The sequence below is a fragment of the Rhodohalobacter sp. genome (genome assembly GCF_034521535.1).
Lineage (GTDB): Bacteria > Bacteroidota > Rhodothermia > Balneolales > Balneolaceae > Rhodohalobacter.
The window spans coordinates 230,686-692,058 of record NZ_JAXHMF010000006.1; the positions used below are offsets into that span (position 1 = coordinate 230,686).

General features: G+C 42.9%; 394 protein-coding genes, 1 tRNA gene, 1 other RNA gene and 3 pseudogenes (2 of these 399 cut by a window edge). 137 read left to right on the top strand and 262 right to left on the bottom strand.

Annotated features, from left to right (window positions below; genetic code table 11):
- Positions 1-808, bottom strand: partial view of a phytoene/squalene synthase family protein gene (locus U5K35_RS13360; protein WP_322571990.1) — the 5' portion only. Its footprint begins 188 nt before the window's first position; the window shows 808 of its 996 coding nt (coding positions 1-808); the start codon lies at positions 806-808; its stop codon lies off the left edge, out of view.
- 150 nt (positions 809-958) lie between these two features.
- On the opposite strand from U5K35_RS13360, the gene U5K35_RS13365 reads away from it, so the two are divergent.
- Genes U5K35_RS13365 through U5K35_RS13375 form a run of 3 tightly spaced genes read left to right on the top strand, consistent with a single transcriptional unit; the run spans position 959 to position 2,951 of the window.
- Entirely contained in the window at positions 959-1,984 is a 1,026-nt protein-coding gene (locus U5K35_RS13365; RefSeq protein ID WP_322571991.1) for a LacI family DNA-binding transcriptional regulator, read from the top strand.
- Between the two features lie 9 nt (positions 1,985-1,993).
- The gene (locus U5K35_RS13370; protein WP_322571992.1) at positions 1,994-2,470 is read left to right on the top strand and encodes a phosphoribosylaminoimidazolesuccinocarboxamide synthase; all 477 of its coding nucleotides are present in this window, start codon (positions 1,994-1,996) and stop codon (positions 2,468-2,470) included.
- Complete coding sequence (locus tag U5K35_RS13375) at positions 2,403-2,951, top strand: phosphoribosylaminoimidazolesuccinocarboxamide synthase (protein ID WP_322571993.1); 549 nt, start codon at positions 2,403-2,405, stop codon at positions 2,949-2,951. The genes U5K35_RS13370 and U5K35_RS13375 overlap by 68 nt, the downstream gene beginning before the upstream one ends.
- A gap of 4 nt (positions 2,952-2,955) precedes the next feature.
- Here U5K35_RS13375 and U5K35_RS13380 read toward each other — a convergent pair whose 3' ends face one another.
- The 13 genes from U5K35_RS13380 to U5K35_RS13440 all read right to left on the bottom strand — a co-directional run bounded on the left by U5K35_RS13380 (position 2,956) and on the right by U5K35_RS13440 (position 15,266).
- Entirely contained in the window at positions 2,956-3,738 is a 783-nt protein-coding gene (locus U5K35_RS13380; protein ID WP_322571994.1) for a methyltransferase, read from the bottom strand.
- An 18-nt stretch (positions 3,739-3,756) separates the two neighbouring features.
- Positions 3,757-4,839 carry a DUF4837 family protein gene (locus U5K35_RS13385; protein ID WP_322571995.1) on the bottom strand — a complete coding sequence of 361 codons (1,083 nt, stop codon included), beginning with the start codon at positions 4,837-4,839 and terminating at the stop codon, positions 3,757-3,759.
- Positions 4,840-4,867: 28 nt separating this feature from the next.
- Positions 4,868-5,680, bottom strand: a complete 813-nt coding sequence (gene trpA / locus U5K35_RS13390) for a tryptophan synthase subunit alpha (protein WP_322571996.1) — start codon at positions 5,678-5,680, stop codon at positions 4,868-4,870.
- A gap of 51 nt (positions 5,681-5,731) precedes the next feature.
- Positions 5,732-6,919: a tryptophan synthase subunit beta gene (trpB, locus tag U5K35_RS13395; RefSeq protein ID WP_322571997.1), complete on the bottom strand. Its 1,188-nt coding sequence runs from the start codon at positions 6,917-6,919 to the stop codon at positions 5,732-5,734.
- 77 nt (positions 6,920-6,996) lie between these two features.
- Positions 6,997-7,662: a phosphoribosylanthranilate isomerase gene (locus U5K35_RS13400; protein WP_322571998.1), complete on the bottom strand. Its 666-nt coding sequence runs from the start codon at positions 7,660-7,662 to the stop codon at positions 6,997-6,999.
- A 39-nt stretch (positions 7,663-7,701) separates the two neighbouring features.
- Positions 7,702-8,484: an indole-3-glycerol phosphate synthase TrpC gene (gene trpC / locus U5K35_RS13405; protein ID WP_322571999.1), complete on the bottom strand. Its 783-nt coding sequence runs from the start codon at positions 8,482-8,484 to the stop codon at positions 7,702-7,704.
- 1 nt (position 8,485) lies between these two features.
- Positions 8,486-9,523, bottom strand: coding sequence for an anthranilate phosphoribosyltransferase (gene trpD, locus U5K35_RS13410; protein WP_322572000.1), 1,038 nt, complete (start codon positions 9,521-9,523; stop codon positions 8,486-8,488).
- Between the two features lie 36 nt (positions 9,524-9,559).
- Positions 9,560-10,123: an aminodeoxychorismate/anthranilate synthase component II gene (locus tag U5K35_RS13415; protein ID WP_322572001.1), complete on the bottom strand. Its 564-nt coding sequence runs from the start codon at positions 10,121-10,123 to the stop codon at positions 9,560-9,562.
- Positions 10,124-10,175: 52 nt separating this feature from the next.
- The gene (gene trpS, locus U5K35_RS13420; RefSeq protein ID WP_322572002.1) at positions 10,176-11,168 is read right to left on the bottom strand and encodes a tryptophan--tRNA ligase; all 993 of its coding nucleotides are present in this window, start codon (positions 11,166-11,168) and stop codon (positions 10,176-10,178) included.
- 30 nt (positions 11,169-11,198) lie between these two features.
- Positions 11,199-12,662 (bottom strand): anthranilate synthase component I, encoded by a 1,464-nt coding sequence (gene trpE / locus U5K35_RS13425; protein WP_322572003.1) that lies wholly within the window; start codon positions 12,660-12,662, stop codon positions 11,199-11,201.
- 329 nt (positions 12,663-12,991) lie between these two features.
- Entirely contained in the window at positions 12,992-14,212 is a 1,221-nt protein-coding gene (locus U5K35_RS13430) for a hypothetical protein (protein ID WP_322572004.1), read from the bottom strand.
- A gap of 12 nt (positions 14,213-14,224) precedes the next feature.
- Positions 14,225-14,674 carry a hypothetical protein gene (locus U5K35_RS13435; protein ID WP_322572005.1) on the bottom strand — a complete coding sequence of 150 codons (450 nt, stop codon included), beginning with the start codon at positions 14,672-14,674 and terminating at the stop codon, positions 14,225-14,227.
- 64 nt (positions 14,675-14,738) lie between these two features.
- Positions 14,739-15,266 (bottom strand): adenine phosphoribosyltransferase, encoded by a 528-nt coding sequence (locus U5K35_RS13440; protein WP_416221650.1) that lies wholly within the window; start codon positions 15,264-15,266, stop codon positions 14,739-14,741.
- A 92-nt stretch (positions 15,267-15,358) separates the two neighbouring features.
- Here U5K35_RS13440 and tadA point away from each other — a divergent pair, with 92 nt between their 5' ends.
- Positions 15,359-15,835, top strand: a complete 477-nt coding sequence (tadA, locus tag U5K35_RS13445) for a tRNA adenosine(34) deaminase TadA (RefSeq protein ID WP_322572676.1) — start codon at positions 15,359-15,361, stop codon at positions 15,833-15,835.
- Between the two features lie 6 nt (positions 15,836-15,841).
- Here the strand turns inward: tadA and U5K35_RS13450 are convergent, their stop codons facing one another.
- Positions 15,842-17,062 carry a VTT domain-containing protein gene (locus tag U5K35_RS13450; RefSeq protein ID WP_322572007.1) on the bottom strand — a complete coding sequence of 407 codons (1,221 nt, stop codon included), beginning with the start codon at positions 17,060-17,062 and terminating at the stop codon, positions 15,842-15,844.
- A gap of 369 nt (positions 17,063-17,431) precedes the next feature.
- Complete coding sequence (locus tag U5K35_RS13455; RefSeq protein ID WP_322572008.1) at positions 17,432-18,079, bottom strand: lysophospholipid acyltransferase family protein; 648 nt, start codon at positions 18,077-18,079, stop codon at positions 17,432-17,434.
- 310 nt (positions 18,080-18,389) lie between these two features.
- On the opposite strand from U5K35_RS13455, the gene U5K35_RS13460 reads away from it, so the two are divergent.
- Positions 18,390-19,205, top strand: a complete 816-nt coding sequence (locus tag U5K35_RS13460; RefSeq protein ID WP_322572009.1) for an alpha/beta hydrolase — start codon at positions 18,390-18,392, stop codon at positions 19,203-19,205.
- A gap of 413 nt (positions 19,206-19,618) precedes the next feature.
- On the opposite strand, the gene U5K35_RS13465 is transcribed toward U5K35_RS13460, so the two are convergent.
- The 20 genes from U5K35_RS13465 to U5K35_RS13560 all read right to left on the bottom strand — a co-directional run bounded on the left by U5K35_RS13465 (position 19,619) and on the right by U5K35_RS13560 (position 44,718).
- Complete coding sequence (locus tag U5K35_RS13465; RefSeq protein WP_322572010.1) at positions 19,619-21,487, bottom strand: type II and III secretion system protein; 1,869 nt, start codon at positions 21,485-21,487, stop codon at positions 19,619-19,621.
- A gap of 17 nt (positions 21,488-21,504) precedes the next feature.
- The gene (gene pilO / locus U5K35_RS13470; protein ID WP_322572011.1) at positions 21,505-22,323 is read right to left on the bottom strand and encodes a type 4a pilus biogenesis protein PilO; all 819 of its coding nucleotides are present in this window, start codon (positions 22,321-22,323) and stop codon (positions 21,505-21,507) included.
- Between the two features lie 50 nt (positions 22,324-22,373).
- Positions 22,374-24,083 (bottom strand): PilN domain-containing protein, encoded by a 1,710-nt coding sequence (locus tag U5K35_RS13475; protein WP_322572012.1) that lies wholly within the window; start codon positions 24,081-24,083, stop codon positions 22,374-22,376.
- A 20-nt stretch (positions 24,084-24,103) separates the two neighbouring features.
- Positions 24,104-24,913 carry a type IV pilus twitching motility protein PilT gene (locus tag U5K35_RS13480; RefSeq protein ID WP_322572013.1) on the bottom strand — a complete coding sequence of 270 codons (810 nt, stop codon included), beginning with the start codon at positions 24,911-24,913 and terminating at the stop codon, positions 24,104-24,106.
- 37 nt (positions 24,914-24,950) lie between these two features.
- Positions 24,951-25,346, bottom strand: a complete 396-nt coding sequence (locus tag U5K35_RS13485) for a hypothetical protein (protein WP_322572014.1) — start codon at positions 25,344-25,346, stop codon at positions 24,951-24,953.
- Between the two features lie 237 nt (positions 25,347-25,583).
- Entirely contained in the window at positions 25,584-26,060 is a 477-nt protein-coding gene (locus U5K35_RS13490) for a cyclic nucleotide-binding domain-containing protein (protein WP_322572015.1), read from the bottom strand.
- Between the two features lie 50 nt (positions 26,061-26,110).
- Positions 26,111-27,883, bottom strand: coding sequence for a GspE/PulE family protein (locus tag U5K35_RS13495; protein ID WP_322572016.1), 1,773 nt, complete (start codon positions 27,881-27,883; stop codon positions 26,111-26,113).
- 1,437 nt (positions 27,884-29,320) lie between these two features.
- Complete coding sequence (locus tag U5K35_RS13500; protein ID WP_322572017.1) at positions 29,321-30,655, bottom strand: type II secretion system F family protein; 1,335 nt, start codon at positions 30,653-30,655, stop codon at positions 29,321-29,323.
- 10 nt (positions 30,656-30,665) lie between these two features.
- Entirely contained in the window at positions 30,666-31,142 is a 477-nt protein-coding gene (locus U5K35_RS13505; protein ID WP_322572018.1) for a hypothetical protein, read from the bottom strand.
- A 311-nt stretch (positions 31,143-31,453) separates the two neighbouring features.
- Positions 31,454-32,035 (bottom strand): O-antigen ligase family protein, encoded by a 582-nt coding sequence (locus tag U5K35_RS13510; protein WP_416221643.1) that lies wholly within the window; start codon positions 32,033-32,035, stop codon positions 31,454-31,456.
- Positions 32,036-32,968: 933 nt separating this feature from the next.
- Complete coding sequence (locus U5K35_RS13515) at positions 32,969-33,244, bottom strand: hypothetical protein (RefSeq protein ID WP_322572020.1); 276 nt, start codon at positions 33,242-33,244, stop codon at positions 32,969-32,971.
- A gap of 515 nt (positions 33,245-33,759) precedes the next feature.
- A complete protein-coding gene (locus tag U5K35_RS13520) occupies positions 33,760-34,773 on the bottom strand; it encodes a hypothetical protein (RefSeq protein ID WP_322572021.1) in 1,014 nt (337 codons plus the stop codon).
- 123 nt (positions 34,774-34,896) lie between these two features.
- The gene (locus U5K35_RS13525) at positions 34,897-35,385 is read right to left on the bottom strand and encodes an Ig-like domain-containing protein (RefSeq protein WP_322572022.1); all 489 of its coding nucleotides are present in this window, start codon (positions 35,383-35,385) and stop codon (positions 34,897-34,899) included.
- Positions 35,379-37,160, bottom strand: coding sequence for an invasin domain 3-containing protein (locus tag U5K35_RS13530; RefSeq protein ID WP_322572023.1), 1,782 nt, complete (start codon positions 37,158-37,160; stop codon positions 35,379-35,381). The genes U5K35_RS13525 and U5K35_RS13530 overlap by 7 nt, the downstream gene beginning before the upstream one ends.
- Positions 37,161-37,838: 678 nt before the next feature.
- Positions 37,839-38,870, bottom strand: coding sequence for an IS110 family transposase (locus U5K35_RS13535; protein ID WP_322572024.1), 1,032 nt, complete (start codon positions 38,868-38,870; stop codon positions 37,839-37,841).
- Between the two features lie 765 nt (positions 38,871-39,635).
- Entirely contained in the window at positions 39,636-40,010 is a 375-nt protein-coding gene (locus U5K35_RS13540; RefSeq protein ID WP_322572025.1) for an ATP-binding protein, read from the bottom strand.
- Positions 39,979-41,145 carry a cyclic nucleotide-binding domain-containing protein gene (locus U5K35_RS13545; protein WP_322572026.1) on the bottom strand — a complete coding sequence of 389 codons (1,167 nt, stop codon included), beginning with the start codon at positions 41,143-41,145 and terminating at the stop codon, positions 39,979-39,981. The genes U5K35_RS13540 and U5K35_RS13545 overlap by 32 nt, the downstream gene beginning before the upstream one ends.
- Positions 41,142-41,642: a response regulator gene (locus tag U5K35_RS13550; protein WP_322572027.1), complete on the bottom strand. Its 501-nt coding sequence runs from the start codon at positions 41,640-41,642 to the stop codon at positions 41,142-41,144. Before U5K35_RS13550 ends, U5K35_RS13545 begins: the two co-directional genes overlap by 4 nt.
- Before the next feature lie 10 nt (positions 41,643-41,652).
- Positions 41,653-43,044, bottom strand: a complete 1,392-nt coding sequence (locus tag U5K35_RS13555; RefSeq protein WP_322572028.1) for a DASS family sodium-coupled anion symporter — start codon at positions 43,042-43,044, stop codon at positions 41,653-41,655.
- Positions 43,045-43,371: 327 nt separating this feature from the next.
- Positions 43,372-44,718: a CoA-disulfide reductase gene (locus U5K35_RS13560; RefSeq protein ID WP_322572029.1), complete on the bottom strand. Its 1,347-nt coding sequence runs from the start codon at positions 44,716-44,718 to the stop codon at positions 43,372-43,374.
- Positions 44,719-44,870: 152 nt separating this feature from the next.
- Here U5K35_RS13560 and U5K35_RS13565 point away from each other — a divergent pair, with 152 nt between their 5' ends.
- Positions 44,871-45,281 (top strand): hypothetical protein, encoded by a 411-nt coding sequence (locus U5K35_RS13565; protein WP_322572030.1) that lies wholly within the window; start codon positions 44,871-44,873, stop codon positions 45,279-45,281.
- Between the two features lie 12 nt (positions 45,282-45,293).
- Positions 45,294-45,980, top strand: coding sequence for a hypothetical protein (locus U5K35_RS13570; protein ID WP_322572031.1), 687 nt, complete (start codon positions 45,294-45,296; stop codon positions 45,978-45,980).
- 339 nt (positions 45,981-46,319) lie between these two features.
- Here the strand turns inward: U5K35_RS13570 and U5K35_RS13575 are convergent.
- A tRNA-Leu gene (locus tag U5K35_RS13575) sits at positions 46,320-46,403 on the bottom strand.
- A 184-nt stretch (positions 46,404-46,587) separates the two neighbouring features.
- Here U5K35_RS13575 and U5K35_RS13580 point away from each other — a divergent pair.
- Positions 46,588-47,049, top strand: a complete 462-nt coding sequence (locus tag U5K35_RS13580) for a hypothetical protein (RefSeq protein WP_322572032.1) — start codon at positions 46,588-46,590, stop codon at positions 47,047-47,049.
- 68 nt (positions 47,050-47,117) lie between these two features.
- On the opposite strand, the gene U5K35_RS13585 is transcribed toward U5K35_RS13580, so the two are convergent.
- Positions 47,118-47,831 carry a response regulator transcription factor gene (locus U5K35_RS13585; protein ID WP_322572033.1) on the bottom strand — a complete coding sequence of 238 codons (714 nt, stop codon included), beginning with the start codon at positions 47,829-47,831 and terminating at the stop codon, positions 47,118-47,120.
- Positions 47,832-47,906: 75 nt separating this feature from the next.
- Positions 47,907-48,617: an alpha/beta hydrolase gene (locus tag U5K35_RS13590; protein WP_322572034.1), complete on the bottom strand. Its 711-nt coding sequence runs from the start codon at positions 48,615-48,617 to the stop codon at positions 47,907-47,909.
- Positions 48,618-48,802: 185 nt separating this feature from the next.
- On the opposite strand from U5K35_RS13590, the gene U5K35_RS13595 reads away from it, so the two are divergent.
- Together U5K35_RS13595 and tnpA (U5K35_RS13600) are read left to right on the top strand one after the other, a co-directional pair.
- Positions 48,803-49,819, top strand: a complete 1,017-nt coding sequence (locus U5K35_RS13595) for a hypothetical protein (protein ID WP_322572035.1) — start codon at positions 48,803-48,805, stop codon at positions 49,817-49,819.
- A gap of 267 nt (positions 49,820-50,086) precedes the next feature.
- Complete coding sequence (gene tnpA, locus U5K35_RS13600) at positions 50,087-50,539, top strand: IS200/IS605 family transposase (RefSeq protein WP_322572036.1); 453 nt, start codon at positions 50,087-50,089, stop codon at positions 50,537-50,539.
- Positions 50,540-50,835: 296 nt separating this feature from the next.
- On the opposite strand, the gene U5K35_RS13605 is transcribed toward tnpA (U5K35_RS13600), so the two are convergent.
- On the bottom strand, positions 50,836-51,471 hold the full coding sequence (locus U5K35_RS13605) for an RNA polymerase sigma factor (protein ID WP_322572037.1): 636 nt from the start codon (positions 51,469-51,471) through the stop codon (positions 50,836-50,838).
- 124 nt (positions 51,472-51,595) lie between these two features.
- On the opposite strand from U5K35_RS13605, the gene U5K35_RS13610 reads away from it, so the two are divergent.
- Positions 51,596-52,072, top strand: a complete 477-nt coding sequence (locus tag U5K35_RS13610) for a hypothetical protein (protein ID WP_322572038.1) — start codon at positions 51,596-51,598, stop codon at positions 52,070-52,072.
- Between the two features lie 59 nt (positions 52,073-52,131).
- Here U5K35_RS13610 and U5K35_RS13615 read toward each other — a convergent pair whose 3' ends face one another.
- The 4 genes from U5K35_RS13615 to U5K35_RS13630 form a co-directional block, all read right to left on the bottom strand.
- The gene (locus tag U5K35_RS13615; RefSeq protein WP_322572039.1) at positions 52,132-53,052 is read right to left on the bottom strand and encodes a Ppx/GppA phosphatase family protein; all 921 of its coding nucleotides are present in this window, start codon (positions 53,050-53,052) and stop codon (positions 52,132-52,134) included.
- An 11-nt stretch (positions 53,053-53,063) separates the two neighbouring features.
- Complete coding sequence (gene prmA / locus U5K35_RS13620; protein WP_322572040.1) at positions 53,064-53,900, bottom strand: 50S ribosomal protein L11 methyltransferase; 837 nt, start codon at positions 53,898-53,900, stop codon at positions 53,064-53,066.
- Positions 53,901-53,978: 78 nt separating this feature from the next.
- Positions 53,979-54,473, bottom strand: coding sequence for a putative metallopeptidase (locus U5K35_RS13625; RefSeq protein ID WP_322572041.1), 495 nt, complete (start codon positions 54,471-54,473; stop codon positions 53,979-53,981).
- Between the two features lie 417 nt (positions 54,474-54,890).
- A complete protein-coding gene (locus tag U5K35_RS13630) occupies positions 54,891-55,688 on the bottom strand; it encodes a hypothetical protein (protein ID WP_322572042.1) in 798 nt (265 codons plus the stop codon).
- Positions 55,689-55,876: 188 nt separating this feature from the next.
- On the opposite strand from U5K35_RS13630, the gene U5K35_RS13635 reads away from it, so the two are divergent.
- Both U5K35_RS13635 and U5K35_RS13640 read left to right on the top strand, forming a co-directional pair.
- Positions 55,877-57,148, top strand: a complete 1,272-nt coding sequence (locus U5K35_RS13635; protein ID WP_322572043.1) for an acetyl-CoA hydrolase/transferase family protein — start codon at positions 55,877-55,879, stop codon at positions 57,146-57,148.
- A 59-nt stretch (positions 57,149-57,207) separates the two neighbouring features.
- Positions 57,208-57,771 (top strand): hypothetical protein, encoded by a 564-nt coding sequence (locus U5K35_RS13640; RefSeq protein WP_322572044.1) that lies wholly within the window; start codon positions 57,208-57,210, stop codon positions 57,769-57,771.
- Between the two features lie 19 nt (positions 57,772-57,790).
- Here the strand turns inward: U5K35_RS13640 and U5K35_RS13645 are convergent, their stop codons facing one another.
- The 15 genes from U5K35_RS13645 to rimP form a co-directional block, all read right to left on the bottom strand.
- Positions 57,791-58,762: a M28 family peptidase gene (locus U5K35_RS13645; protein ID WP_322572045.1), complete on the bottom strand. Its 972-nt coding sequence runs from the start codon at positions 58,760-58,762 to the stop codon at positions 57,791-57,793.
- A 1-nt stretch (position 58,763) separates the two neighbouring features.
- On the bottom strand, positions 58,764-59,534 hold the full coding sequence (locus U5K35_RS13650) for an SDR family oxidoreductase (protein ID WP_322572046.1): 771 nt from the start codon (positions 59,532-59,534) through the stop codon (positions 58,764-58,766).
- A gap of 10 nt (positions 59,535-59,544) precedes the next feature.
- Entirely contained in the window at positions 59,545-61,074 is a 1,530-nt protein-coding gene (locus tag U5K35_RS13655; protein ID WP_322572047.1) for an amidase family protein, read from the bottom strand.
- A gap of 12 nt (positions 61,075-61,086) precedes the next feature.
- Complete coding sequence (locus U5K35_RS13660) at positions 61,087-61,311, bottom strand: twin-arginine translocase TatA/TatE family subunit (RefSeq protein ID WP_322572048.1); 225 nt, start codon at positions 61,309-61,311, stop codon at positions 61,087-61,089.
- 194 nt (positions 61,312-61,505) lie between these two features.
- Entirely contained in the window at positions 61,506-63,491 is a 1,986-nt protein-coding gene (locus U5K35_RS13665; protein ID WP_322572049.1) for a S9 family peptidase, read from the bottom strand.
- Between the two features lie 140 nt (positions 63,492-63,631).
- Positions 63,632-65,128, bottom strand: coding sequence for an asparagine--tRNA ligase (locus tag U5K35_RS13670; RefSeq protein ID WP_322572050.1), 1,497 nt, complete (start codon positions 65,126-65,128; stop codon positions 63,632-63,634).
- A gap of 227 nt (positions 65,129-65,355) precedes the next feature.
- On the bottom strand, positions 65,356-66,609 hold the full coding sequence (locus U5K35_RS13675; protein ID WP_322572051.1) for a pitrilysin family protein: 1,254 nt from the start codon (positions 66,607-66,609) through the stop codon (positions 65,356-65,358).
- Positions 66,610-66,722: 113 nt separating this feature from the next.
- Entirely contained in the window at positions 66,723-68,840 is a 2,118-nt protein-coding gene (pnp, locus tag U5K35_RS13680; protein WP_322572052.1) for a polyribonucleotide nucleotidyltransferase, read from the bottom strand.
- A gap of 143 nt (positions 68,841-68,983) precedes the next feature.
- Positions 68,984-69,253 carry a 30S ribosomal protein S15 gene (gene rpsO, locus U5K35_RS13685; protein ID WP_322572053.1) on the bottom strand — a complete coding sequence of 90 codons (270 nt, stop codon included), beginning with the start codon at positions 69,251-69,253 and terminating at the stop codon, positions 68,984-68,986.
- A gap of 50 nt (positions 69,254-69,303) precedes the next feature.
- Positions 69,304-70,266 carry a bifunctional riboflavin kinase/FAD synthetase gene (locus U5K35_RS13690; protein WP_322572054.1) on the bottom strand — a complete coding sequence of 321 codons (963 nt, stop codon included), beginning with the start codon at positions 70,264-70,266 and terminating at the stop codon, positions 69,304-69,306.
- Between the two features lie 52 nt (positions 70,267-70,318).
- A complete protein-coding gene (gene truB / locus U5K35_RS13695) occupies positions 70,319-71,065 on the bottom strand; it encodes a tRNA pseudouridine(55) synthase TruB (protein ID WP_322572055.1) in 747 nt (248 codons plus the stop codon).
- 2 nt (positions 71,066-71,067) lie between these two features.
- On the bottom strand, positions 71,068-71,439 hold the full coding sequence (rbfA, locus tag U5K35_RS13700) for a 30S ribosome-binding factor RbfA (RefSeq protein ID WP_322572056.1): 372 nt from the start codon (positions 71,437-71,439) through the stop codon (positions 71,068-71,070).
- Between the two features lie 92 nt (positions 71,440-71,531).
- Entirely contained in the window at positions 71,532-74,459 is a 2,928-nt protein-coding gene (gene infB / locus U5K35_RS13705) for a translation initiation factor IF-2 (protein WP_322572057.1), read from the bottom strand.
- 65 nt (positions 74,460-74,524) lie between these two features.
- Positions 74,525-75,784: a transcription termination factor NusA gene (nusA, locus tag U5K35_RS13710; protein WP_322572058.1), complete on the bottom strand. Its 1,260-nt coding sequence runs from the start codon at positions 75,782-75,784 to the stop codon at positions 74,525-74,527.
- A 29-nt stretch (positions 75,785-75,813) separates the two neighbouring features.
- The gene (rimP, locus tag U5K35_RS13715) at positions 75,814-76,272 is read right to left on the bottom strand and encodes a ribosome maturation factor (RefSeq protein WP_322572059.1); all 459 of its coding nucleotides are present in this window, start codon (positions 76,270-76,272) and stop codon (positions 75,814-75,816) included.
- 165 nt (positions 76,273-76,437) lie between these two features.
- Here rimP and U5K35_RS13720 point away from each other — a divergent pair, with 165 nt between their 5' ends.
- Positions 76,438-76,914, top strand: a complete 477-nt coding sequence (locus U5K35_RS13720) for a DUF192 domain-containing protein (protein WP_322572060.1) — start codon at positions 76,438-76,440, stop codon at positions 76,912-76,914.
- 227 nt (positions 76,915-77,141) lie between these two features.
- Here the strand turns inward: U5K35_RS13720 and fbp are convergent, their stop codons facing one another.
- The 10 genes from fbp to U5K35_RS13770 form a co-directional block, all read right to left on the bottom strand.
- A complete protein-coding gene (gene fbp / locus U5K35_RS13725) occupies positions 77,142-78,188 on the bottom strand; it encodes a class 1 fructose-bisphosphatase (protein ID WP_322572061.1) in 1,047 nt (348 codons plus the stop codon).
- Between the two features lie 55 nt (positions 78,189-78,243).
- The gene (gene coaE / locus U5K35_RS13730) at positions 78,244-78,852 is read right to left on the bottom strand and encodes a dephospho-CoA kinase (protein ID WP_322572062.1); all 609 of its coding nucleotides are present in this window, start codon (positions 78,850-78,852) and stop codon (positions 78,244-78,246) included.
- Positions 78,849-79,974, bottom strand: a protein-coding gene (prfB, locus tag U5K35_RS13735) for a peptide chain release factor 2 (RefSeq protein WP_322572063.1) whose coding sequence is annotated in 2 segments (ribosomal slippage) — positions 78,849-79,904 and positions 79,906-79,974 — 1,125 coding nt in all. Because the reading frame shifts where the segments join, the coding sequence is not laid out codon by codon here. Before prfB ends, coaE begins: the two co-directional genes overlap by 4 nt.
- A 7-nt stretch (positions 79,975-79,981) precedes the next feature.
- Complete coding sequence (locus U5K35_RS13740; protein ID WP_322572064.1) at positions 79,982-80,233, bottom strand: hypothetical protein; 252 nt, start codon at positions 80,231-80,233, stop codon at positions 79,982-79,984.
- A gap of 171 nt (positions 80,234-80,404) precedes the next feature.
- The gene (locus U5K35_RS13745; protein ID WP_322572065.1) at positions 80,405-82,192 is read right to left on the bottom strand and encodes an ABC transporter ATP-binding protein; all 1,788 of its coding nucleotides are present in this window, start codon (positions 82,190-82,192) and stop codon (positions 80,405-80,407) included.
- Positions 82,193-82,204: 12 nt separating this feature from the next.
- Positions 82,205-83,464: a ribonuclease Z gene (gene rnz / locus U5K35_RS13750; RefSeq protein WP_322572066.1), complete on the bottom strand. Its 1,260-nt coding sequence runs from the start codon at positions 83,462-83,464 to the stop codon at positions 82,205-82,207.
- A gap of 62 nt (positions 83,465-83,526) precedes the next feature.
- Positions 83,527-85,323, bottom strand: coding sequence for an ABC transporter ATP-binding protein (locus U5K35_RS13755; protein ID WP_322572067.1), 1,797 nt, complete (start codon positions 85,321-85,323; stop codon positions 83,527-83,529).
- 54 nt (positions 85,324-85,377) lie between these two features.
- Positions 85,378-86,421, bottom strand: coding sequence for an NAD(P)/FAD-dependent oxidoreductase (locus U5K35_RS13760; protein ID WP_322572068.1), 1,044 nt, complete (start codon positions 86,419-86,421; stop codon positions 85,378-85,380).
- Between the two features lie 115 nt (positions 86,422-86,536).
- Entirely contained in the window at positions 86,537-87,904 is a 1,368-nt protein-coding gene (locus U5K35_RS13765) for an acyclic terpene utilization AtuA family protein (protein ID WP_322572069.1), read from the bottom strand.
- A 216-nt stretch (positions 87,905-88,120) separates the two neighbouring features.
- On the bottom strand, positions 88,121-89,731 hold the full coding sequence (locus tag U5K35_RS13770) for an acyl-CoA carboxylase subunit beta (protein WP_322572070.1): 1,611 nt from the start codon (positions 89,729-89,731) through the stop codon (positions 88,121-88,123).
- Between the two features lie 119 nt (positions 89,732-89,850).
- On the opposite strand from U5K35_RS13770, the gene U5K35_RS13775 reads away from it, so the two are divergent.
- The 4 genes from U5K35_RS13775 to ftsE all read left to right on the top strand — a co-directional run bounded on the left by U5K35_RS13775 (position 89,851) and on the right by ftsE (position 93,830).
- Positions 89,851-91,245: a GWxTD domain-containing protein gene (locus U5K35_RS13775; RefSeq protein WP_322572071.1), complete on the top strand. Its 1,395-nt coding sequence runs from the start codon at positions 89,851-89,853 to the stop codon at positions 91,243-91,245.
- A gap of 132 nt (positions 91,246-91,377) precedes the next feature.
- Positions 91,378-92,373, top strand: a complete 996-nt coding sequence (pdxA, locus tag U5K35_RS13780) for a 4-hydroxythreonine-4-phosphate dehydrogenase PdxA (protein ID WP_322572072.1) — start codon at positions 91,378-91,380, stop codon at positions 92,371-92,373.
- Between the two features lie 6 nt (positions 92,374-92,379).
- Positions 92,380-93,156, top strand: a complete 777-nt coding sequence (locus U5K35_RS13785) for a class I SAM-dependent methyltransferase (RefSeq protein WP_322572073.1) — start codon at positions 92,380-92,382, stop codon at positions 93,154-93,156.
- Positions 93,153-93,830, top strand: coding sequence for a cell division ATP-binding protein FtsE (gene ftsE, locus U5K35_RS13790; RefSeq protein ID WP_322572074.1), 678 nt, complete (start codon positions 93,153-93,155; stop codon positions 93,828-93,830). Before U5K35_RS13785 ends, ftsE begins: the two co-directional genes overlap by 4 nt.
- A 273-nt stretch (positions 93,831-94,103) precedes the next feature.
- On the opposite strand, the gene U5K35_RS13795 is transcribed toward ftsE, so the two are convergent.
- From U5K35_RS13795 to U5K35_RS13825, 7 genes are all read right to left on the bottom strand, one after another.
- The gene (locus U5K35_RS13795) at positions 94,104-94,823 is read right to left on the bottom strand and encodes an SDR family oxidoreductase (RefSeq protein WP_322572075.1); all 720 of its coding nucleotides are present in this window, start codon (positions 94,821-94,823) and stop codon (positions 94,104-94,106) included.
- A 40-nt stretch (positions 94,824-94,863) separates the two neighbouring features.
- Entirely contained in the window at positions 94,864-95,517 is a 654-nt protein-coding gene (locus U5K35_RS13800; RefSeq protein ID WP_322572076.1) for a 7-carboxy-7-deazaguanine synthase QueE, read from the bottom strand.
- Positions 95,510-95,899, bottom strand: a complete 390-nt coding sequence (locus U5K35_RS13805; protein ID WP_322572077.1) for a 6-carboxytetrahydropterin synthase — start codon at positions 95,897-95,899, stop codon at positions 95,510-95,512. The genes U5K35_RS13800 and U5K35_RS13805 overlap by 8 nt, the downstream gene beginning before the upstream one ends.
- Before the next feature lie 84 nt (positions 95,900-95,983).
- A complete protein-coding gene (locus U5K35_RS13810; protein WP_322572078.1) occupies positions 95,984-96,334 on the bottom strand; it encodes an MGMT family protein in 351 nt (116 codons plus the stop codon).
- Between the two features lie 74 nt (positions 96,335-96,408).
- Entirely contained in the window at positions 96,409-97,272 is an 864-nt protein-coding gene (locus tag U5K35_RS13815) for a Rossmann-like and DUF2520 domain-containing protein (RefSeq protein ID WP_322572079.1), read from the bottom strand.
- On the bottom strand, positions 97,272-98,042 hold the full coding sequence (amrB, locus tag U5K35_RS13820) for an AmmeMemoRadiSam system protein B (RefSeq protein WP_322572080.1): 771 nt from the start codon (positions 98,040-98,042) through the stop codon (positions 97,272-97,274). Before amrB ends, U5K35_RS13815 begins: the two co-directional genes overlap by 1 nt.
- Positions 98,043-98,068: 26 nt before the next feature.
- Positions 98,069-98,674: a 4'-phosphopantetheinyl transferase family protein gene (locus U5K35_RS13825; RefSeq protein ID WP_322572081.1), complete on the bottom strand. Its 606-nt coding sequence runs from the start codon at positions 98,672-98,674 to the stop codon at positions 98,069-98,071.
- 170 nt (positions 98,675-98,844) lie between these two features.
- Here U5K35_RS13825 and lysS point away from each other — a divergent pair, with 170 nt between their 5' ends.
- Both lysS and U5K35_RS13835 read left to right on the top strand, forming a co-directional pair.
- Complete coding sequence (gene lysS / locus U5K35_RS13830) at positions 98,845-100,395, top strand: lysine--tRNA ligase (protein ID WP_322572082.1); 1,551 nt, start codon at positions 98,845-98,847, stop codon at positions 100,393-100,395.
- 201 nt (positions 100,396-100,596) lie between these two features.
- Entirely contained in the window at positions 100,597-102,726 is a 2,130-nt protein-coding gene (locus U5K35_RS13835; protein WP_322572083.1) for a M28 family peptidase, read from the top strand.
- A gap of 563 nt (positions 102,727-103,289) precedes the next feature.
- On the opposite strand, the gene U5K35_RS13840 is transcribed toward U5K35_RS13835, so the two are convergent.
- Entirely contained in the window at positions 103,290-103,535 is a 246-nt protein-coding gene (locus U5K35_RS13840) for a hypothetical protein (RefSeq protein ID WP_322572084.1), read from the bottom strand.
- A 129-nt stretch (positions 103,536-103,664) separates the two neighbouring features.
- Here U5K35_RS13840 and U5K35_RS13845 point away from each other — a divergent pair, with 129 nt between their 5' ends.
- Positions 103,665-104,891 (top strand): ABC transporter permease, encoded by a 1,227-nt coding sequence (locus U5K35_RS13845; RefSeq protein ID WP_322572085.1) that lies wholly within the window; start codon positions 103,665-103,667, stop codon positions 104,889-104,891.
- Between the two features lie 27 nt (positions 104,892-104,918).
- Here U5K35_RS13845 and U5K35_RS13850 read toward each other — a convergent pair whose 3' ends face one another.
- The 3 genes from U5K35_RS13850 to U5K35_RS13860 all read right to left on the bottom strand — a co-directional run bounded on the left by U5K35_RS13850 (position 104,919) and on the right by U5K35_RS13860 (position 107,954).
- Complete coding sequence (locus U5K35_RS13850) at positions 104,919-105,305, bottom strand: outer membrane beta-barrel protein (protein ID WP_322572086.1); 387 nt, start codon at positions 105,303-105,305, stop codon at positions 104,919-104,921.
- 13 nt (positions 105,306-105,318) lie between these two features.
- A complete protein-coding gene (locus U5K35_RS13855) occupies positions 105,319-107,103 on the bottom strand; it encodes an outer membrane beta-barrel family protein (RefSeq protein WP_322572087.1) in 1,785 nt (594 codons plus the stop codon).
- A 401-nt stretch (positions 107,104-107,504) separates the two neighbouring features.
- Positions 107,505-107,954: a hypothetical protein gene (locus U5K35_RS13860; protein WP_322572088.1), complete on the bottom strand. Its 450-nt coding sequence runs from the start codon at positions 107,952-107,954 to the stop codon at positions 107,505-107,507.
- 158 nt (positions 107,955-108,112) lie between these two features.
- On the opposite strand from U5K35_RS13860, the gene U5K35_RS13865 reads away from it, so the two are divergent.
- Entirely contained in the window at positions 108,113-109,009 is an 897-nt protein-coding gene (locus U5K35_RS13865) for an IS982 family transposase (RefSeq protein WP_322572089.1), read from the top strand.
- 68 nt (positions 109,010-109,077) lie between these two features.
- Here U5K35_RS13865 and U5K35_RS13870 read toward each other — a convergent pair whose 3' ends face one another.
- The 3 genes and pseudogenes from U5K35_RS13870 to U5K35_RS19795 all read right to left on the bottom strand — a co-directional run.
- Positions 109,078-109,272, bottom strand: a complete 195-nt coding sequence (locus U5K35_RS13870; RefSeq protein ID WP_322572090.1) for a nuclear transport factor 2 family protein — start codon at positions 109,270-109,272, stop codon at positions 109,078-109,080.
- Positions 109,273-109,274: 2 nt separating this feature from the next.
- The gene (locus U5K35_RS13875) at positions 109,275-109,541 is read right to left on the bottom strand and encodes a hypothetical protein (protein ID WP_322572091.1); all 267 of its coding nucleotides are present in this window, start codon (positions 109,539-109,541) and stop codon (positions 109,275-109,277) included.
- A 219-nt stretch (positions 109,542-109,760) separates the two neighbouring features.
- A pseudogene (locus tag U5K35_RS19795) lies at positions 109,761-109,949 on the bottom strand (helix-turn-helix domain-containing protein); the annotation flags it as partial.
- A gap of 437 nt (positions 109,950-110,386) precedes the next feature.
- Here U5K35_RS19795 and U5K35_RS13880 point away from each other — a divergent pair.
- A complete protein-coding gene (locus U5K35_RS13880) occupies positions 110,387-110,542 on the top strand; it encodes a hypothetical protein (protein ID WP_322572092.1) in 156 nt (51 codons plus the stop codon).
- Between the two features lie 598 nt (positions 110,543-111,140).
- On the opposite strand, the gene U5K35_RS13885 is transcribed toward U5K35_RS13880, so the two are convergent.
- The 18 genes from U5K35_RS13885 to U5K35_RS13960 all read right to left on the bottom strand — a co-directional run bounded on the left by U5K35_RS13885 (position 111,141) and on the right by U5K35_RS13960 (position 124,090).
- Complete coding sequence (locus U5K35_RS13885) at positions 111,141-111,917, bottom strand: RHS repeat-associated core domain-containing protein (RefSeq protein WP_322572093.1); 777 nt, start codon at positions 111,915-111,917, stop codon at positions 111,141-111,143.
- Positions 111,892-112,626 carry a hypothetical protein gene (locus U5K35_RS13890; protein WP_322572094.1) on the bottom strand — a complete coding sequence of 245 codons (735 nt, stop codon included), beginning with the start codon at positions 112,624-112,626 and terminating at the stop codon, positions 111,892-111,894. Before U5K35_RS13890 ends, U5K35_RS13885 begins: the two co-directional genes overlap by 26 nt.
- A 374-nt stretch (positions 112,627-113,000) precedes the next feature.
- The gene (locus tag U5K35_RS13895) at positions 113,001-113,312 is read right to left on the bottom strand and encodes a hypothetical protein (protein WP_322572095.1); all 312 of its coding nucleotides are present in this window, start codon (positions 113,310-113,312) and stop codon (positions 113,001-113,003) included.
- A gap of 113 nt (positions 113,313-113,425) precedes the next feature.
- Positions 113,426-113,671, bottom strand: a complete 246-nt coding sequence (locus U5K35_RS13900; RefSeq protein ID WP_322572096.1) for a hypothetical protein — start codon at positions 113,669-113,671, stop codon at positions 113,426-113,428.
- Between the two features lie 315 nt (positions 113,672-113,986).
- A complete protein-coding gene (locus U5K35_RS13905) occupies positions 113,987-114,259 on the bottom strand; it encodes a hypothetical protein (protein WP_322572097.1) in 273 nt (90 codons plus the stop codon).
- 129 nt (positions 114,260-114,388) lie between these two features.
- Complete coding sequence (locus U5K35_RS13910; protein ID WP_322572098.1) at positions 114,389-115,330, bottom strand: toxin TcdB middle/N-terminal domain-containing protein; 942 nt, start codon at positions 115,328-115,330, stop codon at positions 114,389-114,391.
- 5 nt (positions 115,331-115,335) lie between these two features.
- Positions 115,336-115,755, bottom strand: coding sequence for a hypothetical protein (locus U5K35_RS13915; protein WP_322572099.1), 420 nt, complete (start codon positions 115,753-115,755; stop codon positions 115,336-115,338).
- 56 nt (positions 115,756-115,811) lie between these two features.
- Positions 115,812-116,621 carry a hypothetical protein gene (locus tag U5K35_RS13920; RefSeq protein WP_322572100.1) on the bottom strand — a complete coding sequence of 270 codons (810 nt, stop codon included), beginning with the start codon at positions 116,619-116,621 and terminating at the stop codon, positions 115,812-115,814.
- 31 nt (positions 116,622-116,652) lie between these two features.
- A complete protein-coding gene (locus tag U5K35_RS13925) occupies positions 116,653-117,120 on the bottom strand; it encodes a hypothetical protein (RefSeq protein ID WP_322572101.1) in 468 nt (155 codons plus the stop codon).
- A complete protein-coding gene (locus U5K35_RS13930; RefSeq protein WP_322572677.1) occupies positions 117,114-117,437 on the bottom strand; it encodes a SpvB/TcaC N-terminal domain-containing protein in 324 nt (107 codons plus the stop codon). Before U5K35_RS13930 ends, U5K35_RS13925 begins: the two co-directional genes overlap by 7 nt.
- A gap of 1,108 nt (positions 117,438-118,545) precedes the next feature.
- Positions 118,546-119,481: a hypothetical protein gene (locus U5K35_RS13935; RefSeq protein WP_322572102.1), complete on the bottom strand. Its 936-nt coding sequence runs from the start codon at positions 119,479-119,481 to the stop codon at positions 118,546-118,548.
- Between the two features lie 500 nt (positions 119,482-119,981).
- Positions 119,982-120,131, bottom strand: a complete 150-nt coding sequence (locus U5K35_RS19800) for a helix-turn-helix domain-containing protein (protein WP_416221651.1) — start codon at positions 120,129-120,131, stop codon at positions 119,982-119,984.
- 6 nt (positions 120,132-120,137) lie between these two features.
- Positions 120,138-120,854 carry a hypothetical protein gene (locus U5K35_RS13940; RefSeq protein WP_322572103.1) on the bottom strand — a complete coding sequence of 239 codons (717 nt, stop codon included), beginning with the start codon at positions 120,852-120,854 and terminating at the stop codon, positions 120,138-120,140.
- 295 nt (positions 120,855-121,149) lie between these two features.
- Positions 121,150-121,677: a DUF4440 domain-containing protein gene (locus U5K35_RS13945; protein ID WP_322572104.1), complete on the bottom strand. Its 528-nt coding sequence runs from the start codon at positions 121,675-121,677 to the stop codon at positions 121,150-121,152.
- Between the two features lie 17 nt (positions 121,678-121,694).
- Positions 121,695-123,086, bottom strand: a complete 1,392-nt coding sequence (locus U5K35_RS13950) for an FAD-binding oxidoreductase (RefSeq protein WP_322572105.1) — start codon at positions 123,084-123,086, stop codon at positions 121,695-121,697.
- 128 nt (positions 123,087-123,214) lie between these two features.
- A complete protein-coding gene (locus tag U5K35_RS19805) occupies positions 123,215-123,469 on the bottom strand; it encodes a helix-turn-helix domain-containing protein (protein ID WP_416221644.1) in 255 nt (84 codons plus the stop codon).
- Positions 123,381-123,626 (bottom strand): helix-turn-helix transcriptional regulator, encoded by a 246-nt coding sequence (locus tag U5K35_RS13955; RefSeq protein ID WP_322572106.1) that lies wholly within the window; start codon positions 123,624-123,626, stop codon positions 123,381-123,383. The genes U5K35_RS19805 and U5K35_RS13955 overlap by 89 nt, the downstream gene beginning before the upstream one ends.
- Positions 123,623-124,090 carry a hypothetical protein gene (locus U5K35_RS13960; protein ID WP_322572107.1) on the bottom strand — a complete coding sequence of 156 codons (468 nt, stop codon included), beginning with the start codon at positions 124,088-124,090 and terminating at the stop codon, positions 123,623-123,625. Before U5K35_RS13960 ends, U5K35_RS13955 begins: the two co-directional genes overlap by 4 nt.
- A gap of 273 nt (positions 124,091-124,363) precedes the next feature.
- Between U5K35_RS13960 and ppgK the strand changes: the two genes are divergently transcribed.
- From ppgK to U5K35_RS13980, 4 genes are all read left to right on the top strand, one after another.
- On the top strand, positions 124,364-125,089 hold the full coding sequence (gene ppgK / locus U5K35_RS13965; RefSeq protein ID WP_322572108.1) for a polyphosphate--glucose phosphotransferase: 726 nt from the start codon (positions 124,364-124,366) through the stop codon (positions 125,087-125,089).
- 282 nt (positions 125,090-125,371) lie between these two features.
- Positions 125,372-125,542, top strand: a complete 171-nt coding sequence (locus U5K35_RS13970) for a PLDc N-terminal domain-containing protein (RefSeq protein WP_322572109.1) — start codon at positions 125,372-125,374, stop codon at positions 125,540-125,542.
- 146 nt (positions 125,543-125,688) lie between these two features.
- Entirely contained in the window at positions 125,689-126,663 is a 975-nt protein-coding gene (locus U5K35_RS13975; RefSeq protein WP_322572110.1) for a hypothetical protein, read from the top strand.
- A 316-nt stretch (positions 126,664-126,979) separates the two neighbouring features.
- A complete protein-coding gene (locus U5K35_RS13980) occupies positions 126,980-128,104 on the top strand; it encodes an IS256 family transposase (protein ID WP_322572111.1) in 1,125 nt (374 codons plus the stop codon).
- Between the two features lie 382 nt (positions 128,105-128,486).
- On the opposite strand, the gene recD is transcribed toward U5K35_RS13980, so the two are convergent.
- The 6 genes from recD to U5K35_RS14010 all read right to left on the bottom strand — a co-directional run bounded on the left by recD (position 128,487) and on the right by U5K35_RS14010 (position 138,351).
- Entirely contained in the window at positions 128,487-130,313 is a 1,827-nt protein-coding gene (recD, locus tag U5K35_RS13985) for an exodeoxyribonuclease V subunit alpha (protein WP_322572112.1), read from the bottom strand.
- Complete coding sequence (locus U5K35_RS13990) at positions 130,313-132,793, bottom strand: UvrD-helicase domain-containing protein (protein WP_322572113.1); 2,481 nt, start codon at positions 132,791-132,793, stop codon at positions 130,313-130,315. Before U5K35_RS13990 ends, recD begins: the two co-directional genes overlap by 1 nt.
- Positions 132,759-133,928 (bottom strand): UvrD-helicase domain-containing protein, encoded by a 1,170-nt coding sequence (locus U5K35_RS13995; RefSeq protein WP_322572114.1) that lies wholly within the window; start codon positions 133,926-133,928, stop codon positions 132,759-132,761. Before U5K35_RS13995 ends, U5K35_RS13990 begins: the two co-directional genes overlap by 35 nt.
- Positions 133,928-137,083 carry an exodeoxyribonuclease V subunit gamma gene (locus tag U5K35_RS14000; RefSeq protein ID WP_322572115.1) on the bottom strand — a complete coding sequence of 1,052 codons (3,156 nt, stop codon included), beginning with the start codon at positions 137,081-137,083 and terminating at the stop codon, positions 133,928-133,930. Before U5K35_RS14000 ends, U5K35_RS13995 begins: the two co-directional genes overlap by 1 nt.
- A 120-nt stretch (positions 137,084-137,203) precedes the next feature.
- Complete coding sequence (locus U5K35_RS14005) at positions 137,204-137,593, bottom strand: hypothetical protein (protein WP_322572116.1); 390 nt, start codon at positions 137,591-137,593, stop codon at positions 137,204-137,206.
- Between the two features lie 5 nt (positions 137,594-137,598).
- Positions 137,599-138,351 (bottom strand): AAA family ATPase, encoded by a 753-nt coding sequence (locus tag U5K35_RS14010; RefSeq protein ID WP_322572117.1) that lies wholly within the window; start codon positions 138,349-138,351, stop codon positions 137,599-137,601.
- A gap of 484 nt (positions 138,352-138,835) precedes the next feature.
- On the opposite strand from U5K35_RS14010, the gene U5K35_RS14015 reads away from it, so the two are divergent.
- Genes U5K35_RS14015 through galE form a run of 3 tightly spaced genes read left to right on the top strand, consistent with a single transcriptional unit; the run spans position 138,836 to position 140,596 of the window.
- On the top strand, positions 138,836-139,204 hold the full coding sequence (locus U5K35_RS14015; protein WP_416221652.1) for an acyl-CoA thioesterase: 369 nt from the start codon (positions 138,836-138,838) through the stop codon (positions 139,202-139,204).
- Between the two features lie 3 nt (positions 139,205-139,207).
- Positions 139,208-139,555 (top strand): taurine dioxygenase, encoded by a 348-nt coding sequence (locus U5K35_RS14020; RefSeq protein ID WP_322572119.1) that lies wholly within the window; start codon positions 139,208-139,210, stop codon positions 139,553-139,555.
- 24 nt (positions 139,556-139,579) lie between these two features.
- On the top strand, positions 139,580-140,596 hold the full coding sequence (gene galE / locus U5K35_RS14025; RefSeq protein ID WP_322572120.1) for a UDP-glucose 4-epimerase GalE: 1,017 nt from the start codon (positions 139,580-139,582) through the stop codon (positions 140,594-140,596).
- Positions 140,597-140,604: 8 nt separating this feature from the next.
- Here the strand turns inward: galE and U5K35_RS14030 are convergent, their stop codons facing one another.
- Positions 140,605-141,690, bottom strand: coding sequence for a M20/M25/M40 family metallo-hydrolase (locus U5K35_RS14030; RefSeq protein ID WP_322572121.1), 1,086 nt, complete (start codon positions 141,688-141,690; stop codon positions 140,605-140,607).
- A 365-nt stretch (positions 141,691-142,055) separates the two neighbouring features.
- On the opposite strand from U5K35_RS14030, the gene U5K35_RS14035 reads away from it, so the two are divergent.
- Both U5K35_RS14035 and U5K35_RS14040 read left to right on the top strand, forming a co-directional pair.
- Complete coding sequence (locus U5K35_RS14035) at positions 142,056-142,496, top strand: thioesterase family protein (RefSeq protein ID WP_322572122.1); 441 nt, start codon at positions 142,056-142,058, stop codon at positions 142,494-142,496.
- Positions 142,496-143,758 carry an HD domain-containing protein gene (locus U5K35_RS14040; protein WP_322572123.1) on the top strand — a complete coding sequence of 421 codons (1,263 nt, stop codon included), beginning with the start codon at positions 142,496-142,498 and terminating at the stop codon, positions 143,756-143,758. The genes U5K35_RS14035 and U5K35_RS14040 overlap by 1 nt, the downstream gene beginning before the upstream one ends.
- On the opposite strand, the gene U5K35_RS14045 is transcribed toward U5K35_RS14040, so the two are convergent.
- From U5K35_RS14045 to pfkA, 16 genes are all read right to left on the bottom strand, one after another.
- The gene (locus U5K35_RS14045) at positions 143,739-144,698 is read right to left on the bottom strand and encodes a response regulator (RefSeq protein WP_322572124.1); all 960 of its coding nucleotides are present in this window, start codon (positions 144,696-144,698) and stop codon (positions 143,739-143,741) included. The genes U5K35_RS14040 and U5K35_RS14045 overlap by 20 nt on opposite strands.
- A 231-nt stretch (positions 144,699-144,929) precedes the next feature.
- Positions 144,930-145,400 carry a dihydrofolate reductase gene (locus U5K35_RS14050; RefSeq protein ID WP_322572125.1) on the bottom strand — a complete coding sequence of 157 codons (471 nt, stop codon included), beginning with the start codon at positions 145,398-145,400 and terminating at the stop codon, positions 144,930-144,932.
- Entirely contained in the window at positions 145,397-146,245 is an 849-nt protein-coding gene (locus tag U5K35_RS14055; RefSeq protein ID WP_322572126.1) for a thymidylate synthase, read from the bottom strand. Before U5K35_RS14055 ends, U5K35_RS14050 begins: the two co-directional genes overlap by 4 nt.
- Before the next feature lie 14 nt (positions 146,246-146,259).
- Positions 146,260-147,642, bottom strand: coding sequence for a magnesium transporter (mgtE, locus tag U5K35_RS14060; protein ID WP_322572127.1), 1,383 nt, complete (start codon positions 147,640-147,642; stop codon positions 146,260-146,262).
- A gap of 88 nt (positions 147,643-147,730) precedes the next feature.
- Positions 147,731-148,492: a ribonuclease III gene (rnc, locus tag U5K35_RS14065; RefSeq protein ID WP_322572128.1), complete on the bottom strand. Its 762-nt coding sequence runs from the start codon at positions 148,490-148,492 to the stop codon at positions 147,731-147,733.
- Positions 148,493-148,497: 5 nt separating this feature from the next.
- Complete coding sequence (gene fabF / locus U5K35_RS14070) at positions 148,498-149,742, bottom strand: beta-ketoacyl-ACP synthase II (protein ID WP_322572129.1); 1,245 nt, start codon at positions 149,740-149,742, stop codon at positions 148,498-148,500.
- Between the two features lie 32 nt (positions 149,743-149,774).
- The gene (locus U5K35_RS14075; protein WP_069130991.1) at positions 149,775-150,011 is read right to left on the bottom strand and encodes an acyl carrier protein; all 237 of its coding nucleotides are present in this window, start codon (positions 150,009-150,011) and stop codon (positions 149,775-149,777) included.
- 125 nt (positions 150,012-150,136) lie between these two features.
- Complete coding sequence (gene fabG / locus U5K35_RS14080; protein ID WP_322572130.1) at positions 150,137-150,880, bottom strand: 3-oxoacyl-[acyl-carrier-protein] reductase; 744 nt, start codon at positions 150,878-150,880, stop codon at positions 150,137-150,139.
- Entirely contained in the window at positions 150,880-151,767 is an 888-nt protein-coding gene (gene fabD / locus U5K35_RS14085) for an ACP S-malonyltransferase (protein ID WP_416221653.1), read from the bottom strand. The genes fabG and fabD overlap by 1 nt, the downstream gene beginning before the upstream one ends.
- Positions 151,764-152,753: a beta-ketoacyl-ACP synthase III gene (locus tag U5K35_RS14090; protein ID WP_322572132.1), complete on the bottom strand. Its 990-nt coding sequence runs from the start codon at positions 152,751-152,753 to the stop codon at positions 151,764-151,766. The genes fabD and U5K35_RS14090 overlap by 4 nt, the downstream gene beginning before the upstream one ends.
- Before the next feature lie 16 nt (positions 152,754-152,769).
- Positions 152,770-153,753, bottom strand: a complete 984-nt coding sequence (gene plsX, locus U5K35_RS14095; RefSeq protein ID WP_322572133.1) for a phosphate acyltransferase PlsX — start codon at positions 153,751-153,753, stop codon at positions 152,770-152,772.
- A gap of 15 nt (positions 153,754-153,768) precedes the next feature.
- Positions 153,769-153,948, bottom strand: a complete 180-nt coding sequence (rpmF, locus tag U5K35_RS14100; RefSeq protein ID WP_322572134.1) for a 50S ribosomal protein L32 — start codon at positions 153,946-153,948, stop codon at positions 153,769-153,771.
- Between the two features lie 17 nt (positions 153,949-153,965).
- A complete protein-coding gene (locus tag U5K35_RS14105) occupies positions 153,966-154,478 on the bottom strand; it encodes a DUF177 domain-containing protein (protein WP_322572135.1) in 513 nt (170 codons plus the stop codon).
- A gap of 41 nt (positions 154,479-154,519) precedes the next feature.
- Complete coding sequence (locus tag U5K35_RS14110; protein ID WP_322572136.1) at positions 154,520-155,158, bottom strand: deoxynucleoside kinase; 639 nt, start codon at positions 155,156-155,158, stop codon at positions 154,520-154,522.
- Positions 155,159-155,165: 7 nt separating this feature from the next.
- Complete coding sequence (locus tag U5K35_RS14115) at positions 155,166-156,452, bottom strand: glucose-6-phosphate isomerase (RefSeq protein ID WP_322572137.1); 1,287 nt, start codon at positions 156,450-156,452, stop codon at positions 155,166-155,168.
- 2 nt (positions 156,453-156,454) lie between these two features.
- Positions 156,455-157,423, bottom strand: coding sequence for a 6-phosphofructokinase (gene pfkA / locus U5K35_RS14120; protein WP_322572138.1), 969 nt, complete (start codon positions 157,421-157,423; stop codon positions 156,455-156,457).
- A gap of 127 nt (positions 157,424-157,550) precedes the next feature.
- On the opposite strand from pfkA, the gene U5K35_RS14125 reads away from it, so the two are divergent.
- The 14 genes from U5K35_RS14125 to U5K35_RS14190 all read left to right on the top strand — a co-directional run bounded on the left by U5K35_RS14125 (position 157,551) and on the right by U5K35_RS14190 (position 174,528).
- Entirely contained in the window at positions 157,551-158,567 is a 1,017-nt protein-coding gene (locus U5K35_RS14125; protein ID WP_322572139.1) for a polyprenyl synthetase family protein, read from the top strand.
- Between the two features lie 6 nt (positions 158,568-158,573).
- A complete protein-coding gene (locus U5K35_RS14130) occupies positions 158,574-159,338 on the top strand; it encodes a UDP-2,3-diacylglucosamine diphosphatase (RefSeq protein WP_322572140.1) in 765 nt (254 codons plus the stop codon).
- A 2-nt stretch (positions 159,339-159,340) separates the two neighbouring features.
- Complete coding sequence (locus tag U5K35_RS14135) at positions 159,341-161,659, top strand: penicillin-binding protein 1A (RefSeq protein ID WP_322572141.1); 2,319 nt, start codon at positions 159,341-159,343, stop codon at positions 161,657-161,659.
- Complete coding sequence (locus U5K35_RS14140) at positions 161,631-162,302, top strand: hypothetical protein (RefSeq protein WP_322572142.1); 672 nt, start codon at positions 161,631-161,633, stop codon at positions 162,300-162,302. Before U5K35_RS14135 ends, U5K35_RS14140 begins: the two co-directional genes overlap by 29 nt.
- A 205-nt stretch (positions 162,303-162,507) precedes the next feature.
- Positions 162,508-162,897, top strand: a complete 390-nt coding sequence (locus U5K35_RS14145; protein WP_322572143.1) for an NADH-quinone oxidoreductase subunit A — start codon at positions 162,508-162,510, stop codon at positions 162,895-162,897.
- Positions 162,898-162,906: 9 nt separating this feature from the next.
- Entirely contained in the window at positions 162,907-163,389 is a 483-nt protein-coding gene (locus U5K35_RS14150; protein ID WP_322572144.1) for an NADH-quinone oxidoreductase subunit NuoB, read from the top strand.
- Between the two features lie 5 nt (positions 163,390-163,394).
- The gene (locus U5K35_RS14155; RefSeq protein WP_322572145.1) at positions 163,395-163,907 is read left to right on the top strand and encodes an NADH-quinone oxidoreductase subunit C; all 513 of its coding nucleotides are present in this window, start codon (positions 163,395-163,397) and stop codon (positions 163,905-163,907) included.
- A gap of 9 nt (positions 163,908-163,916) precedes the next feature.
- The gene (gene nuoD, locus U5K35_RS14160) at positions 163,917-165,209 is read left to right on the top strand and encodes an NADH dehydrogenase (quinone) subunit D (RefSeq protein ID WP_322572146.1); all 1,293 of its coding nucleotides are present in this window, start codon (positions 163,917-163,919) and stop codon (positions 165,207-165,209) included.
- A gap of 5 nt (positions 165,210-165,214) precedes the next feature.
- A complete protein-coding gene (locus U5K35_RS14165) occupies positions 165,215-165,745 on the top strand; it encodes an NAD(P)H-dependent oxidoreductase subunit E (RefSeq protein ID WP_322572147.1) in 531 nt (176 codons plus the stop codon).
- Between the two features lie 5 nt (positions 165,746-165,750).
- Positions 165,751-167,046, top strand: coding sequence for an NADH-quinone oxidoreductase subunit NuoF (gene nuoF / locus U5K35_RS14170; protein ID WP_322572148.1), 1,296 nt, complete (start codon positions 165,751-165,753; stop codon positions 167,044-167,046).
- A gap of 93 nt (positions 167,047-167,139) precedes the next feature.
- A complete protein-coding gene (locus U5K35_RS14175) occupies positions 167,140-168,867 on the top strand; it encodes a molybdopterin-dependent oxidoreductase (RefSeq protein WP_322572149.1) in 1,728 nt (575 codons plus the stop codon).
- A 24-nt stretch (positions 168,868-168,891) separates the two neighbouring features.
- A complete protein-coding gene (gene nuoH, locus U5K35_RS14180) occupies positions 168,892-169,893 on the top strand; it encodes an NADH-quinone oxidoreductase subunit NuoH (RefSeq protein ID WP_322572150.1) in 1,002 nt (333 codons plus the stop codon).
- Between the two features lie 794 nt (positions 169,894-170,687).
- The gene (locus U5K35_RS14185; protein WP_322572151.1) at positions 170,688-173,336 is read left to right on the top strand and encodes a serine/threonine-protein kinase; all 2,649 of its coding nucleotides are present in this window, start codon (positions 170,688-170,690) and stop codon (positions 173,334-173,336) included.
- 316 nt (positions 173,337-173,652) lie between these two features.
- Positions 173,653-174,528 carry a DUF58 domain-containing protein gene (locus U5K35_RS14190; protein WP_322572152.1) on the top strand — a complete coding sequence of 292 codons (876 nt, stop codon included), beginning with the start codon at positions 173,653-173,655 and terminating at the stop codon, positions 174,526-174,528.
- Between the two features lie 8 nt (positions 174,529-174,536).
- Here U5K35_RS14190 and U5K35_RS14195 read toward each other — a convergent pair whose 3' ends face one another.
- Positions 174,537-175,808 carry a M23 family metallopeptidase gene (locus U5K35_RS14195; RefSeq protein WP_322572153.1) on the bottom strand — a complete coding sequence of 424 codons (1,272 nt, stop codon included), beginning with the start codon at positions 175,806-175,808 and terminating at the stop codon, positions 174,537-174,539.
- Positions 175,809-175,951: 143 nt separating this feature from the next.
- Here U5K35_RS14195 and U5K35_RS14200 point away from each other — a divergent pair, with 143 nt between their 5' ends.
- From U5K35_RS14200 to U5K35_RS14220, 5 genes are all read left to right on the top strand, one after another.
- Entirely contained in the window at positions 175,952-176,950 is a 999-nt protein-coding gene (locus tag U5K35_RS14200; RefSeq protein WP_322572154.1) for a hypothetical protein, read from the top strand.
- Positions 176,947-177,945, top strand: a complete 999-nt coding sequence (locus tag U5K35_RS14205) for a VWA domain-containing protein (RefSeq protein ID WP_322572155.1) — start codon at positions 176,947-176,949, stop codon at positions 177,943-177,945. Before U5K35_RS14200 ends, U5K35_RS14205 begins: the two co-directional genes overlap by 4 nt.
- A gap of 60 nt (positions 177,946-178,005) precedes the next feature.
- The gene (gene mfd / locus U5K35_RS14210; RefSeq protein ID WP_322572156.1) at positions 178,006-181,353 is read left to right on the top strand and encodes a transcription-repair coupling factor; all 3,348 of its coding nucleotides are present in this window, start codon (positions 178,006-178,008) and stop codon (positions 181,351-181,353) included.
- The gene (locus U5K35_RS14215; protein ID WP_322572157.1) at positions 181,350-182,297 is read left to right on the top strand and encodes an L-threonylcarbamoyladenylate synthase; all 948 of its coding nucleotides are present in this window, start codon (positions 181,350-181,352) and stop codon (positions 182,295-182,297) included. The genes mfd and U5K35_RS14215 overlap by 4 nt, the downstream gene beginning before the upstream one ends.
- A gap of 145 nt (positions 182,298-182,442) precedes the next feature.
- Positions 182,443-185,289, top strand: a complete 2,847-nt coding sequence (locus U5K35_RS14220; RefSeq protein WP_322572158.1) for a fasciclin domain-containing protein — start codon at positions 182,443-182,445, stop codon at positions 185,287-185,289.
- A gap of 306 nt (positions 185,290-185,595) precedes the next feature.
- Here the strand turns inward: U5K35_RS14220 and U5K35_RS14225 are convergent, their stop codons facing one another.
- Positions 185,596-186,660, bottom strand: coding sequence for a hypothetical protein (locus U5K35_RS14225; protein ID WP_322572159.1), 1,065 nt, complete (start codon positions 186,658-186,660; stop codon positions 185,596-185,598).
- Positions 186,661-186,721: 61 nt separating this feature from the next.
- Between U5K35_RS14225 and U5K35_RS14230 the strand changes: the two genes are divergently transcribed.
- The 5 genes from U5K35_RS14230 (at position 186,722) to U5K35_RS14250 (ending at position 191,407) form a co-directional block, all read left to right on the top strand.
- Positions 186,722-187,897, top strand: coding sequence for a glycosyltransferase (locus U5K35_RS14230; protein ID WP_322572160.1), 1,176 nt, complete (start codon positions 186,722-186,724; stop codon positions 187,895-187,897).
- A gap of 105 nt (positions 187,898-188,002) precedes the next feature.
- The gene (locus U5K35_RS14235; protein ID WP_322572161.1) at positions 188,003-188,920 is read left to right on the top strand and encodes a tyrosine recombinase XerC; all 918 of its coding nucleotides are present in this window, start codon (positions 188,003-188,005) and stop codon (positions 188,918-188,920) included.
- Positions 188,921-188,939: 19 nt separating this feature from the next.
- The gene (hpf, locus tag U5K35_RS14240) at positions 188,940-189,239 is read left to right on the top strand and encodes a ribosome hibernation-promoting factor, HPF/YfiA family (protein ID WP_322572162.1); all 300 of its coding nucleotides are present in this window, start codon (positions 188,940-188,942) and stop codon (positions 189,237-189,239) included.
- A gap of 62 nt (positions 189,240-189,301) precedes the next feature.
- Positions 189,302-190,330, top strand: coding sequence for an HPr(Ser) kinase/phosphatase (gene hprK / locus U5K35_RS14245; RefSeq protein WP_322572163.1), 1,029 nt, complete (start codon positions 189,302-189,304; stop codon positions 190,328-190,330).
- Between the two features lie 102 nt (positions 190,331-190,432).
- Positions 190,433-191,407: a M23 family metallopeptidase gene (locus U5K35_RS14250; RefSeq protein ID WP_322572164.1), complete on the top strand. Its 975-nt coding sequence runs from the start codon at positions 190,433-190,435 to the stop codon at positions 191,405-191,407.
- Between the two features lie 35 nt (positions 191,408-191,442).
- Here U5K35_RS14250 and U5K35_RS14255 read toward each other — a convergent pair whose 3' ends face one another.
- Together U5K35_RS14255 and ssrA are read right to left on the bottom strand one after the other, a co-directional pair.
- On the bottom strand, positions 191,443-191,775 hold the full coding sequence (locus tag U5K35_RS14255; RefSeq protein ID WP_322572165.1) for a hypothetical protein: 333 nt from the start codon (positions 191,773-191,775) through the stop codon (positions 191,443-191,445).
- 124 nt (positions 191,776-191,899) lie between these two features.
- Positions 191,900-192,268, bottom strand: a transfer-messenger RNA (tmRNA) gene (gene ssrA / locus U5K35_RS14260).
- Positions 192,269-192,883: 615 nt separating this feature from the next.
- On the opposite strand from ssrA, the gene U5K35_RS14265 reads away from it, so the two are divergent.
- From U5K35_RS14265 to U5K35_RS14290, 6 genes are all read left to right on the top strand, one after another.
- On the top strand, positions 192,884-195,151 hold the full coding sequence (locus tag U5K35_RS14265) for a TonB-dependent receptor (RefSeq protein ID WP_322572166.1): 2,268 nt from the start codon (positions 192,884-192,886) through the stop codon (positions 195,149-195,151).
- A 5-nt stretch (positions 195,152-195,156) separates the two neighbouring features.
- Positions 195,157-196,062 carry a DUF4249 family protein gene (locus U5K35_RS14270; protein WP_322572167.1) on the top strand — a complete coding sequence of 302 codons (906 nt, stop codon included), beginning with the start codon at positions 195,157-195,159 and terminating at the stop codon, positions 196,060-196,062.
- A gap of 107 nt (positions 196,063-196,169) precedes the next feature.
- Positions 196,170-196,613, top strand: coding sequence for a ribose 5-phosphate isomerase B (gene rpiB, locus U5K35_RS14275; protein ID WP_322572168.1), 444 nt, complete (start codon positions 196,170-196,172; stop codon positions 196,611-196,613).
- Positions 196,614-196,616: 3 nt separating this feature from the next.
- Positions 196,617-197,915, top strand: coding sequence for a serine hydroxymethyltransferase (gene glyA, locus U5K35_RS14280; protein ID WP_322572169.1), 1,299 nt, complete (start codon positions 196,617-196,619; stop codon positions 197,913-197,915).
- Between the two features lie 55 nt (positions 197,916-197,970).
- Positions 197,971-198,831: a twin-arginine translocase subunit TatC gene (gene tatC, locus U5K35_RS14285; protein WP_322572170.1), complete on the top strand. Its 861-nt coding sequence runs from the start codon at positions 197,971-197,973 to the stop codon at positions 198,829-198,831.
- 64 nt (positions 198,832-198,895) lie between these two features.
- Positions 198,896-199,453, top strand: a complete 558-nt coding sequence (locus tag U5K35_RS14290; RefSeq protein ID WP_322572171.1) for an FKBP-type peptidyl-prolyl cis-trans isomerase — start codon at positions 198,896-198,898, stop codon at positions 199,451-199,453.
- Between the two features lie 57 nt (positions 199,454-199,510).
- Here U5K35_RS14290 and alr read toward each other — a convergent pair whose 3' ends face one another.
- Genes alr through U5K35_RS14305 form a run of 3 tightly spaced genes read right to left on the bottom strand, consistent with a single transcriptional unit; the run spans position 199,511 to position 202,192 of the window.
- On the bottom strand, positions 199,511-200,587 hold the full coding sequence (gene alr / locus U5K35_RS14295) for an alanine racemase (RefSeq protein ID WP_322572172.1): 1,077 nt from the start codon (positions 200,585-200,587) through the stop codon (positions 199,511-199,513).
- Positions 200,584-201,969: an NAD(P)/FAD-dependent oxidoreductase gene (locus U5K35_RS14300; protein WP_322572173.1), complete on the bottom strand. Its 1,386-nt coding sequence runs from the start codon at positions 201,967-201,969 to the stop codon at positions 200,584-200,586. Before U5K35_RS14300 ends, alr begins: the two co-directional genes overlap by 4 nt.
- Positions 201,926-202,192, bottom strand: coding sequence for an NAD(P)-binding protein (locus U5K35_RS14305; RefSeq protein WP_322572174.1), 267 nt, complete (start codon positions 202,190-202,192; stop codon positions 201,926-201,928). Before U5K35_RS14305 ends, U5K35_RS14300 begins: the two co-directional genes overlap by 44 nt.
- 112 nt (positions 202,193-202,304) lie before the next feature.
- Between U5K35_RS14305 and sppA the strand changes: the two genes are divergently transcribed.
- Both sppA and U5K35_RS14315 read left to right on the top strand, forming a co-directional pair.
- Positions 202,305-204,089 carry a signal peptide peptidase SppA gene (sppA, locus tag U5K35_RS14310; protein WP_322572175.1) on the top strand — a complete coding sequence of 595 codons (1,785 nt, stop codon included), beginning with the start codon at positions 202,305-202,307 and terminating at the stop codon, positions 204,087-204,089.
- Between the two features lie 156 nt (positions 204,090-204,245).
- Complete coding sequence (locus tag U5K35_RS14315) at positions 204,246-205,088, top strand: MBL fold metallo-hydrolase (RefSeq protein WP_322572176.1); 843 nt, start codon at positions 204,246-204,248, stop codon at positions 205,086-205,088.
- A gap of 355 nt (positions 205,089-205,443) precedes the next feature.
- Here the strand turns inward: U5K35_RS14315 and rho are convergent, their stop codons facing one another.
- The 10 genes from rho to U5K35_RS14365 form a co-directional block, all read right to left on the bottom strand.
- Positions 205,444-206,961: a transcription termination factor Rho gene (gene rho, locus U5K35_RS14320; protein WP_322572177.1), complete on the bottom strand. Its 1,518-nt coding sequence runs from the start codon at positions 206,959-206,961 to the stop codon at positions 205,444-205,446.
- 101 nt (positions 206,962-207,062) lie between these two features.
- A complete protein-coding gene (locus U5K35_RS14325) occupies positions 207,063-208,358 on the bottom strand; it encodes a bifunctional folylpolyglutamate synthase/dihydrofolate synthase (RefSeq protein WP_322572178.1) in 1,296 nt (431 codons plus the stop codon).
- The gene (locus U5K35_RS14330; protein ID WP_322572179.1) at positions 208,355-209,221 is read right to left on the bottom strand and encodes an aminotransferase class IV; all 867 of its coding nucleotides are present in this window, start codon (positions 209,219-209,221) and stop codon (positions 208,355-208,357) included. The genes U5K35_RS14325 and U5K35_RS14330 overlap by 4 nt, the downstream gene beginning before the upstream one ends.
- Positions 209,214-209,747: a hypothetical protein gene (locus tag U5K35_RS14335; protein ID WP_322572180.1), complete on the bottom strand. Its 534-nt coding sequence runs from the start codon at positions 209,745-209,747 to the stop codon at positions 209,214-209,216. Before U5K35_RS14335 ends, U5K35_RS14330 begins: the two co-directional genes overlap by 8 nt.
- Positions 209,748-210,469: 722 nt before the next feature.
- On the bottom strand, positions 210,470-212,065 hold the full coding sequence (locus tag U5K35_RS14340; protein ID WP_322572181.1) for an MFS transporter: 1,596 nt from the start codon (positions 212,063-212,065) through the stop codon (positions 210,470-210,472).
- A 38-nt stretch (positions 212,066-212,103) separates the two neighbouring features.
- Positions 212,104-213,462, bottom strand: a complete 1,359-nt coding sequence (locus tag U5K35_RS14345) for an alpha-amylase family glycosyl hydrolase (protein WP_322572182.1) — start codon at positions 213,460-213,462, stop codon at positions 212,104-212,106.
- Between the two features lie 236 nt (positions 213,463-213,698).
- Positions 213,699-214,166 carry a hypothetical protein gene (locus tag U5K35_RS14350; protein ID WP_322572183.1) on the bottom strand — a complete coding sequence of 156 codons (468 nt, stop codon included), beginning with the start codon at positions 214,164-214,166 and terminating at the stop codon, positions 213,699-213,701.
- 10 nt (positions 214,167-214,176) lie between these two features.
- The gene (locus tag U5K35_RS14355) at positions 214,177-214,653 is read right to left on the bottom strand and encodes a hypothetical protein (protein WP_322572184.1); all 477 of its coding nucleotides are present in this window, start codon (positions 214,651-214,653) and stop codon (positions 214,177-214,179) included.
- Positions 214,650-215,168, bottom strand: coding sequence for an RNA polymerase sigma factor (locus U5K35_RS14360; protein ID WP_322572185.1), 519 nt, complete (start codon positions 215,166-215,168; stop codon positions 214,650-214,652). The genes U5K35_RS14355 and U5K35_RS14360 overlap by 4 nt, the downstream gene beginning before the upstream one ends.
- A gap of 27 nt (positions 215,169-215,195) precedes the next feature.
- Complete coding sequence (locus U5K35_RS14365; RefSeq protein ID WP_322572186.1) at positions 215,196-215,807, bottom strand: hypothetical protein; 612 nt, start codon at positions 215,805-215,807, stop codon at positions 215,196-215,198.
- Between the two features lie 496 nt (positions 215,808-216,303).
- Here U5K35_RS14365 and U5K35_RS14370 point away from each other — a divergent pair, with 496 nt between their 5' ends.
- Together U5K35_RS14370 and U5K35_RS14375 are read left to right on the top strand one after the other, a co-directional pair.
- Positions 216,304-217,764 (top strand): NAD(P)/FAD-dependent oxidoreductase, encoded by a 1,461-nt coding sequence (locus tag U5K35_RS14370; protein ID WP_322572187.1) that lies wholly within the window; start codon positions 216,304-216,306, stop codon positions 217,762-217,764.
- Positions 217,746-219,479, top strand: a complete 1,734-nt coding sequence (locus U5K35_RS14375; protein ID WP_322572188.1) for an iron ABC transporter permease — start codon at positions 217,746-217,748, stop codon at positions 219,477-219,479. The genes U5K35_RS14370 and U5K35_RS14375 overlap by 19 nt, the downstream gene beginning before the upstream one ends.
- Here U5K35_RS14375 and U5K35_RS14380 read toward each other — a convergent pair.
- The 20 genes from U5K35_RS14380 to U5K35_RS14475 form a co-directional block, all read right to left on the bottom strand.
- Positions 219,476-219,985, bottom strand: a complete 510-nt coding sequence (locus tag U5K35_RS14380) for a DUF2480 family protein (protein WP_322572189.1) — start codon at positions 219,983-219,985, stop codon at positions 219,476-219,478. The two genes, U5K35_RS14375 and U5K35_RS14380, sit on opposite strands and share 4 nt — an antisense overlap.
- Before the next feature lie 104 nt (positions 219,986-220,089).
- The gene (locus tag U5K35_RS14385) at positions 220,090-220,425 is read right to left on the bottom strand and encodes an iron-sulfur cluster assembly accessory protein (RefSeq protein WP_322572190.1); all 336 of its coding nucleotides are present in this window, start codon (positions 220,423-220,425) and stop codon (positions 220,090-220,092) included.
- Positions 220,426-220,470: 45 nt separating this feature from the next.
- Positions 220,471-221,022: a NifU family protein gene (locus U5K35_RS14390; protein WP_322572191.1), complete on the bottom strand. Its 552-nt coding sequence runs from the start codon at positions 221,020-221,022 to the stop codon at positions 220,471-220,473.
- 76 nt (positions 221,023-221,098) lie between these two features.
- Positions 221,099-222,343 (bottom strand): cysteine desulfurase, encoded by a 1,245-nt coding sequence (locus U5K35_RS14395; protein ID WP_322572192.1) that lies wholly within the window; start codon positions 222,341-222,343, stop codon positions 221,099-221,101.
- Positions 222,344-222,464: 121 nt separating this feature from the next.
- Positions 222,465-223,784 carry a Fe-S cluster assembly protein SufD gene (sufD, locus tag U5K35_RS14400; RefSeq protein ID WP_322572193.1) on the bottom strand — a complete coding sequence of 440 codons (1,320 nt, stop codon included), beginning with the start codon at positions 223,782-223,784 and terminating at the stop codon, positions 222,465-222,467.
- Positions 223,784-224,557, bottom strand: coding sequence for a Fe-S cluster assembly ATPase SufC (gene sufC, locus U5K35_RS14405; protein ID WP_322572194.1), 774 nt, complete (start codon positions 224,555-224,557; stop codon positions 223,784-223,786). The genes sufD and sufC overlap by 1 nt, the downstream gene beginning before the upstream one ends.
- Before the next feature lie 185 nt (positions 224,558-224,742).
- Entirely contained in the window at positions 224,743-226,185 is a 1,443-nt protein-coding gene (gene sufB / locus U5K35_RS14410) for a Fe-S cluster assembly protein SufB (protein ID WP_322572195.1), read from the bottom strand.
- 230 nt (positions 226,186-226,415) lie between these two features.
- A complete protein-coding gene (pta, locus tag U5K35_RS14415; protein WP_322572196.1) occupies positions 226,416-227,408 on the bottom strand; it encodes a phosphate acetyltransferase in 993 nt (330 codons plus the stop codon).
- Position 227,409: 1 nt separating this feature from the next.
- Complete coding sequence (locus U5K35_RS14420; RefSeq protein ID WP_322572197.1) at positions 227,410-228,273, bottom strand: EamA family transporter; 864 nt, start codon at positions 228,271-228,273, stop codon at positions 227,410-227,412.
- The gene (locus U5K35_RS14425; RefSeq protein ID WP_322572198.1) at positions 228,270-230,006 is read right to left on the bottom strand and encodes a hypothetical protein; all 1,737 of its coding nucleotides are present in this window, start codon (positions 230,004-230,006) and stop codon (positions 228,270-228,272) included. Before U5K35_RS14425 ends, U5K35_RS14420 begins: the two co-directional genes overlap by 4 nt.
- Before the next feature lie 9 nt (positions 230,007-230,015).
- Complete coding sequence (locus U5K35_RS14430; protein ID WP_322572199.1) at positions 230,016-231,251, bottom strand: hypothetical protein; 1,236 nt, start codon at positions 231,249-231,251, stop codon at positions 230,016-230,018.
- Complete coding sequence (locus tag U5K35_RS14435) at positions 231,230-231,688, bottom strand: NUDIX hydrolase (protein ID WP_322572200.1); 459 nt, start codon at positions 231,686-231,688, stop codon at positions 231,230-231,232. Before U5K35_RS14435 ends, U5K35_RS14430 begins: the two co-directional genes overlap by 22 nt.
- A 7-nt stretch (positions 231,689-231,695) precedes the next feature.
- Positions 231,696-232,634, bottom strand: coding sequence for a UDP-glucuronic acid decarboxylase family protein (locus U5K35_RS14440; protein WP_322572201.1), 939 nt, complete (start codon positions 232,632-232,634; stop codon positions 231,696-231,698).
- Between the two features lie 96 nt (positions 232,635-232,730).
- Positions 232,731-234,065: a UDP-glucose/GDP-mannose dehydrogenase family protein gene (locus U5K35_RS14445; RefSeq protein WP_322572202.1), complete on the bottom strand. Its 1,335-nt coding sequence runs from the start codon at positions 234,063-234,065 to the stop codon at positions 232,731-232,733.
- 1 nt (position 234,066) lies between these two features.
- Positions 234,067-234,540 (bottom strand): transcription elongation factor GreA, encoded by a 474-nt coding sequence (gene greA / locus U5K35_RS14450; RefSeq protein ID WP_322572203.1) that lies wholly within the window; start codon positions 234,538-234,540, stop codon positions 234,067-234,069.
- 176 nt (positions 234,541-234,716) lie between these two features.
- Positions 234,717-234,920, bottom strand: coding sequence for a hypothetical protein (locus tag U5K35_RS14455; RefSeq protein ID WP_322572204.1), 204 nt, complete (start codon positions 234,918-234,920; stop codon positions 234,717-234,719).
- 122 nt (positions 234,921-235,042) lie between these two features.
- Positions 235,043-235,480, bottom strand: coding sequence for a hypothetical protein (locus tag U5K35_RS14460; RefSeq protein WP_322572205.1), 438 nt, complete (start codon positions 235,478-235,480; stop codon positions 235,043-235,045).
- Between the two features lie 18 nt (positions 235,481-235,498).
- A complete protein-coding gene (locus tag U5K35_RS14465; RefSeq protein ID WP_322572206.1) occupies positions 235,499-235,930 on the bottom strand; it encodes a helix-turn-helix transcriptional regulator in 432 nt (143 codons plus the stop codon).
- 29 nt (positions 235,931-235,959) lie between these two features.
- The gene (locus U5K35_RS14470; RefSeq protein WP_322572207.1) at positions 235,960-236,475 is read right to left on the bottom strand and encodes a hypothetical protein; all 516 of its coding nucleotides are present in this window, start codon (positions 236,473-236,475) and stop codon (positions 235,960-235,962) included.
- A 1,579-nt stretch (positions 236,476-238,054) separates the two neighbouring features.
- Positions 238,055-241,174 carry a DUF559 domain-containing protein gene (locus tag U5K35_RS14475; protein WP_322572208.1) on the bottom strand — a complete coding sequence of 1,040 codons (3,120 nt, stop codon included), beginning with the start codon at positions 241,172-241,174 and terminating at the stop codon, positions 238,055-238,057.
- Positions 241,175-241,453: 279 nt separating this feature from the next.
- Here U5K35_RS14475 and U5K35_RS14480 point away from each other — a divergent pair, with 279 nt between their 5' ends.
- From U5K35_RS14480 to U5K35_RS14525, 10 genes and pseudogenes are all read left to right on the top strand, one after another.
- The gene (locus U5K35_RS14480; RefSeq protein ID WP_322572209.1) at positions 241,454-241,990 is read left to right on the top strand and encodes an RNA methyltransferase; all 537 of its coding nucleotides are present in this window, start codon (positions 241,454-241,456) and stop codon (positions 241,988-241,990) included.
- A gap of 77 nt (positions 241,991-242,067) precedes the next feature.
- Positions 242,068-244,101: a methionine--tRNA ligase gene (gene metG / locus U5K35_RS14485; protein WP_322572210.1), complete on the top strand. Its 2,034-nt coding sequence runs from the start codon at positions 242,068-242,070 to the stop codon at positions 244,099-244,101.
- 4 nt (positions 244,102-244,105) lie between these two features.
- A complete protein-coding gene (locus tag U5K35_RS14490) occupies positions 244,106-246,091 on the top strand; it encodes an alpha-amylase family glycosyl hydrolase (protein ID WP_322572211.1) in 1,986 nt (661 codons plus the stop codon).
- A gap of 50 nt (positions 246,092-246,141) precedes the next feature.
- Positions 246,142-247,494, top strand: a complete 1,353-nt coding sequence (locus tag U5K35_RS14495; RefSeq protein WP_322572212.1) for a sodium-dependent transporter — start codon at positions 246,142-246,144, stop codon at positions 247,492-247,494.
- Between the two features lie 95 nt (positions 247,495-247,589).
- Positions 247,590-248,165, top strand: a complete 576-nt coding sequence (gene efp / locus U5K35_RS14500; protein WP_322572213.1) for an elongation factor P — start codon at positions 247,590-247,592, stop codon at positions 248,163-248,165.
- Positions 248,166-248,174: 9 nt separating this feature from the next.
- Positions 248,175-248,660 (top strand): acetyl-CoA carboxylase biotin carboxyl carrier protein, encoded by a 486-nt coding sequence (gene accB / locus U5K35_RS14505; protein WP_322572214.1) that lies wholly within the window; start codon positions 248,175-248,177, stop codon positions 248,658-248,660.
- A 9-nt stretch (positions 248,661-248,669) separates the two neighbouring features.
- On the top strand, positions 248,670-250,022 hold the full coding sequence (accC, locus tag U5K35_RS14510) for an acetyl-CoA carboxylase biotin carboxylase subunit (protein WP_322572215.1): 1,353 nt from the start codon (positions 248,670-248,672) through the stop codon (positions 250,020-250,022).
- 12 nt (positions 250,023-250,034) lie between these two features.
- Positions 250,035-250,415, top strand: a complete 381-nt coding sequence (gene gcvH, locus U5K35_RS14515; RefSeq protein WP_322572216.1) for a glycine cleavage system protein GcvH — start codon at positions 250,035-250,037, stop codon at positions 250,413-250,415.
- A gap of 23 nt (positions 250,416-250,438) precedes the next feature.
- A pseudogene (gene guaA, locus U5K35_RS14520) lies at positions 250,439-251,990 on the top strand (glutamine-hydrolyzing GMP synthase).
- A gap of 66 nt (positions 251,991-252,056) precedes the next feature.
- Positions 252,057-253,790, top strand: coding sequence for an ABC transporter substrate-binding protein (locus U5K35_RS14525; RefSeq protein ID WP_322572218.1), 1,734 nt, complete (start codon positions 252,057-252,059; stop codon positions 253,788-253,790).
- A 15-nt stretch (positions 253,791-253,805) separates the two neighbouring features.
- Here U5K35_RS14525 and mltG read toward each other — a convergent pair whose 3' ends face one another.
- The 7 genes from mltG to U5K35_RS14560 form a co-directional block, all read right to left on the bottom strand.
- Positions 253,806-254,870, bottom strand: a complete 1,065-nt coding sequence (mltG, locus tag U5K35_RS14530; RefSeq protein WP_322572219.1) for an endolytic transglycosylase MltG — start codon at positions 254,868-254,870, stop codon at positions 253,806-253,808.
- 345 nt (positions 254,871-255,215) lie between these two features.
- The gene (locus tag U5K35_RS14535; RefSeq protein WP_322572220.1) at positions 255,216-256,601 is read right to left on the bottom strand and encodes a hypothetical protein; all 1,386 of its coding nucleotides are present in this window, start codon (positions 256,599-256,601) and stop codon (positions 255,216-255,218) included.
- A gap of 32 nt (positions 256,602-256,633) precedes the next feature.
- The gene (locus U5K35_RS14540) at positions 256,634-258,691 is read right to left on the bottom strand and encodes a PP2C family protein-serine/threonine phosphatase (RefSeq protein ID WP_322572221.1); all 2,058 of its coding nucleotides are present in this window, start codon (positions 258,689-258,691) and stop codon (positions 256,634-256,636) included.
- Positions 258,692-258,719: 28 nt separating this feature from the next.
- Positions 258,720-259,724, bottom strand: coding sequence for a DUF4097 family beta strand repeat-containing protein (locus U5K35_RS14545; RefSeq protein WP_322572222.1), 1,005 nt, complete (start codon positions 259,722-259,724; stop codon positions 258,720-258,722).
- A 61-nt stretch (positions 259,725-259,785) separates the two neighbouring features.
- On the bottom strand, positions 259,786-260,334 hold the full coding sequence (locus tag U5K35_RS14550) for an HD domain-containing protein (protein ID WP_322572223.1): 549 nt from the start codon (positions 260,332-260,334) through the stop codon (positions 259,786-259,788).
- The gene (locus U5K35_RS14555) at positions 260,331-260,675 is read right to left on the bottom strand and encodes a TM2 domain-containing protein (protein WP_322572224.1); all 345 of its coding nucleotides are present in this window, start codon (positions 260,673-260,675) and stop codon (positions 260,331-260,333) included. The genes U5K35_RS14550 and U5K35_RS14555 overlap by 4 nt, the downstream gene beginning before the upstream one ends.
- The gene (locus tag U5K35_RS14560; protein ID WP_322572225.1) at positions 260,672-260,989 is read right to left on the bottom strand and encodes a DUF2752 domain-containing protein; all 318 of its coding nucleotides are present in this window, start codon (positions 260,987-260,989) and stop codon (positions 260,672-260,674) included. The genes U5K35_RS14555 and U5K35_RS14560 overlap by 4 nt, the downstream gene beginning before the upstream one ends.
- 62 nt (positions 260,990-261,051) lie before the next feature.
- On the opposite strand from U5K35_RS14560, the gene U5K35_RS14565 reads away from it, so the two are divergent.
- The 8 genes from U5K35_RS14565 (at position 261,052) to U5K35_RS14600 (ending at position 268,324) form a co-directional block, all read left to right on the top strand.
- Complete coding sequence (locus tag U5K35_RS14565) at positions 261,052-263,085, top strand: TonB-dependent receptor family protein (protein WP_322572226.1); 2,034 nt, start codon at positions 261,052-261,054, stop codon at positions 263,083-263,085.
- A gap of 611 nt (positions 263,086-263,696) precedes the next feature.
- Positions 263,697-264,284 (top strand): hypothetical protein, encoded by a 588-nt coding sequence (locus U5K35_RS14570; protein WP_322572227.1) that lies wholly within the window; start codon positions 263,697-263,699, stop codon positions 264,282-264,284.
- A gap of 126 nt (positions 264,285-264,410) precedes the next feature.
- Complete coding sequence (locus U5K35_RS14575) at positions 264,411-264,623, top strand: cold-shock protein (RefSeq protein ID WP_322572228.1); 213 nt, start codon at positions 264,411-264,413, stop codon at positions 264,621-264,623.
- Positions 264,624-264,677: 54 nt separating this feature from the next.
- The gene (locus tag U5K35_RS14580) at positions 264,678-265,004 is read left to right on the top strand and encodes a hypothetical protein (protein WP_322572229.1); all 327 of its coding nucleotides are present in this window, start codon (positions 264,678-264,680) and stop codon (positions 265,002-265,004) included.
- A 14-nt stretch (positions 265,005-265,018) separates the two neighbouring features.
- Positions 265,019-265,636 carry an acyloxyacyl hydrolase gene (locus U5K35_RS14585; RefSeq protein ID WP_322572230.1) on the top strand — a complete coding sequence of 206 codons (618 nt, stop codon included), beginning with the start codon at positions 265,019-265,021 and terminating at the stop codon, positions 265,634-265,636.
- 18 nt (positions 265,637-265,654) lie between these two features.
- Entirely contained in the window at positions 265,655-266,836 is a 1,182-nt protein-coding gene (locus tag U5K35_RS14590; protein ID WP_322572231.1) for a DUF3095 family protein, read from the top strand.
- A 277-nt stretch (positions 266,837-267,113) separates the two neighbouring features.
- On the top strand, positions 267,114-267,662 hold the full coding sequence (gene msrB / locus U5K35_RS14595) for a peptide-methionine (R)-S-oxide reductase MsrB (RefSeq protein ID WP_322572232.1): 549 nt from the start codon (positions 267,114-267,116) through the stop codon (positions 267,660-267,662).
- A gap of 95 nt (positions 267,663-267,757) precedes the next feature.
- Positions 267,758-268,324: a PH domain-containing protein gene (locus U5K35_RS14600; protein ID WP_322572233.1), complete on the top strand. Its 567-nt coding sequence runs from the start codon at positions 267,758-267,760 to the stop codon at positions 268,322-268,324.
- A gap of 666 nt (positions 268,325-268,990) precedes the next feature.
- On the opposite strand, the gene U5K35_RS14605 is transcribed toward U5K35_RS14600, so the two are convergent.
- Complete coding sequence (locus tag U5K35_RS14605; protein WP_322572234.1) at positions 268,991-270,487, bottom strand: sodium-dependent transporter; 1,497 nt, start codon at positions 270,485-270,487, stop codon at positions 268,991-268,993.
- 400 nt (positions 270,488-270,887) lie between these two features.
- Between U5K35_RS14605 and U5K35_RS14610 the strand changes: the two genes are divergently transcribed.
- The 5 genes from U5K35_RS14610 to U5K35_RS14630 all read left to right on the top strand — a co-directional run bounded on the left by U5K35_RS14610 (position 270,888) and on the right by U5K35_RS14630 (position 277,442).
- Positions 270,888-273,917 carry a DUF2723 domain-containing protein gene (locus tag U5K35_RS14610; protein ID WP_322572235.1) on the top strand — a complete coding sequence of 1,010 codons (3,030 nt, stop codon included), beginning with the start codon at positions 270,888-270,890 and terminating at the stop codon, positions 273,915-273,917.
- An 84-nt stretch (positions 273,918-274,001) separates the two neighbouring features.
- Entirely contained in the window at positions 274,002-274,469 is a 468-nt protein-coding gene (locus U5K35_RS14615; RefSeq protein WP_322572236.1) for a hypothetical protein, read from the top strand.
- Positions 274,450-274,917 (top strand): rRNA maturation RNase YbeY, encoded by a 468-nt coding sequence (gene ybeY, locus U5K35_RS14620; protein ID WP_322572237.1) that lies wholly within the window; start codon positions 274,450-274,452, stop codon positions 274,915-274,917. The genes U5K35_RS14615 and ybeY overlap by 20 nt, the downstream gene beginning before the upstream one ends.
- Positions 274,914-276,278, top strand: a complete 1,365-nt coding sequence (locus U5K35_RS14625) for a DNA topoisomerase (protein WP_322572238.1) — start codon at positions 274,914-274,916, stop codon at positions 276,276-276,278. Before ybeY ends, U5K35_RS14625 begins: the two co-directional genes overlap by 4 nt.
- A 45-nt stretch (positions 276,279-276,323) precedes the next feature.
- Positions 276,324-277,442, top strand: a complete 1,119-nt coding sequence (locus U5K35_RS14630) for a DUF445 domain-containing protein (protein ID WP_322572239.1) — start codon at positions 276,324-276,326, stop codon at positions 277,440-277,442.
- Between the two features lie 330 nt (positions 277,443-277,772).
- Here the strand turns inward: U5K35_RS14630 and speE are convergent.
- The 3 genes and pseudogenes from speE to speD form a co-directional block, all read right to left on the bottom strand.
- Positions 277,773-278,549: pseudogene (gene speE / locus U5K35_RS14635) on the bottom strand (polyamine aminopropyltransferase); the annotation flags it as partial.
- Positions 278,550-278,722: 173 nt separating this feature from the next.
- Complete coding sequence (locus U5K35_RS14640) at positions 278,723-279,199, bottom strand: pyruvoyl-dependent arginine decarboxylase (protein WP_322572240.1); 477 nt, start codon at positions 279,197-279,199, stop codon at positions 278,723-278,725.
- 204 nt (positions 279,200-279,403) lie between these two features.
- Positions 279,404-279,808: an adenosylmethionine decarboxylase gene (gene speD / locus U5K35_RS14645; RefSeq protein WP_322572241.1), complete on the bottom strand. Its 405-nt coding sequence runs from the start codon at positions 279,806-279,808 to the stop codon at positions 279,404-279,406.
- A gap of 220 nt (positions 279,809-280,028) precedes the next feature.
- Here speD and U5K35_RS14650 point away from each other — a divergent pair, with 220 nt between their 5' ends.
- Entirely contained in the window at positions 280,029-281,954 is a 1,926-nt protein-coding gene (locus U5K35_RS14650; RefSeq protein ID WP_322572242.1) for an alpha-ketoacid dehydrogenase subunit alpha/beta, read from the top strand.
- 372 nt (positions 281,955-282,326) lie between these two features.
- Here the strand turns inward: U5K35_RS14650 and U5K35_RS14655 are convergent, their stop codons facing one another.
- The 5 genes from U5K35_RS14655 to U5K35_RS14675 all read right to left on the bottom strand — a co-directional run bounded on the left by U5K35_RS14655 (position 282,327) and on the right by U5K35_RS14675 (position 286,409).
- Positions 282,327-283,328, bottom strand: coding sequence for an LD-carboxypeptidase (locus U5K35_RS14655; protein WP_322572243.1), 1,002 nt, complete (start codon positions 283,326-283,328; stop codon positions 282,327-282,329).
- Positions 283,325-283,909: a nicotinate (nicotinamide) nucleotide adenylyltransferase gene (nadD, locus tag U5K35_RS14660; RefSeq protein WP_322572244.1), complete on the bottom strand. Its 585-nt coding sequence runs from the start codon at positions 283,907-283,909 to the stop codon at positions 283,325-283,327. The genes U5K35_RS14655 and nadD overlap by 4 nt, the downstream gene beginning before the upstream one ends.
- Positions 283,910-283,926: 17 nt before the next feature.
- Positions 283,927-284,742 (bottom strand): outer membrane protein assembly factor BamD, encoded by an 816-nt coding sequence (locus U5K35_RS14665; protein ID WP_322572245.1) that lies wholly within the window; start codon positions 284,740-284,742, stop codon positions 283,927-283,929.
- Between the two features lie 4 nt (positions 284,743-284,746).
- Positions 284,747-285,718: a polyprenyl synthetase family protein gene (locus U5K35_RS14670; RefSeq protein ID WP_322572246.1), complete on the bottom strand. Its 972-nt coding sequence runs from the start codon at positions 285,716-285,718 to the stop codon at positions 284,747-284,749.
- 109 nt (positions 285,719-285,827) lie between these two features.
- The gene (locus U5K35_RS14675; protein WP_322572247.1) at positions 285,828-286,409 is read right to left on the bottom strand and encodes a sigma-70 family RNA polymerase sigma factor; all 582 of its coding nucleotides are present in this window, start codon (positions 286,407-286,409) and stop codon (positions 285,828-285,830) included.
- A 234-nt stretch (positions 286,410-286,643) separates the two neighbouring features.
- Here U5K35_RS14675 and U5K35_RS14680 point away from each other — a divergent pair, with 234 nt between their 5' ends.
- The 10 genes from U5K35_RS14680 to U5K35_RS14720 all read left to right on the top strand — a co-directional run bounded on the left by U5K35_RS14680 (position 286,644) and on the right by U5K35_RS14720 (position 298,482).
- The gene (locus tag U5K35_RS14680) at positions 286,644-287,957 is read left to right on the top strand and encodes a glycerate kinase type-2 family protein (RefSeq protein ID WP_322572248.1); all 1,314 of its coding nucleotides are present in this window, start codon (positions 286,644-286,646) and stop codon (positions 287,955-287,957) included.
- A 93-nt stretch (positions 287,958-288,050) separates the two neighbouring features.
- Positions 288,051-288,902, top strand: a complete 852-nt coding sequence (locus U5K35_RS14685; RefSeq protein ID WP_322572249.1) for an ATP-dependent helicase — start codon at positions 288,051-288,053, stop codon at positions 288,900-288,902.
- Between the two features lie 19 nt (positions 288,903-288,921).
- Positions 288,922-290,340, top strand: coding sequence for an ATP-dependent helicase (locus U5K35_RS14690; protein WP_322572250.1), 1,419 nt, complete (start codon positions 288,922-288,924; stop codon positions 290,338-290,340).
- 14 nt (positions 290,341-290,354) lie between these two features.
- Positions 290,355-291,878: a DUF5723 family protein gene (locus U5K35_RS14695; protein WP_322572251.1), complete on the top strand. Its 1,524-nt coding sequence runs from the start codon at positions 290,355-290,357 to the stop codon at positions 291,876-291,878.
- Positions 291,879-292,079: 201 nt separating this feature from the next.
- Positions 292,080-294,620, top strand: a complete 2,541-nt coding sequence (gene lon, locus U5K35_RS14700) for an endopeptidase La (protein ID WP_322572252.1) — start codon at positions 292,080-292,082, stop codon at positions 294,618-294,620.
- A gap of 250 nt (positions 294,621-294,870) precedes the next feature.
- Entirely contained in the window at positions 294,871-295,779 is a 909-nt protein-coding gene (rsgA, locus tag U5K35_RS14705; protein WP_322572253.1) for a ribosome small subunit-dependent GTPase A, read from the top strand.
- Between the two features lie 196 nt (positions 295,780-295,975).
- Positions 295,976-296,440 (top strand): DUF6588 family protein, encoded by a 465-nt coding sequence (locus U5K35_RS14710; RefSeq protein WP_322572254.1) that lies wholly within the window; start codon positions 295,976-295,978, stop codon positions 296,438-296,440.
- Entirely contained in the window at positions 296,437-297,042 is a 606-nt protein-coding gene (locus U5K35_RS14715; RefSeq protein ID WP_322572255.1) for a DUF6588 family protein, read from the top strand. The genes U5K35_RS14710 and U5K35_RS14715 overlap by 4 nt, the downstream gene beginning before the upstream one ends.
- Complete coding sequence (locus U5K35_RS19810; RefSeq protein ID WP_416221645.1) at positions 297,009-297,113, top strand: DUF6588 family protein; 105 nt, start codon at positions 297,009-297,011, stop codon at positions 297,111-297,113. The genes U5K35_RS14715 and U5K35_RS19810 overlap by 34 nt, the downstream gene beginning before the upstream one ends.
- Before the next feature lie 730 nt (positions 297,114-297,843).
- Positions 297,844-298,482 (top strand): hypothetical protein, encoded by a 639-nt coding sequence (locus U5K35_RS14720; RefSeq protein ID WP_322572256.1) that lies wholly within the window; start codon positions 297,844-297,846, stop codon positions 298,480-298,482.
- A gap of 226 nt (positions 298,483-298,708) precedes the next feature.
- Here U5K35_RS14720 and polA read toward each other — a convergent pair whose 3' ends face one another.
- Positions 298,709-301,444 carry a DNA polymerase I gene (gene polA / locus U5K35_RS14725; RefSeq protein ID WP_322572257.1) on the bottom strand — a complete coding sequence of 912 codons (2,736 nt, stop codon included), beginning with the start codon at positions 301,442-301,444 and terminating at the stop codon, positions 298,709-298,711.
- Positions 301,445-301,545: 101 nt separating this feature from the next.
- Between polA and U5K35_RS14730 the strand changes: the two genes are divergently transcribed.
- Positions 301,546-302,376, top strand: a complete 831-nt coding sequence (locus U5K35_RS14730; protein ID WP_322572258.1) for a universal stress protein — start codon at positions 301,546-301,548, stop codon at positions 302,374-302,376.
- 7 nt (positions 302,377-302,383) lie between these two features.
- Here U5K35_RS14730 and nfo read toward each other — a convergent pair whose 3' ends face one another.
- Positions 302,384-303,226 carry a deoxyribonuclease IV gene (gene nfo, locus U5K35_RS14735; protein ID WP_322572259.1) on the bottom strand — a complete coding sequence of 281 codons (843 nt, stop codon included), beginning with the start codon at positions 303,224-303,226 and terminating at the stop codon, positions 302,384-302,386.
- Positions 303,227-303,661: 435 nt separating this feature from the next.
- On the opposite strand from nfo, the gene U5K35_RS14740 reads away from it, so the two are divergent.
- The 3 genes from U5K35_RS14740 to U5K35_RS14750 all read left to right on the top strand — a co-directional run bounded on the left by U5K35_RS14740 (position 303,662) and on the right by U5K35_RS14750 (position 305,836).
- Entirely contained in the window at positions 303,662-305,038 is a 1,377-nt protein-coding gene (locus U5K35_RS14740) for a YfcC family protein (RefSeq protein ID WP_322572260.1), read from the top strand.
- Positions 305,039-305,231: 193 nt separating this feature from the next.
- Positions 305,232-305,438, top strand: coding sequence for a MazE family transcriptional regulator (locus tag U5K35_RS14745; protein WP_322572261.1), 207 nt, complete (start codon positions 305,232-305,234; stop codon positions 305,436-305,438).
- Positions 305,438-305,836 (top strand): type II toxin-antitoxin system death-on-curing family toxin, encoded by a 399-nt coding sequence (locus U5K35_RS14750; protein ID WP_322572262.1) that lies wholly within the window; start codon positions 305,438-305,440, stop codon positions 305,834-305,836. Before U5K35_RS14745 ends, U5K35_RS14750 begins: the two co-directional genes overlap by 1 nt.
- Positions 305,837-306,255: 419 nt before the next feature.
- Here U5K35_RS14750 and U5K35_RS14755 read toward each other — a convergent pair whose 3' ends face one another.
- From U5K35_RS14755 to U5K35_RS14850, 20 genes are all read right to left on the bottom strand, one after another.
- On the bottom strand, positions 306,256-307,269 hold the full coding sequence (locus tag U5K35_RS14755) for a fatty acid desaturase family protein (protein WP_322572263.1): 1,014 nt from the start codon (positions 307,267-307,269) through the stop codon (positions 306,256-306,258).
- Between the two features lie 357 nt (positions 307,270-307,626).
- Positions 307,627-308,457 (bottom strand): sulfite exporter TauE/SafE family protein, encoded by an 831-nt coding sequence (locus U5K35_RS14760; RefSeq protein WP_322572264.1) that lies wholly within the window; start codon positions 308,455-308,457, stop codon positions 307,627-307,629.
- Positions 308,458-308,467: 10 nt separating this feature from the next.
- Complete coding sequence (locus U5K35_RS14765) at positions 308,468-309,715, bottom strand: Nramp family divalent metal transporter (RefSeq protein ID WP_322572265.1); 1,248 nt, start codon at positions 309,713-309,715, stop codon at positions 308,468-308,470.
- Positions 309,716-310,011: 296 nt separating this feature from the next.
- Positions 310,012-311,838 carry a RecQ family ATP-dependent DNA helicase gene (locus tag U5K35_RS14770; RefSeq protein ID WP_322572266.1) on the bottom strand — a complete coding sequence of 609 codons (1,827 nt, stop codon included), beginning with the start codon at positions 311,836-311,838 and terminating at the stop codon, positions 310,012-310,014.
- Positions 311,839-312,045: 207 nt separating this feature from the next.
- Positions 312,046-312,405 carry a VOC family protein gene (locus U5K35_RS14775; RefSeq protein ID WP_322572267.1) on the bottom strand — a complete coding sequence of 120 codons (360 nt, stop codon included), beginning with the start codon at positions 312,403-312,405 and terminating at the stop codon, positions 312,046-312,048.
- 131 nt (positions 312,406-312,536) lie between these two features.
- Positions 312,537-313,052, bottom strand: coding sequence for a DUF1579 family protein (locus U5K35_RS14780; RefSeq protein ID WP_322572268.1), 516 nt, complete (start codon positions 313,050-313,052; stop codon positions 312,537-312,539).
- Positions 313,053-313,102: 50 nt separating this feature from the next.
- Positions 313,103-313,684, bottom strand: coding sequence for a hypothetical protein (locus U5K35_RS14785; protein WP_322572269.1), 582 nt, complete (start codon positions 313,682-313,684; stop codon positions 313,103-313,105).
- A gap of 38 nt (positions 313,685-313,722) precedes the next feature.
- Positions 313,723-314,655 (bottom strand): hypothetical protein, encoded by a 933-nt coding sequence (locus U5K35_RS14790; protein ID WP_322572270.1) that lies wholly within the window; start codon positions 314,653-314,655, stop codon positions 313,723-313,725.
- A gap of 113 nt (positions 314,656-314,768) precedes the next feature.
- Positions 314,769-315,515, bottom strand: a complete 747-nt coding sequence (locus U5K35_RS14795) for a hypothetical protein (RefSeq protein ID WP_322572271.1) — start codon at positions 315,513-315,515, stop codon at positions 314,769-314,771.
- On the bottom strand, positions 315,508-316,479 hold the full coding sequence (locus U5K35_RS14800) for a peptidoglycan recognition family protein (protein WP_322572272.1): 972 nt from the start codon (positions 316,477-316,479) through the stop codon (positions 315,508-315,510). Before U5K35_RS14800 ends, U5K35_RS14795 begins: the two co-directional genes overlap by 8 nt.
- Before the next feature lie 26 nt (positions 316,480-316,505).
- Positions 316,506-318,164 (bottom strand): patatin-like phospholipase family protein, encoded by a 1,659-nt coding sequence (locus U5K35_RS14805; RefSeq protein WP_322572273.1) that lies wholly within the window; start codon positions 318,162-318,164, stop codon positions 316,506-316,508.
- A gap of 27 nt (positions 318,165-318,191) precedes the next feature.
- Positions 318,192-318,575 (bottom strand): hypothetical protein, encoded by a 384-nt coding sequence (locus U5K35_RS14810; protein ID WP_322572274.1) that lies wholly within the window; start codon positions 318,573-318,575, stop codon positions 318,192-318,194.
- Positions 318,576-318,602: 27 nt separating this feature from the next.
- Positions 318,603-319,028, bottom strand: a complete 426-nt coding sequence (locus U5K35_RS14815) for a DUF4345 family protein (RefSeq protein WP_322572275.1) — start codon at positions 319,026-319,028, stop codon at positions 318,603-318,605.
- A 45-nt stretch (positions 319,029-319,073) separates the two neighbouring features.
- Positions 319,074-319,547 carry an anthrone oxygenase family protein gene (locus U5K35_RS14820; RefSeq protein WP_322572276.1) on the bottom strand — a complete coding sequence of 158 codons (474 nt, stop codon included), beginning with the start codon at positions 319,545-319,547 and terminating at the stop codon, positions 319,074-319,076.
- A 58-nt stretch (positions 319,548-319,605) separates the two neighbouring features.
- A complete protein-coding gene (locus tag U5K35_RS14825) occupies positions 319,606-320,493 on the bottom strand; it encodes an acetoacetate decarboxylase family protein (protein WP_322572277.1) in 888 nt (295 codons plus the stop codon).
- A 27-nt stretch (positions 320,494-320,520) separates the two neighbouring features.
- Positions 320,521-321,546 (bottom strand): alpha/beta fold hydrolase, encoded by a 1,026-nt coding sequence (locus U5K35_RS14830; RefSeq protein WP_322572278.1) that lies wholly within the window; start codon positions 321,544-321,546, stop codon positions 320,521-320,523.
- A gap of 23 nt (positions 321,547-321,569) precedes the next feature.
- Positions 321,570-323,915 carry a GMC family oxidoreductase gene (locus U5K35_RS14835; protein ID WP_322572279.1) on the bottom strand — a complete coding sequence of 782 codons (2,346 nt, stop codon included), beginning with the start codon at positions 323,913-323,915 and terminating at the stop codon, positions 321,570-321,572.
- A gap of 24 nt (positions 323,916-323,939) precedes the next feature.
- Positions 323,940-325,709, bottom strand: a complete 1,770-nt coding sequence (locus tag U5K35_RS14840; protein ID WP_322572280.1) for a metallophosphoesterase — start codon at positions 325,707-325,709, stop codon at positions 323,940-323,942.
- A gap of 434 nt (positions 325,710-326,143) precedes the next feature.
- Positions 326,144-326,353, bottom strand: coding sequence for a zinc ribbon domain-containing protein (locus tag U5K35_RS14845; RefSeq protein WP_322572281.1), 210 nt, complete (start codon positions 326,351-326,353; stop codon positions 326,144-326,146).
- Between the two features lie 32 nt (positions 326,354-326,385).
- Complete coding sequence (locus tag U5K35_RS14850) at positions 326,386-326,712, bottom strand: hypothetical protein (protein ID WP_322572282.1); 327 nt, start codon at positions 326,710-326,712, stop codon at positions 326,386-326,388.
- Positions 326,713-326,969: 257 nt separating this feature from the next.
- Between U5K35_RS14850 and U5K35_RS14855 the strand changes: the two genes are divergently transcribed.
- Together U5K35_RS14855 and U5K35_RS14860 are read left to right on the top strand one after the other, a co-directional pair.
- Entirely contained in the window at positions 326,970-328,502 is a 1,533-nt protein-coding gene (locus U5K35_RS14855) for an alpha/beta hydrolase-fold protein (RefSeq protein WP_322572283.1), read from the top strand.
- A gap of 329 nt (positions 328,503-328,831) precedes the next feature.
- Positions 328,832-330,277, top strand: a complete 1,446-nt coding sequence (locus U5K35_RS14860) for a histidine kinase dimerization/phosphoacceptor domain -containing protein (RefSeq protein WP_322572284.1) — start codon at positions 328,832-328,834, stop codon at positions 330,275-330,277.
- A gap of 1,128 nt (positions 330,278-331,405) precedes the next feature.
- On the opposite strand, the gene U5K35_RS14865 is transcribed toward U5K35_RS14860, so the two are convergent.
- The 14 genes from U5K35_RS14865 to U5K35_RS14930 form a co-directional block, all read right to left on the bottom strand.
- Positions 331,406-332,395 (bottom strand): Gfo/Idh/MocA family oxidoreductase, encoded by a 990-nt coding sequence (locus U5K35_RS14865; protein ID WP_322572285.1) that lies wholly within the window; start codon positions 332,393-332,395, stop codon positions 331,406-331,408.
- A 27-nt stretch (positions 332,396-332,422) separates the two neighbouring features.
- A complete protein-coding gene (locus tag U5K35_RS14870) occupies positions 332,423-335,131 on the bottom strand; it encodes a cation-transporting P-type ATPase (RefSeq protein ID WP_322572286.1) in 2,709 nt (902 codons plus the stop codon).
- A 191-nt stretch (positions 335,132-335,322) separates the two neighbouring features.
- Positions 335,323-336,174 carry a DUF5694 domain-containing protein gene (locus U5K35_RS14875; protein ID WP_322572287.1) on the bottom strand — a complete coding sequence of 284 codons (852 nt, stop codon included), beginning with the start codon at positions 336,172-336,174 and terminating at the stop codon, positions 335,323-335,325.
- Between the two features lie 232 nt (positions 336,175-336,406).
- Complete coding sequence (locus tag U5K35_RS14880; RefSeq protein ID WP_322572288.1) at positions 336,407-338,200, bottom strand: serine hydrolase domain-containing protein; 1,794 nt, start codon at positions 338,198-338,200, stop codon at positions 336,407-336,409.
- A 287-nt stretch (positions 338,201-338,487) separates the two neighbouring features.
- Positions 338,488-338,958, bottom strand: a complete 471-nt coding sequence (locus U5K35_RS14885; RefSeq protein WP_322572289.1) for a hypothetical protein — start codon at positions 338,956-338,958, stop codon at positions 338,488-338,490.
- A gap of 186 nt (positions 338,959-339,144) precedes the next feature.
- Complete coding sequence (locus U5K35_RS14890) at positions 339,145-340,131, bottom strand: NAD(P)-dependent oxidoreductase (protein WP_322572290.1); 987 nt, start codon at positions 340,129-340,131, stop codon at positions 339,145-339,147.
- Positions 340,132-340,257: 126 nt separating this feature from the next.
- Positions 340,258-340,431 (bottom strand): hypothetical protein, encoded by a 174-nt coding sequence (locus tag U5K35_RS14895; protein ID WP_322572291.1) that lies wholly within the window; start codon positions 340,429-340,431, stop codon positions 340,258-340,260.
- Between the two features lie 82 nt (positions 340,432-340,513).
- On the bottom strand, positions 340,514-340,864 hold the full coding sequence (locus U5K35_RS14900) for a DUF5615 family PIN-like protein (RefSeq protein ID WP_322572292.1): 351 nt from the start codon (positions 340,862-340,864) through the stop codon (positions 340,514-340,516).
- On the bottom strand, positions 340,861-341,085 hold the full coding sequence (locus tag U5K35_RS14905) for a DUF433 domain-containing protein (RefSeq protein WP_322572293.1): 225 nt from the start codon (positions 341,083-341,085) through the stop codon (positions 340,861-340,863). Before U5K35_RS14905 ends, U5K35_RS14900 begins: the two co-directional genes overlap by 4 nt.
- A gap of 277 nt (positions 341,086-341,362) precedes the next feature.
- A complete protein-coding gene (locus U5K35_RS14910) occupies positions 341,363-342,283 on the bottom strand; it encodes a DMT family transporter (protein WP_322572294.1) in 921 nt (306 codons plus the stop codon).
- 334 nt (positions 342,284-342,617) lie between these two features.
- On the bottom strand, positions 342,618-343,373 hold the full coding sequence (locus U5K35_RS14915; protein WP_322572295.1) for a LytTR family DNA-binding domain-containing protein: 756 nt from the start codon (positions 343,371-343,373) through the stop codon (positions 342,618-342,620).
- Positions 343,373-344,440, bottom strand: a complete 1,068-nt coding sequence (locus tag U5K35_RS14920) for a histidine kinase (protein ID WP_322572296.1) — start codon at positions 344,438-344,440, stop codon at positions 343,373-343,375. The genes U5K35_RS14915 and U5K35_RS14920 overlap by 1 nt, the downstream gene beginning before the upstream one ends.
- A 142-nt stretch (positions 344,441-344,582) precedes the next feature.
- Positions 344,583-345,176: an outer membrane beta-barrel protein gene (locus U5K35_RS14925; RefSeq protein ID WP_322572297.1), complete on the bottom strand. Its 594-nt coding sequence runs from the start codon at positions 345,174-345,176 to the stop codon at positions 344,583-344,585.
- 395 nt (positions 345,177-345,571) lie between these two features.
- On the bottom strand, positions 345,572-345,838 hold the full coding sequence (locus tag U5K35_RS14930; RefSeq protein ID WP_322572298.1) for a hypothetical protein: 267 nt from the start codon (positions 345,836-345,838) through the stop codon (positions 345,572-345,574).
- A 239-nt stretch (positions 345,839-346,077) separates the two neighbouring features.
- On the opposite strand from U5K35_RS14930, the gene U5K35_RS14935 reads away from it, so the two are divergent.
- Complete coding sequence (locus tag U5K35_RS14935) at positions 346,078-346,989, top strand: CapA family protein (RefSeq protein WP_322572299.1); 912 nt, start codon at positions 346,078-346,080, stop codon at positions 346,987-346,989.
- 74 nt (positions 346,990-347,063) lie between these two features.
- Here U5K35_RS14935 and U5K35_RS14940 read toward each other — a convergent pair whose 3' ends face one another.
- Entirely contained in the window at positions 347,064-355,541 is an 8,478-nt protein-coding gene (locus U5K35_RS14940; protein ID WP_322572300.1) for a BspA family leucine-rich repeat surface protein, read from the bottom strand.
- Between the two features lie 705 nt (positions 355,542-356,246).
- On the opposite strand from U5K35_RS14940, the gene tnpA (U5K35_RS14945) reads away from it, so the two are divergent.
- On the top strand, positions 356,247-356,699 hold the full coding sequence (tnpA, locus tag U5K35_RS14945; RefSeq protein WP_322572301.1) for an IS200/IS605 family transposase: 453 nt from the start codon (positions 356,247-356,249) through the stop codon (positions 356,697-356,699).
- A 274-nt stretch (positions 356,700-356,973) separates the two neighbouring features.
- On the opposite strand, the gene U5K35_RS14950 is transcribed toward tnpA (U5K35_RS14945), so the two are convergent.
- The 10 genes from U5K35_RS14950 to U5K35_RS14995 form a co-directional block, all read right to left on the bottom strand.
- A complete protein-coding gene (locus U5K35_RS14950) occupies positions 356,974-359,043 on the bottom strand; it encodes a tetratricopeptide repeat protein (protein ID WP_322572302.1) in 2,070 nt (689 codons plus the stop codon).
- Positions 359,044-359,568: 525 nt separating this feature from the next.
- Positions 359,569-361,605, bottom strand: a complete 2,037-nt coding sequence (locus U5K35_RS14955; RefSeq protein ID WP_322572303.1) for a hypothetical protein — start codon at positions 361,603-361,605, stop codon at positions 359,569-359,571.
- Between the two features lie 148 nt (positions 361,606-361,753).
- Positions 361,754-364,786, bottom strand: a complete 3,033-nt coding sequence (locus U5K35_RS14960) for a hypothetical protein (RefSeq protein WP_322572304.1) — start codon at positions 364,784-364,786, stop codon at positions 361,754-361,756.
- Entirely contained in the window at positions 364,716-365,114 is a 399-nt protein-coding gene (locus U5K35_RS14965; protein ID WP_322572305.1) for a hypothetical protein, read from the bottom strand. Before U5K35_RS14965 ends, U5K35_RS14960 begins: the two co-directional genes overlap by 71 nt.
- Positions 365,115-365,286: 172 nt before the next feature.
- Positions 365,287-366,030, bottom strand: a complete 744-nt coding sequence (locus tag U5K35_RS14970; protein WP_322572306.1) for a hypothetical protein — start codon at positions 366,028-366,030, stop codon at positions 365,287-365,289.
- A gap of 153 nt (positions 366,031-366,183) precedes the next feature.
- Positions 366,184-367,464: a hypothetical protein gene (locus U5K35_RS14975; protein WP_322572307.1), complete on the bottom strand. Its 1,281-nt coding sequence runs from the start codon at positions 367,462-367,464 to the stop codon at positions 366,184-366,186.
- A complete protein-coding gene (locus tag U5K35_RS14980) occupies positions 367,457-367,690 on the bottom strand; it encodes a hypothetical protein (protein ID WP_322572308.1) in 234 nt (77 codons plus the stop codon). The genes U5K35_RS14975 and U5K35_RS14980 overlap by 8 nt, the downstream gene beginning before the upstream one ends.
- An 89-nt stretch (positions 367,691-367,779) precedes the next feature.
- Complete coding sequence (locus U5K35_RS14985; protein WP_322572309.1) at positions 367,780-373,998, bottom strand: hypothetical protein; 6,219 nt, start codon at positions 373,996-373,998, stop codon at positions 367,780-367,782.
- Between the two features lie 11 nt (positions 373,999-374,009).
- Positions 374,010-375,737 carry a hypothetical protein gene (locus U5K35_RS14990; RefSeq protein WP_322572310.1) on the bottom strand — a complete coding sequence of 576 codons (1,728 nt, stop codon included), beginning with the start codon at positions 375,735-375,737 and terminating at the stop codon, positions 374,010-374,012.
- Positions 375,738-375,862: 125 nt separating this feature from the next.
- On the bottom strand, positions 375,863-376,552 hold the full coding sequence (locus tag U5K35_RS14995) for a hypothetical protein (RefSeq protein ID WP_322572311.1): 690 nt from the start codon (positions 376,550-376,552) through the stop codon (positions 375,863-375,865).
- A gap of 294 nt (positions 376,553-376,846) precedes the next feature.
- On the opposite strand from U5K35_RS14995, the gene U5K35_RS15000 reads away from it, so the two are divergent.
- A complete protein-coding gene (locus tag U5K35_RS15000; protein WP_322572312.1) occupies positions 376,847-377,395 on the top strand; it encodes a hypothetical protein in 549 nt (182 codons plus the stop codon).
- Positions 377,396-377,584: 189 nt separating this feature from the next.
- Here U5K35_RS15000 and U5K35_RS15005 read toward each other — a convergent pair whose 3' ends face one another.
- The 8 genes from U5K35_RS15005 to U5K35_RS15040 form a co-directional block, all read right to left on the bottom strand.
- Entirely contained in the window at positions 377,585-380,725 is a 3,141-nt protein-coding gene (locus U5K35_RS15005) for a DUF1553 domain-containing protein (RefSeq protein WP_322572678.1), read from the bottom strand.
- A 65-nt stretch (positions 380,726-380,790) separates the two neighbouring features.
- Positions 380,791-382,170 carry a DUF2231 domain-containing protein gene (locus tag U5K35_RS15010; protein ID WP_322572313.1) on the bottom strand — a complete coding sequence of 460 codons (1,380 nt, stop codon included), beginning with the start codon at positions 382,168-382,170 and terminating at the stop codon, positions 380,791-380,793.
- Positions 382,154-383,623, bottom strand: a complete 1,470-nt coding sequence (locus tag U5K35_RS15015; RefSeq protein WP_322572314.1) for a DUF1501 domain-containing protein — start codon at positions 383,621-383,623, stop codon at positions 382,154-382,156. Before U5K35_RS15015 ends, U5K35_RS15010 begins: the two co-directional genes overlap by 17 nt.
- 54 nt (positions 383,624-383,677) lie before the next feature.
- Positions 383,678-384,331, bottom strand: a complete 654-nt coding sequence (locus tag U5K35_RS15020) for a hypothetical protein (RefSeq protein WP_322572315.1) — start codon at positions 384,329-384,331, stop codon at positions 383,678-383,680.
- Between the two features lie 472 nt (positions 384,332-384,803).
- Entirely contained in the window at positions 384,804-387,464 is a 2,661-nt protein-coding gene (locus tag U5K35_RS15025) for a serine/threonine-protein kinase (RefSeq protein ID WP_322572316.1), read from the bottom strand.
- 76 nt (positions 387,465-387,540) lie between these two features.
- Complete coding sequence (locus U5K35_RS15030) at positions 387,541-388,104, bottom strand: ECF-type sigma factor (protein WP_322572317.1); 564 nt, start codon at positions 388,102-388,104, stop codon at positions 387,541-387,543.
- A gap of 195 nt (positions 388,105-388,299) precedes the next feature.
- The gene (locus U5K35_RS15035) at positions 388,300-389,181 is read right to left on the bottom strand and encodes a TlpA disulfide reductase family protein (protein WP_322572318.1); all 882 of its coding nucleotides are present in this window, start codon (positions 389,179-389,181) and stop codon (positions 388,300-388,302) included.
- 566 nt (positions 389,182-389,747) lie between these two features.
- Positions 389,748-390,053, bottom strand: coding sequence for a hypothetical protein (locus U5K35_RS15040; RefSeq protein WP_322572319.1), 306 nt, complete (start codon positions 390,051-390,053; stop codon positions 389,748-389,750).
- A 398-nt stretch (positions 390,054-390,451) separates the two neighbouring features.
- Between U5K35_RS15040 and U5K35_RS15045 the strand changes: the two genes are divergently transcribed.
- Together U5K35_RS15045 and U5K35_RS15050 are read left to right on the top strand one after the other, a co-directional pair.
- Positions 390,452-390,850 (top strand): type II toxin-antitoxin system VapC family toxin, encoded by a 399-nt coding sequence (locus U5K35_RS15045; RefSeq protein WP_322572320.1) that lies wholly within the window; start codon positions 390,452-390,454, stop codon positions 390,848-390,850.
- Positions 390,847-391,068, top strand: a complete 222-nt coding sequence (locus tag U5K35_RS15050) for a type II toxin-antitoxin system Phd/YefM family antitoxin (protein WP_322572321.1) — start codon at positions 390,847-390,849, stop codon at positions 391,066-391,068. The genes U5K35_RS15045 and U5K35_RS15050 overlap by 4 nt, the downstream gene beginning before the upstream one ends.
- Positions 391,069-391,191: 123 nt before the next feature.
- Here U5K35_RS15050 and U5K35_RS15055 read toward each other — a convergent pair whose 3' ends face one another.
- The 17 genes from U5K35_RS15055 to U5K35_RS15135 form a co-directional block, all read right to left on the bottom strand.
- Positions 391,192-391,506, bottom strand: coding sequence for a hypothetical protein (locus U5K35_RS15055; protein ID WP_322572322.1), 315 nt, complete (start codon positions 391,504-391,506; stop codon positions 391,192-391,194).
- 190 nt (positions 391,507-391,696) lie between these two features.
- Entirely contained in the window at positions 391,697-392,401 is a 705-nt protein-coding gene (locus U5K35_RS15060; protein ID WP_322572323.1) for a sulfotransferase family protein, read from the bottom strand.
- Positions 392,402-393,101: 700 nt separating this feature from the next.
- Complete coding sequence (locus U5K35_RS15065) at positions 393,102-394,013, bottom strand: aminotransferase class IV (RefSeq protein ID WP_322572324.1); 912 nt, start codon at positions 394,011-394,013, stop codon at positions 393,102-393,104.
- 170 nt (positions 394,014-394,183) lie between these two features.
- Positions 394,184-395,068 (bottom strand): NmrA family NAD(P)-binding protein, encoded by an 885-nt coding sequence (locus U5K35_RS15070; RefSeq protein ID WP_322572325.1) that lies wholly within the window; start codon positions 395,066-395,068, stop codon positions 394,184-394,186.
- Between the two features lie 376 nt (positions 395,069-395,444).
- Positions 395,445-396,179, bottom strand: coding sequence for a hypothetical protein (locus U5K35_RS15075; protein WP_322572326.1), 735 nt, complete (start codon positions 396,177-396,179; stop codon positions 395,445-395,447).
- 335 nt (positions 396,180-396,514) lie between these two features.
- Positions 396,515-397,348, bottom strand: coding sequence for an AraC family transcriptional regulator (locus tag U5K35_RS15080; RefSeq protein ID WP_322572327.1), 834 nt, complete (start codon positions 397,346-397,348; stop codon positions 396,515-396,517).
- Positions 397,349-397,427: 79 nt separating this feature from the next.
- Positions 397,428-397,619, bottom strand: coding sequence for a hypothetical protein (locus U5K35_RS15085; RefSeq protein ID WP_322572328.1), 192 nt, complete (start codon positions 397,617-397,619; stop codon positions 397,428-397,430).
- A 179-nt stretch (positions 397,620-397,798) separates the two neighbouring features.
- On the bottom strand, positions 397,799-398,218 hold the full coding sequence (locus tag U5K35_RS15090; RefSeq protein ID WP_322572329.1) for a GxxExxY protein: 420 nt from the start codon (positions 398,216-398,218) through the stop codon (positions 397,799-397,801).
- 516 nt (positions 398,219-398,734) lie between these two features.
- A complete protein-coding gene (locus tag U5K35_RS15095; RefSeq protein ID WP_322572330.1) occupies positions 398,735-399,619 on the bottom strand; it encodes a hypothetical protein in 885 nt (294 codons plus the stop codon).
- Between the two features lie 195 nt (positions 399,620-399,814).
- Positions 399,815-400,000 (bottom strand): hypothetical protein, encoded by a 186-nt coding sequence (locus U5K35_RS15100; RefSeq protein ID WP_322572331.1) that lies wholly within the window; start codon positions 399,998-400,000, stop codon positions 399,815-399,817.
- Between the two features lie 161 nt (positions 400,001-400,161).
- Positions 400,162-400,839 carry an NERD domain-containing protein gene (locus tag U5K35_RS15105; RefSeq protein ID WP_322572332.1) on the bottom strand — a complete coding sequence of 226 codons (678 nt, stop codon included), beginning with the start codon at positions 400,837-400,839 and terminating at the stop codon, positions 400,162-400,164.
- Between the two features lie 317 nt (positions 400,840-401,156).
- On the bottom strand, positions 401,157-401,408 hold the full coding sequence (locus U5K35_RS15110) for a hypothetical protein (protein ID WP_322572333.1): 252 nt from the start codon (positions 401,406-401,408) through the stop codon (positions 401,157-401,159).
- Between the two features lie 112 nt (positions 401,409-401,520).
- Positions 401,521-402,156 (bottom strand): hypothetical protein, encoded by a 636-nt coding sequence (locus U5K35_RS15115; RefSeq protein WP_322572334.1) that lies wholly within the window; start codon positions 402,154-402,156, stop codon positions 401,521-401,523.
- A gap of 231 nt (positions 402,157-402,387) precedes the next feature.
- Positions 402,388-403,326 (bottom strand): hypothetical protein, encoded by a 939-nt coding sequence (locus U5K35_RS15120; RefSeq protein ID WP_322572335.1) that lies wholly within the window; start codon positions 403,324-403,326, stop codon positions 402,388-402,390.
- Positions 403,323-404,081, bottom strand: a complete 759-nt coding sequence (locus U5K35_RS15125) for an RNA-directed DNA polymerase (protein ID WP_322572336.1) — start codon at positions 404,079-404,081, stop codon at positions 403,323-403,325. The genes U5K35_RS15120 and U5K35_RS15125 overlap by 4 nt, the downstream gene beginning before the upstream one ends.
- Positions 404,082-404,203: 122 nt before the next feature.
- Positions 404,204-404,899 (bottom strand): hypothetical protein, encoded by a 696-nt coding sequence (locus U5K35_RS15130; protein ID WP_322572337.1) that lies wholly within the window; start codon positions 404,897-404,899, stop codon positions 404,204-404,206.
- Between the two features lie 361 nt (positions 404,900-405,260).
- Positions 405,261-406,202 carry an aldo/keto reductase gene (locus tag U5K35_RS15135; protein WP_322572338.1) on the bottom strand — a complete coding sequence of 314 codons (942 nt, stop codon included), beginning with the start codon at positions 406,200-406,202 and terminating at the stop codon, positions 405,261-405,263.
- A gap of 758 nt (positions 406,203-406,960) precedes the next feature.
- On the opposite strand from U5K35_RS15135, the gene U5K35_RS15140 reads away from it, so the two are divergent.
- The 3 genes from U5K35_RS15140 (at position 406,961) to U5K35_RS15150 (ending at position 409,066) form a co-directional block, all read left to right on the top strand.
- Positions 406,961-407,290 carry a type II toxin-antitoxin system RelE/ParE family toxin gene (locus tag U5K35_RS15140; RefSeq protein ID WP_322572339.1) on the top strand — a complete coding sequence of 110 codons (330 nt, stop codon included), beginning with the start codon at positions 406,961-406,963 and terminating at the stop codon, positions 407,288-407,290.
- Between the two features lie 18 nt (positions 407,291-407,308).
- On the top strand, positions 407,309-407,635 hold the full coding sequence (locus U5K35_RS15145; protein ID WP_322572340.1) for a helix-turn-helix domain-containing protein: 327 nt from the start codon (positions 407,309-407,311) through the stop codon (positions 407,633-407,635).
- A 399-nt stretch (positions 407,636-408,034) separates the two neighbouring features.
- Positions 408,035-409,066: an IS110 family transposase gene (locus U5K35_RS15150; protein WP_322572341.1), complete on the top strand. Its 1,032-nt coding sequence runs from the start codon at positions 408,035-408,037 to the stop codon at positions 409,064-409,066.
- A gap of 172 nt (positions 409,067-409,238) precedes the next feature.
- On the opposite strand, the gene U5K35_RS15155 is transcribed toward U5K35_RS15150, so the two are convergent.
- The 5 genes from U5K35_RS15155 to U5K35_RS15175 form a co-directional block, all read right to left on the bottom strand.
- Complete coding sequence (locus tag U5K35_RS15155; RefSeq protein WP_322572342.1) at positions 409,239-409,673, bottom strand: type II toxin-antitoxin system VapC family toxin; 435 nt, start codon at positions 409,671-409,673, stop codon at positions 409,239-409,241.
- Positions 409,670-409,930 carry a type II toxin-antitoxin system Phd/YefM family antitoxin gene (locus tag U5K35_RS15160; RefSeq protein WP_322572343.1) on the bottom strand — a complete coding sequence of 87 codons (261 nt, stop codon included), beginning with the start codon at positions 409,928-409,930 and terminating at the stop codon, positions 409,670-409,672. The genes U5K35_RS15155 and U5K35_RS15160 overlap by 4 nt, the downstream gene beginning before the upstream one ends.
- A gap of 803 nt (positions 409,931-410,733) precedes the next feature.
- Complete coding sequence (locus U5K35_RS15165) at positions 410,734-411,471, bottom strand: succinate dehydrogenase/fumarate reductase iron-sulfur subunit (protein WP_416221654.1); 738 nt, start codon at positions 411,469-411,471, stop codon at positions 410,734-410,736.
- A gap of 20 nt (positions 411,472-411,491) precedes the next feature.
- On the bottom strand, positions 411,492-413,411 hold the full coding sequence (locus tag U5K35_RS15170; protein WP_322572345.1) for a fumarate reductase/succinate dehydrogenase flavoprotein subunit: 1,920 nt from the start codon (positions 413,409-413,411) through the stop codon (positions 411,492-411,494).
- A gap of 27 nt (positions 413,412-413,438) precedes the next feature.
- Entirely contained in the window at positions 413,439-414,146 is a 708-nt protein-coding gene (locus tag U5K35_RS15175; protein WP_322572346.1) for a succinate dehydrogenase cytochrome b subunit, read from the bottom strand.
- A gap of 211 nt (positions 414,147-414,357) precedes the next feature.
- Between U5K35_RS15175 and U5K35_RS15180 the strand changes: the two genes are divergently transcribed.
- The 7 genes from U5K35_RS15180 to coaBC all read left to right on the top strand — a co-directional run bounded on the left by U5K35_RS15180 (position 414,358) and on the right by coaBC (position 420,481).
- Positions 414,358-414,978, top strand: coding sequence for a YigZ family protein (locus U5K35_RS15180; RefSeq protein ID WP_322572347.1), 621 nt, complete (start codon positions 414,358-414,360; stop codon positions 414,976-414,978).
- Between the two features lie 45 nt (positions 414,979-415,023).
- Positions 415,024-415,575 (top strand): cob(I)yrinic acid a,c-diamide adenosyltransferase, encoded by a 552-nt coding sequence (locus tag U5K35_RS15185; RefSeq protein WP_322572348.1) that lies wholly within the window; start codon positions 415,024-415,026, stop codon positions 415,573-415,575.
- A gap of 276 nt (positions 415,576-415,851) precedes the next feature.
- A complete protein-coding gene (gene glmM / locus U5K35_RS15190) occupies positions 415,852-417,198 on the top strand; it encodes a phosphoglucosamine mutase (protein ID WP_322572349.1) in 1,347 nt (448 codons plus the stop codon).
- Between the two features lie 285 nt (positions 417,199-417,483).
- The gene (locus tag U5K35_RS15195) at positions 417,484-418,365 is read left to right on the top strand and encodes a YicC/YloC family endoribonuclease (protein ID WP_322572350.1); all 882 of its coding nucleotides are present in this window, start codon (positions 417,484-417,486) and stop codon (positions 418,363-418,365) included.
- 39 nt (positions 418,366-418,404) lie between these two features.
- Positions 418,405-418,977 (top strand): guanylate kinase, encoded by a 573-nt coding sequence (gmk, locus tag U5K35_RS15200; RefSeq protein ID WP_322572351.1) that lies wholly within the window; start codon positions 418,405-418,407, stop codon positions 418,975-418,977.
- Between the two features lie 8 nt (positions 418,978-418,985).
- On the top strand, positions 418,986-419,279 hold the full coding sequence (locus tag U5K35_RS15205) for a DNA-directed RNA polymerase subunit omega (protein ID WP_322572352.1): 294 nt from the start codon (positions 418,986-418,988) through the stop codon (positions 419,277-419,279).
- Positions 419,280-419,281: 2 nt separating this feature from the next.
- On the top strand, positions 419,282-420,481 hold the full coding sequence (gene coaBC / locus U5K35_RS15210; RefSeq protein WP_322572353.1) for a bifunctional phosphopantothenoylcysteine decarboxylase/phosphopantothenate--cysteine ligase CoaBC: 1,200 nt from the start codon (positions 419,282-419,284) through the stop codon (positions 420,479-420,481).
- Between the two features lie 315 nt (positions 420,482-420,796).
- Here the strand turns inward: coaBC and U5K35_RS15215 are convergent, their stop codons facing one another.
- From U5K35_RS15215 to sprA, 3 genes are all read right to left on the bottom strand, one after another.
- On the bottom strand, positions 420,797-421,261 hold the full coding sequence (locus U5K35_RS15215) for a YybH family protein (RefSeq protein ID WP_322572354.1): 465 nt from the start codon (positions 421,259-421,261) through the stop codon (positions 420,797-420,799).
- Positions 421,262-422,043: 782 nt separating this feature from the next.
- Positions 422,044-423,267, bottom strand: coding sequence for an alpha/beta hydrolase family protein (locus U5K35_RS15220; protein WP_322572355.1), 1,224 nt, complete (start codon positions 423,265-423,267; stop codon positions 422,044-422,046).
- A gap of 723 nt (positions 423,268-423,990) precedes the next feature.
- Entirely contained in the window at positions 423,991-431,148 is a 7,158-nt protein-coding gene (gene sprA / locus U5K35_RS15225; RefSeq protein WP_322572356.1) for a cell surface protein SprA, read from the bottom strand.
- A gap of 276 nt (positions 431,149-431,424) precedes the next feature.
- On the opposite strand from sprA, the gene U5K35_RS15230 reads away from it, so the two are divergent.
- On the top strand, positions 431,425-432,840 hold the full coding sequence (locus U5K35_RS15230; RefSeq protein WP_322572357.1) for an LptF/LptG family permease: 1,416 nt from the start codon (positions 431,425-431,427) through the stop codon (positions 432,838-432,840).
- Positions 432,833-433,912 (top strand): LptF/LptG family permease, encoded by a 1,080-nt coding sequence (locus tag U5K35_RS15235; RefSeq protein ID WP_322572358.1) that lies wholly within the window; start codon positions 432,833-432,835, stop codon positions 433,910-433,912. Before U5K35_RS15230 ends, U5K35_RS15235 begins: the two co-directional genes overlap by 8 nt.
- Before the next feature lie 8 nt (positions 433,913-433,920).
- Here U5K35_RS15235 and U5K35_RS15240 read toward each other — a convergent pair whose 3' ends face one another.
- The 4 genes from U5K35_RS15240 to U5K35_RS15255 form a co-directional block, all read right to left on the bottom strand.
- Positions 433,921-434,247, bottom strand: a complete 327-nt coding sequence (locus tag U5K35_RS15240) for a DUF3467 domain-containing protein (RefSeq protein ID WP_322572359.1) — start codon at positions 434,245-434,247, stop codon at positions 433,921-433,923.
- A gap of 462 nt (positions 434,248-434,709) precedes the next feature.
- A complete protein-coding gene (ytxJ, locus tag U5K35_RS15245; RefSeq protein ID WP_322572360.1) occupies positions 434,710-435,099 on the bottom strand; it encodes a bacillithiol system redox-active protein YtxJ in 390 nt (129 codons plus the stop codon).
- Positions 435,100-435,102: 3 nt separating this feature from the next.
- Complete coding sequence (locus U5K35_RS15250) at positions 435,103-436,179, bottom strand: ATP-dependent 6-phosphofructokinase (RefSeq protein WP_322572361.1); 1,077 nt, start codon at positions 436,177-436,179, stop codon at positions 435,103-435,105.
- Positions 436,176-436,856, bottom strand: coding sequence for an L-threonylcarbamoyladenylate synthase (locus U5K35_RS15255; protein ID WP_322572362.1), 681 nt, complete (start codon positions 436,854-436,856; stop codon positions 436,176-436,178). Before U5K35_RS15255 ends, U5K35_RS15250 begins: the two co-directional genes overlap by 4 nt.
- Positions 436,857-437,134: 278 nt before the next feature.
- On the opposite strand from U5K35_RS15255, the gene U5K35_RS15260 reads away from it, so the two are divergent.
- The 12 genes from U5K35_RS15260 to U5K35_RS15315 all read left to right on the top strand — a co-directional run bounded on the left by U5K35_RS15260 (position 437,135) and on the right by U5K35_RS15315 (position 458,392).
- On the top strand, positions 437,135-437,842 hold the full coding sequence (locus U5K35_RS15260; RefSeq protein ID WP_322572363.1) for a metal-dependent hydrolase: 708 nt from the start codon (positions 437,135-437,137) through the stop codon (positions 437,840-437,842).
- Between the two features lie 706 nt (positions 437,843-438,548).
- A complete protein-coding gene (locus U5K35_RS15265; RefSeq protein ID WP_322572364.1) occupies positions 438,549-441,725 on the top strand; it encodes a glycoside hydrolase family 2 TIM barrel-domain containing protein in 3,177 nt (1,058 codons plus the stop codon).
- A gap of 15 nt (positions 441,726-441,740) precedes the next feature.
- A complete protein-coding gene (locus tag U5K35_RS15270; protein WP_322572365.1) occupies positions 441,741-443,159 on the top strand; it encodes an Ig-like domain-containing protein in 1,419 nt (472 codons plus the stop codon).
- Positions 443,160-443,214: 55 nt separating this feature from the next.
- Positions 443,215-444,051 carry a glycoside hydrolase family 16 protein gene (locus tag U5K35_RS15275; RefSeq protein WP_322572366.1) on the top strand — a complete coding sequence of 279 codons (837 nt, stop codon included), beginning with the start codon at positions 443,215-443,217 and terminating at the stop codon, positions 444,049-444,051.
- Positions 444,052-444,234: 183 nt separating this feature from the next.
- The gene (locus U5K35_RS15280; RefSeq protein WP_322572367.1) at positions 444,235-445,275 is read left to right on the top strand and encodes a hypothetical protein; all 1,041 of its coding nucleotides are present in this window, start codon (positions 444,235-444,237) and stop codon (positions 445,273-445,275) included.
- Positions 445,244-447,655 (top strand): hypothetical protein, encoded by a 2,412-nt coding sequence (locus tag U5K35_RS15285; protein ID WP_322572368.1) that lies wholly within the window; start codon positions 445,244-445,246, stop codon positions 447,653-447,655. Before U5K35_RS15280 ends, U5K35_RS15285 begins: the two co-directional genes overlap by 32 nt.
- Positions 447,656-447,681: 26 nt before the next feature.
- Entirely contained in the window at positions 447,682-448,989 is a 1,308-nt protein-coding gene (locus U5K35_RS15290; protein WP_322572369.1) for a glycosyl hydrolase family 17, read from the top strand.
- A 1-nt stretch (position 448,990) separates the two neighbouring features.
- On the top strand, positions 448,991-450,484 hold the full coding sequence (locus tag U5K35_RS15295) for a glycoside hydrolase family 30 protein (protein ID WP_322572370.1): 1,494 nt from the start codon (positions 448,991-448,993) through the stop codon (positions 450,482-450,484).
- Between the two features lie 445 nt (positions 450,485-450,929).
- A complete protein-coding gene (locus tag U5K35_RS15300; RefSeq protein WP_322572371.1) occupies positions 450,930-453,284 on the top strand; it encodes an MFS transporter in 2,355 nt (784 codons plus the stop codon).
- A gap of 1 nt (position 453,285) precedes the next feature.
- The gene (locus U5K35_RS15305; RefSeq protein WP_322572372.1) at positions 453,286-454,191 is read left to right on the top strand and encodes a glycosyl hydrolase family 17 protein; all 906 of its coding nucleotides are present in this window, start codon (positions 453,286-453,288) and stop codon (positions 454,189-454,191) included.
- 2 nt (positions 454,192-454,193) lie between these two features.
- A complete protein-coding gene (locus U5K35_RS15310; RefSeq protein ID WP_322572373.1) occupies positions 454,194-455,126 on the top strand; it encodes a glycosyl hydrolase in 933 nt (310 codons plus the stop codon).
- 572 nt (positions 455,127-455,698) lie between these two features.
- Positions 455,699-458,392: a hypothetical protein gene (locus U5K35_RS15315; protein ID WP_322572374.1), complete on the top strand. Its 2,694-nt coding sequence runs from the start codon at positions 455,699-455,701 to the stop codon at positions 458,390-458,392.
- A 742-nt stretch (positions 458,393-459,134) separates the two neighbouring features.
- On the opposite strand, the gene U5K35_RS15320 is transcribed toward U5K35_RS15315, so the two are convergent.
- A complete protein-coding gene (locus U5K35_RS15320) occupies positions 459,135-459,704 on the bottom strand; it encodes a DUF420 domain-containing protein (RefSeq protein ID WP_322572375.1) in 570 nt (189 codons plus the stop codon).
- A gap of 442 nt (positions 459,705-460,146) precedes the next feature.
- Here U5K35_RS15320 and U5K35_RS15325 point away from each other — a divergent pair, with 442 nt between their 5' ends.
- Both U5K35_RS15325 and U5K35_RS15330 read left to right on the top strand, forming a co-directional pair.
- Positions 460,147-460,791, top strand: a complete 645-nt coding sequence (locus U5K35_RS15325; protein WP_322572376.1) for a cytochrome c3 family protein — start codon at positions 460,147-460,149, stop codon at positions 460,789-460,791.
- 50 nt (positions 460,792-460,841) lie between these two features.
- A protein-coding gene (locus U5K35_RS15330; RefSeq protein WP_322572377.1) for a TAT-variant-translocated molybdopterin oxidoreductase crosses the window boundary here: on the top strand, positions 460,842-461,373 show its beginning. The gene runs 2,504 nt beyond the window's last position; 532 of the gene's 3,036 nt are visible here — the first part of the coding sequence; it begins with the start codon at positions 460,842-460,844; its stop codon lies beyond the right edge, outside the window.

Consider the following 461,373-nt stretch of genomic DNA (forward strand, 5'->3'; position numbering starts at 1 on the left):
CGGAACTCTCGTAATAATCGTTAGCACGCTTGATTTGAAACTCCATAAATGAGATAAACCTTTCATCCAATGTGTGATTGAATAGATCACTTTCAGAAAGTCCGAACTCATCCAGTTCATCCTGAGGTAGGTAGATGCGGTTTCTCTCCAAATCTTCGCCAATATCTCGCAAAATATTGGTCAACTGCATTGCTATTCCCAAATCCACGGCGTGTTCAACGGCTTTTGGATTGCTATAACCGAATACTTCACTCGTCATCAAACCAACAACTGAAGCTACCTTGTATGAATAATCATAAAGCTCATCGAAGTTTTGATAGCGACTCTTTACTAGATCAGTTTTAACTCCATCCATGAGCTGAAGGGGTAGATCCAAAGGTATTTTATAGAGTTCGAGTGTATCGGAAAATGCGATCAGAATCGGGTCATCCTGTTCAGCGCCCCTATATGTATCAACCAGTTTATTCTTAAAAGCTTCAAGTTTTTCTAAAACATCAAGCTCGCTGATTTTCTTTTTCAGAATTAAATCTTCAGCCTCATCTACTAAATCATCCAGATATCGACACAAACCGTATATAGCAAAAATACTTCTCTGCTTATGATTTGGAAGAAATCTTGTAGCCATATAGAACGTCTTCGCGTGCTTACGGGTTATTTCCCTGCAGTGCGAATAAGCTTTTTTTAGTCTTTCGTTATCGAGCTCAGTAATAACAGACTGATGAAAATTTGTCTTTTCATAGATGGGCCTGAGTAAGGAATATGGATATTTTAAAATACCTGTCATCGTGGATAGATTTATATCATTCATAATATGAAATGCTACTCACAGTGCAAATAGTTCCTCGACAACGAAAAATTTATCAAAAACTTCTTTTTTTCTACTATTTTAACTTCAACTTAATTAAGGGTATTTTAATTTTTTGTATTCTTTTAAGGATCATAACAAACCAATATTCGAATGAAACCTCAAAACAAAAAAATTACCATTTACCAGGTAGCCAGCCGCGCAGGTGTTGCTATTTCGACGGTATCGCGTGTATTAAATAACTCGCCCAATGTGTCTGATAAAACAAAAGAGAAAGTTCAGACGGCAATTGATGAATTAAATTTTCGTCCTCAGGTTAGTGCAAGAAAACTTGCCAGCAGAAAACCGCAAATGTTAGCTATTGCGGTCCCCTCTTTTACAACACCCTATTATAATGAAGTACTAAAGGGTGTAAAGGATGAAATTGACGCCATGGATCTTGATATCGTCATCTACAATACAGGTTCAAAAAATCCTAAAGAGGGAATTGAAAACTTTTTTAACCGGGGAACAGCTGATACTGTAATCAGCATCAGTATAGATATTGATGAAAGTATTCATCGTCAAATTCAGGCTTCGGGAATGCCAATCGTGCTTATCGGCAGTTCACATCCGGAATATGACTATATCGATTTGAATCATCGAAAAGGCGGCTTTATTGCCGGTGAGCACCTTGTAAAACAAGGATACAAGAATATTGGTTTGATCCGCCCTGCCCTGGAAACAAAAGCAGGCATGTTACGCGAGCAAGGTTTTATTGATGCTTTGAAAGAGTTTAAAATGCCAATCAATAGGGATCTTTTTCTCACAGGGATTAGTACAAAACATGCCGGTTTTACTGAAGAGGCAGGATTTGAGGCAATCTACGAATACGATAAACTAGGCGAATTTCCTGATGCCATTTTCTGTGCCAACGATACTCAGGCAATCGGAGCTTATCACGCACTTAATAAGCTTGGCATACGGGTTCCTCAAGACATCGGTTTGATGGGATACGACAACATTAAGTTTACGAAGTACCTGGATTTAACAACCATGGATCAAAAAATGTATTCCATCGGTGTTCAGGCCACAAATAGATTGGCCGAAATCATTGCCGGGGATAGAGAGAATAAACTTCAAATTGCTATAGACCCTGTTTTGGTAGCCCGGAACTCAACAAATAATCCAAATAAATAGATCAGTAGAATGGATCAGCAGGAGGCGCTCACTCACTGTATAACTACATCAAATACCACACTACCGGAAATTGATGAACCTTACAGAGGAAAAGTCAGAGATGTTTATTCGTTGAATGAAAAAACCCTGGGAATCGTAGTTACAGACAGAATTTCTGCATTTGATCACATTATGAGGCAGGCTATTCCATTCAAGGGGCAAATTCTAAATCAGCTGTCTGAATTTTCATTCAGTAAAGTTGAAGACATCGTGCCCAGCCATATTATTGATGTACCTCACCCCAATGTTACAATCGCTAAAAAATGTGAACCGATTCCCATTGAAGTTGTGATTCGGGGATATCTGACAGGACACGCATGGAGAGTATACCGCTCTGGAGCCCGGGAGATATGTGGCGTACGAATGCCGGACGGAATGATTGAACATCAGAAATTTCCCGAGCCCAATTCTCACTCCTGCCACAAAAGCGACCGAAGGTCACGATGAAGATATTTCTGAAGAAGATATTTTGAATCGAAATATCGTCGATAAAAGCCTTTGGAAACAAATACGATCCGTTGCTTTTCAACTGTTTGAACGCGGTACTAAAGTAGCTGAGGAACAGGGATTGATACTTGTAGATACGAAGTATGAATTTGGTATTTATGAAGGTGAATTAACCCTTATTGATGAAGTCCACACCTCAGACTCCTCTCGCTATTTCTACCTGGATGGTTACGAGGAACGACAAAAGAACAGGGAACCACAGCGACAACTTTCAAAAGAGTTCTTGCGGGAGTGGCTGATGGAGCACGATTTTCAGGGAAAGGATGGCCAATCACTACCCGATCTGCCCGATCAATTTCGATGGAGTATCTATCAACGCTATTCCGAACTGTTTGAAACGTTATCCGGCACTACTTTTGAGCCGAAAATAATCAGAAATATCAGCTCAGATCTGGATCAAGCTTTTAAGCAGTACGTCTGATTTTTCAAAGATCCCGTTTTACCGCAATAAATGCCGTGTGGTAGTGAACATTCACCTTTCCGTTGTTTTTCTCTCTCCAATAGTTATCCAGCAGCCGCAGCTGTTTAGTGCTAAGCTTTTTTCCGGTCAGGCTAGTGCCTGAGCCGGAATTCTTTAATTCCCGGTAGAATTCATAAACCGACGAATATTCAAGATTTGTCTGATCTTCATAGTAATCAACTTTTACAGGCCCCATCGATAGCTTTATAACAATTTCTTCTAAATCGGGCAGAGGATTACCGGTATATGGCAATCCCAGATCAAGACAGTTTTTGCGCCACTGTGGGAAGGTATCATCACCGGGAAAGGACATTAGCAATAACCCGCCGGGTTTAAGCGAGGGAAGCATTTTGGCAACGGTCTCAGCAGGATGTTTTAGCCAGTGAAGCAGAAAGTTGGACGTTATGAGGGAGTATTTTTCTTCTTCCCATTCGGCAGATTCAACATCCATATTCTGATATTGAAGATGGGTGTGATCAGACAGCTTCTTTTTATTAAGCTGCAACATCTCATCAGAAGCATCTGTAACAAGAACTTCCCTGTTGGAATACATTTTTGCGATGTGCTGTGTAAGCAGACCTGTCCCCGCACCTACTTCAATAACCGGTCCTTCCGGAATAGAGAACTGCCATGGGCTTAGAGCTTTGGCAAGTCGCTCTGCAGTCTCTTCCTGTATTCTAGCAAATTGATCGTAATCTTGAGCTGATTCAGAAAATCGATTGACGATCTGCTGCTTTGGGAAATCCATTATAGGAGTCTGTGACGTCTAATTTGTTGAATTCCAGGTTGAATCTGCTTCAAAAGTCCGACCCATAGCCCGGAACTGTCTTACAAATCGTCGTTTACTCACACTTGGTGCAAACTGACCATACTCAAGCATAAACAATCGTTCTGTTTCTGGATCGTGATAAAAGAAGTTGACAAATGGCCCACCCATAAAATCGTTCGTCATTTTCCAGGTTCCGAGTGTTTCAAAGCCGGTAAGGCGACTGTCTAATTCCATCTCTTCAGTTATCACTGCACGCTGATCGCTATACTCGGTTGTTACATAAGATCCTTCTCTAGTCCCCTGTACATACTTTTGCAAAAGTGAATCACGAGTGGCGTTTATCCAATCCTCATCGATAATATCAGCAGAGGGGACATCATCCTTCCACCACGCCAGTAACCAGCGATCATTATCCGGCAGTGATCGCCTCCACACTTTTACATTGGTTGTATCAACCGTTTCGATATAATCATGCTGCATTCGTACTTTCCAACCGTGGTTTTCCCAAAGTGAGTCACTGATGGCTACCTGCTCACCTCTTCTGTAGATTTCCTCAGTTCTTCTTTCAAACTCACGATCCATCAAATGGTCAACCAGCGATTCTTCGGAATTTCTGATCTTCTCTGAAAGCTCCTCATCATCATTCGAAGTCAATATCAAAGTCCATTGGTCGCGAACCCATCTATCCTCAAGTGGAAATGCAAAACTTTCTCCGCTTCTTACCCTCTCTTCGATTTCATCACTCAATACAGCACGGATGAACGCGGCCACATTGGATTCGGAATCAATCGGAGCGGCAAAAATAAGATTTTTACTCTCTCGCAACTGATCCAATTCTTCGTTATTTCGAAAATCTTTGAAATTAAGTCTGTATGTCGGTTCGTAACTTGGCAGTGTTTCAATCGCCTTTCCGAAAGTCTCCTCAATAGCCAGCGCGGTTTCACTGTTCCATTTTGTCGAGTCCATTACAACAATCACCTCATCCACCTGTCCGAAAGACATTGGCCTGTAGTCTGATTCACAAGCAGAAACAATGAATAGGGTAAGAATTATGGGAATCAGAAATAGTTTAGAATTCATAGTCATCTGTAAGTTTAAATTTGATGGGTCAAATATTTCCAAATTTCAATTCTTTAACAAACTGAAAAACGGATTTTTGCCAATCTTCATTAGGGTAATTCTGCTCGATTGTATTAATCAGTGCACTTCCAACGATAAATCCGTCCAATTCTTTTGAAATAACCTGAGCATCACTGTAATTTTTTATACCAAATCCTACTAGCTTGGGTGTTTTCGTTACGTTTGTATTCACCCGGTCAATAAATCTGCTCACTGATTTGGCAACTTCATCTCCTTGTCGCGCTCCCGTAACTCCGGTAACGGATACACAGTAAACAAATCCTGAACTTACTTCATCCACTCTCCTCATTCGTTCATCTGTAGAATTTGGAGCAATCAAATAGATAAGATCAAGGCTGTTTTTCTCAGCTTCTTCCGAAATAATGGACGATTCTTCCAAAGGCGCGTCCGGTATAATCAATCCATCCACACCGCTTTCAGAGGCTTTTTTACAAAATTCTGCTACACCATATCTAAGTACAGGATTGATGTATCCCATCAAAATAATTGGGATTTGAGAGCTTTTCCGAACCTCTTGAACAATATCAAATATTTTGTTCATCGTAATCCCATTTTCAATAGCTTGAGTACTGGCCTTTTGGATGGTTGGCCCATCAGCCAGAGGATCACTGAACGGCATACCCAATTCAATGATATCAGCCCCGTTTTTTTCAAATCCGAGGATTAAATCAACAGTAGAATCAAGGTCCGGAAAACCGGCCGTAATAAACAACGACATAATTTTATCGTCATTCTCTCTTTTCTGAAATGTAGCTTCAATTCGTGAAATCGTTTTTTTCATCTGCAGGATGTTAGCTGAATTTTAAAATCAATGACTTGTTAATTAAATCGTTTATGCGAACCAGTCCGAAATAGTTTTCATGTCTTTATCACCTCTGCCTGAGAAGTTTACGACCACAATTTCATCTTTTTGAGTCGTAGGCATTAACGTGTCCAGATATGCCAGCGCGTGTGCGGTTTCAATAGCCGGAATTATACCTTCTTTCTCCGAAACCAATTTGACGGCATCCATCGCCTGCTGATCGGTAACCCCGTAGTAGTGAACTCGTTTAGTGTCGTGAAGGTGAGCATGTTCCGGCCCAATTCCCGGATAATCCAATCCGGCACTTACCGAGTGAGCCAACTGGATCTGCCCTTCATCGCTTTGAAGCAGATAACTTAGAGAGCCGTGCAAAACTCCGGGAGTTCCCTTGGTAATGGTGGCAGCAGTTTTGTCTGTGTCCGCACCTAAGCCGGCTGCTTCAATGCCGATCATTTTCACAAAATCGTCTTCAATAAAAGGATAGAAAAATCCTATTGCATTACTCCCACCTCCAACGCAGGCAATAAGATAGTCAGGTGACGAGCCTTCTGCTTTGATAAGCTGATTTTTAGTCTCTTCACCAATCACACGATGAAAATTCCGGGTCATCATTGGGTAGGGATGTGGACCCACAACAGAGCCGATGATGTAGAATGTATTTTCTACATTCGTTACCCAATCGCGGATCGCTTCATTTGTAGCATCCTTTAACGTTTTTGATCCGCTTACAACCGACCTGACTTCAGCTCCCAAAAGTCGCATACGCTCTACGTTCAATTTCTGGCGATGCATATCCTCTTCGCCCATATAGATTACGCAGTCGAACCCAAACTTGGCACAGGCGGTAGCCGTTGCCACCCCGTGTTGACCCGCACCGGTTTCCGCAATTATTCGGGTTTTACCCATTTTTCTTGCGAGCAAAAGCTGGCCGATAGCATTGTTGATCTTATGAGCTCCGGTATGGCACAGATCTTCACGTTTAAAGTAGATCTTTGCCTTGCCGTAATGCTCGGTAAGCCGATCCGCAAAAGTGAGTTTTGTTGGCCTTCCCACATACTCATTTAGCAAATCATGATACTCTTTTTGGAAAACCGGATCATCCAGGGTTTCCAGGTAAGCTTGCTCAAGCTCTTCAAGTGCAGGTATAAGGATTTCAGGGACAAACTTACCGCCAAATCGTCCAAAATAACCTGCTTTTGTTGGTGCTGTGTACTTCATGATTGAATCCGTAAATAATTTAAAACAATGGTAATCTGTTGTGTCTTTGCTGATATCACCTTTTGAAAGCAGGAAATTTAGAGTTCCTGTTCTTCCCAGATATCACGCATTTTATCAAAAAAGAGTTCAATTTTATCGAAATCTTTTAACCCTGGTGATTCCTCAAGTCCGCTGGATAGATCAACGGCATAAGGCTCGACGGCTTGAATCGCATCCTGGACATTTTTTGCATTCAGACCGCCTGACAAAAAGAACGGCTTGTCGTTTGAAATTTCTTCTAAAATCTTCCAATTGAACGTCTGTCCGGTTCCTCCCCATTCCGTATCACTTTTTGTATCAAAAAGCAGGTAGTCCACTTGATCCAGATACGGTTCAATAACACTTTCCAATTTCGCAGGATCCGTGTCTTTTTTGATATGAAAAGCCTTAATGATAGGTTTTTCAACCAAAGCACAGTAATCAGGAGACTCATTTCCATGAAGCTGCACGTAATCAATCCCGGTTTGCTTGGAAATGCTGTTCACATCATCCAGGGGCTGGTTCACAAAAACTCCTACTTTCCCCGGTCCTTCGAGCCAGTTAATAATCGCTCCCGCTTTTGCCGGTTCAATATATCTGGGGCTGTCGGGATAAAAGATGAATCCAAGGTAGTCGGCCAACGCACCGGAGACAAACCGGGCATCTTCGAGTGTAGTTAAACCGCAAATTTTTACTTTGGTTCTTTTTTCTGGTTCAGCAAACATTTTGTTTGATATGTATTAAATGAATATTCATTTCAGCTCTCAGTAGTCAAGCAGTTCTTTTAATGCATTACCGGGTATTTTTTGCTTCATAAAGTGCTCCCCAATAAGTGCCGCATGGATACCATTTTCTTGTAACTTCTGAAGATCTTCTTTTTTATGGATCCCGCTTTCAGATACTGTAACTACATGTTCGGGAGCCTGTTTTAAAAGATCAATTCCTCGATGAAGGTCGACTTCGAACGTTGCTAAATTACGATTATTGACTCCTAGAATCTCAATTTCTTTCCAATTGAGCGCCTCTACCTCTTCAGAATGATAACACTCTACCAGAGCCTGCATTTCAAATTCTTTTGCTGCGGCTAACAGCTCAGAAAGTTGATTTCCCTCGCAGATTGTAGCAATAAGTAAAATAGCATCAGCACCAAAAGCCCGCGCTTCCTTTACCTGATACGGATCGACAATAAAATCCTTTCTGAGAAGCGGAATCGGGCTTAAGCCGGAAATACTTTCCAGGTACTGAAGTGATCCCTGAAAAAATGGCTCATCTGTTAAAACGGAAATTGCCGCTGCACCTGATTCGATATATTGATCCGCAATTTTTACCGGATCAAAATCATTACGAATAACTCCTTTGGATGGCGATGCTTTCTTAATTTCAGCGATAATTGAAAGGGTTTTATCTTTACCTAAAGCGTCGGATAGCGATTTTCGAGGTTTTTCAAACTCCGGAAAGGATTCAAAATCCCTGAGCGAAACTTTCCGTTTCCTTTTGTTCAGATCTTCAATCGTTTTTTCGGTGATCTTATCAAGAATAGATGCCATATCAGGCCTGCGCCACTTTTTGAGATTCTTTGATAAACTGCTGCAGCTTGCGATTGGCTTCACCGGATTCAACACTTTTGATCGCCATCTCATTTGCGTCTTTCAGTGATTCTGCGGCACCCGCTGCGTGAATAGCAAAAGCGGCATTCAATGTTACAATATTGCGCTGTGCTTCGGTCGACTCACCCTGCATCACATCTTTGATGATTCCGGCATTAACTTTGGCATCCCCTCCAAGGAGTTCTTCAGCTTCAACGCGTTCATAACCCAATGATTTTGGATCGAACGTAATAGAACTGTTGGACAGATGTGATTTTAATTCAAATATTTCGCTTTGACCGGTCAAAGTAACTTCATCAAGGCCATCATGTGCATTAAGCGTGTATGCGCTCTTGGTATCCAAATTTGAAAGAATCTGTGCCATCTTAGCTGCAGCATCTTTACTGAAAGCACCTACAACCTGATTCTCTACATCCGCGGGATTCAACAGTGGTCCCAGCATATTGAAAAATGTTCTGAGTTTCATTGCTCTTCGGGCGGGCATCACATATTTCATGGCCGGATGAAAATTTGGAGCAAACATAAACACCATACCGGTTTCATTGTAGAGCATTTCAGACTTCTTTTTATCAAGGTTTGGCACAGCATTTAACTCTTCAAGCACGTCATAACTCCCGCTTTTACTCGATACGCTACGGTTGCCGTGTTTTAAAACTGGAACTCCCGCTCCGGCTACTACAAACATAGCGGCTGTGGAGATATTAAACGTCCCGGATTTATCACCTCCGGTACCGCATAAATCTACTGCACCTTTGGTATCCACTTCAACGGTAACAGATGCGTTTCGCATCACCTCTACAAATGCGGTCAGCTCTTCAACCGTTTCTCCTTTAACCCTCATCCCCATCAGAAAAGCTGCAACTTCAGAATCTGTTACATCACCGTTGAGAATATCAGTCATCGCAGATTTAGCTTCTTCAGGATGCAGATTCTCAAGGATAGAAATTTTCTCTAAATAGCTTGTAAATTCTTTGCTCAAAATAGATTAATTGATTTTTAACTGTTATCTGATACTTCAACTCAGTATCCAATTTTTAACAATTTTCGGTCCTTCTGTTGTTAAGATACTTTCGGGATGAAACTGGATACCTTCAATCGGATGTACTTTGTGACGTACTCCCATGATGACATGATCATCTGTTTCGGCCGTTACTTCCAGCTCATCAGGTATGGTTGTTGAATCTAATGCCAGAGAGTGATACCTCGTGGCTATAAAATGTTCGTCGACGTTATTAAAAACCGACTTACCATCGTGATTGATATTTGATGTTTTACCATGCATCAAACTTGGAGCATGAACTACTTTGGCACCAAACACATTGCCAATCGCCTGATGGCCCAGACATACTCCAAGGATTGGAATTTCTGACCCAAATTCACGAATAATTTCTTCTGTAATTCCTGCATTTTCGGGACGCCCGGGGCCCGGTGAAATCAAAATTTTGTCCGGATTCAGTTCACGTATTTCTTCCACCGTCATTACATCATTTCGAATCACTTTGTAATCATCCGTAACCGAAGCGACAATATGCACCAGGTTATAGGTAAACGAATCGTAATTGTCGATTATTAAAATCATATTTCTTTTGAGTGGTATGTATCGTCTCTTTGTATGAGCAGTTTAATAGCCATTAATAATCAAAGCTTCTGAATAAACCTGTAGCACTCCGAATCGGTTCCATCACCTGTTCAGCACGCTCCCTGGCTTTCTTTCCTCCATCGCGAAGCACATCGTGTACGTAGTCCATATCATTGGCGAGTTCGTTTCTTCTTTCTCTGGCTTCCGCAAAGTAGTTTTCTATCATACCAAGTAACTCTTTTTTTGCATGGCCGTATCCGTAGCCGCCCGCTCTGTACTTTTCAGCAATCTCTTTCTGTTTATCCTCTTCAGCAAAAAGTTTGATCAGCGAATAGACATTACAGGTATCCGGATCTTTGGGGTCCTCAAGTTCCGTAGAGTCTGTTTGAATAGCCATAACCCGATTTTTCAGGGCTTTACCCTCCGCAAATATATCAATGGTATTACCGTACGATTTACTCATTTTTCGCCCGTCAATACCCGGTACTGTAGCTACGCTTTTTACGATATACTCTTCGGGAATTTTCAAGAGTTCCTTGTCATATGCACGGTTAAGTTTTCCGGCCAGATCCCGGGAAATTTCAATATTCTGTTTCTGATCCTCTCCTACAGGAACCAGGTCAGAGTGATAGATCAAAATATCGGCGGCCTGTAGAATCGGGTAGGTGAACAGTCCGATATTCGGGCTCAATCCGTTTGCGATTTTGTCTTTGTAGGAAACTCCTTTTTCCATCATTGAAACGGGTGTCAATGTTCCCAGGATCCATGCCAGCTCTGTGGTTTGCGGTACATCAGATTGAGCAAAAAACGTACACTTCTTCGGGTCGAGCCCAAGAGCCAGATAGTCAAGAACCACATCCGTCGTATATTCTTTCAATAAATCACCATCGGTCAGAGAGGTTAAGGAGTGGTAGTTTGCCAAAAAGTAGAATGCGTCTCCCTCCTCCTGCATCTGAATATGCTGACGCATTGCGCCAAAATAATTTCCGATGTGAAGTTTTCCTGATGGCTGAATTCCTGATAAAATCGTTTTTTCTTTCGTCATCTTTTAGTTGTCAGTTATATCCAATTTCCGTTACGTAATTTCCAAAGCAACACTCAGAGCTTCGACAAGTGCTCCGGCCTTATTTTTAGTTTCTTCAAACTCTTTTTCCGGATCACTGTCTGCAACAATACCGGCACCGGCCTGAATAAAAACAGACTGATCTGTCACAACCATGGTCCGGATGGCAATACAAGTATCCATGTTGCCTGAAAAATCAAAATATCCTACGGCTCCGGCATATGGGCCGCGCTTTGTTGTTTCAAGTTCATCAATAATTTCCATCGCCCTGATCTTGGGCGCCCCGCTTACCGTACCGGCGGGAAAACACTGCATTAATGCATCTACAGAACTTTTATCATCCGCGAGTTCTCCAACCACATCCGATACAATGTGCATTACATGAGAGAAGCGCTCAATGGCCATATTTCTTTCCAGCTTTACCGTGCCCGCTTTGCAAACCCTGGAAAGATCATTTCGTCCTAAATCGACCAGCATGATATGCTCGGCTATCTCTTTGGGATCGTTTTTTAAATCTTCCTCAAGTTCAAGATCCTCTTCATGGGATTTCCCTCTCGGTCGGGTTCCTGCAATCGGCAGCAATCGGGCATTTCTGTCTGTAGTTCTGACCAATACCTCCGGTGAGGAACCAACCAGTGAAAATCCATCAAACTCAAGGAAAAAGAGGTACGGTGATGGATTTACCATTCGCAGTGCCCTGTAGAGAGTAAACTTATCTCCCTGAAATGGCACTTCAAATCGCTGAGAAAGGACAACCTGGAAAATATCCCCTTCAAAAATATACTCCTTCGCTCTTTTTACAATTTTATGAAAATGCGACTCACCAATGTTACTTTTCAGCTCTGATGTGTTGAGCTCAAACTCTCCGGGAACTGAGGGATGACGGTTCGCTTTCTTTTCCATCCGATCCAAAGCTGACTGACCCTTTTGATATAACTCTTTCAGATCAGAATCTTCATCCACAAAAAGTGTTTTCATTAAAATGATCTGCTGCTTCACGTGATCAAAAGCATATACCTCATCATAAAAAGCCCATATCGCTTCAGGCAGATCAAGATCATCTTCGGGGGCATTTGGAAGAGTTTCAACCTGTCTTACCGTATCATAGGATGAAAATCCGACCGCTCCGCCTGTCAACCTGGGAAGGTCCGGCAGATTTGGTTCACTGTGCTGCGTAGTTAACTGTTCCAACGCTGTAAAATAGTCCATTTCTAACCTATCGGCCTGACCGTCCGACTGCTTCAGTAGAACCTTAGATCCATCAAAAGAGAGAACCTGATACGGGTTACAACCTAAAAATGAGTATCTGGCCAAATGCTCTCCGCCTTCAACCGATTCAAACAGAAATGGATGTGTGGATCCTTCACGAATCGAAAGAAAAAGAGATACCGGGGTCAATATATCGGCCATCATTCGCCGATAAATCGGAATAGCCGTATAGTTTTTTGCTAACTCAGAAAAATGTTTAAAGTCCATAAAGTTTAAATAAAAAAACCCGCTTCCGTAATACGGCAGCGGGTTTATCAAATCTTTCTAAAACGTATTTACATCATAGTGATTCCACTGCCGAAATATTTCGAGCCGGCCACCACCAATTCATATGTACGTTTTGCTTATTCATACGGATAGAAACTATTGCTTGATCAGATGAAATGCAACAGAAATATTCGGGATATCGATATCGTCATTTGGACCTTGACGGACTGTCTTACTGATTCTGTTATTACCGAAGATTCTATCACAAAAAAAAGCCGACCTCAATAAATTGAAGCCGGCTTAGTCAAAATGATCTTTAGAATCAGTTATTAGCTTTTCTTGGTCACGAGTAGTACTACAAGACCAAGAATTACGGCAAGACTGATAAGAAACAGGATAAACATCAGGTTTGATGTTGGAGGAGCGTTTTCTCCCCATGTTCCCAGTTGTACATCAACTTCAGCCATTTGCGCTGTTGTAAGTACGTTACCCTCAATTAAGAGTTCGCCCCACTCACCTTTAACTGTGGAGTTCCAGTAGTTGGCAAAGTTGCGATATGCCTCGTAATCTTCTTCACTATTCGATTCAAGCGCAGCTTCAGCGGCATTACCAACATAAATTCCGATGGCATCAAAGAATGTATCAGAACTTGTAAACGATCCCAATTCGATACCATTCTGATTGAAAGATGTTGATAGCGCATTCCACAGTTTGTTATCAACGCTGGCTTGGTATGCAGCAAGCAAATCAGAAACTTCCTGACGTTCCTGAACCGGTGAATCCGGAGTAAACGTATTGGTTAACCGGTCTCCAATTCTGTTCCAGACATCAACAAAGTAGCCGTGCTGAGCTCTCATAGCCAGATAGTCTGCAGAAGAGAGATCAGAACTTTGATCCGCTGTACTTGTGTACTCTGAAATTATGGTTTTAAGAACTTCAACAGGATTGTCTTCCAGTCTTTCAGCTGCGTCAGAAATTTCAGACTGAGTGGATGCATCCATGGATTGATATTTCGTCATCAGATTTTCAAGAAATTCTGTAACGAATGCATCTCTCTGTTCGAGATTTTGTCTGTACTGGCGAATCAAGGCGGCTTGCCTTCTCTCGTTCGCAGAGGAACGATCCAGCTGTTGTTTCAGATCTGCCTGCTCTTCATCCAGGTTAGCCATTTGATTTCTGAACTGATCGAGTTCTTCCATCATCCCGCGAATGCGTTCATTCAGTTGCTCAATTACTGAGATATTTTGCTCTGATGCGGCATATCGACTTCTTAAGTCGCTAATATTCTCTGAAAATGTTTCAGGGTAAAGTGCTGCATCAATGATATCTGAGTATTCGGAATATTCTGCTTCAAGTCCATCAATATCAGCGTTTAAGCCTTCAAGATCTTCTGAACTAACTGCATTATCCACTCGATTTACGAGTTCTGAATATTCTGCTCTAAAGTCCTGCTGAATCTGATAGTCAGACTGCTGAGCAACAACAGTTGAACTAACAACGAATAAAAGAGCAGCTAATATAGAAAGTGATTGGTTGATTGTTTTCTTCATTGTATTAGTCTCTTAGTTTCGTCCTTCATGGTTCAGATTATAGGTATTTCCTGAAGCTCGATCTACAAGTTCGATGTAATTGTCTCGCTGATTAAAAGCCGGTTGCCCTAATCCTTGCCCTGTAATCTCGATTTTATTCTTCAGCTTAAGTTCGCCTTCATCTGTTTCAAAGACATAGACATTATTGAAACCCGCAGCAGTTACAAAGTAGTATCCTGCATTGTTGCGAATCAACCTGATCTGATCTACAGATGATGTACCTTCTTCTTCAAGAAGATTGGATACGTTGAATTTAATCGCATATCGCTGGTCGTGTACTTCGTTGTTTGAATCCGGACTCAGCACGCTTTCGATCGGCTGTGAGTAATCCACATTCTGGATAACTAACGAAGGTCCACAAGCTGCAGCGCCAAACAAGATAGCAACACACATTGCGAGTGTGGTAATTGTTGGTTTTGCCATAGTAGTTAGTTTATGATGTTTTAGTGATTATTGGTTATATATTCGAAAAATGCTTTTTTGTTTCTTAAACGCTTAAAATTGAATGAAATGGAACGGTTTGGTTCAAACTTTCACGGCCTTTCAGAAACTCAATCTCCATCACAAATGAATATCCGATAATATTGCCTCCTAACTTCTCTATCAAACGGGTTGCCGCCATTGCAGATCCGCCTGTTGCAACCAAATCATCGTGTATAAGAACGTTATCGCCCGGGTTTATGGAATCTTTATGTATTTCTAAAGTATCTGTTCCGTATTCAAGTTCATATTCTACCGAAACCGTTTCTGCCGGTAGTTTATTTGGTTTGCGGATTGGAATGAATCCCGCATGTAAATCCTGTGCCAAATTAGTTCCAAAAAGAAAACCGCGCGATTCCAAACCTGCTACATAGTCTATGCGAAAACCCCGAAACGGTTCAGCAAGTAATCTGGATGTAAGTTCTAAAAGATACTTATCATTTAAAAGCGGTGTAATATCTTTGTATATAATTCCTTCTTTAGGGAAATCTTTTACTGAACGGATATTTTCTTTCAGTATCTTTTTCAGGTCAATGTGTGTATCATCAAATGACATTCCTTAACAAATTCGCTATAAGTTAGTTACGAATAATCGTGAAGCACTAAACATAATATTTTTTGCTGCAAATGTTTAATGGAAAAGGCTCGAATCCCAAATTAAATCATGATTTATTTATGATGAAAGCATTCCATCTTGCTGAGAAAGCTTTTGATGAAGATGAAGTGCCCATTGGGGCTGTTGTTGTGTATGAAAATAGAATTGTTGGAAAAGGTTATAATCAGGTTGAGCGCTTGAATGACCCTACCGCACACGCAGAAATGATTGCCATTTCAGCCGCTTGTGATACACTCTCCACAAAATATCTTTCAGATTGTACTTTATATGTTACACTGGAACCCTGCGCAATGTGCAGTGGTGCAATTGTATGGTCAAAGTTAAAACGAGTTGTGTTTGGTGCACTTGATGAAAAGTCAGGCGGCTGTGGTTCGATATTCAATATAGCAGCCAATAAAAAATTAAATCATCAAACAGAAATTATACACGGTGTGATGGAAATGGATTGTGAATTTATTTTGAAGAGGTTTTTTGATACTAAGCGTTAACCCGGATTAATTCCTTTGAAAACGCTGCAAAAATCTCGACCACTTCACCAGCAGTCTTCTTCTGCCCCGTATGGTAGTTAATGGAATTCCGACCTTAAAAATTAGATAGATCAATAAAATCGTCACTACCAAAATCCAGATTGCGTAGTCCTGGTATACAGTGAGGTACCGAAGCATTGGCTGGCCAATCAATACGGTTAAACCAACCAAGAGAGGTGTCCATATCGCAACGGACAGTGCAAAATAGGTGAAGAATATTTTGAATTTTGAACGAAGCAGACCAGCCGAAAAATAGGTAGGAAACCGGGCACCCGGTATAAAGCGAGCTATAAATAGCAGTTCCATTCCATACATATCGTAAAGATTTTGTGCCCTGTCCAAATCTTCTTCTTTGATCATCCATTTAAAAGGCACTTTCTTCAAAATAGGACTACCCACCTTTTTCCCAAGCCAATAGATATTTGTATCTATAATAAGAATTCCCAAAAAACAGCTTAAAACCGCATAGATAAAAGGAAAAATACCGGCTGCCGTTAAAAGTCCTGCGGCGATCACAGATAGGTCTTCACTGAAAATTGTCAAAACCATAATGAGGATAAATATTGTGAAGAATGCCTTACCGCTCAACGCCTCAACATCTTCAGAATCGAACGGTTTCAAAGACTGTTCAATTCTCTGCTCGGTAGCTTCAGACCTGCTGACTCCCTCCCCTGATTCAACTTTACCTAAAAACTGTGAAATTTCTGAACTCCACTTATCATCAGCCAATATCTCTCTGTTTTGAATATCCTCCAGTAAAACCAATTTACTTTGTGGAATAACCCGATGCGTCTCTATTGCCGTGTATTTTGGCACATTTTGATCATCGGCATCGTGTAGTATCAAAACAGGCGGATCTATATCTTCAACAGTCTCTCGAAAATCACGCTGGTCCAGATATCTTATTGCATCAATATATTCCAGCGAAAATTTTTGAGAGTGATACCAGCCGAAATGAGGAAAAGCATATTTATAGAATGAAACAACCGGTCTTGCCAAACTATACAGTGACCGGTTAATGTGATGATTTCCCAAAAATCTTAACTCTTGTGCACCAATGGATCCTATCAGGGTTAAGCTTTTTATGCTGTCCAGTTCTGCTGCAGCTTGTATTGATAAAAATCCGCTATATCCATGACCGATCAGATGAAAGTCTCTGAAATTTTTCTCTTTAATAAATTCATGCAACACATTTAATTTGTGTTCTAAGGTAAATCTGTCACTTGTTGGGCCAACCTGAAATTCGGCAACTTCAGGAAGAATAATGTGAAATGAGTCCTGCAGGGATTCTGCAATGGGTAGAACAGCTTTTGATCGGTAATAGATATCCGGCAGAATGATCAGTTTTGGTTTCTCAAAATCCTCATCAGATCCCAGTTCATGATAAGTAATTTCAATCTGCTGATCTGAAATCTACAACTCAATACTTTTTTCAAACTTTCCGGGATGATCTACAGGCGGGAAAGCAATCTGGATAAACCACGATAACCCGAGTAACATTAAGTAAAATCCCAGGATGAAGAGTAGAATATTTCTGTTTTTTTTCTTCAACCTTCTTTAAATATTTACGGACTTTTCTTTAGATACTTTCAATTCTGAATTGTGTCTACTCTTTTGATGTAACGTTTTCACCTTTTTATATAGTTCTGCTGCAAGCTCTTTTCTGTCATCCTTGTGTAACGTTTCTTCACCAAACCATATGTGAGCTTTTGTGGATCGATTTCTCGCAAATTTAAAAAAGTGGCTTCCGAAAGTTTCATCGTTCCACCAGCAAACACTGTTTATAGCATCTTCATCTGTAGGCCCTGTCTCATACGTAATATATGCATAGTGAACCGGCATCCGACTTTTTGCCGGATGTTCCAAAATGGATGGTTTGAATGGAAGCAGCGATTCTCCACTTGATGTTGTTCCCTCCGGAAACAGAACAACTCCTTTGTATTCTGATATTTGATCGGCTACTGACTGGTTGACTCGTGCCACATCAGACTTACGCCTTCTGTCTATAAAAATAATTTCCAATGTTCTAGCCATTAAACCGATTACAGGCCAATTTTTGACTTCAGCTTTAGAAACAAAAGTGGTTTTTAAAGTGCTGAAGAAGATCATAATGTCCACGTAGCTCAAATGATTGCTAACAAGAAAAAAAGGCGGCTCAGGAATGGTTCCCTCAACTTCTACCTTAATGGATAAAATCTTGCACACAGATTTACCCCATAAATTCAGGCAATAGTTTCTTAAGACTCCTGTTTCTTGTCTGAACAATTTCAAAACTAAAAAACCAATAGCATAGCATCCGTAGAAAAAAAGTGTGGCTACAATTGTGAACAGTGTTTTTAAGAGAGACCTGATAAATTTCATAGAGCAAAAATAACTCTTTATAGACTAAAGAAAAGAATTAAGTGGCCGGTAAACGCTGCATTGAAAAACAATTTCTTCAAAAGGAGGATCTTATTTGTATTTTGTGACGTTATTAAAGCAAATAATAAAATACCTATTTCTGCATTAACGGTTCATGCTTTACAGTAAATCATTTTATAACAGTGAGGAAAAAGACTGGGTTGTTTTTGTCCATGGTGCAGGCGGCTCCTCTTCTATTTGGTTTCAGCAATTGAAAGCCTACAAGGATGAGTTTAATGTGCTCCTCGTCGATCTCCGCGGACATGGAAAGTCTAAAGAGATGAGTACGATGAAAAAGTACTATAAAGAGAAATATACCTTCCGAACCGTAAGTCACGATGTACTTGAAGTGTTAAAAGAGGAGAATATTGAAAAAGCACATTTCGTGGGAGTTTCCCTCGGCACTATCATCATCCGCTCAATAGCCGAAATAAAACCGGAAATTGTAAAGTCCGCCATTATGTGCGGAGCTATTACCAGACTGGATGTTCGCAGCAGAGTTTTAGTTTGGCTCGGTCACACGTTTAAAAAAGTAGTGCCTTTCATCTGGCTATACAAGCTTTTTGCCTGGGTAATCATGCCAAAAAAAAATCACGAGGAGTCAAGATCTCTGTTCGTGAAGGACGCCAAAAATCTGGCTCGAAAAGAGTTTTTAAAATGGTTCAGGCTAACGTATGAAGTCAACCCTCTGCTCAAGTATTTCAAAGAGAAAGAGATGGAAGCTCCCACCCTCTATGTTATGGGCGAAGAAGATCACATGTTTTTACCCCCCGTTCAAAAGATGATCAAGGACTTCAATCACAGTGAGCTGGTAGTTGTTGAAGGAAGCGGACACGTAGTAAACGTCGACAAACCGGATGAATTCAATCGCATTACTCTAAAGTATTTGAACCGTCAGTCCGATAAAGCACCTGCAAAGGAATCTGTTTAAATTAGCGTGGACTTAGAAAAGAACTACGTCAGATTGATTTTATTAAATGGATGTCCCCCTTTGAAAAATCTATCGTTTGCACATAAATCTATTTATAGATCATTGCAATAATAAATGATAAATGGCTTTTCGGAGATTCCTCTACTGCAACCCCGACAGAAAAAAGTAGTCAGGCTTTCCGGCGGGGATGACAGGCTACAAATTGAATATAGACAGTGTACGAATAGAAGTTTTTTGCAGCGGAGCTGCTTGCTTTCCGTCCCGGAGCAGAGCACCGTGACGAGAGAGAATATTTGAACCGTCGTCCGATTAAACACATGCCAAGGAATCTGCTTAAACTTATAGTGTGGACATAAAAAAACCTGACAAGATATTACTCCTATCAGGTTTTCGTGTTTTAAGTTCTTACTATACTATCTGTTTACATCTAGCCTGGTTTCGCGAATGATGCGAGACAGCCATGCTTCTTCCTGAACGGTATTCTGAATTTCACGAGTGTAGGAAATGGCCTCATCAGGATCTTCAAACCCTTTGTAAGCCACAAAGTAGTAATCCGTAGCTGGATTAAACAACATGTGAGCTTCATAACCCCGATCTATAAATCGGTCATAGAGCCGGTCTGCATTATTTTTTACGAGGAATGAGCCGCCAATGACATAGAAGTTAAGATCACTATAATCTCCGTTCATGTTTTCCATTTCCATTTCACGCCATTCGCCGGAGTATTGTGACAGATCCCTTCCCTCTACATTACCTTCCTGAAGCTTACGGGCTTCAAGATCTGCTTTTATTCTGTTTATCTCATCTTCATCAATCGTTTGTGGTGTGCGTGTCAATTCCACCTGCTCTTCCACAACATTAACTTCGTTAGTTTCCATATCTTCATTCGATTCAACATTATCTGGATCAACAGTAACACCTGATCCAAGTGCCGGCTCCGGAGATTTAGGGCTTACGTATTCAAAACGATTTCTGTGTCGTTCCTGCGACTCATCAATAAGCTCTTGTTGAGACTGGAATTGTTTGTCAAACCTTTCTGCAATAGGATCTTCAAGTTCAGCCTGCAATAATATAATTAATTCATTCTCCTGAATATCGGAGGAGTTATATCCGAACAGATATCTAAGTCCAAAGAACCAGCCTGGAAGATCTTTTAAAATAGGAATTCCCCTTCGAACCTCAGCTGTCTCTGTTCGGTAAAGACCTGCAATTACTGTACTCTCACCATCCAGAAGAAGAGCATGTGTTTGTGCCGTCTGTTTGCTGATAACGGTACTAACCGGATCGGGCTGCGCGGAAGACCGTTCAGCTTCAATTTCAAGATAGATCAACGTTGTATCAGCATACTGAACAATTTGAGGTGTAACCTCCAAAATTGTACCGGTACTGAAGAACTGGTCAGTAACATTACCTGCAAAGTCTCTCTGTTTAATTGAGAAATCCTCACCTACCTGAACTCTACCCAGTTCACCATTCATAACTTTAACAGAAGGTGTAGCCAGGATCTGTCCCAGGTTATCAGCCTCAAAAGCACTGAAAAGAGCCTGAACTTCAATTCCGCTGCTTCCGACCTCACCAAAGTTTACAATAGAGTTAAATACATTTTGCGATACGTTTTGAGCTCCCCTGGCATTAACATTTACAAAACTGTTTTCAAATTCAGATGTAGGAATCTGGCCGTCGGTTCCACCTCCTCCACCGCCTCCGTCTTGGTTTACAAGATCAGCTAAATTTTCAGGAACTCCGCTAGTCAGTGTTGACCAATCCACACCAATCTCCTGCAAGGCTCTTTTACTGCCTTCAAAAAAAGTAGCGTTAATTCTAACTTCTCGTGTTTGAGTGTTTACCTGAATTTCTGAGTCGGCAGCAGTTCCCGGTGCGGCCCCCGGCCCTTGTGCTTGTTCACCTCTTCGCTGAACGAGCTGTTGGGCATCAGCCTCTGCACGTGTTACAATTTCATATACATCAGGCTCTTCAAAAGCGACGAAATCCTGAACCCGCAGAATGTAATCCAACGCTTCCCGCCAGTGCATAGCAGGCAGTGTAACGCCAATCGGGCCCGTGTACCCTGTGCGATCAATGATAAAACGATTTTCGTACTCCTGAGCAAATGTATTTAAAACATCAATGGCTTCGGTGAAAGTTGTTCGCCGATCCAATGATATCATTTCATCAGGATTTGTGAATTCCCTGGGGTAACGATCCTGCGCCGTCGTTGATTCTATCGCTGTAATCGCGATAAAAATACAAATCAAAAAGGCTGCTATATTTCTACTGTTCATAGTATTTATGATTGATTTCATCGTTGTACCTCCAGTGTAACCACGTCTATAATTCCGCCTCTGTTAAGCCTGAATATGGCAGATCCTTGTTGCATGTTAATTTGTTGAAGTGTTCCCAGATAAACCCTGTCGTTTACTCTCAGCGTAACCATTTGTCCGTTCTGATCCATCAGATACACTGACGATCCGGTCAGGCCGACTATTCGACTCTGATCCACATTTGGCAGACCATCTTCGTTTGGCGGCACATTTCGGATAAGCGGAAAGAATGGATTATGATTGGATTCGTTTGTTCTGAATGCGATATCAGGTGTCTGGTTGTTGTTATCAAATACTCCTACACGATCGTAATGACTCTGCAATTGAAATGTGAAGTTAACATTTCGATAACCCACTTCCTCACCGGATGGAGAAAGCGTGACACCATTAATTTTTTGTACCGGCTCACTGTACTCTATGGCATTGATAAAACGTACCACGCTTCTGTAAGGACCGGATCCGTTTATTTCAGAATTGATAACTCCGTATTCTTCCGAACTGGTTGAATCTCTAAATGTGAAATTAAAATTCACCCCGGCCCCTTCATTGATTAAAGAGAGAAACCGAAAAATTTCATCTGCATTATTATTAGAAAATATTGTCTTATCAAATCCTTCAATTACAGTTGTAGCCTCCGCATACTGCTCACGCAGCATTGGAACCAGCTCTGCTGTTTGAACATCCTGCCGGTAATCATTTTCCAGACTGACCTGGCGCTCTTCAAGCTGTTCAATTTCGGCTTTTTGAACAAAGTGCATGTAAGCATAACCGGCTCCATTAATAATTATCAGAGCCAAGAGTAAAATCAGAGTATTTCGAAGACCGTACGACATAGACTTTTTCTCAATTAGTTAATTAGATCATTTAGACTTCGAACATTTTCAGGGGTATATCTGCTTGTATCATCAATCACGGATCGAATCATCATATTGAAGTAAAATACTTCCCGTTCACGCACCTCTTCCCTTTGAACTGACAGTAAGGTAACGGAATCGAACTGATTTGCGAGCATGGGGATTCTTTCACGATTGAGCGAATATCCATCAACCATCAGAACATCATTATTCTGCCTGAATGAATTGATCCAAAGTCCGCCTACCTCTTCTGCAGCCTGATTAAAATGATCAATTGTAACAGACCATTTGATATTCTCAGCACTTAAAGCACCTAATAGCTCCAGCTGATTCTGCATCTGACCTAACTTCATAGTCAAATCTTCAGACTCCTCTACCAACGGCTGAAGGGATTGAATATCACTTTGCAGTCGATTGTTCTGCTGCTGAAGCTGATCAATTTCTGCTACATTTGCCTGATAGAAGTGATTTAAGATAACCGGGCTTGCACCGATTAGGATCAAAAGAATAAATCCGTGCCATTGAAGTTTGAAAATCTTTTGTCGATCAGATACATATTCGGGAAGGAATGAGACTTCCGGATATTCACTTTTACCCACATTTGCAGCCACACTCGCGATACCGATAGCCGTAGTAAAACCCGGCACGATATCTTTCATCGTATCACCGTAGGTAACCAATTCTTTATCAAACCTGAAGTCTTCAACTTTCAGATCAGGAAAATTCTTTCTGAAGAAATCCGTGGCATCTTCACCAACCGTGTTATTAAAAATCACAAATCGATCCAGACCGGGTATTTCCCCTGTATCGAGCTGAAAAAGTACTTTAGAAAAGATGGTATTTAAGAAATTTTTATCCTTCGTTCCCTCATTTATCACGGGTGATACTTGAAGAATCTCATGGCCGCGTACGAAAACCATCCTGCATTTATCGGGGCTAAACTGAACCAAACCGGTAATTTTTTTCTCATCCTTCTCGTAGTGATTTCTAAACAAGCCAACCATCGCTACTTCATCGGGTACAACGTCGTTTATATAGTAGTTTTCACCGAAACGATCGCCGGCACTGGATACCAACTGTAGCGTTGGAGACTCTTCATCAATTGAAGCAATTACCAGATTTCCGTTTTCTCTCAGAAAATATTCGTACAGATCTTTATTTGGCTCTGAGCCATAAATAGCCTGAAGTTTTTCTACAACTGCCTGTTGAACTTCTTTTTTCTTTTGTTCTTTAAAGTTCTCATTTTTGACGATCTGAAAAATTGTATTACCGGATTCAATATTCAGAGCGAGCGTAACCTTACTTTTTTTGAAGTCATCCAGATACTGAACCAACAATTCTTCGTTGGTCTTCACTACAGAAGACTCTTCAACAAGATCCGTATCATCAAAATCTTCTATTGACGAATCATCCAGGTCGTCCAGGTCTATTTCAGTAAGCTCATCCAGTCCCGAATCATCATCCTCATCTTCGTCTTCAAGATCTAATCCAAAAATGTCATCAGAATCCTCCTCAGAGAACACATCTTCACTTGAGACATCCTCTTCCAGGGCAGACTCTTTTCGTCCGGATTTAATAGGATCGATTAATTTTAATTTATCCAGCCTCAAAAGTTCAAAACCCTTTTTTTGAGGTTTAATCCGGGCAATCTTCAGATGATCGCCTTCAAGACTAATGCCAATATATTCACGAGATTTAAACATCCGGTATACGTTATGTTAGTCTAATCCAACTCGTTGAAAAGTTGTTGAATTCGTTTCTTATTGTTCGCGTTGTTGAACGCTTCTTCTTTAGAAATCCTGCCTTCATCATACAAGCGCTTTAGATCCTGCTCCATCGTATTCATTCCCAGTTCACTACCCTCATTCAACATCTGATAGATCTCATTCACATTGTTATTGCGAATGGCGGCTCGAATAGAAGGCGTAACTAAAAGTACTTCTTTTGCCAATACACGTTTTCCGTCGAGACTGGAGACAAGTTTCTGGCTAATAACACAGGTTAAAACATCAGCCAGTCGATTTCTCACACGATCTTGTTCATCAGTTGACACCTCACCCAAAATACGCTCTATACTCTCCATCGCTGATGAGGTGTGAAGTGTACCGAATGTTTTGTGACCTGAGTCAGTAATCTCAAGAGTTGTTGTAATTGTTTCAGGATCGCGAAGCTCACCAATCACAATTACATCGGGATCCTGACGCAGAGCCTGTACGGCTCCGTCCTTAAATGATGTTACATCACGGCCAACTTCCCTGTGACGAACTACACTTCGGATTGGATTGTGAATCAATTCAACCGGTGACGCAATGACTACAATATGAGCGTCCACTGTTCGGTTGTTGGCGTCTATTATCGTATCAAGCGTACTCGACTTACCTGAACCGGTAATTCCCGTTACGAGGGTTAAACCGTATTTATAATATTTCAGACTGAGTGCCTTCGCAATTTCAGGATGAACCCCAAGTGTTTTGAACGGACGAATTTCCGTATCAATCTTACGCATATTAAGAGCCAGAGCCTCGAGATCCATATACATGTTGGCACGATAACGCCGGTTTCTGTTCCCTTCAGTCTGAATTGTATAGGAGAAATCCAGACTTTTCTTTGTCCATCAACTGATCGCGCTGGGTCTGCGTAAGCACATTGTGAAGTAAAACATCCGTTTCACCGATGGGAAGTTCAACTTCCATATTAAGCGGAGATTTTTTACCGAATACCCTGTACCAAATTTTACCGTTACAGCCGTGTCCGCCCACATCAATATCGGAAGCCTCAATCTTTTCCATGTAGATAAGAAAGGCGTTCAGAGATTTTCTTAAAATTTTTCTCTGATCTTCAGGTAGATCATTCACCATATTCCCTATAGCGGCGTGATACTCAAGTCCTTTTTTAGACTCCGGTATCTGAGAGGCAATCTTTCCGCAAATTTCCCGAATAGGTTTAAATGATATCGATGTACTCATGCAGCGTTTTTAGTTAGGTAATTTACCGAATATAATTAATGTAGATGATTTTTAAACTTTTAATATTCAGTGAGTTTAAACTGAATGTTAATCCAACGAAAGTATTTCCACGCCTAAAACACAATTTTTTGATTCTGAGCGGAACTCAACAAAACTATTTATACCTTCCGAACTATAGGTAAAGAGTACCCTAAACTGCGATTGTTACAAAATACCTGAACCTAAAAGCATCAGCTGTTACTTCCAGCTTTCATTCCCCAAAAGCCTTTTTTTTAGATTCAGCAGCTGAATGTTCATATTTTCAATTTTCTTCTGCTGAATCTCTATGATATTCTTAGTAAAAATGTTGAACAGCTTCTCAGGCCGCCGCCTAAAGTAGTTGAGTACATCATATCTCTGAAATGCCAGTAAAATGGCGTTCTCCTCACACACAACTTTGGCCATACGGTTTTGTTTGCTGAACAGGAATGTTTCGCCTATAAAACTGCCTTCATCTAAAACGGCAAGCTGAATTTCATCTTTCCAAACACCAACTTTTCCTTCCCCAACCAGATAAGCTGTTTGTACTCGGTCATGTTCATTCACGATCGTTTCACCCCGGAGGAAACGCTCTTCATTACCCAATTCAAGAAAAGACAGGACATCTTCATAGTGAAAATTCTTCAACAGATGCGGCGGATCCTTCAGCAGGTTCCGCATATACAATGGCATCATATTTAATTTATTACTGTCCGATCTGGTCATATTAGTCACCTACGCTTCATTTAATCATCCAGGGTAATTGCAATAATCTCATCTACTGTGGTTATCCCTTCCTTAATTCGCTCACGGCCTGATGCACGCAATGTAAGCATTCCGTTCTTGACCGCCTGATTTTTTATTACCTCCTCGTCAATGTCGCCACCTGCTTCCAAAATAATACGTTTTATATCTTTACTGAAAAAGAGAGCTTCGTGAATCGCAGCACGCCCTTTGAACCCGGTTCCATTGCACTTTTCACAGCCTACTGCTTTATAAAATGTTCCGTTCTCAATCTCTTCTTCCGTAAAACCAATTCCTCGCAATGTTTCCGGATGGGGTTCATACTGCTCCTTACACTTGCAAAGACGACGAATTAATCGCTGAGCCATTACCAGGTTAACAGCGTTGGCAATCAGAAATGGTTCAACACCCATTTTAAAAAGTCGGGATACGGCACTCGGAGCATCATTAGTGTGAAGCGTAGAAAAAGTAAGGTGACCTGTGTTCGCCATCTTAATAGCAATTTCAGCGGTTTTAAGGTCACGCATCTCACCTACAAGTACAATGTCAGGGTCATGACGAAGAATCCCGCGAATCGCCATATCAAAGGTCATATTGTTACTGATCTTCAGCTGACGGGCTCCTTTAATCAGATACTCAACCGGCTCCTCAACCGTAAGAACATTTTTAGTCGGATCAATCACATAGTAGAGAGCTGCAACAAGCGTAGTCGACTTACCGCTACCGGTCGGTCCCGTGATAATACAGATACCTGACGGCTTCTCGATCGCCTTCACAAAATCTTCCTTCGCCTTTTTCTGAAGGCCGAGAACATTAAGATCAGTAATTACTTTACGGTCATCCAAAACCCGGATTACAACCGATTCAAATTTTCGATCAAACTGAGCCCCTACCATCGGCATGATGGAGACACGATACCGGATGTTGTGATTATCCACACTTCGCTGAATAAAACCATCCTGAGAGCTGTCGCGCTCAAAACGGTCAACATTCCGTGTTTTATCTTTTACAACAGCGGTGATCGCTTCGGGTTTCACATTTTTCTGCTGATACCACAGCTGCAGCTTACCGTCTGTTCGGAATCGAATATCGGTGGTAGTTGGGCCGCTCGGTACAATGTGCATATCACTGACGCCCTGCCGAACACCCTCCACCAGCATTCCCTCAATGAGGGAGTTGAGCATACTTTGGTTGATTTCGGCTTCAATCTCCTCCTCGTCAACCTCCTGGGTGTCCTCTCCCATCTGAGGCTCTTCGTAGTCAATTTCCTCGAGCAGGTCCAGAAATTCATTTTTCTGCTCGTACACATTCGAGAGAATATACTCGATCATCTCATACCGGCAGTACTCTATATCAAACTCTTTGAAATTAAGCCGGGAGAGCGTACCGGAGAGCTTTGGGTCTGATGGATCAGCTGCAGCTATCGTCAAACTGGTCGTTGTTTTATGAATAGGAACTGCTTTCTGATGAGCCAGTTCATCCACAGTCTCCTGCGGAAGATCATCCATATAGCTTTTAATATCCTGAATTTTATCAGGGGGTAAATCAGTTCTGCCTGCAAACACCTCATCAAAGGCGTAAATATCGGCTATCTGTCGCATCACCTCATGACGGTCCAGATTCAGGTCCTGATAGAGAATCTGTCCGATACGCCGGTTTGAGTGTTCAGGCTCTTCAGATAGGATTTTCAGAGCCATAGAGAGCTGCTCATCCGTGATCACTCCCCTGCTGCAGAGAAGGTCTCCAATATGTGTTCTGGTATTTACTTTACCCATGTTAGAGAGATTAGTGATATCAAGGGTTTAAGACAAGCACTATTTAATGTGAATGCAAATGGAATTTCGATGATCAATATAAAGTGTTAGAACGTAGAATCGCTATTATTAACCAATATTTCAATAACAGATTGAAATTACTGTGATTAAATTATTCAAAGATTTGTTCGAGGATATGAGTGAGAGTTGGTTGTCTGTTACCCTGTATTGATTTATTCCACATTGAATTATATTGATGAAATTCCCCTCCTTTTTAAGGAGGGGATTGAGGGGTGGTTAAAATCTACACAGTTTTGTAGTTCTAAATAATTTCGCTAAATGACCGCCTCATTACTATTTGTAGCTCCAAACTATACACCCTGTTCGGCGGATGATGATTGTTGCACCGTATACCCTGCACTGCGCTATCGCTTGTACAGGGCTATTCACATTCTGCCCTGCCAGGGCAGTTTTAATCCCAATGGCGTAGCCATGATAACACATCATAGCCTACCAATTCATTCGTGGGAAGATGGCATTCAAAAAAATAAACAGCCTCATAGGGACGTTTCACAATTCATTTGAAAATTAAGGCAATGATACGATCCTGAATTGAGCGAATTTTCAGTAGACGGCGTAACTACAAACACCTCAATATATTCCAATTCTGATACGCCGTTATTTATAAAATATCTCTTGTCATTTCGACCGAGTATAGCGAGTGGAGAAATCTAATGAAGCAAAACATGGAAAGCTTCGAAGACTATTTTTTAAAAAACCATTTGGTAAGTGACCGCCTCTATTCTATTTGAAGCTCTTATCCAAGCCCTCTGTTCGGCGGGTAATGTTTATTTTACCTTGTACCCTGCACTGCGCTAACGCTTGTACAGGGCTACTCACATTCTGCCCCGCCAGGGCAGTTTAAATCTCCCAATGGCGTAGCCATGGTAACACATCATAGCCCGCCAATTCATTGGCGGGTGGATAGGCATTCAAAAAATAAACAGTCCCATCGGGACGTTTCACAATTCATTTAAAAATTAAGGCAATGATACGATCCTGAATTGAGCGAATTTTCAGTAGACGGCGTATCTACAAACCCCTTGATATATTCCAATTCTGATACGCCGTTATTTATAAAATATCTCTTGTCATTTCGACCGAGTGTAGCGAGTGGAGAAATCTAAGGAAGCAAAATATGGAACGCTTCGAAGATTTTTAAATGTATACGTAACCTAAATGATAACTCTCTGTCACATATATCGAGTGGAAAGATCCTATCATCCCCACTACTTCGCATATGCTTCGTAGAGCAGACCTGTCCCTTCAAAAGGGGAAACTGCAAACCCATTCATAGGTTTCACATACGAGTTTACCAAACATAGCTTTAGCGACGGCTGGACATGCATTCCGGATAAGCACTGTGGCATCAGTCGGCACGAGTCAAGTCCAAATTCCCTACTGCGGATTCATATCGATCAGCGCAGACTCGGAAGAGACCACCGTAATCGCGATCAGCGCAACCATAATGAAAAGGTTGATGAAGAGGTTGATCGTATCAATTACCGACTCCATCTTATAGGTTGTCTGCACTTCATAATAATCAGCCAGCTGCTTGGCGTTCTCCTTCAGAGCACCGGATTCAGCTCCCAGCCTGAAACGACTAATCGCCGTTGTGGTAAATACACCGGTGTTCTCGATAGACTCAACCAAACCGGCACCGTCCTTCAACATACTCTTGATGGCTACCTCTTTAATCTGCTTCTCCATGTAGGAGTTACGGCAAGCCTCTGAGGCCACTTTAATCACCTCAATATTTTGCCCGGAACCGCTGTAAAGCGTAAAGAATACACGGGCAAAAATCTCAATACTGGTTTTGTGGAGCAGATCCCCGATGACCGGTATTTTTATGATATACTTATCCAGAAACAGTTTTCCTTTCGGAGTCCTCACGTACCAAATAAACAGTGAAATCGGTATAACGTGGGCAAGCGTGAGCACAATCCAGTTATCCGCCAGCCAATAGCTTAATTCCAGTGTCGCAGCCGTCATGGGTGGCAGTTTGATATCAAACTCCAGGAAAAGCTCCGCCGTAGCCGGGAAAATATATCCCACATAGAAAAGAATGGTTCCAACAACGGCAAGAACCGTAATCGTCGGCATCAACAGGGATCGCCTCAGGTTCTTTTTAAATTCCGCATCCCGTTCCAAAAATTTCGCAGTACTCTGAAATACCTGGGCCATGTTACCCGACGTGGATGCCACGCTGAGCATGTAGGCGGCAAACTTTCCAAACACATCCTCGTGCTTGCCATACACCTCCTCTCCCTCTTTACCGTCTTTGAGATCTTTCTGAATCTCCTTGATCACCTCTTTCATACGCTTGTTCTGCGTATCCTCATAGAGAAGGCCCAGAATCTCGTCATAGGGAAGCTGCTGGTTTAACAGGTCGGATGAGAGACTTACAAACGTCACAACATCCTGTGTCGGAACCCCGCCTTTAAAATCAAACAGTTTTTTATTAACGCTGATAACCTTATAGCCCAGCTTGGTCAGTGCCCGCTCCACTTCCTCTTTGCTGTACGCCTCCTGCTCGCCCGACTGCTTCGCCTTGCCCGGCCGCTGGACCTTATACATATAGGTCTCTTTCTTATCCAGGGCTTTTACCTGCACGCCGTTTTTGGCCTCCAGCTTTTTAACCTTGGCCTGAGCCTCTTTTTTATTCTGGGCTTCAAACTCGGTTTTAATCGGTTTGCCTGCGGCGGAAATAGCTTTTAAACGAAATTGGGCCATGTCTGAGAGATCATTGATTTATTGGGAGATATAGATATGGAATAATTCCCTTATCAACAAGACTGTTTATTAGGTAAAATGTTACAAAAAATAGAGATGAATTCAATAGATCAGGGATCATCCCGGTCCCAGTCAATTGAATCTCTCGTGAAATTGTAGCCGTTAATACAAACCCTCTTTCTGAAGTAGCAATAATTTCAAACGAATCATCATTGATTTCCCCCAATTCATATAGAGCATTATCATTCTCTTCCGGAAGTGAAATCTCTCGAAGAGTGATTCCCTGATATCCCCCATTTCCTCCACCTAAAACATCAGGTTTAAGAGCATAAGCATTTGCATTGGATTGGGCCTGCAGGATATCCTGACGAATGGCATCCATGTTTGCATCCTCAGCTGCGGATTGAAAAGTGTTAATGGCAACTACCGTTGCCAAACCTACAATGATAGTCACCAGTATGACTAATAATAATTGTTGTTGCCCCATTCTTAAGTACCCTTTTTATTTCTTATTCAATTAATCTGAATAATCTACTTAATTATTGAGAATAAGACTGATTGATTAGAAGGGTTTATACTTGATTATGCAGGATTAATTCAATATTCAATCCAAAGGAAAGAAACCCTGACCCCAAAAACGTGGATACAGGTTTCTGCCCGGATATTGTTCTGAGTAAGCTTTATACATTTCAGGCAGTGATAGAATTTCCGGATAGACTATAATAAGAACAATCACTAAAGAGACTAACATAGGCTAGTACCGGGATTTTATCTGACTTTACTCCAGCTTGACTTCTTTTATAGTAACCGATAAACCAGGATAGAATGAGAACCAACCACATCTGGCTTAAGTGGTGTATGCATAACACCGCTAAAAAAAGCGTGACAACAAGCCGCAATAAATGACCAACTCATCACTATGAAGTTTAATCGATTTGCAGAACCGGGCTTTGTCTCTCCGTATTTTTTCCACGCAAACGAAGCTGCGATAAAAAACAGTATGGCTATAGAGATAAAAGCGATTATTCCCCATTCACTGAGAATTTGCAGGTAGTAGTTATGAGGGTGTCCCACAAACTGAGTAGGGCCGATTTCACCATAGTGACCGGGGCCAATCCCAAACCATGGATTTTCCCACCAAACTTCCAGTGCTCCCTCCCATCGAAATGTTCGATTATTGTTGGTTCTCAGCACTGCCTGGCCTGAACCGGAGTATGGAAGATCAAACAGAAGATATTTTAATCCCCATCCGGCTAAAGATGAAAGGACAAGAGGTTTAACAAGTGGAGTAAAATCTTTTTTGGACACAATCCACAAAAATGCGCCTGCAACAAATACGCTTAATGTAGTGCCCCGCCCTCCGGATTGATACAGCAGCATCCACCAAATAGATATCAGAATAAAAATCAGAGGTGAGAAATTTTTATACCCTTTGGATCTCTTTAAGAATACAGTAAGTCCAATGAGTAAAGGAAAAGTCCACGTTTGTGTGTGATTAAAAAACCTTCTATTGACAAAATAAAGGATTTCTTTTCCTTTCACATGATACATCACCAATATTTACATAGTAGATGATCTTATGTGGCCAAATCAGAAATAAATGGATCTAAACATAGATGACTGATATAATTACCTATCAAAATGACTATATATAAACCCGGTAAAGATTAACGCTGTAGCATAAATCACCTTACCAAGCCAATAGTGTTCTTTTAAAAAAGTTGATGAAATTAAATAGGAGAGGATTAACAAGATTATGTGAAAAAGCACATCAACAACTGCTTTTTCAGGATAGTTACTTAAAAATATCGAATATAGTGTACTGAACAGAAGAGCTACTAGCACAAATTTCAAACCTAATACATTCTATCACCTGTTGAAATGGGTGTATATCGTAGTCTTTAATTTTCCAACTATTAATTAGACCAATGTAAATAAAATCCCTGCAAGTGTTAATACATCCAAGCTGAAGAATTCTTTTACTATCATAGAGACTGTATAGCCAAGAATTTGTAAATAAGCTCCAAATAACTAAAAATGTTGCACAATATTATGATACAATCTTTTTCATAGACAAAAAAAAACCTCTCAGATTTTAAAACTGAGAGGTTTAAATTTATGTAAAATACGTTATGAGTCTGTATAGACATTGATCTGGCAGGATGCAGCTACATCTGGATCTTCCATTCCAATACCATAGTTCACATACTCGTGCTTCAGTTATCGTTCCACTCTGAATCATTAGCTGCAGTTGATAGTACAAGTGACCATTCGTGCCAGTTGCTAACTGTACCAAGCATGTATGTTCCATTTTCATTTGCTGCCTAGGTCACCTGCATGCATTAACCGTTCCAGCAAATGTAATATCATCTGAAAGTCAATTCCATCAAACTTTCTTCCACCTCCACCAAGCATTTGTGGTTTCATGTAATATCCCTGTGCAGCAGCTGCAATTGAAGCCATATCTTGACGAACGGCATCTACGTTAGCTGAATCCGCAGCAGATCCAAATGTGTTAATAGCCACAACCGTCGCGATACCCACGATGATTGTTACGAGAATTACGAGTAATAATTGTTGTTGACCCATGGTTGTTTACCTGTTTGTTTGTGTTAAGTTAAATTGAGTTTCGAAAGTGAATTTCCGTTGTGGAAATAGGTTTCGGTTGTTGGTTATTGTTTAAAGTTCGTTGTTCGTTTGAATGAATCACACTGATAAAGAGTAACGACTGTTTGGATTGTTACAAATTTATTTTGATCAATCCGTTACGTCTGTCGCTCTGAAACCAAGATGACAACTTTCAGACTATGATGCAGTTAAGCTTTTCTAAATTTGAAGAGGTAGTTTTAAACTCTTCTAATTGCATCAAATCGGTGTTCCATCCCTGTTTTCACCGTCTATTAGAGTATAAGACTATTTTTGTTAAGGTCAATACCAAAGTGAGTACCTCCATTTGTTAAGCCCGGATTAACGCTAAAGCCAACTTCGTTAGAAGATTGTTCAACTTTAAGGACAATCGCGGATTTGATTTGTTACAGAATAATTTAAAATCTGATAAATATAACCTTCCAAGGATTTGGAATCCTTGGAGGGTTCGTAATTTTTTAAGGCCGTACCTTCGCTTTCGTTCCGCTTATGGTTTTTCTGGCAGTTCCGTTTGGTCCCGCAACCTCAATTGTAATCATAACAGGTGTCTCATTTGTCACATCCGGATTCGCATCATCTATAATGAAGCTGTAATTGGTTACATCCAGATTATTGAATGAGCTGTTCGGAGCACCAATGGTTATGTCGAGATCTCCCAACAGATCGATTTCATTCCCATCTACCGTTACCGTAACAGTGGTTCCTTCTGCCATTGGGTTCCCGTTAGCATCCATCACGGTGTAATCAAACTGCTGATCTTCCGCATTAAGGATGTCAAACGTCTCCGGAGTCACTGTAATAATGGGTGAATCGGTAAAGAGTACATTTGTGGATATCGATATATTCTGTTCGGTATCGTTGGCAGTAGTTGCGGTAATGGTTACTTGTCCGTTGGCCGGAATTGGGTTGGCAACCGTTAAATTCGCTGTAGCTTCACCGTCAACAGTAAATGCCGATCCCTGGATAAATCCGCCGTCTGTGGTAAAATAGATCGCCGTACCATCGGGCACCCTGTTTCCGTGAATATCCCCGGCCTTCACTTTAACCGGATACTGTCCGTTTTCTTCAATTGCAAAATTCCTTCGTTCAGGAATAATTGTTAAGTGAGCCTGGCTTGGCAGCCCGGCATGAATCACAACCTGAACGGGTTTAGAAGATCGGACGGTAGTACCGTCAGCCATAGTAAATTCAGCAATCACCTGAACCACACCGGCCAAGTTACCGCTAATTACCGTTGCAGTGGCTTCCCCGTTCGAGTTTGTGGTAACCGTCTCATCCGTGATATACTCACTTCCGCCCGGTCTCGCACCAAATCGGAAATCGACATCCACACTGTTCTCTTTCGTTAACGGATTACCGTTTTGATCCTCCACTACGAAAGTCAGTTGGGTTGTTTCTTTCTGTCCGGTTGATTGAACTCCGATATCAGTCGCGGTTACAGATTCCAGATAGACAGATGCCGCTTCTGCCAATGGCGGCTCAGGCGCGTCAAATTGTAGTTTATTAGATATATTTCCATTCGGACTATTTACATCAACGTTAATGACTGCATCTTCAGTGATAATTCCTCTCCACCCGGATTACGCGTTCGGAACTCAAATTACTGTTACGCCCGGTCCTGCCGTTGTTTCATCGCCAAGTGCCACCTGGCTATCTCCATCCAATATCAGCTCAGGATGATCCATGCTCACTTCAAGTGAAGTTCCTTCTGCAAGTGGATTCCCGTTCTCATCTTCTAAGCTTACCGCAAACGTTTGCGAGGTGAAGTCTGCCAGGTCCACGGTTTCCGGAGTCACCGCCAGCTGTGGCTTGCCACTGAACAGAATGTCGAGTTCTCGAGAAATACGGGTGCTGTTCTCATCAACCGTCTCCACGCGCACGGTTGCAATACCCGGCGAGGTTTGATTGGTTTGCAACTGGGATGTGGCGTAGCCGTTTGCATCTGTTGAAGCTGATCCGTTGATCGTTCCTTTATTGGTCGAGAAATATACCGCAGTGCCTTCCGGTACAGTATTTCCATATTTATCACCCAGCAGAGCGGTAATCGTTAATGGCTCTGAGCTGAGTGCGGCGATGCTCAGCACGACCGGAACTGACTTTCAAAATGATCGTCTTCATCCGGATAACCGCCACTGATGGTAATCTGAGCCGGAGCCGATTGAATACCGGTACCCGAGATTTGTGCAACTACCTGAACGATGCCAGACTCGGTTCCACTGTGAAGTGTAGTCACGGCCATTCCCTGGTCATTTGTCGTGGCTGTCTGCGGAGAAAATCGTTCCCCGCCGTCAGGGTGCGATCCAAATGTAAATTCAACTTCTGCACGGTTTTCTTTTCCAAGAGGATTGCCAAACTCATCAAGTACCTGGAATGTAAGTGAGGAAGACTCTATACGACCTGACTCTTTCACATGAATGTTGGTTTCCGAAATTTCAGTGAACTGAATAGCATCAGGCTCTCCGAAAATAGCATCCGGTGCTGTAAACGTTAAGTTCCGTGTAACGATGCCATTTGGCCCATCGGCACGAACAGTTACGGTTACATTTTGAGTGATGGGTTCATCATCTGTCTGTCGTAGCTCAAACTCAAACTCCGTGACTCCTTCACCGGATTCGGTTTCGTCACCAATGGTAACATCGATGTCACCGGAGAGGGTGAGCTGATCGTTATTGACGTCAACACTCAATTGTGTTCCCTCAGCCAGCGGGTTACCGTTTTCATCCTCCAGAGTTACAGCAAATGTCTGTGAGGTGAAGTCCTCCAAATCAATATCATCAGGAGTGACGGTAAGCTGTGGCTTGCCACTGAAGAGGATATCGAGTTCTCGAGAAATACGGGCGCTGTTCTCATCAACCGTCTCCACGCGCACGGTTGCCGTTCCTGGCGAGGTCTGGTTGGTTTGCAGCTGGGATGTGGCGTAGCCGTCTGCATCTGTTGAAGCTGATCCGTTAATGGTTCCCTTGTTGGTCGAGAAATATACCGCAGTGCCTTCAAGAGCCGTATTTCCATAACGATCCCCAATCAAGGCTCTGATCTCGGTCGGGTCAGAAGTTGCTGCCGGTATATTCTTTTGTCCGGAGCTAACTTCAAAGTGATTGTCGTTGGGCAGTCCGCCGCTGATGGTAACACTGACAGGTTTTGACTGTTCTGTATTTTCATCGCGCGTAAAGCTGGCTCGTATCTGAACCACACCGGCTGCGGTACCACTTGTTAGCGCTGCTTTGGCAATACCGTTTCGTGTGGTCACAGTTTCCGGATAGATACTTTCACCGCCTTCGGGACCCGATGCGATCTCAAAATGAACATCCACGGCGTTTGACTGAGAAACCGGAGTGCCCAAAGAATCAGTAATCAAAAATTCAAATTCAGTTGTTTCAATTCCGCCAGCTTCACGCACCTGAATGGTTTCATAAGACAACGATTCGAAGGTGATAAATGCTGAACCTTCAGATTCATCGCCCGGTGGAGGAGGTGTATCTTCGTCCCCATCGTCGCCACCCTCTGACGAAGCCAAACGGAATGCAGGAAGTTCAACATCACGTTCGGGGATTGCCAGAAACTCTTGCGTATCTGCTGCATAACCCTCTTTTCGAACTTCAATAGTGTAAGTAATCGTTGAGTCCACTTGCAATTCAAACAAGTAATTGCCCGCTTCATTGGTTGTTGTAACTATTTCAGGCGCAGGGTTAATGATACGAACTATAGCATCCTCCAAAGGATTTTGATTGGCATCTGTTACCAATCCTGTGACTGAACTTGGCTCATAATCCGGAGTTGAAGTTGTTTCGCATGAAGTTAATGTTATCGCAACGGCAGATAGTATTACTATATATAAAGAAAGGTGTTTAAAATTTATCATTCTCTTAGTCTGTTTATTGTTTTAAGTATCCAGATAATCAAGTTGAGGTTATTTTACTTTACACAAGTCATCTTTTCTATGAGAAAGTTCATCAGTATTAAACCTGAATTTTCTGAACTTTATCCCTTAACATTCTGATGTAGAATAAAAAAGATGATCTATGCTTAGTCATTTCCTAACCGGAAGGAGAGAATGGAGACCCAATTGTTACAAATGCTTTTGTCGTTAATTTTCATGCATTAATTCGACAATAATTATTCATAATAATCCGGATCCTAACCTGAAAATACCGCAATATTCAGCGAGTTGTCTATCAAACTAAATAGTGGTTTTCCGCCTCAACATAATCGGGAGATTTAAATTAATCTCTCTGTTCGGCGGTGACCTGGTTAGATCTTTTTTCCTGGGGTTCCGCTCTGCTACACCCCAGGCTAATTATGTTTAATCCCTGCGGGATTGGGTTCGAGCCTGGATCTCTTTTCTCTATCATCAATTTTAAATTTGAAATAAAGAAGTCGGACGTTCGGTGATTCGTCGTTCATTTTAGTTGGGATCTGAGTTATAAAACTATCACGTATGCGCGCGTGAACAGATTAAATTTCAGCTTACAAACATCATACGCCGCGTCCTAACCCCAACCGACCTGTCATATCGAATACTATGACTAAATCAAGTGAATTAGGCTGATTTTTTCCATTTTTGTTTCATGTTCTGAATATAGTTCGGATCATATTCTGATTGATTATTCCACATAGCGCAGTACAATCGAATCAACTTGTTAATGATGTTATTGATGACGAGCAGCTCGTGTTTCCCTTCCTCGATTTTACGCTCGTAATACTCCCGGTAGTGAGGCTTGTGATTGGCCACACTGCGGGCAGCCTGGTGCATTAATTTACGCATTTCTGAATTTCCGTAACCGGTGGATCGATCCGGGCTTTTTACCGAACTCCCGGAACTGCGCCCGTGAGGTGCAAATCCAAAACGAGAGGAGATTTTCCGGGCATTTAATTGGTCTTCTCCGGTAAACAAACTCAGCCAAAACCGTCCGATTACCGGACCGATTCCGGGAGCCGTTCTCATGATCTGATGACGAGCCGTTAAAGCTTCATCCTGACTAATCAACTCGTCCATCGTTTCCTCAAGGCGTTTAATGTGTTGGCTGAGCAGGTTAATTTGCTGCGTCCACATGCCAGTTAATTGGTCCATGTCTGCATCGTGGATATCGGCTTCGGTGAGTTTACTTTTCAGGGCCGCTCGTCGGTCAACCATCTTTCGCCGTTCGCCCTGAAGCCGCTTGAGTTGTCCCATGGCCGGGCTAGGGGCTTTGCTCAGAGATAACCGGTCACTGAAGCGAACTCCGTAGTCCGCTAATGCTCGTGCATCGTAGCGATCATCCTTGCGGTGATGCTCGGGTGTGATTTTATTCAAAGCCGTAGTTTTTACCACGGCATGGGCCCATTCTTCGCACGTGGTCCATCGAAGCAGATGCTCCCCATAACGACCGGTGTGTTCACTGATCAGAATCGTCTGGGAGCATTCCACCTGCCGGTCATCCAGCCAACGGCCAAGCCGGGCAAATCCTTCGGGGTTGTTGTCTACCTGTAGATCCCACCCCTGAGTAGTCTTTCGATCCAATAAATAACAGTCCAGGCATTGTTTTGAAATATCAATTCCTACTACAAATCGCCATGTAATTGTAAGTTCCATCGTGAATCCTGTATTTTTCGAATATTATAATGAGAAACCTGCCAATGGTAGGCCGCATCCCGACTCTTTTACAATCGTAAAGGTTGCATACTATTTGGGTTATCCGGTCTACCTGCCCCGACAGGTTTGATTCGAACTTTGGGTTTTACCCTGAGCACATCATAAACTGTCTGTCGGGGATTGGTAGGTTTTGTTTAAAACCAACAAAACTTTCTTGAGGAAGTCTAAAGAGCAGGGAGGAACAAGAACCGGAGGAATTCATTGGAACACTGTATATATGAGAGATCTCTCGACTTCGTCACCTCCGCTATCGCTTTGGTGTCTGCGCTCGAGATGACAGGATACCAACATTACAATAACGGCGGATTTGGTTTTCAAATAAACCAGTACTCATCACACCGCCGCAATCAACACTATTGGCTATCTACAATTCTCTTATGCGGCGTAAACCAGAACCAATTTCAGCCTCCAAGTGTCATACGCCGCGCTCTGAACCCCAGCTCCTTGTCTTATCGAGCGCAGGTAGGAACGAAGAGACGACCGGAGTCGAGATATCTCCTGGATTGTAAATTAGCAGGTATAACACGAAGATGTCTCTTCTTCGTCCAAAAAACTGGCCTCCGCTACCAGTGATAGATTATGAAAAACTTCTGATTGCGTATCAAACAGCTCACTCCCCTCAAGGGGAGAATTATTATGTCACCTCTGAAATAATTTTGACCTGGTTGTGCAAAATTAATCACTCGAACTGACGTACCTTCACTCCTATAAACTCTTCTGCTCGGTCTTTACCGGAAGCGTTACAATAAACCGGGCCCCGCCGTCTTCGGCGTTTTCCGCTTTGATCTCTCCACCGTGATGCTCTACAATATCCTCAGAGATTGATAATCCCAAGCCAAGGCCAAACTTTGCACCGGTCTTTTTGGTGGAAAATTTTGGTTCAAAGATCTTCTCCAGATTCTCTTCCGGTATTCCCGGCCCTGAATCTTTTATTGACACCCAAATCACCTCTTTAGTCTTCCCATTATCATTTTCTTTCTCACCGGTTCCGCAGCGGATATCCAGACTGCCTTGCTTTCCCATCGCATCAGATGCATTCAAGATAATATTAGTCCAGGACCTGATTGAGCCCGGCGGCATCAGCCCTGATTTCGGGCACTTCCGGCAGGTCCAGATAGAGATCGTAGAACTTCACCCGGTTACTGGTCAGCTGAAGCGTGTCGTGAATTCCCTCACGGATATCAATCCATTCGTAGCGGTCTTCCGTATCCGAGCGGCTGTAGCTTTTCAGGGATTTCACCAGACCCGCAATTCTCTCTCCTGCCGTCTCTATGTTTTGAAACATCTTTCCAAATTCAAACTGATCAAGCAGATATTGTATCTGTTCCGGATTGCCGTCCGTCACTTTATGAAGCATATCTGCATATCCCTTCCGGCATCTGAGCGATGATCCGGACCTGCGAATTCCCAAATCAGGAAAAACCTCTTTTAACTGTTTTGAACGCTCGCGAATGGTTTTGGTATCGGGAAACCCGGCATTTCTTCCCAGCCCAAAAAACTGTTGTCCGGTTTGATGAAGCTCAGAGTCACTCTCACCGTACATCTTCTGCATCAGTTGATGAAGATGTTTCTCAAGGGTATCCGTTGACCGCAACAGAGCCGCAGTCGGGTTATTCACTTCGTGCGCAAAGCCGGCCACCAGCTGTCCCAGTGTTGCCATTTTTTCCTGGTGAACCAATGCCTTTTGGGCATCCTGAAGATCGCGATACGCCTGCCTCAGCTCATTCCGCTCTTTCTGAAGTTTGGTGTTTACCGAATCGAGCTTCATCTGAAGTATGATCGTTTGACGATATCGCTCCAGCAAGTTCACCATGATCAACTCATCCAGATAGCCGTCCAATTCAGGATGAATATCAATCAACCGATTCACATCTTTTTTGGGGATACGGAGAAAGCGGCAGTTTTCCTGCGTTTTAGCGGTGGTAAGTGACGGGAGTCCTGTGATGAATGAAATAATGCCGATCAGGGAACCTGAACCCAGATGCTGAAGCGGAAACTGGACATCGTTATACGGCTTCTGTTTATATAGCTGTACATCGCCATCCAGAAGAATATAGATGTTATTGAGCGGCTCACCCTCCTTAAAAATGATAATACCCGCCCCCAACTCAAAAAGGTACTTCTCGGCCTGGCCGTTCTCATCCAGTACCCGGTGCAACAATCCGGTTACCTGATCTCGATCTTCCAGCCATTGTGAGCCGAGTTTAAATTTCATTGATCCGTCATTTTTCGTCCGGTTCTCAAACTCTCAGCAATTCTTTCTGAATCTAAAATCTTCATATATGGAAGCAGGTCTTTCACATGTTCGATCACATAATCAGTCAATAGATTTCGGGTGATATCAACCAGCTCCTCTTTTTGCCAGGGTTTGGCGATGTAGTGTTTCAAATCCGCTTCGTTTACTGCTTTTACGGTTTCATCAAGTCCGGCCTGACCGGTAATCAGTACTTTTCGGGTCGATTTGGTCTTCTCCTCTTCTTGCATTTCAACGAGCAGCTCTACTCCGTTTTTACCCGGCAGAACGTGATCGCATAATACCAGCCCGATTTTCCCGTCTTCTGCCAGAATTTCCTCGATGAGTGCTTCCGCTTCTTCAGCGGTATCCGCCATCTCCACGTTAAAGTACTCTTCAAATTCGGTGATGTCCCGGACTATGGAGTCAAGAACTTCCGGTTCATCTTCAATAACCAATATGTAAATTTCTGATTTCATAGCTTTGAATTTAGAGAATGTAGGGCCAGTAAAAACTTGTCATCAATATGACTAAAATTATGGCAACAATGCCAATGATGGAACCGGCAACGATCATGTCTTTGGTTTCCACAACTCCTGTGCTGACGGCAATAGCATTTGGCGGCGTTGAAATGGGCAGAACCATCGCGAAACTCGTGCTGAGGGCAATGATCAAACCGATCATCATGGTTCCGGCAGGTCCTCCGACTACTCCGGATGTGGCCAGGGTAATTCCCAAGGGAATCAGCAATGAAGCCGTTACCGTGTTGGATAAAAAGTTTGACATCATGATAGATACAACGGCAAACACACCGAGCAGAACCAGGTACGACATCTGATCCCAGCTGATGCTTCCCACAATCCAGTCGGCCAATCCAGTTTCCTTCATGGCAATCCCCAATGATATACCACCGGCAATAAGCCACAGAACCTCCCACGGCAGATTTCGGATATCATCCTTCTCGAACGCCTGAGTGAGTGTAAGCACCGCTACGGGAATTAGCGCAACAATACTGCTCTTTATACCGTGAAGGCTTTCTGTGACCCACATCAGGACAGTTACGCCAAATACCACATACAGAATCCAGGCGTTTCTTGACGTTTTCCACTCTCCTTTCATTTCAAGCGGTATTGATTTCAGAGCGGGCGGATGGAGTTTTAAAAGCAAAAACCATGCAAAGGCAAGCATAACGATCGCCAATGGGAGCGCGTAGAGCATCCAGCTTCCAAATTCTATATTCAATCCCTGTTGGTTTAAAGCCGCAATCACAACAGCGTTTGGAGGAGTACCGATTGGCGTTGCAACCCCTCCGATATTAGCTGCAAATGGAATAGAGAGCGCAATGCTGATTCTGGCCGGATCGGTCATGTCCATTTTAGCAAGTATGGGAATGATGACCGTCACCATCATCGCCGTGGTTGCCGTATTACTCATAAATGCGGAAAGAGAAGCCGTCACAACCATCAAGCCAAACATGATCATTTTCGGACTGGTGCCAAACGGTTTTAGCAGAATCCGTGTCATGTTCTTATCAAAATTGTATTTGACGGCGGCATCAGCCAGAACAAATCCACCCAAAAAGAGGATTATAATCGGGTTGGCCAGCGTTCCCACAAACTGACTGAACGGAACAGGATCGTAGCTTGATATGGACCCGAATGAGATCAGACCTTCCGCACTGAGCAGAAGTACTTCGAGGAGAATCACCAAAATAGATGTCGAGTAGATGGGAATGGTTTCAAACATCCAAAAAACAGCAGCCAAGAGGAAGATACTTAGTGCCAAGTGTCCCGGCAGCGACAATCCGGGAAAAGTGATGAACAGTGGAATACAAAACCCAATAATCCCTAAAACAAGTCCGGTCAGTTTAGCTTTATCCATAGAACAATAAATAAGTCAGAACGATGATTGATTTATATCAAAATACACAGAAATTGAGTTCTAACTGAGAAGTTTCCTTAAAAAAACCAATTATTTACTGGTAGCGGTTTCAGGATTATATATCACGTTATGATTCTATATTCATCACTATACAACTATGGTAGATTTTTTGGAGATCCAAAAACAGATCAATTCAATCTCTCGCTAATTTGCGCAGATTACTCCGCAGAGCCTCGCAGAATTTCTGCGTACGTCTGCGAGTTAATCAGCGTTTCTCTGCGAGAATTGTATCTGATCTCTTTATAGTTGAAAACTTCTTTCGGTAGATCAAACCAACCTCCTCGCTGCCGTTTGAACGGGATCCCAAACCGGTGAGAATGGCGGAGCATACGAAAGATCAAGATCTACGATATTCTGCGCGGTCATCCCGGCTGTAATTGCGGTAACGATCGTGTCAATTCGCTTAGCAGAGCCTGCAAACCCAACGATCTGTCCGCCCAAAATCTTTCCATTGTTTTCCTCCGCAATTAATTTCACATTAATCTTGTCGCTCCCCGGATAGTAACCGGATCGGGTTCGGCTCTCGATCATGGCAGTTTTATATTTAATGCCAGATTCCTCCAGCTCCTTTTCTGACAATCCGGTTCTGGAGATTTCAAGATCTTTAAATTTCGTGATAGCTGTACCACATACACCCGGAAATTCAAGATCTCCGCCGCTCAGATTTATCCCGGCTACCAATCCATGTTTGTTAGCTACGGTTCCGAGAGCAATCCAGGTCTTCTCTTTTTTGATCAGGTGATAAGACTCGGCACAATCTCCGGCAGCCCAAATACCAGGCACTGATGTCTGTAACTTTTTATCAACCTTAATTGCACCCTTCACACCGGTTTCTATGGGTGTTCCATCTGTAAGGGCAGCGTTTGGTTTTACACCCATTCCAAGAATGACCAATTCTGCTTCCACTTCTCTTTGATCAGTCAGAACTGAAGTGACCGTTCCATTCTTTGCTTCAAAACTATCCAGTTTTTCATTCAGAAAGAGATTAACACCCGATTCTCTCATATACTCAGCAATCAGATCGGCCATATCTTTATCCATGGTGGTCATCACCTGCGGAGCCATATCAAAAAGGGTTACCTCCATATCTAGATCCAGCAGCGCTTCAGCCATCTCTATTCCAATGTATCCGCCTCCAACGATGACCGCCTTTTTGGGCGAATGCTTTTCTATGTACTTAAAAACGTCAATTCCAGTTTGAAGTGTACTCAAACCGAAAATCCCGTCTGAATCTATCCCCTCAAAATCCGGACGGATCGGAGAAGCACCGGTTGCAATCAATAGTTCGTCGTAAGACTCCCAAAATGTTGAATCCTCCTTAATATTTCTGACTTCAACCTTTTTACTATCCACGTCAATATTTATAACCTCATGACGTGTTCTTACGTCGATATTCTGTTTTTCCCTGAAAACTGCAGGTTTCCGGGCAATCAGCTGGTCGGAATCACTCACCTGCCCCGCGATAAAATAAGGCATCCCACACGCTGCGTAAGAAGTGTGATTTCCCCTTTCAAAAACCACAATTTCCCGGTCGGGTTGTTCCCTTCTAACTTTTGATGCAGCGCTCATTCCGGCCGCGTCTCCTCCGACGACTACTAATTTTCCTTTGCTCATAACCCTGTTTATTTAATTACGCTTTATAATAATGTATCAAGAATTAAAGTCATCCTCTATTCTGAATGAACAGTAGTATACATTCTTACTCTCTTTAAAAATATGTCTTACCTTTCGGTTGAAATTTTTCAACCTATATATCTAACATCAACATGGAAAAAGAGACATCATCGAATAATTCGAACCGAGGGTTTAATTTTGTAGTCAAATGGTCAGTGCTGTTTTTTGTGGTGCTCGTAATTGTCGGTTTAATATATCGATCGCTATACCCTGTTAAACTCAATCTGAATCAGGATGAGTACATCAAACAAGTTTTTACCATCCAAAAATCTGACGTTTACGATGAGCCATCAGATACCACAACAGTAGTCGGTGAATTTGAACCTAGCGAAATCTTATTTGTAATAGATGAGCAGGGTGATCAATATTTAGTTAGGCCACTGCTTACGACCTATATCGACAGCGTGTGGATCAATCAAAATCATGTATTTGACTATTCACGTGAACACTACCGTCAGTGGCAATATGTGCAGGATAGCAGGAGATTTGACTCAGAGGATTAATTTTATGCAGAAATGACCGGTAATACAGATCATAAAAAGCCCGACCGAATTACAAGGGTTCATCTTTGGGTTGGACGAATCTTACTCATTGTAGTTGGGCTGGAATGGATCTATCTATTGACAGAATCGCAATGGCTCTCTCTTTTTGTGGTGAGTCTGCTTTTGATTGTTCTGTTTATTCCCATCATTTTTAGAAAAAGACTACAGGTGGATATTCCCGCGGAATTTCATCTCACAGCGGTCATATTCACATTTGCGGCTCTCTATCTGGGTGAAGTTCAGCATTTTTACCAGCGCGTTTGGTGGTGGGATATTGGCCTTCACGCATCAGCCGGCCTGATTATGGGGATATTTGGTTTTCTGCTGATCTATATTCTCAATGAAAGTAAACGTATTGATATACATTTAACATCCGGTTTTATTGCTTTATTTGCATTTACTTTCGCCGTGTCTATTGGGACAATCTGGGAGATTTTAGAATTTACTATAGATCATACCTTTGAGTTGAACATGCAGAAACAGATGATGGATGATCCATCCGGTTTAACGGATACCATGTGGGATATGATTGTAAATGCCGGCGGAGCATTCATCATTAGCATGTCTGGCTGGATGTATCTGAAATCCGCCAAAAATTACTTTGTGAGAGAGTGGATCAAAAAATTTATCGAAAAAAATCCAAGACTGTTTAGCAGGTAGCCGTCATTAGTTTAAATCATCCAGGAAATGTCTTAATACTATTCAGGCATACCCTATATAAATCCAGGTTCTGATACTTTGAAAAGAATTTCCCGATAGGCTTGGACTATGAAACTTTAATGAAAGTCCTCTTCTCGTTACTTATCTGATGTGATACAGAGTGAAAAAAGAGCATGATTGAAAAAAAGATATGAAACAGTACTGGGAAGGGACTTCCCGATTAGCCAACTGGCTAATTCCTCTGCGGCGGGACAGGCTTCTCGTCCCTTTTCAGACACATTACTGTTCAAAGTAATATAATGGTAATGGTGCTGAGTTATAAATCGAGATGAATAGTAGTACCTGGGAAGGGACTCGAACCCTTACGATGTCGCCACCACCGGATTTTGAATCCGGCGCGTCTACCAATTCCGCCACCCAGGCTAATTGTTTGAAGATTTCAAATATAAGCAGGGTTCCAAACAATAGAAACATCTATTTGATCAAATTTTATAGATACATTTGATGCATAAACTGAATCGTAACTTCAGAAAAGTTAACTTATCAAATAAGAGGATTTCTTAGTAGTTTAATTACTGACAAACGTAAATCATTTAGTCCACTTAAAATGAAAAAAGCATTAGTAGGAAGTTTGATTGGTGTAGCAATTGTCGTTGCACTGGATTCATTCGCCCGTGTTATTATCTCTATCTATATGGGATTAAATTATCCAATGATCTCATACTCTGAATTCCCCGGGATCATATGGCCAATGCTGCTTACCCTCATTGGTGGCTTCTCGGTCTTTTTCGGTGCGATGTTTACGCTAACCTATGGGCGTTCACATAGATTGGTAGCACTTTTGAATCTTCTTTTTTTCATTATTCTCCTTCGCTACGGTCAGATCTACCTTTTAACAGGCATTGAGTCTCTATTCTATCCGATTACAACATTGGTTCTATCTTTGGGATCTATACTTTTAGCGTGGCAGCTAACAGATCCCAAGAAAAATTCCGCTCCTCAAGAGGTAAAAGAAGAGAGCGATTTAGGTGAAAGCCATCAGGATTATCACAAACCGCAAGAGAACTGATTCGCAAAGAGCGTCGGAGAGATTAAATAAATCTTTGATCTGTCTGATTCAAAAACGATGCAGCAGCTTTACTCCTCATCACATTGAAACATAAATCCTTTTTTCCGGATCGTTTCAATAAAATCAAATTCCGAGTGCTCTCGCATTTTCTTTCTAAGGTAGCTGATATACACATTGATGTAGTTTGTTTGAGTATCAAAGTGTATATCCCAAACTTTACTGGCAAGCTCTTCCTGCGAAATAATTCTCCCTTTATTTCGAACAAAGTAAACCAATAGATTAAACTCGTTATTGGTTAAGTCTACCTCATTTTCATCGATAATCATTTTTCTGGTTATCAGATCTACGGTAAGGCTGCCGCATGTAAGCTCTTTCTCTGCGCCTTTGTTGTTACTTCGTCTTGCAATGGCATCAAGGCGAGCCATCAACTCATCACTGTTAAATGGTTTCGTCAGATAATCGTCTGCACCTACATTCAATACCTTAACTTTTACATCTGTCTCGTGTTCGGCAGAAAGTACAAGCACCGGAGTTGTAACTCCCTCCTCTCGGATTTTTGCACATACATCATAACCGTTACCATCGGGCAGACGCAAGTCAAGAATGATCATATCAAACTTGTTATTGAGAGCCTTTTCTTCTCCGTCGCCTGCTGTTTCAGCAACAGCAACATCATTTCCCCGGTGTTCCAGAACTGCTTTTACAAGTGTTCGAACGGTCGGATCGTCTTCAACGACTAATATTTTCATCTTTTTTTTGGTTTCCGTAGATGCTGTAGACATAATTAATTCATTTCAAAGTTGTAAAGATGAATCTTCTGAAGGTTACAAAATTATTTAATTCAAAAAAGTATTTTTTTACACCTCTTCATAACCACTGCGTTTAAACCATTTAAAAATTTGATTTAAATAGACTTCACTAAATGAATGGTTTTCATTTAATAAATTCAACTCTGCTTTTACACCATTTTCCTTTAGCATTTCTATTTCGTTGGCTTGAGGTCCGGACTGAACCTTATCATCGTTTTTGCCATGAAACGCAGCAATATTCATGTGCTGTATATTTTCAAAATTCTCATTTAGGATCTCCGTTTTAATTCTCGCTCCAGTCACGGCGAGGTCATTCACGTGTTTCCAGCGCGTGAGTGCAAAATAACCGGCCAAATATCCTCCCATGGAATAACCCATAACCCCAATTCGGTTCACCTGAATAACCGGCAAGAGTTTATCTATAATTCCCTGAATAAATTCCGATGCCAATTCCAGGGATTTGATAAATTGTCCTTGATTTCCATCATACAGATACCATGCTCGTCCCCAGTCAGAAACATTCTTTTTTCTGCTTCGGTCGTAAATAGGATACGGTCCCTGAATAAACAGATGATAGGCTTTAAGATTTAACAGAGAATCACATCGCTTCTTAAATAGATCAATATTCTCACCAAAACCGTGTAAATAGATGATCAATGGTTTTTCACCCTTTTCTCCGGTTTCAATCAGTGAATAAGGTACTTCTACTTTAAAAGATGTTTTTCCGGATACCAATACTTCTCTATCCTTACCGGCCATTTAACTTTTAAGCTTAAATTAATTGATGAGTCCTAAACAACTGTGTAATCTGAACTAATGATAGTAAAATTTGTGGAACAAATAGCAAAAATTACAACTGTCTTTCTGAATGTACCATAAATTTATTTACGTTGATCTATAAAAATTCAATAGCTTATGTCATGAATTGAGAAGACAGATCGTTAATGAAATTTACAAACGTCCCTATAAGTTTATTTTTGAGCGCCGCATTAGTAGCGGTATTTCTCAGCCCAATCCAATGTTATTCGCAAGGCGGTTATAACGGAGAATTTTCCAGAATGGGATTCTCACCAATCGGACTGTCTATGGGAAATGCCATGACTGCATCCACACGGTACAGCGGACACAGCTACTATAATCCCGCTCAGGCAGCTCTTCAAAGCAGTTCTATTCCTCTTTTATTTTCATCTGGTTTGATGCAGTTCGACAGGCAGCTTCACATGGTGTCTGTAAATTTTCAGCTTCCACCCTCGGCCGGATTAACTTTCAGCCTGATAAACGCCAGAACCGGAGATATTGACGGCCGTAACCTTAGCGGATATCATACAGGATATTTGTCAACGTCTGAATATCGGTTATCCGGAACATTCGGAATTCGATTTTCAGAAAAAGTCCTGGCCGGTCTAGGGATCAATTTTAACCATTCTGATTTTCATGAAGAAGTTCCTGCCGTTCAGGGAATTGGCATCGACCTTGGCATTATCGGAAAAATTTCAGACCGGCTGAATGTTGGAGCATCCATCCAAAATTTGCTCTCTTCCAGATCTGTTAATACGTCTGATCTATATGGAACAGAATCGGCTTCAAATAGAGAGAAAGAACCCCTCAGATTCTTAACCGGAGTAACCTATATCTTATTTGAGGATCTTATACTTCATGCGGATTATGAACTTCGTAATCAATATGGAGAATCTGTGCTGGAAAATAGTGGAAGGAATGAAATTCGTTCAACTGCTCAATTTTTCAGATCAGGAGTTGATTACTCTCCACATGAAAGAATTTCTCTGCGTGGAGGAATGATTTGGAATGAAAAGAATCCGGAGCAAACACTTCAACCCTCTGCAGGCTTTTCAGTTCATCTTCCTTTTGATCAACTTACTCCATCCATAGATTACGCTTTTGTTGCGGAACCATCCGGAATCTCATCAATGCACGTCTTCGGATTGAGAGTGAATATTTAGGTCTTAAGAGAGAATTTATAGTATTAATGACTTTAACTAATAAGCATTATGTAGATTCGTGTGGGTGATGAAAATAGTACCACAATGTTGTGCCTTGGTTGATCTCCGTGTGTTATAGATAATATTAGTAACATATTTGATTTTTACATCAATGAATGTGCTTGCCCCAAAGTGGGCAACGTCAATAACATAGTGCAGCGCGCTATGCCATGTACAGCTGCCATAAAAGAAAGCCCTGTAGGGGCGCAATCCAGACAAACCATTTCTATGCCACAGTCTCTTTCCAAAGTATACACGCATATCATATTCAGCACAAAACACAGAAAAAATCTGATCGATGATACGATTGAAAACGATCTTTACAATTATATCGGCGGGATATGTAAAGACATGGGATGTAATCCTATACAAGTTGGCGGTCATAAAAACCATGTTCATATTTTATGCCTTCTATCAAGAAAAATAACCCAAATGAAACTGCTTCAGGAAATGAAACAGGGCTCCTCTAAATGGATAAAAACGATGGATGAACGTTATGCCAATTTTTACTGGCAGGATGGATACGGAATCTTCTCAGTTTCCCCAAAAGGAGTAAACTCAGTTATTGAATACATCATAAATCAGCATGAACATCATCAAAATATGAGCTTTAAAGATGAGTACAGAAAGTTTTTAAAGAATTACGGAGTGGACTTCGATGAACGGTATGTGTGGGATTAATCTGGCAAGCAGACACTGTGAAGTAGATGCAGCAGGACCGGCGCCCGCGTTGGGGCTGCCGGATGGTTGATTGGCTATCATCGCGCGATGCACGATGTTATTGACCGGCGCTCCTTTGGAGCTGTTTAATGCTGAAACTCTTAATAATGATGATGGTTCAGCGGCTTTGGTGGCATATCGAGCATCCAGTCTATTCTGTATTTTTTGATAATATAAACAGCTTGAATCTGGTAATTCACGCCCTCATAATTTTAGATACAACCGACTATGATAATTTAAAAGAAAGCTATAAACTACTAAAATTCACCTCTGCGATCTTTCAACTCTTTGTATAGCATCTCCCGGGCTCTGAAGATGTGCGCCTTTACAGTCCCTAAAGGTAAATCCAGCTGTTCTGAAATTTCATCATAGCTCAGCTCCTCGAAATGACGCAATTTAATCACCACTCTGTATTTATCCGGCAAGTCCTCAATGGCTTCGTGGATAATATCACTTCTCTGTTTGCGAATGATTTTCCGGTCTGTACCTGAGTGTTCATCCTCCAGCTGGATATTCATCTCCCCCTCTTTGGTCTTAACCGGTTCATCAATGGAGGTAGTTTGAAGCTTCTTCTTGCGCAGATAATCAATTGCGTGATTCGTTGTAATCCTATAGAGCCAGGTAGAAAAAGCGTAATTGGTATTGTAGGACTGTAGGTTATCAAATGCCTTCATGAAAGCCTCCTGAACCAAATCCCGTACCTGTTCCTTGTCTTTCACCATTTTGAGTAAATGGAAAAAGAGAGGAGTCTCATATTTCTCCATCAGAGATTTGTACGCACCCTGATCTCCGGCAACAGCACGTGCTACCAGCTTGTCATCCTCAAGGCTGCTTGCTGAGGCATTTTCACGGGGCGTAGTCTGTGATTCAGTACTTTTGTCTTGGTGTGACATCAAGATGATTAAATTTTAGCCGGCCAATGACAGATGCAGCTTAATATTTTCGCTTATTAAAATAAGAAGGACTTACTATCCAAAAAACCTATAATCGATAGAAAATAAACATAACAATACCACTATGAAAAAACTACTTACATCTGCGTTTATACTATTTCTGGCATTTGGAATTCATTCTACAGCTACTGCGCAGGTTAGCGTAGGGGGCGGACTCGCTTACGGCGAAAACATTGAAGAACTTGGACTGAAGGTTGACGGAATCTACGTCATTAATGAAGAGTTCAGAGCCGGTGCGGATATCATCTACTATTTTACAGGTGATGGAATTACGTTTTGGGAATTAAACCTGAACGGTAACTATCTGTTCGTTGAGGAAGAGGATTTAATCGTTTATGCCCTGGGAGGGTTAAACTACGCACGTCAGAGCTTCGATATTGATGGCATGAATAACCCCTCAAATTCGGAGATAGGCTTAAATATTGGTGCAGGCCTGGAGTATGATCTGGACTTCGCGAAACTGGCACCTGAAATTAAATACGCCTTAAGCGATTATGACCAGTTAGTCATATCTGTTGGTTTAAGATTTCCAATTAATTAAACAAAAATTTCAGACTATCAAGACAGAGTCAGGCGTTTGCCGAAAGGTAAACGCCTTTTTTATTTTGTTAAAATTCCGTGACGAATGCCACCGGTGGAAACAATCAATTCATCAAACTTGAAATGATTCATAAACTCATGAAGTATAATGAGTCCACCCGTTATCACATCTCCTCTGCCGGTTAAAAAAGGCGAGTATTTATGTTCAATTTTATCAGAATTTATTCTTGAAAACTCATCTATAAAGTTTTCAACTGATTCTTTCTTTAAATGGTACCCATTAATCAGTGAGGCGTCGTACTCTTCCAATCCAAGTTCAATTGCCGCAATGGATGTAACTGTGCCGGCTACACCCACCAACCGATAATTCTTTAGATTGAAATTTTTGGCCTTTAACAGTCTTTTGACTTCATCCCGCAATGTTTCAAGTTCATCGGCTGTCGGTGGATCATTTTTCAAGTATCTTTCCGAAAATCGAACGCTGCCCATATCTATGGATACGCCGCTGCTCAACTCGAGACGATTACCCATCGCGATCTCAGTGCTGCCTCCCCCAATATCTAAAACAACAAAGTTTCCGCTCTGATCTTTTAAAACGGAAATAGCACCGCTATAGGTGGTTTGAGCTTCCTCTTCACCGCTCAACAGCTGAACACTCCATCCTGTCTCTTGATAAATTTGATTTAGAAACTCTCCCCTGTTTGATGAATCCCGAACGGCGCTTGTCGCAGTCACCACGACATCTTTTACAACCGAAGGATAATTTTCTACCAGATGAGCCTTGTAACTTTTTAAGACGTTAACCACCCGGTCACAGCTATCCGGGTGCAAATTTTTATCAACATCAACACCTTTGCCTAGTCTTGGAACAGCATGTTTTTCTTCCAGAACCTCAATATCGCCGTCTTGAATTTTGGCTACCAACAATAGCACTGAATTTGTACCAATATCGATTGACGCTTTCAGCTCTGCTGTATTCATTATTTTTCTTTTCACTGCTTTTTCAAGTGAAGTAAAATCCACTCTTCTTCCCGGGTTTTTCCGATAATTTCCACCGGATGCTCATTTAGATTCTCCCTAATGATCTCTTCATCTGAATCGAGCAGTCCCGTTAAACAGATATCCCCACCGGATCTGGTATGCTGAACTAAAAACGGAATGATTTCAAGGATCACATTTCGATTGATATTGGCCAGGGTAACATCAAACACCTCATCATCTTGGATCTGCTCAGTGCTGCCAAACCTGATCTCTACCTGCTCACTCACCCCGTTAATCAGAGCGTTTTCCGTGGCATTTACTTCGCTCCACTTGTCCACGTCAAAACCGATTGCTTTTTTAGCGCCCAGTTTGATAGCTGCAATAGCCAGTATTCCTGTTCCGGTCCCGGCGTCCATAACCTTTTTCCCTTTAAAATCTATGGAAGACAATCTGTTTAGAATCAGCTTGGTCGTTGCATGATAACCGGTGCCAAACGCCATTTTTGGATCGATCTCGAGCAGGATTTGTCCCTTGGGTGGTTTTAAGTCAGACCAGGTTGGACGAACCAGAAATTGGCCGATAAACTGAGGCTGTATCGTTTTTTCCCACTCCTCGTTCCAGTTTTGCTCTTCTATGTCTTCCGTCTCTATGAATTTGGCATCCGGATAAACGCCAATCAACTGTTCGATCAGTTCCCGGTTTGAGTCGTTGTATCGGGGTTTTTCAACATAGGCGATCAAACGGTCATCAAACTGTTCAAAGCCATAAAAATCAATCTCCATCAGTTCCGCAATAAACGATTCCTGATAGCGGTCCTTAAGACTGAATACGAGTTTGATATAGTTCATCGAAATAAATTTTATGATATAAATACAGATCAGGAACAGTGTTTTTAAACAATACCCCACATCCTGGATAAAATCTGTTTACACCGTCACTTTACTCTCTTGCTTGGGATCCAAGTCGTACAGAGAAGATACAGTGGCCTGAATGGTTTTGTACCACTCATTGCCAAACTTGTCATTGATCTCATAAAAATCGGAAAAATCGGGTCGTCTCAATTTCATCTTCCACTCTTGATTCTTCGCTTTGAATACCGGATCGATATGTAAGAGCTGATGATATAGAAGCATTTTTTTGGTGTCTGTATCAAGCATATCCCATAAATCGCCGGAAACTTCAATCAGGTAGTCGTTACCGGAGTAGTGCTTCACCTCTCTGGTGGCCTTCATACACTTTGCAGCTCTCTGCTTAGAGATGTTTGGGTATACCAGCAGGTATCCGATCTGAGCCGGACCAAGCTCAATTTTGTGTGTTTCAATTACGTCTTTTGCAATCTCTTCAATTTCAGGGGCTTCCATCAGCTGTTTGTCTGTCAGCTTGATATCACCTTCGGGTTTTAAAAAATCGTTGTCGGCCATGATACTTTCTAAGGATAAATTTAATTCACAATTCTTTTTCAGTGGATGCCAAAGTTATCAAAGGTAAGAGTCAATAGCGAGAAGACAATGATTACCAAAACCGTAATTTTTCAACAAAAAAAGCCGTATCTGCTATCAACAGATACGGCCTCCACTTTAGGTGTTCACTCAATTAAGCCCTGTGACATAACCCGGATTATTCATCAAGAAATTTATGTGTAAACAAGGCGAAGTAAAAATAGTGACGCAAGGGTACAGAGGTACCCTGAGTAAGCTATTTTTCAATTCAACGCCGTGTACAGTAAAATTTCGCCGCAACAATCTACTCCCAAATTTGGGAAACATGACAAATCATGTAAATCAATAAAAATCATTATTATAACACTTTATTAAATACTTCTTTGTGAATAATCCGGGTTAGTACCCCAATTCCGTGCATGAAGAATTCACATACTGAGCATCCCAGCACATGCGATCTCCATTTTCGTCCAGATAACCCGTTCCTGTATCCGTATTCCAATACAAAACTGTATTGCTGTTGCCAAAGAAACCGGATGATTCAATAGTATTGTCAGCTCCCTCTTTCAGATAGGTTAACTGACTTGTTTGATTTGATTCTCCTTCCTGCAACGTAAACTCAATCATATAATCATTATCTGAGATAATCTCCCATTCATAAAATAGAACCGGTTGAGTATCCGAACCATCTGAATAAAAAGACCACTCTCCATTTTCATTATCATGATCTATAAAACCATACATAAACCGCTGATTGTCCCATGTCTGCCCGGTTTCGGGATCAGTTCCATCAAAATATAAATTCCATTCAATGCCGGGACCTATATCTTCTGCAGTCATTCGCACGGTTAAACCATCAACTGTGTATTCCCAGGTCCAGACTCCATTATCGTACTCTCCCTCTTCACCTGATCCAAAACCCATATAAAATTGGCCAAGTCCTGCGTAGGAAGATAAAGCCCCGCTTGATGACTGAGCGTATGCTTCTGCCATGTTGAAGGTTTGATACTCTTCAGACGGCTCAGTGTTTGCGTCTTCATAATAACTTACATCTACTTCAACCGGGCTTGTTTCTGGCAGTTCGGGCTCTTCAACATCATTATCTGATACAGTATCATCAGAACATGCGGTCAAAAGTAAGATGAACCCTAAAAAAAGAGAGAAAAGTAACTGTCTGAATAAATTTATTTGAGGCATTGAAAAACGATGTTTTAACATTTAAAAAATTAGCTTGATCTCTACCCTACTATGCGAAAAAACTCCCATTGAACTTTCATTTTTTTGAAAAATTATTTCAGATGTTTAACTCTCTTTTAAAATTCCTCACTTTAGTTCTTATCTTATGTATAGAATAAACTATGAACTAACGCTGAGATAAAAATCTTATGAAAATCACATCATCAGAAGAGGCAGTAAAGGGGATAAAATCGGAAGACAAAGTCTACATTCACACCGCGGCAGCTGCTCCGCAACAGTTGATTAAAGCAATGACTTCGCGGCATGAAGAATTGCGAGATGTCTATGTATACCATTTACATACAGAAGGTGCGGCACCATATGTAAAGCCAGAATATAGAGACTCGTTTAATACGCGTGCGTTTTTTGTGGGCAGCAACGTACGGAATGCAATTAAGGAAGGGTATGCAGATTATATACCGATTTTTCTAAGTGAAATTCCCCATCTTTTTAACCGTGGGATTATCAAACTGGACGTAGCCGTAATTCAGGTGAGTCCTCCCGATAAACACGGTTTCTGTTCTTTGGGAGTATCTGTAGATGCATCTCGGGCCGCTGTAAATAATGCCAAGATGGTTATTGCCCAGATCAATCCCAACATGCCCAGAACTCACGGTGATGGAATAATCCACCAAAGTGAAATTGATTTTGCCACTGAGGTAAATGACCCGCTGCCCGAACATGCACCGGCGGAGCTTTCAGAAGTTGAGCTGGATATTGGACGATATTGTGCTGAACTGGTTGATGACGGCGCAGCCCTGCAGATGGGAATTGGAAGTATTCCCGACGCAGTTTTAGCTTCTCTCAAAAATCATAAAAATTTGGGTGTTCATACCGAAATGTTTTCTGACGGACTTATTTCTCTTGTAGAATCCGGTGTGATTAATAACAGTAATAAGAAGATCCATCCGAACCGATTAGTTTCATCATTTGCAGTTGGAACCCGTAAACTGTACGATTTTATGGATGACAATCCCAACCTGGCGATGCTGGATTGTGCCTATGTAAACGACACCGCGGTGATTCGAAGAAATCCAAAAGTAACCGCCGTTAACAGCGCTATTGAAGTAGATTTAACCGGACAAATTTGTGCAGATTCAATTGGTACTTATCTCTACTCCGGTGTAGGCGGGCAAATGGACTTTATCAGGGGAGCTTCACTCTCTGAGGGAGGGAAACCAATCATCGCGCTTCCTTCATCAACAAAACATGGAGTCAACCGGATTGTGCCATTTCTAAAACAGGGAGCCGGTGTTGTTACAACCAGAGCTCACGTTCACTACGTGGTTACAGAATATGGTATTGCCAGCTTGTATGGTAAGGGTTTAAAAGAAAGAGCTTCGGAGCTTATAAAAATCTCGCACCCCGATCATCGGGAAATGCTAAATAGAGCGGCTTACGATCGATTCAAGTCCTTATAATTCTATATATTGCAATCGATTCACAATTTTAGGAATCAAAAAAATCAATTTATTTAAAAATGAACAGTTCAAACGAAAGTAAAAGATTTTCTCACACCTCTGATAAAGTAGATGAAATTCTCAATGCATTTAAATCAGAGCCGGCAGGCAGCTTAATTGTGCTGGCCGGAAAAAACAGAGGCGATAAAAAGGATCTCGTCAGTAAGCTACGGAAAAGTGACACCGAACTTAAGGAAATTGATCTTCGAAATGTCATTTCTACCGTAGAAGAAGAGACCTATGAGAATATTGAGGAGCTCTTTAATTCGTTGAGTGGCGGAGAAATCGTTTATCTGAATAATGGTGATGTTCTGAGTGGAGAGTACACGGGTAACACCTACTCTTTCCGGAGATATGCAACGCCGCAAGAGAAGTATTTGCTCACCAAGATTGAAGAGAGTAAGTCAGGATTTATTCTAGATCTTTTGGATGAGGCTAATGTCAACAATCTGCTTGAAAGAAAATCGAAGGCTGTAATTGAGTTTAAGGCACCGAAAAGCGGATTGGGTAAATTTTTCTGGAAACTCAAACAGATTGGCGTACATGGTCATACATTTGAAAACAAACGTCCGCTTAAAAAATAAAATAACCCATCAAGAAGTTTTACTCGGTCGGGATTCTGTTATAAATCAGTTCCAGCATTACGTCTCCAACCGCCTGTAGTACATCCCGATCGATAATATCGATGTCATCCCGTTGGGTATGCCAGTATGGTGGAAAATCTATTCCACCTGATACGTTCAACCGGTGATGGATAATGTTGATCATCGGAATTCCTGTATACTGCTCAACGATGATATGATCGTCGGCAACCCTGCCACCTCTCTCATTTAAAAACAAATCACTATGTCCTTTCTCTGCAGCGATTGACCAGATTTCGTCAACCAGCTGTGGAGCAAAATTAACAGAGTGACCCTCTTTTGGAAAAACAGCACCTTGTCCGCCTACCATATCAAGAAGTATTCCAAAACGCGGATTATAACCCGGAACCGGTGGATTTTGTGCCCAGTACCTGGATCCGATAAAGTAATTAGCCAAATCTCCCTCCTCACCGTAATCTTCACCGTCAAATAGAATGATATCTACACCTATCGGTGGCGGATTCTCACTGAATATGTTGGCAAGTTCCATCAGAACACCCACTCCGCTTCCTCCATCATCTGCCCCGGGAATAGGCTGTTCAGGGTTATCGGAATCGTACTCACCGCGCGGTCGGCTATCCCAGTGAGCAGCCAGTACTATTCGATCCGAATATTCTCCACCGAATGATGCCAGGATATTATAGAATGGCAGGTTTTCACCATAAACTTCTTCTTCAAACTGTTGAACATAAACAGAGCGCCGACCGGCTGTTTCAGAAAAATGATTTCTGAAGTATTCTACAGCTTCACGATGTGCATCAGACCCGGGCACTCTCGGACCAAATGACAATTGATCCTCTATATACTCAAAAGCATTTTCGGAACTGAATGAAGGAACTTCTCTACCCTGATCTTTGAATTGCAAACCATTTTGATCATCAGAACAGGAGATCAACAAAAGAAAAATGAACCAAATAGAAAGTATCCGCTTCATTTTAGGAAGATCTGTGAACCATTGTCGATGAAGACTGAGCTGTAGGCAGCACAATGGTATCCATGATATTTACATGGGGAGGCCTTGAGGCTGTAAAAAGAATAATTTCGGCAATATCGTCGGCGGTCAACGGATCCATATTCTTGTACACGGTTTCAGCTGCATCGCGATCTCCATGGAAACGAACTTCGCTGAATTCCGTATCCACTAATCCCGGAGACACTGCACTTACCCGAATATTGGTGCCATGCAGATCCATCTTGGTAGCCTGTGTAATCGCCTTCACAGCGTGCTTGGTTGCACAGTAGACTGATCCGCCGGCATACGCCTCGTGGCCGGCAATGGAGCCGATATTGATAATATGACCGCTGTTACGTTTACGCATCTTTTCGGAAACAAAACGCGTCATGGAAAGCAACCCTTTGATGTTGGTATCAATCATTTTATCCCAGTCCTCAAAATCAGCCTGATCTACAGGATCTTTACCGGACGCCAGACCCGCGTTGTTGACTAGGATATCAATTGGATCAGAAATGGCATCAACGCATTTTTTACACGCTTCCCTGTCGCGGATATCAAATGTAAACGTTTCAATTTGAACAGAATAATGTTCACCAATCTCTTTTGAAATCTCTTTCAGGCGATTTTTTCTTCTGCCCGTAAGTATCAGATTAGATCCGGCTTCTGCAAAATGAAATGCACAGGCTTTTCCGATTCCGGATGTTGCCCCTGTTATCAGAACCCATTGATCCTTCAGTCGTTGAAAAGCCATAATCGTTTTGTTATCCGTTCAACTGTTCAATACGTCGACCCGCGCGCAGAATATCCGATTCCCTAAAACTGTTTCCGAGAAACTGAATTCCAACCGGCAAGCCGTTAGAGTGAGTCCCTGCAGGTACGCTTATCCCGCAAATTCCTGCAAGATTAGCAGTGGTGGTATAGATATCATTGAGATACATCTGAACAGGATCATCCTGGTTGGATCCCAAATCAAAAGCCGTAGTAGGTGCCGTCGGTGAAACGATCACATCCACTTTATCAAATGCATTCTCGAAATCTTGTTTGATCAGTCGCCGTACTTTTTGAGCTTTCGCATAGTAAGCGTCATAATATCCGGCACTTAAAACGTAAGTACCGAGAAGAATACGTCGTTTAACCTCTTTGCCAAATCCTTCCGTACGGGATTTTTTGTAAAGTCGAACAAGCGGAGAGTCTACTTTGGCAAGTCTTTCCAATGCCTCCTCTTTACCTGCAGCGACCGCTACTTTGATCTCTTTTTCGATTGATTCTCGCTCCTTGCCCAGTTCTTTTTCAATCTCTTTAAAATCGGCCCGGTGACCATATCTCACTCCGTCATATCTGGCCAGATTACTGGATGCTTCTGCAGTAGCAAGAATGTAGTAGGTTGCAATTCCATATTTACTATGAGGCAAATTGATAGGAACCAATTCTGCTCCATCCTTCTCAAGACCTTTTAACTGTTCGTTGATCAGGGTGCGGATTTCATCATCCAATCCTTCACCAAAATACTCTTCAGGAACACCGATCTTCAGTTTTCCACTATCATTCTGAATGGCCTTGGAATAGTTTTCAACGGGAACATCTGCCGATGAGTTATCCATCGGATCATGTCCGGATATATGCTGAAGCATCAGTGCGGCATCTTCCACACTATTCGAAAAAGGTCCGATACAGTCAAAAGAGGAGGCAAATGCTACGAGTCCGTAACGGGAAACCCGGCTGTATGTAGGCTTTAAACCCACCACACCGCAGTAGGATGCCGGCTGACGAATAGATCCTCCTGTATCTGAACCCAACGAAACATTGCACATACCTGCAGCTACAGCTGCGGCACTGCCGCCACTTGATCCACCGGGTACTTTAGAAGTATCGTGTGGATTTTTAGTGGGGCCGTAAATTGAATTTTCCGTGGATGATCCCATCGCAAATTCATCCATGTTCAGGCGTCCAATCAACAGAGCATCTTCACCGTGAAGCTTATTGACAACTGTGGCATTGTAAACCGCTTCAAAGTTTTCAAGGATGTTGCTGGAACAAGTCAGCTTCTTCCCTTTTTCACTGATTACATCCTTCACGCCGACAACAGCTCCGGCCAGTTGACCGGCTTTACCGGCATCAATTTTCTTCTGAATTTCGGCAGCCTGTTTCAGCACCGACTCTTCATCGTACGCTATAAACGCATTGATTTCCGGATTTTTTGATTTAATGACGTCGAGATAAGTCTTTGCAAGATCCGGTAATTTTAACTTACCGGATTTCATTTGCTCTTGAGTCGAGAGCAGATTTTCCATTGAGAAATGCCGTTATTTTTTAGATTCTTCCTTTACTGTCTCGTTATTATCCTTGACTGAGCTATTTATTTCATCTTTGCCTTTATCGATCTCTTTTTTGATATCGTCAGAAGCTTTCCGGAATTCCTGAATTCCCTGACCAATACCTCGTGCCAGTTCAGGAATACGTTTTGCACCAAAAAGAAGTAATATGGCAAGGATAATTAATACCCATTCGAAACCGCCTATTGAACCCATATGATTATAAACTTAGGTTGTGAAAATTTGTTTATCTAATCATTTAAGATAAAAAATATTTACGACCCTTTTGTACCAGATATTTAATTCTTTTCAGGGTATCAATAGTTCTAAAAAAGAAGCAGCTCCAAAATAATGGAGCTGCATATACAAGCTGGTCTTTTTAAGGCTTTACTCAAAATATTTAACAAAGCCTACTCTCCTTTTACATATTGGTCAAACCAGTCGAGATAGCGCTCAAATCGATCTTTTTGGAATACAGGAGTTCGAATTCCGTGATGTTCTCCGGGATAGACAACAAGCTGTGTTTCTATTCCTAATCTCTTCATCGCCTGGTACATCTGTTCAGAACTTAAAATAGGTACATTCCAATCATCCGAGCCTCCCATCCACAGCGTGGGTGTTGTTACTTTGGCAACATCGTTGAATGGAGAAATTCTTTCCCATTTTTCAGGCGTTTCCCACGGTAAGCCAAGCTCCAGTTCCCAGTAAAGCTGATAGTGATCGTGCCCGTAAAGTGATCGATAGAGAGTTTCGCTGGCTCCCGATATGGCTCCATTGAAACGATCTGTTTGAGTGATCACGTAGTTTGTTAAGATCCCTCCGTATGACCAACCGCCAACTCCAAGCTGATCAGCATCTGCAACACCCATTTCTATTGCGTGATCCACTCCGGCCATCACATCTTCAAAATCTTTATTACCCCAATCCGCAAAAAGTACTTCAGAAAATTCCTGTCCATAGCCCGATGAACCTCTTGGATTAACCATAACAACAGCGTAGCCATGAGCAGCAAAAAGCTGAGGCTCGAACCGATAACTGTGTTCAAACTGAGCTACCGGCCCGCCGTGAATCCAAAGCAGTGTTGGATAACTTCTGCCCTCTTCATAACCGATCGGTTTAACCAAAAATCCATGAATTTCTGTACCATCCGCACTGTTAAAGTGAATCTCTTCTACCTCCGGTGCGATTAATTCTGCAAGATAGTCTCTGTTTTCGTGAGTAAGCTGCGTCACGGTACCGGCATCAAAAGAGTAGACCTCATGAGGTTCGTTGAATTTGCCCATCAGCACAACGCCTTGCGAATCGTGCAGGTCAAAATCACGTACACTTACCTGGCCGGTTACCACTCTTTCAAATCCAGTACCATTTCTGTTTACGGTAACAAGGTGGCTCTCCCCGGCATCTTCAAAAGTAAACCAGATCTGATTGCCATTTTCAGAAAATTTTGGGGTCCCTACATTGCGATCAAGTTCTTTGGTAATGAGGCGCTCCGGCCCGCTGCCATCAGCTTTTGTGATAGCCAGGTGTGTTGTAGCGTACCAAATTTTTTCCGGCTCAACACTTGTTCTGTAGGCAATTTCTCGTCCATCAGGACTCCAGGCCGGTGAGCTGTCACTGCCCGGATTTTGGGTGACCTGTACCAGTCCTCCCTCCTCTTCACCAAGCTCGGCATCTACAATCCAGATATTATCATTTTGATTCCCATCCGGTTCTTCAGTTCTATTGCTCGCGAATACAATCTTTGATCCATCCGGACTCCAGGAAGCCGAAGAGTGATCATAATCCCCAACAGTAAGCTGCGTTGCAATACTGTCTCCCGGTGTATATGTGTAGATGTGCACTCTTCTTCGATCCAAATAACCGGCATAGTCCCGTTTAAACTGAAGTCTGTCAATCACATGCGGTTTGGGATCATCTCCTTCATCTTCTTCTTTATCACGAATCATCAGCAGCAGACGGTCTCCATCCGGAGACCATTCAAAACCGTTAATTCCCTGCTCGATATCGGTTACTTGCTGTGCTTCACCGCCACGCATATCCAATTTCCAGACCTGAGTTTTACCGTCATCTTTGGAAGCGCTGAACGTCAGGTAGTCCCCATCCGGCGTCCACTGAGGGTTTCCGGCAGAGTACCCTTCTGCGGTCATGGGCAGCCTTACCGATCCGTCTTTCGAAACCATCCAGATTCTCGTTTCGGACGAGCCTTCATCAAAATCTGTTTGAGAAATTGTATACGCAATCCAATTTCCATCCGGACTTATTACCGGACTGCTGACACTTTTCAAATTGAAATAATCATCAATTTCAACAGGCCTTTGGTCAGATTGAGCATGTGTAAGATTTAGGAATAAAAAAGAGATTAGAATGGTGAGCAGAGAGAAGTGTTGTATTTTCATCAGTAAAAAAAGGGCTTAATTATAAGTACCCTTAAGGTTACACAATGCTGATGAATTATGCTAAAGAATGAGAATGGAAGTGTATCCATCACAGAGTTTGAAGCGTACTTATGTGCTCCAAACTCTGTTCAGGAATATTTTTATGGTCTTAGACGGCCAAGCATACGTGGAAACGGTATCGTTTCTCTAACGTGAGAAAGTCCGCAGATCCAGGCTACCGTTCGTTCAATTCCCAAACCAAATCCGGAATGAGGAACAGAGCCGTATTTTCGCAGATCCAGATACCAGCTGAACAGTTCTTCAGGGAGATCATGTTCGGCGATTCTTGCTTTCAACACATCAATGTCTTCCTCTCGCTGACTGCCGCCTACAATTTCACCATATCCTTCAGGAGCCAATACGTCGAGTGCGAGTGCCAGTTTTTCATCCTCAGGATCGCGCTTCATGTAAAATGCCTTCACTTCTGCCGGGTAACGATGCACCAATACCGGCGTGTCATATTGCATAGTCAGAATGGTTTCATCACTTCCACCAAAATCATTTCCCCACTCAAAGTTGGCCGCCGATTTTTTCCAGACCGGAATATTTCGAAGATCTTCCTCAATCTGATCAATCCGAGTGTGGATCTCCTTGATTCGCTGATCGATCTGAGCTTTTCGCCATTTTTTCGCGGAACCATGCTCTTTTTTAATCTCTTCAAGCTCTTTCTTGATTGCGCTCAATTCTTCTTTACGGTCGTTCTCCATATTGTTGAGCATCTCTTTTGTCTTCTCGCTTTTAAGCTGCTCAACCGCTTCAGTATATGATATCTGTTTAAATGGCTCGTCAACAGCTTTTTTAAGAAGTGTAGTATCCCGCTCCAGAATTTCCAGTTCTTTTTCGTGCTTATCCAGAACGCTTTTAACAATGAACCGTAAAAAGTTTTCTGCAAGCTCCATATTCATATCCAGATCGTAGAAAGCCATTTCAGGTTCCACCATCCAGAATTCTGTTAGATGGCGACGGGTTTTACTTTTTTCAGCTCTGAAAGTCGGGCCAAATGTGTAAATTTTTCCGTGAGCCATTGCCATTGCTTCACCGTAAAGCTGACCGGACTGTGTTAAATAGGCCTTCTCCTCGAAGTACTCTGTTTCAAAAAGAGTTGTCGTTCCTTCAGCGGCATTACCTGTAAAGATTGGGGCATCCATTCGGATAAATCCCTCTTTTTGAAAAAACTGATGTATTGCAAATTGAATGGTGTTCCTGATTTGCATTGCGGCCCACTGTCTCTGACTTCTGAGCCACAAATGGCGGTTCTCCATCAAAAACTCAACGCCGTGATCTTTGGGAGTTATCGGATAGTTCTCCGCGACCTGCAAAACATTTAAATCCGTTACATGCAGCTCGTAACCGCCTATACTTCGATCATCCTTCACCACTTTACCGCTGATCTCAACTGAACTCTCCTGCTTTAGCGTCCCGGCGGCCTCAAAAATTTCTTCACCCACTTCATCCAGAGAAACAATACACTGGCAAAGTCCGGTACCATCCCTTAACTCAATAAAATGGAGAGCTTTACTGCTACGGCTGTTATAAACCCAGCCTTTCAACGTCACAATTTCATCTTGATGATCAGCTAACTGTTTGATGTAGGTCATGTCTGATTTGTAATTTTTTAAACGTTCTGTGGAAATTTTTCAACCCAAAATATTTTATCAATCGGGCGAAATATCGGAATTATTTCAATAAAGATTGAAAAGGAAAAGATCTCAACAATCCGTCGTACGGTGAACGAAAAACCTATCCCATTTCTATAAAATTTTGAATTGGTAAAGAACCGAAATATTCATCTGACCGCTTTGAGCAGTCAGATGGTTTAAGGATATTATCGATTTTCAGGTACCAAAAGAGCTTCTGAAAAAACTTCAGGATCAAAAAACTCTTGTGAGAAAGAAAGCAGTGATTCTGCTGTTACCGAATCGATGTTTTCTACCAGTTCATCCAACGATACAAACCGATTGAAATAGAGCTCGCTTTTAGCCAGTCTGTTCATCCGGTTACTGGTGCTCTCCTGAGAAAGCAGAAGTTTACCCTTCAGCTGTGATTTAGCCTCGCTTAACTCTTTATCACCAACCTTTTCATTTCGGATGATATCAAACTCCTTGCTAATCAAATCCCGAACATGGGTCACGTAATCTTTATCCGTGCCTATGTAAACACCAAACATACCGCTATCGGTATAGGACTGATTAAACGTTCCGATGGCGTAGCAGTATCCGTACTTCTCACGGATATTTTGATGTAAGCGCGAGCTCATACCGCCGCCCAATACCGTATTCGCCAGAAGGAGCAGATATTTGTCAGGATGATCATAATTCAGAGCCCTTCGCCCCATCACCATGTGTGTCTGTTCAATCGCTTTGGACTCTTCTATCTGAAATTTCTCATAATTTGTGAGCGGCTGATCTGCATCGATCGTCGGTTCAGCACTATTCAGTTCCAGCTTCTCATTGATCAACTGAATAACTTCATCGTGATCTACATGTCCGGCTACAGCAACCAATAAATTATCCGGCCGGTATCGGTCTGCCATGTAGTTGAACAGGTCCTGGCGAGTGTAGTTCGAAACTGTATTTTCAAAACCAATAATGGGTCTTCCGATGGGATGATTTTTAAAAACATGATCGCTGAACATCTCAAAGATATAATCATCCGGACTGTCTTTGTACATCTTCATCTCTTCCAGAACAACTTTCTTCTCTTTCTGAAGCTCCTCATCCGGAAACTGGGAATTTTGTACCATATCGCTCAACACATCAATCGCTCGTTCAAGCTGAGTGTCCAAACATCGGGAATAGTAGCAGGTGTACTCTGTTGATGTAAACGCATTGAGATAACCGCCAACGGATTCCATGCTCTGAGCAATATCGTATGATGAGCGTTTTTCAGTTCCCTTAAATAGCATGTGTTCAAGAAAATGGGTAACACCGGCGAGTTCATTCGATTCATGCCGGCTACCGGTCTTAACCCAAAAACCGGCTGTTATACTCTTTACACCCGGTATATTTTCAGTTACAACCTTCATTCCATTTGGAAGTACAGTTTTATTTACTTCTGTAATCATCTCTTCAGTTTGCATAAAATGTTATCTGACAATTTTTAAATCATAAAGCGAGTAGCAAGGCCACTCCTATTTAAACAAAAAAAGCGCCACCGGATTCCGATGGCGCTAGTTTCTTGAAACCGGTTGATTTAGTTTTCTTCCGGTTTTGGAAGCAGAGCTTTTCTGGAAAGTCTTAGTTTTCCACCGTGCTCAACTTTTAGAAGTTTCACATCGATTTCGTCACCTACAGAAATCACATCTTCCACTTTCTTAACATGTCCGTGTTCCAGTTCAGAAATGTGAAGCAATCCTTCTTTTCCGGGTACAATCTCTACGAATGCTCCGTACTCTTTAATGGCTTTCACAGTTCCTTTGTAGGTAGCACCTTCATCGAGCTCACCGGCAACGGCTTGAATACGTTTTTTAGCGGCTTCAGCCTTCTCGAGACTGTCTGCACTAATTGTAATCTGCCCTTTACCTTCTTCATCTTCTTCGATCCAGATTTCTGTATCTGTCTCTTTCTGAAGAGTCTGAATCACTTTACCACCTGGTCCAATCACAGCACCAATGCTGTCGCCGGAAATTGTCATATTGACAAACTGTGGAGCGTATTCAGATATGTTCTCTTTTGGCTTGGAAATGGTTTCTGCCATTTTTTCCAAAATGTGCATTCTTCCTTTATTCGCTTGTTCAAGAGCCTCTTCCAAGATTTCAAAACTGATACCCTGAACTTTCATATCCATTTGAGTGGCAGTAATACCATCTGCGGTACCGGCTGTTTTGAAGTCCATGTCGCCCATGAAATCCTCTTCACCCTGGATGTCAGAAAGTACAACGGTGTTATTTTCTCCAACAATCATACCCATTGCAATACCTGCAACCGGTTTAGGCATCGGTACACCGGCATCCATCAATGCCATTGAGCCACCGCAAACGGAAGCCATGGAAGATGAACCGTTAGATTCAGTAATGTCGGATCTTACACGAATTACATAGCTGAAATCCTCAAATGGAGGCAGAACCATTTTGATAGCTCTTTCAGCTAAATGTCCATGACCAATTTCACGACGACCTGGGCCGCGCATAAATCCGGCCTCACCTACACAGTATGGAGGGAAGTTATAGTGAAGCATGAACTTCTTGTCTTCCTCATAGTATAGCGTATCCACGCTTTGTGCATCGCGCTTAGTACCCAATGCGACTGATACAAGTGCCTGAGTTTCTCCACGGCTGAAAATTGCTGAACCGTGTGCTCTTGGCAGATAACTGATTTGTGTCCAGATATCTCGAATATCTTCGGGTCCGCGACCGTCTATACGTTTCTTGTTTTCAAGAATCATGTTGCGGACAGTATCTTTCACCATATTTCCGAAAATCTCAGAAATTTCTCCGCCTGCTTCTTCAAAACCTTCTTCAGCAGTAATATCTTCTTTTACGGCTGTTTTTACTTCCTTCAGTTTAGCTTGGAAATCTTCTTTACTAAGCCCCATGCCAACAATTTCTTTCAGTTGATCACCAACATGATCGGCTACTTTACTTTCAAGATCTTTATTTCCTTCAGCAGGAGTAAATTCACGTTTTTCAACGCCAAATTCTTCTCTCAGTTCTTCCTGAAATTTACAGAGTTTCACAATTGCTTTATGCCCTTCTTTAACGGCTTCAAGCATCTCTTTTTCACTGATCTCTTTCATTTCGCCTTCAATCATAATCACGCTTTCGGCAGTACCGGCAACGATCAGATCCATGTCGCTTTTTTCAAGCTCATCAATGGTTGGATTGATGATAAATTCACCATTAATACGTCCAACTTTAACTTGAGACATCGGTCCATCAAAAGGAATACTCGAGATGTGAGTTGCTGCAGACGCACCAAAGGCACCTAAAACATCAGCTTCATTTTGTCCATCCGAAGAATATATTTGACAGATGTACTGAGTTTCGTTTACATATCCTTTAGGGAATAATGGACGCAAGCTTCTGTCGATCAAACGGCTGGCCAATGTTTCACCATCAGACGGACGACCTTCTCTTTTCATAAAACCACCCGGAAATTTACCGGCAGCTGTAAAACTCTCTCTAAGGTCGACAACCATTGGGAAGAAATCCTGTCCCGGTTTTGCTTCTTTTGCACTTACAACAGTACAGAGTACCATTGTGTCACCCATTCTTACCATAACTGCACCGTCCGCTAATTTGGCTAACCGACCGGTTTCTACCGATAACGTTTTGCCTGGTGCAAATTCTACACTTCTAAAATCTTCTTTCATAATATCTATCTATATCTATTTTTTCTTTCGTCGACTATCCTTTTAGTAAAGCAGTTCAAACAAATATGACAGAACTAATTTTCGATCATATTTGAGGATATAAAAAAAGGCACGTAATGATTTACGCGCCTTAAGAGAAATGCTTATTTACGAATACCCAGCTCTTGGATAAGTTCTCGGTATTTTACAATATCGGTTTTCTTGAGATAGTTGAGAAGTCTTCTTCTTTTACCAACCATCTTCAAAAGACCACGACGTGAAGAGTGATCCAGTTTGTTCTCACTCAAATGATTCGTTAGATCATTAATTCGAGCGGTAAAAATAGCTACTTGTGCTTCAACTGAACCGCTGTTTTCGGCGTCGCCGCCATGCTTTTCAATAATTTCTGCTTTTTGTTCTTTTGTTATACTCATTTGTTATTTATGAAGGTTCTATTAAACTCTTATAGCGTTATAAAATAAGCTTATTTAAATTGTTTTGCAATATGTGGTGAATGGTTCTCAAGTATACTTCTTGAACTCTTTTCATCACTCTTCAACTGTTCAATAAGTTGCTCAACTCCGTTAAAATTGCGCTCATCCCTTATTCTGTCTACAAACTGAATCTGAACTTCTTTTCCATAGATGTTTTCATCAAAATCAAAGATGTTCACTTCAAGTGTTTCCTGTTCGCCCTCAAACGTAGGACGGACTCCGATATTCATCATTCCTGGGTGGTAATTACTGTCTACTCTTATCCAAACTGCGTAAACACCTCTTTTTGGAACAATTTTCTTGGAGTTCTGGGGCATGATATTAGCTGTTGGATAACCGATCTGTTTCCCTCGCTTGTCGCCATGCACCACAGTTCCGTGTAAAATATAATTGCGTTCTAAAAAAGATGCCGCAAGCTGCATATCACCGTCATTTTGAATCGCTTTTCTAATGGCCGTACTGCTTACCGTTCGATTACCCACCTCCTGCTTTGATACGATTCGTGAATCAAAACCCAGTTCTTTACCCAAATTTTGAACCGTCTCAATAGTGCCCTCACGGTTTCTTCCAAAGTGATGATCGTAGCCGATCACAAATTCAGAAACACCAATTTTTTCCCAAACTACATTTCTTACAAACTCTTCAGATGTTAGAAGTGAAAAATCTCGGTCAAATGGTATCACAACCATTTCATCCACATCCAGATCGGCCAGCAGTTCTGCTCGCTCCTCCAGTGTACTGAGCAATCGAATGCCATCGCTGCCGGGATTGATAATATCCCTGGGATGTGGATCAAAAGTAACAATTACACTGCGGGCGTTTCGTTCTCTTGCCGATTCAACAACTTTTTTTATCAATACGCGATGACCGGCATGTACGCCGTCAAATGTACCCACAGTTAATACTGTGTTTAAGTTTCGCTCAGCTTCATTCAGAAAAACTATATCAGACATCTTTGTAGATTCTTTTTAGTGGCAGAATATATAGTTGGTTCAATAACAACTTTCAAACCAGATAGGTTTTCATAAACTGATTAAACTCCTCAGCTGTCATCGCATTTTCAACTTTGAAAGATCCGATCGCGGTTCGTTCGAGCCCGGACATAAACGCCCGGCTTCCAAGTGCCAATCCCAGATCATGTGCAATAGATCGAATATAAGTTCCTTTTCCGCATTTTATGCGCAGTGTAATTTCCGGCAGATCAACATTTAAAAGTTCTGTGCGGTAAATTTGAACCGGCCTTGGAACAATTTCAACCTTTTCACCTCGTCGGGCTTTCTTGTACAATCTCTCCCCTTTAATCTTGATAGCTGAGTAGATTGGCGGCTTTTGCATAATCTCGCCGGTAAAATCACTCTTCAGCACCTCTTCAATTTTCTCTTCCGTGATATGATCCCACGGAGCTGTTTCATCAGGTTCCAGAGCAGCATCATAAGAGGGCGTTGAAGCGCCAAAAGTAATTTTTGCTACATACTCTTTGGGGAGCTGCTGTACCTGCTCTATCGATTTGGTGGCTTTACCGGTACAGATAACAAGTACTCCCGTGGCCAAGGGATCCAGGGTTCCGGCGTGCCCTACTTTTTTGGCTGGTACCCGAAATCGAACAAACTTAACCAGGTGAAAACTGCTCCACTCCAGGGGTTTATCCATTACCACTACCGTACCCGAAGTAAAGTTCTCTTTAGGAAAAGTGTTTGGATCTGTATTCCGATCAACAACCGGAAGTTCGGAGAGAGGAATGGCTACAGCCATATTTACTCTTCGTCTTTATTATTCTCTTTTCGTTCTTTACGGACTTTTTCAAATAAATTCTCGATCCGGTTTACATATTCTGCAGTATCATCTTCGTAAAACAGAAGTTCCGGAATTCGCCTTACTTGATTTTTAATCTTTGAGGCCAGCTCGTACCGTATCTCATCCTGATGATCATCAATGTATTTATAAATTGATTTAACCTCTCTGTTCGGAGAAAATACACTGAGATAGACTTTAGCAATCGACAGATCATCCGTCATCCGAACCTGTGTTACGGTGATAAATACTCCCGAAGGCTGATAGTTTCTTTGAAGAATCTGACCCAGGTCTTTTTTAATAACAGAACTAAGTCTCTCTGTTCGGATACTCATAATCGTTGACTGACTGATTTAATCTGAATGAGTGAAGTTGGGAGCTACACTCATATCAGATATTCTAATTGGTTGCTGTATAGGATGACAAATTAACGTGCGTCATCAAGAGTACGTTTCTCCTCAACTATCTCGTAGCTTTCAAATTCATCTCCAACTTTAATATCGTTGAATCCTTTGATACTGATTCCGCACTCATAACCGGACTGAACCTCTTTTACATCATCCTTGAATCTCTTCAGAGAATCAATTTCACCGTCGTAGATTACAACACCGTCTCGAATAATTCGGACCGGATTATTTCGGTTGAGTTTACCTTCCGTAACATAACAACCGGCAATAGTACCCACCTTCGATACTTTAAATACTTCACGAACGGTAACCATCGCTTTCATTTCTTCTGAAATTTCAGGACTCAACATACCTTCAAGCGCGTCATGTACCTCATCAACGGCATCATAGATTACGCTAAAGAGTCGGATATCGATACTTTCCGTTTCGGCGAGCTTTCTGGCTCCTGCTGAAGGCCGAACCTGGAAACCGATAATAATACCGTCGGATGCCGAGGCAAGAAGAACATCCGATTCTGTAATTGCTCCCGAACCTGTATGAATAATATTTACGGAAACCTCTTCTGTACTCAATTTCTGAAGTGCTCCGGAAAGTGCTTCAATCGAACCATCCACATCAGCTTTGATAATGATGTTCAGTTCTGAAACCTCACCGAGGGCCATTCTTCTGGAGAGATCATCCAGTGTCATGTGTTTCACGCGTCGCAGAGATTGCTCTCTTCGAATTTGCTGACGTTGATTGGCAACTTCCTTCGCGGTTTTCTCATCTTTTGGAACAATCAGTCGATCACCGGCTTGAGGTGTTCCGTCAAATCCGATTAACTGAACTGGACTTGAAGGCCCGGCTTCTTGCAGTCGGGTTCCATGTTCGTTTTCCATTGCACGAACACGACCGAAGACCGGTCCGGCAACAAATGGATCTCCAACTTTCAGTGTCCCGTTTTGAACTAAAATATTTGCGACTGTTCCTTTCCCTTTGTCAATTCGGGATTCCAGAACAATACCCTGAGCAAGTCTGTCGGGGTTGGCTTTCAATTCAAGAAGTTCAGCTTCAATCAATACCTTCTCAAGAAGATCATCAATTCCATCACCAGTTTCGGCAGATACCAGAGCAACCTGATTTGTTCCGCCATACTCCTCAACAATGACTCCATGTTCAGAAAGCTGCTGCTTGATTTTATCGGGGTTTGCTCCCTCCTTATCCATTTTGTTGATAGCAACAACAATGGAAACTCCTGCGGCCTTGGCGTGATTAATCGCCTCAATAGTCTGAGGCATCACAGCATCATCGGCTGCAATAACCAAAATTACAATATCTGTCGCCTGAGCACCACGACTACGCATCGCTGTAAACGCCTCGTGACCCGGAGTATCCAGGAACGTTATTCGCTTATCATCATCCGTTTTTACTTCATAGGCACCAACGTGCTGTGTAATACCACCGGCTTCACCGGCTGCCACTTTTGCTTTACGGATGTAGTCAAGAAGTGATGTTTTACCGTGATCAACGTGACCCATTACAGTAATAATCGGTGCACGTGATTCCAGATCTTCCGGATCATCCTCCTCTACTTCAATCTCCTCTTCAATCATCTCTTCAGCATCTACGAATTCAACTTCGAAGTCGTATTCTGCAGCTACAAGTTCTATAGTAGAAGCATCCAGTCGCTGATTGATGGATACCATCATCCCGAGGTTCATACAAGTTGTAATCACATCGGTGGGTTTCACTTCAAGTTCATCAGCCAAATCACTTACTGTGATAAATTCAGCTACTTCAATAATTTGTGCTTCGAGCTCTTCCATTTCCTCCTGCATGGCAAGCTCTTCTTCTCTCTCCTCTTTGCGCTGTTTTCTTCGTTTCTGCCGCTTACTGCCAACAGTTCCGCTACTCTGCATTTTCTGCATTGTTTCGCGCATCTTCTTCTCTACATCTTCCTCATCAACTTTAGAGCGGCGGCCTTTCTTTTTACTCTTCTTGGATTTCTTGGAAGATTTTTCTTCTTTTGGCGGTTTGGACTGCTTTTTATTATCCGTTTGATCGTCGTCTTTACGATCCTTTTTGCGTTTTCTGGTCTTGCGTTTTTTGCGCGGTTCCTTAGAAAACTCAACCTTACCGACTACTTTTGTACCGGACAGTTTTTTATTGGAGCGACCACGAATAATTTCTTCTTCATCGTCTTCATCAGAATCATCCTCTTCTTCCTGATCTTCGTCCTCGTCATCGTCCTCATCTTCATCTTCATCATCATCATCTGAATCATCCTCTTCTTCGTCGTCATCATCAGATTCTTCTAAATCATCATCGTCCTCTTCATCTTCTTCGTCAGAGTCGATTTCTTCATCATCATCCTCATCGTCGACCTCTTCTTCTGTTTTTTCAGCAGGGGTCTCTTCTTCCTCTTTTGAATCTTTAGACTTAGCAACAGTTTCTTCTTCAGTTGCGGCTTTTTCCGCTTCAGCTTGTTTTTTCTCTTTCTCTTTTTCTACTTCTTCAGTATCGGAGTCATCTTCTGCTGCTTCATCCGAGTCTGTTTTTTCAGATTTTTCAGCTTCCTCAGCCTTCTCAACTTTTTCTTCTGCAGGCTCTTCCTGAGGTTCAAGAGTTGGCTCTTTTGAAGCCGCTTCTTCCTTCTTCTCTTTTTCAGCTTCCTCTTCTTCGTCAATCGGCTCTAAAAAGTTATCAATTGATACACTTTCGTTTCTGCTGGATAGAATTTGATTCCGCCGACTTTCGTACTCTTCTTTTGCTTTTTCATGTTCGCGGCTCCTCGCTTTGTCATCACCGTAAACTCCATCCAACACCTCGTACATCTCGGGCGTAATTTTTGAGTTTGGCCGGTTTGCAACATCAAAACCATTGTCACTCAATGTATCCACGATAGATTGAGTGGCAACATTAAATTCTGATGCTACCTTAAAGAGCTTCTTCGGTTTTTGGTCCGTCATATATGTTTATTTGCGTCGGTTTGTCAAATTGTAAAAATAGTACTGTTGAGTGCTGAAAGGTACGATCAATCTTCCTCGTCCTCAAATTCGTAAGCGATGATATCAATGATTTTTTCAGCTTCCTCTTTGGTAATTTTTCCTTCGGTTCTGCGAACAATTTCGTCTTCGTCAAGCTCCAGAACAGCGCGTGCGCTATCGCATCCGATTTCGAAAAGCATATCAACCGTCTCCTTACCGAAGTCTACTTCAAATTCGGTCAGGTCGATATCATCTTCCTCTTCTACTTCCCGGTAAACGTCAATTTCGCAGCCTACAAGCTTTGAGGCCAGGCGAATATTAACACCGCCTTTACCGATGGCTTTTGATACTTCATCCGCAGGAACAAGTACATTCGCCTGTTTGCCGTCATCGTTAATCTCTACCTTCACAACTCTGGCGGGCTGAAGAGCGCGCTTAATAAATTCAATCTTATCTTCGCTATAGTTGATAACGTCGATATTTTCATTTTGGAGTTCGCGCACAATGGCATGTATTCGAATTCCCTTCATACCAACACAGGCTCCTACCGGATCAACACGCTCGTCATAAGATACTACCGCAACTTTTGAACGATCACCGGGTTCACGTGCAATTCGCTTTAATTCTATAATTCCATCAAATACTTCTGGAATCTCGTTTTCAAACAGTCTTTCAAGGAATAGCGGTGATGTCCTTGAAATAATAACCGTTGGGTTTCCGCCAATACGTTTCACTTCAGAAACCACAGCGCGTATCGTATCGCCTTTTCTGTACCTGTCTTTATATATCTGTTCATTTTTTGGCAACAGCAATTCAACACCGTTGTGGTTTACCAGAATGTCTTTATTGTGACGAACCTGGTAAACATCACCCAGTACAATTTCACCTACACGGTCAGAGTACTCCTCGAAAACGTTATCTTTTTCAATTTCGCGAATACGCTGAGCCAATTGTTGCCGCGCCATAGAAACAGCTCTTCGGCCAAAGTCTGTAATTGAAATCTCCTGGGCATATTCATCATAGAGCTCTAAGTCCGGATCGTGCTTTTGGGCCTCTTCGAGTGTAATCTCAGTCACCGGATCCGTTAATTCATCAGCCGGAACTACTTCACGAATATGAAGAATCTGAATCTCTCCGCGATCAGCATTTAAAATGACCTCAAAAGATTCATCTGAATCGTACTTTTTGCGAATCATCGTACGAAACACATCTTCTAAAATAGATAGAAGAAGATCTTTATCTATGCCTTTATCTTTTGCAATCTCTGCAAACGACTGTATAATTTGCTTTGAAATTTCGTTTTGCATCTGGAAATAGGATTTAAATTCGTTGCCGGCTAAATTTTCGGTACTATTTTAGTTTCTACTACATTCTCAAACGGAATAACAACCAAATTATCGTCTTCCGGTTTTATCTCAATTTGAGAATCCGTAACTGTCTTCAATTCTCCTTCTACAGTAATATATTCACCATTTATGTGGTACTTTACTTTTGCAGTCCGACCCTGATTCTTCGGGTACTGCCTCCGATCGCTTAGTGGTCTGCTTAACCCGGGGGATGAGACATTTAATCGATACGCTTTATTCAAAAGATCTTTTTCATCCAGAATATAGCTCACTTGCTTGCTCACTCGTGCGCAAGCATCCAAGTCAACACCTTCGTTTTCAGTATCTACCAAAACCCATATTTCCTGGATTTTCGCATTTTTAACTTCCACGTCCACAAGAAACATATCTTCTTGCTCTACAACCGGTTGCGCAATTTCTTTTACTGTATTTATAATAGTACTGCTCATAAGAATCGTATCACTAAGTACAAAAAAAAGTGAGGACCTCCCGGTGCTCACTTTTCAGATTCGAAAATTAACTTTATTTGTTGAAAAAACCAACTAATAAAACTTGTGAATTCACCTCTTTAGATGTACTATTGATCCATTAGTTCTTCAAAAAGCAATTCAAATATGACAAAATATTTTCTTCTTGCTACATCACTTTTACTTCTTTCTTGTAACGGTGAGGCCGATACACAATCTGAAGCTCAAGAAACCAGAGAACTATCCTACACGGCAACTGTATCATTTATTGAACAGCCGGATGAGGAAATCATTTCGGTTCGAGCAGCGGTAGCAGATGATGACGATAGCAGAAGCGCAGGCTTGATGAATGTTTATAATCTGCCTGAAGATGCCGGTATGCTCTTTATTTTTGATGATGAAGCCCCAAGAAGCTTTTGGATGGCGAACACACCCATTTCATTGGATATACTGTTTGTAAATTCAGAAATGGAAATCGTTCGAATTCATCGTAACACCCCACCCTATTCTCATGAAAACATCGTATCTGAATCCCCGGCAAAATATGTTGTAGAAGTGAATGCAGGTTTTACCCTGAATCATGACATTCGCGAGGGAATGAAAATCGATTTTACCACTCAGTAAACTCTAACCCGGATTATTCACAAACCCCAAAAAGCCTTTAGGGGTGAACAGGGCGAAGTGGGAATGGTAACGGAAGGGTACCAAGCTGTTTTCACTTCAACGCCATACACAGTAAAAATTCGCTGTGATAATCCAAGCCCAAATTTGAGGAAAACAGTAAACTATCTAAATAAACGAGTAACAATATTGTTACCACTCTAATTTACTTCTTCGTGAATAACATGGATCTAAGCTTCTTTTACTGATTCTTTGTTCTCATATTGATCCAGCAACTCTTTCACTTTTTTTACGTTTTCAGGAGATCCAATGTAAATCGGGCTTCTCTCGTGAATTGAGGTTGGCTTTTTCTCCATTATTCTCTCTTTCCCGTCAATTGCCATACCCCCGGCTTGTTCAATAATAAAACTGTGCGGATTACACTCGTACATCAATCTAAGTTTCCCATTTGGATATCTTGTACTGGCCGGATAGATGAAAATGCCACCTTTAATGAGTGTCCTGTGTAGATCTGCTACCATAGATCCAATGTATCTGGCTGTGTAGGGTCTGTTTGTAGCTTCATCTTCTACCTGACAATATTTGATATATTTTTTCAAACCCTCAGCCCAGGAATTATAGCTGCCTTCATTAATACTGTAGATATTGCCCTCTTTTGGAATCTTGAAATTGTCTTCTGAAAGGATGAATTCACCGATACTTGGATCCAATGTAAAAGAACTGACTCCCAAACCGGTTGTATAAACCATAATCGTACTGGAGCCATATAATACATATCCGGCCGCTACTTGTCTTATTCCCGGCTGAAGGGCATCATCTTCCACAAGTTTTCTATCAAATCTGGGCTGACGCATATAGATCGAGAAAATACTCCCTATAGACACGTTAACATCGATATTGGATGACCCATCGAGCGGATCCATATAAACAATATATTTTCCACCCTCACTATTTAATCGCACGATTCCGTCGTTCTCTTCAGAAATTACCATACAGGTAATCATAGAGCGGTCCAGTGCAGAGATTAGCTGCTGATCTGCAAAAAGATCGAGCCGTTTCACTGACTCCCCGTGAACATTTTTTGAACCATCTACACCAAGAAGGTTCGTTATTCCTGCCTTATTTACTTCGCGTGATATGATTTTAGCAGCTAAACCAATATCTCTTAATAATTGCGAAAGTTCACCGGTTGCTCCCGGGAATTTATTCTGTGCCTGAATGATATACTCATCCAGGGTGACCAGTTTTCTGGACTTTGCGGTAGACGTTGCTTCCATAGCTCCAATCAATTTTTATACACTTTCCCTAAAAGTGATTCAGAAGTAAAGTTATTTATACTTTATCCCGAAGGTCTTCCAATACTTTTAAATAAAGCTCTTTTGATTTTAATTTAAACTCATCAATAGTACCATCATTATTGATGATATAATCGGCATAACTTTTTAAACTTTCAAAGTCAGGTTGTTTATTCATCCTCTCCAAAACATCTTTTTTTTCAACCCTGTCCCTTTCCTGAACTCGCTTAATTTGATCTGATTTTGGAGATGTTACGATAATAACGGCATCCAGCTCTTCAGGACGGCCTTTATTCAACAGAAGTGCGGCCTCTTTTACAAGTACTTCAACCCCATCTTTTTTAGATTTTTCTATAATTTCCTGAAATTTTTGACGCACCGCCGGATGCACAACGCCGTTTAACTCTTCTACTCTCCCTTTTTGAAATGCCTCTTTTATAAGATGTGATTTATTTAATGAACCGTCCTCAAAGTAGGTTTCCTCTCCGAATAACTCCTTCAACGACTCTTTAACCTGCCGATCCTCTACCATCAGCTTTTTTGCAAGGTCATCCGCGTACACAACCTTTGCTCCCAAAGATTCCCAAACCCTGCAAAGCGTGCTCTTACCTGACCCAATACCTCCGGTTACACCGGCAACTATCATGCGGCTTCCCCTACATTTGTAGTCAATAGATAGGCTTTCATAAATTCATCGAGATCTCCGTCCATTACCCCTTGTACATTACCGGTCTCATGATTAGTTCGATGATCTTTTACCATGTTGTAAGGATGAAAAACGTACGATCGAATTTGAGATCCCCATTCATTACTGCTCTTTGAGTCTTCAAGCTTTTGCTTTTCTCTCTCTTTGATCTGTTTTTCCAGCTCGTATACTTTTGACTTGAGCATTTTCATAGCTTTTTCACGGTTTTTAAGCTGTGAACGCTCCTGCTGGCACTCCGAAACAACACGCTCTTCTGATCCGTCACTCAGTTTGCCGGTCCAAATCAAACGAACTCCGGTTTCCACTTTATTGACATTCTGCCCGCCTGCTCCACTGGCGTGAAACCGCTGCAGTTCAATATCAGAATCATTCAGATTAACCTCGATAGTATCGTCAATAATAGGAGAAACAAACACAGAACTAAAGGATGTATGTCGGCGCGAATTACTATCGAAGGGTGAAATTCGTACCAAACGGTGCGTTCCGCTTTCCGATTTGAGAAATCCGTAAGCATTGGGGCCGCTGATTTCAATTGTAGCACTTTTCAAACCCGCTACATCACCGTCCTGATATTCAACTACAGATACTTTGTAATCTTTGTTTTCTGCCCATCGGGTGTACATTCTAAAAAGCATCTCTGCCCAATCCTGACTCTCCGTTCCTCCTGCACCCGGATTAAACGTCATAATAGCATCGCGATGATCATCCTCACCACTGAGCATATTCTGTAGTTCGAGATCTTTCAGTTTTTTACGGAACTGCTCGATTTCACTGCGAAGATCATCTTCCACATCCTCACCTTCGTCGAGAAATTGAAAAAATACGCGAATACTCTCACGGAGTTCATCCAATTCATCCCATTTTTCTACAAGGTTTTTTTCCCGGTCCAGTTCCTGCATGGTCTGCTGAGCTTTCTCCGGATCATTCCAAAATTCGGGATCCTGAGTCTTCTCCTGCAGTTCTATTACCCTAACTTTTCTTTTATCGTAGTCAAAGATACCCCCTGAGCGTATCTAGACGCTCGAATAGAGGTTTTACTTTATCAAATTGGATGTTCTCCATGAATCAATTATCGGTTTAAAAGTTTAGCAACAACAATACCTGCAATAAGTCCGCCGGCGACTGCTGCCCCAACACTTATTTCAGGATTCTTTTTCACATATTTCTTTGCCTGCTTATACTCTTTTCTGAGCTCTTTCTGAAGGCGATCCCGTTCTTTTTGAAGTTTAATCACCATATCATCATAAGCATCGTTTAGTGCTTCCTTCTCTTTTTCAATGACGTCTTTTAGTTCTTTCTCAAGCTTCTTTACATTTTCCATTTTGTCCTCCATGAATGATTATTATCAATATTTAAAAATCAACTTTTATCAGGTTCTATGCAACATTAAGTGCGACTGTTTCTTACAAATAACAAAGCGGAAATTTAAAAAGTTTATCAAAATACGAAACGGATCGCTTAACCTATTTATATCCTGAATTTCAGAATATTCTTACTCGGAACTTGATGCAATCACATCCTGATCCCTGTACTGCAGTTCATAAAGTTTCCGATATATTCCGTCTTCTTTTTCCAATAATGAATTGTGAGATCCTTCTTCCCTGATTTTCCCTTTGTGCATTACCAGAATTTTATCGGCACCGCGAATGGTTGAGAGCCTGTGAGCTATAACAATGGAAGTTCGTCCCTTCATCATTTTATCGCAGGCTTTTGAAACAAGTTCTTCAGTTTCTGAATCCACACTTGAGGTCGCTTCGTCCAGGATCAATATTTTAGGATCATACACCATAGCTCTTACAAAACAGATGAGTTGCCGCTGGCCCATGCTAAGTGACGCTCCCCGTTCATTGAGCACATAATCATATCCGCCCGGTAGTTTCGAAATAAACTTATGGGAGTCCACCTCTTTAGATGCTTTAATAACTTCTTCCCTTGAAATATTTTCATTTCCCAGGGTAATATTTTCTAAAACCGTACCTGAAAAAAGAGCGTTATCCTGTAGTACCAACCCGAAATTCTCCCTCAATCCGCTAAGAGAGAATTCCTTGATGTTATGGCCATCCAGTAAAATCTCACCCTCTTCTATATCGTAATACCTCATCAACAAATTGATGATGGTCGACTTACCCGCCCCCGTGGCTCCAACAATGGCCAGAAGCTCTCCCGGTTCTGCTTTAAAGGATACATCTTTCAGTATCACTTCGTCATCTTTGTTGTATGAGAACCATACGTTTTTAAACTCTACTTTTCCACGAACATTATCGATTTGAATCGGGTTGTCTGATTCAATCACCTCTTTTTCGGTATCCAGCACATCAAAAATTCGCTCTGAAGAGGCAAGTGCAGACTGCAGGGTATTGTATTTCTCCGACAGACCTCGAATTGGATTAAAAAACTGACGCACATACTGGATAAAAGCCAGCAATACACCAAAGGTAACCTGATCCATCAAGGCTCTTGCTCCGCCATACCAAACCACAAGTGCCATAGCCAGACTTGCCAAAACTTCAACCACCGGCCAGAAAATTGAGAAATAGAATATGGTTTGAATATGAGCTTCCCGATGATCCGCATTGATCGACTCAAACCGATCTTTCTGCTTTTTCTCCCTGTTAAAAAGCTGAACAACTGCCATTCCGCTAATATGCTCCTGAACAAAAGAGTTGAGGCGAGCTATTTGATCCCTTACCTCCAGGAACGCAGAACGTACCTTACCCTTAAACCAGAAGGTAGAGTAGAAAAGAACAGGAAGAACCAAAATCGCAATGATGGTCAGCTCCCAACTCATTGCCAGCATGAAATAGAGTATGAAGAAGATCCTGAATAGATCTCCAATCATATTCACAATTCCGTCTGACAATAATTCGCTCAGCGCTTCAATATCATTTGTAGTGCGGGTTAACAGACGGCCAATTGGATTCTTATCAAAAAATTGTACGTGAAGAGACTGAATCTTTTCAAAAACCGCATTGCGAAGACGATAGAGAGCTCCCTGCCCAAACCATCGGGTTAGATAGGTATTGGCAACCAAAATGATAAACTCTCCTACAAGCGCCAGGCCAAGAAGCATAATGATCCACATAAGACCACTATAGTCATCAACGGCAATGTATTTATCTACTGCTACTTGTGTAAGCTTCGGACGGACTGTACCCAGAAAAGCGGCAGACAGGGTTAATCCTATGGCTAAGAGAGCCCACCATTTATACGGTTCAAAAAAGTAGTAAAGCCGTCGAATCAATACAGAATCGACGGCTTTTGAATCCTGTTTATTACTCAAATCTACTCGATTTTAAAATCTGTCGAAATCGTCGAACGGTGTTCTGGGAGTAATGTGTTTTGGCGGCCTTGACGTTCCCTCATTATTGTCATTTTGGTCGCGTTTATCTCTTCTGTCGCTGTAATCCCTTGAGGAGCTGTCTCTTCTCTTTCTGCCCTGGTCGCTTCGGCTTCTTCGATTACTGCTGCCTCGATCTGATGAGCTTCTACTCCTTCCGGATGAAGATTTTCGTTTTCTAAAATTCTTCTTGCTGCGATCGCTGCTGCCTCTACTGCTTTTTCCGCCGGAGCCACTGCTCTTTTTATCATCAATTTCTTTGATGTAAACTTTCTGCTGTACAATTCCTTTTTCCTGCGATGGATTTGTAAAAATTGGTCGCAACTCTGTGGCAAGCCAGGCGGGGAAAAACTTCTCACGCGCTTCCCGCAACAGAATAAATGGATTTGTATATCTGGCTGAAAAATGGCTGATAACCAGCAGCTTGGTTTGTGCTTCATTCGCTACCCGAGCTGCATCTGCTGACGTGGAATGACCTGTTTCCCCAGCTTTATCAGCTAAATTTTCGCTGAATGTCGCTTCGTGATAAAGGATGTTCGTATTCATTGCCAGCTTCACAGAATTTGGACAGTACTTGGTATCTGTGATATATGCAAAACTGTCTCCGGGTCGCGGATGTCCTACAATCTCATAAGATTTTATTACCGTTCCATCCTCGAGCTCAACATCATCACCCGCTTTCAGGGTTTTGTACTGCTCATCTTTTGTAATGCCAAGCTTTTCGGCTTTGTCAGCATCAACCTTTCCGGGTTTATCTTTCTCCTGGAAACGGAAACCCATGCAGAACTTGGTGTGATTTAGCGGTCTTGCTTCCACATAATATTCGTCAGCATCCACTACGCGCTCAGATTCAATATCCTCGGCTACTTCTACGTAGTTAATGTTGTAGCTCAGTTCAAGTTTGGAAAATTTCACATTCCACTCAACGAACTCCTTTATGCCCTCCGGACCAACAATCGTTAAATCATTTTCTCTGCGCTGAAGCTGAAGCGTTGATATTAATCCGATTAGACCGGAGTAGTGATCAACATCAAAGTGAGAAATGAAAATGTTTTCAATTTTTGAGCGCTTTAAACCAGCCTGTAGCATTCTCATCTGTGCATTTTCGCCGCAATCAAAAAGATGAATATCTCCTTCGCGCCAAAGTGCCACTGATGATAAATGTCTGGTTGCTGTTGGGGTTGCTGATGCAACACCTAATGGTACAATGATCATAGTTTCTCCCGCTATGTTTTATAGGGTTTTTGCCTTTCAAACAAAAGTCCCCTGTTAAGCATTTATATTTGAGCTAATTCTTGTTCGAGTAGTTGTTTTTGATACATCCTTGCATAGTATCCTTTTGTAGCAAGCAAGTCATCATGAGAACCGTGTTCTATTATAGAACCGTCCTGAATATAAAAAATTATATCGGCGTTTTTAACTGTAGATATTCGGTGCGAAATCATGATCGTTGTTCTTCCTGACAACTTTTCGTTTAAATGGTTGAGTATGGCTTCTTCCGTATTGGTATCTACAGCGCTTAAAGAATCATCAAGTACTATTATTTTTGGATCCTTGATAAGTGCTCTCGCTATCGCAGTTCTCTGTTTTTGTCCACCCGATAGGGTTATACCCCGTTCACCTACCATGGTCTCAAATTTTTTCTCAAAATCCAAAATATTATCCAGTACCTGTGCGTGCCTTGCAGCCTCTTCAATCATTTCCATTGAGGCATCTTTTACTCCGAATGCAATATTCTCTTTAATGGTTGTAGAGAACAGAAATGTTTCTTGTGGCACATACCCTACCAAATCTCTAAGCTGGGATAAATTCCATTTTTTGATGTTAACCCCATCAATCAAAATTTCGCCTTCGGTTGGGTCAAACATTCTTGGAATTAAATTAACGAGTGTTGACTTGCCCGATCCTGTGCGCCCCACAATAGCTACTTTACTTCCCGGCTCTATTTTTAAGCTAATATTTTTAAGTGCGGTTTCTTCAGCTCCGGGATATGAAAAGCTTACATTTTTAAATTCTATCTCACCTTCAATATTCTCTTCAGCCATTTTCTCTCTATCATCCTTAATCTCAACGGGTTCCATCAACATTTTGTCAATTCTTTCCCAAGAGGCCAACGATTTCTGAAGCGTGTTTACCGTGTAACCCAGAGATGCCACAGGCCAGGTTAAGTAAGCTACATATATTATAAATTCCGCGATGTTACCCACTGTAATCACACCTTCAATTACCATCAAACCACCCTGCCAGATAACAATTACCACAGAAGCTCCGATAAGCAGATTCAAAGTTGGATGGAAGAGGGATTCTACCAAATCTAATTTCAACTTTTTTTTGCGATATGAATCACTAATCTCTTCAAAACGATCTTGTTCGTAATCCTCTCTGTTAAACGCTTTGATCAACCGAATACTGTTGAACGATTCCTGAGCCCGCCCCGCTACTTCAGAGTATTGATTCTGAATGATTAGCTGGTATTTGTTTATGAATCCGCTAACCCAATAAGCAAATGCGGATAGGAAAGGAAGTGGAATAAGCGCCCAAAAAGTTAATTCCGGGTTTACAATAACCATCATAGTTATGATAAACCCGGCCCTTGTAAAAGTGTTGATGGTATACATCAAAACAGGACCAAAATATTCACGAACCCTGGCAACATCTTCTGTAGCTCTCACATATACATCACCCGACTTGTTGGATGCAAAATATCTTTGGGGCAATTTGAAAAGCTTATCAATGATCCGGTTTCGGATATCAAATTCTATCTTGCGCGAACTGACGATGAGCGTTTGCCTGGTGGCGAAGAGCAAAATACCGTACATCAATACGGTACCGATCAATAAAAGTGAATTGTAGGCAAGTACTACACCGGCTTCACTGCTGAACAGAACCTGAAAGACAGAGGTGAATTCTCCTGAATAGTCATCAGTAAGGAGTTCTACCTCGTCCATTGTTCTCCGGATGAAGACCGGAATCCAGATGAGGAAGAAATTAGATGCTGTTAAAAATAGTCCACCTAATAGTATGGTTCCTTTGTACTCCCGTAAGTATCGATTTAGCTTCTTAAGTGAATCCACTCTCAGGTTTTATTGATTATGTAACACTCTTTGAAAACCTGATGGAGAATTTAATCATTCCCAACCTTTATACTTTTCAATCCAGTGATTGGCAAGCTTATATCCTGAGCTGTATGCAGCATCAAGATCACCACTTTCAAAATAGTCTCCAACAAGAGCAAGAGGTGTCTCTTCCACTTCCAGTTCAAAGAATGGACGTTTCAACGTCTTGGCAGGCTGACTGAATTTCCAGAAGTGCAGTTGACTCCATTCCGGGGTCACGCTCCAGCCTCCAATAATTTCAGATAGCTCGGATAGGATAGCTTTTTTAACGGTATCTTCGTCTGAATGCCTGTGTTTGTTGGCAAAGGAATCTGTAGAGTGAACGACTAAAGTACACTCGTTACCTTTTTCATGTTTGGATGCCTCATTAGAGATAAAACGAATGGAACTGTTTTTACAGTGAATTCCATCCCAATCCGGGATGTCCTGTTCACCGTATCCAAGCATTAATGAATACGATGGCTTGTATGAAATTTCATCGATTTCCCGGATCATTTTTAGTGTGGAAGTCTCATCTGTCGTTGTATTCAGAATACCGTAAGCCTGAGGAGCGGGAGTCGCGATAATAACCGCATCTGCACCAAATGTTTCTCTGGATAACAAATTGATCATCCAGGAACGCTTTTTACTTCTGTTCTGGCCAATATGGGTAAGACCGCCAACTCTTTCATCATTTTTTACGTCAACCCAGCGGCTCAAATATTTCCCAATAGAGTTCATTCCATCGGTGGCGGTAAATGTTGCTCGGTCTTGTTGATTGGGATTTCGACCCATCAATTTTTCGCCATCCCAATATTTGAAATCATCTCCCCATAGCTTGATAATTTCCTTTTCGAGCAGCTCAGCAGTAAACTCCTGAAATTCAGGTGAATTGGCCGTGAAATGCGATACGCCATGATCCAATTTTAACTGTAGATCTTTTCCGGCATACCGTGTAGCCATACGACCGCCATAACCTCGGCTCTTTTCAAAAATGGTTACATCATGGCCCGCTTTCGACAGCAATCGGCCTGCTGTTAATCCTGCAATTCCTGCTCCGATAATCCCAATTACCATATCAATTCCTTAATGCCAGTTAACATTTATTTAATCATCGTCTATAGAAAATCTTGAAGCAATTAAGTTAAAGAACTATTCAAACTACTTCTTGCCTAATTTCAAATGATTTCCCTTAAATATCGTAAACGGTTACACGTGGTGTAGCGGCTTCTTTATCCATCAGTGCCGGCCAATAAGCTACAACTTCACTTGCTTTAGGACGTCCGCCTGCAAATCCTGTTACTCCGCTCGGACCGGTCAAAATTAAAGGGGCGATTTCCATCCCAAACCGATTCAGATCTTCGCGAGAATCACCGTGTACCGAAACTCGCAGCTGAACCTCATTGAGTTCGCTCAAATCCCGGTTCAATTCATCCACATCCTCATTGCAAGCATTTAAGCCAACAAATTCTATATTGGTATCTCTGAATTTAATTCCAAGTTTTTCAGCTCTTTTCAGCAATATATCCCCGGCTGCCTTGGCTTTTTTCACGGCGTCGGGCCAGCTGTAAACCAGTGTTGATGAGAGTTTGTAGCCGTCAATATAGCTTGCTGAGATCTTATAGGTCGGTGTGTCCGGCTTGCCTTTTATACCCCAGACCTTCACGCGGTTTTCACCGTCTTGTTTTATTTGAATCGTTGAAAAGTCTGCAATACAATCCGGCGTAATGTATCCAGCGGGATCGCCAATCTCATAGAGCAACTGCTCTTTAACCGTCATTTCTGATACCAACCCGCCTGTATTTTCATGCTTGGTCACATAAAATGTGCCGTCGGGATGTGCTTCAATGATGGGAAATCCGATATCAACAAAATCTTCTACTTTTTCCCAGTCTGTAAAGTTACCGCCTGAAACCTGACCACCGCACTCAATGATGTGACCTGCAATCGTTCCTGTCGACATTAAGTCGTAATCATCCAAATCCCAGCCAAATTCGTAGGCCATTGGTGCGAGTGTCAAGCCTGTATCTGTAACCCGGCCAGTGATAACAATATCGGCGCCTTTCTCAAGTGCTTCCACAATTGGACGGCAGCCAAAATATACATTGGCACTCAATAGCTCATCCTTCACTGTAGTAATCGGCTCACCGGTTTCCATATTTTTAAGCTCATGCCCATCAGCAATGATCTTATCAAGACCCGGAAGAATGTCATCGCCATCAACCACAGCTACTTTCAGCCCGGTATACCCTTTCTCATTAGCAAGTTTCAGGATTGCATCTTTACAGGCTTTTGGATTTACGCCTCCGGCATTTGAAACAACTTTCACGCCTTTATGCTTGATTTCGTCCAGCGTCTGTTCTATAACCTTAACAAAATCCCGCGCATAACCGTGATTTTCATTTCTCATGCGCTGTTTCTGCATAATCGACATCGTCACCTCAGCCAGGTAGTCCATTACCAGGTAGTCAATATCGCCACGTTTCACCTGCTCAACAGGTGCGTCTGGTAAGTCCCCCCAGAATCCTTGACCTGATGCAATTCTTATAAACTCTTTCACAAATAGCTCCTTTTTTTATTTATAACATCGAGAATCAAATATCGTGATTTTAAACGAAGTTCTGAAACCGGATTCCTTCTAATTAGCTGCTGCTGATTCAGATGTAACAGCAACAGCCAACTCACTTTTTAAAAAAGAAAACGGAACAGTTTTTTAAAATCACGATACGTTCGAATTGTAATTTATATTAACCCGTCAGTCATTCAGTCTTTAAAATTAAACCTGCAGCACACCGGTTTTAAAGTCCGGGATTACTGGATTGTGATCCGCACAATCCAAAGCTTCTGAAATCCTGGCACGGGTTGATGCCGGGTGGATGATTTCATCAACCCATAATCTTGCAGCTGCATACCGAACATCGGTCTGTTTATCATATCGGCTTTTAATTCTTTGCAGAATTTCAGCTTTATCTTCATCAGATAGCTCTTCTCCTCTTTTCTCCAGTGATGAGACCTGAATCTGTGTGAGCACCTTTGCAGCCTGAGTTCCGCCCATAACGGCTATTTGGGCTGTTGGCCATGCATAGATGAACCGCGGATCATAAGCCTTACCACACATAGCATAATTACCGGCACCATAGCTGTTGCCCACAATAATGGTGATTTTTGGCACAGTTGAATTTGCGACTGCGTTTACCATTTTTGCTCCGTCTTTGATAATTCCTCCATGCTCACTTCTTTTTCCAATCATAAAGCCGGTCACATCCTGCAGGAAAATGATGGGCACATTCTTTTGATTACAGTTCATGATAAAGCGAGCGCCCTTATCCGCACTGTCGGAATAAATTACTCCGCCAATTTGCATTTCGCCTTGCTTATTTTTTACAATTTTTCTCTGGTTAGCTACAATTCCAACACTCCATCCGTCAATTCGGGCATAGCCTGTTATAAGTGTATTGCCATATCCTTTTTTATACTCTGTAAACGAGCCGGAATCAACCACACTTTTAATCACTGTGTGCATGTCATACGGTTTGGTTCGGTCGGCCGGAAATTCCTCAAGCATTTTCTCAGGCGTAATTTCAGGTTTCACTGCATCTTTTCGGTTAAACCCGGCTTTCTTTTTGGGCCCAAGCTTATCAACCAAATCCCTGATGGTCAGTAAACACTCCGAATCATTCTCCATTTTATAATCCGTAACGCCGCTGATTTCTGTGTGGGTAGTTGCCCCGCCGAGCGTTTCATTATCTACATCCTCCCCTATCGCGGCCTTAACCAAATAGCTTCCGGCTAAAAATACGCTCCCTGTTCCGTCAACGATCAGAGCTTCATCACTCATAATTGGAAGATAAGCTCCACCGGCTACACAGCTCCCCATAATCGCAGCGATTTGAGGAATTCCTTTAGCACTCATCACTGCATTATTTCTGAATATCCGGCCAAAATGTTCTTTATCGGGAAAAATCTCGTCCTGCATCGGCAGATATACTCCGGCTGAATCGACCAGGTAGATAATTGGCAAATGATTCTCCATTGCAATTTCCTGAGCGCGTAAATTTTTCTTCGCCGTCATCGGAAACCAGGCGCCGGCTTTCACAGTAGCATCGTTGGCTACAATCATACAGGTTTTGCCGCTCACTTTTCCGGTTCCCATCACAACTCCGGCTGAGGGGCAACCGCCTTCATCCTCATACATATCGTATGCGGCCCATAATCCAAGCTCCGTCAACTCTTCACCTTCATCAAGAAGCATATCAATGCGTTCCCGGGCCGTCAATTTTCCTTTTTTATGCTCTTTTTCAATTCTTTTTTTACCGCCGCCTTGCTTAATTTTTTCTTCTTCCTTTCTCAATGAGTCTAATAATCCGTCGAGCCAGTCTTCTTTCATGTCTTTGGTAGATTTAAATTAATTTTTCGGATTGATAATACTGATTGTATCGTTCTCGTTCCAAATATGTCAATGATTTCGTACGTTCAATTCACAAATTATTACGAGAAAACAATATAATGTATAGAATAACCGGTTTCCTCATCGCAATCCTTCTTTTCTCAGCAGCAGATATCAATGCTCAGAGACAAAACTCCTATGAATCACTGCTCAGACAGATCGATCAGCCATCTGCTTTTTCCGATCACGTATTATTACCTCAAAATGATTCTACTACCGTCGCTGCGGTTCTATTTCGCATGGAGCACGATTTTTTACCTTTTTTAAAAAAACGCTCCAATATGGATGCGCCTGCCGAAGATTTGGAATACTTTGCTCCGGTTCGGATAGGGCTCGAAGTTTTTGAAGGAGAACCGCGCCAGTCTCGCCGACAGTCAACACCGTCTGGTGTCTCGATATTCAGAGATATGTGGAGTGATACGGTTTGGGTTTCTACGTTTGAGGATACTCGTTCCCGGTTCGATCATACACAGGGCGTACTTTCGGGAAGTTTATCTCCCGGGGAATATCACTATCAACTACAGCTTGCAAGAGGCGGTTCTGAACGTGAACTGCCTTCACAGATTCGCCCAATTTCAGTTCCGAATCCTTCCGATCTTGAAAAGGCAGATTTTATGCTCACGCATAGTTTGGAAATGAGTGACAGTGAAATAAGCGCCACAATGTTGAACTATGGACAAAATGTTCTTTATGGGCAGGATTACACTGTTTTGATTCGATTACCGAATACGGATTCCGATGACTTGGAAGAACGATACGAGCTGTCAGTAAAAAGATCCCAAAACGGTGAGGCTGTCTCATCCGCTGAGCCACACTTCAAAACCGTAATTGGTTCTGAGAATCTGTTTTTAGCGTCTGAATCTTCTATCAGCAAACAGGATGAAAACATTTATCTGCAATTTCAAACCGGAGACAGTGGATTCCGGTATGCCTATGTAAATATTCCAAATACTGAATTTGAGAATGCAGAGTACAAAATTGAACTGAAAGATTTGATGCAGGATCAGGTTGTCGGTGAAAAAACCATTCAATCCCGATGGATTGACATGCCGGTATCGTTATATAATCTTGATATCGCTATTGATATGTTGAAATTCATTGTCAGCGACAGCGAACTGCGTAATCTCAATTCGGGATCTAAAGCTGAGCAAGAACGTAAATTCAGAGAGTTCTGGGCAGAAAGGGATCCTACTCCGGAAACAGAATACAATGAATTGATGGCTGAATATTATCAAAGAATTGATTATTCGTATCAAAATTTCTCCAGTCTTCAAGTTCCAGGATATGAATCTGATCGGGGAAGAGCCTACATCCTCTATGGTCCGCCCAACAATATTGATCGCCGTTTGCTGCCAAACCAGCCAACTCGTGAGATTTGGGTATATCCTAATCGCGAACTAATCTTTGAAGCCACATCAGGTTTGGGTGATTTTAAATTAATTTCTGAATCATAAATAGATCACCTTTAAAAAAGGTTACTGGCATCGTTATTTGCAGTAAAAAAACGAGTGACTTCAAATCGATAAAGTTATAAGTTTCCCGGAGGAATAAGTGTACCGGGAATTTAAAAGATTTACCATTTTTTTATGAAACCAACGATTGCTATCAGCATGGGAGATTTTAATGGAATCGGGCCTGAAGTGGTTCTAAAACATCTCTCCAATGTAGATCTCTCCTCTTCTACTCCCGTAATTATAGGCTCAGAAACTGTATTTCAATTCTATGAAAAGAGTTTAAATGTTAGCGTAGCAAGAAATCGGATATCAGAAACATCCGAAATAAAAGAAGGTTCAGTCAACATCATTTCCATTTCTGATATTGACAAAGCAGAAATACAGCCATCAAAAATTACAAAAAAGGGCGGCCTCGCGTCCATGAAAGCCGTGGAGTATGGGATAAACAGTTGTCTTGCAGGACAAACGGATGCATTGATTACTGCCCCTATATCGAAAGAGGCTATTCATAAAGCCGGTTATAATTATCCTGGACACACAGAATTTCTTGCTGAAAAGACCGGCACCGAATTGGTTACAATGATTTTAGCTACAGATCAGCTAAGGGTTGGCCTGCTCACCGGGCACATTCCAATAAAAGAAGTGGCCGGTTCGATTAATACAAATGACATCATCTACAAAATTGAAAGCCTGGACAAAAGCCTGAAAGAAAATTTCGGTATCGATCATCCAAAAATAGCTGTCATGGGATTAAATCCTCATGCCGGAGATGGAGGAGTTTTAGGCACAGAAGAAACCAAATATATTGCGCCGGCTATAAATGAAGTACAAAAAAAAGGAATCGATGCTGAAGGCCCCTTTCCTGCAGATGGTTTTTTTGGCAGCAGAAAACATACTCAATACGATGCGATCCTGGCTATGTATCACGATCAGGGTTTGATACCGTTTAAAGCATTGAGCTTTGGTAAAGGAGTTAATTTCACGGCCGGCTTACCCATTATTCGCACATCACCCGATCATGGAACAGCATACGATATTGCCGGTCAAAACAAAGCAAATCCTGATTCATTCACTTCCGCTTATGATCTTGCCGTGAAAATGGCGTTGATCAAAAGAAAACAGAAATAACAGATCTTGACTGATAACAAACAGATTAAACCCACATATTCGGTATTGGCTGACATTTACGACGATGTAATGATTGGCGTGGATTACGAAACCTGGACGGACTATATAGACGAAATTATTTATCAGTATCACCCTGATGCTGTTTCCGTACTTGAGCTTGCCTGCGGTACCGGAACCATGGCGCTTTCACTTGAAGAGCTCGCTGCTTACGATATTACGGCTACAGACGGTTCAGAAGAGATGATTCGGGTAGCAAATCAGAAAGCGGAGAGCGCACGCTCTGATGTAAAATTTCTGACCCGGAATTTCCTTGATCTGAAAATGGATCAAATGTTTGATGTTGTATTTATGGTCTTCGACAGCCTCAATTATCTACATAGTGAGGAAGATATTCTCAAACTGCATGACGAGGTTAAAAAAGTATTGAATCCGGGTGGTATCTTTATTTATGATTTTACAACTCCCCGAAATTCGAGGATAGCAATCAAACATTTAAATAATGAATCCAAGCGTGTAAATAATTTGTATCGCTATCACCGAAAAAGCAGCTACAACGCCAAAAAACGGGAACACACAAATCGTTTTAAAATTGAAAAGCTGGGTAAAGAAAGCGGCAACGTGGCAGAAACTTTTCATGAAAAACACCTTCAGAAAATATATACGCTGCCGGAAATAGAAAATATCGTTAAGAAGACAGAATTTTCTATTTTAAATGCGTTTGACGGATTTGCGCTTGAACCCGCCCACGAAAAAAGTTTAAGAATAACGATGGTATTGCAATGAGTGAAAGTGATGTAATTGAGATGCATGATGTAACGGTAGCTTACGACAGCGAGCCGGTTTTAGATAGCGTAAATTTCACACTCGGTGTTGGCGAATTTTGCTACGTTATCGGTAAAACCGGTGCAGGTAAGAGTTCTTTTCTCAAATTACTTTACAGTGATATCAAACCAAATCATGGAATGATCCGGGTAGCTGACTACAGCGTTAGCAGTCTGAACGATAAAGAGATCCCTCATTTACGCCGTCGAATTGGAATTGTATTCCAGGATTTTCAGCTGCTGCCCGATCGCAACGTATTTGAAAACGTAGCTTTTGCTCTGAGGGTAACCAATCATAAAAAACGATTTATCAAACATCGGGTGCTAGAAGTTCTCGGTCTTGTAGGATTGAGCCACAAACGAAAGTCGATGCCCAAGGATCTTTCAGGCGGTGAACAGCAGCGTGTGGTCATTGCCCGTGCATTGGCCAACGAACCTCGCCTCCTTCTGGCCGATGAGCCAACAGGTAATCTTGATCCGGGAGCAAGCAGCTCCATCATGGAGTTACTTCAGCAGATTAACAATCGCGGAATGGCCGTTCTGATGGTTACCCACGACTACGACATGGTTCGTAAATTTCCTCACCGAACCGTCCAGATCAGAGATGGCGGTCTGCATGAAATCCATGTTTTATAGTTATAGGCTAGATGCGAGATGTGAGAGGCTAGATATGAGTGGCATTTAAAAACTAGCAATTTCTTTTAGAGTACTTTATAACTTTAAATTTTCAACAGGTAAGGCGAGCCGTTATTCAAAAGTCCTACAAAAAAGAAGAGCCCGGGCTATCAACCAGAGCTCTTTTCTACGTTGGCTTATTATTCGGGGTACTCATGTAATACCAGGGTAGATATTACAATAATCTCATACCCGCTTCGAAACATAATGTTCCGAAGTTTCTAAAAATATTTTTTACATCGGTTCTACCCTACCGTGTTGTGGCTGAATCGTTATTTCTTCAACCAGTGAGCGGGGTGATAGTGTCGCTAAAGTCACCAGTATTTTTGCTACATCAGTCGGGTTTACTAATTTTTCCGGACTCATTGTTGAATCATCCCAGGAAGGTGAATGCGTTTGTCCCAAATTGATTGCGGAAACGCCTACATCTGTATTTTTAAGTTCATCACGTAATGAACGTGTATAACCGAGCAACGCATGCTTAGCTGAGGAATAAGCGCCGCTGTCAGCCAATCCGCGAATGGATCCCACCGAACAGATATTTATGATCAGTGAGCGATCAAGCTCTTTCATTTCCGGTAAAAATCGTTTGGTTACATTAACCGCAGTAAACAGGTTGATGTCGATCTGTTTCTGAAATTCACTGTTTGATGTCTCCGTAACCTTCTTGTAAAGGAAACTGCCGGCATTGTTTATAAGAGTTCCCGGTTTGGGGAATCCGTCAGGAATCTGTAAAGCGCCGGTTTGATTTTCATCGGTGGCATCGCAAGTAAGAATGGCGACATCTCTGGCGCCGGCTTCAAGGCAGAGTTTTTTGGTTTCTAAAAGATTCGTCTCATTTCGTGCCAGCAATATTAACGGACGGTCGATCGCTGCGGCAAAAGCAATGGATATACTTCTCCCTATTCCCTGACTCGCACCGGTAATGAGTACAGATGATTCTTCGTAAGTCATTTTAAAATAAATATAAGGTAAGTAAGTGTTTGCAGTTCTGTTAAGGTACGTTTATGAACTTATGTGTCTGCAAACTAATTCCCCATTCAGGATTATTTTTCACATAATCTACAATCAGAGGAATAGACTTTGGAGTTTCCCACTCAGGTTGTAAGAGTAACTGTGTATTGGAGGGACATTTTTTAGCATTCTCTTCTGCCCAGGCTAAATCTTTGTTTGTCAAAACCACTACTTTCAGCTCATCCACATATGGGAAAACTTCGTCCAGTGGTTTCTTAAAGCGCTTTGGAGAAAGTGTGATCCAGTCAAGCTGTCCCGATAGCGGAGAGGATCCGCTGGTTTCGATGTGAGTTTCCAGTCCGGCCTGTTTCAGGCGAACTGTTAACGGTTCAAGATTGTGAAGCAACGGCTCTCCGCCGGTAATTACGGCAAATTTAGCTCCGCTATCCACCGCTCTCTTTACGATCTCATCCGTTTTTACCCGAGGATGTTTCTCTTCATCCCAGCTCTCTTTTACATCACACCACCAGCAGTTTACATCGCATCCGGCTGTTCGAATAAAATAGGCCGGACGGCCGGTGTGTGCACCTTCTCCCTGAATGGTGTAAAAATCCTCCATCAGAGGGTATTCAACCTTATCCAGGGCATTGATTTCTTCAATACTGATTTTTGCTGCTTCTTCTTTCTTAAACATCCTTATCGGTGTATTCAACCCAGCTATTTTCAGTCTCCCAAACGGTGACTTTCAACTCAATATTTCCGGGTATTCTTTTCGTGGTTTCTTTGTGAATATATTCTGCAATTCTCTCTGCAGTAGTTGCAACGGGAATCTCCTCATTTAAAACAGAGTGATCCAATCCGCCTTTTTTCGAATCGGAAGCTGCCCATTTGAGCTCCTTAAAATCGCATACCATGTCAGGTGTACTGAGGTATTTGGAAGGATTCAGTTCATGAGATTTTGCAGAAATATGTACTTTGTACGTATGTCCGTGCATTCGCCCACATTTACCGTCGTAACCGTCTATAAAGTGAGCGGCATCAAATTTAAATTCAGTATTTAAAGTCCAGGTTGGCATTGTTTACCAAGTTCAAGCAATTGTAATTATGACTAAGCTTGGAAAATTAAGCATTTTTTCAGCCAATTCAGAGTATTCCGGCAATCAGCTTAGAATACCTGAATTCAACTCCTCAGATGGATCCCAGAAATGCTTATCCATGTCCACTGTATACTCCTCTTTGAACGTAACTCCCTCCTGTTCCAGTCTCTCCCTCATTGCATCACCGCCAAAATAGGCTCTTCCGGTAAGCTGCCCCAAGCGGTTGACTACCCGGTGAGCAGGAACGGCACCTTCCAACGGCTGATCCGCCAGCTGATTGAGCGCATATCCAACCATTCGCGCTCCCGATTTCACGCCAATAAATCCGGCAATGGCACCATAGCTGGTCACCCGTCCCACCGGGATTTGCTCTACAACTCTGTAGACTTTTTGATAGAAATCGTTTTTAGGCATCTGTTAATGTAATTGATTGTAGAGATATGAAAATCCAAACTTTTAGAAATGCTCCTGGTAAACTACGACTGACTTTATTCTAAAAGCTTTTCAAGATCTGAAATCTGCTCATCAGTCAATGTTCCCTGACTTTTTACAATACTCAGACAAACACGACCGAGTGCTCTGTATAAATCCTCTTTCTCTTTATCTGCGGAGAGATTCTCTATATGATCTTGAACGGTTGAGGAATCCCCGCGGGAAATTGGCCCTGTCAACGAATTCGACGGACCTCTTTCCAGAATATTCTTCAATGTCTGGCGAATCAGCGGCTCCAGTATGTTTACACCTTCTTCTACACCGTTCTCTTTCAAAATGGTATCGGAAGTGTTCAAAAGAGCCACGAGGTAATTCGAAGCAAAGACAGCCGAAATATGAACGGCTTTTTTCTGACCTTCATCCAGGATGAGCGGAGTTGAGTCTAAATTCTTTACAAGGATTTCCAAATCATGAACAAGTGTCTTATCTCCCTGCAAACTAATGTAGATATTTTTGAGCCGATCGGAACCGTCCCCTTTTTGAAATGTTTGAATCGGATGCATCGAGGCTGTTGCGGCTCCACTTTCGGCAAGCGAGTTTAAAACAGAAGCAGAATGACTTCCGGAGCAGTGAATTACTTGCTTATCGCTCCAGTCAATATCTGTTGTGGCAAGTTCTTCAGCGACGGACCGGATTACGGAGTCCGGAGTTGTAATAAAGATTATGTCACCAATTTCCACCTCATCAGCTGGAAGTGAATAATCACGCTCCGATTTACGGCCGGATTCTGGATCGTAAACCGTACCCGATGTACTGTTCCAGACAGAAACAATCGGAAAACCCGCCTTACGAAAATAATCAATCCATGCGGAACCCAGAGCTCCGCTTCCGATTACGGTAATGGCGGGGTTTGTTACCATTATTTTAAGACCGCTTGCCTCTGCATTTCTGCATACCCGGCAAGAAGATTGGCGTGATCTGATGTTGAATCATCAATGGAATTGAAGTTAATTTTCAAGCCCCATTTTTTTGCCACAATCAATCCGGCAACAAATGCACCTATTCCTTCAATTTTTGAATCTCCGGTATTCACATAGTTCATCAGTCCGGTCAAATTTCCTTCATTATGAAAAGAGAGAACCTTCTTGAGTTCATCACGATTTTCACTCTCCATATCGCAGCAGAAAACAATGAGGGCATTTTTTGAAGCCAAGATCTCTTCCAAGGCATATGCCAGCTCTTTGATAATGAATGAGTTTTCATCTGTAATCTGAATACTCAATACGGTAAAATCTTCGAGCGAACACTGCAGCATCATCAGTTGATCGTACAGGCTCAGCTCCTCATCAAACGCTTCATCATCGATAAAGAAATCATCATCTTCATCGCAGAAGTCATTTCTGAGTTTATCGTTTGCCAATACTTCACCGAGCGATGTCTGAACGGATTTAAAGGATGGCATGGGTAGTTTCTTCTCGGCACTGCCGGGATGAGATTCGACAATTACAACTGTGTCGAAGTCGTCCTTATCTATGTGCGAATATATATTAAAAACCTCGTCGATATTGCTCCGATCAATAATACGTGGTGAAAAGAGAATTCGAACGGTTTCCGACTTTTCAGTCTGCTCAGATTTGGCTCTGTCCAAACCTTGGGTGATTTGTTCACGGTTTAGGGAAGTGATGTCCATAGAATTATTTATTCTTTTGAGGAATGTTATGGTAGTAATTTATAGCAAATGGATATCCAATGGTCTTGATGGATAAAGCTACAAATTTTCGCTCTGTTTCCATCATCAAATTCTGCATTAAAATGGTGCTCATTTTCTGTGGAAACGGTTACGTGATTCATCGGTTTTCTCAGCCCGGTACCGATCATCTTTAACGCGGCTTCTTTAAACGTCCAAACGCGTATTAGCGCGTTGTCTTCATATAGCGTACTTTTCTCTTCATTTGATTTCATTCTGGTAGCTAATCTCTCATGAACCTCTCTGGTTGTTGTTTCCATATCCACCCCTACATTCATGGAGGTAGAAATAGCTGCAACAATGGCGTCTTGAGTGTGCGAAAAACTTACCGATACCTCCACTCCATCAATATAAGCCTGAGGCTTTTCATACTTTTTTGTAAATACATCGATCGATTTACCATTGAAATATCGGTCTGCCATTCGCTTCAATAGAATTGTTCCGGTGATACTCTCTGATGTCTCCCGGTCTCCTCCTATAGTCTCGATAGTAAGCGGTTCGTAAGCCACAATGACTTCCTCAGGTATAGATGGGTGTACTATCAATTCCGGCAATATTTTCTCTTTTACGATCATTATGGGAGAATCTAATTGATTCAGTGGATCACTCCCAATGAGAATGTTTTAAAGAATAGATGTATTCTTCTAATATATGAAAAATGTCCCTGCCAATTACACTTCAGTTTTTGTATCTTTGAAAGCTTAATCTGATGAATAATTCGACATAAAACATAGATAATTAAACAATGAGCAACGCTGAACCTTCACTAAGTGAACAGCAAGAAATCAGACTGGAAAAACTTGACAAACTCAGAGAGTATAATGTCAATCCTTTTCCTTATGAGTACGATGTAACTCACTATTCTCAGGATATTTTAGATAACGAAGATCACTATCTGACCGATACACCCGATGAACCGGAAGACGCTGAGCGTGTTTCTGTTGCCGGACGCGTAATGACACGTCGGATTATGGGGAAAGCCGCTTTTTTTACTCTTCAGGATTCAAAAGGAACCATTCAGGTTTATATTCGCCGGGATGATGTTACAACTGAAGAGCTTGGTACGGATAATTACAATAAGATATTTAAAAAATTGACCGACATCGGGGACTATGTCGGAATAAAAGGATTTGTTTTTAAAACGGGTACCGGCGAAACAACAATCCATGCCGAAACCTTCGATTTTCTTGGAAAAACGGTTCGCCCCATTCCAACACCCAAGGAGGTAGAGAATGAAGCCGGCGAAACGGTAACCTACGACGCGTTCACCGATAAAGAACAACGCTACCGCCAACGATATGTTGATTTGATTGTGAATCCCGAAGTACGTGATGTTTTTGTAAAACGTACTCAGATGGTTCAAACGATGCGCAACTTCATGAATGAGCGTGGCTACCTGGAAGTGGAAACTCCCATTCTGCAGCCAATTTACGGAGGTGCTTCTGCAAGGCCTTTCGTCACTCACCACAACGCACTCGACATAGATCTGTATCTCCGCATAGCCAATGAGCTCTACCTGAAACGTTTAATTGTGGGTGGTTTTGACGGTGTTTACGAATTTTCCAAAGATTTCAGGAATGAAGGTCTCTCCCGTTTTCACAATCCGGAGTTCACACAGGTTGAGCTTTATGTGGCCTGGAAAGATTACAACTGGATGATGGATTTTATGGAGAAGATGGTAGAGCATGTTGCTCAAACCCTTCACGGTTCTACAAGAGTAAAAGTTGGCGAGCATGAAATCGACTTTAAAGCTCCATGGCCAAGAATTCCAATGTATGAGGCGATTGAAAATGAGACAGGTCACGACTTAAGTGACAAGAGTGATGATGAAATTCTTAAGATTGCCAAAGAGCTTCACATTGAGCTGGAAGATGGCATGGGTAAAGGAAAACTGATCGATGAAATTTTTGGTGAATACGTAGAACCAAAATTGATTCAGCCGACATTTATTACCGACTACCCGATTGAGATGAGTCCGCTGGCAAAGAAACATCGAACCAAAGAAGGTTTGGTAGAGCGCTTTGAAGCGATCTGCAATGGAAAAGAGATTGCAAACGCCTTCACTGAGTTGAACGATCCGGTAGATCAGCGTGAGCGTTTTGAAGAACAGGCCCGACTCCGTGCAGGCGGTGATGAGGAAGCGATGACCGTAGATGAGGATTTTCTACGTGCCATCGAGTATGGAATGCCTCCTACAGCCGGAATTGGGATCGGCATTGATCGGCTGGCAATGATCATGACCAACTCCGACTCCATCCGCGACGTTCTCTTCTTCCCACAGATGAGACCGGAGTAATTTAGCACGTCCACTATGACCGCTCCACTTGGTCAGACGGATATTGATGATAAATTTAATTCCAGACCTGTCAGATTTCCAAAATCTGACAGGTCTTTTTTATTTTCTCTCTACTCATTAAATCTGATCTCCTTCTCCTTGCATTACTCCCGGGAAGTCGGCACTTTCTTCTACTGAATTTACAAACCCACATTCAACTTCATGATGCGATCTCTCTTAACACTGCTGTTGCTCACCTCTCTTTTCCTAATTTCTAATCCTTTAGCGGCTCAACCCCAGACTCCTCAATCTTTGGATGGATTCTCCCTAGACCGGGTCGAAAATCAGATTGAATTGGAACAGGCTTTAATACAAGCTCTCAAGCCGGAGATGTACAGAGAACATCTTTATCGTCTTACGCGAGAACCCAATATTGCCGGAACTGAAGAAAATCGCCGGGTCATTGATTATATGACTGAATCGATGAATAAAGCCGGGCTACGGGTAGACCACTACGATTACGACGTGTGGCTGCCGGAACCGGGAGAAGTTAGCATCGAAATTGTACGTCCAAAAAGAGAACCTCTCAACAATAAGGAGTACATTCTCAAAGAGGATCTCTACACGGAAGATGAACGGCTGAACCACGGCTGGAATGCATACAGCGGTTCGGGTGATGTTACGGCAGAAGTTGTCTATGCAAATTACGGAACCAAACAGGACTTCGAATTACTTGATGAACTCGGGGTATCCGTGGAAGGTAAAATTGTGGTGGCCCGATATGGAGGTAACTTTCGCGGTTACAAAGCCAAATATGCTGAAAAGTACGGAGCCGTTGGACTCATTATCTATTCCGATCCGGCCAATGGCGGATATGTAAACGGTCCCGCTTACCCAGAAGGTAAGTTTATAAGCGAAAGTACGATTCAGCGCGGATCTGCTTTGACGACTGAGTACTACGGCGATCCACTCACTCCTTTTGAGCCTGCCCTGCCTATCGATGGTGATATTGAAATCGAACGCCTCGCTCCGGACAATGTCGGTTTCCACACAATCCCCATTGCCCCTCTCCCGTATGCTTCCGCTCAGAAAATTCTGGAGCAGATGGACGGAACACCGGTTCCGAATCAAGATTGGCAAGGAGGTTTGCCCTTCACCTATCGCCTGACCAGTGATACTCCAATCGAGGTGAATATAAAAGTAGATCAGCCTGCAGAACTGAAGCGCATTACCAATGTGATTGGTGTGGTTGAAGGTTCTGAATATCCTGATGAATGGATTATTCTGGGAAGCCACTTCGATGCCTGGGGATTTGGAGCCATCGATCCAAACAGCGGCACGGCAATGCTGCTCTCCGTTGCGGATGTACTGGGAAAAATGGTGCAGAATGGATATCAACCCAAGCGAAGTATTATGATTGCACACTGGGACGCCGAAGAGTTCCTGCTGATCGGGTCCTCCGAATGGGTTGAACATTTGACAGAAGAGCTTGATGCTAATTCCATTCTCTATTTGAATGCCGATGCAGCCGTAACCGGTCCATCTTTTAGGGCCTCATCATCCCCTTCGCTTAAAAAACCAATTATCGAAGCCTCAAAAATGGTGCAGCATCCCGATACAACCCTGTCACTTTACCAATCATGGTCGGGAGATTCAGACTCACCCTCAATGGGTAATCTGGGTGGCGGTTCAGATCATGTAGGATTGTATATGCACATCGGAGTTCCTGCGGCTGGGATAAGTATGTCGCAGTGGTCTCCGGTTTACCACTCCAATTACGACACTTTTGAGTACTACAAATCTCATCTGGACGGTTCCTTTTCGTACGGTCCCGCGTTAGGAGGAGTTTACGGAACCGTTGCCCTGCGATTTGCCAATGCAGACCTTCTCCCATACGATTTTGAGCGATATCACGAAGATCTCGTTTCACATCTGGATGACATTCAAAACAAAGCCGAAAACCATGATCTCACCATTCCGGCGAAGCCTATGGTTGAACAACTGAATAGAATGGAGAGTCTTGTTTCCCAACTCGCTGATAATATGAATAAATTATCCGCTTCCGGCTATTCCGGTGTGAATCGGGATGAGATCAATCGCAAGCTTATTCAACTGGAGAGAAACTTTATTGTGGAGGAAGGTATGCCCTACAGTTCATGGCTCAAATCACTCTATGCATCACCTGACCCATACAGCGGATACGCTTCCTGGATGCTTCCCGCATTTCAATATGCCATTGAGGAGGGATTTGAAGATGATGAAATCTCCCAGTGGGTTGATATTCATGCTGAGGCGTTTGAAGCCCTTAATCGGGATCTCGGTGAATTAATCGAACTGACGGCAGTCGAATAAATTGGTAACCAGTAGACATGGTATTTCTATACCTCTCGTACATTATTCATCCGATTACTTTATAAATGATTACTAACTGTGATCCTGCACCTCATAGAAATACCGTGTTTTCTATTGAATAAATTCTGAGGCAGAACCGCCTCTATCTCGATTTTTATCTTTTTTTAATCCCTCTGATCGGCGGATGATCTTTATTACCCTCCCACACCCCGGGTTACGCTGCGCTTCACCCGAGGCTATGATCTGACGCTCCTTCAGAGCTTTGGTTTGTTGAATAATCATGTTTTTTCTGTGCTCTCTTAAATCATTAATTTGATCAAAGCATGCACAGGAATACTAACTGTAATCCTGCACCTCTTAGAAATACCATGTTTTCTATTAAATGGATTCTGAGGTAGAACCGCCTCTATCTCGATTTCTGTTTTTTTTAATCTCTCTGATCGGCGGATGATCTTTATTACCCTCTCATACACCGGGTTACGCTGCGCTTCACCCGAGGCTATGATTTGACGCTCCTTCAGAGCTTTGGCTTGTTGAATAATCATGGTTTTTCTATTGATCTCTTAAATCATTATTCCGATCAAAGCATGCACCTGAATACTAACTGTATCCCTGCTCTTCATAGAAACACCATGTTTTCTATTAAATGGATTCTGATGTAGAACCGCCTCTATCTCGATTTCTGTTTTTTTTAATCTCTCTGATCGGCGGATGATCTTTATTACCCTCTCATACCACGGATTACGCTGCGCTTCACCTGAGGCTATGATCTGACGCTCCTTCAGAGCTTTGGCTTGGTGAATAAACATGGATTTCTATTCTACTCCAAGTCACTTATAAATAACATCTCTTGAAAACATTTTTGTATACTTGAGCAACAAATATAAAAGTTCATCTGTTACATTCAGGGACCCTAGTTCTTCACAATAAGAAATTTCATGAAATTTACCTGGTATATTGCCGGACGCTACTTTAAGGGCAACAAACGTGAATCACGGTTCCTCTCCTTTATTAAAATCATGGCCATTGCCGGGGTTGCTGTAGGTTCTGCCGGACTCCTGATTGCCCTATCGATCGTACACGGGTTTAAGTCTACCATTAACGAAAAAATTGTGGGATTTGCCCCGCACATTACGGTCAACACGTTTATGAACGATCCCATGAACAGGGCCGATACGCTACAGGTTTTTCTGAATGAGATCCCGGGAATTGAGAAAGCTCAGCCCGTAATACTTGGGCAGGTAATGATTCAATCATCCCGGGACGTAAGTGGCAGTGGAATTAAAGGAGTTCCCGTAGAAGGAGACGTAACACAGCTGAGGGAGTACATTTCGGAAGGTGAATATCAGTTGGGCCCAACCGAATCGGGGCTCCCCGGAATCATATTAGGCTCAGAACTTTCCAGGAATATTGGTGCCGGAATTGGCGACAGGGTAACGGTATATGCCCTCGACGGCATGCCCTCGCCTCTCAACACCCCGGAGATCAAACAGTTTACACTAACGGGTATTTACCAGACCGGTATTGCCAGGTTTGATGACAATTTTGCCTTGGTCAACATCGATTCAGCCCGCCAGATTTTTGAGTTTAGTCCACGTCAGGCCAGTTCGTATGATATCAATGTGGGAAATCTGGAGGATATCACGCCCATCTACCGGATTATTCGGGATGAAACCCGTTTCCCATACATCACCGAAAACGTTTACCAGCGCTATCGAAACATTTTTGCCTGGGTAGATCTGCAGGAACAGACCATTCCCCTGGTGATTGGCGTGATGGTCATTGTTGCAGCCTTTAACCTCATAGGTACCGTTTTGATGATGGTGCTCGAACGAGTACGTGATATCGGAATTTTAAAAACCATCGGTGCCAAAAGTAAGGCCATTCGGAGAATTTTTCTTTTGGAGGGACTTTTCGTAGCGATATCGGGTCTGATTATAGGGATGGGTATATCCCTGCTCTTCTATTGGCTTCAGATTAATTACCAGATTATTCCACTCTCCGAAGAGAACTACTACATGAGTACCGCTCCGGTTGAACCGCACCTGCTCGATTTTCTGATTGTGAGTGGAATCACCATTCTGCTCTGTGCCCTAGCCTCCTGGGTGCCGGCACGGATTGCCGCGAAAACAGATCCGGTGAAAGTGTTGTCGATTGGAAAGTAAGATGTTGGGCGTTTAAAATTTATCTTTTTAATTGGTCACCCTGCTCTGCTCTTCTTCCGATCCTGTTGTTACATCTACTGATTTAATCTGACTGTTGCCGAAATTCCAGGTAAATGTCAGTCTTATATTTCTCTCTTTATTATCATATATAAATTGAGAATCCAGGTTCTCACTCGGCAGATTGGTATTTCCCTTCAAAAGATTTGTTTGAAGAATGTCATCAGCAGAAAGTCGCAGCATACCCCGGCCTGATGCTATTCTTTTCTGAACACCGACGTTAAGTGAGCCCATCGGCCTCATTTCCATAATTCCCCAAACTGATTTGGATTGATAGTCTCCGGAAATTTCGAATGAAAACTCGCGGGGCAGATCAATCGTATTTGTGACATGCGCACTGTATCTAAATGAATCCAACACAGGATTTTCATCATAGTGAGACTGTTTTAAATTCCTGATACGTCCCTGTAAAATTCGTTCGCATTTCCCACCATGAAGTAAAAAACAGTGGAAAACTCGCATTGATTGCATAGGATCGAAAATAACTCAGGTTTTGTGTGCTGTAGGTTTGCTCATTTGTAGATTCATTCAAAACAGGCTGAAATGGAGCAATGGCATTTTTGGTATAGCTGTATTGAAGAGAAACGAGCCACTGCTTTTGAGTATAATCCAGCTTCAGTGCATCACTGATGGCCGGGTTGAGATCTGAATTACCCGAGAGAAATGTGTTCGGATCCACAAAAAACACGAAAGGTGCCAGGTCATTAAAGGTAGGCCGCGTGATTCTCCTCGCGTAAGAAAATCCGACGCTTTTCTCATTTTTCATGTTTTTCTGAATAAACAGGCTTGGGAAAAGATAACCATCCTGTACATCCACAAGCCCGGGAGTTTCAGGTGTGCTCAAAAAGCGATCGGTATACTCAAACCGTAATCCTGCGTTTATCCTCAGGTTTTCAGCAGGTGTCCAGTTGCCGGATAGATAACCCGCCGCAGTTTTTTCTGAAAGATTGGCGTCTTGAGTGAACGTATCATTTTCCACCCATACGTTATCTATCAGGTCCGAAACAATGACCTTATTTGAAAATTCAGATAGTGACCCTTTAACTCCAGTTTCCAGCGTAAACGCATCGGAAAGCACATAACGGTAATCCAGCTTTGAAACCCGGATATTGATCGGTGTCTCCTTTGTAACATCGATTTCTTCTCTATTCAAAAGTGAGTGATCACCTTCAATGAACCTGTTTTCATAAAAGGATGGATTATCGTTCTTGTAGTAAAGGTAGTCCACATCTACATTGAGGGTTTTGTTTTCATCGAACTCGTGATCAAGGCTCAGGTTTACAATTCCCTGTCTCCACCGGTTGGTTTCACGAACCGACATTTCGGTACTCAGGCTTGATGTGGGGCTGAATCTGGCGTAATTATCAGACAGATCGCTTGTATCCCACAGTCTTTGATAGCCTGTCAGCAGCAACCCAACCGTCGTTTTATTGCTGATTTGAACCTCCATACCGGCTCGTGCATTTTGAACACCGGTTGCCGGTTTTCGAATATTATCACTGCTTACCTCCCCCATAAATCCATCTGTAAGTGAAAAACGCTCATTGATCCAGTTCTCCTCCGTTCGGTCGTAGTGGATGGAATAATCGAGGTAGAGAGCCAGTTTATTTCCCCGGCGACTGATGTTAAGACTTCCACCGAGCGTTTCCGCCTGATTATACCCGAGGTTTCCACCCACTGTACCGGTGGTGCCCAATGCTGTAAATTCCTTCATCTTGATATGGATAATACCGGCATCCCCCTCCGCATCATACCTTGCCGGTGGTGTTGTAATGAGCTCAATCTGTTCGATATTGGCGGCACTCATACCGTCCAGCATCTGAACCACGGCATCAATGGGGAGCTGAACAAATTTATCGTTGATCATCACCCGTACCCCCGTTTTTCCACTCATGGAAAGGGTATTGCTCTGGCGGTTCACCTGTACTCCCGGAGATTTTTCCAGTACCTGCAGTACAGAACTACCGGAGGACGTTATACTTCGCTGCACATTTACCACCAGCCGGTCAATCTCCTGCTCAAACAGTGGCCGGCGGGCGGTTACATCCACTTCATCCATCTCTTCAAGGGAAACCTGCAGTGTGATCGTTTCAAACCGGATAGGATCCTGGTCTGTTTCAAATGGAGCAGAAAAATAACGCTGAAATCCAATCATGGAGACCGACAACAAATACCGGCCAGGATCGAATGTTATTCAGCTCATAGTATCCCGGCATTGTCAGTTACGGTCCCTTTCACTAATGCAGAATCAGATGGCTGCAGTAAAAGTACATTGGCCCCGGGCAATGGTGAGCCGCTTTCTTCGACGACTGTTCCCGTTATCACAGCCTGTGATTGAACGTCCAAGCTATAGAAAAACAGGATGAATACTATCGATAGTAAACGGATCAACTGTTTTGGAGTCATTGCTCTATAGGTTTGATTTTATTTAGAAATTCCTACAATAAATGCGGTTATCGGTTGAGATAATTATGGAGAGTGTCCCCTTTTGAAGGGGGCTTTTCCGATATTATTTAGTCCAATTGGTAAACACGCTATGATAATTAAAGTGACCCATCACCTTGGCCTGTATATGTCATGCGTGAGTAACGTAATGGTGGTATTGCCAATGTTTACTGCCGCGTCAGATAACGGAGGACTGATGAGTCCATACCCCTCAGGCAATTCCATAATTTGCTTTTCTGCTCCTTTGAAATAAACAGCCAGTGTTCCTCCTTCCAAGACGTAAATGGTATGGTCGGGATGATAATGCCAGGCAACCGAATCGCCCGGCGCCATCGAACCGATATACATTTTAATGCCCAATGTATCTCCGAGTATCTCGATGGAATTCCCTCCTGTTAAGGCAAGATCCATGGCCGGATCATAATCAGACATGTCGATTTGCTCCTCGCTTTCTACGGTAGCTGTAGCCTCATCTACATTGGTTTCTGTTTCAGCAGACTGGTTACATCCAATCAGCCAAAGGGTGGCCAACAAAAGGTATGTTGTTAGTAGTGTTTTCATTTTTCTCCCTGTTTTTTTACTGCTTACCTGAGTTCGATTCTTAATTTGGAAAGAATATTGGAGATAAATAGATGTAAATACTGAATATAAATGTCGGATAAGCCACGGTAAAGTGTTATATTAAGTTAAGCAATAACAACAATATAACATCTTTCCCCATGACATTATCCGACGATAAAATTACCGAAATCTTCTGCCAGGTCGATACCTTTTGTTTCCACTTCCAGAATGCTCTTGCTCCTCAAATCTTAGGGAATCCACCGAAAAAGAAGCCAAAACTTTCCCTCAGCGAAGTCATTACCCTCATGATCTTGTTCCATCACAGTGGGTATCGCACCATGAAAGGATTCTACAAGAATTATGTGAAGGTACACATGCGGCACCTTTTCCCCAAGACCGTTTCTTATAATCGGTATGTAGAACTGATGGCATCGGCCAACCTACCCTTAGCTATGTTTGTAAAAACCTGCTGTATGGGCTCATCCACGGGTATTTCCTTCATGGATTCCACCCCGCTTCGTGTGTGCAAAAACAAGCGCATTTCACGAAACAAAGTCTTTGATGGAGTGGCCGCGTTGGGCAAATCCACCATTGGTTTTTTCTTTGGCTTTAAGCTACACTTGGTGGTCAATGACAAAGGAGAACTGCTCAATTTTATGCTGACTGGCGGAAATGTGGATGACCGCCAGCCCCTGAAGGATCCGGCCTTTATCAAAGCCTTTACCGGCAAACTATACGCCGATAAAGGCTACATCTCCGCAGAGCTTACCAATGCGTTGTTTTGTGATGGTATTCATTTGGTTACGCAGATTCGAAACAACATGAAAAACTGCCTGATGGAGCTCAAAGACAAGATATTGCTGCGGAAGCGATCGATCATTGAGACTATCAATGATGAGCTAAAGAACATGTGTCAAATTGAACACTCCCGCCATCGATCGGTGGCCAACTTCCTGTCGAATCTTCTGGCAGGACTGGCCGCCTACTCCTTCTTTCCAAAAAAGCCAGCCATCACCTACGATTCAGTCCATACCAACCAATTGAGCATGATTTAGAATCGAACTCAGGTTCCTTGTATATCTGACAGAAAATTCAAAATCTGTCGGATTATTGAATAACCTGCTTAGCTGGCATTCAAAGGCGAGTGATGCTCATGTACAATTTTCCAATCACCATTTTCCGTTTTGACAAACACTAAGCTTTCCTGCTCATTGATAACAGCAAGGTCTTCTCCAAACTTCAAATGAAAATCAGAATGGAAGGTTACAATTGCTACATTGCCATAATAAACAGCCACTTTCATATCATTTCCGTCCATTTTTACAACTTCTGTAACGCTTCCAAAAACTCCGCGTTCAAAGGCTTCATTTTCCTCTCCGCCGTTTCGGGAGCACCCTGTTTAAATTCAGTAAACTTGGGTCCGTATGCATGAAAGGAAATCAATTTGTCAATATCACCCTCTTTCACACTTTCAATAATTTCATCCCAGGTTTCTAATATTTCGGCTTGTTCTTCCGGGTATTTATTCGTAAAAATATCTACAGGTTGAGCTTCTTGAGTGGTAGAAGTGGTTGTTTCGCAGCCCATAATAAGGGCACTTATAAAGATAATTTTATACAAATTGTTCATAGTCATTCCCATGTATAAGATTAAAGGCTGATTGTTTGAGATAACATCAGATGGGAATACACAATTGGAAATCATACGTAATTGATCTCCAGAAGGAATCCCTATTGACTTGTTATCTGTCTGAATGCAACATAGTAGATTCCCGTGATTCAGGCTTTTCTCAGAAGCCCAGAAACTTTACTTATCAGCCCAATCTTTCCGATATACAGATGGGGACATGCCGTATTCGGCTTTATACGTTCTGCTGAAGTGCGATAAATTGCTAAAGCCGCAATCGAATGCAATCTGGCTAATTGTTTTGTTCCCAGTCTGTAGCATACTTTTAGCTCTTTTCAGCCGCCTCTCAGTGAGCCATGTCCCGGGCGATGTTCGATAGTGTTTTTAAAGTCTCTCTTAAAGGTAGATAAGCTCCGATTGGCAATTTTTGCAAAATCCTGAATATTTAAATCGTAAAAGTAATTTGCTTCCATCACTTCCCAAATGGGAGTCTGAAAGTTTTCTACCGTTTTTAGGTCGATAAACGAAAATCAGGGGAGATAAATGCTCATGTGTGAATTCATTACCATTCCCGGTGAAAACCGAGATTTTTTAAGCTTTATTACATCCGTTTTTCTCTCTCTACTCTCCTGAACAAAGATTTCCCAAGTGATAAAGTGAACGTTAAGATATGAGTATCGTAATCGTTTGAAAGACTGTTTCAACCGGTGGTCTGTCCTACCTTTACATGATTCGATGGACAGCTTGAAAAGTCATAATTTCTATTTTGGCAGTACGGAGAAGAAAAGGCAAGTGAGCAATATGATTTGTCAAAAATCAAAAAAATGATACGCCATCAGAGAGAGAATTATTCATGGGAATTTATTTTCTTGGGGGCGAATCAAGATACTTTTGCAGAGGCTGCAAAAATAGGTATTGATTCAAAAACACCCTTAGCTTTGAGGCAACAGGTGATGGAGTAAGATCGGCTTATAGCGGAGCAGCAGTATAGTAAAATATCGGAAAAAGTAAATTTTCGTTCTAAGAGGCTTTAATCTTAATAGGTTGAAGCCTTTTTTTCAATTAATATTGATTCCGATGTCATATATGGTTGTGGGATTGTTTTTTACCTCGGTAATTTTCTTTTTCCGATACTTAACTAACATTTTTCTCTACATTTGTATCGAATGTGAAGGAAAATCGATTGCCATAGACATATTTTCATCATTTTCTAATTGTTTTGACTTACATCGGAGTATGGGGCAAATTTAGGATTTGAAGGGATAACGCGTTTTACTTGCGGCTTTAGCTCTAGCTTTTGGCCCAGCAAATAGAATATTAAAGATGTTTGCTTCAGCTTTTACTTTTTTATGCTTAATTGCGTCATTGGTTGGATTCTTAAGCTTATATATAGCAGCCCCAAAGACGAGCCCTCTGATATATTCCTAGTTGTTCCAACTGTATCTGTTCAACGGGCTTAGATAGACGTTGAGATTTTTGGTGGTGGGATGCCAATCTTCTTTTCTCCTGGACTAAGACCTTTAATAATATCTACCTCTTGTATCATAAACTTCTCTTCCCCTATCTGCGGAGGGCACCAGCAAGAATTTTGCAATCGCCTGAAGTGTTACACGCTGCTTCAAAGTTATTTATAGCCTGTTCAACACAATTATTTGTTGTACAGGCGTTAATTTTTTCCACAGCAATTATGGCTTTTTCCCGTATGGTTTCAGTTGATGGCTTTTTATCTTCTGATTCGGAGCCCTCATTATCACAAGATTCACAATCATCGGGTTTTTGGGGATCCTTGTCTTCATCATCTTTGGGTGCAAGCCCATCAGGATCGTAATAGCGTAATGGGTTATTCATGCTGAACGCGTATAAATTAAGCTGCTGCGGTTCACTTTGAACTAAATCAGGAAGTAAGCCGTAGAGCGGGTCTCTACTGTTCCAACGCAGAGTAACGGGATCATAGTAACGGTAGCCGTAGTAGCGCAGGCCAGTCGCGGCATCGTTTTCTTTGCCGTTGAACTGCCGGCGATGGCTTTCACCTCCTGTCTCAAAAACAACCTCACCAAATGGCCCATACAGGAAGCTGGCTTGAACGGTGCCAGCTGTATCCAGGGAAGCCATCAGGTTCTGTAGTGCATCAGCATATTGCAACTCCACGCTCGCGCCGTCTTTCAATACGAGCCAATGTTGGCCCCCCAGCCGACAAATGAAGGTAATTGCGGATTTCATTGCCGTCGAGATCGACTGGGTTTCCCGTTCACCAAACCAGAAACGGGCACCTTGATCTTCAGTTACAGCCAACATGCGTTGTCCGTTGTGGTCATAGTAATAGGTCTCTGAAACCATTAGCCGTCTCAACTTGGCGAATACGATCCTTACCATCCCAATGCAGAATAGATTCTCCATCCGGTGAGTCTCGCCACGTCATGTTCCCTGCATCATCATATGCATAAGCAGCATATGTCTCATCAGTGACGGCATCTGTTAATACATCCACAGCTTGTGGATCTAGTTGGCCGTAGCTGTACTTCACATTTCGTGTGTGGGTTGCACCTTCCCAGCTGACGTTAGCAGATAGAATATTGCCGGTCTCTGAATAGGTGAATTGTCCTTGATAATCGTTGGGGCCAGTGGCTGAGATCAGGCGATCGTGCACATCATACTCATAGTGAGCATCAGCGCTAACACCATTGGTTCGTCCCTCTACATCTACCACGATTTCCAGTATCCGAGTATTGGTAGCGTGCGCTCTCATTAAGGTTTCAGCCTGATCATTCAGTGTCAACGCGTCGGTAAGGGGACGAGACAGAACATCATACGTATATTGACGGGTTTGTCCATATGCGTTCTCACGTGTTATCGGCAGTCCTGCAATGTTTCGTTCATAATCGGCGACAGCTTGCCACTGCTGGTTCTGAGGGTCAAACCACTCAACCGTGTTCACCAATGCACGTTTGTCGTAGCAAATATGCCATTGTTGTCCATCTTGCCACTGACTTCTCGTCAGCTGACCCAGCGCGTTGTAGGTTCGCCGCACCTCCAGGGAATCGCTCAAGGAGAACGGTTGCGTCAATGTTAGATTCCTTTGTTCACGACGAAGGAACCCTCGGGAATCATAATTATACTCTACTTCTCCGATAGGTAAATTGACTCTACTCAGTCGCCCTATGCTATTATGCCCACTATCATATAAATACTGAATCTCGCTCATGGCCTGATCAATTTCATTTTCATCGAACGAACTGGTGAACGATGAAGATGGCGGTGGGCTACTGAAGCGCATGTTGATAAAACGCTTGGTTAGCACTCGGTCCAGGTCGTCATATGTAAATCTGGTCATGTATTGATTTGCATCCGCGTTTGAGGGATGTGGTGATTGCTTACTGAATAAGATTGCCGTTGAGGTCGTAACGGTATTGCCATTCTCGCTCATCCTCGGGAAACCGAAAGCCGGTTACCCAACCAATCGTGAGTCAAGCGTGTAATATTTTCTTCTGCATCGGTAATTTGCTTGAGGTTATCATTAGCGTCGTATAGATAGCGGGTAATTGCGGTGGAGTCTCCGGAATGATGCTCATGTAGTTCTACCAGATGACCTAACACACCATACCGTTTGATTGTCGACCCGCCTGTTCCATCCGAGGTGACGTCAGTAATAGTTTGATCAAAACCCGAGTAGGAGATTGTCGTACCTGTGCTGTCGGGGCGTGGTGAATTGAGTGACACGGCCCAAACCATCATATTCGTAGGTGAAACTGATTCGATTGTTGTTATCACTCGGATCAACCATATCTACAGCACGAGGGACCCCCATGGTCCGAAGAGCTATAGTTCAAACTGGGTGATCATGTTCATCATCGAACTGTTCGCGTGTGCTGAGCAAGCGGCCTCTGCCATCCGAAATCTTTCTCAGTCTGAATCCATTGCGTGTCATCAAAATCACGTAATTGCTCCACACGCAGACTGACTGGAGCACCACTTTCGTGAAAGCTTAAATCATTGTAGGTAAATCGCTCCACGATTCGCTCGTCGTAACCAGGCGAACCATTAACCTCCATATCGATAGATACACGTATGTGATCGAACGCGACCCAATCCATCTATTTCCCACCGTTCTGTATCAAAGACAGGCTGAGAATCTGCCATCACAAAGTTTGGCCCCTCGCGTTGAATAAGAACGCCTGTTGGGACATCATAAGTAGTCTTCGTCCGGTATCCCAATTCATTGAGTGTTTCTGAGACAAACAGCTCGTGGCTATCGTAGCTAAATGTTGTCGAAGGGCCAAGCTCTTTTACTTGCTCCGGTTTTTGAATGGAAAGTAGATTGCCTGTTTCGGTATCATAGGCATAGTTTGTTGCGGCAACATCGGAATCGTTCTAGATGATATTTAAATTGATCCGGTAGCCCTGTACTGTTATCTGAAATGCATGATCTCATATCCCGTTTCGACAAAATTATTACCAATGTTTCTGACGTTATCTCTTTTTTCACGAATTCGAATTCGATAATCTTCAGGATCAGCCGGGGAATTATAACGAATGTCATACTCGTAGTCGGTGCGGCGATCGCCTGTCTGAGCCGTTTCACCCAACATTTCAAGCTGCTGAAGATTGAGGAATTGACGAGCGCTTTGGTTGAATTGCCAGGACTGTTCCACGTAGCGGACGTGGTCAGCTGTTGCAAGCACTCTGTTCCGCTCATCCCCGAATCACTCGCAGTGCAAGTCTCAGTAAGGACGGGAAGAGACTGATTGATGCGGTCTCCAAAGAGACTCTCGTGGAGCCAATCCTTCCTGACAACGCGATGCAATTGACCGTCAAGAAAGGTCTTGCTGCTCGATAAGGTCGGCGTGCAGTCCTTCATAATCGTACAGCTTACGGATTTGCTTCGACGTACCGTTCGAGTAGTTGGATGTTTGGATGTTTTGGGAGAAACCGGCGAATTGGCTTCTTTCTTTGTAATCGGAATGGACCGCCATTGAGTTGTAGTTGGGCTGCTGCGTAGAAGAATGGGTTGTTGTTGCGGGTGTTTCAAATCCACCTTCGACAACGCTCTTGCTTACGACCCACCTTGGAGTCGGCATTGTATTGCCTGACCCACCCCATTGTACTACTTCAGGATTACTGGAAGACTTATAGAAAAAGTTGAGCACCTTCCCGCGACCATTTGTCACTCGACTTAGCAGGTCGGGAGCCGCAGGCAGACCAGGGCTATTCACATAGGTCATCGTCGGACTCGTACTACCCCCCCCAGGGGCATGCCATTGGGCCAGATCAGCAAGCCCATCGCCATTGGCATCCGTGAAGTCATTGACGATATGCCAGTTGCCGACGAAGTCTTCAGGCTCCCATTCCGCGGTAAAAAGTCGTTTACTTAGGCCCCATTTTTCGGGATACAACAAAGTAACGGTTTCACCAAAACGACCACCCAGGTTAAATTTCGCTTTAACGCTACTTGTCTCGGTGATGGAAGGTCCACCCTCAAACCAGATCATATCCAAGAGGCCGTCGGTATCGAGATCTATTAGACGGCGTTGATACCCTTGATTCCCGTTCCTCAAAGTACCGCCAAGGACAAATCCTTCGCATTCGGTTTGTACCTGTTCCAGCGCGGTATTGCCGTTTAAAGGGTTCTCCAGACTGTCGAAGCCACTGCCGGTGTTGCGATAGCTGAATAGGTGACGATGACGATCTGGAAACCGATCATCGGACAGGCGTACAACAAGATCGGCTAAACCGTCGCCATCAATGTCGCGCAAGCCAATCACGGTGGAGCGTCGCAGGAAGAAATCCTCATCGCAACTCTTTTTTCCCAGTAATCTGAGTCCAGAGTCGCCTTAGGAGCATTCCAAATATGGGCATCATCCGTTTCAGGAAAGGTTCCGGTGCCGTCACCAAAGTAAACCTTCCAAATCACAGCCGTTCTGCAAGTAGTAACGTTATCCGGGCAAGGCCCAAGCGTCGTGGGTTTGGTGTCGATGGCATCCAGGAACCCATCTCCATCCGATATCTGAAGAGAGTGGGAACGCTGTAAATGGATTTTTGTCGACAGATCCAGAGCGGCCTCGCTTGCGGCTGGAGGTGGAAGATTGACAGGGCTGAAGGACTTTGATGGCCCTTTGATTCCTAAAAGGTTGATTCGGATCACCTGTACCTGGGTAGACACGCCATAGGAATCGTTCACCACTACCTTTTTTCTGATTCTAATGAGGGTGTAATCCCTGAAATTAGCATCCTTATCTAGCTCTGAAGAGAACATTCAGGATTTTCAGGAGTATTTGTTGTCCAGGGTTCATAGCTTCCAAAAACATCGCGACGTCGCCCATACATTGGTACTGCAGCATCCAACTTACCGTCACCTGTGTAGTCCATGAAATTATAGTTAACATGACCTGGAGCCAATACATGTTCGGAAGTACCATCCCCCGGAAATACTGTTACAGATCGATAGGCAACTTGGCCGCTCAGAGTGCATCCTTCTTTACCATCAAATACATTTTCAGCGTTTCCACGCCATTCATCATACCAAGCGGCAGTTGGTAGCGCCGATTTACGGTCCTTTTCTTCGAATGATCCACTGTTCAATCCCTTGTTCCAAACCAGAGTACAGACACGGTCTTCTTTGATTACCGAAACGCGATCTTTTATACCATCACTGTTTATATCTAGAAGAGTAGCCTTAAGACCTCCTAAATAAGGTGCATTAATTCCCTCTTGCCCAAATCCTGGCACTTCTTTCAGTGAATTCTTTATAGGATTTTCATGAGGAATATTAGACAGAGGCAGCGATAGATCGAGCCTGTCATTGTATTCAAACTTAATAGGAGGTAAGATAGTCACACTACCATTAATGTCGTACGCCTTGATGTCAATCTGAGTCAAATAGCGGATGGGGTTCTGGATACAACGGACTGTTTCCCAAAGGGACTCGTTGGATATTTCAGCGCCTTCATTTTTAGGTGCTTCAATTATCAGATCATCGTTACCCAAGGACACCTGCAACTTGAAAAAATCCAACATCTTCGGGGGCTTCATTTTCCTGATTTCCATCTTCAGGTGTTGGATCCACAACTTGGACTTATCATAAAGTACAGAGTTTTCTGTTTTGTAGCTCAGATCGACCTGCTTTACGGAGACTCCAGTCGCTAGTCTGTGTGTCGCGAACAAGGACTCTGATGGCATTCAATTTTTGCGCTCCGGTTACCTGTTTGTTGCCTCTTCTATAGGCGGCGCCAATTGGAATATCAGACTCTTCACAGTACTCAAGAAGAGCATAATCAAATTCGACTTTCGCATAAGGTAGAAGGCTGGCTCCTTCATTCTCGGAATACTCAATTGCAAGAAGACTCTCCCCCAAATAGCGATCACCTCTAAAAATCGGTGCCCAAGAATAAGTAACGGCATTACCGAAAGGATCAACCTGACGAGTAATATTCCAAACACCTCTAACAGGTGCACCAACAACATGTTCAAAATGGTGACGTACGCCATCCGGACTTAGCGCAATCCATTTCGAAGAAGTGCGGTCAGACTGCCCGTTATCTACCAAAAAGATGCGTGTGTTAGAATTATCAAACTGAACTCGGTAGGCGGTACTCTGTGGATATGGAAGGCATCCGGCACTTCAGTAAGACGGCCGGAAACACTACCCAGGCTAATTTTGTACTGCAGGCCTTCTGCTGCTCCAAGGGTACTGTCTACCTCGATAGAGGGTTGTTCAAAATTCCAGCCAGCGGCAATACCCCCTCGTAGTGGTAAATTGGATGAATATCGTAAGATCAGTGATGGAGCCATCCCATTGCGACCTGGAGGAATATCGATCAGGACGGAATAGGTGGCACCACCGTTTTGGTCGGAAACGCCCAGTCACCAGAGTTATAGGTGGTACCCTTTTTGGAGCGGATTTGAATGAAGGTGTTGCCTGAAAGGATCTATAATCCGAGACATGCAAGTTCAATCCTGCAAGATTGAGTAAAATAAATGCCAGGATAAAATATTTATATTTAATTGCATGATTCGGTTTTGCCATATAAACTGAGATAGCCATTGATGATCGATAGGTGAACTGAAAAAGTTTATTGCAAAACTTTTCATCCACCATATCCGGGCTGGCAGCAATATGTCTCCGCGGGATGTTGATCGGTAGATTTAACAATGATCTTGACATAGTATACCCTAAATATTTTGGTTCATTTTTTCGAATCTTCTTTCTTTTTAATTTAAACGCTTTTCATTACTTACTCTCACCTGTTTCTTATGGGAATGGGAAATAAATAACTTGGCAATAAAATTATAGTCACCCCATTGCTTCCTAGTAAATTCCATCCTTATGGATACGATTTTCAAACCACCTGAATTATCTTGGTAGTTTCACTGGTACTTGGAGAGTTTTAATCATGATTATATATTTAAGAGTTGATATTGACATTCCTATTAAACCTGGTTTGAGATACTTCTTCTCTACACTAATAATCAATCTATCTGATAACTTCAGATGGGGAACATATATGGAAATCAACCTCATTGACCTCCGGCAGGAATCCTATTGACTTGTTATCTGTCTGAATGCAACATAGTAGATTCCCGTGATTCAGTCTTTTCTCAGAAGCCCAGAAACTTTACTTCATCAGCCCAATCTTCTTCCGATATTCAATGGGACACGTCGTATTCGGCCTTAAACGTTCCGCTGATGTGCAATAAATTGCTAAAGCCGCAATCAAAGGCGACCTGACTAATTGTTTTGATCCCGGTCTGTAGCATACTTTGGCCGTATCACTGCAATCGCAGCTTAAGCAATATGATCCCATGTTTGTTGGTTATGAGAGTTAATAATAAGTTTTAAAAGAAAAACCGGACCAGCCGGTTTTTCTTTTACTTTTTATATGTATAAACATTAATTGAAGGCTTTATTTTTTAGGTTGAAGTTGAGAGAAAGTACCCATAAGGCCACTTCATCTCCCAAACCCGGCCTAAATCACAGGCAAAACGAAAATGAAGACTCTCCCCAAATCCTCGAGTTGTGCATTTTCATTCGCAGCCTGGCTGAAGCTGTTAAAACTTCGCGACTGATCCATCGGAACGGCAGTGGAAGAAAAGAATGTAAATTCAGTATCGTCTCCAAGCACATGTGCAAGTACAGTCGCTGCGGCATTACCCAATGCAGCATGAGTGGATGGATAATCCGGTACGGGAGGAGTAACTTCAGCTGGTTCCCAATCGGAGTCGCCCACTGTCGTAGAATTTCCTTGATTCTCTGCACGAATAGCGGTGTAGGGTCTCCAGAAGTTGTAATAATATTGGAATCAAATCCGGCAATATAAGAATCTGCTGTAGCTATATTAAGCAGTGCAAAAAGCCGGGCTGTAGTCACCAGATCAAGATTTTTATCCTCAGCTACAACCCTGGCTATTTTATTCCAACCCAATTCAGAAAATTCATACCAAAATTTTGCAGAGAATGATTGATCAACTGTCCGATCGGTACTATTCAGCTCTCCAATCATTTTCACCTCTTCAAAATCATCAGCATAATGCTGGCTGGCAAGTGCAGGAAAAGGTGGTATTCTAAACTGATCCGGATTGTTTAATGCAAAAGGCGGTAGGTCTTTCCAAAATTCAGCAAATACAAATTCAAGGGGAGGCACTGCCTGGTATACACCCGGTTCAGTGGAGAAATCTACAGATCCAATAGGATCTTGATAAGCACCATCACCCTCCCTTAAAGCAAGAATGGCCTCCGCTGCAGTTTTCCCCAGTTCTAATCCAAATGTTTTTCTCATATTGCCTTTAACTGGTTCCAGTGTTTCTGCCAGTCGATCGTTCAGCAGCACTTCTTGATCAGGTAGCTGATCGAGCAGTACTGCATGAGCAGCCGCTGCTACGGCTGCAATCGGATCGGCAGCGGGCTTCATTCCTTCATATACATAGGATTCATATTGCGGTGATATAGCATTTAGCGCATCGATGCATGGCAATGTGCATCATAGCATGAATGCGGGAACTCATCAGTGCATTAGGATAGGTAGGCCCTCCCATAGCTTCGACTGCGATATTGTTCCAGTCCAAAATCACCTGGTTGGAATAATTTTTAAGCTTACCCAAATTTGAATCTTTATTTTGCGTGTGAGATTCAAGTCCATCATCTCATTGCAGGAAATCAAGAGGGCCATACAAATACAGGTTAGTAAAATGATTATATTTTTCATGGTTTTTGGGATTAATTTTCTAATTAAAGTTATTGATCAACAGATATAATATGTCGTATCAAGCCGCCTATTTTATGAATAACAGAATCCATTAGTATGGATTAATTTCCATTACTAATAAGACAGATGAATACGATTAAGTTATGTCAGCTAACCGAATGTAGTCATTAGACAGGCTTTGAACTTTTCTTAAAAGCCCAGAAACTTTACATATCAGCCCAATCTCTCCGGTATTCAGATGGGGACATGCCATATTCGGCCTTATACGTTCTACTGAAGTGCGATAAGTTGTTAAAGCCGCAATCGAATGCGATCTGGCTAATTGTTTTGTTCCCGGTTTGCGAGCATACTTTCAGCTCTTTTTAAGCGCCTCTCGTAAGCCATTTTCCGGGCGATGTTTGATAGTGTTTTTTAAAGTCTCTCTTAAAGGTAGATAAGCTCCGATTGGCAATTTTTGCAAAATCCTGAATATTTAAATCGTAAAAGTAATTCGCTTCCATCACTTCCCAGATGGGAGTCTGAAAGTTTTCTGCCGTTCTCAGGATATACGCCAGCAGGTGTTTGTTTTCAGGGTGGGAAAAGACATTAAATAGCAATTCCTTGAATTTATTTTCCAGGACGTTATCGGGTAATGTTTTTTTTTCAATGATGTAGGGTATAAAACTTTTGTAGCTATTTTTGATATGCTCATTTATCGAAAAGGGTTCAATCATGACTTTATTCGGTTTCGGCAAATCTTCCAGCGATAAATGCGGCCTGAATTCCTCAAACAAAGATCGAAGATAGTCGTCTTTCAGATAGAATATGAGCACATCCCATCCCTCAGAGACGGATGGTAATTCCTGTACAAAAGCACATTTTTTAACAATTAAGCCCTGATCCGGGTTGGCCACATGTCTGTTACTTCCCTGGTTAATAATCCGATTCCCGCTTAACGTAAAATCGAACTGGATATATTTGGAATAGAGCTGCATCAGCCTTTCCTGCTGCGGACAGGTGTAATGCAGAAACAGGGTGTCTTTCAGCGAAAATTGCTGAAACAGTTCCGGATTCGATATTTGTGCTTCATAAAGATCCATGATATGGGCGCGTGAAGGTTGGCATAGCACCAACTGATTATCAAAACATCTTCCTGCGAACTCCTCTATTCGGAAGAGTTAAAATAAAATGGAGAATTCGAGAATCATTTCAAAGTTTATACGCTAAAGTAACCTCAATGATGATGTTGAGAGGTATTTTAAAACAGGTTTTAAAGAAGTGCTCTTGTTTTAAATGGTTTACTCTCTGATTCTAAGATATAAGTAGCTACGAAAAGGTGAGTTTTTGGATACTGAGTGGCAGTAGATTTTAGTTGTAGTTGTATGTCTTCATTTTCTATTTGGACCTGTTTGAAGGCGAGTACTTAGACCACCATTTTTCATCATCTGTTCTGACAGGAATATGTGTTACATGAGCGGTTACAGCTTTCCATTCCCCATCAAATTTCTGCATTCCGTACGTGAAGGAACCTGAACTTCGAATGGTATCCCCGTTTTCCACTAAATGCTCATGGTCGAACTCAACCAAATAGGATGCTGCGTCTCTTGAATGCACATGAATTTTGTGGTTCTGCAGATCCCATTTCAACATTTCCTCCCAGCCATCTTCTCCTAAAATATCTTTCCAGACTCCATCAGCTGTTAAGTAATCTCCCCAATAATACCCATCTCCAAACATGATGAGATCCTTCGAATAGAACGTCATTACGGATTCATAGTCCATGTTTTCCAAATCAGAAGCATGCTTTTCGGACCGTGTAATGATCTCGTTTTTTATTTGTTCAATTTCATCGATAGATAATTCTTTGGATTGTTGACTACAACCAAGCATCAGGAAAACAGCTAAAAAGATAAATCCCTTCATAATTATAAATTTTTGAATTAATCGGCCGGCTTAATATTCAAATTCACACTGAAAAAATTATCCGGATCGTATTTGGCCTTTATTTTTGCAAGGCGTTCGTAATTTTTACCGTAAGCGGATTGCACCAACTCGTTTCCTTCCTCCCCGAAACCGGGAAATTGGGATACATACCAGTTCCCGGAATAGGGTTTCATCTCATCCAGAACATTGCGCGACCATGCGATCACTTTTTCCGAGTCGGCGGGGTCGTCCCAAATGGAATCAACACTCAGCAGAAATGACGTATCACGGCTGCCGAAAGCTGTATCTTCCGCAGGAATCCTGTTCATTTCTCCCCCGTAATGCCAGATCGCCATGAGCATGGAAGGCACGGGACGCTCTTTTCCCTTTGAAATGATCGCTTTTATCACGTCATCATCAAGTGAGCTGAGATCCGTTGACTTGAAATAGTAATTGCGCTCGTTTTTTGGAAATACCCAATCGAACATCGTTTGTACCACTGCAAAAGGATATTGTCCGCTCATATCAACAACCGGTTCACCGATCTCCCTGAGGGGCTGGAGCACCCGTTGCCCTTCATCCGGATCACCGGAGTACATTGCCGGGATGCCTACAATACTCTTGCCCCGTGCTTCTTCCGGGAAATCCTCAACATCAGGTATAGACCAAAGCAAGGCCTCTGAGCTTACTTCGTCAGGTGAAGAAACCATAAAATCCCGCCAAACCGATAGGACTTTTTCGGCCATTTCAATCGGATACATGGGCAAACAAAACATGACTTGAGGCCCCACTTCATGGAGATTAAATTCGAAGCTTGTGACAACCCCAAAGTTTCCGCCACCGCCCCGTACTGCCCAGAAGAGATCTTCATTTTCATGTTTGTTCGCTGTCAAAACGTTTCCTTCTGCGGTCACAATCCGAACAGAGCGAAGGTTATCACAACTGAGTCCGTGTTTTTTCCGAAGCCTTCCCAGCCCGCCGCCAAGCGTGAGGCCCGCAACACCCGTGGTAGAAACAACTCCGCCGGGAGCTGCCAGCCCATAAAGCTGAGTTTCCCGGTCAACATCGGCCCAGGTTGCTCCTCCCTCTACAATAGCCGTTTTTGAGTCCGTATCTACGTATACTCCCCGCATATCCGAAAGGTCAATGACAAGTCCATCGTCAACCATAGCCAGTCCTGCCACATTATGGCCGCCGCCGCGAATGGATACTTGCAGATTATTTTCCCGTGCAAAGTTCACGGCGTGAATCACATCGGATGTTCCCCTGCACTTGACGATCAGTTCCGGATATTTGTCAATGAGTCCATTCCAAACCTGCCGTTCTTGATCGTAGTTTTTGTCTTCAGGTGTTATTATATCTCCAAGGAGGGTATTATTGAACTCTGTGATTGTTTTTTTCTCCAGCATGTGGCTCCGGTTTTTAATTAAATACGTGAAAGGTGTTAAAATTCATGACCATACCAAGGTATCATCATCAATGTAACCGAATGTACTCATTAGACAGGCTCTGAACTTTTCTTAAACGTTCAGAAACTTTACTTATCAGCCCAATCTCTCCGATATGCAGATGGAGACATGCCGTATTCGGCCTTATACGATCTGCTGAAGTGCGATAAATTACTAAAGCCGCAATCGAAGGCGACCTGGCTAATCGATTTATCCGTAGTTTCTAAAAATGCTTTAGCTCTTTTCAGCCTTCTCTCAGTAAGCCATTTTCCGGGAGATAGTTTGATAGTGTTTTTTAAAGTCTCGCTTAAAGGTAGACAAGCTTCGATTCGCAAGATTGGCAAAATCTTCGATCTTTAAATCGTACATGTAGTTCTCTTCCATCACTTCCCATATCGGGGTCTGATGGCGATCTACGATTTTCAGGATATATGCACAGGATGTGTTTGTTTTCGGGATGGGAGAAAATATTAAAAAGTAACTCTTTGAACTTATTTTCAAGGAGGCTCTCCGGCAGCTGATTTATCAGTACCAAAATAGGGGAGAAAGCTTTCATAACAACTCCTGATTTGCTCGTCAATCTCAAACATCTCGACCATCTCCTTGTTCGGTTCAGGTAAATCAGTCAGGGACAGATGCGATCTGAACTCGTCAAATACAGAACGGAGGTAATCATCTTTCGCGTAAAATGCCAAGGTGTTCCACCCACTATAATCAGGTGGCAGTTCCTGTAAAAAAGCACATTTTTTTAACAGTCCTCCTTTTCCGGGACTGTGTACCCATATTTGATCACCATGTTTTTGAACCCTTTTCCCACTTAAAGTAAAAAGTACCTGGGTATACTTGGAGTAGAGCTGCACGATTTCATCCCGCTGGGGACAATTGTAGTGTAAAACCAGCGTGTCCTTTACAGAAAACTGCGGAAAGAGTTTTGGATTCTTTATTTGTAAATCATACAGATCCATATTCTACTCAATAAGTTGCGAAAGAAATATCAAACGATTCAGTGCATTGTAAATTTACAATTACATTTATTTGAAATATTTATAACAAAATGAATAATCGAAATTTAATTTCAAAGTTTATGAACTGCCATACTCTCATACTTGGCTTTAAAAAGGTGATGCATTAAAACGTTAGCACTCTTGACGCTCTGCTTTACATTATTAAATTGGCACCTGCGATTTGCATAATTTGACAGGACTTCTCATTTATAATCTTCTTTACTATTATCAGCTATGGAAATATTAGGAATCGATGTTGGCGGATCAGGTATTAAAGGCGCAATTGTAGATACCGTGAAAGGTGAGCTCATCACAGAACGATATCGTATTCCTACACCAAAGCCGGCTACACCTGATGCGGTTATCGAAACCATTGAGGCTATCATTAATAATTTTGACTGGCATGGGCCTGTAGGCTGCGGTTTTCCGGCCGCGGTAAAAAATGAGATCGTTAAAACAGCTTCAAACATCGACCATTCATGGATCGGAATAAATGCCTCAGCCAGAATAGAAAAGAAAACAGGCTGCCCTACTCATCTTGTAAATGATGTGGATGCCGCAGGCATTGCAGAGGCAGAATTCGGTGCCGGAAAAGACCGTTACGGAACGATATTTATGGCAGCCTTCGGAACCGGAATCGGGACGGCTGTTTTTCACAATCAGCAATTGGTGCCGAATACAGAGTTGGGGCACATCCCATTGAATGGCATGGTGGCTGAGGATTATGCCGCAAATTCCATCCGGGAGAATGAAGGGCTGTGTTGGAAGACATGGGGTAGACGGGTGAATGAATATCTTCAGCTCATCGAATCACTCCTTTGGCCCGATCTTATCATTATTGGCGGTGGCGTAAGCAAGAAATTCAACGAATTCGAGTCTTATATTAATGTAGAATCGACGGTAGTACCGGCTGAAAGCCGTCAACCATGCAGGAATTATTGGTTCCGCGCTGGCTGTTAATTCAAGCCAAACAAAGTAATCTATAGCTGCTATCTTTCTTTAAATATCAAAATCCTGTAGTTGTAAAATCAACCTTGATCTGTTACAATAAAAGGTTTTGTAGATTTTTTCCCTGTTTTTATACTGCAAACCCGAGTGCTTAAATGATTCTCATGGTTCACATTTAATAAGTAAACCTATTTCTTCTGAAAATACCTTCAGTAGTTGGCTAACTGAATAATTTGCAAAGCTCTAACTTATTGCTAGATTAGCATATCCAAACACAAACTAACTGAGTAAAAAATGGAAATTTTAGCTTATATAGTCGGTCTAATCTGTGCAATCTATGTCATTGTTGAAGTTTGGTCTAAACAGCCTGGCATGGGAACCGGAGAAAAAGTCTTATGGACAGTAGCTGCCCTCTTCTTTAATATTCTGACTGCTATTGTTTACTATTTTGTAAAAAAGGCGTAATAAATGATTCGGTCTATTGGTTACACTGAGATGTAGCCGTTTTTCACAAGTGAGCCGATCTTGTATGCTAAGGATCATCTTTCATAAAATATTATTGAAACCGGTGAGCCCGACCATTACATCATTCATTTTCAGACTCTGTAATAATGCCGGTAAAATTATTAAATGAATATCCGATTCAATGCCGAAACGGATTTTTCATTTCATTAATACTGATGCTGATTTTCTCCTCAGGCTGCACATTAACTTCTAATCCGGAAAATTCCGGTGGAGAAATCATAGCTATTCCCAATGGCCCCTGGTGCGAATTTTCAATATCATCTGACGGACGCTGGCTTCAGTTTATGGGTGATACTTCCAAACATTCTGATCCGGAGGCTAATAAAGCATCTCACCAAAGGGAAACTTATTTAATCGATCTCGAAAACGATCAAAAGTATTTCATGGAGCCTGACACGGATGTTCAGAGAAAACTTGCAGAGGGCTTTGGGCCTGACGGATTGGGCTGCTTCAGTTCGGATAACAAAACACTCAATTTTACAACGGTCGACTGGAAAAGCGTATCCGAAAATCAACAGAGTGACGGTCAGGTTGAAGATAGCGGATCACCACAGGCACGGATCTCTACACCATCAAGGCAAGGGACACGCTACCACTACAGTGTGGATTTGACAAGAAAGCCTTTTGTATTACGAGAGAGTAATGAGATAACCTGTGCAGATCGGTCTGAACCTGTAAAGCCGGATATAAGAGTTGAAAGACCGTCTGAAAAGCAGATTATAATCTATGCCAATGATGGACGCCGGCTAGCAACTCATCGTCCAAAGGGACTTTTGGGGAACACCATCAGTATCTGGAACCTGAATGACAACCAGTGGGAAATGGATTACTCTCTATCACCGGATGGGAAAAGACTCGCCTATCGGATCAGTGAACGTGGATTGATGGGTTTTTCAGCACCTACAAGTGGTTATTTAATAAACCTATATTCTGATGAAACCTCTGATGCAAAATTTTTAGGCGCATCGATCTACAGCATGGAGTGGGATCCCTCAGGAAATTTATACGCCTGTACCAGCCACAGTAAACACAGGAGAGTAATCGCCCGCTGGACACCTTAACCCAAAGAGTTTCCTTCTTCAATGCAAATTCCTAAATCCTTGTGATAAATAAGAATCAAACTGAGGCTCAAAGTAAACCTCATAAACCGGCGTAAATTCTAATTCCGCATCTTTACAATCATGATACGCCGGAATTTAAAAACTGTCCCTGCCATTCTGAGCTTAGAGAGAAACTGCGCGAATCGTCATACGAAGATATCTGGTTTGATTTTCACAATTTCATTGTGGTAGTGTGTCTGTAGAGTAGAATAAAAAAGTCTTCTTGTGTAGGTTTAGCAGCGTCTAAACCAACATAAACCCAAATCACAAGAAGACCATGATTATTTCTAAAGTACAACTCAAAGATTTAATTGCCAACCACCTCAAGCAGGAAAACGGGCTCAATGATGTGCTCGAGATCACGCTCAATGCCATGATGGCCAATGAGCGTAGTCTGCATCTGGAGGATGCCGATGGCAACAAAGCCAACGGGTACCGGCCGGGGCGCGTCTACGGTCACGGTAAGCTCCTTGAGCTTCGTATTCCCCGTGATCGCAACGGGGAGTTCTACCCGAAAGTGTTAGCCCTGTTGCGCAGCCAGCAGGCCGAGACCGACAAGCTGGTTAGCGCTCTGTACGGGCAGGGACTCTCTCAGGCGCAGGTAGGGGAGGTATTTGAGCGACTGTATGGTCGCCACTACAGCTCCTCGCAGGTCGGGCGGATGATCCAGTGGATGCGCAACGATGTAGCCGCCTGGAACAATCGCCCATTGGAGGCTCGCTATCCGGTCGTCTTTATCGATGCCTTGTGGGTGAACGTTCGCCGTGACAGTGTGCAAAAGGAGGCCTTCTACGTGGTTCTGGCCGTTAAAGAAGACGGCACGCGAGAAGTACTGGCGATCTCCCACCAACCCACAGAGAGTGCTACCGGCTGGAACATGTTACTGGAAGAATTGCGCGACAGGGGCTTGTCTTCGATTGGATTAATCGTTGCCGATGGGCTATCCGGGCTGGAGGACGCTGTAGCCAGGGTGTACGGCCAGGCTGACTTTCAACGCTGTGTGACGCATGTAAAACGCCGTTTGTTGGCCCGGGTGAGAAGCGAAGATAAGCCTGTGTTGGCTGAGGATCTGCGCGAGGTATTCGCCACAGATGACAAAGAGGATTCTCCGCAGCAAGGCTGGCAGCGTTGGCAGGCGATGTGCCAGAAGTGGCAGGGCAAGTATCGGCGATTCTCCAGGTTAAAGAAAGACCCGCTGTACAGGGCATGTTTTAGTTATTTGAGCTATGATTACCGGATCAGAAACATGATCTACACCACCAACTGGATTGAACGGTTAAACAAGGACTTTAGGCGGGTACTTAAGGTCCGAAACTCCATGCCTGATGAAGATTCAGTGATCACCCTTATGAAGTCCCTCGGGATTACACACAGAAAAACTCATGAGACCGACCGCCTCTAATTAATCCGGAGCTTCAAACCAATCTCTCTATTCGGCGGCTCATTTGCGATACAATTTGAGATCTACCCATATTATGTTCCTATGGAACATGTACCATTTTTAGACAGTGATTTATCAGACAGCGGTCCCGATGGATTTTATCGGGAGAGCTAATAACATTCAGATCCTACAGGTCTGGTTACATTAAACAATTGATTTCATACACTCCCCCTCTTTGTGAACGGAGAGAACAGAGAGGGGGCCGAGGGGGTGAGTTCAACAAATTCCCGAAATACTCCGCAACGAACGCAGTCGAACAATCTCAAGATCTATTCTACAGAACCTTTCTATCATCCCCCTTATCCCGTAAACGGGATTTCCCCCTTCAAAGGGGGACTATATCTTACCCAACCAACTCCTTCAAACCGGTATATCTTATCGTTTCTCTTTGAATACCTGTCGCAAACAGCTCTAAATCACCGTGCAGATGGAAACTGTTTCGAGCTCTCGTGATAGCCGTGTAGAGCAGCTCGCGGGTTAAAATGGGGGTGTCCCGTTTTGGCAATAACAGATTCACATGATCGAATTCAGATCCCTGGCTTTTGTGAACCGTTAGAAAATAAGCCGGTGCGAAATCAGTCAAGCGATTTGGCTGCAGTTTTTTGATCTCAGAGCCTGATTCCACATACACACTCATCTTTCCATCCGATTCCCTGACACAGACTCCCAGATCGCCGTTAAATACACCCAGCGAGTAGCTATTTCGTGTGATTATTATTGGGCGACCATGATACCAGCCGTTCTCGGGCTGAACCGTACGCTCCAAAACCAACATTTTCTCCACCAAGCGATTCAGCTCCCGGCTCCCTTCCGGTCCGCGCCGAAGCACCGTCAGCCATGCCGACCGTTTCCAGAACTCCAGCAGCTCTTTTTCATCGCTCATCTGACTCACCTTTCTAACCTGTCCGGCAACTGCTTCGGCCAGACCTTTCAATCTGTCCCGGCTGAAATCAAACGCTTCATGGGCAAGATCGGAACTCTGATCCATCACTGCCGCTATTTCATCAGCTGTTGCCGTTCCCTTTTTCACTGTAGCTGCCAGTTTTCCAATTCCGCTGTCCGCATCAAACCGGTAGCTTTTCGTCAGATAGAGAACCGAATCGCTTAAAACAGATTGCTCCTTCACCGGCAGATCAGCTTCAGGTAGAATTCGTCTGATTTTTCCTGCTGTCTCAATCATAAACCCGTTTTCAGGCTTCTGGCAGAGATCAGCAAACACCGAACCCGCCTCAACCGATGCCAGCTGATCTTTATCTCCCAGCAGAATCAACCGGGTATTTTTTCCAACATGCGAAATCAACCTGTACATCAAATTCAGATCGATCATAGAGGCTTCATCCACTATGATCAGATCATATCGCAACTTTTTCTTTTCAGGATCGGGCAGCAGTCCGCCTCTATCCAATCCATAGAGCAGCCGGTGAAGAGTAGCCGCATCTTTGGGCAGTTGTGATATCTTCTCCTCCGGAACATTGAGGCGCTCGATTTCCCTGTAAAGCGACTCCGCCATTCTTCCGGCCGCCTTTCCGGTTGGCGCTGCAAGTGCGATCCGAAGCGGTTCTTCACTGCTCATCATCTGCATCGCCAGAATTTTGGCTACCGTTGTCGTCTTTCCGGTTCCAGGACCGCCCGATATAATCAAAAAGGGTTTAATCAGCGACATCGCCACGGCTACCTTCTGCCAGTTGGGTGATTCGGTCTCTCCTTCAAAAAGGGACTGGAAATAGTTGAGCGGTAAATCCGTATGCAGATCCGAAGTTGCTTCACTCCTGCCGGTAATCCAATCAGCAATCTGCTTCTCGTACATAAAAAATCTGCGAATGCTGATTCGATCTCCGTGCAAAATAAACGGCTTCTCCTCATCTCCTTTGCCTATGAGCCGGTTTGATTCCAACTCAGTTCGAACCAATGGAAGTTCCTGAAGCTGTGATGCAGACGGATTGTCCAGATCCAAGTGTCCGGCCCACTCTTTCGGCGATTGATCGATCGGCAGACTCACATGCCCCGCTTTCAAAAACAGTGAGGTAAAAACCGCAATCAGCCTCTCCGCATCGGTGAGCTTACCGTATTTTGATTCTAAATATCGTATCAGCTCCTGTTCATAAAGCTCAATCCAGCCTTCCGTTTTTCCGCTGCTATACCAGTCAAATAGTGTTTTTGATAGATTCATTACTTCACCTCCAGGCTTTTCGCAGAGGAAGTCAGATATTTTTCAAGCCGGTCGATGACCTCCTTTTTCGGCTTCACGCTCCAAACTCCGTTTTCTACTCCCGCTCGCATTCCCCGTACAAACAGGTAGGCCACGCCGCCAAAATCGCGGTCGTAGTCAAAATCCGGAATCCTCGCCGTTAAATACTTTTTCAGGGCCACTGTGTAGATGTGATACTGCATGTCATAATTTGCCGATTCAATTTCTTCTTTCAGTTTGTCAGGTTGATAGTCTTCAATCTGATCTCCCAAATAGTTCGATTTATAGTCCAATATGTAGTATTTACCATTTTGACGAACCGTAAGGTCAATGAAACCGGTCAAATAATTTTGAATATTGTTCTTACTGATATCAGTTGATGCATTTTTTCGGATGATGCTGATAATCTCACTCAAATCCGGATCTGAAGATGGAAAATGAAATTCCATTTCCCGGATCTCATCGCTCCTTTCCACGCTGCTCAAATCCAGATCCCCAATCTTTGCCCCGGTTACGTCCCGCATCATCTTCTGCAGCACACCGGCCCACTCCTTACCAAAATTGTACTGTTCCAATACCTCCTCAGCAATCGGAACCAGGTTGGTTTGATGGGCCGTGGCAAATTCAAAATCCTCATGTTCAAACAGTTTGTGAATAGCTGTACCGGCCGTCGCTCCTTTCGGAAATGTAAATATATTCTGCACTCTCTTCTGCTCGGAACTGCTCTCAAGAAATGAGACGTAGTTGTCGAGGGTCTGATCATAATCAGGCTGGGAGGCATCTCCTCCGTGTGAGTTGAGTGACGAGAAACTATCCAGACGCCTTCCCGGATGAATCTCTTCCGGTCCGCTGTAGGGCTGAAAAGCGGGAACGTTTTCGACTGCATCCGACAGTTTCACACTCTCCGTTCTTTTCTGATACTCCGATATTTTATTCAATGAAACATAGTCAGAATATTTTGCCTGAAGAGCAGTAATCTTATCTATAAATATTGTAGGTTCGACCTGTTTATCATTATCTCCCAATTTATTGTCAAGTTCTTCTTCAAGAAACTTCTTGCCAAGCATGACTCCTCCCATACCCGATATATGAGATTCCGTATGACTCCCCCAAACAATGCGGCACTGATATTTGGCACGGGTTATCGCTACATACGCTTTTCGAACCTCCTCAGATACCGACTCCAGAATACTCTTTTTAACTACATCAGCATTGGCCTCTTTTCTGAAATCAACATTGATTTTCAGTCGGTTATTGTCATCGTGATACTCATTGAACTCGTCGCCCTTCTCTTTTCTTGAACCCTCCCACAGAAACGGACAAAACACAATTGGAAACTCAAGGCCCTTACTGGTGTGAACCGTCAGGATCTTAATCAGTTTTTGATCACTCTCCAGCAGCTGCGTCTTCTCATCATCATCCTCGGCTCGTTTCATCTCATCCACAAACCAATGGTAGAGCTCATTCATCGCTAAAGCGTCCTCTTGCTCAGCTTTAGCGCAGATATCCGAAAGATGAAACAGGTTTGTCAAAACCCGTTCTGAGTCGGGCTGCGTTGAAAAGTGGTGAAGAGATTCCTGTTCAAAAAGAAGATGCCTCATCATGGCATAAAAACCCTGTTTGAACCAGATCTCATTCAGTTCATTCAGAAGCTCAAATAGCTGAGTTATAAACCCATCATCATCCTTGGAACCGTACAAGTGATCCCCATCAAACCCGAAAAATCCGGACACCAACAGATTCCCGGCCTTGGAGCTGTTCATAGGATCTAAAATACTCTCCATCAACAGTTTAATTCTTGTCGCCTCGAATGACTCCAATACCTTTTCCCTAGAGTACGTTACCGCACTCAGGCCTACTTTTTTCAGCTCACGCTTAACCTTTTCGGCGTCCCTGTTCTTCGATACCAGAATGGCAATATCCCCCGGTTCGACCCGCCTCATCTCTTTAGAATCTTCATCATAAATCTGCAGTGATTTATCCTCCAGCATCTCACAGATCTCTCGTATCGACTGATTGACAGAGTAGGTTCGCAGATCGTCTTTATTGGTTTGAAGTGGCTCGTAAACCGTAAAATGAATTCCGGGCGCCGGATCACCATTAACTAAATACTGTCTCTTAAGGTGATCCAGTCCCACCCCGGATCGATTGTAGCCAATCTGTTCGTCCAGAAACGGATCGTCACTGAATCCAAAGAGAGCATTTACTCCCTCAATCAATCCTTCCGAGCTGCGGTAGTTATCCTGAAGCGTGTAGACTTCACCCTGCAGGTCATCCTTCGCTTTCAGGTAGGCATAGACATCCGCCCCGCGAAACGTGTAGATCGCCTGCTTGGGATCACCGATCATCAAAAGTGAGGTATCGACGGAAGTGGCCGGATAGATTTTACTGAAGATTTCGTACTGAATCGGGTCGGTATCCTGGAACTCATCCACCAGCGCAACCGAGTAACGCTTCCTCAACTTTGCGGGCCAGGCTATCTGCGTTTGAGCTGACCGTCAAAGCATCTCGAAGTTTTGTTAACAGATCATCGTAACTGTATGTCTCCATGTCTGATTTAAGCTCTATTCGACGCTCATTAATTCGTTGGTAAGACTCAAGAAGAATCGTGGTTTTTACTTTATCGATGTCTGAAATCAAGTCGGAATATTCATCGATCAATCCAAAAAAGTCACAATATTGAGGTTTCTTCGTTCCCTTCTTTTTCAAGTTCGAATCATCGTCAACATAGCTCCACTTGAAGTATTTAAGCTCTTTAATTGTTTCATTTTCAAAAAGCGATGCATTGAGAAAATCATCCATTTTTTGAATTCTTCCTTCAGCATACTGACTAAACCGACTGAGATCGTTATCAAGAAATTCTTTTCTTATAAAGTCTTTATTTTCATTCCAGCTCTCCAGTAACTTCTTCTTCAGGCTGATCACATCTTCCAAATAGCCATCAAGATCCTCCAACACTTCGCCCTCGATTTCTGCATAAGGCTTCTTGAAAAGATCATTTAGAAATCCTTTCAGCGACTCCGGATGAACAGGAGTATACCCTGTTTTCCTTTTGAAACTGTATAGTATCTCCAGCTTGTACTGCCCGATTTCTGAGTCACTGTTTTCTGCAACAAACTCCCTCCAGAAGTCCTCGGTAGCCTCTTCAAGCTGGGTGTCCTCCCGCGAGATCTCCGCATCAAATGATGAGCCTGCCAGCAGCGCCTCCTCTTTCAACACCTTCTGACAGAACCCGTGAATGGTTGAGATCAAACTGTCATCAAAGTTTAAAATGGCTTGATTGATGACTCTCACCGCCTCTGCTCTGTCATCCGTCTTTTCGAGAAGTTCACTCAGAAATGCGTCCTCAGTCTCTGTCTCGCCATTAAGCAGCATTTTGGCTTCTCGAAGTGATTCCAGAATACGCTCCCGAAGCTCTGATGCCGCTTTATTCGTAAAGGTCACCACCAGGATTTCATCCACTTTCAGATCTTTTTCCAACAGAAGACGAAGAAACAGTCCCACAATCGTGTACGTCTTCCCGGTTCCCGCATTCGCCTCAATAATTGCGCGGGCGTCCCACTGCAGATCATAAATCGATTCAAGCTTCTTAGACATTATCCCTCCTCCGTCATATGCTCATTCATGGTTTCCATCCATTTCAGGTAGGTTTCGTCCAGCAACTCTTCTGAGAACTCCACATTTGGGCCGTATAGCAGTTTAACCGAAAGGTTGTCGCGTTCAGCAAACGGTGAAAACTGGCTGCCTTCAAATTTCGTCCTGGCAGCCGACAAAGCTTTTTCCGGGTCTTTATCAGGACTCTTATCCAAATATTCGTAGATCACATTCGGAAAGAACTTCATCGGTTTAACAGAAAATTTCCTGTACTCATCCATCAGTTCCCCAAGCAACTGTTTTGGATCCTCCACCGGGTTGAATGTAATCACCACCGGCTCACCTTTCTTCAGGTCAATAATGAAACGGCTCTCCGGGTTCTCAAACAACCCTGAAGCCTGAACAGCCAGGTGATTCAGCCACGCCTTGAACAGATTCCCGCCCCGCTTGGATGATGGATTAATCTGCACCAACCCTTTACTTGAATAGTTCTCAACTAATCCGGTCAATCTGTTGTCTTTCAATTTAATATCGAGATCTATATAAGTCAGTTCAGGATTGATATTCAATTCATCCAGAACCTCAAATGCTGTATCAACCGACTTGCTCAACTCATTCAGTTCTTTTCTGCCGCCCCAGCCTGCCGGCACTACTCCCGACTCCAGGACTACGGGTTGAATTTGCTCCTGTTCAATCCCCGAAAGTCGCCACGAAAAGATCTGCCTGAAAAGCTGATGTTTTTCCAGGGCACTCAGAGAAAATTCATCTCTATCTTCCTCCGGATCTCGCGGCCGGGCATCAAATCTGTTTCGCAAAAACCAATCGGGGTGTTTGGTGTAAAACCGGATCAGATCACTCAGCTCAACATCGGTCTGAGCTTCCTCTATTTCAACAGGCTTTCGAAACTGAATACCACCCTTGCGATCTGAAGTATCGGATATGGTTGCCTGCATTGCTCTGTGATATGCTTCAGAGTAGGTTTTACCGTTGGTGAACGCATTGGGTGAAAATCCGGAGATCGCCTCATACTGCACCCAGCTCTCCCGTTTTTTTCCGGTTATTCGGCTCAAGTAATCGATCCATTCGCTCACAATCGGTGAAGGTGGCAGATGTTCGTTATCCACCTTGCTCTGGCCGATGTAGCTGCAGTAGTGGATTTCACCGGCAGCCAGTACTGATTCCAGAAACAGCGCTTTGTCCTCTTTTTTGCGGTCTCTTTCCGTCACTCTCGGATTTTGATTCATAAGGTCAAAATCAGGTGCATTTTGCTTGCGGGGAAAAGTTTCCTCATTCAGGCCAATCATCGCAATCAGCTTAAAGGGCAACCCCCGAACAGGTACCATGCTGCTGAATGTAACTCCATCGGTGAACCGGGCTGACCTTCCTGTTCTATTTTCCAGTACCGCTTCAATTTCTGAGCGTATAAGTTTAAACGATATCTTTCCATCCACAGAAGAAGCCTCAAATTGACTTCTAAGCGACTCAATACCTGATTTCAGCGTGTTGCCCGCTCCATCGCTTATAACGCCATCAGAGAAGAGTTCTGAAGCCCAGCGCGTTAACAGATCACACCACTGCCCTGCCATTTTGGGATGTTTAGCAATCTGCCGGCAATCGTTCAGAAAATTAAAATACCTGTTAAATGCTGCCCAGCGATCTCTGTCGGTAATTGTCTTTACGCCTTCATAGCGTTCAAAACCAAGCTCTTCGGCTCTGTTACTTCCTATGATATCTCCGTCCCAGATTCTCTGCATGGCACGTTTCCAGGTGTGTGTCTTCTGCTCCGGCTGCCCCCACTCTTTACGGTGCTCCTCATCAATACCCCAGATGATGTAGTTATCCTCCAGCCACTCTTTAATCCTGGATGCATCGGATTCAGCTATTTCAAAACGCTCCAGGATCGGTTTTGTCTCAAACAGGTCGAATACATCATTAAACTCGAAACGAGACGTGATCAGGTGCAGGAAATCAAGAAAAGTATTGACTATCTGCAAAGATTGTTGAAAGCCGGATGATGGAGTTCTGTATGGAATTGCAGGTAGTCCCTCCTCCTTCACACCAAACACGGCATCTATCACCTTTTCGTATGGAGCAAGGTCCGGCGTAACGACCAGAACATCATCCGGTTTCAGAGACGGGTCTCTCTCAAACTGCTCAAGCAAAAATTGATGAAGAGTCTCAATTTCCCTCAGCGGACTGTGACACGACCGTATCTGGATTGATTTGTCATCCACATCAAATTCATACTTCTTATCTGACCTGTTTTTAGAAATCCGGTTTTTAACCTCGCTTAGAAGTGTGATAGAATCAAACTCACAGAATTCTTGAACTTCATCATCCACAATGGATTGGTAGATTGAATCGATACTCACCGTCTCTTCCGCCAGTGAGTTTAGAATAGAGCAGTCGTACTCACTGCTGATACTCTCAGTTACCCTGTTTTGAAATAGGTGTATCGGGTGATTTTCGGAGTAGACCTTCAGAAACCGGGCAATTGACGCCGGTATCAAACCGGGGTTGAAAACAAACAGAGGAGTTTTAGAAACTGAATCCTTGCGCTTAAACTCTTTTTCAGCAATATCAAAAAGTTTAGCTTTATGATAGCAGATCGGTGTTTCAAATGAGTTTTCCCATCGTTTTGTCAATAGCTGCCAGAGTTCAGCCTGCCACTTTTCATCTCCTGAGCCGGTATTTCCTGCATCCCATTTTAAAATCATCTCTGGCCGGTAAATCAAATATTGATCATACACGGAAGCGAGCTGACGGCTTAATTTCAGTGTTGCCGGTTCTCTCATCTCATCGCTCTGTTCAGAGATGTAGTTATACAAACGACTAAATCTCTTCAGTACGCCGGGATCTGTCAGTAAACTAAACAGGGTCCATTTCATCGGTTCAGGATCGGATGGCAGAACTTTTGGCAAATCTGGATAGATCTCCCGTATTCGTTTCCAGTGCCACTCTGCCGGCATCATAAACCGGTAATTCGCTGCAATTCCCATCTTTTCGGAGAGATGTAGCTGCAGCCATTTTGCAGAATCCCGGTTGGGAACTAAAATGGTTTGAGATTGGAATGGATCATCCGGTGTTTGACTCTTCAAACAGTCGGATAAATGATCCGCAAGTACGGTAAGCTGATTGCCGCTGTAGTATGAAATCATGAACTCTCTGAGTTGACTGATTGATGACCATCGTCAATGTAAGAATCAGCAGTGACAAGTTCTGTCACCCGTCAAAAAAAGAGAGTAAATAATGTGTGAGTTAAGTAAGACAGGCAGGGTTTAATATCCTTCGATATACTCTTCTATGGCGTCTGTTACTACAGCAGAGTATGATCGATTTATTTTTTCGGCATACATTTTCAGTCGATCAATAAGATCAACTTCAAGATAATAGCTGGCTACTTTTTTCTTTGGCGGATCTTCTTCAACAGGATCCGGAACATCCCTTTCTACAAGGTGTTGTGATATCTCTTCCTCGTTTCTGCGATTATCACCCAAGTTCTGAAGCTCTTTGTTGAGATTGAACTCACCTGTAAAATCACTTTTTACACTTCTTAGAGGTTTTCGCTTTTCACCTCCATTCATATCAGGAATAAATGAGTATTCAGATTCGTCTATTTCTCTGGAGCCAAAGGGGAAATGGCCTAAACTTTTTTTGGTGATGTCCATAACTGCTAATGACCGTTTCTTATTTCTTTCGCAAGCATTTGATAGTCCTTAGCACCGTTGCTTTCACTGTCATATTCAAAAATTGTTTTATGATGACTCGGTGCTTCCGCTAATGCCACGTTATCTCTAATAACGGTATTAAATACTTTTGATCCAAAATAATCCCTAATATGGCCAACCACCTCACGATTAAGGTTTTTACGATTGTCATAGAGAGTACAGAGAATCCCCTCAACTTTTAAGTTTTTATTTAATCGTTTTTGAACGATTTGAATCACATCCATCAGTTTTGATAATCCATGCAGTGCCAAATATTCCGACTGAAGCACAATAACCAGTTCATCAGAAGCAGTAAATGCATTTAAAGTCAGAATACCCAGGTTTGGAGGGCAATCCAGCAGAACAAAGTCATACTTGTCATCAACCTCATCCAGTGCATCCTTGAGCAGCATTTCTCTGGCCGGTACATTTACTAGCTCCATTTCGGCACCTGAAAGCTCAATCGATGATGGAAGTATATCAAAAGAGTTATGTTTTATAATCGCATCAGAAACAGGAACACCATCTTTCAATACATGATAGATATTTTTGTCAATCCGGTTGGAATGAAGCTTTAATGAAAAGGTAAGGTTAGCCTGGGGGTCCATGTCCACTAATAATACCTTATATCCCAGGTTACTGAGACCGGCACCTGTATTAATGGTAGTTGTGGTTTTCCCCACTCCTCCCTTCTGATTTGTGAAAGCAATTTTTCTCATAGCACGTCTTATCGAAACATTGGCATTTTTCTCTAATAGAAAGAGTAAGAAAACGAAATTTTGTTACAATTTATATTATTTAATATAAATAAAAAAGAAAAAGGGCACCCGTTCAGAGCACCCTCTTTGCCGTTATTTGATTGTCGATAGTACGTATTGGAGTTACTGTACAAATATCCACATTTCAGATTATCTAACTGTTATCTAAATATTAAATTTGAATGAGCAGTATTTTAATCTAAATCATTCATTTTTTAGTCAATAACATCCAATATTTCAGATTTGTTATTAATGAGAGTCCGTTAATGCAATCCGTTATAAAGTATTTTTATTCTTACCTTAGTTGAGAACAAATTGAAAAAATTAACTCACGATTTATCCCATAAAATCTGGTTTGCAGAATTGATGCACTCTATAGTTCTTCTCGCTGGTTTTATAAATTAAAATCATCAAAGTTTTACAAATGCCCGATATTCACGAAGGAATGCGTTTTTTCAGCCGAAAGTTGATTAAACCACAAGATTTAAATGCGCACGGTACTCTTTTTGGGGGAAGTGTTTTAGCCTGGATTGACGAGGAAGCAGCCATTTATGTTATATGTCAGCTCGGCAAAAGCAATATTGCCACAAAATTTATGTCGGAAATAGATTTTGTTAGTTCTGCCAAGCTGGGTGATATTATTGAAATTGGCATGGAAACCGTAAATTTTGGCAAGTCTTCCATTACTGTTAAATGTGAAGTACGGCATAAATTTACCAAAGCAACTATTATTCGAATAGAAAAAATAGTGTTTGTCCATCTTGATGAAAAAGGACGACCCACACCTCACAACCTTAAAAAGCCCGTAAACTGACTTATGGCTGAAAATAAAAATCTGGTTGATGTACAAGTAATTCGGGACATGCTCTATGATGACGATGGATATGTAAAAGAGTTCTCTAATGCATCCATTCAATCATTTGGCGAATTCAAGAAGCATTTTAAAGAGTCTTTGCTGGCCAGGGAAATGGACGAACTTCGTCGAGCCGGACATAAGATCAAACCGGTAGCCATGATGCTTAATCTCGATCAGCTGCTTGAAATGTATGAAACATCTAAAACATACCTTGAAGAAAACAAATCAACAGAAGAGCTCGCCGATCTCACCCAAAAGATGGATGCATATTGCGAAAGAGTGATTGCTGAATTTAACGAACTCATTTAATTATAGTGAAAATATAGGCTATTTATGAAGACTGTTCTTGTTACCGGAGGTACCGGATTTATTGGAAGTCATACCGTTTTGGAACTCCTAAAGGCCAATTATGACGTAGTAGTCATGGATAATCTCTCCAATAGTAAAACAGAGTCATTGAATCGGGTTGAGAAACTGACAGGTAAAAAGGCAGATTTCCATGAATTGGATCTGCTCGACAAAGAGGGACTCCGTAAGCTGTTTAGCAATTACGATTTCGATTCGGTCATACATTTTGCAGGTTTGAAAGCTGTTGGCGAATCGGTAGAAAATCCTCTTCTCTATTTTAAAAATAACATTTCCGGAACGGTTACTCTTTGTGAGGTGATGCAGGAATTTGATGTGGAAAATATTGTTTTCAGTTCATCCGCTACCGTTTACGGTGATCCTGAGAAATCTCCGATTCCGGAAGACAGTCCTGTCACATCGGTAAACCCCTACGGCCGAACAAAATTAACCATAGAATATATTTTAAAGGATCTCTATCAGTCTGATAACGAGTGGAATATTGCACTTCTCCGATACTTCAACCCTGTTGGGGCTCACGAGAGCGGGCTAATTGGCGAGGATCCGAATGGAATACCCAATAACCTGATGCCATTTGTAACCCAGGTTGCCGTCGGTAAACTGGACAAGCTTCGCGTTTTTGGTGATGACTACCCTACTCACGATGGAACCGGTGTAAGAGATTACATTCACGTTGTTGATCTCGCTGTCGGTCATCTGAAAGCTTTGGAAAAATTAGAGACCGATCCCGGTGTTGTCACCTACAATCTTGGAACCGGTGAAGGCTCCAGTGTTTTGGATGTTGTAAAGGCTTTTGAAAAAGCCAACTCTATCGAGATTCCCTATGAAATCGCTCCCCGACGAGCCGGTGATGCCGCTATCTGCTATGCTGATCCATCAAAAGCTGAGAAAGAACTCGGCTGGAAAGCCGAGCGCAATCTCGAAATGATGTGCCGCGATGCCTGGAACTGGCAGCAAAAAAATCCGAACGGGTACGATTCCTGAAAACTCAGCTATTCAAAAACTGAGAATGTCTGATCAGGCTCCATAGCCAATATGGATTCTGTCATAAGAGAAATCAAAGCCTCCACATCTTTCAGCGAAGCCGTTTCTACCGGCGAGTGCATGTATCGGATAGGCAGTGATATCAGTGCACTTGGAATTCCCGTACGCTGATAAAAAATACTGTCCGTATCAGTTCCCGTGCGTACACTCGTTGCCTCATGCTGAATGGATATTTCCGCCTTTTTTGCGGCCTTCTCGACAAGTGAAACAACAGATGGATGGTTTGCACCTCCGTGCTGAACCGATGGCCCCTTTCCCAATTTAATAGTGCCGTGCTCCTTGTTATTAATTCCCGGTGTATCCGTAGCGTGAGTAACATCGGTCACCAATGCGGCGTCTGGCATATGACGATAGCTCATCATACGCGCTCCGAATCCGCCTACCTCTTCCTGTACGGAGTTGAGTGCCATCACATTTACTTTTAACTCCTTTTTTCTCTTTCTTAAACGTCTCATCACCTGTGCAATCACAAAACCACCGATTCGGTTATCCAGTGCACGGGCAGCTATAATCTCATCATTCAAATATTCTATTTCATCGGTGTAGGTAACCGGATCTCCAACCTGTACCAGCTCCAGAGCCTCTTCTTTACTGCCGGCTCCGATATCAACATAAATATCCTTCCAGGCCGGCTGTTTACCGCCTCCGTTTTTTGAATCCTGTAAATGAATCGCCTTATTGCCGGTTACGCCTAATACACGACCTTTCTTGTTGTGTATAAATACACGTTTTGCACGTGCAATTGTGGAGTCACTTCCCCCCAGTTTATTAAGCGTGATAAAACCATCATCAGAGATATGCTGAACGACCATTCCGATTTCATCCGCGTGGGCTTCCAGCATAATGGTGGCCACATCCATATTTGTCTCAATTTTGGCCACTACAGATCCATATGCATCGCTCTCTACTTTATCTGAATAATTCTTTACATATTCTCGCCATACTTTTTGACCCTTTGATTCATATCCGGTAGGACTCGGAGTGATAAGTAATTCTTCTAAAAACGCTTGTGACTCTTTATCTAACATCATCATTAATTATTTACGATTTATTTTTGTTTGAATATAAGCAACGGTTTAAACGATGTCGCCTTTTATTCAGTGCAAGATTTCAATTCATGTTTCAATGAATTTCTGTTTAACTTAACCTGGATTATTCACCAAGAAATTTGAATGTGAACAAGGCGAAGTGGAAATGGTGACGGAAGGGTACTGAAGTACCCTGAGTAAGCTATTTTCAATTCAACGCCGTACACAGTTAAATTTCGCCGCAACAATCCAAACCTAAATTTGAGAAACACAGTAAATTTTATAAAACGAATAGCAATATTATTACCCCTTCTAATTTACTTTTTTGTGAATAATTCGGGCTTAAGCTTTTAATATTTCATCTATACTCCATGATTAAACCAGAATATAATCCGGAAAGTTTTTTTCACTGGACCGAATTACAAGTTCGATTCAGAGACCTCGACGCATTGAATCATGTTAATAACGCGGTATTCAATACCTATTTTGAAGAGGCGAGAGTACAGTTCATCGAAGAGATACCTGAATTTAAAAAATCCTTCCAGTCAGGTTTCAGTTTTGTGCTGGTTCATCTTGAGCTAGACTATATCAAACCGATTCTATTCAAGGATACCATTCTGATTGGCTCAGCTGTAGAAGAGTTCGGGAACAGCAGTATTCATGGTTTTCAGGCGATCTACTCCAAAAAGAGTCACGAATTGAAAGCCGTAGCCAAAACCACCGGTGTATGGTTTGATCTGAAGAAAAACAGACCTGCCCGTCTGCCTGAATTAACGAACCGGGATAATTACCTATTTAAAGGGTCAAACTGATGGACAAAAGCAAACAGTACAAAATATTCAGTGACCCTATTCATGGGTTCATTTCTGTACCAAAGGGCATTATTCTAAATCTGATTGATCATCCCTACGTGCAACGTCTTCGAAGAATTCGGCAGCTTGGACTTGGGTACTTAGTATTTCCGGCAGCTGAACATTCCCGGTTTTCTCATGCTATCGGTGCACTTGAGCTTGGGCAGCGTGTTTTAAAGAATTTACAGGAGAAAGACACCACCATCAGTGATCCTGAAATCAATGGAACACTTATTGCAATTCTCTTGCACGATATTGGACATGGCCCTCTCTCCCATACTTTGGAACACTCCCTTATCCGAGACTTTAATCATGAAATGATGAGTCTTAAAATCATGGAAAAACTCAATGAAGAGTTTGATGGCGCGTTAACAACGGCTATTGATATTTTTACAGATCAGTATCCTAAGAAATTTCTGCATCAGCTCATCTCATCCCAACTCGATATTGATCGTCTGGATTATCTGAAACGGGACAGCTTTTTCACAGGAGTATCGGAGGGGTCGGTAGGTATTAACCGGATACTGAAAACTATGCGGGTGTTGAACGGAAATGTTGTTATCGAAAAGAAAGGCATTTATGCTATCGAAAATTACATTCTTTCCCGTCGTTTAATGTATATGCAAGTTTATCTTCATAAAACTGTGCTGAGTGCAGACTCTTTGCTTAAAAAGATTTTTCGAAGGGTGAGTTTTCTGATTGATGAAGGAGAACAACTGGATATCCCCTCTGCCTCACTTCAATATTTTCTGGAGAAAAAACCATCGGCAAAAAAAGTAATTACCAACGAGGTGATGGAGCATTACCTCTCTCTGGATGACCACGATGTTATGATTTGTCTCAAAACCTGGGTCAATAGTTCAGACCCTATACTAGCAGATCTCACGTCCAGATTCCTCAATCGTTCACTGTTCAGAACTACTTTTATTCACAAAAAAGGAGTAAAAAATCTCAAAGAAAATATTTTAACCGAGACCAAGAAATATTTAAAAAAGACGGGCCTCCCCCATGATAACTTTTCCGCAGGATTTTATTATGACTTTGATAAGAGCTATTCAGAGGCCTACAAATATGAGAATGAGAGTATTTGGATTTTAGATGATGATCAAAAAGCCATTGAGTTTTCAAAAGCGGCTGACACGAAACATATCATTGCTTTAACTCAGCCGGTTGTTAAACCGTATGTGGTACATCCTAAAGAGATTAGTTTAGTTTTGCACTAACTGTATATAGGATATCCGTTAGATCCTTCTCTTTGAATGGTTTTCTAAGAAGTGCGTTAAAACCTTTGCTATGGAGTGTCTCTTTATTATTGTAAAATGAACTGGCTGTAACTGCCACAATTGGAAGATTTTCCAGAGAATAGCCATTTTTTCGTAATTTTTTAGCAGCTTCCAGTCCATCCATAACCGGCATACTAATATCCATCAAGATGAGATCCACGGTCTGATTCTCAAATTTATTCAAAGCTTCCTGTCCATTCACGGCTTCGCTCACCTCGTAACCCATTCTCTTAAGCATAATTTTTAATACCGTGCGATTGATCGGCACATCATCAACAATCATCACATGCTTGATCTCTTTCTTTTGCTGACTGCTATTTACATTGCCGGAATCCTGATCTGAAAGTAGATTCTGTATCTTGGTTCTTAGCTCGAACGATTGGGTATTTATAGTTTCTAAATATTCCCTATTCTCTTCGCTGATATCTTCCTGATTTTTCAAAATCTCAGAGTACCCGACAATTGCATTGAGCGGAGTATTTATCTCGTGCAACCAGTCTCTCTTCTCTTTCTTTCCTTTTCCGGTAAGTACATGATCTGAAATCTTAAAAAGGCTACCCAATAGTTGACCGTCATGAGTAGTTACAGGAGCTCTACGACAGGTTACTCTGTGATTGTTAAAGGTAAGCTCTGCATCCTTCTTTTGGGTTATTGAATTTGAATTTAAAACAAACGATTTCAAATTATCCGGAATATTGATATCAGAAAATGTTTGGTTGTCAACAGATTCTTCATCAAGATTGAACAGCTCCAGGAAGTGATCATTGGCAAATTTCAGAACATTATTCTGATCTAAAATGAAATCAGCCGTGTCTGAATATTTAGTAACAGCCTGCAGGAAATGATGCTGTTCATTAGTGGTTAAAGTAAACGAATCCATTTTCCTGTTTTTAATAAACAGGTATGCCACTAGTGAGAACACCATTAATAGGGTTATTAAATAGATCTGATTGGTCAAGCTGTAGAGCCAAATCTCATTTAATAGATAGAACTGATATGTATTGGTAATTGCTTCCATTATATAGTAATAGAAACTAATGCATATCTGTCTCTTAGTGCAGTTAGTTTTTTTTAACTATCGACAAACTACCTCAAGAAGGGCTTTTTTCGGTTAAACTTTTTTAAGCTTTACAAAATCGAACTCATTATGTTCCTCTCTCCAATACTCCTTCCAAGTTGAGCCAATCTGATCTCTGTACTCCGGAAAAAATGTATCTCCCTTAAACTCATCTTTTATTTCCGTTATGATGAGTTCATCGGCTCTGTCTATAGTCTGCCGGTAGATCTCTCCCCCTCCTATTATAAACACTTTCTCTCTGTCAACAAGATACTCCAGGGCGTTGTCAATGGATTTGAAACTCTTTACATGGTCATAAGACTTTGACTTGCTTAAAACGATATTTTCACGTCCGGGCAACGGCTTTTCATTTAATTCTTCAAAGACAATTCTGCCCATTACTATGGGGTGACCTAAGGTTTGTCTCTTGAAAAATTTTAAATCCTCACTGTAATGCCACGGAAGTTCACCATCATTGCCAATTACTAAATTGGGATCGTGAGCAGCGATCAATATCACCTTCATACAGCTACCGGGAATTTGATAGGTGGATCCGGGTCATATCCCTCGAGTTTAAAATCTTCAAACTCTAACTGGTCAATAGGTTTGTCAGCAATTTTGAGTGTCGGAAGTTTTTTGGGTTCTCTTTTAAGCTGCTCTTCCAATCCCTCGATGTGATTTTCGTAGATATGCGCATCAACAATTGTATGTGCAAATATCCCGGGTTTCAACCCAACTTCCTGCGCTATTGCAAGCGTTAATGCAGAGTAACAAGCTAGGTTAAACGGAATACCAAGAGCAATGTCGCCGGAACGTTGGGTTAAATGACAGTTCAATTTCCCATCACTCACATTAAATATATACATGATATGGCATGGCGGCAGACTCATCTCATCCAGTAAACCGGGATGCCAGGTCGAAACCACTATTCGCCTGCTATTAGGATTTGATTTCAACATATCGATAGCGCGCTGTACCTGGTCAAACTCATCATACGACCAATCCTTGTCTCTGCTCTCACCTTGCCTTGGATAAGAACTTCCATCTTTTGACTTAAGAGAAGGAAATCGTCTCCATAAAACCGGATAAATTGGTCCAACATATCCATCGTCATCAGCCCATGCATCCCAGATATGCACATCCTTTTCATCCCTCAGCCATTTGATATGATCATCCCCTCTCAGATACCACAACAGCTCATGAATAACCGACTTAAAATATACTTTTTTAGTTGTTAGGAGGGGAAATCCCTTTGCCAGATCAACCTTATAGAACTCAGCAAAATTAGCAAGAGTGTCTGTTCCGGTTCTGTTTTCTTTTCGAACACCGTGCTCTAATACACGGCTTACGAGATCTAAATAGACTTGCATAAATTTTTATCTGATTAAAGTACAACTCCTGTTAACAGTGCAACAGCAATGCTGAAGTAGATGAATATTCCGGTTACATCAACCAAGGTAGCTACAAACGGTGCTGAAGTTACAGCGGGGTCTAAACCGACCTTCGACATAATAAATGGCAACATGGATCCGCTTAAATTTCCAAATAGAACAACGCCGATCAAACTCATTCCAACGGTTAATGATTGCAGAAAGACAGCGAGACTAAACGGATCACCTCTTAAAACCATCCAGGTAGAAATAACTACCGTACCCATTATTCCAAGAACGGTTCCTAAAAGTAAACCGGACATTAGTTCTCTTTTAAGAACCAACATCCAATCGGTCAATTTTAAATCATCAGTAGAAATAGCCCGGATAATCAGGGTAGCCGCCTGTGAACCTGAGTTCCCGCCACTGGAAATAATCATAGGTATAAACAGGGCCAGAACTGCTGCTTTAGCCAGTGTGTCTTCAAAACCGGCCATGGCAGTTACAGTAAACATTTGTCCTAAAAAAAGTAAAATAAGCCAGCCAACACGCTTTCGGACCATCTCGGAAATCAGTGTCTGAGAATAGTTATTATCCAAAGCGCTCATACCGGCCATCAGCTGCATATCCTCGGTAGTCTCTTCTTCTGCAACATCAAGAACATCATCGACGGTAACAATTCCAACTAAAATCCCATCAGAATCAACCACCGGAAGAGCAACACGGTCATACTTACTCAGCATTTTAACCGCCTCTTCCTGATCATCAAATGCGCTGAGAGCTTCGAAAGAGTGATCCATAATATCTTCGATTTTCAAATCGGGATCAGCTATAATCAGCTGATTCAATCGAAGATCATCTATCAGCTTTTCCTGTTCATTTACAACATATATTACGTTGACCGTCTCAGCATTTCGGCCATATTTCCGAATGTGACTCAGGCTGCGGTCAATCGACCAGTCCCCTTTAATTTTCACATAATTAGTGGTCATCAAACGGCCAACACTCTCTTGGGGATATCCTAAAAGCCGACGTACCTGAGCAATATTCTCAGAATCCATCGAATTCAGAACTCTTTGGGTTAAGCCACCCGGAAGCTCCTCCATCAGAGCAACTCTTTCATCTGGCTCAAGATTGTTCATTACATCGCTAAGTTGCTGACGACTGAACACCTCTAACAGCTCTACACCCTTACCGGAACTCAGGTAAGTAAAGACATCAGCGGCTTTACTTTTTTTCAGCAGACGAAATATGACAACTGCAACCTCCGGTTCAAGATCCTCCAGAAGTTCCGCCACGTCCACAGCCGGAACATCTTCCAGAGATTCCTTAATTGTGATCCACTCTTTTTTACGGATCAGCTCATCAAATTCGGGTTTTAGCAGTTGTGCAATCATTTCTTTAACTAAAAAATATCAGTGACTTCTGATTGAAAGGTTTTCAAAGATAATTCAATCAATAAGCAGAAGCTAACTGTTAAAATATTTATTTTTTGACGTCCAATTTCTCAATGGCTTTTTTAGCAGCGGCCTGTTCTGCTTTCTTTTTACTTTTCCCTGAACCAGAACCAAGTTGTTCTCCTTCAAAATAGACCGCCACCAGAAATGTTTTATCATGCCCCGGCCCTTCTTCAGATATCACTTTATAGACGGGAAGTGACGCACTTTCAGACTGAAAATGCTCCATTAAAACACTTTTATAGTTGTCTATCTTATTTTCCAATATCTCAAAATCGAGGAAACGATTTACATTACTGAGTACAAAACTAAATGTAAAAGAATAGCCTTTGGAGATGTAAATAGCTGCAACTACCGATTCATAAACATCAGCAAGGATACTTTTTGAAAACTCAATTCCCTGTCCGGATGATCGTTCTCCCACTTCCAGAACTTTATGAAACTCTAAATTTTCGGCAATTGCCGCCAGGGTGTCCCCTTTTACAATTTTTGAACGAAGTTTAGTGAGGAACCCTTCGTTTTCTGTTGGATATTTTTCGAAAAGAATTTCCGTAACTATGAGGTCAAGAACAGCATCACCTAAAAACTCAAGGCGCTCGTACGTTTCGTGCGATTCATAAAGTTCACTGTCAACAATAGACCGATGACGAAAGGCTTGCGTGAAAACAGGTCGATCTTTGGGCGGAATAGGAAAACCAAGGGAATTTTCAAGAGTTTTTAGTCGAGCTAAAGGCTCAGGTTGATTCGAAGCAGAACCCCTTCTAAACCATTCCTTAAGCCGATCTATCATAGAGTTTACTCTTCAAATTTCTTGAAAACCAGCGTTGTATTGTGGCCGCCAAAACCAAATGCATTGTTCATTGCATAATTTATATCCCTGACTTCAGCTTCGTTGGCAGTGTAATTTAAATCACACTCCGGATCAGGTGTTTCCAAATTAATCGTTGGAGGAACCGTTCCATGATAGATAGCCAATAGTGTAGCCAACGATTCTGCAGCTCCTGCAGCTCCCAGCATGTGCCCGGTCATGGATTTAGTGGAGTTTAAATTTATTTTATATGCGTGATCCCCAAATACTCGCTTGATTGAGTTGGTTTCGGCAATATCACCAAGTTGAGTGGAAGTTCCGTGCATATTGATGTGATCAATATCATCCGTATTAATTCCTGCCATCTTCAACGCATTGGTTAATGCCAGATAAACTCCATTTCCTTCAGGATCAGGAGCGGTTATATGGTAAGCATCTGCAGAAAAACCGTATCCGACAATTTCTCCATAAATTCTGGCACCTCTTTCAAGTGCTGAATCCAAAGATTCGAGAAACATCATCGATGCACCTTCCGATAACACAAAACCGTCTCTGTTTTTATCAAAGGGCCTTGATGCTTTCTCAGGTTCATCATTACGGGTAGAGAGCGCCTTCATGGATGAAAAACCGGCAACTCCAATTTCCCATACCGGGGCTTCAGTACCACCGCAGAGGGCCATGTCTGCATGACCATACTTGATCTGATCGTAAGCCAGGCCAATGTTATGAGATCCGGTTGCACAAGCCGAAACAGCACAGAAGTTTGCACCTCTGAATCCATATTTAATGGAAATTTGTCCGGCTGGCATATCCGGGATCAACATCGGAATAAAGAAAGGTGATACACCTCTTGGACCGTGTTTATCGTGAGATAAAGACTGATCGTAAAAGGTTTTCATTCCACCAATACCGGTACCGATCAAAACAGCAACACGATCTTTATCAATTTTTTCAAGATCTATTTTACTGTCGTTGATGGTTTCATCAGCAGCAATCATCCCATATTGTGTGACCGGGTCTAACCTTCTGGCTTCTTTTCTATCGAAGTGGTTGATAGAATCGTAGTCTTCAATTTGACCGGCAAACTTTGTGGAATAATTGGTTGTGTCGAAGTGGGTTATTGGGCGTACACCGCTTTTACCGGATACAAGACCGTTCCAGAAATCCGGAGCGGTCTTACCCAGTGGTGTAAACGCGCCTATGCCCGAGATAACGACTCTGCGTTCAGTCATTGGCGGTTAGTTAGTTTGTAAGTTTAGTAAAACTAAGACTTTTCTTGAATATACTTAACAGCATCCCCAACAGTGGCGATGTTTTCAGCATCTTCATCAGGTATACTAAGATCAAATTCTTTTTCGAATTCCATGATCAGTTCAACGGTATCCAGTGAATCAGCACCAAGGTCGTTGGTGAAGTTAGCTTCCGCTACAACTTCTGATTCATCTACACCAAGTTTATCAACTATAATGGATTTTACTTTTGCTTCAACATCTTGTGACATATGAGTCCTATCGATTTGAATTATTGGTTTATAAGTGTGTGTTAAGTTTTTTTGACATGCAGAAAATACAACATATCAGTGTAAAAAAACATGAGTCATAAAAGACTCTGCTAATTTATAAAAAATTACATTGCCATACCGCCATCCACCCGCAGAACTTCTCCTGTGATGTATGAACTTAGGTCTGAGGCTAAAAATGCAACAACGTTTGAAACTTCATCGGGGTTACCTGCGCGTCCCAGCGGTGTTTCTTGTTTTATAGATTCTAAAACTTTTTCATCAAGCTTTTCCGTCATTTCGGTCATAATATATCCCGGAGCAACGACATTGGCTCTGATGTTTCGGCTGGCTAACTCCTTCGCATAAGACTTTGTGAATCCAATTAAACCGGCTTTTGATGCGGAATAATTACTTTGGCCGGCATTTCCGGATATTCCAACAACGGATCCAATATTGATGATAGATCCACCCCGTGCTCTCATCATAGGTTTAGCAGCGGCTTTACTGTAATTAAATACACTCTTTAAGTTGGTGTCAATAACGGCATCCCACTGTTCCTCATTCATACGCAAAATAAGGTTATCTTTTGTGATACCTGCGTTATTTACCAATACATCCAGGGAGCCCCACTCTTCAACAACTTTTGTAATGACTTCTTCAGCTTTTTCAAAACTTGCCGCATCTGCTTGAAGGGCCAACCCTTTTGAACCGGATTTCTCAATTTCATCTACAACTTCATTGGCTGCGTCTGCAGATCTGGAATAGGTTATAGCAACGTTCGCTCCCAATTTTGATAGAGTAAGGGCAATTGCTTTACCAATTCCACGGCTGCCGCCGGTTACAATACAGTTTTTACCTTTTAAGTCCATTATTCGTAGCCTTCAATGTTTACATTTTCCAACGTTCGCTTCACAAGCCCTTGCAATACCTTGCCGGGTCCAATCTCTGTAAATTCAGTAGCACCGTCAGCTTCCATATTTTTGAGCGTATCCGTCCATTTAACCGGGTGTGTTAACTGAAATATCACATTCTCTTTAATAATATCCGGTTCTGTAGTACCTACTCCGGTTACATTGCTGTAAACGGGAATCTTTGCTGCAGAAAAATCAATTTCAACTACCCTTCTTTTAAAAGATTTGTAAGCCGGTTCCATCAGAGGCGAATGAAATGCTCCGCTGACCGGTAGTAGTTTTGCCAGTCTGCATCCTTGCTTTTTGGCCATTTCAACAGCTTCCTTAACGGCTTCTACATCACCGGAAATTACCAACTGACCGGGAGAATTATAATTAGCTGCAACTACAGGCTTACCTACTTTGCTCGAAGCATCATCACAAATTTGATCTACAACATCATCATCCATCCCAATGATTGCTGCCATTGTACCGGGTTGTTGATGCCCTGCTTCCTGCATCAATTTTCCACGCAGACTTACAAGGTTCAAAGCGGTCTCGAATGATAGAACATCTGCCGCTACCAAAGCAGTGAACTCACCCAGGCTGTGACCTGCTACCATATCGGGTTTAATATTTAATTTTTCAAACAGAGCTATTGAATGTGTAAATATAGCCGGTTGGGTAAACTTGGTTTGGGTCAGCTTATCCTGAGGCCCTTCAAACATAATCTTTGAAAGATCATATCCAACAATTTCGTTAGCCTGATCTATTCTCTTTTTAAACTCGGCGCCTGAATCGTAATGATCCTTCGCCATCCCAACTTTTTGTGAACCTTGTCCCGGAAAAAGTATTGCTTTCATTATTTGCTCCATTTTAAATAGATAGCGCCCCACGTCAATCCACCGCCAAAAGCCGATAGTATAATGTTGTCGCCTTTATTTAATTTATCTTTCCAGTCGTATAGACAAAGAGGTATGGTTGCTGCGGTAGTATTTCCATACTTATTAATATTAACCATCACCTTGTCTTCGCTGAGCCCCATTCTTCTGGCCGTAGCATTTATTATACGCAAATTTGCCTGATGAGGCACTAGCCAGGCGACGTCGTCTGCCGACAGATTATTTTTCTTCATTATTTCCAGCGAGACATCCGCCATTCCTTCCGTCGCTTTTTTGAATACGGAACGGCCATCCTGTCTTATATAATGCAATTTATTCTTAACTGTTTCTTCAGTTGCAGGATTTAAACTACCGCCGGCAGGCTGATATAGCATGCAGTTTTCATCTCCGTCTGTGTACTGTATAAAATCTACAATCCCTTCATCCTGATCTGTCTCTTCCAGTACAACTGCGCCTGCACCATCACCAAAAAGTATACATGTGGTTCTGTCAGTAAAATCCATGATGGAGCTCATTTTATCAGCTCCGATAACCAATGCTTTTTTAATGCGTCCGGATTCAATCATTGAACCGGCTGTTGAGAGTGCAAACAGAAAGCCTGAACAAGCAGCTGAAAGGTCAAAACCGTAGGCGTTCGTTGCCCCAATTCTCTTCTGAACCAAACCTGCAGTTGCCGGGAACAGATAATCGGGTGTAACAGTGGCTACAATTATTAAATCAATCTCTTCTGCTTTAGTGCCGGCATCTTTTAAAGCCTCTTCTGCGGCATTCGTTGCCATAAACGAAGTTGCTTTATCGGGATCTTTTAAAATTCTGCGTTCAGCAATTCCTGTCCTGGATCTGATCCATTCATCATTGGTATCTACGTGCTTTTCCAGTTCTTCGTTTGTCATCACATAGTCCGGGAGATATTTTCCCACACCGGTGATTTTTGATCGCTTTAAAGCCATTAAATTTTATGTAAGATTAGTTTAGAGAAGCTACGATTTTATCATTTAGCTTATGACTAACGCATTGAGCGGCGTTTAAAATCATATTTTTGATTGCCATGGGTGAACTTCCGCCATGACCAACCAAACTTGTTCCATTAACGCCCAAAAAGGGTACACCACCAACATGTTCATAGTTGAAAGTATTAAGACCTTTCGTGAGTATTGAATAGAGCTGTTTTTGAACAGCGGGAGTAACCTTTTCTTCTTCCATTGTCTGAGATAGAAGCAATTTTAATACACCGGGGATAGATTCACCAAATTTCAGAACAACATTACCCGTAAATCCATCGGTAAGGTAGATATCCGTGACACCGTATAAGATATCTTTGCCTTCAATATTGCCTTTAAATCCATCCAGTTCACTTAAAAGCTTATAAACTTCTTTGTGGCAATCTGTACCTTTTTCAGGTTCTTCTCCAATATTGAGAAGACCTATAGTGGGATTGGATTTTTTCAGAATTTCTGTAGAAAAAATGGATCCCATTTTTGCAAATTGAAGATACATTTCCGGTTTGAGCTCCAGATTTGCACCTGCATCTATAAGCAAACTAATGCCCTTCAGAGTTGGATAAGTTGCGGAGATTGTTGGCCTCATCACACCTTCAAGTTTCCCCAAAATAAAGGTTGAGGCTGCGAGCAGTGCACCTGTATTTCCTGCGCTCACAAAAGCATCGCATTCGCCTTGTTTGTGGGCAGAAATACCAAGTGTAATAGAAGAGTTTTTCTTGCTTTTAACAGCTGATGATGGGGATTCGTCCATCCCAATTACTTCAGGAGCGTGATGGATATGAAGACGATTTTTATCGTATTCTAGCCCAAGAAGTTCTTTTTGTACTAAATCTTCCGGCCCTAACAGTAATATCTGAATTGAATCATCAACTTTAAGAGCATCAACAGCACCAAGTACAGGATTTTTTGGATAATGATCTCCGCCTGCAGCATCAACAGCTATCAGCATTTTTCACTTATTTAATTATTTGGAAACATTCAGTACCTGACGGCCACGGTAGTAACCGCACTCCATACAAACATGGTGATACCGATGCATAGCTCCGCAGTTTGAACACTCAGCCAATGGAATATCAGCCACCTTGTGGTGTGATCTTCTTTTATCTCTGCGGGTTTTGGATGTCTTTCTTTTAGGATGCGCCATTTTTACAGTTTATTGATTTACTTTAGTTTTTTCAGTTCTTCCCACCTGGGATCAATCAGTTCCTCTTCATCTGGTTGAGGACCAAACGATTGAGTTTCAAATTTTTTTGGTTTTCCATCTGAATCTAACAAGTCAGGATGAATTTTACGAATCGGAAGATTCAATAAAATAGTATCCCTAACCTCTTTGTCTACACTAACTACCAGATCATCTGTCGGTATTTGTTTTATTGCACCTTCTCCGGTTTCACTTTCTTCAACAGGATTAGGTTCAAACAAAATATGGTATGAGCCCTCCGTATTGTAAACAAACGGTTTTAATGTTCGGTCACAGATCAAATTAAGATCCGCATTCACATTAAACTTCACCTGAATAAAGTGATCTGTCTTATAAAAATTTATATCAACAGTTGCTTTTTTCAGTGAAACTTCATCATTAAAATCAAGTTCAGCATCCCCAAGAGCAATACTTCTATTGCTTTCACCATCAGGTATTTCCTGTAGCCGAAATGTTAGTTTTGACGTATTCACGATAGCTTACAAAAATAAAAAGATATCTTTTGGAAAGCAATTTAATTAAACAATCCGTAGAGTCGTTGTTCCACCAGGGTAATTACTTTTCCGAGGTCCTCGCTATTATTTACAAAATCGAGATCGTCGGTATTGATAATTAGCTTTTGGTGTTCGTAACGTTCAATCCAGTTTTCGTACAAACCGTTTAACCTTTCCAGATATTCGATTCGTATGGTATTCTCGTAGTTTCTTCCCCTCTGTTGTATTTGCCGTACAAGAGTGGGGACCTCTGCTCTAAGATAGATCAGCAGATCCGGTGGCCTCAGGTAGTTAACCATTTCGTGAAACAGGGCTTTATAATTCTTATAGTCCCTATCGGTCATCAACCCCATATCAAACAGATTTTTGGCAAATATTTCAACATCTTCATAGATAGTCCGGTCCTGGATCAAATTTAGCTCGGACTCCTGGATCTCTTTTTGATGACGAAATCTGCTGGATAGAAAGTAAATCTGCAGATTAAAACTCCACCGCCTCATATCATCATAAAAATCAGACAGGTATGGATTATCATCTACAGATTCGTAATACGGCTTCCAGTTAAAGTTCTTTCCCAGAAGCTTGGTGAGGGATGATTTACCCGCGCCAATATTACCTGCAATAGCTACGTACTTATTTTGGCTATTATTTTTATCCATTCTTACTTTAGTTTTTGCCTAACAAACGATACATCGCCTGTTTGTAATTCTCTACTCCTGGTTGATTAAATGGATTTACATTCAGCATATAAACATAAACAGCAGTCATTAACTCATAAAAATAGATCAGTTGACCCAATTGTTGAGCATTCAGCTTTTCAATTAAGATTTTCACAACCGGCACGCCACCCTCTCTATGAGCCTGAACAGTTCCCTCTTGTGCACTTTTATTTATATCGTGGAAAAGCTTGCCATCTAAATATCCAAGCTGATCGGTATCTGAATTCACTTTTGGCACGCTGAATTTTGAAATTGGGGATTCCACCACAAAAAGTGTTTCCATCATATTTCGCTGTCCCTCCTGAATCATTTGCCCAATGCTGTGCAGGTCCGTTGAATATCCGGCAACTGCGGGAAATAAACCCATCCCCTCTTTACCTTCACTTTCGCCAAGAAGTTGCTGCGTCCAGTACGCAAAGCCCATCAACTCAGGCTCAAAGGATCCGATCACATCCAGTGCTACACCTTTTTTATGCATTAAGTATCGGAAAGCAGAGTAATTCAATACCGTTTCAGTATCCTTTTCCAGCTGCTCATACTCGGAGACGGCTCCATAATAAAGTGTCTGAATATCAATACCGGCTACGGATACGGGAAGTAAACCTACCGGAGTCAGTACAGAGTATCTTCCGCCAATATCTTCCGGAATGATATATTTTGAGTAGCCCTCCTCTTCAATAATCTTATTTAGAACACCACCTGTTTTCCCGGTTGTGGCAATTATTCTGTTTTTAACATCGTCGTAAAACTCATGCATCCATTTTCTGATAGTCCGAAATGCCAGTGCTGTTTCAAGTGTTGAACCTGACTTCGATATCACATTCAAATAAACACTTTTGGGCTCACCGTCACTTTTCGGCTTCTTTAAATACTTCATCAACTGCTCCAGGTACCGACCGCTCATTTGGTGGCCTGCAAACAGAATTTCAGGTCCACCTGAATTGAATGGAAGGTTAAGCGCTTCAATAATGGCTTTCGCCCCTGTAAATGAACCACCGATTCCGCATACAATAAAGACATCTGCATCTTCGCGGATTTTTGCTGCATGCTGAGCTATTCTGTCCAGTTCAGCATCATTTGGCTCAGCCAGAATACGACGCCAGCCAAGCCAGTCGCTTCCTGGGCCTGTTCCATTAACTACTTTTTGGAATGCACTTTTTGCAAGATCGATCGCTTCATCAAATTCACTCTCATCTACAAATTCCAGTGCTTTATCTAAATCAACGTTAATCATTCCTACCTCAACATTTTGGCTAATTCAACAAGATCAAAATTGATATCCTTTTTCTTGCCAAACGTCATTTTGAGCGGTGTCAGTTTTATTTTGTTATTTACAACACCAACCATAACCTGACTGTGCCCTTCGTTTAAAACAGTAACAGCCGCCGAGCCAAGTCGGCTTGCCAAAACCCTGTCCCTTGCAGTCGGGTTACCGCCTCTCTGTACGTGGCCAAGAATGCAAACTCTCATTTCGTATTTACCGAAATCGGGTTTCAACTCTTCAGATAACTTGAGTGCTCCGCCCGTTTCATCACCCTCGGCAATTACTACTAAGCTACTTCTCTTATGTTCACTTAAAACATCATTCAACGAAGTTTTGATGTCATCTAAGTCAGTAAGAGATTCCGGTAATAAAATAAGTTCTGCACCACCGGCTATACCTGTTTCAAGGGCAATAAATCCGGCATCTCTTCCCATAACTTCAACAAGAAAGAGACGATCGTGGGCATCTGCAGTATCACGAATTTTGTCGATTGCTTCCATGGCCGTATTAAGCGCCGTGTCGTAACCGATCGTTTCGTCTGAGCCAACCAAATCGTTATCAATGGTAGCAGGCACGCCGATTACATTGATATCATGCTCTTTTCCCAACAAGGCGGCTCCCTGAAATGTACCGTCACCACCTATTGTGATAAGAGCTTCAATATTATGTTTTGCCAGTATCTTTGCTGCCTTTTCTCTGCCTTCCGGAGCGCGAAATTCATCACATCTTGCGGATTTCAGTACCGTTCCACCTCTCTGAATTATATTGGACACATCATTAGAGATTACTTCAAAAATATCACCGGAAATTAATCCCTTATATCCATGCCTTACTGCAACTACTTGTATATCAAGTGAATGCGCAGTTCGAACGATTGCTCTGAATGCCGCATTCATACCTGGGGAATCTCCCCCACTTGTGAGAACACCTATTTTTTTCAAAATTCAAAAATTTAGATTCATTGTAAATTTGAATAAGTTGTAAAACTAAACAGCCCTTCATCCTTGCGCAAATATTTAATCAGTTTATTCTTACTTTTCAGCCAAATAAAAAAAGATAATACAATAGATGGCCCAAGTGGCAGCACAACAACTAAAAGATAAAGCGAACAATCAGCACTCCCTGAAAGAGATTACTTCTCCAATTCAGGAGAATCTCACCACATTCAGAACCTTTTTTAAAGATGAGCTGAGAAGTGATGTATTTGTTTTAGATCAAATCATACAGTACCTCCTACGTCAAAAGGGAAAAGAAATTCGGCCGACACTCGTTTTTATGACTGCCAGAATGTTTGGCAATGTGGACAAGCGCAGTTTTGTGGCGGCTACCATGATAGAGTTACTTCACACAGCTACACTCATTCACGATGATGTAGTGGATGAGTCTGACCTGCGAAGAGATTTCTTAAGCATTAACAAGCTCTGGAAAAATAAAGCCGGTGTACTGCTTGGTGATTTTCTGCTCTCAAAAGGACTATTGGTAGCCCTTGACTACAAAGAGTACGAATTACTGCATGTTCTTTCCGACGCTGTTCGAAAAATGAGTGAAGGTGAACTGAGACAGCTTAAAACGTCGAAGCTTTTCAACATGACGGAAGAGCGTTACTATCAGATTATATCAGAAAAAACTGCCAGTCTCATTTCCGCCTGTTGCGAATGCGGGGCAATTGCCGCTACAGACGATAAAGAGATCATCAGCAGTATGAAAGAGATCGGGATGAATATTGGAATAGCCTTTCAAATTAAAGACGACCTGTTTGATTATGGAATTGACGACGTGGGTAAACCGACCCGTAACGATATTCAGGAGAGAAAGGTCACATTGCCATTAATCAAGGCTCTTGAAAAAGCACCTGCATTGGAGCAGTTGAAAATCAGGCGCCTGATGAAAAAGCGTAAGAAAAAATCGGCCAATGTAAATGAAATAGTAAACTTTGTTCATAAATACGATGGACTAAAAGCAGCCGAAGAAACAATGCAGGATTACGCTTCCAAAGCTCTTACTTCATTAAACAAACTTCCGGTAAAAGAAGGTTTAGAGGATTTTGAAGATTTAATTCGCTTTATCATCAACAGAAAAAAATAGTTTGTAATGAAACACCTTTTTCTGTCTGATGTTCATCTCGGTGCATTTTCAGATCAACAAAATGACCGGCTCGAAAGTGAACTGATTGATTTGGTACGATTCTCCATCAAGGAGAAAATTCAGCTGCACATACTTGGTGATCTGTTTGACTATTGGATGGAATTTGGCACTGAGGTCCCAAAAATTGGGCGGCGCTTGCTTCATCACCTCTCTGATTACAATCACTCATTCAGCCCGGCTACATATATTACCGGCAACCACGATAATTGGACACAGGGATATTTTAAAAAGTTAGGGTTTGATGTTCTTACAGATTACAAATCCATCGATATAGATTCCCTGAAAGTTTTTTTACACCACGGTGACGGATTAAGCGATTCAAAACTTGGCCTCAAAAGACCTTTCTATCATCGCGTTCTTCGGCACCCTTTTTTTACCCGAACATACCAATCAATCTATGGAGCGGAGTCCGGGATCGATTTAATGAAGCATTTTTCCAATTACAGCAGAAATAACCCCGATCAAGATCCTGAAAGATTAAACAAATGGTCTCAGCAATTTTTAAAAGAATCAGATTATGATTACGTAATTTGTGGACACGATCATTTACCAAGAGTGGAAACATTCTCTTTTGGTACATATATAAATCTAGGTACCTTTTTCGAGGAAAAAACCGTTGCATTGTATACCAACAAACGAATAGAACTCGTTAGATGGAATGCAGACGAAAGGCGACTTGATAATATAAACTCTTTACACACAGAAATTTAAAGATGAGCGATAACGAGCACAACATCGATATGGACAGGTATTTTGACGACCCCGAGTATCGAAAAAGTGTAATGGGTAAGAACAAAGAGAAGGATCCCCAAAAAAATAACAATTCGAATGACAGACCACTGAAGAAAAAAATTCTTCTCTATGGTGGGCTATCGCTCCTGCTTCTCTTTCTTCTTGGTGCAGGGTATTTTGTTTATTTATTACAGGCACTCCCATCAATTCAGGAACTGGAAAATCCACAAACAGCCGTAGCTACTGAAGTTCGCAGCCGGGACGGAGCTGTACTCGATCGGTACTATGTGGAAAACAGAACTTCTGTAACTATTGAAGAGATCTCACCAAATATCATAAATGCTTTAATAGCTACAGAGGATCATCGTTTCTTTAACCACTGGGGAATAGATCTTCGCAGGATTGCAGGCCTTCCATACTACTGGATTCAGGGTAGAATTCAGGGTGGGTCTACGATTACCCAGCAGTTAGCCCGTAATCTTTACAGAGATATCGGGTTCGAAGTTTCCGTAACCAGAAAGCTTCGGGAGATGATTACGGCCATTGAGATCGAAAATAACTATACAAAGCGCGAAATCATTGAAATGTATCTGAATACCGTAGAATTCAGTAATAGTGCATTTGGTATAGAACAAGCCGCCCGAACTCACTATGGGAAACCCTCAAGAGATATTACAGTAAGTGAAGCTGCTACACTCATCGGGCAGTTAAAAGCAGTTTATGCATATAATCCAAGACAATTTCCGGAGCGTGCAAAATCCCGGCGAAATATTGTACTGCTTCAGATGTTTAACAGGGGATTTATAAGCAATGAAATTTTTCAAAACCTTCGCCAGGAAGATATTCAGTTAAACTATCAGCCTCCTTCAAGGTCAGGTAGAGAGAGCCGTTATTTTGGTGAATATGTACGTCTGCGAATTCAGGATTGGGCTGCCGAAAACGGGTACGATCTATTTACAGATGGGTTGGTTATCTACACTACTATAGATTCAAGACTGCAGCAACATGCCGAGCGCTCTGTTCAGGAAAAACTTGAGGAATTTCAGCCCAAATTTGTTGAGGAGTGGACTTCCCCCGGTGGAGACTATATGGATGAGTATTGGGAAAAATATCCACAGTTCCTAAGAGAGTACATGCGGGAGACAGATCGCTACAAAAATGCATTTCAAAAATACAATACTGATCAGGAATCTGTTGTTTTTGCAGAATTGATGGCCGATTCAGCCTATGTTGATTCTGTTAAACGAGTTAAAACAAAACTACAGGCAAGCTTTACAGCTGTTGATCCTAATAATGGAAATGTCTTGGCCTGGGTTGGAGGTGCCGATTTTGGGTCGCAGCAATATGATCATGTCCATCAATCGAGAAGGCAAGCGGGATCTACTTTTAAGCCTTTCGTTTATGCTGTGGCAATTGACAACGGTTATATGCCTTATCATAAATTCTCAAAATTTCCCACCAGTTTTATCGAATCCAGCGGAAGACTCTGGAGTCCAAAAGACCCCTCTGTTCCTGCCGGTCCTGAAATGGTGGCACTAAGGGAGGCTTTAGCTCGTAGTTTAAATAATATTACGGTACGTTTACTTCCTGAAATTGCCGGAGCTCCCGGAACAAACAAGGCTAATGACCTTATGCCTGCAGCCAGGAAAATTGCGGAAATGGCTTCTAACCTGGGTATTGATATGTCAGACTCTCAAGTCTACCCTTCTATTGCTTTGGGAACCACAGAAGTATCCTTGCTGGAGCTGGTGAGTGCTTACACTACATTTGTAAATCAAGGAGTTCATATTGAACCTGTAGCTATCACCCGGATAGAAGATCGTGAAGGTAATGTACTGGAGGAGTTCAACCCTGAATATAGTCAAGAAGTTATCAGCCCGGAAACGGCATATATGATGATTGATATGATGCGTGGCGTAATTCGCGGTGGTGACGGGTATCACGGCACAGGAGTTCGCCTGCGAAATACGTACGGAGTACAGCAAGACGTAGCCGGCAAAACCGGAACTACTCAAAACAGTGCAGATAACTGGTTTGTTGCCATGATGCCACACATTGTAATGGGGTCCTGGGTTGGAGGTGAAGATCGAAGAATACGCTTTCCAACAGATGATCCAAACAGTATTGGTCAGGGTGCCCGCACGGCCCTCCCTATTGTCGGACAATTCATCAACTACGTAACATCAGACCCTGATGCTCCCTGGAGCTATGACGCCTTTGAGCAGCCACCGGGATTCGTTATGCCGGAAGATCCTGCCGATAGCGAGCGTGATGACCGGAGGGGAAGAATTGGTTGGTAATGTTAATCGTCGAACCACCGGACACGCACTCTTTCTGTTTTTATTTCTATGTATGAGTCCGTTTACCGGCTGTAATCAATCAGATGATGAGATTAAACCTGAATCAGATAGCAGTGAAAAGGCACTCGTTGTTGCTGATGTTTACGAAAAGTGCGGCGATATTCTCTTTGCTGCCTTATATCATCTGCCCAGCGCAGAACAATTTTTTGAGGATCGTGAAGATTTGATGGGTCAGCCGGCATACTTTTTCTCTGATTTACTCACTCAAGAGACTAAAGAGAACATCCTCATTCAGCTTACCCAACTTTACAAGCAGGCTGATGGGAGTGATGAATTGGTAACGTTGAACAGATCACTGAATCAGTGGTGCGAAGCTTATCAAACGACTCAGAGCCTTCAAAATCAACACAGTTATGAAGAGTTTTTAGCAGGATTATTGAGAAGTGAGCGATTTGAGTATCTGTTTTCTGATCATTCCAACTCCCCCATGTTTCAAGGCGATGAATTCTCAGCTTTCGAAAAAGTTTCCTCACTCAGTTCAGCCCAGGGACAACACATTATTTCAACTTTAATTACTGATCTCTCATTGCAGCCGGCTCACCGTTTCGAAGTTGATATTAAAGCCATCAAAGCTCTTTACTAAATCTTATTCTTTACTTTGTAGAAAAAGAGTACCGGAACATTAATCATTGGAAATTCACCAAAAATCCTTTTGTGTTCTTCTCGGTAATTTTTTTAAAAAAGAGTTCAAAGTTGGGTCGAAAACCTGCTATATTCCACACGTAATTTCGTTGACTTTCCGTCGATGTGGCGGTAATTTAAGGCAAAATTAATTCTAACTGTTTTTCATGCTTGAACAATATTATCCCATTCTGGTACTGATAGGAGTAGCCTTTGTCCTGGCACTTGTATTGATGTCGCTCTCAAGGATTTTAGGGCCATATCGTCCGAACACAAATAAATTAAGTCCCTACGAAAGTGGTATGGACCCCGTTGGTGAGGCTAAAGAGCGCTATTCCATTGCATTTTATCTGGTTGCCATGGAGTTTATCGTCTTTGATCTTGAGGTTGTTTTTATCTATCCCTGGGCCGTTCGATTTATGGAGCTCGGTACCGGAACGTTTATTGCCATGACTATCTTTATTGTAGTACTGTTCATTGGTCTGTTCTACACCTTGAAGAAAGGTACCTTGGACTGGGACGTTAAGAATGTTAAATATGAAGCATTATCCAAATAAGCGAAAATTATGGGTTTAGAAAGTTCTTTAAGTGAAGGTTATTTAACCACTAAAGTAGATTCATTGGTCAACTGGGCCAGATCAAACGCCGCATGGCCTATGCCGATGGGATTGGCTTGTTGCGCTATCGAAATGATGGCTTTTGCGGGTCCGCGTTACGATGCTGCAAGGTTTGGATCTGAGGTGATGCGTTTTTCACCCAGACAGAGCGATGTTATGATCGTTGCCGGCTGGTGTACCTATAAAATGTCTCACGCTATTCGCCGAATCTGGGATCAGATGCCTGACCCAAAATGGTGCATTGCAATGGGAGCTTGTGCCTCAACCGGAGGAATGCACAGATGCTATGGCGTTGTTCAAGGTGTTGATAATTTCATTCCGGTTGATGCTTACATATCCGGTTGCCCTCCCCGACCTGACGCTGTACTGCACGCTTTAATGAAGATTCAAGATAAAATTAAAACTGAGCACTCAGTCGCGCTCGACAGCTAAATTTTATGAGTTTAGAATTATCAGAACCACTCCAAAAAGCAATTGACGGGCTCTCCGAGTCATTCGATGACAAAATTTTAAATGTATATCAATCTACCGGCTCTACGTTTGTTTTAGTAGAACGAGAATCAATTGTTGAAATCTCGGAATACTTAAAAAATGAACATCACTACACCTACTTGGCAGATGTATTCGGAATTGATCGATACACGTCAGAAGAGCGATTCGAGGTTGTTTACAACATAATTTCATTACGCGACGGTGTTCGTCTTTTCTTAAAAGTTCGCTGTGAAGAAGAACAACCGGAAGTTGAATCTGTAACCGGTGTTTGGGGCTCAGCAAACTGGGCTGAAAGAGAAGTTTATGATATGTTTGGCATACGATTCAGCAATCATCCCGATCTCAGAAGAATATTGATGCCTGAAGACTTTGATTATTTCCCGCTTCGAAAAGAGTTTCCATTGCTGGGAATTCCGGGATCCATCGAGCTGCCTAATTCTACACCCGATACTGAATAGTAAGATTTTATGAAACTAACGGACATTCAATCAAAAGTTCATTCCACGTTTTTTAAGGAGCATCAGAAAAAGCTCTATCAAAGCCTGGAGGATAAGCACACCACGATCGAAGAATATGACGACGGTGATCCGCTTACTTCAAAGATGATCCTGAACATGGGGCCACAGCACCCTGCAACTCACGGTGTATTGAGACTGGTGCTTCAGCTTAATGGTGAATCTATTGAAAAAGCAAAACTCGATATCGGTTATCTGCATCGCGGAGTTGAAAAAATTGCTGAGAATAAGACGTATCAGGAATTTATGCCATACACAGATCGTATGGACTACCTGTCTCCTTACAGCAATAATGTGGCACTCTGCCAGGCAGTAGAAAAACTGGCAAATGTAGAAGTTCCTGAACGAGCTCACTACATCCGCATGATTGGCTGTGAGTTAGCGAGGATTTCTTCTCACCTTCTGTGGCTTGGAACTATGGTTATGGATGCCGGTGCTGTCTCTTTCTTTATCTGGACGTTTAAAGAGAGAGAGAAAATTTACGACATCATGGACCGTCTGACCGGTCACCGTTTTACGGTTTCTCATGCTAGAATTGGCGGTGTTGCAAATGACATCACGGATGAAGCCATGGGAGCCATCAAAGAGTTTGCTGCAACTTTTCCTCAGGAGCTCAGAGACTACCACAAATTACTTGACAGAAATAGAATCTTCATTGACAGAAATGAAGCCGTTGGAGTTCTGAAAACTGAAGATGCTTTACGCTTCGGCGCTACAGGACCGGTTTTGAGAGCCTCCGGATTTGGACTAGACACCAGAAAGTTTGCTCCATATGCCAGATACGATGAAGTAGAATTTAAAATTCCTACACGGATGGAAGGTGATAATTTAGCCAGATATTTTGTCCGTATGGAAGAGATGAGCGAAAGTATTCGCATCATCAATCAGTGCATTGAAAAGTTACCTAAAGGGCCTGTACGGACTGACAATGCTAAACAGGCTTATCCTTCCAAAGATGAAGTATACTACTCCATGGAAGGTATGATTCACGACTTTATGATGACCGATACGGGCATTTGTCCGCCCGAAGGTGCTGAAACCTACTGTGCCGTAGAAGCTCCGAAAGGAGAACTCGGATACTATATTCAAAGTGACGGTACCGGACATCCATGGAGATTAAAAGTTAGAGCCCCATCATTTGTAAACCTTCAGGTTCTTGAAAATATCATTGACGGTGAAATGGTGGCAGATACTGTAGTTATAATTGGAGGTATGGATCCTGTAATGGGTGAAGCTGATAAATAATCATTATGAAATACGAATTCACACAAGACGATCTTAACGAAATTGAAAACATCAAAGCGAAGTACCCGGATGTGAAAGCAGCTACGCTGCCTGCCTTATGGGTTGCTCAGAATCGCTTTGGCCATGTAGACGGAGATGTTCAAAAGCTTGTAGCTTCTACTCTGGATTTACCTGAAGCTCATGTTCACGGTGTTGCAAACTTCTACACACAGTATTACAAAGAAGAAAAAGGTAAGTTTGTTTTAGATGTTTGTACCTGTCTTAGTTGTCAACTGTGCGGCGGGTATGAAATCCTCGAACACGCAGAGAAAAAATTGGGTATTAAAAAGGGTGAAACTACCGATGACGGTATGTTTACCCTGAATGAAGTTGAATGTCTGGGAGCATGTGGGTACGCTCCAATGCTTCAGGTTACCAACGATAAATACGTGAATAACCTGACTCCCGAAAAAGTTGACAAACTTATTGATGATCTGAAATCAGGGAAAACACCCGACTACGAACAAATTGAAATGCCACTCAGAAAAGTTAAATAGAGACTATGAGTACAGTTGATTGGAAAAATTATGAGCCGGTATTGATTCCCAACATCAAAGATCTTCATAAGATTGATGTTTATCGAAAAAATGGTGGCTACGAAGGATGGAAAGCTGTTTTAACGGATAACGAAAAATGGGCCGATCCTAAGAAAGTTGTTAATGAAGTAAAAGATGCCAACATCAGAGGCCGTGGCGGTGCAGGTTTTAACGCCGGCCTAAAATGGTCATTCATGCCCCCTACCGATGGTGGCCCCCGTTACCTGGCCTGTAACGGTGACGAATCTGAACCCGGTACATTTAAGGATCGAAAGATTTTTGAGTACAACCCTCATATTTTTATTGAAGGCGCACTTATTGCAGCTTACGCGATGGAAGTGACGGCTATTTACGTCTACATCAGAGGTGAGTACAAAGCCTACATCGATATGGTGGAGAAAGCGATCCAGGACGCCTACGATGCCGGCATGATTGGAAAGAACATATTCGGAACCGACTACAGCGTTGAGTTTTATGTTCACTCCGGAGCAGGTGCTTACATCTGCGGAGAAGAAACATCCATGCTCGAGTCTCTGGAAGGAAAACGAGGCTATCCAAGAGTTAAGCCTCCATTTCCGGCTCAAAAAGGGCTTTGGGGAAGACCTACTACCATCAATAATGTAGAAACTCTTGCCCACGTACCGAATGTAATTAACAAAGGCGCGGATTGGTTTAAAAATGTAGGTGCAGAAAATCACCCCGGACCTCTCCTCTACGGAATCTCCGGACATGTCAATCGTCCCGGTGTTTATGAGTTACCGTCCGGTATGCCCATCCTTGAATTGATCAATGATGTTGCCCAGGGAATGAAAAACGGAAAGAAATTGAAAGCCGTGATTCCAGGCGGCTCATCCACTCCCATACTGAGAGCAGATCAACTGGATGGTATTACGATGGACAGTGACTCTCTTCGCGAAGTGGGTACAATGCTTGGAACTGCCGGCATGGTGGTTATGGACGAAGACACCGATATGGTAGATATGCTATGGAGAATTACTCATTTCTATCATCATGAGTCTTGCGGACAATGTACACCGTGCCGTGAAGGAACCGGCTGGCTTGAAAAAGTGATGCTCAGAATCAAAAACGGTGAAGGAGAAATTAAAGACCTGGATCTTCTTTTGGATATCACCACACAGATGGAAGGCAGAACAATTTGTGCATTGGCTGATGCTGCTGCATGGCCGGTCAGACATACAATTACACGTTTCAGGGATGAATTTGAAGCAAGATGCAAAAAATCTGTACACGCTGTAGCTTAAAGGATATTTGCATTAATTTTTTTAATGAAATTAGATGAACGGTTTATCTGAAAATATTTAGATAAATTCTCTCAAAATTAAGACTAAGATATAATGCCTGAAGTATTTATAGATGGGAAACGATTCGAATATGAAGGAGATCAAAGGCTTCTTCAATTCATCCAAGATCAAGGTATGGAAGTACCTTTTTTCTGTTATCACCCTTCAATGTCAGCACCTGCAAATTGCCGGCAATGTCTGGTTAAGGTAGGGGCACCTGTAAAAGACAGAGAAACTGGCGAATTCGAGCTTGATGATGACGGAGAACGTGTAATACGTTGGTTCCCAAAACTTCAAACATCTTGCAATACGATGATTTCCGACGGTATGGTAGTTCATACCCAGGAAACAGATGATCTTGTTAAAAGAGCACAAAAAGATAATTTAGAGTTTATTCTGATTAATCACCCACTCGACTGCCCTATTTGTGATCAGGCCGGTGAGTGTCCGCTTCAAATTCAGACCTATAAATATGGGCCTGAAGGAAGCCGGTTTGAAGTAAAAAAAGTTCATAAGCCAAAGAGAGTTCAGTTAGGCCCACGTGTTATTCTTGATGCAGAACGATGCATTAACTGTACGAGATGTGTCAGATTTACGGATGAAATCAGTGAAACACATCAGCTTACAATTACATCGCGGGGAGATAAAAATTATCCTACTACGGCCCCTGGAATGGAATTTGATGATGCTTATTCGTTAAACACTGTCGACATCTGTCCGGTTGGAGCTTTAACCTCAGCCGATTTCAGATTTAAAGCTCGCGTTTGGGAAATGAACCAAACACCAAGCATTGACATCACCAATGCCAAGGGAACAAATGTTGATCTGTGGACCCGCGACAATTTAGTGCTTCGTATCACACCTCGGTATAATGAAGCCGTGAACGATCACTGGATGGCGGATGATGGACGTGAAGCTTATCGCCTGTTCAATGAAAACAGAATATCCAAGCCGCTGCAAAAGCTGGATGAAGGACAAACTAAATCATCCTGGAATAACGCATTTGCCACGGTTGCTGAGCAGCTGGAAAGCGTTTCGAAAGATGACGTGCTGCTGATTGGCAGTTCTCATGCCTCGGTTGAAGAGAATTATATGCTCTCCAAGTTTGCCTCAATATTAGGCTATAATGCTCCTGTTTTCAGCTCGCATGTAGAAGAAGGGAAAGGCGACGGATTCCTGTTAACAGATGATGTTGCTCCGAATGCCAATGGATGTCGACTTCTCGGGTTCAAAGAAGTATCCGCGGATGAACTTTCAAAAGCTGCATCAAGTGCTAAGGTAATTTTACTTTTAAATGATAATGTTGTTGATCGCGGTGTGATTAAAAAAGATCACTTGAGTAATTCATTTGTTATCAATTTTGCAACAAACCATACAGAAACTACCAAGGTTGCCGATTTGGTAATTCCAATTACATGCATTGCTGAACATGCAGCAAGCTATGTGAATATTGACGGACGTGTACAACGAACACATCCGGCCAAGGAAACCAAGTACACCAATCGCCGGCTCGATTTTGAAATGAATGAGGGTCGTTTGGATCGCTATGGTACAAACTTTGACAACTGGGTCACTGAAGAAAATAAAGTTGATTGCCTCCCCTTCTGGATTGTAATCAATAAGATATCTGAAGAGATGGGTTTGGATGATTTTACTTTCCTGTCCGGCAGAGAAATCATGGATGAAATTTCATCCAGCGTTTCACCTTTCGAAGGTGTTAGCTATGCCAAAATGGATGAGGAATCAGGTATCGTCATTCAAAAAGAAAAACAAACCGTTTAATTTAAATAACAAATACAATTGGGGATGGCTGAAGTCACATTGACATCTTACATCGTTTTGGGAGTTGGTCTATTTATGCTCCTTAATTCTGCAGCGATAAGTGTATACGCTGAGCGACGCGTTGCGGCATTCATGCAGAACAGGGTTGGACCAAACCGGGTTGGTCCTTTGGGACTCCTACAGCCCATAGCCGATGTATTAAAACTCATTTTAAAAGAGGACGTAACTCCTGATAAAGGAAATAAAGTTCTGCACACTATTGCACCTATGATTCCGGTAATTACGGCTCTGCTTACCGTTGCTGTAATACCGTTCGGTGAAGGACTTTATGCAACAGATATCAACGCAGGTGTTTTATATCTACTTGCTGTTGCCTCATTGGGTGTATATGGTGTAACGCTTGCCGGCTGGGCATCAAATAGTAAATATTCTCTCTTAGGGGGCTTGAGAGCAGCCGCACAGATGATTAGTTACGAACTGCCATTGGGTATGGCGGTTGCATCCGTAATTCTGTTTGTCGGCTCATTGAGTGTTGTGGATATTGCTGCCGCTCAGGAAAACTGGTGGTTCGTATTCTTAAATCCGCTGGGGGCAATCATTTTCATCATTGCGGCATTTGCAGAAAGTAACCGTACTCCTTTCGATTTGGTTGAAGCTGAACAGGAACTTGTCGGTGGATTCCACACTGAATATAGTTCAATGAAATTCGGGATGTTTTTCCTGGCAGAGTACATGCACGTTGTGATTAACTCCATGTTGATGACAACTTTCTTCTTTGGCAGTTATCATCTCCCCTTCTCCGGTTACTGGTTGCCTGAATTATCGCCTTTGCTAAAAGGAATCCTTGATGTTTCAGTCTTTACTGCCAAAACTGCTTTCTTTGTATTTGTCTTCATCTGGGTAAGATGGACAATACCAAGATTTAAATATAACCAGGTGATGAAACTAGGTTGGTCCAGATTGCTTCCATTAAGCATCCTAAACTTTTTCGTGATTGCAGCAATTTTGTTTTTTATCGTTGGATAAAACCTGGAATTAAGTGATTTATTTCAAGCCGAAAGGGTTCGCTCTTTCGGCTTTTTTTATGCACATAATTCTAACTATCTGCTTATGTTTTTAAAGAGATGAGGAAAAGTGTCCAAAGGATTATCTATCATTTTTGTTGACCCTTCCCCTTTTTATTTTACTACCGTTTGTTCACAAATTTATCTAAAAAGTACTACCCAAGTAAGTAATTAATGTTTTTTTTGGAGATTCCTCCACTGCAACCCCGACAAAAAAAGCAGTCGGAGCTTTCGGTCGGAATACCAAACTACAAATAGGAACCGGCAGCGGGCATTACACAACCTTTTCCCAAATTCAGCCTATCATGCCAGCCTGTGCCAAGATTATGTTAGGTTATGATAGACAAGCCCGCTGCTTTCTCACCTCAGCCTTGTCATTCCGACTAAGAGAGCCTACCTGCCGAAGCTTTAGCACATAGGCAGGTGAAGCGAACGCATGGAGGGATCTAATTGATAAAAACTTTAATGCCTGCTTTAATTTTGATACCTCCTTGAATATTTTTTAGAAGTATTCACACATTAGCTTTATATAGAGGAGTTTTAAACTCATTATTTTATTTTGATCTCCGCCAAATCATCAACTTCTATTTTTTTTAAATTATTTCTGTAAGGATTTCCGAAATTCCGTTCCATACACTAGTAAAGCCTAGGCATTAAATTAATCTCATTTGCAGAAAGCCATAATAGATTGCAGTTTCTAAAACCACTTAGGCTTATTAATTATCAACTTTGGGTGTAAACTAAAACAGGCATTTCATGTCAGATTGGTCGATTATTGAAAAAATTGTAGATCAAGCTCTGGAACTTCCACTTGAAAAAAGGGAACAATTTATCCGGGAGAAGTGCGGTAATGATTCCCATCTGCACCAAAGAGTCTTGAATTATTTAAATTCCATCCAACAGTCCACCTCCTTTTTCTCGAAAGCAGATAAAGCTTTAGCATCAGTCATAAACAAGTCAGAGTCCAATAAAAATGGTTTCACTTCAAAACTTATCGGATCTGTAATTGATAAATATGAGATTGTAGATCTGATTTGCCACGGAGGAATGGGGACCGTTTTTCTCGCACGGCGAATGGATGGAGTTTATGAACAGACCGTTGCGTTAAAAATTGTTCGCCACGGCATGGAAACACCTGAAAATATTTGCCGATTCGAAAAAGAGAGAGATATTCTTGCAGGTCTAAATCATCCAAACATTGCCAAATTAATTGACGGTGGAGTTACCGACTTTGGACTGCCCTATCTTGTCATGGAATATGTGGATGGTATTCCCATTGATGAATATTGCGATAACAACAAGCTTACAATATCTCAACGTATAAATCTTGTGATATCCTTATGTAACGCTGTACAGTTTGCGCACAACAACCTGGTTATTCACCGCGACTTAAAACCGGCCAATATTTTAATTGATAAAAACGGTCACGTTAAAATATTGGACTTTGGAATAGCCAAGCTGGTGGAGGATAGAATAGACTATGAAGGGAATAGTGAAGTTACATCAACTCAGGCAGTTACTCCCGCCTATGCAGCTCCTGAACAAATAACCGGAAACAGTGTAACCACGTCTACCGACACTTACTCAATGGGTGTTTTACTCTATAAGTTGTTAGCAGGCGTTACTCCATTCAACCTGAATGATATTAGTCCTTACAGTGGCAGAGAAAAGATCATTAATCAAGAGCCCCTGAAACCTTCTCTTAAATTCAATCAACTAACGATTGACCAACAAAGTGAAATTTCTGAATTAAGATTAGTATCTACTTCAAAACTCTTCAGGATTTTAAAAGAAGATCTTGATGCTATTTTAATCAAATCCCTACGGAAAGAGGCGTGTGAGCGGTATCAAACCATCGACAATCTTGTAGAAGATTTAAAAAGATATCTCAGCAATAAACCGGTTTTGGCGCATCAAGGAAGTTACGCATACCGGTCTAAGAAGTTATTCCGAAGAAATTATAAGCAGATTTTTGTGGCAGCGGCCATCATTCTGCTATCTGTAACGTTTTCAATATTCCATTCAAATAGAATTACAGAAGAAAAGAATATTGCCCAGTACGAGGCTATGAAAACGGCAGAAGTATCCTCCCTTCTTTTCGATCTTTTTGAAGCAAACGCACCGGATCAATCACTGGGTGAAACAATGACCGCCCAGGAATTATTGGAGCGAGGGTTAAACAGAGCGGAAAAACTGGTGAATCAACCCGAACTTCAGGCTCAAATGTTCAGCGTAATCGGTAAGGTTTATCTTAAAATTGGCAATGTGTCCAAATCTAAGAGCTTAATCGACAGAAGCGTCGACATATATACTCGGTTGCACGGCAAAGATCATCCTGAAACTGCATTGGCTATAGCCTCTCAAGCCTCAGTTCAAAGTTCAATGGGAAATTATAGTGATGCCGAAATACTCTACGACTATGCATTGGGAATTTTGGAAAATCACTCGGGAACTTACTTAAATAAATATACTGATTCGATTAATGAACAGGGGTATGTATTAAGAAGACAAGGGAAGTATGAAGAAGCTGAGGAGGTATTTAGAAAAAATTACAACCTGCTTAGAGATCAGCACGGTGAATTAAACCCTAAAGTGGTAGCTGCCTTAAATGGGGTGGGAGTTACTCAATTTAACATGGGATATTATGAAAAAGCTGAAAATATTTTCAGAGAAGTATTAAATAAACGAATTCAGATTTATGGTGAGACTCACCCTGACATTGCAGAAAGCAAGAACAGTTTAGGTGCTCTTTTAATGAACCTGGGCCAATTCAAAGAAGCGGAAAAACTTTTTGAAGACGCATTTTATTTGAGAAACAGGATATTAGGTGAGAATCATCCCAAAACTCTGTTAACCCTGAATAATCTGGCCATCTTGCAGCGTGATCGCGGTAAGTTTGATCTATCGGCTACGTCTTTTGAAAAAGTGATCGCTAAAAAAGAGCAGCGTTTTGGAAATAACACGGTAGCATCTGCCATCAGTTATTTTTCATACGGAGAGCTTCTGCTGATGATGGAACGCTTTGAAGAAGCAAACACACAATTCCAAAAATCATTACAGATTTTTGCAGACTACTTAGGAGAAGATCACTCTTTTACCGCCAGGTCGAAGATGAATCTTGGGATTGGATACCTTCACACAAACAAAGTAAATGAAGCGGAAAGCTTAATTAACGATGGATATAACAAAGTTGTTGAAATACATTCAGAAAATACTCTGGAGAGAGCCATAGCAGATCACCAATACGGGATTCTGAATATCAAGAAGGGAAACTATCAGCTAGCAGGACTTCACCTCGAAAAATCATTGAATGCCTACAATACGCTTGAAAGAGATGAATCTGCCCGCAGCAAAATCGTCTTAAAAGACATCCAAATGTTAAAACAAATTGCATTATCTGAGTGAACCTAACTGCGTAATGTTCTTCACTCTACAATTATCCACCGCCTTCCCCCTCTACAGCATTGGTTGCATCACCATTAATTTATATTTTCTGTCTGGGAATTTTTTTTGAACCTTCTCTTTTAACAGATAATAAAATTACAGCAGCTAAATAGTGATGTCGTGCTATCATGATATTTTTTTCATCGATCTTGTTTAGACCATTATCAATAATGCGAAATGCATTTTCTAGAGGAATGAATAATATCATAATCTAAAAGTATTCATCAGTGATTCCCGTTATTCACCAAAATAGTTTCACACGTTCATATAAACGTTTATGATCTCAAAGGATGTACTGAAAAAAATCAGAAAGCTCGAAATTCGAACCAAGGGTTTAGTTAACAATATCTTTGGTGGTGAGTATCAGTCTGCCTTTAAAGGCCAGGGAATGGAGTTTACGGAGGTTAGAACGTACACGTACGGCGACGATATCAGGCAAATAGACTGGAACGTAACCGCCAGAAACAATGAGCCCTATATTAAAGTATTTGAAGAGGAGCGCGAACAGACATTGATGCTATGTGTAGATATTTCACCAAGCGGACTGTTTGGAAGCCATTCTCAAACCAAGATGGAACTGGCGATCGAAATATGTGCTGTAATGGCTTTCAGTGCCATCAAAAATTCTGACAAAGTAGGACTGCTCCTTTTTACCGATAAAGTCGAAAAAGTAATCCCTCCAAAAAAAGGCAAGAAACATGTATTGCGGCTTATTCGGGAAATGTACACAACCGAACCTACCGGAAACAGTACAGACATAGCTGAGGCTCTCTCCTACGTTAACCGATTACTGAATAGAAAATCGATCATAGTTCTGGCTTCCGATTTTGAAGATCAGAATTTTGAAAAACAGCACAAGATCACCTCTCGCAAGCATGACCTGGTCAATTTAGTCATCAGGGACAGACTCGAAGAAGAATTACCTGATTTTGGAATTGTACCCCTTTTAGATGCCGAAACAGGAAAGCAGACGGTCATTGACACATCTGATAAAAAAGTGAGAATTGAATTCAAGAAGAAGGTTTTTAGGAGAAAAAGAGAGCTTGACAATTATTTCGTCAAAAACAGAATGGACTTTGTGGATATCTACACAAATGAATCGTACGTTCGCCCGCTAACCAACTTTTTCAGAAAACGAATTAACCGATACTGATTAATTCGTTAATTGAGCGCTATTTCCGGCTTCAATTTTAATTCGTTCAATCGACTATCAAGTGTATCGACTACATGTCGAAACTCCTCATAGTACTTTTCCTCAAGAGAATCGGCAGCAGGCAGATCAACCGTTATCGAATTTACTGGCCTGTCATCAACATAAAGCCGATAACACAGATGCGGACCTGTTGCCAAGCCCGTTTGGCCTACATAACCAATTACCTGTCCCTGTTCTACTTTTGCTCCTTGCCGGATACCTGGCGCAAAGCCATTGAGATGAAGATATGCAGTCTTATAGCTGTTATTATGCCGAATCTGAACGATATTTCCGTTTCCTCCCCTGCGCTGTGCCTCAATCACAACTCCTTCTCCAACTGAAATAATAGGTGTTCCGGTTGGTGCTGCATAATCAGTGCCGTAGTGAGGTCTTCTCTGATTTAAAATCGGATGAAATCGACTGTTCGAAAAATTTGAGCTTATTCTCTGGCTATATCTGAATGGTGCTTTCAGAAGCTCTTTTTGCATGCTGTCACCATTCTCATTGAAAAAACCTCTTCTTGATTCATTTTCGAAATAATACGCTTTGTAAACCCTTCCCCTATGTTGGAACTCGGCGGCAATAATATCGCCAATCCCTAAATACTCACCGTTCGCGTAGAGATTTTCATAAATCACTTTGAAATGATCTCCACTGCGTAGTCCAAAAAAGTCGATTTCCCAACCGAATACATCCGCTAATTCTGCTCCAAGCCTTCGTGACACACCGGCATCTACAACAGTTTCATACAGTGAGCTTGTAATCACGCCGGTTACTTTTGCCTCCTCTTTGTTGATTGGAACCATGCCGGTTTCTACATGAATATCATCCAGCCAGTTAATGATGGCATAGTTCACCTTAGACTGATGCCAAACCATGGCAAATGCCTCACCTTCGTTTTTATAGATTCGATACTTCTGGCCGGGTATCATTCTTCTCAAATTTATAATACCGGTAGCCTTCTGCTGAATATTGTAAATTGTTTGAGGATCAATATCGTGTTTTCTGAGAATAGTGTAGAGACTCTCATTCCTTCGAATTGCACTCTCCTCAATTTGGATATTCTCACCCTCAGTTATAAATCCATAAATGTCCTTCCCCGGGAGTGGCGGAATTTCATAAAAGTTTTGGGCATTGATTATATCTTCATCCAGGTCTTCAACCTTTTCGGGTCTCTCCAAAAGAGCTACGGTTAAAGCAACAAGAAGACACACAAATCCTATTAGCAGTGTTCGCGACATTTATAATTTTTCTCTGGTTAGTCTAAAGCTTATAAAAATTAAAATAATCTGAGCTCTAATCATAATTTAAGAGTTACTCAAATAATGATGTTCTCTATTCGTTCTCGCTTTTCTTATCTTCATCGATTGAATTTAACCTATACATGAAGAAATATATCACCGTGTACGCTACGGCACGCTACTACATTCTTTTAATTTTACTCCTATCTGCGCACTCCGGATTTGCTCAGCAAGTCTATACATTCGTAGATACAGATTCACTGAGAGTTGGTGATATTTTTGAATACACAATTGTTGTAGATAGCAGAGACCAGCTATTATCCTACCCGACCGAGGATGATTTTGAGGAACAAGTTGAAGTTGTAGACAGAACTAGATATCAGGTCCACGCCAACAGAGACAGTTTAGTTTACAAGCTTCAATTTTTCGGGACAGACAACCTTACTTTAGACAGGAAATCAGTTCAACTTTCAACTGCTTCAGGCGATACTACCCTGTTTACCAATCGGGTTCCAATTTTCTTTAAAACCTTACTCGCTGAAGAAGATGAGGAATTCAGACCGCTGAAGCCGATTTTTGAATTTGCGAGATCGATATATCCTTACATCATTATCTTTTTGATTCTGCTCATATCCGGCTATTTGATCTATAGGTACATAGAACAACAAAAAAGAAAACAAGATCATGCTAAGCCAAAGTATCAACCGATACCTTTTGAAAACCCATTTTTACAGTTAAAGAGTGAAATTGAACATTTAAGGCCTATTGATGGCTTATCAACATTTGATGATTTTGAACAGTTTTATGTTGAAATTGGAGATGCCATTCGCAGATACCTGAAACGTGTACACAAAATTCCTGCCTTGGAAATGACTACCTCAGAGATTACCGCATCCCTTAAAAAGGAGTTCGTTTCAGCAGAGGTCATTTCAATCACCAGAAAAGTTTTGAATAGTGCAGACATGGTAAAATTTGCTCACTTTGAACCGACAAAGGAGCAGGCTCGATCAACTTTAGACAAGGCAAATACATTCATTGAGATCGTCTCTGAATCTGATGCCGAAATCATTGATCAAATGCGTGAAAAGCATGACTTGGCTGAATCCGAGAAGTCTGAAATTTCAAACGCTGGACAGAAATGAGTTGGGCTAACCCTGAATTTTTTTGGCTGCTGTTACTTCTGCCTATTTATGTTGGCTATTACGTATGGAAGTGGGTAAAAACCAAGGAGTCAGCGCTTCTTTTCTCATCCATAGACAAGCTCGATGGAATTTCTCGCGGCTACAGAGTTTGGCTATCAAGAGCCACGCCATTGCTACACACTGTTGCTTTTACCTTATTTGTAGTTGCCCTTGCCAGGCCTCAGTCTCAAAACACAACTGTTGAAAGAACTGCGGAGGGTATTGATATTGTGATAAGCCTAGACATCTCTTCATCTATGCTGGCAGAAGACATTAAACCCAACCGCTTGGTTGCATCCAAAGAGTTAGCTGCGGATTTTATAGACAAACGGATATCGGATCGCATCGGAATTAATGTTTTTGCCAGAGAGAGTTTCACTGTTGTACCACCCACTTTAGATTACAGCCTGGTAAAAAGTATGCTGGAAACTGTAGAATTGGGCATGGTGCGCGACGGTACCGCCATCGGAATGGGAATTGCAACTGCCGTGAATCGATTAAGGGACAGCTCGGCAGAATCGAAAGTGATCATTTTGCTTACTGACGGGATGAATAATTCAGGAGAAGTTGATCCCATCACCGCAGGAGAAATTGCCGATACGTACGGAATTCGAATCTATACGGTTGGAATCGGTTCAAGAGGCACCGCTCCCTACCCTGTCGATGATCCGATTTTCGGCAGAAGATATCAAAATGTTCAGGTAAACATCGATGAAGAGATGTTGCAGCAGATTTCCCAGCAGACCGGAGGGAAATATTGGAGAGCTACCGATTTAGAGCAGTACACCGAAATCTATCAGGAGATTGACAGACTGGAACAATCTGAAATTGAGGAAATTACATATGTGGATTACGAAGATCTCTATTTCAATTATCTGTTCGGTGGGTTACTTTTCCTTCTTTTAGCTTTTGTAAATGAACGCTTTGTAGTCCGATCTCCGTTATTTCAGCCATAGTTCTATCAAAGAATTAAACTTCAATAATCGCTTCTACATGAAGCTTTTTCTATCTTTTTTATGATTGACCAAATTCGCTCTTCCATTTTAAAATCAGTACCCGTTAAAGAAATAGAGACATTTCTGAGCGAAAAAAAGCATCTGTTTCTCAAAAGCTTTCAAGGCTCATCTGCCCTATTCGCACTTTCTGAGGTCAAACCCAAAACGGGAACACTTTTATACATCACCAAGGATTTTGAGCGATCAGCGGCCGTAGCTGCAGATTTAGAACAGATATCGGATTCCAGGGTCTACCTCTTTCCGCCAACCCGAAAAAAACCTTACGACTCAGGGAAAGTTGTTGACATGTCTGTGTTGGTACAACGGTCCGAAGTGCTGGAGAAGATCAGTTCAGGCGCAGATGGGATCATCGTAGCTTCTATTGATGCCATTGTTGAAAAGCTGGTACCGGCCGATATATTTCATAAGTCATCAATCAAACTTGAAAAAGGTGTTGAAATTCGACCGGATGATCTTTCCGAGCAGCTCACAGATCAGGGCTACAGCTCAACACGCTTTGTTGACGCTCCCGGCGAATTTGCTGTTCGCGGGGGTATCTTTGATGTATATCCCTTTTCCGGTGAATATCCTGTTCGCCTGGAGTTTTTTGGTGATGAGATTGAGTCTATTCGTGAATTCGATCCGAATTCTCAGAGATCTATCTCTTTCCTGAATGAGACCCGACTGGTTCCAAACTCTGGCGGCGATCAATCGCAATCGATGGAGAGTCTTCTCTCATATTTATCCGAAGATTCACCAATTATCGCAGAAGATATTGATGTACTTACAGGCGAGTTAGCGGAATATTTCGAAAAGGCAGAGAATAGTTATTTAGCTCAAAATCAGAAAGAGTTGTCTGCCCCGGATCAAATTTATGTAACTCCCGAGGAGTGGAAAAACGATATCGGGAACCGGGCTTTGATACTGCTGGGAAGTTTCAATAAATCCATGCAGTTCGACAAGACTATTGAGCTGGACAGCTCCCCTCACCCCTCTTTCCACGGGAATTTCAAACTGCTTCGGGAGTTCATCACAGATCACACCGGGAAAGGTTATCAAACCTACATCCTGGCCGATCACGAAAATCAAAAAGAGCGATTTGAAGAGTTACTGGGTGAGACGAGCGACGAGTTTATGTACCGGGTTTCGACTCAAACCATTCATGAAGGTTTTATACTGAACGCTGAAAAGAAAGCCGTACTAACAGATCACCAGATTTTTGATCGTTATCATCGCCCAAAGATTAAACGCAAGCGCGTTCGCGGCGGTATCTCATTCAAAGAGCTGAAAGACCTGAATATCGGTGATTTTGTAGTCCACGTCGATTACGGAATTGGTAAGTTTGCCGGCTTCAAGAAGATCGAAGTGCGCAATACAACACAGGAAGCAGCCGTACTGCGATATAAAGATGATTCCACTCTGTATGTGAATGTTTCCAGCCTGCATAAGATACAGAAATACTCAGGCAAAGAGGGAAAACAACCCAGAATAACCAAACTTGGGTCAGGCGAATGGGCCAGGAAAAAAGCATCCACTAAAAAGAAAGTAAAAGACATAGCCCGCGACCTCATCGAACTCTATGCCAAGCGGAAAGCACAGAAAGCATTCTCCTTTGCACCCGATAATTCCTGGCAAACTGAGCTCGAAGCGCGCTTTGAATATGAAGAGACCCCCGATCAGTTAGAGGCAATCCACGCAGTAAAAGCAGACATGGAGTCTGAACAGCCCATGGATCGATTAATCTGCGGTGATGTAGGCTTTGGTAAAACTGAAGTTGCCGTTCGAGCTGCTTTTAAAGCGGTTATGGACCAGAAACAGGTAGCCATACTGGTACCGACCACCATTCTGGCCGATCAGCACTACAAAACATTCATGGAAAGAATGAAGGAGTTTCCCGTACAGGTTGAAGCTCTCTCCCGTTTCAGAACTGCGAAAGAGCAGAAAGAGATCATAAAAAAATTGGAAGCAGGTAAAGTCGATATTTTAATTGGCACACATCGCATCGTTTCAAAAGATGTAAAGTTTAAAAACCTTGGGCTCTTGGTTATTGATGAAGAGCAGCGATTTGGCGTTTCTATAAAAGAGAAGTTAAAAAAGTTCAGGGCTACGGTTGATGTGATGACCTTAACAGCCACACCCATCCCCAGAACCCTTCAGTTTTCTCTGATGGGCGCCAGAGACCTAAGTATAATCAACACCCCTCCTCCCAATCGTCAGCCGGTTTACACGGAAATACACAGCTTTAACGAGGAGTTGATCAGAGATGCCCTGCTTGAAGAGGTATCGAGAGGCGGACAGGTCTTTTTTATTCATAACCGGGTGAAAAATATTGAAGAAATTGCAGGAATGATTCACGATCTGGTACCGGATATTCGCGTCAGATTTGCTCATGGCCAAATGTCTCCTTCCAAATTGGAAAAGATCATTCAGGACTTTTACAATCATCGATTCGACGTCTTGATTTCAACGAATATTGTTGAAAACGGAATTGATATTGCAAATGCCAATACAATCATCATCAATAACGCAAACCAATTCGGTTTGAGTGAGCTTCATCAACTTCGCGGACGTGTGGGGCGATCGAACCGAAAGGCCTTTTGCTATCTGATTACACCGCCCATCCAAAAATTGTCGGCTGATGCCCGAAAAAGATTAACTGCCCTTGAAGAGTTCTCCGATCTTGGATCAGGGTTTAACATTGCCATGCGGGACCTGGATATTCGGGGTGCAGGTGACATTCTGGGAGCGGAACAGAGCGGTTTTATTTCTGATGTGGGTTTCGAACTTTACACAAAAATTTTAGACGACGCCGTAAAAGAGCTCAAAGAGACCGAATACAAAACGATGTTCAGTAACGAACAGGTTTCCATAGATTACCCAGAAACTCAAGTTAAATTTGACCTGTCCGCATATCTTGAGAAGTCTTACGTAAAAGACAACGTGGAGCGATTAAATCTTTACCGAAAACTATCTGAAGCAACTACAATTGAACAAATTGATGACTGGCATGAAGAAGTGGTCGACCGGTTTGGAAAAATGACAAAGCCCGGTATCAATCTCATTAAAGCGGCCAAAATTAAGCTGATTGCATCGAAAATGTTAATTAAAAAAGTTACAATTCGGTCGGGCAGGGTTTGGCTCATGGGACCTAACAATGAAAGTAAACTTGGCGAACAGTTTTATGGATCCGGTTACTTTCAAAAATTACTGGGAAGCATCCAGCAAGATGATTCTCATCCGTACAAGGTTGTTCAGAAAAATGATACCGTTACGCTGGTTATACAAAACATTGAAGATGAAGACGCAGCGATAGAGTTTTTAACTGCGCTACCCGAATTTGAGATGAATGAGGAACAAGTTGAAGTATGATCATTGACTTTCAAACGGCTGTAAAACTTATTAAAAAGGGAGACGTGGTTGCCTTCCCCACCGAAACGGTATATGGGCTCGGGGCAGACGCGAATAACATCATGGCGATTAAAAGAACATATGAGCTAAAGGGGCGCCCGTCAGATAATCCCTTAATTGTTCACGTAAGCTCTATATCTCAGGCCGAAGACATTACCCGTAATTTACCGGACAGTTTTTACAAGCTTGCAGAAAGTTTTTGGCCCGGACCACTAACCCTAATTGTCGAAAAAGATCCATCGGTTCCGGATATTGTTACCGGAGGCTTATCTACCGTTGCTGTTCGCATGCCAAATCATCCTTTAGCATTGAAGTTAATTACTCAAACCGGACCTTTAACAGCACCCAGCGCCAATAAAAGCGGCAAACCAAGTCCAACAAAACCGGAACATTTACTGCAAGATTACGATGACAGCCTTCCCATCCTGGATGGAGGTAATACCACAATCGGTTTGGAATCAACTATTTTAGATCTTACTTCAAAAAAACCGGAAATTTTGAGGCCGGGCGCAATTTCCCATGTAGAATTATCCGAAGCCTTAGGAGAGGAAATACTTCCCTTTCAGGAAAAAAAAAATCATGATTCAAAACCGGTTAAAAGTCCCGGAACCAAGTACACACATTACAAGCCGGACGCCGAAGTAAAGTGGATCAAAAAAATACCTAAGTCTCTTGAAAATAATGCATTATATGTGGTTTACTCTCAAAACGAGTGGCCGGACGTTAAAAATTTAATCTCCTACAAGGGAAATTTTTCAATTTTGGCAAAAGATCTGTACGATATTTTCCGCCGTGCCGATCATCTACAATATGAAAAAATATATATTGAAGAACTGCCTGTACTGCATGAGGATACAATAATACCGGCACTGATTAATCGTATCTCTAAAGCTTGCACAGAGTAATGCTTCACCTAGGTAATTTTCACAAGTAAGCTATCGGTAATTATTTTTCGGGATTGTAAACGATTTTGAATTATTTTGATGTTATAGGTACTAACTGATTAAAAATGATCAGAATCTTTTAACCCAAAATTAAACAGCAAACACGATGAAAATAAATAATACGATAAGGAAGCTGTTGCTATTTATTATAGCGCCACTTCTTACGATAACCTTTATTACAGCTTGTGGAGATGACGGCGATGGCCCGACACCACCACCGGCTGAAGAACTAAACTTAGTTGAACTCGCGCAAAGCGATGAGGATTTTAGCACACTTGTGAGTGTGATTGAAGATCTCGGACTAGAGGAAACTCTTACATCCGGCGACTTTACAGTATTTGCTCCTACAAACGCTGCATTCAACGCTCTACCTGACGGAGTTTTGGAAAGTCTTACAGATGAGCAACTGCTGGACATTATACAGTTCCACGTAACTGAAGGATCTGTTCCTTCCTCTGCATTGGGTGCTACACAAGATGTTCCTATGCTGAATGAAGAAAATACATTGGTACAGTCTAGCGCGGCCGGTGTGGTTGTTAACGGTTCTTCAAATGTTGTTAAAGCAGATTTGGAAGCCACGAACGGTTATATTCATGGAATTGATGAAGTATTGCTTCCAAGCGCAATCAGAATTGCTCTCGGTCAACCAAACTTGGTTGACGTAGCTCAAGAAGACGGTCGGTTTGAAACTCTGATCGGTCTTGTAGAAGATACAGGCCTTACAACAACACTACAGTATTTAGGCCCTTACACTGCATTTGCTCCTACCGACGATGCTTTTACAGCTCTTTTCGAAGAGGTTGATCCTGGTACGTTAACAACAGAGCAACTCACTTTTATCCTTACTTACCATGTGATTAGCGGTGAAGGTATTGCTTCAGGCGATTTAGCAGAAGAGCAAGCAGTAGCATCTGCAGCCGAAGAACTTCTCTACATTACTTCTAATGAGGAAAATGGTGTAACCGTTAATGGTAATTCTTCTGTAATTGATGCAGATGTTGATGCCTCAAACGGTATTATCCACGTTGTTGATAATGTTCTTCTGCCGAATGCTTTCCTAAACACCGTGCAGGTAGCTCAGAAAAACTACAACTTTACAACATTAGTTGACCTGATTGTTCAGGCTAACTTAGCTGAAACTGTAGCTACAACTGAACTCACAGTATTTGCACCGACAAACGCTGCATTCGAAGCTCTGTTTGCAGAGGTTGATCCTGGAAGTCTTACACCAGAGCAATTAGAAGAGATTCTTCTCTATCATACAATTCCGGGTGCTACGATTGCATCAGGAGACCTCCAGGCACAACAAAATCCTGCATCAACAACCGGTGAAGCTCTCTACGTTACGGTTGACGGTGATGTAGTTGTAAACGGTAATTCTACTGTTGTAACTGCTGATGTGGCTTCTAACAACGGTATTATCCACGCAGTTGATACAGTACTTCTGCCAAATGCCTTTGTTGATGTTCCTGCAATTGCTCAGAAAAATTACGATCTGACTACTCTTGTAGGTCTGTTGGTTGATAATGATCTGGTAGGTACCCTTCAGGGTGATGGACCATTTACCGTGTTTGCTCCAACAAATGCTGCATTCGAAGCAATCAGTGATGTAGTATCAACACTTACACCTGAGCAGGTTGTTGAAGTACTGACATATCACGTTCTAGCTGCAAATGTTGAGTCCGGAGATATTGTACCACCTCAAACAGTTACTATGTTGAATGAGCAGGATATTACCATTGATGTTGTCAATGATGTTGTAACCATTACTGATGCTGCCGGCGGAACTGCTGAGGTAGTTGTTGCCGACCAGGTTGGTACAAATGGTGTCGTTCATATCATTGATGCGGTTCTAATACCAGATTTGGGTGATGGAAATGGAGGTGGTGACCAAGCGGTAACACTTCCTGTAACCTTCGAAGATGAGAATGTGGATTATGCACTGACTGATTTCGGTGGTAATATATCAGAAATCGTTGCTGATCCAACTGATGGAACAAACACAGTTGCACAGTCAACTAAAGGGGCCGGATCAGAAGTATGGGCCGGAACTACTATTGGTGGAACTGTCGGATTTGAAAATCCAATTCCTTTTACGGAAACAGAAACCACAATGAGTGTTCGAGTGTGGTCACCTACTGCTGGTACTCCAATCAGGCTTAAAGTTGAAGACGCTACTGATGGAGGAATCAGTGTAGAAACTGAAGTCAACACTACAGTTGCTCAGCAGTGGGAAACACTGGTATTTGATTTCAGTAATGAAGTTACTGGAGCTCCTTTAAATCTGTCAAACGTTTACGATAAAGCATCTATCTTTTTCAACTTTGGCACATCCGGTAGCGATGAAGTGTACTACTGGGATGATGTAGAGTTTGGCGGAGAAGCTACCGGTGGTGGCGGAAACGGAGGAGGAGAAGTAGCAGAACCTACCGCAGCCGCACCTGCACCCCCAACCAGAGATGCTGCAAACGTAATATCAGTTTTCAGTGATGCTTATACTGATATTGGCGTTACAACCTTTGCAACAACATGGAGTGAGGGAAGTTTAGTGGGAGATGTTGAGATCGTATCCGGAGATTTTATCAAGCTATATGATATTGGTAACTTTATCGGTATCCAGCTTGACAGTGGTATTGATCTGACTAGTTTCACTCATATGCATTTTGACTTCTGGGTTGCCGATGAATCCGTAGGAGCAGGTGCTGTATTTAATCCTAAATTATCCAACCATGCCGGCTTGCCTGGCTCTGATGGAGAAACCAGTGCAATTGTAGCGACTAACCCTGTTACTGAAGCTGGACAATGGGTATCATTTGATGTACCACTTGATGATTTTACAGATGCATTTGGGGGTGGCGTATTAGATAGAGACAAAATCTATCAAATTGTCATGACCACATCAGGTACCATAAACAATGTCTATATAGATAACCTTTATTTCTACAAAGAATAGGGACAGTTGTTGACGCTACCATCAAAGTGATCTCACTTTGATGGTTCGTTTTTAAATTCAATAGGCGACTCATTTACATGGGTCGCCTTTTTTATTTTTACGTAAGATCGAGATAAAATCTGAGCTAAAAGTCCTTAAACATCATTTGTTCATAGAAATTGGTTATATATTAGCCACTGAAAAAAAAGAGATTATTCAGTGCCTTTCGCATTTCGCTTCGCGTCAAAAGATGTGCCGTGGCTATCTTGTACTTAAAAACTAGTATAAGTCTTTTCTATGTAGAAGACATATCGAACTCACGTTATTTTACCACGTCCAGCGATACAGCTTAGAACTTTTTTGTACCCAGTGAGCTTTTCCGGGGTATTTAATCCTCATATCTACAAGTGGCCAAAACAGTTTAGAATAGATTCTGTCCGGTTTGATGTACTCCGAAATACCATCGGCCTTCATTAACTTACCATTCAATTTTGCCAAAACTTTTCCCTGAAACCGCTGGTAAAATGGTCCGCTGTCAATCATCTTATCCTTCTGCAAAACGGCTTCAAAACCTGTGCCTATAAATTCCAGTTTACGAGCACTCGACAGTCCGAAAAATGTCAAAGATTCATCCTTAAGTTCGATGGAATCGAGTTTCAAAACGGTACCATCATCTCCGATGAGCCACCCTTTCTTATCCCACTCACCATTAACGTTCATCACATAGTAGATCAACGTAGAGGTATTAAAATGATATCTCCCCCAGTACCACTCGTCAAATGACTCCTTCATCGGTTCAGAACCAAAATTGTGATCGTGATAGCCTGTACCGTTGAATGATATATTTTCAGGCTTCCCTGAATTAATTCTCAAACGGCCCGACACCTCGCATTTTGGTAAAATCAAATTCCAGATATGCGTATCTGCACTCCCCTGGTTGAAATTTGAGCCACTGATACCCGATCCGGATGCTGATGAAAATGTGAACTTACCTGAAATGCTCTCACCATTTGGCAGCGACTGATTCAGTTTTAGAGTGTAGGAAATTAAATCACCATCTTTAGTACTAGTAAAACTATTGTCTCCTACCCTTCCGGATATATTCTCTGAACCAAAATCAGCGAACTCAGGATCTGTTTCTTCAAAACTGTAAAAAAGAGGTTTGCCATCTTTATAAACTGAAATGCTGACGGCCGGAAAAGATTCTGCCCGCTCATTACTACCCTTCCACAACGCCTGAATGTATCTCTTCGAAAAGGGGTTACCCTCATAGAAAATCACTACAATGCTGTATCCGTTTTTGTCTATTGCATCAAAGTACCACCACTCATACGAACCCGGTACCGGTTTTTTAGTTCGGGTATCTTTTGAGTAATCTGAAATGATCTGCATAAATCTCTATTTTCAAGAAAACCTTTAGCCGGCTATTACTAATAATATTATCAATGAATCGATGGAAATATCCATTCTATTTTGGCTGCTGTCTGCATCGCTCCTTTACCTGTTGATAACATCCGTTATACTGATTCGTAACAGAATTGAGCTCACGGAACTGCCATATGATACAGCCGAAAATTTTAAGAGCAAAAAAATCTCCGTTTGCATTCCGGCTCGCAATGAGGAATTAAATATTGGCTCGCTGCTGAAAACCGTACTGGATCAAAAATATGACAATTTTGACGTTCATGTTCTGGATGATCAGTCTACCGATCGAACTCCCGAAATTTTACAGGAGTTCAAGAGCGTACATCCTCAGAAACTTTTCACACATAAAGGTAAAGAAAAGCCGGATGATTGGTTTGGCAAACCCTGGGCGTGCCAGCAATTAAGTGAAGCGGCCACAGGGGAATTGCTACTATTTATTGATGCCGACACGAAATTAGAGCCCGGAGCACTATCGAGGATAAATAACTCATTTCAATATTACGGATTAGACATGCTCACGGTTTGGCCGAGACAAATATTGGGTACGTTTTGGGAAAACACGGTTATTCCCCTCATTTATTATGCGCTTCTTACTGTTCTCCCCTCCATTTATGTATACCGCAAACCGCGATGGATGCCGGCTTCCATTTATCATCATTTAAGAGAAAAATTTGCAGCTGCTAACGGACAATGTGTTGCGTTTGCCAAAAATGCTTACCTGCAAATCGAAGGTCATAAATCAGTAAAACAACAGGTTGTTGAAGATGTAGAGCTTGCAAAAAATATTAAAAAAGCAGGACTGACTTTAAGGATGTTTACAGGCATGAACACCATCAGTTGCCGAATGTACAGAAACGAAAAGGAGATTTTTGAAGGACTGAGAAAAAATTTCCTGGCAGGGTTCAGTAACTCGTTGCCTCTGTTTATCACGGCCGCCATACTTCACATCGTTGTATTTATTCTGCCTTTTATTACGATAATTTGGCAGATCATCACTTATAATCCTTCTCTCTTTTTTCTCTCCATCGCTTCAATTACGTTGATTTTTATTCAGCGACTTGTAATATCTACCTGGTTTCACTGGAACCCGCTTTTCGTTTTTACCCACCCTCTCGGGGTAATTTGGTTTCAACGGTTGGGCATTATAAAAATAGTTGATAAAATTACCGGCAAAACTGCTCTCTGGAAAGGTCGGGCTGTTTAGTCCATCACTTCTTTTTGTTGACATTTCCCAAACTATTGACGGTTATTTTTCAATAAGATAACACCCTATTTATTTTTATTCATCAAGTATACTATATTGAAGAAGATGAAGGAATGGATCGATAAATATATCAAGTATCTGAAAATAGAGAAGAACTCCTCTGCTCACACATTAACATCGTACCGTACCGATCTCGAACAGTTTCTGGCATTCTGTTCCGCGCATTTTGAAGTGGAAACAGAAGAAGTTAAAATCAAAAATATTGATCGCCTTACAATAAGGCTGTGGCTTGGCGCACTCAGTGAAGACGGATTAGCCAGAAGTACGATTGCCAGAAAAGTGGCTTCAATCCGTTCATTTTTTAAATATGGATTTGTTCGTGGCGCTGTGGAAAAAAATCCGGCTCATCTGCTGATTGTTCCCAAAAAAGAGAAAAAGCTTCCTAAAACGGTTCAGGTAGAAGAAATTGATCGCTTGATGGAGATCGTAGAAACCGGCACGCCATCCGGAAATCAGGATAAAGCTATTCTTGAGTTGTTTTATGCATCCGGAATGCGGTTATCCGAATTGACCAATTTAAACGTGAATCAACTCGATTTGAACGATAAACAGGTTTCTGTCATTGGAAAAGGTAACAAACAGCGTATCATACCGTTAGGAAATAAAGCGATTCAGGCTTGTAAGAATCATCTGCAAACGCGCAGTGAGCTTTACGGAAAAAGAACGGATAGTGATGCACGGAAAGCTCTTTTTTTAGCGGCCGGCGGTCAGCGGATGTACCCGCGACGAATTCAAATCATTGTAAAAGATTATTTAACAATGGTTAGTGAGGTAACGCAAAAAAGCCCACACGTTTTAAGGCACAGTTTCGCTACCCACATGCTGGATGCAGGTGCCGACATACGAATTATAAAAGAATTTTTGGGTCACGCAGATTTATCTGCAACACAGATCTATACTCATACAAGTGTGGATCGACTTAAAAAAGTATATAGCAAAGCCCATCCAAGGGCAGAAAAATAAACCATAACTGGAGGAAATAATGAAAACGACTTTCACAGCAAGACATTTTGATTGCAGCCAGGACTTAAAAGAGTTCAGTTTAAGCTCTGTTGAGAAATTGGAACAATTCTTCGATAAAATTATCATCTGCGATATTGTACTGAGACCGGGTCAGGATAATGACAATCCATCCATCGCAGAACTCAACGTTAAAGTCCCAAACACGCTGATCAATGTGAAAGAAGAAGCACCATCTTACGAACAAGCTATTGGGGCAGCCGTAGATACTGCGGTAAGACAGCTGCGTAAATACAAAACTAAACATTTCGAACATCAGTAAATAAAGAGCCATACCTGCCTTGAAATAATCAAGGCAGGTTTTTTTTATCTTCATTCATCTCTATGCTTTTTGATAATCAGGACATCATTCCAAGAAAAGAAAAGGTTCAGGTATCGTCTCTTTTAGAAAGCCTTAAATCTACGCTTAAAATAGCTCTTGAACCTTTAGCAGCTGAAAAACATGCTGAAAATAAGTATGTAGTGGAAGCTGATCTTCACCGGCCCGGCCTTGCTCTTTCAGGTTACGTTGATCTTTTCACCTACCAACGAATCCAGATTATAGGCAATACGGAGTGCAGATACTTAAGGAATTTGAATGAATCAGATATGATGAGCTCTTTTGAGCAGCTGGTATCATTCGATATTCCTGTGATTTTCCTAACCGACAACAACAACCTTCCCAAAAAAGTACTCAAACTTGCCGAACAACATAATGTACCTGTTTATCGCACTAGTATTGAGACTACCAAATTCATGTATCAACTTCGAGATTTTCTGGAAGATCTCTTTGCGGTACAAACCATGCTCCACGGTACCATGGTTGATGTTTATGGAATAGGAATTTTAATTGCCGGAAAATCAGGAATCGGGAAAAGTGAAGTTGCTCTCGACCTTGTTGAACGAGGCCATCGGTTGGTATCGGACGATGTTGTAATTCTTACCAAGAAAAACAACGTCTTAATGGCATCAGCTACTGAAATGAATAAACACTTTATGGAAATTAGGGGCCTTGGCGTTGTTGATGTCATGTCTATGTTTGGAATTCGAGCCGTTCGCTATCAAAAGAGGCTTGAAGTTGTTTTAGAGCTATCCCTTTGGGAAAATTCGGATAAAGTTGACCGTACCGGTCTGGATAATAATACAATTGGAATTTTAGGCACCGATATCCCGTTAATCCAACTACCCATAACACCTGGAAAAAATATTACCGTAATCGCTGAAGTTATTGCAATGAACTACCTTTTGAAACACTATGGCTATGATGCTGCAAAGGCATTTCAGGAAAAAGTAAAAAAGCATATCTCTGAAAAAAAACACCGCGATGACATGCCTAAAAGAGCAATCGAGTACTTCGAAGGTGATATTGAATAAAAGTCATTCTCAGTAATTCGTAACAAAACCCATCTGAATTACTCTTTTTATATACTAATGGATTATGCTAACTTTTAGCGCTGATGTTTAACCGCTCAAAATATGTCTGATATCAATCATTTTTACTACGATGACGAGAAATGTGAATTTGTTCCCGTTGTCTACGAAAAAAAGAAAAAAATATTTAATTCTCTATCCTTCTGGGCTATTAACAGTATAGTTATGGCCAGTGTTGCCATCATCGTTCTATCCAATTTTGTAGGATCCCCCGCAGAGATAGCTTTAAAGGCAGAGAATGAAGCTTTGATGAGCCAGCTGGAAACAACCCGCGTCTCTATCACCGAGCTGGAAAGCGAACTTAGCACAATTTCTGAGCTTGATAACGAAATGTACCGGTCCGTTTTAGGCTTAAATCCGATATCTGAGGACGAAAGATTGGCAGGTACAGGTGGTACCGATCCCTACGAAGAGTTTGACCTATACAGCGATGATGCTTCAGAAATGCTTCGATGGACTGCTTCACGGCTGGACAACCTGGAAAGAAGACTAAGTATACAGAAACTTTCTTTTGATGAAATCAAGTCTTACTACAACGAAAACCAAGAGAGATTAAAACACGTCCCTGCTATTCGACCGGTCAACGGGATATTACTCAGTGGTTACGGTCCCAGAATTCACCCGGTTTTAAAATATAGAAGAATGCATGAGGGAATTGACTTTCGTGCAAGTATTGGTACAGATATCTTTTCAACCGGTGAGGGAACGATTAAGTACGCAGGGCGACGTGGCAACTATGGCTTACTCGTTGAAATCGATCACGGATTTGGCTATGTAAGTCGGTATGCTCATATGTCCGGTTTTGCTGATGGAATAAAAACCGGCGCGAAGATTGAACGTGGCCAGCTTATTGGTTTCTCCGGTGAAACAGGGATGACAAACGGTCCACACCTTCACTACGAGATTTATTATAATGGAAAGCCTGTAGACCCACTGAACTATCTATTTGCAGATATTACACCCGAAGAGTATCTCATGTACAAAGACATTGCTGAAAACAATCCAATGTCGATGGACTAATATTAAAAGCCGGTCCAGAGTAGTATTTTAAACTTTTACCCGGTGATTTTAAATACTCCGGGGTCTCCATCATTTTCATCATCATAACCGGATACATCTATCCCTCTTCCCTTCTTCAGTACGATGTTGAATAGAAAAGTTAGTGCGGATTTTGCCTGAAGAAAATCATCCTTGGTCCTGTCTGAGTTTCTCTCTATTTCTGCAAGGAAAAAATCTTTCTGCCATGTCCTGATTTGTGAGGAGTGGACAATCGACATGTTTTGTAAGAAGTCATTCACCAGACTGACGGCTCTCTTCTCTGAAAGGTAGGATGCCTGTTTTCTTCTGAGTTCTATTCTTAGGTTGGAAAGTATTAGTTCTCTTCTCATTGTTTCTCCTTTTTATTTGTAAGAAACAGATAGGGGAATTCCCTTACATAGAAAGTTTTATTCTAATCTTTGAACGTATAAAAAAACCCCGACAACAAAAGTTGTCGGGGTTTTTAAAATATAAATGTGGAGCTGGCGGGAGTTGAACCCGCGTCCGAGAAGGTAAATCGTCAAGCATCTACATGCTTAGCTATTGATTAAAGTTTCGGATGAAGCAATGCTCAATAGCAAAGCAACTCCACCCTATTCTGCATTAAGTTCTCCAGCCACGCGACAGACACGCCCTTCGGAAAAGCCAGTTTTATCGGCGCTCGCAATGGGGCCTACTGGCAAGACGCCCAAGGGAACGGACTCGTCAGTTTAAGCTGCGAGTCTGTAAGAGTAATTGTTGTCAACTACTTTTATTCCATGATGAATGATTAACGAGATTCATCGGTCAATCTCGGCATGCAGCCTGCAATTGTACTCAACCCGTCGAATCCGGTACAGCCCCATTAAGTCAAAGAACGTTAGTCTGTAAATGTAACGAATATATTCAACCAAATCGTACCTTATGAATTTGGTTACATCCGTTCAAACTCTATAAGATGATCAATAGTGTCCAAAGCGATTCTGTATCAGCAACAAATACTGATTCTGACTGTTCATGAAAAGTTTATCTATGTTTTAATAATTAATCCTCTATTACCCCGTCCTTTAGGGCGGGGAACGAAGAGTCTCATAAAATCAGGGCTTTAGCCCTTCACAGGGCTGCTTATTAGGGCTAAAGCCCTTTTCCAATGGCATCAATTTAGTACCCGGCCTGAAGACCGGGGCAATAGACTAAATCTTATTTATTGTTTAGGACGCTATTGTAAGATGATAAATCCTTATGAGAATCTACTCCACTGCATTATTCATGTTATAAGAAGAAAATTTATTAATCGTTAAGTTATGAATTTTCAGCTATTTTCAATCTATTGATCGGTTTAAAGCTAATTTAAAAACTTACAGGATCGTTTAACTACTCTGGAATTTTTCGAACTGCTTAATGTGTTAACTTGTAAACTTTTGCAGAATTCTATCGTATCAAGTCTATGATAAAATTATACAAGAATCATACAATACTTTGATTAAAACGCTAACGCTATTCATCATACTTATTGGATTTGTATCCCAACCCGTCTACTCTCAGGACGGTGCATCTGTAAACGGGTACATCACGGACAGTCAAACCGGTGAAACTCTTCTTTCTGCTAATGTTGCGTTGCTTGAAATCAACAGAGGTACATCCACGAACACATCCGGTTATTACTCTATAACCAATATCACACCGGGCACTTATACTTTGGTAGCCACATATATTGGTTATCAGCGGTTTGAAAAAGAGATCACCCTGGAGGAGGGAGAAAATCTACGCCAAAATATTGAGTTGATTCCTCAAGGCGTTGAACTTGAAGAAGTTGTAGTTGAATCTCAGGCAGAAAGAGAAGCTCAGAGAAATATTGGTCGCGCCGAGGTATCTACCGAATTAATTAAAGAAGTACCTGCTATTATAGAACCGGATGTATTCCGTTCCATTCAGCTACTGCCCGGAGTTAAAGCCGCATCCGATTTTTCCAGCGGACTCTACATCAGAGGCGGAGGGCCCGATCAGACATTGATTCTGCTGGATGAAACAACGGTCTACAATCCCACTCACTTCTTTGGATTCTTCTCCACGTTCAATCCGGACGCAGTAAAAGACGTTCGACTCTACAAAGGAGGTTATCCAGCAGAGTTTGGAGGACGTTTGGGTTCTGTACTCACGGTTTTTAATAAAGATGGAAACCGAAATGAAACAACAGGTTCCGTAAGCCTTGGATTACTTGCCTCAAGAGTATCAGTCGAAGGCCCTTACAGCCGTGGTTCATGGATGATTGCAGTACGAAGATCAACATTGGAACCGGTTTTAGCTGTACTCCGGCAATCCGTAGATAGCGTACCAGATCTGTTCTATTTCTATGACATTAACGGCAAGCTAAACTTTGATGCCACAGCCGACGACCGGTTCTCCATAGCTTTCTATACAGGCAATGATAATGTTTCCCTCCCCTTTCAGGAAGACGCGACCATCAAGCTTAATTATGGTAATCAAACCGTGAGTACGAAATGGAGACGAATCATCTCCGAAGAACTTTTCAGTTCAGTTACTGCTACAGGTTCTCGCTATTTCAATCAGCCCGGTTTTGAGATTGGAGGAACACCCTTTGAGAGCAATAACAAAATTTACGACTTTTCGCTAAAGGGTGACTTGGAGTATTTACCTAACGAGAAGAATACGATTTCAACAGGAATCTGGGGCGGAATTTTGACCCTTAGCTATGCCGATCGGTTTGATGATCAACCTACATTTTCGAACCGGATACAGTCTACATACCTGTCGGCCTATATACAAAATGAATGGCGCCCGACCCGACAGTGGATCATTAATGGCGGACTGAGACTGAATACATTTGCTGAAGGAGACTTTTACAGATTTGAACCCCGCATTTCTGTAGAAAACAGATCCTTTTCGAATATAAGACTTCAGGCCGCTTACGGACGCTACTACCAGTATTTGACACTCATCACCAACGAGGCATTTTCCGGATTTGATATTTGGCTGACGTCCGATGATGGCGTACCTCCCTCTTACGGTGATCAATTTGTTGCAGGCGCAAAAACAATTCCATTTGAAGGATACGGCTTAGATGTAGAACTTTATTATCGAACCATGAGAGATCTCTTCGAATTTGATCCTTTCGTTAATGATGCAGCAGGCCTGGATTACTCCGAACTGTTCAGGTACGGTGAAGGATATGCTTATGGTGTAGAGGTCTTTTTTGAAAAACAGACCGGACGCTATACAGGGTTTATCGGTTATACTTACGGAATCACAAAACGAAAATTCCCTGGATTTAATGATGAACTGCTGGATGAGCCATTACGCGGCAGATTTTATCCTCCAAAATATGATCGCACTCACGACGTAAACTTCGTTAGCACCTATAAACTGAGTGACAGATGGAGCGTTTCCGCCGTTTTTAATTTTGCGTCCGGACAACCTTACACAAAACCTCTGGGAAGAACACAGTTCAACGGCGTTCCCTGGGGCAGCAGCGAGAGAGACATTTTTACTGTAGGAAATCTGAATGCATCGCGCCTTCCCTCCTACCACCGGCTTGATATATCATTTAGCAGAAAAGGTACATTTTTTAAATTAGGGGATGCCGAATGGCAATTCCAGGTAATCAATGCGTATTCAAGAAGGAACATTTGGTTTTATAACTACGATTTTGAAGAGAATCCGGTAGAACGTCAAGATGTTCTGCTATTACCGGTTATTCCCTCTGTTTCTTACACCGTTAATTTTTAGTTGATATGAAAAAGATAATTACAGTAAAACTCTTTGCGATTACAGCACTGCTTCTGTTTGGCTGTGAGAGCTATGATCAGGATGATTACCGGGAGTATATCGTAGTGGAAGGTTATGCTATTGCGGAACAACCGTTACCCGATATACGCTTAAGCACTACTGCTCCCGCCGACGCCGAATATAGTTTCGAGGATAATTTTATACGAAATGCAATCGTACTCGTAACTCTTCTTGATGAAAATGGAGAGCCTGAAGAGGTCTTTGAATATGCAGAATCTACAGAAGAGCCCGGTATCTACACGGCTCTTATTCAGTCGTATCAGGTAGAAGAATTGAGGACTTACAAACTGGACATTGTTTTTAACGATCGTGACGATCAAATCTCTGCAACCACAACGGTACCGGATCAAGTTGATGTAGTTAATGAAATCCCTGAATCGGTGGTTTATCAAAGTGAAAATCAGCTCGAAATTGTTTTGGCTGAACCGCAGCAAACAGGTGATCAGAATATTTTTGTATTTAATACCATATCACTCGAACCGGCTATTGATAACTTAACTCCTTTCTATCTAAGCATCATTGAAGATGAAGAAGATGTCGACATCAACGAATATGTCAGAAATTCCTCAGGACTTATAAATGAAGGCAATTTTGATCCACTGCCTGACGGAAACATTCTGCTTCGATTCCCATGGATCGGTGTAGCATTTTATGGAGAAAATCTTGTAGTAACCCTATCTGTAGATAAAAACCTATCCGATGTGATACGATCACAGGATGTTCAGCTGGGGGGCTCTACTCTATCACCCGGAGAAATTCCAAATCTCTTGTACAATATAGAAGGTGGAATTGGGGTATTTGGGAGTCTATCTGCCGATACAATCCAAACAAGATTCAACAGACCTTTTTAAGAACCAGAACTCATATTTCATTTTGAAGATTGAGTCCCTTTTCTATTTTTTCGTGATCGTTTTTTTCGAGATATTTAACCGCTAAACCTAATGCAGATTAAACACTCATGATTGTACCCATAGCCAGTGATCACGCCGGATTCGAAGCCAAAGAAAAAGCTAAAAAAATCCTAGAAAATTTAGGACACACTCCCGTAGACTTTGGAACACACTCCCCGGACTCTGTAGACTATCCGGACTATGCCATTCAGGTTTCTGAAAAAGTAAATTCCGGAGAACATAATCTCGGAGTACTGATCTGCGGCAGCGGACAAGGCATGTGTATGACGGCGAATAAGTATCCAAATGTAAGAGGCGCTCTGGTATATAATGATAATGCCGCCAAACTGACCCGGCAACACAACAATGCCAACATCCTCTGCCTGCCCGGCCGTGAACTATCGGATGATGATCTTGAGAGCGTTATAAAAGTTTGGTTCGAAACAGAATTTGAAGGTGGCAGACACGACAGACGAGTAAAAAAGATTCACTCTTTAACTGACAAAAAATAGAACATGGATTTACTTAAAAATCAGGATCCGGAACTTTACGGATTTCTTGAAAAAGAGACTGAGCGGCAAAACTATAATTTTGAACTGATAGCATCAGAAAATTTTGCTTCTCAGGCCACCATCTCCGCAATGGGATCCGTATTAACAAATAAGTATGCAGAGGGTTACCCGGGCAAGAGATATTACGGTGGATGTGAATTTGTAGATCAAGTTGAAAATCTAGCTCGTGAACGGGGAAAAAAAGTTTTTGGAGCCGATTGGGTAAATGTTCAACCCCATTCAGGAGCATCCGCAAATGCAGCTGTTTACCTGGCGATGATGAAACCCGGAGAAACTCTTCTCGGGCTCGATCTCGCTCACGGCGGACACCTTACGCACGGTTCACCGGTCAACTTTTCAGGAATTACCTACAATGCTGAATTCTACGGCGTTGATAAAGAGACCGGCCGAATCGATATGAACAAAGTTCGTGAAAAGGCCAAGGAAGTAAACCCAAAAATGATTTCTATCGGAGCCAGCGCCTATACCCGGGATTTTGACTACCAAGCATTCCGTGATATTGCCGATGAAGTGGGCGCAATTCTTTGGATGGATATGGCGCACACAGCAGGCCTGATCGCAGCTAAGGAACTGAATGACCCGCTTCAGATTTGTGATATTGTTACTACTACCACTCACAAGACATTACGGGGTCCGCGTGGCGGAATGATACTAATTGGTAAAGATGGTGAAAACACACTCGGTGTCGTTGCCAGAAAATCAGGACGAACTAAAAACTGGAGTGAAGTACTGGATTCAGCCGTATTCCCAGGAAGTCAGGGCGGTCCGTTGATGCACGTAATTGCGGCAAAAGCTGTAGCTTTCGGTGAAGCACTTCAACCGGATTTCAAAGAGTATCAAAAACAGGTTAAAGCCAACGCAAAAGTGATGGCTGAAGAGTTTACTAATTTGGGATACGATTTAGTGAGCGGCGGAACAGACAATCATCTGATTTTAGTTGACCTTCGCAGTAAAGGACTTACAGGGAAAGTCGCTGAAGAATCGCTGGATGAAGCCGGCATCACTGTAAATAAAAATATGGTTCCATTCGATACGGAGAGCCCATTTATTACATCCGGAATACGAATCGGTACCCCTGCCCTGACTACCCGTGGTTTTAAAGAAAATGAATTTCGCTCTGTTGTAGAACTTATCGATCAAGTACTTCAAAAACCGGAAGATGAGTCAAACCGCAAAAAGGTTAAACAGCAGGTACGCGAAATGTGTGAGAAATTTCCACTCTACGATTTTGTTACGGCCTAACTTAACTTGGAAACCAAATAATTGAAAATCAGAATTTTCGGAGTAATCTGGCTTAATGAGTAAAGAAGGCGGAACAAAACGGGGCATCATGGGCAAAATTCTGCCCAAGGCTAAGCCTCCAAAAGAAGATCTTACCAATAGCATGTCTTTTTTAGACCATCTTGAAGAGTTGAGATGGAGAATTCTGAAAGGTCTGGTTGGAGTGCTTTTTGGAGTTATTATTGCATTCTTTTATCGCGATTTCATCATTCAGGAATTTATACTGGGACCGGCCAGGTCTGATTTTTTCATGTATCAGATCATGCCGATCGATGCAATAGACCTCTCCTTAATTTCGAGAAGATTGCCCGGGCAGTTTTTTACCTACTGGGGAACCTTAATTATTACCGGAACCATTATTGGATCTCCGATCTTAATTTATCAACTCTGGGCTTTTATTGAACCGGCACTGGAGACCGGCGAGAAAATAAAAACGTTTTTAAACGCGATGTTTATCAACTTTTTCTTCTTGCTGGGTATCACCTTTGGATATTTAATCCTGGTCCCTTTCGCAGTCCAGTTCTTTACGCAATTTGTTATTGATACCGTAATCAGTAACGAATTCGACATCAATGAGTACTTCACCTCTGTAGCCATGTGGACTCTCGCCTGTGGCGTGATATTCCAAATACCGGTGGTAAGCTACTATTTGTCGAAAGTTGGGCTTTTGACACCGGAAACCATGAAAGCCTATAGACGGCACGCAATTGTTGCAGTTATGATTGTGGCTGCTTTTCTCACTCCGCCCGATCCGGTTTCGCAATTAATGATAGCCATACCACTGCTGTTTTTATATCAGTTTGCCATCTTTTTGAGCAAAATCGCAAATAAACAACGAAAACGAGCGTTAGAGGAAGCGTTTAATGAATCTATTTAATCAGTTTAATGATTCATTAAAACCCGTTACCTTTCAACCTGAAAAGATCAATCATTTTAAATTTTTGAAAAAGAAATCAATGCAGTTTACCCCTTTTAAAATAACGCTCTTAATCTTCGCCGTATCACTCTTTGCGATTACTTCCTGTGACACCAGTGATCCGTTCAGCTTTCCTCCACCGGATTTTTCAACTGTTCCGGATGCTTACGACATTGACGGCCTCGAACCTGTTGAAGTAGAAGAAGGTATAACCGCATATATTCACGAAGAAGGCGACGGCTTTGGAACAGTAACTGTTCGCGATGATTTACTCCTCTTTATCACAGTCAGAACCCTGGATGGAGATATTATCTACAGTACGTACAATGATGCACGAGTTGAACCTACTACTGTTCGTGTGAGCAACATACAGCTCAACCCGAGTGTGTTTAGTTATAATATCCAGCTCTCGTATACTTTTGGCTTGAGACAGGGGCTTTTGGGTATGAAAGAAGGTGAGCGACGTACACTTATTGTACAGCCTGAACAAGGTTATGGAGATTTACCCGAGGGTGCAGCCAATTCGTCCTATACAGAATCGGTACTTCAGTATGATCTGATTTTGCTAGATATTATTGACTAAGCAATTTTTTGAAAAATACTTTGGGGGAAGTTCTTTACCGGGCTTTCCCTTTTTTATTTAGTAGTTGGTGTGTGATCGCTCAAACCGTCCTTTTAGATTTGTCAAAATTTCGTGGACGTTCGTTCCCGCCAATTCCGACCAATCTGATGCGTTCAGGGCATCGCCTCCAAGAATTGTAATCTCTGAGTCTATTGTGATCTCTCCTTTATCCTTCCCAAGATAAACCATGATATAGTCCATGGTAACATTCCCCACCTGAGGATACAGTTCACCATTGATTGATACTTTGAGTTTATTACTCAACGCTCTTGGTATGCCGTCACCATAGCCAACAGGTATCGTAGCTAAATAGCCGTCAGACGGGCTTACCCAGGTCGATCCATAGCTTACCGTGTCGCCCTCTTTAACAGGTCTTAATTGAGCAATTCCGGACTTCCAGGTAAGTGCCGGCTTCAACCACTTATGACGTGTTTTACCCGGATTGTACCCCAGCATTCCCAAACCAAAACGAATCATATCATAGTTATCAAGATTGTAATTGGTTGCAGCCCCCGTGTTGCTGATATGCTTTATGGGAATTTCATCAAAATGCTTGATTAGCTTTTCAAATCTGCCGTGCTGCGTTTCAACAAAATCTGATCCGGGATCATCAGCCGTTGCATAGTGCGTGTAAATTCCACTGCACGTTAATCTCTGATTTATCACAGCCTGCTGTCGCACTTCTTTCGCTTGATCGGGTGAAAATCCCAATCTTCCCATTCCGGTATCAAAATTAAGATGATAATCCGTACCGTCCATCAAAATGGAGAAGTGAGTTAGGTGACTGACCGTAGCCGTTAAGTTATGAGTCTGATAAGCCGCAGCCGTTTGATAGGTAGGAACGCCAAACACCAGTATAGGTTTCGTTACGCTGGCTCTTCTCAGTTCTATCGCTTCATCCACATTGGCAACCGCAAACCAATCCACTTGATCCTGAATATGCTTAGCAACTTGCACAACTCCATGGCTGTAAGCGTCACATTTTACAACGGCTAAATACTTCTTATCCGGTACTCTCTGTTTTATTGATTCAATATTATTTGATATTGCTCCTAAGTCAATCTCCAGGTACGAATTTGGAAAATGGTTTTTCAACGTTTTGCTCCGAATAGTTTCTTTTTCGATTTTTTTAGTATCACATGCGCGGCGTTATACCCTGCAGCTCCAAACACACCCCCGCCCGGGTGACAGGAAGCACTGGACAGATACAAATTCTCAATCGGCGTCTCATATCTGCTTAGTTCCGGTGTAGGTCTGAACATAAACATCTGGTCAAAATTCATCTCCACATGCATCACATTTCCACGTAAAAGGCCGTGCTTCCGTTCAATATCCAACGGGGACTGAATATACCAATCTATCAGCTTTCCTTTCATATTTGGCGCATATTTTTCAACTACACCATAGATTTTTTCAGCTTCCCGTTCTCGAATGTCGTCCCAATTTTCCCCATTTGATAATTCATAAGGATGCCATTGCGCCCAGGCAAAGAGTGTGTGCTTTCCGTCTTTGGCTACTTCAGGGTCAATTTTTGAAAACGTCATAGCCAGCACGGCGGGATCTTCCGGCGGATTCCCTTTCATGTAATCTCCGATTGCCCGGTTCATATAATCTACAGAAGGTGCCAAAAGCTGCATGCCGTTATGAATGATCGGATCATCCGGAGCAGCCGAGTATTGAGGCAACTCTTCAACAGCACAACGAATCACCATCCCAAAACCATTGCCTACCTGAATATTTTCCACCTTTTTGAAGAGTGAATCATCCAGATGCTCGCGTCCAACCAACTTCAGCATTGTAGTCTGAACGTGTGCATTCGATACAACCAGATCAGCTTTGTAGTAATCACCCGATTCCGTGTAAGCCCCTACTGCTTTTCCATTCTGAATATCAATTTTTTGAACCGGACTGTCTGCAATCACCTCACCGCCGTGCGCTTCAATCAGGTTCTTCATTGCCTGTGTGAGCATCCCGCTTCCTCCCTTCGGATGCTTTGCCCCGCTTTGGTGCAGCATCGACTGCCACCCCACAAAATCACCTGTGGCTGATTGATCGGGCAGCGGTCCGGATTGAGCAGCAAACCAAGTCAATGCCGCTTTTAAGTGCGGGTTCTCAAATGCCTTATCGACCACACTTCCGTAACTGCCCAAAATTTTCTGGAGGCCGTCCATCTGCTCCCCTTTCTTAAACATAGAGCCGTCCCGAATCTGCCCTTTTGCCATCTCCATGAAAATATTTTTACCCGTGGGCGGTACCATAAAAGCTTTCAGCACACCTTTGTTGATGCGACTCCAGAAATCAATAAACTCCCGGTAGTTCTCAACATCCTCTGGTGCTACTTTGGCAATCGACTCCAGTGTTTTCTCCAGATCTTTATGAAAATGGATCACACCTTTCCCATCGGGAACAGGATAGCTCATAAAGGGATCCATCTCAATATATTCCAATCCATAATTGGTCAAGCTCCAGCTCTTCAATGATTCCGGTTTGGTGAATCATAATATGCACCGAAGAACCGACATCCATCCGGAAGCCATGCGGATTCTCCTCCGACTGAAACATCGTTTCTGTGCAAACTGCCCCTCCAATCGTGTCTCTTCGTTCCAATACCCCTACTTTATAGCCGGCTTTTGCAAGATAACTTCCGGTCACCAATCCGTTGTGGCCGGAACCAATAATCAGTGCATCAAATTCTTTCATATTTCGTAAGGGTTAGACGTGGATTGAATTTTAAGATTTAGTAAGTTCACTCAACAACAGATAAAGCGACCTCATTCAGGTTTTTCAAAAATAATAAGTAAACCATCAGATAATGCAATTTTTTAAAACTTTTCTCGCCTCTATTTTAGGCACCATTTTGGGAGTATTGGTTCTCATACTCATCCTATTTGCAACACTTGTCAGCAGTTCATCAGAACCCGAACCCTATATTCGCTCCAACACCGTTCTTACCATGGACATGACCGGCGATATACCTGCTTATATTTCCGATGATCCAATCGAGGAGCTTTTCAATCCGGGCGCAAAAAACAGAATGTCTCTACAAAATCTGAAATCAAACCTCAATAAGGCCTCAGCCGATGACAATATTGAAGCCGTCTGGGTAAAAACCAATCAGGTACTGGCATCCTGGGCAAATCTTGAGACAGCCTATCGCTATTTCGAAGAGTATAAAGAGAGCGGAAAACCTCTCTATTTCAGTACCGATGACATTGGCATGAATGAGAAGTCGTATTATCTGGCTACCCTGGCCGACAGTATTTTTACACCGCCTGTCACAAATTTCGAATTTAACGGTTTTGTAGCTCAGTTCAGTTTCTACGGCAAGATGCTTGATAAAATTGGAATTGAACCTGAAATTTTCAGAGTAGGAAAATATAAATCAGCCGTTGAGCCTTATATCAATGTAACTGCTTCGCCTGAAAGTATTGAACAGACCCGCGGAATTCTTGACTCAGCCACCGATACATTTGTTCAGGCTGTTGTTAAACGAACCGGAAAATCGACGGAAGAAGTTAATGAACTGCTAAACTCCGCTCCTATTGAACGAGTTGAGTTTGCAATCGAGAACGGTTTAATTGACGCGTATGCGTTTGAAGATGAAGTTGAAGACATCATCAAGCAACGACTTGAAATGGATGAGGATGACGATCTCAATACGGTCGGATTTAGCCGATATGCCCGCGTAACAGCCAATAGCGCAGGACTTGACGTACCGGATACATCAGATAGAATTGCCGTAATCTACTCCAGCGGTATGATTTTACCTGATCTTGTCGATTCCCCCTTTGGCTCAGCCGGTATCACCCCCAATAAATTGAAAAAACAGTTGGACAGCGCTGTTGATGATGACAACGTTAAGGCGATTGTTATTTACATCAACAGCCCCGGAGGCTCCGCAACCAGCTCCGATCTTCTCTGGCACTATATCAAACAGGCATCCGAGGAAAAACCGGTTGTAGCGTCAATGGGATCCGTAGCTGCATCCGGCGGTTACTATATGGCTATGGGAGCTGATCGCGTTCTGGCAGGTAAAAACACGATTACCGGATCAATCGGTATCTTCAATCTTCTGTTTAACGCCGAGGAGCTTATATCCGACAAAATCGGAATCGAGTACGAAATAATAAAAACTCATGAGTACGCCGATTTATTGAATCTGACACGTCCATTTACACCGGCTGAACGCCGAATCATCCAGCAAAATGTGGAAAGTGGTTATGAAATGTTCCTCAAGCGAGTATCTAATGCACGCGGAATGAGTCGTGATGAAACTCACGAAGTAGCACAGGGACGAGTCTATACCGGTGTAGCGGCAAGAGAAGCCGGACTGATCGATGAGGTTGGCGGCTTGGACAGAGCGATTGAAGTTGCCGCGGATATGGCCAAAATTGAAGAATACAGACTCGATACCTATCCGAAGGCAGAAGATCTGTTCGAATCGTTATTTGGTTCAGCAAATGCAAAAATGCACTCTATGCTTACATCCTGGATGCCAAAGGATCTGTTGGAAGAAGCGCAAACGGTTCGTCAGTTAATGGATCAGCCGAAAGGACACAACTGGATGTTGCTGCCCATTCAGGTTGATGTAAACTGACAAATTTTATACTTATTACATCGTTGTGTTGAATTAGCGTAATCCCATTTTTTTGTCGGGATGAAGTGAAAACATCACTATCTTTGATGAAATCATCATATTGGAGTGCTTTCAGAATTAGTCTGGAAGCACTCTCTTTTTTTATTAAATATCATCATGATAAAAGAGACATTTACGATTGAGCAGTTGAGTGAAGGTTTTTTTGAACTTTTTGAAGACGGAACCATTCAAAAAATGGACCCGAAACGGCTCGAAAATCCGTTGGATGATCCAAATCTTGGCAAGTACTCTTCCGCTCTTGGCATTGATCCGCTACTGATTACAAACGGTGAAGAAAATATTGTAGTTGATCCCGGACTTGGCTGGGGGCTCGATCATAACAGCAAGTACGAAAACACCTCCAATGCAGTTACGAATCTAAAAATTTTCGGACTGAGGCCGGAGGATATTCATCATGTTATCCTATCCCATCTCCATTTTGATCACGCTGCCGGTTCCACGTTTGTGAATGACAAATTTGAAACCACAGCCACCTTCCCTAACGCCACTTACTATCTCCATAAAGAGGAATGGGAATACGCCCTCTCACAGATTGGGCGTTCACCGGATTTGATTGGAGCCGATTATCGGTTGGATGAACTTTACAAACTCGTTGCGGAGGATCGAATCAAATTCCTCGAAGAAGATAACTTTACCGTAATTCCCGGCATTGAGATTATAAAAACCGCCGGACACACTCCCGGGCATACAATCGTACGGATTGAAGACTCAGAAAAGACCGCTTACTTTATGGGCGATTTGATTCCGACAGAGTTTCATCTGAACCGGCCATCCCACCCCCAAACGGTATTGGATTCGGCACAGGCACATCAGGCAAAAAAGCTTATCCTGCGAAAAGCATATCAGGAAAAGGCGATCATGTACTTTTATCACTCGCTGTACAAAAAGACAGGGCAGCTGACAATTGATGAGAAGCGACGGTATATCTTGAAGAAGTAGATTCTTCGACTGCCGAGTGGGTTTACCGCAAAACTTAAACCTGCCACAAAATATTCGACTGTCGAATTGTTAGATGCGTCGAGTTCCATTTTGAGAAATGATTGATTAATCATGAAACTCGTCAGACGGCTGAGGGGTTTGTTTTCTGTAGATTAGTCTTTCTTAGAGCCGTCAGGCGAGAAGTTTTAAAAGACTTGTCAGCGTTCCCGAACCAAAAGAATTCGGGTCGGGATCCTGACAGCGTCTGTATAGGGTGTGGCTAATGCTGTAAAAGGTAAAACCTCAAAGATGAATATAGCGCGAACAGACGCTGACAGAAGTTCGCTTCGCTCACATGCTGTCAGGTCTTTAGATCCTACTTATTCATTGAAATCAGGAATTCCTCGTTGGATCGGGTTCCTTTCATTTTATCTAGCAGGAATTCCATCGCTTCAAACGCGTTGTGCTTGTTGAGGTAACGGCGAAGCAGTACAACTTTTTCGCGCTCCTGATCCGGAACAATGAGCTCTTCCCTCCTGGTCCCACTCTTGAAGATATCGATAGCCGGATAGATTCTTCGCTCAGCAAGACGCCGGTCAAGTACCAGCTCCATGTTACCGGTTCCTTTAAATTCCTCAAAAATCACATCATCCATTCGTGAACCGGTTTCAACCAGTGCCGTGGCGATAATCGTGAGACTTCCGCCGCCTTCAATATTCCGTGCAGAGCTGAATAACTGTCGAGGAGCTTTCAAAGCTTCGGAATCCACACCACCGGTCATCGTACGTCCGGAGTTGCCTGTGGCCACGTTGTAGGCGCGGGCTAATCGTGTTATGGAGTCCATCAGCAGAAGTACATCCTGTCCGCTCTCTACAAGTCGTTTGGCTTTTTCGAATACAATTTCAGATAGTCCAACATGGTTTTCGGGTTTCTCATCAAATGTTGAAGCAACTACCTCTGCATTTTGAACAGAGCGTTCCATCTCCGTAACCTCTTCGGGACGTTCATCCACTAAAAGAATGATAATCTTCGTATCCGGATGATTTTCATTTACCGCGTTCGCGATATTTCGAAGAATAGTCGTTTTACCGGTTTTGGGCTGAGCAACAATCAATCCCCGTTGTCCCTTTCCTATCGGTGCAAAAAGATCAACAAGTCGTGTGGTGTATTCTATAGGTTTGTGCTCCAGTTTAAACCTCATATCGGGATAGACAGGCAGCAGGTCTTCAAAATCTTCGCGATTGTCCATGTCGGTTGGAATCTTACCGTTCACACCCTCAACCCGAAGCAGTGCAAAATAGCGCTCTCCCACTTTTGGAGGACGAATAATTCCGATCACACAATCTCCCTGTTTTAATCTAAAACGCTTGATCTGTGATGGAGATACATAAATATCATCGGGACTCGCCTTGTAGTTGTAATTCACAGAGCGAAGAAATCCATAGCCGTCCGGCAAAATTTCGAGCGTCCCTTCGTTCAGAAGGAATTTGCCCAGTTGAGGGGTAATTTCATCCAGGCGTTCCTGCAGAGTGGGAGCATCCGATTCAGGCAAGACATTACTTACATGTTTCTTATTCGGCTTCTTATTACTCTTATGACGCTTATTTGGCTGACCGCCTCGTTTCGACTTACCGGAATCTGAATCCTGGTCGTAAGTTTGAATATGATCCTTGCTACCGTATGTAATATTCTGCAACGGTTTCTCTTTTTGATCAGAACTTTTATTGGAAGATTCTGCCTGATTACGGATTCGATCGATGATGGCCTGCTTTTTCAATGCAGTTACACCTCTCAATCCAAGCGATTTGGCAATTTCTTTAAGATCCTTGACCGTTTTGGTATGTAAATTATCCAGGTCGATATTTGTATCCTTATCGGTTTGAGTGTCCGACATAATGAGATTTTAGTTCTTGAGTAAATTCATTTGGAATAACGCTCAACGTAGTAGTCGATGTGCGCAAAGGGGAATAGTGATTCTGCTTAGAGCGGAAAGATTTATGTATTTTCGTAAGCTTCTGTTCCCATCCAGTTCCTTACGGTCTTGTAAAAGTAAAAACTTCCGCTAAAAATTACTAATTCTGTTTTATTATCATCTGAGGTAAATAGTTGGGTGGCTTTATCACTGTTTATTGCTTTTGAAGAGGGAAAATAGCTATTCATTTTTTTGATACTTGCTGCCCGATCTCCTTCCTGCTCAAAAACCATGATATTTGGAAACTCATTCCAGATATCCGCTATCTCCTGATTCAGTTTATCATCCATAAAGCTCAACACAGCTGTCCAATTTTCGACAGACGCCATGCTTTTCAGCTCTTTAACCAGCTCCCTGGTTGATTCAACGTTGTGAGCTCCGTCAAAGTACCAGGATTTTTTTGGATGAATCCTAGAAAAATGTGCATGATTCCCAAACCGTTGATCCATCTTTTCTATCCCATCAACAAACGCTTCATCAGGTACCGGAAATGTTGACTGAGTCAACCCAACCACCATCCATGCCATGGCTGTGTTTACAGCATCAATTTTTTTCCTTCCTTTCGCATTGATATAAATGGAATTGTCTGCCGGATGCAGTACAAAGTGTCCATCTTTAAATTCCGGATTCAATTTCTGAGAATGATAAACTTCTGAGTTTTTCGCTGAAGCGATGGATTCAATTACACTCTGGGCTTCCGGCTCCAATCGCCCTAAAACAACCGGTCTGTTTAGCTTGATAATTCCCGCCTTTTCTGCTGCTATCTCTTCGAGTGTATCTCCCAAAATATCGGTGTGATCATAACCAATGGATGTAATCACTGAAACCAGTGGATCGATCACATTTGTAGCATCCAGTCTGCCGCCAAGTCCCGTTTCGATGATCGCCAGGTCAACTTTTTGCTTATTAAAATACCAGAACGCAATGGCTGTAGTCAGCTCAAAAAATGTGAGCTTCAGTTCGATGGCTTCCTTCCCAAACTCTTGAAAAAATTCAAGAAGATGCTCGTCATCAATCCATTCGCCATTCACTTTAAACCGCTCCCTTACATCTATCAAGTGTGGCGATGTGTAGAGACCGGTTTTATATCCCGCCTCCTGGTAAACTGACGCCAGCATCTGACAGGTTGTTCCCTTTCCATTAGTGCCGGCCACATGAATCATGGGCACACTGTTCTGTGGATTTCCCATCAGTTCACAAAATGAAATCATTCGGTCCAGACTGAAATTCGCCGCTGATCGCCCAACATTGCCGAATTTAGGAATGGAGAGTAAAAAAGCCTCTGCTTTTTCTATGGTATCAAATTGATTTTTATTCAACTGCGATGCTCTGTCTTATATTCTTTCAACCGACTCTTTAACTGACCAATAAATGCCTGGTCGGTTTCAAATTCACGTCCATCAACCTCAGAAATTGCCTGAATTTCTCTCACACTGTTTGTCATCCAAACCGATTCTGCGGCTTTTAGTTCACTAAAACGATATTTCCCTTCCATCACTTTCAAATTCATTTTGTTTGTCAAAATATCGATCAGACTATTTCGCATAATACCGGGAAGAATATCACAATCTGTTGACGGAGTGTAAATCACATCATCTTTTTTCCAGAACAGATTTCCTATTGAAGTCTCGGCCAAAACGTCATCCGTCGTTAATAAGATTGCATCATCCACTCCGGCGGATTTTGCCTCTCTCCACGCCTGTCTGTAGTGCAGCATGTTGCTCAGCTTCAGGTCTGCCGGCCTTGAGTTGGAAGGCACTACTCTGGTGTCTGCTATTGTAACTATAAGAGGTTTTACAGATTCTGCAGCCTTCGATACGGTAATCAGTAAAAAATACCTTGGATTCCGGGTTTCGCTATATCCACTCTCTTCCATTAGAGAAAACTGGATCCGAACTTTAACTCTTTCCTGTTCTATCTGGTTTTCTTTTAAAAGTCGCAGCGTATCGCTTTTTATTTGATCAACCGCTACATCCTGAACTTTGCCTCCCGACAAATAGGCCATGCCCCGATTCAGTCGATCAATATGCTCTTTTAGCTTAAAAAATCTGGATTTTTGAACAAGCAATGTTTCAAAACAACTTGTTCCGTAATACAGTGCTGAATTGTTCGCAGGAATAAGAGCTTCCTCCTGCTTGATAATATTTCCATTCAAACAAACATACAGGGGACGATCACTCATAATACAGCCGGTCTAATTTCTCCCTGATTGCTGTAGTGTCATCCCCTACCTGTGCGTCGAAGTACTTTCCGTCGCTATCTAAGAAAATCTGAGAAGGCACGCCGGGAACTAAAAGCGTTTGAAAAAAGGATGTTCCCTCTACGTAGATAAAATCATTGGATGTGCTGTTTATGTGATCTAAAATCAATTCATCCGAATCCCTGACAGCAGCGGCAATAATGGTTAAACCGGAATAATCTTGTTGATTTTTTTCTAAAAAACGGTTTACGGATAGAGATTTTCCGGACCAGGTTGACCAAAACTGAATCATAGTCGGAGAACCTTTAAAATCATCGGCAAATAGCGAATCTTTTTGATTGGCATAGGTTGCAAATGAAAGAGTATCCAGCCTGATATCCCTCAAAGATTCCCGAAAGTCCAACTCTTGATTGTTGGAATAGCTTATGGTTCCATACACAATCACAATCAAGGTCAGAAGTGCACAGATAGCTATAAACAGATTAAAATATTTTGGATCAAGTCTCATAAAAGATGGTTTACTAATCGATATGTAAGGAATTTCTGAATAATAATACGGCCTTAAAATAAGAGTGTGAATTGAACTTTACACTCTTAAATACTGTGTCTTCATATATATGTCCAATACGATTTCCAGGAGAGTTAATTAACATAAAGAAACCCTTAATAGGGATAACGTTTTTGTTGTTTTTATTGCATGAGATGTCTCGACTACGTATCGACAAAAGCGTCGGAAATTCGCTGCTGGTGACAGATTGGTTCGAACCCATCCCCCGTCCCCTTCCCTATGCCGCAAACGCACGGCACAAGGAAGGGGTGACGTTTTGAGTAGTTTCTAAATCATACTCAAAAAGGTCCCTCTTTGTGACAGACTCTATAATCCCCTGTTGAGAGGGCTCATCTTTTGCACGCGACAGCGAAAAAGCGTAAACGAAACGGCGAAGCCGAGTGAGTTTAGCGAGGGGTGTGTTGCATACGTTGATCTGGTGAAGAACTGGTTTTCCGTTTCGCGGCCTTATTCGAACACACCCCTGAATTACAAAACCAACGCTTCGCGCTGTTTTGTGATTCTATCCCCTCTCGAGAGGGGATTTCGAAGCCTTCAAAATCTTTTTGCTTGCAATCTGTCACTGGTAGCGGAGTGCAGGTGAACAGAGTGAACCGAAATGGAGTCGAGACAACTCCTGATGTCAGGCGTTGGTTCTAAATCTTAAATTTAGGCCTAATGAGTTACGGAAGAACAGGTTCATCGGTGTCATCCACATCTTTCACAAAATACATGGAAGCCGCGGCTACAATCATTGCGGCACCGCCCAGCATCAGAGAGTAGATCGCCTCGCCACCAAACCAGTTTCTGGTAGCAAATCCCAGGAGGCTGGCTGCAAGAATTTGAGGAATCACAATGAAAAAGTTAAAAATGCCCATATAAAGTCCCATCTTTTTGGATGGCAGTGACCCTGCTAAAATCGCATAAGGCATCGCCAAAATACTTGCCCAGGCAAAACCGATTCCCAGCATGGGTATAACCAGCAGCATTGGCGACGTTATAACAAAGTCTATTCCAATAGTTGAAAGGTCGACCGAAAAATTCATAAAATAAATTCCAATCAGGCTCAATCCACCGGCTACAAGCGCCACAGCATGAACTATTTTTCTGCTGGTGACCTTGGCCATAGGTGCAAGTCCAAACGCGATTACTGCCGCAAATCCATTGTAAATCGCAAACAGAATTCCCACCCAGTCAGCTCCTTCATTATACAGAAAGGATGTGGTATCACTGGTTCCGTAGATATGTGAGGTTACTGCAGCGGTGGTATAGATCCACATGGCAAAAAGTGCAAACCAGGAAAAAAACTGAACAACGGCCAGCTGAATCATAGTCTTGGGCATATGCAGAAAATCGTGAACCACTACGACCAATCCCTGATCTATCTTCCCGCTTCTTTGAATGAATCCGGCCAAAAATGATACAACGCCCAGTACTGCAAGACCAACCGTAACGATATAGAGTTCAGCGTCATAGTTTAGAAAATAGACTCCTGCTGTAGCGGCTATCCCTAAAAGTGTGACCAGCAAACCAAAATTTACTTTCTTTTGCCCCTCTCCTGCTTCAATGGGAACCTCTCTCCTTACCTCATCAGAATCTTCAGTCTGATCATCTTCGTATGCTTCAAAAGCTTCAAGTTCTTCCGGTGAATACTCGTGTGATCGAAAAACTGTCCATATAACCGCGAGCAGGAAAATCGCACCGCCAATGTAAAAAGACCATCTTACTGAAGGCGGAATAATACCTTCAGGTGCAGTATTCGAGATACCAAACCAGTTTGTCATCATCCACGGTAAAGCCGAAGCAACTACCGCTCCGGTACCGATAAAGAAGCTCTGCATTGCAAAACCTTTGGTTCGCTGCTCTGAGGGCAACATATCACCTACAAAAGCTCTAAACGGTTCCATCGATATATTGATCGAGGCATCCAATATCCAAAGCATCCCGGCTGCTACCCACAGGGCCGGTGAATTGGGCATAATAATTAAGGCTATCGATGCAGCGATCGCGCCATAGAGAAAATAGGGACGTCGCCGGCCGAGTCGGGTCCATGTTCGATCACTGAAATACCCAATAATAGGTTGTATGACCAAACCCGTTACAGGCGCAGCAATCCATAAAATGGGAATGGCATCAATATCTGCACCCAGCGTTTCAAAAATTCGGCTCACATTGGCGTTTTGCAGGGCAAACCCAAACTGGATTCCAAGAAATCCAAAACTCATATTCCAGATCTCCCAAAAGGTAAGTTTGGGACGTGGTTTCGGTGTTACACTCATGTCTGTTTATTTATATTTTTTTAAAAAATAGATTTCAGTTACTTCTCAAGAAGCAGATAGCTATTTGCATCCATGACAAATTCTGCGGGAATTGTCATTTCAGACTCGGTAAAAACATTTGTCCACTCACCCTGATCACCGGAATCAAAAACAAAACTTTGTTCAGAATCAGAGAAGTTCAGTATTACAAAAACTTCATCATCCTCGGTGATTCTCTTATAAGAAAAAATGGATTCATCCGAGTCTGTGGATACTTTCAAATAATCACCGCCGGCTTCACCGTTATAGAGCGCTCTATTGTCCCGATTCAGATGAAGCAGTGTACTGTAGAAATCTTCATATTCATAGTTATTCCATTCAATTTCGTCCTTCTCAAAAAACTCCAGCTGTTTATCCAGTCCGCTCTCCTGTCCGTTGTAAACCAGCGGCATCCCCCAAACGGTTGCAGACAATACGGCAAAGTTTTCGAAATTATCTCCATACATCTCTGGATCGCTACCGGTCCAGGAATTTTCATCATGATTGGTTGTGAAAAACATTCTGTAATCGGATTTATCGAAACGAGAAAAGTTTTCAGATAAAACCTCATCCAGTGCGTCCAGTCCGGCATTTCCTGCTCCAATCTCCCGTATAGTTGATGCATAACTCCACGCATAACTCATATCGAATGCCTGATGAAGTTCCGGTTCCTCTGCTTCAGCTAGCATAAATACAGGTTTAATTTCATCGAGTCTTTGACGGGCTTCAATCCAAAATTCAGTAGGAACCATGTACGCGACATCGGCTCTGAATCCATCGATATCATGATCGCGAACCCAATACTCCATCGCCTGAATCATCGCCTCCCACATATCACGATTATCCACATCGAGCTGGATCACATCTTCCCAATCCTCATCCGGTCTCATAAAATTACCGTCTTCATCCGTTTCATAAAACTCCGGGTTGGTCTCTGTCCAGACCGCATCCCATGCGGTGTGATTGGCTACCCAGTCGATAATCACCTTCATATCGTGCTCATGTGCTGTGTCAACCAGATTTTGGAGATCTTCTTTGGTACCGAACTCCGGATTGACCTCTGTGTAATCCACAATACTGTAATAGCTTCCCAATGTACCTTTTCGGTTCACTTCACCAATCGGATGGATCGGCATCAGCCACAGTATTTCAACTCCCATCTCTTTTAAACGCGGAATGTCTTCTGTAAAAGCCTCAAACGTTCCCTCAGGAGAGAATTGACGAATATTGACTTCATAAATAGTAGCATTTTCCGACCATTCCGGGGGAGTAACTTCCGCCGTTTGATTTGATTCACTGGGTGAGCACCCGACGAAAAGTGTAAGTAATATCAAGCTTGAGAGAATGGCCCACAGAGGATACTTAAAAAGTTTTTGCATGATCAATGATGGAATAGAATTTCAGATTCATTTTTAATTCTTGCAACATTTCCGGTATAGCTACTTACGGAAGTGGCAGAATTTGCAAGCTGACTATACCTACAATGTAAGCGTTTACATTGAAGTTGAAAAGTCAATTCTTATCGAAAGAAATGGAATTGTGTCGTCGTATTTGTACCTGCCAATTAGGAAACCGGTTTCTCGATATTGGAGGCAACTAACTGGTTAATTTATCTTTAACGACGATAGCGTTGGGCTTGATTTTGCCGAATGGAGTCCGGGTGAAAATAGCGATCGAGTCTCTGAATCTGTTCTTCATTTAATACTACGGAAACATCGTCTCTGAATCGAGTGTAGTGTTCTCGGACAAACTGTCTCTCAACCGATTTTATTGATCTTACAGAGTCTCGAATCTCTGTGTGGTAGTCGTAAAGTTTATCAAAAAATTCTGCCTGCTGACTCTCTGATAAATCCAATCTGTCAGACAGTCGATTCTCCGCCCTTCGCCTCATTTGCCGCCTGTTTGCAGCCCTTTCATCTTCTGTATTAAAAGACTGCTCATTCATTCTCTCCTGCCGATCATACCTATTGCCGTTCCAGTCGCGATTCATCGAATTGACTGAATCATTAATAAGATATCCTGAAATACCTCCAAGAAGGAAAACCGTTAAGAATGCAAGCAGCGCTTTTGTTTTAGTTTTCATGCTCTGTTAATTACTGTTCAAATAGTTGTTCCAGGTAGTAGACATACGTTTCCGTTTCACTCTCTTCCATTGGATAGAGCAGCTCTTCTACAGTTAAATCGCTTTCGGCGGGTACATTTTGGCTGAAATAGAAACCGGAAGTTAGAGCCAGAAATAGTACAGATGCCGCAAGGGCGTATCGTTTGAAATAATGTAGAGAGAGATTCTCGAATGATTTGGGAGACGGTTCCAATTTCTCGATTGTATTCAGTAATTGATTTACTCTCCTGTCCATCTTTTTGCCTGAAAGCATATGATGATCATAAGCTTTTGAAATATCCGGCAGATGGATAAGATCATAATATACTTTTTCCAGTTCAGGGTGTTGTTTAAGCTTCTTTTCAAGCTCTTCCCTTTCGCCGGCAGTCAGTTCATTCTCGGAAGCCCGAAATATCTCCATTTCAAGCTGAGATATACTGTTTTGATTTTTCATATCAGAATTTTTCATGATTCATTGACTCCCATTTTATCCAAAATTCCTGCCAGCTCTTTCCGGGCCCTGAACATCCGGTTTTTTAAAGTTTGCTCATTCACATCCAGCACCTCTGAAATTTCCGGGTAACTCATTCCATCAATTGTCTTCATAACAACAACCGTTTTTAACAGTTCAGGCAGTTCCGATATAGCTTTCCTCAGTATCAATACGTTCTCTTTTTGATCATTTGATTTGAAATCATCCGACTCAATTTCGAAATCCTCAACCGGTACAGAGCTTCGTTTTTTTTCATGCTTTCTTTTTCTAAACTCATCGATGCTCAAATTCCTTGCAATGGAGTACAACCACGTGTAGAATCCTGACTTCCCTTCAAACTGTTCAACATTCCGGTAGGCCTTTAGAAAAGCTTCCTGCAAAATATCGTCAGGATCAACATTGCTACCGGCCAGATATGCCGTCATTGCACGATGAAGTCTTGGATACAGCTCGGGAATCTGTTTTTTAAACTCATCTATACTGCTGCTCATCAAAACTCCATCGTGTCTGAGTCAACCTTATTGTCTGTTCTGGCGGCGGTTACCTTGTCCCTGATTCATACCACGGTTCTGACGGTTTTGCCGGTTATTCATAAATTGCATTAAATTTTCGTATTCCTCCACTGTCAACATAGATTTTAGTTCATCTCTATCAGCCTGCATTTTATCCATCAGCTGCTGTCTTTCATCTGCATCCACAGAATTTGGATTTTCAATCATTTTAAGCTGTAACTGATGTCGTTGATCGGCGTGGCTATTCATTACTTCAAGAACAGCGTCTCTTTTTTCACCCTCAATTTCTGCAAGCTCTACTATTTTTTGATGTCGAACAGTTGTGTACCTGTGAGAAAAATCGGCCTGCTCTTTCATCAGGTCCTTGAGCTGACTCATTTGGCTGTCCGAAAGTACGCTGTTCAGTATAGTTCTTGTGTGCTGTCCGCGCAGATTTTCACCCTGCCGTACCTGCTGGCGCTGCTGCTGGCCGCGATTCGCCCTGTTGTTTTGCACTCTCGCTGCCTGCATGGTTTCGCGTAATTTTAATTGTCTCTCAGTAATATCGGCAAGCTGCTCATCTGTAATGTTGATCTGATCGCCGTACATGGTTACAATTTGCTGTATTCCGGGAGTCATAGATCCGCGGTTTTGCATATTCTGCGCCTGTATGCTTACAGCGCTAAAACTTAAGATTATCAGTAGAATTCCTATTTTTTTCATCGTCTTCACCACTATTTTTATTTGTTGTCGTTGGTCTGCTGTTTAGACGTACTCAATCCACAATGGTTTGATATTTTTTTAATTCAATAGTTCAAAATTTTTTCCCGCAGCTGTCCAAAATGATTTATGAAATTAAAAGAAGATGACAACTCAGATATCATCTGTTTACTTTCTCGTCCCGATTCCGGGACTGAGTTAAGCACAGATTAACGCAGATTATCTGCGAGACTCAGCGAATTCATTTGCGAAAATCTGCGAGAATAAAAAAGAGGGATGGATTATCGTTCTAAAACATTTTAGATAGCTGTGATTTTCCGCTTTCAATTCTTTCAAAACCAAGCTTTTCTCTTCAGGTTTGATGTGAGTTTGCTTACCTTTATTATCTTAATTTAGATTGAATATATTTTATCGCGTGAATTCCAGACTATCGAAATATGATGCAGTTGTTGTAGGCTCCGGACCCAACGGGTTGGCGGCTGCAATTCGTTTGGCCCTGGAAGGACTCAAAGTAAAAATTATCGAGGCTTCCGAAACGGTTGGCGGAGGCATGCGTACGAAAGAATTGATATCTGCCGGCTACAAACATGATGTCTGCTCGGCCATTCACCCATTGGGAATTTCTTCTCCTTTTTTAAAAAAGTTACCGTTAAATAATTATGGTTTGGAGTGGATCAAGCCCGAATACGCTGCTGCTCATCCGCTGGACGATGGGGAAGCCGCTTTTTTAAGTCACGATCTTGCCGAAACGGCTTTTTTACTGGGTGAAGATGAAGAGACGTACAAAAAGCTTGTAGCGCCAATCGTAGACAAATGGGACAATCTAACTCAGGATTTTTTGGGTCCCCTCTCAATACCAAAACATCCTATCTCGCTCGCGTCTTTTGGTTTGAAAGGACTGCTGCCTGCTTCACTGCTCAAACGAAAATTTAAGACCGAGAAAGGACAGGCACTTTTGGCGGGCATGGCTGCTCACAGCATATTACCGCTCAACTCAATTGCAACATCTGCGATTGGCTTGGTTTTTTATGGAGCGGCTCACACAGGCGGTTGGCCACTCCCTAAAGGCGGATCTCAAAGTATTGCCGACGCCATGGCCGATTATTTCGTCTCTTTAGGGGGAGAAATTGAAACGAACCACAGAGTGTCATCCCTGAAAGATATTCCCGAAACCAAAGCGATACTGTTCGACCTCACTCCAAAACAGGTCATTAGAATAGCGGGTGATGTTTTACCCCCTTCATACAAGAAAAAACTCTCTTCGTTCAAATATGGATCTGGTGTTTTTAAAATTGATTACATCTTAAAAGAACCGGTTCCATGGAAGGATGAAAACTGTTTGAAAGCAGGAACGGTTCATCTGGGTGGAAAATTTGAGGAGATTGCAGAATCTGAAAAAATGATATCGGAGGGTGTTCACTCAGACAATCCATTTGTATTGATAGCCCAACAAAGCCTGTTTGATGAAACCCGCACTCCTGATGATAAGCATACTCTCTGGGCCTACTGCCACGTACCACACGGTTCTACCCGGGATATGACAGAAATCATTGAAAATCAGATTGAGCGCTTTGCTCCGGGATTCAAAGATGTTATTGAGTCGAGAGTTACAATGAATACGGTAGATTTCGAAAATTACAACGAAAACTATATCGGCGGAGATATAAACGGAGGCCGGCAGGATATTACGCAGTTGTTTTCAAGGCCGGTCAGTTTTATTAATCCTTACAATATTCCCGCAAAAGGACTTTACTTCTGCTCATCATCCACTCCACCCGGCGGTGGGGTTCATGGTATGTGTGGTTTTCACGCAGCCAATTCAGTTCTTAAAAATGAATTCGGAAGAAGTAAATCAGATTGGATTTTCAACCTATGATTCAAAATCTGATTGAGCTCACAAAGAAAAGCAAGCTTTTCGATCGGTCTGAGTCTGATGGTTCGGGTTCAGGCTGGTGGAATATCGTTACCATTGCAATTGCACTTCTGGTTTCCATACCGGTTCTAACCGTCGCTGCAAACATCTTTATTCCAAGCGGTGATATCTGGCAGCATCTCGCCTCTACGGTTTTGCCCGATTACGTTAAAAACTCCATTTGGCTTATGTTTGGAGTAGGTTTTGGCGTTTTTGTTTTGGGTGTTGGATCAGCCTGGCTGGTTACCATGTGCCGCTTCCCCGGCAGCAAATGGTTCAATTGGATGCTCATCCTGCCAATGGCTGTTCCCGCTTATTTAATGGCTTACACCTATACCGATTTCCTATCCTTCACGGGACCGTTTCAAACACTCCTGCGTGACATCACCGGATGGGGACTGGGCGACTACTACTTTCCCAATGTCCGCTCAATTGGCGGGGCAATGTTGATGATGTCGTTTGTCTTTTTCCCCTACGTCTATCTTTTGACGCGCGCCGCATTTCTTGAACAGTCATCCTCACTTCTCGAGGCCAGCAGAAGTCTTGGGGCAACACCTTTTGAAAGCTTTTATAAAATTGCACTTCCCCTGGCAAGACCGTCCATTGCTGCCGGAATGGCTCTCGCTTTGATGGAAACCCTGAACGATTTTGGTACGGTTGATTACTTCGGTGTTCAGACGTTTACTACCGGTATTTATCGAACATGGTTTGGTTTGGGTGAACGGGCGGCTGCCGCTCAGCTATCAGGATTCCTTCTCATTTTCATTCTTTTCCTGATACTCATTGAACGGTGGAGCAGAAATAAGATGAACGTCAGGCAAAGCAGTACCGGCCGGTTTAAGCAACTTTACGTTTATGATCTCACGGGTTGGAAAGCGTGGGCTTCTACCCTGTTTTGTTCCATTCCGGTATTGGCCGGGTTTTTAATTCCCGTCGCTATTCTTACAGACATGATGATCGCAAACTTCGATGTAGCTGTAGATATTCGGTTTATTCAATTTAGCATCAACACTATTTTAGTCGCTTCCATCGCCGGAGTTTTCGCTCTGCTGGTAGCTCTGATAATGGCCTACGGTGTCCGCCTGAATCCCAATTATTTAACCAAATTTTCAACGCGGATCGGTTCCATGGGATATGCCATCCCGGGTTCCGTCATTGCCGTTGGTATCCTGATTCCGTTTGGATGGGTTGATAACACCATTGATAGCTGGTTACGCGATAATTTGGGTATCTCCTCAGGACTCATTTTAAGCGGAACCATTTTCGCTCTCATCTTTGCTTATGTTGTTCGCTTTTTAGCCGTGGCATTCAATACGGTTGAAGCCAGCCTGGGAAAAATTACGCACAACATGGATGAAGCTGCTGAAGGAATGGGTTACAGCTTCGGAAAAATTCTTCGCAAAATTCACATGCCGATGATGTCGGGAAGTCTTTTTGCTGCCATCATGCTTGTTGTAGTTGATGTGATCAAGGAGCTGCCCGCCACACTAATCGTAAGGCCTTTCAACTTTGATACGCTTGCGGTTCAGGTCTACCGCCTGGCATCTGACGAGAGGCTGGCAGAGTCGTCCGGAGCGGCATTAGCAATCATACTGGTAGGATTGGTTCCGGTGATCATTTTGAGCCGCTCTATCGCGAAAACCAGGAAAACATCAAAAAAGGTAAGTCCCGAAAGTTAGCTTCTTTTCTGACGGTAGATAGGCACGTTTGAGCACGCTTCACCGTACATCAATTTTTTTACGTGAGGGAGTAATTTTTTGGTAGCCTCCATGTAAACATCCGAACTGATATCCATTTTGCTGCAGCCTTTAAGCAGCACAAATTTATCCTGATACTGTTTCCAGTCAACTTCAGATAGTTTTTTGGTGAGTAGTTGTTCCATCACTTCCTCTCCATTTCCAAAGAGCACATCTTCTGCATAATCGTATGCGTACTGTACAATCAACATGAACGCCCATTTTGGTAAAATTGCATCGGTGGAACAGAAAACGGCAAGATAAACGCCATCATACTGAGACCAGTCATGCTGCTCCAGTTTCTCTCTGTACTCCTTCTCTTTCAAAATCAATTCCTGAAAAAGAAAGTCTTTGATATCAAGTTCTTGTACCTCAATCCCGGCCGCGAGCTTTTCCAGATCAACGGTTTCCAGTTTCGATTGCTTGACCTTATTTACAATTTCTGACATGGTTGAATGGGTATTGAGTATAGAGTACTAGGTAGCAAGTATTGAGTATCAGGTAATGAATTGTAGATACCTGATACTTGCTACTTTATACTCACTACTAAAAATTAAAGTGAAAAAGACTCTCCGCAAGAACAGCTTCTTACGGCATTCGGATTTATAAAATGGAATCCCTGTCCCTGCAAGCCATCAGAATAGTCCAGATTTGTACCTGCCAGATAAAGAAAGCTTCTGGTATCCACTACAACTTTTATTCCATGCGCCTCAAACTCCTTATCCTCCTTGGTGATCTCTTTGTTGCTGTCAAAATCGAGATCGTAGGTTAACCCGGAGCAGCCACCGCTCACAACAGATACACGCAACGGTGTATCTTCTGAAATATCCTGCTCTTTACGGATTTGATGAATGCGTTTGGCCGCACGATCACTGATTGAAATAGACATGGTTTTTCCTGCTTTTAAAAATCGCTATATACTTCTCTGATTCAATTAAACGGAGATAACCTGAATTTCAGGATCGATCCGTTTTACCATGCTCTCAATGGCGTAAAGTGTTCCCGAAGTGGCTGTTGGACAAGTTCCACAAGCGCCCTGGTAGTGTACCTTGAGACGATTTCCGTCAAGTCCTAAAATTTTCAATCCTCCGCCATCGGCAAGCAAATAGGGTCTTACCTGCTCATCCAGCATTTGATTTATCTGCTGAAGCCGCGGATCGTCTGTATCCTGAACTTCCCGGGTAGCATGTACTTCTTCATCTTCTGCCAGATCCAGCTGAGGTGTGGCTTCCCGAATTGGAGGTGCCAGTTTTCGGAGCAGTTCAGACCAAACAGCATTTCCATCCTGTGTGACAGTAATATACTTATCTACGTAGTAGACATTGATAACATGCTCAATTTCAAAGAGAGATCTGGCCAATTCATCATGCTCAGCCTCTCCACTGTTTTCAAATGATCTGGTTACACCGTTAGTTAAAGGCTCTCCCAATACAAATCGCATCGCATCGGGGTTTGGTGTGCGTTCTATTTCTTTAATTTTTGGCATGGTTTATCACCTTTTTTGTGGTAAAAACGATTTAAATGAGAGATTATTTAAAATTGGTTTAAATATAAACGGTTCATTATTCAAAAAAACTCTTGGCGTATCGAATAGCATCAATGAGCCGGTCTACTTCCTCTTTTGTGTTGTAAAAAGAGAAAGAGGCTCTTGCTGTAGAGGGAACATCAAAACGTTTCAAAATGGGTTGAGCACAGTGATGACCCGTTCGTACGGCTATTCCTTCCTTATCTATGATTGTTCCAATATCCGTTGCGTGAATTCCATCAATTACAAATGAACAGACAGACGCCCGATGATCGGAATCACCGATAAATCTCAATCCTTCAATTTTCTTCAGTTCAGATACAGCATACTCTACCAGTTCCTGTTCCCGGTCTGCAATATTTTCCATTCCTATCTGATTCAGATAATCAATTGCAGCACCGAGGCCTATTGCCGCAGCGATTGGCGGTGTCCCGGCTTCGAACCGAAACGGTGGTACGTTGTAAGTCGTCTCTTCAAATGAGACCTTATCAATCATATCGCCGCCACCTCTGTATGGAGGCATAGCTTCCAGCAGTTCTTTTTTACCGTAGAGAATTCCAAATCCGGTCGGTCCACACATTTTGTGGGCTGAAAAAGTAAAGAAATCACATCCGATCTCCTGCACATCCACTTTTTGATGCGGCACGGACTGTGCTCCGTCTACCAGCACCGCTGCGCCTTGTTCATGGGCAAGCTCAGTAATCTCTTTCACCGGGTTTACGGTACCGAGAGCATTTGAGACATGTACCACTGCAACAATCTTTGTTCGATTACTCAGCAGGGATTTATACGCTTCAAGATCCAGATCACCGGAATCAGTCACCGGAATCACTTTGATCTTCGCGCCGGTTCGTTCTGCGACCATCTGCCACGGCACAATATTGGCGTGGTGTTCCATTTCGGTAAGGATAATCTCATCTCCCTCCTTTAAAACAGATCCGCCGTAACTGTTTGCCACCAGGTTGATGGAATCCGTCGTACCGGTGGTATAAACGATTTCATTCTCAGAATCTGCATTGATGAAATCCCTGACCTTTTTACGGGTCTCTTCGAAAGCATCCGTCGCTTTCTGGCTAAGCGTATGAATACCACGATGAACGTTTGCATGCTCGTGTCTATGGTAGTCATCAATGCGCTGAGCAACCTGCACGGGCATCTGGCCGGACGCAGCATTATCCAGGTAAACCAAAGGTTTTCCATTGATTTCCTGATCAAGAACAGGAAAATCCTTCCTGATTTTCAAGAAATCGATTGCCGGTATGGTTGTAGTAGCTTGTGGCATAATAAACTTATAAATACTATTTAATCTCTTTGTACCGAGATTTGGTGTGTGTTAATTCAGTTTCATCATTTACTCAAACTTGATAAACACACCCCTTAATCCCCTCTCAAGAGGGGAAATTTTAGGCTGTCACTTTCGCAACATTGTTTGCCTTGGTATATCTGTACACTTCATCAATCAGAAGTTTGTGCACAGATTCAACTTTCATGTTTTCTATCGTTTCAAGAGCAAAAGCGTACGTTAGAACCTCTTTCGCCTTCTCTTCAGTCATTCCCCGGCTTTGGAGATAGAACACCTCTTCCGGATCCAGCTGACCAATAGTAGCACCGTGCGAACAAAGCACGTCATCAGCAAATATTTCAAGCTGAGGCTTTGTATTCACCAATCCGTCATCAGAAAGAAGCAGATTTCTGTTCTCCTGAAAGGAATCGATTTTCTGGGCGTCACGGCGTACAAAAATCTTACCGTTGAAAATGCTGTGCGCCTTGCCGTTTACAACTACTTTGTGCAGCTGGTGACTATTTGCATGAGAAAATCGGTGATCCATTACAGAGTGTGTATCTGCAATCTGGTCTCCGTCAATCAAAACAAGTCCGTCAAGGGTAAAGTCAACTTCCTCATCTTCCTGAACCACTCGCGGTTCATTTCTGGAAAGTTTGGCTCCCAGCGTAATTGTGTAGGAGTGATACTCAGCATTTTTCTCAACATAAGCGATCGGGCGAGATACGTGCAGTGCGCTTCGGTTATCCCGCTGAATACGAACGTGGTGAATGTGCGCTTTTTGCTTCACCTTCACCTCACAAACCGGTATGGTCATGTATGAATTTTCTGACAATCCGATGTGCTCTTCAATAATCGTAACGTCCGACTCCTCTTCAGCCACAACCAGCATCCTCGGAGTAGCGATGAACGCCTGCTTCGAGTCTGTATAGAGATTCAAAATCTGAATCGGCGCTTCTGCTTTAGCCCCTTTTTCAAGATGGATAAAGGCTCCATCTTCAAACATCAAACCGTTAAACGGTACAAAAATGTCATTTTCGTAGTTAACCAGTTTGTTCAAGTACTCTTCCGTAGCTTTGTGATCTGCATAATCAGCCAGATTGCCGAAAGTAACACCATTGCCCAAACCGCCAATTGAAGAGTACTTCTCCTGATAGGCTCCGTTGATAAATACCAAACGGCTTCTGTCTGATTCAGGAATATAATACTGTTCGATATCTGCAGCGGGAAGTGTTCCTGCTTCGCTGAAAGGTACAAAATCTGTTCTTGTGAACGGTTTCAGATCTGTAAATCTCCACTCCTCAATTCTTTTGTGAGGGAAATTCGTTGTATTCAGATCCTGAAAACTCTTCTCACGTATCCCGGCCCAGTTCTCACTTTCCGGTGAGTGCTTTGATAGCCGGTGCAAAAATGATGGTTCAACCTTAGTAGGATGTGCCATTACTTTGCCTCTCCATTTACGGTTGCATGTGATTCCAGCCAGTCATAGCCTTTCTCTTCCAGTTCGAGAGCCAATTCCTTCTCTCCGCTCTTCACAATCTTTCCATCAATCATTACGTGTACAAAATCGGGCGTAATGTAGTTAAGAAGACGCTGATAGTGTGTAATAAGTACAACGGCATTGTCTTCGTTTTGAAGCTTGTTAATACCGTTTGATACAACCTTCAATGCATCGATGTCCAGTCCGGAATCTGTCTCATCAAGAAGTGAAAGCTTCGGCTGAAGCACGGCCATCTGGAAGATCTCATTTTTCTTCTTCTCGCCGCCTGAAAATCCTGCATTTACACTTCTATCCAAAAACTCAGGGTTCATATCAATCAGATCAAGCTTACCCTTTAAATAATCCTCAAATTCCAGAGGATCTAATTCCTCACGTCCGCGAGATGCGGCAATTGTGTTATATGATTCCCGGAGCAATGTGTTGTTTGTAACACCGGGCACTTCTACCGGATATTGAAAGGCGAGAAAAACACCTTTATGAGCTCTTTCATCCGGATCGAGTTCTAAAATGCTTTCGCCTTCAAACAAGATATCACCCTTTGTTACTTCATATTCCGGGTGACCGGCCACAACTTTTGAAAGGGTACTCTTACCGCTTCCGTTTGGACCCATTATGGCATGAATTTCTCCTTTATTCACTTTGAGGTTTACTCCCTTCAGGATCTCAATCCCTTCACCCTCAACTTCAACATGTAAATCTTTAAGTTCTAACACGATTGTATTTTTTGGTTTTATTTGTTTTTTAAAATGATTGTATCCCCTCTTGAGAGGGGACAGGTCTGTAAGCGTTTAGCGGCAGACAAAGGGTGTGTTCATTTTGGTTTCCATGGCATGGATTTCAATCTTCAAAACACCCCTCCCTCCAAAACGTCGTCTCCTCTCAAGAGGGAGATTTACTATTACCCTACACTACCTTCCAGTTTAATACCCAGCAATTTGTTGGCCTCTACTGCAAACTCCATTGGGAGCTCTTTCAATACTTCTTTCGCAAAGCCATTTACAATGAGTGAAATTGCGTCATCTTCACTGAGTCCTCTCTGCTGCAGGTAAAAAATCTGATCTTCACCAACCCTGGAAGTCGTCGCTTCGTGCTCAACTTTTCCGGTTGGGTTTGCAGATTCAATGTATGGGAACGTATGCGCTCCACACGTCTGCCCTATCAGCATTGAGTCGCACTGCGAATAATTCCGGGCGTTGTCAGCTTTCTTACTGAATTTAACCTGGCCACGATAGCTGTTATTAGACTTACCGGCTGAAATACCTTTTGAGATAATTGTACTCTTGGTGTTCTTGCCAAGATGAATCATCTTGGTGCCTGTATCTGCCTGCTGCATGTTATTTGTAACAGCAACAGAATAAAATTCACCGACTGAATTATCACCCTGAAGAATCACGCTTGGATACTTCAATGTAACTGCTGATCCTGTTTCGAGCTGAGTCCAGGAGATTTTTGAATTATCTCCGCGGCATGCTCCACGTTTTGTAACAAAATTGTAGATACCGCCTTTACCCTCTTTATCACCGGAATACCAGTTTTGAATCGTAGAGTATTTAATCTCAGCGTTTTCAAGTGCCACAAGTTCAACTACAGCGGCATGAAGCTGATGCTCATCATACATCGGAGCAGTACATCCCTCGAGGTAGCTTACATGACTGTTATCTTCAGCGATAATGAGCGTACGCTCAAACTGTCCGGAATTCATGTTGTTGATCCGGAAATATGTGGAAAGCTCCATCGGGCAGATCGTATCTTTCGGCACGTAGCAGAAAGATCCGTCAGAAAATACAGCGGAATTCAATGCTGCATAGAAGTTATCGCGGGCCGGTACAACGGAACCCATATATTTTTTCACCAGCTCCGGATGATTCTTAATCGCTTCTGAAATTGAGCAAAAAATTACACCCGCTTCAGCAAGCTTCTCTTTAAATGTGGTGAAGATAGACACACTGTCAAATACGGCATCGACAGCAACACCGGAAAGTGCTTTCTGTTCTTCGAGAGGAATTCCAAGCTTCTCGTACGTTTCACGAATCTTGGGATCAACCTCATCCAGACTATCTAATTTAGGTTTATCCTTCGGTGCCGAATAGTACTGTAACGTATCAAATTTCGGCTTCTCGTAGGTTGCATTAAACCAATCCGGCTCCTCCATCTCTGTCCAGGCTCGGTATGCCTTCAGACGGAATTCAGTCATCCACTCCGGTTCATTCTTTTTTTCGGAGATCAGCCGTACTACATCCTCATTAATTCCTTTGGGAAATTCTTCGTATTCAATATCGGTAGAAAAGCCATACTTGTACTCTTCACCGATCATTGTTTCTAGAGCTTTAGTCTCACTCATGTTTATCTGGTTTGAAGCTTAACTGTTATTTAATTCTTGTAGTGTAACACTCGAAGAAAGTCTGGAGTTCTCTCGTAGCGAGCATTTTCTAAACTATCTTTATTTGGAATGAATAAAGATAAGCAAAAAGAGCGCGTTCTTAAAGCAAAACTCGAGTTGCTATAAAGAACGCATTTTAACGCTTTAATCTCCAATCGAATGAAGTTATAAAGCCGATAGGAGTAAACAAATTAGCCGGCCTTTTCGCTTATCAGTGAAGCCACACACGCGGTGTTTACAATATCATCCACTGAGCAGCCTCTTGATAGATCCATAAACGGTTTTGAAAGTCCCTGTAGAATCGGCCCGGTTGCCGTTGCTCCGGCCAGACGTTCCGTAATTTTGTAGGCAATATTTCCTGCGTCCAGATTTGGGAAAATGTAGACATTAGCTTCTCCTCCAACTTCAGAGTCGGGCGCTTTCCGCTTGGCTACTGAGGGAACAAAAGCCGTGTCGAACTGAAGTTCTCCATCCATTTTCCACTCAGGCTTTTTTTGTTTTGCTTTTTGATACGCTTTCTGAACCAGCTCCACTTTTTCATGCTGGGCACTTCCCTTTGTAGAGAAAGAGAGAAATGCGATCCTTGGCTTCTCCCCGGTCAACAGACGATGTGTATCACCTGCATCAAGAGCTATCGAAGCGAGCTGATCTGAATCGGGATATGGAACCACCGCGCAATCGGCATAAGTAAACACATTACCGTCGGGCAATTCCATCAAGAACGTACTTGAAACCAGTTCAGAACCTTCAGCTACCCCCACTGTTCGGAGAGCTGACACAATCACCTGGCCTGTTGATGCAACCGAGCCGGCAACGGCAGCATCGGCTTTTCCGATATCGAGCATCCACCCTCCCGTAAAAAGGGAATTCAGGCTTATCTCGCGAAGCTGTTCATCCGTTGGGTTTTTGTGAGCCAGCTTCTTTTTGAAATATTCAAACTTCTCATCATCAAACTCTGAATTCTTATACGGTTTGATGACAACGGAATCCGGCAGATCCACTTCATGCTTATCCGCCAAAGATGAAATTATCTCTTCATTCCCCAAAAGAATCGGTTCTGCAAGTCCCATACCGCTCAATATAGCCGCGGCTTTCAGTACACGCGCATCAATCTCCGCTTCCGGAAGAACGATACGTTTTTTGTTGGATGATGCTTTTTCTCTGATCTCTTCTTTTAAACTCATATCAAATAAATAGTAAGATTGTAATTATTGTTAGTACAATTCCTGTCCACTGAATCCTCGTCAGTTTATCACCCCATTTCAGAATTCCCAGCAGAGTACCGCCCAGTACGGTGAGCACATTTACACTGCTGTAAACAACAGCCCCATTCATGCGTTCCAACGCTTCAATCAGGAAGATAGCCGTGTAGAGGTTTGGAATTCCAATTGCGATCCCCAAAACGATCTCGGGACGTCTTAGCTTGAAATTCCCTCTTACTGAAACTACAATCAATCCGATTAAAAATGCAGTAAAAAACACAATTCCCATGAAGTGCTCTTTACCCAGAATTGAAGAGAACTCTACCTCATAAATTTTTAGCGATGAGTCACCCAAACCGGTTCCGACAAAAAGCAGTACCAGCAACCACGCTACACTAAACGGTTCTCTTAGCATTTTTCGCTTATTGGGCAGCAGCATGAAAAGTGTCACAAATACTAAAACTACTCCAACCCATTGACGAAAACTCAGCAGCTCCAGATACCAGGCTGTGGTTAACAGCACGGGAACAATAAGAGAAATTCGCATGGCCGCCACACTGATCCCAACTCCGTTATGATGAACAGATTTGCTGTAAATAAAAAAGTTGGCGATAAAGATGACCCCAACAATCGCACCCAGGGCAATCGCATACATCCCCTCTGATAGGTCCAGCCGGCTGATCTGATCAAAACCGGTAGTTGATGCCGCGATAATGGTTGCGGTTAGATAGTTTACCGTCAGCACTCGAAGGGTGTTGAGTTTCCTGTTTTCTGCAACCTTTAAAAGATGGGCAATAAGTACTGAAGAGGCTGCACAGAGTATGATATACAACCAACCTGTTATCATTGGGCTAAATTCAGATTCAAATTCCCAAATGCCTGAATATCCTGTGGCTGATCGTGGAGGCGTCTGGATGTGTAGTCTACGTTTCGATCGAGATGATTTACTAAATCGGACATTCTGGTTTTCCGCTGTTGTATCGCCTCCGCAAGAAAGTAGTTGAATATGGAGTGCCTTTTATTTCCATCCAAGATACCTGTGTAGATAGAAGATTGTTGTCCCGGGCGATTACTGAACACGACTACTGAATTTGGCAAATCCCTCAAAATATTATTGGCCGTACGCTGCAGTAAACCCGATGATCCATTTCTATTGATTCCATTTGAAGTCTGCTGATCACTGACAGAGTAGTCCAGGTCAATAAAGAGAAAGAGCGAGCCCGGATTCATTCTCTTCAATTCAGAAAAGATCTCTGTGATGGGTAGTAACGTTTCACCCTGACCGTTATCAGTAATCAAATGAATGGCGGGCTGATTGTTCCGCTCCCGAACAGCTCCGAATCCGCTTAGATATACATAGAGTGATCCATCCCCTTCCATTCCTTCAACTTCATCCAGCTGAGATGAAATTTGTTGCTCTGTAATGGTAGTGATCTGTGCATCTCGTAACCTGAATGAGGTGTTCAAATAAGCCTCAAATAGTTGATGATCGCGCTGCAAATACTGTCTTTGGTCAAAACCGTTATTTAAACCGTTTGATATAATGAGGCCTCTGTCTGATGAATTATTGGGTTTAAGCACAGGCATTGAGTGTTCAACGTCAATTTCTCCAAAAGGAAGTTCAGCAAATTCAAATACCAACGCTGATCCCGAATCTGCCGTACTCAGCCATTCGATACTGCCACTCTCTTTTCGGACAAAGTACTCGCTGCCTTCATACTGAACACGATAAAAATCTTCTGCATCATCATTCATCAGCTCCAGAAAGCTGCCTTGCCCCACTTCGGTTACAATATTCAAATTCCCGCCCTCAGGCGTACTTCTAAGATTGGCTACCAAAGCGTTTATGTTCAGATAAGGAGCCAGAAACTGAGCCGTTGGTATGATAAAATCATCGTCTAATCCGTCGTGACTCAACCGAACCCTTATTTCTGAATCCCTGTTAATTTTGCCACGCATCTCATCAGCAAAGGAGCCCAAATTCAAATCAAGTTGCCCATTTTCTGCAGGTACTTCTTCCTGAGAAAAAAGAGTTTCATCCTGAAGAAAAATATTAACGTCAACGAATACTGAATCGTCCGGCTGTATCATTACGGAATCTCTTCTTGCCTCTACCCCACTCTGCCTCATCAGCTTGGTTTCACCGGTATAAATAGGATCACCTGTTGATTCGAGATTTGTAAAAGACAGAATCGAGAGCAATCCTGCAGAAAGATTCAGTCCTATTTTTTGTGTTACAGACGCACCCGATAAAATAACACCGGTGTTTGCGGCAACCACAGCAGTAGCTGCACCCGCAATTCCCAGGAGCACGAAGCCCCATTTTGGCTTATACTCTTGAACGGTTCTTTCAACCCGAACTCTTTCGGGAAATTCAAGATCTTTAATTTGATAGAGCTGAAATTTGGCAATGGGTTCGTCTACCGTAGGCCGGCTGTCTAAAATATATGCTTGACGGTCAGACACCACACGTGGCTCGGCTGACCCATCAACGGCATTCTGATCCGTTACAACCCATCTTGTAGTCGTACAGGAAGTAAAAAAAATGGTAAATAAGATGAGTGTAAGTAAACTTCTCATAGTTCAAGATCAGAGTGAAAATACAGCTCCGAATGAAAACAGGTGTCTCAATTTAAAAGAGTCCTCCATACCGGGCTCAGATAGCCAGAACGGAAGTTCGTATTTAAAAACAAATCCCCGGGGTTTGCCCAGGTAATCCGGAATATTCAAAGATAAGGAGAATCCGGCTCCCGCATCAGCGAAGAGATCATCGGGTTCATTTTCGATGAGCTCAAGTGACCTTCCGGCATCAAAAAAGAGATAAGATCGGAAGCTTAAAAACTCGCTTACATAGGGTATACGGTTAAATCCCAAAGCTATTGGATTGAAGTAGTCAAATTCGGCATTTACGGAAGCGATGGAGTTTATTAAAAGTGGAGCTGCAAATACATTAGGATCGCTGCTTGAAAACGTATCCACATCCTGACTCGTGTATCCTCTCAAATTTGCACCGCCGGCAATCTGGAATTTACCACTCTCCATCCAGGGCTGCGGAATGGTACCCTTTGCCCGGGTTACGCCATTATCAATGGTTTGAATAGCCGGAGCACTGCTTCTGGAAAAAAGATATTCAGGATCGGCATTCGAGGACGCCATGCCGGTGAAGAGTCGCAGGTTCACTCCCCAATACTCATGGAATTTCACATTTTGAATAAAGGATCCTTGAAACTGAGTGTAGAATTCGTTCAAATACTGGAAGCCGAGAGAAGCATCAATTTTGTACCAGCCCAGGCTGTTATCGTTCTTCAATTGGCCCGAAAGCGTTGATTTCAGTTTGTCCTGATCACTCCACAATGCGGGAAATGCAGCGTATTCGTCGTCAAATCTTTTTTCGTAAGAATGAAACAGACTCAACTCACGGTAGCGGCGCTCATCAAATCCCTCCTGCCAGCGTTTGTTCAGACCCAATCCGTGGCGATGATATCCTGTACGTACCGAGGTAATTGCCTGATAACTTGCTTCACTGCCAAAATCCGACCAGCGATCGATAGGATTAGTATAGGAAGCATAATAGGAAACCGGCAGATCAGGGAACCAAGTGCTCAGCCACAATCCTGCGTCAAGGCGATGCGGTCCGTCTTCGAAGGTACCGGGCACCTGACCTTTTACTCGAACGCCAACCCGTATCCCGTCCACATCGTTATACCATAGATCCGGAGCCGGAATCAACTCATAGCTTGAGGAGGATTGAGCAACTGAATTTGCAGGAATAATCCAGGCGGTAAATAAAATGAGTGCAGATATTAAGAAGTAGAAACGATCCAATCTTCAAGGATTTCATTTTCGGTTATAATGGATTCTGTAAGCTTCAAAAGCCGTTGTTGTTCCGGCCAGCTGATACGACGAACTGCCTCTTCTAACGAAAGCCATTCATATTCGGTATGTTCGTCATCAAGAATAGGTTTTTGGCCCGCTTCAATCTCAGCGGCAAAGGCAGGAATGTGATGAACCGTATCGCTTTTGTGTTCATAAAACGTATTGACAGAAGGTATAGCCCAAAACTTTACAGGCACTAAACCGGTCTCTTCTTTCAACTCGCGAAGTGCTCCCTGCCAGGATGTTTCATCCGGCTCAACTTTACCGCCAACCATTCTCCACTGACCCTGATAGATTTTTCCTTTGGCACGCTTGAAAAGTAAAAACTCAGGCCGGTTCTCAACTATCCTGTAAGCATATAGGTCAATGAGTCTTTTTTTTGACATTAGGTTTTCACCCCACCTGATCTTTAAAATATTCCATGGTCTTTAAAAGGCCTTCTCTCCGGCTTACCTTCGGTTCCCAGTTTAACACCCGCTTAGCCTTGGATACATCCGGTCGTCGAATCTGGGGATCATCCTCAGGCAGTTCCTTAAATGCTATTTCACTTTTACTTCCCGTAATTTCGATGATCTCCTTTGCGAAATCCAATATCGTGATCTCTTCCGGATTTCCGATGTTTACAGGCTCCGACTCGTCACTCATCGCCAGTTTATAAATTCCTTCAACCAGATCATCTACATAGGTAAACGATCTTGTCTGTGAACCGTCCCCAAAAACCGTAATCGGCTCGTTTTTCATAGCTTGCCGGAAAAATGTTGGCAGTGCCCTTCCATCCTCCAATCTCATCCTGGAACCGTACGTATTAAATATGCGGGCAATACTTGTGTCAATTCCATGATAGCGGTGATAGCCCATGACCATCGCTTCAGCAAAACGCTTGGCTTCATCATACACGCCTCTGGGCCCCACCGGGTTTACATTGCCCCAGTAATCTTCATTTTGAGGGTTCACCTGCGGATCTCCATAAACCTCGCTGGTTGATGCAAGCAGTAACTTGGCATTTTTTGCCTTTGCCAGTCCAAGTGCCTTGTGAGTGCCCAGTGAGCCTACCTTTAGCGTTTGGATTGGCATTTCCAGATAATCAATGGGCGATGCCGGAGATGCGAAATGCAGTATAAGATCCAGTTCACCGGCAACAACAATGTAGTTTGTCACATCATGTTTGATAAACTCGAATCTATCCTTCCCTATCAAATGGGAAATGTTTGATTCTGCTCCTGTGAGCAAATTATCCATACAGATTACATCCCACCCATCATTATAAAATTTATCACAGAGATGAGATCCTAGAAATCCGGCTCCGCCGGTAATGAGAACACGTTTACTCAAAGTATTACAGATTGTATAAAATTATCAGAACTGTTTTAGAAGACGGCATCAAAAGTTTTTCCATTTGATGCCGCCAGAAAAATTGGTACTCAGACCCTAAGCATTCACAGATGGCCGGCCTACGCTAATATAGGTCAGTCCGGCTTCTTTCGTGCGCTCCAGATCGTAGAGGTTTCGCCCGTCAAAGATAACCGGCTCCTTCATTAGTTTAATGAAGTTCTCCAGCTCCGGTCGTCGAAACTCATTCCACTCGGTGCAGATCACCAGGGCGTCTACATCTTTCAGAACCGCATCCCGGTCGCTCATAAATTCAATATGGTTCAGGGCATCTTCGGTTGCCGCCTCTTTAAAGGTTTCGATCGCTTCGGGATCGTACGCCTTCATGCTTACGCCCAGCTTTCCGAGGGCATCAGTAATGTAGAGCGATGGCGCCTCGCGGATGTCATCGGTTTCCGGTTTGAAGGACAATCCCCAAACGCCCACAGTTTTTCCTTTCAGGGAATCGCCGAAGTGTGTTTTCATCTTCTCCACGATGGAGACTTTCTGGGATTCGTTGACCTTCATCACCGAATCGAGAATTTTAAAATCGTAGCCCAGCTCGCCGGCGGTGTGGTGTATCGCCTGAACATCTTTCGGAAAGCAGCTTCCGCCGTATCCGATGCCGGCAAAAAGGAATCGCTTGCCGATTCGCGAGTCGGTTCCGATACCGCGGCGGACATTATCCACGTTGGCTCCCACGCGCTCGCAGATATTGGCAATCTCGTTCATAAAGGTGATTTTGGTCGCCAGCATGGAGTTGGCCGCGTATTTGGTCAGCTCACTGCTGCGCTCGTCCATAATAATGATCGGGTTGCCGCTGCGCACAAACGGCTCATAGAGCGTCTGCATCATTTTGGCTGCCTTCTCACTGCTGGTACCCACTACCACGCGCTCAGGATACATAAAGTCTTCCACGGCAGCTCCCTCTCTGAGAAACTCGGGGTTGGAGACCACATCAAATTCAACATCGGTTTTAGCCGCGATCTTATCGCGTACCTTGTCGGCTGTTCCAACCGGAACCGTGCTTTTATTGACAACTACTTTATAGTCGGGATATTTATTAAACAGATCCCCAAGCTCGTCGGCTACATTCAGCACAAAACTCAGATCGGCCTGGCCATCGGCGCCCGGAGGCGTTGGAAGGCATAAAAACAGGATATCACACTTCTGAAACGTATCTTCCAGGTCGGTGGTAAACGAAAGTCGTTTTTCGCGAATCGAGCGGTCAAACACGCGGTTCAGCCCCGGCTCGTAAATCGGCACTTCGCCATTTCGCATTCTCTCCACTTTCTTCTCATCGATGTCCACGCAGATGACATCATTACCGCTGTCGGCAAAGCAGGTCCCTGATACCAGGCCCACATAGCCGGTTCCAATAACTCCTATTTTCATGTTATAGTCGCTCTATTTTTTTGATTTCCAGTTCAAGTTTTCCGGCAGGCACGTCAACTTCAACAACGTCTCCCACCTCTTTCCCGAGAATGGCCTGACCGATTGGGGAATCGACAGAAATTTTTCCTTGTTTGAAGTCCGCCTCATCTTTGGAGACAAGTGTATACTTCATCTCCTTATTGGTTTTTTTATTCAGTATCGTAGTAGTAGATAGCAGATACGCTTTCGTATCATCAATATCCTTTTCATCGATAATACTTGATGTTGCCAATGTATTCTCAAGTTCGGCAATGCGTTTCTCAAGATATCCCTGAGCCTCTTTGGCTGCATCGTACTCTGCGTTTTCACTCAGGTCGCCCTTCGCTCTCGCTTCCGCTATCTCTTCGGCAATCTCCTTGCGCCCGCGGGTTTTTAAATCTCTTAGTTCTTTATCAAGCTTTTCGTATCCTTCTTTGGACAGATAATTTTTCTTCATGCTAACGTTTACATCAATTTGACTTAGTTAAAATAGAAATAGCAGTATTTCTACTGCTATCATCGAACAATTTTTCGGTAACTATTTAGATATGTAAAAATAGGATGTTCCGCACTGTTTTCCCAACCTGAATTTTACAGTACAACTTTGATACCGTTTGAAAATCTCTCTCTCATCTACCAATCCTTTTTCAGCCCGTCATAAGTCTCAACCTCTTCTTTCAATTGATTGTGAAATGAAAACAGTGGCTGCATCAGCCGTTCCAGCTCCTCGCCGGAATAGTCCATCTCTACAAAGTGTGCATTCTGACGTTCAATCACCTTTTGCTCCTCTTCGAGCCGGTTTAATGCTTTTTGATGCTCCTTTTCTGACCTAATCATAACAATCCTTTATTTTATGATTGTAATCATGCCTATTTCTTTGCCGGTTATTCGATCTTTTCGGGGGGCAGCCGGAAACATTAATATTTCATAGCAACTGGGGAACTATCGCTTGTATTCTTCTACCGGCTTTCGTTTTTCTGAAGAATCCCTGCAGGGTCAATGACCGGTAATATTAAACGTTCGGCCATTGTGCCCCGGCTTTTCTCATAAAATACTCCACGCATGGTAGAGTAGCTGATACTGAAAAGAGTGACTACAAGTTGATCAGGCAGAGTAAATGTCTCTTCATCCTCCTTTTTTAAAACAGTGCCCAGCTCATGAAACTCAAACTCAACCATGAAAATCAATTCGGCAATCAACCTGGGATTTTTTTTACCGGTTGTAAACCGTGGTTTGAGAATAAAAGCAAATTTTTCACTCTTTGGGTTAAAATCAATATTGGTTTCCATTGAAAAATTGATTCGCTCTGTTGGAATCGACTCTTCCGGCTTCTGGAATGTATAACCCAAATCTTCCAGCTTTGAAATTTTGAAACGAACATTCTTTTCTTCTGCCATTGGTAGTTGTTCTGAACGTTATGCTGCTTGCGGATGATTTTTTTTGTCGAGACTCTCTTCCGTCATTAGATAGCTTTCCCGGTAACCTTTAACAGAAAAAGACCGAAATTTCTTCTCTTCAGGAATAACTTCCACTACTTCGGATAACAGTTCATCCAGATCGAGTTGGAATTTTTCCGAAATAGGTAGTTGTGTAATCACAAAACCTTTCCGGTTCAGCTCCTTTTTATAAAATTTTGGTGCAACAATCACCTCCATATCAAGGGCATCTTCGATCTTCACCAGAGTTTCCAGTGTTGGGTTGGCATGACCGCTTAGTATAGTGCTGACACGCTGCTCCGACACGCCGGATTTTTCAGCCAACTCACTCTGAGTCCACCCTTTTTGCTGCAGCAGTTCATAGATCTGAGCCGCAACATCCATCTGTTTCTTTATAAATCGTCTTTTCATATTTGACCCATGTTTATAGTAATTGTGTATCAATTATCGGGATAGCGAATATCCTGAAATTGTTCCAAAGGAAAATTCAAGTTGCCGGTAATTCGGTTGATTTTTGTATCGAATGAAATTTCATTTCGTCTCACTCTTTTTTGGATACAACGAAACACGTATTGAAGGTCTTTTACGCACCGGTACAGATGTGGATCTTCCTGGTACGTATCTGCATTCTTGATCCCGCCATTACCAAGGATAAGTATCCGGTCATTATAGCGCAGTCCATACCACCTCAGCTGTTTGGGTTTAACGGTTTTGATGGCTACGACCCAGTCATTGCGTTTTCCTTCCTCAAGTTTAAGCATTGGAGGCAAAAAGAGATGTTCCTCCAACATATATTCTAGACGCCAGTTACTGTCTTCAAACGATTCAGGTTCTTGTTTGCTTTGTTGATCTATAAATTTTTCCGGTTCGGTAAGCTGTTCGCCGTTAAACCATACGGCATAACAAACAGCCTCCTCTCCCTTCCTAAACAGTTCTATGTTGAAAGATCGTTTCAACTATAAGTGAATATTTTGAATTTGAATATACATTATTTCTTGATATGAGCAAATAATAGATTCCAAGCTCCTTAAGTAAAAGTTATAACCGGATTAAATTTTTAAAGCCTCATTGACACAACTTCATAATTCAACATTCATCATTCTGCGGTTCGATATTCTTTACACCTCAAAACCCACCCGGCACCAGATCCAGCTTTTTGATACTCTCATGCATATATACATTGAGAAACGAAATTAATCAGATCAGTGTGAGTTTCTCAATTTGTTTAGTTTTAATTGTTGGAAGATAAGATCAATTGCTTCTATAAAACAGATATACATCACTATTGTATTTACTTCTATACCACCGCTAAGATACGTCAGCCCAATAGCTAAGTACCAAATTGCTTTTACCAATTAAGAGTATCCCATATTCCAAATGTATTCTAACCATCTTAATGGTAAATACATGGCAAATGAATATGGCAAAATAACCATACCAATATTCGTAATATAATCTCCAATTTGTTCAAGCATCAGTTATCCTTCCCCTCCACAACCCCAATCTCCTCCTCACTCAACCCATACAACTCATACACCAACCGGTCAATCTCGGCTTCCAGTTCGGTAGTATCGGCTTTGGGATTTTCTTTTTTTTCGGTAAGGATCTTGTTAACAACAATATTTAAATCATTTTGTATGATTCAGTAATCTTTAATGGAAAGGTTTTAAACTCTCCGATTCTTACTTTTCGGAAATAAATCATCAAACTCATTCCTTGTCATATCTAAAATAGACCATACCATTAATATTGAATCAAAATATACCTAATACATATTTTGGATCAACCTTTTTATTACTAGACTATTGCTATGTATAAACTTCTATCAATGATATACATCTTCTTCAACTAAGTGCACAACATAAACCTTTCGCCTAGAATTTCTCTGCATTACAATCCTTTGACCTGTCAAAAAATTTAGGATCGCGAGGAGCTGCTAACCATTCTCCATAGCTAATGTAAGTGTTTTTTATTCCATTTTGTGATAAACCAATCAATATGCTTTCCCTTTATTTCAGGTACATAGTTTTCATCTTTTTTATGATCTGAATGATAAACTTTGTTTTTAATTAACATCTTGTGACTTTGTCCAGCGATATTTATCATATGGATTTACCCCTCTGGTTATATCGAATAAATCTTCTAAATTTTTACTTCATCACCTCTAACTTTATCCAAAATCTTTTGAGTCAAATTCATCATTACTTCCACATCAAAAATCTATCCTTATCATTATCTGCAAAATCTTAGTGCATTAATCTCATGTTTAAGTTATAACCTCCTTATTCATTTGAATAACCATAACTTTTAATGATTCTACTGTTGCTAAAGATTTTTCTGCTATGAATATTAAGGTATCAACATGTAGCCTCCTCAAATGCATCTTGCAAATATTAGGGTTGATAGAAATCAAGTGAATATTTCTAAAACAAAATTCTCTACACTGTTAGACATGGTCAGATTTTTCAGCCATGAATTTGGTGTAATAAAGCTGATATATGAGTCCTTTGCTTTAATTAAATCTGCAACTCTCGTTCAATAAAGAATACATACAAGATCCAATTGATATTCGAGCTGTTTCATAATTGATTCGTAAATAATTCTTTTAAGCTTTCGTCGATAAGATACTCTGCTAAAATAAGGCGGATTCCCAATCACCACATCAAACCCGGTAAACCGTCCCTCCTCATCCAGCACTTCGGGGAATTCAAACCGCCACTCAAATGCTTCGTTGTAAAAAGCGCCGCTCTCCTCTTCAGCTTTCTGCTCTTCCAGTTTCCTCAGTTTCTTTTTCTGTGTCTTAATCTCTTTTTTAGTGAATTTCACATCGCCAAAGAGGTCGTCACTCTGCATCACCTCCAGCTTGCCCCTTGCTTTGGAGAGTTTACGGTTTATCGGGCGGTTGTTGGTCAGCGTGGTGGTGTACTCCTCTTTAATGTCGTCAATCAGCTGCTGTAAGCGCTGCTTTTCGGTGCGGTCGCCCGTCTGCTTGTAACTGCGTACTGCTTCTTTATAATCTTCCAGGGAGTGGTCGCTGTTTTTAAACACGACGCTCAGATCACTGTCCAGCTCAAAGCGGCTCACCAGCGAGTTGCCCTGTTTGATGTTGATGTCGATATTAGGAAGAACTTCCAGCTCCATATAATCACTTTCCGGAGTGTAGAAGGCTCGTTTCAACAGTTCAATCCAAAGACGAAGGCGGCAAATTTTCACTGAATTGGGGTTAATATCCACCCCAAACAGGCAGTTTTCTATCAGATAACGTTTTTCGTGAAAGAGTGTTTTCTGTACCCGTTCCAATTCAGATGAGATCTTACGAGAATTCAACGTTGTCCCTTTCCATGAATGGGATACATCGTACTCAAACAGCTCCTCATCTCCCCAGCTAATGATCAGCTCATCGTTTTCAACAGTGACTTCTACACCGCGAAGAACCTTCCCGTCCGTGTCACACAAAATACCCAGCTCACTTTTAATGGCAATCAACTCATTGAGGCATGACACCAGAAAGTGCCCGGAACCCACGGCCGGGTCACAAATCGTAATGGAGTTAATCAGCTCGTTGGCTTCCGCAATAGAGATATCCCGGCCGATTTTATTATAAATTTTCGCAAACGTTAATTGGGCTTTTGCCTCTTGCGCGTTTTCGCCCTCACCCCATTCCCCTCTCCCGCGGGAGAGGGGTTTAGGGGAGAGGGCCGAAATGGCAATTTCCTTCAAAACAGCCTCTGTATCTTTAAAAACCTCCTCATTTGAAAACCGGATCACACGCACGCCAATATCATTTAAAAACTGTTCACGTTCTTCATCCGATGCTCTCTGTTCATCGGTATTGTGATACTCACCATCCAACTCTACAGCCAATTTCTTTTCGTGGCAGTAAAAGTCCAGAATAAAACCTTCTTCAATTGGGTGCTGGCGTCTGAATTTAAGATCAAGAAGTTGTTTATTCCGAAGTAGTTGCCATAGAACATCTTCTGCTTCAGTTTGGTTTTTGCGGAGATGACGTGCGTTTTGAAGAAGAGATTCCGGGAGCTTTATTCCGGGTTCTGACGCTGACATACCGCGTTTTTCACCCTCACCCCGAGTGAGAGGGGTTGGAGAGAGGGCCGAAAACCTATCCACAACCGCTTTTCTCAACGTCTCCCGGGCCATATACTCGGTAATAAAGCCCGGCGTGTAGAATGAGCCGTCTTTATAGCCGTTAATCTTCTCAAAAATCAGGCCCAGTACAGAAGCATTAATCAGGCTTTTGCTTTCGTCGCGGATCTCTTCCGAGCCTTCGGCAGAAAAATCATACGCTTCCAGGAATTGGAAGAGGTAATCCAATGTGTTGAGTGTATCACCGCGCTGATTGGTGAGCACACTTTTGCTGTAGACCGGTATTTCTGCATGATCATCCAGCCCGGAAATACGTGTGGTCTGATGTTCCAGTGAAGAGACATCAAAAAGGGAGCTGTTCAGATAGGGTATATGGCCAAACTTCTCGTTTACGTCATCCGACCGGTCTTTCTCCCGGCGTGCCAATACCTGGAAAAAGAGCTTATTCAGTTCATCCAGGCTATCAATTACCCGATAGTTCAAAAACTTAAAATGCTTGTCATGCCGATGGTAGCGGTAGAGCTGGGCTTCCAGAAGTTTTAAGAACAATATCCGGTTCATCCAAGTGATGGAAAGCTCCATCGCCACGCTGAAAAGTTGCTCATCTCTGCCGGCTCCGTAACTGCTCAACGACTTACTTAATGTGGAGAGATGATCTTCCGCATCCAGAATCCGAATGGTGTTTTCAATAAACGATCCGCGATTCCGGTTCTCCTCTGATGCCCGCTGTATATAGCGAGTGCTGCCGTCTTTGGTCTCTTCAAGGCCGAGAATGTAAAGCAGCTCACGATAAAATTCCTTGTTCAGACTGTTGCTGTCGTTGGCAAACGGTTCCTTAAGTAGGTGCGTGGGTGTAAAGAGCTTGTAGATCGGGATCAGCTTCTTTTCATAGTCGCTGTCCTTCTCCCCTTTCAAAAACTTCCGGGTTTTATCCAGCGGCAGCCACAGCCCGTTGATGGAGATATCCTGTGCATCGATAAACTTGGAGATCTCTTTATACATGAAATCGTTATTGGACGATACCTTACGGTCACTTTTCCACTCTTTCCATGTTTTCCGCAATGCGGATGGTTTATAAAAACAGCGCTCGAACTCCTGGGCATCAAAGATGAACCAGTTGTCCATATCGGTGATGATGATATGCTTCAGGTCGCTGTTGTCCTGCACAATTCGCTGCTCCAGGTAATAGAGAACCGCCTCATGCATCGCTTTGCGGTTGATCTGCTCTTTGTTAATCATCTCAGCGGCATTGCCCGGCCGTTTTGCTTCAATCAGTACCCCAACCGGATCTTTCCCCTTTTTCCCCGTATGAATGGCCATGTCGATACGGGCACTGGTATTAATGAAATAATCTTCAAAACCAACTTTGTTAAAGAAGGTGGTCAAAAAGTTCTTAAAGTGCTCTTCATGCTCGCCTTTGTCTTTTGCAACCTCAATGGCATTATGGAGCTCTTCGAGTGCATCTTTAAACAGCGTAAAAGAACCTCTCTCAATGGGCTCCTTCAGAAATGCCTTGTTGATTGTTTTTCTGACGGTTTTGGAGTCAAATTTCATTCTTACCCTTTCTGTAGAATAGATTTATACTCTTTTCAAATAAAAATACAATCAGCTTAAAATAACAGAAACTATGGAAATGAAAAGGGTGTGCTGAAAATAGCTGATTATTCAAAAGTTAATCTAAATATGTACACTCAATTCAAAAAGATTATTTTATTACCTATTAGAAATCTAATTTCCAATTCTTCTTTGAAATTTAGCACTGGAGCGTGCTACTTTTAAACACTCACTCATACCAAACATTTTAGCCACATTTTTTCCAAAAAAATAAACATTTTGAAAAAGCTCTCAACCAAAGAAATATTAAAGCAAAATCTGGAACGTACATCACCTCTTCGCAAGAATTTTATTCTGTGGCTTCACGACATAAGAAGTCTTCACAATGTGGGAGCCGCTTTCCGCTCGGCGGATGCTTTTGGAATCAAAGAGCTATGGCTGTCGGGATTTACGCCCACCCCTCCCCGGCCGGAAATTACCAAAACCGCCATCGGTGCTGAGGAAAATGTAGAGTGGAAACAGATCGAATCACCGGCTGAAGCGGCTGAATCACTAAAATCAAATGGCTACCGGATTATCGGCCTGGAGCAGACTACCACCAGTACGCTTCTTCATAATTTCAAACTCCCATCGGATAAAATATGTTTGGTATTGGGAAACGAAGTCACAGGAATCGGAGATGAAATGATACCACATCTGGACGCAAGTGTGGAGATCCCTCAATTTGGAATGAAGCACTCACTGAACGTATCGGTTGCCGGAGGAGTGGCTCTCTATGCATTTTTTGAAAAATTCACTCTGCGAAAAGAGAGTTAATCAATAAAAAGCTTTATTGGTAATTTAACGCCACAGACCTTAATTTCAGCGGCCTGAACCAAGTATTAAAAGAATTTATGTCGAAACGAAAATTAGTTACTTCTGCACTGCCCTACGCCAATGGTCCGATTCATCTCGGGCACCTCGCCGGAGCCTATCTTCCGGCCGATCTCTATACCCGGTTTCAACGGCTCAAAGGTGAAGATATCATCCATATTTGTGGCTCTGATGAGCATGGTGTTCCTATCACTATCGCCGCCGAAAAAGAGGGCGTAACCCCGCAGGAAATTGTAGACCGATATCACGAACGTAACAAAGCCGTTTTCGACAAGTTTGGAATTGACTTTGATTACTATGGACGTACAAGTTCAGAAACTCACAGAAAGACCTCTCAGGATTTCTTTCTCAAACTTTATGAGCAGGGCGTATTCAAAAAGAAAAGTCAGGAGCAGTATTATGATGAAGACGCCAACATGTATTTACCCGATCGCTATGTAAAGGGAACCTGCCCGAAATGCGGTCATCCGGAAGCGTACGGAGATCAGTGCGAGAAATGCGGATCCTCCCTCTCTCCCACCGATCTGATCGATCCTGTAAGTGCCTTGACCGGAAATAAGCCAATCTTAAAATCAACCGAGCATTGGTTCATCCCACTCGGAGATTTTCAGGACAGACTTCAGGAGTGGATCGATTCCCGGGAGAACTGGAAACCGAATGTTGTGGGCCAATGCAAGAGCTGGCTCGATGGCGGTCTTAGCGATCGCGCCGTAACCCGCGATCTTACATGGGGCGTACCTGTTCCTCTGCCTGATGGTGAAGGAAAAGTACTCTATGTTTGGTTTGATGCCCCTATCGGCTACATCTCCGCCACAAAAGAGTGGGCCGAGGAGAAGGGTGAACCCGATCTCTGGAAAACCTACTGGCAGGATGAAGAAACCTCACTGGTTCACTTCATCGGAAAAGATAACATTGTATTTCACTGCATCATGTTTCCTGCCATGCTGATGCAGCACGGTGAGTTTGTTCTTCCCGAAAATGTACCGGCCAATGAATTTCTCAACCTTGAAGGCCGAAAACTCTCAACATCCAAGGGATGGGCGGTTTGGCTGGAGGAGTATCTCGACTATTTTGAAGCCGATCTGCTTCGCTATGTACTGGGCACTACCCTGCCGGAAACTAAAGACTCCGATTTTTCATGGAATGACTTCCAAAGCCGGGTGAACAGCGAGCTGGCTGATATTCTCGGAAATTTTGTATTTCGCACACTCAGCTTTACCGAGCGATTTTTTGACGGGGCCGTTCCGAAACTGAGCAATCCAACAGAGCTGGATCTGAACACACTCAAAGAGATTGAAAATCAGAAACAGAAAATTGAGAATGCGTACAACTCTTACAAATTCCGTGAAGCCATTGCAGAGACAATGCACCTGGCTCGAATCGGAAACCGATATTTTACAGAAACAGAGCCGTGGAAAACCCGAAAGGAGAACCCGGAGGCCTGCGGCAATACGCTGAACGTTTGCGTGCAAATTTCCGCTGCTCTCTCTATTCTGTTTCACCCGGTGCTTCCGGCAAAAATGTCTCAATTGAGAAAACAGTTGGGTGTTCCCGATACACTACAGTGGGATGATGTAACGTCAGATCTCATTCCGGCCGGTCAGATTGTTGAACAAGGTGAAATTCTGTTTGAAAAAATTGAAGATGAAGCCGTTCAGGAACAGGTTGATATTCTGGAAAAACGGGCTGCAGAATCTGCCGGAACCAATGAAAAGGATTATGAGCCGCTAAAAGAGACCGCCACATTTGATGATTTTGTGAAGCTCGATTTCCGTGCGGGTAAAATAACAGATGCCAAGAAGGTCAAAAAATCAAAAAAACTGCTCAACATTACCGTTGATCTCGGTTTTGAGAAGCGTACGATTCTATCCGGTATCGCAGAATTTTTTAAAGCTGATGAGATTGTAGGCCGCTCGGTGGTTGTTGTGGCAAATCTCGCCCCTAAAAAGATGATGGGCGTTGAAAGCAACGGAATGATCCTGATGGGTGAAGACACTGAAGGCAAACTCCACTTCGTTGAAACAGATGCGGAACCCGGAAGTCCGGTAATGTAATTTTATGAAAAGAACCAGGTTCGAATCTAAACCGGGCGTTACGTTTACCGATAACGCCACCAATTTTTGTATTTACTGCCCACACGCTTCGGCGATAAGCTGTATTCTGTTTGATGCATACGACGCTGAAAATGGTGTCCCCCATTCTATGCAGATGGATGCCGACGGTTACTGGCAAGTGGAAATTCAGGGTGATCAATCCGGCAGATGGTATGCTTATGACGTTGAGTTTGCCGATGAAGAATCTAAGCCCGACTCTCCCTATATCAATGAACATTTTGCGGACCCATATAGCAAGCATGTCACCGTTCGAAACACATATCGCCAGGACGCCCGAAGTTACATTTATAAGGATGATTTTGATTGGGAAGGCGATACACACTGCTTCCCCGATGATCCCAGGGATCTTATCATATACGAAACTCATCTGAAAGATTTAACGGCACATCCAAGCAGCAAGGCGAAAGGAAAGGGGTTTTATCAAAAGTTTACTGACCCAAATCAAAAAGGCGGAATCAATTACCTGAAACGGCTTGGGATCAATTGTGTTGAATTTCTTCCGCTTCACAAATTTCCGCCAATCGAGCCGCCATTCGAAGAAACCACCCCCGAGGGTTTTCAAAACAGCTGGAATCCATATTCGACCAACTATTGGGGTTATATGACCTCCTTTTTCTTTGCGCCGGAGAGCTCTTTCGCGTCGGATTACTCCAATCGTTTTTCCGGTAAAACCACCGCGGCCGTTACCGAGTTAAAAGAGGTTGTTAAGCAACTGCACAAAGAGAATATGACAGTCATTATGGATGTGGTTTTTAATCACACATCCCTTTTTGACGTCAATCCACTCACTCATCTCTGCCCCGACGAATATTTAAGGTCTGATGAAAATGGTGAGCTCCTTAACAGAAGCGGTACAGGCAACGAGTTCCGGTCCGAAAATCCCGTAGCTCGCCAGTTAATTGTAGACTCTCTGCTTTACTGGATAGAAGAGTATCATATCGACGGATTTCGATTTGACCTTGCAGCTCTGCTTGACAGAAAATCATGGGATGTAATCAGGAACAAAGTTCACGAAAAATATCCGAAAACCGTTCTTATTGCAGAACCATGGGGTGGTTACTACTCTCCTCAGGACTTTTCCAATCACGACTGGGCTTCCTGGAATGATCGAATCCGGAACAGTATCAAAGGGTCTAACCCAATGCAAGATAAGGGATTTATATTCTCTGAATGGCAGCACGAAACACGGCGGGAACGGCTGGAAAACATCTTTAAGGGAACACTGAATCATGGTGAAGGCGGTTTGTATAACACCTCAGCCCACAGTGTGAATTATCTTGAAAGCCACGACGGATACACTCTGGGTGATTTTATTCGTATAGGTCTGAAGCCTGAGCTGCAGGATGAAAAAATCACCGACAGAGAAAAACACGTAAAACTCAATCCGTCTGAATTAAAGATTGCCAAGTTAGCCGCGCTAACACTTTTTACTGCACAGGGTATAACGATGATCCATACGGGGCAGGAGTTCGCAAGATCCAAGATTATTGCAAAGACACCGTATCCCGATGATGATGTGGGGAAAATGGACCACAACAGCTACCAGAAAAACAACGAAACCAACTGGATCAATTTTGATGATATTCGATTAAATTCGTCCCTGTTCGATTATTACCGGGGGCTGATTCAGATACGAAAGCATTGTCCGGCCTTAAGCCGTTGCGAACCTCACGAAATCAGCTTCGAACATTATGGGAATCCGCTGGTTATCACTTTTTACATTAGCGGTAATGAAAGCGGAGACTTAAATGACTATTATGTGCTCCTTAACGCCTCAGCTAATGAGAAAGCTAACTGCAGACTTCCTGAAGGCACGTGGGAAGTTATTGCAAATAAGGATATTGTATCAATTCAGTCTGTAGATATAGCAAGTGGAACAGTAAAAATTGAACCTCAAAGCGGAATGTTGTTAAGAAAGTTGCGACATTGATCTTCAGCGAATATTTTAGTGCGTCTCTATTAACCTAAATCTATCTCACTTTGGCTACTTCTCCTACCAATAACCGTGGTACCTGGAACACAAAATTTGGATTTATTCTCGCAGCAGCCGGATCGGCCGTTGGACTGGGAAATATCTGGCGATTTCCAACCGAAGCCGCATCAAATGGTGGGGCCGCTTTTCTCTTTATTTATATCATTTGCGTTGTACTGATCGGACTCCCTGTTATGATTGCGGAACTTTCAATCGGGCGCAGCACACAGAAAAATCCTGTTGGCGCTTTTAAAGCCCTCAGCACAAACAAATTTTTTCCCCTGGTCGGTTTTTGGGGTGTTTTGTGTGGTGTGATGATCCTGAGTTTCTACACCATTATTGCAGGCTGGACATTTAGTCACGTCTTTGTTGAGATATTCACATTTGCGGGCTGGCACTCCACTGCCGAGCTTTTAGCTGATTCTGAAAACGGCTATGTCAATGCCATTTTTGCCATGATATTTATGGGCTTAACCATCATGATTATTCGCGGTGGAGTTAGCGAGGGAATTGAAAGAGCCACGAAACTGATGATGCCGCTTTTGGTTCTCATTTTAGCCATCATGACTCTCTATGTTGTATTTCAGCCCGGCGCTACAGAGGGACTTGAAGTCTACTTGAAACCCGACTTTTCCATGATTACCGGTGAGCTGGTTCTTGCCGCACTGGGACAGGCCTTCTTTTCTCTCTCCTTGGGAATGGGTGCCCTTATAACCTACGGATCTTACTTGAGCAAAAAAGAGAACATTGTGGAAGCCGCCAGTTATGTAACACTTGCTGATGTTGGAATCGCGTTTTTGGCCGGTCTGTTGATTATGCCAACTATTTTCCTTGCTCAGGCGCAGGGCGTTGAAATTTACGATGCCTCCGGAAACTTTCTTGCCGGGCCTGCACTCATATTCCAGATTTTACCTGAACTGTTTTCCCAGATGGGCGGTGTATTGGGTTTAACGATTGGGATATCCTTCTTCTTCCTGCTCAGTTTAGCTGCACTTACGTCAACCATATCACTCCTGGAAGTACCAACCTCTTATATTATTGATGAACACGGTGTACGAAGGACAAAAGCAGCGCTCTATGTTGGATTAACCGTTTTGGTCATTTCAATCATTATCTCATTCAATACAGCTCTGATCGGAAACATCGACTACATATTCAGTGTGATAGGCCTGCCGCTTGGTGGACTTTTAATCTGTATCTTTATTGGATATTTCTGGAAAACAAAAAGTGCCGTGGATGAGATGAAGAACGGATTTAAAGATATTCGTGATTCATGGTTTACAACTGTTTGGTCTGTATTTATCAAATTTATCTGTCCGATTATCATTCTCTTTATTTTAGCTCAGGCCATTTTGGGATAATCTGAAAGCAAAATTCGAATTACTTTACAGCAGTAAGTTGTTATCGAACAGAACCTGCTGTATTTTTGAAGTCTAAATTTGAACTAAACTAACGTATGGGAAAAGTAAGTACATCCGATTTCCGTCCCGGAATGAATATTCTGCTGGACAATGAAATTTACACTATTGTTGACTTTCAACATGTAAAACCCGGAAAAGGCGGTGCATTTGTTCGCACAAAGTTAAAGGGCGTTGAAAACGAAAAGAATATTGAAAAAACGTTTCGCTCCGGGGAGTCTGTTGAATCCATCCGTGTAGAAAAACATCCCTACCAGTTTCTCTATTCCGAGGGTGATATGTTTTTCTTTATGCACCAAGAAACCTACGAACAAGTACCGCTGGAACGTAAACGAGTAGAAAATTCGGAATTTATCTTCGACGGACTGGTTTGCACACTCTCTATCGATGTAGACAATGAACAGATTCTTTTTGCTGAACCACCTGATCAAGTGGAAGCTGAAGTTGTACAAACCGATCCCGGAATACGCGGTGATACGGCACAAGGCGGCAGCAAGCCTGCTACGATTTCCGGCGGTGCCGTTGTTCAGGTTCCGCTTTTCATTAACGAAGGTGAAGTAATTCGCGTAGATACACGAACCGGTGAATATCTAGAAAGAGCTAAAACTAAATAAACAGTTATTATGGACTTAAAACTTGTCAAAAACCTGCTAGACCTTATCTCAAAAACTGAACTCAATGAAGTTTCTATTGAGGAAGGAGATTTTAAAATGAAAGTTAAAAAACAGTCTGATGCTCCTGCTCAGTCTGCACCAATGCAGTTTCAAATGCCTGCGGCTCAGCAAGCACCTGCTCAGGCAGCTCAGCCGGCATCGGCTCCTGCCCCTACAGATTCTTCAGCATCTGAAAGTAAAGAGTCGCAGCCTGATGGTGATACCGTTAAATCTCCGATTGTTGGAACATTCTACGAAGCCTCATCGCCTGATTCTGATCCATTTGTTAAGGTTGGAGATACTGTGCAGAAAGGTGATACCCTCTGTATTGTTGAAGCAATGAAAATTATGAATGAAATCGAAGCAGAATTCTCAGGAACTGTTCAAAAAATTCTTGTTGATGACGGTCAACCCGTAGAATTCGATCAGCCGTTGTTCATTATCAAAAAAGCTTAATTAAACAGTATGTTTAAAAAGATTTTAATCGCGAATCGAGGTGAAATTGCACTTCGTATTATTCGTACCTGCAAAGAAATGGGAATTAAAACCGTTGCGGTCTACTCCACTGCAGACCAGAATAGTTTGCATGTGAAATTTGCAGATGAGGCGGTTTGTATTGGCCCACCTCCGGGACGTGACAGTTACCTTAAAATTCCAAGTATTCTTGCAGCAGCTGAGATTACCAATGCAGAAGCTATTCATCCCGGTTACGGTTTTTTAGCTGAGAATGCGGAATTTAGCAGAATATGTGAAGAACACAACATCAAATTTATCGGCCCTTCCCCCCATATGATCGAAAATATGGGTGATAAAGCTACAGCAAAGGCCACGATGATAAAAAATGATGTACCTGTGGTACCCGGTTCAGAAGGTATCGTCACATCCGTTGACGAGGGAAAAAAGATTGCCAAGGAAATTGGTTACCCGGTCATTATAAAGGCCAGTGCCGGTGGCGGTGGCCGAGGAATGCGTGTTGTTGAAAGTGATGACAAATTCGAACACTCTTTCAAAACGTGCCGGAACGAAGCTGAATCGGCTTTTAGTAATCCTGCTGTTTATATCGAGAAATTTGTGGTCAATCCCCGTCATATCGAAATTCAGATCATGGGAGATCAGCACGGAAATATTAAGCATTTAGGTGAACGTGAGTGTTCACTGCAGCGCCGTCATCAAAAAATTCTTGAGGAAGCCCCTTCTCCGGTTATGACACCCGAAGTTCGTGACAAGATGGGATTAGCTGCGGTTAACGCAGGTAAAGCCATCGATTACGAAGGTGCAGGAACCGTTGAATTTATCGTTGATAAAGATCTGAATTTCTATTTCATGGAGATGAATACCCGAATTCAGGTTGAACATCCGGTTACAGAAGAAATTACGTGGTGCGATATTGTAGAACAGCAAATTCGAGTAGCCGCCGGCGAAAAAATTGATATGTCTCCACTGAAAATGCGCGGACACGCCATCGAATGCAGAATCAACGCGGAAGATCCGGAGTTTAATTTCCGTCCTACTGCCGGTGAAATCACATCCTTCAACATTCCGGGCGGACACAGTGTACGGGTTGACACGCACGCCTATGCGGGCTATAGAATTCCGCCGCATTATGATTCAATGATTGCAAAATTGATTGTGAGTGCTCCTACCAGAAAAGAGGCAATTGCACGTATGAAACGCGCACTGCAGGAATTTATCGTGGAAGGTGTAAAAACGACCATACCCTATCACCTGCAATTAATGGAAGACAAAAACTTTCAGACTGGTGATTTTAATACACAGTATTTAGAGCAGCATTTCAAATTTAAACCGGAACAAAAATAACCATTTACTTTTATGAACATTCCTGATGATCTGAAATACACAAAAGAGCACGAGTGGATCCGCGATAACGGTGACGGTACCGTAACAATTGGAATCACTGATTTTGCTCAGGGTGAACTGGGAGACATTGTCTTTGTTGAGCTTGAGCCTGAAGGATCAGAATTTGATCAAGATGAAGTTTTAGGCACGGTAGAAGCTGTAAAAACTGTTTCTGAACTCTTTTCACCTGTTTCCGGCGAAGTTACCGAGATAAACGAAGACCTTGAAGATGATCCCGAGCTGGTAAACAATGATCCCTACGGAGACGGCTGGATGGTTAAAATGAAGCTTTCTGACGCATCTGAACTCGACAGCCTTCTGTCTCCTGAAGATTACGAACAACTGATTGACTAAATAATTTACAACAACTGTATATAATGCATACTCATCACGATGAGTGGATTCTCATCTTAGACTTTGGCTCACAATACACACAGCTCATCGCCAGAAGGCTCAGAGAACTCAATGTTTATTGCGAAATACATCCATATAACACTCCAAAAAAAGAATTTGAGAATCATCCGCCCAAAGGTTTAATCCTTTCCGGCGGACCAAAAAGCGTGTATGATGAGGATGCTCCGGTTTTAAACCTGGACTACTTCAAATTTGATATTCCTGTACTGGGAATTTGCTACGGACTTCAGTCCCTTGCTCACGCCATCAAGCCCGGCAGCGTGGAAAAAGCTGACAAACGTGAATTCGGGCGTGCAGAACTGTTAATCAATGATCACTCCGATATTTTTAAAGGAATTGACGACGGTTCCATTGTATGGATGAGCCATGGAGATCACATCAAAAAGCTTCCCTCCCCTTATGAAATTATTGCGCACACAGAGAATGCGCCTGTTGCTGCCGTAAAACACAGTGAGAAACCGATCTTCGGCGTTCAATTTCATCCGGAGGTAGTACACACTGAAGACGGTGCAAAAATGCTGGAAAACTTTGTGATCAATATTGCAGGGTGTTCCGGGGATTGGACGGCAGCATCTTTTATTGAAACTGAAATCGAAGCTATCCGGGAAAAAGTTGGAAATGACAAGGTGATTTGCGGCCTTTCCGGCGGAGTGGATTCTACCGTAGTTGCCACTCTTTTGCATAAAGCCATCGGAGACCAGCTGCTCTGTATTTTTGTAGATAATGGCCTTTTGCGCAAAAATGAGTTCGAAAAAGTTCTGCAAACATACAAAGATAACCTGCATCTTCCGGTTAAGGGAATTGATGCATCAGATCTATTCCTGGATAAACTGGAAGGAGTATCCGATCCCGAAGAAAAAAGGAAGATTATTGGAAATACCTTTATTGAAGTATTCGATAAAGCAATTGAAGATGAATCTGAGTACAAGTATTTAGCACAGGGCACCCTCTACCCTGATGTTATTGAAAGCGTCTCATTCAAAGGTCCTTCCGCAACCATCAAGTCTCATCACAATGTTGGCGGACTGCCCGAGAAGATGAATCTCGACCTTATCGAACCGGTCAGAGAGCTTTTCAAAGATGAAGTTCGTAATGTTGGACGTGAGCTGGGAATTCCTGAGGCCTTAATCGGGCGACATCCTTTTCCGGGTCCCGGAATGGGAATTCGTGTTTTGGGTGAAATTAGCAGAGACAAACTGAGGCTTTTACGAGAAGCTGACGATATTTTCATTCAATCACTCAGAGATCACAAGCTGTACGACGAAGTATGGCAAGCGCTTGCGGTACTTCTTCCCGTTCAGTCTGTCGGTGTGATGGGCGACGAAAGAACATACGAGTTTACCGTGGCACTGCGAGCTGTTACCAGCCTGGATGGCATGACTGCCGATTGGGTACATCTTCCTTACGAATTTCTTGCTATGGTCAGTAACCGGATTATTAATGAAGTGCGTGGTGTAAATCGAGTGGTATACGATATCAGTTCCAAAGCCGCCTGCAACCATTGAGTGGGAATAGAGAGGAACATTTTTTCATCAAAACTCTTTATTTCATTGACTTTAATTTGTACGATTCTCAACCGATATGAAAAAATATTTAGTTTTACTCGTCACTCTTCTTTTTTTAACTGAATACGCATCTGCTCAATCATTTCAAGAGGGAGTTGAGCTCTATGAAAGTGAACAGTATGAAGAAGCTATAGAGATCTTACAGAATGTAAACTCTGATGAAGCATTACTCTTTATCGGAAAAAGCTATCTGGCTCTCGGCAACTATCCACTCACACGTAGCTACCTGGATCAGCTGCAGAACAGTGAAAGAACGAGTATTCAACAAGAAGCTGAATACACAAAAGCTGTACTGTATTTCAGAACGAAAGATTATTCATCAAGCCTAAATACACTTAGTCAACTTCTGGATAGCAGTAACAGATCCGGTATTCAGATAGATGCAAGACGACTATATAACCAGATTATTCGATATCTGGATATCAGCGAACAATTTGAAGTTTTACAAAACGCTGATAGCCGTTCTCTTCGAATGGACGTTGCCCGGCAATCCAAGAGGCAAATGGATGAACCCCTTTTTCGCTCCGTAGTGAACGAGCTTTTACGGCTTGAACCGGATACTTCACTTCACGATCAAATCCTGGAATCGCTTAATCTAAATCAAATCAGCCAAAACTCCACATTCAGCTATCCTACAGCGCCTGAAGGTACTGTCTACCATATCGGGGTTGTGTTGCCAACATTTGATGAGGAAGATCCTGATTTTACCATTCCCCGAAACCTGTACTTCGGAATTATGCTCGCAGCTGAAGAGTTCAACAGCCGTAACTCGGACAAAAAAGTGCAGCTCATTTTCAAAAACTCAGCGGAAAGCCCCGATACAACCGCAATGGCTGTTACAGAGCTGGCCTGGGCTCATCATGCTGATGCTGTGATTGGGCCACTATTCTCAGATACAGCTCAACGTATGGCTGAGCTGGCTGAAGAGTACAGAGTTCCAATGCTGGCGCCTCTGGCCAATTCTGACGAGCTGAACCTTGATTATAATTATACTTTCCAGTTCAACCCGACTTTCGAAGTTCACGGGAAAAATATGGCGCGATACGCTGTTCAGGAACTGGGCCTCGATACACTTGCCGTTATCACAGAAGAAAATTCGCTGGGTCGCGAATCGGCCCTTGCGTTTCGTAAAGAAGCAGAGCGATTAGGTGCATTTATCTCTTACTATTTTGAGGATGATTTTGCAGCTATCGGTTATGATTTAAGCGAATTCACAGAAGTGTTTACACCGGATGAAGCATTGAGCGATTCTCTCGGATATATCCCCACACAGGCCATCTACGCTCCTTTCACGGGTCAGGCATCCAGTACCATGGCTAGCCTGCTGATGAACGATCTCGAAGCGATGAGAAGCCGTCAGATCATATTAGGATCAGAAGAGTGGCAAGATGCGGATCTGTCTGCTTATCAGCGCAGAACATTCGAAATTTTTCATAGTCAGGCAAGCGGAACTGCAGCCGACTCAACCACAGTGGCCTATTTTGAAGAGGATTTCTCAACCCGGTTCAATACTTCACCTGATCGCTTTGCGAGGATGGGTTACGATACGGCTACATTTCTCTTTCAGAGTTTAGAAACTGCCGGCAATCCATCATATTTGGGTCGTGTTCTGAGAAATAAGGACGTTTACAACGGCCTGGCACTTCAAATTCATTTTGATGGCCATAGAATTAACCAGATAGTTAACGTTAAACCTCTGACACCCCGGGCTCAGGCAAGATTTGAGGATGAGCCGGATTCGGAAGATTAAGTTTAATGAAATAAGCTACTCTTGATTTTCCGATTCAAGTCGCTCTCTTTCATCGCGTAGACGGTACTGTTCCTGAATCCACCTTCTCCATTCGGCGCTCGCCTCTCTATGCTCCTCAAATGTTCGCGAAAATCGATGCGAACCGTCAGGTGCCGCCACCATAAATAGATAATCGTGATCCTCCGGGTTTAGAACAGCCCTGATTGACGCCTCATCCGGATTAGTGATTGGACCCGGCGGCAAGCCTGCATAAATATAAGTGTTGTATGGATGATCAAACCTGTAATCCTCAAACAGCAGTCTTCGACGTTCGCCCAACGCATAAATTACGGTTGGATCAGCCTGGAGAAGCATGTTTCTATTTAATCGATTTAGATAGAGGCCGGCAATCCTGGGTTTTTCATCAGCGACTTTCGCTTCCATTTCAACAATTGAGGCAAGCGTAATAATCTCGCTCAGTGAGTAAGGACTCTCCGAAATTTCATCCCGATAACGATCTGCAATCATTCTGTCAAACTCGTTGTAAACTCTTTGTACAGCATTTTCCGGAGATGCAGTCCAGTATATTTGATAGGTGTTGGGTAACATTCTGGAAAATAACTCCTCTCCGCTCAGGTTCAGCTCCTGTGCCATATCAGAGCTGTCAGTGAATATCCTGGAGAATTCATCGGCATCCGCTTTCAGTTGATTGCCGAGTGTAACAGCAATCCGATCCGGGTCACTTCCTGAAAGAATAGTAACAGAAGCAGCGTTTTGAATACCCCGGGCCATGTTTGATAAAAACTCATCATAAGAGTGCGAACCATCAACAATATATAAACCTGACCTGAAGTTTCTCCATCCCAAAACTCTTCCGGCCCATCGCAATTCCTCGCTGTCCACATTTACTCCAAGACTGTCCATTTTTTCTACCAGCGAATCAAGTCCGGTTCGGTCGTGCAGATAGATCTCTACAGGAATATCTGACTGGATAGCTGACGGGTTGTGAAGACGGTAGTTGCGCCAACCGCTCAAAATTAAGGTAACTGCTGCCAGGAGTACGAACAGCGCGATAAACTCTTTTTTATTGAAAGGACTCATTTACTGTAATCGTTGTGATCATCATATCTGAAAACGAGAAGAATATAAGATTTATTTAAATGAATCCCCGTTTGAGCAAACGAAGCGTTAGAAAAGAGGGACATACACTCAATTAACACAATTTAACAGGCAATCTGTACTGAGTATGCCATTGGGTGGCAACATTTTCGATAGATCTTCGTATATTTAAACAGATATTTGGTTCTGAAAGGAATCAAATGCCCTAAAGAACAGCCTCAGGTTTTGGTCGACCTGGGGCTCTTTTATTTTAGAGAATTTAACCCGGAATATTCACCAAGCCCCGAAAGCTTTCGGGGGTGAGCAAGGCGAAGTAAAAATATCGGGTTAAAATGTGGGGTTGAACCGTATCCAAAGGGTTGGCTCTGTATCGAATTCTTTCAAAGGCCATGCTATCTCAAATCTGAAAGCGCCTGTTCCCAGACCAAATCCGGCATCGTGCTGTAACTCTGAGAAATTGAAGGATGAAAATCCCGAATCCTGCTCCGGATCTGGAATAGCTAACATGCCTGATTGTTGCGTCCAGCCGGAATCTAAGAACAACAGGATGTGCATGTTGTAATCTCTCATCCAGACACCGGGTCGGTTTGAAGATCTTCCAAATTGAATTTCCAGATTACTGAGCAGCATATTGTCGCCCTGGAAAAATTTATAAGGTGAGCCTCTCAGAGTACCTATACCGCCCAGGTAAAACTGCTTAAAGTCGGGTGCATCTCCGGTAATACCTCCGGCTTTAACCCTCCATCGCAGAACAGAACCCGGCTCAAAATTGTAGAAGAACTTCACCTGAGACCAATACTTGTTGTAGCGATAGTTTTCGTCACTTGAGGTGTTGTCAGCCAACTCAGCACCTACAGACGCTGCGAACGTAAACCGATCGGCCAGCAGAACATTTTTGGGATTGAAGGAAAAAGAGAAACTGTAACGATCCAGATCAATTTCATCTGAAAAACGGTCAATCGGTGGATTTAAACGATACGGGCTTGATTTCCCAAACAGTGAGTACGTGGTATTTCTTTCCAGAGAAGTAAACGTATCACGATTGTAGGAGAATGCCGCCTCAAACCAACGATCGGTGCGATATACGGTGTAGAGCCCAAATCCTTCCATCTGGTGATAGTCAAGAAAGTCGTATGAAGCAAAAAAAGAGGTCAACGAATTTTCGATAAGTCCTGTGCGGTGGTAATCTTCTGTAGATGTAGCGCGATGAAACTCTCCGCCAACCATCAATCTTCGGCTTTTACCAATCAATTTTTCAACTCCAAGAGCATACTCCCACTCTTTTGATGCCGTTCCGTATCCAATAAAACCATGGGGTCGTATCTGTTCGATATCTAGAAAGCTGCTAGACTGGTACCACTGCATCCTCTCTTTTCTGATCCCAAGAAAAAGGCCGTTAACACGGTTAAAATGAATCATCGGTAAATTTGGATATTGACTGTACAGTTCATTACTGAAGTACGGTCCTGCTTCAATATCACCGCCTAAATCCAATCCGGAATAAGACAGCCTTCGTACCGCTCGCTGTGCCTCCTCTGTAACCGTTGAGTCTGAATCGTCTTCCATTTCAGCCTGATCAGAACCAAACAGCTCTTCGAGTGATTTGCTAAATATTGGATCCCGTTTAAATGGATCCTCCGCTGTTTGCTGGCCCAGGCCAATTACAGGAGTTAATAGTGATAAAGCTAATAATATGAGAATTGATCGTACCATATCTGCGATTACGTTTATAATCTGCTGAAGTTTCAGTTTTCAGGAATTTTTAAAACCATAAGTGTAATATCGTCCTCCGGATCCTTACCGCCCGTCCAGGTTTCTGCCAAATGGTTTACTTGTTGAATAATATCTGCCGAACTAAAATCAACCGAATTGAGAAGCACCTGCTCAATTTTTTCCATACCTAAAATATCCCTGTCTTGATTAAAGAGCTCCATCAATCCATCACTCATTAACAGGAGTACGTCTCCCCGATCCAATTGCAACTCTTTGGTCTGGTACGGAAAGTTTACGTTTCCTCCTAAAGGCAATCCCTTCAAGACTATTTGCTCTACACTGTTACTCTTTCTTGAATAGTACAGCACCGGTGGCATTCCGGCTATCGTAATTTGCACTCGGTTGCCCTGACATTTTGCAAGAATAAACCCCATGTACATCAAGTGCATATTCAGGTTTCTCAATCCGGAAGAGATTCGCTTTAGCATTGTGCACAAATCTACTTCGTGAACTAAAGTATGGAAATAGCTTTTAGCGGCGGCCACCATTATTCCTGCTTTTAAGCCATGACCCGTTGCATCTCCCAAAGCCAATACGATGGAGCCGTCCTGTTCCGTGCTGTAATCGTAATAATCGCCTCCCACTTCGGTTGCTGTGTCCATGTAAACTGCCAAATCATAACCATTTACCGACGGCATCTTTTTGGGAAGCATAGATAGCTGAAGGGCGCGTGCTTCTTCCAGCTCCGTAGTTTTTCTTCTGTTCTCTGCCTCCAGCAATCTTCTTTCAATTTCTCGTTCTTTGCCAATTCGTTCTTGTTCCAACGCACGATCAGATAGCTCTTGAACCTCAACCAGCTTTTGTTGTAAATTTTTTCGAGTGACTGCAAAATCTCTCGACAGAAATATGGACATCGATAAAATCAATAGTCCGGAGCCGGTCATATTAATGATTCTCACATCACCGCTTATAAATTGAAAATTAATCAATAAGCTGGTGATTAAGCCAAGTACGAAAAAGAGCATTCCCGCACCGATAATCCATGCTCCTTCTTTTCTTGATCGGTACATCAGATAAAGTGTTCGCAAAAGCTCGGCCACAAATATCAGAATGATAAGCTCCCTTATCCAGACCAAGTCAGCCGGGTAGAAGTAAACAAATGATGCTGCTAATAATCCGGCTATGAGGACCAGGTTTGCATAAACGCTTTTCTGTTTTTCGTTAATGCTGTACATGAGCCTTACCGCAAATGCCAGCACTATAATTTCGAAGAATAGAGCAAACCTTAAAAAGGATATCGTTGCAATAGTGAAGCTTGCAAGCTCAAGCCTGTAGAGAAAATACGTTATGAGCAGCAAACCGCCGGCAAAAAGTGAAAAATAGAGATTGCGTTTTTCCCTGGGATAGAAAATGAAAAGCAACAGGTGAATGACCGCAAATGTGAGAAGTACACCCGCATAAAACATACTGATACCGGTCCAGTTGCTTATGTATGAAAGAACCTGATCTTGATGCGTTTTCCAATCTGCAAGCAGAAAACGGAAACCGTTATTTCCAAAAATACGGGTCGATTCAACATTGTTTGGATTAATGAAACGTACCGCAAGCGACTGAACAGTGGTGTCCGGAAACACAATAACCGGCAATTCATTTCCGCTGTATGGCTCAACACGGTCCGGGTTTGTGGAAAAACGGCCAAGTTCATAAACCTTTTCTCCATTCAGATAAATTTCCGAAGCCCCAAGATGTCGGTCGATGACAAGAGCAAGCGGCTTTCCGGCCAGTTCCCCACTCACCCGCAACTTTTTCCGGAACCAGCCAATCCCTTCCCAGTCAACAAATGACAGGTCAGCTACTGTTAAGTTTGTACTGATCACACTCCAGTCGCTGTCATCAAAATCAGGATTTGCCCACTCCGTATTGTCTCCGGACATGAACTTCCATCGATCGCTGATGTAGATTATCTGATCACTGCCGGTCATACTCTCTCCGGATAGTTCTTCAACATCTAAATCATCAAACTGGAAGAATGTCTCCTGTCCTGCAGCAGTTTGTATAGAAAGACAGATCCACAGTAGACTAACGATCAAATATTTTACTTTTATTCTCTCCACCCTTCTATTGTTGAGTTTCACGAACCCGAATGGAACCGGCAACTGTTTTTAGATTGACCGGTATTCCGCCTTCTCTGATTTGAACAGTTGCGTCGCGGAATCCAATATCTTTTGTGATTTCCTCACCTGTCAGTTCATCAAAATTAAAACTGAGGCCGCGGGCATCAATTTCATATCCGGCTAATTTTGGTAGTTGCAGATCAATATTTCCTGTACTGGTTTCAAGATAAACGCCAACCGAAACCTCATTGAAATCGGATTGAATATTTCCGCTTGTAGTAGCAGCAACCAAGGTGCCTGATAAGGCTGTAGTTGTGATATTCCCGGTTGTTGTACGAAGCCTGACTTCACCTTTGCTCTGATCAGTCATAATATCTCCGCTCACTGTCTTGGCAAAAATATTACCGTTTAAGTTATCCAGTAAAATATTCCCTGCCGTTGAAATTACACGCACTTCTCCGGTCAAATTTTTTATTTCTAAATCTCCTGCATGATTTTGGATATAGTGCTGCCCCTCTACCCCATCTGCATAAATTTCCCCGCTAATGGTTCTAAGATTTAATGAGGCTTTAGCCGGGACCTGAACGATGAATGTAAATTTCACATCACCTGATGAGTATTGCGTGCTGCCTGATCGCCGATCCTCTACTGAAGCAATGACCGTATTTCCCTGTTTTTGAATGATAATTCTAAAATTATCCAGATTTCGGGTTCCCGACCAAAGGGAAAATTCTCTCTTAACAAAAAGATCAACTTGAACACCCTCTATTTCCGGATTTTGAACAACTTCGATATCACCGGAAATTGTATTGATATTAATTGTAGGATTGCCTGCTACCCTGAAAAACTCAGATCGATAAGGATCGCTCTGCAGGGATGACTCTTTGTCGGTTTGAACCACAGACATTACGGTCTGCGCATTACCGTTTATAGCGATGGTTGACATCGCTAAAAGCAAGACAAGGAGCAATCGGTTACCTGTGGATGAAATGAAGTTTTTGATCATCATTTTACACTCTTAACTGTTAATACCTGAGCTTCTCTACGGAAAGATCTGACAGGGGTTTCAGCTAAAACAATGTTTTAAAAATATTGATCATAAATTGAATATGATCGGACAGCTCTTTATCGATCAATTCTGCACCTTTGTTTATATCCTCTCTTGGAACATTTTCAGCAAATTTCTTGTCTTTCAGCTTCTTTCGAACAGATTTCACCTTCATATCCGAAAATCCGTTTGGCCGCATTAAAGAAACTGCATTCATAAATCCCGAAAGTTCATCACATGCAAACAGATAGCGTTCTATCTCTGATTCAGGTTCTTTTCCAGTTCTTTCCGGTGCATGAGCTTTTATGGCAGAAATCACATCCTCAGGATAACCGGCTTCGGGTAAAATTTCCTCCACCGCTTTATTGGGATGTTCATCCGGATATTTTTCCCAGTCGAGATCGTGCAACAGCCCGGCCGTCCACCATTTATCAATCTCATTTTGAGATTTGTCTAAATGCCTTGCATACCCTTCCATTGCCATCGCCACCATATGGGAATGATGGCGTAAATTATCGTTCTCGATAAATTTTTCCAGAAGCTGTTGTGATTTTTCTCTTGAAGGCATCATAGATTCAGTTCTCCTTTTACTTCCAGGGCAATTTTCCGATTGTATTCGAAAGCAAAGTTTTTATAATTGATCATATCAACAATGGTACCGATGAAGCAGAGTCCCGCTGTAAGAATGTACAGTATTCCCATCCCGATATGGCCGACAAAAAATCGATGAATTCCTGCAACTCCAAAGAATCCGATCAAGGCAAGTATTAATAATAATATTGGATCCTTACGACGCGCCTCGTAGACTCGTACAAAGGTCTCAATTTTGTCCTCAGGCATATCGTTGAGCAGCCTGTTTATATACTGCATTTCATCACCTTCGAGCTCAGGCATATGTTCAAATACTTTCATTTGTCTATTTTTTCTTTATTGATATTGAAGTTTCGATGGAAAATGGAAATTATGCGTCCTGTAATAATCAAAATGGCGGCAATACCTGCAGGATGAGAATAAAGGGAGGCTTTAAAATCTCCTCTAAAGGCATGAGAAACAGATCTTCCCAGCCCTTCTCCCGGACAGTAAGAAAATCCTAGTCTTTCAATCGGGCACAGTGTCTGAGCTTGACTCAGCGGATCCATAAATGCAAGCAGGATGAGCCCTGTTGCAAGTGCCAACCACTCAAAATGTAAAAAAAATAGTTTTTTGAACGATCCGAAAAGATTCATACTTATTTTACTGATACTTTATTCGCAGACAATTATTTAAGCTTACATATTTAAAAGTTTACATGAAAACCATATATCGCTACGTAATTCTCTCTTTTTTGTTACCCATTACATTTTTAATCGGCCTGGCAACGTCAGCTAGTGCACAGCAGGTGCCTGATTCTCTAAAAGTTGATCTGGACGAAATTGTAGTAGAGTCAACCTATTCAAAAATTTCGATCGGGCGTGCACCACTCTCGGTTAGCTATAAGCTCCGAAATCCACACGAAATTGCTTCCAGGCCCGCAGCTACAATGGATGAACTTACTTTCACATTGCCCGGTTTGTTCATCAGCAACCGCGAAAACTACGCTTTAGGCGAAAGATTAACGATTCGCGGGCTGGGGTGGCGTTCTCAGTTTGGAGTGCGTGGAATACAGGTAATCATGGACGATATTCCGCTAACGGTTGCCGATGGACAGACCATCATGAGTATGATCGATCCGGCTATGGTAAACAGGATTGAGCTGTTGAGGGGACCATCCGCTACTTTTTGGGGAAACTCCAGCGGTGGCGTACTCCATCTATCAACTAAACCTCGGGTAGATGCCCCAAAAGTTCAGTATAGAGGATACGGTGGCTCATTCAATACCATCAAGCAAGAATTACGGCTGAATACCACGCTCGGCGACGCACGGGTATATGGATACGGAACCTACTTTGAAACCGACGGTTTTCGTGATCATAGTGCTGCAAGACTATATCGAGCAGGATTAAATTACGAGCGGCAAGTTGGGATTAGAAGCAGAATGCTAGTGAGAACAGCCTTCACATCCATGCCAAAAGCTCAACACCCGGGCTCACTGACCCGCGAAGATGCCACTGATAATCCAACTTCTGCAACACCCAGTTTTGTAAACAGCTCTTCGGGTAAGACATTTGACCAGGGAATGGTTTCTGCTTCATATATTCAGGAACTGAAAAAAGGGATATGGGATATTACAGCCCATGCCGTTTACAGAGATGTGGACAATCCGCTTCCATTTGGGTACATAGGACTTGACCGTGTTGCCGGTGGCACCCGATCTACGTACGAATTTACCACGCTTCCGTTTGATCTCAACATCGGAGCCGAAGTAAAATTCCAGCAGGATGACAGGCTGGAAACGGATAACATCAATGGGGAAAGAGGCGGCGATATTGAAGTGCAACAAACAGAAACGGTTACTAACGGTGCGCTTTTTGGTCAATTGACTATTCCTCTTTCAAACAGATTAACAGCCAGCACAGGTTTGAGAGCTGATTGGCTAAATTTTGAAGCAGATGACGAAATCGGAGTAGAACAGGAAGGTTCCAGAACTTTCTTTTCGTTAAATCCCAGTGCCGGACTCGCATACACTTTTGACAGTGCAAGATGGTTTTTCAATTTCAGCACAAGTTTTGAATCGCCAACCACAACAGAACTCGTTAACCGGCCGGAAGGAGGAAACGGATTTAATCAAAATGTTGATCCCGAAAGAACCATCGGACTTGAATCAGGAATTCAAGGCAATGTTGATCGATTTGATTACGAGCTAACGCTTTTTGCAATGCAGGTGGAAGATCTCTTATTCCCTTTCCAAACGGAACAGGATGGGCCTACATATTTCAGAAATGAAGGGAATACTCGCCACTATGGAGTTGAATCAACAGTCGGTTTACGAATCCATCAGGATCTGCAATTTAACGGGATGTTTACGCTTTTAAGCGCAAAATTTAACTCCGGAAATTTGGAAGACAATGACATTCCCGGTGTGCCTCCCATCAGGTTCGGCTCTGTTCTCACATATACTCCCGGACAACACAGTTTAAGTATCGACAGCGAGTGGGTTGGAAGCTACTACACGAATAATCAAAATAGTGCTGAAAACGACTCCTACGCTCTGCTTAACTTCCGTTGGTCAGCAAGTGTAAATCAGTTTTTTGAGAATGTATCCATTCGGCCATTTTTGTCGATTCAAAACATATTGAATACCCGATATAACACATCTGTAGCCATCAACGGTTTTGGCGGACGATTCTTTGAACCGGGAGCAGACAGAAACTTCAATGTCGGCATACAGATAAATTTCCTTTGATTTACCAGAACTCTGGATGGGAGCTTCATCCCCCGGGTTCGCTAAACGGTGAACCTATGATCCCGGATAAATAACCCATATAATCTTGAAATAACGTTAGTTCGAGATAAAGATGCCTCAAATGATGCAATACGTCACATTGAGCGAAATTTTGAGGGTATTTTTTTTTCCTGAAATGAAGTCGAAATGTGTTTTCGACTTCGTTCCGACCAAAAAAACGGTCGAAACTGCGCTCAAACTGACGATTACCCTTAAAATTATATCGAACTCACGTTAATCTATTTCATTAAGGTTATAAAGTACCTGCCTCTACCCTCCTCCAAAATGAATGACTACAGCTTAAATTCTTATCTCAAATCTCCATTTTTAAGACCTTTGCAACCCCAAGTAAACAGTTTATTTCATTATCAGAATAGCCGGATTCAATGCTGTATCATTAGAACTATTAAACGCTAACCTCATAATGCACTCGTTCTGGCCCTAACTGTATGATTTGCTATAGTATATTTTAATAATCATGGTAATTTTTAGCGGATCATTTATCTTTTTTGTAACAAAATGAATGTACGTACCTCTTGAGTACAGGTAAGATGAATTTTAATTTTGCGACCATGTTAAAGCACCTATTTCTTATTCTCGTCCTTGCAGGATCCTACTATCTTTGGGATCAAAGACCCATTAAACACGGAGTTGGTGTAACAGCTCCGGATGCTCCTGTTGTTGAAAGAGGTTTTCAACTCGCTGAGCACAGTAAAAAACATTACACATTACAACCAAAATTCAGGTTGAATACAACCGCAAGGGTTATTTCAAATGAAAGATATTGGTTTGATGAAAAATCTGAACTTGCACCGGTCGATTTTGTTTTAGGATGGGGAGATCTCTCTGACGAGCGGGTTTTAGATCAGGTAAAAACTCCGATTAGCCGAAGAGATTTTAAAATTGATGTAATTCGGCCGCCAATGACTTTCAGCGAAATTCGAGAAAAACTTCTCTATATGCATGCAATTCCGGCAAACGAATCCGTAGAGGATCAACTAAAGTCGATCAAAACCGGTCATATTATATCTATAGAAGGTTATATAGTTGATGTTTATGATCGAGCTGATGTTCTCTGGACATCTTCTCGACAGGGAAAAAACGCCAAATTAGACAATTCACAATACGTTCTTGTAGAATCTTTGGATGTTCTTGATTAACACTTTTATAAAGTTTATTGCTAAATAGGTTCTAACAAACTATTTTAGCAAACGAAACAAGTTTATAACCTCCCAAGGTTATGGGCTGAATTAAATTTACAATGGGAACTAAGTTGGGATTCTATTATGGAAAATCGTGAAGTTGGAACTGTTAAATGGTTTCATAATGGCAAAGGTTACGGGTTTATCACGAGAGAAGGTGGTGAAGACGTATTTGTACACTATTCAGAAATTCAGACAGACGGTTTTAAAAAACTAGCTGAAGGTCAAAAAGTTGAATTTACTATTGCTGAAGGAGATAAAGGTCTTCAAGCTAAAGAAGTAATTGAACTTGCGTAATACCTGAAAGGCACCTACGCAGGTGCCTTTTTCATTCTATTCTTTCCTCAATAAATGCAGTGGCTTAAACAAATTGTAGTCGACATTCTGGCAACATTGGTCATTGCACTTGTTGTTTTCTTCGACTCCTCCCCTGTATTGGAATATGTTATTTATATCTATACGGGCTTATTGGTTTTGGCAAGATCTTTCACACTGTTTAGTCAAAACTTCAGGGCTATTACTAAAAAAAAGGTTGCTGAAGCTCCTGTTTGGGTCTACCACCTGTTGTATTTTCTAAATACAGCAATTTTGATTTTCGGAGGGTATTACATTGTCTCAGTTGGTTGGGCATTTATTTGGTTTGTTGCCGCTTACGTACATAAAAGCCAAAATTTATAATTGCAGGTTTTCATATGTACTTAAAAAAATCTCTTACCGGGATTACTCTTCTCTTATTCATTTTCATCGTTCTGTCAGTCCAATCCACTACTGCTCAAACAGATCAGTCTGATTCCGTATTTCAGCCGTCTTTCTCAGTATCCGGCTCCTATGCCCCTTTTTCATTTCAAGCTTGGGGAAAAATGCTCAATTCAAGACACCTTTTTTTAAAGCTTGGTTATTCACATTCAGAACATGAAATTTTCTCCGTGCGAACTCAACTCAGTTCTGAGCTGATAGTAACCGGCTGGTTAAAGTTTCCGATAGACGGCAGAAATGGAGACAGAGAGTCCCTCTACGGTTTTGGTATGATACCCCTGATAGCTACCATGCCACTGCAAAAAGGGAGCAATTACCCTTTTCTAACCAGCTCTCTTGGTTTTATTGTCACGCAACATCACTTTCCAACTAGAAACGGTGCCAGGTTTAATTTTCTTCTGGGCACAGGAGCAGGGTACCATTTCAAGACAGGGAGTGAAAACTCTTTTCAGATAGGCTATAAAATTCATCATTTATCAAATGGCTACATGGCAACGGAGAATCCCGGGATAGACTCCATTATGCTCTTTGTAAATTTTTCTTTCAACCCATAGGTAATTCAAATACCGTTAATGAGTGTTCATTTTTACAAAGACTTAAAAAGTACTGACAACTTTAAAACCCTTGCCGATCCCGGACTCTACACACAACTACCGGATGATTGGTGCCTTGCTGTTTCAGATGTCAGAGATTCTACCAATCAAATAAAAGATGGCCGCTACAAGGATGTCAACTTAATTGGCGCTTCAATAATAGCTGCAATTTGCAATTCAGTAAAAGAAACCGAACTACCCTTTTCTTTTGGCGGAGATGGTGCAGTTATTGCATTTCCCGGTAAATATCGGAAACAAGCTGAACGAATCTCAAAAGGTTGCCGCAAGCACGCCAGAGAGAACTTCAATCTGAATTTAGCCGCCGGTGTAATCCCGGTATCTGAACTTTATGAAGCAGGACACAATGTTCTATTGGCAAAATTTCAAACCTCAGAACACGTTTCCCAAGCCTCATTTATGGGTGATGGTGTTTTAATTGCTGAAGAGTGGGTTAAAGAGAAATCTGAAGCTGATACGGATTTTTCTAACTCTTCTGAAATCGATTTATCCGGCCTGGAGTGTCGCTGGAATCCATTTCCTGCGGATGAACTGGCTATTTCCTTGATTATTGACGTGGCCGAAGCTCCAATTGAAGATCAGTTCGATATCTATCAATCTGTGCTTGAAGGGATTTATCAGATATTTGATGATCGTACATCCTCCCCCGTTAAAGAAAAAGAGATGGAGCTTACATTTCGGTTGAAAAATTTATGGGCTGAATCCAAGCTTAGAAGTAAAGGTGGTCATATCAACCGGCTCGGCTACTTTTTAAAACTTATCTTTTTACAGCTGACGGGCTACATTTTTATGAATTATGATATTTCCACCAATAAAACGGATTGGGGCGATTATAAACCCGATTTTATTAAAAATTCTGATTATCGAAAATTCAGCCAAAGCCTGAAAATGATCATTACAGGAAGTCCAAAAATGAAGGATAAGCTGTCTTATTTTTTGGAAAGCTACTTCCGCGAAGGAAAACTTGTGTACGGAATTCATGTAACTGACTCTACTGTTACGACATGTTTTGTAAGGGAGTATCAAAGAAATCATATCCATTTTATAGACGGAACCGGAGGCGGCTACACAAAAGCATCCGTTGGTTTTAAAAGACGGCTTAAGGAGCTTTCTGAAATGCAGCTTAGCACTGTTTCAGAGTAGTATTGAGTTATTTTTTTTCATGTATTTGAGTTATGAGTTTGCTATAGAATGTCCCCCTTTGAAGGGCGCAACGAGGGATGAAAAGTAGTAGATTCAAAGCTAAATGATAAATTTTCTAGCTAAATATTAGTCTATCATGTCATCCCCCTCGGCTCTCATGAGCCTCTTCCCCCCTTCTAAGGGGGATCTTTTTGCATTAGTTCCTAATCTCGAACTGACGTTTTTTTTACAGAATGAAATTGAGTTTTCATGCGTTATTAATGGCATGAAAACACTAATGACTATTTTACAATTCTCCCTGTTATTTACACTCATCTCCTGTACCCAAAGCAATGGACAGAGCGAAGCAAATCAACAAGAAGAACTCGGTGCACACAGCCATATTGAACATTTGACCTATTCTATTGCCATGTCTGATACAACGTATGATGAAAAAATCACGCGCACAGAAGAAGAATGGAAAGAACTCTTAAGCTCCGGCGAATACAGAGTTTTGCGCAATAAAGGAACAGAAATGCCGTGGGTTAATGAGTATAATAGCCTGTACGATGTAGGTGTTTATATTTGCAAAGGGTGTGGACAACCTCTCTTCAGCTCCGAAACCAAATATAATAGCAGAAGCGGCTGGCCAAGCTACTGGGCTCCGATAAGTGAAGACGCCGTAGAAGAACGGGAAGATAACAGCATGTTTATGACTCGCACAGAGATTGTCTGCAGCAGGTGTGAATCTCATATAGGTCACGTATTTGAAGACGGACCCGATCCCACCGGTCTTAGATACTGCATGAACTCTGCAGCAATGAAATTTCTGCCTAAAGACGAATAATCGTTCGGCCCTAAACCTTCTGTAATTTGTAACCAAAGAGTAATTTTCCCGTATATTTTGGGGTGTTTGTTTAATTTATAACCTAACTTCATCTCATGTCTGATACGGGCAACTCACATAAAGCTACATCTATACACAAGGCTGAATTCGATCCAATTCTTAAAAAATATGTCTACTATGGAACAGCACTTGCACTTTTTGCTTCGATAGTAGGTATAGTAGTTCTGCCTTTCTGGCTCATCCTGGGTAAAATCTATATTGACAGATATTTCGACAATCTCTACTGCGAATTAACGACAAGAGCCCTTCATTTTAAAAAAGGGATATGGTTTCAAATCGAGCGGTCTATCCCACTTGATAAAATTCAGGATCTCACATTTCACGAGGGACCTATTCTGCGTTGGCTGGGACTTAGTAAACTGGTGGTTGAAACTGCCGGACAAAGTGCACAGGGAATGTCTGATATGTCATTGACCGGGATTATCAATGCCCGTAAGTTCCGGGAAATGGTTATGGATCAGCGGGATAATATCACAGACCGCAGCCACTATACTGCACCTTCTACTGATCAAAGCAGCTCATCACTGAACGATTTAGCTCCGATTTTAACGGAAATACATAAAACACTGCAAAGTATCGACAGGAAACTCGATAAACGCTGACCAATATTTTGTTCAATCAGCTTTTCCATTTCCAGCTTCCAAAACCTCTATGTAACCGGATATATAGTTTAAAGTGAGTTCGATATAAGAAAACTGATGATAAATTTAACCATTTCTCAGCTTTCGAATCAGTCATTCCACGATACAGTTTGAATCCGGTTATCAAAAAAAAAGAGTGAGGAATAATATTTGCAATAGAAACGCCTCTACCTAGTTTAGAGATATAAATTTTGCATTCTGTTCGGCGTAATAATATCCCAGTTTTACACCCCAAACTGACGCTTGGGGCTATTATCTGAACGCTCTTGCTGAGCTCAGAACTATTGATTTAGCATTTTGGCTTTCGAAACATGAGAACTATCGGAATAAGTTAGGCTCAATTTAGAAAACACTCACTAACACTCTAAGAAATTGAAGGTTAACATTATCGGCAATCAACTCTGAAAGAGCGGCCGATCATAGCCCTGGGTGAAGCATAGCGAAACCCGGGGTATCAGTCCGCGCAAAAATCTCCGTCGAATTAAGGGTGTTGCCTGAAAAGAAAAGCAGTATAGAGGCGATCCACTCAAGGCTAATTTAATGTAAGTTCGATATAAGAATTTGCAATAGAGTGCCCCCCTTCAAAGGGGAGACTTTTTGGCGTCAGTTCATTTTCTCGAAACGACGTTAATTTAACATGGTCTTTTTGGCGATTTTTCTGTTATAAATCTTGAAGAGTACAATGGCAATTCCCCATTGAAGCAGTACGGTGGCAACAGAAAATGGGCTCAATGGATTATACCATGTATCCGGTGCAAAACTTGTCGCACTCAGATAGATCCACCATGTCAGCAAACTGATTACTTCTACCGGAATTACATAGCGAACAATAAACGACCACCATTTTCCGAGTTTGAACCGGCTGTGCTCGTTGTTGACCAGCTCAGCTCTGAATTTATCGGTACCAAACTTCATTACCGCAAAGGAGATCAAACCGCCGGAAGCCATCAAACCAATCCCCCAAACAAAATCCTGATTTGCAAAAACATCAAGCGAAATAGCTGATGGAAGTCCGAAAACAAACCCTGCACTGCAAACCGCCATCGTGGCTTTTGTCCGGGTAACTCCCATATCCACAAACACCTTGGTAGCCAGCTCAATCATAGAAATAAGAGAGCTAAACGCTGCAAACGTTAACCCAAGGAAAAATATGATGGCAAAAAACTTGCCTCCTGCCATCACCTCAAAAAGCTGAGGCATCCACATAAATGTCAAACCGGTTGATGCCGGACCTGAATCACGCATGATATCCAGCACCTGACTATCGGTCAAGTCCCCACCCAACGTACCGAAAACAGTAGAAAAGATAATGATAGCAGCCGTTAGGGAAACCAGGTTGTTCCCTATACCGGTTTGGAAGGCACTGATTGCTATATCATCCTTCATACGCATGTAGGCTCCATAGGTAAGAATAAGTCCCCAGGCGGCCCCTGTATCCCATGCGTTTTGTGTGAGAGCTTCAAGCCAAATTCTCGGCTCTTTCAGTGTAGCCCAATCCGGAGTGAACAGATATTTAATACCTGCACCACTTCCTTCCAGGGTAAGTGCTTTTATCAGTGAAATAACGAGGACAAGCAGCAGCGAAGGAATCAGGATTTTATTCATTCGTTCAATGCTTTTCACACCCTTCAAAATCACCAAGCCACCCAGCCCGATCATTATCGCGTGAAAAACCGAGGGCATTATAGATGCCTGAAAACCCTCCCAGACCATATTCGCTTCATCAACATTTTGAGGTAGAGGAGCTATAATGGATTCTACAAGGTAGTATAGAGACCATCCCGCTACTACACTATAGTAGAACATGATAGCCGTGGCCACAAAAGCGACAAAAGCACCGAGCCAGGCAAATTTTTCACCGGCCATTTTCATGTATGACCCGATGACTCCTTTGCGTCCGTTCCGGCCAATACCGTACTCTGCAATAATTAATGGAATAGACCAGATAAACAGAAAGATTGCCCAGGCAACTAAGAAAGCACCTGCGCCCGTTTCTCCGCCATTTTCTGCAGCGATACGGGGAAAACGCCAGATATTACCGGTGCCAACCGCAATTCCGAGCACACTGAGAATGAGTCCCCATTTTGTTGCAAATCGTTCTTTACCTGTATCTGTATCTGCCATTATGTGATTTTTTATGGTTTATTGTAGGCTTGATCTTTATTGGATCTCCCAAAGGATTCAAAAAAATTCAATAACATTGCCCATCAAGTCTAATTCCTAAAATTTATATTTTCACGTCTGTTGATAACCATTTTTACCGTTTATGGCAAGAATATTTTAGGTTCAACTTCGTATAAACTGTTGCGTGTGTTTTTGAATACGAGTTACCTATGATCATTCACATGCAATTCTGAACTGTACTCTTTTTTTCATTGTGCATTCAGACTGCGATTCGGTATCTTTTTCACTTCCATTTTATGGGTTAGTGACTTTAATTTATTCACTATCGGCAATCTTTTTTTGAAAATAACTGGTCAGACTGTCTGCCTTAATGCATTAAATTGAAACATTCTTCGACTCTATGAATTTATCATCAATTTTTGCTGAGCACCGATTACGTAATCGGTTTTTTGCATTCATCAGTTTTCTATACGCATTTGTCATTTATACGCTCTCAGTAGCTCCTACTACTTCTTTTTGGGATCCTGCTGAATATATAGCCACCTCACACACACTTCAGATTGCCCACCCGCCGGGGTCTCCTTTCTTTGCAATTTTTGCAAGGGTTGTATCCATGTTTATTCCGGCTGATTACGTTGCACTAAGTATCAATATGATTAGTGTAACAACATCAGCACTCACAGTTATGCTGCTCTATCTGATTGTTGTTCATCTGATTGAGGAGTGGCGTGGCGTTGCCGATGATATGAGCCTGAGTGATCAGATTGGCCTATACGGCGGCGGACTTTTTGCAGCGTTTACGTTTACCGTTACTCACACCCAATGGTTCAACGCCGTGGAAGCCGAGATGTACGCCTCATCAATGTTTTTCACCGCTTTAGTAGTATGGATGGCACTGCGATGGTCGGCTAACCACGATCAGCCCTATTCCGAAAGATGGTTAATTCTTATCGCCTATATGTTCGGAATAGGAATTGGAGTTCACTTGCTCAATCTTCTGGCACTCTTTTTCGTGGCATTGATTATCTATTTCAAAAAACGAACATTTACAATTCCTTCCTTTTTAGCCATGGGTGGAATTACAGTTGCCGGATTTCTTGCCATCTATCCGGTAACAATTATTCACATGCCTAATGTTGCAGGTCGAATCGGAAATGTAACGTATGGCCTGATCGGACCTATGACATTCATCATCCTGGTTATTGCAGCTGTTGCATTCGGAATTTATTACACGCAGAAAAAAGGATATCGAATTGCCAACATGGTGCTCGTTGCCTACTCTATGATAATCATCGGATACTCGAGTTATGCACTGATCATGATTCGCTCGCAGGCTGAACCTCCAATCGATCAAAATGATCCTTCTGAAGTACAGGCATTCGTAAACTATCTGAATCGGGATCAATATGGTGCCGCCCCACTTTTGAGTGGAAATACCTACGATAACCGAACACAGAGTATTGACCGGTCTACAGAAACACTATTTCCCCGCCGACACTCCAGCATGCCTCAGCATTTAGATTACTACGGTAACTTCAACTCAGATTTGGCTTATTTCTGGCAGTATCAAGTCAATCACATGTATCTGCGCTATCTAAACTGGAATTACATCGGGCGAGAGGCCGATATTCAGGATACAGGCTGGTATGCCGGCTTTACCGAAACTCGCCATCACGATAATCCTGCAAACACGCCCTACTTTTACCTGCCGTTTTTGTTTGGACTGTTCGGTATCTTATATCATTTCAAAAATGACTGGAAACGGGCATTATCCGTTACCGCTCTATTTTTACTCACAGGATTAGCAATTATATTCTACCTCAATCAGACACCCTTCGAGCCCCGGGAGCGAGATTATGCATACGTAGGATCGTTTTTTGCCTACGCGATATGGGTTGGTATCGGTCTGACGGGAATCATGGAATTAGTGAAACAGTTTGTGGGCAACAATAAAGCCGTCTCTTACGGAGTCATTGCCTTATCATTTGTTGCGGTTCCCTTTTGGATGCTCTATCAAAACTGGGAGAGTCACGACCGCAGCGACAGATATGTGCCCAGGGATTACGCGTATAATTTACTTAACTCCGTTGAAGAGAATGCTATCCTGTTCACCAACGGAGATAACGACACCTTTCCGCTCTGGTACCTGCAAGAGGTTGAGGGGATTCGAACGGACGTACGTGTTGTGAATCTGAGCTTATTAAATACGGAGTGGTATATCAAACAGCTCCGGGACAGATCAACACACGAGGCTCTACCGCTTCCAATTAGTCTTACCGACGAGGAAATTGACCAAATGACGTCACAGCTTGAGCTTCACAATCCTCGGGAAATTGTGATACCCGTTGATAAAGAGCTATTAAGCGCAGTCTTTGAGGCAGATGCTCAACAGATTGAAGCCGATCCGGAACGTTTCTGGCAAACTGTATCAACTGAAGCTGAAGTTGATCAGGCACAAATTAACCAGATGCTTATGGCAACTCCCTATTCCCTTCCGGTTGAGGAATTGGATGACGAGGTACGTTTTTATCTGGAAGGCAGACCCGCGGGTCGCGATCAGCAGGGCAACATGAGATATTATTTGCAAACTCAAGATCGAATAATCTTAGAATTGCTGCGTCAAAATCAGTGGGTTAGACCCATATACTTTGCCAATACAGTGTCCAGATCCGGCTTGTTAAATCTGGAACCCTACTTTCAGTTCGAAGGTAAAGCTTTTCGTGTGATGCCAAAAAGAAGGCAGGTTGGTGCTTTTGGTCATGTAGATCCTGAAGTACATGCAGACCGATTGGGACAATTTCAGTTTAACAAATGGGATTCCCCGGATGTCTATTTTGATGAAAACATTCGCAGAATGCTTGGCAATTACCGGTATGGATTTACACAGTTAGCCGATGCTTATCTGGAAAGAAACGATAAAGAAAGCGCCGCATACTGGCTCAAATACGGCGAGGATAAGATTCCATTTCGAGAAATTGAAAATGACTGGACAGTTGCTGCTCTCTACGCATTCCGCTATATGCGAGTGGACGAAGAAGAGCGGGCCAACGAGTTGGCAGAGTTTATTCAGGAAAGACTGATGCACGATCTCAGATACGATATGAGAGATCTCGACAGAGTGGAAATCCGCGTAGGCAACATAGAGGAAGAGATACAGCGTGCCCGTGCGCAAGCCAATACCGACAAAGCTCAATCGCTCAACAGGGAACTTCAAAGTCTGACACAACAACGCAATAATGTTATTGAAGATGTTAGTTTTACCGTAAGCAGGCTCTCAATCCTTCAAAATATCTATTTTGAAACTGATCGAACTGAAAAGGCTGAAGAGCTTTCCATTGAGGTAAATATCATGACGGAAGGACGTTTGCCAATACCTGAAAATATTGAGGAAAGCCGAGAGCAGATCGAGCGTTTTGGACTGGAAATCTAATTTAGATCAAAATAAACCACGTATTTAATCTTAGGCAACCAGATTGTATATTGATGGAAGCCAACGAAGACATATTGCTGAATTATGATCCACGAGTTTACAAAAGATAACATAACATCCATCGGTGAAATCCTGAACGCAAAGCCCAAACCCTTGGGCGATGATGTTTTCAGGTTTGAGGTGATCAATAAGGAAGCCGGAAATAAACTGGCTCTCGAAATTCACCTCGGACTTCAGGTTGATGACCAACACATGAACATGGTCTCTGTCTACTCCGGCAGTACTTTTCTGCAGCTTCACAACTGTACGGCATTTATTGCAAGTGATATCCTGAAACAGGTTACCTTTTTTGGTAAAAACGGATCCAATACCACCGGCCTGATCATAGAGGAGAGCGCCGGATGCAGTTTATATGCTAATGTAAACGAAGCTGTTCTGAAAGGTGATTTCACCAAACTTCCTGAAGATCTGATGATGTGCGGAGTTGCCATGTCTCTTACCGATACCGCCGATCTGGATAACTTCTCCTTTGATGATGACGAACTTTCCTGACATCCCGACTGAGCCTGAGAATAAGCTTATTATCAATAATGAGTCGGGGGAAAGTGTGCCTGTTGAAGAGCAGGAACTCCTGAAACTGATAGAAATTACTGAAAAAAACGAGGATGTTCGTTTCAAGGAGATTGAGCTGGTTTACGTTGATGAAGATGAAATCGTACGAATCAACCATGAATTCCTCGATCGGGATTACATAACCGATATCATCACTTTCAGATATGATGAAGATGATCAGGCCATAGAGGGAACACTCTACTGCTGTGCTCCGCGTATATCCGAGCAAAGTGTAGAGTTTAACGATGATCCGAAAACAGAGTTTCTTCGCGTTTTCGTACACGGCTTGATTCATCTGGCGGGTCACGACGATCAAACACCCAAAGAGAAAAAGCAGATGACCGATCTTGAGGATCAATACCTGAATGCTCTCAAACAGTCGATGTGAGTGCCGATTCCACCTATACCCTCCTGATTGTTGAATCTCCGGTCATTGCCCGAATTATTCAGAGAAATGCACCCTCTTCCGTCTTCGTAATATCCACAAACGGCTACGCTTGGAAACCGGTTTACGATGCCGAGAAACACCAATTAAAAGCGATGGCTGATCCTGATCAGATAGGCTTTCGAAAGGAGCTGAAGCAGCAGGCAAGCTGGGCGGGAAATATCATTATTGCTACAGACCCTGATCCTTCCGGCGATTTCATTGCATGGTCAGTACACAAGTTTTTAAAGGATCCATCCGTCAAGCGCTCCTACATTCAGCATCTTGGCAAGCGAGGCATACAGCGACTGATTAGCACTGCAGAGGTGATGAAGCCCAATTTAATGGAGCAGAGACTTAAGAACCGATCTTTGATTCGCCATCAATGGAAACAGAGCGGAAACCGCCCCTCCATGGAGATTGCCGCACTCGCCTCTGTCTTTTCTGATCACTTTCCATTCCGGAATTTTAGAGATCAGTCAGGCAGACTCTGGAGATCAAACCGGCCGATTCGCTGTAATCCGGATGAGTGGATCCCATTAAAGGATCAGATCAATGAATCGGAATATCACACGCCCGAACCACTGTCTACTTTTGATCTGCTTCAGTTGGCAGTTGAAAAAGATCTCTACTCCTCCCTTGAAAACGCTCAGGAGACTCTACAGCAGCTATTTACTCATACACTCGATTTCAACCAAAACTCTCTGATCAGCTATCCGAGAACCGCAGCCAATTCCTTTTTTAGTGAGACCTGGAGTGAGCTTCAAAATCAATTTTATAAAGGTCAGACCGAGCATGAATTCAAACCTGTGTTCATCCGGAATATTGCAGGAAGTGATGTTGCCCATGAGAGTATCTACCCGCTAGATCTGGCGCTTACGCCCGAAAAAGTATCCGGTGAACTTCTAAGCACACTGCGTGATCTCTACAAACTTATTCACGATCAGACATTAAAAGCTGTCTCTGTACCGAAGGAGACATTTAATGCCTACCAATCTCCTTTTCATCCCGATATTAATTTTTACTGTCCGGACTCAGATTCTGATTCTCCGTCAGCCGAACTGATGCCGGTCCGCACCATTGCAGAAACGGGCTCTATTTTGAATTCACTGGGAGTTCAGTCGCCATCATCTTTTGGTAAAGGTATGGATCGGCGGCAGGATAAAAATTATCTGCACATTGAAGGACGCTTTGTAACACCCGGTAAGTATCTTACCCCATACCTAAACAAGGGCCCTTTATATGCCGAGGAAATTGGTAAATTAAATAGCCTTTCAGAAAGTCCTGACTTAACTTCTGAAACTATCCATGCGACTCTTTCGTGAAAGCAGAGTAAAGCACACTACCCTTTTTTGAATAGTTAAATGACTATGAGTACACAAAATAATCATGACGTGGACGGTGTGAAATCGGATCAAGAAAAGAAGGATCTGAAGTCGATTCTATCAAGGCATATTACGCTTGAGTTTCCAGACTCAGAACAGGAAGACTCACCGGAACCTCCCAAGATAAACCGTCCGGTTAAGCTGCTCCTTTTTCTGAAACCCATTCCTTACCTGCTCGTTCTGCTGTTTGGATTCTCCTTTTATTGGGACTTTCCGAACCACGAAATCAGCTTATTTGGAAATCAGTTTGCACTCACCGGACTGCTTCGAATTGTGAGCGTGAGCGGTATGATCGGATTCCTGACAAACTGGATCGCCATTACGATGCTGTTTCGCCCTCTTAAGCGTCGGCCACTGCTTGGGCAGGGCTTGATCCCGGCACAGAAGGATCGCATCGCCTGGAGGCTATCCACGGCCGTATCTGAAGATCTGATCAACCCTGAGTTAATCAAATCAAAAATTGAAGAATCCAATGTAATTCAAAACTACCGATCCCAGCTTCAGGATGGACTGCTTACATCGGTCGGAAAAGAATCATTTCGAGAGGAGTTCAAAGAGTGGATTGTAGATTATGTTCACTCCGTAGTTCATGATGAATCGTTTCGGGAGCGCGTCAGTTTTTACCTGGCCAAAGAGATTGATACCGGCCTGAAAGAAAAACCGATTGAGAGAACAGCCCTGAAAACTTACACACTTCTTAAAGGCCAGTCCCTGCAAAAATTGATTGAAGAATCCGTCGTGGATCTGCCAATAACGGTGGAGAGAAATTTCGGTTTTGTAGATGAATTTTTTGATGAGCTTCCGGACAAAATGGATGAAGTTTCGGAAGAGCTGGACAACCTCATAACAGAGATGATTTTCAAGCTGATAAACCGCCTCGACATACAAAAATTTGTGGAAGAAAATCTGCAACAATATGATGAGATAAAGCTCGAACGAATGATCAAAAACGCGACCAACGAACAGCTCAAAACCATTCAGTATTTAGGAGCCGTTTTAGGGCTTGTTGGAGGCTTTGTGATATGGGAACCGGTGCTCAGCCTAACTTTTTTAACCCTTTTTGGAGCCACTGTCTTTCTGGCAGACCGTGCACTTTACCAATAAAATCTGCTATTAAAATAATTCTACTGTAAATATTTTACTGTACTGTTGTGCAGTAAGTTATATCATTTCATATAGTTTATTTCGAATTGTCAAGAAACTCCATTTATCTGATTTCAGATTTTAATTTTCACTCCTGACCGGATATGCCACTTAAATTATTAAGGTGAGTTTGAAACTGAGAGATAATACACCGAATTTCACCTAAAAATCGAGCGTTTCCTTTTGATCACTCTTCAAATAATCATACAAAAAAAGGGAGCCGGTTAATCCAACTCCCTCACAATTTTCTAACTCTAAATGTACCCCGTTTCTCACGTACTTTTTTAAACTCTACTCTACAATTTTCTTTACAAAATTGGGCAGTGCGAAAGACCCAAAGTGAACCTCTTCGTTGTAATAGTTGAGTGACTTCAAGAGCTCCGGGTTAGACCGGATTCGCTTGGTCACTTCAGAGCTCAAGGGGTCCTCCCCTTTGGTGGCACAAGCCATCGACCACATGCCCGCCGGGTAGAGCGGAATGTAGCTGAGATACATCTTGGAAACGTCGAACAATTCGTCCAGTGCTGTGAACACTTTTCTCATACTCGGGTAGTACGACTCCACCCACGGGCTCTCTGTTTGAGCCGTCAACACTCCGTCATCGGTCAGGGCATCCAGGCAGTATTGATAAAAATCTTTTTCGAACAATCCTTCCGCCGGTCCTACCGGATCCGAGCCGTCAATGATAATCACATCGTACGGATCCTTCACATTTTTTACGAATGCGATGCCGTCTTCATAGAGAACATTCAGCTTTGGGTTATCGAAATCACCTACACCCGGAAAATGAAGCATAGAAGCCTCAACAACGGTTTCGTCGATCTCTACCATGTCTACGTGCTCCACGGAGCTGTGCTTCAATACCTCACGGGCTGTGCCGCCATCCCCACCGCCGATGATCAATACTCTCTTGGGATTTGGATGCGTGAACATTGCCACGTGGGAAATCATCTCATGATAAACAAACTCATCCCGTTCACTCAGCATCACCATTCCGTCGATGGTCATCAGATTTCCCCAGGTATCGGTTTCATACACCTCCACCAGCTGATATTCCGATTGTTTTGCAAAAAGGAGCTTTCTTCAGGCCTATCGTCAGGCCGGTCTGCTCATTGTAGTACTCGTTATATTGTAAAGGCATTATTTCCAGGTTTCAAGATTCAGGTTGCAGGTTTTCCCGAATACTCGGGACTGCCAAAAGCACGCAGCAAGTCTCAAGACTCACATCTCAAGACTCAAGACTATTTATACCAAAGAACAGCAGCGGCAAAAACAGATCCACATCGCTCTACTTTGTGCTCAATTCCGAGAGATTTGATCTCTTTCAGTTTTCGGTTACGATACTCAAAGCCGTCCACAACCATCTGGCGAACAATCTCTTCTACATTTGTCAACGGAGCGTGATCTTCGAATTCCATAATCACTCCCGGCTCACGGTCGTCTTCAGGAATGCCAACTGCAATGGATGCTGAGATGAGCTGTCCCGGCGTTGTGCTGTCAATTGTAGCGTAGGCAAGCGGAATTAATCCGCCTCTGGGAAGTGTAATTTCGCGGACATCAACCTGCTCGGCTGCCGGCGGTAAAATGCTGCTCATTCGCATCAGATTAGTATCCCCTACGCCTGCGTTTAGCAGGGCTTTATCAAATGCATTTAATCGGGTACGGCCTTCGCTGGCTCCTTTTACGAGCGTGTAGATGTTTGGTGTTTTTACCATCATAACAATAAAGGGTAATTTTTTAAAAATTTGATATTATTGTGCTTAAATAGCTACTGAAAGAAATGACATTTGATTAATCAGGCGAGAAAACCAGCGATTACCGATGAAATAGTTTTAGGCCGAAATCTTTTATCCCTAAAATACCTTATCGCAATCAAGTAAAGTACCGTACTGGCATCTCGCTTCTCACAACTCGCCAATGAATTAGTTAGGCTGTAAATTTTGATCGGGCTTAAAGAGCAGCTTTTGCCCTTCCGGCATACGGAACATTCCTCTCTTCATTTCCATACTGGAGACATTCTTAGACTCAAAGTACTCTTTCAGGTGCTCTTGAATTACCCAGGGATCAATGGTGTCACCACAGGTAAATATATCAACGGCGCAATAGTTATACTCGGGCCAGGTATGAATTGCCACGTGGGATTCGGCAATTACAACCACACCGCTTACACCGTATGGACTGAACTTGTGAAAATTGTGGGAGATTATTGTCGCTTTTGATGCTTTTGTTGCTTGAATGAGAGAGTTTTCAATATAAGTGACGTCGTTTATTTTTGATTCGTCACAATCGTAAAACTCAACCAGAATTTGTCTGCCAAGTGCTTCCATATCACCGTGTAAGTTAAATTGTTAAAAGCTATGTTTTAGATAAATAATGTTTGACAAAGTGTCGTTTTTTCCTGTCCATAAGGGTCAGTGGTTTTTTATTCTTTCAGGTTCAATGTTTGACCATCAGTAAACAAATAAATTACACATAATTTTGCCATTAATGATAGCCCCATCAAAAAAAATTAATCAAAAAAAAGCGATCCAAATCTATAAGGATCTTTTGCTTCCCCGTCTTATCGAAGAACGAATGCTCACCCTGCTTCGACAAAATAAAATCAGCAAGTGGTTTTCCGGAATTGGACAGGAAGCCATCAGTGTCGGGTCAACGCTCAGCCTCAAAGATGACGACTATATTTTACCCATGCACCGGAACCTCGGTGTCTTTACCACGAGAGGCATTCCGCTCTATACTCTTTTTACACAACTATTTGGAAAGCGAGATGGTTTCACCGGCGGACATGACCGCTCATTCCACTTTGGAACAACCGAACACCGGATATTTGGCATGATCTCTCATCTTGGATCAACCATGCCGGTTGCCGATGGAATAGCTTTAGCAGCTAAATTGAGAAACCAAAATCGTGTTGCACTCAGTTTTTGCGGTGACGGAGCAACCAGCGAGGGCGATTTTCACGAAGCGCTAAACCTGGCTGCCGTCTGGAAGCTGCCGGTTATCTTTATGATCGAAAATAACGGCTATGGCCTCTCCACTCCAAGTTCGGAGCAGTTTGCCTGTGAGAACATCGCCGATCGAGCCGTTGGATATGGAATGGAAAGCATGATCATTGACGGGAATGACTTTTTTGAAGTTCAGGAAGCGGTTTCAAAAGCCCGGAAGATGGCTACCTCCGGCAAACCTGTACTTATCGAAGCTAAAACGTTTAGAATGCGAGGTCATGAAGAGGCTTCCGGCACCTTTTACGTACCGGATTTACTTTTTGAAAAGTGGTCTGAGAGAGATCCAATTAAACGGTATGAGGAGTGGATGCTAAATGAAAACAAGCTCTCTTATGATGAGATGATATCTATTCGTAAGGAGTTGAAATCATCATTCAAAGATGATCTGGAGCGTGCACTTGAGGCCGAAGAACCCGCGTTTGATGAACAGAATGAATTAGAGCGAGCCGGACTTAAACCTCAGCCTCAGCCCAAAAGTAACGGGCAGAAGCATGAATCATCAGAGAAGCGAATCATTGATGCCGTTCACCTGGCTCAAAAGCAGGCCTTTACCGAAGATGATACTTTTGTGATGCTGGGACAAGATATCGCCGAGTATGGCGGGGTTTTTAAAGCTTCGGAAGGATTTGTGGATCTGTTTGGAAAAGAGAGAATTCGCAACACCCCCATTATTGAATCGGGTGCGATCGGTGCGGCCATTGGTCTGGCAGTGGAGGGATTTAAACCGGTCGTTGAAATGCAGTTTGCTGACTTTATATCGTGCGGTTACAATCAGGTAGTAAACAACCTTTCCAAGGGACGATATCGATGGATGCCTAATTTGAACGTAACCATTCGCGCTCCGCATGGAGGCGGTGTAGGCGCCGGACCGTTTCATTCCCAATGTAACGAAAACTGGTTCATGCAATTGCCGGGTTTGCGGGTGCTGGTGCCATCCAACGTAGAAGATGCTCAAAACATGCTCTACACGGCACTTTATGATGAAAATCCGGTTCTCTTTTTTGAACACAAGAAACTGTATCGAAGCATTAAAGAGATCACTCCCGACCACTGCTCGTTTACTGATTTAGAGAAGGCAGCTGTCCTTCGCGAAGGGAAAGATGCCACTATTGTCACATTCGGATACGGTGTAGTTTGGGCAAGGGAGATTGCCAATGAGTATGAAAAGCAGGGTGTCAGTCTTGAGATTGTAGATTTACGCTCACTTGCCCCTATCGATTGGAAAACAGTGATTGATTCAGTAAGAAAAACAGGCCGAGTACTGCTCCTTCAGGAAAACTCGGAGATTCTCGGTCCCATGAGCGAACTATCCGCAGGAATTACCGAAAAAGCTTTTGAACTGCTCGACGCGCCGGTCATACGATGTTCATCCCTGAACACGCCTGTGCCCTTCAACAAAAACCTGGAAACCGGGTACTTGGCAAATCACAGGTTGAAAGAACAGCTGGAGAAGCTGCTGAAATTTTAAGTTTGTTAACCCTCAACTGTCTTTCAAATGGAATTACCTCAAATCCAAACTACTGAAAAACTTACAACCGTGCTTACAACACAGGGATGTCTCGACTTCGTCCCAAAAGACGGGTCTGCGCTACCGGTAACAGATTAGGAAAAGCTTCTTACTGCGCATCGAACACCCCTCCCTCTCCTTCGCTAAAGCTTCAGAGAGTACTCCCCTCCCCGAGAAATGCACTCGGGGCCAGAAAAACACTGGCAGGGGAGATTTATTCTGTCACTGGTAGCGCAGGAAGAAAACGAAGAGACGACCGGAGTCGAGATATCTCCCGATTTGTAAGAATACTGGTTGCCTTCTGACCGCGCAGTAAGCCGCCTGACGGTGGACTTACTCTTCAACAGCAGACTCCAATAGCTTCAAATACTTTTTGTCGGCATCAAAACGCGCCATGACTCCCTGCGGAATTGTAAAATTATCGGGATCGTGGCTGATATCCATACCCATCACAGCGGGTATTCCTAGCGGACGAATATGCTGTTGTAAGATCTGCTTTAAGGTAAATTGTGATTCTGAGGGGTCCGGACAGTTAGTGCATCTTCCAAAAATGAATCCATTAATGTTATCCAGTAATCCGGCCTGCTTGAGATGAACCAGCATGCGGTCGATTTTATAAACCGGTTCTCCGATATCTTCCACAAAGAGAATGGCTCCATCTGTGTCGGGCTGAATATCGGTACCCAGAGTTGTTGTCAAAATGGAAAGATTGCCGCCTATAAGTCGTCCATCATTAATTCCCGGAAAGATCAGGTCCACTTCACTTTCAGAGTTATATTCACTCTTCTCACCATTCATCAATACACTTCGAAAGCTGTTTTTTGTCAGATCGGTCCATTCAGATGTACCGTTCGGCCCGTGAAACGAAACTAAATTGGATCGATGCAAAAAAGCCATGTGAAGCGTTGTGTTGTCACTAAATCCGCAGTAGACTTTTGGATTGTTCTTGATCAAGTCAAAATCGAGGTGAGGCAATATCCGGGCACAACCCCAGCCGCCTCTCACGGCTATAATTCCGTCGATATCAGGGTCTGCAAAAAAACGATTCAGATCCCGGGCTCGCTGTTGATCGGTCCCGGCCAGATATCCGTATCGTTCCTTAACGTATTCCCCAAAAACCACTTCAAACCCCAAGGATTCAAGCTCCATTTTCATCCGGTCGAATTCTGAATCTTCATAGACAATTCCGGCCGGTGCCGTCAAAGCAACACGATCCCCCTCTTTTAAACGCCTGGGTTTAATCAGTGAATCGTATTCCTTTTTTCGGGAACCGGTAAATACCGAAAGTCCCGCCATTCCCATACCGGCTGTTTTAAGAAAGTCTTTTCGTTTCATCTGGAATCGGTGTAGAGGTTATTTTTCTGAATATAATTTTGAACTTCATCTGGCAGATTGTCTAGCGAGGATGAATCTGAAGTCTGCCGGATTTCCGTCGACGAAATATCTACCGGCTTATGATCTACAAATATGGTTTTTTCCAATATATTTGAATTAACATCACTGTGATCAGAGCCCGGTCGGTCAACAACCATCAATGTGCACTCCTTCAGAATTTCATCGTATTTATGCCATTTGTGAAACGTCTGAAGACTGTCCTCACCCAAACAAAGAAAGAAGGTGTATTCCGGGTACTTTTCCTTTAAATGATGAATTGTCCGGAGTGTATAGGATGGCTTGGGCAACTCGTTCTCAATATCGCTGATCTTAGTGCTTTCACTCTCCTGAAAAGCGAGTTTCAACATGGTGAAGCGATGCTCAAAATCAGTCTTTTTTTGATCTGTCTTATGCGGTGGATCGGGTGTGAGCAAAATCCATATCTCATCGATTAAATCGCTGTTTAGAAAGGATTCTACAGCTTCAATATGTCCGTGGTGAACCGGATCGAAAGATCCTCCAAAAAGTCCAATCCGTTTCACAAAAGAATCCGGTTTAATTAGTTCTGAGCAACGGACTCATTATCGGTAGCTTCACTCAATCCACGCTGAGCCCTGTCATAAAGATCTTCAACCCGGCTTCTATTTTCTCCTCTCGGAAAAAGCTGCAGATAGGTTTCGTAAGATTCCAGCGCCATTTCAAATCGTTCAGCTTGTCGGTCGGCAACACTGTTTTCTGCATAGAGAATATACGATTCCATCTGGTCTACCAGGGAAAGCTCAGCCCAGGACGTCTCCGGATAATTATCAATTACAATATCAAAATAGATAGCTGCTGCTTCATACCTGCTGGTTCTCTTATAAAATTCTCCGGCGTTATAGGACTTGCGGGCCAGTTTACTTCTCAATTCAGAAATATACTCTGCTGCATCATCTGTATATTCCGAATTTGGAAACCGGGATAACAGGAGTCTGAAATTCTCTATCGCCTGATATGTGTAGGATTGATCAAGTCGATATCTTGGGCTTAAATTATAGTAACTCAGCGCTTTCTTAAAATCAGCTTCTTCCCGTCTCGGCGAATTTGGATGAAACTGGGCATACCTTTCATACTCCGATGCAGCCAACAGATACCTTCGATTGTTAAAGTAACTTTCAGCAAGGTAAAACTGTGCATCCTGCCCTATATCGGTGCCCCGGCCTATAGATATCACGGTCTCAAAAGCCCGTGCGGCTTCGGCATAATTTTCCTGTTCGTATTGGTTTAGTGCCTTTTCATAAGCCACTTCAATTGAATCGCCCGGTCGAATTAACTCATTGCTTCGGCATGAGGCAAAAAGAAGTATTGCTGCAAATAGAACTAATAGATTACGCATGTATTTAGCTTTCACGATTTTTCAAAAATTTAATCAGATGTTGAAGATCTTGTTTATAGTTGGAATCACCAAATTCCTGAAGAGCATTTTCTGCCCGGCTGTAGTGTTGTAAATAAATTTCTCTGGTATCCTCTTCGATACCGTTAGATTTAAATATCTGAATCACCTTGTCTACTTCAGATTCAGAGAGCGGTTTATTTTCGATATATCCAAGAATAACATTCCGTTCTGCATCGCTGCATCGTTCTAACGCACTGAGCATCAATAATGTTTTCTTGCCTTCATGAATATCTCCTGCTTTCTTTTTTCCAAATTTTTCAGGATCACCAAAAACATCCAGCCAGTCGTCCTGTATCTGAAATGCAAGACCCAGTGAATGACCAATTAAAGAGAGTTTTTCCAGCTGATCCGGATCCGCATTCCCACACATACCGCCCATCTGCATTGCTGCCCCGATCAGTGCCCCCGTTTTGCCGTCAATCATTTGATGGTACTCTTCGATGGAGACATCACTGCGCGATTCAAACTCCATGTCCATCGCCTGCCCTTCGCAAACCCTGTTGACTGCCTTTAAAAAAAGATCACTGATTTTTTTATGATCCACACTTTCAGAAATGTTTTGCAGCTGAAGCAGTGAATAAGTGTACATGCTGTCACCGGACAAAATAGCCGTAGCTTCATCCCATTTTTTATGAACGGACGGTTCACCTCTTCGGCTGTCGGCCTGATCCATAATGTCATCGTGGATCAGTGTAAAATTATGAAGGAGTTCAACGGCCAGTGCCGCAGGCATCGCTTTTTGCGGATCAGATCCACAGATGCCACAGCTGATAAGTGATAATATTGGCCGAATACGTTTACCGCCATTCTTCAATATGTAGCGTTGAGGACGATAAAGCGTTTCAGGTTTTGAAGGAAAGTCCAGATTTTGCAACTGCTTTTCAAAAAGCGTTGCATACGATGCTAAAAAATCCAATTGAGTCGTTTAATTACTGATTTAAAGGTTGCAAATATACAAAATACACAACTCATTATTTCAGATATCTCAGAATCAATAAAACATGGTATTGGTCATTTTTCTAAGTCTATAACTCCAGACCGTTAGCTCTCATTTTATAAAGTGAGTGCAGCTGATGTGTTATTCTGTATTTTTTTGTTCTTACGTTTGCTTCAGTCAGATCAAAATAATCACTTGCCTCACTTGTGGTAGCATCCGGATGATTGATGAAATACAGGATGAATAATTGTGAATCGTCGTCCAACTCCTCAATGCATTCAAACAGTAACTCTTTTCTCTCCCGGTCTACCAGACGATCGATTTGACTGGCAGGTTCAGACTCAGATCCTGTTATATATTCATTATCTACGTAGCGCTTATTTTTTTTATACTGATTGAAATATTCATTTCGCGCCGTCATCATCATGTAAGACAGAAGCGACTTGGGATCCTTAAGCTTCCCGTCGACAATTCTTTCATAAACATTCAAAAAAGCCTGTTGTACACACTCCTTGGCTGCTTCTTCCGTTGCTGCAAGTGTAACCTGCAAATATTCAACCAACTTTGGAATCAGCTCTTCCAAAAGTTCATTTACCTGCCTTACATTCTCTTGCTGTATATAATTTACCAAAGCTGAATAATCTACCCTTTGTTTAACCTGAACGCTCATATCACTTCCACTTTGTTATATTTATTACCAGAGTTGCTAATTCTTGATTTGAGAACTTCTATTTTATCTTATCGTCCAATCAATATATAGAATTTATTAATATTAGAAAATTTTAATAGTTGAAATTAATCTTTGTTAAAAAGCTCCTTACAGATGCTCTAAACGTTTCTTTATCTTATGATGTGATTTTACCAGACAATTTTACTGCATAATGAAACCACATCAAGCCTATCCATGAGAATTGATCGATCAACCGCTGTAACGTTTTTTCACGAGACCCTAAACCGCTCAACACCGGAATTACTTATCCCCACCCTTCTCAATTTTGATCCACACTTAGATACGCTTCAAGTTTTGGGCCAAGATGTTGAGCTCACTGCAAATCAGAATATCTACGTCATCGGTTCAGGTAAAGCCTCCGTTGAAATGGCAAAAGCTGTAAGTAATATCTTAGGCGAAAAACTAACCGGTGGCATAGTCATTACGAATTCTAAACACGAAAATAATCTGCCTGAGAATATTGAAGTTTTGATTTCATCTCATCCGATTCCAAACGAGAAGTCCGTTCATGCCGCCAACCGTTTAGTGAATTTTGTGGAATCCATTCCCGAACACTCAATTGTTTTAAATCTACTATCGGGAGGCACTTCCTCTCTTCTCTGCAGACCGTCTTCAAAAATTCCATTCGATGACGTCGTTGAACTCTATCAAATTTTGGTTAAGAGCGGCGCAGGAATTCATGAAATGAACTTAGTCAGAAAATCTGTCTCCGAAATCAAGGCAGGCCGGCTTCTCCAACACTTTAATGATATCCGGCTTTTCGATCTGATCATATCAGATGTCCCCAATAACGATATAAAAGATATTGGCAGTGGCCCGACGATTCCACAAACATTCCGTTTTTCAAGCGTCATCTCAATCTTAAAGGATTTAGAGCTATGGCAGAAAATTCCCGGATCAGTTAAATCCTTTCTTTCAAACAGAGTCGGAGAAAATGATCTTTTCGAAACTGAAGAAGTGCAAAATCATCAGAGTCAGATCATCCTTTCTGCAGATAAAGTGGCGAACATTGCCAAAGAGTTGATGGAGCAAGAAGGTCTCCGTGTTATGAAAGATGATCAACCCTGGACAGGATCCATAGATAATTTTGAGCAACATATTTTATCCAGAATTCCAGCCGGTATACCGGCAGAGGAAAAACCGCTCGCTTTCATTTTTTTCGGTGAGTGCAGCATTGAGGTAACCGGTGATGGAAAAGGCGGACGTAATCAGGAACTGGCCCTTCGGATGGCTAAACATTTAGATAAGCTGGAACAGGACATTACTTTTCTAAGTGCCGGAACGGACGGCATTGACGGGCCAACGGATGCGGCCGGAGCTGCTGTTAATCAAAACAGCTTAAAAGAGGCCGAGAAACTCGGACTTGATGCTGACGACTATTTAAGAAGAAATGACAGCTACTCATTTTTTGATGAACTAGGCGGACACATCAAAACGGGTCCTACCGGAAATAATGTGATGGATCTTCAGTTTTTGATCATCCACTGATAAGGCAATTTTTCTAAATTTTCCTCCACTCCCTTGCTCAATTATTCGTAGTTTTACCGATTCGAAGTTATTCTAACCTGAAAGTGTTTTTTAATGAAGCAGTTTACCCTTCAGCCCGATTCAAATCCAAAAAAATCATCCGACTTTCTCAACGATTTAAATGAACAGCAAAGAAAAGCTGCATCTCATGTAAATGGTCCTCTTTTAATTATTGCGGGAGCGGGAAGTGGTAAAACAAGGGTGCTCACCTATCGCATCGCGCACCTGCTACAAAAGCAGTACGCCCTGCCAAAAAATATTCTTTCACTTACGTTTACAAATAAGGCCGCACGCGAAATGCAGGAACGTATTCAGGGGCTGATCGGTGAAAAAGCGTCCGGACTTTGGATGGGCACATTTCACTCTATTTTTTCAAAAATTCTTCGTTTTGAGGCTGATAAGATCGGTTTTAACAGCCAGTATTCAATTTACGATACCACGGATGCCGAGAATGCCATTAAACTGATTCTCAAAGAATTGAATTACGATCCGCGTGAGATTCGTCCCAGAACCATTCAGTATAAAATCAGCGATGCCAAAAACCAGCTGATTTCCCCCGAGCAGTATCAACATAAGTTTGTGCAAAGTACGCTGGATGATATTACCGCAAGAGTATTTCAGATTTATGCCAAGCGGTTGAAACAGGCCAATGCGATGGATTTTGATGATCTGCTCATCAAACCGATCGAGCTTTTTGAGGAGCACCCTGATGTTCTTGAAAAGTACCAGGACCGATTCCGCTATATCATGATTGATGAGTACCAGGATACCAATCACGCTCAGTACAAAGTAACCCGTATGCTGGCTGATAAATATCAAAATATCTGTGTGGTGGGCGACGATGCTCAAAGTATCTACTCGTTCAGAGGAGCGGACATCAGTAACATTCTAAACTTTCAAGAATGATTACGACGATGCATTGGAAGTGCCGCTGGAACAAAATTATCGGTCAACCAAGTACATTCTTCAGTGTGCAGACTCCATCATCAAGAAAAATGAAAAGCAGCTCGAAAAAACGCTTTGGACCGACAACGAAGAGGGCGAAACAGTAACGCTGCTGGAGAATTTTGATGAGCGGGACGAGGCGAATCGAATTGCCAACTACATCCAAAACCTAAAGCTGCGTCACGGCTATCAAAATAACGACTTCGCGATTTTGTACCGTACAAACTATCAGAGCAGGATATTTGAGGAGGCATTTCGACGAAAAGATATTACCTATCAATTGGTGGGCGGACTATCCTTCTATCAGAGAAAAGAGATTAAAGATGTGCTGGCGTACTTAACGCTGCTGATTAATCCGGAAGATGAACAGGCGCTGCTTCGAATCATCAACGAACCCAGTCGCGGCATTGGCAACAAAACACTGAATGAGCTTCTCAAAAAAGCTCGCGCTACCGGACAGAGTGTCTGGAAAATTTTACACGATGTGGAGTCTGCTGATATTTACAAGCCTGCAAAAGCCAAGATTGCAGATTTCATTCACATGATTGAAAGTTTAAAGGACCTGCTGGATTCAGGATCTCCAATACTGGATGTTACCAAAAAGATGCTGGAGAAAAGCGGGTATCTGAAGGCGCTGGTTGAGCAGAACGATGCAAAAGCTTTGACTCGGCGAGATAACGTGCTGGAGCTCCAAAATGCCATTGCTTACTATCAGCAAAACACAAAGAATCCGAAGCTTTCCAATTTTTTACAGGAGATCAACCTGATTACTGATTCGGACAAGTATGATGAAGACAAGCCTGCAGTTACGCTGATGACGGTTCACGCATCGAAAGGCCTGGAGTTTCCGGTCATCTTTATTGTCGGCCTGGAAGAAAACCTCTTCCCCATGGGGCCAAGGGAAGGTGAAGAAGCCAATACTGAAGAAGAGAGACGTCTTTTTTACGTAGCCATAACCCGTGCCGAGAAACAACTTTTTTTCAGCTATAGTAAGCTCAGATACAAGTACGGGGAAGAACAGCGGCAGGCCCGGTCCAGATTTTTGGATGAGGTAGATTCAGGAGTGGTCCGAAATGAAACAGGCTCAACAATACAGCAGAAAAACAACCGTTTCGGTGAATCGGACAGTAATTCCGATAATACAACCATTGAGTACGAACACGACTGGAAATCTCCAATTCAATCCAAAAAGCCTTCATCAACGTCCTCTACTTACGAATATGAGTACGATGATGATCCTTTTAGAACGGGAGTGCAGGTCATACATCCAAAATTTGGGCCCGGAAAAATTATTCAGCGGGCAGGATCGGGCAAAGATACCAGAGTTGTTGTATTTTTTAAGAGTCGTGGACAAAAAACATTAATGCTTCGGGCCGCCAAGTTAAAAGTTCTCAGTTAATCGAGGAAAATCCCTTGTTAAAATCTTTACGTGTAGCCACTCTGGGAGTGGTTCTTACTTTATCTGTTTCTATTAGTGCATTTGCCCAGATCTCGCTATCGGCCGAAAATATGGCATTGGGTGGCGGCGGAACTGCGTACCTTACCGGTTACGAAGCGCTGTTTGTAAATCCTGCGAATCTGCGCATTCAGGAGAAAAATTATTCACTTCAAATTTCATTACTACAGGGCGGAGTTTACAACGAGTACCTTTTGCCGGAGACTGATTTTTCCGCCAGGTCGCAACAATTTCGATCTGCTTTTCTACCCTACAAAAGTATGGACAGTGATTACGAACTGATTGAGGCAGACAGAAGCTCTATTTTGAGAAGAAATTATCCCGGGTCTCGCAGGGTTGCGCCTTTTCAATCAGTGGCCGATCTGCACTGGTTTGGGATGAAATGGCAGGGAGAAAGTAAATCCTACGGTCTATCCCTTCGCAGCAGAGTATTCAGTAAATATGAGTTGGGCAAAGGATATTTTTCATCCACAGCTGTTGAGGACGGTGATAATCTTTACATCGATCGATCTTTCCGCCATCAGTATCAAACAATACATGAACTCTCTTTTGGATATGCTGAGTCCTTTGATTTTTTAAACGGGTTATCCCCGCAACTCTCGGAGTTCATCGTCGGGATTGCTCCAAAAGTTGTAGTGGCCGGCTCACATCTTGACGCCCGGTACGACAATGTATACGAACATCGCGATGGCAGCGAAAACTGGGTAAGGTCTGCTCAGTATCAACAATACAGCACGGGATCTTTTTCTGAAAATCGGCCTTTTCTTAATCAAAATGGTGCAGTTTCATTTATTGACGGCACATTCTCTGATCTTTCGAAACCTGCGGGAATCGGTTTTGGTCTGGATGTCGGTATCACATACATGATCACTTTCGGCGATGATTTATCATTACTTCAGCGGGAGGCAGCCACGACTCAAAAGTCACTTCGGCTAAGCTTTTCAATTACTGATTTGGGAGCGATCTATCAGTTCGATCAGCCATATAAAATATCCACACAAAAGGTTGAAGAAGAGCTCACAGAACTCCCGAGAGTATCTGACATTCGATTTTCGGGCGCACCGAATGAACACTTGTTCTTTCTGGATGATCAGAACGATACTCCTTTTGAACTCGATTCTGATCAATCGGAAGATACATTCTACACTATGATGCCAACATCTGTTCAGGCCGGAGCTCTGTTTCAAATTAACAGGATTAAACTGATGGGTGATGTGCGTCTGCCTGTCATAAATCATGAATTTGCATCAAAAGCTCCTGTGGTATATTTGGGTACAGAGTTGAAACTCCTTCCTTTTTTACCACTTCGGCTAGGAACACGTATCGCTCCACACCTGCCCGGTTACTACTCATTAGGTATAGGCTTCGAAAGCAAGTATTTTGAGTTGAATACGGCACTAAAGGTTAAGAGCAGTCAGATTGGCCCCACAAATGAGATTGTTGGAGCATCCATGGCCGGAATCAAGATTTATATTCCGTAAATAGAGTTTCGCTTACGCTATTTTTATTCAATTTAAAAGCGATTTATCAGATGACTGACCAACTGTCATGTAATAACTCGCTCCACTCAATATGGCAGAACAGAAAAAGAAGATATGACGTTATGGTACCAACCATACTTTTGGCTTTGAATTTGCCATCATCTACAGAAACAGACAAAAAAATTAATTTAAGTCATATACATGTTTGACCAACGGTTTAAAATACAGACGACATTTGACGATCAGGGCGAGAACTTTGACGATTTTGAACAGGCTATTCCCTTGATGAGTGAAGAGGAGGAAAAAAAGCTGACAGAATCTGAAGTACCTGAAAATCTGCCTATTCTTCCCCTGAAAAATACGGTGCTTTTCCCGGGTGTTGTTGTTCCAATTACGGTAGGCCGGGACCGTTCACTTGCATTGGTAAAAGAAGCTTACGAAAGTGATAAAACAATCGGTGTAGTCACCCAGAAAGATGAATCCGTTGAGGATCCTGAGGCCGCCGATATGTACAAGTACGGTACGGTTGCTCAGATTTTGAAATTGATCAAAATGCCTGATGGCAGTAAAAGTGTGGTCATTCAGGGTAAAAGCGTTATTGAAATTGAAGAGTTTACTCAATCGGATCCTTTCTTTCGGGCTGAAGTAAAACCCGTTCAGCAGGAGATGGATATCAGCGGAGTGGAGCTTGATGCTTCCATGCGATCCATCAAAGAGACGGCAAGTAAAATTGTAAATCTCTCTCCAAATATTCCGTCTGAGGCATCCATTGCCATCAACAATATTTCGAGTCCGGCATTCTTGCTAAACTTTATTTCCTCAAATCTGCAGGTCTCCATTGCTGAAAAACAGGGGATTCTTGAAATCAAGAAATTTACCGACAGACTCGAAAAAGTGATGGAGTTTTTGAACAAAGAACTTCAGGTACTGAATTTAAGTGAAGAGATCCGTTCTAAGGTGAAAACCGATATCGACGATCAGCAGCGCGACTTCTATCTCCGCCAGCAAATGAAGGCGATTCAGGAAGCACTTGGCGAAGACGGTGAGCAGCAGGATATCGACAAGCTTAAAAATCGACTTGCTAAAAAAGAAGGGCTCAGCGATGATGCCAAAGAGACTGTTGAAAAAGAACTTCAGCGGCTTGAAATGACGCCCAACTCATCTCCGAATTACGGAATTATACATGCCTACATCGAGTGGATACTGGATCTGCCCTGGGGTGAATTTTCCGATGATAAACTGGATCTGAAACGAGCCCGGAAAATTCTCGATGAGGATCACTACGGTTTGGAGAAGGTCAAAAAACGAATTGTAGAGTATCTGGCCGTTCTGAAACTGAAGAAAGATATGAAAGCGCCGATCCTCTGCTTCTACGGACCTCCGGGCGTTGGTAAAACATCACTTGGGAAATCGATAGCTCGCGCATTGAACCGGGAGTTTGAACGGTTCAGCCTGGGCGGTATTCATGATGAAGCAGAAATTCGCGGTCACAGACGTACATATATCGGAGCACTTCCGGGACGTATTCTGCGGTCGATGAAAAAAGCAAGTACAGGAAATCCGGTTATGATGCTGGATGAGATCGACAAGGTAGGTTCCGATTTTCGCGGTGATCCTACCTCTGCCCTGCTCGAAGTTCTGGACCCTGAGCAGAATGATTCGTTTATGGATAACTACCTCGAACTGGAGTATGATCTATCAAAGGTATTGTTCATCGCAACAGCGAACTCGCTGGATACCATTCCGGCTCCGCTTCGCGACCGTATGGAGATCATCAATATCAGCGGTTATACACAGGAAGAAAAAACTGAGATTGCTAAAAAATATCTGATTCCTAAGCAGATTGAGGAGAACGGACTGAGTAAAAAACAGTTCAAAATTTCCAACAAGGCGATCGAGAAAATTATCGACGAGTACACGCGGGAATCGGGTGTGCGTGGTCTTGAGCGACAGATCGGTGCCGTTTGCCGTAATGTTGCAGCTCAGATTGCAAGTGGCGATATCGAGAAGATGAGTGTGGGTGTAAACGACATTCAGGATATCCTTGGCAAGCGTAAATTCTTTTCCGATGTAGCCGAGCGAACAACTGTTCCCGGAGTAGCTACCGGACTGGCCTGGACTCCATACGGAGGTGACATCCTCTTTATTGAAGCTAGCGTCTCCAGAGGTTCTGGTAAACTTCACATCACCGGTCAGCTGGGAGATGTGATGAAAGAATCGGCCATGTTGGCTATCAGTTATCTGAGGGCCCGCTATGAAGAGCTCAATATTCCTGAAGAGGCATTCAAGTATTGGGACCTCCATATTCACGTACCACAGGGCGCGGTTCCTAAAGACGGACCATCGGCCGGGGTTGCACTGTTAAGTGCCGTGGCGTCAATCTTTACCCAGCGTAAAGTAAAAGGAACACTTGCTATGACAGGAGAAATCACCCTTCGCGGACTCGTTCTGCCTGTAGGCGGAATCAAAGAGAAAGTACTGGCTGCAAAACGCGCCGGTATTGAGAAGGTATTCCTGCCGAAGAAGAATGAGAAAGATGTTGCCGAAATTGAGGAAGATGTGATCGGCAACCTTGAGGTTGAATATCTTGAACGAATGGAACCGATACTGGATCTGATTCTTGAAGATGAAGTAGTTGAAGATCCTAAAGAGTTCTTTAAAGTTCCGGAATCTCATAAAAATCAGATTTCCGGTAACAATGCCAGTAACGATTCAACCAAACAAGTAACTGTGATGGATTAGTTTTCAGAGCTCCATCGCCAAACACTTTAAAAGCCGGACAGAGTATATCTGTTCGGCTTTTGTTTTTTTTCTGTTGGAAGGTTCACCGCAGAGGCGCTGAGAGCGCAAAGATTTATGACGCTCTTCTGCGATATATCTGCGAGAAACCAAAGAATATCATTAAATATATGCCCCACGCATCCCAATGGAGTCTGTTTAAATGCAAATGATTTGTCGATTTAATTACTGAAAGCATGTATTTTCATATACAATGAAAAAAGGTCGAGTCATACAATCCACGGGAAAATGGTATAAAGTCAGTTGTGATAGTGAAATCATCGACAGCCGGCTTCCGGGCAAATTCCGCCTTGATAAAAAAGAGGTGACCAATCCTGTTGCCGTGGGTGATTATGTAGATATTTTAATAGGTGATGACGGCACAGGCTCCATACAGAAGATTCACGATAGAGAGAACTACATTCCCCGTCAGGCAACTCACGGACGCAGAGGTGAGCAGATACTTGTCTCCAATGTGGATCGCGCATGGGTAGTACAGTCCGTCAAACAGCCCAAACTGAACACCGGATTTATCGATCGCTTTTTAGTGACCTGTGAGGCTTACGAAGTGCCCGGCGGTGTTATCTTCAACAAGATGGATCTTGCCAAATCGGGTGGCAAAGCGCATGTTCAGGAGCTATCTGAGCTCTATCAGTCCCTTGGATATAAAACCGCCATCACTTCTGCGGAAACGGGTGAAACCGGTGATTTGAAATCCAAAATTGCGGGACAAACATCCGTTTTTATCGGACCATCAGGGGTTGGAAAAACCTCTCTTCTCAATCAGATCGAACCAAACTTAAAACTTAGGGTTGGTGAGATCTCATCATACTCTCAAAAAGGGAAGCACACCACAACATTTGCTCAACTCATCCCCATAAGCGGTGGAGGCTTTGTAGTTGATACACCGGGAATTCGTGAATTCGGACTGGTACAAATTGACAAACCTGAACTCTCCCTCTACTTTCCTGAAATGATTGAACCCCGTCAGAATTGTAAGTTCTACAACTGCACACACTATCACGAGCCAAAGTGCGGTGTGGTGGAAGCATTTGAAGAAGGGAAAATTGCAGCCAGCAGATATCACTCATACCTCAATATTCTTGAATCCCTGGAGCAGTAACATGATGAATTTATAAATAACCCGCTTAAATCTGTAACAACTGCAGAGCTAAATACTCATTTCTACAAAACTGTTTAAAAAATATACCTGACAGCTTTAATTGTCTGTCCCATTCATACATATTTAAAACCATTAATTTGATCTTTCGCAATTATTTGCAAACTTCTGAAATAGCATTAACCAATACATATCATTTATGAAAAAAGTGTTACAGATAAAAAAATCACTACTCCTCTTTGCAACTTGCTTGCTTATATCCCTTGCAGGTGTAAATACGGCTACTGCTCAATTCGATGACGCCGGCGAAATACTTCGATCCGGTACAAACGATGCAAACTTGCTGTTGAAAGAATATCTGAGGCCTTTTGCCAACGGATTCGGTGCAGACCTTAATTCAGGATGGGTAAACTCCGCTCGCCCATATGGCGTACTTGGATTCGATCTTCGAATCAGTGCAGGTATAGCGATTGTTCCAACCGGTGACCGAAGTTTTAATGTAGATGAACTGAATTTCGAAAACCTTGAACGTGTAGATGGACCGTCTGAAGCCCAAACCGCCTTCGGTGAAGATGTTCAGGGACCTGAAATGGGTATTTTTGGAACTAATCCCTTAACAGGCCAACGCGAGGAGATCACAAGGTTTACCATGCCTCAGAAGTGAAATCAGGATATCCATTCAGTGTGCCTGCCCCTATGATTCAGGGAACCGTGGGAATCATCAAGGATACGGATATCTCTATCAGATTTATGCCAACCGTAACGGTAAAAGATATAAACACAAGCCTATTCGGTTTTGGTGTTAAACATGGTTTAAACCAATGGTTGCCGGGCGGTTCTGTATTACCTGTCGACCTCTCCGTTCAACTTGGTTATACCAATTTAACCTCTGATTTCGGGTTTGAGGTAAATCCGGAAGAGGGACAGGATATTTATAACCCTTATGCAGGAAACCCAAGTTTGTGGGATGATCAGGCTCTTGAGCTTGAAGCCTCCGGGTTTACAGGAAATCTTCTGGTAGGCAAAAACCTGCCGATCATTTCTGTGTATGGAGGTGTTGGTTTTCAAACTTCCAGTATGACACTTAGCTCTCCGGGCTCCTACCCTGTCACCGTTTTCAATGAAGATTATAATCCCGTTGACAGATCAGAAGAGACCCGTGAAAAAATCATTGAACGACTCGATGAACCGATTGATCTATCAGTTTCGACGGTTCTAACAGTATTCATGCGATGGCCGGTTTCAGATTGCGTCTTGCAGTATTGACTATTTCCGGTTCATACACCCTTTCCAACTATCCGGTTGCGAATATTGGTGTTGGTATAAGCTTCAGATAATTAACAGCTGATATTATAAAGCACGATTTGGGAAACCGAATCGTGCTTTTTTTATGTCCTGAAGTTCTCTCAGTAACCGACGCGAGTTCGAGATAAGAATTTGCTAGAGAGTGTAACTCCTTCGAAGCTATCGTGTGTACACAAATTTATTTTAGATCATTACCTTAGTAGATCTTAAATGGTTTTCCAGAAATTCCTCCACTTCAATCCGAAAAACATGGATTTACGGTCGGAATGACAGGCTTCACATGGGAATTGGCAGCGGGCGGCTTCCAACCTTTTCCCAAACACAGCCGGTTATGCCCGCCTGCGCTGAGGCTACGCAGAACAGGCCCGCTGCTGCCTTACCCAATGCCTTGTCGTCCCGACTAAGAGAGCCTGACTGCCGAAGCTTTAGCAAAGGCAGCCGAAGCGAACGCATGGAGCTCATTTTTTGAACGCGAAGCGAAATCTCATTGATAAAGCCTTAAGCGCTGTAATACTACATTTAGATATTGAAACCTTCATCAATATTTTTAAAGATATGTACACATGGTAGCCTTCGAATGGGGGCGTCAGTTCCATATCTCGAACTGACGTTAATTAAGCCAATTAACTTTTAGGTCATTTAAAAAATCAGGTCACTTGAATAACCTGATCAAAAAAGACGAATCTGCCCAAAATACTTGATATATGATATAAACCTGTTGTACGTTGTAGACATATAGGTATAAAATAAAACGGATCCGTTATGAATGTATTGAAGCCTTTTCTACTTCTGATGTCACTGCTCATTGTAATGGGATGTGCCAGTACAGAGCCCAGAACTGAGAGCTCAAAATTTGAATTCCAGTTCGAAGAGCAAACATATGAGATTATCGGACTGGTCTCGCCCGATGGTGAATCACTGAACGATCTTGTTCTGCGCGACGGCCGGGAAATTGTTTTCTGGGCAAGAGATCAAAATCAGGATGGTGCGATGGACCGTGTAATGCGGGGTGACATCTCATTAGAGCGTGCAAACGAAATTTACAAAGCCGGAATCCGACTTGCTGCTGAGCAGGGAAAATATGAGCAAAAACCTCATCCCAGAACCTTTGAGTTTGTCGATGAGCAGTATATCTACACTTTGGTTACCGTAATGGGTGATTCGGAAAGCAGCTACAATTTATTCTCCGTCTATAACATCGAAACTGAAGTGGAAACCAAAATGAGAGACAGTAACCACAACGGCCGGCTGGATGAAAACCAATTTGAATCTGAAGAGTATATTCGATGGCAGCGTCTTTACAAAAGAGCACTGGAAAAAGGAGTTAACGAACGAAGAGTCCAAATGACGGATGAAGGTACTTATATCGTACTCGTAGACCGCAGATTGACATCACAATAAAGTGACCCTGAATCATCCTTAAAAATTACGTTGCTGCCACTTCTCTGCTCATGTAAGAATTAACGTGAATTCAAGATAAAAATTCATAAAGAGTGTCCCCTGCTGAATGATGAAAAGTGGTAGATTCAAAGATAAATGATGAATTTTCAAGCCAAAACTTAGTCTGTCAGGTCATTCCCCTCGTCCCCCTTCGAAGGGGGAATTCCATATCTCTAACTCACGGTTATCAATGTGCCTCAAGCCAGTTCTCAGCCAAACCTGTCTCCACATCCAAAGGCACATCAAGCTCATAGGCATTTTCCATCATCTCCTTAATTGTTGCCGGGACAGAATCTTTCTCCTCCTCATGGATTTCAAAAATCAATTCATCATGAACCTGAAGCAGCATCTTTGATTTCAGATTCTCCTCCAGCAGATAATCGTGAATGCGAATCATTGCCAATTTGATGATATCGGCGGCGGTTCCCTGAATCGGCATGTTGATCGCGGTTCGTTCTGCAAATCCACGGACATTCCAGTTTTTGGAGTTGATATCCGGAATGTAGCGTCTTCTTCCCATCAACGTAGATACGTACCCGTTCTCTTTAGCAAATTCAATCGTATCATCGATATAGGTTTTAATACCGGGAAAACGTCCAAAATACTGATCGATCATGTCCTTTCCCTCCGAGTTGCTGATACCCAGGCGCGAGGCTAAACCGTAAGCACTCACTCCATAGGGAATACCAAAATTCACCTCCTTGGCTTTACGTCGGTGATTTGGCGTTACATCATCAATCGAATCAAGATTAAAAATCTCTTTTGCCGTACGTGAATGAATATCCTCACCGTTCTTGAACGCCTCAATCATATTTTCATCGCCCGACATTGAGGCAATAACCCGCAACTCCACCTGTGAGTAGTCGGCAGCCAGAAGCTTAAATCCATCCGCAGGAACAAACGCCTTTCGGATCTCACGTCCTCTTTTTGTTCGAATCGGAATATTCTGAAGATTCGGATTGGACGAAGAGAGTCTGCCGGTTGCGGCTATGGTTTGATTAAAATCGGTGTGTATTCGACCTGTATTTGGATTCACCAGTTTCGGCAGTGCATCCACGTAGGTCGATTTGAGCTTCGACAGGCTTCGGTAATCAAGTACCATTGCGGGCACTTCATATTCATTGGCCAGCTCCGAAAGCACGGCTTCCGATGTAGAGTACTGACCGGTTTTGGTCTTTTTACCGGCCGGAATCTCCATCTTATCAAACAGAACCTCGCCAAGCTGTTTGGGAGAGTTGAGATTGAACTCCTCTCCCGTTTTCTCAAATATTTCCTTCTCTATTTTTTCAATATCGCTGTTCAGGTCTTCAGAAAATGCATTCAGCATCTCTACATCAATTTTGATGCCTTTCTCTTCCATGTCGCCCAAAACCTCGATCAGTGGAAATTCCAGATCATTGGCAATACTCAGCAACTCATCCTCCTCAAGCTCCTTTATAAACTGCTCGTAAAGACGATAGGTGATGTCGGCGTCCTCACAGGCATAGTTCACAATTTCTTTATAGGGAATATCAGCCATCGACTTCTGCTTTTTCCCTTTGCCGATCAGCGCTTCAATAGGTACAGGTTCGTAGTTGAGATACTTTTTCGCCAGTGTGTCCATCTTCAGCCTTTGATTGGCATCAATGAGATACGCAGCCACCATCGTGTCAAAAATTTCTCCCTTTATGGTAAAGCCGGCCCTTTTTAAAATCAGGTAGTCAAACTTATAGTTGTGTGCAATTTTCCGGCTCTCCGCATTTTCAAAAAGCGGTCTGAGCAGTTCCATAACTTCTTCCTGAGGGAGTGCATCTTCAACATTCACCGGAATGTACCAGGCAACTTCGGGTTTGGCGCTTAGAGAAATACCGACCAGATTTGCATACATCGGATCGGGGCTGTCAGTCTCTGTATCAAAGCAGAGCGCATCTGCATTTTCTAACTGTTTTACCACGGCTACGATATCCTCTTTGGTTACAGCCAGGTTGTAAGCTACCGCATCTTCATTCAGTGATCCGTTTTCATTCTCTTCTTCGTTTGAACCAAAAAGAGTTCCCTGCCCGCCGGGCTCCTCTCCCAGATATTTCCGGGTGAGTGTTCGAAACTCCATTCGTTTAAAAAAGAGTCCCAGCTCTTTCTTGTCGGGACCTTCCCACGCCAGTTCTTCCCACGGCTGCACATCCGGCACATCAATCTTGATACTTACCATCTCCTTGGCATGCATCGCCTGCTCGGCATGCTCCGTCAAGCCTGTACGGTGCCGTTTCGATTTCATATTTGGTGCTTCTTCAATCGCTTTCTCAAGTGATCCGTATTTATTGATCAGCTTGGGCGCTCCTTTTTTACCAATCCCCTTCACTCCCGGGATGTTGTCGGACGTATCGCCGATAATGGCCAGTACGTCAATCACCTTTTCGGGTCCAACGCCAAAATAGTCCTGCACACCGTTACGGTCTATCACGATAAATCCACCGTTTTTGTTATCCGGCTTAATCATCGTTATGTGGTCATCAACCAGCTGCATAAAATCCTTATCGGGAGTTACGAGATAGACATCAACGTGCTCGGCCTGGGCGTTGTATGCAATGGTTCCGATGATGTCGTCCGCTTCATATCCATCCTGCTCAATGTTGTCTATTCCAAACTTGTCAACCATCTCCTTGATAAGTGGAATACCCACTTTCAGTTCTTCGGGCTGCGGCGGTCGATTTGCCTTATACTCCTCGTCCAATTCATGGCGAAACGTAGGTGCGTGAGTATCCCATGCTACAGCGATGTGTGTTGGCTCCTCCTCTTCAAGCAGTTTAGCCAGTGTATTTGCAAATCCGAGAATAGGTCCCGTTGCAATTCCTTCCGAATTCTTGAGTCTGCTGTTTATAAATGCGAAGTGAGCACGATATGCAAGTGCCATTCCGTCGAGTAGGTATAACTTTTTTTTGGCCATTTTTTAAGCTAACTATTTTACTATTTTTACCTGAAGATATGATTTACGATGGATAACACAGAATATAGATTCTGATCATTCCATAACATCCACTTTTAACTATGTCTACGATTACTTCCATACTTGTTCCAACAGATTTTTCCAGCAAATCCGATACAGCCGTTCGTTATGCTTGCGAAATAGCTTCCTACACAGGGGCCAAGGTTATGTTCATGCACGTAATTGAACAGCCTTACGATTTTCCCTCACGGATTGAAAACGTTTTAGAAAGTAAAAAGGCGGACAGCGCTAAAAAATTGTCGGAGCTTATTGATGGCCTCCATTCTACTGATGATTTCCGGCATGTGAACATGAAAGGCTCCGTTGAAGTGGGAAGCACCTCTACCACGTTTCTACATGCCGCCAAAACCGGCAAGTTTGATATGATTGTTGTTGGATTGGGAGGTGAACACGACCTAAAAAAAGCCATTTACGGCAGTATAACAAACAATATACTATTGGAGAGTCCCATCCCTGTATTTGCCATGTCTAAGCAGGTAGATTACCGGCAGCCCAAACATCTGGTGTTTGCCACAGGTCTCAGAAATCAGGACATCAAGCCAATCAAGCAGATGAAAAAACTTTCTATTGAGTTGGGAGTGAAATTGAGAATTGTACACATTGTTGAGAAAAAGGAAATACGTGAAGAGAAAGGGAAAAAATTCCAGAAAAAACTGCGAAAGGAACTTAAAGATGATACACTCCAGGTAGAATTTTATGAGGATAAATCCTTTCTGGAGGGTATTACCCGACTGATTGGCGGTGACCAGCATACCATATTGGTTACAACACGTTACAAAAGACGATTTGTAGAGTGGCTTATCACGCGCAGCAATGCGCGGGTTCTGGCCCAGATTGCAGCCGTTCCTCTTATTATGATTCCGAATGATTAGTTACTAATTAACCCGCCAGCTCTTTCAATTTCGCGATCTCCTCTGACCAGCGTTCGGTGTTTGGAGTTTCCAAAATCAGAGGGATTCCGTTAAAGCGATCATCTTTCATAATCAGCTCAAATGGGGTCCAGCCGATGAATCCGTCTCCAAGGCTGTCATGACGATCGACCTGCGTACCTAACTCTTTTTTGGAATCATTCAGGTGCATACCCAGAAGCTTTTCAAAACCGACAATCTTCTCAAACTGCTCAAACGTATCGTGGAAACCATCCTCGGTAGAGATATCATATCCGCCGGCAAAAGCGTGGGCCGTGTCGATACAAACCCCAACACGGTCCTGATTGTCCACCTGATCCATAATTTCCGCCAGATGTTCAAAACGAAACCCCATGTTTGTGCCCTGACCCGCCGTGTTTTCAATCACAGCTTTGGTAAATTCGGTCTGATCCAGCGCAACGTTGATCGATTCCGCAATGCGTGATAAACACTCCGTTTCAGAAATCTTTTTGAGATGACTGCCGGGATGGAAATTCAAAAGTTTGATTCCAAGCTGTTCACACCGCTGAAGCTCAATCAAAAAAGCATCTCTCGATTTTTGAAGCTTTGCCTTTTCCGGATGGCCGAGGTTAATCAGATAGCTGTCGTGCGGTATTACAGCGTCCATGCTGTAACCGTACTTTTCGCATTCGCTCTTAAATCCTTCAATATTTTCCTCTGTGAGCGGTTTTGCCTTCCATTGGCGCTGATTCTTGGTAAATAAGGCAAATCCTGTAGCCCCGATTTCATGAGCTCTTTCCGGTACATTTTCCACGCCACCTGCCGCACTGACATGTGCTCCAATAAATTTCATTCTGGTCGTTTTTTACAGTTAAAATTTTTGATTGAAGATAGTGATCAATGTTGTCAGAATACAGAAAGGTCAAGTTGATTTATTGAATTACCGCCTCAATTCTATTTATCATTTTAATATACGCCCTCTGTTCGGTGGTTGATGAGTATCTGCAGTTTACCCTACGCTTACGCGCAGAACTACTCTCGGTCCATCCCCTCTTGAGAGGGTACAGATCACGCAGTGTCCAACGTAGTGATCAGGGGTGTGTTCCAATTGTAATAAGAACTGAACAAGTACGATTAACAAATTCACAGTTCGTTGTTCGTCATTCGGTCATTCGCAATTTAATCACAATATTTAACGGATCAGGCGCCCCGTTGTACTACGTCTTCACATCTGAAATCTACTTTTCGTATACTGTTTTGAAATTTGATTAACCATCTGCATTCGATTATGAAATTCAAAGTCCCGCATACGCTTGTCCTGCTTTTCTTTTTGATGATATTCGCACTAATTCTCACGTGGATTATCCCATCCGGTGAGTTTCAGACAGAGGTGACCGAGCAGGGACGTGAAATGGTGGTTCCGGGCACGTTTACAGAAGTTGCCGAAAAAGAGATGCTCTCTCCCCTGTCATTGTTTACAGTTGTTCCCCGCGCTCTTGCCGATGCCCAGGGAATCATCTTCTTTGTGCTGATTATAGGCGGTGCGCTGGCTGTAGTCCGCGAAACGGGAGCCATCGATGCCCTTTTGGGTAAAATGATCAACCGCTATGGCGACAGACCGTTTCTGCTGCTCTTCTTTGCCATGTTTGCGTTTGCTGCTGCCTCAGCTACTCTTGGTATGGCTGAAGAGTACATTCCTTTTGCGGTTATCTTAATTTCAGTATGCACGGCTCTGCGGCTCGATGCTATTACCGCAATCGGAACTATGGTGGTTGGTTACGGTATCGGCTACGGGGTCGCTTTGATGAACCCATTTACGCTTCTGGTGGCACAGGAAATTGCAGAACTTCAACCCGTATCTGGGATCGAATACAGGGCCATATTGGCTGTCCCCTTCCTTGCCGTCGGTTTTCATCACGTCTGGAGCTATGCACGCAAAATACAAGCCGATCCTTCAAAGAGCCTGATGGCCGGGGCTATTGCTACAAAGGCATCAAAAGGACAAACAACCTACCCTGAGATGACCAACCGGCATATTGGCGTACTGGCTGCTACATTTGCGTCTTTGATCCTCCTCGTTTTTGGCATATATCAGTACGCATGGTACCTGATTGAACTTGGCGCCATGTTTTTTGCTTTAGCTGTTCTGGTTGGAATCATATCAAAACTTAGCGTAAATGAGACCGCTAAAGTATTTGGGAAAGGAGCTTCTGAACTGACGGCCACCGCCCTTCTAATCGGATTTGCCCGATCAATCGCATTGCTGCTTGAAGATGGCGAAGTTCTGCATACAGTGGTAAATGCCCTGGCAACACCGCTTGCGTCCGTAGGGGCTGAATTCTCTGCCGTAGGTATGCTCTTCATTCAAAGTATTCTGAATTTCTTCATTCCTTCGGGCAGCGGACAGGCATTTGTGACGATGCCACTTATGGCACCAATTGGCGACCTGGTCGGAGTATCCCGTCAAATCTCGGTTCTCGCCTTTCAGTTTGGCGACGGCCTGATGAACATGATTGTCCCTACAAATCCCGTCCTGATGGGAATTCTAGGACTGGCCGGAATTTCTTATGACCGGTGGTTTAAATTCATCGGCCCGCTAATTATTAAGCTTTTGATTCTTGCCTCCATCTCCCTTGTTGTGGCTGTCTGGATTGGATATTCGTGATTGAAACGGTTTACGGTATAGGGTTTACGGTTTTCGTTTGACCGCTACCTGCGGATAGGCGAGGTAAATTTGGCTTCAGTCTATGTTTGACGGGCCATGCTTTTCACCTTCAAAACTTTTTTCAATACACTTTTTATTCATCCATTTCGTATTATAGATGTAAGAACATAGTAAGAACTAAATATCTGATCTTATGATCAAAAAACTTCAAAAAATCGGTAACAGTCGAGGAATACTACTCGAAAAAGCACTTCTTAAACTATTGAAAGTGGAAGAGGATGATCAAGTTGAAATTGTACCTCATGAAGATGGGCTTTTAATTAAAAAAATAGATGCTGACAGTGCTTATCAGAAAATCAGCCAGAAACATCGAAAATCTCTTGATAAGCTTGGTCAGTGATGTCAGAACCGATTTTTCTTACATTAGAAAATATTCTCTCTTTTCATAATCAGGAAATCAAAATTGCCGGTGGCGCAACCGGTATACGCGATAGTGATGGTGTAGAAGCTTGTGTCGATGCACCAAAAGTTAGTTTTGGCGGTGAATATCTTTTGGATCTGTTTTCAATGGCTGCAACCTATATTTCCTGCATAACCATGCGCCATCCATTTGTGGATGGCAATAAACGCACAGCATTGGCATCTGCCCTCACTTTCCTCTATTTAAATGGCTACGTCATAGAAGAGACATATGATGAAGAACTTGCAGACATTGTTTTAGGATTTATTTCCAAAGACATCACAAAAGATGACGTAGCCAGTCACCTTAAGGAACATTCTGTCAAAAGGTTTCAGTAACATGCAAAGATCTATTCTTCTGTCGGGGAAAAGTAGCATATAATCAATAAGAGATTCTTACATGTTTATGATCCTTTTTTATATGGTATTCATCTCCACTCTCACTTTTATTCCTTACGCATCTGAATACACTCGGTTTGACGAATTTTCCGTGTACGATCTAAACATTTCTTAAATAATTAAAAAAGAGAGAATGATGGGACGCCAACAATATCTTTTTGTTCAGTGCTATCCCGGCATATATACTTTTTACTGACAAACGGCGATGATTCTTCACCAGTAGATCACGGGCCGGCCGTTTCATGTCATTGAGGAATGTGTAAATACACTCCTGTCACGACTCTGAGACGTGACGGGGGTTTGATACGCTTTAGTAGCTAATAATCCAGAAAATTGGTTTTAAGTAGCATCAAAAAACCCTACCCGCAAACATCCTCTCTCAGGTGTTCGGGAATCAGTCGTACATCAGGGATATATCCGGTCATACTCACTTTGAAAAAATCAACCAAAAATGCTGTGTATGAAGTATAAACGGAAGAACCTGCAGCCTTGTATTCATCCTGTAAGATCGCATGCAGTTTGGGAAGATTATACCACGGTACTCCGGGGAACAGATGATGATCCAGATGATAGTTTAGGTTGCTCATCATAAACGATACAAATCTGTTACTGAGAACTGTCCTCGTTTCGGTAAACGCATTATCACCTGTTGTTAGACCGTGCTCTGCCAGCCCTCGCACATTGGTCAGCTGAGCTGCAATAATGAGCGGTATCAGCCAGCAGTGAAGCATGATGTAGAACGGCAAGAACCAAAATAGAGCTGTGAAAATTGAAACAATAAGCAGGTACTCCGTAATGATTTGCCTTCTCATTTTTTGATCAGCCAACTGTATAGACTTAATCATCAGATGAAACAGGTAGAGATACGCACCTACAAAAAGAAAAATATAGAAAAAGATGACCATGGGTATGGACTTTGGAACTGCATTTTCCATATTGTCGGGATCATGATGGGTTCCCGTGTTGGCGTGATGGGCAAGATGTAGTGTTCGATAGGCCGATACGGCAACCAAAGAGGGAAAGCCACAAATAAACCCTGTCCAGCGATTCAGGTGTTTATTTTTAAACAGCAGATTGTGATTCGACTCGTGCATCAAAATTGAAAGCCCAACCATTGAACAGGTCATCAAAAAATAGAGTGGGATATGCAGCCAGATTGACTGAGTGTTCAGAAACAAAATTGCCGAGCCAATCCATAGAGCGTAAAAGAACGGTATCTTTAAATTGTACGTATAGTCCAGTTTCTGAAGTTCACGAATTGTTTTACGCTTTGCTTTTGAAATATCCCTTCTGCTAAGCAGATATACCATTCCGGGTGAATCGCAAAAATAAAGATCAGGCTTTATCTCTTTCGTTTTGGTTGCCGTTTCCATGGCCTCCCTCCCTGTGTTATTTTTCGATTATGGATAAAATTCTACATACATGTGTGATTTTTAGAATATATCCATGTATTAAAACAATCCTATAAAAGCCACATTACTAAAAATTCTCCACTTTCAAAATATCTGATTTTTTTCCTTTTGAGGGATCTGTCTCTTACCAGACCCATGGCTAAATCACAGATAGCTTCATTTTCTGTTTAAACAATCGATTGGGAATAGAATTCGACAAGGTATTTCTATACTTCCCAATATATCGCCTTGGTGATAGATCTAAAATTAGCTGGCAACTAGAATTCTACTCAAAACAGAAATACCATTTCTCCCCAACATATAGCATTCTGACGGGGATTAAGCAGCCCCGGGTGTAGCACCACCGGCCATCAGGTAGACTCCTAAAATTACCAGTACAACAGCTAAAAAGATCTGCAGGCGGGCAGCCCGGATTTTTTGTGCAGCCATCCAGCCACCAACGGTTCCTATCAATAGTGGAACAACCAAAAAGAGGGCCAGCCACCAGTCAACCGCGTCGTGAATCATATACCCGGCAGTAGCCATTCCGGAAATAAAAATAGACTGCACTTGGGCCAACGCAACTGAGAGAAGCATCGGCACTCCCAGAACTACCAGAATGGGCACAGCCAGCACCGGGCCTCCAACTCCAAGCAGACCGCCAGGAAAGCCAACCGCTATTCCCACACCGCCAAGATAGAGCATACCTTTCACCGTATCCATCTGAAGCTTCTTCTCGGGTGCCAGCTTGTTTTTCTGACGATAGAGAATGAGCAATCCGGTAAAAAAGACAAACAGGCCCAGCAGAACGGCAAAGGTGTCAGCATCAAGAAGCGTGTTGATTTGCGAACCCGCAAACGCACCGATTACCGAAGCGATACTGAGTACAAATGCTCCTTTCATCGCATCTTTGGTTCCAAGCTGTCCGGACCGGAGATAGCCCAGGCTTCCAACGATTCCCGTTGCGATAAATGTGGCGCTGGCTGTTCCGGCTACGGTACTCGGATCCAGAGGCAGAAGTGCAAAAAGTGCAATGGTTACGAATATACCGCCGGGACCAATCGTGGTAATGCAGAAGCCCCCGACAAGGGCGATCACAAACATTAGGATCGCCATTTCGGGGCTCATTGACAGGGTATTTAAAAACAGAAATGTACTTAGAAAAGTCATTCAGTTTCGTTTATGCGAGCATTCCACCGAAAATAGCTTGCAGTACGCCTTTTCCGGAATTGATCGCAATATAGATAGAGAAAATCACCAAAGCACTGTTTGCGATATTCAGCTTCCAGTTATTGGTTTCAGCTCCCATCAACTTCTTGTCATTTACTGCCCAGAATAACAGCGCTGCCGTAATCGGTAAACCAAATACGCCATTGTACGCCGGGAAGAGTGTCACCATTTCAACCACGCTTAAACCTGTAATCTGGGCGACAAGCGGAGAGAACATCCCGATCAAAATACCGCCGGCAAAAATCATTTTAAACGCTTTAGTGCTTCCATCTTTATGATCAATATCCAAAGCCTCAAGAATCATAAATGGAACGGTCCACATAATCGGTACAATACTGTTAAAAGCGGCAGCTATCACACCGATCAGAAATACGATCATGGCCCACTTGCCCAATACAATTTCAAGTGCTTCACCCGGTGCTACAAAGGAGGAGAGTTCTGTATATCCGGCAGGTCGAAGAACAGCAGCTGCCACAACGATAATGGCCAGGGTAATGATACCGCCAACTGTGTAACCCATTGCGAGATCCGTACGCATCATTTTTACGTGCTTAAACTGATTCCACCCTTTTCTCTTCACCAAAATGGATTCCAAAAAGAAGTTTGGCCAAAGAGCCGTAGTCCCCAAAATCGCAGCACCAAGCATCATCGCACCTACATCCGGGATAGATGGAATAAATCCTTTCGCAACCTCCGTCATTTCAGGTCCGCTGGCACCTGCTACAATAATGTAGAGAATAAGCAATAGGAACATCATTCCGGTCATTACTTTCTCTACATAATCGTAATTTAAAATCCCAACAATGATGGCAAGAATACCGGTTACCACAGCAAGAGGCTGCCATGTCACTGCACCGGCAGTTAATATTTCAAAACTTTTCCCCACGGCAGCTGTAAGTGCCAATGTCCATGCGATACAGCCAATGGATAAAAACAAGGCAATGGTTAACGCCCCGTTTTTACCAAGCTTCTTGCGAATAAAGGTCATAAGCGTATCACCGAAAATACCGAGTCGGGCACTCATGTCCTGAGCCATAAATCCGAGCAGTACCGCACCGAGTACAGCCCATATCAAGACGTACCCATATTCAACGCCTGCCTGACTGGCAATAAAAATGGACCCCGAGCCGAAGTAGCTGGCAACCATAATAAAAGACAGACCATACTTGTCAAAGAAGTTTTCGAAAAATTCTTTCATAGAGATGATGTAGTTTTAAATTGAGTTATCTGTACTTAATTGAAGATTGCTGCTGTTTTTTCAAAACAGTTCACAATTGTAGAAGAAAAGATGATTGAAAAATGAATAAGCCTTAATTAACACTAAAGAAGATATTTTAATTATGTGTTTCCCTAAATATTTTTATCAACTTTTCTGAGCCGGCTTAAACTAAACATTAAAAGACAAAAAGCTAAATTAAATTAGGGTTAATTTAACTGGAAGGGCTTTTCATATGTCAAAATTTACAAAATACCGGAATTAGTTCGGCAATTATCTCAAGTTAGCTTGTAAGATTCACCTTCTTCTTCTACTCGTTTTATTACCTGCTCTCTCTGCATGAATTCAATAACCTGCTTTAACTTCTCCCGTTTCCACTCCACCCGGGTCTGAATGGATTCGATATCTTTTGCGCCGGACATCAAAACCTCCTTTACTTTATTGATATCTGAATCTGTAACAGATTCTATTTTTTCTTTACTGATGTACTTACAGTTGTCGCAGTTTCCACAAGGCCTGGCATCGGTTTCACCAAAGTACGTTCTCAGATACACTTCCCGGCATCCCTGAGTGGTAGCATAGCCATCCATATACTCCAGTTTTTTCAGAAGAACATCGCGGTAGTGATATGCTTTTTTCTGATCTATGTGAAGTTTCGGCATCCGGGGATCCAGCAACCTGACCAGTGGTTTTTCTCCGATCAACTTTACTTTCAGAATCTGATCATGATCCGCAAAGACACGCAGTGCCTTGTTAAGCTGGTTGACATTTACATCAAGCTTATCCGTTAAATAATTTGTTTCGATATAGTGAAAATCCGAAAAGGATGGCGGGCCATAAACTCTGAATAACTGATCCAGAAACTCCCCTTTTTTTGAATTGAGTTCCTCCACCTTATCCCTTACATACGATCTGCTCACCAAAAAATGTATTCCCACTTTAGGTCGATAGAGATCCGTTAGTTCCAGAATTCCAAGCCTCTGCAGAACCTCTGCTCCTCTTTGAACCACTCTTTCCGTGTAACCGCACCGTTTTGCAACTGCCGCATAATCTACCGGTTCTGATCCCTCGTGTTCACTTCCAATGGCAAGATTAAGCTCATCACACAAAGCCGTATAGATTTTGTTCAGTGTATCGTATTCGGGGTAGGATCGTAAAATCCTTGATTTTAGCAGGTCTACATCACTGCTTTTATAAATCAAAATCGGGAAGCTAATCTCACCGTCTCGTCCGGCACGGCCTGCCTCCTGATAGTAGGCTTCCAACGTAAGCGGCATAAAATAGTGAATCACAAATCTGCAATCCGGTTTGTCGATTCCCATACCAAAGGCATTGGTTGCCACTACCAGTGGAATCTCACCCGAAATCCACTGGTTCTGTGTCTTCTCACGCAAATCGTTCTCGAGTCCCGCGTGGTACGGTTTTGTCAAAATTCCTTTCTTTGTAAAAAAGTCGGCCCAGTATTGGCAGTCTTTCCTTGTGTTGGCGTAAACAATACCACTTCCCTGCTTGATCCCCTTTTTTACAGCTTTAACCAGCAGATCTTTCTTCTTCTGAGTTTCATTGACCCACCAGTGAAGATTAGGCCGCTTGAACCCGCCGGATATCACATTTGGACTGTCGAACTGAAGCGACTGCAGCAAGTCTTTTTTTACCTCGGGCGTTGCCGTAGCTGTGAGCGCAATCCATCGCACTCGATCACCTATCAGGGAAAGCTCTTCTCTTATATTTCGATAGCTTGGCCTGAAGTCGTGTCCCCATTCAGAAATACAGTGTGCTTCATCAACGGCTATCAAATCTATATTCAAGTTGGGAAGCTCTATCTGCCACCTTTCGGTAGTGAGCCTTTCAGGAGCTATGTAGAGTAGTTTATACATGCCATTCCTGGCGTTAACCAGGCGCTGTTCAACTTCATAGCCGGGAATCGTGCTGTTGATGAATGTAGCCCTGATACCCAATTTTTGCAGTTGATCTACCTGATCCTGCATCAGCGCCACCAGCGGAGAGATAACAATTGTCAGTCCATCGAGCACCAGTGCGGGCACCTGATAACACAAAGATTTTCCGCCGCCTGTTGGGAAAAAGCACAAGCGTTTGCTTTCCATCCAATACAGACTCTATCGCCTCGTCCTGTCCGGGACGAAAATCATCGTATCCCCAATATTTTTTTAATGCGCTCCTTGCATCGTCGATGGTTGGCTGACTCATTATTTAACCGGCAATCTCGTTTACTTCCTTTTTCTAAAGCTAACGAATTGATAATGAAAATGAAGCTGTAATTATGATGGAATAAATCGGGAGTTACGGCTGGGTTATGAAATTTCCTCAGACCAAACGGCATATTCATTTCCGTTAGGATCTGAAAAATGAAATCGCCTGCCACCGGGAAAGGAGAAAATATCTTGAGTAATCGTTCCTCCTGCAGATTTTACTTTTTCTAAGGTTATTTCCAATTCTGAACTGTAAAGAACAACCAGTACGCTCCCGTTCTCCGTTGTAGCAATCTTGTCCGTTTTGAAAAAGCCGCCATCTATCCCTGCATTTTCTATAGCTGCATACTCCGCACCGTAATCCACAAACGACCAGCCAAATGCACTGGAGAAGAAACGCTTTGTTGCCGCGAGATCTCTTGAGGGCATCTCGATATAGTTAATTTTTACAGATTCTTTCATAATTGTGCTGTAAATAACTGATTGACGGTTGAACCGGAATTTCCTCAAGTCCGGCTGATATTTTTTGATTCATATAAGGGTTAAATAAGCAAGCCTGATCACAAATACGAAACTATAGCGGCCGTTAGAGTTCACTTTGCCAAAGATCGCCGGTATTGAATCCTCCACATAAGTTCCCAGGTTTCTCCCTCATCCAATGATCTCTCCCAGTCCCAGCTCAGAGAATCTTCCGTGATGTCATAGAAGTGCATCCGCTGAAGAAACCGGTCGCCTTCTGCAGTAAACGCAGTTCTGTGAAAGATTCGGTTGCCATCGGTTATATCTCCGGTAAAATCGAGATACGATCCTCCATTATCCACCCAGGTCTGTTTCCACTCGCCGGTTTGCGGATTATATACGGAATAACTTTTCCCTTCATATCCGGCCATGTCTCCGGTAAGGGCTTCAAAATTTTCTTCTATCACATGACCGCCGAGTATCCGACGGACTGTATTTTTTCCTGTCGCTGTGGTGCCATCCCCATTCTGCCAGGTTAATTCCCATTCACCCAGCCAGAAATCAAAGGCATATTCAGGTGATGTGTTTTCAGAACTGGTTTGCCCAAGTATCGGATCGGCCTGACTGATCACGATTAACAGCACAGCCATCAAACAAACATGAAGTTTTAGTATCATATTCTTCCTGTATAATGATGAATTTAAAAAATTTCACTGATTGGGTATACGTATACCAGGTATAGGTAGAAAAACGCCAGGGATATTACCAATACAATAATTCCCAGAACAGATGAAGTTACTTTTATTCCACTAGTTGAAGCTTCAAACTCCGTAACCCCGGTATCTATAGCTTCAACTCCTTCCACCTTACTCATTGTCATCGATTTGTAGAACTGGATTCCCGAAAAGCATATTCCGCAAAATACCATCAGTAAAACTCCAAAAAAGATCATTTTGGATGAGACCAGCTGCCATAAAAACACATTTTTACGATGTTCAAACCCTGAAACCCGATATTCATAATAGGCTTGCATAGCCTTCTGATACATCGCAATTGTGGAATCGTCCAATGCTTGCTGTAAAGCTATGGGTGGAGGAGCCACAATGGAATCGGGTACGGTATCAGAATTCTGCATCTCCTGCTGCATTTGGTTTAAAATATCATTGACCCTGTCGGTTTGATCTTGTTGTAAACCGCTGTGTGAAAATGCCGGAAAGACCGGTAAAGTGAATAGTACGGCTGCCAAAATAATTCGGCATAGTATTGAGTAAAAAGGTTTCATAATATGATTGATTGCTTAATATGAAGATTGAATATGTTTTATTCGGCTAACCGCTCAAGAAATGTGTACCGAAAGTTCACCTTTTCATAGATCGACAGATCTGAGTTTTCTTCGTAGGACAGATAAGCATTATAGGACTCATCATCCAAGAGCGTATCTATTCTGCCGAGCAACCGATCCCCATGGTGTTCAATCCAGGCATTTAAACTCTGTAGCCAATCTTCATTTACCGCTGCTTCAGACCCGATAAACCCAGGTGGATACGCGGCCTGTACCTGGCTGAACAGTGAACGGAAATAGGTTGTATCCTGGCTTACCGGGTCAATCCTGTAGCTGTTCATACCATCCATAGCTCCAGCAGAAAGAATTCCTACGATTGAGCCGTCCGCATAGTGCAGCTCAAGTGTACCGTCCGGCTTTACTTTTTTTTCTACAACCTCATTCTCGTCGCTGTCAGCACAATCGGGTAATGCCGGTATATCGGGAGCCGCAGTCGTTTCGGGCTGCAAAACTTCTGCCCGATTCCCAGCTCTTGCAACTCTATCAGATTCAGAAATCACTAAATCACGATTCATATATTGGGTAAGTATCTGAGGCGAAAATGTAAGCTTCACCGGAATGAAAAACTCAAAGAGCATTTCGTTCTGCAAATTTACGGACCGCACCCTTATCTGATCCACAGTAGCACTTCCTGATTGAATGGTAAAGTTTGCCGATCCGCGACCGCTGCCCCGGTAAACAGGAGAACCGCTCGCCGAATAATTCGGTGTCAAACTTCCGGAAGTAACCGGTCTCACGAAGATCCGAATACCATCCGAATTCATTGTTTCATAATCAAATGATAGCGAAACCTGTCTTCCAAGCGCCAGATTTGCCTGAAAGCCCGGAGAGATCTCCGTTATCGATATAGATTGTGCCACAACATCTGTACACAGCATACATAAAATAGATGCAATAATTATTTCTCTCATAATTAACCTCCATGACTATTGTGATTTTATCCTCTTTTTTTATGAAACATGTACGGGCTAAAACAGAGCCCGACGCATTTCTTCTCTCTTAATCAATAGCCTGTGGTTTCCACTCATTTTATTTGAGAGCCCACCAATACACCTGCTCCAATACTTGCCCCGATCACACCCCACCTGGGAATTCCAAGATCGATGGAAGGCGGCTGTTCAAGCAGATTAATATATTTTGCATTGATATCTTCGTATTTCGTAAACGCTTCTTGATACCCTATCTGATATGCCTCCGCTTTTTCCCTTTCCAGTGTAAAGAGGCTGTCTTTTAGTACGCTCACCTGTTGGTGCAATGAATCAATTTCTGTAAACCTGCTAACTTGTTGTTTGTATGATTCTGAATTTTGGTGGTCTATGATAAATGTTTCACTGAACCACAATGGAACGAGAAGGTATTCAATCCCTACATCAAACTCTTCGTTATAGACTTCAGTCACACCCCAGTCAGATTCAGCCATCTCCGGAAACGTTTCAGCAAGGCGATTTTGCAGATCCTCTTTTTTACGAATATTCCGTACGGTTAGTTGATTTTCTGCCCGTTCTTCTTCCAGTACCTGCACTTCCCTGCGCAGCCTGTCGGTTTCTGAGTTCAGATCTTTAACTCTTGCACTGAGTACGGATTGCATGGAATCTTTCATTGCCACTACAGTTTCTATTGAATCACGCGAGGCCCGGAGTTCTTGCATTTCCAGTTGTGCCCGGTGAATCTCTTCCCGGTCAATTCCCCGCCCCAAAATAAACGATAGTGCAATGGCCAAAAGGCCGGCGATCACACTTACTGTAATCAGTCCCTTTTTTAAACTATCCATTTCTTACCTCCAGTAAATCATCAGTTATTTTTTTAAAACCAAGAGCTTTCCCAATTCTTTTGATCAATCCTTTTTGCCCTTCAATAAAATCGTAGTGAATCGTATGACCATCCGGTGTAGCATCCCTTAGTTTGATATACGTATTCCGGTTATTTCGCTCTAATTCCTGGATCAATCCCTTCACCATACTGCCCGCAGAAACATGCATCTTATTGAGCTCTTTAGCATTATGCTCAAACAGTTTAGTAATCTCCTCATCATTCAAGGTTTCATTGTCTGATTCGGCCTGTTCATCTTCGGCCATCACTCCCGATACAGTTGAGAGATTACAGTCGTCAATTAATCTTTCCCATAGATCCGGAATCGGAGCAGGATCTGATTTGTCTTTGCGTACCATTGTATGGCCAATAATTCCCTCAAAATTCTTCAGTGCTTCCCCATAGTATTTCATGGAGTCCTTCTGAACACGGCGTGGAATATCAAATTCATCACATAAATTATTGATCAGCTCAACCAGCGAATCTATCTGTTCCGGTTCATAACGATCAAAATAGCGATACCCCCGGTAGTTAAATCCGGCATCAAAAACTTCACCGGCCGGTTTTTCAGTTTTCGGTGATATTCGGTCAAAACAGTAATACTTTCCGTTCTCTTCAAGTAGTCCCCCTTCACTTGCGATTTCTATGCCTATAAATCGTTTTTCAAATGCAATTTTATCCTGGTGATCCCATTTCAGGCCAAACTGCCAAGCCCAGTTTTCAGGGCTAAAAACGTTATAGACAGAGCCATCCCGATCGATAATATATGCAGTACCAACCATCTGCGAATCTTGTATCCACCAGTTAAAAGTAGAGCGTCCACTGCCACCCACAGTGTGATGGATACAAATACCTGATTTTTTGGTATTGTTTTTAAAGTATTCCGCATCCGGTAACTGCCAATCGTTTTTTATTTTAAATGCCATGATTTTAACCGTTTATGTAGTAGTAATTAGCTGAAAAAAAGAAAATAGATTAACCAGCCTGCACCGGCCAGTCCCAGAATTATCACAATTATTTTTAGATAACGGCCCCATTTGGGAGTATCACGATCATGTATGGCAAATCCTTTATACGAGTCCCACAGTTCGCCAAGAAAAAATGCTCCGAAATTGGCTATCAGATTGAATCGTTCTGCTGAGGATTCAGCCGCAATGGCGTGCATGCTTCGAAGCAACTTAAGCAGTTCTGTTTTTGACAATTTCAACACACCGGCCCCAACTACCGGACCGGAAGCATCGATACCTTCATGGAGTTGTACCTTTAGTGTGGTAGTATCTTCCCAAAGGTCAAAACCGGGATCATTCCGTACTTCTTTTTTCCCGGCCAGGTAGTAGGATTTACCCTCATACTCAAATCCCATTTCATAAATCATCCACTTGGTGTCGGGGCCGTGATCATCATCTTCCACAAAAAGATTGAATACCCCCGTTTTGGCCGGCAGGTATTCATCAAAAGGTGCAAAGTTGATATGCCCAGCCATCATACCGCTACGGGTAGAGTTTTTCAAAAAATCTCGAAGATCGTGGATATAAATAGCCGCATTCAGCGACAATTTTACATTCTCCTGTTCCCCATTTTTTGCACCTTCATCAGGATCGGTTGTGCCGAGACTAAACCAGCCTTCCATTTTTTCCCGAAAGGCAACACCCGGTGCGGGATCTTTCATACGAGTAGCTGATGGTTCAAAAGAAATCCCGTCTTCATTATATGTTGACAGGTAATTTGCAGCATCAGCGTACCCCATACTTACCAGGGTTGAAGCATCAATTCGATTGAAATAAAAATCCGGATCAAGAGGCAGCGGATATTCCGGTTTGATAACATGTAGCTTTATCTCTTTTGTCTGACCGTAAGGCGAGTCGCCTTTCTTAATCCGGTCGTTCAATTCATTAATTCGATCGAACTCTTCAAAAAGCACACCGTTCGCGCTCATTTCAATCATGTGCACATACTGGTCAAACATTCCATCCTTGTATATGCCGTGATTGCCAATACACCAGATCAGCCATATCTCTTCAGCACCGCGCTTAACCGCTTCCATCAGGTTGGCATCCTTGATCCATACAGAATCGATATAATCACTGCCATTATGTTTTACTGCCGGCATAAAAATCGGTAAAGATACGCCGGCTACCAGTAGCTCTGTGGATATATCTGTGTGAGGAATTGCTTCATTGGTCTTTTTAGTATAGTTGCAGACATTAAATGTACCCTGCATCCCCTCAACCGATCGAATACGATCTGTATCTATACCCAGGTGTGGAAAAACATCATTGATGATACCGTCTGCATCCCCCATTGCTTTCGTTTTATGAAGGCGCAGGTATTCATCAAAAGGCAGCATGGATACAAACTTTTTGATATCGAGGCTTCTCCACCTCTCGCACATCTCTTCCGAAGAAAGTCCGGAAAACAACATCGCCAGATTCATTGTACCTCCGGAAGTGCCGTCTGCATGATGGAAACAGAGACCATTTTCAATCATTGCACGAATTACGCCGGCCTGGTATGCTACGCGCATTCCACCCCCTGCAAGGACCAGCGAGCGTTTTGGTCCGGAATATCCTTGAGGCGGACTACCAATGACTGTATGATTTTCGTTACCCATAATTTTAAGTCCCTTTAGGATTCATTTTCACTTCCGAATGATGCCGTACCAATGCATAGTGATTAATATTCCCGAAAACAGGTCAAACAAGGCAACTCCCACCGCGAGCCATGAGAACAGACCATTTATCACACCTAAAGAAACCGCTACAGCTGCACCGTATTTCTGCAAACTACACCATAAAACCGCGACCGGATGATTTTGGGTGCCACTCAAAGCATGGAGCAGCAAGCCGCCAAACATCACCATAAACATTCCAATAATAGCAAAGAAGTGAAGAGTGGAATCTGTGATTACACCCCCTATGAAACCCAGAACAAATCCGGGTGAAAGCATCTGAACAAGGCCACTGATAATGGTGATGATGGCTATTAGTTTTAAAGTGATTTTTAAATAATCTCGATAAACCATGATTTTGGGTTTGAAATTTATAGTAAACTAGCCGATCGCCTCTGCCTGAGACCCCGTTTTCATTTGGAAATAAAGATAAATGACGACTACCCCGATAAACTCAAATATCAGGAAGAAGTAGAATAGTGCAGATGGAGAACCGTCATCAATAACAGAAACAAGTCGGGCAAGTACACCTGCAAACATAATTGCCAGATAGAGCCGGTTAAATTTTTTCAGAGAGAAGATCTCCTTTGTAAAGAGGATGGCAAACAGCCCATATCCAAATTCCATTGCTCTGAGGAACCGGTACTGACTCAGCAAATTGGTTCTGGTTTCACTCTCCAATGTGCTTGTATCCAGGTTGAAAAGCAGTTGGTGATCAAAATCGGCACCCAGAAATGCGCCCCAGAAACCGGCCAGCAGCACCAATCCGATATAACAGTAGAAGAAAAAGTAAGCTGTAAATTTCATAGGTGATATATTTTAAATTCTGATCAGCACCGTTGGACGCTAAATTTATCTGTCTTCTTTAAAGTCAATCAGGAAATAGAGAAGCATCGCCAGCCATTCCACTGTCCATATTGAAACCCGAACAACATTCAGGTTCATCCATTTATCCAGAACTTCGTGAAGCACCTCAATTTGAGTAATACCCTCTGCCATCTGTTGATTATATGGGAAGATGTATATCATAGTCAGCAACGTTGCTACAAAAACACCTGCCAATACGGTTATTGGAAACCATTTCTTTATAGATTTCCAATGCTCGATAATCATGATAATTGCCGAAATCATCATCACTATTGTCATAACAGTAAAGAATTCCGTAGCCCGGGTAACTTGAGGCACGAATTGTTCAAAATAATTATCCGGAGTAAAGCTATCGGCCGAATTGAATTGAAATAAGATGAGTGACCACCCTGTACCGAAGTACATAGATACACAAGCGAATAGAATTCCTTTATTAATCTTTAATATTATTCTCTTCATCTGTTCTCTTTTTTTCTTGGGTTTACAATAAATTTTCTTTCCGTTAATTAAGCTTTTGTCAGACTTTAAACTGATCGTAATCACTTATCGAAGGCGGTTCCGGCCATTCTTCATTCAAATCCAAATCAATTACACTCTCCAGGCCTTCCGGCATAGCATCAGGGGCTTCGTCGTAGGTTAAAAACCACGATTCAAAGTAGTCGTCCAATATTCCATTCGATTCAGGTATAAACATGGTAAGAAACGCATTTTCATCGATGTCGAGCTCTCTGAGAGGTGCGGTCTTAGGATGATCACCGATGTAAAGCCGGGCACTTGCTTTGCCGAACAGGTTCAACCCTGCTTTCCCCTTGAAGTTGATGTGCGATGCCATAAGCATGTTTCTAAACTGACAATAGTTTACCGCGTTTACGTTTAATGGAATCCATGATTTCTTAGGCCGGTCGATCTCAATCCTCATGGCAAATTGTCCATCCTTCTCATACTGACTGCTCACCACCTCATCGTTAATTTGAAAGTCGAGATTTGCTTGGTGCTTTGGCATTCCCCAGATCCCCTTGCCTCCCTTCACTGAAATTTCAGTACTCACGGGAAGATCGACTACAAACTGGCCGGTTCCATAATGCCCCATAAACAGACCCGGCAGCATACGCGGTGCAGACTTATGGCCATGGGTACAGGCAATGCCAATACTGAACTCAATATATTTGCCGATACTTGTTTCCAGGTAATCGATAACAGCGATTAATAAAATGCCCTTGCCATTCCATAAACGAAACGGATGCAGTTCATTACCCGGCAAAAACTTTTCGGCCTTTTCAGCATTGATTTGAAAACCCGCGAACAGTGCCGGAGAATCTTTTGAATGTATCGGCATTACGTATGGAATATTATCAACCAGAGCATGCCGGCCGGTATATCGTTTAATTCGTTTGGAAACACCCATAAGATTCTGTCAGTTATCGGTTAGCGATTACATTTCAAGCTCTTTTGAAATTATCGGAAAGACATCCCTGGCCGAATTTTTGCCCATAAATACATCCAGATGGCTGTAATCGGGCAACAAATGAAAAGCATGGCGGCCGGGTTCAAGTTTTTCAAAGTACTCGTAAGTGTTTCCCTGGCTCTCGGGTAAAAAACATAAATTCTTTTTGCCCGCCAAGAACGTAAACCGGGCACCGGTTTTTGGAGGAGTACTTACATAGTCTGCCGGTAGCTCCCGGTCGTTTTGAAGTGAAACCAGGTGTCCTTTTCTTATACATTTTTTGATATGATTGAAGAAATGTATCGGCACTTCTGCAAACTCATCTCTCAACCATTCGTGAGTAGCATCATCGATGTTTTCGTGAAGCCAAAGTGCAGGAAAACCACTTCCATATGTAAAACTCACTTGTTTACATACACCGTTGTCACACTCTTTGTGGGTAGCTTCAACCAGGGAACGTATAATTTTAGGAAATACACCGGGTGCTTCGTTTCCCCACTGTGGATTCAGATATCGGGTTCCAAGGCTTACAAGCGGAAGTGCAACATTCATTTTAAAAACAGACCAGCGAGGAACCACCGGATGAAGTGATACCGCGTTGCTTACAATGTTGGTAACTTGAGGAACAAGTCCGGCTACCGCCGACATCATAAAACTGGTGGACCCCTGACAGTGGATAACGGCCTTAATCTCATCATAGCCGGTCTGTTCCACTACTTTTTCCACTGCTTTAGGATGATCATATTTGGCGGCTTGATCCAGGTCCCATTCATTTGGTTCCAGATCGATACTTGCCCGCCAATTTTCAAGCCAAACATCATATCCCTCCTGTACCAGGTAATCCACAAAATTGGTCTCAACCGGAGCTCTGAAAATATTCCCCCTCACCCCGGCTCCGTGAACAACCAGAACCGGGCCTTTAGGCGGTTGATCTTCCGCCTTTACATTTACGAGATTGCATTCTAATCCATCACCGGCTTTAAATGGTATGGTTTGCTCTATATAATTTCTCATCACTTTCAGCTCCTATGTAATATTTACATATATACATCAATTATATTCTCGGAGAAAAACTTTAAAAATTTGGCTTTATACTTTACTTGATCCACATTTTTCTCTGTACCCGTGATCTTCACGGTTCCGATCTGCTTGCGAAAGTCGTCCGGTTTTATCTTCAAAATGCCCTTTCCTAAAACAGGTGCACCGGAATTATCACCAGAATAGAGAGTTACAAATAGTGTTGTTGTATCTGCCCAAAGGTCAAAACCGGGATCATCATGAATAATTTTTTGCCCCTCAAAATAGAATGTTTGTCCCTCCTCCGATTTAAGTTTCATGTTATATTTCATATACCGGATATCGTCATCTTCGGGATCTTCGGTAAAAAGGTTGAAGAGCCCATCCGTAACGGTCAGATCATCTCCGGATAGCGCCGGTGCCTGAACCGAACCCATGAGTTCTGCCGGGTGATTGGAATCTTTCAGCATGCGCTCGATATTATCTGAATGAACTGTCAGTACAAATGAGAGGGGTGATTTGTTTGACTCTCCTTTTTCATAGCCCTCTTCAAATGAATTCGTACCCTCGGCAAAAAAGCCCGTCATTCGTTCGGTAAACTGTATTCCGGGTGGCGAATCACTTTTCTCTTTACCGTCTTTTTTTTCAGAATCGACACCTTTCAGGCTATAGTCAATTTCCCAGCCTCTGTCTTTGGCTATATATTTAGAATTCCGCTCGGCCAGTGCTGATATGGTTAAGAGTGGATTCACACCAAGGGTTCGTGGAATAATGGCTCCATCGCTTATATAAAGTCCATCGAAGGTATCCGTCCCTGTTGTACCCGAAAATACCTGTCCTTTATGATTTACCACTCCTTTTTCAGCATCCTCGCCCATAATACACCCTCCGAGAGGATGGACGGTGGTGAGGCGATGTTTAAAAAGTTTATTCCAGCTTGGATTCTTCACATAGATCCCTCCCAGTTCTTTGGTAACCTTTCGAAGATTCCGGCTCACTTTTTCAAAGATAGACTGCTTACCTACATCATCCCAATCGATGCGAAGGCGTTCATCCTTTAGATATAACTCCCCTTTTCCATCATCGTGGGTCATTACCAGATAGGTCATTGTATTCGCGGTTGCTCCTTTATACGCTCCTCTGAAAATAGAACCCAGCCAGCGCCATGTCTCCCTTAAAAAATCCCTGAATCCGCTATCTGTATCGTCACCGGTAAATTTAGAAGCAAACGTGAGCATCCACGGCACAAATGCTGAAAGAGCCCCCGGAATCACCCCTTCTTCGATAACCATTCCCTCTTTTTCTTTTCCGTTTGTGTAGCTTGAACTTCTCAAATCAATAATACCTGTAATACACGGGCCCACCGGATCATTTGCATCCGGCTTTTTATGGCCGGCACCGATAGCATTTGCCCTCACATCATTGTTATAGCCAAATCCAAGAAAATCCCCATTGCCAGTGAATCGTTTTCCAACCATGTTTGATACAGATAGTCCCTCATTTTTAGACCGTATCATGATCTCAGCAGTACCTAAAGTTCCGGCTGCAAGAATCACAATGTCAGCGGTTATAAAACTGGTTGATTCCCCAAACTTATCCTGCCCCGTCCCCATAACCTTATACCGTACCACCCATTTCCCGTTTTTGTGTTCAACACGGTCCACAGCAACTTCAGTGAAGATCTCCGCTCCGTGATTTCTGGCGTCAGGGAGATAGTTCATGAGGGTTGTATTTTTAGCTGAATAGTTACAACCCGTAACACAGTCACCGCAACCGTTACAAGCTTTCTGTTCCACTCCGGCAACATTTTTACCATCAGAGAATGTGACGTTAATCGGTGGCCTGTAAAAGGCTCCATTCTCCCACTGACCGGAAGCAATCTCCATCGATTTTAGCTTTGCAGGTACAGGCCAGTCATTCGGATAAGGCTTTGCATTTAACATATTCAAAGCCAGATCCTGACACTCAGCAAGCAGCTCCCGATCTTTCCTAAGCTCTTCGGGCCACTCATTGTGCTTCATAACCCACTCTTCGGGCGGTAGTGATACGTTTGCGTTTACCAGCGAAGTTCCACCCAGGCCACACCCCTGAAATACATTGATGTCTTTATTAAAGCGAAAATCATAAAGCCCGGTTTCCGATCCCACATGTTTCCCTTCAATATCCATTTGCATCTCTTTGTGGGCGGTGGTTTCCTTATCGGGATATTCGCCGGGATGAATCTCTCTACCTTTTTCCAACAAACAAACCGATTTGCCGGCACGAGCCATTCTGGATGCACTGATACTTCCTCCATACCCCGAACCTACAACAATTACATTGTAATGCTCTTTAATTTGTTTAATGGGTGTTGATAATCGGTCCATATCGATCTCCCCTTCCTTTTAAGTTTAAGACCTTATGTTAATCGGATTCTCAATAAGGCTGTATTTAAAATCCTCACTTTCCGCAGGAACAAACCAGGGTTCCTCTCCTTCGTATTTATCTTCAACTTCTTTCCAGTTTCTGCATGCCCTTGGAATTGTTATCGGATAGATTGTCAGCCCCTCGCGATCTACATGTAATCGCACAAAACTTTTATAGTCTTCCCCTCTAAATGATGAGAATGATTCTGTATCGTGAGTTTTTAAAACCAAAATACTAATCAACAAATAGATCCCCATTGCAAAACCGTTCAATAGCCAGCCGGCCAGGCCAAGTCCGGTGAAAAAAAGTATAACGCCCAGTACAGAAACGGGGCTAATTCCCGCTAAGCCAACCAGGAGATATGAAACAAGCCACACTCCAATAATTAAAAGCAAAACCTGCACAATGCCGTGAACAATACCGGCAATCCAGGAAGAGAGAGGTTTTTTTCGATTTGTATCGGCCAACGCAAGTATTCCAAAAAAGATAAGCGCCAGAAAAATAGACAAGCCGGGACTACCGAGTAAAGAAAGTAATATTGAGGGAATCAATGCTCCCAGATCTGCTAATCCGGAACCGGCCATCTGGTTAAGTAGTGAACCTGTATTTCCGGCAGCCATAAACCATCCAAACAGCATATAAACCAGCCCAAAGAAGACGCCAAATCGTAAATTTATGAACGGGAACTTTAAATTCTTAAACGCCATTCGGCGGGATTCATCCTTTGATGGAGATGCTGAACTCTTTTCATACACGGAATCTTCAAAATTCAGTTTATCCGGTATTTGATGGGTGGGATGTAAAAACGCACCCCCGCCTCCTGCTGTAATTCTCCATTTAGGATTTTCACTGTCCCCTTCCCTAAAACTGACGTAGTGATGTAAATCCCCGGCCAGAATAAGGCTGAAGCTCAGTTCTTTATCTCCTTTTAAGGAGTAACGGTTTTTAAAGAATTTAAGATTCTGGTAGGGTTTGTCATCTTTTTGATACTCCTGATATGACCATGACGGTTCGGCAGTGCAGAGAATTACTTTATCTCCTTTTTTTGCCAGTTTAAACATTTCATCAAAATAATCGAGCTGGGGTTTATCAATGTCGGCATGTAACTGAATATCAATTCCCCAAAGCCACCAGTTGCCGGGTAATTTTATTGCAAAATAACTTCTGTCCTGTTTAGTCTGCCAGCCTCCCATCCATCTCTGCTGGCAAAAGAGCTTCATAAAACTGGATAGCCCATCATACCAGTCATGATTCCCCGGAATTGCAAAAAGTGTTGGACCTTTTTCGGGATCATCCACACTAGAAAGTGAAGAGCGATATGGACCTACTAATCTGTTTTTATACTCTTCCGGAGTGGCAACCGGGTATACTTCATCGCCGCCCATAACGAGTATATCACCTCTTTTCAGATCGTAATCTTTTCCATTAAAATTTTGGATGTCCAGATTTTTTCGTCCTAAAAGGTAGGCTACGCTGTATGTTGAATTCCAGCCCGAACCAATATCACTTACATAATCCACCCAGATCTCGTCGCGATCTGAAAAATCATACGGTTTCAGAGAATTTTTATTCTTTGATAGAGCGGCCTGCATCTCTCTTTTGTCGGCATAATTACCGAAAACCGAGGAAACAACTGCCTGGAGGCCTGTTTTTGCAAGTTGCGACGGACTAAACCAATCCACCATTTTTTGTCTTTGAAAATCCAGAGAGTCGACTTTTCTCTTTTCATGGCCGGACAAATTACCACTATTCATACATTCCCCCACGATTTTACTATTCTCTATCTAATTAAACACAATTAAATCCTTTCTTTTATCAGACTTTCAAATTCCGATATCCCTCGTCTAAAAAGAATAAATTTTATTTGATTATTTCAAAATCAAAATCTGTACTCTTTATTGTTTTCTTCAATATTTCAAAATTTTATTCTAAACGGTACTAAATCTTATACATAAATCCTATTCTAATTGATATAGATAGCATATACGAAAACTATATCAAATCATAGATATGGTTGAAGTACCAAATTTAGGACAACCTATTCCGTATATTGATGAGCAAACCCGGCATACCTATAATCTTGTTTTCTGTATGATCAATTAGCTGTTCTTCATGCCAATCAAAAGGATTTGAATCGCCGAATACCGAAGGGCTTATTTTTTTGTGGGAGCAATTTTCACAAATGAACCTAATTCCCGAAAAAATCCAGAATGTTTTCTCCCTTTGACGTATCTCCTTTATACATTTCCGTGTATTTACACCGCTTACACGTTACCGTAGTATATTTCTTATTCTGAATATTGAAGAATTTTGAAAAGCCACCACCGGTAGCCTGAAACTGATCTGTTTCAAATTCCCTGTTTTGACATTTCGGGCACTCCCAGTTTTTATGCTTCATAGTTTTTCGTTTTTAATGAGAAAAATTTTCACCTACAGACGTTTTAACGTAAAAAATTCAGATGCATTAAAGAATAAATTGTATAACAGGTTGAACATCTTCGCAATTGACTCATCAAAACCGGTTTCTACCTGTAATTCCACTTTCTCTCCGGCATCCAGCTGTACTTCTTCAGGTTTGCATGTGCACCAGTCCATTTTTACCTGAACCTTGTATAATCCCGGACTCACATTGATATTGATACCCTGATTATATTTGAGATCCGTTACGTGCTTATCATCAATAAACACCTTCAATTTGCGGGCCATCCCAAAAAAATCTTCCTCCCTAACCACTCTTATGGTTGATTTCTCCATCATTCAAATATTCGGTCATCTTCGAATTGAATACTTTTTTTCTGAATGTCTTCACAAAAACACTAACCGTAATAAACCAATTTTTTAAATCGAATTGAAGCTCTATAAAATCCATCAGCTATCAAATTTGAACATTTTCACTCTGCCTGCACATCTCTATTTCATTGGTTAGAGGCCGATATATTTCTATGATTTTTGATTACATTGCCGAATACTTTGGATTAAAATCCTTTTCTGCTAATACCAAATAGATGTGTTCCATGAAAAAATTAATACCTCTCCTGATTCTTCTATTTCTTTTCACCGGATGCTCAACCGATGACCAAAACGGTGGGCATTCAGTTACGATAAACCTATCTGTTTCGGATGAAGTTAAAGCTTCGTTTGAAAGTGATGGAAGGCTGTATGTTTTTCTGAATCAAAATCTCCAGGTTGAGCCCATGGATCAAATCTGGCCGTACCCCGGTAGAATGAGTCAAATCTTTGCCATAAACAGGACCGGTATCAGTCCGGATGGCAATATCACACTTGAGCCGAACGATGACTGGACAAAAACGGCCGACTGGACTTTCGCAAATGTCCCGGAAGGACAATACAACATTCAAATTCTCTGGGATCAGGACAAAAGCGAATCGAGGATCAACGCGCCGGGAAATCTCTATTCAGAAAAACAGAAAATAACCATCACGAACTCGACTGAGGTGGACGTTACCATTGACAGAGCGATCGCAGAAAGAGAGCTTGCTGAATCTGAATTACTGCATCTTGTCGATTTTAAAAGTGATACGCTTTCAGCATGGTGGGAAAAGCCGGTTCACTTGAAGGCGTCTGTACTGCTTCCCGCAAATTATGATGCTTCGGAATCGTACCCGATCCGGTATAATGTTGCAGGATATGGCGGCAGGTACACAAGAGTAAATAATCTGGTAAACAGTTCTGATTTTATTGATTGGTGGCGAAGCGATGAGGCCCCGCGGGTGATCAATGTGTTTTTAGACGGTGAAGGACCGTTTGGTGACTCCTACCAGATGGATTCCGAGAACAGCGGTCCCTATGGTCACGCTTTGATTTATGAGCTGATCCCGCATATCGAATCGGAATACAGAGGCACTGATACTGCCACTACCCGATTTGTGGATGGCTGTTCTACCGGCGGATGGGTCTCACTGGGGCTTCAGCTTTACTACCCCGATCATTTTAACGGAGTTTTTTCCTACAGCCCCGACGCGATCGAGTTTGAAAACTATCAGCTGATTAACATTTATGAGGATGAAAATGCGTTCATCAATGAATTCGGATATGAACGCCCCGTAATGAGAAGCACAGTAGGTGAACCCATGATTTCGCTGCGCGACTTTATTGCCTATGAAAACGCGCTCGGAGATTCGGATACCTATCTGAATTCCGGCGGTCAGTTCAGTGCTCACACAGCTCTCTATAGTCCCCGTGGTGAAAACGGACTTCCCAAACCGCTGTTTCACCCCACCACGGGAGAGATAGACCGGGAAGTGGCGGAACACTGGAAAAAATACGACTTCAAAATTTATGCAGAGGAGAACTGGTCTACACTAGGCCCTAAACTGCAGGATAAAATCTATATCTGGATGGGAGACATGGATCAGTTTTACCTCAACCCCGCTACCCGAGCTTTCTCAGAGTTTCTGGAAAGTACGGATCAACCCGCATCGGACGCAGAGGTTGTTTTCACCCCAATGGCGGGACATTGCGAACAGTTTTCACACAAAACCGTTTTGATGCAGATTCAGGAAAGATTACGTGAAATTGAGCAGTGACTTTATTGCTCATTTTTTGAGTGCAGTTAACATCCTGCCCCACCCTTTGAAGCTGGAAGAGTTGATCTCAGGGATTCATGAATGGCTGGCTGATTCATTTGTAACATGGCAGCCTCATTCACATCCTTTTTTAAAGAGCTATTGAAAAGAGTGTGATCAAATCAAAAGTAAAGCAGAGTCAATCCGGGATTAACAATTTTTAAGGAACTAGTGTGAGAATAAAAAATTACCTTCCCTGTAATTAATATCATTACAGACATAGGTAAATACACCCGAATATATTTTTGATAAAAAATGAAAAACTCCATTTTGCGTAAAGATAACCTGATATGAAGGTTTCACGAATAGCAATAGTATTGCCTGTCTTTCTTTTAGTATGTAACTGTACTCTTCTTGCTCAGCAGATTGATGAAGTTGAAAAGATCTATTCCGTTTCTGAAGCACTTGCAGATCTTGATGGAGATGGAAACATAGATCTTCTAAATCAAACCGTAATTATCTCCGGGCGCGCCTCAGTTGATAACCTCATTTTTAATGAGCAGCGTCTTTCCGTTTATATTCAGGATGACAATGCAGGTATTCAGGTGTTTAGCGGAACACTGAAAGCCGATATTAGTGAAGGTGACAGCTTAGTTGTAAAGGGAACTATAGAACTCTATTACGACAAACCCGAGATCGTTGCAGATACAGTCTATGTTGTGGATGATCAGCCTAGGGTTCCGACTCCAAAACCACTTTCTCAGGTTGCAACAAATCCGGAGGATTATCTGGGCATGCTGGTGCAAGGTCGTGCCGTAGTCTCACAAAAAAATGCCAGTTCCGGCTACAGAGGACTTACAGTTTCTGTTAGTGATTCTTCTGAAAGTATCCTCGAAGTTTATATATCACAATCACACAGATTAAAAGATGAGTTTAACCTGGAGTTGTTGAGCATTGGAGATGAAATTGAGGTTACAGGGGTCATGGGCAAATTCGTTTTTCAAACCAGTGGTACCGTTGTCTATCATGTTATGCCACGCACCCCCGGCGACATTAAAACCTTAGGGTTTCCCCGGAAATACTTAAGCTATTTGGGATGGTTTGGGGTCTTTACATTGGTTCTAATTTTTGGTTGGAATTTTGTGCTCAGGAGACAAGTAAAATCCAAGACCCATGATCTATCAGTTGCTTTGGAGGAGAAAGAGATTCTGATGCAAGAGATACACCATAGGGTCAAAAATAACCTTGCTAAAATTGTAGCCCTGCTTGATCTGCAAATTAGTGTAGCTGATCACCCTGCCGTGGAGAAGAGTTTATCGAACAGCAAGAACAGGATAAATTCAATGACACTGATTCATGAAAAGTTATATCAAACCCAGGAATACCAGGCTGTTCGTCTCGATACCTACTTAAGAGATCTCGTTACAACCATCCATCAAACCTACACCGATGAGAACCAGAATGTGCGATTGGATTTTGATATGGATGAAGTCTCTTTTTCAGTTGATAAAACGGTAGTCTGTGGATTACTAGTGAATGAATTAGTGATAAATGCATTCAAATATGCCTTTACAGATAATGATGAGGGACACTTGAGCGTGTTATTAAAGAAAGAAGGCGAAAATTTACACCTCAGGATTTCTGATGATGGCCCCGGGCTCCCCGGAGAATTTGGCAAAATTCAGGGTGAAGGTCTGGGAACCATTCTTATCCAAAATTTTGCAGAACAACTTGATGCTGAAATGCAGGTTCATTCTGATAAAAGTGGAACTTCATTTACGTTTACTTTTAAGTAAGGGTTTTCGGGAATTAAGGATGTTATTTGTGGTTTCTCTTCGCCCTCGACTGTCGGGTTGAATTCGTTTAACACACCCCTGTATTTCACAAGGCAGGCTTCGCCTACTTGTTCAATACTGTCTCTCTAGATAGGACTTCAAAACTCGCACTGCAAGCTATTGAGTATAGATTAATCGAATAGGAAAAAACCTTATGCTAAGACATCCCCTCCCCGAAAAATCGGGACCAGGTGTGGCTTGAGAGGGCTCATCTTTTGAACGCGTCAGCGAAAAAGCGTAAACGAAACGGCGAAGCCGGGTGAGTTTAGCGAGGGGTGTGTTGCATACGTTGATCTGGAGAAGAACAGGTTTTCTGTTTCACGGCCTTATTCGAACACACCCCTGAATTACAAAACCAACGCTTCGCGCTGTTTTGTGATTCTGTCTCCAGCCGGTACTCGAGACAGGGATTTGGAAGCCTTTAAAATGTTTTTGATTGCAATCTGTCACTTATAGCAAAGGGAGGATTCGTCAGTTGGCGGAGACGAGTGAAGTCGAGACATCTCACTGGTTTTTAATAATGTAGATTAACCCTCGTCTGTCGAATTGATCAAAGCTCGGAGTTATGATTCTGAGAATCCTGACTTAACCCGAGTTTCTAAATATTTTAAAATAACCGTCATAACAGGGAGATGTCTCGGCTTCGTCCCAAAAGACGGGCCTCCGCTCGACATGACAGCATACCGCTGGTAGAATAGCGGCGGATCCGGTTTTTATATAATGCAACGCTCATCAAACCGCCGTATGAAGTATTTGCTATCTTTCATTCACTCATCAAATTGATATAAAACCAACCCTGAAAGGGTTAAATATGATTAGCTCCGGATGGAGCAAAGCGAAATCCGGGGTAATGCATACGAAATAAATTCACCGCCGAAAAGAGAGAATAGTTCAGAGCAATGAGTAGAGAAGAGGCGGTTGGAATCAGGATCACCAGCCATATAATGGTAGAGCTTCAACTTCTTCCAAAAAGACGGGCCTCTGCTAACAGTGACAGATTAGGAAAAGCTTCTAATTGCGCATCGAACACCCCTCCCCCGAAAATCGGGGACTCCCCTCAAGGGGAGATCTCCTTAGACGAGTACCTACCTACACCTCAACTGCTGTACATTCCTCACCACTCTTAAAAATCGCATCAATCACCTTCATGTTGGCTACGGCATCTTCCAGCGGAGTAGCTACGGCTGTGTCATTGAGAATTGAACTGTTAAAGGCATCCACCTGGAGCCGGTATTGATCAACGGCTTCGGTTTTTATCATTTTACGCTCTCCGTTTTTAGTGAGGTAGATTTGCGCACTCTCATTACCCTGTGGATTAAATGGCTTTTCAACCTCAATCAAGCCGTCTGATCCGTAGATCAAAACCCGCTGGTGACTCTCTATTTTTGTTGAACAGGTAAACGTTGCCGTTTTGTCTCCAAATGATAGAATCCCGGAAGCCTTGCGGTCAACGCCATAAGCGGGATCGATATCCAGTTCTCCAAAAACACGATTCGGCTCTTTGCCAAACAGAAAGCGGGAGACTGAAATGCAATAGCCTCCGATATCCATCAACCCTCCCCCGCCCATTTCGGGCCAGTTACGGATATTATCCGGGTCATCATTATAGTAGGTAAAATCGGAATGGATGGACTCAAGCGACCCAATTTCTCCTTTTTTGACCATGGACTGAACCTCTTCCCACTGGGGATGAAACCGGTACATGAAAGCTTCCATAACTTTCAGATTCGGGAATTCGCCTGTTTTCTGGAGCAGCGATTCCGCTTCACTGCCGTCCATGGCAATCGGTTTTTCACACAGCACGTGCTTACCGGCTTCCATCGCCTTGATGGTCCACGGCACGTGCAGGTGATTGGGAAGCGGATTGTAGATGGCATCGATTGATTCATCGGCCAACAGCTCCTCGTAACTCCCGTAGCTGACCGGGATATTCAGTTTACCGGCAATATCCTTGGCTTTTTCCGCATCTCTTGATGCAATAGCATGAATGGTTCCTGTTTCACTCTCCCGAATGGCCGGAATCAGATGTTCCACTGCTATCTTTGCGGTGCTTAGTATTCCCCATTTTACTGAATTCATATTTATTATTGATTTTATGGACAGTATTTAATTGTGATTCTGTATTTCTTCCGTTGTCTGAAATGCCCTGATACCCTGACCGATCACAAATGGAACCAGGCTCATGCCAAGCAACAGAAACCATCCTGTCTGACCCGGGTCCTGGGTACCAAGCACATCGGATAAACCCGGCAGATAAACAGCGGCGAGCAGCAGAACAACACAGAGAAAAATAGCTCCGGCCACATAGCGATTTTCTATAATTTCATTAGATAAAAACCGGCTTCCCGGGCTGCGCAGGTTGAAAACAAACCACAGTTTTCCGAAGGCCAGGGTCAGAAATGAAATCGTTACGGCCTGCTCCTGATCAAATCCAAACCGGTAAATTGCCAGAGCCAGTGCAGCCAGCACACAAACAGAAATGATGAACGACCATCCACCAATGGAAAGCCAATGGCTCTTTGTCAGAACCGGTTCATTTTTCTGATGCGGTTTTTGATTCATAATACCCGGCTCTCCCTTGCCCATTCCCAGGGCCAGTGCCGGAAATACGTCTGTGATCACATTCAGGTAGAGAATCTGCAGAGGCAGCAGAGGCAGCGGAAAGAAGAGAAATCCACCAATAATGGTGGCTATGGTCACGGCAAGAATTTCAGCTACGTTCGTACATAACATGAACATCACGGACTTCCTGATGTTTTCAAAAATAATTCGCCCATACCGAACAGCAGACACAATCGTTTTGAACGCATCATCCAGAAGCACCATATCTGAAATCTGCCGAGCGGCATCCGTACCGCGTTGTCCCATTGCCACTCCAATATCTGCTTTTTTCAGCGCCGGTGTGTCATTAATCCCGTCTCCGGTCATCGCCACAACATGGCCTTCTTTCTGCATCATTTTTACGAGATGCATTTTTTGAGTCGGACTTACACGGGCAAAAATATTGGTGCCGATCATCTTCTCACGTTCAGCATCCGCAATTTTTTCCGGATCTTTTAAATCTTTGCCGTGATAAACAGTCGGGCTGTCATCTTCCGTAATCCCCGTCTCTTTGGCTATGGCAGAGGCGGTCGGCGCCTGGTCTCCTGTCACCATGATTACACGAATTCCTGCAGACTGGCATTCGCTGATTGATGGCCCCACATCGTCCCTTGCGGGATCCAGCAGACCAATGAGTCCCAAAAAGCGGAGTTCTTCATACGGTTCTGCTTCCTCACTTTTCACTTTTTTATCGGCCACTGCCAACAGACGTAATCCGTTTTCAGCAAGTTTCTCAGAATGTTTCAGCCATTTATTTTTTTCTTCTTCAGTGAGAGGTTTTTCTGAATCGGGGTCTGAGCCAACAATAGTTGAACAGACATCCAATAATCTTTCAGGCGCTCCTTTTACGGCCACCTCAATATCTCCGTCACTTTGGTGGTAGGTAGCCATCATCATGGTGTCTGAGTCGAAAGCTTCCTCCCGGATCTCCTTCTTCTCTTCAATCAATTTTTCCCGATCCAGATTCATCAACAAACCGGCTCGCAAAAGTGCTGTCTCTGTGGGATCGCCCTGCTCCTCCTCGGCTTCAAGATCATCGTCTTCATCTACAATGGAGGCGTTATTACACAACACCCCAACCTCAAGAATTCGTCTGAAGATGGCATCTTCTTCCCCTTTTCCTGCTTTCCCGGAACCTTCCTCATTCTCAATCCTGAACTCACCGGAGGGTGCAGCAACAGTATGCACTGTCATGTGGTTCTCCGTAAGCGTACCCGTTTTATCGGTGAATATGATATTGGTTGCCCCAAGGGTTTCCACAGCCTGCAGCTTGTTGATCAGTGCGTTTTTTTTGGCAAGCAGGTGCATGCCGCGGGCAAGGGCAATCGTGGTTACAATGGGCAATCCTTCCGGAATGGCAGCAATACCAAGGGCAATCGAGGTCTCAATCATGATCCTAGGATCCTGCCCGACAATAAATCCGGCAATCGCAATTAAAACAGCGATCCCAATGGTGATCCACGCGAGTTTCTTTCCGAGATTATCCAGCTTTTTCTGTAGCGGCGTAGCACTTTTTTCCGCACTCTCGGCGAGCTCTGAGATTCTGCCGAGTTCAGTGTTCATCCCCGTGCCCGTCACAATCCCAAGGCCTGACCCATCTGTAACAACCGTGCCATTAAACGCCATGCTCCACCGATCAGCAAGAACACTGTCGGCGTCCACTGCATCCGTCTTTTTTTGAACCGGTACCGACTCTCCCGTCAGGGCCGATTCGTTGATTTGCAGATTGTTGGATTCGATAATCCGGATATCAGCAGGAACCAGGTCACCGCTTTCGAGGATGATGATATCTCCGGGAACAAGCGATTCGGTATCCGTTTCCTCCTCCGTTCCGTTTCGCCGGACCCGTATTTTATCTTTTTGAATATGTCGCAGGGCTTCCATGGAACGGGTCGCCTTTAGCTCTGTGAAATACCCGATCAGCGTATTGACCAAAAGAACAGCCAAAACAGCGATACCCTCTGCAAGGTGCTGAAATGCAAAAGCAAGGATAGCGGCAATCAGCAAAACCAGAATTACGATACTCTTGAACTGATCAATCAGGATCTTTACTCTGCTCCGTTGTTTTACCTCACGAAGACGATTCGGACCATATTCCTGTTTTCGCTTGTTATAAAGCTGTTTAGTGAGCCCTGATTCAACATCACTTTCAAGAGCATCCAGCGTCTCTTTTACTGACTTGTTGTGATAGTCCTGATTGCGGTTCTCGTTCATTCGATTGTTTGTGAGAATAAACTTGAAGGCACTTTCTCTGATATGCCCTTACCATCAAATTACCACAGATTATCCATTGAATACAACCTAAAGATTTACATGAGTTATAATCCGTATTTCTGATCTGTTTAAAGTTCAGGCTGACCGTCTGAAATAGCAATCAGGCAATGTAAGTTGGAAAAGGAGTTCCTTTACTCACTCAAATATTCAAACGTATCCACCATTTTGTACTTGGGATCTCCTCTCATGAAATTCCTGAAGAACGCAGTGTGACTTGCACCCATCAGAATGAATACCCGGTCGTCCTTATTCAGATCAAGACGATTCAGATTCGAATACATCCTCAAATTTCGCTGATAATATTTTGCCGCTTCATCCGCTCCTTCAAAGCCATTTTCGGTACCGGCATGAGTCAGCATATCTGCATTCACGGCAATCAGGAAGTTCAGATATTCGTCTGTATTCATCAGTTCCAGTTTTTTCTGCAGACTCAGCGTATCTTTATTCACATCTATGGACGGATAAAAACTAAAGGGATCCTCGTAATACTTGTCGTGCCATTCGGGATCAATCTGATTATCAACTTGCTGACCAATTCGATAATTATAGCTCATTTTATGATCGATACCGTAGATACGCTCCGTACCGCTCAGCCGACCGAGTTCATAGGCAAGCAATTCAACTTCAGAGGGATTTTCGAAAGTCATATCGGGATTTTCCCTGTACTGCCGGTACTCATTTTGAATGGCTTCGTTTTTCTCCGGCACCTGCTCCACAATGATTACTGTAGGATTAAACTCAGCGAGCCTTTCAGCAACTTCATGAACCCGTTCCTGATTTTTTCGGTCATTTTCATCAAACTCCGTTGTATTGGCATCGTTTGTAAATCCCATATGAAACGTGCCAAAATTGAGCACCTCAACCTTTTCAGGCGCCGGGTTTTCAATCGGTTCATTTTGAGCTAAAGTATCCCGGTTGTCTGGATAAAATGAGATCAGAATTATCGTTCCAAGAAGAGATAAAACTATCTTAAAATACTTCATGGTATGAATGTGTTTATTTAACGATTACAATAGTGATTGAGAAACCGGATCCTGTCCGATTTCTCATGATGATCTGTTATGTGTTAGCCTACGAAAATCACTTTCAATCGTTACATTCGCTAAAAGATCATACCAATTTAATACTCAAAAATGACTAAAAATCGGGTCTGATAACTTTCAGCTCTATAAACCAACTACTTAAGCTTCTCCATTTGAAAAGAATCACCCGGTTCTAAATCTCTTTACAAGCAAACAGATCCTTAATAACCAGGCATTCGTCTTCGAAGTGGATTTTGAGCGTATTCCACGGAGCTCTAAGACGGACACTGCTATACTCCCCTTCACCATTCGGAACGAGCACAAATGTCGGCCATGGGCCCTTAAGATCTGCACCAAACGTTTCGTCTTCATTCCAGACCAGGTTCCAGTACTGATTCCAGTTTTCGAATTCAGCGTAAACAAACGTTGTCCACGGCCCTGTATCATAAAAATGGCTTCCAGGTGTATTAGCAAACGTCCCGACCACATGCAGCGAATCCAGATTCCCTATTTGTTCGACTCGGCGCAGAATCGGTGCTGTTGCTGCGACCGCATTACTATCTGCATGTACGAGCCCTGAGAGAGCATTCTTCTCCCCTGCCTTTATTCTATTCATTGCTGCCCGGGTGCGGGTATTCAGTTGTTCAAATCTGTTTTTTTGTTCTTCGCTATGATTAAACATTAGATCAAATACAGTCTGACCCGTCAGTTTTGCAACCAATCTGGTATCATCCGCCCTAAGCTCAAGCTTCCCACCATCAAGATAGTACTCTCCGGCTCTTTGCTGAGCCGTTTCCGGGTTTGCCGTCTCAACCGTTTCAACCAAAGGTGGCATTACAAATGAGGAGTCAAATGCCGCAGCCAAAATATTAACACCTTCGTTTGCCGCAGGAAACATGGAGGTATTTCCCTGTATGTAAAAGAATAGATCCAGGTCCGGTAGCCACACAAAATCGGCTTCAAAAATACGATTACTTCCGCTGTGAGTGATCACTTTGCCCCATCTGTTGTGATCGTAAACAACCCAGCCATATCCATAGTCGGAATATCCATTATTCTCCCTTACATATCCCGTTGTCCAGCGCTTGGCAACATCTTCATCCAACACACCACGTCCCTGAACGGTTTTCAACCAGGTGTGCATGTCATCAATAGTGGTGAGTAAACCTCCATTGGCTCGATAATGCCAGCTTGGCCCATTTTCTACTTGCCCTGTCTTGTAACGTTTTTCATGAATTTCGCCCCATCTTTCTCCATGTCTGTAGCCAATGGCCAATCGATCTGTATCCCAGTCGGGGAGAAAATATCCGGTCTCCATCAGCCCGGCCGGCATTAGCAGTTCTTCACGCAGAAACTCCTCATAACTTTGTCCGGACACCTGTTCTACAATCATGCCAAGCAGTGAAAAACCTGTATTTGAATAGGCATAGGCTGAGCCCGGATCGAATTGTAAGGATTCACCCTTCAGTCGTTCCAGGTAGGCTTCAGTGTCTATCGGTTCTTCGTCCGGACCGATTGCCCCCGGCATACCGGAAGAGTGCGTGAGAAGCTGATGAATGGTAATATCCCGCATTTCTTCAGAAAGCGGATCGAGATATTTTGATATTGAGTCATCCACAGACAGCTCTCCCCGGTTTTCCAAAAGCAGAATGGCTGCCCCGGTAAATTGCTTGGTTATCGAACCGTTAGTCTGGATGGTTTCCGGCGTGTAGGGCCGTCTTGCTTCTCGATCTGCATAGCCGTAGCCTTTTCTCAATATCACCTCATCACCCTCGCTGACGATGATCGCCCCGGAAAATCCAAATGCTTCGATAGCCGAAAGATATCGGTCGATGTTTAAAGCAATTCCGGAATCATCAGCCACCCATTCATTAGATTTAAAAGGCTCATCATTTTTTGATAATGATGCACTATCGTTTTTGGAACAGCTGAATGAAAAGATTGAGAGAATAAACAGTAACAGTATGTTAAGATAAAATTTTTTCATCGTGATGGTTTTTAAAAGATTTATGAACTAAATGACTGCTTCTATGAAAATGAATTGAACACCAAAAGCGACACTGATTTTTCGATCACTTTTGATTTCAATCTGGGATAAGCTCAATATCTTTTATCATTTGCTCAGTACGATATCGTAAAGGCCTTTGAGATCATTATTCTACAAATCGGCAGATTAAACGACACCCGATGATTTAAAAAATGAGTGATCTGAATAATCTTTAAACAGAATATCGGAGCTTACCCTGGAAAGATGAATGGTATTTAAAAACGGTACTAGGGAGCGTTTATAGCAATTCCGCTTGTATAGGGAGAGGTGTTAAAACTGCGAGAGAATAGAAACCCGAATTCCAATAACCGGGTGTCTTTATTCAGTAATATTTTCAGATGCTTGAATGAAGTTACTACATCGGAAGGCGGAACTTCAACATATGAAATGGAGTGTGAAGCAGCCTGTTTTAGGATGGCCAGACTGCTCTTACCGGTCGAAGAGTCTTCATCTTTCTCCGTTTCTTTTAACGTGAGCTCATAAACGGCATTTTGGAAGTCCGTTTCATCATCATCCGGTTGTTCATCATTTGCAGCAATTTCAATATCTGAAAAAGAATCAGCATTTATCTGAAGGTTTGATATCTGGAAATCATAATTGGTAAGCGCATTTATCGGGTTCCCGGAATAGAGAATAAACCCAATCAACAGAATACTGATGTAAAAAAACGGATGGATATGTTTACAGGAAAGCTTCATGTGCTTTAAATAATAAGCAAAAGATTCACATTTGCAACTTAAAAGGTTTTTGAGCTCTGATCTTTTGCAAATAACTGACATTCAATAAATTCATAAAGTCTCAAAAAGATGCATTAATTGTACTTTCTGAAGAAATGAAGTCTGAACTGAAATGTTCCGATTATAATGACTTCATATCCCCTTCTTTTACGATTTCTTATAAACTTCTTTATCGAGCCATTCAGTTGTTCTTTTCAAACCTTCTTCTAGAGAAACCTTGGGTTCCCAATCTATAAGATCCGCGGCTTTTTGGATAGGAAATTTTTTTCGGGAGGTTGCCATCTCGATAAATCCCCGGTCAATCGGAGTGGTAATACCGGGTATTTTATTGGCAAAAGCCATCAGTCGGGCAATGAGTATGGTCACACCTTTGGGTTCTTTACCACACAGATCGCCATAATGACTCATAAATTCACGCCAGGTTGTAATTTCTGCTGATACATTAAAAGCTTCCCCGGCCGCTTTCGGATGCTTTGAACAGCGTATGATCGCATCAACAACATCGTCGATATACACGGGATTAAAGTGTGCAGAACCGTCTCCCAGCATCACAGGTTTCCCTTCCAGAATATTTTTAAACATACCCTCAGACCAAATTCCATGACCGGGTCCATAAATCATCGATGGCCGTACAATCGAAAGTTCCATGTCATAGGTTGAGGCCATCTCAATCGCACGTTTTTCCGCTTCAGCTTTCGTCCTCGGATAGGTCGAGGAGTGATTCAGTGCCAGTGGAGCAGATTCGACCACCTCATCCAGATTTTTCATGTCGTATACACCGACCGTACTGATATGAACAAAGCGAGAAACTCCTGCCTCCCCGGCAAGCTTCACTAAAGTTTCCGTTGCTTCAACATTCACCTTTTGTGCCGTTTCCGGATCTGCACCCAATGCTGCGGCCGTATGAAATACAATCTCTTTTCCATCAACCAATTCTCTCAGCACATCTGTATTCATTAAATCTGCAGACTGTAGATTTACACCGTGATTTTTCAGATATGAGACCCGATCCAGGTTTCTGCCGATACCTGTTACGCTGGCCTTTTCCTTTACAGAGAGCTGTTCAGAAAGGCGGGAACCCACAAAGCCGGTTGCACCCGTTACCAGTACCGGAATATTTTCAAGTGATTTCATAATGAGTAGTGCTCGAATGTTGAGGTTGAAGTCCCCGTATGCGAGATCTGACAAATCGGTTTGTAATCCCTTCTAAAATAGTTATTCAATGGAATCTTAACGTTAGATTCCTGAATCGTACATACATCAGCTACTCTTGATAAAATCGGAAGGCGTACGCCCGGAGCTTGAAGTTACGCTCAGTGCAGTTACGGTGATCAGTATGAGCCCCATACCCAGGAATTGCGAACCGGACAGGCTTTCACTTAAGATCATGCCGGATTGTAGCAATACATTATAGTTACAAAGTTTTTTAGCCAACAGGTTGGTGTTTCTGCGAGCGGGCTATCAACTTAAAAGTAGGAAACTACCTGCACACGCAGCAAGACGCGAAGCAAAACAGTTATTGACCTTTCTTATCACTTATTTCAACAACATTTTCGCCAATTTCTAACAGTTCTTTTGTTTTAAGTAGTGTCGCTGATAAAATCTCTCTCATCCTGGCATTAGAAGTGTTGCCGGAAGTGATCCAAATAAGCTTTGGCGGTGGACCCTTTTGTTTAATAAGCTGGATAAAATCTCCATCTTTACTCATTACAATCACATTCGCTTTACGAGCTGCTTCAAAAATATCAGAATCAGTTGCATCTCGAAGCCCTAAAGACCGAACCGATTCTGCCTCAATATCGTCAAAGGTACGGTTGATCCAAGCAGCGATAGCAGGAGAGAGTTGTGCATCAATCCAAATTTTCATGCTGCAACAATCGGATGATCAATTTTGCCTCGGGCATACTTGATAGAAGCTTCAATGTCTTCCTTTTCAAGGTCGGGTAACTCTTCCAATATCTGTTCATACGTAAGACCATTCGCCAGCAAGTCTAATACATCAATAACCCGTATTCTCATTCCTCTAATACATGGTCTGCCGCCACACTGATCAGGATTGGTCGTAATGCGTTGTTTCCAGTCTTTCATTTTTTTGAAACTTTGTTGTCCTTATATCTGAATCTACTTAAAACAAGGAAGATATCATAGATCGGTAAAAAGGAGGTTAACGGCTCTTTTGCTTCAACATTCACCTATTCTGCCGTTTCCTGATCAGCATCCAGTACCGGAGTGATTTCATAAGGAGTAGTGCGTGAATGTTGAGGTTGAAGTCCCCGCATGCGAGAGCTGACAAATCGGGTTGTAATCCCTTCTAAAATAGTTATTCAATGGAATCTTAACGTTAGATTCCTGAATCGTACATACATCAGCTACTCTTGATAAAATCGGAAGGCGTACGCCCGGAGCTTGAAGTTACGCTCAGTGCAGTTACGGTGATCAGTATCAGCCCCATACCCAATAATTGTGAACCGGACAGGCTTTCACTCAAGATCAAGACGCCAAACAGCGATGCGGTAACCGGCTCAACCATAGCCATAATGGAGGCTACGGCCGGGGCGGTCCAGTTCAGGCCGATGATATAGATAATGAAGGACAGGCCCGCGCCAAGCACACCCAATGCCGCAAAAAGCGGCCAGTCTTCCGTACTCAGAACTTCAACGACTCCATCAATACTGGCAGGCCAGATGAGAATAAGGGCAAGCACCGCAAACGCAATGGAGAGGATCGCCTGCGGACTGCCATGCGGCGCCGCATACTTGAATCCAAAGATGAAGATTGCGTATGACATCCCGGCAAGCAGACCGGCGGCCACGCCGAGAAGCGTAATTCCCTCGGCACCGACATCGTAAATTTGCGTGAGCAGTACTATTCCCACCATCACCACTGTAATCGCGGTCAGCTTCAGAACTGTGGGTTTCTCAAGCTTTAGTGCGAATGAGACCAGATAGACAAACACCGGAGCGCAATACATCAAGGTGGCCGCAACCGCGACACTCCCCTCCTCGATACTCAAAAAATAGAAGCAAAAGTTACCGGCCACGCCGAGTCCTGCAATAACCGACCAAAACCACAGCCTGTAATTTGCCAGTCCGCTTCTACCCGGTTGCAGCATAAGCCATACCAGAACGAAAAGCAGTCCGATTGCGCCGCGGTAAAATGAAACCACGAATGCGCTCCAGCCATCCGCGATGAGGATACCCCCGATTCCGCCTGATAATCCCCAGAAAAGAGCCGCCAACAATACGAAAGATGTGCTTATGCTGAATATTTCACTTGGCTTTTTCATGATGATATGAGGAGAAAAAATGTGTTGAGTGTGGCACCGCTTTGTTGGAAACAAATAGTTATTTACAACCAAGCTGAACTGAGCCAGACCGGATTAGATTGTCAAGGTCATCAGATTCATTGTTAGCCATGAATTATGACTTCACCGATACCGTACTACAATGCATAAACATTTGATATCGATCCAACCTTACCAACCTTTGATCTTGCGCTTATGCCACAAGCAAATTAGTGATGAATTGAAAAAACTTACTATAGAAAATACAAAACCTCAGTCGGTAGGAAAGTTATTCGGGAATACCGAATAAAAAAGTAGGGTGTTATAAAAAATCACCTTAACTGTTCATCCATTTTTTGAAGTCTGAAGAACGACTGATACTAACAATTGTATCTTCATCTCCTTTGATGGGTGGGTTTAGATAGAGCTTGATTCGGCTTCTGGACCAAGCCTCCATCTGCTTAATCGCTTCCATATTGACGATATATTTCCGGTTAATTCGAAAGAATGTTTCGGGATTCAAAAGCTCCTCCAGATAATCGAGAGAGTGATCTATCGGAAAAATTTTATCTTTAAATGTCCGGCAGAATACACTTTTCTCCATGGCGTAGAAGTAGGCTATCTCATCCGCTTCAACCTTTTTCAGCTTCTCGCCAACAGAAATGAGAAATCGTTTTTTATACTCTATTTTCTGCCCTTGATACACGGCCCTGAGTGTTTCAAAATCTATGGCAAAGGCCGATTTTAAAACCTCATATTTTTCGAGTGCTTCCCTTAGCTCACTTTTTTGGATTGGTTTTAACAGGTACCCGACGCTGTTAAATTGAAATGCCTGGATGGCATACTGATCATAAGCCGTTGTAAAAATGAGCGGCGTTGAAATATTGATCTCATCAAAGATGCTGAAACTGAGTCCGTCTGAAAGCTGAATGTCGATAAATATCAGGTCCACTGTATGTTCCATCAGCCAATGTACAGACTCTTTTACCGATCTGAGTTTCGCTCGTACCTCAATAGCCGGATTTACATCTCTCAGCATTGCTTGTAGTCGTTCAGCCGCAACTTTTTCATCTTCGATAATCAGTACATTCATCAGTACTCCTCATAGATTAGTGGCAAGGTAACTTTATAGTGAGTGGTTCCAATCCTGAAATCGGGTGGATCACTTCCAAGCATTTCATAACGTTTCGCGAGATTTTGCTGCCCGCTTCCACTCCCCTTATCCGATGACATTTTAAGCCGGATGTTGTTCGTAATCACCAAAGCGTTTTTGCTGCTGACAATATCAATATTCAGAGGCTGATCTTCACTCACCTCATTGTGCTTGCATACATTTTCGAGAACCGTCTGCAATGATAACGGTGGAATGTAAGCGTCCATAACGTCGGAAGGCAAGTCGATGGATAATGTCAGCTGTTCACCATATCGCATTTGTTGTAAAAGCATATAGGAACGAGCAAACTGCAACTCTCTTTTCACAGTAACCACGGGCTTTTCAATTGTCTCCAGTACATACCGGTATATTCTGGAAAATTCATTGATAAACTCCTGTGCTTTCGCAGGATTATGATCGATCAAACCTGAAAGCACATTCAAGCTATTAAACATAAAATGGGAGTCGATCTGACTCTTTAAAATTTCAAACCGAAGCTGAGATACCTGGGATTCGAGCTTCTCTGATTTTTTTCTGGATTGAAATCCTTCAATAAAGAAAATCCACCCTTCCAGAATCGTCATTAGGATAACATTGCATACTGCAAAAATTGCGGAATTATAGATCAGATTTTGAAACAATCCCTCTTCATACGGCTTGATGTAGTGAGAAAACAGCGTTACTGCCACAGCCATAATCACACCAAATAACAAGCTGAATATCAGCTCTGTTAGAATTCTTAAAAAAGGTTTTTGCTCCCATGGGAATAACCGATTGAGGTATCGGATGATAAACAGATCAGGGTAGGAAGTTATAATGAGGGCAATAAGACTCAAAACCGAACTAAATGCCAAACGCGATAAAAAATTTGAAAAGCCGGAGATTTCGGCATACCCGGTGATGTGCGTTGTGGGAATTACGATAAGCTGAACCAGGACCGCAATCCCAAATAGAAGTTTGAAAAGTTTTGAAAATGGAATTAAATCGTGAATGCTCTGCGTATCCATAAAAAAATCCTGAATCGTTTACAGCTGCAACTTATAATGTAAGTTTAATTTGTGATTTAAGTATTTAGATATCACAAAATCGACAATGGAAAAGCACCGGCAGCAACTCTGCCGATGCTCTTTTCAGATAAATTTCCTCTAGTCAGAATTTTCGGTGGAAGCCGATTCTCAGACTTTGATATCTCAGGGTAAGCTCTCTGATTTGAGAGGAATCATCATCCAGATCACGTGACAGTGAATTGAATTTAACTCCCGGTGTGATACTCCATTTTCCCGATACCGGAATTTCAACACCCCCGGCTATCTGTAATCCAAAACCGTGGCCTGTGTCTTCGATAATATCACCGTCTCTGTTTTCGATCTCTATATGGTTATACAGACCGCCTGCACGCAAGAATCCCAGCGTAGATCCCAGGCCAAGCGGATGTTTGAACTGTAAACCAAAAACATATCCGGTTTCCTCGAAGTCTGCATTCGATCCGGCAAAGGATTGATCGGCAGAGAACTTATTCCACCCCCATCCGGCATAAACTCCTGCATGAGGCATGACCCGGTAGTGAAAGACAGCTTCAAATCCTCCACCGAAATTAAGGTCTGCGTCACCTAATGTTTGCTTAGCATGAGAAGGTCCACCGGCAATTTCAAAACTGAATCGGGAAGCATCTCCTTGAGCATAGCTTAACTGTACGTACATTAAAGTTAAAAGTAGTGTTAAGATAAATTTTATTGTTTTCATGATTTTTGTGTTTAGCGTTATCAATAAGTGTTTAAGCTATTTCTAAGATAATGCCGGCAAATGGTCCCGGAAATTTTAAGGTGATGAGCGTGCAAAACCGGTGGATGAAGGTGAGATTTTCAGGATGAATAAGTTATCCATCCTGTAATAAAATGTAGATGTGCAGGAAACGTTGTGGTTATGGTCTCTTTTTGATTAAAGATCAATAATTGGGCAGATCCATAAGAAAGGCTGCCGAAACGTTGGTAAATTTCGAACTGCTACTTTGTATTACTTTGGGTAAATCAACCTGTATTCACAGTGTGTCCAGAAGGACAAAAAAACAGCAAAAAAGAATTGGCAATCTGATCTCTCACGATTCTGAAGCTGAAGGCGTTGCTGCTGTAGTATGTAATCTACATCACAGACAGATTGGCAACGGCAAGAATAAGCCAGCCCATGGTTATCGTAGCCATCAGTTCTTCTCCGGTTAACGGCTTACCGACCAGCCGGTAGCCTCCCCATGGCAGTAGGCTGGCTATGAGAGCAAAAGCAAGATGCCCGGCCATTGAGCTCAATAACCCAGTAAAGGTTATGACATGAGAAGTAATAATGGATACGAGGATTGTGAGAATCAATAAGGTCAACCACCAAATACCGTATTTTTGAGTTTTTTGGTCCATACATTTTATGATGAATTCAGTTGCCTAACATTTGTCAGTACGAAATTTTTAAAAAAAGGTTTTCACTTTTTTAGTTTCAAAAGTTTTGATATCCCCCTTAACAATCCAAAGTTCATAGAAAATCGAAAGGATGTGGATCAGAGTAGATTTTTCAGCACAGCATTTTGCAGGTATGGAATACTTCAATATCTATCTTCGAAATCTTTCAAAACCGAAATTAAACCTGTATCTATCTAACAATGAACTTTGCCCATAGTCCATACCCTTTTCGTGAATTCCTCGGAATGGCCATTCGCCGCTATCGGAAGCCAGCTCCGTGGGGTGATCAAAAAGCTTCCCGCCGGGTTTTGTTTAATAATGAACAAGAGGCTGACTTCTGGATTGGATTTGTAGGCGACATTTGCCCCTTAAAAAATCGGAAAGCTCATTTTTCAAAAGAAGTCCTCCAATTTTTTGAAAACTGTTCAATGATGGTAGGCAATTTTGAGGGTATTATTACGGATCAGGCACGCTACCCTTTTTTACTTAAACACACACCGGATGTTTTTGAAGCCCTGAAAGAGATCAAACCACTGGATCGGTGGGTTCTTTCCATCGCCAACAACCATGCGATGGATTACGGATTGGAAGCACTAAAGAATACCCTTGCCATTCTCAGTGACCATAATATCCGCTGGGTTGGAACAGTTGACAAGCCATCTATCGAAATTCATCCCGGAATATCTCTAACGGCGTGGACATGGTGGATAAATGGACAAACTCATTTTATACCTCTTGATGATCCCGGCCCTCCGGAAAGCCCGGATTTTCATATTGCGGCACCGCACTGGGGCTACGAACATGAACGTAAACCCAGATCATCTCAAAGGGAAAATATACCGGATGGATATGATCTGATTGTCGGGCACCACTCCCATCTGCCTCAGCCATTGGAAATCGTCCCGTCAGGAACACCGGTTGCGTGGTCATTAGGCAATTTTACAACTGCCAATAAACTCAGAGTTTTGGGTGAAGGTGCTATTCTCAAAGCCGGATTTATACTAAACCAAAATCACACTCCCGTACTTCATTCGATCAACTATCAAGCGATCCTGTTAAACAGGGATAACCCCGATTTATGCAGCGTGACTTTCAGATCCTATAAGAGATAAAATTATGGGAGCATCTCTGTCGTAACATCTCGATCAAATAATGAAGCGTGAGTATAAAATCCACATCGGCGGATTTAATTCTCCTCAAATTTATACGATATGATAAATTCATCAAATTCACCGGACTCAAAGCTATAAGAATTGTTTTCGATCATATCTACTGAAAAATCCTCACCGGGAGTACTCAATATCAGTGATCCGTTAAATTCCGTAATTTCTGAAGACCACTGTAGCGTGGATGAACCGGGTGAGGCGTTTTGCAACTTAAGGTGCCAGTTTATTTCCCGGGAAAAAGCATTTCGAAAATCATCAAACAATTTCAAGTCCCCGGCTTCAAACCAGGCATGAATGCCTTCCGGTGGCGAAGGAGGTGCTTCAAAATCAAATCCGGAATCAAAACCGTCCGTAGCACTTGGGTTTTGACCAAATAGCAAATCAACACTCGATTCAGAATCAGCTACTGTTAAGGAAATTTCGTACTCATTAACAAACAGTGAAAAATTGCCAACAATTTCTATGTCGTTTTCAAGCACTATACTTAAAGGATTCTCAAATGATTCAACATCACCGCTCCACCCTGCAAAAGTCCAACCCCCGTTTTCAACGGCCAGAAACTCGGCGGTATTTCCAACGTCAATGCCTCCCGATGTAAGTATATTTCCTGCCCCTTCCGGGTTTACACGTACGTCAATATTGACCCTCTCCGTTTGATCGAAATCACCGCAAGAAAGAAACAGAAATGTTAAAAACGAAATAAACAGAACAGATTTTTTAAACATAGCTATTTCATTAAGGTGATTTTCCTGAGATTGACGATTTGCAGGAGTTTGAAACCGAACAAAATAGATTCCCGAAGAGAGATTATCCGCACGAAAAGTTACGAAATGTTGCCCCGCCTGATACTCTTCAGCTGCCAAAACTTTTACTCTGCGGCCAACAACATCGAATACTTCAATTTTCACCTGAGTTGTTTCTGCCAACTCAAATTGGATCGTTGTCGAAGGATTGAATGGATTCGGATAGCTATTAACGAGTTGATCTGACCGTACAATTTCGTCTTCTTCCAATTGTTCCAGTGTAAAATAGTCGAACTCCCTTTCAGCTCGTTGCAATTGCCCGGGTATAAGATCCAATGTAAATGCTTTTTTATTGTCTGAATACGCATTTAATCTGTATGCGATCGTTTTTTGAGTTTCACTTTCGATCGTTAAATACAGAGGAAACTTGGAGGTTTTTACAAAAACCATCTCCATATCGGACTGTAAAAGGTTTGTGTTGTTAACTAAACGCACATCCAGTACAGGATCGGGCGACAGCGGAGGCAAATAGTAGGCCGGTAGTTCAGAATTATCTACGGGGTTGTGCCGAATGTGTAGATGAGTCTTTGATTGCCCATTTTCAATAACCAATCGAGCATCATTGTGATGTACAATATCACTTTGTTGTGACTGGGCCTGATCATTGAATGATTGCCCCTGTGTTTCAGAAGAACTGATAGCCAACATCATTAAGCTATTCTGAACGTCAACAACCACTGTTCCGGCTTCCTCTGCAAAAACCCAATGACCCTGATTCGGCACTATATAGTTTGTAGCAACATAGCTGTCCGTTTCATAGATATAGATCGGAGTGTCCGTTAAAATATTTTCCTGATCAAGAATCATATCCACGCGCACGGAATCAGAGAGGCTGCCAATTAAATTCCAGCCTTTTTCAAGATTAAATTCGGCGTTCAGTAATCCCAAACCGTTCACAAAAATATTTTCAGTATCAAAAGTTCTTGTTTTCATCCAGTAGCCTGTTAACGGAATCAACCGGCTTTCCCTTAGATACTTCTCCTCGTAGCTGTAAAGAGCGGCCAGTTCAGCTTCAAGTTCAGAATTCAAAACAGGTATACTGGTTAGCTTCCAATTTGACCCGGCCTGCAAAAATTCATTTACAAAGCTCAAAGAGGTAGTTATTGGGCTTTCACTTCCACCCGATGAAATTGATGATACTGCATAGAAATAGATCCCTTCGGGTATCTGATTATCTACATAAGAGAGAACATCAGCATCGACCGTCTCAATTCTTTCAAGTGCTCTTGGTGAAACGCCCCTGTAAATGTTAAACCTGTGACCGGACGCCGTGGATGAAGCCTCCCATCTTAACCTTGGGAATTCGTTTTGTTGATCCAGGACAAAATTGACCGGTGTTTCGGGCTGTGTAAATTCTGTTGAAAAGGTCCATACTGCAGACCAATCGCCCTGCCCTGCTTCATTCACGCCGCGAACCCTCCAAAAATAGTTCGTTTCAACCTGCAGCCCTCCCACTTGAAATTCTGTAACCCCAAGCTCACTTTCATCTGCTACCGGATTCGTGAAACTTTCATCCGTTGATACCTGCAGCTGATAGGTATTGGCTCCTTCAGCCGGTTCCCACGCCAGTTCAGGATTATTAGATATATTCGTTGCCCCATCCTCCGGGCTGCTGAGTACAACAATCTCTGGAGGAGTTAACGGTTCAACTTCCGTAGTAAAACTCCAAACTGCTGGCCATTCTCCTGAACCCGCTTCATTAACAGCTCGTACTCTCCAGTAATAAATCGATTCATAACCCAGGTTTTCAGCAATGAGTTGAGTTTCGGTAATACCATTCTGATCGATGATTACTTCCTCGAAGCTGCCATCCAATGCCAGTTGAACCTGATAGGAATCGGCTCCTTCAGCCGGTTCCCAGGCCAGCTCAGGATTGATGGATACATTCGTTGCCCCATCTTCAGGGGAGCTCAGTTCTACGATCACGGGAGGAGTTAACGGTTCAACTTCCGTCGTAAAACTCCAAACTGCTGACCATTCTCCTGAACCCGCTTCATTAACAGCTCGTACTCTCCAGTAATGAACAGTTACGTAAGCAAGCTCCTCAACAATTAGTTGAGTTTCCGTGATGCCATCCTGGTCGACAATTACATCCTCGAAGCTACCATCCAATGCAAGTTGAAGCTGATAGGAATCGGCTCCTTCAGCTTGCTCCCATATCAGCTCCGGGTTGATCGATATATCGGTGGCTCCGTTTACAGGTGAACTTAGTTCAACAACGGCCGGTGGAGTTGTATTTACGTCGCAATCTGCTGTCTGGCTGTCAAATCTTATATTCCATGAGTAAGTTGTGATCAGATTCTCTCTAGCATCCGTCGCAGCGCAATATTCCAGTCCGCCAGCTTCAAGATCTACATCATTTTGTACTGGCTGGGACTCCCAGCCAATTAGTGTATTATCATAATTCTCTACAGAAAGAGAGCTGTTACTGAGCATACCACTCATATCCGTAACACTAGTTATATCCCAGCCTCCCAGATTCTGATTAAATGCCGAAGCATCACTAAACATACCTCTCATACTTGTTACGTTAGACACGTCCCAGCTGCTGATATCCTGATTGAATTCGAAAGCTGATGAGAACATAGTCCACATGTCGGTTACGCCCGATACATCCCAACTGCCGATAGCTCCGTTAAAAACAAGGGCAGCGCGAAACATTTGCCGCATGTCAGTCACATTTGACACATCCCAGCTATCAAGATCCTGATTAAAAGATGAGGCAGCATTAAACATCGCTCGCATATCAGTAACTGCAGACACGTCCCAACCGCCAATATCCTGATTAAAGGTTCTGGCACCATCAAACATCGATGCCATATTAGTTACGCCCGATACATCCCAATTACCGATATCCTGGTTGAAAGCATGTTCATCATCAAGATTAAACATTGATTCCATATTAGTTACATTCGAAACATCCCAGCTGCCTATAGCCCCATTAAAAGCTCCGGCATGGTCAAACATCGATGCCATATTGGTTACGTTTGAAACATCCCAGTTATCGAGATCCTGGTCGAATGATTCATTATTCTGAAACATTCTCTCCATGGTTGTTACATTGCCCACCTCCCAGCTGCCAATGTCCCCGTTAAATGATGACGCTCCGGCAAACATCGCTTCGAGACTGGTTACATTCACCAGATTTGGGACGTCCGTGGCTGTGTATGTCAGATTTAGAGCACCTCTAAATGCCTGTTCCATTGATGTCCACTCAATGTCTCCCCATTGGTTTATGCTGATGATTTTTTGCCGATCTCCATAAGAACTCACATAGATTCTCGGAAAAGCACCTGAGATTGATATTTCATATTCTCCTTCACTCGCATACGTGTGGTCAAGAACATGCTCCACTCCATCACCCGGATTCGCAGAATATGATTCTTCAGCAGTTCCATCTCCCCAATCAACAGTAAAATCGTAGCCGTTGCCAATCATCGGGATGCGAATCTGGTTATCATCCGAATCACCGGGATTATTGGTTTTCCAGGTAGTGATGAAGGGGCGGAATGGGTTTTCTTCCGTGGTAAAACTCCACACGGCAGACCAATCACCCTGCCCCACATCGTTTACACCCCGAACTCTCCAATAGAAAGTAGTTTCAAAAGCCAAATCACTCACCTGCAATTCAGTAATATCGATGCCTGCCTGATCAACTACTGTTGTTGAAAAATTTTCTTCTGTAGATACCTGAACCTGATACGAGCTTGCATCAGTTGCGGCTTCCCATAACAGTATAGGATTGGCGGATATATCTATTGCGCCATTCACAGGGCTGATTAAAACTACTGTTTCGGGCAAGGTTCCTGCATCACTATTTAAAATCAAACCGTCAGGGCTGTAAGTTGGAGCAAGCAAGGATTCGCTAAATGCGGTATCATCAACAATAGAAAACTCACCTGTTCGATTCCCCTCGTTCCATGTTAACGGTACAATCTCGTCACTGTCAGCAAAAACAAACTCGTTCAAGGGAAGCAGTTCAATGGTTCCGTTAAGGGTTGAGGAACTTGTGACCAATCGGTCATGCTCGGTTCCGGGTTCGGTTCCACCGATTTTAATCGATAGAGTTCCTGTTTCAAATTGAGTGTAGTTCCCTTGGATGGTGAGAACTCCTGTATTCACTGCATCTACGCCCGGTTGAACAATACCCGCTCTATTTTCAACACTGCCATTTATGGTGCCTATCCCTCGTATGGTTCCATCGTTGACAATCGACTCGTCATTTACCAAAAGCGCACTACTGCTGCTGATATCAATTGTTCCGGAATTCTGAATATTCTCTCTAAATCTGATATCTGCTTCATCCTGGTTGACCAAAAGTAATCCGGAATTCTCAAGCGCCCATTGTACATCGATTTGAAAAATTGTTCCCTGACTCTTTTGAAATGTACCGGCATTTTTAATCGTAGCGCCACCTTCATCGGCAACAAACAGCTGAACACTGCTTCCGGTGTCGAGTCTAAAAATAGCTCCTTCCTCGATCTCAAGTATGGCTCCGTTCCGCCCAGTTGCGCGTGAACCGCTGTATACCAATTCCTGGCCGCCGGGTATTACGAGCGTTCGTTCACTCAACGTTTTTGTACTCGATGTACCACCACCAGTCATGCTTCCTCCACCGTTCGCAAAAGTAGTTCCTGTTCCTTCCATCCGGCCACCCGACCAAGCAAGCTCGCCTTCCACTAAAATATCAAAATCGCTGTCTACTGCCCCACTGCTATGGTTTTGGGTATAGTTACCGGAAACTGTCATCGGAGAGCTGAGATCCAGCCGGCCCAAAAATCCCACGATGAGATCTCCCACACTAACCGGGTCTGTAATGCCCACAAACAGTTGGCCGCGATTTCCACCAACCAGTAATTGCTCTTCACCCAGACTTATCAGGTTTGCCGTTGCCGGTATGGTGGCTATGGCTGTGTTATTGCCTCGCACGGAGAATGTACCATTCATTTCAACTGTACCCTGCAGTTCGTAGCTGACGGAGCTGCCATCATTGGTGCGATTACCAAGATTGATTCGGGCCCCGGCCCCGGCCAGTAAACGGGAATCAGGGTTAAAGATATAAGGAGTATCGGAGGGGCCGAGGTCAAAACTTAGATAGCCTTGTTCAACAATATATTGTCCACCTTCATCAATCAGGGAGGATGCCCACAGGCGAAGGTCAGCATCCTGCTGGCTTACACTTAGAAGACCGGCATTGAGAAAATCCCACTCAATGTTAATCTGAAACGTTGTTCCCTGTGATTTGCTGAACGTCCCGTAATTATTGATGATTGCCCCTCCTTCACCCACGCGCATGACATTGCTATTACTGTTCGTAATCAGATCAAATGTGGCACCTTCCTCTACATCAATTGCCGCTCCGTTAAGCCCGGTGAAACTGGATCCGTTAAACGTAAATACCTGTCCGTTGGGTACCACCAATCGACGCTGGTTCAGTGTTTTGTTATTCCCTGAACTACCCGGACCACCTGTTATTACGGCTCCTCCGTTCAGAAAAGTAGTCCCGGCTCCCTCCATCCGGCCGCCCGACCATGCAAGCTCGCCTTCCACCGTAATATCAAAATCGCTTGCTATCACTGCCGAGGCGTTGTTTTGTATGTAGCTGCCGTTTACCGTCAGCGGAGAGCTGAGTTCCAGCCGGCCTATGGATCCAACGGTGAGATCTCCGACACTTATCGGATCTGCAACTTCGACAAAGAGCTGCCCCCGACTGGACCCAACCAACAGAAGCTCTCCTCCAAGACTTACCAGATTGGCTGTTGCCGGAATAGTGACACTGGCCGTGGTCCCTCCGTTGAAATTCTTCACCGAAAAGATACCGTCCATCTCCACGGTTCCCTGAAGTTCAAAGAGTGTTTCGGTGCCGTCCCCGGCGCTGCTACCCAGATTTATTCGAGCCCCTGGCCCGGCCAGCAGCCGCGAGTCGGGAGTAAAAGCATAGGGGATTGCAGAGGCGGGAAGAGCCAGGTCTAAAAACCCTACTTCAACTATATACTGACCACCATTATCTGTCAGCGCGCCCTGCCACTGCAGTGTCGCATCCTGCTGGGATAGGCTGAGAAGTCCCGAGTTTTCCAGAGCCCACTCAATGTTGATCGGAAATGTTGTTCCTTGCGATTTTAAGATGGTCCCGGCGTTTATAATCGTAGCGCCACCGTCACCGACTTGCATAACCCTGGAACTGTTGCCGGTTGTAATCAGATCAAATGTCGCACCTTCCCTAATATCCAATTGATCGCCCCGTTTCGTCCGGTGTAAACTGGATCCGGCATGAACAGCAAATACCTGTCCGTCAGGTACCACCAGCCGACGCTGATCCAGCGCTTTGTTATTACCCTGAACTTCCCGGACCGTACCTGTGATTACGGCTCCTCCGTTCAGAAAAGTAGTCCCGGCGCCTTCCATCCGGCCGCCCGACCATGCAAGCTCGCCTTCCACCGTAATATCAAAATCGCTTACTATCACTGCCGAGGCGTTGTTTTGTGTGTAGCTGCCGTTTACCGTCAGCGGAGAGCTGAGCTCCAGCCGGCCTATGGATCCAACGGTGAGATCTCCGACACTTATCGGATCTGCAACTTCGACAAAGAGCTGCCCCCGACTGGATCCAACCAACAGAAGCTCTCCCCCGAGACTTACCAAATTGGCTGTTGCCGGAATAGTGACACTCGCCGCGGTTCCTCCGTTGAAATTCTTAACAGAAAAGATACCGTCCATCTCCACGGTTCCCTGAAGTTCATAGAGTGTTTCACTGCCCACACCGTCACGGCTACCCAGATTAATTCGCGCTCCCGGTCCTGCCAGCAGCCTTGAGTCAGGGGTAAACAGGTATGGAACATCGGAGGCCGGCAAATCTAATCTCAGAAACCCATTTTCCACGATATATTGACCACCCTGGTCCAGAAGGGATCCCCACCACTGTAGCTCGGCGTCCTGCTGGCTTACACTCAGCAATCCGTTATTTTCTAAATCCCATTCTATAACCACCGGGAATGTCGTTCCCTGTGATTTGGAGATAGTCCCGGCGTTTATGATCGTAGCACCACCGTCCCCCATGCGCATGACATTGCTGCTGCTGTTGGTAATCAGATCAAATGTGGCACCTTCCTGAATATCAATTGAAGCCCCGTTCTGACCTGTAAACAATGCCCCGTTGAACGAAAATATCTGTCCATCAGGAACCACCAACCGACGCTGGTCCAGGGTTTTGTTATTTCCGGAACTGCCCGCACCGCCGGTGATTTCAGCCCCTCCGTTGAGAAAAGTACCACCTGAACCTTCCATACGCCCACCTCTCCACGAGAACTGGCCGTTTATGATTAAATCGGCATTCCCACTCAGTGTGCCGAAAGTTTGGTTCATAGTTCCGGTAATGTTCAAACCACCCTGAAGCTCCAGCGTAGCCTGCGATATAGATAGTGATAAGCTATTAATTGATGTTTCTGAGGGTATTACTATCGTATAAGCTGACCCCAGGTTCGCACTAATGATTACATCGGAACTTGCATTGGGTACCGAAGTTGGATTCCAGTTATTTGGATCTTCCCACGAAGTACCGTCACCGGCCCCGGTCCAGGATACATCCTGCGCATAGGCGTTCGATCCCAAAAGAATAGGCGCCAATACCAGGATACCCACGACCCATAGACACAGAAGCTGAAATGAGCTTCGAAATATTTTTTCAGCAAGGGAACGCATAGGCTTTATCGTTTAAAGAAGTTGTTTCCATTTTGTATAAAATCGAATCACCGTCATGCACAGCGGAGGTTTTCTAAAAAAAAGCCCGAATTAAACGCTCTGCATACAAGTGTCATTTCAATAGCGTATTTCTTTTTGGATTGCCCCATTTTTTTTGAGAATGAATCAGATGCCACCCGGACATTGTATGTTTAGATAAGCTCAACCATTAATATACCCCGGTCGGTATGTGGTTTTTGAACCTGGTAGAAAATACATGTGTGTGCATAGACCAAAAAAACTGAACTGAGTCATCCCTGACGGGAATTTATTATTAGATTTGTTTAATTCTGATAACCCTGGGATAATCTCGCCAGGCTACATTCAATCGTCTCTCTTGGGACTTGGTCTTATTTTTAATCGATTTACCGAGTGTTTAAATCCGATTAATTGTTATACAAAATCAAGATAAAAAGGCTTTATTCATCTCGTTTTTATTTCACCAAGTACATCATATCCCGTCAGGGATATCCGAATGTAGCCACGGAATTTATTCCGTGTGCGATGATAATCAAGAGACACGCCCTATAGTCGCTAGTTGCCACCAACATCCGATAGTCCCAAAGGGATGCCCCGCACGAATTATTTCAAAAAATTTTTGTAAGGAATTGCCTCTAAACCATTCATACAGGTATAACCAAATCTTTTAATCAAACAATTATTATCATGGCAAATTCATTTACTCAGGCTTATATCCATTTCGTGTTTAGTACAAAAAATCGAAAACCCCTCATAGAACTCGAATTTGAAAAACAATTATGGGCATATATTGGCGGAATTGGAAAACAAAATGGAACCCATATTATTGAATGTGGGGGAATGCCGGATCACGCTCATGTATTACTAGAGCTCTCTAAAGCGATGAGCATTGTCCAAACCATACAAAAAATTAAAGGTGTCTCTTCAAAATGGCTGAACGATCACCATTTCCCGAATCGGGATTTTGCCTGGCAGGTTGGTTATGGGGCATTTAGCATTGGACACTCAGGATTAAAACAAGCTGTTCGGTACATTCACAATCAAAAGAAACATCATGAACATAAAACATTTAAAGAAGAGTATATCAAACTGCTAAAAAAATACAATGTTGACTATGATGAGAGGTATTTATGGGGGTGATTTAAAATATTTTATTCGGGTCATCCCTACGGGATTTTACTACGGAATGCATCCGATCTGTTAACCCCGGAATAAATTCCGAGGCTACAGCCGGGCGTCCCTCGCGGGACTTGTTTTAATTCATTGGTTGATTTGATGCGTTTTGAAATCAGATAAATTTTTATAAAAAAACATCGATAACTGTGTTTGGAATATCTCGATTTTATCTCACCACACACATCATATCACGTCAGGGATAAACGTACGTAGCCACGGAATTTATTCCGTCTGCGTCTTACTCAGATTTATGATTTTGCACGATCTCCGTGGCTTCGGATATCCGGCCGGCTTTGTGGAGGGCTTCAATCAGGTGCGAACGCAGCACTTCGTTGTGAGGAGCGGCCCGGTACATAGCAAGCCACCGGTCGCAAAGAGAATCCAGATCATCGTTGTTGCGATAAAGTTTAATCAGGGCGCGGTAGGGTTCGGGCATTTCAGGAGAGAGCGAAAGGGCTCTTCGATAGGAACGGATCGCTTCGGGAGCATTGCCCGCATCGGCATACAGCTCACCCAGCAGTAACTGGGCATCGGCAAGCGAGGGTGCCAGGCGAACGGCTTCTTCGAGTAAACGAAGTGCCTCATCACGATCACCGCTCTCTTTATAATAGGCTCCGGACATGGCAAAAAGCTTAGCGGATAGCGGATACTCTTCCAAAATCCTATTCAAAAGTGGTTTTACGTTACTTTCATGAAAAGAATTTGTAAACCACTCAAATGCCTCTTCCGAAAGTCTGTTAAGTGCTTCAGCGTCCTCACCGGAAGACTCCCTGCCCATCAGGCTGTACATGCCCTCTGTCTGTATCTGCCCCTGCATCTCCTGCTGGCTTTCCGCAAGTTTCGTCAGACTCAATTCAAGGGCCGTTTTGGCAAGACGCATAGCTTTTTCATCATCTTTTTGCTGATGATACAACCTGGAAAGATAGAGCTCTGTTTCCGGGTTATCAGACTCCAATTCAACTGCTTTTTCCAAAACAGATAACGCCGATTCCAACTCTCCTGATTTGTAGTATGACACTCCCAATCGGGAATGTGGCCCGGGCGCATCCGGTTTCACCTCAGTGAGTATTTTGTATACACCCGCGGCGAGTTTCCACTTCTGCTGATCTTCATAATTTGCACCCCTTCTGGCCAGGAGCACTTCATCATTCGGATAAACTTCATAAAGGTTTTGGTAGATACCTTCGGCAACTTCGAGAGAGTCTTGTTGTTCATATGTATTCGCTTTCAATAGTCCATAGATCAGCTCATCCCCGGTTTCAACAGCAAGGGAATCGTACAGAGTGCGGGCTTTAGCCCACTCCTTTTCCAATTCGTAGGTTTTGGCAATCTCCAGGAGGATGGACCGGTCATCCGGAAACTGCTTAGCCATTCGTAAAAGTGTATTTCGCTTGCCCGGTATATTAAAACTGTTTTCGAAAAATTCAATAAGAGTATTGTAGATTCTTCGCTCTTTCGGATGTTGTTCAAGCAGCTCTTCGAGCAGCGCAACGGCTTTGTTGGATTCTTTTGTCTGAAACAGAAGCTGGGCGTAAATAATGGTGTCATCCACGCTTCCCGGGTTATTCTCTACAATCTCCTGATAAGTGCTGACCATCTCTTCGGTGTTTTCCATCTGCTGATAATACATGGCCTGAAGCCGTATCAACTCGAGATTTTCCGGATGCTGAGTACGTGCGCTTTCAAGCAGGCTAAGGCCTTTATCGTACTGTTCGGTTTCGGCATAGAGTACCACCAGGTTTTTGTCGAGATCGGGTGAGGGCGGTAGTTTAGTCCGGGCGTTTTTCATAAACCGGATGGCGGTTTCAAGTTCGCCATTTTGATAGGCTTCCGCTGCCTGCATGAGATCAAGCTGTCCGAACCGTATCGTTAATTGCGTGCGGTCGACAGCCAACGGCATAAAGGACGCGCCTCTGTTTATATGCTCTTCGACAATATTGTATTGATGGCGTGCTTCTTCAACATTTTCGAGCTGCATCTGCGATTCGGCCAACAGCCAGGTGAAGGCGTGCATGCCGGGAAACAGCTCCTGGGCTTCCATGGAAAGATCTAACGCCTTATCAGCACCCCCGGTTTGCAGGTGAGAAGAGATGAGCATCACGTGGGCATCCGGCCGCATTATGTCGCGCCTGATTACCTCTTCCAATAACTCAATAGCCATCGAAAACTCTCCTTCCTCGTAGTACTGTCCGGCCTCGTACTGAAGATTGCTCTGTGCCCGTACCGGAACCACAAACAGAATGCAGATTACCATCGCTGATAAGAAGCGAACAACTGCAGAATTGTGAAATGAACTTTTTGATTTCATGGATTATGAGTTATGATTGAAAAATCACGACAATAATGAATCTAATATCAATTAATATAAAATGAATCAGGAATTAGAAAATCTTCCCCAATAAGGAGAGAATTAGTGGGATGTTTCCACTTCGAGTGGCTGGAAATATACACCCCTCCCGGCTAAAGCCGTACTCCCCTCAATGGGAGAATATCCTCTGAACCTTTATCACAAAAAAAGAACCACGCAACTTCCTATTCCCGATGAGATCCCTCCATGCGTTCGCTTCAACCTGATCATCGTAATTTTTCATGGAGCCGGGCTCACTTAGTCGGGAAGACAGAATCATTGAAAAGAAGCGGCGGGCATCAAAGAATGTTATTTACAATAAGATTTATATTGCCCGCCGCCACTAAAACCCTAAAACCTTGTCATCCCGACCGAAAACCGTCAACCGACGGATGCAGCGGAGGGATCTTCTGTAAACAATTGATCTTTCCCGGTTTTGTATTTAATAAATTTGTGACCAGAAGCTAGCTCACCTCAAAATAGCTTTCACTCCACCCGGTATTGAACCGGTTCGCTTGCGCGGCTGCGGTTGCCGGAAATATCCAGCGCCCTTACACGATACCAAAAACCGGAGCCATCTGCCCCCAGCCTCAGTGAGGTTTCCGTTATCTGCTCTTCGTTTACAGGTTCAAACACACCGGTTGAGATTTCAGATCGGTAGACGATGTAGCCGGTCACGTGTGGAGAGGTTACCGGTTCCCAGATAATCTCAGCTCCCTGTTCATCTACCACAAGCCTCACATTGCGAACTCTTCGTGGCGGATCACTTTTTCTCACAAAAACCGGGCTGCTGTAGGTTACTTCACTTTCATTTTGGAGGGAGTCGATAGCAGAAACGGCGTATCGGTACTCCTTTCCAACCTCAACATCGCTGTCCCTGAAACGCCTGACGGATACTGCTGTGGAGTCCAAAAGCACTCTTGGAGAACCGTCCATCTCGCGGTAGAGCGCATAGGCCGTTACATCATTTGATGACGAGTTCGCCCAGTTTATATTCACACGGTTTCCGTCCATATTTTCTACAAATACGGAAGACGGTGGGTTTGGAGGCGTCAGGTCGGGAATCTGCAGCCGGGTGGTGATAATTTCGCTGAAATTCCGGGCGCTGTCTGAAACGGCAACGCCATATTCATAATAGGCTCCGTCCTGAAATCCAAGATCACCCACACCGTCGTCCATATAGGATGTTTCGCGGAAACCCTCGTCAGTTAACAGGTCATAAATGGTACTGTCTCTAGGACTGATGATTCTTCGGTAGACCAAAAATCGATTGAAATCCTCGGCCATTTCTCCCGGATCCCAGGTGACCTGTACATTTCCCTCCTCAAGATAAACCGCCTCAACGGTAATAGGTGGTGGCGGTGGAGTGCGGTCTTCAATATTCATAAGGGCAGATGCGCTCAGTTTGCTTTCATTGCCTGCATAATCCACGGCCGTTATTTGATAGACGTACGACTCACCCTCTCCTGCCGTGGAGTCGATATAGACGGTTTGACCGGGATCGATCAGCTCCTCCTGCAGCAGGTCCACTCCCAGGGTGGGATCGATGGTGCGATAGATTTTATAGCCGGCCAGGTCGCGCTCAGGACTCATAGGCCAGGTCACCTCCACGTTGCCGTTTACCATTTCGGACCGAACTCTCTGAACAACCTTAGGCGGTATATTGTCGATAACCGTATATGATACCGGTTCACTTATGGATCTCCTCTCTCCGGTAATGGTAACGGGAGCCACCAGATACTCTTTTTCCACACCCAGACGCGAAACACTGAAGAAATGGAGATACTCGGTTTTAAGGTCGTCCCGAAGAATGATCTGTTCATTAATGAGTTTAATCTCATCACTTCCGGGGTCCGATTCATAGATTTCAAACCGGATAATTTTATCGTCAACATTTTCCATGGGCGGATACTCCCATCGTATCTCCATGGCGAATCCGTCATTGGTCAGTTCAATATTTTGAGGCTGCGGCGGCTGAACCGGTTCGATGGTAAAGGTCTCTTCAAGAACATCCCCAGTCGGACGGCCCAGGTCGTTCACGAATTCAATTTTATACGTAACGGTATCCCCCATCTCTGTGGACGAATCGATGTAGAGTCGGCCCAGCGCGTCCGCAATTTCGGGATGGACAAACGTGTATAAACCTCCCAAAATGGAATTGGACCGAAGGGTAAAAAACGTCTCCCGTTCACTCGTGGTTTCCAGGGCTTCTTCCACATCCCAGTAGAGATCTCCCAGAAAGCCGAGCAGCTCATCGGGGTAGAATACTCCCTGTACCGGAGTGTCATTCAGGCGTTCAAACTCTTCCTGCTCTTCACTTTTTTTGTAGATATGAAATCCCACACCAAGGGGTACATCTTCCAGATGATATACGTACACACCACTGTCGGCCACGGCATAGCGCATGGACTGCTCCTCCACCTGTGCAATGGCAGGTTGACAGAATAGCAGAAAAAACAGGCCCACGTGTATGAGCGTTTGTTTCAGGACATTGGGGATTCTTGTTTTTTGTGATTTTTTCATGGCCTTAAAGTTTTCTCGCAGATTTCCGCTGAGTATATCGCTGAATTTCGCTGATTATTGGTGTGCTTGAAGAGTAAACAGTTCATTGATAAACTCTAAGATTTCAAATTTCATTTTAAAGTATATAGTAGATTTCATTTTGAAATCATTAAAAATCATATTCTAACCACCAGTTGTTCAGTTCAAAATCTCCTGCATCCTGTTGTTCTGATCCGGAGATATTTATGACTTGCACCGGCTGATAGGATGCCGTGGTCTGCATCTCATTTCGGTTGGTTACCCGCACGAAGACTTTCTTGCTGCTCAGGCTGCCCGATATGGGTACCTGTTTTGTCAACGAAAATGAACCGGATCTTGACGTTCTGTAGCTTACCAACTCCCTGTAGGGATTGACTAAATAATGGCCGCAACCTCCTTCCACGCTTCCATAATCTGTCACATTACAGACCAGATACTCCACCCGTTTCACACCGCTCTCGGGATCATGGATATTACTGATATTGATCGTCATGGTGTCGCCACTTTTGCTCAGGTTTATGGTTGGTGTATTGGGTGGTGATGTATCGTAAATGATGGTACCACTACGCGATATACCAGAATGAATACCCTGTTTATTTACGGCTCGTAATTTTAGTATTAGTGGATCACCTACATATGCTGAAGTAATCGGAGCAACTTTATAAGATGCTTTATTAAGTGTGAAGTCACTCATAAGCCACTGTATAGGAATTTCAGTCCAGGGAATTTTATTTGAACCTCCGCTTCTGGAAAACGTAAATTCGTATTTATCCCTTTCACTTTCTCTATCTCTTCCTGCACCTTGTAAATAAAATCCAATAGTTCCGGACTTTGCCGAAGCTCTTATGATAGGAGTATCAGGACGGGTGGGATCAGGTACTACGATAGGCCCAAGAGTGGCAGCATTCTCGCTTCGGTTTCCGGCGTTATCCACAGCCCTCAAATGAACATAAAAGTTGTGTCTGTAGCTTATGCCGTGGCTATTGGTCAAGGTTGCTTCTGTATTTGCGGAAAAATGTATTTCATCTGCCTGTCCAAAAGACTCATCAGCATTAGCATTTTCTGATATTACATACTCGTATCCATATATTCCGGACCTCAGAGATACAGCCGACTGCCAGCTAATTTCCAATTTGGGAGGAATAAAATCTGACAAATGAGAGTATATTACCGTCGGTGATTCGAATATTGGATCATTTACTTCGGGTCTCCCGGCCTGAATAACCGGCATCTCAATGTCATTAAACTCAGGAGTGGATGGCGGCTCACCGCTATATACAATCGGCTTGTCTACAAATCGTTTGTTGCTTTCAAGCCCCTCTCCATTGATGGCACGGATACTCAGGAAGTGGTCTTTTTCTGAAAGGTCCACGTTTTGAATGCGAATTCGCTGCCAGTCATTGAGGTTGCTTTCACCAAGAAAACCCGTTTCTAAGTTGAGACCCTGAATTGGCGTCCAATCCCGAATATCTGTTGCACTTACGCTGGTGCCGAGGGCGTACTCATACCCGCTAATGTCCGATTCGGGGTCGATCGAATAGACGTCAAATTCAATTCTGTCTGCAATGTTGGTCCAATACACGTTTTGCTCAACAATTTCATACGAAACTTGAGGGATAACACCAAAATTTTGTGTAAAGTCCGAAATCTGTATTTGATCCTGAGAGGTTTGTTGCTGTTGTGCAACCAATATTTGTTGACTTCCTTCTTCATAATCAAATTCCACATTTGGTCGTAATGGTGGAGATCCATCAACCTCATATAAATTTTCTGGCGAACCCTGGGATTCAAAGAATGAACCGTTTCCGTCATCAATGTCAACAGAAACTGTAAAATTACCCGGTCGGCTGATGGCTGTGCCCGACGGACCTCTTGCCCTCACCAGCACCTGCATGGTTTTGTTTACCTGGTCTTCATTTTCTTTAAACAGGTATCGGTTGACTGAATTTTGATTCCCGGTGGAAAGCATTTGTCCAAGCTGCGTCGTCCCTATTTCACTGTTTAAAATACTTTCATCCATCATCATATAGCTGTATTCGGTGATCGTACCGGATGGATGGGATGCCGACCAAAAGAGATTTACTTTATTATTATACTGGTCTAAATGCTTGTGAACCCTCAGATTCATAATTTTTGGCGGTTGCAGCGTGTTCTCAATCTCTTGTTTTAACTGGCGCATATCTTCTGCCGCATCTTCAATATCCAGTTCAGTGATATTTCCATCCTGATCTGTCTGCATCGAGTTCGTCACCGTTTCAAGCTCCGAAATATAGAGGTCAACGATGCCGTGCAAGGTTAAAGTCAGTGACGATTTAACCCGGTAGATATCGTCGAGCGTGTTGGTAAAGTTATGGTGAGCGTTAACAACATTCCATACCTTGCTTTTGTAGTCGGATGCCAATGAATCGGCCGTGAAAGCGGTGCTTTGCGAAATTTGTGTTAAGCCGCGTTTTGGAATTTCATACCAGTATTCAATCCCCTTTTGAATGAATGTACCAAAGAACGATCTAAAATCTACATTATTTTCAAATTCATCCAGTTTATTTCTGAATACATCGGACTGCTGCCTCCACGAAGTATCTTGCCAGTCGTTATCATTGGCTAAAACATACATTCTTTCCTGTCGGTTTTCCATTCGTACGCGAGTAAGACTTATTGTATCTAATGTATTCTTGTAAAATTCACTAGAACGATCGTACTCGCAATCCGGTATAACAATTTCATCGTCTACAAGTGATGCGGATTCACACTCTTCAAAATCGAAATCAACAATATTATTTTGTGAATCTCTGATGAAAACCTTTTCCTCATTGGCGCCTTCCGGTCCCGGGATAAATTCAAAAAAGAGTCCCTGCCGGCTCCAGATATCATTCAGAATTCTTTCGTTGGCGTCTATTACTTCATTCCGGGTGCCGGCCAAATTATCAAAATTGTTAAATTTAATTTTACCCCATCTGGACACTTCCCAAAAGTGAGATACAAGATTTCCATAATATTTATCAATGGCTGTAGTTGTCTCCACATATTGATCGGCAACTTCTTTGGCAGAGGGTTGATCTTTTTCTAAGACCGGAGTTCCGGTCAGGATAAACTCACCGGTAAACGGATGGATATATCCGGATGCCGGGGTTATGGTAAATGTTGAAGACAGTGCCTGGTCCACGCGGTTGATATAGGTTTGAACGGTAGTCGATAGCAGCTTTGAACTGTGTCTGCATCTCACCTACTTCTTCTATGAACTCTTTAATTTTATCGCCGTTCTGAGTATCGATGTTTTCGTCAATATCAAATTCCGGCATGGCGCCTGTGGACTGGCTCGTGGTATCTGTATCGAGACTGCCGAAGGATATAGTTCCTCTTGGGTCTTGAACAATGTCCTGCAGCATCTCCATCGCCTCTGCATCCCACTCCAGGGCCAGCTCGTACGCCTCCTCAAACCTTCCTTTTACGGTTTCATTGATCGTTTTCAGATCATCAATTTTCTGGTTCATCTCATTCAGAAGATGCAGTAACTCCGGGACCGGGTCTTACAGGCTGCCAGTCAGCAGGCGACGTACCCAATATATAATTCCTGGATCTGCTCGTGAACCTGAGGGACAATGTAAAAACGATTTATATCATTATTGAAATAGCGTTGACTGAGAATGTCTGTCTAAATCCAATTCAGTGTTTGTGCCTGCATTGATCAAGCTCTTCGTCGGTCATTTTTAATATTTCTATCGCTCCCGAAATTTCATCAAGTTGGGCTGCCAACTTATCCATCTCATCTTTGATGCCCTGGGCATTTCTTCTGGCGTCATCTATCATAGAGGTATATTCACTATTGGAACCTTTGCCTCCACTTATTTTTCCGTTCCGGATAGCCGCCCAAATGCTAACCCTGCCATTGAATACGAATAAAACTTTTACGTAGGCACTGGCCTCTGCATAGATCAAAAATCCGCTGTCAACAATGAGGGCTCCTTTCAGATTGGCTCCCACGCTTGCCACTTTAAACAGGGTGGCGTTTACATCAATCTCTACATAGGCACCAAACTGCTCCCCGTATATCCACCAGACCTGTGCTTCGAAACTGGCACTCAACGATATCACCCACACATCAAAACCGGCATTTACCTCCACACCCACATAAAAACCGGTATTGCTGACCATAATCTCTCCGTTGGCATTCAGAAAGGAGAGAATTTTAAAATCTGCACTGGCGGTAAAACCCCAGATGAAATCGGAATCCGGTCCATCCGTATAGCCGAGTACAAAGCTCATATCCATGTTGGCTGTGAGCAGTGGATCTATACCCATTTTCGCAAATGCGGATCCTTTGACTAGAAAATGATCTTTCCATTGGACAGAGAAGCTGTAAACCCGGCCTTGAAATTCATCTCCCATACCAAGCAGAGTAGCGTCCATGTCCACATATAAGAATGAATCTGGTAAGCAATAGGATAGCACTGCCTTCTGCCGCATTCACGCTGCTGATAAGAGTTGCTTCAGCATACAGTGCAACCACGAAATCGGCACTTGTACGTGTCCCATGGCTTCATTCCGGATTACCGCCTGTCATCAGTTTTCGAAAGCTGTGGTCCTGTCAGTGAGCTCTATAATATGATCATAATCACTCTCTTCGGGGTTATAGAAGAATCCGGCTCCAACTTCGGTAAGAGACAGAATACCGGGTAAAATTTTTATTTCTGCGCTCAGCTTTACAAATATACCAAATCGAAATTTTTCATTTATATTCGACATAGCTCCAAGAGCTGCAAAACCAACTTGGGGACCCTCTAACGGGCTTTTTAACGTGCCTCCTCCGGCAACCAACAATCGGAAATCATCACCACCATTCACAGATAAGTACTCCAGGCTGGCAGTAAGCTCAGCAATATCTCCAAATTTAATTTCGACACCCTCAATTTTCAGGTAAAATGAGTCGCTACTTTGATAGTAGAATAATTCATTAATTTCCCCACTGAAACCACCCGGTATGCTAATTTTAATAGCTTTACCGTTATTAATACCTGGCGAAAATTTCAAATATTCATCGACATCAATTTCATTCGTTTCATTTTCTTCATCCGGTATACTTTCAATATCCGGGGTTTCCTGGTACCCGCTTTGGTTTGTAACTGAAATTGTTTCGTTTTTTCCCCATTCGAATTTGCCAAGCTCGAACGTAATAACCCCTGCAAGATTGAAATTGCCACCTTGAACATCACCCATGGAGCCAATACCACTTGTAGTAATGGTAAATCCATGCAAGGTTAATCCTTCACCATCCACTCCGGGCAGCATCGGCATTGCAGTCGTATTCATCGTCACGCCAAAGCTTTCCGCGTTCTCATCGGTAAGTGATAAATTGTCGATCGTCATTTTCAGAAGATCGGTATCAAATCCAAAGCTCGGTGAATTTGTAATTTGCCACTCAAGTGAACTCTCAGAAGTGCGGTATCGAATTCCGTAGTTATCAGCATCTCCCTGTGTACCAAACTGGATTGGATTTCCTGTTTTCCCATCGATAATAAGATCCGCAGATGCGAACAGGGTCATATTTAAATCGTGGATATTATCGATTTTCAATCCCATCCCGGTAAGGTTAATAGACGCAATTTCACCAATGCCTACTCCTTCGTCATTAAAATTTAGCCTTAATAAATTATCAGATAAACCATCAGACGAGATAGCACCATTTTGATCAATTGTCAGATCAAACGAACTTGTTTTACTTTCCAGCGGTTCGGGCATATTGGCCGTAAGGCCGGCTGTTAACTGTGCTTTGCTGTCGTTAATGCCGAAATCCAGGGAATTCAGGACCAGGAATTCGCCCATCAGGTTTACAGAGTCATCCACAAGATTTACCCCGCCGCTGCCAAGCTCGAAGGTGCCGTCGGTTCCGATCTTTAAACCAGTAAATGTAAAATTTCTCGCCCAAAATGTTTAGGTCGCCGTCGGCGGTAAGCTGCAGGTGGCTTCCCTCAATGGCGATACCGAGATCGGTAAGCGTCAGGTTTTCATCTCCGCCAAACAGACTGATTTCATGAGTTCCCATCGGCGCTTCCACTATCCAACGATACACCGGAGGTGCCTACGTTGAGCCCGTTAATTGCAATTTCAAAATTATCCCCCAGGACGTTCGGCATCGTAAACAAGCCGTTTATCGAAACATCAAAACCGTGACTCGTGAATCAATGCTGAGAATTTATCCAGTACCAATTTCGCATCGCCAATGGAAACTTCCTGCGGACTCAAATGTGCTGCGTCCAGATCAAAATCCCAGTTATCATCGCTATAATCTGAGGAGAAATGAAGAAGTGCCGGCTGCCCGTCGGTGCCTGACAAAAACGTACTGCTCACATCCCCGGAAAATTTGAATTCTTCTGTACCGAAATTCAGCTCTACACCGCGGACGTCTATTTTAAAATCACCATCATTAAACGAATGGGATGCCACCGGCTCTGCACTTCCTTCCGTATGATGCTCGGAATAGCTCCCGAAAGAGAACAAGGCTTCATCGAACCCATCGGAACCGAGGATAAGATCTTCGACCAAAAGCTGAAGGTCACTGATCGACTCCGGCAGGTCGAGTCGGGCATCGGCGTAGAGTTTGTAGGACTGTCCGGCCTCTTTTTTATAGTGCACCGCCGTCAAACCAATGGGCAAATCGTCCATATTCACAGGAGATGCACTAAGATCGGCGGTAATGCTTCCGCTTACTACCTCAAAGCTGTCATTGATCACCAGATCACTGAAACTGACATCAACCCGGGGAGCATCACTATCTGTATCCCCAAGGCCGGCGAGAACCAGTGGCAATGAATTGGTAGTGGAGAGCTGAAGGCCGGATTCAGTATCGGTTGTTTGTACCAATGGTTCTCCCTGGTCATCTTTCAGTACGATATAGGCGATCTCTTTGGTTGGAAGGCCAAGAGTATCGGGCAAAACCGTTGAAATAGCGCCGGCCAGGTCATCCAGATGAAGTCCGTTAGCATCGTAATAGGCCAAACGAACCGCACTGCCGCCATCATCAAGGATTAAGTCGGCTCGGCCGTCAATAACCGAAACAGGACTCAGCCCAACTTGCATATCCACAAAATTGACCTGAAGATCGTCGTACACCTCTCCCGCAAACCGGAAGGAGGCCGTGCTTTGGCCGGTGGCAGAAAACCCGTTGGAATCGACAGTTATGTTGGATGGCAGCCGCAGCCTTATGCCGGAATCGTACTCAATTGCATCTAAAGGATCGGCGACAGACCAGCTTGTTGGCCCAAATTCGATATCTACGGCAAACTCATTCTGTATCTGAACATTGCCGCTTGTCAGTTCGCCGTCAGCAAGACTGAACGCTAAATCATTGAACTGCACACCCACCGATCCGTCTCCGGTGGTGAGGTCTCCGTTGCCGTTGAACCTGAACCCGCCTGCATCGAGTACGGCTGTCTGCACAGTAAATTCAAACAGGGGATCATCAGCCGGCACGGTCCACGTAAACGGCTCGCTGATTCCAATACTGCCGTTCAGAATGTTGCCGCTGATCAAATCGTAGGTCAGATCACCGGATGCCTGTACCGGGCTGAGGCCTTCGCGTTCGATTTCGGCCGTTGCCGTGCCGCTCAGTATTGCGGTTTGTTCATCATTTTCGAAATTCAAGTCCAGCATCGACTGCCCGAATGCGAGGCTGAGCGGACCCATTGCCAGTTCACCGCAAGGTAGAAACTGCTCAGCGCGCCCGCTGAACCCGCCGGCTGATGACAGTGCGAAAGCGACACGTGTGTCGCTGCAAAGCTGGCCTTGGTCTCCAAAATTGTCCGGCATCTTAAACAGTCCATCAAGGTCAATTTCCATGCCCTGTTCACCTTCGTCAGTGGCGTAGAGGCGTCCTTCCAACAGGTCAACCGCAATACCCGCCGGCCCAATCGGTATAATGATGGGATCACCCAATACATCATAGGGATAGACCGTCCCTGCGAGAATTCCACTGTCGAAAGAGGCATCATATATCGATAGCGCAAGTTGATTGAGTTCCGGAGCCGTTTCGGAAAAGGACGGAAAAGTGACCTCAAGATCCAGTTCCGGTACCAGGCTAATCAGGTCTCCGGCGGAAAGATCAAAAATGTCGAGTGTAAAGGGTTCGGTCCGGAAAGCCAGTGGCTTTAGGCGAAAGATTCCAAAATCAAAAGCGGGAGCATCGAGCATAGGCATCGATCCGTCGTGGATATTCTGCGCAGGAATCAGGATTCCCTCGTTTCCAAGAAGCTCTGTGTTTTTCAAAGGGATGACGAGCGGGCCTCCACTGTCTGTTAACAGCTCAATCTCCATGTCCAGATTAGCCGAAACATCAAACCCGGCATCCGGATCGTAGCTTAAACCGAGCGATGATATTCCGTTGATGGAGAAGGTGAAAAATTCGAGATCGAACGTTGAGCTTTTCACAAAGTCTGACGCATCGAAGTTGGTCACCGAAAATCCCTGCTGTGTGATTCGTGACTCCAGCGACGCGGATGCCAGCGGCTGATCCTCAAAGTCCTGTATCAGAAAACGGCCGCCCAAATCAAATTGGATATCCGGTGTACCGGCAACCGTTAACGGGATGTCCGCATATCCGGTGAGGGCATCCAGTTCATACACAATCCGCTCGCTGCCCGGTGTCAGGGCAATTTTTTCAGTAAGTCCTGAAAGTGCCATGTTTCCTTTCACCCTGCCGTCGTTCTGAATAAAAAGGGTAACGGTACCGGATTCTTCAAATTCGTGATCGAGCAGCGTCAGGTTCCCGTTCAGGAACAGTGCCGACAGGTCTCCTTGTGCAATCTGCTGTGTGGTGAAGATCAGCTCGTCGAGAGTGAGAGGAATTCCCAATGCTTCAAGATCAAATGCCGCACCGGAACCGGCAACTTGTGCACGGGCCGTACCCGAGATATAGGTTCCCGTAGAAGGATTGATGATAAAATCTGTAAGGGTTACATCCACTTCGGGCGGTGCGGGATTCATCCCCTGCAGGCCGGGAACCACCATTTTTAACGGCTGACCGGGAAGGGTTTCAATCCGGTAGGTGCCATCTCCCAGGTTTACGGCATTCACAACCAGTGACCCGTTTCGCTTGATCTCCAGATAGGCCACCTCTTCGGTTGGGAGCGGAATGCGCTCGGGTAAAAATTCTTCGCCCAGGAACCCGATGTCGGGATGGAATCCGGATGGATCAATCACGGCGATTCGCTGGCCGTCCCAAAACAGCTCTGCAGAACCGCTCCGTACGGCAAACGGGTCCATCCCAATGGCAAACTCTTCCGAGTAGATCACTTCAAGTTCATCCACATTCATGTCGCTGAAGCTAAGTTCTCCGCTGGATTGCCCGGTTGTACGAAGGCCCTCGGAATCGATTACCGCAGCTCCGGCAAGCGTCAAAAGAACTCCGGGCGAAAGGGCCAGCGATGAGTCTCGCAGCGTTGCTGTATAGGAAAGTTCACGGATGGCCGGATCAATACCGGCTTCGAAGGTAAACGATTCGTCGAAAATGATCTGGCCGCTAACCACCTGATAAGTAGACCAGTCGATGGTGAGTTCATCAAATGTAACGCCCATGGTTTCATCGTCAATGAGCAACGACTGTCGGCCATCAATAAACAGGCCCGATTCGTTCACCACAGCCCGGTCGACCTCAAAGGTCAACACAGGATCATCTTTGGGGATACCCCAGGTAAAGGAGTCTTCAATTTCGAAATTAAGCTGTGTGAACTCTCCGGTCAGCAGATTCAGGGTAAACGAGCCTTCCGCGTCGGCATCTATCCCAATATCGAGTGTGGCATCGGCTGTAAGGGTGGCACTGCCGTCACCGTCGGCCGGAAAATCCAAAACAATCTCTGAGTCCGTAATGGTTGCCATGTAGGGACCAACCTGCACGGGACAATCGGGAACCAGATCTACAATTTCTGCAGAGAATCCACCGTTTTCGAACTGAAAGCCGGTATCCTCAAACGGAATCAGCTTCGGGCTTTCATCACAGGCAAATGGCGGTCCTAACTCAAAAGCTCCGTCCAGGTCAAGGTTCGAGAGGGTTTTCATCTCACGCTGTTCATAGGCCAATTTCAGCTCTCCGGCGGCCTCCTCAATATGAATGGCGTATCCGGCACCAATCTCCCAGCGGCAGTCATTATTGATGTTCGAGCTTATCTGTCCGGTAATACCATCAAACCCTACTGCCGCATCGGCTACCTCCATATCCGAGTTTCTTAAACAGGCGGGAACCAGTCCGGTGTCGGAGAACTGAAGATTGGCGTCGAACGCAGCCTCAAGCGGACCCGGTGCTTCACCGTCCCACTCAAACCAGGGAAACTGCTGCTGCTCCAGACTAAACCGGGTAAATGAAAAATCGAAGGCATCAATCCGGAAATCCGTAAACGGCTGCAGTAACGATTCGTCAAACTGAATCTCCGGAATATGAATACCATCCGGTCTGATAGCGAGCGACTCTATCTCAGGGAAATAAACGGCCCCGCCAACCGGTAGAAAAAATTGTCCGTCAAATAATAGTTCGAAGTTCACGCCTCCGTCAGGAAGCAGTTCAAGCATATCGAGACTCAGGTTGCTAAACTTTAGTTTGTAAATACCAAGATCCAGGTAAGGGTCAGGAAGTGCACAGTTTGATGTAAAAACAGAGTCTGAAAAACCATTTTCGTCATCCAGTTTTATTGTTCCTCTTACACCACAGCGGTCGGCAGCGGTGATATCCCGGTCGAGTTCGAGCCACAGCTCATTTTGAAGAGACAAGTTGTACTCCATGTCATCGGGTTCATCCCAATTGGAAGTGAGCTGACCGGAGAGATTGTTGATCTGCCAGGTAAGAAGATCGCTCTCTTCAACTAGCTCAATTTCCGTGTCGGAAGAGCAGTCCAGAAATGTCGAAAACGAGTTGCCGTCTAGGATGAAATTTTGCTGGGAGCAGATTTCTTCGTCCATCAGATAAACGCTTCCAATGCCGTTCACTGTGGCATCGGGAAAGCGGGCAGTTAATTGTGTAAGCTCGGCTCTCAACGGATAGGATTCTGTATTGGCAAAACCTTCTGTCGACTCGGCAAAAATCGATCCGTTGATACCCGAGCGATTCAGAATCAGTTCGCCTTCTGCTGCGGTTTGTCCGTCATCGAAATCAAATTCTGCCGTCATCTTCACGTTATCGCCAAAGCTCCACAGTACCTGATCCGGGTTCACAATACCTGCCGTGGTTCCCAAGAGCTGATCAACATCCCGGATATTCCCGATCACATCTCCGGCTGTGAGAATGGGATTGGCTTCCGATCCTTTTTGTATCCTCAGGCCGTTCACCTGAACGGGCGTCCTGATCTCACCGGCGAGATCAAAATTGAGCAGCAGTTCTGCAGGCCCGTCAATTTCGTAAAATGTACGGCCTTCACGTACTCTCAGCCGTTCGAGACTTGTGAGTGTTGCAAAATTCGGAATGAGGGTCAACTCCTCAATGGAATTTAAATCGGTAATGATTTCGGTTTCGCCATCCGGATTGTAGGTAAACGTGTAAATTTCGCTTTTGCCATCATTCTGAAACGGTATTCTTTCCGAAGGATCCTTTGCAGTGATTTGCCACGCATATCTGCCACCATCCTCAAGCGGTAGAAATTCCGGCGTGTAGGGAAGCGTTGTTCGACCCGGCAATGTTTCAAACGCAAGCTCCCGATTACTCTCGATAGCCTGTAGAGGTGTTTGCCCGTCAAAAATCGGGACCAGTAAAAAATCGTAGTCAAATAATCCGCCAATAGAGCTCACCACCGGCGTCCAGGAAAAAATGGGTGTGCTTGTTGTGATGGTAGACTGATCTGGGACGGAAATTAATATTGGAGGTGATGGATAACGTACCGAAAACATGGCGTTGCCCGGCAGCGTGGAGATCCCGGATTGTCCGGTAAAAGGCCGGGCTGTAATTTCAATCCTGTAGTCACCCTCCGGCACAAATCCGGTTTGTACTATCTGGTTGGTCAGGCTTCTATCCAGGCTGCTTATGATTTCATCAGCTGTTTCCCTGAATTGAAGTTCTTCGAAAAAAGAGGTTAGAATTGTTGTTCCCGGTGTGAATGATCGCGGAAGAGATGTAAGAGTTAACAGCTCTCGGTTGTTTAGATAGAGTGAAAAATCAAAGACAAAATCGACGGGCTGACTACTAAAACTTGAATAGCTGAATATGACCTGGTATCGACCGTTTTTGAAATTACTTTCAATGTCTTCTGCAAATGGGGAAGACAGTACCGGCGGTATTCCAATAATATTAATCTGACTTGTACTCTGACCAAAAGCAACCGACCGGCCTGCAATGAAAAACAGCATCACCAGAAATAATCCGGTAAACAGTTGTCTTATCCGTCGATAGTTTGAATTTTTCATCTTTATCACTGTTAAAATCTACGCCGATAGTTGATACTACCTTCCAGCTCATTAAATTCACGTCCGTCACCATTCTGAAGCCTGTTACTTCTGCCTCTCACCACAAGAGACAAATTATCTTTGTCTGTAATATTCATCGTCGTATTCATGTTTAATCCGATTTGCAGCAGCTCATTTACCCTCAATTGCGAATCAGAAAATTGTACTTCACTCCTGTTCTTATTCACATTTCCATTGAGGTTTACCCGCAGTGAGTTTTGAAATAGATTTACCCCTGTTCCTATGGTGAGACCGTAGTTTTGTATAGAATTCCGGTCCGAATCATTTGTAAGAAAATTGACACCCGAATTAATTGAAAAACCGGTTTGGGTGGTAAAGACGTAATTGAGATTGGTCGAATACGATTCTGATATAAAGGTATCCGACGCTCCCTCTCCGGGACGGACTCCGAAATCACTCTCCGAAAATATATATCCGCCGTTGAGCGAAATATTGTGGGTAATGCTGTTGGTGTTAAATGTGAAGCTTGGCTGAATCGAAATATTGTGGGATATCTGAGATTGATCGGGAGTTGTGTTTTCATTTCCGGAAGATTGGTTTTCAATCCGGTTCAGTAAAAAATTGTAGGTCCCGTTCAAGCTCACCGTTTCGCTTATGATATATGAGATCGAGGAATTTGTATTTAGATTATTTTGCGTTTGAAGCCGGTTGCCAAGCAGGTTGTCACGCCCTAATTTTACACTTGTTGAAACTCTGACCCTGTTGTTTAGTAAATTGACGGAAGGGCTCAGTGTAATTGTCTCCTGGTCATTCCGGATGGTGCCTCTCCCCAGCGATTCAAATCCGGGCTGAATTCTCTCATAGCCCATAGCCAATCGGAAAAGATCAAGAGCCAGCTCTGCATTGGCTATACCGGCGTAATTTAATTTGCTGCTCTCCCTTGGCTGAAGAATGCCTTTTAAAAAATCTGGAATATCTGACTCACCGATATCAATCCGGGAACTGTTCAAATCTCTTGTGAAATAGGACACTGTTACCTCACTGTTGAGTTTCAACTTTCCTGAGAAAAGCAAAACCTGAAAATCGGGCGTAAGTGTTATGTTTTCTTGCGGTGTTATAGGAAGAGTCTGATTGCCCAGTGAGTTTACATCATCTTTGGCATAAAACGTGCTGAGATGAAAGTAGGAGCTATTCTGTTTTCCATAGCCCAGTTTTACGGCGTAGGCAGTCTGGTTGAATGCCGGCCGCCTGAAGCCTGCATCGGGATTGGGCAGGACCGCTCTTTGGGTTCTCCCTCCGGTAAGCTCCAGTAAAAAATTTCCGGGTTCTACTCTTAACAACCCTCCCCTTACTCTTGCTCCGCTTAATCCGTAGGTTGAAAAATTTGGGTTCACATCTCCCGCTTCAAGCTGAAGCCATCTCCAGCGCATATTAAAGCCAATTTTATTCATGTTTTGCCGCAGCCCGGATTCATCTGTGGAGTAATTGAGGTCGAAACCGGATCTTAATCCCAAAAAGGAAAAGTTTGAGTTAGCGCTGGTTTGTAGGATTGTCGGAGCTCTGCGATTCTCAATTCCATCAACGGTGTAGGCACCGGCCATGATAGATATGTTCCCCCCTAATGATCTTTCAGACAATGTTGACTCCTGGAAAAAAGATCCAAGCTGCGCCTTTACTCCGCCGGGCAGCAGCAAGGCCAATAGTATCAGACTAAAAAGAGTTTTGAGATGAAGTCGCAAAGTTAGTCATGTTTGTTATCCTTCATAGGTAACGCGTAAAAAAAATGTGGTTACCCCATATTTTTTAAAAAAGATCTCATTGAGGAAGCTTGACCGATGAAATGACCGGTGAATGTTGCCTAGTTCTACCTTTCGCCAAGAAGCAGATTCACAGAGGTACTTTGATAATCGCGGCTCAGTTCACGCCCGCTTTCAGAAAGAGGAATTAACAAAAAGCTGGCCGCTACCCATCTTGGCCTTTTTGTTACACTCCTGGGCATCTGCGGAGGGTATCCAATGCTCTCTGCAAGGCTCTCTACATCTGGGTTGTTGCGCAGAAGTGCGGTTGCAAACAGATCCGGTGGTAAAGGGACATCAGCCGTAACAGGAGCAGGTTGTGCCATTGTGTGGCCGGAATTGATCGTGAGGCCATTGGGGAGGACACGGTCATTACGTCCGAGCTGACGCCCCGGCAGTACATTCCGCATGTCCGGCGTCCAGCATTCGGCCGGTCTGCCCGAGCCCACTTCAGCCGGCTCTTCAGATACATAGGTACCCCAGTGTTGACCTTCTGAGTCGAAAACCACAACGGCACAAAGTGCTAGAACTGACTCACCTGATCGGGAAGAGGCCTGCATCGACCGTGCAAACAACACAGGGTCGTCGGTCATCAATTCGGTGCCACCATAGCGCAGCGACACTTCCTGAGCTTCGAGATGTTCTACATGCACCATTGTGATAAAACCTATGCATAGAAGAACCGTCAAAATGTTCCGCAAATACCGGTCTTTAAGAGTCAAAGATCCCGATATATCGTGTACTGTATTCTTTAACAAAGTTCTGATTGACTTAAATAAATCCCACATAAAAAGCTCCAGATTATTTACTTGATTCGGTTACACACCTAAAGCGTATTAATTATCAGGTTGGCCCAAAAAAGTTGGAAAGGCAGTACCGTCCGGACGGCATAAATATTGAATTGGAATATATTTTTAGATTACAATCCCGGCTTAACTACATGTAAGTCAATAATTGACACTTTAATATTTGATGAGCATTAAAAAATGGGATGAATAAAAAATCAATACGCATTACTGGCAGTAATCAGAACGATAATTAAACTCACTGGTATGAAAGTCATCAAAGCCACTCTTTACTTATTAATAGTTTCCGCATTCGTAATTTCCTGCTCTGTAAATGACAATTCAGATGATTCGTTGGAACCGGATGTAAGTGAATTTTTTATAAAAGCATCTATTGATGGAAATGAATCTGTCTTTAATTTCGAAAATCATACACTGGCAGGCATAAGACAGGAACCACTGAATGATTTCTACGAATTTTGGTTCTCAGCAGAGATCCCCGGCGAACCTGATGAAGGATTCATAGAAACCATCTCCCTGAGTTTAAAGGCACTTAACCTGATTGAAGAAAAGGAGTATAATGACCCGGAACTTATGGAGTTGGGATTGAAAGGAGCTTTTTTAGGATATTCAAACCAAGACATGGGTGATACCGCCGTTTATGTAACGGATATTAATAATCCTACCTCATCAATCAATATTACAGAACTAACGGCTACGTCCGTCAGAGGTACTTTTTCCGGAATAGTAAAGCATCCCATCAACGATACTCAACTTTCGATTACCAATGGTGAGTTCTATCTCAAATTGAATTGATTTGTTGAAGTTTTCAGCGATTTACTTTTAGAATGATAAATAGAAGCAGTGACCTATAGATTATATACACCCTAAGATCGATTTTTAATAACCTGAGTTCCATTTTAAAATTATGATAAAAGGTACTCCTTTGCTTGAAAAAGGAGGTGATTTTGAACCATTTCATTAAAGATTAAGAACGAACTCAGGTCAATAATAAATCACTTCATACATATTCATAATTGTGGATGCAACCACTGTTCCGGCGGCCAAATCGATAATATCTATCGATTCGTCATAATTCGATACACCTACATCTAACAGCAATTTTGCTTCATGAGGTTGATTTTCAAACCGATCTTTTTCTTCGAGAAACAGTGTTGTTAAAACATCCAATTCATTTTTATCAGGTGTGCGAAATAGAATATTCTGGAACAGGTATGTCACCCTTTCTTCCAGATCATCGCCGCCATTTAACAGCATCTTTTCTGAAATAGCTCTTGACGCCTCAATAAATATGGGGTCATTCATTAGATACAGAGCCTGCATGGGAGTGTTGGTTTGTTCCCTCTGTACCACAGAATGGTTTCTGGATGGAGCATCGAATATTTCAAATCCCGGGGGCGGTGTGGTTCTTCGCCAGTAGGTGTAAATACTTCGCCGATAGAGATCCTCCCCTTCACTCTGCTTATAGCTAACAGGTACTCTCCCTGATGATTTTTCCTTCCACAACCCTTCCGGCTGATAGGGAAACACCGGTTCTCCTCCAATCTTATCATTCATCAAACCCGATAGAGCTAAAGCCTGATCCCTGATCATCTCCGCTGTCAACCGTTTTCGGGGTCCGTGAGACAGCCAGATATTTTCAATGTCAAAGGAATCTTTACTATCAATATTAGCTGATTGCCGGTAGGTTTTTGACATCACAATTTTTCTGATCAAAGCTTTCAGATCCCATCCGCTCTCCATGAAATCCACTGCCAGCCAATCCAATAGGTCTGGATGCGATGGATATGACCCCTGATTTCCAAAGTCATCAGGTGTTTCAACCAACCCTCTTCCGAATAGCATCTGCCAATAGCGATTTACGATTACTCTGGCCGTAAGTGGATGTTTTTTATTTGTAATCCATTTTGCAAGTCCTAAACGGTTTTTCGGATAGGCCTCATCAAATTCTAAAATTTCTTCAGGTACACCGGGGGTTACTTCTTCACCGTACAGATCATATTGACCTCTGATTCTCAAATGGGAAGGCTCCGGGTTTGGATGATCCTGCATAACCATCACCTCACGAACATCATCAATGATGGCATTTTTTTTCATTCGCTGAAATTTCAACTCTCCCGTAAAATACTCGTACTCTTCAGAATGTTTTGCAAGAAAGTGTTCTTCTATAATCTCAATCCCCTCTTCATCAGTTAAGAGTTCATCGGGGTCTCGCACCTCATCTGTCGCCAACTTTTGAATTTCCAAAGAGGTTAAAACACGGTCATAAATTCTAAAATCATCCAGACTGAACGGATTATAAGTCAATGGAAATGATGTTTGGCGATGGCCAATCAAAAAATCCTGTCTTACGGTAACAATCGGTTTGAATAAATTATCATGCTCTATGGTATAAGATGAATACTCTCCATCTATGTAGATTTGAATGCCATTTGCAGCGCTGGAACCATCGTATGTTACGGTTACATGTGTCCAACTGTCGGCAGGTAATTCATTTTCAGATGTGACTTGAATTGCATTTGCCGGCCAGCTGTGAACCAGCCTGAGAGAAATTTTCTGTTTTTTGAGAGAAACGTCGTAACCTCGCATTCCGGCATTTAGCCTGTGCATTTTTGAAAATATTGGCGTTTCATGCTCAAGGTTATTCGATCGAACCCAAAATGAAAAACTAAACGCATCAGCCTGATCAAAATCTCCAATAGTGCCCGCATTCACATAATTATCCCGGGATAACTCAACAGCCGAACCATTCACCCCTTGAACCAGATTACTCTCGCCCGTTATAATTCCAATCTCTTCATTTGGCGATTGATCCATAAATGCGCTTTCTGCCCTTAATTCGTCGAACGAAAACCATGCCAGTGCACTCTCTTCAAGGCCTTCAGATATTTTGGGTAGAGATTCCTCAACCCACTCTTCAATATCCGGAACGTTAATATTTCTCCTGAGGCTATCGATGCTTTGTTCATACTGTTCAATTTCTTGCTCAACAAACCGGATAATCTCTTCGGTCTCTTCGTCCGGCAACAGTACGGTTGGGCCTGCAGCACCAACATATGGAATTTGTCCGCTATCGTTATTGCGATCAAAAAATGAAAACAAACGGTAATAATCCATTTGTGAAATAGGATCGAATTTATGATCGTGGCACCTTGCGCACTGTAGCGTTAACCCCAAAAAGGCCGTACCCATTGTGCGAACACGATTAGCAGAATACTCTACTCTGTACTCTTCGTTAATGATACCCACTTCCTGCGATTGCGGGTGCAGTCTGTTAAAACCGGTTGCAAGTATCTCATTTTTTTTGGCATCCGGCAAAAGATCACCGGCTAATTGCAGTGTAATAAAACGATCGTATGGAATATTTTCATTGAAAGATTTGATTACCCAATCTCTCCAGGGCCACATGTCGTTTGGTATATCATCCTGGTAACCGTGTGAGTCGGCATAGCGGGCCACATCGAGCCACTCTATTGCCATTCTTTCACCATAGGCTGTACTCGCTAACAAGTGATCAACAAGATCCTCATAGGTGAAATTTTCATCTTTAATATAAAGTTGGGCAAGCTCCTGAGATGGTGGCAAACCCGTTAAATCAAACGAAACCCGTCGTAGAAGCTGCTCTTTTGATGCATATTCTGATGGAAACAACCCTTGATCTTCCATTTTACTTAACGTAAACCAATCTATCTCATTCCCGGGCCACTCTTTTTTTGTAGCGTCGGGCAGTTTTGTTTTTTCCGGTGGTATAAATGCCCAGTGCGGCTCATAGTTCGCTCCCTGTTCAATCCATTTCTTGATGAGTTCAATCTCCTCTTCTGTCAGTGACAAATTGGAGTCGGGGACCGGCATAACCAGATTCAAGTCGTGTGATGTAATCCTCTTGTACAGTTCACTTTCATCAGGATAGCCCGGTTTTATAACTTGTTTGGTACTGTCATCTCGAACAAGTTTTACTGCATGTTCCTGCAAATCCAGCCTGAGTCCGGCCTCTCTTGCATCTTCATCAGGTCCGTGACACGAAAAACAATTTTCAGATAAGATGGGACGGATCTGTCTGTTATATCCAATTTCATGGCTGTCATTATTAACCTCTACTTTTTCTTTTTTTGTACACCCCGCTATGCTAACGACTGCAAATCAGAATCAGTAAGGAAAGCAATTTCGTCGTGACCGGGATTGGTGTTTTTTCAGGATCCATCGGTCACTCCAAGAGATATTTCTGTCTCAGGTAATCTTTTTTTAAGCCAATCGGCTTCTTCCGGAAGAATACCGGTATTCCAGAGATAGATATTTTTTAAGTTCGAGAGAGTTGCAAGTTGCTGTATACCCTCCGAAGATATTTGAGTGCTATGCAGGTTCAGATATTCAAGATTCTGTAAGCTTGCAATATTTTTTAATACTGAATCACCGATGTTTGTTTGGCTCAAATTAAGACGTGTAAGGTTTTCAAATTGTGAAAAATCTGCTTCCTTAATCGCTGTTCCGCTTAAGTCGAACCAAACAATATGACGGGCAACCGGCTTTAACTCTTCTGCTATTTCATCAGGTGTTTCGCCTTTTTTAAATTTGAATCGAACCTCCAAAAATGGACTTCCATCTGCTATAACATTGACTCCATAACCTTTTCTTCTAAGCGATGTTAATACGGTTTCATCAACGTGGGGCAGTTTATCGTTAGAGTAGACCGGGTGATTTAAATCATCAATACGATTGAGTATCAACTCTATATTGTTCGGTAGATTCATGAATTTAAGCTGAATATCTTCCGGATATTTCTCAGCCACCCACCATCTTATTAATTCCAGCTGAATGTTTGAAAGCTGCAACTTTCCTTTTGGCGGCATTCTGTCATCACTGCTGAGCGGTTCTTCTAATCTTCTTAAAAGCTCACTTTCTGATATACTATTAACATCCAGGGGTCCCGAATCACCCCCATCCATAATTGATGAAAATGTGGATAGATCCAGCCCTCCTTTTCTTTTTTGTGGGTTATGACAGCTTCCGCAATGGTTATGCAGAATCGGCTGAACAATATCGTTAAACAGGTAAGCCTCTTCGGGTCGAGGCAAATCAGAAAGTGGAAAATTTTCATTGACGTTTAACTGATTTGTCTGACCGGTTTGAGATACATTTAAAAAGTCTGAACCGTGCGTTAGAGTCCCGCCCAGATGCCCCGTATAGAGTACAACTCCCAATAAAATTACAAGAGTGGGTAGATAGATCTTTAAACTCCAGCTTTTCTCCCTAAATACTGTTTTAAGCACAATTGCCAGAATATTCAGTACCGCCAAACTGATACCTGCCCACCGGTGCGGAGTAAGCATTTCATCACTGTAGCCTCCACCCTGCGATATCAGATATCCGGAAAAACCCGCAAGGATAGTTGCAACGAATCCTACATACAGTGAAAAAAGAGCGGCTTTCCCAAGTTCTTTCTTATTGAAAAATATACTTCCAAATTCCATTATCACGGCTAAAGAAAGAATACCAATTGGAAAGTGTACCAATAGTGGATGCATCCGGCCTATCAGAAAAGATATATCACTCCAGTTAAGCAAGAATATCATGGATCACCTCTCCGTGGACATCAGTAAGCCGGAAATTACGTCCTTGCGATTTATAGGTTAGGCGCTTGTGATCAATTCCCAGCAGATGCATTATCGTTGCCTGAACGTCATGCACATGTACCGGATTTTCAACCACATTGTAGCCGAATTCATCCGTTTTTCCATAGCTGATTCCATTTTTAATACCTCCGCCGGCGAACCACATGGTAAAACAGCGGGGATGGTGGTCTCTCCCAAATGTATGTTCAGTAAACGGCCCCTGACAGTAGGCTGTTCTTCCAAACTCTCCGCCCCAGATTACAAGCGTATCGTCTAAAAGGCCTCTCTGCTTCAGATCGGTAATCAGTGCCGCAGAAGCCTGATCAACATCTTTACACTGCTGAGGAAGCTGCCTGGGGATATTGTCGTGCTGATCCCATCCCATATGATAGAGCTGTATAAAGCGAACATCTCGCTCAGCAAGCCTCCTGGCCATTAAACAATTTGCTGCATACGTACCCGGTTTCCTTGCCTCTTCACCGTACAGTTCAAATACTGATTCGGGTTCATCAGAAAGATCGGTAACCTCCGGCACGGACGTTTGCATGTTGTAAGCCAGTTCGTATTGCTGGATATGGCTCGTAATTTCACTATTCTCAAATTCAGAGAGATGAAACTGATTGAGTTTCTTTAGAGCCGAAATCATGTTTCTTCGACTCATCCGGTTCAAACCTTCAGGATCATTCAAATAGAGTACCGGATCTTTGCCGGCACGCAGCTGCACTCCCTGGTGAAGCGAAGGTAAAAATCCATTACCCCACAAACGTGAAAATAGAGGTTGATCTTCGGGCCTTCCCGACCCGCGCGATATCAAAACCGTAAATGCAGGAAGGTCTTCATTGTCTGAACCAAGTCCGTAACTCATCCATGAACCCATACTGGGCAGGCCCGGTGACTCGCTTCCGGTTTGAAAAAATGTTATAGCAGGGTCGTGATTAATCGATTCCGTATAAACCGATTTAACAAAACATAGATCATCAGAAATAGCAGCAGTATGAGGCAGCAATTCGCTGACCCATGCACCGCTCTCTCCGTGCTGATTAAAGGACCATCTTGAACCCACCAGTGGAAAGGAATTCTGGAAAGAAGACATCCCGGTGAGACGCTGTCCGCCCCTAACCGAATCGGGGAGTTCATCCCCATCCCTGCGGTTTAAGAAAGGTTTATAATCAAACAGATCGTGTTGCGAAGGGCCACCGCTTTGGAAAAGAAAAATAACCCGTTTGGCTTTCGGTATATGATGCGGAGTTTCAGTTTTTAAGTTGTCTGTACTTCTCCCTTTTGAAAATAATGAGGCTGGATTGAATAGCGCCCCTAAAGCAAACATTCCCAGACCCAGGCTTGTTTTTTGCAGGAAATGGCGACGATTCATATTACAGTTACATAAATGAACTTTTTGGTCTTCAACTTTCATAGAACTGTGATTATTTATTCAATCCAACCTCTTGTTTTCAAAAATGAACTCCTCTTATTTAACTACGAGTGCATTCCATGCAACTCTGATTTCTGCTTCACTGAGTAGTTGTTGATCGGGTGTAGGTGTAAGCATAATTACGATACCAAACGGGCCATTTTTCTCGCTACTTTCCCTCAATAACCTATTTTGAGTATCCCTCATAGCTAATTTTTTCGTTTCCTCGATAAAATTCTCTCCTGAGATCCACATATCACCGGGAATCCACATATCACCCGGTATCCACATGTCTCCCGGTATCCACATATCTCCGGGAATCCACATGTCTCCGGGAATAGATGTTTCTTCTATCACTTCTTGAAACATTCCAGAAATCTGACTACTGTCAATAAATCGTCCGAGAAGCATTGGAGATTCCGAACTCCGTACCGCCTTTTTAAATTCTTTTAATATTTGACCCCGTTGATTCATCACAAACATGATCAAATAAGATTGCTTCAAAGGCTGCTCCGAAACTTCTTCACTCACAACATGAGATATCGAAATATTTTGAGAAATCCAGCTGCCAAGCATTTCAGTTGTAACTCCTTCAGAAGTTAACATTTCACTGGAAGGCGTGTTAGAATCAATGGTATAGGTTACCTGTTGAGAAATGCCGGTGCTTACTGTAATAATTATAATACTTAAAACACAAAATAATGTTTTCATTTGTTACCTTTATTTTTTTCAGTTTTCATTCAATTGTTACTAATTAATACATGCACCCTTTTAAGCGTAAAAATCTCTGTTAATACCGTCATAAAAATTAAAATTCTAATATAAGATGGATACATATTGGTAATCTATAAGCCTGTCAATACGGTCTTTTATTAAATTGAATTTTTCGGCTAAGGTGCCATTATATACTATCAGGCTATACGTATTTTCAACACAGAAGCAAAGCTCCCAATAAGTTATGATGGTTTGCACATCTCAGTTATATGTAGTTATCCCTGAGTATTTTAGACCATATAAAAGTTTTTTTTTAATGGGCTGTACTCTTAAGATTCTCAATCATCTTCTGATGATTTTCTTAGCATCTTATAGGTCACCCATATCTGTGAGCTTCATTTGATAGGCATGAATTACTGCAGGAAGTGCAGGTTTGCGACACTTTCTTGAATTTTAAAAACCCTGCATATCACTCATCGGTGTAATCTGCCAGGATTACCCTATACTGCTCCCCTTTTTGAGGTTCCTCCCATTTGGTGTAAAAATCTATCAGTTCACGCAGGTGTTCCAGGGTCTGCGGGTCACCATCCCCTTTTCTCTCTTTCATTAATTCATAGTTTTCGAGCAACAGTTGCTCTGCTTTTTCCAAGCTCTCTAATTCATCATAAAGATCAGCCAGATTACCTCTCATTTTGACGGTGTTTGGATGTCCTTTTTCAAAATGAGTTTGTAAAATATCAATGGCCTCAATGTACAGCGGCAGGGCTTCATACGGTTTACCTGCATTTTGATAAGCAATTGCGAGATTATTCAGGTAAGTAGCCAAATTTGGATGACTGTCTCCCAATAAGCTTTTTTGATTCTCAACAACTTCAGTAAAAACTGAAATAGCTTGATCATAATCTTCTCTGTGAAAATATATGGAGCCTAGATTACCAAGAGTTTGTGAAATATGGGGATGAGAAGCAGGAAGTATTTCCCTTCTCATTTCAAGAGCTTCCAGAAACAGCTCCTCAGCTTCATCAAATCGCCCTTCATTCATAAAAATAATTCCAAGGTTATTTAACGACCAAGCTGTATCAGCATGAGGTTTGTTGTTAAATAATCGGTTTCTCATCGAAATGGCTTCTTCGTAAAGTGAAGCAGCCTTCTCGTTTTCTCCCAACTGATGTTTAATCCAACCGAGACTATGCAGTGTGGTTGCCGTCTCAGGATGATCAGCGCTGTATATCTCACTTCGTATATTCAATGCCTGAGTAAATAAACTGTCAGCTTTCTCGTAGTCGCCCCTATCGTGGTGCATCCAGCCAATTTTTTGCATTGTACCGGCTGTATATTCACTGTTAATACCATTGTATTCTTTGTTTAGAGTCAAAGCCAATTGCAGCAGGGAATCTGCTTTTTCATAGTTGGCTAGACTGTACTCGTTCCAGCCCCAGATATCAAGACTTTTTGCTTTCAGATCAAGTAGATTCAAATCTGAAAAAATTCTGGTCGCCTTCTCATTTTGTTCAATCGCTCCTTGGAAGTCACCTTTACCCAACATCACCTTCCCGAGATTATAGTGGATCATCCCAAGGCTCTCATTCTCCGGCATTTCTGAATTTTCACGATTAAGCTCGTAGGCATCCATCAATAATGATTCTGCTTTATCATACGATCCCAATACGTTATAAATGCTGCCAACACTCGTGAGCAGAGACATTTTAATCTCCGGTTGATCGATGAACTGATCGTTTATAAACTCCGATCCAATGTCCAGAACTTCCCGTGCCGTAATTTCAGCATTGGGTTGCGTATACGGACTGGCATATTCAAAAACGCCGGTCAAAAAATCAGTAACAGCCTGTGCCTTCTCCGCTTCGGCTTGTGCAAGATTTCGTTCTTCTGTGAGCTGATTCACGTGATAAAACGAGAAAAGCAGTAAAATAATAGAAACGAGGCCTAAAGCTGATAAGACAGATTTATTCCGTTTTATAAATTTCCCTGATCTGTACCGCAAATTTCCCTGGCGCGCCATCACCGGCAATCCTTTTTTCAGCCGCTCAATATCATCCATAAGAGTGGCTACTGTTTCATATCGGACTTCAGGATCTTTCCGTAAGGTTTTCAGGATAATTGCGTCAAGATCTTTCGAAACAGGGCCAATTTCCGGTTTGGATACTCTCCCGGGCCTTTCCGGGATGGCTTCCCGCACAGTGGTCTCAATTTCACCTATTGTTTTCCCTTTCAGGTTAAATACCCGTTGATCTGTCAAAAGCAGGTACAGCAAAGCTCCCAGCCCGTAAACGTCTGTCTGAATCGAGACATCATCACTGCTAAGCTGCTCAGGAGCGGCAAAATCAAAGCTGGCAATAATATTACCGGGTCTTGTATAATCATTAAACTCTTCATCAATATCCGGGCTGAGCGACTTGCCGATGCCAAAATCCATGATTTTGATCTGCCCGTTTGGGGTCACGAATATGTTATCGGGTTTCAAATCCCGATGGATAATCAATTTTGAATGGGCAAATTGTACCGCTTTACAAATCTGCAGAAAGAGAGACAGCCGTTCTTCCAGTTTCAGATTTTGCTTCCGGCAGTAGACATCCACAGGATCACCCTCTACATACTCCATAATTAAATAAGGCGAGCCTTCATCGGTAATGCCCCCATCAAGCAGCCGGGCAATGTTGGGATGATATAACCTGGACAGAAGCTTCTTTTCCCGCTTAAATCGCTCCCGAAGGTATAGTGAGTAAAACCCACTTTTCAGAAATTTAATGGCCACATGCTGGGTAAATTCACCGTCAATCCGTTCAGCACGATATACGCTTCCCATGCCCCCTTCACCCAGTAAATCCCTGATTTCATACGGGCCAACTCGTTTACCGATGATGTGTTTTAAGGATAAATTCTCTTTAACAGCTGAAGATATTTCCCTGGCCAGGTAGGATTCGGAGAGAAATTCATCCTTCAAAAAATCTGCATGTTCAGCACTTTCAATAAATGAGAGATAATCTTTGGCTTCTTTCAGGATATCCGGATCCCCGCCAAGTGTGTCTTCGAGAAAGGGTATTCTTGAATCCGAGTCGAGAGCAAGGGTTTGGTCAATAATACGATTTACCCGCTTCCAATGTTTATACATGGCTTTTATGATTTCTGGTAAGAGATATTACAACACCTTCTTTATTGTAAAGCGTAATAAAAATCGTGTTACATCATTACAGTTGCTCTTTTAACTCTTTATAGAGCAAACCCCTGGCTTTTACCCAGTCCCGGTTTACCGTATTTGTGGATACCTGCAGAATTTCAGCTGTTTCCTCAATGGTTAAACCGCCAAAAAAACGGTAATTCACAACATCTGCCATTCGCTTGTCAAAAGTTTCCAGTTTCTTCAATGCCTCATCCAGTGAGATGATCTTCTTTGCTTCCGAAACAGCAGGGATCAAATCGTCAATATAGGTCTGCCTCGAAAAATTACCGCCTCGTTTGACCGCCAGTTTTTTTCTTGCGTAATCTACAAGCATCTGCTTCATACAAATAGCGGCAATTCCATAAAAATGAGTCCGGCTTTTCCACTCTACCTGATCGGTATCAATCAATTTCATAAATGCTTCATGCACGAGATCTGTCTTCGAGTAAGTGTGGCCTTCTCTTTCTCTGCTTAACTGCTGATTTGCTATATCTTTTAACTCATTATAGACTTTAGAGAAAAGCCTGTTGTATGCGTCTTCTGAATCCCCCTCGCTTACCTTAATCAGAATTTGAGTCACGTCGTCAGCCATACGAGTTCTATTGATGATAATTTAAATGGAGTAACGTAAATAGAATTTACACTTTGCATCAAAATTTCCAAATATAATGTGAATAGCCTTAACTGAATCAATCGGATTGATTCAATTTGTTTAAAAATATCAGGTATCAGTAAGGAGATATACGGCTCATGTGTCACTCTTTTTTATCTCTGAGGTACCGTAATTTCACTGTTCAAAAGTTTCGGAAAGCATCTCCCCGGCTTTTTTCAAAGAGGTGAATGAGTTGTATTCACCTTCCGCATTGACAATGAAATGAAGAGGCAGTGAACTGATATTGAGTTCTCTCCTGGTTTTATCTGTGTTATTTGTAATGAGCTGAAGACCGGCCGGTTCGTGTTCTTCGATAAATGCAAGCCACCTCACTTTGTCCTCATCAATGGAAATATCGATAAATTCAACATCTCCCTTGTAGGTTAGCTTCAATGAATCCAGCTGCGGTTTCTCTATAATACAAGGGATACACCAGGTGGCCCAGAAGGCGATAAAATGTGTTTTCCCGGAGATGCTCTCCAGGTTGAATGTGTTGTTATCTTCATCAACTAAGGTGTGGGCGGGCAGCGGTATCAGCCCTTCATCTGAAGGATTCCACAAAACCGTTGCATTCACAAATTCACCATCCATATTACGTCCAAAACCGGGTTTCTCCAGAATGATGGGCTGGGCAAGCAGAAAATAGATGAAAATACCGGCGACTGACAGAGAGGAAAAGAGTTTCAGATTTTTGTTTACATCGCGTCTTGTGATAATCAGGGCTGCTGCTCCGGTGATCATCAACACAATGATGAATGGGAAGTAAAAAAAGTTGAACAGATCAAAAACAACAAAGGGTATAAACAGAAAAGGGAGAAATTTAACGGGTGTTTCTCCATTAATTTTTCCGCTTGCCAGGAGTGCCGTAAAACCGATGAGTATCGGTATCCACTTTAGAAGATTTACCTGATGGAGATGGAGAGGGTTGGCGAAAAGGAATAAATAGAAACCGGCTGCCATCATTGCGACAGATGAAAGAATACCAATCGATAGTCTGAATATGATTTTTTTATCCATGTCTAAGTATCCCTCATTTTTGATTTGAAGCCATTTAACGTGAGATCAATATAAAGTTATTGAATTCGGGAACATGAGAAGTTCCCTCCATTTCCAAGGAGGGGCTCCGAGCGCAGCGATTCTCACGAAGTGATTTAGGGCTGTCATTACCCATATATTTATAATAATAGTGTTGTAAATGCATTGAAAGCAATACATTATAGCGTTCATTTTTGTAATAGGAAAATCAGGGTCAACCTATTCACTCATGCTTTTTTAAAAAGAACGAAAGAACCCTCCGGCCTTGATTGGTGGAGGATTAGCATGGTTTGCATCAAAGCGCGGGAGACATCACAATATCGACTCCCTTTTGGGAGCAATCGATGTTGTGTAACCGCGCGGGCAAACCAGGCCCGGAAGCAATCACCGCCCGGGAGTTTTTGATTCCTTTTGGCGGCCCAAAAGGAATAAGGGGAACACTTTAATCTGTGGATTTACTTAATATCATTTTTAAAGATTCCAAGATTATATGGGTATTGTCAGGGATTTAGAGGAGATTGAAAATAGCTTTTTAAACCCTATTCTCTCTACTCACGCACTTCGTAATGCTGTACCCTATCATCATACCGCTTTAGTATTTTCCTTGCCGCAGCAGGAATATAGGCGTGCTCATAATCTTCCCCCGCAAACTCCCTGACTGCCTCCAGTGAATCAAACAGAATGATCGTCATAAACTCAACTTCCTCTTCGTGGGTCTTTCTCAACAACTGTATACTCCTGCAGCCACTTCCTCCCTTCTCCTCGATTTCCGGAATGATTTCTTCGCGGAGAAGTTGTTCATATTCACTTGCATTTTCATGGGTTGTCCATCCATGCCAGATTCTAGCAATCATTGTAATCGTATATTTTTTTGCAGCTTGCGGCCTGGTTAATAATCGGCATATCTAACTCCCTGAATGTAAATAACAAATCGCAAACGTGTCCGCTTGATTGCAAATCCACACATCTCTTGAAAACCGGCACTTTGGAAAATATTCACATGCGAAAAATTTTGAACCGGGATTGGTCACTTTCTAAGTAGTTCTCTCAACCGACTTTGAACCGATTTGGAGCAAACTGTTATTAACCATTTACGCATGAATAGTTACTGAGTTGCTTGCCCTTTAAAAGATAGATTAACAATTAAATCTAAGCCGAATATTTAAATGTGTTTCTTTACAGATTTAGTCAGCCATGCAGAAATGATATTGAAGCCATTTCTATATAACTTGTACAATTGTTATATTGTAGTATGATTATAACAATCGACACATCTGCTTTGCTTGCTGTGCTTCTTAATGAACCACATAAGTCTTCTATAGTAGGATTAACAAAAGGTCATGATTTACAGGCCCCCGCAAGTCTGGATGCAGAAGTTGGTAATGCACTGTCAGCTATGTTTAAAAGAGACCGGCTGTCGCTGGCACAAGCTCAGCAGGTATTGACTCAGTTTTCTCAAATACCGATCAGAAGAACGAAACTCAGATTACCGGAAGCCGTTGAAATAGCCAATAAACATAATATCTATGCTTATGATGCCTATGTTTTAGATTGTGCCCGGCAGTATCGTTCGCCGCTTCTCAGCTTGGACAGTAAGCTGAAGGCGATAGGAGAGAAATTGGAATTAACCCTCTTGGAGGTTTCACAATGAAAGTATATACCTATTCCCAGGCCCGACAAAAATTGGCAAAGCTACTGGATGATGCCCGTCAGGAAGGCCAGGTCCAGATCAAACGCCGGGACGGACAGACATTTATCATAAAGCCGGTCGAAGAGAAAGAATCTCCCCTGGATATTGCCGGAGTCTCGACAGATTTAACCCTGGATGAATTGAACGAAGCCGTACGTGAAAGCCGGGAAAGAATTTAGTGTGGCTACCGGCCAACATTCAAGCTATGAGCAATCTATTTTTATAAATGGCTCGAATTACATTCCTATCTATTATTTTTGATTGGCTGCTTAACATGAGTTCAACCCGGAACTTTTTAAACCCTATTCTCTCTGCTCACACACTTCATAATGCTGTGCCCGATCATCATACCGCTTCAGGATTTTCCTTGCTTTAACGGGAATATAGGCGTGCTCGTAATCTTCACCCGCAAACGATTTGACTGACTCCAGGGAATCAAACAGAATGATCGTCATAAACTCAACTTCTTCTTCGCGGGTCTTTCTCAACAACTGAATACTCCTGCAGCCACTTCCTCCCTTCTCCTCGATTTCCGGAATGATTTCTTCGCGGAGAAGTTGTTCATATTCACTTGCATTTTCATGGGTTGTCCATCCATGCCAGATTCTGGCAATCATTGTATGTTTTTTTAGATAACGAATTGGTAAATATACTTCAGAGATGATCTAAGTAACTGTGTAAGTTCGTGTGTATGAAGACATATTTAAATAACCGTTATTCAATAATAAATATTAAATGATATAGATTTAAATTTTTTCCATTCAATATTCCCTCTTCTCTCACTTAGCTATTAAAGAATAAGAATGATTACATCTCAGAATAACTAAGCAGCTCATCATATGCTTCTTGGCATTCTATAAGCAATTCTTTCAGTTCTTCCGGAAAGGGCTCTGTTTTTGGTTTATACATCTTAAAGCCGGTGGAGTGATGCACACTATGATACCAGTGCCTGGCCCAGACGCCATCCTCTTTCCGGGGACCTGCCGGCCAGCTCATCATCGCCTCATCAAAAGGGATGCCGATCTCACCGCATAATTTTCTCAGCCCCGACTGCGGGTTTTGCAGGATTCTCTTCGAATCTATAATGACCGGTTTTCTCTCCATCTCATATAAATACTTAACCAGTTCGAGATGCTTTTTATACCCAACATCTTTCATAGTAGGATTCTTCACCTGCTTGGCATAAGATGGGAGCATGTCGCGGGGCGGGCGGGTTAATATTACGTTGATGGTCTTTTCCAAAAAACTCCAGTCCAGATTGACCAGGTGATGCGTCATATTTTTGAAAAATACGATGGGTGTATCATAATCACCCAAAATCACTTCTTCTACTACTTTACGGCCATCATTTTCTTGAGATTCCAAAACTTGATCAGCCCCGGGATGGTACTCGCTTGCATTGGTACTGGCCAGATAATGTGCATATAAAGGTTCATCGACAATGGTAGTATCCTCACGCTGACCAAAAGAATACATCAGAGCCGTTGAAATATTTCGTGGACCGCTCCACAAACAAATTCGTTTTGTGTTTAAGCATTAATCTTTCAATTTTTTGACTCTTTATTGATCTCTGTGGCTTTGGGCTACCAGATTTTACTTGTTTTTATGTTACGAAAATGTGCAATAACTCTGGATTTTTGACCTTCCAACAAATGCAAAGAATTATTCTATTTGTTCCGATTTTCAGCGTATCAGCTCTGAAGGAGCGCCGGTCAGTAACATCGTGCAACGCGCGATGATTATAATAACCAATCAACCCATCCTGCAGCCCCAACGCGGGCGCCGGTCCCACTTCGCCTACTTGTACAGGAACCACTCCGGATCTTTACGTATCCCCCCGATAGTTTTGTAAAAATCGTTTTCAATCGTTTCATCAATCAGTTTTTATCTATGTTTTGTGCTGAATATGATATGCGTGTATACTTTAGAAAGAGACTGTGGCATTGAATTATTTTGCCTGGCTTATGCCCCCCGAGTGTTCGGGATGTACCACTTACAGGTCTTTCATGTTGTGGAGATACACCATGCATAGCGCGTTGCACTATGTTATTGACTTTGCCCACTTTGGGGCAAGTACATTCGTTGATGTAAACATCAATACATTACTATATACAGGCACTGCACACAAACTTGTCCAGCTCCCGTCGGTTCAACCAAGATGCAATCATTTTAGTACTATTTTAAAACCCCACACAAATTAATCTGGAGTAGATTAATTAACCTCATCCTCAATGGCTTTTTGGTACAGGGATTGAAGCTTTCCGGTCAAATTTCCCGGGATAGTGTCTGAAATTACCCTGCCATCAATTTCCGTAACCGGTGTGAGCCCACCAAAGCTTCCGGTCACAAAAGCCTCATCAGCTCCATATACATCAAACAGCGAGAAGTTTTTTTGAAGACTTGGAATATTACTCGATTCGCAGATTTCTAAAATTTTCTTACGGGTTATGCCATTCATGCAGTACTGCCCGGTGGATGTCCATACTTGGCCGTCTTTCACCATAAAAAAATTGGTGGCATTGCAGGTAGAAACGAATCCATGGATATCCAGCATTAGGGCTTCATCAGCTCCGGCTTCCAGAGCCTGGATGAGAGCCTGCACTTCGTGAATTTTGCTGTGGCAATTTAAGCGCGGATCCAGATAATCCGGTGAGCCGCGGCGGACTGTACTGGTAAATAATTTGATCCCCTTATTTTTACTCTCCGGGTCCGCTTTTTTGTATTCAGCGATAATCACCAAATTTGGTCCTGAGACCGTAAGCCTTGGATCTTGAGAGGGTGTCTTTTTGATACCGCGTGTAAACATCAGCCGGACATGCACATCATCGGTCATACTATTGGCATTCAACGTCTTGTGAATCGTTTCAGTGATCTCCTCCCGGCTCATCTTGAGATCCATTCCAATTGCTTTTGCTCCCTGAAAAAGCCGGTCTAAGTGATCCTGTAGAAATACAAGCACTCCTTTATGAAGCCTGAGCCCTTCCCAAACGCCATCCCCTACCAGATACCCGCTGTCGAAAACAGATATTTTGGCGTCATTTCTGTGCAAAAGTTCTCCGTTGATGTACACGAGAACATCTTCATTCCGGGGATCGTCCAGCGCATTATGTGTTCCGTGAGTCATATCAATTTTTGATTGAACTTAGCATTTTGAAAAGAATCATCATAAATCTAATCCCTTTTGCAGCAGTACCGAAACCGATTATATTATTACACAATCCCTGATATTGAGGAGTGAAATCAATAGCAGTCAGCTCTACATATTATTCGTTGACGTAATTATAAGGGTTTGGTTTAAACATCAGAGAATTCAAACTCATCCTTCTCTCTTTCTATAAATTCAGCCAGACTTGCAGGCTTTTTTCCGGTCAATGTCTCATAAATATCTGACATTTCCGGCTCCTGCTGAAATCGCGGTAAAAAATGGAGAGCGATCATTACCACAATTTTTCCCGGCGGCATTCCCTCCCTCCACTTCAACCAAAAAAATCGAACCGGGTTTACATTTTTGTATTCTACTGTTCCCGGAATAGCGCGATTGATTAACTCTGCCACTTCATAGAAATTAGCGTTCTCATAACCTGTCAGTTCATAAGCCTGATTTTTTAGTTCAGAGAACCGTGTAAGCATGATGGCTGCAGCCTCCCCGATATTTTTAACATCAATCCAGTTGAATGCTGCACGGCCGGCCGGAAGTATAATGCACCCTTTCTCTCTAATATCCGGGAGGAGTGTTGTGGTCAGATTCTGCATAAAGTAGCTTGGACGCAAAAAAATATGATCAATATTATATTCGGATATCAGCGATTCTATCTTGTTGTGAGGGATTACACCGCTCTTCTCAGCTCCCTGAACAGACAGAAATAGAATTTCACGAACCGACTTCTCTTTAATTTTTTCAATCAATGGCCTGAAATAGGTCTCGACGTCTGAGATATGAGGAGGCCTCAACAAAAAGACGGAGTCGACATTTTGCAGCGCATCATTAAACGTAGCTGGATCTTCAAAATCGAAGGATACATACTCAAGGTCTGAAAAATTCCGGAATTTCTCTTTTGCCTTCTCAATGTTACGAACACCGGCAATAATCGTGTGATCATGATCCGGATTCATGAGATATCGTATCACCTCTACTCCTACGTTGCCCGTTGCTCCGGTGATCAGAAATTTCTTTGGCATAAAGTGAGAATATCTCAGTTATAAATTGGAATCAGAATATAAAAACGTAAGATTCAAAAAACTCTTCCATTCTCTAATGATCAAAATTTCAAAATGAGTCTCCGCGGCTTCGCGGTAAAAAACGGAGCCTGAAATTTACTCAGGCCGTTTTTGGATTGCCACGAGGACACGCCTGCGTGCAGAAGCACTCCGGTGCGCAGGCACGAGGGTTCGAAGGTTACGAAAGGTTACGGGTTGACTACGGAAGTAATCCCAATTGCCTTCTGAAGCCCAATTGATCATCAACTTCCCAGAGTTCTACTATAAGACACTTAGAAAGAAGGGGACTTTCTTTAATACGATTAGACATTTTATTAATCGAACTAAGGTGTATAGTTTATTGAATATCCAGGGATATCCGTTCGATCTGGTCTCCCCGGTGAGTGAGGCTGAATGTAAACTGCTGATCGGTTCCGGGAATCGTTCCTTCAGCTTCTATGATCACCTCATGCTCATTCATTCGTGGCGAAAGGTATTCCTCATACTGTTGAGCCACTCCTTTGATAGGATTCAATGCTTCAATGTCAGGAATTGTAACCGATTCGGTTTCTAACAATGCCTGAAAGCCCGCCCAGTCAACAATCCAGACCGGAACCTGTGTACCCTCGGTATGGGCCATGATGGGGAACGTTCCCTGTTCTGCATCTGATTCAATCACAAACTTACCTTCTACGGTTAATTCACATCCGAATGCAACAGGAGGATCATAATAGCTCAGGAAGTTGAAGTCGTCGCGAATGCATTCCGGATCTCTGTAGAACGGAATCACAAGATGCCCGTCCGTTACGAAGAACTGATTCAGAATTGGACCCACTCGTGCATAAATTGGGATGCCCGGATCTTCGTCAGGAAAGAGAATTGTACTGTTGTTGGGATCTTCCATAAGCTCCTCAAACGACATCGCGGCCAGTTCGAGATCTGTCGGATCATCAATTTCCGGGTCATTATTATCGGTTACACCACACGAAATACATGCAAAAAGCATCAATCCCATAAAGAGAGTTGAAACGTTGGAACAGAATTGCGTGGAATACCTGCGTTTTTTGCTGATTTGATCTATTACCTGTTTCATAGCCTTAAATTTTGGTGAATGTTAGTGAAGACTATGCCAAAACTATGTGTACAGGCTGCAATCAGATAGTAAAAAAGCGACAAGTTGATGGGGACGGGGCAAGAATCCCCTCTCGAGAGGGGACACGTTCAAACGAACCGGCAAAGGCGGGTGAGTTTAACGAGGCCTGCCTTCCGAAGCTTCAGCGCAGGCAGGGGTGTGTTCCGTGACTTCGATCGTAAGCCGCAACCGTTTCTGGTCTCTTGCCCTCATCGAACACACCCCTTATTTTCGAAAGGCTCGCTTTGCGATCTTTTTCAAATCTGTCCCCTCTCAAGAGGGGATTTCAAAATCCCTCAGCCAATCTTCATCGGTGCCTGGAAGGTGAGGCCGCTGTCATCGAGCTTTTTGCTCATCAGGCCGGGGGTAACTCCCGTGAACTCCTTGAAATCCTTGATAAAATGCATCTGATCGAAGTAGCCGCACTGATGGCTGATGTGAGACCAGGTGAGCTGCTGATTGGCCTCAAACATGCTGTAAGCTTTGGAAAAGCGCGCAATGCGGGCATAAAGCTTCGGATTCATCCCCAACCGCTCATGGCATTTTCGCTGAAACTGCCTCAGGCTCAGGCAGGCATCCCGGGCTATATCATCCATGGTATACAGATTACCGGCTTTCTGCAGCTTTCGAAGGGCCCGATCGAAGGGCAGAATATCCCGTGTACTTTGCATCTTTTTCAACAGGTACATTTGCACCCTGGCATTGACCTCTTCAGGCTGTTCAATCTCTCTGAGCTCATCAATCAGGTTGCTGATCTCTTTATCGAGAATCTGGAAACCGTCAATACCGTCGTCAAAAATCTCGGTCATTGGTATGCCCAGAAAGCGAAACAGTCCCCCGGGCTGAAAACCGATCATTACGGCACGGTGATCTTTCGAAAGCTCAATTTCCACAGGGGTAAGCTGCGGTCCCACCACCACACAATCCGGCTGCCGTTCAAAGGTATCCTCCCCAAATTTTCTGGCACTGATCGGGCTGCCCAGGTAGAAAATGATGCAGTGTACAGGGGTAGGTGGGTATGAATAGATTTTTATGCTGTCATCCTCCCACGGCACAACTCCTTTTACCAGAACCATTTTTATCAATGGCTGAAGGATTGGATGAGGTTCAAAGAGTTGAGTGGCATTCATATCAATCTACTGATGTAATGTGTAGAACTACTATAATTAATCAATTTTTACGTCCGAAGTCACGAAAATTCACACAGGTTCACGAAGCTTCCAGTGCATCAACCTGTGGAAGATGAAATCGATAATCCGCCTGGCTGCCGTGGACGAAAATAATCGTTTCGCCGGAGCCGGCTTCTTCGTAGTAGAGTTGGTTTTCAGGTTCTCCGGCACAATTAGAGAAAAGCAGCAAAATAATGCCCAGAAAGATGGTAGAATAAGGTTTAGTACTCATGATATTCTTCATTTATTAATGTATTTATGCTTCGTGTTAAAAAAACCAAGGTTTGAACCCATGTGACGTCAGGGAATGCGACGAAGACACGAGGATGCACGAAGGTTTTTTGAGTTACTGCTTCGTGATTCTTCGAGCCTTCGCGGCTTCGTGGTGAAAAAAATCTGGCTGGTAACTTATTAAAGAACCATTCTTTGAATTCCATCTTTAATGAGTGGCACGTTGAAATTGATCAGATAGCCAAGTCGTTTTTCAGTCAATTTCATATGACTGAGTAACTGAGCCTGCCAAACCGGATGCACATGTTCCAGTGCCTTTAGTTCACAAACAACTAAATCATTAACCATCACATCCAAACGAAGCCCTTCATCAAAAGCCACATCTTCAAAAACGATGGGAATATCTATTTGGCGTTGCACCTTGTAACCTCTTTTTGATAATACATGGCAAAAACATACTTCATAAACCCGCTCGAGCAATCCGGGACCTAATGTTTTGTGCACGTAAAAGGCCGCATTTACAATAGCCATGCCAACTTCTTCCTCTTCAACTGATAAAGATGACTTTACTTTTAGGCGATATTTGGTCTCTTTACTCATCCTATTAAATCGTGGTTCATTTTTCCTCTATATTTGTATGAACCCTGAAACCGGAATTCCTTACAGTAAAAGTTTGAAATCTTTTATGGGATTCAACCGAGGGATGCCACGAAGGCACGAGGGCGCGAAGGTTCACGAAGTATTATGAAACCTCTACAGCATTATGCGGCTGTCGATTATCATTGAACTACCGCAGATGCCACTTCCCGGTGTATCCTCCATTTTCCATCTGTTTTATCCTTCTTGAGAATCACCAGAAAGGTATCCTCCAATTCGACCAGCTTCCCTCTGTTAATACCTTCTCAATCCTGTTTCCGAACGATTATTCAAACTCGCTGTTCGGAGTTCTCTACTCTGTACTTTTTTTAATCAATTATTGAATAAAAAAGCAATTCACCGGATTATAATCCTGAAATTCTCGCGTTTGATTGCTGCTTAATAAAAATATCTATAAGCCATTTACACAACTGGCCCCTTCCCTTCAAACAGGGTGGAAATAAATTCTATTAAAGATATTTACTCTCTCAAGCTATTGCGAAGTTTACCGGGCGGGTCTTCTGTAGAATCTTCATCATCCGGAATCTCAATTTTGGAGGCTGACTTACTCTTTTCTGCCGTGGGTGATTTTCTTTTTTCCACAGGCGTGGATTGCAGAACCAGTTCAGAGAGTTGACGCACGGTATTGGCCACTTCGGTTTTGTTCTTTTCAACGGACCGTTTTACAAAGTATCGTAAAATTGGGTAGCTGAACAGGGATAAGATTATTCCGGTTGTTACGCCGAGCCATCCCATACCAAGTATTGAATGACTGATGGCCCCTCCTAACACTCCAAACAAAACTGCAATTGGAAGGATCATATAGAGTTGCGATACCGGGTTGTCCCATTCCAGCCCAAATATTTGGCGCTTACTAACCCGTATCCGAAATCTCTCGCCCCGCTGCTGCATCAATACGCGGGTAGAGTACAGTCCGGCTTCCGTCTTATAATTCCACTCGGTTGTATTGGTTGTTCTTTTAACTTTTGCTTTTCCCTCATGGGTTCCCCAGAGATTATCCCACCAGTTCAGTTCGTCGGTAGTCCCGTAAATGTGGTTGAGTTCTGTAACGAGCAAGTCCATTGTCTCTCTGTCCGGCTGACGGTCCAGCCAGATTTCCGTGGCAATTTCATCGCGATTTACACGAACCTTCTCTTTTACATCTGATGATGTATTGTCCATTTCGGAGGCTGCCTGTTCAATCAGCTCAGGGTCAAGCCCTGCTTCAGATACTACATTTTTTATTTCATCGATCGTCAATCCATTCTCTCTGCCTCTTCCGGTAACAGACCGCTCAGCCTCAAGCTCTGCAGCCCGCTTGATCAGTTTTTGAACTTCCTCTTCAGAAAATATTCGATTAGACATGCATATAAACTATCGGTTACTCTTTAAATCAGAATACATAAAATAATCAATCTAACGAAACCATACGATAACAGTGTGTTGGAGTTGCGAAGTGTATGGGACTGAGTGCAACGAAACATCTACTTGAAAGGATTGGTGGTTTTTATTTTAGCTTTACGATAATAGATTTATTGCCACTAATTTTTTCTCGCAGATTTACGCGGATGAATTCGCTGAGTCCCGCAGATTCTCTTCGTCCAGCTTACCTTTTAACTTTAATGAACGAATATTTGGCTCTGTTTTCTTCGTCTTTCTCAAAGAAGAGAGGTATGAGTACACTTTTTCTACATCCGTATCGGACAGCTTGTCAATCTCTTTTTTAACTTTTTCTTTGGTAATCATAGAATCATACTTTGAACGACATTCGTAATTTACTTAACGATGTGGAAAATTCATAAGTATTGACCAGTCGTCTATCAGGTGACTAGTGATCTGGCAAATATGCTATGCAGCTAAGTAATTGAATGTAAGCAACTAAACGAAAATCGACTGCTGAATTTTCATTACTCCACATCTCTTGTAAACCGGCACTTCGGAAAATTTTCGCAACCCAAAAATGTTGAGCCGGCATTCCGGCCTCGTTTCGCGGTTCTCTCAACCAGTTTTGAACCGCATTTGGGACAAACTGTAGTGGACCGATGCCTTTTTCGCAATGATTGAATATGATCTCTGGTTGTGAGCGTTGACTCATCCATGTGCTGTTCCAGTGTCTCTTCAATTCGATGAACTTCTTCAGGCGGGAGAACCTGTTCCTTGAATCCTTTTATATATTTACCCAGCCTTTTTCTTATGACGTTTGCCGGCAAATCGGTTTTAAACTTACAATCACCGACGAAGTAAATGACTGTATGGATGAGAGATTCGTCGAGATCTAAAAACTCTGAAAGGATCTTTTTTTGTCTGAAGGTCTGCTTTACCGGATTCTGGAAGGTGTAGTTTTTACCATAAATTGACTGCGTCCACTTTCGCTGCCTCCCTCCCCCGAAGATCCAGCCCTTCTTATTCTTTGTTTCTACGATAAACAGACCGTACGGCGATACAATCAGGTGATCAATTTGAGTGGTTCCGTTTTTGGATGGTATAATGATACCATGAAATCTTCGGTAGACCTTTGAACTGAGGAACAACCACATATAAAATGTGGTCTTCTTTTCGCCAAACCATCCTCGGATTCTGCTCATTACATTCGTGAATATAGGTCTCGATTATAGAACGCTCTAAGAAAGAAGAAATAGAAACGATTTGAGTAGATGTTATATACAGCCTATTCTATCTGTTTGCCTACGATGAATATGTACGAGTTTTTTTCTTCAGATATAACTCCAAACTGGTAGCTGCTTATCGCCGTATTTGAATCTGAGGAAAGCAGAAATATAATATCCCCTCCCCTCTCCCGCTGACATTACCCATAAAATTAGTTTTCACAGTATTTTTTGAAGCACCTACAATTTTATGGGCGAATATTTTAAAAGAGCTCATTACAGAATTAAATTGAAAATTAACAGTGATTTAAGTTGAATTTATCGAACTTTTTCGAAATTACATGGGTAATCTCAGCCCTCTCCCGGGCTTTTTTCTTGGCAAATTCAACAGCCTTTGAAAGATCATTCATATCGGATTGTTTTACCTGGAGCGCTCCAATCTCCTCATATTCAATCTCGTCATCAAGACCTGTTAAAACTACTTTTACGGGATAGCCTTCTGGCAAGGCACTATACGTATCTCCTGTTGTCGTAAAATTTGATGTCATGCAACCTGTTAACAGGATAGAAAATGTCAAAATGATAAAGAAAGCTCTCATAGTGTAAAATTTATTAAGTGATGATTTACCAAATTTTGAGCAAAGTTGTGTAAAAGCTGCTTCATTCTCCAAAAATTGTCCAACTCAGATCTATTTCTTCTTGTGCTTTAAATTCTTCTATCTTTTCAATGATTGATTTTCTGTGAGCTACACCACACATAAAAATTGCCGTATTGAATTTATTGGTTTTACAATAAGAATAGATGTTTCGAATCATTGAGTTTTCATATGCATCAATATCTTCATTAGCCACTTTTTCTATCTCACTTTCATTTAAAATTCGCCTTTCCAGCATTCTCATTTCTTCATGAAGCTTAATACTATCAATGCTATTAAGAAATTTAAACCCATGTTTTGCGGCCAAAGACTCAAAATTGTCAATCAAATTTTGTAACTCTCTTTTTTCACAAACTATATTATATTTTTTTTCGAAAGAATCGGATAATCCATTATCAAGCACTGGAATATATTTAAAAGATGTATTGAAGCTGTATTTCTGAATTGCACTTATTTCCAATTTCTTATGAAATACCCCAAATGATGAGAACCTCATTTTGTCATAATCTGAATACGTATTTTCAAGAGCTTCTAAAAAAATAACTTCCGGACTTATTTTTTCTATAATCTCACATAATTCATCAGAATTGCACTTTCCATTCTCCTCATGAACTGTACTAATTAAAGTAATATGATGCATGTTATGTGATATTGCGTTGTGTAATTAGCAGTAGTCATCTATTACTTTAGTCCATTTTTTATGAAAGTTACCCTGGTGCCAATTTCATACTATATTTGGTATGGCCGTCTTCGTTTTATTGGCTGGAAGTGTAATTAAATCAATAAATTCATTTTAGCGTAAAATTTTTATTACCAATAAACAGCAGTCAATTTTGCGTTGAAACAATTGCAATAAACGAATAAGCTATTACTAATTTTCTGGCACTTCTTCCGAACGGTTAAATATATCAAGGTGATCTAATAGAAAACCACATCCTACAGGGTTTTTAAATAGAGTAATTGAGTGTTCATCATCTTCGAAAGGATCTGTGATATTTCCTTTTCCAGGCTTTTTTCCTCTTAATGATTTAATAAATGGATTATTAACCAATGGTAAATCATTAAGTGTATTATCAGTTAAACCATCATTACGTAGCTCTTTCAAAATTTGTCCAAAATTTAAATCAATTTTATGTCGAGAATTAAAACAAAGCCACCAAACCAAATCAAATGCTGAATCCTTTAAAACAGCTTCTTTAATTTCATCTTTCACAATTTTTTCTATAATTGACTCTTCCTTAAGCCAACGGTAATTAGGATTCATATATAGACTTTCAATAATTGATAAAACGTTCGCCAGAGATTTTGGTGATTCATTTTTTAGCTGAAGTAATAAGCTGATAGCTTTTCGGATATTAGTTTTTCGAACCTTAGCCCTTTTATTTGTTGGAATATTGCTCTGAACAAATTCAATCCTAACACATTCATATATTTGCCGATTACCACCATTTATTTTCCTTTTTATTGTTAGCTCTGAAAGAAATTTCTCTATAATACTCGTTCCACGATGATTTCGATGAATTTCGAGTGTTTTAAGTAATGTTGTTTCAAAAACTTTGAAAGGTATCTTAGTTTTGGAATCATCATAAGGTTTTTGTCTTAATGAATAAGGTTCATATTTCAGACTATGATCCCGATAAAGGCTTTCAGGCAATTCAAGCATTGAAGTCTTCCGTTCATTGACTTGTAAATTAAATTTCTCGAGCACTTCAATCACTGTTTTAATAATCCTTTCGGCATCATTCTCATTTTTAACTAAAAACCTGTAATCATCTTTAAAGCGTGTAGCAACAAAATCGACGTCTTTCAAACGTTCAGAGATAATCTTATCTGATTACATAATAAAAGCTCTACAACCAAATCACTTACAACTGGACCTACCGGCAAACCAGAAGTTCTTGCATCATTTGAGTATTGAAATAATTTGTCTAATTGATTGCCAAGTTCATTATAGTTACTGCCATCTCTACCAGCCTTTTTTCTGTCTCCATACCAAGCCCAAGCAATGCTGTGTGTATACACAGAATTATAGAAATTGGTAATATCTATCTTTGCAAGAAATTTGTAGCGATGGGATTCAGCTACTAAATCTTTTTCTGCCATTTCTAAAAATTCATAAATCATTCGTCCAGAACGTAGTTTACCTACTCCTTGGGCATCAGCACTACTTAATGGTATTGGAAAACTATATGAATAGATTTGGTTCTCAGGATTAAAAAGTATATCAATTAACTCATCCCAACTTTTTATAAAATAATAAACGATATCGTGATAGTATTTGGGCTGAATAATCCCAAATACTCTTTGAATTAGGTTTGATTTGGGGAAAGAGATAGTTCCAATTTGTTTTTCACTTCCAAAGCTTAAATTTCTCAAATCAGAAATATTGGGAAAGTCATTTAAAGAGAATGAGTTAACTTCAAAACATGGGGGCAAAACATATTGTTCAGGATAATATCCTTCATTTAGTAGCCACTCACCGATTTTTTCTTTACCTAAGTCTGTTTTCGACCTTAACCGAATTAACCGCTCAGTTTCATTTCTATGTTCTTCAGGTAAACTCAATGATTTTACGAATTCAAATGAATTGGTTTATGGACGGTTTGTCAATTCTGCTGTTGACATCAATGTATGAAAATAATCAACACGCGCTTACACTTTAGCTGAGAATGCTTGTTAGGCGTACTTTACAGATTGAGGTAGTGATAAAAATGAGATTTTAGTTCTTTTGTAGTCTTAGAAAACCAATTGAGTATTTTCATATTCTCTTCAGCTATTTTATTTCTTTCTGGACCAACATTTAAATATTTACTATTTAATCTTTTGTTAGTATAACGTAGTCGATTAGCTTTTTGATAAATTTCAGTTATTAAATGGCTGATATCTTTATCAAATAAAAAAACCGCCTCATCAGTTTTATTTGCAAATTCTATCATTTCTTTAATTTCTATATCAGCATCTCGGATTATCAGCCCAAGGAATTTTCGAATCTCTCGATAGATTTTAATTTTTTCTTGATATATGTTGAATTCCAATTTATCCCTATCAGTATTATTAGACCCTACTTCAAATTTTTCAAGATCGGGAAGATTCTCTGTTCCAAGTTCTTCGATAAGCCGGTATAAATCGTCGCGGTACCTTTTAACCTCGTTTTTTTGGATTGATTTTGACTGGCTTGTATTACCATCAAATTCATCATGATGGTCAAAGCAAAGAAAAGCTAGATTGTCAAAATCGTTGTTACTTGAATCTTGGTCTAAATGTGCAATTTGTCCCTTTTTTAATTCGATATCTCCATTCAAGCCGTAGCAAATAGAACATCTTCTTCTAGATTTATAAAGAATTTCAGTTTGAGTTGTTTGTTTAACTTTTTTTCTACTCATATTGAAGTTTTTGTTTGCCTAAGCTCAAAATCACACGACAAAACCCACCCCGTCCTGTCTGTCGCAGAATATCTGTTTTTATTGTGATTTGCAATTAAGGTCAGACTTCTATGAGTTTACGCGTTACACTCTGTGGGGCAAGTTTTGATAGCGTACATAAAACAACACGGTCAGAAGTTTGTCTGTCACGGAGGTTACTGAGAAATCGCTTTTGCTCCTGAAGAAAGGATAGGAATCGGCGTTCTCATCAATGCCAATTCGAACTATCCGTTTGAAGAGATGCCGGGTTTCTGCAATCACTTTGAAGATCAAACTGTGAAAGAAATCACGAGCGAGAGGTGATATCCTGACAAAATTTAAGCTACCAGGGTAAGTTAAGCCCTTTTACTTCGTCGCGATAAAAGGCTTCAAGCTTTTCAACAAGCTCTTTTGAAACAGGATGCTTCAGGCTTTCCAGGTTACTTTTTAACTGCGAAATATTTTTACTGCCGGGAATCACCGTGGAAACCGCATCGTAAGCCAGGCAAAACGAGAGTGCCGTGTGCACAAGATTCCGTTCATCACCGAGAATCACTTTTAATTTCTGAACCAACCCGGCCCTGGTTTTGATATCCTCGCGCGACCATCGATCCCTGATATCCCCGAACGTACTCTCTTCGCTGTATTTACCGGATAGCCAGCCGGAATCGAGCGGTATTTTCGCGATGATTCCCACGCCTCTCTTTTGAGCTTCATCGAACGCCTTTGCCGCATCCTGGTGAAAAATATTGAAAAAAGCTTCGATCACTTCACTTTCTGTCGTATCCATGAGAAGTTTCATCTCATCATAGGTGTCTAAAGAGGCACCATAGGCTTTTATTTTCCCCTCATCTTTTAACTGTTCCAGTACTTCGTAATGATCGTTTTTATTCCCATCCAGCATTTCAAATGGCGGGCTGTGAAGTATTATTGAGTCAACATAATCCGTCTGCAGCCGCCGGAGGCTTCCCTCCAGCGATTCCCGAATGAAATCGGATGCATAATTCAGCTCTCCGGTTGCTGTATGGCCAAATTTCGTATTGATGACGATCTGATCCCTTTCAACTCCCTTCAGCGCCTTGCCAAGCCGCTCTTCACTTGTTCCAAAGCCATAGTTGGGGGCCGTATCAAAAAAATTGACTCCCAGCTCCATGGATTTTTTGACCAATTCGATGGCTTCTTTCTCACTTGGACTTTTCCAATCGGGACTCTCTCCCAGTTGCCAGGCTCCCAGGCCAATTTCTGAAACCGCAGGAGCGCCGCTGATTAATTTGTTGTACTTCATAGTGATGTTTTTTTATGATCGAATATGAATGATAAATGTTTGTCCCTCTACCTGATGTTACTTTTTAAATGTGAACCTCTGATTAAGGTCATCCCCCTCTTTCTCGCTAACGCGGTGTAAAACAGGAGTCTTTCAAAGGACTGACACTGCCTGTATTATCTTGAAATTTGTAGAGGTGTTTTTATGGAAATCTAAGTAGTGATGTATTCCGCTTTACTTTTGGACCGCCAAAAGTAAACAAAAACTCCCGGACGGTGATTGCTTCCGGGCACGGTTTGCCCGCGCGGTTACACAACATCGATTGCTCCCAAGGGAGCCGATATTGTGATGTCTCCCGCGCTTTGATGCAAACCATGCTAATCCTCCATCAATCAAGGCCGGAGGGTCTTTTTTCTTTTATTAAAGATTGAGTAATTCATGGCGCCCGGTTTTACTTTTAAAAAAATGAATCAACATAGAACCAAGCTTAAATAATTTAGACTTTATATCCCTCTCTATTAGTTAGAGAGGGATATAGGGTGAGTCTGAAGGAGAAAACTAAATTATTTAAGCGCTATTCAAACTAATGTACCTTTTTGGACAGCCTTACTTTTGGAACATTTCATTAAAGATTAAGAATCGAACTCAGGCCAATAGATATCCTTGGCAGTGAATAAAGTACGGTGGAGTAGTATATGCTGTAGACAAAATCCTTTTTAAAGAGGTTAAGTCACCACCTGTGCTATTGCTTATTTATGTCATAATCGACATATTTATACATGTCTGAAAATGATAAACCACTGGTTTGGATTAAGGGTGAAGTAAAGACTCCGCCTTTTTCAACAGATGCCAGAATAAAAGCCGGTTTTTTGTTACGAAGGCTTCAAAAAGGTGATATAATAGAATTGCCGGATTCCAGACCAATGCCGTCGATTGGAAAGAACTGTCATGAACTTCGCGTTAACGACAAGAATAAAACGTGGCGCATAATCTATTTCATCGACGATGATGCTATTGTCATATTGGAAGTGTTTGCGAAGAAAACACAAAAGACGCCGCAGGAAGTCATTGATGTATGTAAGAAGCGGCTGTCTCGTTACAAACAGTAATTAAACACAGTAAATGTCATGGATAAGAAAAGACAACAACAACTGGAAGAAAAAGGATTTCAGGTAGGTTCTGCTGCAGATTTTTTGAAACTTTCGCCGGAAGAGGTGGCCTATATTGACATTCGACTGGATATCAGCAATATGGTAAAAGCCCAACGTGCAAAAAAAGGCTGGACCCAGGAGCAGCTTGCCCGTTCGATCGGCTCAAGTCAGTCAAGAATTGCCAAGCTTGAAGGTGGCGACCCCGGTATTTCTATGGATTTGATGATTAAAGCACTTCTGCAACTTGGGACATCGAAAAAACAGATAGGGCAACTTTTAGAAGGAGAGTTGGAAACAGCCTGAATCTAAGGGTACTCAACTTTTTATCACACGACAGACCCCAACCCGGCTTGCGTTCCGGTATTTAAATGGTTTTGTCATCCCCCTTAATCCCACTACTCCCTTCTCCCTTCAAATGTAGAAAATCCAAGTCATTACTCAGCGGGCCATCCCCCTCAATCCCCCTTCTTTTAGACTTCCTGTGAAAAGTTTCGTTGGTTTAAACCAACGAAAAAAAGCTACCGAACCCCGACAGGCAACCTCTGGTCCCCTTTGGGAGAAACCCATCCTTTGAATCGAAAGCTTGTCGGTGGTTGGTAGTTATCTTAGCCCAAATAGTATGGGAAGAACACCTTCGTAAAAGAGGCGGGACGATAACTACTCGGCAGCTTATTTATTCAACTATAAAATAGGTTATTCATTATGAAAATTACAATTATATGGCGGTTTATTGTTGGTATCGATATTTCAAAAAACCGGTTGGACTGCTATTTGCTGGATCGCCAAACCGGCGAGGGCTACATCTGTCAGGTTCCAAATACCTACAAGGGTTTTGAGCAACTGGGCGGATGGCTGGCCGATCACGGGGCCGATCCATCCCAGACAATACTCATTAGCGAACATACCGGACGCTACGGGGAGCACCTGCTGCGATGGACCACCACCAACCAGTGGCCTCATGCAGTGGTAAAAACCACAGCGCTGAAGAAAGTTGGCAACGAACATCATCGCAAAACCGATGCCTTTGACGCCGAAGATCTGGCAGACTACGGGGTTCGCTTTAGCGATAAACTTTCCCTAACAAAGGCCCCGAAACCGGCCATAGGACAAATAAAACGCCTTCAGGCCGAACGACGGAAGATGGTGGACCGGCGGGCAGCTCTGAGGAGCAAACTTACTGAAGCCAATATTCACGATGCTGACATGGAGCGACTTATGGGTATGTGGACCCAGCAAATCGCCCTGCTCACCGAGCATATCACCGAAATTGAAGCCCGCATCAAAGAGTTGATCAATGAGGATGCAACCATAAAGAATCGGTATCGCATGATGCGCAGTGCGCCTGGAATAGGGAAGGTATTGGGACCATTATGGGTGAGCCTGTTTGCTGGCCGGCAAACCCTGGATGCTCGCAAGATTTCCTCCCGCTTTGGGTTTGCACCCCATCCGCACCAGTCCGGCAGTTCGGTAAAGCGCACCGAGCAGAGCAGCGGATTTGGCAATTCTGAAGTCAGACGGGTCATGCACCAGGCAGCCCTGAGCGTCAAAACTCATTGCCCGCACTACCGAGAGTATTACGAGAAAAAACGGAGCGAAGGCAAAGAGCACCTGTTAGTGATCAATAACATTATAAATAAATTAATTCGGCTGTACTGCGCCATGTGGAATAACCGCGCAGAATACGATCCGGACTATATTCAAAAAAATAAACACAAATGGAAAAAATCCGCTTAAATACTTGATTAAGTCATAGTATTCAAAGGGGGATTTTCGGGAGGGAGTTGTTGATTAGGTGCCGGCAGCGTCAGTTAAAGATCCATGACCGGGCAGCCAATAGATATCCTTGGCAGTGAATAAAGTACAGTGAGAATAGTATATGCTTTTGACAAAATCCTTTTTAAAGAGGTTATGTGTTCGGTTCATAGATCCATGGATTAATCACTTCAACTCCAGAACCTTCCATGTCCTGCGTATTTCTTGTAACAACCGAAAGGTCATGCACCTGGGCTGTAGCAGCAATAAGTGAATCAATTGCCGGAAGTGGTTTCCCATTTTTTTCTGCTGTAGCCAAAATCTTGCCCCATCTATTCACTTCTTCCATATTGATGTTGAGGACACGATTTTTGAATCGGTGGTTTAAATCCTCTTTGACCCATTGATTTAACTCTTTCTTCTTTTTTGAATCCGGTAATTTTTCAATTCCTTTTCGTAATTCACCAAAAGTAATGACGCTTAAATACATCGAAAGCTCATCCTGATCGGCGAACCATTTCAGAACATTTGAATTTGGTTTCTTTTTAACCAATTCTGAAATACAGCATGTATCAATCAAATAACTCATAGTTCAACCTGACGGGAAGGGGATTTATCTCGCTTCAAATCAATCTCGATCTTTGAAAGTGGAGAATTTTGAAAAAACTCTATCAAAGATGTTTTCGGTTGTTCCAATTTTCGATAATCCTCAGCCGAAAGCACCACTACACTGTCTTTTCCATGCTTTGTAACCGTTTGAGGCCCCTCTTCGGATGCTTTGCGGACAACTTCGCTAAATCTGTTTTTAGCTTCCTGTAACTGCCATTTTTTCGTTTTAGTAACCATAGTACTTCTAATTTAATCTAGTCTGTCTAGAATCTACAAATATATAACAAATTAAAGAAGTAAAAATTGCCTGCAAAAGAATGGTTTCCGACACATAACACATAATTACTCGGACAAAAACCCACCCCGTCCTGTGGTCCGGTATTTAATGGGATGAGTCATCCCCCTCATTTCCCCTTCTCCCTTCGCTAAAGCTTTGGAAGACAGGTCAAAGGGGGAAGTTTGGTATTCAAGGTCATCCGCCTCGATTTTGCTGACGTCGTATAAAAGAGGAGTTCTTCTAAGAGAAGACACTGTATGAATTATCTTGAGATCTGTAGAGGTGTTTTTATGGAAATATAAGTACTAATGTTTTCCGCTTTACTTTTGGACCGCCAAAAGTAAACAAAAACTCCCGTCTGTGATTGCTTCCAGGCACGGTTTGCCCGCGCGGTTACACAACATCGATTGCTCCCAAGGGAGCCGATATTGTGATGTCTCCCGCGCTGTGATGCAAACCATGCTAATCCTCCATCAATCAAGGCCGGAGGATTTTTTCTCTTTTATTAAAGATTGAGCTATTCATGGCGCCCGGCTTTCCCTTTTTAACAAATGAATGCCTAATGTTTTTTAAATGATTTTGGAGCGAAATTACTGCTCAGGCCATCCCCCTCTGTCTCCCTTCTCTAAAGCTTTGGAAGACAGGTCGAAGGGGGAGGCCTTTGATGATCCCCAGGCTCATGAAATAAAAATAGAAAAGGCGTGAGGTTTTAGACCCACGCCTTCCATTTCTTAAATAAAAGATTGATTAAAAAAGGTGTTCTTTACAGAATCGCCTTCATGTAGTCTCGTCGCATCTCCGCAATGGCCGAAATGCTGATTCCTACCGGGCATACCGCTTCGCACTCCGCGAAGTTGGAGCAGTCGCCAAATCCTTCTTTCTCCATCTGCTCTACCATGGCGATGGTTCGCTTGTCCCGTTCAGGCTGACCTTGCGGCAGGCTGTTCAGGTGAGCGACTTTAGCGCCGGTAAAGAGGGATGCCGAAGAGTTCGGGCATGCCGCAATGCAGGCACCGCAACCAATACAGGTGGCGTAATCAAACGCCTGATCGGAAACTTCCTTTTTCACAGGAATAAGATTCGCTTCGGGCGCCTGTCCGGTATTCACCGATACGTAACCGCCAACCTCTACAATTCTGTCCATCGCGGAACGGTCTACCACCAGATCCTTAATAACCGGGAATGCGGCAGCTCGTGGCGGCTCAATCACAATCGTGTCGCCATCGCTATAGTTACGCATGTGCAGCTGACAGGCAGCCGTCTTATGCTTAGGTCCGTGCGCGCGTCCGTTGATCACCAGATTGCATGATCCGCAAATGCCTTCACGGCAGTCGTAGTCAAACTCGACAGGATCGATACCCTCCATGATCAGATCCTCGTTCAGCACGTCAAGCATCTCAAGGAACGACATATGTTCACTTACATTATCAAGTGTATAATCCTGAAAACCGCCTTTGTCTTCGGCGTTTTTTTGTCTCCAAATTTTCAGGTTTATTTTCATTGTACTCATATCAAATCCTGTTATTTGTAACTTCTTTGTTTCAGTTCCACAAATTCAAACTCAAGTTCTTCCTTGTGGAGTTTGGTTTCGAGTTTGCCGTTCACGCCCAGATATTCCCATGCAGAAACGAAAGCGTAATCTTCATCATTCCGGAGGGCTTCACCTTCTTCAGTTTGATATTCATCTCTGAGGTGGCATCCGCACGACTCATCTCTGTCCAGCGCGTCGATCGCCATCAGCTCAGCCAGTTCAAAGAAATCGGCAATTCGGGCCGCGAATTCCAGATATTTGTTGTAGTAGTTGGACTCGCCCGGTACCCGAACGTTTTTCCAGAAATCTTCGCGTAGTGCACGGATCTCCTCAATGGCCGTTTCGAGGCCCTCCTTACTTCTGGAGATTCCAACTCTGTCCCACATAATCTTGCCCAGCTCACGATGGAACTGAATCAGTGACTTATCCCCTTTTACGGCGAGAAGTTTGTCGAGCTGATCCTGAGACGCTTTTGCCGCCTCATCAAAGGCTTTATGATCTGTGGATACTTTTTCCAGATCTTCACCTGCAATGTAGTTTCCTACTGTATAAGGAATGATAAAGTATCCGTCTGACAGACCCTGCATCAGCGCACTCGCACCGAGGCGGTTGGCTCCGTGATCGGAGAAGTTCGCCTCTCCGGCCACAAACAGTCCCGGAATGTTGCTCATCAGGTTGTAGTCAACCCAGAGGCCGCCCATCGTGTAGTGAACGGCGGGGAAAATTCTCATCGGAGTTTCATACGGATTTTCATCCGTAATATTTTCATACATATCAAAGAGGTTACCGTACCGGGCAGCGATGGCCTCTTTACTATCGCGCTTAATTGCGTCGCGGAAATCGAGATAGACGGCCAATCCTGTGTCTCCTACTCCGAGTCCTTCGTCGGTTACCATCTTCGCATTTCTGGATGCCACATCACGCGGAACCAGGTTACCGAAACTTGGGTAACGCTCCTCGAGATAGTAGTACCGCTCCTCTTCAGGAATATCGTTTGGACGGCGATCGTCTCCTTTCTTGCGTGGAACCCATACACGGCCATCATTTCTCAAACTCTCACTCATCAGAGTCAGTTTGGACTGATAGTCGCCGGAAACCGGAATACAGGTTGGGTGAATCTGCACGTAGCAGGGATTCGCAAAAGCGGCTCCCCTCTTATGGCATCTCCACGCTGCGGTTACGTTTGAATTTTTTGCATTGGTGGAGAGGTAGAATACGTTTCCGTATCCACCGGTACAGAGTACCACGGCATCCGCTTCCCACTTCTGAATGGTTCCGTTTACAAGATCACGGGTAATGATACCGCGCGCCTTTCCGTCAACCACAACCAGATCCAGCATCTCCTGTCGCGGATAGTTCTTAATTTTTCCGGTGTGAACCTGACGCATCATCGCCTGGTAGGCACCTAAAAGAAGCTGCTGTCCGGTTTGCCCGCGGGAGTAGAATGTCCGGGAAACCTGCGCTCCACCGAATGACCGGTTATCGAGCAGTCCGCCGTAATCACGGCCAAATGGAACACCCTGCGCTACCGCCTGGTCAATAATATTGTTCGAGTTTTGAGCCAGACGATAAACGTTAGACTCGCGGCTTCGATAGTCGCCGCCTTTAATGGTGTCGTAAAAAAGTCGCCAAACGCTGTCGCCATCATTCTGATAATTCTTAGCAGCGTTGATACCACCCTGAGCCGCAATACTGTGCGCACGCCGGGCGGAATCCTGTATACAGAATGTCTGTACGTTATAGCCAAGTTCTGCAAGGCTGGCTGCAGCAGAAGCGCCGGCAAGTCCCGTTCCCACAACAATGATGTTGTGCTTGCGCTTGTTGTTGGGAGAAACCAGCTTGATATCCTCTAAATGATTTTCCCACTTATCTTCCAGTGGTCCTGAAGGTACTTTTGGATCTAATTTCATAATGGTATAGGTAGATTTACAAAATGATTATTGGCATTGGATAAGTGCTGCTTCACAGCCGCCGCCGAAGTAGATGTAGATCGGGATAAACAGAAAACCTACGGCAAACAGAACTGCTAAAATTCCGCCTAATGTGTAGACAATAGCTGAAGTTTTTTTGCTCTTCATACCGAGAGATGTAAAGGCACTCCAGATCCCGTGCCCCAAGTGTGTTCCCAGAAGCAGCATAACGAATGCGTACCCGAAAGAGTATACCGCACTGCTTTGGAAGGTGTCAATAACCAGTGTTTTAATGTCGTGCGTTTCCTGCCCGTCTATCACCACGGTACCGGTTTCGCCCAATGCAAATGTGTTGACGTGGATCACCACAAAGATCAGGAGTACAACACCTGTAAAGGCCATGCTTCTTGAGCTGAGACTCTGTTTGCTTGGTCCGCCCTTGCTGCTGTACACTTCATATTTGTTGGGACGAGCTTTTCTCTTCTTGAACCAGATAGAAATTCCGATCCATGCGTGAATCACAAAAACTGCCAGAAGGCCAATTCTTGCAAACCAGAGCAGTGGTCCTAAATTATGAAGAGTCATCGAGTAGCGGTTCATCGCATCTGCCTCGCCGAATATGGCCAGGTTACCGCCAAGGTGAAATATGATAAACAAGACGAGGAAAATGCCGGTCAGGCCGGTCAATATTTTTCGCCCAACCTGTGACGTCGCTGCTTGTAATAGATTTGGCATACTGTAGATATTATTATTAATGTGATCAGACAGATGAAATGAATGTCCCTAAACAAACAATCATCTGTATTTTTCTGTTCCTAAATTCATCTATTAAAAATCGTCCCTTTTGATATAAAAGGCAAGGTTGAAGCCGGTTCAATTCATGAATATGCTTATTAAGAAGAGTTCTAAATTGGATATTAACCTCTCATTCTAGCAAATCAATTTCTTGTATACAGTTACGAAACTATTTAATAGCGATTATCGCGTCAAAGGATCCAAATTTCTGGGCTATTTACACCCGGCGGATAGTAAATCGGAAGCGGACCATTTCTTGGAGACCGTAAAAAATGAGCACCCGACGGCTACCCATCACTGCTACGCGTGGAGAATCAATCCCAATAAAATGGAAGAGTTCGACCAGGACGACGGTGAACCTAGCGGCACGGCCGGACTACCCATCCTCAACGCGCTGAGATCTGCCGACCTGATAAACTGTATCGCGGTTTCCGTGCGCTACTACGGCGGTACCAAACTTGGGAAATCGGGTCTGATTGACGCCTACGGGGAATCGGCCCGATTGTGCATCGAACAGGCCCGGTTGAAAAAGGTTATTCCGATCAAAACCTACCGGATCATTTATCAATACACTCACCAGGGCATCATCGATAAACTGAAAAATGATTTTACGGTGATTGAACTGAACTCTGAGTACATGGAAAATGTATCCTTGAGGATTGGAATTCCTAAATCGAAGGCCGAAAAATTTGAAGGCAAGCTCGGCTCGCATCTTCATCTTTTTGATGATTTTGAAGAGTGCGGGGAATCCTATCACATCAAAAAAATTTGAAGCTGAAAATCAGCATTCAGCTTGTTACCTTAAAAACAAAAACTTATGAAAATCTATACGAAGAAAGGCGACCAGGGATATACCTCACTGTTCGGGGGCGCGAGTGTTGAGAAAAACAGTTTGCGAATCCACGCGTACGGTACCGTTGACGAACTGAACTCCATTATCGGCATGGTTTTGACTCACTCCTTAAGTGAGAAGGGAAAAAACATGCTGAATGAGATCCAGTCTCAGCTTTTTGTGCTCGGGGCGGATTTAGCCACCCTGCACTCGAAAGAGTCAAAAATTGAGCGTGTTAGCAGTAAGGACATCGAGAAGCTTGAAAACTGGATTGATGAACTGGAGGAAGATCTCCCGGCTCTTACAAGTTTTATCCTGCCTGGCGGGTCACCGGCCGGATCAACGCTGCACATGGCGCGAACCGTATGCCGGCGGGCTGAGCGAAACACGGTAGCCCTGAAACAGAACGATCCTATTTCGGCAGAAACCGTCATTTATCTGAACCGGCTTTCCGATCTGCTCTTTGTTCTGGCAAGATTTGAAAACAGGCAGGCCGGCGAACCGGAAACACCCTGGCAGCCACGAAAAAAACAGTAAGGATTATAAAATGGGTTTGATGTTGGGTCATTGAATTTGGCAATCCAATAAACCCCATGTATGCTAACTTTAAAAAATAGTCGGTACTTGCAGAATCCCCTCCTTATGAAGGAGGGGCGAGGGGTGGTTGGATCGGATTTTTTTCTTAAGAATGTTTGAACCTCCCCTAAATCCCCTCCTTGGAAAGGAGGGGACTTTTTGGTTTACGAAATTCAAAGTAATTATCGCAAACTCACATTATTTTAAACTAAACTACTCAAGAAATTTACGAGCTTTATGGCATTAATGATCTCTGTATCCGGAATTCGCGGAATTTTCGGTTCTCACCTCACTCCACAAAATCTGGTCACGTTTACATCGGCGTACGGCACCTGGCTAAAAGGCGGCACCGTAGTTGTGGGTCGCGACTCCCGGGTTACCGGACAGATCTGTGAAGACATCGTCTGCGCTACCCTGCAAAGTGTGGGCTGCAACGTCGTCAAAATTGGCATCGCTCCTACCCCAACCGTGGCCATGAGCGTGCTGCAGCATAAGGCAGATGGCGGAATTATTCTCACTGCCAGCCACAATCCCGAACAGTGGAATGCACTGAAACTCCTGAACAGCAAAAGTGAATTTCTGGATGCCGATCAGGGCAAAGAGGTTCTGGATATTGCGGAGAAAGAGAAATTCGACTACAAACTGTTTGATGAAATCGGCTCTGTTACCGAAGATCCCAACGCCATTCAAAGCCATATTCAAGCTGTCCTGGATCTACCCTACATCGACGCGGATCTGATAAAGAGCAAGAATTTCAAGGTTGCCGTCGACGCCGTGAATGGCGGCGGTTCTGTTGCCCTGCCCGCCATGCTTGAAGCGCTGGGAGTTCAAACAGAGTGCATCTACTGCGAACCCACGGGAATTTTCCCTCACAACCCTGAGCCGCTCCCCGCGAACCTGACTGAGATCTGCGATTTTGTAAAAGAGAAATCGTGCGATCTGGGTGTTGTCACCGATCCGGATGGCGACCGCCTCGCCCTGGTGGATGAAAACGGACGGCTGTTTGGCGAAGAGTACACGCAGGTTTCCGCATTTGATCTGCTGCTGAGTAAAAATCCGGGCGATACCGCAACGAACCTCTCCTCCTCCCGCGCAGCCGATGATATCACGAAAAAATATGGGTCCACCTGCCATCGCTCTGCAGTAGGCGAAATCAATGTTGTGAAAATGATGCAGGAGAAAGGCGCCGTAATTGGCGGTGAAGGAAACGGAGGGGTCATCAACTCCGATCTGCACCCGGGCCGTGATGCCCTGGTTGGAACCGCCATGATTCTGCAGCTGCTGGCCGAGCGCGATATCAAGGCGTCGGAATACAGAGACTCTCTGCCGGATTATGAAATGAGCAAGCAGAAAATTGAGCTGAACAAGCTTGGTATGGATGCCGACGACCTGCTCAAAAAAGTGACGGAAATTTACGCTGATCAAAATCCAAATACGGTTGATGGCGTGAAGCTCGATTTTGAAGAGGGATGGGTTCATTTCAGAAAATCGAACACCGAACCGATTATCCGGGTTTACAGCGAAGCCAAAACGAAAGAGAAAGCTGAAGAACTTGCCGATAAGATCTTATCGGTTATTAAATAGTTCGGTTCACTTATTGCTTTTTTAACCGTTTCAGGCAACCCATGCTTTCCATAGAAAGCTTTCCTATTTTAAACATCCATTAAGCTTAACTAACGTGAACTTGATATAAGAAAGCTGATTACGGATTTGACCAATTCTCCCCTAAAAAGGGGAGATAAAGAGGGGTGTCCAAAGGATTTTTATCATTTTTACAGTAAGTCCAAACATCCCCTAAATCCCCCTTTGTTAAGGGGGACTTTAAATTCTAAATTAAATCTCGAATTCACGCTAAATAAATATTTCAGAATGATAACATCGATGACAGGTTTTGGCCGGGGTGAGCACTCATCAAACGGCTATCAGGTAACCGTTGAAGTTAAAACGCTAAACAGCCGCTACCTGGATATTTCCGTTCGAATGCCTCAATCCATTCAGGATAAAGAGATAAAGCTGAAAGAGTATGTTCAAAAACATCTCTCGCGCGGGAAAGTGAATCTGAACATTAATGTTGACCGGACTAAAAGCGCCGGGCCCGATATCAAACTGAATGAAGAGCTGGTGAAAAGCTACAGCTCCATTTTGAGAAATCTGAGGAGCGCCGGTAATATTGATGAGCCGGTTACGGTACGCGATCTCCTGCAGTTCAACGATATTTTTGAGACCCGGAAACAGGATGAAGAGGAAGTGCGCATCATTTGGGAGTGTACGGAAAATGCACTCGAAACCGCGCTCGATAATCTGAATACCATGAGGCAAAATGAAGGCCAAGAGCTGAAGGAGGATCTCTCAAACCTGGTTACGGGAATCATATCTCTACTGGACGAAGTCATTGTACTATCCGATAAAAGAGCTCCTGAAGTTCGGGAAAAACTAAAAACCCGCATTCAAAAAATGATCTCGGAAGAGCAGATCGATCCCGATCGCATGGAGATGGAGATCGCCCTGCTGGTGGATAAAATGGATATCAACGAAGAGGTGATCCGGCTGCAATCTCACCTGAAATTTTTCCTTGAAGCCCTGGAAGCGGAAGAGCCGGTTGGGCGAAGGCTTAATTTTCTCTGCCAGGAGATCAACCGGGAACTGAACACCATCGGTTCCAAGGCAAATGATTCAACCGTTGCCCATCATATCGTTCTGGGCAAGGAGAAGCTGGAACAGGTTCGCGAACAGGTTCAAAACATCGAGTAATTTTTTAAACAAGTTTGAAGTAAACATTCATCATTTTTTATGAGTAAAAAGGGCAAAATCCTGATTCTGGTCTCGCCAAGCGGCGGAGGGAAATCCACCATGACCAAGCGCCTGCTTAAAGATTTTGATCAGCTGAAGTTTTCCGTTAGCGCCACCACCCGGGAGCCGAGAAAAGGTGAACAAGAGGGCGTGCACTACCACTATCTCTCCAAAGACGTTTTTAAAGAAAAAATTGAAAATAACGAGTTTTTAGAGTGGGAAGAGTTTTACAACGGCACCATGTACGGAACTTTGCGTTCAGTCGTTGAAAATGAGCTGAATAAAGGCTATTTTATCTTGCTTGATATAGATGTGTTAGGTGCACTGAATGTTAAAGAGCTCTACGGCGATAAAGCACTTGCTCTTTTTATTCAGCCTCCATCTCTTAAAGTTTTGAAAGAGCGTTTGATTGCACGGGGAACAGAAACGGAAGTCTCCCTGGAAACACGCCTCGAACGAGCTGAAAAAGAGATGAAATACGCACCGAAATTCGATACCATCGTTATCAACGATGATTTGGAAACTGCATACAGCCAGATCAAAGAAACGGTTTCAACTTTTATAAATTCATAAATACTATTATGCCGATTCGAACACTCGACTTAGAAGAAATGGGCAGCAAAAAAGGCAATCGCTACGAGAAAATTGTTGCGATGTCTAAACGAGCTCGCCAGATTGCTGCACAGGAAAAACTGGAACTCGACGAAAAGCTCAAATATTTTGAAGGCTTTGAAGATGAAGATGAGTTCACCTTCAACGAAGAGCAGGAAAGAATTTCAAAAGCGTTCGAAAAACTGCCACACGCAACTCAGCGTTCAGTTAGCGAAATGCTGGACGACAAGGTTACCTATCGTTACCCAAATAAAGAGATTTAAAGATGCTTTCCGGGAAACGCATCATATTGGGCGTTACCGGTGGTATAGCTGCTTATAAAGCAGTTTATCTTTTACGCGATTTTCAAAAAGCGGGAGCTGAAGTCCGGGTCACCATGACCCCGTCGGCTACCCGCTTTGTTGGTTCTGAGACCTTTGCCGCCCTCAGCCGGAATGAAGTAGCCGTTGAAGTCTTCAACGATACCGAGCCCGGTAAAAACTGGACCAAACACATTCACTGGGGCGAATGGGCCGATATTTTTGTGATTGCCCCCTGCACGGCTAATACGCTCTCAAAAATTGTCCACGGCCAGTCAGACAATATGCTCACCTCCACCCTTTTGGCCGCAAGATGCCCGATTTTAATCTGTCCCACCATGGACGGTGAAATGTATGAGAGCCCATCGGTTTCAAAGAATTTAAAAGAGGCCGGTGAGATGGGATTCTACATTCTGGAGCCCGAAACCGGATATTTAGCCAGCGGACTCGACGCTATAGGCCGTTTGCCTGAATCGGAAGTTATTGTTAAACGATCAGCTGAGATCATTAAAGATCACCGGATTCAGGGACCTCTAACCGGAAAGAAAGTTGTGGTTACAGCCGGACCCACCCGTGAATTTATCGATCCCGTTCGATTTATATCCAATCCAAGTTCCGGTAAGATGGGCATTGCCATGGCCGATGCTGCAAGAGCTTTGGGCGCGGATGTCACTCTTTTACACGGTCCGATCTCTGAAAACATTCCCGATCGAATACAGACCGAACAGTTTGTCTCTGCCGATGACCTTTTTGAAATGATGAAAGATCATCAGAACGCCGATATTGTAATTATGGCGGCGGCTGTGGCAGATTTCAAACCGGACTCCTCATCCGAACATAAGATCAAAAAACAGAGCGCAGGCAGTTCTCCAAAAATAGATCTGACCGGAACACCTGATATTCTCGCATGGCTGGGAAAACAGAAGAAGCAGAATCAGATCCTGATCGGGTTCGCCATGGAAACGGAAAATCTGATTGAGAATGCCCGAACAAAACTCAAGAAGAAAAACCTGGATTGGATCTGTGCCAATCAGTTAAACAGCGAAGGCTCAGGCTTTGAGAGTGATACAAACACCATATATCTTCTGGGAAAAGAGTCACAAAAAGAGTTCACCGGAAAAAAATCAGAGATCGCCCTTCAAATTCTGACTGAGATATTTGAGTGATATTTCAAGTTTCGAAGTCCCTCTTGGGATAGGGACATTATCCAAACAATCTTGAAATGAACTGCCTCGAGGCAGAGCGCAATTGGGGATGATCAATCTCCCCTGCCAGTGCTTTTCTGGCCCGAGTGCATTTCTCGGGGAGGGGAGTACTCTCTGAAGCTTTAGCGAAGGAGAGGGAGGGGTGTAAAGCTACAAAACCAACATATAGTCAATTTTAGACTCAGATAGTCATCCCCCTCGGCTCTTACGAGCCTCTGCACACTTCAAAGGGGGACTTATATCTTTTTTGCTATCAGAGAAAAATCCAGCCGGAAATCATTCCACCGGCATATTGCTGTTATGGATATCAAGATACATTTTCCAGGTTCCTCTCTCCTGTTTCCAGATCACAATGTATTTGGCTTTATCGATTAATGCGCCATCTTCTCCATATAACTCCGCACTGCTCACTTCAACCAAAGCATTTCCATGCCTCTCCACATCACCGGTATGCAGTTTAACTTCAGTGATTCCCATATCCATTGTAGCCTGCCAGAACGACTCCAGATTTTCACTTCCTTCCACTGTTTCACTGTTCGGTGGAAGTAATTTTGCATCAGCTGTGTATAGTTCAGCCATGCCCGCGGAATCCATATTTTTATATGTCTCCATAAAGATTTGATTTCTCCCCTCTACCAATTCACGGTCTTTTTCTAAAGATTTACCGTGCATAAACCCTGTTCCCAAAAGTAAAGCGAGTAACAGTATGAATACCAATTGAACTTGTCGAGATCGAATCATGGTTCCCTCATTTTATTTTCGATTAAAAGCTGTATTTCACAGCTCGTTTCATGGGGAACAGCTGTCGAGATATTCTTGATTATTTATCCTCTTGATAAAATAGCAGCACTTATTAAAACGTGAGTTTCTGATAAGAACCAATCAAATTAAATCTACCCTTCTGGTCTCTCTACCCCCCCTTATCTTATTTCAAAACCACTATAAATAGTAACTACAAGTGATGGGATATGTCAATTAAAATTCGAAACCATAGAAAATTTTAACGCATCAGAATTGTGATGATCCGTTATCCATTCAGAAATTGAAATCAAATATCGTAGGTGATGCGGTTTCTGTTTCGGGATTGCTTAAGAGAGCAATACTTCTCTTGAAATGATTCGTCGAATTTTCCGGATCGGGAACAGAAATCACTGCTAACCCGAGTTCAATTTTAAGATTATGATAAAAGACGCTGACGCTGCCCAAAAAGTGAATCAACACAGAAACAAGCTTAAATAATTTAGACTTTAAATCCCTCTCTATTAGTTAGAGAGGGATATAGGGTGAGTCTAAAGGAAAAAACTAAATTATTTAAGCGCTTTTCAAACTAAGTACCGTTTTGGACAGCCTCCTTGGTGCGGTTACGAAACTTTTGTTTAAGCAAAAAACCAAAAAACTAAGCTGTGGCCCTTTTCAACCACCCCTAAGTCCCCTCCTTGGAAAGGAGGGGATTTTCAAGCAACAAAATCAACGCATAATTAATCGAACTCAGGTTTCTAAAATCCTCAAAGAAATATCAAATCTTAATTCTGTGTCAAAAGTTGTTTGGATGCACTGTCCAACCGGCCCAATGTTTCCAAACCCCAGGGAAAGATGCCTTCGGTATGGTTCACGCCCTCCGGCCTGATATAGGTCAGGTTAGTTTTACCCGACTGCATGGCTCGATCCTCAAAATCGTCGCTGTTAAATATCGGCGCCACTCCGTCCGAATCACCATGTACCAGCAGAACCTCAGCATTTGGCACGTACAGCAAATCGTTCTCTGCAACGGCTGATTCGAGCTCATCTTCCTCCCCACTCAGATATCGCTCAATAAACGATTCTGTGAAGAGTTCGGTCAGAGACTCGGGAAGCTGGGAGACCACCTGAGCCGAACTTTGCGAGCCGTCAAAAAGTCCGTCTGATATCCTTTCGTCATAGGGAGAATTGAAGTAATCACTGAGCGGTCGCGGAAAACTGTAAATATCATGATAGCTCTGCAAAAAATAGGCGTAGCAGGCTACACACTCGGCAGGCTGATCAACATTGTTAATCACATAATCCATTGTGGAGGAGAGATCAAAGATTGGCGCTCCCATCGAGATCAAACCCGGCTGAAGCGGTGACGGACCGGTCTCCATTTTTTCTGCAAGTGCCAGTGTTGCATAGGCTCCTTCAGAATAACCGATCAGGTCGATTGTATTGCCTGACCACTCGATTTCATTCGCCTCAAGAAACTCCAAACCGGCCAGTATCATATCGAAGCTTGCCGATGCCAGCGTCTCTTGATGCTGATACGGATGCGGCTGATTTGACGTCACTCCATACCCCAGGTAATCCGGCAGAAAAACAATATTTCCGGCTGATGCGAAAATCGATTTTCGGGTTGTAGCAGAATTTTGTGTCGCATCAACGGAGGGTGCTTCAGCATTAGAAAATATTGTCGCGTGCTGAATGGATAGAAGTCCCGGCTGAGATGCATCAACAGGTACAATAACAGCTCCGGAAGCTTCGACAGAATTCCCATTTATATCCTCGGTCTGATAGACGATCCGGTAAACATCTACATCGTGGTTTATATATGAAGCGGCATCAGGCTGACCCGCAAGCGTTACCCAGAAGAACTCCATCGAGGACTGCGTGATTGTGCGGTTAAAATCCTCAGAAACCAAATACTCAAATACTGGCTCTTCGATGTTATTATTGTCACTGCAAGAGAGAGTAAGGAGAAGCAGCAGGAACAGAGCCTGCCATTTAAAATATTTCATGGATCTGCCGGTTGGTTATCGTTCTTCAGTAAACATGATAATCAAGCAGAACCTAAACTTCTATGAAAGTTTTTAACTAACGTGAGTTCGGAATAAGAATTTGGGAAAAGTGTCTCCCCTACTTCATAAGGAGAACATGAGCATGACATTACCCATGTAGTCAAAACCATTATGAAGGAAATTATTCGAAGTCAACAACTTAAGGCGTTTATTTTTTATGATGGGATAAAAACCGGATTCTTCTAGTAACTCAGACTTTTTTAAAAAAACTAAAAGAACCCTCCGGCCTTGATTGGTGGAGGATTAGCATGGTTTGCATCACAGCGCGGGAGACATCACAATATCGGCTCCCCCCGGGAGCAATCGATGTTGTGTAACCGCGCGGGCAAACCAGGCCCGGAAGCAATCACCGCCCGGGAGTTTTTGATTCCTTTTGGCGGCCCAAAAGGAATAAGGGAAACAGTTTAATCTGTGGGTGTATTTTATATCATTTTTAATGATTCTAAGTTTATATGGGTAATGTCAGGGGATTTAGGGGTGGTTGAAAAAAATAAGATTCATTTTCCAAACATTTTTGAAGAAAAAATCCGATCCAACCACCCCGCGCCCCTCCTTCATAAGGAGGGGATTCTAATATTGCCTACTATTTTCTTCAAGATAGCGCACATAGTACCATTTCTCACCTTGCCAAATTGAATCACTTTATATCGAAGTCACGTTTAGCTACGAAGAACGGATGTTAATTCGAATATTAAACCGAATGTCGTGGGTGGTTCGTTTAAAGGTCCGGGATGATTTAGGCAAAATTTGTGTAAATCCATACTCAAAATTTGCCTGGATTGTATTTGAGAAACGGTAACCTACAACGGCGGAACCGTTTATTCTTGTCTGTCCCGTAGGCGGCCTCGGATTGAAATCGTAAGCCGAGGGATTTCTGTTAATTTCACCTGCTCCATCCTGCAGTGCACGGTCAAGATCCGCATCAAGCAGAAAACGCTGTTCCGTATCTTCTATATAGTTTCCGTTGATGGTTAAGTCCACATTGTTAGTCAAAGTTGAGAAAAATGGAAGCCTGAAATTTCGCAGCGTGTAGGCAAACTGTACCCTCAGCCCTTTCGAGGTTCGTTCCGATACCTGAGTGTTGGATAGGGAAAGGCTTGTGATTTTACTTGTTTCGTATCCCAGCTGTGTTCTCAGCCCGTTATCCCACGTCACATTCAGCTGCATCAGCGGAGCAAATCGTTTCTCAATATTTACGGATGAAGGATCAAATTCCGGCCTTACATCTTCAACCTGGTACACTCCTATTCTTCTCGTGATGGGTGAGTCGGCATCGTTATTTAAATTCCAGCCAATCCTGTACAAGCCACTGTAGGAATGAGTGATGGTTGCTCGCTGCATGTAGCGGCCAATCAAAGGAATAAAACTCTCCACTCCGGTCCAGTTAATTCTCCAGTTTGGCAGGGGTATCGGGGTAAAATTCTTATCGCCAAATATAGAAGTCCGTCCCAGGTATGCAGTCCTGAAATCTTCCTGAAGAGCTACACTGTTCAGAACCGTGTTTCCGTTATCGGCTCCGATTATATTTTCTGTAGCACTCATGCCGTTAAAAGCGGATTGCAGCTGATTCCTGAACAACTCTTCATAGCCTGTGCCAAACGCCCACACACTCGAGCTGATGTTACCGGAGGCACTTATTACAGAGGTTATTTCGTTATCCGGACCCAGCGAGATCGATTCGGTGCGCCGTTCATCCCACTGCGTTTGCCAGTTGAGGTCTATCGACAGATTTGAGAACGGATTTAACCGGGTTCCAAGCGTTACATTATCCGAATAGGTATTGTTTGCAGGAATTTGAAGCGTTCCGGTTCCATCCGGATTCGCAATCAGTTGATCCTGCCTGATTCTCTCTTCGATACCGATCCTGTAACCGAATGATGGTGTAAAATCCTCTCCCGCGCCGAACATATCAAAAAAGCTCGACCCGCCGTCATAGCCCGCCTGCGATCCTGTTTTTGAATTGCTGTAGTTAATATCCGCGCTGCGCATGCTAAATACAGCCAGAAATGTCTTCCGGGCATAGTATGTAAACTGCTCTCTGAAAGTATAGCCGGCTTCATCGTCCTCATTCCCATCATCTCCGTCACGCTCGCGCTTTGCATTTCTGTCGGCTTCTACCGCATTCTCGTAAAATGGGATTTTATTTAGCAGAGTCTCCGTGTTGATTCTCAAAGTGTGATCCAGCCTGAATGTATTTGAAACCCTCGAACCCTGATTTGATCCAAACGGAGAGTTTTCCCACCTGAATCCACCCGAATAGCGGGCGTTGTAGTTTATCCAGTTCAGCGAACTAATCTGACTGAACCGCGGCTGCCAACCTGCCGTATAGTTTTCGGAGTAGCTGCTTCTCCGCGGAGACAGGTCATCAAAAAGAAGATCCCTGAAAACATCAAATGACGATTCTGTAGCAAATGCTGTACTGTCTGCACCGGTCATGCCCGCATCTCGGATTGAAACCCTGGCTAAATCGAACACTCCCTGCGACTGAAATGAAGTTGTGATAGACGGCGTAAAGTTATATCCGAAGCCGAGATTGCTGGTATAAGTGAAGCTATGTGTCTGCTGGGTAGCAAACTCTTCCTGGTCGCGAAGCGCTCTTCGCTTTCTTTCTTCGTAGGATCTTCGGGTGCTTAAAGAGGAGGAAAAGCTGGTTGGAGTTATGCCCAGTTGGATCCCCGCCAGGCTTCCTGCAAGCGGTACATTAGAGAGAAAATTCAACGGTCTCACATATCGGGCTGTCCTGAAATTATGATTGTACCGGACGGAGGCGTTGTAATTCCAGTTATCCTGAAAAATATACTCCGGTGATCGTCCGTCTGCTGTGTTATAAACGTAATTGATTGTGGTATTATCCAGTGTGTAACGCGCAATTCGGTTTTGTGAATTTCGTTTCGACATATTGGACAGGTTAATGGAGTAGCTCTCCCTGTAGGTCTCAACCTCACGGGTTTGCTGCTCTATCAACCGATCCTGCTGTTCTTCATTCAGATCGGTTCTGGAGCGTACAGCCTGCTCGAAATCCGTCAGGCGAATATCTCCCTGATTTGGCAAATATTTTGGAACTGAGGTGGATCTTCTTGTGGATAGGTTTACGGGAAGACTCCAGCCGTAGCGCTCCGGAATGAAGCTGTCCATATTTACCGTCGTGGATAAATCATAGGCTGTTTCATTGCTCACTCTTCTTTGACCCAAGCGGGAATCCAGTGAACCAAAGCCCTGAGTTTCTCGCGAGATATTTGCATTAACGGTGGCAAAATCAGCAATCTTTAATGTTGATTTGGAGTTCGCGGCCCAGCCTGTCTCATTATCAAAACCGGACACCCTGAGTTCGTTCAGCCATAGTTCTGCATTCAAAATAGGCGTACCCTGCCCATCGGGGTTGTCCGCATCAAAGGGATTGCGAATTCCCATACCCACTTCCGATACCCGCCCTAAAGACGGATTCCCTTTGATAGCAACAACGGCGCCCGGTACCGACTCTTCGAGGATATCCGAGCGTTCATACACTTCCGTCAGAGAACCGCCTCCCTCCTGGTCCCTCAGCTGTTTTAGTTGATTAAAGGCCGAAAGAACAATATTCATACTGTTCTCATCATAAAGCCAAACCTGTCTCGCCTCTTCATCGAACAGCGGGTTCCCAGATGGATCAAATTCCTGATAGGGGAAATTGGGATTTGACGGGGTCACCGGCTGGCGATACTCGTAATAGTTGTTCTCGAGATCGTTCCCAAAACGCATGACCAACTCCGCATCTCCCCTGTTCTCGTAACCCTCTCCGTGTACAAACATTCTCATGTTTGAATAGTTTAGAAGATTCAAGCCTCCGGGGTAAACCCTCTTTACCAGTTGCAGGGAACCCGGTCCCAGATTTTCTGCCTGCAGCGCGATGGACTGCTCATTCTGAAGCGACTGAAGCTGTGTACTGCGGTTTTGAGCCCGAATGGCCCCGCGAGGCTGGCGATAGGGAATGGGACGTCGATTCGAGTTTTCCTCGATATTAATCGTGCTGATTTTTATATCGGCATTGGGATCGCTCTGGGTATTTATATTCTCATCCTGTCTCCACTGATTCCCTACAAAATCCAACGCTGCAAAACGAAGTGTAAAAGGCCTTTCGTAGCCCGACATCCAGATACGCACATAGGTAATATTCTGAAAATCGTTGATATCTCCCACCGTTCGTTTGAAATCATCCAACGGTATGCGAACCTGATACCATCTGTCCTGCTGGCGAGAGCCGGGTACCCTGTCTACGATATACGTTCCGGGTGTTCCAATTTCCAGACGGTTTTCATCAGCCGGATTCAGCTCCACTTCATACTGGAAATAGGCATTGGTTAGCGCCACTGTCGACGGATTGACCAAACCCTCTGTATCGGGCCTGTTCGTCGATGCTCTTTTTTCGCTTTGGTCTATGGGCGTATTCCCGTCGCCAAAACCAAGCATCCTGTGAAACCTTTCGTGAAGCGGCAAATCCTGAACCTCAGACTCTCCGTAAAAGACGTAGTCATCATTAGACGGATCTGCAGATAATTGTTGATATGTCTCACTGGCCTGCCCCCACTGCTGCCTCATTTCGTCCACAAAATCTGCAAATATCGTCTGCTCATTTAAACCGTTCACTCCGTCCGAATTGGGCATCCCATCCAGTCCAACATCTTCAATGTCCCTGTTTTCATTCGAAAACTGCCCCTCGGGCGGAGGCGGATTAGCGGGCAGAGCCGATCTGGGATTCATCTGACTGTCAAGAATCAACGTTTCAGGATTTAATGCCAGCCCATCCTCTGTGTTAAGCTTGGAGTTGGGAACAACATCTTCCGTTACCAGTCCGATATCGATATACATTTTGCCGTCGAATTCGTCAACGGCCCCTGCGGGTGCGGGCTGACCATTTTCGAGTACAGGCTGAACCCAAAATTCCAGGAACTCGATATTGTTCTGTGAAAAATCCTCCTGGCCGGATGGAATCACGGCCGTCATTCCACCCCAGGTTCTCTCGGGTTCTTCTTCCAGCAGCGTTCTCAATTCAGGATTGTAGTTGTATTGACCGCCGGATAATGGATCGTAAAAAATGTCCATCGTGGTAATAATCTCATCCTGAGGATTCTGCGTTTCGCGACCCGGAAAAACATCCGTAACCCGAACCGGCTGAGATTCCGGCGTAAACTCCACGTTCCCCAGAATAGTTGAAATATTTCGCGGAATGGAGTACCACGAAAATTTAGATCTTAAGTTGGCCCTGTCCAGCTTCGACTGCTGATTGGAAACCGGCTGACCCGGAAAATCATCCTCTTCAAAAATAGGCTCATCGGGTTCATAACCCGGCACAGCCACCGGTGCTGATGCCAAATTCCAGCGTGTAGCGTTTAAAAGATTGATTTTAATATTGGAGCCTTCAAAATCGTCTAAAAAGGATAAACCCTGTTCTTCATCTTCAAACAGCTCATTGTTTTGAATAGCCCTGCGTACAGCACGGGTTTCGGCTACACCTGGACGAAGCTGCGCAAACTCGCCGCTGAACTCAAATTCTGAATTTTCCCTGGTCTGAATCAGCGGTAACCAGTCCACAGCCCGGGTTATAAAGGGTGTATCAAACCTTGCATTTGCATCAATACCGAGCACGGAATTACTGATCGGTTCATCACCGATTCTGATTTTATCATCCAGCGGCCGCTCATTAAATCTGAAATAGGTACCCCCAACCTGAAAGTTGTTTGTAATATCGTACTCAGCCCGCAAGCCCGTAAAGGTTTTCTGCTCGATGGAGGTAAGCGCCTGATTCTCATATTCGATCCGGATATCCTGGCCCGGAGCGGTATAGCGATCGTTTAAGATGGTGATGCTCCCGAACGAGTAGTCCACCTGGTAGTCCACATTCTCCTGCAGCTGATTCCCATTTGCGTAGACACGAACCGAACCCTCTACCAGGGCAATACCAAGATTGTAGTTTTCCTGAAGGCCGCCGCGGGATGTCCCGCTAAATCTGAAAAACCCGTTTTTGGAACTTTGAGATGCGTTCCTCTGTCTCTCCTGATACAGTTCATTATATGTCAGCCGTTCAATATCTTCAGGGTCGGCAGGCGAATCTTCCAGAACTTCCTGAATTCTGTTGCCAAACGGTTCCAGGTATGGAAATATGATCAGGCCGTTTTGCGGATCCAACGTTCCTGTTCCAAAATCGAGCTGGTTATCCGGCTCCAGGGCTCCCTGCGAATCAACCCGGTCCAGTCCAAGATCCTGTAGCAGCGTTGTAGTTCTGCCGGGCAATCGATCCCTGGCGATGTTCTGCTCGGTAAACTCAAGCTCCAGTTCCAGCGATTCACGGTTTATATTGCTCACACCCAGCGAATAGATGTTGCGCATCGTCAGATTAAAAAGGTCACTGTCTGTGGATACATTCTGAGGACGAAGCATTTTGAGGAAAATTCTGTCGTTACCGCTTCTGTTCAGCTCACCGACATTTATAATTTCGTTGTTCGCACCTCTGTAAGTGAATGAGATCGCCAGTACCTCTCTTGAGCCCAAACCTCGCCGGAGAGAGATGTATCCGGAGATTTTATTAACCGTATAGTCTGTCCCCTCCTGAAGTGGTGTAAAATATCCCTCTTCAAAATTTCTGGATTCGGTAATGCCTAAATCCTCAGCTGAAACCCCCACCTGTGGATCACGAAACTGATCCAGCAACTCCGGATCGAAAAAGTCCTGATCGTTATCGGGTGGCAAAAATTCACCTGCTCCATCTCTCACTACACCTTTATCAGCCAGGGCTACGGCAAGGCGGGCACCGGCGTCTGACTGTATATTATCCCTGAGCACCCACACCTCAATGTCCGCAATCTGCAGGGTTTGTGAAAGCTGCTGAGGATTGGCCATACTGTTTTCAAACTCCTGCCGTGTAAAGTAATCCAGAAAAAAGTGCCTGTCGTCGCTGTAATCGGCAGGTCGAATTTGAATGGGTTGTTCGGTTGATCCTCCGCGAATGGTTTCAACATTGCTCTCACCACCCTGCTGAGAAAGAACGGATGTAAGCCTGAATGATCCCAGCTCCGCAACAGATTTTATTCCAAATAGTGCTCCACTGCCTCTAATCAGGGAGTTGCCGGTATTCATATCCACATTACCCAGCTCGATACTTTTGATGATTTCATCTTCGTATCCCTCGTAGATAATATTTAAGCGGTTCATATAGTCGAACTGCCTCTCGGTATCCCAGTCTGTCTGAATGGTCAGTTTATCCCCGATATTTCCCTGTATGTTCAGCTGCAGGCTTTGATCGAAAGTCGGGTCTATACGGGTTTGCTGATCGGGCGGCAGGCTTGGATCTTCCGATTTTTGAACAGACGCCCCCACGTTCATCGTCGCTACACCGTTGACTCTCAAATTTACTTCCGGGGTTCCGAAAATGGATGAGAAAGCAGACTCCCTTCCCCCGGGAATGGCAACGCTCAGATCAAAAAGCCCTCTTCCGGTCTCTTCCCTGCGTTCGCTCTCCCGTATAAATTGTCGCCAGTTTTCTCGCTGTATACGCTCTCTTTGAATTTCAGCGTATTTCCGGAAACTCATGGAAACAGGGAAACCGGATCTGTAGCCGCCTATTTTCTTTTCAGCGAAAAACCCCCCGTCACTGCGGGTTTCGATGGAAATTTCCTCTTCGGGAAGGGTGATATAATAGAGCTTGGGAATGGGTTTAAAGTAGACCGGAGCGATTTTATCCCCTTTAATTTCAGGAAATATCGCATTCAACTCTCCGTTCTGTACGGTAACTGTGTCTGCAGCTTCGCCATCTTGTGCATATACTTCTGTTACTGAAGCAAAATGCATCAACCATCCCAAAATTGGAAAAAGTAGTAAAGAACGTTTTATTGGCACTGGAATAAACTGCAGTTATCCGGCTTTTTTACAGCCTGTTATGAAAGAAAACAAACTAATCAGTGTCGTAACGTTTTATGCGATAAGATCTGCTTTTATGGGGTTCAAATAAGATTGCCTAAGAATAATAAACTCTCTGCAAAGATGTTTAAAAATAGATGGTTTTGAAAGCTTTTGATTTTAGAATTGCACTTTTCATGAATGTTAAAATAGCTGTACTATTCAGGCATGTTTAATCAAGTACAGACGGATCTTTTCCGAAAACATATCGGGCCTTTTCTTTTCTGTTTTTTTACAGTGATGTTTTTGCTGCTGATGCAGTTTTTAATCCTTCACGTAGATAAACTGGTTGGCAAAGGTTTGCCTTTTTTGATCGTTTCCGAGCTGATTCTCAGTAACCTGGCCTACATGGTGGTTTTAGCTGTTCCGATGGCGGTTCTGGTTTCCACACTCATCGCGTTTGGTAAATTCTCGGAGTGGAATGAATTAACGGCCATCCGGGCTGCCGGAATAAATCCGATCAAATTAATGGCTCCCATGATTCTGACCGGTGTTGTGCTGTTCGGCTTGATGGGTTATTTCTCAAATTATGTACTGCCTGAATCCAATCATAAAGCGCGCTCTCTCTTTCTGGATATCCGCATGCAAAAGCCGGCTTTCGACCTGCAACCCGGTATTTTCTACGAAGATCTGGAAGGCTACACGTTCCTGATCAAAGAGATAGACAGTGAAACGGATTCACTTTACGATGTTCGCGTTTTTCAAGACGCCACGGATAACCGGAAAGAGGCGTACATCAACGCGGAGCGCGGCTGGCTCGAAAGCCCTGATCAGTACACACTGTCACTGTTTCTCTACAACGGATCGTCGCTGCGTTTTATCCCCGGTGAGCGCAGAGATGAGCAGACGCTGGAGCGCAGTAATTTCTCGACCTATAGGATGAGTTTTGACCTCACCGATCTCTCATTTTCAAGATCCAATCCCGATCAGAGAAGCAGAAACGATCGTACGATGAGCGCCCAGGCAATGCTGGCTGTGGTCGACACCCTGCGAGCCGAACAGCAACGGGAGATTGAAAAATTTAAAAAGAATACCGGGCAAGATCAGCAGATACCTTTTCATTCTGAACCGGGACGGTCTTTAAATCTGATCAAAGGTGACCTGCAGGATACGCTTCAACTCTATCAGTCTGACTTTATAACTCTAAAAGAGCTTCCAAATCCTTCCACAAAAATAGCCTCAATCAATCGGGCCATCAACACCATAGATCGCTACAACTCAGAGCTCGACAACCTGAAATCAAACGTAAGCTGGCGAGATTTCAGACAGGCTGAATTTTTGGTTGAGGTTCATAAAAAATTCTCTATCCCATTTGCCTGCATCGTCTTTGTGTTTTTGGGAGCTCCCATTGGCATGTTAACCCGCAAGGGAAATCTGGGTGTTGCCGCACTGATCAGCGGCGGGCTGCTCACCATCTATTTTATTGCCATCATTCAGGGAGAAAAACTGGCCGACAGATTGATTATCAGTCCATTTTGGGGAATGTGGGGAATCAACATATTCTTTTTGGTTATCGGCATCATTCTCACCCTGCATGTGAGCACATCCATCCGGATAACTAACCTATTCAGACGTGATGAATAAACTTGACCGCTACATCTTATTGAGGCTTCTTACCATCACAGTATTTGTGCTGGGGTTGTTGATCTTCATCTTTATTCTGATCGACTTTTCTGAAAACAGCGATGACTTTGCCGATAAGGGTGCAGAGATGGCTGAGATCTGGAGTCAGTACTATTTGAACTATATCCCGGAAATGATCCGGCTGGTATCTCCGGTTGCGGTACTGGTTGCCTGCCTCATTTTAACCGGGCAGATGACAGAGCGTCTTGAAACAACGGCTATAAAGGCCTCCGGCATCAGTTTATACCGATTATTTGTCCCCTACCTGATGTTTGGATTTACAATTGCAATCTCAGTCAGCTACCTCGATGCGTTTATCATCCCAAACTCCAATGCCGAGCGGATTGCTTTTGAACGGCAATATATGTCGGGCAGCAGCGACAGAATTGACAGGGGTGGAATATTCAGACAGGATTCAGACAGCACCATAATCAACATTAACTTTTTTGATCCGTCTGCAGACATTGGCTACAATGTTACATACGTTGAATTTGAGGAAGACCGAATCAACAGAATAGTAACTTCCAACCGTCTGAACTGGGTAGATTCTACCTCAACTTGGGTTACTAACCGGGCTCAACACAGAGTTTTTAAAGAGACCGGTTATGAGGAGTTCAACACCGAAGATCAAGAAATTGAGCTTAATATTTTACCCAGAGATTTAAGCCGCAGATCATCTGATATCTATCAGCTTACTTACCCACAGGCTTTGGAATATATTGAATCCATTAGCAGAATTGGTGCCGGAGGAATCTCTCTTCCTAAGGTTCAGCTCTACAGCAGAATGGCCTACCCAATTTCTGTTATCGTTGTATGTTTCATAGGTTTTGCCATAGCAACGGAGCGTCGAAAAGGCGGTAAGGGATTTTATATTGCAGCTGGCCTCTCTTTCAGTTTTATCTATCTAACCACAATGAAAGTGATTGAACCGTTTGGGGCTGCCGGTACTTTATCACCGGAATTCGCGGCATTTTTTCCCCACCTGTTTTTCTTTATACTCGGATTTTTAGCGCTGATCTTTGCTAAGAAATAGTCAGCAGATCAGGCTTCAGGTTTGGGTCCACGGTAGTTAAAAGGCATATCAAACTTATCCTTGGAAACTGTTGAAATGGTTCCGTTTTCAGCTTCATATTTGCGGATATTTTCATTGAGCGCATTGGCCAGTCTTTTTGCATGATCGGGAGTCATGATGATACGCTTTACAACTTTCGCTTTTGGAACGGCCGGCATCATCGAAATGAAATCGAAGACAAATTCCGAAGGTGAATGAGTGATCATCACCAGGTTCGAGTACGTTCCCGGAGCCTCATCCTCTTTGAGTTCAATCTCTATCGATTTACCTTTTTGTTGTTTTTTCTTCTGGTCCATAATAGAAAACGTTTCTGTGTTCGCGTTTAAGTCTGATTTTCTGAATGAAGATGATCACATATTGCGTAAAAGTCCACAAATCATTTATGTCATCAATCAAAAATAGACGTGAGTTTGGGATAAAATTTAGAATTTGCACCCCTTAACAAAGCTACAGTTTATACAAAAATTTGTCTATAAATCATCAACTCTATTTGGAGATCCCTCCACTACAACCCCGACCGAGAAAAACAGTCGGGGTTTCCGGTCGGGAAGACAGACTACAAATGGGAAACAGCCGCGGGCCTGCCGAAACTTTAGCAGAGGCTGGCAAAGCGAACGCATGGAGGGATCTCCTTTCAATATTTTTCTCCTCGTCACGGTGCTCTGCTCCGGGACGACAAGCAAGCAGCTCCGCTGCAATAAAACTTCTATGCGTATACCGCCTCTGTTTCATTTGTAGGCTGTATTCCTATATCGAATTCAAATCAAAATGGCTTCTTCCAGCTGATCTTTATCGATAGCGGAGTGTGATGCATGCCAGTACACGCTTCCATTTTTTATAACCAACACTTGCGGTGATTCGTGACCCACTCCGGTTTCAGAAGCAATCTTCCCGGAAACCTCTCTGTTCTTGACAACATCCACAAAATGAAAGGCAGCCTTTTCACTCAGTTTCTCCATCACCTCTTCCACTTTGATTTTAGTAAAGATGCAGACTGCACAGTTATAGCTGTGCTTATAGATTACCTGTGTACCTGAATCCGGTTTTAACAGACTTTCCACATCATCTTCTGTTTCCGGCAGTTTCCATTTCTCCGGCAGTTGTGGACGTCCGCCTATCATTCCGCGCAGACCGCTTAAAAAACTCATACATTAATCCCCTAAACAGATTCCTATTTCTCGTGCCGTTAGAATAGTGTCTCCATCCAATGGAACAAGTTTCATTTTATCGGCCACATCGGAGAGTGGTATCCTTCGAATTTCGTTCTGCTGCATCACAATCATTTTGTTAAAATCTTTTTCTGCTATGGCGCGGATAGCGGCAGCTCCAAATCGAAGTGAAATCAGCCGATCACTGGTAGAGGGCGTTCCGCCGCGCTGAAGATGTCCCAAAACTATAGAACGGGACTCCTTGCCCGTCATTTCAGATAGTTTTTTCTCCAGGTATTCGGCTACTCCTCCAAGCTGTTCGGACTGGCCCAGAACTTTCCCCTTTACAAAATTTTCTCCGTCCACTTCTTTAGATCCCTCGGCAACGACTACGATTGAGTAGGTTTCCCCTTTCTCCTCTTTTTCCAAGATTTTCTTAGCAATGGAGTCCAGAGAGAATTCAATTTCCGGAATCAGAATAACATCAGCTGAGGCTGACAAGCCCGAGTGGAGGGCGATCCAGCCGGCATACCGCCCCATCACTTCAACAACCATGATTCTGCGATGAGACTCCGCCGTTGTTGTTATTTTATCAATGGCTTCTGTAGCCGTACTTACGGCCGTATCGAAACCCAGGGATATCTCACAACCCCAAATGTCATTATCAATTGTTTTTGGAACACCGACAACCGGAATTCCCTTTTTCGAAAACCGGTTGGCAATTCGCATAGAGCCGTCACCGCCAATGGCAACAAGAGCATCAATGTTGTTTAATTTGAAGACCTCAACCGCTTCATCCGATCGATCCTCCAAATCCCAGGAACCATCCTCTTTTTGATACGGCATTTCAAACGGATTACCACGGTTGGCCGTACCCAGAATAGTACCGCCATCCATGGTTATACCGTGCACTTTTTCGGCTGTAAGTGGAATAAAAGGTTCCTCAGTAAATAGAGAGCCGTACCCGTTTCGGATACCAACCACATCCCATCCACGCCGAATTGCTGAAAGTGTTGCAGATCGAATTGCCGCGTTTAGCCCGGGCGCATCACCGCCACCCGTATTTATGGCTATTTTCATACCATCTCCGGGGTTTTCAATGTAAACCTCTCAATGGCTATCGCTTCATTGAGGCGTTCCATCCCCAAACCTTCCCGGAGCAGTACAGGTTCATCTCCGGTTAAATCTATGATGCTGGTCTCCTCATCCGATAGCGTATCCAGCTGGTCGTCAACCACTACATCAACAACCTTATCAAACCGGTTCAGATACATCTCCTTATTTCCATCTCCCGGGCTGCCAAACTCTACATTAGGTAGCTTTGCAGTGATCGCCAACACCGGATGACCCAATTCGCTTATTAAATCAAGACAAACAGAGTGATCGGGCACGCGTATTCCTACCGTTCGCTTTTTGGGATGTGTGAGCAGGCGCGGTACTTCACGGGTGGCCGGAAGAATAAATGTATATGGGCCCGGAATCAGACGCTTTATCAGCTTAAAGTTATCATCACTCAGATGTGCAAAAATCGAAACGTTTTCAAGACTGTTACACATCACCGTTAAATGGTCGTTTTTGTTGAGCTGACGAATTTTACGGATTCTTTCAATGCCCTTTTTATTCTTATAATCACATAGTAAGGCGTACTGACTGTCAGTCGGCACTATCATCACCGAGCCATCAATTAGTTCATCAGTAAGTTCAAAAATTTTCTTTTTATGTGGAGCGTCATGATGGAGTTTAACTCTTTGAGACATATTCGGCCCTGTTTTAGGTTAGATTTTTATTTTTCTATTCGAAAAGAGTCACGTAAAAAATTTGACGTAACAACATACTTGTATAGAATATAATGATTTGCGTTCCTGATCCTCCTTTTTATGATCCTAAGACATATTTTGCAGCTTTCTGAATTAACAGAACTGCTTTTTATATTAATACCATTCCGTTTAACGATTGTCAACGATAGATTTGCAATTTTTGTTAAATCACTGAATACAAACTAACTATACAATTCTAAATTAAATTTCGACTATTTATGGATACGAAAATAAAAGCATGGTGGTTGGGACACTCCGCATTCAGGCTGGAATCGCCTTCAGGGAAAGTGATTTATGTAGATCCATTTCTCTCTCAGAATCCGAATACGCCCGAAGAGCATAAGAGTCCGGACGATATAGATTTTATACTTTTAACACATGGCCATGAAGATCATGTTGGAGATACATTAGATCTCGCCGAAAAAACAGGTTGCACTGTTGTAGCACAGGTTGAACTCTCTCAACTTTTAAAGAAGCACGGATTGAAAGAAGAGCAGCGTGTTGAGTTTAATAAGGGCGGCAGCGTACATTTTGATGACTTTTCCGTAACGCTGGTAAACGCCAATCACAGCTCATCTTTTCAGGGTGATTACGCCGGAGAAGCAGGCGGACTTGTGATCTCCTTTGAAGACGATATCTGCTTCTACCACTTGGGCGATACCAATATTTTTGGTGATTTGGAGCTCTACGGTGAAATGTATCAGCCGCATGTTATTGCCGTTCCAATGGGAGACTACTACACGATGGGTCCGCAGGAAGCTGCAATTTGCTGTGATATGCTGAACGCCAAGATTGCCGTTCCTATTCACTATGGCACATTTCCGGTACTTACCGGAGATCCCGAAGACTTTAAAGAGTTCACCAGTGAATACTGCGATACGAAAGTTGAAATTCCAAAACCCGGAGAACAATTTTTAGGAAGCTGACAACACAATCTTTAGCTTTTTAAAACACCACTTCGATTTACAGGCTTGATGAATTTTCATCAAGCCTTTTTTTGGTTTTATCTCAATTTCCGTTTGGTCAAAAGACTGAAGCCTGAAATAACCCGGCCTGGGACAACGTCCCACGTTATCTCCTCGTCACGGTGCTCTGCTCCGGGACGACAAGCAAGCAGCTCCGCTGCAAATAAATATCTACGCGTACACCGCTTCTATTCTATTTGTAGTCTGTCTTCCCGACCGGAAACCCCGACTGTTTTTCTCGGTCGGGGTTGTAGTGGAGGGATCTATTTGACAAAGACTTTATTGCCCGATTACCTTCATTTGAAAAAAATTTTCTCTAGGTTCATATTCAATTTCTCACCATTCATTCAAATCCCTCTCTCCTTTTAAATTTTGTAAAATTGATGATTAAAAAGACAAAACCACTTTTACATCACCTTTAAAAAGTATATACAAACCGATTTTTTTTACTCAAAATTAGACCTTTTTATCCAAGTTGTTTTCTGTAGGTTTAAAGCATTTAAATATACTTTCATCGGTTGGAAAAGCGCTTTTATTGTTGCATGTATATGTATTGTATATCTTGCTTACACAAGTTGATTTTTTTAGAATGGAACAACGATTTGTTTACCAATCTGTTTCAGCGCATTTCTTAACGGAATGTTAATAGTTAATTAATAAGGAATCTATGAAATCAAAAATTACAGTAATCTGTCTCACAGTTTTGGGCTTCATATTTAGTTTTGCCACACCCATCATGGCACAGTCTGATAATGTAGTTGTAGAAGAGGGTGAAGACGGATGGAGGCTACTAGTCGATGACGAGCCATTAATGATAAATGGAATGAACTGGGACTACTTTCCCAGGGGAACCAACTTTAATTACAGCCTTTGGAATCAATCACCTGATTTTATTAAGCAGGCTCTGGATTATGAAATGGCCCTGCTAAAAAACATGGGCGTGAATGCCATACGTGTATACACCGGAATACCAAAGAGATGGATCACGTATATATATGAGAATTACGGCATCTACACGATGCTCAACCACTCATTCGGGCGTTATGGATTAACTATTGATGGAGCTTGGGCGCCGAATACGGAATATTCCGACCCAAGAGTTCGCGAGCTTTTACTTAGAGAAGTAACTCAGCTTGCAGAAGAGTACAAAGACACCCCGGGGCTGCTTCTCTTTTTACTGGGAAATGAAAATAACTACGGTTTATTCTGGGGCGGAGCTGAAACTGAAGATATTCCTTTTCAAGACCGAGTTTCAACAGAGCGCGCAAGACATATGTATTCGCTGTTTAACGAAGCAGCTGTTGAGATGAAAGCTATTGACGACAGCCGGCCTATTGCCATGGCCAATGGTGATCTTTTATTTATGGAGTTGATTTCCGAATTAGTGCCCGATATGGACATATTTGGCACCAACACCTATCGGGGAATGACTTTCACCGACCTGTATGAAAGAGTCCAGAATGAGTATGGAAAACCTGTTCTGCTTACAGAGTTTGGCTCAGACAGATTTAATGCACGAACGCTTCAGGAAGCGCAGGGACCACAGGCAGAATATCTATTGAGTAACTGGAAAGAGATTTACAGGAATGCAGCCGGTTTGGGCGGCAGCGATAATTCTATCGGTGGATTTACTTTTCAGTTCAGCGATGGATGGTGGAAATTCGGCCAGACAGAAGGGCTCGACACTCACGATACCAACGCTTCCTGGGAAAATGGCGGGTACGAATTTGACCATGTTGAGGGAGAAAACAATATGAACGAAGAGTGGTTCGGTATCATGGCTAAAGGCCCAACCGATCTTTCAGGATATTATGAGCTCTACCCGAGAGCAGCATACTATGTACTGAAAGAAGTGCATGAGTTCGAACCATACGATATGGGAGTTGGAACCGAAGAGCTTGAAAATCATTTTGATGATATTACTATAATAGATGGCGTTCTGCGGGCCAGTGCCGGAGGCGGATCAGGAGGTGGCGGTTCCGATCTTATTTCGCTTAGCCGATTTACTGCAATGTTCGAAACCTTCAATACGGGCGGCAGCCTAATCACTACACCGGACGAAGCGGACCCAAGTGAGGTTCGATATCCGGATGAACTGGGGTTTGATCACATGCAATCTTACTTAATTGGTGTGGAAGCAAATCCGTCACCAAACATGAGAGCCGAAGTGGTTGCGAATGTTTTGGGTAATGTTGCTGAAAACCCGATTGATGAAATCTTCTACGAAAACCGCGGACGAGCAGTAGAACTACTGGGGCAAAACGGTAATGTAAATGCAGAATCACTGAACCGGGTTGATATCTACAGTGCCAGCTATTCCTGGAATGATGAATATTTCAATCTGGATGGATTTTACCGTACCGGACATTATCACTGGGGATATGAAGGAGATTTCTTTGGACTATACCCGGAAGCAAATTACGGAGACCAGATCTTTATCTATAACGGTGAGGCTCCATTTGGATTCGAAGCCGAAGGAAAGAAAATATTTGATGGAGCAAAGCTTGCTTTTGGTCCGCAATTGTGGTGGGGAGCGAACCCGGCTGTACTTTTTAAATACTCAAAAGATATAGGCCAGACATCTGTAACAGGTATCTTTCATGAGGACCTTGAGCGACAGGGTTTAACCGGAAGTTCTTTTGCGATTCCTCAACCCAAAACAAGACGCGTAACACTTTACGCCAGTCGTAACATTGGTGGCTTTGATGTTGAACTGGGCGGTATCTGGGCCGGTCAACCTCTGAATGGACGCGAGTTTCAGCTTGCACGTGAACAGGAAGATGGCAGCTACAATGTATATGTAGACGAGATTAAACCGGAAGATAACTGGGGTGGTAAATTAAAACTTTCCTATATGGGAGGCCGTTTCAACTGGTATGCACAGTCTGCGATTATGGGCTTGGTTGCAAATGGTGGAGCAGACCAAACCATGACCTTTACAGGATGGAGACTTAAAGACAGCGGCAGTGGAAACCAATATAATTTCCTTTCCGGATTCACTTACATGCTTGGAAACATTCAGGTAGCACCCAACTTTATGTGGCAAAAACCGATTGAGGGTCCCGTGCCTTCCGGTGTTGATGCTCCAGCAAGACCGCGTAATATCCTTGATGATCCATTTGTAGTAAGAGCCAACCGGGAACAGGTAGCCGGTGAACTTCTGCTTACATATGATCCGACTCCCGGAACCTACATGTATGAGTGGGACAACGATATGGCAGAAGATGCCCGTTTAGCAGTGAGTCTTGGTTTCGTATACAGATACCTGCCAACAACACAGGATGCGGCTATTGGTATTTTACCGGATGGCAGAACATTCTTCCCGTTTCCCGGTGCCCCACCCGCACCAGATGAAAATCTATTCGGACTAAATGGACTCTGGGAAATAAATGCACGAATTGTCTCTAAAGTAAACAGAGATTTGGGTATCATAGCTAACCTTTACGGTGGAGAAGCTCAGGCAAATGGCAGCGATCCAAGACTGGTAACCCGTTTTGGCGGCGACTTGAGGATGATCTATAAAAACATCAAAGTCAGTTCTCACGTAAAAGTGAACGACTGGGGTCCCTACGATTATCACAGAGATTTCAACTTAACATTTCCTCTACAGTTAATGGGAGACATCTCTACAGACTTGGGAAGACCGGACTGGTTTAACCTGCCATCTACCAGAATTGGTGTAAGAGGCACATGGAGGTCACTGGATGATTACTCACCTCGCTATGCGCCAACGTATATGATGAACCCAAGCGGGGAACTTGTACCCGATCCAACAGCTCCCGGTTTCGACAACGGTAGTGAGTGGGAGTTCAGAACATACATTCAAATTGATATTACAAACTAATAAAGAGGCAAAAACATGAAATTTTTGGAATTAAAAAGTACCCAACTTACGATACTGGCAGGCCTGCTGCTCATGTTCTTTGCACAGGGCTGTGAGCGAAGCGTTGACGGCCTGGAAGAACCGGAATTTCCGGCTAACCCCGATGTGTTTATTGACGGCTTCAGTTCCGGACTTGAATACTATCCTTACGAAGATTCAAGACAGGATGCATTCAGCGTGGATGGTGACGATACCCATGACAATACCGCTGCATCAATGCGTTTTGACGTGCCAAACGTGGGTGACCCTGCCGGATCCTATGCCGGTGCAATTTTCAGGGATGATAACGGAGGAAGAAATTTAACTTCCTTTAATGCACTTACGTTTTATGCAAAAGGAACGAGAGCAGGCACAATTAATAGCATTGGTTTTGGCCAGGACTTCTTCGGTAATAAATATGAAGTAGAACGGGCTAATCTTAAGCTTACCACAAACTGGGAAAAGTACGTTATACCTATCCCCGACCCGTCCGTTCTGACTTCAGAGCAAGGTATGTTTTGGTATGCTGAAGGTCCTGAAGACGGAGATGGATACTCTTTTTGGGTGGATGAGCTCAAATATGAAAATCTTCCCGGTCTGGCCCAGGCACGGCCTGCAATTATGAATGGAAACGAAGAGACTCAAACCAGTTTTATTGGTTCAGGAACATCGGTTACCGGGCTCACATTTACCATTAATAAGGCAAACGGAGTTGATGTAACCGTTGGCGCTGCACCGGCCTACTATACATTTAATTCATCCGATACAGGTGTAGCCACTGTAGATGAAAATGGTCAAGTTAACGTTGTTGGGCAGGGTACTGCTGAAATTACAGCAACGTTAGGTGATCTGAATGCATTTGGTGCACTCATTATTGAATCAATAGGCAATTTCACACCGGCCCCTACCCCCACAGAAAACCCCAATGATGTAATCTCTATCTTTAGTGATGCCTATGATAATGAACCCGTTGATTTCTACAACGGTTTTTATGCACCATTTCAAACCACCACTTCAAGCGACTTTACAGTGGATGGCAACAGTGTGCTGGGTTATGAGAACTTCAACTTTGTAGGTATCGAGTTCAACCAGAACGTACCGACAATCGATGGAAGCGAGATGAACTTCCTAAGTATGGATGTCTTCTTCCCTGATCCAGTTCCGAATAACTCTACATTACGGTTGAATCTAGTAGACTTCGGTGCAGATGATTCGTTCGGTGGCGGTGATGATATAACTGTTGCTACCAGTGTTAGCAACCCTACATTGGTATCCGGTGAGTGGATCAGAATTGATCTGGATATTTCAGGTATGGCTAGCAAGTCAAATCTTGGTCAGATTATATTAGACAGCGACCTGGGCCCCGGATTAGCGGGTGAAACCTTTTACGTCGACAATATTTACCTGCGTAAATAGCGGGTAAATACAACTCGATTTTTAATAAAAAAAATAAATTACATAGAAGTAAAGCATGAAAACATCATTTAAATCTCTTCTCTGCCTGGGTTTCTTTGCCCTTATTCTTTCAGGTTGTGGCACGGAAAGCGAACCTGAGGAAGAAATAAACAGAGAAATCATTTGGCAGGATGAATTTGATGTGAACGGGTCTGTCGACTCCGATAACTGGTCTTTCGACATCGGAACCGGTGTGGAGATATTCGGGCAGCCCGGCTGGGGAAACAATGAGCAGCAGTATTACACCGACCGGTCTGAAAATATCCGGGTTGAAGATGGAATGCTGCTTATTACCGCAAGAGAAGAGTCGTTCGAGGGCTCTTCTTACACATCAGCAAAAATCCTGACAAGAGGTTTATTTGAAAAAACCTTTGGCCGTTTCGAGGCACGCATTCAGCTTCCTTTTGGTCAGGGTATCTGGCCGGCATTCTGGCTGCTTGGCGACGATTCTGACGGTACGGTGATCTGGCCGCAAATTGGTGAAATCGATATCATGGAATATCGCGGTCAGCAGCCTACGGTTATCCATGGAAGCGTTCATGGACCGGGTTACTCAGGCGGCAGCGCAGTTACGGATACGTATACATTATCAAATGGAAGATTTGATACAGAATTTCATGTTTTTGCGATCGAATGGGGACCTGATTTCATAAGGTATTATGTAGACGATACTCTTTACAATGAAATTACCCCGGATGATGCGAACGGAGAATGGGTGTTCAATGACAATACATTTTACATCATTCTGAATGTAGCGGTTGGCGGAACATTTGTCGGCCCTCCATCATCTCTAACACCTTTTCCACAAACTATGATGGTGGACTATGTGCGAGTCTATGACTTAGAAAATTAAATCAATTGAATCCATCTGATGGAATACTCAGATGGATTTCTTAACCTGAGTTTGATTATCAGAATATTAATTTAGATATAAGAAACCCCTTGATTTCAAGGAGGGAAACATCTTTAATATGGTATTAGAATCGGACTCAGGTTCTTACATATTTTTGAAAATTTAAAAATTAAAAGCAGAGCATTGGCAAAATCCATTTCAGTAGAAAATTTTGACGGTGATAAATGGTTCAAAATCAGTAATTATGATCGGCTTCGCCCATTTTTTATGAGCGTTGTTAGCGATTCAAACCATTGGATGTTTATTTCCAGTAACGGTGGGCTTACCGCGGGACGAAAAAATTCGGAATATGCCCTCTTTCCCTACTACACCGATGATAAAATCACAGACTTAGCTGACACCACCGGGAGCAAGACAATCATTCAGATTAAGGAAAAAGAGAAAACCCTGCTCTGGGAACCCTTTTCCGATCGTTTTGCAGACAACTATTCCATCAGCCGAAATATCTATAAAAACCGACTCGGCAATAAAATCCTTTTTGAGGAGATCAATCACGACCTGAACCTGACATTCAGATATCAGTGGAATTCAAGCAATCAATATGGATTTGTGAGAAAGTCTGAATTGATCAATCACTCAGAGCGGGACTACTCCCTATCTTTTATAGACGGTATACAGAATGTTCTTCCCTATGGAGTTGAAAGCGACATGCAGCGCGCATCCAGTAACCTTGCCGACGCTTACAAAAGAACGGAATTGGTACAGAATTCGGGATTGGCCATTTTTGCACTGAGCGCCATCATTGTGGATAAGGCAGAACCGAGTGAAGCACTGAAAGCGAATGTAGCCTGGTCTCAAGGACTTGAAAATCCAAATTACCTGTTATCATCCCTTCAGCTAAGTAAGTTCAGAAACCGGGAGGAGATCCATGAAGAGCAGGATGTAAAAGGTGAGAAAGGCGCATACTTCCTTCACGCCGATATAGAATTATCGGCAAGCAAATCCATGGAGTGGAAAATTGTTGCGAATGTTAATCAGAATCAGTCGCAGGTAGTTGAGCTGAACAAGGCGATTCAGCAGGATCAATCGCTAAACGAGAAACTTGAAAAAGATGTAGAAAAAGGAACTGAAAAGCTCCTTCTGCTTACCGGAAGTGCCGACGGACTCCAGAAAACATCAGATAATCTTAAAGATGCCCGACACTATTCCAATGTGCTTGTTTAACATCATGCGCGGCGGTATTTTTGATGACAACTACAACATCGAGAAGAATGATTTTGTCTCTTACCTGAAGAGTGCCAATCAGGAAGTTTTTGACAGAAATAAAGACTTTATCAATAGTCTGGACGAGGTATTTAAAAGCACAGAACTGTATCGTCAGCTTGAAGAAACGGACGATCAGGATCTGTTGCGACTGTCTAAAGAGTATCTGCCGCTGAAGTTCAGCCGAAGGCATGGAGACCCCAGCCGTCCGTGGAATCAGTTTTCAATCAACACGCACAGCGAACTGGATGGATCCAAGATTCTGGATTATGAAGGAAACTGGCGCGATATTTTCCAAAACTGGGAAGCACTGGTTCACTCCTACCCCGGATTTATTGAAGGAATGATTTTCAAATTCCTGAATGCCACTACGTTTGACGGTTACAATCCATACAGGGTAACCAAAGGCGGATTTGACTGGGAAACCATCGATCCGGACGATGCGTGGTCATACATCGGCTATTGGGGAGACCACCAGATTATTTACCTGCTGAAGTTTCTGGAGTTTTACAGAAACCTTCAACCAGATGCACTCGAGCAGCTTTTCAACAAAGAGTGTTTCACCTATGCCAATGTTCCCTATCGGATTAAATCCTACGAGCAGATCGCAAAAGATCCGAAAAACACCATCGATTTTGATGAAAAATTAGATCAAAAAATCCGTGAAAAAGTTGAAAAAATTGGTGCCGACGGTGCACTGCTTCAGAGTAAACAGAGCGACATTCACCGGGTAAACTTTATCGAGAAGATTCTGGCAACGGTTCTTGCCAAGATGTCCAACTTTATTCCTGAAGGCGGCATCTGGATGAACACCCAGCGTCCCGAGTGGAATGATGCCAATAATGCCCTGGTAGGAAACGGGGTCTCAATGGTAACACTTTACTACCTGAGACGGTTTTTAAAATTCTTTGAAGACACCCTCTCAGAATCAGAAACTGACGAGTTGGTTATCTCGGAAGAGCTCAATCTCTTTTTCGCTCAAATTTCAGACACGCTTCAGCAGCATCAGGACTTGCTAAGCCGGCGTTTTGATGATGAACACAGAAAGGATGTAACCGATGCTTTGGGAACGGCGGGAAGTAATTACAGAAATCAGATCTATAACAACGGATTTAGCGGAGAAAAAGAGACGTTAAAAATCGCAGATATCTCAGAGTTCCTGAGTACTGCCCTCTCCTATCTGGAACACTCCATTGAAGCCAACCGGAGAGACGACCGGCTGTACCACGCGTACAATGTGATGAGCATGAACGCTGACGGGGTTTCACTTTCCCGACTGGATGAAATGCTGGAAGGCCAGGTTGCCGTTCTCAGCTCAGGATATTTGAGCCCGAAAGAATCTGCTGATGTAATGGACGCTCTTCGAAACAGTTCTCTTTATCGGGAGGATCAGAACAGCTACATACTCTATCCAAACGAGGATCTGCCCGGATTTTTGGAAAAGAATAACGTCCCTGAAAATCTGGTTGAGAAATCCGAACTGCTCAAGAAGATGATTGCAGACGGTAACCGGCAAATTATCAACAAGGATGTAGAAGGCACGTATCATTTCAACGGAAATTTCAGAAATGCCGGAGATCTGAGCAAAGCCCTCCGCAATCTGGAGTCAAAGGCTTATCAAGAACTGGCAGAAAAAGAGTTTGACCTGCTGCTTCAAATTTTTGAAGAGGTATTTAACCATAAAGCATTCACCGGAAGATCGGGCACCTTCTTCGCCTTTGAAGGATTGGGCTCCATCTACTGGCATATGGTTTCCAAACTCTATCTGGCCGTGGTGGAGGTAACCCTGGATGCTTATCAAAAAGACGCGGATAGTTCTGTTCTCAATCGTCTGAAAAACCATTTTTACGAAGTTGGCGACGGTATTGGAATTCATAAGTCTCCGGAAGAATACGGGGCATTCCCAACAGATCCCTACTCACATACGCCGTTCCACAGAGGTGCACAGCAGCCCGGTATGACCGGTCAGGTGAAGGAAGACATTCTTGTTCGGATCGGTGAGCTGGGAGTGTTTATAAAAGATGGAATACTGTCGTTCAATCCGCATCTTCTTAAAAAAGATGAGTTACTCGAAGAGGCGACTGAATTTGAGTACGTGAATGTACGAAAAGAGGATAGAAAACTGACCCTTCAGCCGAACTCCCTCTCATTTACATTTTGCCAGGTACCGGTTGTTTACCGACAAGCCGAAGGAGATAAAATCAAAGTAGAACTGACTAACGGGGAAACCAGGGAATTTAGCAGCCTGAACCTGGATAAGAATATCAGTGAAAAGGTATTTAATCGCACCGGTGAAATCGAGCAGATCACTGTTGATTTGAAAAGTGACCGACTCACATAGACTAACTGTACTAATCAAGGAAAATAATGAAAACATTACGCTTACTGCTGTTAGCACTTATCATACCTCTGCTTATGAATTCCTGCAATGGTTCAACAAATCAAGATCCTGCTCAGTCAGGGGAATCTTCCGTAACGGCCCAAGAAATTCTTGGAAATCCGGATTATCCCGCTATTTCATATAGCGGCTACCGGGGCATTTCGCGAGATATCCAGCCTACTATTCCCGAGCTAAAAGAAGACATGAAAATTCTTTCGGCAATGGGAATAAAAATTGTTCGAACATACAATCTCTACCTCGATGCGGTTCCCAATCTGCTGCGGGCAATCAGTGAATTGAAAGAGGAAGACCCGAATTTTGAAATGTATGTGATGATGGGCGCCTGGATCGACGCAAAAAACGCATGGACAGATGAGCCGGAACGCATCCGTGATGAAGATCACCCGCGTAATCCCGAAGAGATTGAAAGAGCCGCAAACTATGCAAGCCAATACCCCGATATTGTTAAAGTAATTGCCGTTGGCAACGAGGCCATGGTACACTGGCAGGAGGAGTACTACGTAGAACCGGGCATTATTTTGAAATGGGTTAAGAACCTGCAGGAGCGGAAAGAAAACGGAGAATTACCCAAAGATTTATGGATAACCAGCTCGGATAACTTTGCCTCTTGGGGCGGTGGCAGTGAGGAGTATCACAAAGAAGACCTTAATGAACTTATCCGGACGGTAGACTACATCTCGATGCACACATACCCCATGCATGACACGCACTACAATCCCGATTTCTGGGGTGTGCCAGAAGATGAAGAGAACCTTTCTGATATGGAAAAAATTGATGCTGCACTTGATCGATCGCTCGAATATGCCGTTTCGCAGTATCAGAGCGTGGTCGATTACATGAAAAGCCTGGGTGTAGACAAAGAGGTTCATATCGGCGAAACCGGCTGGGCAACCGTATCTAACGGGTATTATGGCCCGGATGGCTCCCGGGCAACTGACGAATATAAAATGAAGATGTTCCACGACATGATTCGAGAGTGGTCTGAGGAAAATGAGGTATCCGTCTTTTACTTTGAAGCATTCGATGAAAAATGGAAAGATGCTGCAAATCAGCTCGGCTCAGAAAATCATTTTGGACTGATCAACCTGCAGTCAGAAGCAAAATATGTGCTTTGGGATGAGGTTGATGCCGGTGTATTTGACGGCTTAACCCGCGATGGAATGCCTATCACAAAAACATACAACGGTGATTTGGATGCTCTGATGGAAGATGTTAAGGTACCGCCAACGGATCAGGAAATACAGGAAAGATTACAATCACAAAGCACGGACTGATATGAAACATACAGCCATAGCCACACTTGTAACGATACTTTTATTCACCCTCTTGAGCTGTGATATGAGTAATGATGAGATGAACGTACAAATATTTGAAACGTCTGAAAGTGGAAATCAACTCACCGAGCTGCAGGAGTTTGAAGAAGCGGAAAACCGTGTTGCGGTTACAATCAACCCTGAGGAAACATTTCAGGAGATTACCGGATTTGGCGGTTCCTTTACGGAAGCATCGGCATATTTGCTGAATGAACTGAGTAACGAGAACCGAATGAAAGTTTTGGAAGCCTATTTCGGTGAAGACGGCGCAAGGTATTCTCTAACGAGAAAGCATATGAACTCCAGTGATTTCTCCCTCTCCAATTACTCCTATGCTCCGGTTGCAGGTGATGTTAACCTGGAGCACTTCTCAATAGATGAAGACCGGGATGACATGATTCCTATGATCAAGGACGCGATGGAAATATCGAAGGACGGTTTTAAGATTATAGCATCCCCCTGGACGGCCCCGCCCTGGATGAAAGACAACAACGACTGGGAAGGCGGTAAACTGCTCCCCGAATACTATGATACATGGGCACTTTTCTTTTCCAAATACCTGGATGCCTACAGGGAAGAGGGAATTGATATCTGGGCTTTTACCGTAGAGAATGAACCTCTGGGGAACGACAGCAACTGGGAGAGCATGCATTTCACACCGGAAGAGCAGAATGAATTTGTCAAAAACCATCTGGGTCCTCGATTGGAACAGGACGAACAGGATGTGAAAATATTCGGGTATGATCAAAATCGTGACGCTGAACTAATTGAATGGGTGGATGCCATGTACGACGATCCCGAAGTTGCCAAATATTACGATGGAACAGCCGTGCACTGGTATGGAAGCACATACCACTACTTTCCTGAAGAACTTCAGTACGCTCATAATAAAGCTCCGAACAAGCATTTGATTCAAACGGAAGCAACGGTTGACGCGGAAGTTCCGGCATGGAAAGACGACGCATGGTACTGGTCTAAGGAAGCAACGGATTGGGGCTGGGACTGGGCGCCTGAAGATCGAAAACATCTTCACCCAAAGTATGTGCCTGTATTCAGATATGCCCGGGATATCATTGGAACACTAAACAACTGGGTTGACGGCTGGGTTGACTGGAACATGGTTTTGAATCGCCAAGGTGGTCCAAACTGGGCCGAAAACTGGTGTGCTGCTCCTGTTATTGTAGATCCCGATTTGGATGAAGTTTACTTCACTCCTCTCTACTACACCATGGCTCATTTCAGCAGATACATCAGGCCGGGAGCGGTAAGAATTGGCCATCAGCACACTGATGAAGATCTGATGGTAACGGCCGCTCAAAATCCGGACGGAACCATTGCTGTTGTTCTGTTCAATCCTGAAGAAAATTCAAAAAGCATCACCTTAAACCTGAATGGAAAATCGACTGAATTTTCAATCAGTGGAAAAGCCATTCAAACTGTAATTATTCCAGTGTAGAATTAATGAACTACCTCGGGGCAGAGCCCACGAGGTATCAACTTAAAATCTAAAATATGTTGATGAAGAATGTACTTATTGAGGAGTGTCCCCCTTCGAAGGGGGCAATGGGGGATGATCAATTGTGCCTAAGAATCAACTCCTGGTCCATTGATTATGATTACGTTGGTCATCCCCCTGCTCTCCCGACAGCTGTCGGGATCGCCTTCTGCTCCGCCAGCTGGCGGAGGGACTTTATCCTAAATTCCGACCCAGAGGGTCGGGGAATTAGACCACCTTTGATTAAACAAACGCAAGCCAATTAAACATATACACTAACTATACTGTAATAGCAGATAATACACCCATTGGGCAAAAAAAACCTTCAAAATACCGGGCAAAACTAATCAGACGATGATTATCGCATCCCATAAATGATCTTTCTAAAATCATAAGTGAATAAAAAATGTCTCAACCTGAAACTTTAAATAAAAATAAGGTACCCTATCGCCACAAAATAGCCTTCGGGATGGGTATGTTGGCCAATCAGATGTTTCCTGCAACATTGGGAATCTTCATGGTAGTGCTGGTACAGAATCTTGGATTTCCGGGCTGGATGTGGGGTATCGTATACTTTCTGCCACGTGTACTTGATGCTGTTACCGACCCCATCGTGGGCTTTATATCAGATAATACCCGTTCAAGGTTTGGGCGAAGAAGGCAATATGTGATTACAGGTGCTGTAATCATGTGTATTTCTTTTATCATAATGTGGCAGCTTTACGCTGAAAACTCAGTCAATTACAATTTTGGCTACTTCTTATTCTGGTCATTTGCCTTCTATATTGGCTTAACCATATTCAGTGTGCCTTATGTGGCTATGGGATATGAAATGAGTGACGACTTTCACGAGAGAACCGAAATTATGGCCATTGCTCAGTGGATTGGCCAATGGGCGTGGGTCATTGCTCCCTGGTTCTGGGTGATCATGTACGATCCTGCATGGTTCCCATCGGCTGAAGCGGCCACACGAGAGCTTGCCATCTGGGTGGGTATAACCTTTGCAATCTGTGCTATGATTCCCGGTCTTTTTATTCCCAATAAATCTACGGTAAATGAAGATTATGAATCGCTGACACTGAACAACATTAAGCGGAGCCTCAAAGAAATCATCAGGGGGTTCAAAGAGGCATTGTCATTAACCCCATTCAGAAAACTCTGTATTGCAACATTTTTCATTTTTAATGCCTTTAACACTGTTGCCGGGTTTACTTTCTTCATTGTTGTATGGTATTTATTTGGCGGAGACGCGAACGAAGCAGGCATATGGATCCCTCTCTTTGGTAGCGCCGGCGCACTGGTGACCACCTTTTTGGTTATCCCCATTGTAGCTCGTATGTCAAGAATGCTTGGTAAGAAAAAAGCATTCATGATAGCTCAAACAATAGCACTGTTTGGGTATGCGAGTTTGTGGTTCCTTTTTGTTCCCGGAAAACCATGGATGTTCCTGCTGGCCTTACCCTTTCACTCATTCGGGATCGGGAGTTTGTTTGTATTGATGATGTCTATGACTGCTGATGTGATAGATATAGATGAACTTAATTATGGAAAACGGAGAGAGGGGATATTCGGTGCGATCTACTGGTATATGGTGAAATTTGGTTTTGCAATTGCCGGGGGCTTAAGTGGGGTTATTCTCACTGTAGTCGGTTTTGACGGAAATCTGACCGTTCAGCCTGAAGGAGCGATCACGGGATTAAGAATATTCTTTTCGGCTTTACCCATGTTTGGAACAGTGGTGGCACTTTGGGTAATGCGTGATTATGACGTAAACGAAGAAAAAGCCAATGAGGTCCGGAAAATATTAGATGCCCGCAAAGCAGAAAAAGATGCCGTTTCTGTCCCTTATTCTTATCAGAAAGACCGGTTGCTCTCTATGACCTCTGTCGATCTCGACGAAGAAGCTGTCGCAGCGGAGATCGGTCAGCTTAGTATCAAAAAGTTAAAGAAAAGCTTTAAAGAGTCGCTGAACAGCGGTATTCACGGTATTTGTTTTAGCCCATACCGGGAAGGCCAGAACCTGGGAGATCAGCTATCGAAAGAGCAAATTGAGAAAAGAATGAAGGTGGTGGCTCCGCATACTAAATGGATCCGTTCATTTTCTTGTACCGATGGTAATGAATATATCCCCGAGGTTGCCAAAGAAATGGGATTGAAAACCATAGTTGGAGCCTGGATTGATAATGATCTGGAAGCAAATGAAACTGAGATCGAAAATTTGATCAAGGTTGCTAAAGCCGGCCATGCAGATATCGTTACTGTTGGTAACGAATGTTTACTCAGGGATGAACTGAGTGAGGATAAGATCGTTGCATATATCAATCAGGTAAAAGAGGCGTTGCCCGATGCAATGGTAAGTTATGTAGATACATACTATCAACTTTATCAGAGCCCAAAAGTGATTAAAGCCTGTGATGTTATACTTGCCAACTGTTATCCATTTTGGGAAGGCTATGAAGCCGAACATTCATCCCTCTATTTGGCAAAAATGTATGAGGTGATAAATAATATTGCTGGTGACAAGAAAGTGATCATCGCAGAAACCGGATGGCCTACCTACGGGAAAAGTGTAGATCAGGCCGAGCCTTCCGTTGAAAATATGATGAAGTATTTTATCCGTTTAAAGAAATGGAGTGAACAAGAAGAAGTTGAAGTGTTTTACTTCTCATCATTTGACGAATCCTGGAAAGCCCGACACGAAGGTGATGTTGGAGCGAGATGGGGTCTTTGGAATAAAAATGAACAATTAAAGGTAAATTAAAATGTCTTACAGAGAAGAAAAGTACCTGAGTTTTAAGAAATCGGATACAGTTCCAAAACTTGACTATCTGAAAAATATGTCGGGTAGAGAACTTAAAGATCTGTTTTTGGAAGTTCTTTATGGCGGCATTCACGGATTCTGCTTCAGTCTGTATGAGGAGGGACAGAAACCGGGAGATGTAGTAACTCAAGATCAGATTGTTAAAAGAATAAATATTCTCAATAAACACTCAGACTGGGTTCGCTCTTTCTCGTGCACAGAAGGAAACGAATTGATACCAAAAGTGGCAAAAAATGCCGGCTTAAAAACACTGGTAGGCGCATGGCTGGGCAGTGACAAGGAAAAGAATAGGCAGGAAATCGATAACCTGGTAAAACTGGCGCGGGAGGGTTATGTAGATGTAGCCGCCGTGGGCAATGAAGTGCTTTACCGGGATGACCTGAGTGAAGAGGAACTTCTTGAATACATCGAGGAAGTAAAGGAACTACTTCCCGATATACCCGTTGGCTACGTGGACGCTTATTATGAATTTGTTCAAAGACCAAAAATTACCGAAGCCTGTGAAATTATTCTGTGCAACTGCTATCCTTATTGGGAAGGAACAGATATACAAGACTCCTTTCAGCATATGAGACAGATGTACTACCAGGTTAAAAATGCCGCGAATGGTAAAAGAGTAATGATTTCTGAAACTGGCTGGCCAAATAAAGGGGAAGCCCTTGGCAATGCAGTTCCAACTCATCAAAATGCAATGATTTATTTTATCAATACCTATCTTTGGGCGAATGATGAAGATGTTGAAGTCTTTTACTTCTCCTCTTTCGATGAATCCTGGAAAATCAGTTCAGAAGGTGAAGTGGGTGCTTACTGGGGAATCTGGGATAAATCAGGTAAAATTAAATACTAAGTATGGATACATTTAAAAAGCTGGGTTTGATGCCCGAAAGAGCCATCTGCTATTCCGGATTCAGGGATGGACAACAACCGGGAGGTAAATATCCCAACTATAAAGAAGTAAAAGAGGATTTAATGCTTCTTCACAATCATTGGAAATATCTTCGGTTATTTGATTGTGATCTGCACGCCGAAATTGTGCTTGATGTTATTAGAAATGAAAATCTGGATTTTCAGGTGATGCTGGGCGCTTACATCGAAGCCGAGACAAATAACTTCGACTGTCCATGGGGAGGCGGCATCCATCCCAAACATGTACTTGAGCAGAACCGTGTTAATAATAGCAAAAAAATGCACAAGCTGGCTGAATTTGCAAACCGGTATGCTGATATCATTTTTTCCCTATCTGTAGGTAATGAGGCGTGCGTGGACTGGACAGATCATCTGGTTCCCACAGAACGGGTCATTCATTACGTTCAGGAAGTGAAAAAACTCGCTAAACAACCGGTAACTTTCTGCGAAAATTACGTGCCCTGGCTCTCAAAGCTGCAACCGCTGGCTCATGAATTAGATTTCATATCCATTCACACCTACCCTGTCTGGGAGTACAAAAGTATTAACGAAGCGTTAGACTACACAAAAGAGAATTACCGGGTTGTGGCTCAGAAATACCCCAATAAACCTGTTGTAATTACAGAAGCGGGATGGGCTACAAAATCTAATGGAAAGGGCATTCTTCCGGAAAATGTAAACGAGAAGTTTCAGAAAATTTACTTCGAGAAATTAATGGACTGGGTTGAAAAAGAGCATATCCTTACTTTTTTCTTCGAAGCATTTGATGAGACATGGAAAGGATCGCCGGAAAGCCTGGAGCCCGAAAAACATTGGGGTCTGTTCAAAATCGACAGATCACCGAAACTTGCCATGAAGACTGCTACCCTGCAATAAATATCTGAACGAATGATTTTCCGATTAGTAACATCATCAATCGTTTTTTAAGAACTTCGGAAAAGTGTCTCCCCCCTCCTTCGGAAGGAAAGTCTAGGGGTTGAAATTACCCATATATTTATAGCTTTAGTGTTGTAAATGCATTGAAGGCAATATATTATAGCGTTCATTTTTGTGATGGATAAATCAGGTGCAGGCTATTCACTCATACTTTTTTTAAAAAAGCGAAAGAACCCTCCGGCCTTGATTGGTGGAGGATTAGCATGGTTTGCATCAAAGCGCCTGCCTGCGCTGAAGCTCCGGAAGGCAGGCGGAAGCTTTTGATTCCTTTTGGCGGCCCAAAAGGAATAAGGGAAACAGTTTAATCTGTGGATGTACTTTACATCGAACCCACCTTAAAGTAAATTTATGCTCGAATCACATCTAAATTGAATCAGTATCTTTTTCAGATTGGAATTCTATAAACCATTTTTTGGGTTAAATATCGAAAACTGTTAGGATATGTTTATAAAACACCATTATTTATGCCATCACATGATGACTAAATAATTAACACGTTCGATTATTCATCTTTGAAAAGACTGTTTACATACTCTCTTTTTCTTTTTCTGTTGGTTTTTACCGCACAGGCTCAACAAATTCCTGAAAAGGGTGTGCCTCAATTAGAGAACTACACTCCCGTTCAATACAATAATCAGGGAAAAGTATGGGATATCGATTCCGCCCCAAACGGAGTTGTTTATATGGCAGCCGACAGAGGACTGCTGGAATTTGATGGACAGAACTGGAAAAACTTCAGCGGCAGTGATGGTTTCACTCGTTCAGTGCATGTTGTAAACGATTCATTGATTTATACGGGGTCTGACCTGGATTTTGGCGTTTGGGAAAGGAATCGCTATTTGGAGTTTGAATACCGCTCACTCTATCCATTTCGGGAAGATCTTTTAGATATAAGCGAAGAGTTCTGGGATATCCAGCAGGTTGGTGATGATATACTTTTTATTTCTGATTTCAATATCTACTTATTTCGAAACGATAATTTAACCAAGATTTCTGCTCCCAATCGGTTTGATGGCAGCTTCAAAGTGAATGGTAATCTTTACCTATCCGACGAAGAGTCCGGATTATTGCTGTTTGATGACCTTTCTTTTGAGCCGGTCATAGAATTTCCTGAAAATTCTGAAATCGAAATTGCAGGAGTCTATCACCACAATAACGAAATTGTGTTGGTTACCTATAATTCAGGCTTATTTCGAATTAATTCCGGGGAACTTATCCCCATCGACTCCCCTGTCTCCCAAACAATCAAAAATTCAAACGTCTTCAGCTTCGAGCAGATTGATGAGAACTATTTAGCTTTTGGAACCGTGCAAAACGGTCTTTACATCAGTGATATAGATGGAAATATTATCCACTACATCAACAGGAACAAGGGATTAACGAATAATACAATCTTAAGTCTGCATAACAGCCAAAATAATCAGCTGTGGCTGGGACTTGATTTCGGAGTTTCTTCCCTCGATTTGAAAAATCAAATGACGTTCTTTTATGATTACAGAGGTGATTTTGGAACAGGATACACAGCCCAGTTAAAAAATGATGTCTTCTATCTTGGAACCAATAAAGGGCTTTACAGATCATCATGGCAAGAACTGAATAATGATGTGGAGTACTTCAGGTTTGATATTATTCCGGAAAGTAAAGGTCAGGTCTGGATGCTGAAAGAAATTGACGATGAACTGTTTGTGGGCCACGACCGTGGACTTTTTATATTAAATGATAACAAATTGGAACGGGTGGGTAACCAGGAGGGTTTCTGGACGGTTGAAACCTACAAAGATTATCTTCTTGGCGGCACGTACAATGGAATTGCCATTTTTCAAAAAGAAGACGACAAATGGTCCTTCTTAAAAACTATGGATTTGATACGGGGTTCAGCCAATCAAATTATCGTTGATAATGACAATACACTATGGGTGAACATACCCACCTTCGGCATTATCCGTACTGTCCTGGACGATGATCTCATTCCAATAGAAAGAGATATTTTTTTGAACGACACTTTTGAAGGTTCAGACCCATTTATTGTGAATCAAAGAGATTCAATCCGGGTGCGCACCGATGAGTTTGAGTATGCCTATTCAGCTGCAGACAGCAGTTTCTCTTCAAGGACTAATTTAGATTATCGGTCAGTTCCCGAAGACATGATGCCCTGGATCTACCGTTCAACAATGCTAAATCAGAATATTCAGTTCTTACCGCTTTACAATGGTTTTGCTTTCAATTATATGGAAGAAAATTATTTTGACAGTTCGGGTACTGCAAAACTGATATTCAGAAAAATTGAAGCCTATAATAACGAGGATAAAGTGCAGGCTTTTGCCGAAGAGACTATTCCCCACAATTTTAATAATGTAAGAGTAGAATTTTTGGTCCCGAACCGGCAAAATGTGCTTTATCAGCATCGTTTAAACAGTGACGATAATTGGAGTTCGTGGACTTACGAGAGCGGTGTTGATCTAATAAATTTATCAAACGGAGATTACGATCTTACGGTAAGGGCTAAGGTAGACGAAACGGTATACGAGCAGTCCACAATCACTTTTCAAATAGCCACGCCATGGTATTTATCCTGGTACGCGTACCTTGCATACATCTTATTGATTTTCGCTTTCGTGTATCTTCTCTATCTATGGCAGAAACACATCTTCAAAAAACAGGAAAAACAGTTTCTAATCAGCAAGCAACACTCGCTGAGGGATCAGGCAGAAAAACATCGGCAGAAAATACTCAGGATAGAACAAGAGCGTCTGCAGGAAGATTTTAATCAGCTTAAAAAAGAACTGAAAGACAAAACAATTGAGCTTGCAAATAAAGCAAAAGAGAGTGAGGACAAAAACCGGTTGATCGATAAATTGAAAAAGAAATTCAAGAAAATCGAAGAAAGCTCTGATCTTCCTAAATCACGATGGAAAGAGATTCACAGTTTGCTTAACTCCTATTCAACCGAAGAGGATAACACGTTTGAAATTCAGATGGATCAGCTTCATCAAGAATTTTTTCAAAGGCTTAAAAGCGAATACTCTCAGCTTTCCAGTAACGATCTTCGCCTCTGTGCCTATCTCAAACTTGGCTTCAACTCCAAGGAAATTGCAGATTTCATGAACATCCAGCCCTCAAGCGTATACATCAACCGCTCCCGCCTTCGAAAAAAACTGGACTTGAATACGGAACAAGATCTGCATGAGTTTCTCAACACCGTTTAGTTAAATAAATCTATTTTTACCTTGAATACGATATATGAATTTGCTAGGATGCCCAAATTGAACAGGGGACAATGGTGGATGTATAAATAGTAGTTTCTGCAGCGGAGCTGCTGAATGTATCCAGAGCAAGACAGTGATTAAGGAATTTGCAACATGAGACAGGTCCCTCCTTGGGGAGACACGTTCTCCAGTTCGTTATCCCAAACTCATGTTAGTCAAATTCGGGTTTCTGATTCCGGCTTTTACCCATCACACCCTTGCGAGAATCATCTAAAAATGTTGTTGAAGTCGACAATCCCACAGATACAACTGTTTCCATTATTCCTATTTGGCCGCCAAGGAAACACGGAAACTCGCGCGGTGATTGTTCCGGGCCTGGTTTGCCGCGCGCGTAGTTACACAACGTCGATTCTGCGAGATGAGCCGATATTGTGATGTCTCCCGCGCTTTGATGCAAACACATGCTGAATCCTCCACCTAATCAAGGCCGAAGATGGAACTTACGCTCTTAAAAAGTCCATTTGGAAGGGTGAATGGGTTGACCCTGATTTTCCAATCGACGAAGGGGATGACCGCTGGACTAGTGTTTTGTCTTCGATAAATTCATCCATTAGATTTGAATCTACTACTTTTCATTCCTCATGGGCACTTCGTCAGCAGTCGGAGGGGCACTATGTAGCAAAATTTTATCTCGAACTGAAGCTAATCAATAATCAAACTCAGGCTTTAAATTAAAGCAGCGCTAAACGTATGCGTTTAGTATAAAAAAGATGACCACACCTGTAACGGATACATAAAGCCAAATCGGCAAGGTCCACTTCGACACTTTTCTGTGCGTTGAGAATTTTCCTGAAAAAGCAAAGTAGTAACTCGTAAGCACCAGCGGTACAACGAATGCAGATAAAATAATGTGACTGATAAGAATGAAGAAGTAGACAGGCCTGATTATCCCCTCACCCGGAAATGGTGTGTGTCCCACATAATTATGATAGACCAGGTAACTGATTAAAAACAGGGATGAGGTAACAAAAGCTGTAAGCATAAATTTCATGTGAGTCACAAACTCTCTCTTCTTTATCGCTAAAAACCCCAAGACGATAAATACCGTACTCGCACTGTTAAGGAGAGCATTGAGTGCCGGCAGGTTTGCCACCCATGCCGCGGTTTCTTCTGCCGTCTCTCTAAAATAGATCAGCCAGATCAAAAACAGAAAGGCCAAAGCGCTGATAAGAAGTATTACACCTACTGCTTTGGCTACACTTATATTCTTTAAAAAATCTACGGTTAGTTCGTCGTTGTTTGGTTCTTTCATTTCAAATAATCCGGATTACTCTAATTCTTGCGCTCAAAAATAAGCGATTTAACAATGAATACTTCAATTACTTTGAATCTTTTTATACATCGAACTTTAAAAAGAATGAGCAATCTTAAAGGAAAATCGTGCCTGAAAAATTCCTAAACCTTGTGCCTTCAGAGATTTTTGATGAATTAAATAATCTGATCGACTGGGTGATACTTACACTCATATTTATGCGCAAAAAAAACATCAAATTTTGAGCAATTAACAGTTCTGTCCACTATCTTTGTAAGCAAAATTAGTTGATGTTTACCGAAGCGCTATTATTTAGAATGAGTTTAAATACTCAATTTCACCTCATTATAGGTATGCAGAATTTATAATTTTCGCTACCTTCTTGGCTGATTTGCTTCCTGTAAATTTTACAATAAGGAATGGATAATATTCAATAATTCTTATGGCTCAGATTTTTCCTAAATGGGTTGATGAAGCACCCAAACGAATTCTTATAGGTTCTATCATACTATTAAATGCTATCGTCTTTGGTATATGGTACTTCTTCTCACCTGAATTTACCGATGTAGGTTATATGCCTGAACAACCGGTACCATTTTCCCACCAGGTTCACGTATCTAAGCTGGGTATGGATTGTCAATACTGTCATACACAGGTAGAAGAATCACGGTATGCCAATATTCCGGCTACACAAACTTGTATGAACTGTCACAGTCAAATCCGAACGGATGTAGAAACCCTTCAACCTGTTCGAGACAGCTGGGAAACCGGCGAACCCATTGAGTGGGTACGTGTTCATATGCTGCCTGATTACGCTTATTTTAATCATGCCGCTCACGTGAATGTTGGGGTTGGCTGCGAATCTTGTCATGGTCGTATTGACCGAATGGAAGTTGTACATCAGGCTGAGCCATTAAGTATGGGATGGTGCCTCGATTGCCACCGTGAGCCTGAAAAACACGTTCGCCCGGTATCTGAAGTAACTACAATGGGTTATTCAGTAGAAAATCAGCTTGAAATTGGACGTGAATTGGTTGCTAAGCACAATATCAACGCTCCTACGTATTGCCAAAGTTGCCACTATTAATTGTTTGATCTAATTCAAACCCTGAGTTTCAATTTAATATTCTGTAAAGAATGAGTGATCAGTCAAATCAAACTACTTTCTGGAAAAGTTTAAACGAACTTGCCAAGAACAAAGAGTACGAAAAGTACGCTGAAAGAGAATTTCCCGAGAATGCTACCGAAATGACCGATCAGGTTTCTCGCCGGAGTTTTCTTCGTGTGATGGGAGCCTCTATCGCGTTGGCCGGGTTTGCATCATGCCGTAAGCCGGTTCAAAAAATTCTTCCATATTCCAAACAGCCCGAAGACCTGGTTCTGGGAGAACCAAACTTCTACGCTACCAGTATGCCTTTTCAGGATACGGTAACAGGACTTTTGGTAGAGAACAATGAAGGACGCCCCACTAAACTTGAGGGGAATGATCAACACCCGGCAAGTGGCGGACGAACAAATATTTATAATCAGGCCGGCATTTTAAACCTTTACGATCCTGATCGTTCGAGATCACCGCGAAGAAATGGCGAATCCGTTTCCAAAGAAGATTTTATCCAATTTGCATCCGAGCACTTTTCTGATCGCAACAGAAATATTCTGTTTGTAAGCG

Excerpts from the sequence above, each read along its gene's own strand:
- U5K35_RS13640 (WP_322572044.1), top strand. The coding sequence starts at position 57,208 with ATGAACAGTTCAAACGAAAGTAAAAGATTTTCTCACACCTCTGATAAA.
- U5K35_RS14630 (WP_322572239.1), top strand. The coding sequence starts at position 276,324 with ATGAGTACACAAAATAATCATGACGTGGACGGTGTGAAATCGGATCAA.
- fabG (WP_322572130.1), bottom strand. The coding sequence starts at position 150,880 with ATGGACTTAAAAGGTAAAAACTGTATTGTAACCGGCGGCAGCCGTGGA.
- U5K35_RS13540 (WP_322572025.1), bottom strand. The coding sequence starts at position 40,010 with ATGCCGCCGGGCTCAATCAGGTCCTGGACTAATATTATCTTGAATGCA.
- U5K35_RS13860 (WP_322572088.1), bottom strand. The coding sequence starts at position 107,954 with ATGAAAACACTACTAACAACATACCTTTTGTTGGCCACCCTTTGGCTG.
- plsX (WP_322572133.1), bottom strand. The coding sequence starts at position 153,753 with ATGCTGATAGCTGTTGATGCTGCAGGCGGAGATCATTATCCAAAAAAT.
- U5K35_RS14855 (WP_322572283.1), top strand. The coding sequence starts at position 326,970 with ATGAAAAAATTAATACCTCTCCTGATTCTTCTATTTCTTTTCACCGGA.
- U5K35_RS14125 (WP_322572139.1), top strand. The coding sequence starts at position 157,551 with ATGGCCCAAGTGGCAGCACAACAACTAAAAGATAAAGCGAACAATCAG.
- greA (WP_322572203.1), bottom strand. The coding sequence starts at position 234,540 with ATGAAGAAAAATTATCTGTCCAAAGAAGGATACGAAAAGCTTGATAAA.
- recD (WP_322572112.1), bottom strand. The coding sequence starts at position 130,313 with ATGAATCTATCAAAAACACTATTTGACTGGTATAGCAGCGGAAAAACG.
- U5K35_RS14655 (WP_322572243.1), bottom strand. The coding sequence starts at position 283,328 with ATGAAACGAAAAGACTTTCTTAAAACAGCCGGTATGGGAATGGCGGGA.
- U5K35_RS13610 (WP_322572038.1), top strand. The coding sequence starts at position 51,596 with ATGAAAAAACTACTTACATCTGCGTTTATACTATTTCTGGCATTTGGA.
- U5K35_RS13945 (WP_322572104.1), bottom strand. The coding sequence starts at position 121,677 with ATGAAGGGATTTATCTTTTTAGCTGTTTTCCTGATGCTTGGTTGTAGT.
- U5K35_RS13900 (WP_322572096.1), bottom strand. The coding sequence starts at position 113,671 with ATGGATTGGGTCGCGTTCGATCACATACGTGTATCTATCGATATGGAG.
- U5K35_RS13555 (WP_322572028.1), bottom strand. The coding sequence starts at position 43,044 with ATGGATAAAGCTAAACTGACCGGACTTGTTTTAGGGATTATTGGGTTT.
- U5K35_RS15220 (WP_322572355.1), bottom strand. The coding sequence starts at position 423,267 with ATGAAATATTTTAAATGGCAGGCTCTGTTCCTGCTGCTTCTCCTTACT.
- U5K35_RS15230 (WP_322572357.1), top strand. The coding sequence starts at position 431,425 with ATGTTTAATCAAGTACAGACGGATCTTTTCCGAAAACATATCGGGCCT.
- U5K35_RS13740 (WP_322572064.1), bottom strand. The coding sequence starts at position 80,233 with ATGGAAAATGTAAAGAAGCTTGAGAAAGAACTAAAAGACGTCATTGAA.
- galE (WP_322572120.1), top strand. The coding sequence starts at position 139,580 with ATGAAGACTGTTCTTGTTACCGGAGGTACCGGATTTATTGGAAGTCAT.
- rho (WP_322572177.1), bottom strand. The coding sequence starts at position 206,961 with ATGTCGGACACTCAAACCGATAAGGATACAAATATCGACCTGGATAAT.
- U5K35_RS14685 (WP_322572249.1), top strand. The coding sequence starts at position 288,051 with ATGAAGCAGTTTACCCTTCAGCCCGATTCAAATCCAAAAAAATCATCC.
- U5K35_RS14590 (WP_322572231.1), top strand. The coding sequence starts at position 265,655 with ATGAGTGTTCATTTTTACAAAGACTTAAAAAGTACTGACAACTTTAAA.
- U5K35_RS13775 (WP_322572071.1), top strand. The coding sequence starts at position 89,851 with ATGTATAGAATAACCGGTTTCCTCATCGCAATCCTTCTTTTCTCAGCA.
- U5K35_RS14615 (WP_322572236.1), top strand. The coding sequence starts at position 274,002 with ATGATCCACGAGTTTACAAAAGATAACATAACATCCATCGGTGAAATC.
- U5K35_RS13980 (WP_322572111.1), top strand. The coding sequence starts at position 126,980 with ATGATTATTTCTAAAGTACAACTCAAAGATTTAATTGCCAACCACCTC.
- sppA (WP_322572175.1), top strand. The coding sequence starts at position 202,305 with ATGCAATTTTTTAAAACTTTTCTCGCCTCTATTTTAGGCACCATTTTG.
- U5K35_RS14235 (WP_322572161.1), top strand. The coding sequence starts at position 188,003 with ATGAAGGAATGGATCGATAAATATATCAAGTATCTGAAAATAGAGAAG.
- U5K35_RS15325 (WP_322572376.1), top strand. The coding sequence starts at position 460,147 with ATGGCTCAGATTTTTCCTAAATGGGTTGATGAAGCACCCAAACGAATT.
- U5K35_RS13510 (WP_416221643.1), bottom strand. The coding sequence starts at position 32,035 with ATGCTGCTGTATCAATCCGGAGGGCGGGGCACTACATTAAGCGTATTT.
- U5K35_RS13535 (WP_322572024.1), bottom strand. The coding sequence starts at position 38,870 with ATGGAACTTACAATTACATGGCGATTTGTAGTAGGAATTGATATTTCA.
- gcvH (WP_322572216.1), top strand. The coding sequence starts at position 250,035 with ATGAACATTCCTGATGATCTGAAATACACAAAAGAGCACGAGTGGATC.
- U5K35_RS13385 (WP_322571995.1), bottom strand. The coding sequence starts at position 4,839 with ATGAATTCTAAACTATTTCTGATTCCCATAATTCTTACCCTATTCATT.
- U5K35_RS14535 (WP_322572220.1), bottom strand. The coding sequence starts at position 256,601 with ATGGTACGATCAATTCTCATATTATTAGCTTTATCACTATTAACTCCT.
- lon (WP_322572252.1), top strand. The coding sequence starts at position 292,080 with ATGTTTGACCAACGGTTTAAAATACAGACGACATTTGACGATCAGGGC.
- rimP (WP_322572059.1), bottom strand. The coding sequence starts at position 76,272 with ATGAGCAGTACTATTATAAATACAGTAAAAGAAATTGCGCAACCGGTT.
- U5K35_RS19810 (WP_416221645.1), top strand. The coding sequence starts at position 297,009 with ATGGCCGGTTTCAGATTGCGTCTTGCAGTATTGACTATTTCCGGTTCA.
- truB (WP_322572055.1), bottom strand. The coding sequence starts at position 71,065 with ATGGCTGTAGCCATTCCTCTCTCCGAACTTCCGGTTGTTGATCGGAAT.
- U5K35_RS14190 (WP_322572152.1), top strand. The coding sequence starts at position 173,653 with ATGATCTCAAAGGATGTACTGAAAAAAATCAGAAAGCTCGAAATTCGA.
- U5K35_RS14880 (WP_322572288.1), bottom strand. The coding sequence starts at position 338,200 with ATGAAAAAATTTTATCTTAACATACTGTTACTGTTTATTCTCTCAATC.
- nusA (WP_322572058.1), bottom strand. The coding sequence starts at position 75,784 with ATGCAAAACGAAATTTCAAAGCAAATTATACAGTCGTTTGCAGAGATT.
- U5K35_RS14490 (WP_322572211.1), top strand. The coding sequence starts at position 244,106 with ATGAAAAGAACCAGGTTCGAATCTAAACCGGGCGTTACGTTTACCGAT.
- U5K35_RS13625 (WP_322572041.1), bottom strand. The coding sequence starts at position 54,473 with ATGGCCGACAACGATTTTTTAAAACCCGAAGGTGATATCAAGCTGACA.
- U5K35_RS14585 (WP_322572230.1), top strand. The coding sequence starts at position 265,019 with ATGTACTTAAAAAAATCTCTTACCGGGATTACTCTTCTCTTATTCATT.
- U5K35_RS14185 (WP_322572151.1), top strand. The coding sequence starts at position 170,688 with ATGTCAGATTGGTCGATTATTGAAAAAATTGTAGATCAAGCTCTGGAA.
- U5K35_RS14860 (WP_322572284.1), top strand. The coding sequence starts at position 328,832 with ATGAAGGTTTCACGAATAGCAATAGTATTGCCTGTCTTTCTTTTAGTA.
- U5K35_RS14745 (WP_322572261.1), top strand. The coding sequence starts at position 305,232 with ATGATCAAAAAACTTCAAAAAATCGGTAACAGTCGAGGAATACTACTC.
- U5K35_RS15070 (WP_322572325.1), bottom strand. The coding sequence starts at position 395,068 with ATGCCAAAGAAATTTCTGATCACCGGAGCAACGGGCAACGTAGGAGTA.
- U5K35_RS14250 (WP_322572164.1), top strand. The coding sequence starts at position 190,433 with ATGTCTGATATCAATCATTTTTACTACGATGACGAGAAATGTGAATTT.
- U5K35_RS14755 (WP_322572263.1), bottom strand. The coding sequence starts at position 307,269 with ATGGAAACGGCAACCAAAACGAAAGAGATAAAGCCTGATCTTTATTTT.
- U5K35_RS13720 (WP_322572060.1), top strand. The coding sequence starts at position 76,438 with ATGACAAAATATTTTCTTCTTGCTACATCACTTTTACTTCTTTCTTGT.
- U5K35_RS14800 (WP_322572272.1), bottom strand. The coding sequence starts at position 316,479 with ATGGCATTTAAAATAAAAAACGATTGGCAGTTACCGGATGCGGAATAC.
- accC (WP_322572215.1), top strand. The coding sequence starts at position 248,670 with ATGTTTAAAAAGATTTTAATCGCGAATCGAGGTGAAATTGCACTTCGT.
- U5K35_RS14200 (WP_322572154.1), top strand. The coding sequence starts at position 175,952 with ATGAAGAAATATATCACCGTGTACGCTACGGCACGCTACTACATTCTT.
- U5K35_RS14145 (WP_322572143.1), top strand. The coding sequence starts at position 162,508 with ATGCTTGAACAATATTATCCCATTCTGGTACTGATAGGAGTAGCCTTT.
- U5K35_RS13495 (WP_322572016.1), bottom strand. The coding sequence starts at position 27,883 with ATGGGTAAAGTAAATACCAGAACACATATTGGAGACCTTCTCTGCAGC.
- U5K35_RS14030 (WP_322572121.1), bottom strand. The coding sequence starts at position 141,690 with ATGATGATGTTAGATAAAGAGTCACAAGCGTTTTTAGAAGAATTACTT.
- U5K35_RS15275 (WP_322572366.1), top strand. The coding sequence starts at position 443,215 with ATGAAAACATCATTTAAATCTCTTCTCTGCCTGGGTTTCTTTGCCCTT.
- U5K35_RS13920 (WP_322572100.1), bottom strand. The coding sequence starts at position 116,621 with ATGGAAATCAGGAAAATGAAGCCCCCGAAGATGTTGGATTTTTTCAAG.
- U5K35_RS15050 (WP_322572321.1), top strand. The coding sequence starts at position 390,847 with ATGAAAGTATATACCTATTCCCAGGCCCGACAAAAATTGGCAAAGCTA.
- U5K35_RS13435 (WP_322572005.1), bottom strand. The coding sequence starts at position 14,674 with ATGGCAAAACCAACAATTACCACACTCGCAATGTGTGTTGCTATCTTG.
- U5K35_RS15305 (WP_322572372.1), top strand. The coding sequence starts at position 453,286 with ATGTCTTACAGAGAAGAAAAGTACCTGAGTTTTAAGAAATCGGATACA.
- U5K35_RS13530 (WP_322572023.1), bottom strand. The coding sequence starts at position 37,160 with ATGATAAATTTTAAACACCTTTCTTTATATATAGTAATACTATCTGCC.
- U5K35_RS13660 (WP_322572048.1), bottom strand. The coding sequence starts at position 61,311 with ATGGGTTCAATAGGCGGTTTCGAATGGGTATTAATTATCCTTGCCATA.
- U5K35_RS14015 (WP_416221652.1), top strand. The coding sequence starts at position 138,836 with ATGCGTTTTTTCAGCCGAAAGTTGATTAAACCACAAGATTTAAATGCG.
- U5K35_RS14820 (WP_322572276.1), bottom strand. The coding sequence starts at position 319,547 with ATGAAGAGAATAATATTAAAGATTAATAAAGGAATTCTATTCGCTTGT.
- U5K35_RS14830 (WP_322572278.1), bottom strand. The coding sequence starts at position 321,546 with ATGAGAAATTATATAGAGCAAACCATACCATTTAAAGCCGGTGATGGA.
- U5K35_RS13415 (WP_322572001.1), bottom strand. The coding sequence starts at position 10,123 with ATGATTTTAATAATCGACAATTACGATTCGTTTACCTATAACCTGGTG.
- ppgK (WP_322572108.1), top strand. The coding sequence starts at position 124,364 with ATGGAAATATTAGGAATCGATGTTGGCGGATCAGGTATTAAAGGCGCA.
- U5K35_RS14435 (WP_322572200.1), bottom strand. The coding sequence starts at position 231,688 with ATGTCAAAAAAAAGACTCATTGACCTATATGCTTACAGGATAGTTGAG.
- U5K35_RS15290 (WP_322572369.1), top strand. The coding sequence starts at position 447,682 with ATGAAAACATTACGCTTACTGCTGTTAGCACTTATCATACCTCTGCTT.
- U5K35_RS15295 (WP_322572370.1), top strand. The coding sequence starts at position 448,991 with ATGAAACATACAGCCATAGCCACACTTGTAACGATACTTTTATTCACC.
- U5K35_RS13380 (WP_322571994.1), bottom strand. The coding sequence starts at position 3,738 with ATGGATTTCCCAAAGCAGCAGATCGTCAATCGATTTTCTGAATCAGCT.
- U5K35_RS15270 (WP_322572365.1), top strand. The coding sequence starts at position 441,741 with ATGAAATTTTTGGAATTAAAAAGTACCCAACTTACGATACTGGCAGGC.
- U5K35_RS15160 (WP_322572343.1), bottom strand. The coding sequence starts at position 409,930 with ATGGTTACTAAAACGAAAAAATGGCAGTTACAGGAAGCTAAAAACAGA.
- U5K35_RS15020 (WP_322572315.1), bottom strand. The coding sequence starts at position 384,331 with ATGAAAACATTATTTTGTGTTTTAAGTATTATAATTATTACAGTAAGC.
- U5K35_RS14110 (WP_322572136.1), bottom strand. The coding sequence starts at position 155,158 with ATGGATAAAAATAATAGCCAAAATAAGTACGTAGCTATTGCAGGTAAT.
- U5K35_RS14750 (WP_322572262.1), top strand. The coding sequence starts at position 305,438 with ATGTCAGAACCGATTTTTCTTACATTAGAAAATATTCTCTCTTTTCAT.
- U5K35_RS14115 (WP_322572137.1), bottom strand. The coding sequence starts at position 156,452 with ATGATTAACGTTGATTTAGATAAAGCACTGGAATTTGTAGATGAGAGT.
- msrB (WP_322572232.1), top strand. The coding sequence starts at position 267,114 with ATGACTATTTTACAATTCTCCCTGTTATTTACACTCATCTCCTGTACC.
- U5K35_RS13585 (WP_322572033.1), bottom strand. The coding sequence starts at position 47,831 with ATGTCTACAGCATCTACGGAAACCAAAAAAAAGATGAAAATATTAGTC.
- U5K35_RS15310 (WP_322572373.1), top strand. The coding sequence starts at position 454,194 with ATGGATACATTTAAAAAGCTGGGTTTGATGCCCGAAAGAGCCATCTGC.
- U5K35_RS13500 (WP_322572017.1), bottom strand. The coding sequence starts at position 30,655 with ATGGCCCAATTTCGTTTAAAAGCTATTTCCGCCGCAGGCAAACCGATT.
- U5K35_RS15055 (WP_322572322.1), bottom strand. The coding sequence starts at position 391,506 with ATGATTGCCAGAATCTGGCATGGATGGACAACCCATGAAAATGCAAGT.
- U5K35_RS14675 (WP_322572247.1), bottom strand. The coding sequence starts at position 286,409 with ATGAGCGTTCAGGTTAAACAAAGGGTAGATTATTCAGCTTTGGTAAAT.
- U5K35_RS13665 (WP_322572049.1), bottom strand. The coding sequence starts at position 63,491 with ATGAAAATACAACACTTCTCTCTGCTCACCATTCTAATCTCTTTTTTA.
- U5K35_RS13565 (WP_322572030.1), top strand. The coding sequence starts at position 44,871 with ATGGAAAAAGAGACATCATCGAATAATTCGAACCGAGGGTTTAATTTT.
- U5K35_RS15130 (WP_322572337.1), bottom strand. The coding sequence starts at position 404,899 with ATGAGTAGAAAAAAAGTTAAACAAACAACTCAAACTGAAATTCTTTAT.
- mgtE (WP_322572127.1), bottom strand. The coding sequence starts at position 147,642 with ATGATTGCACAACTGCTAAAACCCGAATTTGATGAGCTGATCCGTAAA.
- U5K35_RS14805 (WP_322572273.1), bottom strand. The coding sequence starts at position 318,164 with ATGGGTAACGAAAATCATACAGTCATTGGTAGTCCGCCTCAAGGATAT.
- U5K35_RS15110 (WP_322572333.1), bottom strand. The coding sequence starts at position 401,408 with ATGACATCAAATTTTACGACAACAGGAGATACGTATAGTGCCTTGCCA.
- U5K35_RS14230 (WP_322572160.1), top strand. The coding sequence starts at position 186,722 with ATGGAAATATCCATTCTATTTTGGCTGCTGTCTGCATCGCTCCTTTAC.
- U5K35_RS14460 (WP_322572205.1), bottom strand. The coding sequence starts at position 235,480 with ATGGCAGAAGAAAAGAATGTTCGTTTCAAAATTTCAAAGCTGGAAGAT.
- U5K35_RS15165 (WP_416221654.1), bottom strand. The coding sequence starts at position 411,471 with ATGAAAATAAACCTGAAAATTTGGAGACAAAAAAACGCCGAAGACAAA.
- U5K35_RS14425 (WP_322572198.1), bottom strand. The coding sequence starts at position 230,006 with ATGAGAAGTTTACTTACACTCATCTTATTTACCATTTTTTTTACTTCC.
- U5K35_RS13950 (WP_322572105.1), bottom strand. The coding sequence starts at position 123,086 with ATGCTGGAGAAAAAAACAATCACAGAGTTCAATAATACCCTCCTTGGA.
- fabF (WP_322572129.1), bottom strand. The coding sequence starts at position 149,742 with ATGACTGAACGCAGAGTCGTTATCTCGGGCATAGGCGCGTTTACACCA.
- U5K35_RS14380 (WP_322572189.1), bottom strand. The coding sequence starts at position 219,985 with ATGTCAGAAATTGTAAATAAGGTCAAGCAATCGAAACTGGAAACCGTT.
- U5K35_RS13650 (WP_322572046.1), bottom strand. The coding sequence starts at position 59,534 with ATGGCTTTTCAACGACTGAAGGATCAATGGGTTCTGATAACAGGGGCA.
- U5K35_RS13870 (WP_322572090.1), bottom strand. The coding sequence starts at position 109,272 with ATGGACGGAAATGATATGAAAGTGGCTGTTTATTATGGCAATGTAGCA.
- U5K35_RS13515 (WP_322572020.1), bottom strand. The coding sequence starts at position 33,244 with ATGGGTCAACAACAATTATTACTCGTAATTCTCGTAACAATCATCGTG.
- U5K35_RS15265 (WP_322572364.1), top strand. The coding sequence starts at position 438,549 with ATGAAATCAAAAATTACAGTAATCTGTCTCACAGTTTTGGGCTTCATA.
- U5K35_RS14035 (WP_322572122.1), top strand. The coding sequence starts at position 142,056 with ATGATTAAACCAGAATATAATCCGGAAAGTTTTTTTCACTGGACCGAA.
- U5K35_RS14870 (WP_322572286.1), bottom strand. The coding sequence starts at position 335,131 with ATGAACGAGAACCGCAATCAGGACTATCACAACAAGTCAGTAAAAGAG.
- U5K35_RS13485 (WP_322572014.1), bottom strand. The coding sequence starts at position 25,346 with ATGAGTACATCGATATCATTTAAACCTATTCGGGAAATTTGCGGAAAG.
- glmM (WP_322572349.1), top strand. The coding sequence starts at position 415,852 with ATGGCATTAATGATCTCTGTATCCGGAATTCGCGGAATTTTCGGTTCT.
- tnpA (WP_322572036.1), top strand. The coding sequence starts at position 50,087 with ATGCCACAGTCTCTTTCCAAAGTATACACGCATATCATATTCAGCACA.
- nuoF (WP_322572148.1), top strand. The coding sequence starts at position 165,751 with ATGAGTACAGTTGATTGGAAAAATTATGAGCCGGTATTGATTCCCAAC.
- U5K35_RS14315 (WP_322572176.1), top strand. The coding sequence starts at position 204,246 with ATGATAAAAGAGACATTTACGATTGAGCAGTTGAGTGAAGGTTTTTTT.
- fbp (WP_322572061.1), bottom strand. The coding sequence starts at position 78,188 with ATGGAAGCAACGTCTACCGCAAAGTCCAGAAAACTGGTCACCCTGGAT.
- trpE (WP_322572003.1), bottom strand. The coding sequence starts at position 12,662 with ATGGACTTTAAACATTTTTCTGAGTTAGCAAAAAACTATACGGCTATT.
- U5K35_RS15140 (WP_322572339.1), top strand. The coding sequence starts at position 406,961 with ATGTCTGAAAATGATAAACCACTGGTTTGGATTAAGGGTGAAGTAAAG.
- U5K35_RS14000 (WP_322572115.1), bottom strand. The coding sequence starts at position 137,083 with ATGATTTCATACTACAGCGGCAATCAGCTTACCGTACTTGCGGATCAT.
- trpC (WP_322571999.1), bottom strand. The coding sequence starts at position 8,484 with ATGGCATCTATTCTTGATAAGATCACCGAAAAAACGATTGAAGATCTG.
- U5K35_RS14140 (WP_322572142.1), top strand. The coding sequence starts at position 161,631 with ATGACCGGAGGGGAAGAATTGGTTGGTAATGTTAATCGTCGAACCACC.
- U5K35_RS13690 (WP_322572054.1), bottom strand. The coding sequence starts at position 70,266 with ATGTCTGATATAGTTTTTCTGAATGAAGCTGAGCGAAACTTAAACACA.
- U5K35_RS14810 (WP_322572274.1), bottom strand. The coding sequence starts at position 318,575 with ATGGTTTATCGAGATTATTTAAAAATCACTTTAAAACTAATAGCCATC.
- glyA (WP_322572169.1), top strand. The coding sequence starts at position 196,617 with ATGGATTTACTTAAAAATCAGGATCCGGAACTTTACGGATTTCTTGAA.
- U5K35_RS14020 (WP_322572119.1), top strand. The coding sequence starts at position 139,208 with ATGGCTGAAAATAAAAATCTGGTTGATGTACAAGTAATTCGGGACATG.
- rsgA (WP_322572253.1), top strand. The coding sequence starts at position 294,871 with ATGAAAAAAGGTCGAGTCATACAATCCACGGGAAAATGGTATAAAGTC.
- U5K35_RS13940 (WP_322572103.1), bottom strand. The coding sequence starts at position 120,854 with ATGGATCTTTATGAAGCACAAATATCGAATCCGGAACTGTTTCAGCAA.
- speD (WP_322572241.1), bottom strand. The coding sequence starts at position 279,808 with ATGGAAGCACTTGGCAGACAAATTCTGGTTGAGTTTTACGATTGTGAC.
- nfo (WP_322572259.1), bottom strand. The coding sequence starts at position 303,226 with ATGAAATTTATTGGAGCACATGTCAGTGCGGCAGGTGGCGTGGAAAAT.
- pnp (WP_322572052.1), bottom strand. The coding sequence starts at position 68,840 with ATGAAAGAAGATTTTAGAAGTGTAGAATTTGCACCAGGCAAAACGTTA.
- metG (WP_322572210.1), top strand. The coding sequence starts at position 242,068 with ATGTCGAAACGAAAATTAGTTACTTCTGCACTGCCCTACGCCAATGGT.
- U5K35_RS14255 (WP_322572165.1), bottom strand. The coding sequence starts at position 191,775 with ATGAGAAGAGAACTAATACTTTCCAACCTAAGAATAGAACTCAGAAGA.
- U5K35_RS13560 (WP_322572029.1), bottom strand. The coding sequence starts at position 44,718 with ATGAGCAAAGGAAAATTAGTAGTCGTCGGAGGAGACGCGGCCGGAATG.
- tnpA (WP_322572301.1), top strand. The coding sequence starts at position 356,247 with ATGGCAAATTCATTTACTCAGGCTTATATCCATTTCGTGTTTAGTACA.
- U5K35_RS13895 (WP_322572095.1), bottom strand. The coding sequence starts at position 113,312 with ATGATGGTTTGGGCCGTGTCACTCAATTCACCACGCCCCGACAGCACA.
- U5K35_RS14770 (WP_322572266.1), bottom strand. The coding sequence starts at position 311,838 with ATGGAAAGCAAACGCTTGTGCTTTTTCCCAACAGGCGGCGGAAAATCT.
- U5K35_RS15090 (WP_322572329.1), bottom strand. The coding sequence starts at position 398,218 with ATGAGTAAAGAGACCAAATATCGCCTAAAAGTAAAGTCATCTTTATCA.
- U5K35_RS15080 (WP_322572327.1), bottom strand. The coding sequence starts at position 397,348 with ATGAATGCCACTCAACTCTTTGAACCTCATCCAATCCTTCAGCCATTG.
- U5K35_RS13570 (WP_322572031.1), top strand. The coding sequence starts at position 45,294 with ATGACCGGTAATACAGATCATAAAAAGCCCGACCGAATTACAAGGGTT.
- tatC (WP_322572170.1), top strand. The coding sequence starts at position 197,971 with ATGAGTAAAGAAGGCGGAACAAAACGGGGCATCATGGGCAAAATTCTG.
- trpB (WP_322571997.1), bottom strand. The coding sequence starts at position 6,919 with ATGAAGTACACAGCACCAACAAAAGCAGGTTATTTTGGACGATTTGGC.
- U5K35_RS14795 (WP_322572271.1), bottom strand. The coding sequence starts at position 315,515 with ATGGATAGTTTAAAAAAGGGACTGATTACAGTAAGTGTGATCGCCGGC.
- U5K35_RS14915 (WP_322572295.1), bottom strand. The coding sequence starts at position 343,373 with ATGAATGTACTGATTATCGAAGATGAAAAAGTTGCGGCTGAACGACTA.
- hprK (WP_322572163.1), top strand. The coding sequence starts at position 189,302 with ATGCTTTTTGATAATCAGGACATCATTCCAAGAAAAGAAAAGGTTCAG.
- pta (WP_322572196.1), bottom strand. The coding sequence starts at position 227,408 with ATGAGTTTAAAAGAAGAGATCAGAGAAAAAGCATCATCCAACAAAAAA.
- U5K35_RS14270 (WP_322572167.1), top strand. The coding sequence starts at position 195,157 with ATGAAAAAGATAATTACAGTAAAACTCTTTGCGATTACAGCACTGCTT.
- U5K35_RS15045 (WP_322572320.1), top strand. The coding sequence starts at position 390,452 with ATGATTATAACAATCGACACATCTGCTTTGCTTGCTGTGCTTCTTAAT.
- sufB (WP_322572195.1), bottom strand. The coding sequence starts at position 226,185 with ATGAGTGAGACTAAAGCTCTAGAAACAATGATCGGTGAAGAGTACAAG.
- U5K35_RS14885 (WP_322572289.1), bottom strand. The coding sequence starts at position 338,958 with ATGAAGCTTTCCTGTAAACATATCCATCCGTTTTTTTACATCAGTATT.
- U5K35_RS13480 (WP_322572013.1), bottom strand. The coding sequence starts at position 24,913 with ATGGATCTCGAGGCTCTGGCTCTTAATATGCGTAAGATTGATACGGAA.
- U5K35_RS14970 (WP_322572306.1), bottom strand. The coding sequence starts at position 366,030 with ATGGACGCTACTCTGCTTGGTATGGGAGATGAATTTCAAGGCCGGGTT.
- U5K35_RS13550 (WP_322572027.1), bottom strand. The coding sequence starts at position 41,642 with ATGAAATCAGAAATTTACATATTGGTTATTGAAGATGAACCGGAAGTT.
- U5K35_RS14835 (WP_322572279.1), bottom strand. The coding sequence starts at position 323,915 with ATGGACCGATTATCAACACCCATTAAACAAATTAAAGAGCATTACAAT.
- U5K35_RS15205 (WP_322572352.1), top strand. The coding sequence starts at position 418,986 with ATGCCGATTCGAACACTCGACTTAGAAGAAATGGGCAGCAAAAAAGGC.
- U5K35_RS14730 (WP_322572258.1), top strand. The coding sequence starts at position 301,546 with ATGTCTACGATTACTTCCATACTTGTTCCAACAGATTTTTCCAGCAAA.
- U5K35_RS15105 (WP_322572332.1), bottom strand. The coding sequence starts at position 400,839 with ATGAGCAGAATCCGAGGATGGTTTGGCGAAAAGAAGACCACATTTTAT.
- U5K35_RS14845 (WP_322572281.1), bottom strand. The coding sequence starts at position 326,353 with ATGAAGCATAAAAACTGGGAGTGCCCGAAATGTCAAAACAGGGAATTT.
- U5K35_RS15040 (WP_322572319.1), bottom strand. The coding sequence starts at position 390,053 with ATGATTGCTAGAATCTGGCATGGATGGACAACCCATGAAAATGCAAGT.
- mltG (WP_322572219.1), bottom strand. The coding sequence starts at position 254,870 with ATGAGTCCTTTCAATAAAAAAGAGTTTATCGCGCTGTTCGTACTCCTG.
- U5K35_RS14950 (WP_322572302.1), bottom strand. The coding sequence starts at position 359,043 with ATGAAATCAAAAAGTTCATTTCACAATTCTGCAGTTGTTCGCTTCTTA.
- U5K35_RS13630 (WP_322572042.1), bottom strand. The coding sequence starts at position 55,688 with ATGCCTCAAATAAATTTATTCAGACAGTTACTTTTCTCTCTTTTTTTA.
- U5K35_RS14600 (WP_322572233.1), top strand. The coding sequence starts at position 267,758 with ATGTCTGATACGGGCAACTCACATAAAGCTACATCTATACACAAGGCT.
- U5K35_RS14580 (WP_322572229.1), top strand. The coding sequence starts at position 264,678 with ATGCAGTGGCTTAAACAAATTGTAGTCGACATTCTGGCAACATTGGTC.
- U5K35_RS14360 (WP_322572185.1), bottom strand. The coding sequence starts at position 215,168 with ATGAGCAGCAGTATAGATGAGTTTAAAAAACAGATTCCCGAGCTGTAT.
- coaBC (WP_322572353.1), top strand. The coding sequence starts at position 419,282 with ATGCTTTCCGGGAAACGCATCATATTGGGCGTTACCGGTGGTATAGCT.
- U5K35_RS15065 (WP_322572324.1), bottom strand. The coding sequence starts at position 394,013 with ATGACTCACGGAACACATAATGCGCTGGACGATCCCCGGAATGAAGAT.
- U5K35_RS15320 (WP_322572375.1), bottom strand. The coding sequence starts at position 459,704 with ATGAAAGAACCAAACAACGACGAACTAACCGTAGATTTTTTAAAGAAT.
- U5K35_RS13430 (WP_322572004.1), bottom strand. The coding sequence starts at position 14,212 with ATGAAGAAAACAATCAACCAATCACTTTCTATATTAGCTGCTCTTTTA.
- U5K35_RS13465 (WP_322572010.1), bottom strand. The coding sequence starts at position 21,487 with ATGAACAGTAGAAATATAGCAGCCTTTTTGATTTGTATTTTTATCGCG.
- U5K35_RS14215 (WP_322572157.1), top strand. The coding sequence starts at position 181,350 with ATGATCATTGACTTTCAAACGGCTGTAAAACTTATTAAAAAGGGAGAC.
- U5K35_RS13960 (WP_322572107.1), bottom strand. The coding sequence starts at position 124,090 with ATGGATCTGTATGATTTACAAATAAAGAATCCAAAACTCTTTCCGCAG.
- U5K35_RS13605 (WP_322572037.1), bottom strand. The coding sequence starts at position 51,471 with ATGTCACACCAAGACAAAAGTACTGAATCACAGACTACGCCCCGTGAA.
- U5K35_RS14555 (WP_322572224.1), bottom strand. The coding sequence starts at position 260,675 with ATGAAAGTATTTGAACATATGCCTGAGCTCGAAGGTGATGAAATGCAG.
- U5K35_RS13580 (WP_322572032.1), top strand. The coding sequence starts at position 46,588 with ATGAAAAAAGCATTAGTAGGAAGTTTGATTGGTGTAGCAATTGTCGTT.
- ybeY (WP_322572237.1), top strand. The coding sequence starts at position 274,450 with ATGATGACGAACTTTCCTGACATCCCGACTGAGCCTGAGAATAAGCTT.
- sprA (WP_322572356.1), bottom strand. The coding sequence starts at position 431,148 with ATGCATTTTGCTTCAGTAACAGAAGTATATGCACAAGATGGCGAAGCT.
- U5K35_RS14840 (WP_322572280.1), bottom strand. The coding sequence starts at position 325,709 with ATGAATAGTGGTAATTTGTCCGGCCATGAAAAGAGAAAAGTCGACTCT.
- U5K35_RS14390 (WP_322572191.1), bottom strand. The coding sequence starts at position 221,022 with ATGCCAAAAATTAAAGAAATAGAACGCACACCAAACCCCGATGCGATG.
- U5K35_RS14925 (WP_322572297.1), bottom strand. The coding sequence starts at position 345,176 with ATGAAAACAATAAAATTTATCTTAACACTACTTTTAACTTTAATGTAC.
- U5K35_RS14355 (WP_322572184.1), bottom strand. The coding sequence starts at position 214,653 with ATGAAAAATTCTGATATGAAAAATCAAAACAGTATATCTCAGCTTGAA.
- lysS (WP_322572082.1), top strand. The coding sequence starts at position 98,845 with ATGAGCAACGCTGAACCTTCACTAAGTGAACAGCAAGAAATCAGACTG.
- U5K35_RS15025 (WP_322572316.1), bottom strand. The coding sequence starts at position 387,464 with ATGTATAAACATTGGAAGCGGGTAAATCGTATTATTGACCAAACCCTT.
- U5K35_RS14985 (WP_322572309.1), bottom strand. The coding sequence starts at position 373,998 with ATGAAAAATTCAAACTATCGACGGATAAGACAACTGTTTACCGGATTA.
- accB (WP_322572214.1), top strand. The coding sequence starts at position 248,175 with ATGGACTTAAAACTTGTCAAAAACCTGCTAGACCTTATCTCAAAAACT.
- U5K35_RS15240 (WP_322572359.1), bottom strand. The coding sequence starts at position 434,247 with ATGGACCAGAAGAAAAAACAACAAAAAGGTAAATCGATAGAGATTGAA.
- U5K35_RS14365 (WP_322572186.1), bottom strand. The coding sequence starts at position 215,807 with ATGACTCCCGGAATACAGCAAATTGTAACCATGTACGGCGATCAGATC.
- U5K35_RS14010 (WP_322572117.1), bottom strand. The coding sequence starts at position 138,351 with ATGAGAAAAATTGCTTTCACAAATCAGAAGGGAGGAGTGGGGAAAACC.
- U5K35_RS15235 (WP_322572358.1), top strand. The coding sequence starts at position 432,833 with ATGAATAAACTTGACCGCTACATCTTATTGAGGCTTCTTACCATCACA.
- U5K35_RS14865 (WP_322572285.1), bottom strand. The coding sequence starts at position 332,395 with ATGAATTCAGTAAAATGGGGAATACTAAGCACCGCAAAGATAGCAGTG.
- U5K35_RS14130 (WP_322572140.1), top strand. The coding sequence starts at position 158,574 with ATGAAACACCTTTTTCTGTCTGATGTTCATCTCGGTGCATTTTCAGAT.
- U5K35_RS13815 (WP_322572079.1), bottom strand. The coding sequence starts at position 97,272 with ATGGTAACAAACCCCGCCATTACCGTAATCGGAAGCGGAGCTCTGGGT.
- U5K35_RS13840 (WP_322572084.1), bottom strand. The coding sequence starts at position 103,535 with ATGTTTATTCACCAAGCCAAAGCTCTGAAGGAGCGTCAGATCATAGCC.
- U5K35_RS13635 (WP_322572043.1), top strand. The coding sequence starts at position 55,877 with ATGAAAATCACATCATCAGAAGAGGCAGTAAAGGGGATAAAATCGGAA.
- efp (WP_322572213.1), top strand. The coding sequence starts at position 247,590 with ATGGGAAAAGTAAGTACATCCGATTTCCGTCCCGGAATGAATATTCTG.
- U5K35_RS13655 (WP_322572047.1), bottom strand. The coding sequence starts at position 61,074 with ATGGAAAATCTGCTCTCGACTCAAGAGCAAATGAAATCCGGTAAGTTA.
- U5K35_RS14930 (WP_322572298.1), bottom strand. The coding sequence starts at position 345,838 with ATGGACCAAAAAACTCAAAAATACGGTATTTGGTGGTTGACCTTATTG.
- U5K35_RS13670 (WP_322572050.1), bottom strand. The coding sequence starts at position 65,128 with ATGACCTACATCAAACAGTTAGCTGATCATCAAGATGAAATTGTGACG.
- infB (WP_322572057.1), bottom strand. The coding sequence starts at position 74,459 with ATGACGGACCAAAAACCGAAGAAGCTCTTTAAGGTAGCATCAGAATTT.
- U5K35_RS15285 (WP_322572368.1), top strand. The coding sequence starts at position 445,244 with ATGCCCGACACTATTCCAATGTGCTTGTTTAACATCATGCGCGGCGGT.
- U5K35_RS14610 (WP_322572235.1), top strand. The coding sequence starts at position 270,888 with ATGAATTTATCATCAATTTTTGCTGAGCACCGATTACGTAATCGGTTT.
- U5K35_RS15250 (WP_322572361.1), bottom strand. The coding sequence starts at position 436,179 with ATGAAAATAGCCATAAATACGGGTGGCGGTGATGCGCCCGGGCTAAAC.
- U5K35_RS14665 (WP_322572245.1), bottom strand. The coding sequence starts at position 284,742 with ATGCGTAATCTATTAGTTCTATTTGCAGCAATACTTCTTTTTGCCTCA.
- rpmF (WP_322572134.1), bottom strand. The coding sequence starts at position 153,948 with ATGGCGCATCCTAAAAGAAAGACATCCAAAACCCGCAGAGATAAAAGA.
- amrB (WP_322572080.1), bottom strand. The coding sequence starts at position 98,042 with ATGGACATCACTTCCCTAAACCGTGAACAAATCACCCAAGGTTTGGAC.
- U5K35_RS14475 (WP_322572208.1), bottom strand. The coding sequence starts at position 241,174 with ATGAAATTTGACTCCAAAACCGTCAGAAAAACAATCAACAAGGCATTT.
- U5K35_RS14780 (WP_322572268.1), bottom strand. The coding sequence starts at position 313,052 with ATGGCTGTGCTGTTAATCGTGATCAGTCAGGCCGATCCGATACTTGGG.
- U5K35_RS13475 (WP_322572012.1), bottom strand. The coding sequence starts at position 24,083 with ATGTTTAAATCTCGTGAATATATTGGCATTAGTCTTGAAGGCGATCAT.
- U5K35_RS13365 (WP_322571991.1), top strand. The coding sequence starts at position 959 with ATGAAACCTCAAAACAAAAAAATTACCATTTACCAGGTAGCCAGCCGC.
- U5K35_RS14005 (WP_322572116.1), bottom strand. The coding sequence starts at position 137,593 with ATGGACATCACCAAAAAAAGTTTAGGCCATTTCCCCTTTGGCTCCAGA.
- U5K35_RS13370 (WP_322571992.1), top strand. The coding sequence starts at position 1,994 with ATGGATCAGCAGGAGGCGCTCACTCACTGTATAACTACATCAAATACC.
- U5K35_RS14890 (WP_322572290.1), bottom strand. The coding sequence starts at position 340,131 with ATGAAATCACTTGAAAATATTCCGGTACTGGTAACGGGTGCAACCGGC.
- rnz (WP_322572066.1), bottom strand. The coding sequence starts at position 83,464 with ATGATCATTGTACCATTAGGTGTTGCATCAGCAACCCCAACAGCAACC.
- U5K35_RS13975 (WP_322572110.1), top strand. The coding sequence starts at position 125,689 with ATGCCGGTAAAATTATTAAATGAATATCCGATTCAATGCCGAAACGGA.
- U5K35_RS13770 (WP_322572070.1), bottom strand. The coding sequence starts at position 89,731 with ATGAAAGAAGACTGGCTCGACGGATTATTAGACTCATTGAGAAAGGAA.
- U5K35_RS14850 (WP_322572282.1), bottom strand. The coding sequence starts at position 326,712 with ATGATGGAGAAATCAACCATAAGAGTGGTTAGGGAGGAAGATTTTTTT.
- U5K35_RS14875 (WP_322572287.1), bottom strand. The coding sequence starts at position 336,174 with ATGAAGTATTTTAAGATAGTTTTATCTCTTCTTGGAACGATAATTCTG.
- U5K35_RS14680 (WP_322572248.1), top strand. The coding sequence starts at position 286,644 with ATGAGAATTGATCGATCAACCGCTGTAACGTTTTTTCACGAGACCCTA.
- U5K35_RS14165 (WP_322572147.1), top strand. The coding sequence starts at position 165,215 with ATGAAATACGAATTCACACAAGACGATCTTAACGAAATTGAAAACATC.
- U5K35_RS14740 (WP_322572260.1), top strand. The coding sequence starts at position 303,662 with ATGAAATTCAAAGTCCCGCATACGCTTGTCCTGCTTTTCTTTTTGATG.
- U5K35_RS14335 (WP_322572180.1), bottom strand. The coding sequence starts at position 209,747 with ATGAGACTTGATCCAAAATATTTTAATCTGTTTATAGCTATCTGTGCA.
- nuoD (WP_322572146.1), top strand. The coding sequence starts at position 163,917 with ATGAAACTAACGGACATTCAATCAAAAGTTCATTCCACGTTTTTTAAG.
- mfd (WP_322572156.1), top strand. The coding sequence starts at position 178,006 with ATGATTGACCAAATTCGCTCTTCCATTTTAAAATCAGTACCCGTTAAA.
- U5K35_RS13490 (WP_322572015.1), bottom strand. The coding sequence starts at position 26,060 with ATGATGCCATTGTATATGCGGAACCTGCTGAAGGATCCGCCGCATCTG.
- U5K35_RS14150 (WP_322572144.1), top strand. The coding sequence starts at position 162,907 with ATGGGTTTAGAAAGTTCTTTAAGTGAAGGTTATTTAACCACTAAAGTA.
- U5K35_RS13995 (WP_322572114.1), bottom strand. The coding sequence starts at position 133,928 with ATGTCTAAGAAGCTTGAATCGATTTATGATCTGCAGTGGGACGCCCGC.
- U5K35_RS14815 (WP_322572275.1), bottom strand. The coding sequence starts at position 319,028 with ATGAAATTTACAGCTTACTTTTTCTTCTACTGTTATATCGGATTGGTG.
- rpiB (WP_322572168.1), top strand. The coding sequence starts at position 196,170 with ATGATTGTACCCATAGCCAGTGATCACGCCGGATTCGAAGCCAAAGAA.
- U5K35_RS15030 (WP_322572317.1), bottom strand. The coding sequence starts at position 388,104 with ATGGCTGACGACGTGACTCAAATTCTGATTAAGGTAAGCGAGGGGGAT.
- U5K35_RS13885 (WP_322572093.1), bottom strand. The coding sequence starts at position 111,917 with ATGGTTTCAGAGACCTATTACTATGACCACAACGGACAACGCATGTTG.
- U5K35_RS14565 (WP_322572226.1), top strand. The coding sequence starts at position 261,052 with ATGAAAACCATATATCGCTACGTAATTCTCTCTTTTTTGTTACCCATT.
- U5K35_RS13805 (WP_322572077.1), bottom strand. The coding sequence starts at position 95,899 with ATGCCAACCTGGACTTTAAATACTGAATTTAAATTTGATGCCGCTCAC.
- U5K35_RS13460 (WP_322572009.1), top strand. The coding sequence starts at position 18,390 with ATGCTTTACAGTAAATCATTTTATAACAGTGAGGAAAAAGACTGGGTT.
- U5K35_RS13800 (WP_322572076.1), bottom strand. The coding sequence starts at position 95,517 with ATGTTTAAGAAAGAAGAAGCAGCAAAAATCAGTATTGAAGAAATCAAT.
- U5K35_RS14420 (WP_322572197.1), bottom strand. The coding sequence starts at position 228,273 with ATGATAACAGGTTGGTTGTATATCATACTCTGTGCAGCCTCTTCAGTA.
- U5K35_RS15095 (WP_322572330.1), bottom strand. The coding sequence starts at position 399,619 with ATGTCTAATCGAATATTTTCTGAAGAGGAAGTTCAAAAACTGATCAAG.
- U5K35_RS15100 (WP_322572331.1), bottom strand. The coding sequence starts at position 400,000 with ATGATTACCAAAGAAAAAGTTAAAAAAGAGATTGACAAGCTGTCCGAT.
- U5K35_RS14385 (WP_322572190.1), bottom strand. The coding sequence starts at position 220,425 with ATGTCTATTTCAATCAGTGATCGTGCGGCCAAACGCATTCATCAAATC.
- U5K35_RS15035 (WP_322572318.1), bottom strand. The coding sequence starts at position 389,181 with ATGGATAAAAAAATCATATTCAGACTATCGATTGGTATTCTTTCATCT.
- U5K35_RS13835 (WP_322572083.1), top strand. The coding sequence starts at position 100,597 with ATGATGCGATCTCTCTTAACACTGCTGTTGCTCACCTCTCTTTTCCTA.
- ytxJ (WP_322572360.1), bottom strand. The coding sequence starts at position 435,099 with ATGAGTTTTTTAAGCGGTCTGCGCGGAATGATAGGCGGACGTCCACAA.
- U5K35_RS14345 (WP_322572182.1), bottom strand. The coding sequence starts at position 213,462 with ATGCAAAAACTTTTTAAGTATCCTCTGTGGGCCATTCTCTCAAGCTTG.
- U5K35_RS14330 (WP_322572179.1), bottom strand. The coding sequence starts at position 209,221 with ATGAGTGATCGTCCCCTGTATGTTTGTTTGAATGGAAATATTATCAAG.
- U5K35_RS14045 (WP_322572124.1), bottom strand. The coding sequence starts at position 144,698 with ATGGATTCGTTTACTTTAACCACTAATGAACAGCATCATTTCCTGCAG.
- U5K35_RS14220 (WP_322572158.1), top strand. The coding sequence starts at position 182,443 with ATGAAAATAAATAATACGATAAGGAAGCTGTTGCTATTTATTATAGCG.
- U5K35_RS13590 (WP_322572034.1), bottom strand. The coding sequence starts at position 48,617 with ATGGCCGGTAAGGATAGAGAAGTATTGGTATCCGGAAAAACATCTTTT.
- U5K35_RS14575 (WP_322572228.1), top strand. The coding sequence starts at position 264,411 with ATGGAAAATCGTGAAGTTGGAACTGTTAAATGGTTTCATAATGGCAAA.
- U5K35_RS14395 (WP_322572192.1), bottom strand. The coding sequence starts at position 222,343 with ATGCCACAAGCTACTACAACCATACCGGCAATCGATTTCTTGAAAATC.
- U5K35_RS14055 (WP_322572126.1), bottom strand. The coding sequence starts at position 146,245 with ATGCAAGTCTATTTAGATCTCGTAAGCCGTGTATTAGAGCACGGTGTT.
- U5K35_RS13795 (WP_322572075.1), bottom strand. The coding sequence starts at position 94,823 with ATGACTTACGAAGAATCATCTGTACTCATTACCGGTGCGAGTCAGGGA.
- trpA (WP_322571996.1), bottom strand. The coding sequence starts at position 5,680 with ATGAAAAAAACGATTTCACGAATTGAAGCTACATTTCAGAAAAGAGAG.
- U5K35_RS13855 (WP_322572087.1), bottom strand. The coding sequence starts at position 107,103 with ATGATTGGATTTCAGCGTTATTTTTCTGCTCCATTTGAAACAGACCAG.
- U5K35_RS14525 (WP_322572218.1), top strand. The coding sequence starts at position 252,057 with ATGAAAAAATATTTAGTTTTACTCGTCACTCTTCTTTTTTTAACTGAA.
- U5K35_RS13845 (WP_322572085.1), top strand. The coding sequence starts at position 103,665 with ATGAAATTTACCTGGTATATTGCCGGACGCTACTTTAAGGGCAACAAA.
- U5K35_RS14225 (WP_322572159.1), bottom strand. The coding sequence starts at position 186,660 with ATGCAGATCATTTCAGATTACTCAAAAGATACCCGAACTAAAAAACCG.
- U5K35_RS14545 (WP_322572222.1), bottom strand. The coding sequence starts at position 259,724 with ATGATGATCAAAAACTTCATTTCATCCACAGGTAACCGATTGCTCCTT.
- U5K35_RS15260 (WP_322572363.1), top strand. The coding sequence starts at position 437,135 with ATGGATACGAAAATAAAAGCATGGTGGTTGGGACACTCCGCATTCAGG.
- U5K35_RS14135 (WP_322572141.1), top strand. The coding sequence starts at position 159,341 with ATGAGCGATAACGAGCACAACATCGATATGGACAGGTATTTTGACGAC.
- U5K35_RS14900 (WP_322572292.1), bottom strand. The coding sequence starts at position 340,864 with ATGAAAATTTGGATTGATGCACAACTCTCTCCTGCTATCGCTGCTTGG.
- nuoH (WP_322572150.1), top strand. The coding sequence starts at position 168,892 with ATGGCTGAAGTCACATTGACATCTTACATCGTTTTGGGAGTTGGTCTA.
- U5K35_RS13645 (WP_322572045.1), bottom strand. The coding sequence starts at position 58,762 with ATGAAGCGGATACTTTCTATTTGGTTCATTTTTCTTTTGTTGATCTCC.
- U5K35_RS14920 (WP_322572296.1), bottom strand. The coding sequence starts at position 344,440 with ATGGATACGCAGAGCATTCACGATTTAATTCCATTTTCAAAACTTTTC.
- U5K35_RS15300 (WP_322572371.1), top strand. The coding sequence starts at position 450,930 with ATGTCTCAACCTGAAACTTTAAATAAAAATAAGGTACCCTATCGCCAC.
- U5K35_RS14720 (WP_322572256.1), top strand. The coding sequence starts at position 297,844 with ATGAATGTATTGAAGCCTTTTCTACTTCTGATGTCACTGCTCATTGTA.
- U5K35_RS15145 (WP_322572340.1), top strand. The coding sequence starts at position 407,309 with ATGGATAAGAAAAGACAACAACAACTGGAAGAAAAAGGATTTCAGGTA.
- U5K35_RS13875 (WP_322572091.1), bottom strand. The coding sequence starts at position 109,541 with ATGGGCTGCGAAACAACCACTTCTACCACTCAAGAAGCTCAACCTGTA.
- U5K35_RS13865 (WP_322572089.1), top strand. The coding sequence starts at position 108,113 with ATGACATTATCCGACGATAAAATTACCGAAATCTTCTGCCAGGTCGAT.
- U5K35_RS15015 (WP_322572314.1), bottom strand. The coding sequence starts at position 383,623 with ATGAAAGTTGAAGACCAAAAAGTTCATTTATGTAACTGTAATATGAAT.
- U5K35_RS13810 (WP_322572078.1), bottom strand. The coding sequence starts at position 96,334 with ATGCCTAAAAACGATTTCTATCAAAAAGTCTACAGAGTTGTAGAGCAA.
- U5K35_RS14775 (WP_322572267.1), bottom strand. The coding sequence starts at position 312,405 with ATGAAAGAATCTGTAAAAATTAACTATATCGAGATGCCCTCAAGAGAT.
- U5K35_RS14910 (WP_322572294.1), bottom strand. The coding sequence starts at position 342,283 with ATGAAAAAGCCAAGTGAAATATTCAGCATAAGCACATCTTTCGTATTG.
- trpS (WP_322572002.1), bottom strand. The coding sequence starts at position 11,168 with ATGACGAAAGAAAAAACGATTTTATCAGGAATTCAGCCATCAGGAAAA.
- U5K35_RS13760 (WP_322572068.1), bottom strand. The coding sequence starts at position 86,421 with ATGGTAATTGGGATTATCGGAGCAGGAATTGCAGGATTAACAGCAGGC.
- U5K35_RS15135 (WP_322572338.1), bottom strand. The coding sequence starts at position 406,202 with ATGAAGTACAACAAATTAATCAGCGGCGCTCCTGCGGTTTCAGAAATT.
- U5K35_RS14905 (WP_322572293.1), bottom strand. The coding sequence starts at position 341,085 with ATGAAAGACTGGAAACAACGCATTACGACCAATCCTGATCAGTGTGGC.
- U5K35_RS13400 (WP_322571998.1), bottom strand. The coding sequence starts at position 7,662 with ATGTTTGCTGAACCAGAAAAAAGAACCAAAGTAAAAATTTGCGGTTTA.
- U5K35_RS14760 (WP_322572264.1), bottom strand. The coding sequence starts at position 308,457 with ATGACTTTTCTAAGTACATTTCTGTTTTTAAATACCCTGTCAATGAGC.
- polA (WP_322572257.1), bottom strand. The coding sequence starts at position 301,444 with ATGGCCAAAAAAAAGTTATACCTACTCGACGGAATGGCACTTGCATAT.
- ftsE (WP_322572074.1), top strand. The coding sequence starts at position 93,153 with ATGAGTGAAAGTGATGTAATTGAGATGCATGATGTAACGGTAGCTTAC.
- U5K35_RS14710 (WP_322572254.1), top strand. The coding sequence starts at position 295,976 with ATGAAAAAAGTGTTACAGATAAAAAAATCACTACTCCTCTTTGCAACT.
- rbfA (WP_322572056.1), bottom strand. The coding sequence starts at position 71,439 with ATGAGTATCCGAACAGAGAGACTTAGTTCTGTTATTAAAAAAGACCTG.
- U5K35_RS13970 (WP_322572109.1), top strand. The coding sequence starts at position 125,372 with ATGGAAATTTTAGCTTATATAGTCGGTCTAATCTGTGCAATCTATGTC.
- U5K35_RS13505 (WP_322572018.1), bottom strand. The coding sequence starts at position 31,142 with ATGGGGCAACAACAATTATTATTAGTCATACTGGTGACTATCATTGTA.
- U5K35_RS14785 (WP_322572269.1), bottom strand. The coding sequence starts at position 313,684 with ATGAAACCTTTTTACTCAATACTATGCCGAATTATTTTGGCAGCCGTA.
- U5K35_RS14465 (WP_322572206.1), bottom strand. The coding sequence starts at position 235,930 with ATGAAAAGACGATTTATAAAGAAACAGATGGATGTTGCGGCTCAGATC.
- U5K35_RS15010 (WP_322572313.1), bottom strand. The coding sequence starts at position 382,170 with ATGATATTCTTGCTTAACTGGAGTGATATATCTTTTCTGATAGGCCGG.
- U5K35_RS14955 (WP_322572303.1), bottom strand. The coding sequence starts at position 361,605 with ATGAAAAAATCACAAAAAACAAGAATCCCCAATGTCCTGAAACAAACG.
- U5K35_RS14825 (WP_322572277.1), bottom strand. The coding sequence starts at position 320,493 with ATGGGTGTTTCCAAACGAATTAAACGATATACCGGCCGGCATGCTCTG.
- U5K35_RS15000 (WP_322572312.1), top strand. The coding sequence starts at position 376,847 with ATGAAAGTCATCAAAGCCACTCTTTACTTATTAATAGTTTCCGCATTC.
- U5K35_RS15170 (WP_322572345.1), bottom strand. The coding sequence starts at position 413,411 with ATGAAATTAGATCCAAAAGTACCTTCAGGACCACTGGAAGATAAGTGG.
- gmk (WP_322572351.1), top strand. The coding sequence starts at position 418,405 with ATGAGTAAAAAGGGCAAAATCCTGATTCTGGTCTCGCCAAGCGGCGGA.
- U5K35_RS13615 (WP_322572039.1), bottom strand. The coding sequence starts at position 53,052 with ATGAATACAGCAGAGCTGAAAGCGTCAATCGATATTGGTACAAATTCA.
- U5K35_RS14765 (WP_322572265.1), bottom strand. The coding sequence starts at position 309,715 with ATGAAAGAATTTTTCGAAAACTTCTTTGACAAGTATGGTCTGTCTTTT.
- prmA (WP_322572040.1), bottom strand. The coding sequence starts at position 53,900 with ATGAACTATATCAAACTCGTATTCAGTCTTAAGGACCGCTATCAGGAA.
- U5K35_RS15215 (WP_322572354.1), bottom strand. The coding sequence starts at position 421,261 with ATGATTCGATCTCGACAAGTTCAATTGGTATTCATACTGTTACTCGCT.
- U5K35_RS14570 (WP_322572227.1), top strand. The coding sequence starts at position 263,697 with ATGTTAAAGCACCTATTTCTTATTCTCGTCCTTGCAGGATCCTACTAT.
- U5K35_RS14040 (WP_322572123.1), top strand. The coding sequence starts at position 142,496 with ATGGACAAAAGCAAACAGTACAAAATATTCAGTGACCCTATTCATGGG.
- U5K35_RS14550 (WP_322572223.1), bottom strand. The coding sequence starts at position 260,334 with ATGATGCCTTCAAGAGAAAAATCACAACAGCTTCTGGAAAAATTTATC.
- pdxA (WP_322572072.1), top strand. The coding sequence starts at position 91,378 with ATGAAACCAACGATTGCTATCAGCATGGGAGATTTTAATGGAATCGGG.
- U5K35_RS14640 (WP_322572240.1), bottom strand. The coding sequence starts at position 279,199 with ATGATGGTAAAAACACCAAACATCTACACGCTCGTAAAAGGAGCCAGC.
- U5K35_RS15115 (WP_322572334.1), bottom strand. The coding sequence starts at position 402,156 with ATGCATCATATTACTTTAATTAGTACAGTTCATGAGGAGAATGGAAAG.
- U5K35_RS14340 (WP_322572181.1), bottom strand. The coding sequence starts at position 212,065 with ATGAGTGTAACACCGAAACCACGTCCCAAACTTACCTTTTGGGAGATC.
- U5K35_RS13825 (WP_322572081.1), bottom strand. The coding sequence starts at position 98,674 with ATGATCGTAAAAGAGAAAATATTGCCGGAATTGATAGTACACCCATCT.
- U5K35_RS14305 (WP_322572174.1), bottom strand. The coding sequence starts at position 202,192 with ATGAAAGAATTTGATGCACTGATTATTGGTTCCGGCCACAACGGATTG.
- hpf (WP_322572162.1), top strand. The coding sequence starts at position 188,940 with ATGAAAACGACTTTCACAGCAAGACATTTTGATTGCAGCCAGGACTTA.
- sufD (WP_322572193.1), bottom strand. The coding sequence starts at position 223,784 with ATGGCACATCCTACTAAGGTTGAACCATCATTTTTGCACCGGCTATCA.
- U5K35_RS15155 (WP_322572342.1), bottom strand. The coding sequence starts at position 409,673 with ATGAGTTATTTGATTGATACATGCTGTATTTCAGAATTGGTTAAAAAG.
- U5K35_RS14605 (WP_322572234.1), bottom strand. The coding sequence starts at position 270,487 with ATGGCAGATACAGATACAGGTAAAGAACGATTTGCAACAAAATGGGGA.
- tadA (WP_322572676.1), top strand. The coding sequence starts at position 15,359 with ATGTTTAATGGAAAAGGCTCGAATCCCAAATTAAATCATGATTTATTT.
- U5K35_RS15175 (WP_322572346.1), bottom strand. The coding sequence starts at position 414,146 with ATGCCAAATCTATTACAAGCAGCGACGTCACAGGTTGGGCGAAAAATA.
- rpsO (WP_322572053.1), bottom strand. The coding sequence starts at position 69,253 with ATGAGTATAACAAAAGAACAAAAAGCAGAAATTATTGAAAAGCATGGC.
- U5K35_RS14445 (WP_322572202.1), bottom strand. The coding sequence starts at position 234,065 with ATGAAAATAGGAGTTATTGGAACCGGCTATGTGGGCCTGGTATCAGGG.
- U5K35_RS14175 (WP_322572149.1), top strand. The coding sequence starts at position 167,140 with ATGCCTGAAGTATTTATAGATGGGAAACGATTCGAATATGAAGGAGAT.
- U5K35_RS14075 (WP_069130991.1), bottom strand. The coding sequence starts at position 150,011 with ATGTCACAAGATGTTGAAGCAAAAGTAAAATCCATTATAGTTGATAAA.
- U5K35_RS14350 (WP_322572183.1), bottom strand. The coding sequence starts at position 214,166 with ATGAAAACTAAAACAAAAGCGCTGCTTGCATTCTTAACGGTTTTCCTT.
- U5K35_RS14940 (WP_322572300.1), bottom strand. The coding sequence starts at position 355,541 with ATGCGTTCCCTTGCTGAAAAAATATTTCGAAGCTCATTTCAGCTTCTG.
- U5K35_RS13675 (WP_322572051.1), bottom strand. The coding sequence starts at position 66,609 with ATGCAAACTGAAGAGATGATTACAGAAGTAAATAAAACTGTACTTCCA.
- U5K35_RS15150 (WP_322572341.1), top strand. The coding sequence starts at position 408,035 with ATGAAAATTACAATTATATGGCGGTTTATTGTTGGTATCGATATTTCA.
- U5K35_RS14090 (WP_322572132.1), bottom strand. The coding sequence starts at position 152,753 with ATGGCTTTAAAGCGATCAAAAATCACCGGTGTGGGAAAATATCTCCCG.
- U5K35_RS14560 (WP_322572225.1), bottom strand. The coding sequence starts at position 260,989 with ATGAATCTTTTCGGATCGTTCAAAAAACTATTTTTTTTACATTTTGAG.
- U5K35_RS13935 (WP_322572102.1), bottom strand. The coding sequence starts at position 119,481 with ATGAAGCCCGCTGCCGATCCGATTGCAGCCGTAGCAGCGGCTGCTCAT.
- U5K35_RS15185 (WP_322572348.1), top strand. The coding sequence starts at position 415,024 with ATGAAAATCTATACGAAGAAAGGCGACCAGGGATATACCTCACTGTTC.
- U5K35_RS15255 (WP_322572362.1), bottom strand. The coding sequence starts at position 436,856 with ATGTCTCAAAGAGTTAAACTCCATCATGACGCTCCACATAAAAAGAAA.
- U5K35_RS14205 (WP_322572155.1), top strand. The coding sequence starts at position 176,947 with ATGAGTTGGGCTAACCCTGAATTTTTTTGGCTGCTGTTACTTCTGCCT.
- rnc (WP_322572128.1), bottom strand. The coding sequence starts at position 148,492 with ATGATAGATCGGCTTAAGGAATGGTTTAGAAGGGGTTCTGCTTCGAAT.
- U5K35_RS14935 (WP_322572299.1), top strand. The coding sequence starts at position 346,078 with ATGAACTTTGCCCATAGTCCATACCCTTTTCGTGAATTCCTCGGAATG.
- U5K35_RS15075 (WP_322572326.1), bottom strand. The coding sequence starts at position 396,179 with ATGAAACAGGTAATAGATCAAATCAGCAAAAAACGCAGGTATTCCACG.
- U5K35_RS14195 (WP_322572153.1), bottom strand. The coding sequence starts at position 175,808 with ATGTCGCGAACACTGCTAATAGGATTTGTGTGTCTTCTTGTTGCTTTA.
- U5K35_RS14965 (WP_322572305.1), bottom strand. The coding sequence starts at position 365,114 with ATGAACCAGAAAATTGATGATCTGAAAACGATCAATGAAACCGTAAAA.
- U5K35_RS14155 (WP_322572145.1), top strand. The coding sequence starts at position 163,395 with ATGAGTTTAGAATTATCAGAACCACTCCAAAAAGCAATTGACGGGCTC.
- U5K35_RS14790 (WP_322572270.1), bottom strand. The coding sequence starts at position 314,655 with ATGAGAGAAATAATTATTGCATCTATTTTATGTATGCTGTGTACAGAT.
- U5K35_RS14050 (WP_322572125.1), bottom strand. The coding sequence starts at position 145,400 with ATGAAGGTGATATTGATCGCTGCTCACGATCCCAATTTAGTAATTGGC.
- coaE (WP_322572062.1), bottom strand. The coding sequence starts at position 78,852 with ATGATAGTTGCCGGTGTAACCGGAGGTATTGGGTCAGGTAAGAGCACG.
- U5K35_RS13545 (WP_322572026.1), bottom strand. The coding sequence starts at position 41,145 with ATGAAATTTAAACTCGGCTCACAATGGCTGGAAGATCGAGATCAGGTA.
- U5K35_RS13595 (WP_322572035.1), top strand. The coding sequence starts at position 48,803 with ATGAAATTTACAAACGTCCCTATAAGTTTATTTTTGAGCGCCGCATTA.
- U5K35_RS15195 (WP_322572350.1), top strand. The coding sequence starts at position 417,484 with ATGATAACATCGATGACAGGTTTTGGCCGGGGTGAGCACTCATCAAAC.
- U5K35_RS14455 (WP_322572204.1), bottom strand. The coding sequence starts at position 234,920 with ATGATTAGGTCAGAAAAGGAGCATCAAAAAGCATTAAACCGGCTCGAA.
- U5K35_RS15085 (WP_322572328.1), bottom strand. The coding sequence starts at position 397,619 with ATGAGTACTAAACCTTATTCTACCATCTTTCTGGGCATTATTTTGCTG.